Below are 430,423 nucleotides of genomic sequence, written 5' to 3' on the forward strand. Positions count from 1 at the left end.
CACGCCCGACCGCCGGTGCGAAGCTTCGCAGGTGATCAAGTTTCATTTACGCTCGATCAAGAACTCACAGCCGGGCTTCACAAACTCGCACGCGAGAACGGAAGCACCCTGTACATGGTGCTCCTGGCAGCTTACACAGCGTTATTGTCGCGCTTAAGCGGACAGGAAGACATCATCGTCGGGTCACCAATTGCCGGACGTCCTCACAAAGATCTTGAGCCGATACTTGGAATGTTCGTCAACACGCTGGCGCTTCGGGCACGCCCGGAGGGCGGGAAGCCCTTTGCGCAATTTTTGCAGGAAGTGCGTGAGACCGCATTGGAAGCTTACGAACATCAGGATTATCCGTTCGAAGAGCTTGTCGACAAGCTCAGCGTGACAAGGGATATGAGCCGAAATCCAGTGTTTGATGCCATGTTAGTCGTTCAAAATACAGAGCAACAGACTTTGGAGCTGGCTGACATACAACTCCAGCCGGCCGGCGTTTCTCATCATGTTTCTAAGTTTGATATCACATTGCAGGCTTCTGAGGGTGACGAGCAAATTCATTTGCAATTTGAATATTCGACTGCACTTTTTCAAGAAGCAACGATAAAACAATGGACATATCACCTGACAAATTTGCTGAGTCATATTGTCAAAAATCCGAACACACTTCTTAACAATATCGACATTCTGACTCATGAAGAGCGAAACAAACTGCTGAATGAGTTTAACAGCGGGCAAGAAAATGAACATAAAGTGCAAACAATCGATCAGCTGTTTGAAAAACAAGCAACGCTGACTCCGAATGCTCCTGCACTCGTCAGCAAAGAAAACACGCTCACCTATCAGGAACTGGACGAATGGTCCAATGGCATTGCATGGGCCCTGCGAGACCGCGGGGTTAAGCCGGACACACCAGTCGGAATTATGATGCCTCGTTCATTCAGCATGATTGCAGCCATTCTGGGCGTTTGGAAAGCCGGCGGCTGTTATGTCCCGATTGATCCGGAATACCCGGCGGAACGGAAACGCTATATACTCGACGACAGCCGAACCAAACTGCTCATCACTTTACCTGCTGCGGAGCAAGAAGCACTTGAAGATTTTGAAGGTGAGATATTCGCTATAGAGACCGCGGAGACATACGACGGATCACCGCTTCCGCAAGTGTCACGCCCTCAGCATTTGGCTTATATCATTTATACTTCAGGAACGACAGGCCAGCCAAAAGGCGTGATGGTCGAGCATAAAGGAATAGCCAACACCCTGCAGTGGCGGCGAAATGCTTATGCTTTGAATGAGACAGACACAGTCCTTCAGCTCTTTTCTTTTTCGTTTGACGGCTTTTTAACAAGTATGTTCACACCGCTTTTGTCAGGTGCAAAGACAGTGCTGCCTGATGAAAACGAAGCGAAAGATATTTTGTCCATTAAGCATGATCTATCTCATCATCGGATTACACATATGATTATCGTCCCTGTTTTATATCGGGCACTTTTGGACGTCATACAGCCGGAAGATGCGAAGACGCTTAGAGTAGTCACGCTTGCAGGAGAAGCAGCTGACCGGGAATTGATAGACCGCAGCATGGAAATATGCCCGAATACAGAGCTAGCAAATGAATATGGGCCGACAGAAAACAGTGTGGCAACCACAGCCATGAGACATATGGAACGGCAGAAAAACGTATGCATCGGCCGGCCGATCGACAATACTGAAGTGCTGATTTTAAACGGGGATCAGCTTCAGCCAATCGGCGTTGCCGGCGAGCTTTGTATAGCAGGAACAGGGCTTGCGAGAGGGTACGTCAATCTTCCGGAACTGACAGCAAAAACATTCGTTCAGCACCCATTCCAGCCCGAAAAACAGATGTATCGAACAGGTGACGCAGCCAGATGGATGGCAGACGGTACAATCGAATACTTAGGACGAATGGACGATCAAGTCAAAATCAGAGGCCACCGTGTAGAAACGAAAGAAATTGAATCAGTTATCCGCCGTATAAACGGAGTAAAAGAGGCTGTTGTCCTTGCTCGCGAAACAGCGCCTGCTCAAACCGAATTGTGTGCTTACATTGTGGCAGAGCAAGACTTTAATACAGAAATGTTGCGTGCCGAATTAAAAAAACAGCTGCCTTTGTATATGATGCCGGCGTTTATTCAAACGCTGGACTCGCTTCCTTTGTCACCAAATGGCAAGCTGGATCGCCGGGCACTTCCAGAACCGGCATTCAATCAAGTACGTACATTTCATGCACCGAACAGCGAGATGGAACAAAAACTGGCAGATATATGGGGTGAAGTGCTCGGTGCAGAGAAAATCGGAATTGATGATTCGTTCTTTGAGCTCGGAGGAGATTCCATTAAAGCGTTACAGGTGTCAGCACGGCTTCATCGAATCGGGAAACAAATGTCGGTTAAAGATTTATTCAGTCATCCGACAATTAAAGAACTGGCAGCATATATCCGTGATTCCAATACTAGTGCCAGCCAAGCTCCGGTTGAGGGAGAAGTACAGTGGTCACCTGTTCAAAAATGGTTCCTTTCTCAAGATATAAAAGAGAAACACCATTTTAATCAATCTGTTATGCTGCATCGGAGTACCTCCGTTCAAGAAGACGCGCTGCGCAAAACGTTAAAAGCCATCACAATCCACCACGATGCGCTGCGAATGGTGTTCACACAGTCTGAGCAAGGCAAATGGGTTCAATATAATCGGCCGGTCAGTCATTCAGACGACGCGCTGTACAGCCTACAGATCATCAATCTTAAAGGTTCAGAAGTCAATGAATATGAATCTCTGATTAAACATCATGTACGTGACATTCAGCAGAACATAGATTTGGAAAAAGGGCCGCTATTGCAGGCCGGACTTTTCCGTACAGATGATGGAGACTTTTTGTTCCTAACGGCTCATCACTTCATCGTTGACGGCGTCTCATGGCGTGTCCTGCTGGAGGATTTGGCAACCGGATACCGTCAGGCTGTAAACGGAGAAGACATTGATTTGCCGCCTAAAACAAGCTCTTTCAAAGCATATACGGAAAAACTCGCTGACTATGCTGAAAGCCGTCAGCTTATGAAACAGCTCGCATATTGGCGCGAAGCTGAAGAGTATCAAACAGAAGCACTGCCGTTTGATCAAATGAACGCTCAAACTTTAAATGAGAGAAAACGGGATACAGTTTCATTCTCTCTAAATACAAAAGAGACGGATGCGCTTTTAAAAAGCGTCAACAGTATATATAACACAGATACGCAAGATATGCTGCTGGCTTCCGTGATTCTAGCTTTGCGGGATTGGACAAAACAATCCGCCGTCAAATTGTCATTAGAAAGCCACGGACGCGAGGATGTGTTAGACGGCATAGATGTCAGCCGCACGGTTGGATGGTTTACCGCCATTTATCCATTATTCGTCAAACTAGATTCAGACTTGTCCGACAAGGATCAAGAAGAATACTTGGTTCATGTGTTAAAAACAACAAAAGATACACTGAGACGCGTTCCGGACAAAGGATTCGGCTACGGTGTACTCAAATATTTGACCCCGCCTGAGAAAACTGACCTTGATTTCACCGGCACGGCGGACATCAGCTTCAACTATCTGGGTCAATTTGAAAACAGCCGTACAACTGAAGCGCCTGATGAAAACACCTTCTCGTTTTCTCCGCTCGGGACCGGAGAAGATATCAGCACTTCTTGGAACCGTGAGCAAACGCTTGACATCAGTGCGATGGCAGCAGAAGGAAAAATGACAGTCAACATGACGTACGAAACATCCCGTTTCCAGCATAAAACAATCGCACAGCTTTGTGAGAATTGCCATCACTACTTACTGAAGCTGATTGATCACTGTCTGAACAAAACAGAAACAGAAAAAACCATCAGCGATTTTGATGATCATGAACTGACCGAGGACGCGCTCCAAGAAATCGCTGATATGCTCAGTTTTCACTAATGAAACCGTATAGAAAGGTGCAGGCGATATGGTTAAAACCAAAAAAATCAAGAACATTTATCCTCTGAGTCATATGCAGGAGGGAATGCTGTTTCATTCCTTCCTCCATAAAGAGGAGGGAGCTTATGTTGAGCAGTCGCTCTTTACGATAAAAGGAAGCCTTAGCTATGAGATGTTTCAGCGCAGTATTCAAGCCATCATCGACCGCCATGATATTTTCAGAACTGTATTTCTGCCGCACGTCCCCAATCTGTCGGGACCTCGGCAGGTCGTAATGACAGAACGGAAATTCCATTTGCACACTGAGGACATTTCCAGCCTGCAGATGAATGAGCAGAATGATTATATTGAACAGTTTAAAGAGAAAGATAAGAAAAAAGGGTTTGATTTGCAAAAAGACATGCTGATGCGGATTTCTCTGCTCAAAACAGCAGAAAATGAGCATGTCTGTGTCTGGAGCCACCATCACATCTTAATGGACGGCTGGTGTCTCGGAATCATTCTGCAGGAATTTATGCAAATCTATCAATCTATCCATACAGGAAATCACCTTGCTTTGGAGCCTGTTCGCCCCTACAGCACCTATATTTCTTGGCTGACAAAACAAGACAAAGAAACGGCAGCAGACTACTGGCGTGCTTATCTGAAAAACTACAGCACCCCCTCACAGCTGCCTCAAGTGACGGACAGAGAAGCAAAAGAAGGGTATTACCGTGAAGAATTAATTTTCACTCTGAATCAAAAGCTGACGGACAAGCTGAAAGAGACCGCCAAACAAACAGGCGTCACGCTTGCCACCTTTATTCAAACGGTCTGGGGTGTTATGCTCCAGCGCTACAACCGAACGGACGATGTCGTTTTTGGCGCAGTCGTTTCAGGCAGACCATCTGAAATTCCGGGTGTTGAGTCAATGATCGGATTGTTTATCAATACAGTTCCGGTTCGTGTTAAAACAGGCAAAGAAGAAACGTTTGCAGAACTGCTCATCCGCTGTCAACAAGATATGCTGGACGCTGAGCCGTTTACCTGCCATCCTTTATTCGATATTCAGGCAAACACCGCCTTAAAACAGGAACTGATTGACCACATTATTGTCTTTGAAAATTATCCGTTACAGCAAAAAATGGCTGACTCAGCTGATCAGATTGATTCACCTCTGCAAATAGACAATGTAAAAGTGTCTGAACAGTCAGGATACAATTTCAACCTTGTCGTTGCTCCCGGTGATGAACTCGTCATCAAGTTCAGCTATAATGCGCACGTGTATGATGCTGCCTGGATGACCTGTATCCAAAGACAGCTGACACAAGCGTTACAAGCTGCTGCAGATCACCCTGACATTCCCGTTGCAGACTTTTCCTTTCTTGATCCGAAAGAAAAAGAGCAGATTTTAACACAATGTAACGACACTTCGACGGCGTATCCGAAAAACAAATCAGTGATAGATATATTCCGCGAACAGGCAGTAAAAACACCGGATCAAACAGCTCTGGTTTACGGAAATAGGTCCATTTCGTATCGTGAACTCGATCAAAAATCGGATGCACTGGCCAGAACATTGTATGAAAACGGGCTGCGCCGGAACGGAACAGCCGGTATTTTGTCTGGTCATTCTCCTGATTTCATCATTAGTGTACTGGCTGTTTTAAAAGCAGGGGGGACATACCTTCCTCTTGACGCGGAGCTTCCGCCTGAACGGATCAGCTATATGCTCGACGAAACAAAAGCCGCTATGCTGATTGTTCAAAAAGGACTGGAGCCAAACACAGCGTTTGCTGGAACCTTTATTTCTGCAGATGCAGAGGCGATGATTGAAGAACATACGAAACCTTTGGAAGTCGTCACTGGCCCGGATGATCTCGCGTACATCATGTATACTTCCGGTTCGACAGGCCGGCCTAAAGGCGTCATGATTACCAATCGCAATGTCGTGTCCCTTGTTTGCAACAGCAATTACACATCAGCTTCTGTAAATGACCGGTTTATCCTAACAGGGTCCATCAGCTTTGACGCCGTCACCTTTAAAATGTTTGGAGCGCTTTTAAAAGGAGCAACTCTGCATATCATTGATAAATCAACAATGCTGACACCAGATCGTTTTGGCGCGTATTTAATTGAAAACAACATCACTGTGCTGTTTTTGACAACCGCTCTTTTTAATCAGCTGGCACAAGCTCAAGCTGATATGTTTCATAGGCTTCATACGCTATATGTCGGGGGCGAAGCGCTGTCGCCTGAGCTTATAAACGCTGTCAGGCGCGCGTGTCCGAAGCTTTCGCTTTATAATATCTATGGACCGACAGAAAACACGACGTTCTCAACCTTTTTTGAGATTAAAAGAGACTATGCCACTCCTATCCCGATCGGGAAACCGATCAGCAATTGTACCGCTTTCATCTTAGATGCAAAAGGATGTCTCTTGCCAATAGGCGTTCCCGGAGAGCTATGTGTCGGCGGTGACGGAGTGGCAAAAGGCTATTTAAACAGAGATGATGTAACAGCTGCCGTTTTTTCTCCTGATCCTTTCATACCTGGAGAAAGAATATACCGTACCGGTGATTTGGCGCGGTGGCTGCCTGATGGGAACCTAGAATATATCAGCCGGATTGACAGACAGATTAAAATTCGCGGAAAACGGATTGAGCCAGCTGAAATTGAAGCGCGGCTGTTAGAAATCGAAGGGGTCCGTGAAGCGGCAGTTACTTTGCTGGAAACAGATGGAGAGGCGCAGCTATACACGCATTATGTTAGTGATGAAAGCAGAAACGAAAAGGAAATTCGCGCTGCATTGGCACGAGTGCTTCCTGACTACATGATTCCGCAGCGCTGGGTTCGAGTTGACCGTATGCCGCTTACCGGAAACGGAAAAATCAATCGCAGCGCACTCCCTGTTCCAGAAAACGAGTCTGAAAATCGTCAGGACCTCACACCGCCCAGAAACTGGGTCGAACAGGAATTGGCGCAAATTTGGAAAAGCGTACTCGGCGTTAAAACGATCGGAATACATGATGATTTCTTCGGTCTTGGCGGACATTCACTAAAAGCGCTTCAAGTGATACACATGCTTAAACATCATCAGCATATTGATATACCGATTGATGTCTTATTCGAAAATCCGACGATCGCCCAGCTTGCGGAAAAGCTTTATTCTAATCAGCTGTCAGCGGCCGGTGAACAGCATGTGATCCAACTGAACCAGCAAGGCGGAAAAAACCTGTTCTGCTTCCCGCCGATTTCAGGCTTCGGGATTTATTTTAAAGACCTGGCATTGCAGCTGAATCACAAAGCAGCCGTGTATGGCTTTCATTTTATTGAGGAAGACAGCCGCATTGAACAATACGTCAGCCGCATTACCGAAATACAGCCAGAAGGGCCGTACGTTCTATTAGGCTACTCCGCGGGCGGAAACTTGGCTTTTGAGGTCGTACAGGCTATGGAGCAGAAAGGACTAGAAGTCAGTGACTTCATTATCGTAGACGCCTACAAAAAGGATCAGTCTATAACAGCAGATACCGAAAACGACGACTCAGCCGCATACCTGCCAGAAGCAGTCAGAGAAACAGTGATACAGAAAAAAAGGTGCTATCAGGAATATTGGGCTCAGTTAATAAATGAAGGCCGTATCAAGTCAAACATTCATTTCATTGAAGCTGGCATTCAAACCGAAACGAGCGGGGCTATGGTATTACAGAAATGGCAAGACGCCGCTGAGGAAGGCTATGCCGAATACACCGGGTACGGCGCGCACAAAGACATGCTGGAAGGTGAATTTGCTGAAAAGAATGCAAATATTATCCTCGATATTTTAGACAAGATCAATTCAGATCAAAAAGTGCTGCCAAATAAGCATTAAACAAATACTTGCCGGACAGAAGCGTATCTCTGTCCGGTTTTCTTTTTGCAAGAGAGTCGCGCATAAGAATGGATGCAAAAAAGCGGGGAATGATAACATCATCCTTTTTCTTGGAGGCTTGTCATGGAACATCTTTCTTGGCTTACTTTTTTTATGCTGATACTGGCGAGTTACAGGCTGACACACTTAATTGTATTCGACAAAATTACTGAATTCATCCGAAAACCTTTTATGAAAAAGAAAAGAACCGTTGATGCAAACGGGCATGTGAATGAAAAAAACGTGCCGGCCTCAAACTTTGGCTATATGTTAAATTGCTACTGGTGCGCGGGCGTTTGGTGTGCCATCCTGATCGGGCTTGGCTATCTTTTTTTACCTGATATCGCTGTTCCGGTGATTTTCATATTATCGATCGCAGGCGCACAGGCCATTCTTGAATCAGCTGTCGGCGTAGGCGTAAAACTCGTAGACGTGTTAAAAAGTGTCCAAATTCTCATAAATGATAAAAAGCCCTAAAGCAGGGTAAAGAGGCTTCGGGACTTTTTTACGTTCAGCCGGTTATAAATCCGGTTTCTTCAATCCGATTAAGCACCCTTTTACAGCCCGGTAATACCGTAATAACGAATAGTGAAAGCGATGTAATGGGGGAGAAGAAACAGAATGAAGGGTTGTCAAAAGCCGATTGTACGTATTCTTGTCAGCTTGCTCATCGGAACGTTAATCATATCCGTTCCTTATCTGGCCAAAGCACAAACGGACAGGGAACTGAGAGCCGTATGGATTGCATCCGTACTAAACCTTGATTGGCCGTCAAAAAAAGGCTTATCGATTGAAGCGCAAAAACAGGAGTATCTCAGCCTGCTGGATGACGTTCAGTCAATGGGAATGAATGCCGTCATCGTTCAAATTAAGCCGACGGCCGATGCCTTTTATCCGTCCGCTTACGGGCCTTGGTCTGAATATTTGACTGGTGTTCAAGGAAAAGACCCAGGTTATGATCCGCTCGCTTTTATGATTGAAGAAGCCCATAAACGAAATCTTGAATTTCACGCTTGGGTTAATCCTTACCGCATTACGATGAACCATACAGATCTCAATAAATTGTCTGATGATCACCCGGCAAGAAAGCATCCGGACTGGGTCGTGGCTTACGGTAAGCAGCTTTATTATAATCCCGGCATCCCTGAAGCGAGGGATTTTATCATCAAAGGCATTGAAGAAGTCGTAAAGCATTATGACGTTGATGCCGTTCATATGGATGATTATTTTTACCCTTATAAAATAGCCGGACAGGAATTTCCTGATACCGTACAGTATGAACAATACGGGAAAGACACGTTTCCCGATATTGATGACTGGCGAAGAGATAATGTAAACCAGCTTGTCAGCCAAATCAATCAAACAATCAAAGCTGAAAAACCATATGTCAAATTCGGCATCAGTCCATTCGGTGTATGGAGAAACGCAGAAGACGACCCAACCGGATCGAATACCAAAGCAGGTGTCAGAAATTATGACGACCTTTATGCAGATACGAGACACTGGATCCAGCAAGGCGACATCGACTATATTGCCCCGCAAATTTACTGGAGCATCGGCTTCAACGCAGCCGCTTATGACGTGCTGGCTGATTGGTGGAGCAACGAGGTCAAAAACAGACCCGTTCATTTATACATCGGGCAGGCAGCCTATAAAATCAATAACAATTTTGACCCGCCATGGTCCGATCCTGAAGAATACGCCAGACAAATCAACCTCAACCGTCAGCTGGAGCTGGTGAAAGGAAGCATGCATTTCAGCCTCAAAGACCTCAATAAAAATCCGCTCGGCATCAAAGACAGACTCATCACCGACCTGTACAGCGAGCCTGCATTGGTACCCGAAATGCCTTGGCTCGACAGCAAAGCGCCGAAAAAACCGAAACTGACCAAAGTAACCGCAGACGATAACGGAAACCTCCTGCACATACAAGACCACCCATCAAATCGAAAAACAAAGGAAACAGCCTATTATGCGATATACAGGGCTGAAGGAAAACAGGAGCAAACTTTGCTGGCCACAGCAAGAGAAACAAACGACAAGCAAACCTTCCTGGATGACACGGCAGAACCAAATAAAACATATACGTATTATGTCACGTCCGCAGACCGGCTTCATAACGAAAGCAAGGCCTCGAAAAGAAAAATAAATCAATAGCCCGCAGAGACGGCTGTTACTAGCCGTCTTTTTCAACAAATTGCGTTTTTATGAATGAGACAAGAAACGTATTGCCGGTGCTGAATTACCTGTATTGGAAACTGAGCATTTCATATTAAAAAAGATCGAAGAGGAACACTTGCAAAATGTATTTTCAATCTATGAACATGACGAAGTATTTGAAAACTGCGGCATCATTCCTAAACATAACATAAAGACAGTACATAAAATGATTAGCCATTTTGATCGAGATTATCAGAAAAAAGCGGGGGATTTATGAGAAGTATCAAGGGACTACAATGACGTTAAAATCAGTTGCCGAACAAGCAAATGTCACGCAAGGAACCGTTTATTATCATTTTCGCACAAAAGAGAACCTGATGCTGGAGGTGGTTCGTCATGTGTGCGACAGTTCATGGGCAAACGTAAAGAACAATCAGCGTCCGCCAACCGAAAAGCTAAAATCAGCAAAAGCCCGAACGAAGGAAAATGCTTATTATCACCGGTTAATTTTAACGCTGACGTTTTAATTTTCAGACTTCTTTTGTCAGGGAATGATTCCTGAATTCACTTAATAGGATGTTACAAAGATGTGAAGGAGGAAACCAAGTGAATTTTGAGCTGACAAAAGAACAGCAAATGGTTCGTGAAATGGTAAAGGATTTTGCAAAGAGAGAAATTGCTCCTCACGCAGAACATGTAGATCAAACGGGTGAATTCCCGATACAAACGTTTCAAAAAATGGGTGATCTCGGACTGATGGGCATCCCCTTTCCTGAGGAATATGGAGGATCAGGCGGAGATACGATTTCCTATGCCTTAGCTGTTGAAGAAATCGGCAAAGCATGCGGCAGTACAGGATTAAGCTATGCAGCTGCAGTTTCACTCGGTGCAAGCCCTCTATATTACTTCGGGACAGAAGAACAAAAACGGGCGCATTTGATTCCTCTGGCTTCCGGTAAAGCACTCGGATCATTCGGCCTGACAGAACCAAATGCCGGCTCTGATGCAGGAGGCACGCAAACGAAAGCGGTGATAGATGGTGATGAATATGTGATTAACGGCGAAAAATGCTGGATCACAAATGCCAGCTATGCACGTACGGTGATTGTGACGGCAGTGACAGGCAAAAATGAGAGCGGAAATAATATCATCTCCGCATTAATTGTTCCGACAGACACACCCGGCCTTACCATAACGAGCCCGTACGATAAAATGGGCGTGCGCGGATCAAATACAGCGGAAATTTTGCTTGAGGATGTCCGTGTACCCGCAAGTTACCTGCTCGGCGACCCTTCAAAAGGATTTAAACAGTTTCTTCATACCCTGGATGGCGGACGCATTTCTATTGCCGCTCTTGCAGTCGGCATTGCCCAAGCGGCACTTGAAGCCTCCTTAGCCTATGCGAAAGAACGAAAGCAGTTCGGACAGCCGATCTCTTCCTTTCAGGCCATTCAGTTTAAACTTGCCGACATGGCGATGGAAATCGATCTTGCCCGGCAAATGGTATTAAAAGCTGCCTGGCTGAAAGATCATAAGCGCCCGTTTACGAAAGAAGCGGCTTATGCCAAGCTGTTTGCCTCTGAAATGGCAACAAGGGCATGCAACCAAGCGATTCAAATTCACGGCGGTTCCGGCTACATGAGAGAATATGCGGTTGAACGGATGCTGCGGGATGCAAAATTGATGGAAATTGGAGAAGGCACATCAGAAATACAGCGTATCGTGATCGCCAGACAGCTTCTGAAATAAAATGTAAACGCTTTCTGATCTCGTGAAAGGAGGACCGTCACATGTCCGAACTCATCCATTGCACAATCGGCAGGCTGCTGGAACAAACGGCAGCAGCCTATCCTGATCAAGAAGCGGTTGTCTATCCTGACCGGAATCTCCGCTATACGTACGCGCAATTCAACAGGCTGTGCCGCCAAACCGCTAAAGGGCTCATGGGGATGGGAATTAGAAAGGGAGACCACGTGGCCATATGGGCCTCGAATATACCGGAATGGCTTGCTGCTCAATTCGCCACCGCAAAAATCGGGGCTGTGCTCGTTACCGTAAATACAAATTACCAATCCCAAGAGCTTGATTACTTGCTGAGACAATCAGATGCGGATGCACTTATCGTCATGGATTCATATCGCGGCACTTCTTATACAGAGATCCTGAACAGCTTAATTCCCGAGCTGAAGGAAGCAGAGCCCGGGCAGCTGCAATCAGAACGCTATCCGTGTTTAAAAACATTGATTTATATCGGTGAAAAACGTTTACCTGGTATGTATCATTGGGACGATACAGAGATGTTGGCACAAACAGTGTCAGATGCCGAGCTGGAAGCAAGAATGAGCAGCCTTGAAAAAGATGATGTCATTAACATGCAATACACGTCAGGAACGACAGGATTTCCTAAAGGAGTGATGCTGACTCATTTTAATGTCATCAACAACGCCGCAAATATCGCTGAATGTATGAAATTAACCTCATCTGACCGCATGTGCATTCCGGTTCCGTTTTTCCATTGCTTCGGCTGCGTGCTTGGCGTTTTGGCATGTGTGTCCGTCGGAGCAGCCATGGTACCTGTTGTAGAATTTGAACCTGCTACAGTCCTTACAACGGTTGAAAACGAGACATGCACAGCACTGCACGGTGTACCGACGATGTTTATCGCGGAGCTTCATCTTCAAGATTTTGATTCTTATGATCTGTCATCGTTGCGAACAGGCATCATGGCAGGATCATCCTGTCCAAGTGAGGTGATGAAAGCTGTCATTGAAAAAATGGGCATGACAGACATCACAATCGCCTACGGACAAACGGAAGCTTCGCCGGTGATCACACAAACAAGAGCTAATGATTCCTTCCAAAGAAGAGTGGAAACAACCGGCCGAGCCTTGCCTGAGGTCGAAGTAAAAATTGTGGAGCCCGGCACGTTTAATGAGGTTCAAAGAGGCGTACAGGGAGAGCTTTGCACCCGCGGCTATCATGTGATGAAGGGCTATTATAAAGACGAAGAAGCTACGCAAAAGGCAATCAACCCAGAAGGATGGCTCTTTACCGGTGATCTCGCTGTGATGGATGAAGACGGATACTGCCGCGTCAACGGGAGATTAAAAGACATGCTCATCAGAGGCGGTGAAAACGTTTATCCGAGAGAAATAGAAGAATTTTTATACCGCCATCCTAATATTTTAGATGTACAGGTAGTTGGTGTGCCTGACGAAAAATACGGGGAGGAGGCAGCTGCCTGGATTAAGCTGAAAGAGGGAAAAACAGCTTCACCCGAAGAGCTGAAAGCCTATTGCAAAGGGAAAATCGCCCGCCACAAAATTCCGCGGTATTTCATCTTTACAGACGAGTATCCTATGACGGCCTCAGGCAAAATTCAAAAATACAAGCTGCGTGAAAAAACGATTCAGCTGTTTCACTTACCATCAAGTCAATGAGGGGTGATTTCATTTGTTTACAAAAGTGCTGATTGCCAATCGCGGAGAAATCGCAATGAGAATCATACGTACGTGCAGCCGCCTTGGGATCAAAACGGCAGCGGTATATTCTGAAGCAGACAGAGATGCGCTTCATACAAAGGCAGCAACAGAGGCTTATTATATCGGAGAATCGAGAGTCAGTGAGAGCTATTTAAATATTGAGAGAATCATAGAAGCGGCGAAAAAGGCAAATGCCGACGCCATCCATCCGGGATATGGATTATTGTCTGAAAACAGCCGTTTCGCGCAACGCTGCAAAGAAGAAAACATTGTATTTATCGGTCCTTCACCCGCTGTGATTGCCAAAATGGGAAGTAAAATTGAAGCACGAAAGGCGATGGAGGAGGCAGGTGTTCCTGTAGTGCCGGGTGTTTCCGAATCTCTTGGAGATATTCAGGCAGCCTGCCTCGCCGCGAGTGAAATCGGCTACCCCGTTATGCTGAAAGCTTCAGCAGGGGGAGGAGGCATCGGAATGCAGCTCGTTCCAAACGAAGAAGCATTGATAAAGGCGTATGAAGGAAACAAAAAGCGAGCAGCAGATTTTTTCGGAGACGGGTCCATGTATATAGAAAAGGTGATTGAACACGCCCGCCACATCGAAATTCAGATTCTTGCCGATCACCACGGGCATGCAGTGCATCTGTTTGAACGTGATTGTTCTGTCCAGAGGCGCCACCAAAAGGTCATTGAAGAAGCCCCATCTCCATTTGTTGATGATGAGCTGAGAATGAAGATAGGAGAAACGGCAGTGAAAGCAGCCAAAGCGATTGGCTATGCCAATGCGGGAACGATCGAATTTTTAGTCGATGAAAATAAAAACTTTTATTTTCTGGAAATGAATACGAGATTGCAGGTAGAACATCCCGTGACTGAAGAAATTACAGGTTTAGATTTAGTTGAGCAGCAATTAAGGGTTGCGGAGGGACAGACTCTCAGATTCGCTCAGCAGGACATAAAACGAAACGGGCATGCCATAGAGGTCAGAATATATGCGGAAGATCCGAAAACCTTCTATCCGTCACCGGGAACAATCACCGCTTTTTCTCTCCCGGAACAATATGGAGTCCGACACGAATGTGCAGTAACAACAGGGAGCGCAGTTACGCCTTTTTACGATCCGATGATCGCCAAAATGATCGTCAAAGGCCAAAACAGAGAGGAAGCGATTGAGAGGCTAAAGGAGGCGCTCCGTGACTATCGGATAGAAGGGATCAAAACGAATATTCCGCTTCTCTTACAGGCTGCTTCATCAGAAGCATTCAAAAAAGGAGACGTCACAACTGATTTTTTGAAAAACAACTTATAAGGAGGCAGCTGTCATGACGATACACATTCAGATGGCAGGGAACCTGTGGAAGGTGCATGTCAAAGCCGGAGACCACATTGAAAAAGGCCAGGAAGTCGCCATTTTAGAATCAATGAAAATGGAAATCCCGATTGTTGCAGAGAGAAGCGGAACAGTCAAAGAAGTGAAAAAAAAGGAAGGTGATTTCGTGAATGAAGGTGATGTGCTGCTCGAACTGAACGATCCAACTCAATAATCGGGGAGGCTTACCATGTCCTATCCTAAAAAAGTCATGTTAAGAGAAGTCGGCCCGCGGGACGGCTTGCAAAACGAACCGGTGTGGCTTGCAACAGAAGACAAAATCGCTTGGATCAACCAGCTTTCCCAGACAGGACTCCCCTATATCGAAATAACATCCTTCGTTCATCCAAAATGGATTCCCGCGCTTCGAGATGCTCTAGATGTGGCAAAAGGCATCAGCCAGGTAAAAGGCATCACGTACGCAGCACTTGTCCCTAATCAAATGGGACTGGAGAATGCGCTGGAAGGGGGTATTGACGAAGCTTCTGTCTTTATGTCCGCAAGCGAAACACACAACGTAAAAAACATCAACAAATCCACTGCTGACACTCTCCAAGTTCTCAAACAAGTAACAGACGACGCAAAAAAAGCAAATCTTACAGTAAGAGCCTATCTCTCCACAGTTTTCGGCTGTCCGTATGAAAAACATGTACCGATCGAACAAGTGATTCGCCTGGCAGAATCTTTATTTGAATTCGGAATTTCTGAACTATCGCTTGGAGATACGATCGGCGCGGCAAATCCTGTACAGGTTGAAATCGTACTTGAAGCGCTTTTGAAACGATTCCCGGCAAGCCAGCTCGCACTCCACTTTCATGATACAAGGGGAACGGCTCTCGCCAACATTCTCACCGCTCTGCAAATGGGCATCACCACATTTGACGGCTCAACGGGCGGGCTTGGCGGCTGCCCATATGCTCCAGGTTCATCGGGAAATGCTGCGACAGAAGATATCGTGTACATGCTTGATCAAATGGGAATCGAAACAAACGTAAAGCTCGCCAAGTTACTTCCAGCAGCCAAATGGATCGAGGAGAAAATCGGGAAACATCTTCCGAGCCGAAATTTACAGGTGTATAAATCATCTTTATAAAAGAAAGGAAATACCAATGGGAGAATCTATTCTTTTCACTGCAAAAACAGAACACATTGCTGTTATCACCCTTAACAGGCCCCATGCGGCAAATGCCCTTTCGGCAGAAATGCTTAGAGACCTGCAATCCATTCTCCAAGAAATCGAATTCAACACGAAAATCCGCTGCGTCATCCTGACAGGCGCCGGTGAAAAAGCGTTCTGTGCGGGAGCAGACTTGAAAGAAAGAATAAAAATGAAACAAGATCAGGTTCTCAAAAGTGTATCCTTCATTCACAGAACCGCTGCTTTACTCGAAGCCTTGCCGCAGCCGGTGATAGCAGCCATAAACGGAAGTGCTTTAGGAGGCGGGCTTGAATTGGCATTGGCATGCGACATCCGAATAGCAGCCGAGAACGCTACGTTAGGCCTTCCGGAAACGGCTTTAGCTATTATCCCAGGCGCAGGAGGGACACAAAGACTTCCACGTCTGATCGGCAGAGGAAAAGCAAAAGAACTCATTTATACAGGCAGACGCATAACCGCACATGAAGCCAAAGAGATAAACCTTGTAGAGCATGTTACGGCTTCTTGTGAGCTTATGGCGAAAGCAGGGGAACTGGCAGAAGCCATTTCAGCTAACGGACCAATTGCCGTCCGCCAGGCTAAATTCGCGATCAATAAAGGATTGGAAACAAACCTTGCAACGGGATTATCAATTGAACAAAAAGCATATGAACACACGATCCCGACAAAGGACAGGACAGAGGGACTTCAAGCCTTTCAAGAAAAAAGACGTGCCGTATACACGGGAGAATAAAGATCGGAGGGAATACCTTATGGATTATGAAAAAGAACGAACAGAACGGGCGGAAAGGATACAAAAAGGCGGAGCGGAGAAGTATCATCGCAGCAACCAAGAAAAAGGCAAGCTCTTTGTTAGAGAGCGGCTTGCCCTTTTATTTGATGATGACATCGAGCTTGAGGACGCTTTTTTTGCAGAATGTATGTCAGACGGGCTTCCCGCCGACGGAGTCGTAACCGCCATCGGTAAAATCGGCGGCCAAACTGTCTGCGCCATGGCAAATGATTCTACAGTGAAAGCAGGCTCCTGGGGAGCAAAAACAGTTGAAAAAATCATCAGAATACAAGAAACAGCAGAAAAATTAAACTGTCCGCTCATTTATTTAGTCGATTCGGCAGGCGCCAGAATCACCGACCAGATCAATGTATTTCCGGGCAGAAGAGGCGCAGGGAGAATTTTTTACAATCAGGTCAAATTGTCAGGGCGCATTCCCCAAATCTGCCTTCTATTCGGCCCGTCCGCAGCTGGGGGTGCTTATATTCCTGCCTTCTGCGATATTGTCGTCATGGTAGACGGTAACGCGTCCATGTATTTAGGCTCGCCGCGGATGGCGGAAATGGTGATCGGCGAAAAGGTGTCACTTGAAGAGATGGGAGGCGCCCGCATGCATTGTTCAGTTTCTGGCTGCGGAGATATTCTCGCTGAAACTGAACAAGAAGCCATTCACTTGGCACGCTCATATTTATCTTACTTTCCGGCAAATTATAAAGAAAAAGCGCCTGTACAAGAAAAACGGCCGCCAAAGCTCTTTGACATACCGCTTTCTGACGTTATTCCGCAAAACCAAAATGCACCTTTTAATATGTTTGAGCTGATCGATCGTGTAATAGATGAAGGCTCTTTTTTTGAAATCAAAGCTTTATTCGCACCGGAAATCATTACAGGTCTTGCGAGGATTCACGGACAGCCTGTCGGAATTATCGCGAATCAGCCAAAAGTAAAAGGCGGTGTCTTATTCCACGATTCAGCGGACAAAGCCGCTAAATTTATCACATTATGCGACGCCTTTCATATTCCTTTGCTGTTCTTAGCGGACATTCCCGGCTTTATGATCGGCACAAAGGTAGAACAGGCCGGAATTATCCGCCATGGAGCCAAAATGATTTCAGCGATGTCAGAAGCAACCGTCCCCAAGCTTTCTGTAATTGTGAGAAAAGCCTATGGAGCGGGATTATATGCTATGGCCGGACCGGCTTTCGAACCGGATTGCTGCATAGCGCTTCCAACCGCACAAATCGCCGTAATGGGCCCTGAAGCAGCCGTAAACGCTGTCTATGCCAAAAAAATCTCCGAGCTGCCGAAAGAAGAGAAGGCTCAATTTATCAGCAGCAAACGCGAGGAGTACAAAGAGGACATCAATATATACCGCTTGGCTTCAGAGATGATCATTGACGCGGTAATCCCAGCCAATTCATTGCGCGAGGAATTGCACAAACGGCTTATGGCGTACATGACAAAGGAAGTGACATTCACCAATCGAAAACATCCGGTCTATCCAGTTTAAAAGGAAGTACCAGGAGCGTGATAAGCGCTCTTTTTATTGTTTTAGATAATTTTATTATGTAAACTAATCAACTGTGCATAAAACCCTCTGTTTTTTACAATAGTAAATAAAGGCTGCCGCACACCTATAGCGGCAATCTCCAGTATGATAAAAAGGGGCCTTTATTATGTACCATTTATATTCACATAACGACTTGGACGGAGTAGGGTGCGGGATCGTTGCGAAATTGGCTTTCGGGAAAGAAGTTGAGGTCCGTTATAACTCTGTCAACGGCTTAAATGCTCAAGTCCAATACTTCTTAGAAAAAGCAAAAGAGAGCAGCAGACACGATGCCTTATTTATCACGGATCTTGCTGTCAATGAAGAAAATGAAAAGAGGCTGAACGAGTATGTCCATGCGGGCGGAAAAGTGAAACTGATTGACCACCATAAAACAGCCCTTCATTTGAATGAGCATGAGTGGGGATTTGTCCAGGTGGAATACGATGACGGACGTCTTGCATCGGCCACATCTCTTTTATACGACTATCTTGTCCAAAATGATCTGATGAAGCCGACAAACGCCTTAGATCAATTTACAGAGCTCATCCGCCAATACGACACTTGGGAATGGGAGCAGTACGATCAAAAACAGGCAAAGCGGCTCAATGACCTTTTCTTTTTGCTTTCAATCGATGAATTTGAACAAAAAATGATTCAACGGCTTTCTGCCCATGACGAATTCTTCTTTGATGAATTTGAAGTGAAACTGCTTGATTTAGAAGAAGAGAAAATCGAGCGCTACCTTCGCAGGAAAAAAAGAGAAATGGTGCAAACCTTTGTTCACGAACACTGTGTAGGTATCGTTCACGCAGAATCGTACCATTCTGAACTCGGAAACAGACTCGGAAAAGACAATCCGCATCTTGATTACATTGCCATTTTAAGCATGGGATCAAAACGAGCCAGCTTGCGCACCATTCATGATTACATTGATGTTTCAGAAGTAGCAGGCCGGTACGGAGGCGGGGGGCATGCGAAGGCTTCAGGCTGTTCCATAACGGACGAAGTATACGATTTGTTTGTAGCTGAAGCATTCCGAATGGAACCGGTCCGCCCAGATGCATTCCGTAATTTCTATAATCTGAAAGGGTCGGCAAACGGCTCATTATACGAAAATCGCGAACAAATGAGATTCTTCCTGTTTCCTTCGGACAACGCATGGAACATTCAAATTAACGGGGAGACACAGGATGAAACCTTCTCGGCTTTTGAGGAAGCAGAATGGTTTATTAAAAGGAATTACGCGGCATCTCTTGTACGGGATGAAGTGTTTGTCGCATTTTTAGCGGAACATATGAAGCTTTCAAATCATCATCGAAAATAACAAAAAAATATGCATAGGGGAGAGTCCTCCCTATGCATATCCATTAGCTATCGTTTAAAAATGGCTGTGCGTTTTTTTATGACAAAATAAAGTGCAATGACCACTATAGCCAGTATCATAATCGGTGTTGTATAAGTGCCCGCAATGTTCTCAACGTCATCCCACTGGCTTCCGAGCTGAATGCCTAAATAAACAAACAGGATAGACCACGGAATGATAGCAAGTACAGTCAGTACCACAAATTTGAGAAACGGCATTTTGGCAATGCCTGCGGGAATTGATATCGCATGTCTGACAACCGGTATAAAACGTGCCGAGAAGACAACCCCCGTACCGTACTTTTGAAACCAGTTTTCTGACATGTCAATGTGATGCTTTTTAATCAATAAGTACTTCCCGTATTTGTCCAAAAACGGCCTTCCGCCATAGCGTCCGATCCAATAAATAAAGATCTGGGCAATGGTGCCCCCGATAACCCCCGCAATGATGGCGCCGATAAATCCAATCGTGCCTTCCGATACCATATAGCCGCCATAGGCCAATACAATTTCACTCGGTATGATTTCGATCATCAAACCAATTGCAATGCCCGCATATCCCATATTCGTCAGCCAAGTTAAAATTTCGCTTATCAAACTGCTCACATTCTTCACAACCTGTCCTTATCTTTTTCACTATTATATGACTGATTGACGAGCAAGATGGTTACAAATTTTTTTATCGCAGCACTTCTTTTGTTTCCCGTTTGAGCACTTCTTCTAAATAAGCTAAAAGCTGAGATCTCATTTCAGGACGCATTAAGCCGATTTCGGTGCTTGCTTTAAAACAGCCCAATTTATCGCCAATGTCATATCGTTTTCCTTCCAGAAGCCGCGCATGAATAGGCTGGGTACGGCAAACCTCACGAAGTGCATCTGTTAATTGAATCTCATTGCCTGCGCCTCTCCCGATCGACTTCAAAACAGGGAATATAGAAGGATTCAGTACATATCCTCCCATTACTGCAGTTTCGGAAGGAGCTTCTTCCGGAGACGGTTTTTCAACTAAATCGTTCACTTCATACACATGGCCTTGAGAGCCTGATGTCTGAATAATGCCATATTTGCTGACATCCTCAGGGAGAACAGACTGTACGCCGACAACCTCTGTGTCATAATCGGCGTATACATCCATTAATTGCCGAAGAGCCGGCTTTTCAGACACCATAATATCATCGCCTAATAGAACGGCAAAAGACTCATCTCCGATAAAATGCTCCGCACACAGCACCGCATGACCTAAGCCGAGCGGTACTTTCTGGCGGATATAATGAATATTGGCCAAATCGGCAATCTGCTGTATTTCCTTTAGCGTCTCCGTCTTGCCTTTTTACCGCAGATTGAATTCCAATTCCGCCGACCGGTCAAAATGATCTTCAATCGAGCGTTTGTTTCTCCCTGTAATAATCAGTATATCCTCAATTCCTGACTCTACGGCCTCTTCTACAATGTATTAAATTGCTGGTTTGTCGACGATCGGGAGCATTTCTTTCGGCTGCGCCTTTGTCGCCGGCAGAAATCTCGTTCCTAAACCCGCTGCGGGAATGACCGCTTTTCTCACTTTTTTTCTCATTCATCTTCACTCCTGATCCTGTATGTTTTTCAGCGAATCTCCAAATACCCAGATTCGGTTTCCGATAAAATTCATCATCATTCCGCCGATTGTGGCGGCGAGCTTACTCACCAAAAGCGAACAGCCGCCTTTTTGAAACAAATAAAGCAGCAAAAAGGTGATCCCCGACGCGGCAATATTAATCATGAGAAAGCGCACGATCTCTTTTCCGTCAGCCTTACGTTTTACACGAAACGTCCAATTCCGGTTCCACACATAGCTGTTGATGATACCTGCCGAATAGGAGCAGATCTGTGCTAGCAGATAAGGGACATGACAAGCGGTGAGAAGAAAGAAGACACCAAAATCTATCAGCGTATTGCCGACGCCCACGGTGCAAAAACGGCCTAATGTTTTTATTTTTTCTCTCAACATAACGGCACCCAGTTTTGACCTCCCTTCATAAAAAATGCAGATGGCTGTCACATTTGTTGATATGGATTACTTTAGAGGACAGTGTTGAATAAACAATTACTAAAATATGAACAAAACATGAAAAAATAATGAGGCCTTGCAGATTCATTAAGTTAATAGTTTGATCGTGCAGGTTGACATATTTTACGAGGAACACTAATATCCTGCACAAGTGTTGACCTTTAATGAGTTTAGTTAACATTCATTCTCAAGGTTAGAAAGGAGGGGAATATGATGCAGGAAGAAACATATTATAGCGTCAGAATGAGAGCTTTCCAGGACGCCCCCTATGAACAAGGCGGAGAACGGGTCATCACTTACAGCGGTTTACAGGAAGGGGTGAATGGCTTATTACATAAAGGCTTCTCGCACTCGAGAGGGACAGGGACAGCGACAAAGCAAAAGGCATCACAGGTCAGGCCGTAGTTATGGACGGCGGGTATACCGCAATAGTTCTTGTACTCTAAAAAAAACAGCCGCTCTGAACGGCTGTTTTTTTGCGCCTGAAAACCTTTTAAGACTGATTTTCCCACCTTATATATTCAATGAATAAATGTATCCAGTTTCTTTGTAAAACCGAACAATAATTCCTCCGAAAGTATTCTATACACATTTATTATAATCATGCTAGGATGTTAGATAAAGGGATATTTTGTATAATATTGCATCTCTATTCAATGTGATCGGAGGGAACTCTTGAAAAATCCTGCCTTTTTATTTCCTGCCAGAAGCATGCATCGGCAAGCTGTGGTACGTGTCATCAGGATGGCGGAGGAAAAGGGGGGCTAAATATACCTTATTTGAATGTCAGTGCGCTTTTTCACCGTTCGATGATACGATCAGCATCCGATTTATGTGTCCTTCATGACCTGTGTGATCACCCCCCATTTTTAGAAAAAAGGAGGATGTTAAGTCATGAGTAAAAAGTGTAGCGTATGTTTATGGGTTCTTGCTTTATTATTGAGTTGCTTATTTGGGGAGTCTGCATATGCAGCCAGTACTACAATTGCAAAACATGCAGGGAATTCAAACCCCCTTATAGACCATCATTTGGGAGCAGATCCGTTTGCGCTGACCTATAACGGAAGAGTCTACATCTATATGTCAAGTGATGACTATGAATATAATAACAACGGAACGATTAAGGATAACTCATTTGCCAATTTGAATAGAGTATTCGTCATCTCTTCAGCGGATATGGTGAACTGGACAGACCACGGAGCCATTCCGGTAGCAGGTGCCAACGGGGCTAATGGCGGCCGGGGGATTGCGAAATGGGCAGGTGCGTCCTGGGCCCCGTCAGTCGCAGTTAAAAAGATAAATGGTAAGGATAAATTCTTCCTTTATTTCGCAAACAGCGGCGGAGGTATCGGGGTTCTCACCGCAGACAGCCCGATTGGCCCATGGACCGACCCAATCGGAAAAGCGCTCGTAACGCCAAGTACGCCAGGAATGTCCGGTGTTGTATGGCTTTTTGATCCGGCAGTATTTGTAGATGATGACGGCACCGGTTACCTGTATGCCGGGGGAGGCGTTCCTGGCGGTTCAAATCCAACGCAGGGACAATGGGCCAATCCTAAAACAGCAAGAGTCATGAAATTGGGGCCTGATATGACCAGTGTTGTTGGAAGTGCAGCTACAATTGATGCGCCTTTTATGTTTGAAGATTCGGGAATGCATAAGCATAACGGAAAATATTACTATTCCTATTGCATCAATTTCGGGGGCACGCACCCGGCCGATAAACCCCCAGGTGAGATCGGCTATATGACCAGCTCAAGTCCCATGGGTCCCTTTACATATAGAGGGCACTTCCTGAAAAATCCGGGAGCATTTTTCGGAGGTGGCGGAAACAACCACCATGCTGTTTTCAATTTAAAAAATGAGTGGTATGTGGTGTACCATACCCAAACTGTCAGTTCAGCTCTGTTCGGGGCCGGCAAAGGATACCGTTCTCCCCATATTAATAAGCTGGCGCATAATGCAGATGGATCCATTCAAGAGGTTGCAGCAAATTATGCAGGCGTAACACAGCTTTCCAATTTGAATCCATTTAACCGGGTAGAAGCTGAAACGTTTGCCTGGAATGGACGCATTTTGACCGAGAAATCCTCAGCACTCGGCGGGCCGGTAAATAATCAAAATGTAACAAGCATTCATAACGGAGACTGGATTGCTGTAGGAAATGCAGACTTCGGGGCGGGCGGTGCCAGAACGTTTAAAGCAAATGTAGCATCCACTATAGGCGGGAAAATAGAAGTGCGTCTAGACAGTGCAAACGGTAAGCTTGCAGGAACCCTGAATGTACCTTCCACAGGCGGAGCGCAAAACTGGAAAGAAATAGAAACTGCGGTAAGCGGCGCAACCGGTGTACACAAAGTTTTCTTTGTATTTACCGGAACAGGTACAGGAAACTTGTTTAATTTTGATTACTGGCAGTTTACGCAAAGATAGCACCGGCAATGGTCCTGCTTAAGAGTGTAGAAATGGCCAACGCCGGAGCAGCCCCTCCATTATGAATATACCGTTTGGGTGAAAAAATGGTTCGGGTAATTACAACGAGTTTAGCAAGGAAAAGTTTGATATACCTCTTGAAAGCAAAGGGCTTTTCAAAAGATGAGAAAACCTTTTGTTTGCAATATAAAAGGAGACAGATCAGATTGTTTAATACCATAAAAGACAAGGAGAGGAAAAAATGATTTCAAGCGTAAAAAAACCAATTTGTGTATTATTGGTATGTTTCACTATGCTGTCAGTCATGTTAGCCGGGCCAGGTGCTACTGAAGTTTTAGCAGCAAGTGATGTAACAATTAATTTATCTGCAGAAAAACAAGTGATCCGCGGTTTTGGAGGCATGAACCACCCGGCTTGGATTGGAGATTTGACAGCAGCTCAAAGAGAAACCGCTTTTGGCAATGGACAGAATCAGTTAGGTTTTTCAATCTTAAGAATTCATGTGGATGAAAATAGAAATAATTGGTATAGAGAAGTGGAGACTGCAAAGAATGCGATCAAACATGGAGCAATCGTTTTTGCTTCTCCCTGGAATCCTCCAAGCGATATGGTTGAGACCTTCAATCGTAATGGTGACACATCAGCTAAACGGCTAAGATACGATAAGTACGCCGCATACGCGCAGCATCTTAACGATTTTGTTACCTACATGAAGAATAATGGCGTGAATCTTTATGCGATTTCTGTTCAAAACGAGCCTGATTATGCGCACGAATGGACGTGGTGGACTCCGCAAGAAATACTTCGTTTCATGAGAGAAAATGCCGGTTCCATTAATGCACGTGTCATTGCACCAGAATCTTTTCAGTACTTTAAAAATATATCGGACCCCATTTTGAACGATCCACAGGCGCTTAGGAATATGGATATTCTCGGAACTCACCTGTACGGTACTCAGGTCAGTCAGTTTCCTTATCCTCTATTCAAACAAAAAGGAGCAGGGAAAGAGCTATGGATGACGGAAGTATACTATCCAAACAGTGACAACAATTCAGCGGATCGCTGGCCCGAGGCATTAGGCGTTTCAGAGCATATTCACCATTCAATGGTGGAGGGAGATTTTCAATCTTATGTTTGGTGGTACATCCGCAGATCTTACGGTCCTATGAAAGAAGACGGTACGATCAGCAAACGCGGTTACAATATGGCTCATTTCTCGAAGTTTGTGCGTCCCGGCTATGTAAGGGTAGATGCAACGAAAAATCCTAATGCGAACGTTTACGTGTCAGCCTATAAAGGTGACAACAAGGTCGTTATTGTTGCCATTAACAAAAGTAACACAGGGGTCAACCAAAACTTTGTGTTGCAGAATGGATCTGCTTCTCAGGTATCTAGGTGGATAACAAGCGGAAGCAGCAATCTTCAACCTGGAACGAATCTCAATGTAACGGGCAATCATTTTTGGGCCCATCTTCCAGCTCAAAGCGTGACAACATTTGTCGCAAATCGTTAAGGGCACCTCAGGCAAGCGGGCCCGCGGACATGTTTTGCCAAAAATCCATATTGCAAAACCAGGGAAGAGGAAGAAACTAGAGGAAGAAATTATATATTTAATTTGATGGGTTTTTTCGAATTTTTGGTAATACAATTCTGTTTCTGAAAATGACAGAGTTGTATTACCCTTTATTATTTGGGAAAGTAAAAGTGGATCCATTCTGAACGACCGATGCACTATCACTGAGATATTATGAATATTTATAGAAGGGTATTGTAGAACCTTGTCGAAATTTTATAGAAAAATCTTGTTAAAAGAGGTGTACACATGTATTCGCTCATTAACATGAAAAGAAGCAGCAAGTTTGGAAATAATTATTGGGAATTATATAGTCCTTAACTAAAAAGGAATGTTCGCTTGTTCAGTGAACTAGAATACGATTTTTGGGTTCTTGTTGAAACAGACCCTAAAACAGTTTTGAAAAGCGCTTATAGCGCAATGTATGTATTTCACATTCGCCACTTTTATTAATGAAGGGGGAACAAGAAAGTGAAAACTTATGACGCATTTCCAGAACCAATTGGCGGCTATACTGTCGGTCGAACCCAGATGGATGTTGAGTACACGGCATCAGATCACTCAAAAAGAGAACTGACGGCGTTTGTGTATTATCCATCTGACAGCAGCGAAGGGAAGACTACATCAACGTACATGTTTCCTGAAGTCTACGAGATGTTTAATGAGCAGCCACTTGTCACTGCGTATCTTAAAGGGAAGGATGTTTTCTCTATAGATATCAAGACCCAGTGTTACGACGACATTGCTCTCTCCGGGAAGGAAAAGCGCTATCCGGTGTTATTCTATGTTTGCGGCGGTGGCGGTTCTCCAGAATGGGGTACAGTGATCTGTACAGACTTGGCAAGCATGGGATATGTTGTGGTAAGCATCGGCCATCAGAATAGCACAATGTATAAGCGTAAAGATGGGCGCCTGTTTAATGTATCAAAGGATTTTTCGGATGTCATTATGGCGTTTTCTGAAGATACGGAGATGCTGGCGTTGGCTGGTAAGATGGAGATGCGGCCTGACGATGAAACTGCCATTGAGATGTGCCATAACTTGCTTACACTGCCGATACTTGCCAAGTTAACAGAGTATAGTGAATTACAGGCAGAAGATGTAAGGTATGTAGCCGATTATCTTTACAAACTGGACTCTGGAGAGCTGAATTCCATCTTTAAGGGCAGATTGTTGCTTGACATCGGCATGGGCATAGTCGGACATTCTTATGGAGGGCCTACGACGGCGATTGTTTGCCGGGACGACGACCGGTTCGCCTGCGGGATTGGCTTGGATAGCGGTGCGTTCGGCCTTCTCGACAGCGACCTTAAGAAACCCTTTTTGCTACTGTTTTGTGAACCTAACTATAACATGAATGCGATAATTGGCGATAACAATAGCATGGAAACCTATTATTTCTCTGTTGATCGTGTTGCGCATTTAGATTACTGCGACATCGTGTTTACCAGTGTTAATGAGGAACTCAGAGGCGAACGGGATGCTATAGAGATGCGAAATCTTGTTACAGACTATACGAAGAACTTTTTTGATCATTACATACTGCAGAAGGCTGCAAGTGTGGAGAGTCTGGCATACGATGGCGTGGACTTGATCAAGAAGACCAGCAACAAGTGACATAACCGAATTGGGCATTGGAAGCGGCAAAACAATTAAAAAAATCAACTGACGAAATAGATTATTATTACAAGCTCAAGGGTGCAATGATTTGTCAAATTTCATTGCACCTAAACAATTATTGTTTTCGCGAGCTACTTTAAAGTTTTTTTCTTATACAGATAATAATCCTGGCATAAGAGAGGCTGAACAACAATGGTGTGGATTTACGACTTATTTTAGTTAACATAATATATATTCTAGGAAGTAATTAATTTCAAAGAAATTCTGTCTCAATAACAAAGTATACTTAAGTTAGTGAGACAGAATAAGAAAATTACTTGCAGGTTGGCCAATTTCGATTGCTTTTATTTCAAGTGTCAAATGCCTGAGCTTCAGGAAGTCTTATTAAGAAACTTTAAAATGGCGAAGTCAACCCATAATATACGGCTTCCAGCTCTTCCAATGTCATATCACCGTATGCGCATTTGATCACCGAATCAGCAAACTCATCATAATCATAATCGCTGGTAAAGCCTTGCTGCAGAAGTTTTTCGTAGGCTTCAATCTGTTCTTTTTGGTTTTGGATATCTTTTTCCTTTCCTGGATAGTCCGGTCCGTTAACCAAGTCGCTGTTTTGTTTGAACAGCAACATATACTGTTTCAATGTTTCGTCCACAGCTTGTACCTCCTTGTTCTGCCGCTTGTTAGATAATGAAAACGGACACCAATTGTGATGTCCGTCAAAACAGTCACTATTTGGGTTCTGTTCCCCAAATCAGTTTTCCGTTATTATATAATGTGATTTTTTTTGTATCTTTAAACGTATTTGACTGGAAAAAAGAATAATCCCCGGCTTGTGAATAATTGCTCCAGTCCTCATTGTGAAGACGAATTTGAATTTCTCCGGTGCTTGCTCCCGGTGACAGCGTCCCGTTTCTAAACCCAAGTTCCAGATAGGCATCTGCACCTTTTACAGGTTTATGTAATGTCACAAACTTGTGCGTCACATTGCTGCATCCGATCTTCGCGTAATCACAGTCGAAGTTTTGGCCTTTGTTTTTCGTGTTATACCAGTAGCGGACAGTTACATTTTTTAAGTTAACGGTGGTCTTGCTGTTGTTTTTCACATTGATCTGAGGACGGATTTGGTTGCTGTTCACACTTCCATCCCCTGTTCTGTATTGCACAGAGATGCTGTTTTCCTGTGCGGGTTTCTCTTGCTTTGGCGTCTCAGATCTGTCTTCTCTCGAATTTTGGGAGCCGCGGATGTTTTCTCTTACAAATGTCCCTGAAGCGGATAAATCTGATAACGGCCAGCCGCCTGTTTTAGATGCCCCCGGCTTTAAAGCTGAGGATGATTCCTGCTTATCAGAAAGGTTCCAGTTTACCCAGCTGATTTTCTTGCTGTCGAGATAATTCAGCCATTCCCTCGACTGGTCAAGGTATACCCCTCCATTTCCGGAAGCGTCACTCGTCCCCCATTCCGTTACAAAAATCGGAGCTCCTTTGCTGAGCGCATAGTCCGCTTTATCCCTTAAAAACTGGCCGTGTGTACCGGCATAAAAATGAAGCGCGTACATGACGTTTGCATCCTTAAGCTGATCATCCGCAGCATCGTTGACATCCTGGCTCCAAGTGCCTGTTCCGGTAATAATGATGTTATCCGGGTCATTTTTACGGATAACGGAAATCACTTCTTCCGCATACGGTTTGATATCGCGCTTCCAATTTACATCACCGTTCGGTTCATTAGCAATTTCATATATAACGTTTGGTGAGCTTCCGTAAAGGCTTGACATTTCCTTAAAGAATTCTTTTGCCTTCTCTTTATTTTGATTTGGATTGCCATCATTTAAAATATGCCAGTCAATGATGACATATATTCCGAGCTCTTTTGCCGCTTCAACAGCTTCTTTGACTTTATTTTTCACAGACGGATTCTCTATATAACCGCCGTCAGCCGTGTACATTGCCGCCCGGAAGACGGTAATTCCCCAATCGTCTCTTAGCCATTTTAAAGTGTCTTTATTGACATAATCGCCGAACCACTGCAAACCGTGTGAGCTGATCCCCTTCAGCTGCACCGGTTTTCCGTTTTGATTGACTAGCTGAGTACCTTTGATACTAAGCTGCCCATTAAGGGCTACAGGCGTTTTCGCCCCTGCTGCAGAGGCTTCCGGTACTGCGAAACCGCTAATTGTTAATACTGTCATTAATAAACAAGCGATAAAGATAGAGACTGAACGTTTCATATAGCATTCTCTCCTCCTCCAAATAATCATGTAAAATGTCTGCCTATTAGCTGCCGCTCTCCCTCCCTTTCTTTTTTTAAACACGGACTCATTGTAAAAATCTTTCTCATGATTGTCTATCAACCTAATTTCTTGTTTTTAGACGGCAAAAAAGCCTGTCAATTGACTCTTTTTGTGTTGCTTCTTATACAGCTGACACGTGTATATCAGGGGATAAAAGTGCTTGTTCAGGACTTTACACGTTATTTTTTGATGAAATCAAAAGATTCCGCTTTTTTTCGGCAAATAAAAAGCTGCATTCAATGACTTGAATGCAGCCGTATTCTTTATAAATTATGCTTCTTGTTTCTCTTCTTCCCAAGTTTCAGCGTGTTTCAGTCCTGGGATATTTTTCGCTTTAAACACAGGATCAAGTCCTTGTTTGCGCTGTTTCGCGTAATCTTTATAGACTTTGTATGCTACGTTTGACAGCAGTGTGATCACAACTAAGTTAATCAGCGCCATGAGCCCCATAAAGAGATCCGCCATGTCCCAAACAAGTTGAAAGTCTGCCATACATCCGTAAACAACCATAAAAATAACCGCGATACGGTAAATATTCAGCCATAGCTTGCTAGTTTTAATAAATTCAATGTTTGTCTCACCATAATAATAGTTTCCGACAACTGAACTGAATGCAAACAAGAACATTGCGATGGCTATAAAAGTCGGCGTCCAGCTTCCAATATGGTGATTTAATGCAGCCTGTGTTACTTGAATACCGTCACCTTTTGGCGTTACGCTGTAAAGTAATACGATAAACGCAGTAGATGTACAGACAATAAATGTATCGAAAAATACACCCAATGTCTGAATAAGACCCTGTTTTGCCGGGTGCGAAACATGAGCTGTCGCAGCTGCATTCGGCGCGCTTCCCATTCCTGCTTCGTTAGTGAATAGTCCCCGTTTTGCGCCGGTTATAATGATGCCTCCTAAACCGCCGCCGACAATTTGTTCGAAGCCGAAAGCGTTCTTGACAATTGTTGCGATAATTCCTGGGAATGCAGAAATGTTAGTAATCACTACATATAAAGCAATAAGAATATAAATGCCTGCCATTACCGGAACAATTAATTGTGATACCGCCACAATACGTTTTAAACCGCCAAAAATAATAAACGCAGTTAAAACAGCAAGAACGATGGCTACTGCTGTTTTATTCACATGAAAAGCGCCATCTAAGGCACCCGCTATTGTGTTAGTTTGAACAGCGTTAAAGATTAAACCGAACGATACAGTAATTAAAACAGCGAATACAATGCCGAGCCATCTAGCTCCAAGACCCTTTTGGATATAGTAGGCCGGTCCGCCGCGGAAATCCTCCCCGTCTCTCACCTTATAAAGCTGCGCTAACGTACTCTCAACAAAGCTTGAAGCCATCCCTACAGCAGCTACAACCCACATCCAAAATACAGCTCCTGGTCCGCCTGTCGCAATTGCTAAGGCCACACCAGTCAAATTTCCTGTACCAACTCGGGATGCCGCAGAAATAAAGAACGCCTGCATAGATGAAACGCCTTTATTTCCTTCAGGCTTCTCACCTACTATTCTAAACATTTCAATAAAATATCGGAATTGGATAAAACCAAAACGAATTGTAAAAAATAATCCAAGCCCTACTAAAATATAGACTAAATAATCCCAAATAAAGGCACTTGGAATATTAATCATTTTGCTGAAAAAAGACTCCATACTTACCTCCCGTTTTTGCAATTCATGCTGAATTCATTTTTGATGTTAGATTTTTTAACACAACGAGTATTATTATATCACAATATGTCGAATTAGAAAGTTTTTTCGGAAGAATATTATGTTAGTTTGATTTTTTATTTTCTATGAATAAAATCATTAGAAATCAATAAAAAGAGTCTCCCTTTCTATTCATTCTCCGCTTGTTTCTCCCTAACCTTAGGGTGTATATCGTGATAATTTTTGAGCTGCAAACATATCTTTAAAATATGTTTTGAATCACACCCTAGATCGGGTATACATATACTAATAAAAGACATTTCACTTTAAAAAGGAACTGAAACGATATATACTTAACAAAGTGAATTTTATTTTTAAATTTAATAAATCAGGTTTACTTTTAAGATGGTCTGGGGTATCATTATAAAAATATTCAGTAATATCGAAGGGGGGGAGATCATTTGAAAAAAGTAACGATACTTAAAGCGTCCATCTTATTTTTGGCGATTGCCAGTTTTCATTTGTTCTCAATTCCCCACGCCTTTGATATTGGCCATCATTATAAAGCGGTAGCCGACCAGCAGGAAATGCATGAGATGAAAGCTGGCCAAAATGCAGATGATGAAAAGAAATCCATCACCGGAGCTTTTGCGCTGACTGCCTTCTCAATGGCTGTGCTGCTGATGACCGCGGAAAACAAAGATATATGTTACTCCCGGAGACGGCAGCGAAGAAAAAGCTTTATACTGGCCAAATTTTATCAATCGTCTTATTTCGACAAACTTCATGTTCAACATCACCCGAATATATAACGAAAATATGAGGAGGCTGTTAACATGTTGTTTATCTTAAGAATGGTGATTTTAGGCTTGTTCTCTTTCACAGCGCTGAACTTATTTGTATGGCAAGGTATTGAAGTCATTCATGCCGTGACAGACTTATTCACCAGCCATGAAAGCTGATGAAAACAAAATATACCCGCTCACGATATGTGGGCGGGTTTTTTAATGATTATTCAGTTGTAAGACGCCAGACAGCTGTGACCTTGCCTGATTCTTCTTCATCAATAAAGAATGAACCATTGCTGTATCTGTCGTTTGTTCGCAGCTCTTTAGCCTGCAGTTCTTTTCTGTCCCCTTTTTCCGTCTCTGCCATAAACCGCTCATCAAGTCCGCACGCGAACAGCGAAACGACACGATGCGGATTTTTCTTCAGTTCACGTAGCATAACGACTCCCCGTTTTGCACGGGAGGTCTTTTCAAACTCAGAAAGACTCATACGTTTGACCGCTCCCCGCTGTGTAAACAATACGAGAGAATCAGACTCATTCAGAATTTCTCCTGACACAACAAAGTCTCCATCTTTCAAGTTAATTCCTTTAACGCCAGCTGCACGTGCGCCCACAACATTTACTTCATCTTCTCCAAACCATAGGCCATATCCGAGATGTGTCGCCATCAAGATCTGACTGTCACCATTTGTCACATGTACATCAATCAGCTCGTCTTCACCCTTTAGATTTAACGCCACAAGTGCTTTAGAATAACGCTGTGCTTTGTAATGGGTGAGTTCTGTCTTTTTCACCATGCCGTTTTTCGTGAAGAATAAAAGATAAGCAGATGGATCAAACTCTTTTATCGGTATGGCCTTTACAATCGTTTCGTCACGTTCAATCGTGATTATGTTAGAAAAGTGCTGGCCCATGTCCTTCCATCTGATATCAGGCAGCTGGTGAACCGGACAATAGATATAGCTTCCCTTATTCGTGAACAGCAGCAGCACATCTGTCGTATTCATTTCAAACTGGTGCAGCATCCTGTCTGTGTCCTTCATTCCAAAATCCTGTCCGTTTGAAGCGGCAAAGGAACGCTGGCTTGTGCGCTTTAAGTAGCCATCTTTTGTAACGGTCACGTATACATCCTCAGAGGCAACCATGACTTCAAGATTAATTTTGATTTCCTCAATTTTTTCTTCAATGACAGAGCGTCTCGTGTCCGCATATTTCTTTTTCAGCGCTTTTAAGCTGTTTGTAATGACCTTTAACAGCTTTTTATCATTGCTCAAAATCGATTCAAGCTCTTCAATATTTTTGCTGAGCTCTTCAGCCTCTTCCTTGAGCGCTGTGATATCGGTATTTGTTAAACGATATAGCTGCAAGGACACGATAGCTTCAGCCTGAGGCTCAGTGAATTCATATTTCGCCATTAAATTGTTTTTGGCGTCACGTTTATCGCTAGAGGAGCGAATCGTTGCGATGACTTCATCCAAGATCGATAAAGCCTTCATAAGACCTTCTACAATGTGATGTCTGTCTTTTGCTTTTTGAAGCTCGTAAACGGATCGGTTTGTGACAACTTCTTTTTGGTGGCCGATGTATGCATCTAAAATAGCTGGCAGACTCATCAGCATTGGACGGCGGTTGTGGATCGCCACCATATTAAAGTTATACGTAATCTGTAAATCAGTATTTTTATATAAGTAATTCAAAATGCCCTTGGCATCTGCTTCTTTCTTTAGTTCTACGACCACTCTAAGGCCGGTTCGGTCTGTTTCGTCTCGAACCTCGGAGATGCCCTCAACCTTTTTATCAATACGGTACTCGTCCATTTTTTTCACAAGGTTGGCTTTATTGACTTCAAACGGAATTTCTGTAATCACAATTTGCTCACGTCCGCCTCTGATCGTTTCGATCTCAGCTTTTCCGCGGATAATAATTTTCCCTTTTCCGGTTTCGTAGGCTTTTCTAATGCCATCAACGCCCTGGATAATTCCGCCTGTCGGAAAGTCGGGCCCTTTGATCACTTCCATGAGATCGTCTACAGAGCATGACGGCATTTGAATGCGTTTAATAACAGCATCAATGACCTCTCCTAAATGATGAGGCGGTATATCAGTCGCGTATCCTGCAGATATACCGGTAGAACCGTTGACCAGCAAGTTAGGGAACATAGCCGGAAGTACAACAGGCTCCTTGCTTGTATCATCAAAGTTTGGGACAAATTCAACAGTATTTTTGTCAATATCCCGCAGAAGCTCTGATGCAATAGAAGACAACTTCGCTTCTGTGTAACGCATGGCCGCCGGAGGATCTCCATCTATACTTCCGTTATTCCCGTGCATTTCAATTAATACATTCCGCACTTTCCAATCCTGGCTCATCCGCACCATTGCTTCATACACCGAACTGTCACCGTGCGGATGGTAGTTACCGATGACATTACCGACCGTTTTGGCCGCTTTTCTGAAATTTTTATCAAATGTATTTCCGTCCGTATGCATCGCATACAGAATTCTGCGCTGTACGGGCTTTAAACCGTCGCGCGCATCAGGCAGCGCCCTGTCTTGAATAATATATTTACTATAGCGTCCAAAACGGTCGCCGATCACCTCTTCTAATGGTAAATCATGAAATAATTCTGGCTGTGACAATCATTAAACCTCCTCAGCGACCGATAAGTTTTCATTTTCTAAAATATTGCTTTCTTCATCCAAGCCGAAAGCTACGTTTTTCTCAATCCACTTTCTGCGCGGCTCTACTTTATCGCCCATTAATGTTGTCACGCGTCTCTCAACACGTGCCGCGTCGTCAATTTTAACCCTTACAAGCGTACGGGATTCCGGATTCATCGTCGTTTCCCACAGCTGATCTGCGTTCATCTCACCAAGACCCTTGTATCGCTGGATTGTATAGCCCTTGCCGACTTTTTTCAGTACATCATCCATCTCTTCATCAGACCATGCATATTCAATAATTTCTTTTTTCCCGCTGCCTTTGCTGACCTTATATAAAGGAGGCAGTGCAATAAATACCTTTCCATTCTCAATGAGCGGCTTCATATAGCGATAGAAAAAGGTTAAAAGCAGTACTTGAATATGAGCGCCGTCAGTATCGGCATCCGTCATAATGATGATTTTATCGTAGTTAATGTCTTCGACTGAAAAATCAGCCCCGACACCGCCGCCGATGGCATGAATGATCGTATTAATCTCTTCGTTTTTAAAGATATCAGCAAGCTTTGCTTTTTCCGTATTAATGACTTTACCGCGCAATGGCAGAACCGCTTGGAATCTACGGTCTCTTCCCTGCTTTGCTGAACCACCCGCAGAGTCACCCTCAACGAGATACAATTCATTTTTTGCCGGATTTCTCGAACCCGCAGGTGTCAGCTTACCGCTTAATGTCGCTTCTGATTTTTTTCGTTTTTTGCCGCTTCTGGCTTCTTCCCGGGCTTTACGAGCCGCTTCTCGCGCCTGGCTCGCCTTTATTGCTTTTTTCACAAGAAGAGTAGCGGTGTCCCGATTTTCCTCTAAAAAGTAAGCAAGCTGTTCTGATACGATTGTGTCTACAGCAGATCTTGCTTCGCTTGTGCCGAGTTTTCCTTTTGTTTGTCCTTCAAATTGAAGAAGTTCTTCAGGAATACGGACAGAGATTATAGCTGAAAGCCCTTCCCTTATATCTGTGCCTTCAAGGTTTTTATCCTTTTCTTTCAGCAAAGCCACTTTTCTCGCATATTCATTAAAGGCTCTCGTCATCGCTGTCTTTGCACCTGACTCATGAGTTCCGCCGTCTTTTGTTCTGACGTTGTTAACAAACGACAGGATATTTTCTGAATAGCCGTCGTTAAACTGGAACGCAAAATCCACTTCGATGGAATGGTGCTCTCCTTCAAACGAGACCACTTCAGACAGGGCATCCTTTTCCTCATTTAAGTAAGCAACAAACGCTTCTATTCCGTTCTCATAATAAAAGACTTCACGCTGGCCGTTCCGCTCGTCAATCAGTTCAATTTTTAATCCTTTTAATAAAAACGCTGATTCCCGTAAGCGTTCAGAAAGCGTTTCAAAATTATAAGTTGTTGTGCTGAACATTGTCGGATCAGGCTTAAAGTGAGTAAGTGTGCCTGTCTTTTTCGTTTTGCCAATCTTTTCGAGAGATGTGACCGGTTTACCTCCGTTTTCAAAACGCTGCTGATAGACGAAGCCGTCCCGCTCAATCGTAACCGTCAGCCATTCAGATAAAGCATTCACGACAGACGCGCCGACGCCGTGAAGCCCTCCGCTTGTCTTATAACCGCCTTGACCGAATTTTCCGCCTGCGTGAAGCACCGTTAAAATGACCTCAGGGGTTGGTTTGCCGAGTTTATGCATTCCAGTCGGCATGCCGCGGCCTCTATCCTGTACAGAAATACTGTTGTCTTTATGTATTTTAACGATAATGTGATCTCCATGGCCGGCAAGTACCTCATCGACGGAGTTATCTACAATTTCATAAACCAAGTGATGCAAGCCTCTCGCGTCGGTTGAGCCAATATACATACCCGGCCTTTTCCTTACGGCTTCAAGGCCTTCCAGCACCTGTATGGCATCTTCGTTGTAATCAAATTGCTGTTTTCTAGCCAAACGTACAAACCCCTTTCAAAAAACTAACATTCTCTTTTTCATTGTTACTTGTCAATTGTATAAAAGTATTTTTCATAATCCTTGCCCCGGTGCGCTTCTGCCTTGGACTCTTCATTATAACCAATGTAATCCCATTCTCAACATACAGCTAACGAATCATTCCGTAAAACATCCAAAAGTGCTGTTTTTCCGAGATGAGAACGTATGTTTGTTTATTATATATAAAGCAGCGGACCTTCGCAAATCGAACGGCCGGAACCCAGCTTAGCAAGGCATTCAAAAAAAGCTGTTCAAGCTTTATTGTATCTGTTTCACAGTAATTCGCAAACAATATCTTTACATGAAAAAGCAAAAATCCTTGAATTCACAAGGATTTTTGCAGCTCTGCACCTATTTTGTTACAGCGTGTGCCACTTTTATGCACAGATCCATGATGACCGTTCTGCCATCTTCCTTCAGCATCTGATAAGCCTCTTCGTTCACCAGGCCTTGCTGCGCCCAAAATACCGGGGCATCTGTCTCCAGAAACTCTTTAGCGACATCAGGAAGCTGTTCTGAACGTCTGAATACATTTACGATATCAATCGGACCGTCAATTTCTTTTAACGATGATACGGCTTTTACACCAAGCGCTTCTTCGATCGTCGGATTTACTGGTATGATTTCGTATCCCGCATCCTGCATCGCTTTTGATACCATATACGATGTTCTATCGGGACGGTCTGAAAGCCCGACTACCGCTATTCTCTTACTTCCATCAAGAATTTCTTTGATTTCCGCTTTTGAAGGGTTTTGCATGATAGACCACTCCTTTTTGTTTATTCTACACGACCGAAAAGGAAGAAATCAAAATATGATGTATGGCTGATTAGATTTGTAAGCAAACTTTACAAAAAAACTTATCATCAGATCATGACATCTCATGTTAAAATAGAGATTAGGGACATTGAAAAAGGAGAAATGTAGATGTTAATTGCTTTATTGATTATTTTGGCCTACTTGATAGGCAGTATTCCATCTGGCTTAATCGTAGGTAAGCTTGCCAAGGGAATTGATATTCGGGAGCATGGAAGCGGAAACTTAGGCGCTACCAACGCGTTCCGTACACTGGGCGTAAAAGCTGGTTCGGTTGTCATAGCCGGAGATATTTTAAAAGGGACACTGGCAGCTGCATTGCCTTACCTCATGCATGTTGATATTCATCCGCTCCTTGCGGGAGTCATAGCGGTTCTTGGCCATGTGTTTCCTGTGTTCGCCAAATTTAAAGGCGGCAAAGCCGTAGCAACTTCGGGAGGCGTCTTGCTGTTTTATGCACCTCTGTTATTCATTACAATGGTTGCGGTCTTTTTCATCTTTTTATACTTGACTAAATTTGTCTCTCTGTCATCAATGTTAACAGGGATATATACTATCATATATAGTCTCTTTGTACATGATAAGTATTTATTGATTGTCGTCACGCTGCTTACTGTTTTTGTAATATACAGGCACCGGGCGAATATCAAACGAATTATCAATAAAACAGAACCTAAAGTCAAATGGTTATAAATGTTTAAAAAACTTCTATTTTGACACGAGATAGCCTTATACGTTTATAATAGAGAAAATCAAATGATAACAAAGGGAAAAGGGGGTCCTGTTATGAATATGACAGTTAACGAAGACGCGCTGAATTGGTATAAAGAAGAGCTCGATTTACAAAACGGAGACCAAGTTCGATTTTTCGTCCGCTATGGCGGCTGCAGCAACGTTCAAAAAGGCTTTTCTCTCGGAGTGGCGAAAGATGCTCCTCAAGAAGCAGGAGTCACGGCAGAAGTCGGCGGCATCACCTTCTTTATTGAAGAAAGTGATCTTTGGTACTTTGACAACCATGATCTTCTCGTCAGCTATTCAGAGTCTGCTGATGAGCCTGTATTTGAATACCATTAAGAAAAAGAACGCATATTATATGCGTTCTTTTTTATAAATGAAAACGAGTGAGATGGTCGGTCAGATTTTCTTGTTCTAAGATATATTTTTGCGTCTCGCCCAAAAGATCAAAGTGGGGAAATTCGCTTTTTTTATGTATCCATTCTTCCTTCAAACCGTACGCCGCACCCCATTGAACCAGCTTATCAATATCTGCACAGCCTGCTTTTGTCACGGTTTTAGATTCGGGGAAACGGTCATCCAGCCAATAATGTGTTAAAAATGCGATTTCCCCTCTTTTGACTGCCTTCTTCCAGCGGTTAACTTCCTCCCGTTTCACGCCAAATGCCATATGTCATTCACTTCCTATTTTTTGGCCTTTTCATATGCTGCGTGCCAATCGGGGAAAGCCTTACGAAACTGAATCGGTTTAAAACTTTCTTTATCCACACAAATATGAGATGATTTCGCTTGAATAGATAGCTCACCAGCCGGATTATAAATATGGTAGCCATATATGGTTTTAAAGCCGTTGTATTCCTCAATCCATGTGTGCACCACCGCAGTTTCTCCATAGTGGAGGGGTTTTTTGTAGGAAATATTGATATCAACGACTGGAGAAAGCACGCCTTTCTTTTCCATATCACTGTACAAAAAGCCTAGGTCTTTAATGAGTGCCGTCCTTCCGACCTCCATCCAAACAAGATAATTCGCATGATACACGATCCCCATTTGATCTGTTTCGGCGTAACGCACTTCTATTTCTGTTTTTGATACATGCAAGATACTCTGCTCCCTTAATCAGTTTAGCCCCATTTTACCACATCCAAATCAGAAAGAAAAAAACCAGGTTTCCCTGGTTTTTACGAACGGTATCCGTTTTCTCTCGCTTCGGATTCGTCTTGAATTTCATTGCGAAATGCTTCGATGCTCTCTTCCCGTCTTGCGTTTTTTTCTTTGATGCGCTGCTTATCTTCTCCTGAAGCAAACTCCATTGATTCCTTTGCTTCTTCTATATTTTCGATTGTATTTTGGACCATATCCTGCAGTTTCTCTACGTTATCGGAACGGTCGTCAGGATTGGGCTGCTGATATTGATTTTGGTTTTTTGTCATTGGATGGACCTCCTAGAATAAAATCAATCCGGCGCTATTCGCCTTTCGTCTGCATGATAATTGGCTGCTGACCAGAAGTATCGTGCATTTTTTCCCCTTTATTGCGTTTATATTTAACAGGCTTTGTACCCAAGTGGCTTGGAGCATATTGAGGCTGACCGTTTTTCTTGTTGTTTCCCATGTTTATCCCTCCTCAACAAATAGGATTCTCAAAAGGAGGGGCAAACATGAATACAAATTAAAGGTTATTTTTGCTTAAATCGCTGTTCAAGCTTTTCCTCAAGCTGATTTAAATATTCCGTATTCGTCATCAGCTCTTTTTTGTTTTCCATGACGAGCTCATGAAAAGAACGTTTTCTCATCTTCTTCACTCTTCTCACCTCCGCGTATTCTTTTATTTTTTCCAATTCTGAAAATTTGTAAGCATGTTTGCACATAAAAAAACTGAATCTAATGAAGATCCAGTTTTTCTTTCATCTCTTTTTTTGTCATGGTCCCGATATGTATGTCTTGAATCACGCCTTTTTCATCTAAAATATACGTAGTTGGGTATGAAAACACATTATAGTCAGCATTAATTCCTTTTTTATCAATCAAAATGGGGAAGGTTAAATGATACGTATCAGCAAAGGTTTGCACCTGTTTCTCGCTTTTCTCAGCTGAAGTGAAATTAACTGCAATAACCGCTACATCTGAGTGCTCCTTTTGCAGTTCCTCCATCGCCGGCATTTCCTGTCGGCACGGTTTGCACCAAGTTGCCCAGAAGTTAAGCAGAACTTTTTTGCCTTTGACATCTGATAAAGAGGTCCTTTCTCCTGATAGCGTTTTCAGAGTGAAGTCAGGCGCTTGCTGTCCCTCTTCAATGCCTATTTCTTTTTTGCTAAATTGCTGATAGATGTTCCAGCACATGTATCCGGCAAGCCCAATCAACAGGATTCCTGCCACCCATTTTTTCAGCATAAATTCACCCCCGGAGCTATCTTATTTCATAAAAAGAAGAGAAAGCAGGCTGCCTTCTCTTCTTCATACATTATGATTGCTTCATTTTTTCGCGAAGCACCATTTGCAGAATTCCGCCATGGCGGTAATAATCAATTTCAACTTCACTATCGAAGCGCACAAGTGCTTCAAATGTTTTTACACTTCCGTCTTCATCAATTGCTCTTACTGTAACGATATCACGAGGGCGTACGCTTTCATCAACATCCACCTCGATCACTTCTTTACCGCTTAAGCCGAGTGTATCCGCATTTTCACCTTGTTTAAATTGAAGCGGGAGCACACCCATGAATACCAGGTTACTTCTGTGAATTCTTTCAAAGCTCTCAGCAATTACAGTTCTAATGCCGAGCAGGTTTGTTCCTTTTGCAGCCCAGTCACGGGAAGATCCCATACCATAATCTTTGCCCGCTAAGATGGCAAGGCCTGTTTTATCTTCTTTATATTTCATGCAGGCATCATAGATTGATGTCACTTCACCAGTCGGCCAGTACGTTGTAAATCCGCCTTCTGTGCCCGGCGCGATTTGGTTTTTGATGCGGATGTTTGCAAATGTTCCTCTCATCATAACCTCATGGTTTCCGCGGCGTGAACCGTAGGAGTTAAAGTCACGAGGTGACACACCTTTTGCTTGCAAGTATTTTCCGGCAGGTGTATCTTTTCCGATTGCCCCTGCAGGAGAGATATGGTCGGTTGTGACTGAATCGCCGAATTTACCGACAACACGAAGGCCTTTTAAAGGTTCAACCTTGCCTGGTTCAACTGACATTTCTTCGAAGAATGGCGGGTTTTGGATATAAGTTGACTCATTATCCCATTTGTATAGCGCTTCATCTGTTGTCTCAATCTCATTCCAGCGTTTGTTGTCATCGAATACTGTTTCGTACTCCTTGCGGAAGAGCTCCGGTGTAACAGTTTGTTTAACAAGTGAATTAATTTCGTCCATTGACGGCCAAATATCGTTGAAGTACACTTTTTGTCCGTCTTTTCCGACACCGATCGGATCCGTCTTCAGGTTAATGTTCACTGTTCCAGCCAGCGCATAAGCTACTACAAGCGGCGGAGAAGCAAGATAGTTACCTTTCACAAGCGGATGAATACGTCCTTCGAAGTTACGGTTTCCAGAAAGAACAGACGTAATCAACAGGTCATTTTTCGCAACTGCTTCTTCAATTTCCGGTGAAAGCGGACCTGAGTTTCCGATACATGTTGTACATCCGTATCCGACGAGGTTAAAACCAAGCTCTTTCATGTATGGAAGAAGGCCTGAATTAACAAGATATCCTGTAACAACCTTAGAACCCGGTGCAAGTGATGTTTTCACGTAGTTAGGCACTTTGAGTCCTAATTCAACCGCTTTTTTCGCCACAAGGCCGGCGCCGATTAAGACGTATGGGTTAGATGTATTTGTACAGCTTGTAATCGCAGCAATAGCGATTGCACCTGTTTTCATGACTGTTTCTTCGCCGTTAAGCAATTTAAATTTAATTTCTTTGTCTTCCTCTTCGGCGTTTAATCCGAATCCTTGGTTACCCGCAGGGCTGACTAAGTGCTTTTTAAACGTTTCCTGCATAGCAGAAAGCGGAATCAAATCCTGAGGACGTTTTGGACCGGAAAGGTTTGCTTCAATTTTAGACAAATCAATTTCAACGACATCAGTAAATTGCGGGTCTTCTACATCTGGAGTATAGAACAAGCCGTTGCTTCTGCAGTATGCTTCTACTACGTCAATATGTTCAGCATCGCGGCCTGTCAAACGCAGATAATTTAGAGCTTCTTCATCTACAGGGAAGAATCCGCATGTTGCACCGTATTCCGGAGCCATGTTAGCGATTGTCGCACGGTCTGCCAGCGGCAGTTCAGCAACTCCCGGTCCGAAGAACTCAACAAATTTACCGACTACGCCTTTTTCACGCAGTACTTGTGTCACTTTTAACGCCAAGTCAGTGGCTGTTGTTCCATTCGGAAGCTTTCCGACGAGTTTCGCGCCGATTACCTCAGGAACAGGGAAATAAGAAGGCTGCCCAAGCATTCCGGCTTCCGCTTCAATTCCGCCGACACCCCAGCCGAGAACACCGATTCCGTTAATCATTGTTGTATGCGAGTCAGTTCCTACCAGCGTATCAGGATACGTAATCAGTTCTCCGTCTTCTTCGACTGCGTGGACAACACTTGCCAAGAACTCAAGGTTTACCTGGTGAACGATACCTGTTGCTGGCGGTACTGCCTGGTAGTTATTAAACGCTTTCTTTGCCCAGCTTAAAAATTTGTAACGCTCTGCATTTCTTTCGAATTCCAAGTCCATATTAATAGCCAGAGCATCTTCTGTGCCCGCTTTATCAACCTGTACAGAGTGGTCGATGACAAGATCAACAGGAATCTCAGGGTTGATTTTGTCAGGATCTCCGCCGACAGCTGCCATTGCTTTACGTAATGAAGCAAGGTCAACTACTGCCGGTACCCCAGTGAAATCTTGTAAAATAACGCGTGATGGTTTAAACGGAACATCGATTTCCTTTAACTCGGCAGTTCCCCATTTTGCCAAATTTTCCACGTGTTCTTTTTTGATGACGAATCCGTCCACTTGACGCAATACAGATTCTAAAAGAACTTTAATGGAATAAGGAAGCTTCGACACATTTCCGATCCCCAAATCTTCCAATGCTTTCAAAGAGTAGTAATGATAAGTTTTCCCATTTGTAGTAAACGATTTTCTCGCTTGGAAAACGTCTTGTGCTGCAGTTTTTTGCTCGTTTGCCATTCTCCAAAATCCCCCTTCAGATCAGTTCATTCTCAGATGAACATTACATTCCATCACAATTTTCTCACAATTTCATATTAAAACAAAATCATACATAAGTAAATATCAATGTTTTTATTAAATACAATAAGATCGGCTTATCAGGGCAAAAAAGCGGGAAATTTTACTGTCTGCACTCTCTCATATTCCTCATTGAAAGAAGCCATATTATGATTGAGGTGATAATGATGGTCAAACGAAAAGCAAATCACGTAATAAATGGGATGAATGACGCGAAAAGCCAAGGCAAAGGCGCCGGCTATGTAGAAAACGATCAGCTTGTACTGACTGAAGCAGAACGCCAAAATAACAAAAAAAGAAAAACCAATCAATAACGTTGAACTCTTTTAAGGAGGTTCTCATTTTATGACCAATAAAAATACAAGTAAAGATATGCATAAAAACGCTCCTAAAGGACACAATCCGGGTCAGCCGGAACCCCTCAGCGGAAGCAAGAAAGTGAAAAACAGAAATCACACAAGACAAAAGCACAATTCAAGCCATGATATGTAATAAAAGCAGACCTTAGCGTCTGTTTTTTTATGCGTTCACCCATTTCTGACCAACTGCATAAGCTAAAGCAAGGTTGATATATGGAGGAATGCTTCCATGACCCATTCAAAACGAAACGATGCTAATGATTTCGATGGCATGGAGGAATGGCTTCGGCAATTTTTTGAAGATCCGTTCGCCTGGTACGACGAAACATTACCTATTGATCTATATGAAACAAGTCAGCAATATATTATTGAAGCAGATCTGTCGGCTATACAGCCGACACAAATCACAATTACCTTGTCCGGATGTGAGTTCATCCTGACGGTTAAATCCTCAGAACAGACTCTTGAAAAACAAATGATGCTTCCTTTTTATTTGAATGACAAGTCGATTGAGACTGAATGCGAAAATCAAATTCTCACAGTTGCCGTCAATAAAGAGACGAATGATGGCTCTTCTTTTTCTCTTCAATTCCCTCTCAGCTAAAATCAAAAGTCACTTTCATCCCCTATAATGAAAGTGACTTTTTTTCCGTCCATTTATCGTCAAATACCCTCTAGTGACTCTCCCATGGCCAAATAGCAGATTCACTATACAATAGAATATGATCTACCATCTCTTTTGACTAGACGTCTATCATTTTTTTCTATTTTTTTTAAACATTGTTCTTCTATTCTTTCTTCATATACAATATGGTTAGTATAAGGGGGAATGATTGATGCTGGAAGGCTGGTTTTTGTGGTTTATTCTGTTTTGGGTGATCACGATGATTGTCTTGTTATCAATCGGCGGATTTTTTATGTTTCGAAAGTTTTTAAAGCGTTTACCAAAAGAGGACGGCAAATCTGAGCTGGATTGGCAGGATTACTATATTGAAAACAGCAGACATCTATGGAGCAATGAAAACAAACAATTTCTCGATGAATTGGTCACACCTGTTCCGGAGCTGTTCAGAGATATAGCTCGAGCAAAAATTGCCGGAAAAATCGGAGAGCTGGCATTAAAAGAAAACGCAGCAGCGATTGATCAGCGGCTTATTATCAAAGGTTATATCCTGGCTACTCCGAAAAGAGACCATACCTTTTTAAAGAAACATCTAAGAGACAAGAAAATCGATATTGAACCTTATCAGGCCTTTCTTAAATAAAAAACCTTTCCCGCAAGGAGGAAAGGTTTTTTAATTCATTTGAATGTCTGCTGACTGAAGCTCGCTTTGAAGTTTTCGGTATGACAGATACATGGCGATTCTCCACGGCACAATCATACCGAAAGCCAGAATCCAAAACATTCCGCTCAGTGCGCCGTAATCAACCGATGTGCTTAAAATTGATTTCATCACAATTCTGATCACTAAAAGGCCGATTAATATAAAGACAAATGCCTTAGAGCGTTTCATGTAAATTTCATTATTTTTAATTTCAAACTTTGAAGTTTTTATAAGAAAAATAGAGAAAATCACGCCTAAAGTGATCGCTTCTAAAAACTCTTCACCCGTTACCCAAAAAACCGGAAATAAAAACATTAACGCCCCCGTACTCATAAAAATCGGCGGGAGAATGATTTTTTTCGGTGAAACGGGCTTATCGGAAGACTTAATTCTGACCACCATCACAGCTGCAGCCATTAAAACAGCAACAATTGATGAAACTATAATCATCATACTTATCATTCCTTTGTTTTCTCGGAGTGTTGACACTATATACTATACTCCAAAACAATAAAAAAAACCATTTTGAAAAGAAATGACTATCAATTTCCCATAACGCGGTTGACAGCTTCTAATACTTTGGACTCCTCAAACGGTTTGACAATAAAATCTTTGGCCCCAAGTTCAATGGCTTCTGTAACAATTCTTTGCTGGCGCATTGCCGTACACATGATTATCTTTGCTTTAGGGTCAAAGGATATGATCTCACGGAGCGCCTTAATGCCGTTTTTCACCGGCATCGTTATATCCATCGTCACTAAGTCCGGCCGAAGTTTTTTATACAGGTCAGCCGCTTGCTCGCCGTCCGCCGCCTCGCCTGCTATTATGTAATTTGCCTCTTCCAAGATCTCTCTGATTTTTACTCTCATGAACTTGGCGTCGTCTACAACTAAAACTCTTGTCATATTCCCCTCCAAAAATCGAATTCCTCAGGTAATAGTCTTATTGTACCAAAAACAAAAGGATTAGTAGTAGTGCAAAAGTAATTTAACAGTCAGAAACCTGTAAATCCACCAAAAAGATCCGACAGCAAAATAATGATCAAGTTCATCCAGTCAAAAAATAGCAAGACCCCAATAACAATCATAAGTACACCGCCCGCTTTCATGATCAAAAGCTGATTCTTCCTGATCCACTTCAGTTTCGTGATGAAGAACGACAATAATACAAACGGAACGGCAAATCCGAGAACATATAGCATCATATACGGTATCGCTGAGCCAGGATTCGTACCTGCTAATGTGATAACAGCCCCCAAAATGGGACCGGTGCAAGGCGTCCATCCGGCCGCAAAAGCCATACCGATTAAAACGGAACCGAAAAAACCGCCTGGCCTATGCTTAAAATGGACTCTGCGTTCTTTCATGATAACCTCAGGCCGAAACACGCCAAGCGTAATAAAACCAAACAAAATAATAAGCAAAGCGCCAACTTGCCGAATGGCATCATGATAATCCCTAAACAGGGTTCCAATAAAAGATGTTCCATATCCTAAAGCTATAAAAATCACTGAAAACCCCAGCAAAAAAAACAGCGTATGGGCCAAGCTTCTTTTTTGCAGCAATAGTTTCTCTGTTTTCACATCATCCATGCTGACTCCTGTAATATATGACAGGAAAGCCGGATAAAGCGGCAGGCAGCAAGGCGAAATAAATGATAAAAATCCCGCGCCGAATGTCAGAAAATAATTCACATCTCCCATGTCATCATCCCTTCATGATTTGACATTCCTTCAAGTTATGACAAAATCATTTCATTTTTTTAACACTTTCACTCGAAGGATTTCTATTTTCAAAAAAAACTTATATAATTTAATTTGACATTGAGACATTGTACTCCTTCTCATTTGAAAATTAGTATAAATATGGATATAATATAAACATTCACTTTTGAAGATCTAATGTATGAAAGGATACATCCCTGTGATTAGAGAGCATCTATTAAATGAAATTGAAAAAAAAAGAGCAGAGCTGCTGCAAATTGTCATGGCGAACGGAATGACATCTCATATTACGATAGAACTCAGTCAGGAGCTTGACCATCTTCTCATACAATATCAAAAGCAGCGCCTTCGAGCAGTAGCGGGTGATGAATGATTGCAAAATAAAAAACCCTTTATCGGGTTTTTTATTTTATAACCATGTTTCTCTATATCATAATCTTTACGTATTATTTCGTTTGATTATTCATGGCTTTCATCATTTGATTGATTTTCTTTTGAGAAGGTTTCATTCCCATTTGCATCATCATCATGCGTAACATTTGTTCATTAATAGGCGGATTCTTTTTAAGGTAGCTCATCATATATTTACGAGCAATAAAAAACCCGAGTGCAACACCTATGAGCAGTGCAACAACGCCCACTAGGATGCCAACCCATAAAGTCATTTTATTTCCTCCTTCATGTTGTCTAGTTTAAAGTGTACTAAACCAAAAGCTATTATACAACATTTACATCTCTTTTTCTTCGGTTTTAGACAAAATTTCTTTCTTTCACCGGATTTAACCACCCATACCGCTTCGTATTGAAATCCATTGCAAGAAAGCAAGGGCTTACTTTGCGAAGAACTTCAAAAAATATCGTTTCCGCCTCGTAATCTCCGTTAGCAACAATTTCAATCATGTGTTCTTTCATCATAAAAGACGCTTGTCCCTTTGCTTTTGGGAGAGATAATCTATAAATATAATCCAGCTGTGTATAGTTTGTATTGTTCAAATTCATTTTTAACCGCTGATGCATATGTAAAATCGGAATGGGTTTCGTAATATATTGAATTTGTTTCTCTGTCATTTCATACTGCTGCCTCGTCAGGCTTGTCCAATGATAGTCTTGAAACAGATCAAACATAACCGATTCCCGCCCGAAATAGTGATTGGCAAATTCCTCTTTGATCAGGTACGTATAGTAGTGACGTTCCATCTTCTCATCCCCTTTTCCAGCAGCATTTCATTTGCATTCTATTATACAAAAGAAGAGAAGAAAGAATTGTCTATTACTGTTAAACAGCCAATACTATTTTTGTCGGATAAACAAGAAAAAGAGGATGATTTGACTCATCCCCTTTGAAAAACTTATTTATTGATTAATGCTTTGACTCGATCCACAACGTTTGCAACTGAGAAGCCGTATTCATTGATAATGGTTTCGCCAGGAGCGGAGGCGCCGAATTTGTCAATACCGAGCACGTCTCCTTCAAGCCCTGTGTATTTGCCCCAGCCAAATGATGAGCCCATTTCAATCGCAAGACGTTTTCTCACATCTGACGGAAGCACGGAGTTTTTGTATTCATCCGATTGTTTCTCAAAACGATCTACTGAAGGCATGCTGACGACAGAAACATCAATATTTTCTTTTGCCAATTCTGCCTGTGCCTCGATTGCGAGGCCAACCTCTGAGCCCGTAGCGATGAGAAGAGCGTCAGGTGTTTCGTTTTTAGACTTAGAAACAACATATGCACCTTTTTCTACACCAGCCAATGCCTCTTCAGCTGTTTGGTCGATTGTAGGAAGGTTTTGACGTGTCAATACAAGCGCTGTTGGGTGATTTGTGCTCTGCACCGCAAGCTTCCAAGCCGCTGCTGTCTCATTACCGTCTGCAGGGCGGATTAAAGAAAGGTTAGGCATTGCCCGTAATGAAGCAAGCTGCTCAACCGGCTCGTGAGTCGGTCCATCTTCACCGACCGCGATACTGTCGTGAGTAAAGACATATGTCACAGGAAGACCCATTAATGCTGCAAGGCGAATGGCCGGACGCAAGTAATCAGAGAAGACAAAGAATGTTCCGCCGAATACACGAAGTCCGCCGTGAAGCGCCATACCATTTAAGGCTGCACCCATAGCAAATTCGCGAACACCAAACCAGAAATTTTTTCCTGAGTAATCAAGCGCTGTATAATCACCGGAATTTTTAATCGTCGTTTTGTTTGATCCTGCTAAGTCTGCAGAACCGCCGACAAAGAACGGAATTTTATTCGCAAGGCCGTTCAGAACTTCACCTGAAGAGGCACGGGATGCCAGACTGCTTCCTTTTTCATAAACAGGCACCTCTTGATCCCAGTCTTTCGGAAGTTCTCCTTTGATAGCCAGCTCAAGCTGTTCAGCGAGTTCCGGATAAATTTCTTTATATTTAGCGAATTGGTCATTCCATTCCTGTTCCTTTTTCTCGCCGGATTCTTTTACTGTTTTTGCGAAATGCTCATATACTTCTGACGGAACGTAGAAATCTTCTTCATACGTCCATGCATAAGCTTCTTTTGTTAATTTACTTTCTTCTTTGCCAAGCGGAGCACCGTGAACACCGGAAGTGCCGGCACGGTTAGGAGAACCGAAACCGATTGTCGTTTTTACTTCAATCAATGTAGGTTTCTTGTCGTTTTGGCGTGCTTTTTCAATTGCCGCAGATAATTCTTCAATATTGTTTCCATCTTCAACGTAAAGAACTTCCCAATTCATCGCCTCGAAACGCTGTTTCACGTTTTCAGAGAATGAACGATCCAGATCTCCGTCCAAGGAGATGTCATTAGAATCGTATAATACGATCAGACGGCCAAGCTGAAGATGGCCTGCAAGTGAAGCGGCTTCAGAAGAAATACCTTCCATTAAATCGCCGTCACCGCAAATGCTGTATGTATAGTGATCGACTACATTGAATGAATCGCGGTTGTAAGTTTCGGCTAAATGGCGTTCTGCGATAGCCATTCCGACCGCCATTGCGATTCCTTGTCCAAGCGGCCCTGTTGTTGCATCAACACCGGCTGTATGTCCGAATTCCGGATGCCCCGGTGTTTTGCTGCCCCACTGGCGGAATCCCTTAAGATCTTCAATGCTAAGATCATACCCGCTTAAATGAAGCATGCTGTATAAAAGTGCTGATCCGTGTCCCGCAGATAAAACAAAACGGTCGCGGTTAAACCACCCAGGGTTTGCCGGATTTACATTCATAAATTTTGTCCATAGCGTATATGCCATTGGCGCTGCCCCCATAGGCATACCAGGGTGACCAGAGTTTGCTTTTTCAATAGCGTCTATTGATAGTGTGCGAATGGTAGCAACTGATTTCTTTTCAATTGTATCCATAAAAATCCCCTTCCTTATATGTTGTACCCTTTCATCATAAATGTCTGACGACTTTTTCTCAACTGTTTCAGCTTAAATTTGAGAGAAACTTGATGAATTTTGTCGCTTGAAGAAAGCGCTGTTGTTTGTAGTATATACAAAAGAGGAATACGATATTGCCGTATTCCTCTTATATTAGTGAAGTCTGTTATTATTTTTTTCTCTTTTTAACTTTTCAGGTGTTACGTCATTGCCTTCAGGATCAATGATTTTTACACTTTTTAATGTGTTTTTCATAGAAGAACGAAATCCTTTTAGGTACTCTTGACGGAGCTTTTGCTGTTCAGCTTTTTCTTCTTCTGTAATAACGCCAGCTTTAGCTTTTGCGGCAAGTTCATTGATTCTGGCAATTTTTTCGTTTGAAATCATGATAAACTCCTTTATTGCATTTTGTCTATATACTACTAAAACAAGAGGAGTTTTACAACTGATTCACTCGCCTGTCTGCTCATTCTCTATGTATTCCTGAAAACGCCGATGGACTGTCGCCTTTGACACATCATAGCCAAAACCTCTCAACGTAGCCGCGATTTCAGCAAACGTCAGTTTATTCGCTCTCAACCGGACAATCTCCGAGATCGGAACTTCTATTCTTTCTTTTCCGCTGTTTTCATGCTGGTTTTTCAGGTTCTTTTGTGGCTTAAAACCATTTTTCACTGCGCGTTTCATTCCGCGTTTAATTTTTATGTTGTGGATTTTCCGCTGGTATTCCTCCACAATGCTGACGATTTCCAGCACCATAGAGTCAGCCTCTGATAACTCCAGCTCACCTCTGTGAGCGGTCGTATATACTTTCACACCTTCCCTGTAAATACAATGAAGAAGTGCAATTTTCGCGTTTCCCCGGCCGAGTCTTGTTTCATCCTGAACTAAAATCACATCAATATTTGAATTCTTGATATGATCAAGCAAATCAAATACACCATCCCGGTCCATTTCATATCCGCTGGCTTTTTCAGAAATCACTTTGACGACTTCCATGCCGTTCTCGGCAGCAATGGCCGTAAGCTCCTCCTCCTGCCGCTTTAATGAGGTTTCTTGCTGTTCTTTATTTGTGCTTACTCGGGCATAAATGAGTGCTTTCACCTTTCTACCTTTCCTCTCTATTTAACAGTAGCCAGTTCGTATGCAGCCGGGTGTTCCTTTTTTAATGGAATCACCAATTCATCCCCCGGCTGAATCTCAGACGTCTGGAGATTATTTTTTTCAGCTACCCATTCAACAAAATCACTTTTATTTATCTTTTTTGAGTCATCCACCTGATCAGCAAGCGACCAGAGCGTATCCCCAGACTGAACTTTTATTTTAACATATTGATTAAGCTCCTGGTCGCTGCTTGTATATGACAACAGAAGGATAACCACGCTTAGAATCACAGTGAACAGGCCGACAAAAATAATAGATTCTTTATTCATGATAACAACCTCCGACAAGAATGTTTGTTCGCTTTTTATAATTTCAGTATATACGAACAAATGTTTCTGTCAATTGTTTTCTTCGAACCTATGTTTGTACTGTCAGGAAAATCATGCTATAATCTATTTAAAATCGACGTTTAGAGGTGCAAAAAATGACGAAGCTATCAAAAAGGCAACTTGATATCCTCCGTTTTATTAAAGCAGAGGTTAAATCAAAAGGATATCCGCCTTCGGTTAGAGAGATCGGAGAGGCTGTCGGCCTCGCGTCCAGTTCTACTGTCCACGGCCATTTGGCCCGTTTGGAAACAAAAGGGCTGATTAGACGCGATCCGACAAAACCAAGAGCGATAGAAATTCTGGATGAAGAAGTAGAGATTCCAAAAAGCCAAGTCGTTAATGTACCGGTAATCGGAAAAGTAACGGCGGGCTCACCTATTACAGCGGTTGAAAACATTGAAGAATACTTCCCGCTTCCTGACCGTATGGTTCCTCCGGATGAGCATGTGTTTATGCTGGAGATCATGGGTGACAGTATGATTGACGCAGGTATACTTAATAAGGACTATGTTATTGTAAAACAGCAAAACACGGCGAATAACGGTGAAATCGTAGTGGCGATGACAGAAGATGATGAAGCTACGGTAAAACGTTTCTATAAAGAGGATACACACATTCGCTTACAGCCTGAAAATCCAACCATGTCTCCGATCATACTGCAGAATGTCAGCATATTAGGAAAAGTAATTGGTGTGTTCAGAACTGTCCATTAAACTATTGAACTATCAGTTACAAAGAATAAACCCCCTCTTCCTTTGCGGAGTGGGGGTTTTGTTTTTTAAAAAAAGCAGGCTCGCCCTGGCTTAGGTGCGAACCTGAATAGGAGGAAAAAGAACATCATGTTTACACCATAATTATCCATCATTCAATTGTTGAAGTCAAGAAATTTTCTTTCCTTAACGAAACTTTTTTAAAAAAAGTGCTGTTTAAAAAATTAGACGTTCTTTTCTTATAAATGTTTCGATTTTCGGACGTGAAAAGATGAGTTATACTCTCCTCTTTTATATTGAGCGAGGCAAAAAGAAATATACTGAATATTTAGTACATAGTTTATTTAGTTAATTTATTCCGCAAAAAAAGCTCACTTCTTTTCAAAAATGTGAGCATCAATCAAAATTAAAATATTCTACACCATAGCGGCCTTTTACATGAACACTTGCACAGTTTTCTGAATGTTCTTCAGCTAATATTCGATACCGGTGATAAGGTTCAATGGAAACCTTATCGTGAGCGCTAAAGTCAAACCAATTACCGGTGAATTGTTTTGTGCTTAACGTAGTATAATCCCCTGCAAGTCCCATTCGCTGAAGCTTAATGTTAACTGAACAAGTGTTCACTCCTAATATCGTAAATTGGTATCCTAAAAAATAATCCATTGCCGGTACATCACTAATGTTTTCTACATAAAGCGCTTTTGTTCCGTCATTTAGAATAAAGTCGGTTTTATGCTCAAAATGTGAAGTTGCTGCATGAATGGTCCCGGTTCCAAAAACACATAGCAAAACAGCTGTCATGAGCAATATTTTATTTCTCAACTGCAATCCCCCTCCTTTACCATATATTAACCCCAGAAGATAAATATGTATATTCCCTGTTACTCTGTTTCCCGTACTTTTTCAATCGTTAAAATCCATGTGGGTTTTAGCTTGCTTATAATATTGAAGTCTGTCTTGAAGAGTTCCTGTATGGAATTCAAATTTATGGCCGTCAGGATCAGTGAAATAAATTGATTTTCGATCACGTACATCTCGTTCTCTCCCAGACAAAATAGTAACATGAAGGTTTTTTAATTTTGCGGACATTTCTTCAAACTTGCTTTCCTCAATTGTAAAAGCGATATGGGTATAAGAAGCGTTAATATCATTTCTGGGAATGTCACGCTCTTCGTTGAGAGCCAGCCATATGCCGTTTAAATCGAAATATGCAGTGCTCTTTCCTTTAACCAGCAGTTTAGCATCAAAGACATTTTGATAAAACTCGATGGAAGTCAGTAAATCAGAAACAGAAAATAACAAGTGATTGATCCCTTTGATCTCCACTGTGTCTCCTCCTTAGTATTTAAAGATAGATGATTAAAAACCAGTGAATAATTGATTATTTTAACAGAAGCTCATCCCACCCCTTGTGTACGGGCATTGCAGCCAGAAAGTTTCAAACGACCAGCAAAAAATACCAGTGTAAACAAAAGCAATTTGTTCAAAATAAACCATATTACTTCAGAAGGGAATGACCGTTATGAATGGCTACGGCCTTCATGAAACGTTGGAATTGCACGAATTGCTTACGTTTAAGAATCTTTGTTTGACAAAATCTTCAACCATGACGGGACTTGTACAAGATGAAGAATTAAAGAGTATTCTTGAGCAGGATGCTCAAAAAACAAAACAGCAGGTTGCGCGTTTGCAGGAATTGCTGTCAGTGAGAGGTGAACAAGCGTGAATGAGTTCTTTCAAAAATTAGCCGGAATGGGCAGCATGACCGAACAAGTGATCGCAACGGATTTTTTAATATCGGCAAAGACAGGCGTAAGGAATATTGCAGCTGCCATCACAGAATCTTCTTCCCCAGAAGTCAGGGAAACGCTGCAGCAATATTTACATGACGCGATGAATACCCATGAACAAATTTTTCATTATATGGCTGCAAAGGGTTTTTATCATTCTAAAGATTTAACTCAGCAAATAAGTGTCGATCTTGAGGCTGCAGATACCGCTAAAGATTTGCCACAAATATAGGTGATCAAATGAAACATATTATCGCTCTTGCTTCTAAGACAGCTTTAACTCTTGCCCTATTGTATGTGATTTTGGATAGAGTTTACCATGCTTCCTTTTTAAGTGTGCTGTTTATTGCATTTTTCTTAAGCTTTGTAACATACCTTTCCGGTGACATCCTGATCTTGCCGAGAACCAGCAATATGATAGCTTCACTGGCTGACTTCGGACTTTCACTCGTTATTCTTTGGGTCTTTCTTGAAACGCAAACTAGAAACGGTTTCTCACCGTTTGCAGCCGCTCTGATTGCGTCTGTCTGCCTTACTGTTTTTGAATATTTTTTTCACCGGTATTTACTGAAAAATGTGCTGGATGAAACATTCCGAAACGAACTGACTGTCAAAGATAACACCTTGCAATATCAAACTGAGGCATCAGATGAATTGTTTCCTGAAGCCAATGATCAGAAGGACGAAAAATAAGGAGGCGCAAAGCCTCCTTATTTTAATAGCTGTTTTCTATGAAATGGGTCATCACTTCTGTAAAATCATAAAACCTCTCATTTTGAGTCGTGGATCTGCTTTTTAAAGAAAAGATGCCAAACAAAGATTCTCTGAAACCTGTACTCATCTCTAACTGGATGCTCAAACCGGTTTTTGATTTATTCGCTATATTGTTTGGACTTACGCCTGCATGCGGATGATCCGTACCAAGCAATTCAGCCGGAAAACCGGCTTTTTGCAGTTTTGAAACTAATTCTGCCGCTCTTGATCGGTCTGTTCCGCCGATTTGTATCTGTTGGTCCTCTCCTGCATATCCATGCAATGAAATGACATACTCATGACTTGCTACAAGCTTCAGTGCCTGAGGCTCATCAAAATGTGTGCTTGTTATATGCAGTACTGAATTTCCAGACGTCTTCAAACCTTCAAACAAATACATGGAATATTCTTTGCTGAGCTCTCTCGCTAATTCACTTATGCCGCCTTCAATACCTCCTCCGTGAATAGCTAAAACAAGCACAGAGCTGCCGGTTTCTTTTGTGGCAATGTTATAATCTGAAGGATCTTCGTGATTCTTTAGTTCCTCGAAATTCTGATAGATATCCTCTGCATATACAGAAGAAACCGGAACAAACAACAAGAAAATTAACAACAATTTTACATTTTTTAAAGTTGATGGAAAACGTTTGACTATGTTACAATCAACATGCTTCAAGGAATGGAGCAAACGGCGGAGCAGGGATACTTTGGCCGGTTTCATCTACTCCGCCTCAAAACCAAAAACACAGGATGCTGGACTCTTTGAGGCTTTAGCACGAATTATCTCGTCCTCCTTGTTAAATTTTTGTTAAATTCACAATATTATATACCATTAGCCCGGGCGCTGTTCTTCACATTTATGAATTTATACTCCTTAGCAAAAAAGTAAGATCGCACCGGCTTTATTCTCATTCCCCCATTAAATAAAAAAATGCACCCGCCTGCTGGCTTGTGCACCTTTTACTTTCTGTTATTCCTGCGTTTCTTTACTTTATTGAGCTTATTAATGTCTTTTTCAATTTTTCTTATTCTCCGCTTTTGCGGCATGGCTTTTATTTCACTGTAAACAGCAATAAATCCGCTTAAAGTCACTGCTGCAATATAAATGAAACGGTGTTTGATAAAACGGTCAACAAGATCATAGTCACCTGCTTCTTTTTCAAGCCTTTCGATTACATCTTTATCGAATAGCTGATCGACATAAACTTGCTTCATCCCCACTGCAAATCCCGCAGCCAGCCATACAATCAGAAACAAACTGATATAAAACATAAAAACCCTTCCTTCCCCGTCTGTATGAGGTGCAGCATGAAAATGTGCCGAACCGATTGTTTACCGGACGAGAGACTGTCAGATGAACTATTGTCTTTGTTTTATATTATTCATTTGGACGGGCAATATGTAATGTCATAATCTACAGTTAGAAATTGAATCCCAAACAGCCACATTTCGTGAACAGCTGTTAACCTGCTTGCACCCGCCGGAGCCTTTATAAGAAAGGTTTCAGATAATGGAAGCGGGCAGGTCCCGACTTTTGTTCTAAGATAAATCCCTTCATCCCCAGCACCGCTTTTTCTCCGCCTGCTGGTCAAAATCAGGTTCTCTTTGTGATGATAAGGCTTTAAAATGCCTGTCATGTTACTGAAAGGAAGCGGCAGAGAAATATTCATGTACCCTTCCCCTTTTGAGCGATATACAGAATATAGCGCGGTGAAAATGGTTTCGCTTTTTTCATTTGTTCTGATCCAGGCACGTACCTTTTTTCTTCCGTCTTTTTTTGAATGGACACCTTTTATTGTACTGTGCATCCTATACCAGTCAGGATTCGTTGACAGATGTATTTGTCCGGTTCTTTTGCTGATGTATTCATACATTTTCGCAAAGGGCTGAAACCAAGTGCTCCACGTCACTTTTGCTTTTACCTCATAATCTTTCGTCTGTTCATAAAAAGAAACAATCAACGGTGTCAAATGCTCCGGTGAAAAATCGTTTGAACGAAGGCTTCTCATATCATCCACAAGTCCGCTATATTGAATGTTATTTTCAGCGTGAATGTTGTGCAAAAAGTTCTTTCCGATTGTTCTCTTTCCGTATATACGGCTGAAAACCTTGACACTCGCATCCGATAGCTGAGGATTTTCTTTTCTCCATCCTGCAAGAGCCGGCAAAATAACACCGAATGCGTTCACGACACCGTGTATCCAAATCATTTGGCTGATGGTTAGCGTGACTTCTTGCCGGAATACACCGAATGAGTAAATTAAAGAGAAACAGATCGTTATCATTAACACGACAGAAGACAGTCGGATAAGCACTTTTCCTGTCTTACTGCGAAAAGCTGTCTTAAATATTAAGTATGAGTTAAGATAAAGTGCCGCCATATAGATACCAACCGCCAAGATATCAAGTGTTTTTGAGTATGTTATTCCGAGTGCGATGAGGAGCGGCGACAGTAAAATAATCCATGTCACCCAACCGTACATAACCCGTTTTTCTCTATTGACTCTGCCAAGTAAACCATTAAAGATCGGGATTAGAAAAGCAGAATAGTGAAAATGAACAGCTGTGAGCAAAATAATAAGAGGACCGAAGTGCAGGATATGTAAATGCGCAGCATAGGCAAAAAACCAAAATCCCCCTCCTCCTAAATAAAAGAGTCCAAATAAAATAGATGTTTCTTCGATTCTATGTATTTTTGTTTTCAAGAGCCGCAACAAACCATATAAAGCCAACAAAGCAGTGTATATCCACCAGATCAGTGCAAAATACCCCACGTCGGTCACAAGGGCTAACACCGCGAAAACAGCTGCTGCCGGATAGATGTGCATCAATAATTTTTCCGAAAATTGAATAGTCCTGTGAGCTGATTGATGAAAAACAAAAGGAAAAATTCCCGGCACAAAAAAGAGAATGGAAAACAAGACAAGCGCCTCCGCAACTGATATGTCGGGAGCTTCAGATACAAGAAACCAAATGAAACAAAGCGCACTAATGATGCCGTTTCGTTTTAACATACTTCTCCCTCTGTTTCCTGAAACGTCCCTTTATAATAAAAAAGAGTTCCCAGAATTGCATTTTCCACATGAACTTGAATAGTGAAACAGTTGTTGCTTTCATCAAAAGTTTCGCAAACAGTGGAATTACCGCTCAGCCATTTTGGCAAAGGAATTCTTTTTCCGCATATTAATAGCCATTGCTTTCCTGATGTAATGTAGAGAGACCCGTCAGAGAGTGCTTCAAAAGTTAAAACGGACAGCATAATATGAGGTTGGCCGAAAAAATCAAGTATTCGTTTTTCATTTTCGTCGTATACCATAACTGCATCAAAGAAACGCTTTTTATCTTTAAAGACAAAAGTCCGATTCCATTCAATCCCCGTATGTTCCTGCTTCGTAAGACATGTTCTGTTTTTAATTGTAAAAGGGATGTCCTTTCCTCTTTCTGAAAAGAAACATCTAAAAAACACCCCGCACTTCAGCAGCATTCTGACAAAAAAAGAACCTCCGCTTATTTCTGACATCGTTCCTCTTCCGCTGAATGTATGTGACCTGTCTAATTGATAACGTTTCTGCAGCTTGGGATGTAATAGATGATAATTTATAATTGTTTTTTTATACATTGAACTCACCATTTCACTTCTTTCTTTTTCGTTTCGTATGCCGAGCACTTGGAAGCCGGAGACTGATCAAGCCGCTTGCCGCAGTAATCACACTTAACAGTAAAGAATATATTCCAGCATCTAGAAAAGCGAAGACAGCAAAGATACAGGTCTGCACAGCATGAAGTGTCCATTTTCTCTTTAATGGACTCAGCCATAAAATGCCCAATCCTATCTTCGCAGCTCCTGCCATGTTGTTCGTTTCAAGATCTATAAACCCGTGGTAAAACCAAAACAGACTAAAAAACAAGCACGTCAGCATATAGACAAACGCATAACGGATCAATTGTTTCGGATGTTTATTTTGTTCAATCCAAAGTCTCAATGAATCAAAACTCCATGCTGTTGCCCAGCCCAACAGCGGCCGAAATAATAAACGGTCAATCCATCTTCCTAGAAAGCCATATGCCGTTTCATATTGATACTGCGTCATAAATGTAAGCTTCCCGTTATCATGCTGTATGTATTTCCAATACCCGCTGCCTTTTTTAATCAGGGATAACGGATGGTTGGAGGAAAAGGCCAGGGAGGATACTCTTTGAGAGGAATGCAATTTCGTACCCACGGTTTCACCAGCACCTGACACCTTTAATCCAAAGCCAATTCTTGTCTCGTAAAGAAACCTCTGCGCTTCATTTACGCTTCTGTGTAAATATGTAATATCAGAAAACCGCAGATCCCATTCCTTATGTAGCGATGGGTTTTGCGTATATTCCCAAAGCTTGTCTAGGTCAGATGTCATCTCGATTTCGACATAAATCGGCTTCTGTTTCACAACCCCTCCTCCCTTCTTTTTCTAGCAGTTCCTATATTAGCATATTTATAGTATTAAAATATATTAACGTTAAAATTTGAGTTCAAAGCCTTCTACATCATCTGAAACCTCCACAGGAATCCCCATAATGGTTTTAGGTTTGGAAACATAAACAAAACGCATCTCTTCTTTTAACTGCTGAAGTGTGCTTTCATTAACTACAATTTTCGCGGGTTTTCCCGGACTATTATCAATGGCCGCTTTTATTTTACCGAGCACGAAGAACCCTCCTTCTTTACCTTCTCATCACAATATAAAAAGCAGAGTTATCAGCATAATTACATTAACTACAGCCAAAATGCCTGAGACATATGCTATGCTCTTCTTTTTTTCCAGAAAAACAGCACATTGGCCAATAACACAAAACTGATCAGTGCACAAATACCCGAAATGCTAATTGATTAAAAAGAAATCTTTGTTCATAAAAGCCCATTGCAGCTACACAAATCATCAAGAATGAAAAGACCGTGATATATATTTTCCGCTCTCCTGCTGTATTTTCGTTTTTTTGCATGAGACTTCCCCTGCCTTTCACCACTCAATATAACAATAAATGGATAATAAATTCACTTTTAATCGTGAAATTTATAGAATGAAACACTTGCTGACAACAGATTCAGCATAATTCATGCTCACTATGGACATGATTTCGTTAGATGATATAAAATTTGCTTGAAAGTATATATTGGATAAAGAGGAGCAATATATGGATAAATATCAAGAAAAAACATTACCGGACATTACGAAACATGTAACATTAGAGGCGCCTATTCAAAAGGTTTGGGAGACAGTCTCAACTTCAGAAGGCATAGCCAAGTGGTTTATGCCGAATGATTTTCAGCTGAAGGAAGGATATAAATTTCATTTACAATCACCATTTGGACCATCACCTTGCAAAGTTTTGACGGTTCATGCTCCCGGAGAGCTTTCTTTTGAATGGGATACTGATGGATGGATTGTTACATTTCAATTAACAGACGTAGGGAACAAAACAGAATTCACTCTCATCCACAGCGGTTGGAAGAAGCCTGATGAAATGATCGGTAAGGCAAACGAGAAAAGCTCAGTCATTCGGGATAAGATGGATGGCGGCTGGACAGGCATTGTGAATGAACGACTTCGCAAGGCTGTTCAAGAGTAAGGTATTTCATTGCTCATACAGTATAAAAAGAGAGAGCTCCCTCTCTCTTTTATTCATGACATAGTTATATTCACTGAACTGTATCTCCGAATCAATCGTAAAACGTAACTGTTTTTGATTTACCAGAGTAATCAGTAACAAAGAACTCTGCCTTGTTATTGCTTCCATCTACAAATTTCCCGATACTGCTAAAGGTATGACATTCTCCGGGTGAAAAATAATTAGAACCCACATATTCATCAGGGTTGTCACCAGCATCATCCTCATATAGATGCAGCGATACGGAGAAAGGTGTACTTCCTGAAAGACAAACTCTAAAATCACCTCCGCTCGAGTATACCGTCGGACTTGAATAAGTATAAGTGTAAGTCCCAAGCTTATCCCACTCTCCGGCTCCAGCAGTTCCCGCTTTTTCTGCATGTGCAGATAATGGAAAAGCGACAGCGAACATGAAAACAGACAGGCACCCTATTAGCTTATTGCATCTCATAATTAATATCTCCCCCTTATTTTGATCATAGCAACTTACAGTTATATATATATCACCCCCCTTTAAATAAAATTGCAGGTATGTGTATGGCATTGGAAGCCATACGTTTTATCATCAGCATTTTTTCCTGAATAAATCACATCATTCTCCCTTCGCCTGTGTTATACAAAATATTCAAAACAGACGTATTCTCATTTGAACCGCCATCTTTTATAATTTGTTAATAAGGGTTCGTACTTCAAACAAGAGGAGGAGAAGCATCATGGAATTAAGCGTCACAAAAATTTTAGTTATTTTATTTGTAGGTTTTTTAGTGTTTGGTCCTGATAAGCTGCCTGCGCTTGGCCGATCTGCCGGAAAAGCCTTATCAGAATTTAAAAAAGCGACCAGCGGATTGACTCAAGACATAAGAAGTAGTGGTTCAGAAAACAAAGAAGACAAGCAAATGTAAGGTAAAATGATTTGGCCGATGCATATCGGCTTTTTTTATATTGTTGTTTCTGCATGATCCCTCAGTTTTCCTCTGATTTTTCCTCAACTTCTTTTTTTGGACAGCCCTTTTTTACTTTTGCAATTTAAACTGTCCAATCCGCAAACTCTAACTTCCATATAATAAAGCGTATGATCATAAAAGGAGGGGTATTTATGGGTTATTACAAAAAATATAAAGAAGAGTATTATACGGTTAAGAAAACGTATTACAAGAAGTATTACGACTATGACAAAAAACATTATGATCACCATGACAAAAAAGATTACTACTGTGATTATGACAAAAAACATTATGATCACGACAAAAAAGACTATGACTACGTTGTAGAGTATAAAAAGCGTAAGAAACACTGCTAATACTCCATTTAATCTCCTCAATTTTGCTTCCCCGGTCAATGGCCGGGGGTTTTTTTGCAGAAAAAACTATGTAACTTCAATGTCTAAACGAATCATAGGTCTAATTTGTTAAAAAAGGATAAAGCTTTTTTACCTTTGGTGAATGTCTTACAATTATTATTTGCTCCTTAATGCCGATTTTTTAATAAAAATTGAACATTTGGTACATAGTTTAATTAGTTTATTTTTAGATCTATGGTGTCAATATATAAACATAACCCATTCATAAACAAGAGATTTTAACGATTTTGTCGATTTATCTTAATAAAAGAAGTTCCAAAATAAGGTATAATAATTGAAGAAACCACTTTTAAAAGGGGGAATTTTGTTGAAAAAAGTATTAATTGCAGGTGCAGTAGGAACAGCTATTCTTTTCGGAACTATTTCTTCAGGAGTTCCAGGTCTTCCAGGAGCAGACACTCAAGTGGCAAAAGCGGCTTCTCAGCTGCCTAAGGGAATCGGCGGACGCGCCTACCTAAACAGTACAGGCGCTGTATTCACGGCTAAAATTAAGCTTCCCGACACTGTGAACATCCAAGACTCTGTCTCTACCCCTTATATTTATTCAGGCTTTAGCGCAAAAAACGGAACTGAGGCAGATATCGGCCTTCAGTACAGCAAACAATACAACGTCTGGAAACCGCTCATGAAAGTCGGTTCTAAAAATGATGAAACGTATATCGAAGGAAAAGAGAAATTCACTTATAATAAAGGCTTTCGTCCCGGAAGCACAGTGCAAATGACGATCTACAAAAACTTGAACGGGAATACTCGCATGACCCTCTGGGGAACGAACAATGACGGCTATACCGGACGTATTATCATGGAAATTCAAGGAACAAACATCGGCACTCTGTCGAAATGGAAAACGCTTGCCACCGCTGCGGTTTCAGCTGAAAGCCAACGCTCTGCCATTAAAGCAACTTTTGCAACAACTTTTAACAATATCACAATCGACAATAAAGCAGTGACCCCTGTCGTAGATACACAGGATTTTGCAAAAGTCCTCCCTTCTGGAAATAATGTCACGATTTCTGTTAATAAATAAGGAATGCTGTAAAGGGCGCTGGCAATGCCGGCGTCCTTTTTTGTTGTATAACCTGAACACTTTATTTGTCCTCAGAAGCCTGATAAATGTAAATCCATATAAACTCACACTGATTAACTCAATACCACACCCTTTTTGTGTTTAGCTTAAAAGATTTCGAAATTACCAACCCAATATAGATCTGTTCTTGTTATGTATTTCAGATCTTTGCTATTCCGTTCTCTTCAAAAAGCCTGCCTTAATTAATAGCTGTGAACTTTTATTTTTCCACGTCCATCTAAAACCACACTTTAATTCTTTATAATCACTGTTTGCTGCATCACATTCCCCTTTTTGATTTTCATATACCAACCCTGTACAATATTCAAAAAACCAAAAGGATGATGAACATGTGTGGCAGATTCACTTTATTCTCAGAATTTAACGACATCATTGAGCAATTCAACTTAGATCACTTCTTGCCTGAAGACGAATATCACCCCAGCTATAATGTCGCGCCATCACAAAACATCCTTACCATTATTAATGATGGATCAAGCAACCGCCTTGGAAAATTAAGATGGGGTCTCATTCCTCCTTGGGCTAAAGATGAAAAGATCGGTTATAAAATGATCAATGCTCGTGCTGAAACATTGGCCGAGAAACCCAGCTTTCGAAAACCGCTTGTCAGCAAACGCTGCATCATTCCGGCCGACAGTTTTTATGAATGGAAACGCCTTGATCCAAAAACTAAGATTCCTATGAGAATCAAGCTGAAATCATCCAATCTGTTCGCTTTTGCCGGCTTATACGAAAAGTGGAATACGCTTGAAGGTTACCCGCTCTACACTTGCACAATCATTACGACAAAACCTAATGCGCTTATGGAAAATATCCATGATCGAATGCCGGTTATATTGAGTCACGATCATGAAAAAGAATGGCTGAACCCTAAAAATACAGATCCCGATTTTCTCAAAAGCTTGCTTTTGCCATATGATGCTGATGACATGGAAGCATACCAGGTTTCATCATTAGTTAACTCACCTAAAAACAATTCACCTGAGCTTATTGAAGCCCATTAAGTACCCTGCCAGATTGCTTTATATATCACCTTCGCCTAAGCAAAATAAACGAACGTGTACATGATTCAAAAACAACCCCTTATGTGCCATGCGTTATTTTTAAACCATAGTTAGTCAATGATTCAGTCAGCTGTCTAATTTTTAAATTGAATTGATTAAAGATATAGAGCGTTTCTCTGTAATGAGGAATGCTTTTTTCTTGTCCAAAGTGAAAAAGGATAGTTTTAAAACAACAAGAAAATAATCTATTTCAATACTTTTTTATTGTAAAACGATAAATAATATGTTAAATTCAAATCGACAATATTAGGTGAGGTGCTTTTTATGAAACGAGGATCAACACTTTTTTTAAAGATAGCTGTTATTCTTATTGGAATTCCAGTTATTGCTCTGTGCATATTTTTGGTGCCGCAGATAGCGAACTTTGCAGCGGAATTGTATCCAGATATTTCTTATCTGAAATATCTTGTTTATATCGATTTGTATGCAGCGGCGATACCTTTTTATTTCGCTCTGTATCAAGCCTTTACACTTTTAAGCTATATTGACCGGAATAAAGCTTTCTCGGAATTATCAGTAAGAGCTTTAAAGAAAATAAAATACTGTGCAATCACCATCAGTCTTTTACTTGTGGCAGGCATGCCACTCTTCTATCTCATCGCGGAGATGGACGACGCTCCAGGTATTATACTAATCGGATTGGTCCTTATTTTTGCCTCAATGGTTATCGCAGTCTTTGCTGCTGTTCTCCAAAGGCTTTTGCAAGAAGCTATAGATATAAAATCAGAAAATGATTTAACAGTCTGAGGTGAAAACAATGGCAATTATAATCAATATTGATGTGATGCTGGCTAAAAGGAAAATGAGCGTAACGGAACTGTCAGAGAAGGTTGGAATCACGATGGCTAATCTTTCTATATTGAAAAATGGAAAGGCAAAGGCCATTCGATTATCAACTTTAGATGCGATTTGTAAGGCTTTAGAATGTCAACCCGGAGATATTTTGGAATACCGAAGTGATGATGACACCCAGGATTAATAAAGCAGGAATAATCATGAAAGGAAAAGATAGTTGCTCGGCGGTGATTCTATGCACATAACCCTATGTCTATTTAGTACTATACTAAACAGGCCTTCCATTTAATCAAAAAAACCTTTGGAGGCAAAAATTCATGAAAGCATTTAAACAGCTCGTTTGTTTTGGCTGGGAGCAGGCCCTATCATGTCTGTTTCCTGTCGTTATTTTTGCCTCTTTGGCAATTACACAAATCATACCGCTACCCCTTCTGCCACGGTATGACTGGCTGCTCATCATCTGCCTGCTCATGCAATGGTGGATGGTGTATTCAGGGCTTGAAACACGTGATGAACTAAAGGTGATCACAATGTTCCACCTTATTGGACTTGCTCTTGAACTTTTCAAGGTACATATGGGCTCTTGGTCTTATCCGGAGGAGGGGTATTCCAAAATTTTTGGAGTGCCTTTGTATAGCGGCTTCATGTACGCAAGTGTAGCCAGTTATCTTTGCCAGGCATGGAGGAGGCTTAAGGTTGAACTGGTTAAGTGGCCGCCGTTTTGGGCCGTTGTACCTCTCGCCGCTGCGATTTATTTGAATTTTTTCATCCACCATTTTTGGATTGACGTCCGCTTTTGGTTATCTGGACTTGTCTTGATCGTCTTTTGGCAATCATGGGTTACATACGAGGTGAATGGGACTCGTTACCGTATGCCGCTCGCCCTTTCATTTATGCTCATCGGATTCTTTATATGGATAGCCGAAAATATCGCAACGTTTTTTGGGGCTTGGGAATACCCAAACCAAACCGATACATGGAGTCTCGTTCATCTAGGAAAAGTGAGTTCATGGCTCTTGTTAGTGATTGTCAGCTTTCTTATAGTAGCGACGTTAAAACAAGTTAAGGGGAAAAATTCCACCAGGATAGATACTAGTCCATTTTTATATCGTTAAGAATCTTCTTTAATAAAAGTCGAATCCCACATAGTAAGGAATTAGCGTACAACATTCTGAATAAGATAAAGTGGAAAAAGCAACGTTTGAATTGTTGCTTTTTTCTTTATAAATAGCTGCCGGAAAAATAGATGGCTATTTCAGTAAGATTTCGACCAGGAAGTAAAGATTTAATCAAAATCAGCTTTCGTTTAGAGAACTCAGCATTTGGACTTAACCTTATGTCTCTCTAACTCACCCTCCCATAAAAGAAGTCGTCAGGTTGCATAAGGTGAATGAATAGCTTATGATTTATCGCTCGGCATTTATTTCTTTTGGTAGCTGTGATGGCGCTTTTGGAACTTTTCGCAGTTTGATATTGATGACATCAGAGGAATAAAGCGTAACAATCATACTTCCCTCATATCGTTTGGCTCGGATTAGGACCGGTTGGTTATATTGATTATGAAAGCGAAAGTCAGGGCCTCCCCAGCTTACGGTTGCATCGCGTCCGGACGGCACATATGGTACGCTTCTTGTATGAGAATAGCGCTGAACGATTTGCAGCCCTGCACGATCGACAGCATTAAATAATGTTGATGACACCTGACAAATTCCCCCGCCTACACCTTCAGACAACTCACCTTTCACGATAATAGGTGCACGCATGTATCCTTTGTCCTGAGTTCTCATCCCAACAACTTGGTTAAATGAAAACGTCTCATTTGGAAAAACAACATGATTGTCAATTGCTTTTGCAGAAAGAGAAATATTGTGTGAACGGCTTTTATTGCTTGAATTAAAATAAGTTACATACTGGCCTAATTGCTGCGTACTGATGTGAGCAAGCAACTCGCTGTCAACTTTCGGATAAATGTTCAATTCCGGCACTTCTATTTTGGATGGGCCATGACCAAAGAAATAGGCATAAAATTTCTCCTTAAACGCCTGTTGATAAAGTCTGTAACCCATTTTCCCCGGGATGATGATTCCTTGATCGTTAAGCTTGGCGTTTATGGGCTCCCGGTAAATTTGTTGATCAAGCCGTTTGATAAACTTACGGTATTTTTCATGATCAATCATTGGGGTACCGGGAAGAGGCATCGTAAAATCTTCGCGGTGAACAGTAGCAATCGTCCGTCCTTGTTGTGTGATCGCTAAACTGTCAGATGGCTCGCTGGGCTGAGCCAATAATAAAAGGCCAGTGATCCAAATATGTATCATAAGTCGGCATACCTCCCGACAATTAGTATGAACAGGACTTTATCCTTTGATGTATCTCGTCTTATCATATCGTTCTTAAGCGTCTGGTCTTTGTTTGAGCACAACGTGAGCCCTCGCTAATAGAGCTTTGACTTAAGTGAGTAATCAATGTCTACTTCAGCATCCACAACGCCTAGTGTTATGAAATCATGCCTTAACCAATACCAATGTTGTCAAGCAATCGTTGAATTAAATCAGTAAATGAAGTTACAGCCATAGGCAGGCTATTTTTGTTTAGATGTACTATCTGATCCTCGGTCACCGTATCAATCCTCACCTAAGTGAAGAAAATCAAAATTGAACTAATCAGCAAATATGCAAAAAAATGAAAGTACTGTCGACTTCGGCCATCGGTTAGCATCTTCTCGTTAGATCAAGAGTTTGCTGTTGAATGATTTCAGTTAAGGTTGAATAAAATCAGATTGAAAGCATCCAACCATCAATGTTACAGGATTTATTAACGGCTAAATGCGCTTTACACTATTCTATAAGAAGGAAGGAAGCGTCGATGACAAAGCTCTGCCGAGAAGTTTGGATCGAAGTAAATCTTGATGCCATTAAAAAAAATTTGCGAGCAATACGCCATCATATACCAAAAAAGACCAAAATTATGGCTGTCGTAAAAGCGAACGGTTATGGTCATGGGTCTGTAGAAGTGGCGCGCCATGCACTGGAACACGGGGCTAGTGAGCTCGCTGTTGCCAGCGTGGAGGAAGGAATCGTTTTACGAAAAGCGGGAATTACAGCGCCTATCCTTGTGCTTGGTTTTACATCCCTTAGTTGTGTGAAAAAATCAGCAGCTTGGAATATAGAGTTATCAGCATTTCAGGTTGATTGGATTAAAAAAGCTAACGATATATTGGAAAGTGAAGCGAGTACTAACCGATTGGGTATTCATATTAATGTGGATACTGGTATGGGCCGATTAGGTGTACGTACAAAAGAAGAACTTTTAGCAGTAGTGAAGGCATTAACAGCAAGTAAACTCCTAAGATGGGAAGGTATCTTTACACATTTTTCAACAGCCGATGAAGAAGACACCACTCTAACCAGACTGCAGCACGATCAATTTCTCCGTTTTCTCCGTTTTTTAAAAAACCAAGACATTGAGCTGCCCACCGTGCATATGAGCAACACGGCTGCGACTATCGCTTTTCCGGAATTTAGCGCTGATATGATTCGTTTAGGTATAGGCTTATATGGATTATATCCTTCAGCATATATAAAACAACTACATCTCGTTAAGCTTGAACCTGCATTAAGTTTAAAGGCGCGTATCGCTTATGTGAAAACCATGCTGACAGAACCCCGGACCATTAGTTATGGTGCTACATACATCGCAAATCCCGGTGAAGTCATTGCTACACTCCCGATCGGATATGCTGACGGTTATTCTCGCGCGCTTTCCAATCGCGGGTTTGTTCTTCATCGCGGAAAACGAGTGCCGGTGGCGGGAAGAGTGACAATGGATATGATCATGGTTAGTTTAGGAGAGAGTGAAGGCAAACAAGGAGAGGAAGTTGTGATTTACGGTCACCAAAAGGGAGCTGAGATTCCCGTTGATGAAGTTGCTGAAATGCTTAATACGATTAACTATGAAGTGGTGTCTACATTAAGCCGCCGCATCCCCCGTTTTTATATAAGAGATGGCGAGATTTTTAAGATATCAACTCCAGTAATGTACGTGTAGATTTTTTCTTTCATTTTTTTGCAAATGTGAGGTCAATCCCTCTTTTATGCTGATTTAAGATCCTATAATAAGAGGGATTCAGTTTTACACACTTATCCCCCTATCGTCTGCAATTTTAGAAAGAGGATCACAATACCAAATAGGAATTTTAGGTGTTATTTCTCGATTGATTAAGAATAAGCATTATGAATACTTGAGCTACTTAGTTGCTGCCTTTTTCTCGTTTTGCAGAAAAACAGAGTCCCAGATCCAAAAGATTACAGCAAATGATATACTAAATAAGTAAACTTCGTATTCCATTAGAAAGTCTAAGGTGTTCTTTGGATCAGTAATTACAGTGAAGAATAACCATACTAAGAAGGAAAAGAATATGTATATGAGTAAATATTTCGGGTTAAACCTCTTTGGATTGCGATTTACGAAATATTGAACAGGTGCAGCAAAGATTACATAAAAGATAAACAGAATAACACTTATTAAGAAGTATGGAATGTAGCCATCATAATCAATGCCAAAAACATAAACAACAGCAGCTGATAATGCAGACAAGACATGAACAAATATGATCCTTAAAACTTGCATGTTTAAATCCCCTTTCACAATGTAAGCATCACTATGATGATCTCAATTATTGTTAAAATTGACATACCTACTTCCTGAATTAAATCTAGACTAGACTAAAGCTCCGTCACGTCCGAACTTTACAAATAGATTTACTTTGTTTCTTCAAAGTGACAAGAACAATAAACTGAATTGTGATCTCTATCTATAAAGTATGTATCCCGGATGAAGAAATTTGTGTAGCCAGCTGTCTTGAGTATCGCTTTACTCATCATGAGCATATCCATCTGAATATCTTAATCAGTTGGAAAAGCCACATTAGCAGTAAACGCTGCATGTACTTCAAAAGAAAGAATTATCAAATTTAAAGTTTAAGATTTTCATGGCAATCCCTCCGCACTATTCCCTTTGTGCCAAGAGATTTATGTCTCATTAAAACTGCTGTTTTATTCAGATATCAAACATCTTGGGTATCTTTCTTATTCTTAAACCATTGAATAGCATTTCGGCGAGTTATTGCAACAGGTATTAATAGCAGAGTACCGACAATAAGCAACATAAAAAAGATCACAAACAACGCACCTGTTCCCGGAACAATTTCTTCATAGGTAATAAAGCGTTCCTCCCCCTGCAGGACGAAGAACCGAGAATGTTCGAGAAAGGCTAGATGAAAAGCGATTGACGTCCATAAGCTTCCTGTTACAATATGCAGGAGTTGAAGGATGAATCCAAAAGACAACAATAAAACGATGTAATCTAATGTGATAGCAGGTGACTTAATTCCAGCTATATACTGCAAACCACTTACAGCTATTGGTGCAAGCACAAACAGAATCGGCTGCAGGAGCAAGGCCATGAAACAGTTAAATCGCCTGTTTAGAGCATAGTACACCGCCCCACGAAAAGTTAATTCCTCTGGAAAAGCTTCATAATAGAAAGCGATAATCATATTTAAGAGCAATACTGAAACTAAATGGATAGAGAAATGAAATTGTGAAATTTTGACCCAGTCCAATAAATGGGCGATTGTGAATCCAGATCCGGAAAGAATAATGACGTACATTGCACCCATAATGGCTTTCGGAACGGCTTGCCTCCACCCAGACAGTCCGATAGAGCAAAATGGCCTACTAGACGTCCGTTTGAGAAGAAAGTAGAGTAATGGAACAGTAATTAATGTTACTAAGCCTGATTGTATACCTTGCTGTAAGAGTTTAGAAGCTCCTGCTTGGCGGGCTATTGAACCGATTAAAGTAGCAAAAAACAAAGCAAATACGAACGTTCCCCAGCTTAGCAAGATAGTTACCAACCATTTTGGATGATTGTTTTGATTTCCGCTTTTGGTATGATGAAATTGCATATGGATACCCCTTTCACAACATTCATATGAAGCAATATAACCCCTACAGTCACTATACGTTCTATAACTGTTATTGTTTCAAATTCCTGTATATCCCACTTCCCTTCTGATTAAAATTGTTGTTTTATTGAGGTGCCATCACAAAAAAAGCGTCCTAGCTTCAGTTGCCGGTACGCTTACTTTCTTAATATATAAACATATAACGACATTTCAGAGTTATCCGGATTTTCAAACTATATCTTCTGAAATTGCTGACTCTTTCTTAAAATAAGCTTCTAACTGATCAAAAACTAAGAGCTGTGTGTATTCAACAATTTCACTCCACAACCACATATCCATTGTCTGTAAAGTAAATCCATCAGGAAAATTCTTCATTTTCACAATCATTGAACCTCTTGCCGGTTGTTTTATGGAGAATAGCCAGTTCTTCTCCATTAACGAAACGTACAATGGCCTCATCAAATTCAATTGGTTGATTAACGGCATATCCTTCTTTTAAAGCCTAAATAAACAAATAAGGATCATCTTTTTACAGCTCCTAAAGAACATTGGCATATTGTTCATTTTTGTCTCTAAGCAATTCGAAATTAATCAACGATATGTATAAATCTTTATCTGATAAATTTAATTTAATGAAGGTGTCTCTTGTGAGCAAGCGTAGACTACAAAAAATATCGCTATTAAACAAAAAATTGATAACATTCTCATTTTAATACTATTCCAGTAAACTTATAGGGAAAGTTATAGGGAAAGTTATAAAACCTGATGGAGAATACCCTACCTCCAGCAATGCCAAGGCCATTCACCTAGTAGAAAACGACCTTTAACCATTCCTAACGATTTTAATAATCATTCACCATACTTGATCCATATATTGGGATTCCAACTAAAAGGCCGTCGCTTCTTAGTAAACTCACAATAACAACGATTATAAAATTTCTCAAGGAACGATCAGCAGCCCGTTAGCTACCCCTGATTAAAGATAATCTGTTACCACACTGTTACGTTAGAACTTCCACTACTTTGATATCCCTCTGTCGCTAATACTTGGTAAGACCAATTACTACCCAGATTCATCCCATATCTCTTCCATGCGTTAACGTGATTGCTGAAAGTGATTGTAGCGTTGCTTCCAGTTGGTCTCTTCGACTGGCGAACACTCCAGTACTGCGTAAAAGTAGTTTTATCGCCATCAATGGAAGGTGCATCATAACGTGTAGTTGTGTACACGTCATATGTACCCCCATCACTGTAAACCGTACCTTTATACGTTCCAGTAGGTCTATAAGTACCCCATGAATCCACTACATAATATTCTATGAGAGGTGATCGCGTCCAACCATATAAAGTCAAATATGCATTGCCATTCGGCGCCCAAACTCCGGCATTATAGTTTATCGTCCTAAATGGCGAACCTGTAGTCCAACCTTTACCAACAACGAAATTCCCGGTATTAGACCAATTCACACTGTAATTCCCGCCAGACCCATTGACAGCGTTTACTGTTCCGCCCCCATCAGTCCAATTTTGCCAGTAGTCTGTGTTAGCTGCAGAGGCGTTTGCCGAAAACAAGCTAATACTCATCAAAGCTGCCGTTAATCCAACTAAGAAATTCTTTTTAAATTTAAACATATGTTTCCTCCTATAATATTTTTTCTGACTTTGACATGAGGTAGCACTCGTATCTATTTAAAACATCCTTAATTACTACCCCCCAAAGCTTTTGATCGTCCCCTTCAATATAATATCACGAATTCACAAGCAAATATTAAGAATATTTGTAATTTAATTACAAATACCTAAAAAATTATATTATAAGTGGTCTTGTTCCGCCATAGCCTGATCCTTTTTTCGCAGAATCACAATTCTTGTTTCTAAATCTGATGGAGTAATATCTGTAATTAACCTCCATTCGAACCATTTCGTTTAAAGTCTTACGTTTTACGTTCGTTTAATCCCTATTCACCAATCCAATTAGCAAATATCCTTATGTTTATCGCCTTTTTAAACTCTTTTTTAATTTTTACGATAAGCATGTTATTCGTGTACGATATATGACTTGATTGTATTTGTTGACAATTTGACAGAGAAATTTAATGCACTTCTAACTTTTTTAACTGCAATGGGAATTGTGGTTGACCCACAACTCAAGTCATTTCTGACAGTGAACAAGCAATGGATTACGAATCTGCACAATAAACCCCTACGTTCTCTTAATTGAGGAGGGTATTTTTTCGTTTTTAAGATAACATTAATCTTCCTTATTCATTTAAATATGATAAAATATTACATATTTAATATAGGAGGGCTTGTCTTGGAGCAAATGATCTCTTCTTCTAAAGTCGGAGTGAAAATAAATGAGTGGTATAAATACATAAGATTGTTTAGTGTCCCAGATTCGGAAATATTGAAAGCTGAGGTCGAGGAAGAAATAAGGCATATGAAGGAAGACCAAGATTTATTGTTGTACTATTCTCTCATGTGTTTTCGTCACCAATTGATGCTGGATTACCTTGAACCCAAAACAATGAACGAAGAACGCCCTAAAATTTCAGACTTATTAGAAAAGATCGAAAGTAACCAAACTGATTTGAAGGGAATTCTTGAATATTATTTTAACTTTTTCCGGGGTATGTATGAATTTGAACAGTACGAATATCTTAATGCCATAAGCTTCTATAAGCAAGCCGAGAAAAAGCTATCACTTGTCGCAGATGAGATAGAGCGAGCAGAATTCCACTACAAAGTTGCAGAGATTTATTATCATATGAAGCAGACACATATGTCGATGCATCATATTGTTCAAGCAATAGAAAGTTATAAAGCACATGAAACTTATACTGTAAGGGTTATTCAATGTTCGTTTGTTATTGGACTTAACTATTTAGATATGGAATATCCTGAAAAAGCGATTCCTCATTTTAAAGAAGCTCTAGACAAAGCGAGAGAAATCGACATGCCACGTTTAATAGGTTCGTCCCTATATAACCTTGGCTTATGTTCATTTGCTGAGGAAGTTTATGAAAAGGCAGCTGAGTACTTTAAAGAAGGTATACTAGTATACCAAAACAACGGGTACGAGCATTCAAATCGTTTATTAGATATCTTGTTAATGTTATCAAAAACCACATTTAAAATGAGGAATCAATCAGAAGCAATTTCTTGGTGTGCACATGGTCTGTCTTTGTCCAAGAATTTAAATGATGAAATTATGGCTAAAATGTTTGAATTCATTAATGCCTTACATGTTGATGACGACAAAGAAAAATTAAATTCGATTCTAAATTATTTAGAATCGAAATCAATGCTTTCAGACGTGGAGGATTTAGCCTCAGATGCAGCGAAGTATTATAATGAAAAAGAAGACCATAAAGTAGCTAATGTTTTTTATGAGAAAGTGCTTTATGCCCGTAAACAAATTCAGAGAGGGGATTGTCTTTATGAAACTTAAGCATGCATCTGTCTTTATTTTAGCCATTGTTTTAATTGGATTTGTCAGCATTTATTTAACTAACACTCAAAAAGATGTCCATGAAGCACGTAGAGGGCATACAGCAAGTATTGGTTATTTCACTGATGGACATTCATTTGAAGTTGCTAGTAGAGGTCATACTTCTTAAATATGTATCATTCCCCCTTCAAATTTTGAAGGGGTTATTTTTACGATTTATGTCCACCAGTTAGACCTGCTTTCTGAAGCGCAGTTCCTGCAGGTGTATAAGAAACTGCTCTCAGGATCGCTTTCGATTCAAATTTGTTTCTTTCCCATCCATTACAAACCCGAGCTTTCTTCTTTCAAATAGGCTTATTTGCTGATTAGAGTTATCTTCAATATTAGACAGAATAACTGAGATACTTCTTACTTACATGATTCTAGTAAGAAGATTGTTATTATCATTATTTTGACTGATGTTCCCTTTTAAAAGAATCATGTATGATCGATATAGAAAACGCTTTCAAAGAAAGGGGATACCAACATGTCTAATCGTATGAAACGAGTGTTGTTGCTTTTTATCACTGGATTGTTTATGAGTTTGTCTGCAGTCACTTCTACTGCCTCGGCTCAAACCGGCGGATCGTTTTTTGACCCTTTTAACAGCTATAACTCCGGATTATGGCAAAAAGCAAATGGTTATTCGAATGGAAATATGTTCAACTGCACTTGGCGTGCAAATAACGTATCAGTGACGTCATTAGGTGAAATGCGTTTGGCGCTAACAAGTCCATCTTATAACAAGTTTGACTGCGGGGAAAACCGCTCTGTTCAAACATATGGCTATGGACTTTATGAAGTCAGAATGAAACCAGCTAAAAACACAGGGATCGTTTCATCGTTCTTCACCTACACAGGTCCAACGGATGGAACTCCTTGGGATGAGATTGATATCGAATTTTTAGGAAAAGACACAACAAAGGTTCAATTTAACTATTATACAAATGGTGTAGGAAACCATGAGAAGATTGTGGATCTCGGATTTGATGCAGCCAATGCCAATCATACGTATGCGTTCGATTGGCAGCCAAACTCTATTAAATGGTATGTCGATGGGCAATTAAAACATACTGCGACAAGCCAAATTCCGACAACACCAGGAAAGATCATGATGAACTTGTGGAATGGTACGGGTGTAGATGAATGGCTCGGTTCCTACAATGGTGTAACACCGCTATACGCTCATTACGACTGGGTGCGTTATACAAAAAAATAATACCATATGTGATAAGAGCCTGCAGCCTCAATATAGCCAGGCTCTTATGATTGTAATGAGAAAATTGTTGGCGTTCCCTATAGTGAAACTATATGAGTTAGTTTCTTAACTAAATGATAACAAAAAACGATTATATTTTTAGTCACTTTTTGTGATGACTTATGCCCACCAGTAAGCCTAGCTCTGTGAAGCGCAGTTCCTGCAGGTGTATAAGAAACTGCTCTCAGAATCGCTTTCGAGCCATATTTGCTTCTAATCCCATCCATAACGAATCCAAGCTTTCTTCTCTTTTCATTATCCACTTCAAATAAACTCAACTGTTGATTAACTTCATCTTCAATATTTGATAACGTAACCGAGATACTTCTCACTGTCTTACCTGAGTAAAACTTATGAAAGAGCATCAAGCAGCATCTGTAGTCCATCGTGATATTTGTGGGAAGATCAATTGTTTTGGATCGATGAAATTCCCCCCAAGCTCATCCTTACTGTAACCAATCCCCAAGCTTATTGTTCGACCAACTTTGTTATGTGTACGTGCCCTTCTTGCAAATCTCCAAGAGAACAGCTTTAATCTCTTCCCTCTTTGTATACTCCCTCAGAAAAATCTGACTCTTACCAAAACTAATTTGCCTCTGCATCAAAGGAGCACCAATTTCTGATAAATCAATTTCCGTGATCATGGTAGCACAACTTGTTACCCTTTATTCCGAACTTTTTTCAAGCAGCTCTAAGGGAAACTTGGCTAACTGGTCTACAGTCGATATCTCCATTCGGATCAGGTTTCTTTCTATCCTCCCTCCTATCCCCACATTTTAGACAACGAATGAAGCAATTTGTCTCGCTCCTTTATTGATCCAATATCAATAGAAAAAAAGTTCCTTATTCAACATAAATAAGAACAAGAATTCGATGTAAATATTGGTAATGCTATTCCATATCCTTGAATGATCCTTACTTAAAACAATCTACACGTCTCCAAATAAATAAACCTCTAAAAATTAGAAGACATAAAAAATAACAAGAGCTTTAAAACCCTTGTGAAAGCTTGTTTTCATTACACTCTCTATCTTCCTTTTTCATCATTTCTATATGTGTTTACGAATTTTGGTTAAAAAAGAAAAAGGTACCGTTTGGTACCTTTTTTATATTTATTTCTCATTTCTTGTGAATTTTGGCAGTCCGAATATAATTGCTATGATGCCGCAGATCCCGATTAAAACAGGATAGAAAGAGTAATGCAAGATGCTGACAGGTGAAATATTCCCAAATTTCCCGGCCGATAACATCTGCGCGCCATAAGGAATTAAGCCTTGTATCACGCAGGAAAAGATATCTAAGATACTTGCCGACTTTCTATTGTCGATTTTAAATTCATCAGAGATATTTTTGGCTATCGGTCCGGCTGCAATAATAGCAATCGTATTATTGGCAGTAGCTAGGTTAGTAACACTGACCAATCCGGCAATACCGGCTTCAGCACCTTTTTTCGAATGGATTCTTTTGGAAATGAATCCCACCAAAAAGTCAATCCCTCCGTTTTGTTTCATGACGCCGACCATTCCGCCAATTAACATTGAAAGGATGATAAGATCAGACATTCCGGCAATTCCATCCGTAATTGCTTTAAAATAAGACTCAAGCGTCAAGCTGCCGCTTGCAAACCCTATAATTCCTGTTAAGATCAATCCTCCAAAAATGACAGCCACCACATTAAAACCAATTAACGCAAAGACTAACACGGCAACATAAGGAAGTACTTTAAACCAGCTGTAAGATTCAGCTCCGGTATGTCCTACGTGTCCTGTCGGTATAAAAAATAATAAAATGATAGTTATGATAGCAGCAGGCAAAACGATCAAAAAATTCGTTTTAAATTTATCCATCATTTGTGTTTTTTGTGACCGTACTGCCGCGATGGTGGTGTCCGAAATAAAAGAAAGATTATCTCCAAACATAGCTCCGCCGACAACAGCTGCAATAGCGATTGCAGTAGACAAACCAAGTTCTCCGCTCAAACCGGCGCTAATTGGAGCAACTGCGGCAATCGTCCCCATTGATGTTCCCATCGAAACAGAAATAAAACAAGCAATGATAAATAGCCCTGCAGTATAAACTGCTTCGGAATAATGCTCAAAGCAAGGTTGACGGTTGAGTGTACCGCTCCCATCGTCTCAGCTGCAGAAGCAAAAGCACCCGCTAATATAAAAATGATAACCATCATAATAATATCAGGATGTCCCGCCCCGGAAGCAAACCATTCTATTTTCTGATTGAGAGATTGCTTCTGGTTAAATGAAAGCGCGAAAGCTGATGCTATAATTGCCGCAATCAATATCGGCAATTTATAGAAATCTCCAGTCAATACACCAGAGCCGACAAAAAGACCTACAAATAAGACTAGTGGCAATAGCGCCCAAGGATTTCCATTTTGTTTCATCTAAGTAGCCACCTTTAATTTCAGTATCAAAGTCGTTAAACATAGTCTAAACAACATTCCATACTTTAAAAGGCTACAGTAAAAAAGTCAAGCGGAAAAATAGTATAGTAATTATTAAATTAAAAACAGAAAAGAAAGAAGGATTTTTCAAGAAGAGGAAACAACACTTTCATCAACAGATTATTTGGAAAGTTCCATATACAAATACAACTGTTTGATGAGGAGTGTTTGAGGGGGAAGATGGCAACACGCAACGATACTGGCCATAAAAACTGTTTTAGCTATTATCAATAATACTAATATAAAAAGGAAAGGGTTCATACCCTTCCTTTTTATGCACCAACTTAATCTGCGGTCATAGCAATTGTTATTCAAACAAGACATAGCAGCATCAGAGAACATGAGGAGCATATACAAGAAAATAAATTCAATAATTAAAAGGGCGCTATTTTCATATTCAAATTGAGTTCTTGTAAGCACTAATTGCTTCGTTACGTAGTAGCATGTTATCTTTGTTAACCATACCTAAGTTGTAAGCTTTTTTAATAATATCTAATACCTTCAAATCCATTGCAGAAAGACTACCTCCACCATTTAATCTAGATTTCCAATAATCTAAAGACTTATTTATGTCAAGTGAGCTTTTTTTATTCTCGGGTTCAACTACCTCATTTTTCTCAAGTTTTTCACAGAATTCACTAAAACTAATGGATGAAGGAGTTGGATTATTCCCTCCATACCCTTCAGTAGCCAAACTGCAAAATGCTAAGAATTTTGGATCATAAATAAGATCACTTGAGTTTACATTTACCACCGATAACCACAATCCTTTCAGAGCTTTTTATAATCTTAGAGCACCCTTTCCATCTTTACACATGTTAAATATCGACAATTATTCAAATGATTTAATAATTGAATAAAAAAAGAACCTGCATTAAGCATGTTCTCTCCCTAATTTGCAAACTTTTGTTTTATAACCATTATTTTATTTAGATTGAGGATGCTTACTCGGAAAAGCAACAATACTTTAACATTGTGTTTAATTCGTATAAGTCTCCTTATAGCTCCCCGTTTTATTTAAGTATATTTCTTCATAAACTTTAGGGTGAAAAGAGAGAGACTATTCCCCCTAAATTCTATTAACTGGGCTGTTGTTTTAACCATTCTTTTTTTAGCAATGCATATTGAAAAGTGTTTTCATATTTAGGTGTTCCATCCTCGTATTTAGTAAATGAAATAAATTCAAGAAAATAACCTTCTTTACGCATACCTAATCTTTCACATAATTTTTGAGACCTATAGTTATCATCTTCAACATATGCATAAAGCCTTCTTGCTCCTTTTTGCAAAAAGAGATACTTTAAGAAAGCCTTCGCACTTTCACTTGCGTATCCCATCCCTTCGAATTGAGTATTGAAATTCCAACAAATAGAATAGGTATCTGGCTCTTCTTTAAAATAAAATAGTTCTCCTATTATATCATCACTATCTTTTAAGCAGACTGCAATATAAGAGTCATCTTTGCTTCTATTTTGCACTCTTAAGACAGCTTCTTCTAACGTAGAAATTCTGTCATCAAGAAAGCAGTTCACTCTTGGATTAGCCGAATATTCCAACAAGCCTTGAGAATCTGCCTCGCAAAAATTTCTTAAAATTAATCGGTGGGTTTCAATTTTTTGCATTTGTAATCTCCTAATTCAAATTTATCGATAATCTGATCAAGCAAGAAGATGGAATTTTATCACCCTCAAATGCATCAACTATGAAGATTCCCCCAGGTGGAAAATACATGGGTAAATACAATTATAAATACAATTTGAAGGGAGTTTCAGTTGGTGTTGCTACCGCAGCAATCGCCGCAGTCTCAAAAAAGCACCTTACAATGTCATACTAAGTATTGTATCATTTTTAGCAGGTACACAAACAACTGCATATTATACGGTATTCCAGTATCGTTATGCCTTTAAATGTAATGCATAACCTTATGCCAATAGAACAAAATTCTATGAAGACTCGTCAAGAAAGAAAGTCTTAAGAACAGCAGACAGCGCTAAATTCTTTGGAAGCAGACCAATTCCGGCAAGTTGTCGGCCATAAAAACGAGGTGAAAATATGCAACAAGAAAAAACAACAGTTATTAATAGGATAATAAAAAGATATATCCTTTTTTCCTTGTTTTATGTGCTTGCTATTTCGTTTACATGGGGGTACTGGGGAACAAGTTTACTGTGATTCCACTGGCTATTTTCATTGTTGGCTCTTTAATTGGCGAGTTCGTAAGAATAGGGAGGATAAAAAGATAGGAGGTTCCACCTTCTATCTTTTTTGTTAACAGCTACAAACTCTCACTGAATCTTTACTGGAACTAAGAAAGAGTACCCCGCAAAACAGTAATGAAGATATTAGTCAACAAGAAGTAACTAATCTAAGTCTGAAACGAATATGCAACTAGTATTTCGATATTAAGGAGGTGGTTATGTTCTAGATAAAATAAAACCTCATCCGCTAAGAACGAGGCTTCTTCCAATCTATCGCTATATTCTGCTTGCATTTACGACAAGTAACATTGTGTTTTCCGTACATTACAAAATTGTTTTTAAATTCACATCGCGGACACTCTAGACGCTCTCCTCCAAAAAAGGCTCCAAAGATAAGAAAGACGCTGAGTGAACCCAGACCCAATCCCGGCAGGATACCGATTATAGAAATAATTAAGATAATACTTATTAAAAAAAGCACTAAACCAACAGTAAACATAAACAAACGAGGAATCCATCGTTTTGGAGTCATCCGTCTTCGCTCAACCTCTACTCTTACAAAGTCCATTCCCCTTACCTCCGTGACGTGATGGTAAAATTATACTACGGAATTAATTTAAACAGCAATGTGTTTTATGTATTTAAATCGAATATAGAAAGTTTTCTAAATGAGAGATTGGGTCAATCCCCTTCTCTCTTTTTTGTGTTCAAATTTTAATTTATAGGAGAGATGTTTTTTGTCAGCTTATACAAACAATTATATTCCAGTAAACAAATATACTCGCCCTGGTTTAAAGTTAAATGGTGTTAAGAAGTTAGTTGTTCATTACACAGCCAATCCGGGAGCCGGTGCAGATAATCACCGAAGATATTTCAGCAATGCGCAAGTTTATGCATCAGCTCACATTTTCGTAGATAGGACAGAAGCAATTTGTATTATTCCGTTAAATGAAGTAGCTTATCATGCAAATGATATTCAGCAAAGAGATAGTGCCGGAAATCCTTATCGAGGAGTTGCTGCACTGAAACCAAATGCGAACTTCTTATCTATTGGGGTTGAGATGTGCCTTGAGAAAGACGGTTCATTCCATTCAGATACAGTTGAAAGAACTGAGGATGTGTTCGTTGAATTATGTAATAAGTTTGGTTTAGATCCTATTAATGATATTGTTCGTCATTATGACATCACCCATAAGAATTGCCCTGCACCATGGGTATCTAACAGCCAAAAATTTGTAGACTTTAAAAATCGAATAAAGGCAAAAATGTCAGGCAAATCTGTTTCAAAAGCTTCGCCAACTAAACCAACTACATCCTCCCCTTCCTCTTCATCAGCAGCAAGTGGTTCACTAAAATCCAAAGTTGACGGCCTTCGCTTCTATTCAAAACCATCTTGGGAAGATAAAGATGTTGTCGGCACAGTAAATAAAGGTGTTGGATTCCCTACAGTTGTAGAGAAAGTTAAAGTTGGATCTGCGTATCAATACAAAGTTAAGAACTCTAAAGGCGCTACATACTACATCACTGCTTCTGACAAATATGTTGATGTTACAGGATCAGTTAAAACCTCTTCACCTTCCCCTAAAACAACATCAACTTCTTCAAGCTCCTCATCTATTAAATCCGTGGGAAAAATCAAAATTGTCGGTGTATCAAGCGCAGCAATCGTAATGGACAAACCTGATCGAAATAGTTCTAAAAATATTGGCACAGTTAAGCTTGGAAGCACTATTTCAATTTCTGGTTCAGTTAAAGGTAAAAACAATTCAAAAGGTTACTGGGAAGTTATTTATAACGGTAAACGTGGATACATCTCAGGACAATTCGGTTCAAAAATTTAATTATATTCAATAATCTCGGAGGATATTTGTTGATCTAATGTATCAGTGACTATCCTCTTAATTTTAGGAGGTGATGTAATGTCACCTTTCTATATTCATTAAAGGTTGGTGGACAAATGGATAACTTTGAGCAAAGCACCATTTCAAGATTAAGTGCACTAGAAGAAAAAGCAAAACACACTAATAACAAGATTGACTCTCTTGAAGAAAGAACAAATGTTATCGGTCGTATCGCAACACTTGTTGAGCAACAAGTCGAAATTAATAAAGACTCTCAAGCACAATCAAGAGAACAGTTCAGCACTCTAAACGAAATGAGCAACAGTTTAAAAAATCTAAGCAAATCATATGAAAAACTGGACAATCGAGTTGAAATATTGGAACGCTCTGATTCTACTCGTAAAATTGATCCCTCACAATTTACAAAAGACCTTGTATTCAAGGTGCTGCCAAGTGTAATTGCCACAATTATCGGCGCATGGTTACTCATACATTTTGGCCTCAAATAAAATGAACAGGAGACGATTAAATGACTAAAATCAATTGGAAAGTAAGACTAAAAAAGAAAACATTTCTTGTGGCAATTTTCTCTGCCACGCTTTTATTTGTACAGGCAATTGCCTCTGCTTTTGGATACGACTTAACTGTATTTGGTGACGATTTAACAGAGAAATTTAATGCACTTCTAACTTTTTTAACTGCAATGGGTATCATCGTTGATCCAACAACTCAAGGTATTTCTGATAGTGAACAAGCAATGGATTATGATTCACCGAGATAAACCCCTACCCTTCTCTTAATTGAGGAGGGTATTTTTTTCGTTTTTTCAAGTTTCACGCTTATAATCATTTTATTTGTAATTTTCATACAAATCACTTTACATTTCTTTCCTCCAGTGCAACTATATAATAAAAAGGACAGAAAGGGGTTTGAAACTTGAAGACTGAAAAAGCCATTCCCTATGACTTAGTGGCGACAAAAATGAATCATTGGTATGTGGCAATTAAAAAAAATTGGGTCGGTAGAGCTGAGGAAATGCGAAAAGAAGTTATGCAAGAAATAAAGATTATGGAAGAGAATCAAGATGTCTTGCTATACTACTCTCTACTCGAATTTAGACATAAATTAATGTTAGCGTATATGTATCCTAACGCAATAAAAGACATTGAGAAAAATTATGGTGAGTTAAAAGAATATGAAGGTCATGAAAACTTAACAGGAATGCTCGAATATTACTATTATTTTTTCATGGGTATGTTCTATTTTAGACAAAAAGAAATGACGTTCTCTCTTAATCACTATAGACAAGCAGAGAAATATTTGGACTCAATCGATAGCGAAGACATTGAAGTAGAAAAAGCTGAATTTTATTTTAAATTGTCAGAAGTGTATTACCACATGAAACAGACTTATTTTTCAATGAATTATGCCATGAGAGCCTATAATATTTTTAAAAAGCAGCCTGATGTTGATGGAAACTCTACATACGGTGTACAAAAAGTACGTTGTCAATTCGTCATATTTGGCAATTTGCTGGATAGCATGAAGTTTGATGAGGCGTTAAAACGAGCATATAAAGCTTACCAAGAAGCAGAAGAGCTGAATAAAAATGAGAAGAATCGTGGACATTTGATACGTTCAGCACTGTTTAATATTGGATTATGTTATAATCAAATGGAAGAACTTGATAAAGCATTTTTTTACTTTAATAAGTCGCTCCAAATCATTGAACCAGAAAACCATGATTATGCAGCTAAAACATTGTTTGTTATCTCCTTCTTAAAAGGAAGGCAAAACGATACTAAAAATGCTCAAGCGTTTTATGAACAATCAAAGCAAATAGCAGAACAGTATAACAATGAAGTAGTTATTGAAAAGCTGAAAATGGTTAAAGGTCTTTTCTTGGACTCAGATTTAAATTTAGTAAGAGAAGCATTCCAGTTCTTCAGAGAAAGAGGCATGTACCCTGATATGGAAAGCTATGGAGTTGTTGTAGCTGATTTTCTTACAGCAAAAAAAGAAGCTTGGGGTGCAATTGAATTTTATCGTTTGGCAAATGAAGCAAGAAGACAAATTAAAAGGGGAGAAGCAATATGAAAACAAAACTAATTATCTGCGCAGTTCTATTATTCGGTGTTGCCGGAACAGTGGGTGCTTCCTATCTCCAACAACAAAACGATACGTTCAAGGTTGCTGAAAGAGCCGAAACTTAAGTGTAATTGCATGAAGAGTGAGATCAAAAAATTCACTCTTCATGCTCAGTAAAACCGTCTTGTAAGTGTGTTCACTAACTTTGTGTTTTTATAAGAACCTTTTACTTTCCAATAAAATTTAAATTTATATGAACTTTCCCTATGTAATTCAACACTTGATCAGAGGTGATAAGATGTTTACTGTTAACGTTAATAATAAAGTAAAATTAAAGTTGTTAGATTTAGATGATAGAGATACTTTATTTAGATTAGTTGATAATAACAGAAGCTATTTGAAGAAATGGCTACCATGGGTAGATTCTGTTCAAAAGAAAACTGTTTATGATGGCATTATTAGATCTTGGGCAAAGGAATATATTGAGAAAGAAAGTTTGAACTTAGGAATTTTATACAATGAGAAAATTGTTGGGATGATAAGTTTACATGAAATTGATTTTGACAATAGGAAAACAAGTATAGGGTATTGGATAGAAGAACAAAGCCAGGGCAAGGGAATAGTTACCAACTGCCTTGAATTTTTAATTGACTACGCTTTTAGCAAATTAAAATTGAACAGAATAGAAATAAGGTGTAATCCAGAAAACACAAAAAGTATTCAAATACCTATTGCGCTAGGCTTTGTAAAAGAAGGAGTACTTCGGAATTCAGAATATTTAAACGGAAAGTCACAAGATTTAGTTGTATTTAGTATGATAAAAACAACATAAATCAAGCGAGCAAACAGCTCGCTTAGTCATTTTTTTGGAAAAATAGTATTTCTCCAGATAAATAATTTTCATTTTCTTTAAATACTGTTAACGTTTCTGTTAATCTGTTTTTCAAGGCTAGTTTATAATCTTCCCCAATTGGCATATTTTCTTCTCTGCATAATATTTCTTCCCTGTAAAGTATGTGGTCAATAACTTTGTTAATATCTACATCACTATAGTCTTCTGACATTGAAACCTGATTAAATAATTTGAATCCGCATCTTTCATATAATTCTTTGTATTGATTTAAGTCATAATTCAATAGTTCAGATTCAAGTTTTTGAGATGCTCTCTTAATAACATCCTCAGGCGGTTTAATTTTATAATATAAACATGTGTCAATAACCACCCCATTATTGACCAGTACTCTATGCATTTCTTCTAATGCCTTTTGATGCCCGTTCGATAAAAATGCCAATGTACCAGTAGTTATTATATGAGTAAATTCTTTATTTTCAAATGGCATATCCTTAATATCACCACAAATAAAATCCACATTTAGATCCACATAATCACAGATTTTCTTGCTTATTTCAACAAGATCATTTCTGATATCAATCCCTGTCACTTTTGCATCTGTGAGCATTTTCAACAAAAAACTTGAATGTCCAGTATTTGAACCTATATCTAAAATATTTGATTTAGAATTAATGTTTGAATTATCGACTAATTTTTTTATAGTATTCCATCCTCCGGGCGCTACGTTAGGATCACCAATGTACGCTGAGAAAGTTAAATAATCCATAGACAAAACTTCATTAGATGTTCTCCGTGGCATTATTTCATATAATATATTATATAAATAATTAATATCTTCAATTTCAATTGACATATTAACCACTTCCTAAAATGTTGTTTTTATACATCCTTTTAAATAATAATGAGAGCGAGCCTTATAAAGACTCGCCCTTAGAATTAATTCATTACGGGACCATCAAATCCAATTTTAATAGGTTTCTTCTTTTTAATTTTTTTAACTTTCATTAACATTCACCCCCTTTCAAGTTAATTATTTGCAGTTATTTTGTAACAAGTACACTGATTTTTAGCATTTTCAATCTCATGGAAATCAATCTTAAGGCTACGAGTATCGATATTTAAAACTTTATTAATAGTGATAGGTGTTATAGTTAATTGCGCAAGCGCTTTAATTATTTCATGAGCAACAATTGAAGAGACTAAGAAACAAATGGGACCAATTGATGGAGGAGTTATTTTATTATCAAAGTAATTTACTTTTTCTCTAACGTTGTTTGAAATTGAGGAGTCAACTCTTGTGCTAAAGTGCTCATCACAATTTAAGCATAGAGTTTTTCTTGGAATAATCAATGGTCCAACTACGCCGATATCGCCTGAGTAACCAGTAAAGATAACAGGGACATTTTCTGATACACATGCTTCATTAATCCACATAGGCAGTTTACCTACAGGACTGTCAGCAGACACAACAACAAAATCAGAATTATTAATTACTTGTTTTGCTTGCTCTACCGAATGAATTGTTTCGTTTACACATTCAACTTTTACTTCATTATCAATTGATTGGAGTCTTTCCTTTGCGACCTCAACCTTTAATCTACCGATGTCTTTTTCACTATAGAGAGTTTGTCTGTTTAAATTACTTAACTCGACAATATCTCCATCTACACAACGTATATTTTTAATACCCGCTCTAACTAGTAAATCTGCAACTGGAGATCCAATCCCTCCCATTCCGATTAGTGTTACATGAGCTTTCATTAAATTCTTCATTTGTATAAAACTTTGATCATAATCATTATTAAACAATGAAAAATAGCTTTGTTGTCTACTGTATCGTTTTTTTATTTTTTTATGTTGGTAATTTTCTTCCGAAATTTCTTTTTTTCAAGCAAACTATTTTCATATAAGATTTTCGCAACCTCTAGGCAATCCTCTTGATCTATATTATGATCTCGATTCATAAATGCACAAATAATATTAAGCGGTATTGATTTTTTTAAGAAATCAAAAAAGTCTAATATTAAATCTGGATCTCCTTCAATTTCAACTTCCTCACTTCCTCTATTGCAAATACATAAAGAGTTCTCAGTAATTTTAGTTATCATGGTACTCTCTTTAAGAATATATATTTTCTTGTAATCAATTACAGGTTTTTCGCAATTTGTCATATTATTACCACCAAGCACCTTTAGTAACTTTTCTATATATCAAAATACAATAATTTAAAAGTTTCCGATTTTCAAATAGTACCTGATATAACTCAAGCCACTTATCTTTAACCACACCCTTTAATTCTTGTGGTATTTCAAAACTCTCTACTTCTTGTTCTACATATTGTTCAATTGTTGATTCGTCGGCATGTTGTAACTCACCATCATAGAAATATACTTGTTGAAGGTTATCCTGATCTTCAAACGCTTGAATCCAATCTGCTTTGCTGAAGGCCTTCATATTTGTACCTAGGGTACTGTTAACCCTGTTTAAAAGCTCTGGCTGCGGTTTTTCTTTATAATAAAATTCTATTTCAACTATGTATCCCCATGGTCTAACTACTCGAGCATATTCTTTAATTGCTTGTTTAGGATTTTCCATAAAAGCAGTTGATCCTCCACATAAAACTCCATCAAATAAATCATCAGGGAAAACTAAATTCGTAGCATCACCTTGCATAAAAGTCGTGAGTCCTGGGTAGGAGATATCTTTTAACTTTGCATATTCTTTAGCAGTGCTGATCATTTCATGACTAATATCTAAACCAATCACTTTGCTCCCTGTTAAACGAGCCAATTCGTGTGTAACAAAACCAGTATTGCAACCAGCATCTAGAAGGAGTGAACCTGGTTCAAAATTACATTGTTCAACTGCTTTTTTAATAGAAGGAAAGCCGCCTGGTGGAATATTAGGTTGGTTTAAAAATGCTAAAAACTCGACATACGACATTTCATTAATATCATTCACAGTTGGATATGATGATTTTATGATTTCACTTGTTCTACTTCTCAATTAAATCACTCCTAAATTGTATAATTTGTAGTTGATTTTTCGTGGTCATCTAAATTAATTTTCGGAAAGTAAATTAACATAATCAACAAACCTACTGAACATAAAACAAATGAAAGTCCAAACGATGAAACTATACCATACAAATCAGCAATTCTTCCCAGTATTACAATGGATCCGGCATGTATAACACTATCCATTACATTATACAAAGAAAATAATTTTACCTTATTCTCAGTATTCCCAGCATTATTTTGTATAATAGTAACTTGTGCCACTTCTTTTAAATTGGTTGGTACACCAAACAGAAGAAACAGAAGTGCAGCAATAAAAAAGCTAGAATTCAAAATATAGCCTAAAACCACAACTGAATAGAATATAGAAGCTATTAATAAGGAAAAAAGCAACCTTTTTTTCAAGAAGTTATTTAACCTTAATACAACTAATCCGCCAATGATTGATCCGCATAAAAACGTAGCTGTTAAATAACCCCACCAAACCTCATTTCGATGTAAAACATTGATTACATATGCAAGTATGAAAGAGCTTGTCCAAATTCCCCCTCCTAAAAGAAAAAAAACTTCAGAAATAAAAAGCATCTTCAACTTTTTATTTTTCAAAATTAGCTTTAGTATACTTTTTGAATTTTTCTTTTGCTTTGTTTGTTGATAATTGGCAAGGTATAATTTATTTTTATCAAGGGTGCTAAATATTATAATAGAGAGTAATAGAAGAATTATAGATATGATTGTTACGTAGTTATAATTAAGTAGGGAAACTAACATACCACCACTAGACCATGCAATTAGATTGATAAGATTCCTTGTAATAGTTAAAGTACTATTACCTTTAACATTATCATCTTCAACAATCGGGATAATTGAATAATTTAAGGATTGATTGATGCCACTAGTGAATGGAATTAATGTAATTACCAAGAAGTATAAACTTAAGTTATTTATATATAGAACTATAAAAAACATTAAGAGAAGAACTAGCTTTATAATACTGCTTATTAAATATAGTTTTTTTAAATTTGATGTTAAAGACAAAACCCATCCAACAAAAAAGCTGCCTCCACTAAAGGCTATCATTGCAAGTACGACAGGCAAAGAGGCAAGTGTTAACGAATCTGTTAAGAAATAAATATAAGTTGTTGCAACTACTATATACAGAGTATCGGATAAAGTTGAAAAGCTAAAAGATAAAATAAATTTAAGAAAATTATTTTTCATATTTATGTAGAATACCACACCCCCTTTTTCATAATTATAACATTTCTTCTTTCTTTTTCAATACCAATTAATTGATTTTTTAGAATTTTTTATAATATCTAAACTTAATGAGTCTGATATCTCTTTTTTGCTATGAATTGTGCCCTCCTGTTAGCCCAGCTCTGTGAAGTGCTGTCCCTGCAGGTGTATAAGAAACTGCTCTTAGAATCGCTTTCGATCCGTATTTGCTTCTAATTCCATCCATCACAAACCCGAGTCTCCTTCTCTTTTCATTATCTACTTCAAATAAACTTAACTGCTGATTAACATCATCCTCAATATTCGATAACGTAACTGAGATACTTCGCACCGTCTTCCCCGAGTAAAACTTATTAAAGAGCATCAAGCAACATTCATAAATGTCCATCGTGATATTCGTGGGTAGATCAATTGTTTTGGATCGATGAAAACCACCGCCAAGCTCATCTTTACTGTATCCAATTCCTAGGCTGATTGTCCGACCAACTTTGTTGTGTGTACGTGCCCTTCTTGCGACTTCCTCACAAATCTCCAGAAGAACAGCCTTAATTTCTTCTCTCCTTGTGTAATCCCTCAGTAAGATCTGACTCTTACCAAAACTAATCTGACCTTGCATTATCGGTGCACCTATTTCTGATAAATCGATTCCATGTGCATGGTAGTACAACTGGTTTCCCATTATTCCGAACTTCTTTTCAAGCAGCTCTAAAGGAAATTTAGCTAACTGACCTACAGTCGATATTCCCATCCGATTCAGATTTCTTTCCATCCTCCCTCCTATTCCCCACATTTTAGACAACGGGTGAACCTTCCAGAGTTTATTTGGTACATCTTCATATCTCCAACGTGCAATACCACTTTTCGTTTTCTTACTCTCTAGGTCAAGTGCAAGCTTACTGAGCAACATATTATCTCCAATGCCTACTGTGCACATCAAACCAAATTCTCTCCACATGCTGCTTTGGATTGCTTTGGCCATTTCTTCAGGATCTTCTTTTCCTGCATCTAAAAAAGATTCATCAATTGAATACGTATGGACACATTTCTCAGGAACAAATCTGTAAAACAGCTTTGTAATTTCAGTTGAAACTCTGATGAAAAGCTTCATTTGTGGATTTACAATGTGTATCCTTGGATCTTCAGGTATCTCAAAAAGTCTCGATCCTGTTTTGATTCCAAAATCTTTTTTAAGTGCAGGAGATGCAGCTAATACTACACTTCCCTGTCTCTCCGTATTCCCTACAACAGCAAGATAACATGTTAAAGGGTTAAGCCCCATTGTTACAGCCGATACAGAAGCATAAAAGGATTTCATATCGACACAAAGTATATTCTTACGTGGAAATTGTGAGTAATCAATCATTGTATGTAACTCCTATGATGTTATTCATGTTGATATAGACTGTATTGTCGTTCTGGTCTTTAACGTGAAGCTTTTGTTGTTCAAAATTAATGTAATGGACTCTGCCGGTGACATTTTCAACGAATCCATTGTTAAAAAGCTTCAATACCAGCTCTTTATTAAATTCTAGCGCTTCAGAGACGATAATATCCATCTCTTCAATTTGTTGAGCGTCTAAGGACGGCTTTTCAATTTTTGATACATCAAGTAAGTCTTGTTTAAGCTGTGTTAAATGTTCTGGAAGCATCATTGATGTCCATTTGATTGTCCCTCGATCTCTAAGTATATCGACTCACTCCTTTATTGATCTAATATTAACAGAACAAATGTTCTTTATTCAATATAACGAGAACAAAAGTTCGATGTAAATGTTGGTAATAAATAAAACCCCCTTATATAAGGAGGTTAATTAGGAGCAAATCAAGTTCCCATATTACTTAGGGTTTTATTGAAAGAAATGTACGAAAAAATGCTGTCAAAGTTATCGCAACGCTTCGCTTCTACTATTATCCTCTAATCAAAGTTGCAATGGATTTAGTTAGAATTCCAGATATAAAACATACAACTGTCATGATAGACACCCAGATTAAAAAAGTTGGCTCTAATCCTATTTCAATTAGCATAAAAACTAAAGAGAGTACGAATATAATCAAGGTTGTTACCCATACTCTTTTGAAAATAAAGTATCCAATTATCCCTAAGATAAATGATACAGCCGGCAGTACAAGTAGTATTAAAAATGCAGGACCACCCAAATGAGATATCCTCCTAATCTTATTCATTATGCAATAATTCAAAACGTGCAATTTCCCATTCTTTTTTCGCTTTTAATGGTGTTGTGTTAACCTTTTTCCCTGATTTTAAGTCATAGGAGGTTATTTCCCCTAAGATATTTTCTTTTTGCATGTCAAACCCTTTGATAAGGACGTACATGTTACTATCATCAAATTTAATATCATTTAATAACATTTCACTATTGCCTGCATAGTATTTGAAAGATTTTTTCTTATTTAGATTTTCATCAAAAAAGCTAACTTTTCCATTGTATGAGACAGCAACGATCTCATCATTTATTCTCTTTAATTTTGTTGGGATGAATCCATTCTCCATTACAACTTCTTTTTTGGTTTTTAATGTCTCCTTATCAATCAATAGTATTTTTGAAGCTTCTTTTTCATTTACATTATCATTAATAGCTAACATAAATGTTCTTTCATCAAAAGTTTGGAATGCATCTTTATCATCTGTGAAATAAACAGTTTTATTTGGAATGGAGGCCTTCTTTTCCTGCTTGTTCGTTTTTGGATTAATTGAGATGACGGACATATTCTCTTCATCACTCGTAATAGCGTAAATTTTATTATCTAGGACTTGTGCTGAAACAATCTCTCCATCAAGTTTAATTTGGTTTTTCTTTTGTTTGTCATCTTTCCAATAAACCAATTCACCTTGTAATCCTGAGTCAGTGTACCCAACGTTTATATCATGTAACACATAATTCTCTGAAGTGTTAATGAAAAAAGCTCCTTCATCTTCGGTTGCTTTAGATAAGCTTTTATCATTAAATTTCTTAATACGTCCAGTTTTGTTATTGATCATAAAATGGTTATTGCTTCTGTTTGAAGAAAAAAACGTATCATCTTTATTGTATGATGATGTGCTAAGATTAATTCCGTCCTTTATCATGATACTATCCTCTACTGATCCATCATCTTTATATATTGCTAACTCAGAACCTCTGTCTAATGTGTGTGAAAATCCAACAATAAAATCTGCTTTACTTATATTTTTTAATCCAGTTTTATTGTTGTTCCTTTCTGTCTTATTCCCTGTCGGTTGTAAATCACAAGAGCATGTGACTATAAGAATACTCATCAGAATAAAAAGGGCCTTTAGTCTTTTCATTTTTTCCTCCTTATGAAGCAACAAAACAATCGGTTTTAATCCGATTGTTTTGGCTTTTTCTGATTTGTTTAAATCATCATTTTCTGTGGTGGAATATTACCGTAGAAGAAAAGGAATCTACTAAAGAAAAAACTGCGGACAAATCTAAGGTAAAAGACGATAAGGAATTGGTCGATGTTACTTTAGATAGAGCTATTGATGGATACACAATTAAAGTTAACTACAACGGAAATGTAGACTCAGTTCGCTACTTACTAGTTGACACTCCTGAGACTAAAAAGGCAGATTCTTGTGTTCAACCGTATGGGGAAGATGCATCTAAGAGATCCAAGGAATTGGTAACAGTGGTAAGCTACAACTAGAATTTGATAAAGGTGATCGAAGAGATAAATAGAAGACTGTTAGCATATGCTCTCCTGAACTTTATTTTAATTTTTTCTAATTCTGGTGACATAATTATTGCAATTCTCAATAACAGTTGCCATATCACGAGGAAGTATTGACATCAATGTTCCTCTTATACTTTTTTGTTTATTTTCAACTTCTGTTTTAGAATCATTTTTCGATCGCCCATACTCCCCCTATAAACAATAATGTAAGGTTCAGAATCGCTGATTTCATATAGATCGTACCTTTCTTTACCACCCTATTTAGGAGTCGATATAATCCAGTCCAGGGAGGCGTTTGGCAATGTGGACTATATTTATGAATAGTATGCTTATTTTAGCGCGCAAAAATTAAATACAACCACAGTGGAATTCTTGAAGGGAATATAAAAAGACCGCCGTTTGATGGTCCATCATTTCAACAAGGCGATACATCAAATTCTCTCAAATAATTGAAATGCATCTATTAAAACTAAAATTTATAGTACCAAAAAATTGCATTTTCATTTGCTGTTGGAAAGTTTGAATAAAGCATAGTATCGACTGCACCTATTACAAAGTTATTTTTGGCATAAAAATGACAAGCTGAAACATTAATATCTTGTGTTTCAAGCATAAGACCACTAAAGTTATACTCCTTTGCCCACTCAATAGCTTTATTTAATAATGCCGTCCCAACACCATTTTTTCTATAATCTTTTGCAACAGCAATGTCTTCAATTAGTGCATATCCATTCCAATTAGAACGAAGCTTAATCCGACCAACGCAGTTGTTTTCAACGTAATAAAAAAATACAGCTTTCTCCTCTTCTTGAATATAACTGATATCAATTTCATCATCTTCATATTTCTTGAAATAAGGTTCAGAAAATATCTCTTCTGTATATTTCCAAACATTGTTTTTAAATGTTGGGATAATTCTACCTGATACAATGAAACTTTCGTTTGGTTTATTAAAATCCTTCATATTAAATTGAGTCATTTTAATTATCACATCAATCTGCCTCCAATCGAAATTGATTTGTAGTACAACTTGTATTATATCGTTATTTTCACTTCGACTTTTTTCATTTATTCTGCCTCTTTCGCTCAAGAACACCTAGATTCTATTATATGTCATTTATAGGATGAATCAATAACCCCTTGCGAAAACAGTTTTTATAAAAGAAGCCAGAGAGTATGTGAGAGAACTCTCAGACCTATAGTGGCTGATATATCACAGACGAGATCATTATTTGTACTGCATCTTCTGAAAAGCTTTACTTGAAACAGGGATGCATAAGGGAGAAGAAATATTCGTGGAAACAAAAACATAAGAATTTAATTCAGCAGCTCATTAGCAAAAGAATTAACAACATACATGTACTATATAATTTCTTTCAATTAGGCAGAAAGTCCTTAAAAGCGGTTTATTTTACCTGTGATAATTATACCAAACACTTGTTAAAAAGAGCTTGGACATGGAAGGTAAATGGTGGCTTTTTCTTTATGAAAAATATGCATTTTCTCGAGCTTCCCCTTTTCCATTTTTATAATTGATTATTTTTGATATTTTGATATATCACGCAGCCACTAAACAAAAAAAGTGGTGGCGATTTTGGAAATGAAAAGTCCAACAGCGCCACCACGTCCTAAAATTATATAATTTTCATCAAATCAAAAATCTTAATTACATACGGATGCTACTTGCGTAACGTTTTCCACCCTCTTTGGAAGTGTAATACTCTCTAGGGACATTGTGTCTATTGGTAGTATGGTAACTCACAAGAATCTTATTATTAGCTCGGCTAGTAACAATAGCAGTGTGCTCCATCCAACCATCAGAACGAGGAAGACCTATTTTATTCCTAGTATCATAATGATATACATCACCAAGCGCAACATTCGTATAAACGTCTTTTACAGTTTTCATTTTTATGCCGCCAGGTTCTAAAATATAGTTTCTAAAAGAACCTGCATTAATCCATGCATTTGTATAAGGCTTCCACTCTTTGAAATAAGGCATTGAACCCGCTCTTAAAGCCTGAGATACAAAGTTAGTACAGTCTCCATTTTTATAATATTTATAATTTTCATTTGGAGAAAAAGCATATTTGTCAGCGTATTCCATGGCTTTCCAACGATTATATCCTTTTACAGCAGATGCAGAGACTTCCGCCCCGTTGATCTTTTTTTCAGATTTTTGTTGCGTTGACAGTTCCTTATTTTCTTCAACTTCTTGATTGTAATTCTTTAAAAACTCATCCAATTTTATATTTGACGAATCGTCACCTTCATTCTCATAATGAAGCGTAGAAGATTTTTTTGTCTTAGGTGCCACTTTGCTTTCTGATGAAAGACTTTGTTTCTTGGAAACATTATTATTAGAAATCTCTAATTTAATATTGTCTCCTAACCCTGTATCTACTTTTTCTTCACCAAAAACAAAGTTTCTAACAATATAGGCCTCTACAAATGTTTTATTGTTTTCTTCATAAGTAGTGACATCACTAATTTTATATGTAAATTTATGCAGCTTTTGTTTGTCAACTGTGGTGAAAGCATAATACAACAAAATACCTTCATCAGAATCAGTTAATTTTGAAACATCTTTATGAGCAAAAGGCTCACTGTTCTCAAAATCTCTTTTTTGTTGTTCTAACATTGTATTAAGCTCTTTCATACCAATGTCATTTGATACATACGTTCTATCTTTTTCTTCATTTTCAGAAGACGCGGCAAATACATGATTCGACAAAAACAGCAAAGGCAACAGGCAACAAAATAAAGAAGTCAACAGAACTTTTTTCTTAACACCATCCATGTTTTCAGAATATAGGAAACTTTTACATTTACACCAACGGAAATATGGCATAAAATACATGAATAATAAAACGTAAAATCAAATACAAAAAAGGATAGTAGAAAAAAATGAAAAAGGACCAAAATATTGCTATCTATTTTAGCAACAGTATTAATCATATTAATTTTAATGCCTCCCCTTTCACCAGTTTTTTTCAATACTTCTTCAGAAAAAGGAGCCATAAGACATGAAATCTATAAAATGGGATACCCATACCAAAGCTATTTCATAATCCTTCAAAAAAGGGAAAGTGACAAATCATCAGGGAGTCTTTATTCTTTGATGTTATTTAATGCTTGGAAAAGTGAAACTGGTCAAACTCCTTATCTCTGTTATTCAAAGAAAGTAACAGAGGACGAATACAAAGTTGATTGCGGAACAGCACCTTAATTAGTTAAAAGACCCTCTCTATGAGAGGGTCTTTTGCCACTTCAATAATGATTCAAGTTTTGCTTTTTCTTTTATTTTATTGAAAGACACGTTGGAAGGACCGACGAAGAATTAATAGAAAGACTGAGTACTGATCCTAACCCACATATTACAGCTTCATCTACTTTCAAAGACAGGGCTACCGCTGAGAGAATTGCTAATTCAGTTTTAAACGATCCAAAAAATATAAAGAAAATCGAAAATTGGATTGATGATCCTAAAAAACCTAAATTAATGTTAAGATACAAGGGCGATGGAGAAATAATCGGTAGAAGTGTATCAAGAAATTCAGAACTAGTAGAAAACGTTACAAACGCAAAAATTATACTCAAAAAAGATAACAACGGTAACTTTATTCTTACAGGATATCCAACCAAATAGAAAGAGAGGAAGTATCATGGATGAAAGTTATGATTTCTTAGACGAATTAGAAAATTTTTTAGGTGCAACATTTCATCAAGATATCCGATCCCCTGAACACGCATTAGACGAATTTATTGAGGAAATTAGTAAAGAAGGTTTGCTATTTACAGTAAAGTATTGCGAAGAGTTTCTAAATAGCGATCAAACTAAAGAAGAAAAGGAAGACATTATAAAGTGTAATGCAGAAATATATTTCCCGACAATTGGATTACCACCTATTCCTAGCCGTTTCAGAAAGCCCGTACTTTTTTTCTACTTTGAAAATATCTCCGTTATCATACGGTTCCTCGTCTTGAACATCAGCGTCTACGATAATTACCTTCTCACCAATTTTTGCCTTTCTTTTGACCTCTACATATTCGCGCTTGACGCCGCCAAGTGTTTCGTCAGCCAGTACGTGAACATTTTGATTGCTTTTCGTCATTTAAATTTCCCCCTTTTTTTAATTTCCCATTTAAATTTTCACCTTAATTTCCATAGGTTAATTGTAAATACCTTTGTTGCTTACTAAGTTGAATGTCAAATTTATTTTAATTAATGGAGGAGATAGTTATGAATTATTTACTTGATTTATTCTTTAATTGGTTGTTTGAAAAGAGCTTGGATAGTTTTATTGCTGTTGTAATTTTTCTTGCATTTAATCCAAAAAAGAAGTACCCCGATCACTTTCAAGATAAACGGCGTTTCAGGCTATAAAGACGCTATCTGTAATTTACTCGCTACCTGTAAAATCTAAATCTTTTGCGGGTAGCGTACCCTTGAGTTATCTGGTTAAAAACTATCTTTTATTTAGATTTCGTTATTGAACTCCAATCAAACGTTTCGAGAATTTTAAGCAACCTTTCAACTTTTGGCGCTCTCCAAGATGTCATCGCGTACGTATGAGCTTCTGAAGTATAATGATGCTTATTCAATTTGAGTGGCTCTTTGCTTCTGCTTTTGTCAAAAACATTGTATCTGGTTGTATAATGTGAACCTTTCTTTCTGGAATTAGTTCTGCTCCTTCATCAATGTATTTTTGAATCCACTCAATGACATCGTCATAGTCATCCTCAATTTCTTGCAACTCTATAAGGGCTTCCTTAGACAGCTCACTATCATCTTTTATTTCTTCTAGATAATCATCTAAAACATATGATTCTGCAATATATGGCAGGTATACAGAATAGCGTTCTGCGTTTTCCTCCCGAGCTTCAGCCCATTCATAATCACCGACTGTCCAATACCGCGGTGAAGCTTGACAATCGTTGTCTTGTGTTTTCAACTCATTTTGAAGCTCTTTTAAAAACTGAATATCTTGATTCATTCGTTTCCTCCTATCTGTTTAAAATCACGATTTTAACTATTTATGATCCATTATTCACTTCCGAAGCGACTTCCATTTACCTCATAATTAATGTATAAAATGTTAATGGAGTTGATATAATTGAACCCTCGAAAAATTTTATTGAGTTCTGCTTTAACATTTGGCATGCTAATATCCGCTGTTCCTGCCTTGGCAACAAGTTCTTCGTCTGAAGTGGTAGTAAAAAGTGATGAATATGATTATGACACCATATATCAGCTTAGCCCAATACCAAACTTCAAGCCTTCTATTGAATACAACGGATATACTTATACTCTTACAAGATATTATTTCGATTACTCAATTCAGTTTTATATGGCTATTTATACAAAAGTTGTTTAAATTTAAAGGTAGGGGCTTTTTAGCTCCTTTTTTCTTGTTTTAAGAAAGGCATTTCTTTTTATGCTGTCTTCTATGTACAAAATCAAATGCAATATCGACTTTTTCTTGTTTCTGTTCTTTAGCTGCTCGCTGCGTAACAACAATTAGTTGACCATTTTCTTGGCGATCAATACTCTGAACTGAATGTCCTTTAGCAGCGTAATATTCTCCGATAATCTCATCAACGTGGTTTCTAAGAAGATTCCTCTTTATCACTAATATAACCTCCACTTATTTTATTTTTATTCTATATTTTTTATGATTCCATCCTATAATCCATCTCTCCATTTGCCTTCTCATCTATCACGACATTAACCGACACACAATTTCCATATATATGGGAGTAATTTCGCTATTTCCCTATCCATCAAAACCATATAATGTAATTGCAAGAAAAAATTATAAGAATGGGGGATTTACATGAGTTACAAAAAAGCATTAACAGGTATTGCATTATCTGTAGGTTTACTTGTTTCAGCATCTCCAGCATTCGCTGCAAGTACAAGCCCAAGCCCGAGTCAGGGAATAGCTAATGTTGCAAGTGATGATTATAAAGCTCAAGCTATCACTTGGGATTTACCTAGCAGTACAGGTATTTTTGCCAACTCATTTGAAGACGGCGGATATCGCTGGTATTTAAAAGGTATTACGAAAGTTTCAGATGGATATTGGATTGGGCACTATGAAGGTGTACGAATATAAGATCGCAATTGGGGGCTTCTAGCTCCCTTTTTAAATTCAATGTTATTCAAATATGAACTTACGATAGAGTATTATTATTGATTATTTTGTCCAGTCCTCTCTAGATAAAATAATCCTTTTATTGTGATTCTGTGATCTTTATTAGAAATCTCATTCTTTCCTTCTTTGTTCTTGTTGAATAGTAGCTTTCTCTTAAAAAGTCCTGAAACCTGTGAAATGGGATAGGTACTAAACCAAGGTTTCTCACTTGATTACAATAACCCCCATAGTATTCTTGCTCATATCCTCTCTGTTCAGATCTGTAGTTAAAAGGATTCAATGCTTTATTACCTCCCGCTGGGTTATTAAGATGTATAAGATATATCCAATTCAAAGCTATAATCGGGATGAAGCCTCCATAGTTGATGCCCTAAATGAGCTCTTTGGGCATAATTTAAGCAGTCCTTGTGCCACTTTTAGTTCCATCATAAACAGCTACTATTGCTTCACTGTGATCAATCATGTATTCATTTCGTTTTTGCATCTTAGCTGGTGAAAACTCTCCTGGTTCATCTCCACTAACTTTATATTTATCTAATTCTTCAATATTAATAATCTCATCTGCTACATCAAGCATACGTTTATACCACATTTTTTGATCTGCAGACCATACTTTATCTTGTTCTTTGAAAATAATGTTTGGCATAGACTCATCCTTCTTATGTCAATTTTAAAGCTGGATTATAATTAACCCAGCTTAACAGCTTTTTGATTTTAAAAAAGGCTTTTCCAATCATAATCATATTTATCCACGGGCACAAAGTTTCAATAAGGTGATGGGAAAAGCAACGTTCGAATTGTTGCTTTTTTCTTATGATTGACCGCCTTATGTTTTTTTGTGTACGGATTTAAATCACATCTGCTTTCAACACCTTGATAAACTCTTGCGCCGCCGGCGTTATTTCATCAAAAGAATGCGCGATAACGCCAATATCACGGGTGATCCGCGGAAAGATGTCTTTTTTGATCAATTGATGCGGGACAGATGACAGTGTAAAGTTTGAAATAATGCCTATGCCCAAGTTGTTTTTGACCATATTGATCAAGGTTTCGGCATTTTGCACAGTTAAGTTTTCCTTTAATTCAATGTGGTGCCGCTGAAACGTGTTTGACATCGCAATTTCATGACCGCCTTTGCAAAAAATAAGGTCATCTTGATATGTTTTGAGGTCAACATGCTTTTCCTGTTTTAATTCGTCATATTGCGGTGAAATGACAGCCACCATATAGTCTTTGCACAATAGTTGATGGTCAAACGGTTCAAATGGAGATGCTGCGACCCCAATATCAACCGTTCGATCCTCGACCCATCCTTTGATTTGATCAGAGGTCCCTTCGACCAATTCTATGCGGATCAGCGGGTAGTTTGATCTGAATGCCGCAATCGCCTGCGGCATGATATTTGTTGAAACAGCAGGAAATGAACCGATTTTCACCTTCCCGCTTAACAGCTTGTTTTCCCGGTTGGCTACTTGATATATTTTGCTTTCAATCCCCTTCATTTGCCTCGCCAGCAGCAAAATTTCCTTTCCGACATCAGTCAGCATTAAACCATGATGTTTATCTCTGATCAATAATTTCAGCTGCAGCGAGCTTTCCAGATTTTTAATCGCTTTGCTAACCGCTGGCTGAGAGATGAACAATTCTTTTGCCGCTTCGGTAATATTCAATTTCTCCCCGACTTTTACAAATATGTGAAGGTGGTTCATGTTCATAACCATTTGGTTATACCCCCAATAATAAAAATGTATTTCAGTTATATATAAATGTAACATATGATAGAAACCAGCACGAATATATAAACAAGAAAGGCGGCTTTATAATGGTAAAAGTCATGCTGGGAATCATATCTGTCACACTTATTTGGGGCTATACTTGGGTAGCGATGAAAGTTGGAATTCATGACCTCCCCCCGCTTTTGTTTTCGGCTTTGCGCCTGTTCATCGGGGCGGTTCCTTTATTTCTCATTCTCTTCATTCAAAGAAAGAAACTTTCAATAGGAAAAGCACATGTCAAAAGCTATATCATCATGAGCCTGCTAATGGGTCTGGGTTATATGGGGATCTTAACGTATGGAATGCAATTTGTTGATTCAGGAAAAACCTCTGTTTTGGTGTATACGATGCCTATATTTGTTACGGTGATCAGCCATTTTACATTAAACGAAAAAATGAATGTGTATAAAACGATCGGGCTGATAAGCGGCTTCTTCGGACTTTTATTTATATTTGGAAAAGAAATGCTGCATGTCAATCAAAGCGCTTTATTTGGAGAACTATGCGTCCTTGCGGCAGCGCTTAGCTGGGGAATCGCAAATGTGTTTAGCAAGCTTCAATTCAAGCATATCGATATCATTCATATGAATGCCTGGCATCTTCTGATGGGAGCCGTCATGTTATTGGTTTTCTCCTTTATATTGGAACCGGTGCATTCAGCCGAGTGGACATATCAGGCGATATGGTCATTGGTGTTTAATGGTTTGCTTTCCACCGGCTTTACATTTGTCGTATGGTTTTGGGTACTCAATCAAATCGAAGCGTCAAAAGCATCCATGGCACTAATGTTCGTTCCCGTATTGGCTCTATTCTTTGGATGGCTGCAATTGCACGAACAGATCACCATAAACATCATCATCGGCGCACTGCTGATATGCTGCGGCATCTTTATGAATACATTTAAATTTTCACGACAGAAAGTGTGAATGTATATACATTTCTCGGGAGTGGTATTTAGTAATAACAATTTCCAAAGCCTTTAGAGAAAATGAAAGATTTCTATACAGCGTTTTTTATAAAACCGAAAACGACAAATACATCAATCCAAAAAATAATTTGAAACTATTTCATACAGCTTCAATCAGGAACCCGGCTTGAGCAAATGAGACGGTCGGATCTGATGCGGGGAAATTGAAAAAAAGAGCATGTAATTTAATGCTCTTTTTGTTTTAAATTTGTTTAAAATACTTCGTTATCTTGATCCCTTTGCCTCTCCAATAATATATAACGTGTTAAGGTTTAATAAAAACTTCATTAGGAGTGGTTCTTTGCTTAAAGCTTCAAAAATTTTTATTTCATGTGCAGCTTTGATACTATGTGTGTATTCTCTATATAGTCAAAGTGAATTCCTCTTGATTTCTCTCCAAGTATTAGTTGCACTTCTCTTTGTTTTAGTGGGAGTGGAATCACTTTCAAATAAACAAACAAGGTCAGGGTATTTGTTGTTCGGATCAGCGGCCTTTATACTTGTTGTGAACGTTGTAAAATACGTGATTTAAGTTAAACAAAGGAATGTGGAGTCCCAGAACCAATACATTACCGCAGCGACAATGCTCATTATCGATTCTTCGCTTATTGGTTTTCCGACAGTTATTTTTGTATTCTCTTCAGGCAAAATAATCGATTTAATCATCCACTTCAACCCAATCCAAATTTATTTTCACTGTTGTGCCCTCAAATAACTTCTAATCACAAGATTGAATATTATTCGTTAATACACTTGGCCCCAACTGTTGAGTTCTAGAATTAGAAAGACGTACTTGAACTTTAACATTCTTCATTTCGGCTGTAATTAAGTCAAATCTTCCCGCCCAACTAGGGCTCTCTTCCTCAGGAGTAGGATAAAGTTTAAACCGCCAACTAATCTCACCAGGTTTAGTAGCAAATCCTTCGTAACTGTCGTAAGTTCCAAAAGAAGAAGGAGCAGGAAGATGGACAGCAAGAATGCTTATATTGGTTCTGGCAGCACTCGGTGGGTTCAATTGCACCTTATAGATTAATGCTACACCTTTAGCATTTTTAAAATTTTTATCTACCGGTTCCAGTATTACACTGCAAGGCATTGGACTGGCGTTTGTTTGAATGGGATAGGCAACAATAATACTCAATAAGGATAAAACTAAAATAAATCGTTTCATTGAATGTTCCTCACAATTTTTTAGTTAATTTTCCTTATTTCTGGATTGATTATTCAAATGTATTTCACCAATTCCAACTGTACACATCAGGCCAAACTCTCTCCACATGCTACTTTGTATTGCTTTGGCCATTTCTTCAGGATCTTCTTTTCCTGCATCTAAAAAAGATTCATCAATTGAATACGTATGGACACATTTTTCAGGAACAAATCTGTAAAACAGCTTTGTAATCTCAGCCGAAACTCTGATGAAAAGCTTCATTTGTGGATTTACAATGTGTATTCTTGGATCCTCAGATATCTCAAAAAGTCTTGATCCTGTTTTGATTCCAAAATCTTTTTTAAGTGCAGGAGATGCAGCTAACACTACACTTCCCTGTCTCTCCGTATTCCCTACAACAGCAAGATAACAAGTTAAAGGATTAAGCCCCATTGTTACAGCCGATACAGAAGCATAAAAGGATTTCATATCGACACAAAGTATATTCTTACGTGGAAATTGTGAGTAATCAATCATTGTATGTAACTCCTATGATGTTATTCATGTTGATATAAACTGTATTGTCGTTCTGGTCTTTTACGTGAAGCTTTTGTTGTTCAAAATTAATGTAATGGACTCTGCCGGTAACATTTTCAACGAATCCATTGTTAAAGAGTTTGAATTTCAGCTCTTTATTAAATTCAAGTGCTTCAGAGACGAGAAGATCCATCTCTTCAATTTGTTGGTCATCTAAGGATGGTTTTTCAATTTTTGATACATCAATCAAATCTTGTTTAAGTTGTGTTAAATGTTCTGGAAGCATCATTGATGTCCATTTGATTGTCCCTCGATCCCTAAGCATATCGACCCACTCCTTTATTGATCTAATATTAACAGAACAAACGTTCTTTATTCAATGTAAATAAGAACAAAAGTTCGATGTAAATGTTGGTAATAAAATATAAAGGTCAATAATGATATACGTAGTATTAATAAAGGAGAGATTCTTATCGACGAGGGAGAGTGTAATGGTGAATGAAGAAGAGGTTAATTGGATTTTTGATTTTAGTTCCTGTTTTGATTATGTCAGGTATAACTTTAACCGAAGCAAATAAAAAGTCCCCTTTGGAAGTAATTGATAGTATTCGGGATGAATTTGGTTTATTTAGTGTGCAAATTGGTCAAACAGATCCGGCAATTACAATTGGCATGGATCAAACGAAAAGTGAAGCAAAGCTCCGTGAATATTTAGAACATAATCTGTCAAGAGAAGCAAAGGAAAAATATAAGATTTATATATTCAAAAATGATATTGAAAAGTTGGAGAAAGAACATCGAGAGTATCTGAAATCAAATAACTCTAATAAATAAAACGCCCAGCACTTTAAGCTGGGCTCTATCTCAAATTCAAATTGAATTTTTGTAAGCATTAACTGCTTCGTTTCGCAACAGCATATTATCTTTGTTAACCATGCCTAAGTTGTAAGCTTTTTTGATAATATCTAGTACTTGCGAATCCATTGCAGAAAGGCTGCCTCCTGGATTAAATCTTGATTTCCAATAATCTAAAGACTTATTTAGGTCAAGTGATCTTTTTTTGTTCTCGGGTTTAACTACTTCATTTTTCTCAAGTTTCTCACAGAATTCACTAAAGCCAATGGATGAAGGAGTTGGATTATTCCCTCCATACCTTCTGTAGCCAAGCTGCAAAATGTTAAGAATTTCGGATCATAAATAAGATCACTTGAGTTTACATTCATCATCGATAACTACAATCCTTTCAGAGCTTTTTATAATTGTATCACCTTTTCCATTTTTATACATGTTAAACATCGACAATCACCCAAATGATTTGATAAGGTTCTGTAAATTTTAATGTTGATAAATACGCAAAAATAAAAGGAAACCATAGTAAATAGGGTTTCCTTCAATCTTGTTTATGTAACGCACCCGATTGTAGAACAATTAAATAAGACGGCTCCCTAAAGATTCGATTGCCAGCTTTAGTGCAGTTAAGCGACTCTCATTTAATGTTTTTTGAGAACTGCCTTCTTTTGCTTTTGCTATTTGTTTTTCAATAGATGGGATGATATCTTGTAGAACTTCTTTAGAAGTCAATATGACTTCTTGCTCATAGCAAAAATCTTCACCATTCCAAGTACCTTTTAAGCTTTCTAAACCAATTTTTACTGCATTTAGCCTCTTTTTAACAAGAGTTGTGTTCGAACCTTTTTCTGTCATGCTTTTATAAGCATTTGAAAGTTTACTAAAAGTTGACTCCAAGGATTTAATGGACAAACCTTGGATTTCTTGGCTAACATTCTTCATATTCAATCCTCACTTTTCGTTTTTCTTTTAAATGTTGTTGTCAATATAATGTGATTTTTAACGACAAGGGGATTTACGTATAGTATAATATTTCCTGTACATTAAGTTTGCTCACTCAAGGGAGTCTTGCTCATCCCCTAATGAAAGGGGGTGATGCTATGTCAACATTCCAGGCATTAATGCTAATGCTTGCATTCGGGTCGTTTTTAATCGCCCTGTTGACGTATATAAATAAAAAATAGACCTCCCTTGAGCCTAAGAACCTGAAGGGGTAGGTCTACCAAGAAACCACATCGAGCAAGCCCTTTGATGGGCAGCTTTTTGTACAGATCCGGGGTGTTGGTAGCACCCTGGTCTTTTTATTTTATGCATTCCTTATTAAACAATGCATTTTTTTATACGCTAAAACGTATAATCTTTATACTAATTATAACCACTTAAAATGGTATTTACAATACTAATGCGCTCTCTGATTAAAACCATTATTTTATTTGGATTGTGGATGCTTACTTCTACAACATCTCATACAATTGCAATACTTTTGCCTAGAAGAGCGTTTTTAAAAAATAAAGACTAGTTGTCCTTCCCAAAGAGCAACTTTCCAAAATCATTGTCCAAAATCTCAATTTCAACATTGCCAACATTATCATCAGTTTCAATTGGTTCATCAACTAAACTTAGGATAAACTCCTCAAACGAGTTGGCAATCAGGAAAAAGTCTTTCTCAGGATGACTTGATTCATGATCCCAAAACAATATCTTGTCATCATCGATATCCATACATATTTCATTCCCACCTGCCGAGCTTGCAATCGGGATAATATTTCTAGGAAAGCGATCAGAATATGTATCGATCGCTTTCTGAAGACTGTTATGATCGTTCGCTAAACCATAAAAACCCTCTAACAATTGCGTTTCATCGTCCTTATCCATCCAAGGGTCTTTCTCTATAGGTTTATAGCAAACGTCATACTCAATCTCATCTGTTGTTTTTTTACTTTCCAGATAACATCCTCCATATTTCTTCAAAAAGTCCTTATAATCTAAAGGTAATTGATTGCTTATGTTCATTTCAAGCTCTTTGAGTTGTTCATTTGTATTAATACTAGGATCTGTGCCAGCATCAATCGTAAACTCTTTCAACTTTTGTTCGATCTTAGTGAAGCTCATTTTAATACTCCTTCATATGCTATGGAAAAACAAGTTATAGACCTTCTTTTTAGTTTTAATCATCCCAATCCTCATCATCGATCCAGTCGTCTTTCGCTTCTTCAAGTTCTTCTATTAAAAACTCAAGAAATGTACTACCAACTTGTTTACCATATCCCTCTTGGTTGTCCCAAAGAATGACAGGGCATTCACCATTTTTCATCTTGTTAGTGTCAAGACAATAAGAAAATTCATCTACATATTCGATCACTACAAGACCATCGGAAAGGTTATAATATTTTTTATATTCATTAGTCTGTTCTACAACTTCAGCACCGTGAGAGTCATATCCGAGTATCATTGTTCCATATGCTCCCCCTGAACCATACTCAGTTAAAAACCACTTATAGCTGTCTGGAAGGGTTACATTGAGACCCTCTTCTATTTCTCTAATCTGCTCCTCAGTGACTCCTCCCGTGAGAATTGAATTTTCTTTATTTTCATCAAAGAAAGTTTTTATTTTCGAATAATCCATTAAACTTTCACCTCTTATTCTTGGTTCTCAAATTGCTGAGCTCTCCATCTCCAATACCTTCTTCTGAAACTTTTATATTGTTTATCAAGTACTGGATCATTTCTAAAACTCTGTCCATTCCCTTTTAATCCATGCAAAACATCACTGTACTTATTATGCCAGCTTTCAGGTATCTCCAGCATAGTACCAGGCTCTTCTTGAATTAAGTGATGTAAATTTATTTGCGTGCCATCTTTGGCAAATGGCGCATTTCCATTTTTCATTAGCTGAAGATTCGTGAGGCCTTTTCGATTTTTTTGATTGATATCAATATCTTTCATTGTATATACTCTTCGACTTACATCCCTAATTTCACCTTTAGCTTTTACTTTTCCGTCTATTTCGTATGCTTCATATTTTTCTTTATTTAACCAAGGAACATTTATTTTCTCTCCAGTAAATGGCTTTCTGCTCTCGTCTAATTTCTTAGCGTTAGTTAAAAGTTCATTTTTAAGGTTTTGGCTATCAACCACATTGTATGGCACGTCCCCTGCCATCGCAAGATTATATTTAGAGTTATACGGAAGCAAATCTGGAATCTTGACGTCCTTAATTTTCTTCCCTGCTTGACTTGCTTTGTTTATGACCTTCCCCGCTGCATCTGCTTTATTAATCGCTCCTGCACCTTTTGTTCCAAAAACAGCTACAGCCACTGAACCAACAGCATACGTCACCCATCTTGATCTAGAATAGGCATCTCCATTCACCATATCTTTTTGATATGACTCTTCAATTGCAGCAGATATAGCATCATATGTTTTTACTGGATGAAGAACTGCATTGCCCAGCGCTGAGAGTGTTTCTCCTGGATCGGTGATGAAATCCCATATGCCGGTTACAGTGTCTTTTCCTACATCATATAAGCCTACTCCAACACCTTTTACGATATCCCAGGTGATTTCTCCGGCTCCCTCTAGCTGCTTCGCTTGTTCAATTTGCACTGCAAGTTGTACTTGAGCTGGCTCGAGATTCTCGTACCCTACTTTCTTAGCAATCTCTAAATATTCATCAGGATCAGACACACCATCATTAAGTTTCTTTTTCAATTCTTTAATTTCTCGTTCTTTTGCTTCTTCTTTCTTCACGCTTAAGTAAGCTTCAGAATGCTTCTCAATTTTGCCTTTTTTCTTATGTATGTCACTTTCTCTATATGCTTTGGCATTATAGTGAATCGGAGTGGCGTTTTTCCCTTTCCCTGTAGATTCTTGCAGCTTTTTAAAATCTTGCTGAATGAATTGTTCGTTTGGCTCAGTCTCTGCGTACTCTGTTTTTAAATCCTCATCAAGCTTGTTTAGCTTATCGATTGTTTTTTCACGTTTGTCATCTGAAGAAGAAAGTTTGTCTTTGAAGTCTTCTGTTGAGAATATTTCAAGAGGAAGAATATCATTGATGTCGTTTAAAATGTCTTTCATTGCTTTCTTTTGTTCAGACATAATGGATTTTGATTTTGTGTATGCATTTACAAGTTCATGTTCTAGAAAGGATTCTTCTATGTAAGCATCAGACATCTTAGCATTTTCAAGTTTTGCAGAAACGCTGCTTAAGAAAGCAACCTTCATGTCAATTAAATCAATCCATTGGTCTGTTACGCCGACATGATCATGATAAAACGCTTTGATATTGTTAGCGCCCTTGCCGGAAAACTCACTGTCATCTAGGTCAGCTACGTCTTTAAACGCTTTTTTGAGCTTCACCATTTGCGACCTTAGTTCCTTATACTCTTTGGTTCTTTTATCCGCTTCAGAGAGTAGTGAATCAGCTTCAAAAACCTTCATATCATTCTCCTTTCATGCTTACTCCATATAAATTTTACCACAAATCCCCATGTTAGCACCTAACACACAACCAATTAACCTAGGAATTTAGAACTTTAAATGTTTCTTAACTCTCTAAAAATCAATTGTGATTTTTTAGGTCATTTGATATGATCCTGTCTGAAGGTGGGATAATATGTAATTATTTTCAACAATTTAACACTCATTAATTATTCATTTGTAATGTAACGCAGAAAAAGGAGATGATTGTTTATGAAAAAGTTTTTAAAATGCTTTGGATTAACCGCTCTAACTGTTGTTTTACTCCTTTCCGGGCTCTTCACACATGAAAAGAAAGTAGCTGCAAGTGAATCATCTAACAAAACAAGTATCCAAGGAATCGACCTTACACAACGTATTTCTTCAGTTAACGGGAAAAAACAAAAAACTGAAGATTCAAAACAATCTATTTCAGACGCTTCTAATAAGCTAACTCAAATAGCAAAAAAAGAAGGACTTGAAGTTGAAAACTCATACCAAACTTATATTGCATATGGTAAAAAAGATGGCAAAATTTCAACTGGACAAGTCACTTCTGATAGTCAGCGTATAAGAATACAGAAAAGTTCAAAAAGTGTTGTCTACCTAAGCCATACTTTTTTAGGTAGGAAAGTGAACAAAGTTATTCATGGAGTAGAGATTTCAAAAGTCGTTGGGGTTCGCCCTGCTACACTTGAAGTTCAACAAGCGCTATGTAAAAGTGGCTACTATAACAAGCAATTCACGTGTCCACATGTTATTAGAAAAACCTTTGTTGGAGGACAGATTAAGAAAGGGGCAGAAGTACATCAGCTTCTTAACGTTAACTATACTTCTTTTTGGAAATATTCAGGTAGCGCCATTGCAACATGGGCAGGAAAACCTCCTACACTTCGAACTCTAACATGGACTGAAGGTTTGTACTTAACCAATAAAAAAGGTACTTTCTTTCCTGTTTATACAGATAAACAATCAGGCTTAGACTTGCTTGCACCTGCGAACGTGTACTTTAAGAAAGTTAAGAAAAAAGTTGACTGGGGAAATAAAGAAAGAAAAGCATATCGAGCATGGTATGAGAAAAAGTACGGGAAAAAAACTTGGTCAAAGTTTGAAATACACCATCAATTGCCTAGAGAATATGGTGGCGGAAACTCAACTAGCAACTTAGTTCCTTTAGATAGCGCCTTTCATAGAAGTGAAGTTAATCCTTGGTGGAGAGCGTATTAATATAAAAGAGACTCCTAATCATAGGGAGTCTCTTCTAAATCCATATTTTCATAATACAGCTTAACATCTTTGTTTATTTCCCAGTATTTAAATCCATTAGAGCTTACCAACCGGTCTAACCAAATTTCAAAATTTGGAGCAACCTCAATAGCTTCATCGAAATGATCAATCGCATCCAAATAAAACATAAAGTCAAGACCCTTTTCATACCGTTTAGTATCAATTACATAACGGCCATCAAAATGATACCCAATTAAAAAACAATTTTCAGGAAGATCTTCTGTTTCATTGTATTCCAAAACATCTTCAATGCTAAGTATTTCAACCCCATCAAAAAACTTCATTCCATTATGTAGAGCTAGGAATTCTTCATAATCCTTGGGTAGTCTTACATTGAAATGTGATTTTAATTTTCTAATTTCTTCTTCTGTTGCGGGTTCATTAAATTCAAATGCAGCATCTTCTAATACGAAGCCACCTGGTTGAATCATTGGAAAAGTGCCGTACTTAGAAATAGCTTCTTTAATACCTGCAAGTGTGAAATTAATAAGTTTGCCTTCTTCCATATCCTATCCCCCTAACAAAGATTATCTAAATTTTACCATGTCGTGCAGACACATGGGAAGCCTTACTATAGGAAACCAACGAGATATTAGGAAACAATTTTACTCATAATTGAAGCAGCATTAGTAGTGAACAAAATATAAGTATTATTTGCTGTTCTAATCACTACCCTATCCGTAGAGCCATAAGGAAACCCTATCCTTACTGCACTTTTCTCCTCTCCCCCATAATTAGGATCAAGATACACATTGTTGATTTCTTTGATCGGAATTTCAACTTTGGAAAGTTGCCAATTAATAATTAAGTTTTCATTTGATTTTTCAACTTTAATCCCTAGCATAAACACATTCCCCTTTTGACTTGAATTCAGTTAAATTTTAACATGATCTGATCAATCTTAGACTGAAATAAAAACATGTTAAGGAAAAATCAAATTCACAATAATTGGATACAGGATTATAATTATTGATGATCTACCGATATAGATAGAGAACAAACATTGTAAAAGGGGAAATGAAATTGAAGAAAGTATTAATAGGCTTTACTGTCTTCACTTTAAGCTTATCATTGGCAGCCTGTGGCTCAAATGATGCTGAAAAAAGCAGTATAGAATCTAAAGAAACACAACAAGTCTCTAAGGATGCTGAACAAAAGGAAGCTACTAAAGAAAAAACAGCTGACAAATCCGATTCCAAAGACAAAAAGAAATTAGTGGATGTTACATTAGATAGAGCTGTTGATGGAGATACGATTAAGGTTAAATACAAAGGGAACGTTGATACAGTTCGTTACTTACTCGTAGACACTCCTGAGTCTAAAAAGCCAGACTCTTGTGTTTAGCCATATGGCGAGGATGCATCTAAACGAAACAAAGAATTGGTTAGCGACGGCAAACTGCAAATGGAATTTGATAAAGGTGACCACCGAGATAAATATGGAAGATTGTTAGCTTACGTTTATGTCGATGGCAAATCTGTTCAAGGAACACTGTTAAAAGAAGGATTAGCCAGAGTAGCATATGTATATGAACCAAACACGAAATACATAGACCAATTCAGGAAAGATGAGCAAGAGGCAAAGTCAGAGAAACTTTCAATCTGGAGCAAGAATGGTTTTGTGACTGACCGAGGATTTAATGGCTGTGTGAAAGAGAAAAACACTGCAGTTAAAAAAGCAACAACATCTAAACCGGCAACTAAACAGCCTACTACTTCAAAGGCATCAAGTGAAACTTCGACTACAACTGAAAACGAAGCATCTTCAGCGTCAACTGGAGAAACAGAAACGTTTAAAAATTGTACAGAGTTAAGAAAGAAATTTCCGAATGGAGTTCCTAGTTCCCACCCTGCATACCAATCTAAAATGGACAGGGATCATGACAACTATGCTTGTGAACGTTAATTGAAAGCCCTTTGTGGCTTTCTTTTTTATTTCTAGGATTTGTTAATCATTGAGTAAAAATATTAGAACCTCTTCAATTTCTTTTTCTAAGTCATTATTATTTAAATCAAATAATGTTCCACAACCGCTTCCTATAAAGCCACCGTAGTAATACCACAAATCCATGGTGATGCAGTCTAGATCTTCATCATAGGCTTTTGCAGGTTGATAAAAATTAATTGTTATTTGTGAACGGTATTCTTTTTCCAAGCATCTCTCAGCCGTTAAATCATTTATTACATCTCCATCTATGTCTCTACAAACTTTGATGCTAAGATTTGGTTTACCCTGAGCTTTAAAAACATCTATATACTTATTTTGCAGCTTTTCGGATACTACTTCCCCCAGGCCCTCCAGCTCAAATATCATTTGTTTAAATTCTAGATTTATATCCTTTTCCGTAATCTGTAAATAACCTTCATCGAGTGAACTTTGATTTTTCTGTTTCTTAAGTAACTGTCTTAAAACTTTCCACACAGTGTTGTCCTCCTTTGGCTCATGTTTCGCATCTCCTGCTGTTAGAACACAAGTTTCCCACAATAATAAAAATGGCTGCTGTTTACCTTCCTTTTTTATTGCGGAAGTATGAACGGCAGCCTTATTGATTTAGAATACCCAAAAAATAATCACAAGCCAGGAGATAATCAAAGTTAAAATGAACCATTTTTCCTGCAAAGAAATTAAAGCGTAGCAAATATAAGAGATAGTTAACATCACAATAGAAGTGATCTTAACATACCATCCAATAGATTCATTGGAGAATGCATAAACAAATAAAGAGATAAGAACAAGAACCATAAATATGTTCCCTACAGTCTTTAATATACTCTTTTTGTCATCAAAGTTCATAATTTCAACCTCCAAAATATGTATATTATACAGCATCCAGATAGTCATAAGCATTAAAAACTTGAAAGGATGATTGTTAGTGAAAAAAACAGTTCTAACTACCCTATCTCTCGGACTCCTATTCTCAACAGTGGCTCCACTAACTAGCCATGCAGAATCCATCTCAGAACCTACACCAAGTTATATCACTCAGGTTAATTCAACACCACTTCAAGAATTAGTTAAAACATCATCAGTTCCAGTCATCCAAGAGAATGAAGAAATTTCAATTCAAGCTGTACCACCATCAACAAAATGGAAGGTTGTAGATCATTTTAGAGGGAACTCTAAGAACATAGACCTGCAGCTGAATTAGGAGCAAGAATTGCTGCAGGATTACCTGGTCTTAAATACTCCTGGGCTGGTATATTCGCTCAAGCTGTGTTTGGAACATTTTATCACAAAAAACCAACTCGTTATTACTCAACAACCCAATACTTAGCCTACGACAAAAAGTATAGATACACAATCGTTGATATGTACGTCTACAAAGACAGTAAATATAGCAAACAAATAGGTTATGATTATAAAGTTTTCAGAACTCCTAGATAATGTGTTAGATATAAAGCCCTTTTAAAGGGCTTTTTAGCTTTTTTAAACAAAAGGCCAGAGAGTATGTGAGGGAACTCTCTGGCCTATAGTGGCTGATATACCAACTATGATACATATACAGGATACTTTAAATTTAGGATGTATTCAAGCAGCTTTTAGGTTTAAATAAAATGGGAATTTTATTTAGAGTAAAGAGGAGAAATTCACTTCAATATATGCTAGAGACTTACTTATCTGAATTTTTTGATTGTCCCTCAAAAAACTAAGTGCTAAAATGGGATATGTTACAAACGAAAGGTGGAATAATATGGCTAGTTTCAGAAAAAGAGGAACTACATGGCAATACAGAATAAAACATAAAGACCCTTTAACTCAAGAGCCAATCGAAGTCTCCAAAAGTGGATTTAAAACAAAAAAAGAGGCACAGATAGCTGCAAGACAAGAAGAGCAAAGATTGATAGGTGATTTAGAAATTAACGGAGGAGAAACCCTTTTAAAGCATTATCTTAAAGATTGGCTCGCTCAATACAAACAAGGTAATGTTAGGAAAAACACTTACATTCTTCATGAACGAAATGTTAATACAAAAATTCTCCCCTATTTTAAGGAGATTAAACTAAAAGATATTAAACCCTTACGTTATCAAAAATTTATTAATTATTTAGCAGACCAGGGATACAGCAAAAGAACAATTGAAATCATTCACGGGACAATGTTCAACGCTTTAGCTACGGCAGTAAAGCCTCTTAAAAAAATTGAAGAAAACCCATGTGAAGGGGTAACAATTCCAAGGGCTAAATCTAAGAAAAAAGAAAAGTTAGAATACATTAAGTCAGATGATATTTCCCTCTTCCTTAAATTTGCAAGACAAGATAATTATTTGTACTATATCTTCTTTAAAACTTTACTTGAAACAGGAATGCGTAAGGGAGAAGCAGCTGCTTTACAAAGAAAGGATATTGATCTAAAAAATAACTTCATCAACATTAACAAATCATTAGACTTTCAAGTTAAAGAGGGAGAAGAAATATTTGGAGAAACAAAAACATATGAATCCGAAAGAAGAATTAAAATTAGCAATTCATTAGCAAAAGAGTTAACAACACACATGAACTATTTAAATGATAATAGAATAGTTTTTAATGAGATTTACGAACATGAATTAGATCTTGTTTTTTGTAGACAGGATGGAAAACCTTTACCAAAGTCTACCCTCTTCAATGCACTCAATCGCATTCTGAAGAAAGCTGGATTAGAAAAAATGCCAATTCATGGTTTAAGACATACTCATGCTGTCCTTCTTCTAGAATCAGGTGCAAGTATGAAGTTTGTTCAAGAAAGACTCGGACATAAAAATATAACCATCACATCGGACGTATACTCTCATATATCTGAGAAGCTTGAAAATACATCAGTGGATGGTTATGAAGAATACATGAATTCACTTTTGTCCTAAATTTTTTTAATTTTTTTGGTGGTCAAAAAGTGGTCAAACTAGTTGTTTCTAGTTATCCCACTTGACTTGACCACCTAGTTATTAATCTAAAACCCTATCAAATCAAGGTTTATCAGATTAATACTGAGACATATACTGTTCGCGCTCCCAAGGATGTACTTGCGTGCGGAACATATCCCACTCGATTTCTTTTGCTTCGATGAAGTGCTCGAATAGGTGCTCGCCTAGAGCTTTGACCATCACTTCGTTTGATTTGAATTCGTCTAATGCTTCAGCAAGTGTTGCAGGAAGGTCGACGATTCCGTTTTCCATGCGCTCTTCTTTGCTCATCACGTAGATGTTGCGGTCGATTGGAGCTGGCGCTTCTAGTTTGTTTTTGATTCCGTCTAAACCTGCAGCAAGCAAGACGCTAAGTGCTAGATACGGATTCGCAGCCGGATCTACGCTGCGTACTTCAACACGTGTGCTGATACCGCGGGAAGCCGGGATACGGATAAGCGGGCTTCTGTTTTGCGCGCTCCATGCAACGTAGCAAGGTGCTTCATAGCCAGGAACCAGACGTTTGTAAGAGTTCACTGTCGGGTTTGTTACTGCTGTAAAGCTTGTTGCATGCTTCACGATACCTGCAATGAAGTGTTTCGCTGTTTCACTTAACTGAAGATCTGCGTTTGCATCATAGAATGAGTTAACGCCATCTTTGAAGAGTGATAGATTGCAGTGCATACCTGAACCGTTCACACCGAACAACGGTTTTGGCATAAATGTCGCATGCAGACCGTGTTTGCGGGCAATTGTTTTAACAACTAGTTTAAACGTTTGGATGTCGTCACAAGAACGGACTGCACCAGCATATTTAAAGTCGATTTCGTGCTGGCCAGGCGCTACTTCGTGGTGAGATGCTTCGATTTCAAAGCCCATCTCTTCAAGCTCAAGAACGATATCGCGGCGGCAGTTTTCTCCCAAGTCAGTTGGCGCTAAGTCGAAATATCCGCCTTTGTCGTTTAATTCAAGCGTCGGTTCGCCTTTTTCGTCTAATTTGAATAAGAAGAATTCAGGCTCAGGTCCTAGATTGAAATCACTGAAGCCCAGGTCTTCCATTTCTTTCAGAATCCGTTTTAAGTTGTTTCGCGGGTCACCTTCGAAAGGTGTGCCATCCGGATTGTAAATATCACAGATGAAACGTGCTACTTTACCTTTTTCAGCTGTCCATGGGAAGATAACAAATGTATTTAGATCAGGATACAGGTACATATCTGATTCTTCGATGCGAACGAAACCTTCAATAGAAGATCCGTCAAACATGACCTTATTATCAAGTGCTTTTGGAAGCTGGCTTACAGGAATCTCAACGTTCTTGATTGTTCCAAGAATGTCGGTAAATTGCAGGCGGATGTACTTGACGTTTTCCTCATTTACTAATTTTACGATATCTTCTCTTGTATACTTTGCCATTTCGTAAAACTCCTCCTCTAAAAGGTAAATGTATATAGCAAAACAGTTGCTAACGGATTAATGAAAGAAGCGGGACATGTCGCCTTGACGGAATGTATTTCCTCTTTGAAAACGGCCGGCTTGCATAAGCTCGTTTTTCAGGAGCTGTCTCAGTTCGTCATCAGACAGATCATGTTTCATTGGTTTCTTCGTCTTCTCATTTTGTTTCTGTTCCGGCTCAGCCGAAGCTTTCGCCAGAATTTGTTTAATTCCTGCCATGTTTACACCTTGTTCAATCAGGTGTTTAATTTCTAACAGTTTATCTACATCGTGAAATGAGAATAATCGTCTATTTCCTTCGCTTCTAGCTGGAAATATCAGTCCATTTTCCTCATAATACCGAATTTGTCTTGCTGATAATTCGGTCAATTGCATGACAATTCCTATTGGAAATAAAGGCATTGAGCGGCGAATGTTATCACTCATCTCAATTTCCTCCTTTTCTTAACTTAGTTTCATTATAGGTGATGTTATATTTTGTGTCAATAACATGTAAGGATTCTTAACATGAAATTCAGTGAAAATTTTAAACTATTCAAATTAATTTCTTATCCATTAAAGAATCCACTGCACTGCATATGGCATTTTTCACATGCGCATAGGTTAATCCTCCCTGGACATACGCTACATATGGCGGGCGGATAGGGCCATCAGCTGATAATTCAATGCTTGCTCCTTGTATAAATGTGCCCGCTGCCATAATCACATCATCTTCGTATCCCGGCATGTAGGCTGGATAAGGCGTCACGTGGGCATTGATCGGCGATGCATATTGAATGGCCTGGCAAAAGGCAATCATCTTTTCTCTGTCGGAAAACTCAACGGATTGTATCAAATCTGTTCTTTTCGCATCCCATTTCGGGTTTGAAGTGAAGCCCAGTTTTTCAAGGAATCTCGCTGTAAACACCGCTCCCTTTAAGCTTTGTGACACAACGTGAGGCGCCAAAAAGAAGCCTTGATACATTTCCTGGAGCGAGTAAAGAGACGCTCCGGCTTCCCGGCCGATGCCCGGTGAAGTCATTCGGTATGAACAAGCCTCGATCCATTCAGATTTTCCAACGAGGTACCCGCCTGTTTTGGCAAGACCGCCTCCCGGATTTTTAATAAGAGATCCCGCCATGAGATCGGCGCCTACATGGCAAGGTTCCAGCTCTTCTACAAATTCTCCGTAACAGTTGTCCACAAATACGATAAGATTTTCATTGATTTCTTTTACAAAGCGGATCATTTCTTTGATTTCACTAATTAAGAAAGAAGGACGATTGGCATATCCTTTTGAGCGCTGAATGCCGATCACCTTTGTCTTCGGATTGATAGCTGCAGCGACAGCATCGTAATCTATTTTTCCGTCTTCAGTCAGTTCAACCGCATTGTAGCCGATTTGAAAATCCTTTAGCGATCCAGAATTTTCTCCGCCTCTGACGCCGACAATTTCTTCTAACGTATCATACGGCTTGCCTGTGATATAAAGCAGCTCGTCCCCCGGTCTGAGGACACCGAATAAAGCAATGGAAATCGCATGTGTGCCTGATATAATTTGAGGCCTGACAAGCCCGGCTTCGCCCCCAAACACATCTGCATAAATGCTTTCAAGTGTATCTCTTCCGATGTCATCATAGCCGTATCCTGTAGACGGCGTAAAATGAGTGTCGCTCACCTTGTGTTTTCTATAGCTTTGAAGCACTCTCCATTCATTGCGTTCACTGATTTCTTCTATTTGTTTATGAACGCCGGCAATTTCCGTTTCCACTTCCATTGCTGTTTTTTTTAATAAATCTCCGTGTGTTAAAGTTTCGAACATGTCCTTGTATTCCCTTCTTACATATACTTCTTCAATTCACCGATGATACTTTGCTCTTCTTGTACATATCCTGATATGTCGTACTGTTCGTTTTCTTCATTAAAATGAAAACGGTCAACCATCGTTTCGGATTTGATTCTCGAGAGAAGCTTGCCCTCACTTGCCGGTACCTGCGCTTCAAAAGGCGTTAACAGTTTTTGGCGCAAATAACGCTGGATGGCTTCCTTAAACTTTTCAGTATCCTCCTCAAATCTTGCACTGACCATGATATGATTCTTTCCAACGGACGGGATAAAGTCAGGCAGCTTTTGATCGCGTTTGTTATAAGCCGTCAGCACCGGGATATCATCTACTTCAAGCTCTTCCAGCAAGCGAAGCACCGTTTTTTCGTGCCCTGTGTACTCCTCATTTGAGGAATCAATCAGATGCAGAATCACATCCGCTTCTTTTACTTCTTCAAGCGTTGAGCGGAATGCAGCGATCAGTGTCGTCGGAAGATCTTGAATAAATCCGACCGTATCTGACAGGAGCACGCTGTAGCCGCTTGGCAGCACCATTTTTCTGGTCATAGGGTCCAGCGTGGCAAACAGAAGGTCTTCTTCATAGCTGTCAGCGCTTGTCAGGCGGTTAAACCACGTTGATTTCCCCGCGTTCGTATACCCGACAAGAGCGATTTGCAGCACACCGTTTTTCTTTCTTCTTTCACGGTAGCGGCTTCTATGGCGAATGACAGCGGACAACTGCGTGTTAATTTCATGAATGCGATTTCTAATATGGCGGCGATCGGTCTCCAGTTTTGTTTCCCCCGGTCCTCTCGCGCCGATCCCTCCGCCTTGCCGGGAAAGGTTGATCCCCTGTCCAGTCAGACGCGGGAGAGCATACTGGAGCTGAGCCAGCTCGATTTGAAGCTTTCCTTCTCTTGTTCTTGCTCTTTTCGCAAAAATATCTAATATCAATTGCGTGCGGTCGATGATTTTTACTTCAATCGCAGTTGCCAAGGACTTTAGCTGGCTTGGTGACAGTTCATCATTAAAAATAAGAAGATCGACTTCAAGCTCTTCAACGAGCGTCTTCAGCTCTTCAACCTTCCCTTTTCCTATATATGTAGCTGCGTCAGACCGGTTTCGTTTTTGCGTGACGCTGGTCAATACCGTTCCATCTGCTGTTTTTGTCAGTGATGCAAGCTCTTCCATGGAATTTTCAAAATGCTCATCTGTGATATGCGGCAGCTGACATCCGACTAAAATGGCCTTTTCCTGTCTTGTTTCTTGTTCTTTCAAATGGATGTTCCTTTCTATTGCATATTGGGCAGTAGTATTATCATACCAAACCCTGCATGTGTATACCACAAATCGATTGCTGTGAAAACAAGAAATACATTAGAAAAAAAGACCTCTCACAGGAAGAGGTCTATATCGAGCCAGCGGTATCTTCTTTAATTGAAAGATCTTGGCTTTTAATGGTCATCAAATCGCTTTTTAAGTATTGGTCGCCCATTAGAAGTCTCATGGCTTGCGCTCTGATCGATTTTTCTATGACATTTCTGACAAAACGGCCATTGCTGAATTTAATGGGACTTGTTGTGCTTTTGACTGTCATTAAGTAATCCTTTAATTTCCATTCAGCTTCCTGACTGAGCTGGTATTCCCGCTCTGCGATCATCCGTTTCGCAATTTCCATAAGCTGATTGACGGAATAATCCGGGAAATCGATGGAGATGGGAAATCTGGATTGGAGACCGGGATTCAATGATAAAAAATGCTCCATTTCCCGTGAATATCCGGCAAGAATTAAAATGAATTCATGCTGTTTGTCTTCCATATGCTTGACAAGCGTGTCGATCGCTTCTTTCCCGAAGTCCTTTTCGCCGCCCCTTGCAAGGGAATAGGCTTCGTCTATAAACAAAATGCCGCCTAATGACTTTTTGATTAAATCCCTCGTCTTTTGGGCGGTGTGGCCAATGTATTCCCCGACCAAGTCAGCACGTTCCGCTTCGATCAGGTGGCCTTTTGACAGTACGTTCATTTCAAAGAACAGCCGGCCGATAAGCCGTGCAACTGTCGTTTTCCCAGTTCCCGGATTCCCTTTAAACATCATATGCAGCGCTTGCTTTCCCACCTTCAAGCCCTGTTCCGCACGTTTTTGATTGACAAAAATCCAAGCGTATATTTCCTTAATGTTTCGTTTCATTTCCTCCATTCCAACCAGTGTGTTCATCTCTTTTTCTATTTCCTTCAAAATGCCGTGCTTAGCTTCGTTTTTTTGCAAAGCCGCTTGATATTCCGCCTCTGCCTCAGCGTTTGTCAGCACCTGCTTTTGTCCGTTAAGAATAATGTTGATCTGTCCGTTGTTTTTATAAGTCACAGCGCGCTCCAACATTTTCACCTCTCAGTTCTCTCTATATGATATTCAAGCGTATGCCTTATGTGACAAACGCCTATCATGTGTCGAAACAAATGCTTTTTTTCGGGAACAATGGGGAATCCTGCGCTTTCCCGAGAAATACTTTATTTCTTATTGTATTCACGAACACAGGGTGGACAAACCAAGAGATTTTATTTTCAGCAAATTTGTTAGAACAATTAGCTATGAAAGTGATATTTCTTCGATGTATAAACCTCAGTTAGGATATTTTCAATGCGCAGATATGCTTGTAATGAGCTGAGGAATTTATGAATTATCAGATATACTTCCCTTTCACTTCAGTAGGTTGACATGAAAGTAAACCCCAGTCTGCATGAACGGCGTCTACTTCAACAGCTAAGCTTCTCTTACTGTTCGTCAATTGTGACAGCTTTTCTTTTGGTCCGTCGAATGATTTCTCCCTCCTCAATCAGGATGATCCGTTTACATAAACGTTCAACGTCATCAATTTGATGGGAGGTGAGAAGAATCGTCGTTTTATGCTCAGTATTTACATGATGAAGAAATTGCTGTATTCTTCTTTTCGCAACGATATCTAAACCGATTGTCGGATCATCGAGAAAGAGGATTTTTTGGGTGATGTATAAAAACCAGCAACTTTTTGGAAGAAATCCGGGTAAAACATCCGGGAAATCAACTTTCCTGAGAGACTAAGCCTAGGATGATGTCAAATCCCCATACTTCTTCAAATACAAATGCCAATAATCCGATGAAGAACTGGAGAGCAAAATAATGGCACCGAGGAAAAGAGTGAGTATAAACGTTAACCCATGCAACCAAGAGTGAGTGATATTAATAGGAAACAAAAAGAATGTCTGAACGTTATTTCCATTGAGTACGTTCTGACTGACCTCCCAAACCACAGTCCGTAAAAAGACCGAAGCAGCATGGAGACCGTTGAGTGTGTCGGCATCATTTTCCCCTCCGCTTTCTGCTAAATTCGATTGAATAACCACCTTTTTTAAACCGATTAGAAGACAAACTTTTAGCAACCTTCCTGTCGCTTCCTGTTGAATTGTGCGCTTTCCCGAGAAATAATTTTTCGGTAACAGGGGTTATTTCCTCATTTTTCTGCCGGATGATAATCGTACAAGCAGAAGCCGTCTTTTTTCATATCCTGTAATGAGGTGATGGAGAATGGTTAAAATTTTTATTGATCCAGGTCATGGCGGGTCCGATCCAGGCGCAACAGGCAATGGTCTCCAAGAAAAAACGTTAACCTTGCAAATCGCTTTAGCTTTACGCACTATATTGACGAATGAGTATGAGGGTGTTACTGTGCTGCTGAGCCGGACAAGCGACCAATATGTCAGCTTAAGCGACCGGACAAATGCTGCAAATAACTGGGGAGCCGATTTCTTTTTATCCATTCACATTAATTCCGGGGGCGGAACAGGTTTCGAAAGCTACATTTATCCGGGAGTCGGAGCACCGACAACGACTTACCAATCGGAGATTCACTCTGAAGTCATACAAGCTGTCGACTTTTCCGATCGCGGTAAAAAAACAGCAAACTTCCACGTATTAAGGGAATCCTCAATGCCTGCCCTGCTTACGGAAAACGGTTTTATTGATACGGTTACAGATGCGAACAAGCTTAAGACGAGCAGTTTTATTCAAAGCTTGGCAAGAGGACATGCAAACGGGTTAGAGCAATCCTTCAGCCTTCAGAAAACATCCGACTCAGGGGTATATAAGGTTCAAATCGGGGCTTTTAAGGTTAAAGCAAATGCGGACAATCTTGCAAGCAGCGCAGAGTCTAAGGGCTTTGACGCCATTGTGCTCTTAAAGGACGGATTATATAAGGTTCAGATCGGCGCTTTTTCTTCCAAAGATAATGCCGATGCCCTTGCTGCCAGAGCTGAGAATGCCGGCTTTGACGCTATGGTCTTCCTAGAATCTTAATACTGCTGCGGACGAGCATGCCTGATAAAAAAACCCGGTTCCTCTTCATGAGAAACCGGGTTTTTTTATTCAAGAATGTCAACCACGAATTGCGACCATGTTTCCAGACGGTTATAAATGTCTGTTTGTTTTAGTTCAGAAATTTTCATCCATTTACCCGCAATTTGCTCTTTCTCTTTGACTTCCACATGTGAGCCTGGCTTTAATTGAAGCGCAGATAGAATACCGATATGCACTTTGCCGACACTGTTGTCATCATCATTTATCAAACCTAATGTGACAATGGCCTGCTTATCCTCTTCTTCGATTTGCAGTTCTTCATCAAGCTCCCGGTCTGTGTTCAGCTTTAAGACCTCGGCAAAGGAAGCGGCTCCTTCAATATGATTCATATGGCCGCCGAAGCCAAGAGAAAGCTTATTGTGAAGACGTGATTCTCCGCCGCCAGCCAGCCGCTCATAAAGGAAAACTTCATCCTCGCGTTTAATGACGACATAAGGAATCGGCTGCTTATAATGAGGATCTTCTTCTGCGTCTCCCCTTCTCATTTCAGAATAGGTCGCCTCAATTTGAGCCATAATTTCTGCTACTCGGGCATCTTCACTGTTTACGCCTTGAAAAGTCAATTTTTCTTTTTTAAATACTTCATCGCGCGGAGCGACCAAAATGATTTCGTCCATTTTTCCCATGATTACTGCATTCCTCCTATTTCCACCTTCAAGCCGAAAAGAGCAGATATTATATCTGCTCTTTTTCATCATCAAAGAAAAAGTCATCGTCTTTAATCGGCTCAACGGTCGCTTTTTTGTACCCGTTCCCCTTCATGGAGAAGAAGTCATGTGATTTTGTCTTTGTATTTAATCCGTTTAAAACGATCGGATTAATGTCTTCCTCTTCAAAGTACGGATCAAATCCAAGGTTCATCAGCGCTTTATTCGCATTATAGCGGATGAACTTCTTGACATCGTGCGAGAGTCCGACTTGATCGTATAAGTCCTCGGTATACTCAAGCTCATTCTCATAAAGCTCATTCAAAAGGTCAATGGCAAATTCGCGAAGCTCTGCTTTTGTCTCTTCTGTCTGCTTATTGTAGATTTCTTGAGCGAGAAGTCCGACATAAACACCGTGAATCGCTTCATCACGAAGGATCAGGTTGATAATTTCACCGCTTTGCATCAGTTTTCCTTGTCCGTAGAAATATAACGGATAATAGAAACCGCTATAGAATAGGAAGCTTTCTAAATACACAGATGCAACCATTGCTTTGAACAGTGAAATCTCGTCATCTTTTTTAATCGCTTTGTAGAGTCCGACGATGATTTGCGCTTTTTTCTGCAAAAATTTGTTTTGTTTGACCCATTCGAATACTTCATTAATCGTTTCAGTCGGTGCCAGTGTCATGAAAATATTAGAGTACGATTTTGCGTGAACGGCGTTCTCCATCATCGCCATAAAATTCAGCACGGCTTTCCGCTGGTGGCCGTCTACGTGCTCAGCCACGATCGGCATTCCTGTATTCCCCTGCTCTGTATCAAGAAGAGTCAATCCGGCCAGTACCTTCATATACGTGTCTTGCTCGTTTTTCCCGAGGTACTTCCAAGTGAGGAGATCGCCGTTTAAAGCAATCTCTTCCGGAAGCCAGAACTGTTTCACATTTTGGTTATAGAACATTTGGGTAAAGTCGTCTTCATGCTTTGACCAGTTTGCTGCGTCATAAATTTTCGTCACTATAAACTCTCCTTTAATCAAACAACACAAGAAAGGCAGCTGTCTTGCCCAGTATCTTTCGTTCTTGCATAGTAAATGGTTTTAATTCCTCTGTGATGTGCATACAAATCAATCCGGTTTAAATCACGAGTCGTCATTGTATCTTTTAGGAACAATGTAAAGCTGATTCCCTGATCAACGTGCTGCTGGATTGTCGCGATCATATCTACGACTTTGAACATATCCATATCATAGGCTTCTTTGTAGAAGAACCAGTTATTAGATGCAAGCCCAGGCATTGGGTAGTACGTTTTTGAGTTGCCGTATGTTCTTTCTTCAATCCGTTCCATAATCGGCATGACAGATGCCGTGCTTGACTGAACGTATGAAATCGAGCCTGTCGGCGCAATGCATAATCTGTAGCTGTGATACATGCCGTGTTCAGCCACAAATGCTTTTAATTGTTTCCAGTCCTCTGTCGTCGGGATATGCATACCTTCAAACAGATTTGCGATTTTTTCGTATTTCGGCGAGAAATCAGTTGAAACGTATTTATCGAAGTATTCACCAGTTGCATAGGTTGATCCTTCATATTGATCAAACGTCTCGCCCTTCTCTTTTGCGATCTCTGCAGAACGCTGGATAGAGTAGAAGTTCACCATCATAAAGAATGTGTTCGCAAAGTCGCGCGCTTCTGGACTTTCATACGCGATGCCGTTTTGCGCAAGGTATCCGTGAAGGTTCATAGCGCCGAGACCGATTGATTTCATCGCTTTGTTTGCCCGTCTTACAGCAGGTGCATTACGGATATCAGTCGTTTCAGATACGTGAGTTAAGGAATCAGTCGCAAGCTTAACAGTCTTTTCAATCGATTTGTGCTCCATCACGTTGAGAATGTTAAGCGATCCCAGGTTGCAGGAAATATCCAAACCGATTTCATCTTCTACATCGTAGTCAGTGTAAGAAGAAACCTGAGATGCCTGCAGCACTTCAGAGCAAAGATTAGAAAATTTCACCTTTGAAATATGGTTATTCGCATGTACTTTGTTGACATTATCCTGGAACATGATGTATGGATAGCCTGATTCAGAACGAAGCACCGCCAGTTTTTCGAGCAATTTCCGCGGGTTGATTTTCTCTTTTTTCACCCTAGGGTTGTCGACAAACTTATCGTACATTTCATTCATGTCCATTTCGTCCATGTGCTGTCCGTACTCTTTATAGATGGTATGCGGATAGAATACATAAGCCGCTTTGTCCTCACGCGCAAGCTCAACGAACTTGTCCGGAATGACTACACCGATAGAAAGTGTTTTGACGCGCACATCCTCGTCGGCAGAAATCTTTTTCGTATCGAGAAAATCATTGATATCGCGGTGGAAAATGTTTAAATACGCCGCACCAGATCCTTGTCTTTGTCCCATTTGGTCAGCATAACGGAACGCGTTATCAAGAAGCTTCATGACGCCTACAACACCTTTTGTGGCATTTTCAACATCTTTGATGGCTTCACCTTTCGCGCGAAGCTTGGACAGGTTAAGAGAAACCCCGCCGCCCAGTTTAGAAAGCTGCATGGAGATATCGATCGCTCTTGAAATATCATTTAATGAATCATTGACTTCGAGCAAGAAGCAGCTCACCAGTTCTCCGCGGCGTTTTCTGCCAGCGTTCAAGAATGTCGGTGTGCTCGGCTGATATTCCTGATTGATCATCAGGTTGACATATTCTTTTGCTTTCTCAGTGTCGCCGTTTGCGAAGAACAGCGCAACAATTGAGATCCGGTCCTCATAACGCTCGAGGATTTTTTTCTTGTCATTCGTTTTCAAAGCATAGTCATTATAGAATTTAAATGCACTCATGAAGGAAGGAAAACGAAACTTCTTAGCGTAAGCTGTCTTAAACACTTCTTTAATGTCTTCAAAAGAATAAAGGCTTAAAAATTCTTCTTCATAGTATTGATTTTCAATCAAATAATCCAGCTTCTCTTTTAAATCGTGAAAGAATACTGTGTTTTGATTGATATAATCTACAAAATAGCTATGTACAGCCTCTTTATCCTTATCAAACTGGAATTTTCCATCTTTTTGGATCATGATTTCGTTATTTAACTGGATCCATTTTGGCACTTGATTTTGTGACAACTCTTTCTACCTCCTGAGTAAACAATTCAACGTCTTTAGATGTGCCGCTGAGTTCAAATTTGTGCAAAATCGGCACCTGATATTGTCTTGAAATGGTATCGGCGCTTTTCGCAAAGTTATCGCCCCATACTTTATTGCCGCTCGCAGCGACCCCTAATAAGAGATGGGCGTATTTTTCGAGAAATGATTGTGTTGATGCCGGTACCTGGCCGAAGTTTGTCGTGTAGGTGACCAAAACAAACGGAGTGTCCAGGTTTTCAATTTCGTCCACCTTGCGTATTTGCTGAAAGTCTATTTTATTCACAAAGCGCTGAACATTCCCTGTTTTTGAATCAAATATGATTTGTACCACGTTTTATCACGACCTATCAAAAAATATGAATCTCTCAACCACTAACACTATATATAGTATACTACCCTCTGGTAAAAACACAATATATAGATTCGTTTTAATAAAAAATTCATATTTTCTCTCTGGCACCCTCATCAGGGCCCAAAAAAGAGAGCAGAACGAGAATCATCTCTCATCCTACTCGAAGTGTCGTTTTTAAGCCGATGTATATCATAACATGAAAAAAAACTGCTTAGTAGTCTAGATTTTTTTTTCTTATACTGTCACAGCATTTTTCGCTTTCGACTGTTTCTTCTATTTCTGCATCAGCGCCGATTTCTTCTAAAACTGCCTTCAACGCGCTTATAATTGAGGCTTCTCTGATTAATTCTTTTCCATTAACAATAATACTCGTTCCATATTCATAGCAGGAATCGTCTTCACAGATTTCTTCCCAGTGATTGACAATAATCTTATGCTTCATCATTTCACCCTCTGTATGTTCTGTGTCAGTATTCAGTTTAGCGATCTGCGTCTGCTTTGTAAAATTCCATGCTTGTGAATTTTATTCAAGCTCATCAGACGGAAACGCTTTTTTAAGCTTTACCTTGTTATCAGCCTCATTATACTCATAAATTTCTATATTGCCGTCATTTACGATTCCAAAATGATTATTTTCGAGCGGAAATGAACTTGGCTGGGGCGTTTCATAAGAATCTCCGCTATCTGTTTCAATCACTGTTTCATCTCTCCCGCACGCACCAAACAATAAGAACACAGCAATCCAGACAAGTGCAATTCTGATTCGTCTCAACTCCGCTTCAGATTCAGAAAACATTCGTTCACTCCTCTCACGTTCAAATTTTTTACATTATATACACTTTCCCCCTTCTTATGTTCTCATTATAAAAAAGACCACGCAAGATAAAAAACAAGAGAGGCTGCTGTGTTAGCCTTTTAGCCCCTCCCTTTCTTGCTTCTGTACATAAATGGATACTGAACCTCCGTTTACATGAAACTCTCCCCATCCATCAGAATGAATTGTAACAGGATCGGAGCGGTTCCCAGTAATGTCATACCATGCCTCGCCGGCATTTTGCTTTCCGACGTACATCCTCTTTGACCCGCCAGGACCGTCTGTGATTAATGCAGCCAATCCTGATTGGGCGGCCGATTGATCACCTTCCCTCGTCCAGCCAATCACATCCTCATGGTCAAAATAATCATGCTGGGTCCCGTATGCATAATGTTTACGCGCTTTTAAAATGGGTTCTATTTTATTTTTGAGCGACGGAATTTCCCTTGACGATGAACCCTTTGTTCCATACATATCTCCATAGAAAACCTGCGGGTAACCAGCCTCTCTTGTTAAAATGAAGGCATAAGCGAGGGGCTTAAACCATGTTTGTACAGTCGACTCCAATGATTGCCCCGGCTGTGTATCATGATTTTCCACAAATGTTACCGCTTGCATCGGATGCTTCGATACGACAGTGCCATCCAGCAAATGTCTCATATCATAGCCGCCCCCCTGTGAGGATGCAGCCTGCAAATGATAGTGAAGCGGGACATCAAAAACAGATTGCTTAAAATCAGTTTTATTCAAATAGTTTTCGAGCTCGTTCAGGTTATTTTGCCAATACTCTGCAACTGTAAACATTTCCTTTCCTGTTGATTGTCTGACTGCCTTTACCCAATCACTCAGAAAAGAAAATTTAATATGTTTAACAGCGTCGAGCCGAAAACCGTCGAGTTGAAGCTCGTTTGCATACCAGGTACCCCATCTTTTCGTTTCTGCGACAACATCCGGATGATCATAGTCAACGTCTGCATACATCAAATAATCGTAGTTGCCGTTTTCCCTTGATACTTCCCAATCCCATGCCTTTCCATCCCCTCGAAACTTATAGATGCGGTTCAGCTTTCGGGATTCGTCCCAATCCGCTCCGTCGAAATGGTACCAATGCCACTTAAAATCGCTGTACGTGCTTCCGCGGCCCGGGTAATGAAAGCCTGTCCATGCTTTTATTTGATACTCTCCTGATGTTTCCTGATTTCTATCGTTTGGATTCACTTCGACCGCGGTTACATCTTCCGTTGCATCCGCGCCTGCCTTATGATTCAAAACAACATCACCGTATACTTGAATGTTTTGCGAATGCAGGGAGCTGATCGCTGACTGAAGCTCCGGTTTTGTGCCGTATTTTGTGCGCATCGTCCCTTTTTGCTGAAATTCTCCTAAATCGTACAAATCATATGGGCCATATCCATTGTCAGATTGACTCGTTCCTTTGTATGCAGGCGGAATCCATACAGCAGTGATTCCAATTTCAGATAAATGCCCCGCATCTTCTTGCAAGCGTTTCCAATGTTGTCCGTCATTAGGCAGGTACCATTCAAAGTACTGCATCAGCGTGCCATTTACGCTTGCAGCCCAAGTTTTAGATACCGGCAGCGTGACAAACAGCAATGTTAAGAAAAACACCAGACCGCATGATATGGCACGTTTTCGTTTGTGAATCATTCTCCTCTCCCCTTTCCAGCATGATCACAAATCATTGTACAACAATAGGGGTTTTACACAAATAACCAATTTCCTATATTTTTTGTAATCTCTATAGGAATTTCTGCGACACAAAAAACCTCGGACTGAAAGCCCGAGGTTCTTCTATTTCGTTTTATCTTTATGGTCTATTCTAATTCAAGCTGGACGTTTTTTTGCGGTGCAAAAGTCGAGATCGCATGTTTATATATAAGCTGCTGCTTACCTTCCGATTCTAGCAATACGGTAAAGTTATCAAAGCCTTTCACCTGGCCGCGCAATTGAAAGCCGTTCAGTAAAAAAACAGTGACATACGTATTTTCTTTGCGGATTTGATTCAAAAACTGATCCTGAATATTAATCGGTTTCATGTTTCGTCCTCCTTGATTCTCTATATCATACAGTTTCGATTAAAGTTGCAGTTTTCCTGCTATATATGTGAAAATTTCCTTTTTTTTCAGCTCCATATCAACAGGCGGGGTCATATCGAACCAGTCAACCGGCATTTTGTTGCGAAACCACGTCAGCTGGCGTTTCGCATACCGTCTGGAGTTTTGTTTTAATTGCTCGACAGCCTCAGAAAGTGTCACAAATCCGTCAAAATATGCGTACAGCTCCTTGTAGCCGATCGCCTGTATCGATTGACAGTCTCTCAATTTTCGGTCGTAGAGCTGTTTCACTTCCGGAAGAAGTCCGGCTTCCATCATCAGATCGACTCGCTGATTAATCCTGTCGTAAAGCGTGTCTCTGTCCATTGTAAGCCCGATTAATACAGCATTGTACAGCAGCTCCCGCTTTTGCTCTTTTAAATGCTGGGACATCGTTTTACCAGATGTATGTAAAATCTCCAGCGCGCGAATCACTCTTCTTGTATTATTCGGATGAATCGCTTTTGCTGCTTCCGGATCAGCCACAGCCAGCTTAGCATGAAGGAATTCAGCCCCCTCCTGCGACGCAGCCTTCTGCATTTCTTCCCGAAACGCCGGATCGTTCGCCTCTTCCGTAAAGGTATAATCGTAAAGGACGGATTGAATGTAAAGCCCCGTACCGCCTACAATCATCGGAAGCTTTCCTTTTTTTGCGATCTCGCTGATTTTATTTCTGACCAAGCCTTGATAATCCGCGGTGGAAAAAGAATCTGCCGGGTCTAGAATGTCAATCAGATGATGCGGCACACCTTCTGTCTCCTGTTCAGAGATTTTAGCTGTCCCGATGTCCATTCCTTTATAAACCTGCATGGAATCTCCGCTTATAATTTCCGCGTTCAAAGCCTTAGCAAGCTGAATGCTTAAATTGGTTTTCCCCACTGCCGTTGGTCCGACTAATATGACAACGGGCTGTTTGTTATTTTTCACTATGTATCACTCTCTTTTACAAATCTCCCCCCATTATAGCACTCATCATATATAACCACCTATCCATTTTGCCCTTTTTTTGCAGCAGTAAACATTTCTTCTACCAGCCAAGAGGCTCATTTCCGACAATTTCCCGTGTCTTGCCTTTCAAATGATGGCGATGCGTTTTTCTGCTGTTATTTCGGGGATCGTACACTACGCCTCCGTAACGGATCTGAATCGGCTCGTTATAAGCGAGATAAGTGTTTTCTTCAATTTTGTGATAATGTGTGCCGTCAGCCCTGGGAATGGCAGGGCCCGAGATCCCGTAATAGCGGTGGAAATGACCATTTTCAAACGAAGTAATCCCAGTGAAGTAGTGTGTATGGCGATCCGTATTCGTTCCGTTTGCCGGCTGAGTAAAACCTTCAATGATATGATAATGCCCCTGTTCACTGGTTGTTTTAGCACGATAAGCATGTACGTGAGGCGGCGCCATGGCCCAGTCAGACTGATACAGGCCCAATCAATTCACTCTCCTTCTTTTTCAGCTGAACGCCCAATCAAATTTGGGTAGGCTGAATACACTGCATCATCTACACTTTATTATTGGAGGAAAGAAAAAATGAACGAAGCGGAATATTTCATTGACGAAAATGATGCAAGAATCTTTGGCAGACCAGGGTTCGGCTACGGGTTTGGACGGCCAGGTTTTGGATTTGGAAGACCTGGGTTTGGCTATGGCTTTGGACGGCCGTTTGGATTTTACGGAGGACCTTTTTTTGGCGGGCTGGTAGGCGGACTTGTAGGAAGTGCTTTATTTAACCCTTATTTTTATGGCGGATATCCTTATCCCCCGTACCCATATTACTACTAAACCCGGCAGACCCCTTATAAAAGGGGTCTTTTTTATCCCCCGAATCTGAGTTGAAATGAATCTCTTGACTCATACATAGGTTTGCACTAATATTTTTCTAGCTGATGATCTTTTCATTACCTAACATTTATCATATTTTGAGTGAGGAGGATTACGATGATGATCGGTTACTTATTCCTCACAATTGCCATATGCTCAGAATCAATCGGAGCGGCCATGCTGAAAGTGTCTGACGGCTTCAAAAAGTGGAAGCCGAGTGCATTGGTCGTGATTGGTTATTCCCTTGCCTTTTATATGCTGTCGCTTACCTTAAACCGCATCCCTCTAAGCCTTTCATATGCGACATGGAGCGGCGTGGGTACGGTGCTGACGGCCGTTATCGGTGCGAAATTTTTCAAGGAAAAACTGAATGTAAAAGGACTTATTGGGATTGCTCTATTAATTTCAGGTGTTGTGCTGCTTAATTGGCAGTAAGGGAGTGTTGTATATGAGAGGATTTCTTTATTTGGCTCTTGCCATATTATCTGAGGTATTTGGGAGCACAATGCTCAAACTCTCCGAAGGCTTTACGCAATTCTGGCCTATTATCGGAGTGGCTGCCGGATTTCTGTCCGCCTTCACGTTTTTAAGCTTTTCTTTAAGAACCATAGACTTATCAAGCGCTTACGCCACTTGGTCCGGTATCGGGACGGCGCTTACAGCTGTAGTCGGTTTTTTGCTTTTTGGCGAAACCATCAGCTTGAAGGGTATATTTGGGCTGACACTCGTTATTGCAGGCGTTGTGCTGTTAAATCAGTCAAAAGCCCCTAATAAAGAAAAAAAGCAGACGGCCTGTCAGTGACCGTCTGCTTTTTTATGATTGCTCCGATATTTTTACAGAAGCTTCCAGCTGCAGTTCGACGTTTCCTTGAATGGCTCGTGAGATCATGCAGGAAGACTCCGCTTTTTCACAAAGCTTGTGGGCTAACGCAACGTCTTCTTCTGAGGCATCGTGTCTGAGGACTACTGCGGGGCGGTGAATGATTTTTTTGTATGTAAAGATCCCTCTTGTCACATCGACTATGCCTTCTGATTCCATCTGCAGATCTTCTTTTTCCAGTCCGCTTCTTTCCATCATAGCAGCAAGCGTAATAATATAACAGGTTGCCGCTGCCCCGAGAAGCATTTCATCCGGGTTGGTCCCCTCCCCCGGTCCGTCCATTTCTTTAGGAATAGAAATAGACGTGATGAGATTCCCGCTTTCGATTGTGCCGACATCATTGCGTTTTCCCGGCCAATTCGCTTTTAAATAAAAATGATGATCTGCCATTTGATTGCCTCCTTCAATGGATTCCATTTCAGTCTACTGATCTTCCTTGATTTTGTCCTCTGATTTGCTTATTAGGAATATTCTTTTTCAAGTACATGTTTTATCGCCCGGACATAAGAGTAGAATTCACTGGTTTTCGTGTATTTCCTATCTTTATAGTAAAAATCATCAAAAAAGGCTTCTCTCTGTTCACGGCTGATTTCCAGCTGGATACTCAGCCCGGTTTCCCCCTGGTTATTAATGTTATCTGCACTTAATCCTGCAAGGCCGCTTTGAGAGGACGCTAATTCAGCGGAAAACCCTCTTTTTTCAAGAGCTCTGACAATCATTTTCGCCCGCTTACGGTCTGTTCCTCCGACAAGTGTATTTTTCTTTTCTCCTTTATATCCGTGAAAAGCGACAACGTACTGGTGCTCCTTGATCTTCTCTTCAGCCAATGGCTCATCAAAGTTGGTGCTTGTAATGTGCAGCGTTTGATTACCATGTGACTTTAAGCCCTCAAACAGGTAAGTCGAGTAGTCATCGTTGAAATAACGCACAAGCTCACTTACTCCGCCTTCAATTCTTCCGCCGTGCGGAGACATGATTAAAACTTTGCTCCCTTTTTTCTCTTGATAAGAAATATCATAATCAGCAGGGTCCTCATTCTCTGCCAGACTGCTGAAATTTGAATATGTATCCGGCTGGTTGGATGGTTCAGGTTCTAATGAGTAATGAACATATCTTATGAATAAGACTATGGCTAAGACTAATATGACATTTAGTAAAAATCTTCTCATGTTAAACTCCTTTCACAAGAATGGCAAGGTTCATTATATGAGGTATAGTCAATAGGTTTTATCTTACCATTGTATACACCATATCATCAGTGAAAAAGTTCCCGGTTTCAAAAAATCAATTGAATGTCACATTTATCAGCGGTTATATTCAAATATCAGTGAAAAAAGATTGAGAGGAAAAACGAAAAAGGTAGGAATAACCTCACTTGGTAATTAAATGTATAGAGGAATAAGGAAGGTTTTACTAAAAACCAGGCTGTCCGGGATGCTGAAGCGGACGGCCTGTTATAGTCCTGCGAACCGGGGTTCTTGCTTCCTTGTTCGCACAAAGTCACAGGAGAGGATAGAGTCTAATAAAAACGTTCTGATCTGATGGTTCGTAAAACAAAAAGCTTTAATTTGTGTTTTGCTTTTCTGCCTGACGATAATCGTTCTTTTTGTTATGGTGCCGTCTTTCTTCATATATATAATGCTGATTGGTATCTGATCTTCCAAAGACCGGCGTAAGAAGATATTCATACGATTATCGCTCCTCCTGTTTGATATATATAAATGATAATACGAACAAACGTTCTTTTTCAATACCCAATGATTAACAGTACACATGATTCTTTCGTATCAGATTCAAAAGATTCATAAAAACAAACTCTTGTCCGCCTCCTCTAAAGGACAAACAAACTTACCAAACATATGATCCACTCATAGAGTATACAGAGAACTTCATAATAGGAGGAAAATCTATGTTTGGCTACTCTATGGTACAAATGGTGAGAGCAAACGCTCATAAGCTTGATTGGCCATTGCGTGAAAGCGTCTTGCAGCTCTACAAGCCCTTCAAGTGGACTCCTTGCTTTTTACATCAGTTTTTTGAAACAAAATTAAAAAACAGAAAAAAAATGTCGGTCATCATTGAATTCGAGGAAGGCTGCCATGAGGCCGGCTTTCAAATGGCGGGACGGGTTTTACAAAAAGAAAAACGCAGCAAGCTAAAAAACCGTTTTAACAAAATCAATTGCTGCAGCGCAGAGGTTACCCCTTCAGCATTGCATTCTCTTCTTTCTGAATGCAGCGATATTCGCAAAGTGTATTTAAACCGCGAAGTCAAAGCGCTTCTTGACACAGCAGCCGAAGCAAGCCATGCAAAGGAAGTCGTCAGAAGCGGGCAAACCTTAACCGGTAAAGGCGTTACAGTCGCAGTAGTCGATACAGGAATCTACCCGCACCCTGACTTAGAGGGAAGAATTATTGGATTTGCCGATATGGTAAACCAAAAAACAGAGCCGTATGATGATAATGGACATGGCACACACTGCGCAGGTGATGTCGCAAGCAGCGGCGCGTCGTCTTCCGGCCGTTACCGCGGCCCTGCACCGGAAGCCAATTTAATCGGAGTAAAAGTGCTGAACAAACAAGGTTCAGGCACGTTAGCGGACATTATTGAAGGCGTCGAATGGTGTATTCAATATAATGAGGACAATCCGGATGAACCAATTGATATTATCAGCATGTCCCTTGGCGGCGATGCGCTGCGTTATGACAATGAACTGGAAGATCCATTAGTCAAAGCAGTTGAAGAAGCTTGGAACGCCGGGATTGTCGTCTGTGTTGCTGCCGGAAATTCAGGCCCTGATCCGCAGACAATTTCAAGCCCTGGTGTAAGCGAAAAAGTCATTACTGTCGGCGCGTTTGACGATAACAATACAGTAAGCAGCGAAGATGATACAGTTGCTTCTTTCTCAAGCCGCGGACCGACTGTATACGGGAAAGAAAAGCCCGATATTTTAGCACCGGGCGTAAACATCATTTCCCTTCGCTCACCGAATTCATATATCGATAAGCTGCAAAAATCAAGCCGTGTAGGGTCTCATTATTTTACAATGTCGGGGACATCAATGGCAACGCCGATCTGTGCGGGAATCGCCGCCTTAATACTCCAGCAAAATCCAGATCTTACGCCGGACGAAGTGAAAGAGCTGCTTAAAAATGGGGCTGATAAATGGACAGGCGAAGACCCGAATATTTACGGTGCCGGAGCAATCAATGCTGAGAAAGCTATTCCTGGTGAATAAGATTTCATGATCTTCGTGAACACTGCTGGTTCGTTAAAGGGTCAGCAGTGTTTTTTAGCATACATAAGCCGGTATATCCCAGCAGAGTGTAAAACATAAAACAATTGGGAATAGTTACAGTATAGATCAAAAGGAGGAATGACTGATGGCACTCAACAACACTGAGCTTTCTGAATGGTTGAGAGAGCGGATCGGCCAGACGCTTGATATTAGAAAAGGCGAACTGACCAATAACCAAGACGAGATTTCAGATTTGGATCAGATTGTTCTTCACCTTCAAAAAGTGGGCATACGCAGCGCAAACCACCCTGACGACTACGTTGCAAATGACGAACTCGTCCTGGAAGGCGAAGGAACAACCTTTACTGAAGCTGGAGACGTACCGCTTCCGCAGAACGCTTATGAAATTCCTTTATTAGGGGATATTCACATTCACCAAGAAAATGGCGGATTGAAGGTACTGACAGATCGTGCGGTATATACTATTGATGTACAAAACAAATGAAGAAACTTTCACCTGGTCGAAAGAATACAGCGCCTTTGAAATTGCCCCAAAGGCGCTTTTTTGCATGGAATCATTTCCTTACCCGCAAGCCGATATTTTCGTCCCAAAACTATTGAACGGCACCTAAAATAGATATATAGTTTTAGACATAACAGGTTGTCGTTTCCAATGGGATTCTGTTATACAGATTGCGCAAAGCTTTCTTTTACATCTGGTCTAAACTGAATAAATGCATCTGTCTTAATCTATTAGGCGAGGAGAATGGAAAATGGAAAATTTGATGTTTCATCCGCATGCTAAAGAGTTTCATGAAAACCCCTTTTCAGTTTTAGGCCGTTTTAGAGAACACGCACCCATTCATCGATTCGAATTACACCGTTTTGGAAGTACATATCCGGCGTGGTTAATCACCCGTTACGATGATTGCATGGCATTTCTTAAAGACAACCGAATTACAAGAGACGTTAAAAATGTAATGAGCAAAGAACAAATTGAAATGCTCAATGTCAGTGAAGACGTTGATTTCGTATCAGATCATATGCTGGCAAAAGACACACCTGACCATACTCGTTTAAGGTCACTGGTTCACCAAGCATTTACCCCCCGCGCCATTGAAAATCTACGCATCAGCATCGAACAAATTACTGAACGATTGTTAGATGAAATGGAAAAAGAGAATGAAACAGACTTTATGGCATCCTTTGCCTCTCCGTTACCGTTTATCGTGATTTCTGAAATGATGGGCATACCGAAAGAGGATCGGGCACAGTTTCAAATATGGACCAATGCCATGGTTGATACTTCAGAGGCCAACCGAGAACTGACCAATCAGGCTCTTCGGGAGTTTAAAGACTATGTTGGCAAGTTAATTCATGAAAGAAGAATACAGCCAAAAGACGATTTGATCAGTAAACTTGTGCATGCTGAAGAAGACGGCCAAACGTTAAGTGAAAAAGAACTTTACTCTATGCTGTTCCTTTTGGTGGTAGCAGGACTTGAAACGACGGTTAACTTAATCGGATCTGGCACCCTTGCATTGCTTCAGCACAAGGAAGAATTAGAGAAACTGAAACTGCATCCTGAAATGATAGATACAGCCGTTGAAGAATTGCTGCGCTACACCTCCCCTGTCGTTATGATGGCAAATCGGTGGGCCATTGAAGACTTCTCCTACCAAGGCCATTCTATCAAAAAGGGAGACATGATTTTTATAGGAATCGGTTCTGCCAATCGAGATCCTGAACGATTTGAAAATCCAGAAACATTCGATATAACCAGAACACCTAATCGGCATATCTCTTTCGGCTTTGGGATACACTTCTGTTTAGGAGCGCCGCTGGCAAGATTGGAAGGGCAAATTGCGTTTAACGCACTGCTGAAACGATTTCCGCAAATTGAACTTACGGTAACGCCAGAAGAGTTGAAATGGAGAAAAAATGCTTTTTTAAGAGGATTAGAAAGTCTTCCAGTCTCACTTGCAAGGAAAGATTCACTTTCACACCTCAGCTGATTTCTTCCAGCAGATAAAAATCCCCCTTTTAAAGGGGGATTTTAAATTTCCTCAGCGCTTTACCAATTCATCAGCGTTTTCTTCGCTGGCTTCATGTTTTTTGCGAAAAGCCTTAAGGAAATTCGCGTTTACTACGCCTCTGTTTGAGTATAGTTTTTCACAAAACTCCAGCATGGCGCTGGACGCTTTAGATTCTGTTAACATCATCATGTGATTGCTGGAATCGACATCCACCAGATGGAATTGAGGGATTTGCCGCTCCCATTCCTCCCAGTAGGCAGTATCATCCAACGGTATTTTTTCATTTGAAATGGCAAAGTAAATGTCCAAGTCTCCAAGGAATGACCTGCTTTTATTGCGGAAATAATAACATTTTACCGCTTCAGGATCCACAAGCGGCTGCACAGTGTACGCCTCAAATTCATAAGCATGCTGAGTTTTGACCATTTGGTTAAGCTGAGTCCGTATTCTCTTCTCTGGTTTGTTTAATCCCCGCTTTCTTGCTAAACCAATCAGTTCAGTTAAAAATTCCTCTTCCTCTCTGTCAACATCTACCTCTTCACGGCTGATGAGAACGTCTGTAAGCTTTTCCGGCTGAACAATAGATGCCAGCATCGTATTTATCGTTTGAAGCATTGACGTTTTTACAGAAGGCTCATTTTGTTCACGTCCAGGACTGTAAGGGGAATCAATCATGACCATGCTTTTTACAGCAAGCCCCTGCCTTTGCAGCTGGCGTGTTACTTCATATGCGAGCAGTCCGCCTAAGGAATATCCGCCTACATCATAAGGGCCTTCCGGCTGTACGGCTCGCATAATGTCTATATAATAGGAAGCCATTTGTTCAATTCCGTGTAAAGGAGCATGATTTGTCATAAAGCCCCTGGCTTGAATGCCGTAAAAAGGACGCTGGCTTTTCTTCGCAAATGGCGTATAGATTTCTACACCGCCTACTCCTCCATGAAACCAAAATACAGGGCGCCCCCGCTTGCCATCATTTAACGGTATCAATTCCGGAAATGACCGGCTGACAGTCTGGACTGACTGGTCTTGTACTGTGTTTTCCCGTTTCGTTGCTATCAAGTCCACCATATTCTGCACGGTTTGACACGTTTGCAGCTCTGCCAGGCTGATTGACAGGCCAGCTTCTGCTTGCAATTGCTGCAATAACTGTATACAAACGATAGAATCAAACCCGTAATCTTGTAATGCCTTTTGAGGATTTAATTCTTCAGGCGTCATGCCCAACACATCAGATATCATTTGAATATCGTTTCTTTTGTGAAGGGGAATCTCAGCATTTGAAAAAGCAGGTGCTATTTCTGGTGACAGAAAGCCATTCCAGCAATTTCTTTTTTCAAACGGATAGGCGGGCAATGATATTCTCCGCGCACCTTTTCCTCGATGAAGCTGCTCCCATGGAATTTGCACTCCTTTTGCCCAGCAAAACGCGATCTTTTCAAGATGGTTTTCAGACAATAGTGTCTGCATCACGATATCGCCCAATGTTCCCTCAAGCAAGGCGCCGATATCTGACAAGCCTTCTTCTGAATTTCCGATAAAGCAAGGTACAGTGCTTTTCGGCTTTTCGGCTTTTTCCGCAGCTGTTAAGTACTCTTCCAATCCGAGTACGAGTTCATCCTTACTGCGGATGATCAAGGCCATCCGGTCACTCATCTCTTCTCGTCCGACTTGAAGTGTGTAAGCGTAATTTTGTAAAGACAGTTCTTTTTGCTGTTTTACATAGTCAAGCATCTGTTGAACAACGGCTCTTAGTCTGTCTTGGTTTTTTGCAGAAAGCACCACAATGTGCGGCTCATCTGTATGTTCAATTGCTGGTTCTGTATGAGAAGGAACATATTCTTCTAAGATGATGTGCGCGTTTATTCCTCCAAAACCATAGCTATTAATGCTTGCTCTGCGTGGTATCGTTCTGCCTGCATCATCCTGTATTTCTTCCCACTGCTGGTTTCTGTCAATCATCCGGAAACGCGTTTCCTTTATTGACACCTGATCATTCAATGAATCAAAACCGGGAATACCAGGTATTGTTTTATGCTGCATCGCCATGCTGACTTTCATAAGAGCAGCCATGCCTGAGACCAGTTCTCCATGCCCGATGCTCGGCTTTAAGCTGCTGATGTAACATGGCATTTCTCCTTGCAATTGGGGTGAATGCTCCGATTCGAGCTGTCTGTATCCCGATTTCAACGCTTCCACTTCTATAACGTCAGCCACTGGCGAGGCGATCCCGTGCGCTTCTATATAAGTCACCGTTTTCGGATCAACTTGCGACCCTTGATAAGCCTTCTTCATCGCATCCTTCATTCCGATCGGATTAGGCGCGTGCAGTGACATTCCCCTGCCGCCATGCGATACACCTGTCCCTTTAATGACAGAATAAATATGATCAGAGTCTTCAATGGCTTTTTGTAAAGGTTTAATGATGAGAACCCCTGCACCTTCACTTCGAACAAATCCATTCGCCTCTGCTTGAAAGGACTTGGCTTTTCCTTCCGCACTCAAATATCCCATTGAATCAAAGCCGATAAAGCCCTTTGGTGAGAGCAGAAGGTTCACAGCGCCAACAATGGCTTGCTCACATTCGCCGTTTCGAATGGATTGAATCGCTCTGTGCAAAGCGACAAGAGCTGAGGAACAGGCAGCCTCATAATATTCACTTGGCCCTTTTACATTCAGTGCATAGGAAATACGGTTTGGCATTAAGGAAGGAATCACAGCCGCATCGGTATTGCCGGCTGCGACAAAAACTCCTGTCGGGCAGCTGGATAAGGCTTGGCCTGTTATACCGGCGTCTTCCATCGCCTTCCACGCATGTGTCAAAAGCAGAAACTCCTGGGGATCCATTGTCGCTGCTTCTTTCGGTGAAATGCCGAAAAACAGCGGGTCAAACTCACCTATGCCTTCTATAAACCCGCCCCATTGAAGGCTTGACTGCTTCCCATCAGTATTTTCGGTATATTTTCGCCAATCCCAGCGTTCTTCCGGCACTTCAGAAATACAATTCCTCCCATGAACCAGGTTATCCCAAAATTCCGTTACATTGTTTGCTTTTGGAAACTGCCCTGACATGCCGATAATGGCTATACCGTCTGCCGTATATTCTTTTGTTTCATCCGTCTTTCTTTCATAGGTTTGCATTTGCATTATTTTATTTTCTTTTATATTCGGGGATTTCTGCTGTTGCTTGACCCCTCCAAACAATTGAACAAAGGATTTTTCATGTTTCTCGGCAAAAAAGTCGGCCAGTTCTTGAAGAGTCGGATATTCAAAAAACAATGTAGGATTTAGCTCAATCTTTGTCGCTGATTCCAGCTCTCTTGTCAACGCAATCAATTGGGAAGAATCGATCCCCAAATCCATGATATGAACTTTTGCAAGAGACAGTTTTGATGGATTGGCCGCCTTATCAGCCAGTTTATCTGTGATATAGCTTCGAATACGGTCTCTTATATCGTGTATTTGAACTTCCTGATTTTCCTCTTTGCTTCCTCGATCTGTTAAGCGGAATTGCTTTAAAGAGTAACCTGAATAGCGCATCACCGTTTCTGACGCTTCATTCATCACATCTATGTCAAACAGCAGCATTTCACCGGTATTCTTAACCAAAGTAATCAAAAGCCAGCAATCTTCTCTTATTTTATTTTTTGTGAATTGAATATCGTTGATTCCAAATGGCAAGAAATGCCCCTCTATGTCTAATTGTTCTGTGAAACTGAGAATTGCCAGGTAAGCACTGTTTGTAATCAATGGGCTGACAGTGTAATGATGCGCATTTGCCATGCCGTTTTGAGACAAACGCACTTTTGCAAGGATTGAATTATTGCCTCTGTACAGATGAGTGATGGTTTTATATAAGTCTCCCCACTCAGCGCCGCCGTCGATGGTTTGATACATTTGGTCAATATGATCCAGCTCTGTTAACGAACGTTTTACGCTTTCGATGTTTACTTTTTTTGTTTCAAAATGATCTTTTTGGCATTGCCCGATTGCGGCAGGCTTCCAAGTTTCAGATGCCCGCTCACGATACATGATTTGCAAATCGATTGCATGATCTTTCTGAAGAGGATCAGCTTTCACTTCAATTGTTTGCCCTTGGTTTATGACAACAGGGTTTAGATAACTTAATTTACTGATACGGCCGCTGATTTCCTCAGGAAACATTTCAAAAAATGCGTCAATCGCAAGACTTGCATAGGTTGCACCGACGAGCACCCGTTCTTTGTTGAACACATGGCCTTGAACGTAAGGCTCATCGTATACGAATGAATCTTGTATCAGCGGATGATTAACCGTTTGCTCATCATGCCTTTTCCCTTCTTCATGAGGCAGGGCACCGAATTGAAAGACTGTTTGATGGTCAAATGCATAGTGAGGCAGATTGATCCAGCCAGTTTCATTCCCTTGATGTATATGGTCAAAATAAATCGAAGCCCCCGCAGCCCATTGCTGTGCGGTTAAGCTTGTTTCTTCATGGGCTGACCCTGCATTTGTAGAAATCGCATCTGATTGTAAATCAAAGGATGTATAGATACCATCTTGGAGTGAGCTTTCTTTTGTTTTTTGGAAAATCTTTAGTTTTTCAATCAATTCCTGCGTCGACGATACCGAAAATGCAGCCCGATGTTCTAAGTCATGGTTGATCCTGTGCAGTGAGCGTACAACTGCTCCAATAGAAGAAGATGGTTTTTTTTCTAAAAACACTCGCAGTTTTTCAAGATAGCTGAGCAGGCTCCATTTCGTTTTCGCAGAAAAAACGGCCAGATATTCCTGCTGGTGAGGCACTGGATGTTGCTGCTCAGTTACAGCGCCGATAAATTCTTCTATAATGAGATTCGCATAGGCCCCTCCCGCTCCGAAAGAATTAATCATGCTTCTTCTGGGCAGATGCTTTCCTGTATCGGGATCTTTTAACCGCTGCCACGGCTCCGTTCGTTTTTGCAGATAAAATGCTGTGTTTTCCAGGTTAATATTTGGATTGACAGGGGCGGCATTAATCGTCGGCACAAGCGTCCCATTTTTCATCTGCAACAGAACTTTCGTGAGCTGAGAAATGCCGGAAGCCGCCTCCAAATGTCCAAGATTCGATTTTACAGAGCCTATCGCACAAAACTGTTTCTTATTTGTATACTGTTGAAATGCATTAGATAGTGCGATTACTTCAATCGGGTCACCTAACGCTGAACCATTTGCCGCAGATTCTATATAGCCGATTGTTTCCGGATCAATGCCGGATTGCTGAATGGACTTGGAGATTAATGCAGCTTGCTGCTTCGGATCTGGCGCTGTATACATCTGCCTTCCTCCGCTATGATTGGCAAAGCTGCTTTTGATGACGGCATAAATATGGTCGTGATCTTCTATCGCTTTAGAGAGCGGTTTTAGCAGGACGGCTCCGACGCCTTCACCCGGAATAAGCCCGCTTCCTGTGCCAAAGCTCTTGCTTTGATTTCCGTTCCCTAAAAGATTTGCGCGCTCCAGCGCATCATATTTAGAGAGATCCAATGTTAAATTGACACCGCCGGCTATTGCCATCGAACAGTTTTTCAGTTTCAAACTCTCACATGCAAGATGGATTGCGTTTAATGAACTGGAGCATGCGGAGCTGACAGCCAGACTTGGTCCTGTCAGGTTAAAAAAATGAGAAACGCGATTTGCAATATGCCAGTCTCCGCCATTAGAGCTCAGCACCGCTTGTTCTAATGAAGGGATATTCCAAAAATACTGATTATACATGTTTCCAACAAAGACACCTACTCCCGTTCCGTTGTCCTGCAGTTCATTTAATCGGATTTGAGAATAGCCGCCGTCCTCAAATGTTTCCCAGACGGTTTCTAAAAATAAACGAAGTTCCGGCGTCATTTCCATTACTTGATTCTGATCCGCTTCAAAAAGATGATGATCAAACGCATGTACGTCTTTTAAAAATCCGCCGTAGCGCTTCTTATCTGACGATTGTAATGATTCTTTCGACAAAGTGTTTACTAAAGATGTCCGCCATCTTGATTGCGGAGCCTCTGTAATACAATTATCCCCAGCTATTAAATGCTCCCAGAGCTCTTCTACGTTTTCAGACATCGGATAACGTCCGCTTATGCCGATAATTGCAATATCTTCTGTGCCGTAATGATTTGGTGTGGTTCTATGAGAAGGGAGTGCCTTTACGTTTTTCGCTGTTTCGGTTTCTGATTTTGGATTCGCCTTTGCTTGCTGAGTTTTAATTAGCTGCTGGTCTCCGCTAAAACGGCGCGTTTGATATGTAAACGGCTGTTCAGATTTTACTGGCTTCGCTTGAATAGAAGTTTCTTTATTTGCGGGCTGTGATTTTTCTTTCAGCAGTGATGTCCGCAGCTTCTCTTCATGCTCCTTTATCAGAAAATCGACGAGTTCTTTCGTATTGCTGTGTTCAAATAAAATTGTTTTCGGAAGCTCACCCGTCAGTTTTTCTAACTCACGAATAAAATTCACCTGCAAAATAGAATCGATTCCATACTTCTCAAACGTTGTTTCTGCATGTATACGCTCCGGTGATAGTTTTATTGATTTTGCTAACGTATGTTTCACAAATTGTGTCGTTTGTTCAAGAAGATTATCCTCATCACTATCCTTCGTTTGAGAATGATGTTCACCTAGATGGTAATCTATAATTTCTTCTGCTGGTTTTTCTGTTCGCGTTTTTTGACGGACGATTCCGTCACTTTCCGCTGCAATGATCTGCTGGCCGAGCTGATGTGATTGTTCAGCCATAAAGGAAACATAACGAAAGCCCTCACTCTCAAGCACCATTTTCCAAGAGTCTGGATATAAACCGGGGCAGCCCGGGATACGCAGATCAGGATCTTCATACAGCCACCAGCCCTCTAATAAGCCAAAGGTCAGGTGTGAATACACATTATGGTCATTAATCTCATTCAGAAGGAGCAGGCCGTTTTTCTTCAAAACCGCTTTGGCATTTCTCAATGTCTGCCGGATATTTTTCGTCGCATGAAGCACATTTGCAGCGACAACCACATCATATCCGCCCGCTTCTATATGTTGTTCAGCCGCCGGCTCTTCCACATTAAATACCTTATACGTCAAATAAGGGTTGTCCGGACCGTACATTTTTTCCGCATGCAGTAAAAACGCTTTGGAGAGATCTGTATAGCAATATTCTTTTATATGCGACTGATAGGCTTTCATTTTTTGAAAAACCGCAGCGCTTGTGCCGCCTGTTCCTGCTCCGATTTCTAGTATACGAATCCTTGCTTCAGGCTCTTGCTTTAGACGCTCCTGCATAAAGGCAGCCAAGGTGTCTGCCAGCACATCGTTAAAATAGTCTGCGACTTGATTGTTTTTATAGATTCCTTCCACTAATTCCATAGATGAGTTCGGAAAAAGGATATCGGTGGCAGATGCCTTGCCGGTCAGAATATCCGGCAAGGCTTTAAGTGCAGTCTCTACTAACACCACCATGGCTTTCATGTTACTGTCTTGAAGCAAGTCTGCTTTTTTTTCATCCCATTCGTTCCACAATTCATTTATGTCCTCTGTTGAGCGGGTTACGGCGTATCCATTTGCCATTTGTTGAAGAAAACCATGCCGCTCCAAAATCGCTAGGCTCTCCTCAAACCATCTGCCATAGAAATTCTGCAGCATCGGCTGGGGCTTATTTTCCTTGAAAAATCCTATGGACTGCAATTGTGCTAACAGCATCTTACAGAGAATGTCTTCTGTGTTTCGCATTGGCGCTTCCCCTCCTATAACAGTTGTTGTATCGTTGTGCTGTCTCCCGGGTGATAGCTTCGCAGTTTCTCAATGGCGGAGCTGTGAGTTTCCGGATACACCTCAATTGTTTCGTCATTCTGTCCTGAGTCATTGCCCGTTTCGCAGTCTGCCATCTTCATCATCACAAGCTGTTTCAGCGGCCCCCCGAGCAGCAGTTCCAACGCTTCCATCGCTTCAGGGGCTTCAATGGAGCCTATGCCCGCCTGCGCCATTCTTCGCTGATAATCAGGTGAGGAAACAACACCAATGCTGCCCCAATAACTCCAATTGATCACAGCTACTGTACAAGGCCATACTTGTGAAAGCCGATGAGCAAAAGCATCCTTAAAGCTGCAGCCGGCAGCATAATTGCTCTGTCCTGAAGCTCTTGCAAATGATTGTACGGAAGAGAAAAACAAAGCAAAGTCCAACGGCTCTTTCTGGAAAACTTGAGCCATTTGCACACTTACATCCACTTTTGCAGAAAGAACATTTCTGAAACGTTCCTCGTCCATATTCATCAGGCTTTGGTCTTGCAAAACAATGGCAGAATGAATGATTCCGTTGATTTCCTGATGTATTTGTTTGATGGCTGCATAAGCGCGTTCCAAGTCCTCTCGGTTTGCGGCATCAGCTTCGATATAAAACGGAGCCGGCCCTAAACGCGCAAGTCTGTCCAGCTTGCTTTGAATGGATGCATCTTTTGTTCTTCTGCCAATCCAAACGACATGCGCTTGGTATGTTCGAATCACATATTCGCTCCAAGCTTCTCCAATTCCGCCCGCACCGCCTATGACCACATAAACGCCTCCGTGTTTATACTTGGTGTGCACAGGCTGATTGCTGTGTACAGGGATCAGACGCTGTTTGTGCCAGGTTTTGTTCCGACACGCCCAAGTATTTCCCTCTTGGTCGAATGGCAAGGAAAAGATTTCGGCCACCGGCCAATCCTCATTTCGATCTACATCGATCAGTTTTGTCTGCCAATTTGTATATTCTTTTGCCATCGAGCCGATCAGACCGTGAAGACCGGCATCAATTGGATTGACAATGTCATGGTGATCAACACATTGCGTATTCGCTGTCACGACCGTCCAGCTTATCGTCTTCTCTCCATAGCCTAAAGAAAGCATCGCCTTAATGAGCCTGAACTGTTGAATAACGCTTTGGTTTTGGGCTTCAATCATGTCATCACCGATTTCGCACTCCGAGACATGGGAAGGAGAAATCCACACAATATGGTCAAATGCCCCTAATGCATCAAGCTGGTTTGCCAACTGATGAATCGAATCATCCGGCTTGATGTGCAGCTCTTTGGCAAGCGGGAACTGTCTTTGTACAGCGTTTCTGCTGTTTTCATCCCCACCTAGAATGACAACACGCTCATCAGCAGACGAAATGATCCTGCTATTCTCCGTTTGCACTTGATCCCATACCGGCGCCATTAGAAGCGCTCCATTCAGAGACGCCTTGCTGTCAGAGCGTTTTATTTTTTCCGGGCGTTGTATGTCTTCTTCTATCACTCTTGAGGAGATGCCCTTGATTCTTACACATACCTGGCCTTGTTCATCACATAGATCAATATCCAGCCGTTGTATTCTGTCCTCGTTTGGACGCGAGGTGACAGAGACCCACATGTTTTCTGTACATGGGCTATATACTTCAAGCTCCTGCAGTGCAAAAGGCAATGAAAGCTGTTCATCTCCGGAATTCAGCTTTAACCCGATCGACGCCTGCAAAGCAGAATCCGTCATACTCGGATGAAGTACAAATTCGTTCAGCGTTTGAGATACTCCAGACGGCAACGAAAGCTCTGCCAACGCTTGGTTGCGGCCAATGTAAAGCTGCTGTATTCCTTGAAAACCAAGCCCGTATTCTATGCCGATCGCTTTAAATAACTCATAACACTGTTCATTTGACAGTGTGTTTTGACTGCATTGTGATTGCAGCGCGCTGATATTATGAGAAGGAATGTTTCCTGCTTCTCTTATCTCAACACTGCCCTGACTGTGTACCTTTCGTGCGCCCTCACCGTCTTCTGTAAAGATTTCAAAAGCAATTTCAGCATCGTGCTGAGGTTCAAGACTGATATGCACTTGGACAGGCTGACCGTCCGCCACAATCGGCTGCACCCAAACAACATTTTTTATATGAATGACAGATTGATGATCTTTGAGCCCTCGCACTGCCTGCGAAATGGCTGCATGCACCATCTCAAGATAAGCGACCCCCGGCATGACCGGTTTTCCCTTCACCTTGTGATCGTTGAAAAAGAACTCAGCGCCTGTAAAGATTGAGCTGAAACGCTGCTCTGTCAAATCAGAAGTGTTGGTTTGTACTAATGGGTGCAAAACTGCTGTATCGACAGTTTTTGTCGGTGCCTTTTGTGTGATTGCCTCCTCTTTCATATCCGTTATCCAGTAGCGCTCTTTTGCAAATGGATAGGTCGGCAAGCTGATACGGTTAGGCAGTTTGCCGCTATACAGTTTGTTCCAATCTATTTTTAATCCTGCTACCCATAATTCAACCAGTTTTGTATAAACTCCGGGTTCCCAGTCATTTTCGAGTGTTTTCTGAATGTCTTCGTCTGACCTGAGTGTCTGTAATATCCCTTTATTCGCCCTGCCTCTATACATGTTCGTCGCATTGGTTTGTCCTTCTATAAAGAGGTACAGTTTCTCCAGCAAATCTTGAACCGAGACAGCGATAATCCCTAATCTCTCCTCCATTGCATCGCGCCCCTCTTGAAGTGTATAGGCAATATCAGCGAGATCACGATCGGAGATTGAATGTTTGCTGATAAAATCCGCCAATTGCTGTGCTTGGTCCTTCAGGCGATCTTCTTCCTTTGCCGACAAGACAAAGATGCCCGGGTTCTGTGATGTCACTGCTGGCGCTTGTTCAGATGGAGCAGTTTCTTTTGGAATATATTCCTCAATGACCACATGGGCATTGACACCGCCTATGCCAAATGAACTGACTCCGGCTCGGCGAGGCAGCTCCCGTCCGTTTTCATCCCGCATCGATTTCCATTCTCTGGATTCCTGCACGATATAAAATGGGCTGTCTTCCAATCTGATATACGGATTGATCGTCTCACTGTGCAGACTTTTTACCAGCGTTTTGTGTTTTAGCTGCAACAGGATTTTGATGACACCGGCTACACCGGCTGCGAGCGATAAATGGCCGATGTTTGTCTTCGCTGAACCCAGTCCGCAATGGCTGGCATGAACAGAAGGATCTCCCGTTTTCTCGTACAGTTCTTTAAATGCAGCCTTCAGCCCGTTAATTTCTACCGGATCGCCAAGTTCCGTTCCGGTTCCATGCGCTTCAATATACGTCACAGTTCTCGGATCGATTCCAGCCTTCATATAAGCGGTTTTTACGACTTCTGCCTGAGCCTTCGGATTAGGAGTCGTCAGAGAATTCGCGCGGCCTCCGTGATTTACCGCACTTCCTTTGATCACACCGTAAATATGATCGCCGTCGCGTTCCGCCGCCTTTAGTTTTTTCAGGAAGAGGATGCCTGCACCTTCACTGACCGCAAATCCATCGGCTTTATCAGAGAACGTTTTGCATTTTCCTTCTTTGCTCAGAGCCCCTGCTTTATCGTAGGCAATGTGGCCTTGCGGTGTTACAACCGTGTTGACGCCTCCCGCGATCGCCATTTCACAGTTTCCAGCTTCAATTGCACAAACTGCATGATGAATGGCGACCAGTGAGCTTGAACATGCCGTGTCAATCGGTTCGCTCGGTCCATGAATGTTCAGAAAATAACTGACTCTATTCGGTCCGGCAGAAGGACTCATATTAGCAGCTGCTGAGCCTTCGATATCTACATTTGAGAGAAGAGAGCTGTATCCCGTGTTTCCAGTACCGATGAATAAGCCCGTTTTGGTTCCTGATAGGCTTTGGGCTGAATGTCCCGCTTCTTCTATCGCTTTCCAAGCATAGGTCATTAATAGACGCTGCTGAGGCTCCATCTGCTCAGCCTCCAGCGGAGAAATGCCGAAGAACAACGGATCAAAGTCGGCTACTCCATCAATAAAACCGCCCCATTTGACGTTCGTTTTATTTGCTTCTTTTAGCGGGTCTCCGTAGTACTCACGCCAATCCCAGCGGTCTTTTGGAACCTCTGTTATGCAATCTGTGCCTTCTTTCAAATTCATCCAGTACTCCTCAACATCCTTTGCTTTTGGGAAGACTCCGCTCATCCCTACAATGGCAATAGGTTCGGGCTCAGGCGCATGCTCGGCTGCCTTCTTCACTGGCAGCTCCTTTGGTTTGCCAAAACGGTTTTCGGTTGAAAACCTGATGTCTTTCATGGCTTTTTCCGCAGGCTGTACAGGCAGATCCTCCTTGACAGGTACTGCAAATTGCGCCGAGAATGTATCTTGATATTCTGCTGATAAATACGCGGCAAAGGCAGAAACAGTTGCATGCTCAAAGAAAATTGTAGGGGTCAGATCCAGCTTGTATTGTTCATTCAATATATTAGCGAATTCAGTTAAAGTGATTGAATCAAATCCATATTGATTGAACTCCATATCCGGATCAATCTCTTTAGTTTTGATTTTGAGCAATTGAGAGATTGCTTGCTTTAAAATGTCTTGTATTTGGTCCAATAAGCTGTCTTGATCCATTCTTGCTATCTGGGTCACCGGTTCTTGCGCTGGTTTATTCGGAACATCTTCAGAAGGCGGCTTTTGAGACAGCTTTTCTCTCATCATGTCTTTGATACCTTCCATGACAATGACGTTATCTTTATCAAAAGCCAATCCTTTATAAAGTGCCTGAATGCCGGTTTCGGTTCGCATAGCCGTAACGCCCGTATTTTTCATTGTCATTTTTTCAGTTTCTTTATTTACACGCATGCCGCCCTCTTTCCACAGCGGCCAATTGATCGACAATGTTTGGCCGTGTCTGTACATGGCGGTCACAAGCGCATTACGATAAGCAGCATAGCTGTCCATAAATGCATTAGCCATTGCATAATCCGCCTGTCCCGCGCTGCCGGTGATACTAGATATGGAAGAGAAAAGGATAAAGAAATCTAACGCGAGATGCTCGGTTGCCTCATCCACATTTACGAGCCCTTTTACCTTAGGAGCGAGGACCTGCTTAAGTTCTTCATTTGTTTTATTCATGAGATAGTTGTCTTTAAGCAGTCCAGCACTGTGAATCACGCCATGCAAGTCGCCATAATCAGCTGTGATCCTTGTGATTAACTCGGACGCAGCCTCCGTTTGAGTCACATCAACCCGTCTGTACTCTGTACGAGCACCTAAACGCTGCAGTTCGCTAAGCTGTAATTGCTGATCAGCGCTAAGCGCGGACCTGCCTGTAAGAATCAAAACAGGCTGTTTGACTTGGCTTGCAATTTCTTTCGCAAAAATAAATCCAAGTCCTCCTGCGCCGCCTGTGATGAGGTACACACCCTTATCCCTCCACGGCAATCTGATTTCACGGTCAGGCGTATGAATTTCATTTAATTCATTGATGTACCGTTTGCCTTTTTCATATTTAATGCGCTGATCTCCTGCGTTTCTTTTATTCTCTTGGACTATCTCTGCGATCCTATTCATAGTTTCGTTTGTATCGATTTCAATCGTCTGGCCGATCAGCTTTGTATTCTCCAGCCCGGCCGTTTTAAGGAGCGCCGAAAGTCCTGAGAAAGAGTAATGCTTTCTTTGCGCTGAGGTAAGCATTTGGATCAGAACATGGCCTTGCGGCTTGCTTTTGAGGATACTCTGTATCGTCTCAAGCGCTTGTTCGGCATAATCTTGGAATCGCTCTGCCAGACCCTCCCGATAAGACTCTAATACTATACATTCCGCTCCTTTGAGCTTTGATTCAATACTGTCTTTTGAGAGTCCGTTCATTTCACAAAGCATGATAATATGCCGTTCATATTCTGGTTCCAGACCGTCTTTGTCGATCTCCTTAGACATCCATTTTTCCTCAAACATCAAAGTTTCCATTGTTTGGTCAGACTCTGCTGATCTAGGGTCGCTTTCTGCCGCTCTGAATGACAAACCTTTTAACCGTACGCAAACATTGCCGTTCTCATCTAAGATATCGATATCCCGTTTTTGTACCTTATCAGTCGCTTTGCTGCCTTCACTGAATCTGGCGTATACCCACATGTTCGAGGAGCATGTCCCGAAGACTTCAAGCTCTTGAACCGCAAAAGGCAGCGTCAGCCGGTTATCTCCTGCGCCTGTCAAAATGCTGGATGCCTGTAAAGCGGAGTCCATCAGACCCGGATGCATGCTGAATTGGCCAATTGTATCTAAGACAGAAGGATGCAATGACAATCTTGCCAATACAAAATGTTCAGCTGTATAAATCTTTTCTACACCGCGATAAGCTGGACCGTAGTCAAAACCAATCATTTTATAGGTGTCGTATACTTCGTTTACGGAGAAATGAGTTTGCTGACACTTCTTGCGCAGGGATGCTAAATCAATGACCGGCGTATCCGCAGCAGGATGTAATTCAGCCCCGCCTTGACTGTATACTATTGGTTTGTCACCGGCTATTTCCGGGTTGCCGTAGATTTCATACGTAATGTCACCATGCTCCTCCGGAAAAAGCCTGATGTGTACTTGCACCGGCTGCTCCCCGACTACAATCGGCCGCACCCACACTGTGTTTTTGAGCGTAATGCGATACTGACCGTTTTGTACCTCGGCAGCCTGCTCAATGGCAGCCCGCGCCATTTCAAGATGGGCCACTCCCGGCAAGATCCGTTGGCCTTTGACAACATGATCTGCAAGGAAAAACTCTTCTCCCGTATAGATTGAGCTAAACCGCTGTTCCGAGAGATTCGAAGTGTTTTGATGCATTAATGGATGTAACACAGATGCGCTGATGTGAGATGCTTTTTTGTCGGCTTCAAGGCTTCCCCTATTTGCGACATAATCAGAAATCCAGTAACGGTCTTTCGCAAACGGATATGTCGGCAAGCTAATGCGATGCGGCTCATTCTCGCCATACAGCTTCGCCCAGTCCACATCAAGCCCTTTCACCCATAATTCCAGCAATTTTGCATACTTTCCGCGCTCCATCCATTTTTCAACCGCTTCTTGAATTTCTTCATCTTCCGTCAGCATTTGCAGCGTTCCTTTATCAATCCGCCCTCTATATACATCCTCCACATTATTTTTGCCGGCTGCATAGTCTTTTAGCTTGTCTTGCAAATCCTCAATTGACCCGGAAATGATCCCCAGCCGTTCTTCCATCGCGTCTCGCCCGGCTTGCAGCGTATAAGCAATATTTGCGAGATCTTCGTCTTTGTAAATATGCTGGTCTAACGCTTCAGCCAGCTGCTGTGCGTATTCTTTCAGTCTTGCTTCATTTTTAGCTGATAGGACGAAAATACCTGGATGTTCAGAAGTGATCGACGGTATGTTGCCAGCGTCCGCCTTCGGAATATATTCCTCGATGAGCACGTGGGCATTTACCCCGCCGATACCAAATGAACTGACGCCTGCACGGCGAGGCAGCTTCTGCCCCTGCGCATTCTGTAGCGCTTTCCATTCTTCTGTTTCCCGAACGATATAAAATGGGCTGTTTTCAAGCTGAATATACGGATTGACAGTCTCGCAATGGAGACTTTTCACTAAGGTTTTGTGTTTAAGCTGCATTAAAATTTTAATAATTCCTGCTGCACCGGCTGCAAGCGATAAATGACCGATGTTTGTCTTCGCTGAACCAAGGCCGCAATAATGATTAGCAGAAGTGTCTCCTTCTTTTACACCCAGCCCTTTAAAAGCCGCTTTCAATCCGTTAATTTCAACCGGATCTCCAAGCTCCGTACCTGTTCCGTGCGCCTCAATGTACGTCACCGTTTTGGGATCGATTCCCGCCTTTTGGAATGCCTTTTGAATGACTTCCGCCTGGGCCTTCGGATTAGGCGTCGTTAAAGACGCCGCACGCCCCCCGTGGTTCACTGCGCTTCCTTTTATCACCCCATAAATATGGTCTCCCGCTTCCTCGGCCGCTTTTAACTTCTTCAGAAACAGTATGCCGGCTCCTTCCCCATGAGCAAAACCATCAGCTCGATTTGAGAACGTCTTGCATTTGCCTTCTTTGCTCAGGGCACCCGCTTTATCAAAGCTAATATACACCTCAGGCAGAATAATCGTATTAACGCCGCCGGCTAATGCCATGTCACAAGTGCCTTCCTCGATTGAGGAAATGGCGTGATGGATCGCTACCAATGAACTGGAGCACGCCGTATCAATAGGTTCACTCGGCCCATGCAGATTAAGGAAATAACTGACACGATTCGGACCGACTGACGGGCTCGTGTTAGCTGCCGCTGACCCTTCTATTGCCGAGTTCGCTTTAGATAAAAGAGAACTGTATCCTGTATTTCCCGTTCCGATGAATACGCCTGTTTTTGTGCCTGACAGACTTTTTGCCGAATACCCTGCATCTTCAATCGCTTTCCATGCATAAGTCAATAATAAGCGTTGCTGTGGCTCCATTTGTTCAGCTTCACGCGGGGAAATGCCAAAGAATAATGGGTCGAATTCCGCAATGCCGTCAATAAAACCTCCCCATCTTACATTCGTTTTATTGGCTTCCTTCGCAGGGTCCCCTTCATATTCGCGCCAATCCCAGCGGTCTTTCGGAATTTCCGTCATGCAGTCCTTGCCTTCTTTTAAGTTCTTCCAGTAGGCATCCACATCTTTTGCCATAGGAAAAATGCCGCTTATTCCGACGATTGCGATTGGCTCGGGACCGGATTCACTCTGTATGGTTCCCGGCAGCATAACCGGCTGCTTTCGGCGTCTTTTTGAGGTGACATGTATGGTTTTATCCTGTTCAAATGCAGGCTGAGCCTGAACCTTTGACCTGGTCCGTACAGCAAATGTTTTCGCAAATACCGCTTGATATTCTTCTGACAAATGCTTGCCGAACTCATGGATCGTCGGATGGTCAAAAAAGACGGTTGGCGTCAGCGCCAGTTTATATGCCCGATTGATATGGTTGGTGAATTCAGTCATAGAAATGGAGTCAAACCCATACACCGTCATTTCGGCATGGTCATCAATCGTTTCAAATGGAACCTTTAATAGCTTGGCGACCTCCCGCTTTAACATCGCCTTTACTTTATCCAGCAAACTCCCTGTGTCAATGCTCTTTGCCGGTTCAGTCATGCTTTCTGTTTCCCTCTTTTCAATAGGTGCTGAGGCTGTTTTTGACAGCATGTTTTGTTTTATCTTCTGAACGTTGCCTTCCATCACCATGACCTGGCTTGCCTCACTATTGAACGCTTGATAAAAAGCCTGTATGCCTTGTTTTGCTTCCAGAGGAACAATTCCGGCCAGCTGCACAAGTCTTTTCTCCGTTTCACGATCGACCTTCATGCCGCCCTCTTTCCATAATGGCCAGTTTACAGAAAGCGTTTTGCCATGCCGCTGACCGTGTTCGGCTAGCGTACTGCGGTATCCGGCATACATATCCATAAATACATTGGCTGCCGCATAGTCAGCCTGACCAAGGCTGCCTAAACTTCCCGAAAGAGATGAAAAGAGAATGAAAACATCCAATGCAAAATCTTTGCTGGCTTCATCCAGGTGAACGAGTCCTTTTACTTTAGGCGCCAGCACATCATGCAAATCTTCTGCTGATTTCTTGGCCAAATAGCTATCTTTAATAATTCCCGCGCTATGAAGAATGCCATCAAGACGGCCATGTTCTTTCTGGATATTGTTCATTAACTGGTACACTGCGATTTTATCGGCAACATCCATTTGCTGATAGGTGATCTCGGCCCCTATGGCGCGAAGCTCTTCAATCTTCCCTCTTTTATTATCATTCAGAGGTGAACGGCCCGTCAGAACGACTGTCGCATTTTTCGTTTGTTCAGCAATTTCTTTTGCGAACATAAGGCCTAAGCCACCGGCACCGCCTGTGATGAGATAAACGCCGCCGTCTTTCCACGGCATGCTGATGTTACGGCTTGCCGCTTTCATTTCACTCCAATCTGCAATAAATCGTGTACCGTTTTGATATCTGATATGGGTGCCGCTGCTTATTTGATTTTCTTTCAGTTTGCGGGCGATACTTTCCCCGCTTTCTTCACTGCTGATTTCAATCATTTGTCCGGTCAGCTTAACCGTTTCTAACTCGGCCGTTTTCAGCAGCCCTGTCAATCCAGAAAACAATTGCTGCTCGCCTTCTGCGGAGGTCACGATCTGAATCAGAATATCTCCTTTCGGTTTCTCGCGAATCAGCGCTTGCACTTTTCTAAACACCTGTTCCGTATACGAATGAAAACGCCCATCCACTGAAGCAGGCCTTGCTTCCAGGATGAAGACATGGACATGCTCCATTTCTGCTTCGATCTTTTTTCTCATGTCCTGATCACATTCACAGAGGAACACGAGATGCTCTGCATATTCTTTATCCGCTTTTCCGCCAGCCTTTTGTTCTTTCCAAACGGGCTGAAGCAATAAGGTTTCTGAATGTGATGATTCTGTTTGTATGTCAGCCTCCATCACTCTCGTCGAAAACCCCTTCATCCGTATACAAACGCTGCCATGCTCATCGCATAGGTCAATATCAACTTTCTGTATCAGATCGCCCGGTTTATTTTTTGAATTAAACTGAACATAAACCCACATATCAGAAACGCATTCATGAAAGACTTCAAGCTCCTCTAAAGCAAATGGCAGTGCAGCTTTAAAGTCTTCACTGTCAGAAAGCTCCGCCCTGGTGACGTTTTGCAAATATTCAGCCGCCTGTAACGCCCCATCCAATAAACTTGGATGAAGAGCATAATCGGCTGCTGTATGAGAGACAGATCCCGGCAGCGATAATTTGGCAAGCAGCTGGCCGTCTCCTTTATAAACGGTCTCCACACTCTTGTATCCTGGACCGTAATCGGCTCCGATCATGCCTTCATAAAATAAGGAGGTGTCCATCAAGCCTTGATTACATTGATTCTTTATCGCCTCTAGATCCAATACCTCCGCATGCTTTGGCTGAAATAATTCCGCTATGCCCTGGTTATATACAATTGGGTCTGCGTCAGCGGATTCCGGTTCACCATACATCCGATAAAGAATATCTCCGCCGTCTTCATCATAGACCCCGATGTTTACTGTAACCGGCTCATCTCCCGCTACAACCGGACGCATCCAAACCACATGTTTCAGGCGGATTCCGGATTCCTCATCATCTAAACCGCCAATTCCTTGTTCTATAGCGGCTCTTGCCATTTCAAGCGTGACAGCTGCCGGCAAAATCGCCATCCCTTTAATGATATGCTCAGCAATAAAATACTCCTGTCCTGTGAAGCTGGAGCTGAACCGCTGCTCCGATAAAACAGATGTATTCTGGTGCACCAAAGGATGCAAGCGTGATGGTACGGCTGTTTTACGATTGCCCGTGCTGATGTCAGGCCAATACCGTTCTTCAGCAAAAGGATATGTCGGCAGACTCATGCGGCGCGGCTTCGTATTCGGGTAAAGATGGCGCCATTCAACCTGAAAACCTTTGGCCCACACTTCGGCAAGCTTTTTCAGTTTGCCTTTGGACATCCATGATGCAACCAGTTCTTCCGTTTCCTCATCTCCAAGCAAGAGATCAGCGGATTTCACTCGCGTTTTTTCTCCTTGAATACAGCCTTCTGTCAACGGTTGTCCATTCACAAAACGCTCCAGCTGCAGCTTCCATTCTTCCAAATCGCTCGCCATAAAAATAACTCTTGTGTCCATCGCCTCCCTGCCGATCTGGAAGGTGTATGCTAAATCCCTTAAAGAGTGTTGTGTCAGATCATTTTGACTGACAAATGTCAGCAGTTCCTTTACATATGCTTGCAGCCGCTCCCTGTTCTTTGCCGATACCGGAATGAGGTACGGAGGATTTCCTTCGTTATCCGCTCTTGTATCTTGGGCATTTTCATATTGTTCGAATATGGCATGAGCGTTCGTTCCGCCAAGCCCAAACGAGCTCAGAGCTGCCCGATGTACACCTTGATTTTTCTGTAATAATTTTCGTTCGCGGACAACATAAAATGGAGAGCTGTCAAAGTGAATATTAGGATTCGGCTCCTGGCAGTTGATAGTTGGCGCAAGTTCGTTATGAGATAAGCTCATGGCAACCTTAATGCAGCCGGCTAACCCTGCGGCAGTATCCAAATGTCCGATATTGGTTTTCACCGAACCGATGCCGCAAAATTGTATTTTGTCCGTGTATTGCTTGTACACTTTGTTTAAGGCAGAAATTTCAATAGGGTCGCCTAATTTAGTCCCTGTACCGTGTGCTTCAATGTAGCTGATCGTTTCAGGATGGATATCGGTTTCGTCCAATACGCTCTGTATGACCTCTGTTTGGCCTTTTACGCTAGGAGCATAAAAGCCGGCCTTATCAGCTCCGTCATTATTGATTCCTATTCCGCGCATGATGGCGTAAATATGGTCTCCGTCTCTTACCGCATCCACAGCTTTTTTCAATAGGACGACAGCTACACCTTCTCCTCCAGCCATTCCGTCAGCTGCGGCGTCAAATGCCTTAACATGCCCGTCACTTGAAAAATTCAATCCGTTTTGATGCACATAGCCTATTCCTGACTGCGCGTGCAAGGTTGCGCCTCCAACAAGCGCGTATTCAGATTCACCAGCTGTTAGGCTTTTGTACGCTTGATACAAACCTACTAGTGAAGAAGAACAATTGGAATGAACAAAGTAGCTTGGCCCCTTTAATCCGAGCTTGTGCGAGATCATCGTCGGGATCGTTCCGCTTTGGGCTAATACCCATGAGACATAGCCATCCGGAGATTCATGTCCTTCTGTTCTCTCCTTCGGCAATAACGTTCTGTAGGAATTGTTGCTTGCAGACATATACACACTTGTTTCCGGAATCTCTTTTGCCACATAGCCCGCATCCTCAATTGCTTTCCATGAATGCAGCAATAAGAGACGGAGCTGAGGGTCCATAAACTCAGCATCTTTAGGAGAGATCTGAAAGAAACCTGGGTCAAACAAATCTTTTCCCTCAATTACAGATTGCACAGGAACGTAATCAGGATGTTGAATTAATTCTTCAGGCACTCCATTTTCTCGCAGTTCTTCTTTTGAAAAAAATTGAATACTTTCCTTGCCTTCTTTGATTTGATTCCAGAACTCATGATGATTTTTCGCCCCCGGAAACTGGCAGGAGATTCCCACAATGGCAATACTGTCTTCAAAATACGGCGGCAGCGCTTGCTGTTCCGTTTGTTTCACCCTCTTCACATTCTGCTTGCTTTCATTTTGAGGAATGGCCGCCGTATCTGTGTTTTTCATTTCAATAATGTATTGGCTGATGGCCCTGATATTGGCGTACTCGAACAGCTCCGTTACACTGAATTCACAGTCAAATTCTTTTTGGATTCGTTCCGCCACGGCCACGGCAAGAAGTGAATCGCCTCCCACATCGAAAAATCCGTCCTCTGGCCCAAAACCGCTGACTTTCAGCATATCCTCCCAAATGAGCTGCACTTTGCCTTCTACCTCTGATAACTGTAAGTGTTGTGTTTTTCTATTATTTAAAATGACCTTCCGATGTTCCAATTCCTTGCGGTTCACTTTCCCGCTTGGTGTTAACGGCATCTCATCCAGGCGGATAAAGTGCGCAGGTATCATATATTCCGGCAGGCTGGATTTCAGGCAGCGTCGCAAATCGTTTGGATCGATAGGCTGATGTCCATTTTGCTCCGTATAATATGCAGCCAGCTTTTTATGTCCTTCCAGCTGCTTGACCACTACTGCCTGATCTAAAATGCCCGGATATTCACTCAGTTTCGTTTCTATTGCACCTAATTCAATTCGGAAACCTCGGATTTTAACCTGGCTGTCAATGCGGCCTAAATATTCAATATTCCCGTCAGGCAGCCATCTTGCTGAATCACCGGATTTATAAAGCTTGGTCCCAGATTCAAACGGATTGTTAATAAATGTTTCCGCTGTCAGGCCGGGCTGGTTATAATAGCCCCTTGCCAATCCGTCGCCTGCGATACAAAGCTCACCAGGTTTTCCGATCGGAACAGGCTTCAGATGCTGGTCCACGATATAAATCTTCGTATTGGATACAGGCTTGCCGATTGGCGTATGATGACTGGCGATATCTCCTGTTCCGCATCCGAAATAAGTCGCGTAAATGGAGGCTTCTGTTGGTCCGTAAATATTTTCAACACGGCAGTTTTTAAAGATCGAAACTGCCTTTTTCACCAATTCCTTAGGAAAGGCTTCTCCTGCAACCATCATGTATTTGATTGGTCCTTCTTCAGTAAATTTCCTGTTGTCTTTCGCCGTTTCTAAAAATACATGCAGCATGGCAGGAACAAAATTAACATGGGTCACTTGATATTTTTCAATCACATCCATGCACAGCTGCGGTGATTTCTCTTCATCCGGCGGAAGAATAATGAGGCGGCCATTTCCGATAAACCAGCCGAATAATTCCGATATGGATACGTCGAAAACATAGTTCGTCTTTAATAAATAAGCATCCTCAGCAGTGACAGGATACTGGGATTCAAGAAAATTCAGCGTATTCATAATGCTCTGATGCTCTACCATGACTCCTTTAGGCTGTCCGGTACTGCCCGAGGTGTAAATGATATAAGCGAGATGATGGGGTTTGACTTCTCGTTTCAATCCACTTTTTTGTTGAGCTGTGTCCGTTTGACTGCAAGCCAAATCGATATTGATGACTTTTACATGGTCATCAGTTAATTTGTTTACTTTGTCATGAGCTTTAGATTGTGTAAGGACAATGGACGCTTCACTGTCTTTGAGCATGTACGCTAATCGTTCTTGAGGGAAGTTCGGATCTAGAGGCACATACGCTCCGCCGGCTTTCAGAATCCCTAAAATTCCGATCAGCATATCAAACGAACGCTCTGCACAAATCCCTACCGGGCGTTCCGGTCCAGCCCCCTGTGCTTGAAGATAAATGGCCAGCGATGTGCTTTTTTGATCTAATTCCTTATATGTAAGAGTCTCCTCTTCGAATACGACCGCTATCGCATCGGGGGTTTTTTTCGCTTTTTCCTCAAAAATTTCATGTATGCACTTGTCTTTGGAGTCATTTGTCTTTGTCGCATTCCATTGCTCGAACAAGCTGATTTGTTCTTGATCTAACTGTAAAGAGTATGTTTCAAGTGATAAAGACGGATCGAGAATGATGTGTTCAGTGAGTTTGATGTAGTTCTCCATCATTCTTTCAATGGTAGATAATTCATATATATCAGGGTTATACAGAAGATGAAGCACTGTTTCGTTTTCTTGTTCATACACTTCCAGTGCCAGCTCGAATTCCCCTTCTTGCCGAATGTCTTCGATATATTTGATGCCAAGAGCTTGATATGGTTCCAGCATTTTTTGTAAGCCTGCTGTCTGAAAGAAATTCTGGTAGAGAAAGGCTGTTTGAAAAATCGGAGAATCCGCTGCTGAGCGGTCTACATTCAGTTCTCTTACCAGTGCCGGAAATGGGTATGCCGCATGGTCAAGTCCGTCTGCCACTGTCAGCTGCAGGTCTCGAAGGAACTCTTGAAATGTTTGGGTTCCTATCTCTTTACTCCGAACAGCCATCATATTAATAAAGTACCCGATGATCGATTCAAAACCGTCTTCAGGCCGCCCCATTGTCGGGACTCCCACAATGATGTCCTTTTGTTTTGTATAGTGATGCAGCAGCACTTTATAAATAGAAAGGTACACAACTGATTCGTTCACATAATGAGAACGTGCTAACGACTTTATTTGCTTGCTCAGGTTATGAGGGAGCAAGCTTTTGTAAGCTTGCCCCTTATATTTTTGTGCTGAAGGACGGGGACGGTCGGCCGGCAGCTCAAGAATAGGCAGCGTTCCGGACAGCTGCTCTTTCCAATAAGCGAGATGCTCAGCCCCTTCTCTAGCGCCCAGCATACGGTTTTCCCAGTCAACAAAGTCAGGATAATCGGCCGGTAAAGTCTGCAGCATCAACTCTTCGCCTTGCAGCAATTGTTGATACGCCTCTAAAAGCGTCGATATAAATGTCAGCATTGACACACCGTCAAATATAATATGATGAACCGTGATAAGCACAATGCATGCCTCGTTTGACTGATGAAACAGATATGTGCGCATTAACGGACCAGTTTCCAAATGAAAAGGTTCTTTAGCTTTTTCTTTTAGGTAGGGCAATACCTCAGCTGAATGCATAGCTGAGATATTCGCTTCCTCAAAATGAAGAGCCTGCGACGGCTGAACCGTTTGAAATGGAATGCCATTTTCCTCTTGAATCACACTCGTTAAAACAGGATATTGTTTCTGTACAAACAGAAGGGCTTGCTTGAACGTCTCGACATGTAATTTTTTGCTGACGTGAAAGCATAAAGGTATATTATATGCACCCATATCAGGAGACATTTTTTGAAGCATCCATAACCCTTTTTGACCTTCTGAAAGCGGGCTATTCAACTGACGCTTCATGCTTTGAAGATGTTCTTCTACCTCAGTAATCGTTAATTCTCCTGATCTGTAGGCATCGAGAATTTCTTTATGGTTCATACGATTAACTCCCTTCTATGATGTTTTGCACACTCTTAAAATCCAAATTCCCTTGCGCCACCTCTTGCATCAAACCGATGATTTGCTCGTCACTGTACAGGCTGTTGGTTTGATTTTGCGGCAGAGCCTCCGCGCTTCGGTTTTTTCCTTCAGCTTTTAAGGCCACATAAGCAGAAAGCGCTTGGATTGTCTGGAATTCAAGAAGCTCCCGGCCGGTCAGCTTGATCTGAATGGTCTTTTCTAAATGACGCATCAGCTTTCGGCCAAGAATTGAATCCATCCCGTATTCTTGAACGTTTCTTTTGAAACTGATTTGATGCCGTGACAGGCTCAGCTCTCGTTCCAGAAATTGTACGATGATGTCTTGAATGTGTTTCTCTTCATTGGACTCGTCAGTCTCACTTTGGGCGACTTGTGACGATGGCCTAATATTCTTATCTGATGAGATCCAATAGCGTTCCTTTGCAAATGGATAGCCAGGTAACGGAACGATACGGACATTATTGTCTTCATGGAGCAGTTCCCAAGAAATATGATTACCTTTCGTCCACCAATCTGCTATCTTTTTAAAATCTTTTTCTATGACGACCGTTTTCAGAGATGTCTCATCTCGTTCTTCTGAAATGTCTTCCGCATTCCCTGTATAAAAGGATGTAAATTGGCCGAATGATTCACCATTCTTCACTGCTTCTGCAAATTCCTTCAATTTTCGCACCAGTTGTTCCTGATTATTCACTACGATCGCCAGTCTTGCTTCCATTGCTTTTCTTCCAACCTGGAGTGTATACGCAACATCAGGTAATGAAAGGCTGTCATTATGCTCTGCATACTCAAGCATTTGCAGAACAGCATCGTGAAGCCGATCCTCATTTTGAGCAGAAAGCACGATAACTTGCGGACATTCGGTTGGCTCTTGATGCGCGGATGCCTGCTCATCCGGAATGTATTCTTCAATTACTGCATGCGCATTCGTACCGCTGATGCCCGTTGTGCTGATTGTCCCCATCCTCGGATTATGATTTTTTCTGATCCATGGCTGGTTCTCTTTGTGAAGCACAAAAGGGCTTTCTGCAAACTGAATATAGGGGTTGCTCGATTCACATTCATGGGTAGCCGGAATGGTTTGATTTTTCATAGCCATCAGCATACTGATCAAAGCAACCACACCGGAAGCTGCAAATGTGTGTCCGATTAATGATTTAATCGAGCCGATGGTGCAGAATTGCTTCTGTTTCGTATATTTGCTGAACGCATCCGTCAATGCCTGTACTTCAAGCGGATCTCCCAGATTTGATCCAGTGCTGTGCGCCATCACATATTGAATATCCAGCGGATTGATCTGATATTTTTCATAAATGCTTTCTATTAATTCCGCCTGACTAAAAGGATTGGGAGCTGTCATTCCATTGGTTTTGCCGTCATAATTCACGCCGCTTGCTTTTATACATCCATAAATGTGATCTTGATCTTCAATTGCCTTTGATAATGGTTTCAGCAGAACAGCTGCTACCGCTTCACCAGGCACAAGCCCATTGGCATCCTGGTCAAACACTTTGCATTGTCCATCTGGAGAAAGCATTTCCGCCTTTGTCAGCGCCTCATAAGACATTTGAGAAATATTCAGACTGACGCCGCCGGCTAAAGCCATTTCACAGTCTCCCTGACGCAAGGCTGCGCAAGCCTGATGAATGGCTACAAGTCCTGAGGAACATGCTGCCGTCAACGCCATATTAGGTCCTTTTAAATCTAATGCATATGCAATTCGCGCAGCCAATGTGGCGTTTTGAGTGCCGGTAATGTAATCCGTCTCACCGGTTAAGTGGGCATATTCTCCTTCTTCCACACCCACATAAACGCCGCAGGACTTTCCTTTAATCCGGTTTCCCATATATCCTGCGTCCTCAAATGTATGCCATGCTTCTTCAAGAAACAATCGCTGGCGCGGGTCCATACTTTCAGCTTCTTTAGGCGATATGTGGAAAAACAGCGGATCAAATCGGTCTATGTCTTTCAAAAATGCGCCCCATCTCGGCACTTCTGCTTTCTCTGGATGTCCTTTGACTTCACGCCAGTCCCAGCGGTCTTTGGGAATTTCTGAAATGCATTTTTTTCCGTTTTTCAGATTGTCCCACAATTCATGAACCGAATCAGCTTGAGGAAACCTGCCGCTCATTCCGATAATGGCGATAGGCTCTGTGTAAAGCTGCCGGCCGCTTCTATGGCTGTTTTGTGTTTCGAGTGCTGCAGAAACCGGCACTTCAGCTTCTGCCTGATTCTGAGTATCAGATGCATCATCACGGTAAAATTCTTCGATCAGGCCTTTATGATCCGTTAAAAAGAAGCGGATCAATTCTTTTAAAGTTGAATAGCCAAAAAATAAAGCAGGCGTTATCTCGACTTTGTAATAGTCAGTTAACACGTTCGAGAATTTAGCCAAGTAGATGGAATCAAATCCAAAGTCGGCCCAGTTCTTATTCAAGTCTAGCTTGTCTTTTGAGATCTTAAGCAAGGTGTGAATATGCGTTTTCAAGTCCATTTCCATACGTTTTTCAACGCTTAGGTTCTTCATCCCGCCCGATGTTTCTTGTGCAGGCGGGGCTATCATGTCCGGTTCTGGAACGGCACGTTCAGTCATTCCTAAAAAGCGGCGGACCCGGCTTGGCTGACCGGCTATGATAAGCTGCTGCGCATCCTGCTGAGACAAAATATGTTCAAACATACGTATGCCTTCTTCCGCTTCTAAGAAGCGCTGACCGCTTGACTTCAAGTACATCTCGGTAGTTTCGGCATTCCCGATTGACATCCCGCCGTCCTTCCAAACAGGCCAGTTGATAACAAACGTATTGCCGCGATGAAGCTCGTTTCTGTAATGTGCATAAGCCATTTGGAACCGATTCCCTACCGCATAATCACAAAAACCAAAGTCTCCTAAAATAGCAGAAGACGAAGAGAAGTAACAGATAAAATCCAGGGTTTCTTTTTTAAACCACTCGTCAAGCGCGATCGTTCCATTGATTTTCGGTTCAATAATGCGCGTGAAGCTATCCATCTCTTTTTCAAAAATAGAGGACCCGCTTTCGATACCGGCGGCATGAATGACACCATTGATGGTGCCGTACCGGTCTTTTCCGCGTTTCACGCAGTCTCCCATTGCGATCGGATCACACACATCCGCCTCTGCATACATGGCTTCGCCGCCTAACTCCCTCAATGCTTTTAGCTGCTTTTGTTTTTCTTTGTTGATAGGCGTTCGTCCTGTCAGAATGATGTTCGCGGCATAGTTTTTAGCCAAATGCTTGGCGAATAAATAACCGAGCCCTCCTAACCCGCCTGTAATCAGGTAAGTTCCCCCGGACTTCAATTTGCTGTTGCCTGGCTGTAACGTTGTCTGTTCAATCTGACATACATAACGTTTCTCATTCTGATACAAGACGGTTTGTTCGGTTGAAGCCTGTAATTCCGTCCAGATCTTACTTGTCCAATCATCCATTGATTCTTTTGGAATTTGATCAGCATCCTGAAAGATTCCTGTCACTTTCGTATTCGGAAGGACTAGCCCGAGTGAACGTTCAAATCCTATCCATGATTCCAGATAACTTCGGTCAAGACCATTTTCAAAACATCCAGCCAATAACACACGGGCAGGTTGAATCTTCGCGGCCGCCATAGCTTGCAATAAATAGACTGCACAGGAATAATCTTGACTACAGCTTGAATCCTCCGTCGCCCATAAATAGAGGATTGCATCCGGTTCTCCATGTTCTTCCTGAATCCTACGGAAGGCTTTCTCAAAAGTGCCGGGATCCTTCCGTACAATTTGATAAGAGTATTGAGACTGTTTGCCGTACGTTGCGCCTTGAGAAACAAATATGACCTGGGTCTCTGGATCAAAGCTTTTCACAGCTGAAGCAAATGCTTGTTGCTTGTCGCTGTCAGTCAGAAAACAGACGAGAGTTGTGAAGCTTTTCGATGTGAGAGACACCTGCTGTTCTTTCCATACTTCTTTAAAGGTCATCACCTCGAAGTCTTCTTGCTCTTGGTGTTCTATATTGTTTTCAAAGGACGTTGTTCTCTTTTCAACACCTGATGCCCAGTAATGTTCCTTCGCAAATGGATATGTCGGCAGGCTGATTCGGATCGGCTTATGAGCTCCGTACAGCTTTGTCCAGTCAAAAGACAAGCCCTTCACCCAAAGATCCAGTAATTTCGTAAATTTCCCTTTGCTCATCCAGGCGTCTATCATCTTCTCCGTATCTTCATCAGCTGATAAGAGCGCTAATGCTTGTTTATTATCGTCAATACGATCCAGATACAGATCCTCTGCTTTCATTTCTATAAAATCTAGCAGCTTGCTCTCTAGATCTTCTATTGATTCGGCAATAAAGCCAAGCCTTTCCTCCATTGCTTCACGGCCTGTTTGCAGCGTAAAGGCAATCCGGACCAGATCTGATTCACTGTACCTTTTTTCGCGAACGGCAGTGAGCAGCTGCTCCGCTCTTTCTTGAAGCCGTTCACTGTTTTTCGCTGACAGCACGATCAGAGCAGGAGGATGTTGGGGTGTTTGCGCCCCGGTTTTCGGAATATATTCTTCTAAGATCAGATGGGCATTTGACCCTCCGGCGCCAAAACTGCTTAATCCGGCGCGTCTTGGCACTTCCCGACCGTCAATGATCGGCCGCTTCCATTCACCAAGCTTTTGCTGAACGATAAACGGAGTTTGACTGAATTCAATATTTGGATTCAAACGCTCAGCATGCAATGATGGTGCGATTTGACCGTATCTAAACTGAAACAGTATTTTTGTCAAACCAGCGATGCCGGCTGCACTTTCACAATGACCAATATTGGATTTGCTGGAGCCGATCGCGCAGAACTGTCTTTCTTGTGTATCTTCCTCAAACGCTTTTGTTAATCCAGCAATCTCAATCGGATCTCCTAATGCAGTGCCTGTTCCGTGTGCCTCCAGATAACTGATCGTTCTGGCTGGGATATTTGCATGCTGAATGGCTTCTTTAATCAGCTTGGCTTGGGCATTCGGATTTGGAACCGTATATCCGTTGGTTTTGCCTCCGCTGTTAATGGAGCTGGCCTTTATCACCCCATATATATGGTCACCGTCTTCTATTGCTTTTTGCAAAGGCTTTAAAATGACGGCACCCACTCCTTCTCCGTCAACAAACCCATCTGCGTCATCACCGAATGATTTACATTTGTCAGTTTCAGAGAGCATGTTCATGACAGATAAGTTCTGATAGTGAACAGGGTCGACAACTAAATTGACGCCGCCGGCAATGGCGCACTCACTTGATCCGCTGTAAATGCTTTCTAACGCCAAATGGATCGCTGTCAGAGAAGACGAACATGCTGTGTCAACAGCAAGGCTCGGGCCTTGGAAATTCAGCAAATAGGATACCCTGTTGGCAATGGACCAATAGCCGTAGCCAGTAGGATAATTTTTGTTCATTACTCCGGCAAAGACGCCGACTTTTCTGCTTGAGCAGAGCGAGTCTGGTGTGTATCCCGCATCTTCAATACTCGCATAGGCGGTTTGCAGGAATAATCGCTCCTGAGGATCCATTCTTTCTGCTTCTAGCGGAGAAATTTGAAAGAATAAAGGATCAAAAGTATCCATACCTTTGATAAATCCGCCCCATTTTGTATAAATCGAGCCTTCTTTTCCTTTTTCTTTATCGTAATATGCTTTCCAATCCCAGCGGCCTTCCGGGATTTCCTCTATACAATTTCTTCCTTCTTTTAGATTGTTCCAAAATTCTTCTGCTGTCTCCGCCTGAGGATAACGCCCGGATATGCCGATAATGGCAATATCACGGCTGACCGATGCTTGTGCCAGTGATGGTGCTTCTTTCTCGCGGCTGCGGCCAAGCTTACGATAGCGCCGGGTTGTGTCAGGCGCCTGCCCAGCCTCCTGTGAAGATTTGTTATTGATTGCTACCGGCTTGTCATTTTGCACTTGACGGTCAAGGCCTGTCAGTCTCAAAAGTGCTGCTTTTTTCGTTTTGATTAAGTGTTCCACTAACGCGTCTATTGTCTGATACTCAAAAAATAAAGTGCTGCTCACATGGTCCAGTTCCTTACGTAATGTATTCGTGAGCTGAACAACGACAATAGAATCGATGCCGTACTTTTCAAGCTGTTCAGATGAATCAATTTTACTTGCAGGTATTTTCAATGTTTGTCCGATTAGTTTTTTCATATACTCGGTGCTTTTTTCTATCAAGACAGCATCATTTGATGGTCCGCCTATCTCTGAAGCTACGTTTTGGACAGATGCCGGCTCCTTCCTCACTGGAGAAAAATCCTTTTCTGCAGGAGGCGCCATTTCCATAGCCATACGGCGTACCACTCCGTTGCTTGAGGCTGCGATGATCTGGTGACTGAGGTCATGTGCTGCTTCTGCCGGGAAGAACACGGATTCAAAGCCTTCGCTTTCTAAGGCCTCTTTCCATTTGTTTGGATATAGACCAGGACAGCCGGGAATTCGCAGCGCAGGATCTTCATACAGCCACCAGCCTTCCAACAGTCCGAAGGTGATGTGTGGAAACAAGCTGTTTCCCGCCATTTCATTTAGTAACAGCAATCCGTTGTGCTTCATCACAGCTTTTGCATGCCGCAGCGTTTGGCGAATATTTTTTGTCGCGTGAAGAACATTAGCGGCAATTACAACGTCATAGCCGCCTGCCTCGATTTCCTGCTGATCGATTGGTTTTTCTACGTCAAATAGCTGATATGTCAGGTAAGGATTTTCCGCCCCATACTCTTTTTCTGCATGCAGCAAAAACGCCTTTGAAAGATCTGTATAACAATATTCTCCTATATGATTTTGATAGGTTTTCAGTTTTTGAAAGATTCCGGCACTCGTGCCGCCAGTACCTGCGCCTATCTCCATAATGCGAATGGAGGTTTTAGGGTCCTGTTTCAGCCGTTCATCTACGTAAGCTGTTAACGTATCAGCGAGCACTGTATTGAAGTAGTCTGCAACTTGGTTATGCTTGTAAATACCTTCCACCAATTCCATTGACGAATGAGGGAACATGATATCTGTCGCAGGCACCTTCCCTGTCAGGATATCCGGTAATGCTTTCAGCATGGCCTCAGCTAATACAACCATCGCTTTTGTGTTGCTGTCTTGGAGCCATTCTGCTTTTTTTGCATCCCATTCATTCCAAAGCATGTCTATATCCGCTGCCTTGTCCTTCCTCACCAAAGAATCTCCATCTTTTTTAAGGTAGTCTTGCTGCAGAAGGAATTCGCTGCTTTGCCGGAGCCACTTTTCATAAAACTCACGAGTATTGTTGTTTCCTTGAAGACGTTCAACCGATAATGTATGACCATCAAACAGCCCGGCCGTCTGCAGCTGCGCTAACAGAAGTCTGTAAAGGAGAGCGTCCAGCTCCTCATGTGTTACTCTTTTTATTTTCCGTGTTTCCGGCAGGCGTCTCTTCAGGCTTTCGGCGTCTATCGAAGGCTGCTGCGGGTAAAGGGTGATGAATTCCTTCTGATTCACGCCTTCGACTGCAACAGGTTTAGTCGTATGAATGAAAGCCGTTTGGCTGACAGGCCCTGAAAGCAGGGCTTCTAACGCTTCCATCCCTTCCTCAGGTTCAATTAAGCCTAAGCCAATTTGATTCATGAGCTGCACATAATTTTCATCTTCGGCCGCTTCACTGTTCCCCCAATATCCCCAATTCATGACGTTAACGGGACAACTCCAGCTTTGGGACAGCCGGTAAGCAAATGCATCTGCGAATGCACAGCCTGAGGCATAATGGCTTTGCTTCACATTTTTGATATGGGACACAAGCGAAGAGAAAAATAGAACAAAATCCAAATCCTCCTGCTGAAATACTTGGGCCATATGAACACTTACATCCACCTTTGCCGCCAATCCAGCTCTGAATTCTTCGAGCGTCATATTTTCCAGGCTTTGTTCAAATAAAACCATTGCAGAATGAACGATCCCATGAATATGAGGATGGCGTTTTTTCACTTGTTCATAAGCCTGCTGCAATGAATGCATATCCGCAGCATCGGCTGCAATATAGTAAGGCGCAGGTCCAAGTGCCGAGAGACGGTTTAATTTTGCCTGGATGGCATCATTGATTTGACTGCGTCCAATCCAAACGATCTGTGCCTGATAGCGGCGGATCATATACTCACTCCACGCCTCTCCGATGTACCCAGCTCCTCCAATAACCACATACACTCCGCCGGTTCGATATAACGTATCATTTGACGGGGATTGCTGATAGGGAATCAATTGCTGCTGATGCCATTGGTGATTCCGATAGGCCCACGCGTGCCCAAGACGGTCTGCAGGGAGTGTAAACATCTGTTTGATCGGCCAAGTGCAGCCTTCTTCAAGGTCAATCAGCCGGATATTCCAATGCGGATATTCCTTAGCCATTGTGCCAATGAGTCCATGAATGCTAGCATGAGCAGGATTGACAGCTTCATGCTGAGTAATCGGCTGCGCTTGGACGGTGATAATTGACCATTCCAGCTTTTCCCCGCCATAGCCTAATTGAAGAAGTGCTTTCACAAGCTTAAATACGTGAAGAACGTTTTCTTCCTGTTCTTCAATAAACATTTGCTCTGAGTGTAGCGGAGCAATCCACAGTACATGGTCAATGCTGCCGCACGCTTGCAGCTTGTTCACTATCATTTCCATGTGATCTGCCGGCTGGATATCCAAAACCACAGCCTGAGGATAGTATTGTTTCATTAACTTCTGTTCGTGCTCAGTACCCCCTAATAAAACGGCTTGTCCGCCGACAGCCGAGACACCGTTCTCCGCATTTGGAGACACTGGTTCCCAGACAGGAACCATCATCGTATGTCCTATCGATGAAGCCCCCGCTGCTATTGCTTCCGGAGATTGAGGTTCTCCTTCAAGCGCTCTAATGGAAGCCCCCTTCATTTGCACACAGACATTCCCGTCTTCATCGCATAGTTCAATATCATACTTTCTGATTTTGTTCTCTGCCTTACTGTCTGAACTGAATCTAATATAAGACCACATTTCAGAAGGGCAAGGGGCAAGAATGTTAAGTTCCTGCATTGCAAACGGCAGAGACAGCTTATGGACTTGAGCATCCGTATTGACTGAGCTAACGATAAAACCAATCGATGCATGGAAAGCGGCATCCATCAAACTCGGATGGAGCATGAATTGCTTCTTACCGTCTTCCAAAAAAGCGGGCAAGGAGATTTTTGCAAGCAATTGTTCGTGTCCGATAAGCACTTTTTTAATCCCTTGATAGCCCTCTCCATAGTCAAGCCCTATCTTCCGAAACGCCGCATAGCATTGCTCTGACGTCACTGTATCCAGACTGCATTCCGCCTGCAGCGCTTTAATATCTAAAACAGGAATGTCCGGTTCAGCCCCTAGGATTGCAGTCCCTTGGCTGTGTATCATCTGGTTTTCATCTTTGCTGTAAATCTCATAGCTGATCTCTCCGCTATCCTCAGGATAAAGGCCAATATGTATCTCTTTTGGTTCACTTTCAATCGCGATAGGACGAATCCAGACGATGTCTCTGAGCGACACAATTCTTTGTCCATCTTCCAGATCACCCGCTGCTTTTTCCGCTGCTTCCCTTGCCATTTCTAAATAGGCAACACCCGGCAGGATTTTCTGTCCCTGCACAACATGATCTGATAGAAAAAATTCCTTGCCTGTGAAGCTAGAGCTAAAGCGCTGCTCAGAAAAGTCTGACGTATTCCTATGCAGCAGCGGATGTAATGCAGAATTCGTTGTTCTGCCGCTGATTTTCGTCTCAGGTGCCGGTATCCAGTAGCGTTCTTTTGCAAACGGGTAGGTTGGAACACTTATTTTAAGCGGCTTGCGAGCGCCGTAGAGTTCATCCCAGTTGACCTGTTTTCCTTGAACCCATGATTCCGCGATGTTCTTCAAATCTCCCGCTTTTGCCCCGGTAAACCCTTGGCCCTCTTTGGCCTGTCCGGTCCAGCAGCGATCGGCTTGTTCACCTTTTACAAATGCTTGAAGTTGATGAATTAGATCCTTTATGTCTTTTACGATGAAGGCTGCCCGCTCCTCCATTTCCACCCGTCCTGCCTGCAGTGTATAAGCAAGCTCAAAAAGATTAATGTCCTCGTGAAGAAACTCAATGAGTTTGCCGGCGTATGCTTGCAGCCTGTCTATATTTCTCGCCGACAAGGGGATAATTGCCTCTTCATATTTCACAGAAACAGAGGCTGAGTCGTTCTCTGCCGGGATGTATTCTTCCAAAATGATATGCGCATTGGACCCTGACGCTCCAAACGAACTTACACCGGCACGGCGGGGATACTTAATCTCCATTCCGTTTTCTGTCAATGCCGGTTGCTCCCATTTCTTTGCTTCGCGCTGAACAAAAAACGGTGATTGATCCAGCTCCAAATAAGGATTCAGCTCTTCTGAGTGTAGGGATGGGACCAGCGTTTTATAATACAGCTGCAGAACGGTCTTCGTTAACCCGCTGATGCCGGCTGCAGATTCAGCATGGCCAATATTTGATTTCACAGAACCGATCGAACAAAATTGCTGATCCTGCGTATTTCGGCTGAAAGCCTTCACCAATCCTTGAATTTCAATTGGGTCTCCTAATGAGGTGCCGGTGCCATGCGCTTCCACATAGCCGACCGTACGCGGATCGATTCCTGTTTTTTCTAAGCAGGTTTCTATAACATCGGCTTGCGCTATAGGGCTCGGAACCGTAATACCGCTGACTTTGCCTACATGATTAATGGCACTTCCTTTGATGACGGCATAGATCCGGTCACCATCCTGTTCAGCTTTTTGCAGAGGCTTTAATAATACCGTTCCAACCCCTTCTCCAGAAACGTATCCGTCACCGCCTTCGCCGAATGTATGACAATAGCCGTCGCTCGAGTGCATCCCCACACTGCCATAGCTGATATATTTAGCCGGATGCAGAGATAAGTTGACACCCCCTGCTATCGCAGCCTCACATTCCCCATTCCGGATGCTTTCTATCGCCAAGTGAATGGCAGTCAAAGAGGATGAGCAGACCGTGTCCACTGCCATGCTTGGCCCATGGAAATTACAGTAGTAAGACACTCTATTGGCGATTTGCGCATAGTTCAGTGACAAAGGAAAGGGATTTTGTTCGGATAAAGCTTCAGCACCTATAAGGGAATAGTCCTTATGCATGACACCGGCAAAGACGCCGACATGCCGTCTTTTATTGGCGCCTCGCTGTGCAGCAATTGTCTCAGGCGTATAACCTGCATCTTCAATGGCTTCCCAGCATGTCTCTAAAAACAAGCGTTCTTGAGGATCCATGGTTTCTGCTTCTCTGGGAGAAATTCTGAAGAATTGCGGATCAAAGCAATCGGCATCCTCAATGAACCCGCCCCATTTTGAAAAGGGCTTTCCAGAAGGTGTTGTCAGTTCATCGAATTCCTTCCATTCCCACCGTGATTTCGGAATTTCACTGATGCAGTCTGTTCCAGCCTTAAGATTTTCCCAAAATTCTTGTATGTTTTTCGCCTTAGGATAACGGCCTGCCATCCCAATGATCGCAATGTCCTCCGCTTTTTTTGGCGGGGAAGAAGGAGCATCTAAAGACTCCGGCAGTGATGCAGGAGGCTGGCGGACAGCATCGTCCGCCTCTCCAAACAAATAGTTTTCAGCCAAATGCGCTGATAATTCTGCAATCGTTGTATATTCAAACAGCAAAGTGGGAGAGAGATCTTCTCCAACATGAGATCCTATCGCCTGAACAATTTCAAGCAAGGATGGCGAATCTAACCCAAGCTCATAGTACCCGGCGTGAATATCCATTTGTTCTGCCGGTTTTTCAAGCTGTTCAGCCAGCAACTGACGCAGTAACCTTTCAAACGCATTGTATTTCCGGCCAGCGTCATGAGAGACAGAAGTTTCTTTTACCACTCTCTCTTCCTGGAGCTGATCGATTTCTTTTTCAGGCTGAAAGGCCTTCGCATCCCGGACAGACTTGCTTGCGAAGTTTTTAAGTTCGGCTATTTTTTGTCCAGAAGAATTAAAATATTCAATGGTCATATAAGTAAGCTCGTTTTTCTGGCGCACGGAGGAAGCCTGAATGCGCGCCGCACATTCTTTTTGTAATGGCTCCGAAGCTGTAAAGGATTCGAAAAACAAAGGCAGATACACAGTCTGTTCGTTTTTATTTACACTTGAGAGCAAGCCGCTTGACCCTAAACCGCTGCCGTCGATGAGCGTCGGATGAAACATAAAAGCCTCAGAATGAAGCAATGCTTCTTGTCCGACAGATACATCAATCAAAGCGGCCTCTTTTGTTTCATATACCTGTCCTTCTGCTTTCATCATGCCTGTATGCACTAATTCTTGACGGCGGCATTGATCATAAATGTCGTCCAAATTCAGAATTCGGCCGGCCGCTTTTTTCCATTGATGAAGGTCGATCTTTTCCGTGAAAGCAGCTGGTGCTTTATGATGCATCTCGGCCGAAGCATATCGTCTATGACCTGATAACGACTCTCCATGCTGTTTTTGCCCTTCAATTAAGATGGACCATGTCCCTTTTTTGCTTTCAGACACTTGGATTGTCAGGGCAATGTCATACGATGCTTCCGCGATCAAAGGATAAAAAATGGTCAGATTTTTCAGTTCTAGCTCTTGATAAGCGTAACCATGTTCTTGGAATACTTGATAAATCAGATCTATATAAGCAAGGCCGGGTAATAACGCTTGTCCATATACCTTGTGATTGCACATGATAGGATTATTCAATGAGATGCGCAGTTGTTCAGTTATCATGTTCCCACTCCTCTCTTATTTGAAAGTTTTCCAAAACATTTCTTTAGGAGCACCCTTGTCTGAAAACCCTTGACCCCGCTCAGTTTGAGCTGATAGGGCTCGATTCTCTGTTAAAACGGGCCGCCGATGCAGTGCCGGCAGCGGCAAAGGCTTTCTTCTGATCGGCCGATCAGCCGAGTCATCCCAAGCTTCTATAATCAAGTGGGCATTCGTTCCTCCATCAGCAAAACAATTGATTGCTGCAGCCGGCGTTTTCTCTTTCCACTCGGCTTGTGTTTTACAAAAATACAAATCCGTTTCCTCAATATTAAAATGCGTCATTTTCTCATCACCTGACAGGAACGGAACCAATTGTCTATGTTTCAGCATCAAAGCGACCTTAATCAGGCTTGCTATCCCTTCTGCGCATAAAGGGTGGCCGATGTTAGGCTTAACCGACCCCAATCCTAATGGAGCATTGCAGCGAGAGCGGTAAATCGCTTGAATCGCCTTAAGCTCAAGCAAGTCTGTCACAATTGAACCAGATCCATTTGCTTCGAGATAACTGATTTCTTCAGGCTTTTTGCCGCTTTTCTCAAGCGCCGACAGCATCACGTCCTTTTGCGCCTCAAGATTCGGTGCGGACGGACCTGCGGTTCTTCCGTCATTGTTTACAGCTGCGGCTTTAATGACAGCATAAATGGAATCTCCGTCTTCAAGTGCTTGGCTGACCGTTTTGACTAAAACCATTCCCACGCCTTCTCCTAAAACGACGCCTTCTGCTCGCTTGTCAAATACATGGAAAGACGGCTTGTCACTTAAAAGTCCGCGCTCCTGAAACATTCGATGTGCATCTGTATCGAGCAAACTGACACCGCCGACAACCGCTGCCTCGATATCTCCGTTTCGTAAAGCCTGAATGGCCATATTCATGCCGACCAATGCAGAGGAACAAGCTGTATCCAGAACAATACTCGGTCCTCGCAAATCAAAAAATTGTGAAATATTAGCGGCTAAATAGTTTTGTCCTCCAGCCACAATCGGATTTCTCGCTTTTGAAAGACTGGATTGATCAGGCTTGTGCTGACTGCGACCTCCTATATAGACACCAGCCCGCCTGCCTTTCATTTCCTTTTCGGTGTACCCGGCGTGATACATCAGCTTCAGACTTTCTTCCAATACTGCCAAAGCCTGCGGGTCCATTGCTCTGACATCATCATCGGACATCAGGAAGAAATCAGGATCAAATCGGTTCAGGTCCTCGATTACCCCGGCATAATACGAGCTTGAATTGCCAAAGCGTTCATGCGGCACAGGTTTGATCTCTGATCGACCGTCACGTATTAAATCCCAGTATGCCTCCAGCGTTTCCGCTCCGGGAAATCGGCATGTCAGGCCAACGATCGCGATGTCTTCTGCATGAACTGCCGGTTTTATATCGCTTGCCTTTTGCATTTGCTGTTTCGCCGCGGAAGCCTGATCGGGCGGCAATGATGCCGCATCAGGCGCATGTTCTTTTGAGTCAGCTGAATGTACAGCATCTGATAAGGCAGATTTATATTCAGATATCAGCCACTTTGCAAAAGATTCTATTGTGGGGTATTCAAATAAAATAGATGGATCGATATCTCCTTTTAACTTTTGATTAATCTGCTGTAATAGCTGAGCCAAAATAATCGAATCTACTCCGTATTCTTGAAAAGGCTCATCAGTTTCAAGGTCTTCGGCGCCTATCTTCAGCTCGTCAGAAAAAATAGTCACAAGCCATTCTACTGTTCCATGGAACAAGCTTTGAGCGCTGTCTGATTTTCTTGTCTCAGCACGTTGGAAAGCCTTATCCGTCAGTGAGTGCTGCATGAGCTTACCCGGCTGCCATACATCTGTATGGTGAATCGCGGGCAGGACAACAGCTTGCTGTTTTTCAGAAAGAATCTGATCCAGAAGCTGCAATCCCTCCTCGTTATTCAAGCCTAACAGTCCGGTCTGTTCTAAAGCTTTGCTTCGAACCTCGCCTAAGCCGGTCTCCTTCCAATTTGGCCACTGAATGCTGACGATCGGATATTTATCTTTATGTGATTCTGCAAAATAATCCATAAATGCATTCGCCATTGCATAATCAGCTTGTCCGGCCGCAAGCACAGGGACGGTCGCTGATACAGATGAAAATAAAACAAAGAATTGCAGCGGCTCATCTTTGAGCAGGTCAAATAAGGTTTGAAGCCCTCCGACTTTCGGCTCCAGCACGGCTTGAATTTCTTCTGCTGATTTTCTTATAAATGCCGGATTATGTTTATTCACAGCCCCGGCACAATGAATCACTCCGCCAATCGCTCCCATCGTTTGCTGAATCGTCTCGATGCTTTGTTTGACAGCAAGCGGATCGGATAGCTGAAGAGACTGTACTTGTACTTGAGCGCCCATTTCTTCCAACTCTTGGATGTCTTTCAATTTCTGAGCAAGCGGCGTGTTTTTCGCTTTAAGAAACTCCCACTGTTCACGCGGGGGCATGACTTCACGGCCGGTGAGAACCAATCGTTTCACCCCGTATGTTTGCACAAAATGACGCGCACACACCATTCCAAGCCCTCTTGTCCCCCCTGTAATCAGCAGCACCTGGTCTGACGGAAACGATAATTCTTTTTGATTAACAGCATCTGCTGTTCGCTCGTCCAAATATGCGCGATAACGCCGTCCGTCTCGATAACAGACTTCGGTGTCTGTACTGTCAGCATAAAATTCATCTGCAATCTGTCTGGCCAGCTCCTTTTCGGCTGTTACATGGTCTGTGTCCATATGTCTTGATGTAAGGTGACTGTATTCACTTTGGAGCATTCGGTATAGACCAGCCCGGGATGCACCGGACAGATTAACATCTTTATTTTCAAAAGACTCGAGCCCCTTCGTCACACACAAGACAGTCAATTCTTGCTTGTGTTTACGGCCAAGCTCAATCAGTTTTTGCAGCCAACTGATCCAGTTTATCGATTGCTCATGGCTCATTCCGCATCCGATCAAATCCACTGCTCCGCCGACATTTTCCCAGTCGGCGTCTGACAGATGCTCAAGCTCTTGTATGTCAATGATGCGATAGCTCGAGAAATACAGGGAAAGCTCTTCAGCCAATGACCTTGTTTCTGCGTTTGCCAATATGGCAACCGTTTGGCTCATACGTTCTGCTGATGTAATCGGGCAATCCTGCCACTGTTTTTGTAACAAGCTCTGTTTCGTAGGCCGTACAGCAGATGGCAATGCCGAACGGCTGTCTTTTTCTGCAGCATCTTCAATTGGGAGCCAATAGTATTCTTCTGCAAACGGATAAGCAGGCAGACTGATTCGGCGAGGCACGTGATCGCCATAAAGCTTGTTCCAGTTTATTCGCAATCCTTTTACCCATAATTCTGCTAGCTTCTCCAGCCTTTTTTTCTCAATCCACGTTTCCAGCAGGATTTTGGCGTCATTATCTGTTTCAAACACTTTCATTTCACTTTTCTTCGTTTTGACATGCGCGTCATAGATTTCCGTATTCGGAATATCTGCAATATAGTCTTCTAACGTTTTGATAAGCATTTCTCTCGAATCAGCCAAAAATGCCATTCGGTAGTCCATTGGTTCCCGGCCAGTCTGAAGGGTATATGCCATATCATCCAGATTGATATCTTTATTAGAATCTGCGAAGTCTCTCATCAATTGGGCATAAGCCTTCAATTGCTGCCTCTTTTTCGCTGAGAGCACAAATAGCTTTGAATGATGGCGATCTGGCAATGGATCATTGTTTCTATCAGACTGATATTCTTCAATCACGAGGTGGGCGTTCGTTCCGCTATATCCAAAAGAACTCACACAGGCCCGCCGCGGTTTTCTATCACCCGTTTCCCAATGCTTAAGCTCAGTGTTTACATACAAAGGCGATTCTTCAAATTGAAAATGCTCATTAGGTTCAGAGAAGTTCAGTGTAGGCACCAGCGTTTTATGTTTCATGCACATCAGCACTTTTTGAACACCGGCAACACCCGCTGCCGCTGATGTATGGCCAATGTTGCTTTTCACAGAACCGATCGCACAAAATTGCTTTTTGTCTGTTTTCTCTTTAAAGACGGTGGACAGCGCCTCTAATTCTATTGGATCTCCTTGTTTTGTTCCGGTGCCGTGCATTTCAACATAGCTAATGCTTTCAGGATGTATGCCATATGTCTCATATATATCCCGTTCCAGATCCATTTGGCTTTTCACGCTCGGTGCCGTAATTCCGTTTGTTTTCCCGTCCTGATTAATGCCCGAACCGATAATAACACCATAGATGTGATCACGATCCGCTTCTGCATCTTTCAGCCGTTTCAAAACGAGCGCTCCTGCCCCTTCTCCGGGAACAAAACCATTTGCGCCATTATCAAATGCTTTGCATTGTCCATCAGGAGACAGCATGCCGGCTTCACACATACTGATGTAAGATTCCGGTGTCAGGTATAAAGTGACTCCTCCCACCAGCGCCATATCAATTTCTTTGTTTACTAATGCTTGACGCGCTAAATGTGTACCGACTAGTGAGGATGAGCATGCCGTATCGATCGGAATCGCCGGCCCTTTTAAATTGAGATAATACGGAATACGCGCTGCCGCTATCGCAAAGCTGTTTCCGGTGGCGCTTGCTCTTGCCTGATTCCGATTCAGCATCACTCCGTATTCATTGCTCATAATGCCAAGATAAACACCGCACTTTTTATTGCTTAACGTTTGCGCATTATATCCGGCATCCTCGAATGCTTTATAGCCTTCCTGCAAAAAGATTCGATGCTGCGGGTCTATCAGTTCAGCTTCTGACGGCGGAATATTAAAAAACAGCGGATCAAAATGTTCAATATCATCCAGCATCCCCAGTGATTTGCAGTAGACTTTCCCCTTTTGATTCAGTGCCGGGTCATAGTATTTGTCTACATCCCACCGTGATTTCGGAATGTCACGAATCGCATTTCTTGCATTGACCAGATGATCCCAATATTCTCTTACATCCTTGGCACCGGGGTATCTGCCTGCCATCCCGACTATGGCTATCGCATCGTCTCGGTAACCTTGATGAGATCGGTCTGGTTTCTGTTCAGGCGCTTTCATCGCTGGCAGCCGAACGGGCTGAATCGAACGCTCCGCGGGTTTCGCTTTAGCTTTAGCTGTTGCTTCAGGCTGTTTATTCTCTTGGAAAAGCTCATCCGCTCTTTCTTTACTTCTATTACTATGATTGACAAGCTCGGCTTTTAACATATTTGCAAACTGACGAATTGTTGGATAATCATAAACTTTGGTAACTGAAAATGATGTGCCATATTGCTTATTGATTGCTTTTATCCATTCTAGTCCTGTAATGGAGTCCATTCCGATATCGATAAAGGTGTCATCAATATCGACCTCTTGGGAATCCATGCATAACACTTCAGCAATGCTTTCCTTTAATTCATCATTCAGTGTTTCAATTGTTCCAGCATATTGACTGGAAGCAGAAATTTCCGCAGCTGCATATTGAATGTCTTCAACTGGTTTCTGCTGCTCCGGCTCATGATGGCCTAAAGGCGGCAACGAAATATTATCCGGTTTAGATAAGATGGATTCCCGTTGTATCGGTGTATACGTCTCCTCTGATTTTTGCGGATGGTTTTCTGCATTTTCTCCATCAGCTTGTGTGCTTAATTCATCTTTTAAGAAAGCGGCAAAATCACGGATTGTCGGATAATCATAAACCTTGGTCACAAGAAGCGATGTACCAAATTTCTTATTGATTGATTTTATCCATTCAAGACCGGTAATGGAGTCCATGCCGATATCAATAAATGCCTCGTCCGGGTCGATTTCAATTTGATCCATATATAACACGTCTGCTAAGCTTGCCGTCAGTTCATCACATAAGACTTCAGCAGTTATGGTTTGCTGCTTTCTAACCGGCTGCAGCGGAACAGATGTACTTTGCTGTGTTTCCTGACTGCTTGCCATCAAAGGCTGCAACGAAATATTGGCAGGCTTACCGCTGACTTTTTCCGGAATAAATGGATCTTGGATGACTGGCTGTGATGTAACAGCCGGCTTCACTGGTCTTTTTTCAACTGTCTTCACCACAGTTTCTTCTATCCAATAACGGTCTCTTGCAAAAGGATAGGCAGGCAAGCTGATACGGCGCGGCTTACCATTTTGATAAAGCATGTTCCAATCGATATTTAACCCTTTGACCCAGAGGTCTAAAAACTTTGCAAATTTTCCTTTGCGAACCCATGCTTCAATTGTCTTCGCCATATCTTCATCAGCCGCAAAAACTGCCATGGTTTCTTTATTTCGCTTCACTTGTCCCCGATATAAGTGTTCAATGTGTTCTTTTCCAGAGATAAAATCATTCAGTTTTTCTTTAAGCTCCTGCATATTTTCAGCCACAAACGCCAAACGCTCATTCATTGCTTCCCGTCCGACCTGAAGCGTATATGCGATACGAGGCAGATCGGCTTCAGAATAACGCCCCTCACGGAGAACATCCAGCAATCGTTCCGCCCGTTTTTGAAGTCTCTCTTCATTTTTTGCTGAGAGCACAATAACAGCCGCCTGTCCCGCTGAAGAATGCTCTGGCTCAGATTTGGAAGCATATTCTTCTATTAGAATATGGGCGTTACCCCCTCCGGCGCCAAATGATGAGAGGCCTGCGACTCGCGGATATTCAATTTCTTTTCCATTTACTTCAATGATCGGCTTCTTCCATTCTTCAAGCTCTTGCTGGACTTTGAATGGAGAATTAAAGAAGTCAATATTCGGATTCAGCACTTTTGAATGAAGGGAAGGCGCCAGCTGTCTGTATTTCATTTGAAGCAATACCTTTGTTAATCCCGCAATGCCCGCTGCACTCTCACAGTGCCCGATATTTGATTTGGCTGAGCCTATGGCACAAAATTGTTTGTCTTTCGTATGTTCTGAGAACACTTTAGCCAGCCCTGTTATTTCAATAGGATCTCCGAGTGAAGTGCCTGTGCCATGCGCTTCGATATAACTGATAGCCCGCGGGTCAATTTGCGCCTCTGTAACCGCCTTTTTAATGACATCTGCCTGGGCTTTCGGGTTAGGAACTGAGTATCCGTTTGTTTTTCCCCCGTGGTTAATGGCTGTGCCCTTAATGACTCCATAAATGTGATCGCCATCTTCAATCGCTTTGGACAATGGCTTAAGGAGTACAGCTCCAACGCCTTCTCCCGGCACATAGCCGTCTCCTCCCTGTCCAAAGCTTTCACACCTGCCTTTACTTGACATAAATTTGTTCTGTCCAAGCATCAAATATTTATTGGGGTGGATTGAAACATTGACTCCCCCTGCGAAAGCTGCCTCACATTCACCGCGCTGCAAGCTTTGGCAAGCCAAATGTATAGCGGTCAATGAAGAAGAACACATCGTATCCAGAGCCATACTCGGTCCATGGAAATCGAAATAATAGGATACCCGGTTTGCTACAGAGGATGGATTCCCCGGTAAAGCCAGAGACCGGCCCCGCGCTTGTTCTTGCGCTCCGTACAGCTGATATTCTTCGTACATGACACCGACGTAAACGCCTACGTCTCCGCCAAGTTCAGCATCCTGTTTACGGCCGAGGTGCTCTCTTGTATATCCGGCATCCTCCATCGTTTCGTAAACACATTGCAAAAATAAACGCTCCTGCGGATCCATTAATTTCGCTTCACGAGGAGAGATATGGAAAAATTGCGGATCAAACTTATCTACATCCTTAATAAAGCCTCCCCACTTGCTGTACGTTTTTCCTGGTTTGTCCTTATCTTTATCGTAATAGAGACTGTGGTCCCAGCGGTCTTCAGGAATCTCGGTAATACAGTCGTGGCCGTCCCTCAAGTTTTTCCACAGTTCATGGATGTTGTCTGCTTGCGGATAGCGTCCGGAGATTCCGATAATCGCAATCTCTTCCGTTTCTTTTTCAGCAGACTGCTTTTGCACATTTCTTTGCTTGGGGACGAATCCGGACTTTCTGCGGCGAACCGGACTTTCTTTTTTCTCTTCGGTCTCAGAATCTGTCTTTCTATTTTCTTCTATTGAAGAAGATGTTTCTGATTCAATCCCCAAGATGTGTAACAGCTTTTCTCTATGTGATTCAGTAAAATACTGTGATAATGACCGAATATTGAGGTATTCAAAGAACAAGGTTTTAGACAATGAACCGAATACTTTTTCTAATTGTCCGGTAACATGCATGATCATAATTGAATCGATTCCGTAATCCTCCATTGGAGCTTCGGCGTCAATCTGGCTGACAGGCAGCTTTGTAACTGAGGAAAGCACACTCTTGAAATAATCCTCTGCTTTTTCTCTCAGCATCTCTTCATCGGCTCCCATCACGGAACTCGCATTTTCAGTATGCTGAATTTCACTTTTGTATTTTCCATTTGGAGATTGCCCATTTCCTGTTTGATCCAAAAATGAATGGATTTTGCTCACAACGCCTGCAGCCACCATCAGCTGCGATTTTCCTGAGGTCCATCCATGGTATAATGCCTGAATTCCGTCATCTGCTTCCATGGCGACCATACCTGTATCTCTCGTCAGCATCCTTTCGGTTTCAGCATCAACATGCATGCCTCCGTCTTTCCACAGCGGCCAGCTCATGGAAAGGGTTTTCCCGTAGCGCTTGTGCTGTGCTGCTTGGACATTCCGGTACTCGCTGAATGTATTCATAAAAGCATTTGCCATTGCGTAATCTGCCTGTCCTGCACTTCCCACTGTCCCGGCATTTGAAGAAAAAAGGATAAAAAAGTCGAGCGGGATATCTTTCGTTGCTTCGTCAAGATGAATCAGGCCGGTGACCTTTGGAGCGAGCACATCTTGAATCTCATCTTTCTTTTTTCTAATAATGAAATTATCTTTTATAATGCCAGCGCTATGAATGATGCCATTTAAGCCGCCATAGTCCTCTTGAATCTCTTTCGTTAAAGCCATAACAGCTTCTTTTTCAGTCATATCTGTTTGTCTATAAACAACACGCGCGCCCATTTTCTGTAACTTCTGAAGCTCTGACTGCTTTCTTTCATTGACAGGAGACCTGCCTGTGAGAATCATGACAGCCTCACGCGTTTTGTTTGCAATTTCATTTGCAAATAGGAAACCAAGCCCCCCTGCACCGCCTGTAATCAGATAAACCCCTTTATCCTTCCATGGCATGTCGGTGCCCGGTTGATCAGCTGCTGTCTCTTTCCATTTGCTTACATACCGTTTTCCTTGCCAATATCGGATATGGTTATCATGAGGATATTGCCTGCATTCTGCTAATGTTTCGGCCAGATCGCTTGCAGATATCCCTGAATCAAATTCAATCAGCTGGCCATTGAATGCTGGGTTTTCCAGCTGGGCCGTTTTGAGAAGTCCCGCTAAGCCGTTTAGCAGCTGCGGTTCGTCCAATGCAGGAACAGCGACTTGAACGAGCACATTCCCGCCAGGTTTTGAGTTTAGCAGCTGTTGAATGTCTTCGAATAACTGTAAAGCATACGCTTTAAACCGTTCATGAACTGCCTGCCCGCTTATTTCTAATACCGTACAGTCAAACTTGTTCCGGATTCTTTCGATTTGCCTTTCTGCCATATCACAAACAATAACTTTATGCCTCTGATATTCTATTAACTCATTTTTCTCTGAAACAGTTGCTTCTTCCCATATATGCTCGAATAAAAGTGTGCCAGTTGCTAAATCTGTCTCGTTTTCTAGAGTTCTGGCAGAATAGCCTTTCATTCGCACGCATACCTGGCCCACTTCATTACACAAATCGATGTCAAGCTTCTGAATACGATCCGCGGCGGTACTGTCCTTGCTGTATTTCACGCGGGCCCACATCGAAGTCTCACAATCTTTGAAAATTTGGATATCCTGCAATGCGAAAGGCAGCATTGCTTGGCTTTCTGTCAAACTGGCATCCTCTGTTCCAAGCCTCAGACCGATAGAAGCTTGAAATGCCGCATCTATCATGCTCGGATGCAAAACATAATGATCTTGGGTATGTGAAACGACAGACGGCATCGTCAATTTAGCTAGAGCTTCGTTTGCCCCGACATATATAGTATCAATCGCTCTGTGGCCGTCACCGTACTCAATTCCCATTTCCGCATAAGCGTCATAGCATACACCAGGCGGCAGAATGCGTCTACTGCAGCTTGCTTTCACCTTTTCAATATTCAGTTTAGGAGCTTCTTCAGTCTGGCAAAGCACAACGCTTCCTTGGCCGTATATCACCGGTTCCTCCCCCGCGCTGTCACTCTCCCTGCAGATTTCGAACAAAATATCACCATTGTCTTCCGGATAAAGGTGAACGTATATGACTGATTGCAGATCTGTGACAGCAACAGGGCGAATCCAAACGATATCCTGAAGACGAATATCTGCATGCATCTGGTTCGTAGCCGCCTTTTCTGCAGCTGCCCGAACCATTTCTAACAAGGCTGCACCGGGTAAAATGTGCTGACCTTTAATGACATGATCCTTTAAGAAAAATTCACGCCCTGTGAACTCTGAACGAAAACGCACGCCCGACATGTCAGACACATTTTCGTGCAGGAGAGGATGAATGGCATGGCCTAGGGTCAAATTCTGTTTTGGCAAGTCAATCTCTGTCTCTTTCTCCGGTACCCAATACCGCACTTTTGCGAAAGGGTATGTCGGCAAGCTGATCCGCTTAGGTTTGTTTCCCCCGTATAAGAGCTTCCAATCAACCGCAGATCCGCCGGCCCATTTTTCAGCGATCAGGTTTAGATTTTCTTGTTCCAGCCATTTATGTACTGTTTCTCCGGAAAGTGATATATCACCGGTTTCTTTTGTCATTCGGCCCTTCCAGCAATGCTCAATGGTTTCCTGTCCTTTTAGATATGCTTCTAATTGACCTCTCAATTCTTGAATCCCGCCTGCTAAAAAAGCAACCCGCTCTTCCATCGGTTCACGGCCAATCTGCAATGTATAAGCTACATCTCTGATTTCAATACCCTCATGAAGAAAATCGAGAAGACGTTCCGCATACACATGAAGACGTTCTTGATTCCGGGCAGAAAGCGGAATAATCACCGGTGTGGTGTCAGGTACAGACACGGTCTGCTCCGCTGCTTCAGGAATGTATTCTTCTAAAATCATATGGGCATTAGACCCCGTTGCACCGAACGAACTGATGCTTGCCCGGCGCGGATAGATGATTCCCTCACCATTCTCATTGATAACAGGCTGCTTCCAAGTTTCGGTTTTATGCTGCACATAAAATGGCGACTTTTCAAAGTCTACGTACGGGTTCAGCTCTTCTGAATGCAAAGAAGGCACGAGGGTTTGATGGTGAAGCTGAAGGGCGACTTTGCTTAAACCGCTGATACCTGCGGCGGATTCCGCATGCCCGATATTTGACTTGACAGAACCGATTGAACAGAACTGACGATCCTCTGTATATTGGCGGAACGCTTTTACCAGACCCTGTAATTCGATCGGATCTCCTAAAGATGTACCGGTTCCGTGCGCTTCCACATAACTGACAGTCCGCGGGTCAATCCCTGTTTTCTCCAAGCATGTCTCAATCAGATCAGCTTGTGAAACAGGACTTGGCACAGAAATCCCGCTTACAGTTCCTACATGGTTGACTGCACTTCCTTTAATTACTGCATAAATACGATCTCCATCTTTCTCGGCCTGACGTAAAGGCTTTAATAAGACCGCACCAATTCCTTCTGCCGGCACATAGCCGTCCCCATCCTTGCCAAACGTGCGGCAGTGCCCGTCAGTGGAAAACATATCCCAAACACCGTACGTCATATACTTATTCGGGTGCAGAGAAAGGTTAACACCGCCGGCTAATGCTACCTCGCACTCTCCGTGACGAAGGCTTTCCAACGCCAGATGTACGGCAGTTAAAGATGAGGAACATACCGTATCAACCGCCATACTCGGACCGTGGAAATTGCAAAAATAGGACACTCTGTTGGCAATTTGCGCATAGTTGAGAGAGAGAGGGAACACATTTTCCTTCGATGCTGCTTCAGCACCGACTAATGTATAATCCTTGTGCATGACGCCGGCAAAAACGCCTACATGCTGTCTTTTGTTCCGTCCTCTAGGTGTGGCCAACGTCTTCGGCGTGTAGCCAGCATCCTCAATCGTTTCCCAGCATGTTTCTAAAAACAGCCGCTCCTGAGGATCCATTGTCTCCGCTTCTCTCGGCGTAATTCTGAAAAATTGGGGATCAAAGCAATCAGGATCATCAATAAATCCGCCCCACTTAGAAATGCTTTTTCCTGAAGGGGAGGTGATTCCTTCAAAGCGCCTCCAATCCCAGCGCGACTCGGGAATCTCACTAATGCAATCCATTCCCTCTTTCAGATTGTTCCAAAAGTCATGAATATTGTTTGCCTTCGGGTACCGGCCCGCCATGCCGATAATCGCAATGTCTCCTTCTGCTGCCTTCAGAGATGCAGTTCGGGCAGAATCCTCATGTATACGTCTCTTCCGGCTTTCAGCAGTACCGCGATCAATTGTGCGAATAGCGGCACGCTTTCGTTCGTTTTGATCAATAGAATGAGAGGAGGTAAAATGCTCACCGTACTCCTGGGCAAGAAACGCTGACAGCTCCGCAATCGTGGTATGCTCAAACAGGAGAGTCGGTGAAAGGCTCTCACCAATTTTGTCACTGATGGTTTCTACCACTTCAAGCAAACCGGATGAATTCAGTCCCATTTGATAATAGCCAACCTGCTTTTCAATCTGTTCAACCGCCTTATTGATTTTGTCTGCGATTAATTGGCTGACGAATTGTTCAGCTGCCTCGTATGTCCCCGTACTCTCGGCTGACGATGACACCTCTTTGATTCCTTCTGCAGCCTGTGAAAGTTCGGCTGTATCTTTACTCGCCTCCTGGCTTTGAGGCAAATCCTTGCGGCCTCCATGAATAAGCTCTGCTTCACGCACTAATTTACTTGTGAAGTTTTTCAGTTCAGCTACCTTTTCTCCCGAAGCATTAAAAAATTCAAGCGTTACATAAATGAGCTCTTTTTCCTGACGGACAGATGAACGCTTAATTCTTGTCATGCAATGCGTCTGCAAAAGGGCTGAAGCAGAAAAAGATTCATAGAACAGAGGCAAAAACAGCCTCTGTTCCCCTTTAAGCAAAGATGTAAGCAAATTGTTGGCTCCCACTCCGCTCCCATCGATGAGAGCCGGATGAAACATAAAGCCTTCTGCATGAAGCATAGCTTCGGAGCCAAGAGAAAGATCAAGGAGCACACCGTCTTCCTCTTCATAAATATGTCCATTCGCTTTCATATATCCGCTATGCACAAGTTCCTGGCGTCTGCACTGTTCATACACATCATCGAGCTGTACAATCGTGTCCGGAATTGCTTTGAGGTGATTGACCTCCAGTGTTTCTTCAAACACTGCCGGCACGTCGGTGTGCATATCAGCCTTCATAAAGAGCTTTTCATCTGACGCTTCTTTATCACGGCGTTTTTCGAAGCCTTTAACTGATATTTGCCAATGCCCTTCATTTTTCTCCGTGCAATCGATATTGAGCATAATTACCGAATCCTGTCTAGCAGTCAACGGCTGGTAAATGGATAAGTTCCGCAGTTGAAGCTCTGAGAAGGAATAGCCGTGTTCTCTGAATATCTGGTAAATCATATCAATATAAGCCAAACCCGGAAGAACATGTTGTCCGTAAACCACATGGTGATAAATAAACGGATTTTTTAACGATAGAGTGAGTTGCTTCGTTATATTTTTCACGTTAGACCTCCACTTCATAAGAATCCCATATGTTTGCTGTGTCCATTTTTAAGGTCTCCTCTTCCGGCTTTGACGCGCCAGCCGAAAACACCCGTTTCTTTAATTCAGGAGGCGATATTGGACTACGCTTAATCACACGTTTTTTATCTTCATCCCACGCCTCTAAAATGACATGGGCGTTTGTCCCCCCATCGGCAAAGCAGTTAATGGCCGCAGCAGGCAGCGGTTCTGTCCATTTTTCCAGCGATCGGCTGAACGTGAGATTCGCTTTCTGCTTATCGAAATGTGACATCTCTTTATCACCTGATAAAAATGGAACAACACTGCGCTCTTTCATCATCAGAACAACCTTGATAAAACTTGCGATTCCTTCAGCACAAAGCGGATGTCCGATATTCGGCTTGATTGATCCGAGCGAAAGGGGATTTGCGTTCCCTGAACGGTACACGGATTGAATCGCTTTAAGCTCAAGCAGATCGGTTACCATTGAACCTGATCCGTTTGCTTCAAGATAGCTGATGTCCTCTGGCTGTTTTCCGCTTTTGGCAAGCGCAGCCTTCATGACTTCCTTTTGCGCTTCCAAATTAGGTGTTGCAGGCCCTGCGGTTCTTCCGTCATTATTGACCGAGGCCGCTTTGACCACAGCATAAATGGTATCTCCGTCTTGTATGGCCTGTTTTACCGTTTTTAACAGAACCATTCCGACACCCTCACCTAAAACAACGCCATCAGCACGCTCATCAAACACATGGAAGGATGAACGCTTACTTAAAATGCCGCGCTGCTCAAACAGCCGGTGAGAGGCGTCTGAACCAAGCAAGCTGACACCGCCCACTACAGCAGCTTTCATATCCCCGCTGTGTAAGGCCTGAATAGCCATGTTCATGCCGACTAAAGCTGATGAACATGCTGTATCTAACACAACACTCGGGCCGCGGACATCAAAAAATTGTGAAATATTTGCCGCTACATAATTCTGGCCGACTGTCACGATAGGATTCTTCGTATGAAGAAGACTCTCTTCATCAGGCTTGTGCTGGCTTCTGCCTCCAAGATAGACACCGATAGATTCACCCTTTATTTCATCTGGTGTATATCCGGCGTGATACCAAAGTTTCAAACACTCTTCCAATACCAATAACGCTTGCGGGTCCATCGCCTTTACATCCTCTTCATGGAGCAGGAAGAAATCATGATCGAAATGGCTGATGTGATCAATGACTCCGGCATAATACGGTGACTGATAACCCCAGCGCTCTGCCGGAACCGGTCCGATTGACGAGCGTCCCTCAGATAATAACGACCAATATGCTTCCAGTGTATCCGCCCCCGGAAAGCGGCAAGATAATCCGACAACGGCGATATCCTCTGGATGAGAACTCGGTGACGAGGACACCGGCACCTGTCTTCGGCTGACAGAAGCAGGATCCTCCGCAGGGTGAGGTGTGACTGTCTCAGTTCTATTTGCCGAAGATGCTTCCGCATTTTCCCCTATCTTGTCTCCAAACAGAGCAGTCAAGGATTCGGCATAAGATCCTACAAGCCAATCAGCAAAGCGCTGAATTGTTGGATATTCATAAAGAATAGATGGATCGAGCGCTGTGTCTAACTTTCGATTAATACGCTGGAGCAGCTGTGCCAAGATAATAGAATCTACACCATAATCCTGAAATAAATCATCAATTTTCAGGTGTTCGCGTTCGATTCTCAGCTCTTCAGAAAACAAAGCAACAAGCCATGTCCGCGTTTCATCTAAAAGCAGCTCATGTTTAGCCGGCTCTGCGGTTTTCCCGATTTTTTCAGATTGTGATACAAGCAAAGCTTCTTCTTTCAATCCAGATTCTTGCCGGATCCGCCGCTCCATCAGCCGGTCTGGCTTCCAATTTTCCTGATTCGTTATAGCAGGGAGGACAACCGGCTGCAAGGTCCCAGATAAGATTTGATCCAGAAAACGCAAGCCCTCTGAATTCGTAATGCTCAGCAAGCCGCTTTCTCGATATGCTTGATTTGTCACTTCCCCCATACCGGTTTCTTTCCAATTCGGCCACTGAATGCTGAAGATTGGCGCATTTTCCTTATGTGCTTCTGCAAAATAATCCATATAGCTGTTAGCCATGGCATAATCAGCTTGTCCAGCCGAAAGTGCCGGAATAATGGCCGAAACAGAAGAAAATAATACAAAAAACTGTAGTGGCTCATGACTTACATAGCGATAAAGGGTTGTAAGCCCAGACACCTTCGGCTCCAGTACCTGCCGCATATCATCAGCTGTTTTGCGGATAAACGCCAAGGTATCCATGTCCGTTATTCCTGCACAATGAATGACTCCGCCAATTGGCCCCATTGTTTGATTGATTTCATGTAAGGCTTGCTGTACTTGTGTCTCATCAGACAAAGAGAGTGACAGCATTTGAACTTGTATGCCTTGTGCCTCCAGCTCCCGTACCGCTTGAATTTTCTGCGCCGCAGAGGTATTTAATGTCTCAGCATGAGCCCATTCTTCTCGCGGAGGAAGCTGCTCACGTCCTGTCAAAACCAGCTTTTTCACTCCATAGTGTTCCGCAAAATGCCGGGCGCTTAATAGTCCGATTCCTCTTGTCCCGCCTGTAATGAGAAGCACATGTTCTTCCGGGAAGGTCTGTCGATCTTCGACTCCTCTCCAGGTTACCGGATGCGCTTTTAAGTAAGCCTGGTACCGCAAGCCCTCTCTGTAGCAAACCTCCGTCTCCTCAGTATCGGAATAAAACTCCTCAGCGATCTGCTTCGCGAGAATATGAGGATGAACAGAGTCTTCCGCATCCATATGCCTTGATCTCAAATGGCTGTATTCGCTTTGAAGCATACGATACAAGCCAGCACGGGAGGCTCCTGTCATCTGCACGGAAGGGTTTTGGAATGATTCCAGCCCTTTCGTCACACAAAGCAGCATGATTCCCTCTTTATGCCCGTCTTCAACCAGCCTTTGAATCCAGCTAATCCAATGTAGCTGTTCTTCCTCGTGTCCGCCGCAACCGATTAAATCCACAAGGCCGTCAAACTGTTTCCAATCATTACTTAACTGTTCATTGTCAATCCGGCTCACATTTAATATGAGATGTTTCGGGAAATGCTTTGATACTTCAGCTGCCAAGTCTGCCGTCTCTTCATTGCTGAGAATCGCAACAGCCCTTGTCCCCGGCGTTTTTGTGGCAATCGGACTTGCGCTCCATTGTTTTGTCAAAACACATGAGGTCCGCTTTTCACTATGATCAACGAACTCTATGTTGTCCGGTTCTGAAAGACTTTTCTCTGCCGGAAGCCAATAGTAATCCTTCGCAAACGGATATGAAGGAAGGCTCATTAGACGCGGTTTGGCCGCCCCGCCATACAGTTTAGCCCAATTGACCGCGACACCTTTGACCCATAAATCCGCAAGCTTGGCGTATTTCCTTTTTCTGATCCAAGCCTCAATAGCCATTGCCAAGTCCTCATCAGCAGAAAAAATGGCCAACGCTTCTTTGTTTCGATTCGCCTGTCCGCGGAAGAGCCCTTCAGTCCCTTCCTCGCTGTCAACATACGCTTGCAGTTTTTCTTCAAGCTCCTGCATTGTGCCCGCAATACAAGCCATGCGTTCATCCATTTCTTCCCGCCCGACTTGAAGCGTGTAGGCGATACGGTGCAGATCTTGATCTGTATACTTTTTGTCACGAATGGCACCCAGCAATTGTGCAGCCCGATCCATTAGCCTTTGTTTATTTTTAGCCGACAGCACAATAATGTTCGGATGTTCAGTAAGCGCATGTCGGGAACCTGCTTTTGGAATGTATTCTTCAATCACAATATGGGCGTTTACTCCGCCAATCCCAAAAGAACTTATTCCTGCCCGGCGCGGGATTTCGTTTCCGTTCCGGTCTTTGACAGCCTTCCATTCCTCTTTTTCTTGAACAATGTAAAATGGACTGTCAGTAAGCTGCAGGTAAGGATTGAGCGTATCGCAATGCAGGCTTTTGGCCAAGGTTTTATGCTTCATCTGCAGCAGTACCTTAATCAGGCCAGAAATACCCGCTGCCAGCTCCAAATGACCGATATTGCTTTTAACTGAGCCGATCCCGCATCGATGATCCGGAACTTCCGGCTGTGTGTGCTCATCCCTATTAGACAGTTCTTTAAACGCGGCTTTCAGCCCGTTTATTTCTATCGGATCTCCCAATTCAGTCCCCGTTCCGTGCGCTTCGATATATGTGACTGTACTTGGATCTATGCCTGCCCGGCGATATGCACGCACCAGCAAATCAGCTTGCGCTTTCGGATTAGGAGATGTCAGAGTATTGGCTCTTCCTCCGTGATTTTCTGCCGTACCCCGAATGACGCCGTAAATATGATTCCCATCGCGCTCAGCATCTGTCAGTTTTTTCAGCATGACCATTCCGACACCTTCTCCTCTGACATAACCATTCGCATCAGCAGAGAATGTTTTACATCTACCGTCTTTGCTCAGCATGCCAGCTTTGCTGTAGCTAATGTGCGCCTCCTCGGTTAATATCGTGTTCACGCCTCCTGCGATTGCCATCTCACAGTCGCCGCTTTGCATAGCAGTCACAGCACGGTGAATCGCAACAAGCGAGCTTGAACAAGCCGTTTCTACCGGTTCACTTGGACCATGGGTATTTAAGAAATAACTCATTCTATTCGGACCTACCGAAGGAATCATATGGCCTGTTGCGGCATGTCCTTCAATCGGGAGATTTTCTTTAGTAAATAAATCTTTATATCCTGTATTTCCTGTGCCGATAAAGATGCCTGTCCCTGTACCTGAAAGGCTCTGCGGCGAGCATCCAGCATCTTCTATCACCTTCCATGCATATTCCATTAACAGCCTCTGTTGAGGATCTACATAATGGGCTTCACGGGGTGATATCCCAAAAAACAACGGATCAAATTCTGCTACACCATCAATAAATCCGCCCCATTTGATGTCAGTCTTATTGGCTTCTGAGTCAGGATTTCCAAAATGCTCCCGCCAATCCCAACGGTCTTTCGGGACTTCCGTGATACTGTCTTTGCCTTCCTCAAGATTTCTCCAGAATTCATCTATGTCATTGGCTCCAGGGAATCGGCCGCTGATGCCGACAATGGCGATCGGCTCATAATCGGCAGTCTGATTTGTGTTTCTTTCCTCTTTTGGCATAACAGTCTGTTTAAAGCGCTGTTTTCTCCTCTTTGTCATGCTTGGAGCCGCAGGAGCTGTTTCTTCATCTTTTTCAGGAACCGATGATATTACGTTCTCCTCAGCAAAAGCCTCCTTGTATTCATCTATCAGATAGTCAGCCAAACTTTGAATCCTTCCATATTCAAAGAAAATGGTCGGCGTCAATTCCAATTGATATGCTTCGTTAATCTGATTCGTAAATACAGTGAATGAAACTGAATCAAAGCCATACTCACTCAGCTCTGTATTGATATCGATATCTTCAACGTTCACTTTTAAAATGACGCTGACCATGTGACTCAATGAAGCTTGCAGGCTGTCTGCAGCAGATAAAGAGTTGGATGGTTCATCAGTCCCGCTGACGGCTACATCTTGAGGCAGCCATTCATCCTGATACTCAGACATTACATATTCAGCCAGGCTTCGTATACTTCCATATTCGAAGAAAATGGTCGGCGCTAACTCCAATTGGTACACTTCATTAATCCGGTTTGTAAATACAGTAAACGTAACCGAATCGAATCCGTACTCGCTGAGTTCTGTATTGATATCAATATCTTCAGTGTTAACTTTTAAAATCTCTCCGACCATCTGGATGAAAGACTGTTCCAATTTACGGGTTTGGGTGTTATGTTTATCTGCGCTTTTATGATCCGTCCGTTTGATTTTAGACCCGGAAGAGAGCAATTTTTGCTTCATTTTCGCAAGCTGACCTTCCATCACGAATACTTGCGGCTTTTCTGAAGCGATTCCTTGATAAAGGGCTTTAATGCCGTGATCACTTTGCATCGGGACCATTCCTGCGTTTTTCAACATACTCTTTTCAATTTCAGCATCAACTTGCATACCGCCCTCTTTCCATAACGGCCAGTTGAAGGAAATGGTTGTGCCGTTCCGCTTCTTAGACACGGCAAGCGCGTTTCTGTACACGGCAAATGCATCCATAAATGTATTGGCTGCTGCATAGTCTGCTTGTCCAGTGTTTCCTAAACATCCGGACACAGAAGAAAACAAGATGAAAAAGTCCAACTGCCAATCTTTGCTGCATTCATCTAGATAAAACAAACCGTTCACTTTTGGCTGTAACACTTCTTGAAACTCTTTATTTGTTTTGTGCACAATGAAGTGATCTTTTATGATGCCTGCACCGTGAAGAATTCCATTGAGATGGCCGTACGTCTCTTTGATTTCATCCATGAGCCGTGAGACCGCCTTTTGATCTCCAACATCAGCCTGTTTATAGATAACCTCTGCACCCAACTTTCGGAGAGCCTCAAGCTCCTGCTCCTTATGCTCACTTAAGACTGAGCGTCCCGTAAGAATGATGGCCGGATGAACGGCTCGATTGGCAATTTCTTTTGCAAACAAAAGGCCTAAGCTCCCCGCTCCACCTGTGATAAGGTAAACGCCATTATCCTTCCATGGCATATGAAGCTCAGCAGCTGCCGGACGCGCTATTTCACTCCAGCCTTTGACAAAGCGGTCACCAGCTTCATATTTGATCTGTTTGTCATCAGGCCTCTGACTGTCGTCTATCAGCTTTTGATGAAGGCCAATGATCTCTTCCGGATTCTCGACCTCAATGACCTGAGCTGTAAGTTTGCTGTATTCCAATTCTGCTGTTTTGAGTAATCCGGACATTCCCGCAAACAATTGCTTCTCGCCTTTCCCCGGCACAATCACTTGAATGATCAGATTAGCTTTAGAGCGAATCTTCTTTTGTATGAGTTCAAAAACCTGCTGTGTATAGCTTTGAAAACGTTCAGCGATATTCCCCTCAGTTTCATTCAGAGTAATGACATGCACATTCTGCATGCGGGATGCAATGCCGTCGCTGACCTTTCGTTCGGTTTCACAGAAGACAACGAGATGCTCTCCGTAAGATGTCACCTCTTTAGCGATCACCTCATCCTGCTTATTCCAAATCGGCTCGAGCATTAACCGCTCATGTGTAACTGCAGGTTTTGGCGAATGAACTTCTCCTTCCAACACTCTTGTTGAAAATCCCTTCATCCTTACGCATACGTCCCCAGTCTCGTCAAACAAATCGATATCCGCTTTCTGCACCATATCTCCGCCGTGATCACCGTCACTTAACCGGGCATATGCCCACATCGCAGACGTACATCCTTTGATCACTTCAAGTTCTTCAAGCGCAAACGGCAAAATCAATTTTTGCTCAGTAAATTCCTGCATGATACAGATTGTGGCAGCCTGAACAGCGGAGTCCATCATACTTGGATGCAGCACAAAACGTTCCTGTGTGTCAGAAACAGATGCTGGCAGCTGCAATCGTGCCAAAACCTCTCTGTTTCCGATATTCACTTTCTGAATTCCTTGGAATGCCGGACCATGAAACATTCCCCTGCTTCTGCCTTCCTCGTAAAATTGGTGAGGCGAAAGCTCCTTCCGGCTGCAGCGGCGCTGTAATTCACCAAGATCCCAAGCCGGCTTTTCTGCTGCAGTTATCAGTTCCGCACTGCCTTGACTGTGTATGGCTGAGCCTGACCCTTCTCCGGTACTGTAAATGTCATATGTGATTTTCCCATCCTCTTCTGGAAAGAGACTGATATGCACATGAACCGGCTGACTCTCGACCACTACAGGCTGAACCCAAACGGCGTGATTTAATTTGATTCTGACATCCTGTTCGTTTATGCTGCCTGTAGCCTTGTTTACAGCCATTTGCGCCATTTCAAGGTAGGCAACCCCAGGGAGCACCGGCTTCCCTCTCACCACATGATCTGTCAGAAAGAATTCCTCACCTGTAAAAACTGAACTGAATCTCTGCTCAGAAAAGTCTGACGTATTTTGATGAAGCAGCGGATGCAATGCACTGACGCCTGTCTGTTTAGCGGACATTCTTCCCGAAAGCTTGTGATCATCCTGTGATGCCCAGTATCGTTCCTTTGCAAAAGGATATGTCGGCAAACTCATTCTGTTTGGACGCACATCTTTGTAAAGCTGCAGCCAATCAATATGCGCTCCTTTACTCCATATCTCCGCCAGCTTGTTCACTTTTCCTTTTTCGATCCACTTCCCAATCAGTTCCGCGCTGTCTTCATCCTCTGTCAGCCATGAAACATCCTTGGCTTGCTGCTTCTCTCCTTGATAACAGCCTTCTATTGGTGAATTTCCATTGATAAAATCAGCCAGCCTTTGTTTTAACTCATCCACATGATCAGCGATAAAGGCAACCCGATATTCCATTGCTTCTCGCCCGACCTGAAGGGTATAAGCAAAATCAGCCAGACGGCCGCTTTCAAGCCCTCTTCTTTCCAAATGAACCAAAATGCCATGTACATACTCATGCAGCCGCTCTTTATTTTTTGCCGATATCGGAATGATGCAGGCCCCTGTTTGTTTCTGATCAGCAGAAACTGTTTTGTATTGCTCGAAAATCGCATGAGTGTTTGTCCCGCCAAGCCCGAACGAACTAAGTGCAGCCCTGTGCGTTTTTATTTCATTACTCAATGCTTTCTTTTGATCGACGACGTAAAAAGGAGAATTAGCTAAGTCTGTATTTGGATTCGGATCCTTATAATTGATGCTAGGAGCAAGCTCATTATGGTAAAGGCTCATCACAACCTTAATGCAGCCTGCCAGCCCGGCGGCCGTATCAGCGTGTCCTATATTGGATTTGACCGATCCGATTCCGCAAAATTGTTTTTTATTTGTATACTGCCTGTAAACTGCCGTCAACGCTGACAGCTCGATTGGATCTCCAAGCTTCGTACCTGTACCGTGCGCTTCCACATAGCTGATGGATTCAGGCTGAATATTCGTTTGATTCATGACCTTTTGAATCACGTCCGCCTGTCCTTTTACACTTGGAGCATAAAAGCCGACTTTGTCAGCTCCATCGTTATTTATACCTATGCCTCTTAACAACGCATAGATGTGGTCGCCGTCTTTTACGGCATCCGCCGCTTTTTTGAGCAATACAACGGCAACGCCCTCACCGCCAATCATTCCGTCGGCAGAGGCATCAAATGCCTTAATATGCCCATCACTTGAAAAATTCAAACCTGACTGATGTACGTATCCGATATTTGACTCGGTGTGCAATGTCGCTCCGCCGACCAAAGCATAATTAGATTCACCAGACATCAGGTTTTGATAGGCAGAATGCAATCCGATTAAAGAAGAAGAACAATTGGCATGAACGAAATAGCTAGGCCCTTTCAATCCGAGCTTATGAGAAATCATCGTCGGAATGGTTCCGCTCTGTGCAAGCACCCACGATACATAACCGTCCGGCGTTTCAAGGCTCTCCGTTGTTTCTTTTGGCAAGAGCGCGCGATATGAATTATTGCTTGCTGACATATAAACACTCGTTTCCGGAATCTGTTTGGACACGTAACCGGCATCTTCTATCGCTTTCCAGGAGTGAGTCATGAGCATCCGCAGCTGCGGATCCATAAATTCAGCATCTTTAGGTGATATTTGAAAGAAGCTTGGGTCAAACTCGTCCTTCCCTTCAATCGAGGATTTAGCCGGGACATACCGTGAGCTCTCAGTCAGTTCCTCTGAAACACCAAAACTCCGAAGCTCTTCTGTACTGAAAAATTTAATACTTTCCTTGCCGTCTCTAAGGTTCTCCCAAAACTCAGCATGGTTTTTCGCACCTGGAAATTCACACGATATCCCAATAATCGCTACACTGTCCTCATAATAATCCGGAAAATCACCAGTAACATTTTGCATGTGAATAGGCTTATCTGACTTTTCCGCTGATGCTAAAGTCAAAGAGAAACCAGTATCCGCCATTTGCTGTTCAGTGATATATTTACTGATGCCTTTGATCGTTGAGTATTCAAACAAGTCTGTGACAGTAAACTCACAGGATAGTTCATGCTTGATGCGTTCGGCAGCCGTAACAGCGAGAAGCGAATCGCCTCCCACATCGAAAAATCCGTCTTCCTGCTCAATGTCATAAACGTTCAGTACATCTTGCCAAATAGATAAAATAGTTTCCTGTATTTTCATAGAAGCAATATTCCCTTGCCTTGGCTGCTTCGCTGTCACTTTTTGTTTCTTCAGAGTATTTCTGTCTATCTTGCCGTTCGGTGTTAACGGCATATGGTCAAGCTGGGTAAAATAAGAAGGCACCATATAGGCTGGTAAACTGTTTTTTAAATAATTCCGCAGCTCCCTTGATGATAGAGATAAATTTGCATCTTTCCCTGTATAATAGGCAGCGAGCTTCTCGTCTCCATCCTGTTCAGCTGCCAGAATGACGCTTTCCTGAATAGCCGGATGTTCATTAAGCCGGCTTTCAATATCGCCAAGCTCAATGCGGAATCCGCGTATTTTCACCTGGTTGTCGATGCGGCCGATATATTCAATCCTGCCTCCCGGAAGCCAGCGTGCCTTGTCACCTGTTCTATAAAGCTTTGACCCAGGCTCAAAAGGGCTGTCTATAAATCTTTCATCCGTCAATTCACCCTGTTTGTAATAGCCCTTTGCCACTCCGTCCCCCGCAATGCAAAGCTCTCCCGGGACACCAGCCGGGACAGGCGTAAGCTGCGAATTGGTAATATAAATCCGTGTATTTGCGATAGGCCGGCCTATCGTGATGTGAGAGCTTTCTTCATTCACACGCTGGACCGCAGACCAGACTGTTGTTTCCGTAGGTCCGAACATATTCCAGGCTTCGCTGTCCGTATTGAGAAAATGCCGCTTTAGTTTTTCAGGTAAGGCTTCGCCTCCGCATAGAATCTTGACTCCCTCTTCATTTTTCCAGCCTGAATAAAAGAGCATTTTCCATGTCGCAGGAGTTGCTTGCATGATTGTCGGTCTCAAATCTTGTATGTCGCGCTTCAGTTTTTCAACGTCTTTTGTATGTTCAGTTTGGCAAATATGGCACTGCGCCCCCTTTATCAAAGGCAGATATAGCTCTAAAGCAGCTATATCAAAACAGTAGGTTGTCACAGCAAGCAGGCTATCCGCTGATGAAAGACCGGGCGTCTCACCCATAGAAACGAGAAAGTTTGTCAACGCTTTATGCGGAATCATGACACCTTTGGGCTTCCCTGTGCTGCCGGACGTATAAATGACATAAGCCAAGTTTTCCGGCTTGACGGTGCGCGAAAGAACACGTCGATCAAAAGCGGCTTGAGTGACATCATCCCAGTCCTGATCTAACAAAACTGTCTGAACCCCATTCCAGCTTAAAGTATTGGCCAATTCGGAAGTAGTCAGTGTAATGGAGACTTCACTGTCCTTCAGCATGTATTCCAATCGCTCAGCCGGATAAGACGGGTCTAACGGCACATATGCTCCTCCTGCCTTGAGAATCGCCAATAAACCCACAATCATTTCCAGCGATCGATCCACATAGATACCTGCCAAGCGATCCGGCCCCGCTCCATGCGCCTGCAAATATATGGCCAGCTGTGTGCTTTTTTCATCAAGCTCCCGATACGTCAATGTTTCACCTTTATAGCTGACAGCCGCCCGATTAGGCGTCTTTTTCGCCTGCTGCTCAAATAACTCATGAAAACACGCATGTGGATAATTCTTGTCAGTAGCGTTCCACGTTCTGAGAATCATTTGTTCCTCTTCGTCAGTTAATAAGGAATACTCTTTTAAAGTCTGAGAAGGACTCCCAACAGCCTGTTCTGTTAAATAAACAAAGTGATCGAACATAGCGGAAATAGTAACGGTATCAAACAGCCCAGTATTGTATTTGATGTTCAGCTCCATTTTTTCTTCTTCTTCCCATAGCTCAAACACCAATTCGTATTCACCCTCTTGATGAATACTCTCAACGAAATCAACAGAAAAGGAATCCTTAAATTTACTCAACAGACTTTGATAACTTCCAGTTTGAAGAAAATTCTGATAGAAAAAAGCTGTCTGAAAAACAGGTGAACCTGCTTGCTGGCGAGAAATATTCAAATCCCGCACCATTTTTGGAAAAGGATAAGCCGCATGATCCAGTCCATCGAGGATTGTGAATTGCAATCTCGAAACGAACTCAGAAAAAGTTTCTGCCGCTTTCAGTTCACCCCGGATAGGCAGCATATTGAGAAAATGCCCAATAGAGGAATCAAATCGCTCTTCAGGTCTCACCATCGCAGGCATGCCGACGATCAGTTCTTTCTGATCGCAATAACGGCCTAACAGCATCATATAGCAGCTCAGCAATACCGTTGAAACATTTGTAGAATGCTCTTTGGCAAACGATCTGACACGCTTCATTAAACTGCTGGGCAGCCGCCGAGCGTATGTGTCTTCCTTAAACTCTGAAACGGACGTACTGGTGCTTACAGCCGGCAGCTGAAGATTCGGCAATGTGCCCGATAGCTGTTTCCGCCAGTACGAACGATGTTTCTCGCCGTCTTCACCGGCAAGCATGTTCTGTTCCCAAGCGGCAAAATCGTGATAAACGGCCGGTGAAACAGACTCTTTCGGCTCCTGTCCTTCTAATAGAAGCTTATAGCTGTCAAAAAGGCTGCGAATAAACGTCAGGGAAGAAATCCCGTCAAAAATAATATGGTGAATAACCACAAGCATAAAGTGCTCTTCTTCTGATCTGGAAAAAACACGGACGCGCATTAACGGGCTGTTTTCCTTTACATACGGTGCTTTTACTTGTTTTCTAAGATAAGCAGTTGTGTCAGACTCTTTCATATCCGAAATGTCTTCTGTTTTGATATCAAGAGACAGCGCCGGCTCATTTTTGAGGCAAGGCACTCCGTCTTGTTCTTGAATCACATGCTTTAATATCGGATGCTGTTTCAGCACATAGTGAAAAGCTTGCTTTAAGGTTTCAAGGTGAAGCGCTGACGTAAATCGAAAACAGAGAGGTACGTGATAAGCGCTATTTTCAGGTGACATTTTTTGCAAAGTCCACAAACCTTTTTGAACTTCAGAAAGAGGTTGAAAGGCTGCTTGCTTTTTTTCCGCCTCTTCTGATTGGGGTGCGTCAATGCTATCTTTGTCACCAGACAGGCTGCTCCGCAAATCTTCTTTTTCAGACAGATAGTTTGCCAGTGATTCGATTGCAGGATACTTATATAACTCTCTGGCTGTAAGTCTGATGCGGTATTTTTTCTCGACCGCCCGAATAAGCTTCATCATCTTAATAGAGTCAATACCAAGGCTTTGGATATTGGTGTTGGACTCAATCCAATTGCGGGAAACATGAAGCTCATCAGTAAAACAACTGAGCAGATATTCCTGTATATCTTCTCTTATTCTTTTGGCATCATCTGCTTCTTGTGTCTCTCCCTCACCGTTTATACGGTTCGGTTTGTGAAGCAAGTGGTCGAACTCCCCATTTTCAAATGCCGTTTTCAGCTGTGTGCGCTGAATCTTTCCTATAGCTGTTTTCGGAATCTCTTCTTTATGCACCGGAAGCAAAAATTCGGGAGTCACACCGATTGTCTGCGTGACATGGTACTGTATGTTTCTAAGAAGCTGAACGATTTCATCATCATTCATCTGGGTGGAAGTAACAAAGAAGATAGCCAGCTGATCCGTTGTATTGTTATTCACACGGACAGCACAAGCGGCAGTATAAGAAGTTTCGATTTCCGCTAATTCTTCAACCGCGGATTCAATCGCATGGCTGTAGTAATTGACACCATTAATAATAATCGCATCTTTCGTACGGCCCGTAATGGTTAGACGCCCATTGCGCAAAAAACCGAGATCGCCAGTTTCAAACCAGCCATCCTCCGTAAACACACTCTCATTCAAATCCGGGCGCCGATAATATCCGCTGGTAACAGAGAGGCCAGAGACTTGAAAACGGCCGATCTCGCCTTCCTCAACCAATTCATTATGGTCATCCACAATCCTCATGGAGAATCCAGGAATCGGGGAGCCTATTTCCACAAAACCATCATCATCGCTTGTTGCGGCACGGGTAAACTCACGAGAGAAAATCACGCCGGATGAAGTTTCAGACATGCCCCATGCAGGGCGAATCGCGTCACCAGGCAATCCGTGAGGTTCTAAAAGCTCTAGCATTCTGCGCCCGACTTTAGCGACCATCGCTTCACCGCCATTGAGCATATAGCGCATGGATGACAGGTCCCAGTTTCGATTTTTCATTTCATCAGAAAAATCAGTGACAAGTCCGAAAGCAAAATTCGGCGCCCACGTAACAGAAGCACGGTAATGATCAATCCAATCAAGCCATTTTAGAGGTTCCATCAAAATCGTTTCACTTGCGACGTTGATTTCTTGGCAGCCAAGATAGACATCCCGCAAATGAAGCATCCCAATGCCTCCGACATGATCAAACGGCATCCAGTTAAACGTGATATCCTCTCTTGTAAAACCTTGCATTTGAATAATGCCTTTCACCATGCTTAAAATATTTTTGTGATTGAGCATGACTGCTTTGGGAGTGCCCGTACTCCCTGAAGTCAGCAGCAGAAGCGCCAAATCTTCAGGATGAGCTTGATGCCAGTCGGTTTCCATCTCATCACGGTAAAGATCCTCGACAGCAAAGGCGCGAAAACCTTCAAGTTCTTGCTCTTTTGCCCAATCAATCATTTCCTGAAGCAATTCCCGACTCGTAACCACCGGCGGCCTGTCAAGAAGTGTCCATGCGTCTTTCAGCTTTTGAGTCCCGCTGTTCGACTCTGTGTACGCCGGGGCAACAGCTAAAGGCGCCGGAACAATTCCAGTTGAAACACAGCCCCAGAAAGCAGGGATAAATTGTGAATTGTCACCAAGCTGCAAGATCACATTGTCCTTTGCTCTCAGGCCAGATTGACGGAGCCCCTTCACAATACGCAGCGCATCCTTCCATAAACGGCCGTAAGATTGATGAATCTCAGTTCCATCCGGCTGCAGATAAATGATCCCCTTTGTTTCTCCAAGCTCCACTGCAGTTTTGTATAAAACCTCGGGTATTGTAGCCGGTTGATCTTCGGATATATGTAATGGCTCCCCATAACTGACAGAGGGATTAGCTAATCCGCGGGTATTCACATCATTTCTCATAGAGCTGCCTCCATTTCACCTGCACATTTTTATGTATCACACGACGATCGTTTCTAATTCAATTAATTCCCATATAAACCTGTGATTCTCGTTTTGACTTCGTCTTGATGAAATGTTTTCTCATGCATAACGAGCTCCTGTTCTATCACGCTGGGAAGCTGCTCGCGAAGCGGCGCAACCAAGTGGTCTTTTAGTGTAATTAAGGAGTTTCTCGGTTTTTCCGCCAGCTCACGCGCCAGCTCCACAGCATACTCCAAAACTTCAGATCGAGGGAGGACTTTAAAGGGTATTCCTCTTTTTTCGAGATCGGCTCCCCGGTAATTGCCTGCATTCATTAATAACTCCTGCGCCAAGCTGAACCCGAGTTTTTGGGGAACGATAAAAGTAGCTCCCATACCTGGTGTAAACCCGTATTTCATAAAATTAGTGGTATACACACTCTCCCTGCTCAGAATAACAAAATCAGCAAAGAGCCCCATGACAAAGCCGCCCCCAATTCCGTGACCCTGCATGGCAGCAATGACGGGAATTCTGCAATCAAGTGCCAGAGAATAGAGATTGTCATCAGTAAACTTGGTGATTCCTTGCTGGATTCTCAGCAAACCTTCTTGTGTTCCGCCTGAAGCAAAATAATTGTCGTATCCCGTTAAAATCACTGCTTTATAGTTTTGTTGATTGCGAATGAATTCGAACGCTTGAATTAATCCGTCTGTGAGTTCTTGCGAAAACGCGTTTTTATGAACACGGTCATGCATCTTGACCTGAATAATAGCGGGCTCGATTTCAAAAAGCTCTACAACAGAATGCGTCATGATGTCCTCCTAACGGTTTCTGATTGTATGTATTTCACACAGTTTACGGGCTCTTCTCCCAAGGGAACTGCCCCGTTTCAACGTACCTTATGATTCCCATTTGATTTTGAGGGTCGGAAAACATGTCTTGATTTTCAGTTAAAGCCATGGATTTCGTACGGCGCGGGCGGTCATCCAATGAATTGATAAACTGTTTATACCGCGCAATTGCCTTTTTATTTAACCGCCGTAAGCGCAATAAATGCTTTCTCAGCAGGACCTCGCTTTGAGCGTCATAGGCATCTACCAAGCCCCATTCCATGGCTTCCTGAACAAAAATCGGTTTTGTCATTAATGTCATATAATGCGCTTTTTGATAGCCGATCCTGCGAATCAGAAATGGCAGCACACAAGCTGGATAAAGACCAAATAATAACTCGGACAGACTGAATGATGCAGTTTGATCCGCAATGACAATATCACTGGCAGCCACAAATCCAAGACCTCCGGCATTTACTTTTCCCCGCACATGTGAAATGGTGACAAAAGGACCAGTCTGCAATTTCAGCCACAAATCATAGAGAGGTTCTTGAGAACTCGCTTGTTTTCTGCCGCTTTTCATCTCCTGATATATTTCTTGAAAATCCGCTCCGAAACAAAATACCTCCGGGAGCCCCTCTAAAACAATGACCGTAACGGAAGCTGTCTCACATTGATTCATCACTTGTAAACATTCATCGATTAATTGGTCATTGATCGTATTATTAGCGTCAGGACGATGAAAGGTTAGATAGCAAATTGACTCTTGAAACCGGACCTTAATCGTTTGGTATGTCACGACATCCACCTGTACTTGCGATGAAACTCAGAAATTTCTTCTAAAAACAGCCTCGGCTTTTCTTGATGAAACTGCAATACCCCCGGAATCATCTCAAGATCCAGCTTGACATTACGAGTTCCGAACCGGACCATCCCGCTTCCCTTGAACAGCGTTTCATACTCATCCATTGAAAGATGATATCGATTGTCCAAGTGCTTCTCGATTTCAAATAAACGCTGGCGTTTTTGGCCTTGAGGCGTTGCTATTCCGCTGTAAAATTCAGAACAGCAGCCTGAACCATAGGAGAAACAGCCGATTCGTTTAGGCGAGTCAAGCTGCGCTTTGTCAATAGTGCTAGCCAACGCCAGAAGCAATGCGGCTCCCATAATGTTTCCGACCCTTTGGCAGTAGAGCAATCCAGGCTGTACCCGTTTCAAAAAATCAGTTTCTATCTCGGCCGTTTTCGCCTTTGCCATCTTACGCATCATCGTCCGGTGCGCCCCTTTCACCATCCCGCCAAAAGGCGTATGGTAGGCTAGATATTGAAACGTATCTTGATAATGAGCCCCGGGTACACGTTTTTGATATTCCAAGAACGTTTGTTCACAGCAATCCAAATATGACATTAAAGACAGGTCAGCATCTCCCGCCTCACTGTCGGGAATGGGACGGCACGTATCCATCACTTCGTAGCCGTAATAGCCGTTTGCCCCGGGATCAACTTGAAACACCTCGGGATTTTCGCCTATCAAAACAGCCACTGCTCCCGCTCCGGCACTCGGTTCGGCATAGGACCAATCCTCACTTAAAGCGTCTCCGCCTTCAGCGATTAAAAAACGGGAAATATCACTGGCGATGACCAGTGCTTTGGCACCCGGAGACGTCTGGGATAATATAAAATTCACTGCCATTTGAAATCCGGCAGTTCCTGAATAACAGGCTTGTTTTATTTCGAACAAACGGCAGTTGCGATTGAGCCCTAAATATTCATGGATATAGGTGCTTAATGATTTTCCAAAATCGATCCCAGATTCGGAACAGGTGATCAGCAATTCAATCCTGTCCTTCTCTGCGTCACTTAGTGAATCAATAATCGGTTTAGCCGCATTCACTCCAAAGGTCACAGGATCTTCGTAAGGCAGTGCTACCGCTTTTTCCTTCATTAATAAATTTTCAAATCTAGCAGTATCTAAATGTCTGTACTTGGCTAATTGCATGACATCAAGGTATGCCGTTCCGCCAAAGACATTCATCGCTTCTATTCCAGCAGAAACCATTTATGATTCGCCTCCGCATTTTTCAATGTTTTGTATACAAACAGCGGTATTCATTCCGCCAAAACCCATGCTTAAACTCAACGCGTTTTTTATGTCGTGTGAAATTGATTGATCCGTCACCCAATGCAAGGAAGGATCAATTGGATCATGTAAATTCCGGCTCGGATGCAGGCGTGATTCTTTCATTTGAAGCAGTACAGAAATAATCTCAACAATGCCTGCTGCACTGAGCCCATGCCCGGTTATTGATTTTGTTGCATTTATATAAGCATGAGAAAGACCGCAAGCATGCAGCGCCTTCAATTCAATTTCATCTCCAATGAAAGAACCCGTGCCATGAGGGTTTATGTAATCAATTTCTTCAGGTGTGAGACCGGCTCGCTCCAATGCCTTTTGTATGACATAGATCTCCCCTTCTAAAGAAGGATCAGGATTGCGGTTCCCATCTACTTTGATTGACCATCCTGACAATGCAGCATAGGGTTTTACGCCCCGGCGGACAGCCGTATCTTTTCGTTCTATCACCAATGCGCCGCAGCATTCTCCATAAATAAATCCATCTCTGTTCTGGTCAAAGGGACGGCACGCTTTTTCCGGCTCATCAGCATATTTATCCGTTCCCATAGCGCCTAAAGCCCTAAGCGCCTCACATTCCATATAGGAAATATCCATTAACGCCCCCAGTGCGATGCAAATATCTACCTCTCCTGACAGGACTTGCTGAATTGCTTGAATCACCGCTAACTGGCCGCTTGCGGAAGCACCTCCCGCCGTATAAGCTAAACCGGTGATTCCAAACTGTTCTGTACAAAGACCGCAAAGATCGCTATCCATAAAAGACAGTGCATATGCTGGCGACATGAAACCAGAGCGGTCCCTATAATTCTCATAATGCTGGAGGGTCTCTCTTTGCTGAAAGTTCGATCCTCCTGCTACCAGCCCGATACGTGCGGAACCAGCATCGTCTAACTTCGCCTCCTCCCAGGCTTCTGAGAGAGTAACCAAAGCAGCCCGGCTGGAAAATGACGCTTTTCTTAGCAGTTTCTTAGAAAGACGGTCCGGATAAGATAACGAAGGAATTTCAGCCCCAATAAACCGGCTGTCTTTTTGTCTGCCAGGGCGCTGCATCACTTCAAAGGCATGCCTCCCAGACAATAACGAAGAAACAAAAGCCTCTTTCCCTTGGCCGATCGCTGCCGTTACTCCGACACCGGTCACCAGAATCTCAGGCGGATTGTACTTTGTCATAAAGCACCTCAGCTAATTCGCCGATGTTGTTCACACCAGACAGCTCGACACGAGGGATTTTTAATGATAAATCCTCAAGCACCATGGTTATAATTTCAGCCCTGTCTACAGAATCAGCCCCTAAATCAGCTAATCGATCTTCAGGCTCAAAACGATGTCCGTCCAATTCCGGAAGAACCTCACAAATATTAGTAATCAATACTTCGAAGACTTTCTGTTTATTCATAACGTTTGTCTCTCCTTAAAATGAAATGTTAAACATGCAGGCTCGGCCCATTTTTTCGCAATATTCAATCTTTTATTATTGTACAATAGACTTTAAAGCGCCTTTTGAGAAAATAATGCAATTCTGTCGTTAAGTAACTTTGCGGTTTCTCTCATTAATATTTTCCCGATGTCATCCACATGACGGTTCCGCCAGCTCTCTAATTCCGAGCCTTTGACCCATTGATTAAAAGCCCCTAACGCAGGGCCGCAGTGAACTTGATAATCGACTTTAGACTCTTCGCTTCCGCTGATCGCCAATTGCGAGCTGTACCTAAAGTACCATCTGAAAATCAATGCCATCTTATGTTTCGGATTCCGTTCAGCCTTCTCAATCTCTGCCGATGGATAGTGTAATTTAATATCTTCATATATTTTTTCGATACTGCGTTTAAAATATTTCTCCTCAAGCTGAGTTAAGGTCTTTTGATCGATCTCACTCAATGATCCAAATCGCTGGTAAAGTTCATGCAGCTTGCTGGCTCGCGCCGGAAAAAACACACCTTTTTTCAGCACTTGCACTTTGCTGCCCGATTCGAACATATCACCCGCTGGCGCATACGCCGTATCTTGAACATTCATTTGCTGCAATAAATCTTTCACTCTGTCACTTGTGGCCGCTTCAACCGTACACTGATTGATTGAGCCGGTTAAGATAAAATCAGCACCGAGCATAAAGGCAGCCATCGCCGCCTCAGGAGTTCCTATCCCGCCTGCCGCACCGACGCGTATTTTTTTGTTATATCGATACTTTTTCATCATTTCGTCTCTTAATAATGTCATCGCCGGCATCAAGCTGTATGCGACACCGCCGTCCGTATGACCGCCTGAGTCTGCTTCCACACAAATATCCTCTGCCACAGGGATCTCCCGCAATAACTCAGCTTCACTAGTTGTGATTTTGTTTTCTCTTAAAAGCTTCTCTACCATATTCTCCGGCGCAGGACTCATAAAGGATTCGGCAACCTCCGGCCTTGAGATTTTCGCTATCATTCGATTTAAACATATCACTTCACCGTTTGGACGCCGTTTCAATCCTTTGGCGCGATATCTTACTAAAGCAGGAGTGACACTTAAAAATGCGGAGGCTTCCAAATGTTTCACATTATGTTTCAATAAAAGATCAATCATTTTTTCTTCTGATTCAATATGCTTCATATTGTGCACCAGGTTAATGCCATAGGCTTGTCCCTGCCCCAATTCGCCTTGAATAGACAGAATCGCATCCTCAACGTCATTCAGATCCAAACCGCCCGTGCCAAAGAACCCCATCATCCCCGCTTTTGACATCTTTACAACCATTTCTTTCGAAGCAATACCGCGGTACATTCCTCCTGCAAGATAAGCATATGTAAGTTGATAGTCTTTTTTAAACTCGGCACTTCCTAATGAATGAGCTGTAATCTCAGCAGAAATTCGAGCTGAATGGGCGTCAGTTTCTGCTTGTTCATTTTGCTGGCCGGGAAAGACATTTTTCTCTGTTGAATCAGCATGATGTGTTAACGGCTCCGCTTCATTTTTTATGCGGGTAATTAAGCCGGTTAACACCTTTCCAGGACCGACTTCTTCAAACTCCATTGCTCCTCTTCCCATAAGAAAACGAATGCTGTCTGTCCATCTAACCGTGCTGTTCATTTGTTGAGACAGGGTCTCTTTCAGCCTTTCCTGTTGATAAGGCTCTGCATATACATTCGAGATAACCGGAAAAGACAAAGGCGCAAAATGGAATGTTTCTATAAATTGCTTAAATTCTTGTTTTGCTTCATCCATATACCTGGAATGAAAAGCTCCGCTTACGTTTAACGGGTGGAACAGCTTTACATCCTGGATGGTTTCAAAAACAGCTCCCGCTTTTTCAATATCTTTTTTTTGCCCGGAAATCACAATTTGCCGAGGTGTATTCTCATTTGCCACATCAATCGTATGTAAATGATGTTCTTCTAATACGGCTGCAACTTGTTCCTTATCTAAACCGATCACCGCAGCCATACCGCCTCCAGTAACCCGTCCCATCAGCTCGCCTCTTTTTTTCACCAGCTTTAAGCCTGTCCCAAAGTCAAATGCGCCTGCTGCAAACAGCGCGTTGTATTCTCCTAAGCTATGCCCCGCCGCAAAATCAGGTTTTTCGCCGATCTCCTCCTGCTTTTTCAAATAACTGAGTGCATTGACCACGTATAAAGCAGGCTGAGTATATTGAGTATGATTGACATCGAAATAGCCTTTTTCAGTACAGAGTTTTTTGATTGAATATCCAAGTATTTGATCTGCTTGGTCCGTCAAATGCTGATATTGCTCAAAAAGTCCTTGTCCCATTCCTTTTTGCTGGGAGCCTTGTCCTGGAAAAACATATGTAATCATCTTGTTTACTTCCTTTCTAGTTTCTGTAAACGCTCAACCATCTCCAGATTTTTCAGCTCCTGATGAAATGGTGTGATGATTGAATAACAGCGATTCGCTGAATCTCCCGAGATTAATTGTTTAACAAACGCAGCTAAGGTTCCTGAAGGCCCCAAATCAATGAAATGGCACGTATGCTGACTTTCCAAAAATTGAATAGCTTCTCGAAATCTCATTGGTCTTCTTACAGTATCCCAAAAGAAATCGTTATGAATCTCGCGAATGCTCCTTCCCGTTAAACAGGATACCAACGGGATTGAAGGGTGTTTAAAAGATTTTGATCTTAAAAATTCTTTATATACATCTTCTGCAGGATCAATAAGGGAAGAATGAAATCCGTAGGATACAGGCAGCGGCTGGCAGAGAATCCCGTTCTCTCTCAGGACATCAGTGATCTGCTGTATGTTTTCACTTTCTCCCGAAATGACAAAGTGCGAATCATAATGAATGGAGGTTAATTCACTATTTTCAAATAGCTGCGGATGATCAAGTAATAGTTGCGGTTTGTCGAGTATAGCCAGCATTTTTCCTTTATCGCAGTATTTTTCGATGACGGTAGCCTGTTCAAGTATGCATTCCAGTATCTCTTTTGCGTCTAAAACACCGGAAGCAGCAGCTGACGCGAATTCTCCCAGACTTGCCCCCAGCACGTAATCAGGCTGGATTCCCTTTTCTGCGAAAACCCGATATAAAGAATACTCAACCATAAAAATAGCGGGGTGCGTATAAAGGACACGGTCAAACGGATCCGATACACGCTTAGCGGGATGATACATTTCATTGACTATAGATATGCCGATTCGCCGAGAGACAATGGCATCCATTTCAAGCATACATTGGCGAAAAACGGTGTTTCCGCTGAATAATTCTTTTCCCATATGATAGTACTGAGAGCCTTGTCCGGAAAACATAAAAACGAGTGGTTCATTCATTTTTATAACCTTCTTTTTTATGTATTTAAAGGTGAGTTACGAAAATATGATGGTGCTGGCTGGCTGTGAGAAAAGCCTCGTTTTATGGTTTATAACATGAATGGAAAAATGCTTTGGTTTTGTTGTTCTGGATGTGGAAGCTCGTTAATGAAGTGATCTTGGAAGTATCTGAATTTGATGTGAATCATTTTGGCATCGCCAAAAACATCGACTCTATTATGACTTAGATGTTTTTGAAATAAAGGGCGGTTCTCTTGAAAGGAGAGCGATGGTTTATCGTAATATAAAAACTGACTGCGGTAGTGCAAATGTCCGCTAGAGAGCGAACTTTTTTTATGAGCCTCTTTATGTAACAGTATATAAATTCTTTCAGTTTTAACAGTGTCTATCGAATCATGCATCACGTATACTTTTGACCCGAATTTGAGGCCTTTTGGTATAGAAATCGGTTTAGCGTGTCATAGGTTCCGTATCTGTTTCAATGCGGCGGATCAATCCTGTTAACACATTTCCCGGTCCTATTTCCTCAAACTCCATTTGACCTTTTTCCATTAAAAAGCGTATACTTTCAGTCCATTTTACCGAATGGGTGATTTGATCCGCCAGTGTCGGCTTAATTACTTCAGAAGAGTACGGTCTGGCATATACATTAGAAATAACCGGAATAGATAAAGGAGCAAAATGAAAAGTGTCAAGAAATTGTTCAAACTCCTGCTTTGCATGATTCATGTATCTGGAATGAAACGCACCGCTGACGTTTAAGGGGAGAAACATCGTAACGTCTGTCTTGGCTTCAAAGATGGGTGCGGCTTTGTCAATATCTTCTTTTTGACCTGAAATCACAATTTGATAAGGAGCATTTACATTCGCAATGTCAATCGCATGTAAATGATGATCTATCAAAACCTCTGAAACCTGTTCTTCATTTAGTCCCATAACGGCCGCCATACCGCCGTTGCTTACCATGCTCATAAGCTCGCCTCTTTTTCTGACAAGCTTTAACCCCGTCTCAAAATCAAAGGCTTCAGCCGCAAATAGCGCATTGTATTCTCCAAGGCTGTGCCCGGCAACAAAATCGGGTTTTATGTCTGTTTCCTGTATTTTTTTCAGGTAGCTTAATGCGTTCACTACATATAAGGCCGGCTGAGTAAATTGCGTTTTGTTTAAGTTTGAATAAGGATTTTCTATGCATAGGCGTTTGATAGAATACCCTAAGATCTCATCTGCTTGTGCCGTCAGTTCTTTAAACTCATCAAATAACTCACTGCCCATTCCCTGTTTCTGTGAACCCTGTCCCGGAAAAACATATGTGATCATTCTATTAAAGCCACCCTTCCCCGCATATATAATTACCTGCTGACTTACGTTATAGAAAATATAAGTATTGCCCCGGATAAATAGTAGCATGTTCATGTTGATGGTAACCTCTGTAAATATTATCCGTCAAGTTAATTTTTCCTACACTTTCCATCGTTTTTTCTCTGCATTTTTCCATAAAGGTATAAAGAATCAGGACATGCTGTAAAACATAAGAAAATAGACCTGCATATCATTTGTGCCAAAAGATGATGATACATAAGCTTCATTTCATTACTTAATAAAATCAACCCGTGCTTTGTCATCATTTTTCAAAAGGCAAATCTTTCGGATGCAGAAAGAAAATAGTCTAATAGAATGATTTCGGAAAAACTTATTTAAAATCAAAAATACCTCTTTGGTTTTTTCTATTGCGGAATTTCACAAAGTATTCTCTTTTATCAATCTGAAAATAAATATTATGTTTTAAAAGCTCACCTATTGTTTGCCCTGGTGTTTGACCAAATGAATGCCCCGGATAAACCCGCACTTCTGGGGAAACGATGGATTTTATCCTCTGAACACTGTCGAACATATCATCTGCGGAACTGCCATGATCTTCACATATCCCGCATCCTTCCGTAAAAATCGTATCTCCTGTGAATATACTTTCTGAAAACAAATAACACATCCCGCCGGCTGTATGCCCAGGTGTAAGCAGACATTGCGCTTTCGTCATTCCTATGCTGATGGTTTCAAGGTCTTGAAGAGCAATTAAGTTTTTGCATCTGAATTGGTAAAAGTCGATTTCTGTTTTCGACATATACACTTGAGGATGAAATAATGCCGTGAGCGGCTCAACAAGATTTACATGATCATAATGAGAGTGCGTTAAAAGAATTGCTGATAAATCAACCTCCAGTTCAGAAAGTTTATTAGTTAGTTTACTCAATTCCCATGATGGATCAACAACTATCGCAGATCGGCTTACAATATCTTCAATGATGTAACAATAGTTAGTCCACCCTTGATGAAATGTTTTGATCGTATGTACCGCATAAGTAACCATTTTCACCATTCCTATCAATATGAAGTTCTTTCATTCTCTCTTCCATTCCCACTTTACCAAACGGTATGCGGCTTTTCCATTCTTCAATTCATTCTTGCAGTTACGGCTTGATTCACATAAAAAAAGTTATTCTTTTTGGAGACTTGTCCATTAAGAATAACTTTTTGCAGTGACCTATTCACTCTTGGGCTGATTCATCAACGCATATAGATTGTAAATGCTGCATAATAACACGTTTGATCCGTTCTTTATTCACACGGCGAGGGTCAAACATCGCATGTAAAGCCAAGCCATCAATTAAGGCGTACAGCCTCTCTTCTTCTATTTCTTTATCAGCATGTTTTTGCAATAAATGAAGCTGGTCCAAGTAGTCGATCAGATTTCGAATTGCTTTGTAAATCTCATCATGTCCCGCATCAAACATATTGTCTTTATGTCTCGCATAAACAGTAAAAGCAAACCATACCTCCATCTCTCTAATCGTTTCAGCATTTGTCGGGACAATTTCAAGCAGTATGTGTAACACTTTTTCTTTAGGCGGCAAATCAAGGGCAGCAATTTTATTAATGCGGGCTGTCACCTTTTCTTTCACAAGTTTCATTGCAAAAACAAGCAATTCATCCTGAGTTGAAAAATAATGGCGAAGCGCACCTAACGACAGTCCTGCTTCTTTGGCAATGTTTCTGACTGAGGCCCCCTCCATCCCTCGTTCTAAAATCACCCGCCATGTCGCTTCTGCAATGTGTTTTCTTCTTTTTTCATGGTCAATTTGTTTTGGCATATCTTTATTTTACCAAGAAAAAAATCAGAGAGCAATTTCTATAATACAGTTGTTTTATAAAAACGCAGATGATAAAATCATATTAAATAATACAACTGTATTAGAAAGAGGGGAACAGATTGAACAGTGTCGCTTGGATGATTGTCTTCTGCGAAATAGGATTTTGGGTTGTAATAGTGTTAGGCCTTGTCGTACGCTATCTATTTAAACAAGATAAATTAGGGCTGTTTCTTTTTGCCTTAACCCCTGTCATTGACCTGATTTTGTTAATAATGACGTCTGCGGACTTATACCGCGGAGCCGTTGCGACTACTGCACACGCGATTGCTGCAGTGTACATCGGCGTATCGATTGCTTTCGGCAAGCAAATGATCCAATGGGCGGATGAAAAATTCCGTTATTATGTAACAAAGCAAGGCTCAAAACCGCTTGTGCGCTATGGAATGGATCATGCGAAACATTATGCGAAAAGCTTGATCAGACATGTGCTCGCTTATCTTATTGGTGCCGGGCTGCTGGCCGGGATGATTTATTTTATTAATGATGCTGCCCGTACCGAAGCGCTGAGCAGTGTTTTAAAGCTATGGACAGTCATTCTGGGCATTGATTGCCTGATCACCGCCAGTTATTTTATCTGGCCGAAAAAAGCGAAAGCTTCAAAAAATCTCAGAAGTTAAAATTAGTCTCGCTAAAAAATCCTTTTTCAATAGAAAAAGGATTTTTTCACTTTTGTAAATATATGTTACACTTTATGCAAGTCATCTAGATAAGGAGCTTATATGAAATAAGCCTCTGCTTTCTCAGTATACCTGTCGGATTTTCGCTTTTTTCATTAGGCACTTGCCTAGGAAACATATCCTGTTTTTATTATTATTTTAGTATATTCGGGATGAGTTCTGCTGTATTGTGAATCACTAACATGTAAGGAGTGTAATACGTGAGCCAGAAAGAACACGACACGCCATTTAAAGACTTAAAACCAAGCTCAAAAATAATAGTGATTGTATCCATTGCCCTCCTTATCACAATTGCAGCTGCTGTGATCTTCGGCGGTTATTTCTTCGGCATGAAAGGGCTATTTGCCATCCTCGGCATCACATACGATTCCAATCAAACCTTATTGTTTTTTATATTGGGATGCTTTGCTGCCGGACTGGTTATAGACCCTCTAACAAAAGTCGTTTCTTTGATAATGATCCATTCACTTTCTATCAGAAAAACAGCACTTTTCACATTTGTTTTTTATTTCATCGCTAATTTCATAACAATTTGTTTAGTAGATTACTTTATGGATTCTATTTATATCCCGGACGCATTACTCTTTGTCATATCAGCATTTATGGCGTTCATTGAACTAGCATTTGATGATCAGCCTAAAACATAAAAAGATAAAAAACCGCTTGTGATTGATTCAAGCGGTTTTATGCTTTAATGACATTTTCGTCGCCTCACTTTCCTATAAGTCAACGAGAAAGTGTAAAACAGTTAGAGGAATGAAACCTGGAATGCAAAACAAAAATCAAAATATGTCTAAAAACTTGTTATGGTTTCGTTTCTTCTTGTTGCTGTGTCTAGTGTGCATCACAGCCTCGGCTACGGGTGAGGCAGGATCGGGCAACCAGAGGCGGTTCAAGGCTTAAGGGCATAGCCCTCACTCTTTGTCCTTTCATTCGCGAGTGAAGATACATATGAAATCTTTTTAATGAATTGTTTAGTACTCTTTACTTCTCCTTCGAATATTTTGTATCCTATTCATAATCTCTCCTTTGCCAATATAAAAAGACGCCCAATCGGATGTCTTACTCTCTTTCTACTAGAACGCCTGTAATCACCGGTGTCTCTTCACCTTCTTGCATAGGGCCGTAAGCTGAAAGCTTATCACCCTTAGTTAATGTTAAGTAACTCATGTTCATCACTTGATACACTTTTCACCATCTTCTCCCTGAGAAATTATAAACGAATCCAAAGCACCACCTTCATCCGTTACATTCTCGACTGTGCCAGTTATCTTCACAACTTTATCAACTGGTGGATCGTTTACATTTAATCCTTCATATGACGCTTGAGTAGCAATTTCCTTTACTGTTTCGTTAACTTCTGCCTGTGCTGTGTCTGTAGACTCGTCTTCTTGAGTAACACCAGCATCAACTATAGACAACCCATCTGTGTTTGATTCCTTGTTTATTTCATTCTGTTTCGCAGTGTCAATTTTTTTCGTTTCATTGCTGGTTGAACAGCCAGCAAGCAGTCCAATAGATATCAAAGTAATTATTATTTATGTATTTCATGTAACTCCCTCCATTATGAGAAGAGTATACCTTACATGATTGTTTCAAACTACTTTTTAATAGACAAAAGTTAATCCCTCCCCCATACATTCCTTTCCTCTGTTCACATGTGCACCTGCATCGCGCAACTACCCAAATAAAAAAGCACCCCGAGGGATGCTTTTTTATTTTCTTTTCACATCAAATTGCGTGACAAGTCGCATATTAACATTTGCTATACGCTTACCATCTTCAAACTCATACCAATGTTCACATTCTTGCAATTCTTTTATAAGTGCTTTCTCAGATTCTGCAATTACTTTAGCTGTTCTTAAATTTTCATTATCAAACCAAAAAACAACTTCAAATTTCATAAACTTTCACCTCTTGATTTATTATCAGACAAGAGGACTAGAAATGAAACAGTTCGCAAAATTTGTCGAACGATTCCCTTTTAATCACATATTTATTCTTTCTAAACTGCCACCGTACCGCCAATTGTCTATCGTAAGATTTACCGGAAGCAGTTTACAGAGAATATAAAAATCGCCTTAACGAATATAAAAAAGAATTTAAGATAATAATTTTATCTGAGCGTAACACCTTCAACACTTTATTTGCGCTTAGTTAAAGCCTTGCGTTAGACGCATTCAATCTTTAATTAATATACGCAAGGCTTTACACATCAATACCATTCATTACATACTTTATTTTTTTCCTTTATTTTTTCTTTTTTTACTATCAAATAAACCAAATGCAACTGCCAACGCAATAATCATTGCAGCATACCAAGGCCAATCCATCATATCACCACTTTCATAAAAGTAATCTGCCAAATAAGGCTAATCAAATACGGCACTAATATTGATACGTTCTTAATGAGTTGTTGGTTTCATTAAATAATATTCCCTCTAAACTGCCACCGCGCTCAAGTCGTAAACCGCCAATAGTTCTCCTCGAGATTTACCGGAAGCAGTTTACAGAGAATATAAAAAGACATCCCATCTATCAGGAACGTCAACAACCTTCTATTTTTTATCTCTGGTAAATTGTTATTTATTAAGTCATTTAAAACAAACCCTTGAAAACTTCTTAAATTCTTTGTGTAATATTTAAAACTAAATATGAACACAACGGATCTAATTATTTGAACAATATAACAGAGCTTCGAAGTGAAGCCAGACATGAAAGCCATATTTAATATAACCAGGTAACATTGTAACAGCACTAGAAATGAATTGTGATATTAACATTGTTCCAAGTCCATGAACAGTTGATAATAAATATCTGTATCGATCAGTGATATAGACCCTCGCCTCATCGTTTACCTTCAATAGCTGTTTATGCCAAGTGTATTCCAAATGGAAGTAATCAGTTGATTTTATTGATAACTAAATTGTGGTCTTGTATAAAAAGATTTAATACTATCCAAAAAAGAAACATCCATCCAGGAATACCCCATCTAATAAGATATTTTGTTTCGAAACTCATTCAATCGCCCCCACCTTATTATCGGTGAAAGGAATGGACAAAGGAACATTTTGCAGGATTTGTCGAATTATTTACGAAGCTTACTTTCCTTAATCACGAAATTACATTCACAATTGAAAATTTAGTACATAGTTTTTTAGTAACAAGATTAAAAGAAGCGACCCACTTATTAGCAGTGCCGCTCCTCAATTTATTACCTATTACCATAATACATGGCTGTAAACAAAATGGTGTGCCGTTATCATGCCATGTTTCTGCGAAAATTATTTAACTGTCATTCCTCTACAGAAACACCGCCTATTCAGAATGAATCTTAATACATGCCCTTTTGTTCTAAACGTGAAGCTGTTGCACCTCTGCTCATAATATTCACCACCTGATATGTAGTTTAAAACACATCAAACCATGCCTTTTTGTTCTTTCTTTGATCCAGAACCTCTACTCATCCTGTTCACCTCCTTTAATAAATATCTGGTTCATCAAAATAATGAAAATCATCTTCTATTTGTGTATGTGATCCTGATCTATTTTCACACTTACAAAATTTATTCTCGCTGCTCACAAAACATACCTCCATCTTCCATTTTATACTAATCATATCAGCTTCATTTCTCACAATCACGCATTAATTAACACTAACTTTTATATATATCCACATTATCCACGAATTACCCATATGTTTTATACTGTGCAACTCGTCGAACTCCACCAACTCCTTGTCCTCTCTGTTTTTAACCAATATCCCTAAAATGAATTACACACCTGTTATTTTTGAGGAATTGACGAAAAATGCAAAGAAAAAGGCCCATCCTTGTTGTTTTGGATGAGCCGGGTTATATTTTGAATTTCTTCATAGCGTTGTTCATGGCGTCTTGATTGATTCCAATATACCGCAGGGTTGTCCGTTGATCCGAGTGATTAAATATCTCCTGCAGCATGGCAACGTCCTTCGTTTGTTTGTAAAAGTGATAGCCAAATATTTTCCTCAATGTATGAGTGCCGATGTCATCTAAACCAACATACTCAGCAGCCGCCCTGAGAATCTTGTATGCCATCGACCGGGATATTGGCTTGTTAATCCCTTCACGGCTTTTAAAGAGAAATTCATGATCCTCTTTCCCTTCGACATAGGCCCTAAATTCTCTTTGAAGAGCTGGCGTCATATCAATTCTCTTTTTCTTTTTCGTTTTCTTCTCTATGAGATTGAAGTATGGCCGTTTCGCGTCTCTCACTCTCAGCTGCAGAATATCTGATATGCGGAGCACTGAATTGATACCGGTCACGAATAGCATGTAATTCCTCATGTTTTGCTCTTTTAAAAACCTCTTGATGTAAAAGATGCATTCCGGATCACGTATAGGCTGAACAAAATTCATTAAGAAGCTGCCCCTTTCTTGTAGACTTCTTCTCTTAGAGCAAACGCCAGCCTATAGAGAGCTTTTGCCTTTACACGATAATAGCTGCGCTGGCTCATTCCCATTTCTGCATATACCTCATAATCATACATTTCTTCCGGCTTCATATAGAGCATAACGATGATCTGCCGTTCTCTTTGAGAAAGCCGGTTAACAGCCCTTTGAATCCTTTTTAAGAATTTATCACGCTGAATCTCCCAATCAAGACGCTTTAATGCTGCATCTTCCGTTGAGGAATGAAACTCATTCGTGATACTTGGTGGAACAATGCTGTAAGTAGGTGTAACCTTTGGCAAAAAATCATCTGGCACCTGTAAGAGATATAACCGGTATTGATCAAGCAGCTTCTCTGCTTTTAATTTAGTCGCTTCTTCGTCAATCTGAGGAATGTTTAATGTTAATTGATTCATAGTTTTACCTCCCGTTTATTTGCGTCTTAAAGCCCCGCCTTTGCCTCTTTTCAATGTTTGCCTATCTTGCACCCATCATTTGCCGCCAAAACCGTTCAGAACGCTCCTGTGCGTTTTTATTGGGCTTTTTCTTCCTCTTCTTCATGCCATCCCTCCGTTCAAATAAAAAACGGACACCAAACAAACAGCTTTAATGCTGTAAGTTCAGTGTCCGCAGGCTTTCCGTCTTGGACTTATTTAATTTTAATTACGTTTATATTCATACTTCTATTTTATCTATTATTCTAATAATTTTTATCCGCGAATTTAGAAATTAATTCTGTAAATTTATAAAACTGTTCATTTTGTGATACATAACGGTCAAAGAGATTAAATTTATTGAACATAGCCTTTCTTAAACCGGTACTAAGTTCAAGCTGAATACTCTTACCAGTTCTATTTCTATTTGCGATATTTTCCGGGTCAGTTCCTGCAGGTCGGCTGTCTTCCGCCAATAACTACGCAGAAAATCCGGCTTGGTTAAGTACATCCGTTAATTTCTGCGCTCTTACTCGATCAGTGCCGCCAACTTTAACATGCTAGACTGTTTACGATGTAAACACTTTTCTACAAAAATATGCCTACACCAGAAGAGGTGTGGGCATATTTTTGTATTTAATAAGTTGAAATTGTTCCAGATCCTTCAAAATACCAATATGAACCTGATTGTTTTTTCATGACTATATAATAATTTCCTGCTGGTATATCTACTAAATCCTCATCAAAATAGGTGGTTTCACCATCTGCAACATCTATTGTAAAACTGTCGATCACTGGGTCAGTGCCCAATACATCTTTTTTAATCTCAACTAATACTGTCGTTTTGTCTTCCGATTCATATCCAGTAGCATAAATTTCTCCTGAAACATTCAAGGTTCCTGCACAAAGGGCTCTGGTTATTCCCGTGAGTTTAGTGAAAAATTCAAAGTCAAAATCGTAAGAGTCATAACACGAAGCAGCCGGGGTTACAGAATTCGCAGTCGGTTTTTCAGAGTTCAATGATGATGCATTCGCCGTTGCAAACGGACTGATCGCCAAGCAAATAAGTACGCTAAACAAAGTAAGAATCTTTTTCACCATTTTATTCCCCCCATATTGTTGTTTCGCACAATAAAAATATTAACATATTAGTAAATTAATGTAAATTATATTTTTGGGCTTTATTTTATTTTCTACTAGATTATTTGTTTTCTATTCTCGATTACAAATATATAATTGATAATGAATACGATCTTATTCGTACAAAATCACCAAAAGTACGACTTTATTCGCACAACCAAAAAGTGGGATGGCGCTAGAGCCACAAGGGATATTACTTGAAGTATTCCGGCAAGATTTTCAGCTTATGAACTTGCCTGTAATCCATCACACAAATTCCTCCTCAACGCCCAAGCTGCAGCCGCATTTCGGGCAGCTGGCATCTGGGCGGATTTATATATTTAAACTAAGTTCACAAATTACTAACAAAAATTCCCTTGGATATTTTTTTATTTCATGTAATAATACAGTTGTACTAAAAACAAAAGGAGTGTTTAAAATGAAATTGAAAAAAGTTTTAACTGGTTCTGCATTGTCCCTTGCTTTACTCGTTTCCGCTGCTCCTGCCTTTGCTGCAAGCCCTACTAATACTCATTCTGAAGAAAGTACAACAAAGGAAGTATCTGCATTAGGAACCCTAGTTGTTCGTGGATTACCTTCTGATCCAGAGCCAGGTCCAACAATCACTATAAACGGAACAACATATTATTTAGACAATGTTACTTTTTATCCTGATGGATCTTATACCGCCTACTATTCAAGTTAACTATGAGGAGGCTATGAGCCTCCTCTTCCCCTAGCCTAGTTACTCCCAATCACTCCCGGTAGAACGGCAATCGTAAGGAATAAAACCACTGCAATCACCCCAATCAGCCAGCCATTTGTCTTGTCTCTTTTTGCAATAATTGCGTCCTTACCAACCATTTTCAGATCGTCAGCCTGAGCAACGATCATAGGCACTTCCTCGACATTAACCTTTAAGTGTTCGGCCGCCTCGTAAATGGTCATCGCTTCGTCCTTCGTAGCTTTGACTGCCCGCTGAAGCTCTACTTGTAAAGGAATCATTCAGCAGCACCATCCTTTTTCCAGTCAGCAATGATCTTTTTAGACTCCTCAGATATTGAATACAGAACAGTATTTGTACAAAACGTTCTTTTGTTTCAAAGAAAGCACGGTCAAATCCAAATTGTGAGAAATGAACCGGTATGTCCTGACCCTCAGAATGCTTACCGATTTTAAAGGCCTCTTCTTTTGTATAAAGCCCCGCACGCTGTAGAATCGCTGTATATCCGCTACTGTTGATTCCCCAAAACAAATGAACACTGCCGCCGAAAGTCATATCTCTATGTCTAGTGGTTAAAATCAGATACTCTTTCATTTCGCATTTCTCGTGAGCTTGCTTTAATTCTCCTTTTAGCCGCTGAATCTCTTCCTGAGCCTGCCGGAATTGATGGACCATTATTTCCTGCTGGCGCTTGTTTTCCTCGATGATTGCCTGCTGCTTTTTCATGAAGCCGATCATAATTTCTTTGACATATCTCTTTTCGATGATGTAGCAAGGCCCTGCGTTTATATCACATGGCTGCAGCTCCTCCTCAGAAGCTAATTGCCACAATGACAAGTCACTTATAATTTCCTGCAATTTATCCATGTCCGTTCCTCCCATATTGCAGAGGACCGGCCCCTCTGCGTCACATTTTATATCCGATCTCAAAATCAATTCTGGAAAGATTGCCTTTTGACGTTTGCACGAAGGTTTTCCAGTGCTCTGGCATTTCCGTTAACTTGAATGATTTATTGTTTCCGTCAATCACAATGACGTAATTTTTGTCATTTTCAATTTGATTAAGTACCTGTTCCAGATTTTCTATATGTTTTGGACAGTTCACTATAAACGCCCCCGTATGGTATAATAAAAGTGTTGAGTTTCTATTTTCCATACGGGTGACGTCTAATGACTGTCATCACATCCAATCGTTCATCGGGAAAACTTGCAGCTTTGTCTGTGGTTCTTCTGTTGAAATGATTGGATGTTTTTTTATATACTCCAAACGCTCCTCTTTCGTCATAATCCATGTAATGACTTCCCTATGCTGACGTAAGTTTTTATTTTCTACAGTCAAGATGACTTCAAATGTTTAAATTCATATTACTGAAAAAACACAATAAAAATAGCATTGAGTGATTCCGAAGAATATCTCAATGCTTGAAATGCATGGGAAAAATATGGAAAAGGGTGTATTCCCCTTCACCAAACCCTGCTACATCACGCGTTTGAACATCTTTTCCATCTCATATGTCGAGTGGTGAATGATGATCGGACGGCCGTGCGGGCATGTAAATGGGTCTGATGTGCTCCGGAGATCGTCCAGGAGCGCTTTGATCTCATCGTTTCTGAGGTGGCGGTTTGCTTTGATTGAACCTTTGCAGCTCATCATAATCGCCGCTTCCTCGCGCAGTTTTTTGATATCAATGTTTTTCGAATCGAGCACCTGCTGAATGATTTCTTCTATCAGCTCGGCTTCTTCTCCTTTTGGAAACCAAGCCGGGTGGCAGCGAACGATGTAACTGTTCGAGCCGAAAGACTCTAAAAAGACACCTACGCTTTCGAGCTCTTGTAGATGCTGTTCGATAATGAGTGCCTCGTTCGTGGAATAATGGAACGTCAGCGGCACAATCATGTCCTGCACCTCAGGCTCAACCTCCCCAACCTTTTCACGAAAATATTCGTATTTAATACGCTCTTGGGCGGCATGCTGGTCGATAATATATAAGCCGTTTTCGTTTTGCGCCAATATATAGGTCCCATGCATCTGGCCGATCGGGTACATGATCGGCACACGTTCAGATGATGGCTGCTGAAGTTCCTGAGCGGGCTCCTGTTCGAATGCTTCAGGCAATTCCTCTGAAACAGCAGGCTCTGCAATATCTTGTTTTGTTTCAGCCACAGAATGAGTTTCAAGCTGCTCTGAAGGCAATTCGTCTTCTATCTCAACTGGTTCTTTGACAACTGAACTGAGCTTCATTGGTGAATACGAAGGCATAGGCGCTTTTTCCGGCACTTTTCTTTCAGCAGGTTTTTCATCAAAGGTCATGAACTGCTGCTCATTTTTGATCACAGGTGCTGACTTTTTCGGAAGCTGTGCGCTCGGTATCAGCTGCTGCTGTTTAAATACATCTTTTATGCCGTCACGAATTAAGTCGTGCAGCTCTGTTTCCTTGCTGAGCCGTACCTCAAGCTTCGAAGGGTGCACGTTGACATCGACTAAAATCGGGTCCATGGTGATTTCTATAAATGTGATCGGATGGCGTCCGATTGGCAAAAGTGTGTGATATCCTTCGTGCACCGCCTTGACGAGCGGGAAATTTTTAATATAACGGCCATTGATGACAGACGACATGTAATTTCTCGATGCCCGTGTAATCTCTGGCAGAGCGATATATCCCTTCACTTCAAAATCCAGTGAGCTGACATGAAGCGGCAGCATTTTTTTAGCGACAGCCGTACCGTAAATCGCGGCAAGGACATGGCGCACATCTCCATTTCCATTCGTTTGGAGAAGATTTTTTCCATGATGGCGAAGGCGGATCGATACCTCCGGATGTGCCAGCGCAATCCGGTTGACCACATCCGTAATATTCCCAAGCTCTGTATGAACGGTTTTCATATATTTCAAGCGGGCCGGTGTATTAAAAAACAGATTGGAAACGACAATTTCGGTTCCCTTCCTGCTTGAGGAACGCGATTCAGAAATGATGTTTCCGCCTTGAAGCATGAGCTTCGTTCCCGCTCCTTCTCCCGTGCTTGTCGTAATCTCCAGATGGGAGACAGACGCAATACTCGGCAGTGCCTCTCCCCTAAAGCCAAGTGTTCTCACTCTGAATAAATCATTCTCATCTTTTATTTTACTTGTTGCGTGGCGGCGGAAGGCACGCTTGCAATCTTCATTTTCCATTCCTTCTCCATTATCCAGAACACGAATGGATGCAAGACCCGCTTCCTCAATGTCGATTTCAATGACTGTGCTGTCAGCGTCGATGGCATTTTCCACCAATTCCTTCACGACTGAGGCGGGCCGTTCCACAACCTCGCCCGCCGCAATTTTATTTGAAAGTTCATCTGACAGCTGGATGACTTTTGCCACATTCATCACCCCGTTTTAATGTAATTTCTTTTGCAGCTTGTACATTTCATTCATCGCTTCCAGCGGTGTCATATCAAGTATATTCAGAGATTTAAAGATATCAAGTACTTGCTTTTCTTTTTTAGAAAGCTTTGGTGATGCAGCCGGTTTATCCGATTCGTCAAAGAAGGACAGCTGTGCCGGCTCTTCTTTTACCTCAGGTTTCTGCACTGGCACTTCCGGTTTGTTCCCTGAATGCTCAAGTTCTTTTAGAATGTCTTGAGCACGCGAAATCAGATCTTCCGGCAACTCAGCCAGCTGGGCGACATGGATACCGTAGCTTTTGTCAGCTGCCCCTTCTTTAATTTGATGAAGAAAGACAACCGTTCCATTATATTCCTCAGCACGAACATGGACATTTTTCAGCTGCGGAAGCTTTTCTTCAAGAACCGTCAGCTCATGATAGTGCGTACTAAACAGCGTCTTGGCGCCAATATGGTCATGAACATATTCAATAATCGCTTGCGCAAGGGCCATGCCGTCATATGTGGACGTTCCCCGCCCGATTTCATCAAACAAAATGAGGCTGTTTTTGGTTGCATTTACAATCGCATTTTTGGCTTCAAGCATTTCCACCATAAATGTACTTTGTCCAGAGATCAAATCATCCGCCGCGCCGATTCGGGTGAAAATTTGATCGAAAATCGGAAGCATAGCTTTTTTCGCGGGCACAAAGCAGCCAATTTGCGCCATAATGGAGATGAGCGCGATTTGTCTCATGTATGTGCTTTTCCCCGACATGTTCGGACCGGTAATGAGCAGCATCTGTCTGTTATCGCCCATCACACAGTTGTTAGGCACGTATTCCTGGCTGTCCATTACTTTTTCAACAACCGGGTGTCTGCCCTCTATGACCTCAACTTCATCTTTAGAAAACTCAGGTTTCGTGTAATGACGATTTTCACTGATTGTCGCAAAGCATTGCAGCGCATCGAGCTCACTCATCTGTTTGGCGAGCTGCTGCAAACGCGGAATATACAATTTCACTTTCTCACGCAGCTCGGTGAACAGCTCGTATTCCAGCTCGCAGATGTTATTTTCCGCTTCCAAAATGAGCGCTTCTTTTTCTTTTAATTCAGGTGTAATGTAGCGTTCTGCATTTGTTAGCGTCTGTTTCCGCTCATAGCGCCCTTCTTCAAGAAGGTGCAAATTCGCCTTTGTCACTTCAATATAATAGCCAAATACTTTATTGAAGCCGACTTTTAATGACCGAATGCCTGTATATTCACGTTCCTGCTGTTCAAGGCGGGCAATCCAGTCTTTCCCGTTTCTGCTAGCATCGCGGTATTCATCGAGTTTTTGATTGTACCCGTCTTTGATCAGGTTCCCTTCTTTTACTGATATCGGAGGGTTTTCGTACAGGGCTCCTTCCAGTAATTCTAGAACATCACCGCACGGGTTAATCCGCTCCGCACGTTCCTTCGCTTTCTTATGAGCCAGTGAAGCAACAAGCTGTTTAATGCCGGGCACTTGCTTTAATGATTCTTTCAGCTGAATGAGATCCCGTGCATTGACATTTCCGAATGCGACACGGCCTGCGAGGCGTTCTAAATCATAGACTTCCTTTAAACGCTCACGCAGATCTTCCCGTTCAAAGAAATGGGACATTAATGTTTCCACCATTTCTTGACGCTCTTCAATTTGATTCACTCTGATAAGCGGACGGTCAATCCACTGTTTCAGCAGCCGCCCTCCCATCGCAGTTTTTGTTTCATCAAGCAGCCATAACAGGGAGCCTTTTTTATTTTTTGAACGGATCGTTTCAGTCAGCTCTAAATTCCGCTTCGAGTATAAGTCGATTTTCATGGCTTCTTCAAGCTCATACACTTGTACAGGCTGAAGATGATCTAAGCTCCGTTTCTGAGTCCTTTTCAGATACGTATATAAACGGAGAAAAGTTTTCGTTACGTCCGGATTCTGCAAATGCTCAATAATCTGAACGTGCTCATCCGTTTCCCCATCTTCAATCGAAATGGTAGCGCCGCACCGCTCCTTCAGCTGAGCAACCGTCTTTTCATCAAGGCTTTCCGCTACGACAATTTCCCGCGCGCCGACTGAATAAATTTCTGATATGACGTCTTCCAGCCGTTCAATTAAAACAGCCAAATTTTCACCCGTTGTTAAATCGGACAGTGCCAGCCCGTATCCGTTTGAGCAGGCCGAAACTGATGCAATAAAGTTGTTTTCTGATTCATGGATGCCTTTTCCGTCCATTACAGTTCCAGGGGTAATCAGCTGAACGACTTCACGTTTGACGACGCCCTTTGCAGCCTTTGGATCCTCCGTTTGTTCGCATATGGCCACCTTGTATCCTTTTTTAATAAGCTGCTCGATATAAGCCGAAGCAGAATGATACGGAACACCGCACATCGGTATTTTTTCAGCGGCGCCTCCGTCTCTGCTTGTTAACGTAATTTCCAGCTCTTGTGACGCTTTTTTAGCGTCCTCAAAAAACATTTCGTAAAAATCACCGAGACGAAAAAATAAAAAGGCATCCTGATGCTCTGCCTTTATTTTTAAATATTGCTGTATCATAGGCGTATAAGTAGCCATTGTTTAATCCCTCACTATGTATCAACGTTTCTATTTGCCAGCCTTCATTATAACATAAACAGAAAGTGTTAAAAGAATGATATGTCTATATAAAAAAGAGACTTGGGGTACCGACTCCCCTAGTCTCTTTTTTATTCTTCAGGATCTCCAACTAAAAATTCAGGATTGATGTCCTCCAGCTCTTCATCAAGTTCGTCTTCCCAATCCTCTTCGTCATCCTCTTCCCAATCAGAATTCACTTCTACAACAACCTTTGTTTCCCCTACCACTTCCGCCAAAAATTCCCTCTCCGCTTGCACAACAATTTTATTGCCATTTGGAGATATGGTGACTTCAAGGCAGTTTGGCTGCTGCAGCACTTTTGCAATCACTTCATGCTCATCGTCTAAGTAATTGTTATCTCTGTATCTGAGTTTAATCACATCGACGTACTTCACTCGTTCTGTGACAACCTCTGTTTTTGTATTGTCTGCGTAAGAGTACCATACGTTTATATCATAATACCCTTCAATTTCTACGGTTTTTCCGATTTTTTCTGCGTCATACTTGTGATTGATAATCCAACCGCCCAAAATGCTGCTCGGTTTTTTCTCAGGGGAGATGGTATTGGTGCACTGTGTAAATTTTCTGCCTTTCGCTACTACCGCCTTCGTGATAATTTCCCTGTATTCAGACATTCCGGCATGCCTCCTTGTTCTTCTTCGTGTTATCTTATGCTGGGCATTTGTCTAGTGTGCATTTTTATAAATAAAATATAAAAATACAAAGTTTCTGTTCCATTGTATGCAGGGGTGCCTAGAAACTTTACTCATAAGTGCGATAAAGTTTATTTGGCTAAAGGCGGCCAAACATATTGAATATTTAGTACATAGTTCATTTAGTTCTGTTGATAGTTTAACATAAAAAAACACGGGCCTGAAAAGGCACCGCGTTTAAAGAGAACAGCTGTTATTTGAATGTTTCATCTTCGAACCGGTTTCTCCTTTTAGAAGGTCGCCTCCGGTTGATGTAATGATTTCATTTGTGACCTGGTTGGAAATGGTGGTCGCCACGAGCTGCAGAAGGTCATTCACCTCAACCTGAGAATCTCTGAATTCCTGGATGACAGGAATGTCTTCAAGCTCCTCTTGCAGCGCATCAATTTTTTCTTCTACTTGTTTGAGCGCTTCGAGTTTTTGGTAATGCTTCAGATTAACAGCTTGTTTTTGCAGGGCTTTAATCTGATTAATGATTACAGACACTTTTGCGTTCTCATTAATTTGCGCTTCAGCCCGTTTGAAAAAATCAACCTCTTCTGTTTCAGAGATCATTTTTGCAAGGTTTCGTGCTTGCTGCACAATGTCTTTTTTAGAGTAGAGCGTCATCTTATTTCACCTCGATTGCTTCTCCTGCCATTTCTCCGTCAAGCGACCACGTTTTCGCTTGCTGGATTTTCACGCGAACGATTTTGCCGATCGCTTCCTTTGGTCCTTTGAAATTCACAAGCTTGCTTTTTTCAGTGTAGCCGGCAAGAACCTCAGGGTTGTTTTTGCTTTCGCCCTCAACTAATACTTCGACAACCTTGCCTTCATATTCCTTCATTTTTTTCGCAGAAATTTCATTAACCAATGCGTTCAGACGCTGCAGGCGTTCTTTTTTCACTCTCATCGGAACGTTATCTTTCATTTTTGCTGCAGGTGTGCCTTCACGCGGAGAGTAAATGAACGTATAGGCGCTGTCAAACTCCACTTCACGGTATAATGACAGCGTTTCTTCAAACTGTTCGTCCGTTTCGTTAGGGAAGCCGACGATAATGTCAGTTGTTAAAGAAGCGTTTGGCATAGCCGCTTTGATTTTTCTGACGAGCTCCATGTAACGCTCTCTGTCATATTTGCGTGCCATCAGTTTCAAGACCTCTGAGCTTCCTGATTGGACCGGCAGATGAATATGATCGAGCAGATTGCCGCCTTTTGCAAGCACTTCAATGAGGTGATCATCAAAGTCACGCGGATGACTCGTTGTGAAACGGATTCTCGGGATATCGATTTTGCGCAGCTCATCCATCAAATCACCAAGGCCGTAGTTCATATCTTCAAAGTCTTTTCCGTACGCGTTTACGTTTTGGCCTAAAAGTGTAATTTCCTTATAGCCTTCGCTTGCAAGTCTTCTTACTTCCTGAATGATCTCTTCCGGACGGCGGCTTCTTTCTTTTCCGCGTGTATACGGGACGATGCAATACGTACAGAACTTGTCACAGCCGTACATGATGTTGACCCAACCCTTAATTTTTCCGTTGCGGACTTTCGGAAGGTTTTCAATGACATCGCCTTCCTTGGACCAAACTTCTATGACCATTTCTTTTGAAAGGTATGCTTCAGACAAAAGCTCCGGCAGACGATGGATATTATGCGTACCGAAAATCATATCGACAAACGGATGTTTTTTCAAAATCCTGTTAACGACTGATTCCTCTTGTGACATACAGCCGCAAACGCCTAAGATAAGATCCGGGTTATTTTTTTTGAGTGCTTTTAAGTGTCCAAGCTCACCGAATACCTTGTTTTCCGCATTTTCACGGATCGCACATGTATTTAACAGAATGACATTGGCATCGTCAACAGAGTTTGTCGCTTCATAGCCAAGAGCCATAAAGATCCCTGCCATTACTTCTGTATCATGTTCGTTCATTTGGCAGCCGTACGTCCGGATATAGAATTTTCTTCCTTCACCCATGCCTTTGAATTCTTCAGAAATTTTAAAGTCATTATGATAAGTAACGGCTTCTTTGCCGCGTTTTTTCGCATCTTTTAAAGAAGGCGGAATGTAGACAGCTTCAAAGTACTTGCTGTAATCCTTCTCGGATTTTTTGTCCGATGGATTAACTTGTCCGCTCTCTAATTTTTGCTTTTCATTCATATGATATTTCTCCTTTCAAACCAAACTTCCACCCTCCAGTATAAAGGTTATTGAAGCTCTGCACAACTGGCAACCTATCATTGTACACTCATTGAGAATAATAATCAATAAGGAATGAAAGGGAGAAGAGTGTTCCCTTCTCCTTACAATAGCTGAAGCTCCTTTGCTGTCTTTTCAATGGCATCAAGCGCCTGATCCAGTTCTTCTTTGGTGTGCTCAGCTGTAATAATTGTGCGTATTCTGGCTTTTCCTTTTGCAACAGTCGGGAAAACGATGCTTTGGGCAAAAACACCTTGTGACAGAAGCTGATCAGAAAATTGCTTCGCTGCCCCCTCATCACCTATTAAAATAGGCAAAATCGGCGTCTCGCTCTGTGTGAGAGTAAAACCCATTTGGACAAGCATTGATTTAAAATAATGTGTATTCTCCCACAGACGCTCCATATGCTCCGGCTCTTCCAGCAAGACATCAATTGCTTCCATACAAGCTGCAGTTACAGCCGGAGGATGTGACGTGCTAAATAAAAATGGACGGCCTTTATGACGCAAATAGTCGATTAACACCTTTGAACCGGCAGCGTATCCCCCTAAAACTCCGATTGCCTTGCTTAACGTTCCGACTTGAATATGAACCCTTCCGTCAAGACCGAAATGATTTACCGTCCCTCTGCCGTCTTCGCCAAGCACTCCGGATGCGTGGGCGTCATCAACCATCACAAAAGCGTCATATTTCTCAGCGAGCTCCACAATGTCAGGCAGAGGAGCAATATTTCCATCCATTGAAAATACGCCGTCAGTGACAATCAAGCGCATGCGGTAATTCATTGATTTTCTCAGCACCTTCTCTAAATCACTCATATCTACATGCTGATAAACCTTTTTATCCGCCTTAGTCAATCTGATTCCATCAATGATAGAGGCATGGTTCAATTCATCAGAAATGACAATATCGTCTTTTGAAAGAATGCTGGAAAGTACACCTTGGTTTGTTGTAAAGCCTGATTGGAAGACTAGTGCCGCCTCTGTTTTTTTAAAGGCTGCCAGTTTTTTCTCCAATTCTTGGTGCATTGTAAACGTTCCGGCGATTGTCCGGACTGAACCGGTTCCGGCTCCAAATTGCTGAGCAGCTTCCTGTGCAGCTTTGATGAGTCTTGGATGTGAAGTAAATCCGAGGTAATTATTAGAAGAAAGCTGAATAACTTTTTTATGATTCACTGTAACAGAAGGGCCCTGCATTGATTCTACCTGTTTAACGTCTTGCCATGTGTGGTTTTCTTTCATTCTTTCAAGCTCTGCTTTTAGGAACTCAAATTCTTTTGTCATGTTGATCCCCCTTTTATGGAATTAAAATAACCTTTCCGCACTGTCCGCTTCTCATCAGTTCAAACCCTTTCTCAAACTCTTCTAATGGAAACTGATGGGTAACAATAGGTGAAAGATCCAGTGTGTTTGTTCTAAGCAATTGTGAAACCTGCCGCCATGTCGTAAACATCTTTCTCCCTGTGATCCCTTGGATGGTAAGGCCTTTAAACACGACTTTATTCGTCAAGTCGATGGTAACCGGATGTTCCGGCAGGCTGAGAATATGAAATCTCCCGCCATTTGCAGCCATTGCTAGGCCTTGCGCGATAGCTGAAGGGTGACCCGACATCTCACAAACGAGATCAGCTCCTTCCCCGCCCGTTAAAGCGCTTACAATTTTGAGCGGATCTTCTTTTTCGACGGAGACCGTGCTTGTGGCTCCCATTTGTTTGGCGAGAGCTAATCTGTACTCATTTTTGTCAATGGCGACCACCTGCGCTGCACCTGCTGCTTTTGCGACCGCTACCGCCATAAGTCCGATCGGCCCGCATCCGATAATAGCAGTCGTTCCTCCGGCGTTCTGACTCTCAAGAACTGTATGAACGGCATTTCCTAAAGGCTCTTGAATGGAAGCAATCGCCGGGTCCATATCCGCGGGATTCTTCCAAACGTTTTCGGCCGGCACTTTGACATACTCCGCAAAACAGCCTGCCGTGTCCACTCCGATAATGGCCGTATTTTTACATACATGAGGCTTTCCTGTTAAACAAGGGACGCATGTGCCGCATACAATGTGTGTTTCCGCAGAAACATACTCCCCAATTTTTACACTGCTGACATTCTCGCCTACAGCCTCAACAATACCACTGAACTCATGGCCGAAGACACAAGGAGTTTTTATTCTCTGCCGTGCCCATTGGTCCCAATTGTAAATATGCACATCCGTGCCGCAAATGGAAGCTGCCTTAACTTTTATAAGAACTTCATGCTTATCGATTTCAGGAATGGGAACTTCAGCCAGCACAGCGCCGAAAGCACCGTGTTTTTTCATTACAGCTTTCATCTTTCCACTCTGCATGTACAATCCTCCTTTAAAAGTCTTGTTATAACCGGATTGTACCATGATCTGGAATCATCGTAAACAGCTGTGTCCTCCTAGAAAAGACAAAAGTATCCGTCTTGAAAAATGGGCTAAATTTTTTTATAAAAAGCCAGAATCGTTTTTACACATGACATATGGTTCATTTATATTATAAAAATACTATTGAGAGAAAATATCACAATAAATGAAAAACAACCTGCTTGCATATGCAAACAGGTTGTGAATACTTTAATTTTCTTAGCGAGGCTCCACGATTAATTTAATCGCTGTTCTTTCTTCACCATCGATCTGAATATCAGTAAAAGCCGGAATACAAATCAAATCAACCCCGCTTGGCGCCACAAATCCTCTGGCGATTGCCACAGCTTTTACAGCTTGGTTCAAAGCACCCGCTCCAATTGCTTGAATCTCGGCGGCTCCGCGCTCTCTTAACACACCTGCAAGCGCACCTGCCACTGAATTTGGACTCGATTTTGCTGAAACTTTTAAGATTTCCATTTCTGCTCCCCCTTAGTTTTACAATGGATAAGTGAGTGTTCATTAGAACAATCATTATTAGATGTTGCTATCCAAAAAGCCATCCCCACAATGCTTTTCAAAAATAGCGGGCTACCTTCCATTTTTACTATATTCACTAAGGAGTTGCTATATTCCTGCTTTTCTTTTTAATATTTTTATAAAATAACCATGTGATCAATTATTCAAAGAACATGTGATCATCATTGATTAAAATACGTTCGATTTTAACGGCTTTTTTCGTTTGATCGTCTATATCGATGACGACTCCGCTCAGGGTTGTTTTTCCTTCAGCGACAGTAAAGCGCACAGGAAGGTTTGTTTTGAAACGTTTGATAATCGTTTCTCTGTCCATCCCCAGTATACCGTCATATGGGCCGGTCATTCCTACATCAGTAATATATGCCGTGCCCTTCGGCAAAATGCGGTTATCCGCTGTTTGCACGTGAGTGTGAGTTCCTACTACAGCAGATGCCCGTCCATCCGTGTACCAGCCGAGTGCAAGCTTTTCACTTGTCGCTTCCGCATGGAAGTCGATAAAAATGTACGGTGTTCTTTTAGCAGCTTCGGCAATTAATTCATCCGCTTTTAAAAACGGATCATCGAGCGGCGGTAAAAACGTACGGCCTTGTAAGTTGATAACAGCTAGTTCTTTACCGTTTGCTTTCACATATGTGATCCCTTTTCCCGGTGTTCCTTCCGGAAAGTTTGCGGGACGGACTAAGTTCGGGACATCGTCGATAAAATCAAAAATTTCCTTTTTGTCCCATGTATGGTTTCCCATCGTGATCGCATCTGCGCCAGACTGTATTAAACTGTGATAGATTTTTTCTGTTAAGCCTTTTCCATGTGCGGCATTTTCGCCATTTATAATGGTAAAATGCGGCTTGTATTTTGTTTTCAGCTTTGGCACATACTCTTTTACCATGTCGCGGCCCGGTGACCCGACAACATCTCCGATAAATAAAATTCTCATTTTGTAAATCCTTTCTATTCCTCAGCCGTCAAAAAAATAAAGTGATGCTTAGCGCATCACTTTATTTTGCATACTCTACGGCTCGAGTTTCTCTAATGACTGTCACTTTAATATGACCTGGATAATCGAGCTCGTCCTCAATTCGTTTTCGGATATCTCGCGCCAGGCGATGAGCTTCAAGATCATTTATTGAATCCGGCTTCACCATAATACGCACTTCACGTCCAGCCTGAATCGCAAATGATTTTTCAACACCTTCGTAGGACTCAGAAATTTCTTCGAGCTTTTCAAGTCTTCGAATGTAGTTCTCGAGCGTCTCACTTCTTGCGCCAGGTCTTGCAGCGGAAAGCGCATCTGCTGCAGCTACCAGCACAGCGATAATGGAAGTCGGCTCTTCGTCCCCATGGTGTGATGCAATACTGTTAATTACGACTGGGTGCTCTTTATATTTAGTCGCAAGCTCGACTCCGATTTCAACGTGGCTTCCTTCTACTTCATGGTCAATCGCTTTTCCGATGTCATGAAGTAGTCCCGCCCGTTTAGCAAGCTTTGCATCTTCTCCAAGCTCCGATGCCATCAGCCCAGCCAAGAATGCGACTTCCATGGAATGCTTAAGCACATTTTGACCGTAGCTTGTACGGAACTTTAAGCGGCCGAGAATCTTGATCAGATCTGGGTGGAGACCGTGAACGCCAACCTCAAATGTCGTTTGCTCACCCATCTCACGAATGTAGTCATCGACCTCGCGGCGAGATTTTTCAACCATTTCTTCAATCCGTGCCGGATGAATACGGCCATCCTGAACGAGTTTATCAAGAGCAATCCTTGCTGTCTCACGTCTGATCGGATCAAATCCGGACAGAATGACAGCTTCAGGGGTATCATCGATAATCAGGTCAATACCTGTCAGCGTTTCAAGCGTACGAATGTTACGCCCTTCCCGGCCGATGATACGTCCTTTCATCTCATCATTTGGAAGATTGACAACTGATACCGTTGTTTCGGCAACGTGATCCGCTGCGCAGCGCTGTAAGGCGAGTGAAAGAATGTTTTTCGCTTTTTTATCCGCCTCTTCTTTCGCACGGTTCTCAGTTTCTTTTGTCATGATGGCGATGTCATGTGAAAGCTCGTTTTCAACCCGGTCAAGAATGATTTGTTTCGCTTCGTCACGAGTCAGACTCGAAATTCGTTCCAACTCCGACTGCTGCATACGAATCATCTCATCCACTTTGCTTTCCATCTCTTCAATATGTTGTTGTCGTTCATTCAGAGAATGATCTTTCTTCTCCAACATCGCTTCCCGTTTATCAATTCCCTCATGTTTGCGATCAAGGTTTTCCTCCTTTTGGAGTAAACGGTTTTCTTGTTTTTGAAGCTCATTTCGTCTTTCACGAACTTCTTGTTCAGCATCTATTCGAAGTTTGTGGATTTCATCCTTTGCTTCAAGCAGAGCTTCTTTTTTCAGTGCTTCAGCATCACGCTTTGCATCTTCAAGAATTTGCTCGGCTGCACCGCGTGCGCCTGCAATTTTCGCTTCGGCAATGGTTTTACGAACATAGTAGCCAACAACTAAACCGAGTAGAATCAGCAAAATGGAGATGAGAACCATCATAATTGGGGTCATACTTTCACCTCCTCTTGCTATGAACTTGGTTGTTGCTCAAAATAAGTGTCGGCATGTACATTGTCTAGTTTTCTCAACATACAGAACCTTCACAGGGAATGAAAGTTTCATCGCCCTTGTCAAGTTTAAATGGTTTAACAATCATGTTAAAAAAACAAATGTTACAACTTCATTGTAATTGTGTCGGAAATACTTGTCAAGCTTGCCAGCTTAACGTTTGCCGAGCCGCCCCTATTTATCGTGCCGAACGTGAATCCGCCAATCTTTTGAAAAAACAGATCGTAAATTACTCCTGATTTAGAAGCTGGTATATTTTATTGTTCACTTGTCCAAGTTTAGCGTTATTTTGAATGTTTGACAACAAAACAACAACGGTTTGTCCGGATTTGCTGAAGCTGTTCAATACGTTGAAGCCCGGCATGACTCCGTGGTTTGAATAGCTTCCGGGAGCAACATAAAATCCCATCCCGTATGTGGAACTGCTCCCTGGCGTGAACATTTTTTCATAGCTTTCTTGCGAATAGAGCTTGCCGTCTATCAGTGCTTTGTCAAATTTGTACATATCGGCAGCACTCATATATATATCGCCTGCTCCATAAAGCTGAGATAAATCAGGCATATACGGTGTGACGGCCCTGCTGCCTTTCAGCTTGTAGCCGACAGCTGGATAAGGCTGCTTATCGTATGTCTTGTAAAAACCCGAATGCGTCATCCCTGCAGGCTTAAAGATATGATTGGTTATGTATTGTTCATAAGACTCACCGCTCACTTCAGCAACAATATAAGCGAGAACTGTATAGTTAGAATCCTGATAGTCCCATATTCCAGGCTGGCGTTTGATTCCTTGCTGCTCTATGTCTTTTATTAAGTCATCCGGAGTGATCTCGCCATTCCCTTCAACATGTCCGTTTATCCCCGATGTATGAGTAAGCAGATTCTTTAATGTAATATTCTTTCCGTTGGGAAAATGGGATAAATACGTGCTGACCGGATCACTTGTCTGGAGCTTTCCCTTTTCCTCAAGCTGCAAAATAGCGGTTGCTATCAGCGCTTTTTGTGACGATCCGACATAAAAGGATGTCGCAGGATTGTTTTTTATATGATGCTCGCGGTCCGCGTAACCAAAACCTTTATTGATTACGACTTCTCCATTTCTGACGATCATGGCTGTCCCGCTGAAGCCGATCTCTTTTAAATAACTGCTGATTTTTTGATTGCGGTCCACTGCTTTTATTTGTTCCTCTGTTTTTTTGGCTTTGTTTTTCTTCTGATCAGCTTGCTTCTGACCGGTATCAGAAACCGCCGCAGCTTCTTGAGATGGTTCGGCTTCTTCATCCTCTCGATGAATGGCATTCCAAATCGTGAAACAAATGATTGCGGCCAACATACCAAACAAAAGTTTACCTCTTTTATTTAGTTTTCTCCGTCTGCGCGTCGCAGTTCTTCTGCGAGTGGGGCTTGTCATTCATTTTATCCTCCCAATCTAATTTCAAATACACACGTTTTGTTAGACGTATGAAGTACTATAAAAGTTGTCAAAAAAACCAATTTATTTATCTTTATTTTGCAGAAAATATAAAAGAAAAAAAGGCAGAGTTTTCACTCTGCCTTTTTTATCATTTCAAATTCATTTTATTTTTATTCTTCAAATTCAAGTTCTTCCTGTGTCTCTTCCGCCTGTTGCTGTACTACTCCGTTATTATCTAAGCCGTAATGTTCACGAATTTGCTCCTGAATCATCAGCATGATATCTTTATTTTCTTTTAAGAATTGTTTGGCATTTTCACGGCCTTGGCCAAGACGCTCTTCTTCATAAGAGTACCATGAACCGCTTTTTTGCACGATATCAAGTTCAGTTCCGAGATCAATGATTTCGCCTTCTTTTGAGATACCTTCTCCATACATAATATCAACCTCAGCTGTACGGAACGGAGGAGCCACCTTGTTTTTCACGACTTTAATTCTCGTTTTATTCCCCATAACGTCGTTGCCTTGTTTCAGCTGTTCAGCACGGCGTACTTCAAGACGAACGGAAGAGTAGAATTTCAGCGCACGACCGCCGGGAGTCGTTTCCGGGTTTCCGAACATAACGCCGACTTTTTCACGAATTTGGTTAATGAAAATCGCAATTGTTTTCGATTTGTTGATAGCCCCTGAAAGCTTACGAAGCGCTTGAGACATTAAACGTGCCTGCAAACCGACATGTGAATCTCCCATGTCGCCTTCAATTTCTGCTTTCGGAACGAGCGCCGCTACAGAGTCGACAACAACGATGTCAACTGCACCGCTTCGAACCAACGCTTCTGCAATTTCAAGCGCCTGCTCGCCTGTGTCAGGCTGAGACAGTAAAAGCTCTTCGATATTGACACCGAGTTTTTGTGCGTATACCGGGTCTAGCGCGTGCTCCGCATCGATAAACGCAGCTTGTCCTCCCTGCTGCTGAACCTCAGCAATTGCATGAAGCGCCACAGTTGTTTTACCTGAGCTTTCAGGACCGTATACTTCAATAATCCGTCCGCGGGGATACCCGCCTATTCCCAATGCCGTATCAAGAGCGAGGGAGCCGCTTGGAACAGTAGAAATTCTTGTATCTGTCTTTTCTCCCAGTTTCATAATGGAACCTTTGCCGAACTGCTTTTCTATTTGTTTAAGAGCCATATCTAAGGCTGCCTGACGATCACTCATTCTATTTTTTCCTCCTTTATGTTACCACTACATATACTATACCCTGTTTGAAGGGATTTGCCAAGAAAAAAGCGAACGCATATTCGGATTTTTTCTTGGCCTGATTTCTACCAAAATATCATAATGAGTCAGAGAAATCATGTTTTTTGAGGAGGATAGTGTGCTGAAAACATTATTTTTGCTCTAACAGTTTTAAAATTAAATGGCAGCCATATTTAGCAGCACGTTTTCTGATTCCTGTTCTGGAGCCTGCAAAGTGAAACTCGTGAACCTCTTCTTTTCCGTTTGCAAAAATACCGATAAACACATGTCCAGGTGCATGGCCTTCTTGAGTATCAGGGCCGGCAACACCGGTAAAGCTAATGCCAATATCGCTTCCAGTGAGCTGCTGAACACCCTTTGCAAGCTCAGATGCGCATTCCTCGCTGACTGCGCCGAAACGGTCCAATGTTTCCTTTTTGACGCCGAGGACATTTTGCTTCACTTCGTTTGAATAGCAAACAACGCCGCCGGAAAACAATGCTGAAGCGCCGCTTAGGTCTGTCAGCCATTCGGAAAACAGCCCGCCGGTAAAGCTTTCTGCGGCAGAAAGCGTGATGCCTTTTTCCTTGCATGCTTTAGATAGCTCTTTCACAAGCGATGTATCGTCGTAGCCATAGAAAAATTCACCGACACATTCTAAAATAACGGCTTCTGTTTCTTTTAACAAACGCTCTGTTTCTTTTTCATCGGCATGTTTTGCTGTCAGGCGAAGCGTCACCTCTCCGTCCGCTGCCAACGGAGCGATCGTCGGGTTCGTCTGTGCATCAATGATATCTTCTAAATCAGCTTCAAGCTGAGATTCGCCGATACCGAAAAAGCGAAGAACAGTTGATACAATTTTTTCATTGGAGCCCATCTTTTTAAGAAGAAGCGGTTTTGCCTCATTTTCAAACATCGGACGCAATTCGCTTGGCGGCCCGGGAAGAAGCATATAAAAGCGCGAATCATGCTCTGTAAGCATTCCCGGCGCCATTCCAAAGTGATTCGCCAGTACGTCAGATCCTTCGATGACAAGCGCCTGTTTTCGGTTATTAGGTGACATCGTGCGTTTTGTTCGTTTGAAATAATCCTCAATGGATTGAAACGCCTCATCATTTAAAACGAGCGGACGTCCCAGCACATTTGCTATTGTTTCTTTTGTTAAATCATCTTTTGTCGGTCCGAGCCCTCCTGAAAAAATAATAAAATCAGAGCGCTCTTCAGCAATGCGGATGACCTGCTTCAGCCGCTCCGGATTATCACCGACTGCTGTATGGTAAAATACGTTTACTCCGATTTCTGCCAGCTGTTTGCTGATAAATTGAGCATTTGTATTAGCAATCTGACCGAGTAAGAGCTCTGAACCGACTGCAATAATCTCTGCTTTTTTTGGAAATTCCATCATGTATGTCCTTCTTTCTTAGTTAGATGTTTTTAGCGCTTCCCAGTTTTTAGCGAAATAGTCCCAACCTGATACAACGGTAAAGAATACGGCTACCCATAACGCCAGGTCAGCGAACGGAAATGACACAAGCTCAAATGGAAGATTGTGAAGAAGCAATGCAGATACTGCAATGATTTGTGCCCAGGTTTTAATTTTACCAAGCATATTCGCAGCTACTACTTCTCCCGTTCCGGCTAATACAAGCCTTAAACCTGTTACGGCAAACTCCCGGCTGATAATCACAATGACCATCCAAGCTGGAGCAAGATCAAATTGAACAAGGATAATTAACGCTGCTGATACGAGAAGTTTGTCCGCAAGCGGATCGAGAAATTTCCCAAAGTTTGTAACAAGGTTCAGTTTGCGGGCATAATAACCATCTATCCAATCTGTCGTCGATGCAATAATAAACAAGATAGCGCCCGCCAAGTGTGTGACCGGAATGGATTCGTCTCCAAATTCGAGCCTGCCCCAGTCAAACGGCGCCAGCATGATAATCATGAAGATTGGGATTAATGCAATTCTTGCTAGTGTGATTTTATTCGGTAAGTTAAACATAAAGCCCCTCCAGTTTCATACTCGGACGTGAAGAAAAGTCATCTGGTGATTAAGATGACTTTTCTTCCTTTTTATTTACAATCTTTATTGTTTGTGCCATCACTTCTTTAGGATCAAGTTTATATGAAAGAACCTCACCGTTGATTTTTATTTTCAGGTTAGGTGCATATCCTGTGCGGATTTCAACTTGTTTCTGATCAGTTATGTCTTTTTTATACGTTTCGTCTTTTTTCAGTGTACCCTCTTTAAGAGAGCTGCTGTTTTCATCGCGCACTCGAATCCAAGAGTTGTCTGAAGCCTTCAGCTCAAGCACGATTTTATCAGCGCCGGACACTTCATAAGTTGTTACAGATCCTTCAGTGCCAGTTGCTTTCACCTCTAAATTGTCACTGTCTTCTTTTTTATCTTCTTTGTCTTTCGTTTCTTTTTTCGTGTCTGTCTCTTTTTCAGAGCTGTTGGTTTGATTCTCTTTCAGCGTTGAATCTTTAGGGATCTCATACTTGCTTTCACTTTTCGCGATTGATTTTTCTGATGCCGCATTGCTATTATCATCGTTTTTATGATTCGCAAACTGAATTATAGCGTAAACAATGGCGATCACGACAATCACGCCGAGAATCACAAGTATTGTAGGCAGCAATTCCAGCGCCTTAGAAGCAGGCTTCGGCATTTCCTTCTGGAGATTCATGCCGGAGATTTTTTCAGACACATCGTCATGATACGTATTCGGGATATCTTTTTTATGCTCCTCAAACAATTGGTCAGCATCAAGCCCGACGGCTTCCGCATATTGCTTGATGAAAGCCCGGACATAAAACTTACCCGGAATAATGTCATAATTTCCTTCCTCCAAGGCGGTTAAATACCTTTTTTGAATCTTAGTTGCCGCTTGGAGATCATCCAATGACATTGCTTTTTCCTCTCTGGCTTCTTTCAGCCGGATTCCTAGTTCAGTCACAACAAACACCTTCCAATTTTAAAAATCAAAGCTTGAAAACCCGGATTGATCAAACATTTGGGGTTCTTCAGCATGTTCATATGTAATAACCTCATCAGGATCATTTCTCAGTTCAATAATATAATCAAAGTCATCTAGTGTATACTCTGTATTTTGAACGAATATGTCCGGATGCTCCACCACTTTTGTAGCAGGCAGCCTCATGATTTCCCTCACCAGCTGCAGATGGCGTTCTGATCCTCTTCTTGTCGATACAATACCGTCAATGATAAAGACATTTTCAGTGCTGTATTCATCGGCAATCAGCTGGCTTCTGATTGTCTGTTTCAGCAAGGTAGATGACACAAACAGCCACCTTTTGCTGGCGCATACGCTGGAAGCTACGATTGACTCCGTTTTCCCGACGCGCGGCATTCCCCGGATCCCGATTAATTTATGGCCTTCTTTTTTGAACAGTTCGGCCATAAAATCGACTAATAAGCCCAGCTCGTCCCGTTCAAAGCGGAATGTTTTCTTATCATCGGCATCCCTCTGGATGTACCGGCCGTGACGCACGGCGAGGCGGTCGCGAAGCCTTGGTTCTCTCAGCTTCGTTACTTTAATTGTTTCCATCGTTTTTAAGATTGATTCTAATCGTTTAATTTGATCTATATGGCGGCACCTGAGCAGCATTCCCCTTCTGGAAAGATCGACGCCGTTTATCGTTACGATGTTAATAGAAAGCATCCCGAGAAGAGATGAAATATCCCCGAGCAGTCCGGGGCGGTTCACTTGAATTTCATATTCAAAATACCATTCGAGCTTTGCCAAATGATATACCCCCTTCATTGTGGCAAAATTTTACCTTCCTTTATCATAAAGCATTTTTCTCTAATTAGAAAGAAGAATGTTGCTGTGATGGGGAAAACATAAAAAAGAGAGGAAGAATCTCCTCTCTTCTTAATGAGTGCTGTTATTTTCAACAAGCTTAACCATCATATTGGCAATGGCGTGCTGTTCTTCTTTAGATGCTACGCTCCAAAGATCTGCCAGCACTTTTTCCTGCTCGTTCTTAGAATCCACTTCATTAGCCAGGTAACCGCCGATTTCTGTAGCAAGGTCAGTGATGGTGTCCTGACTCATGCCTTTTTCTTGCGCATAGTTTAAACGATCACCAAGGAAATTCTTCCAGTTATCCCAGTTTTCTAATACTGACATGTGAGTTTCCTCCATTTCATGTGAAGTTACAAAATTATTTTGTCCTTCTTAAAAGAAACTATACACATTTTATTTTGCTTCAGCAGTGCCAGCCGCCGTTAACTGACAGAATCTGTCCAGTAATATAGGAAGCTTTTTCAGACAGGAGAAATGCTGCCGCCTCGGCAACTTCTTTCGGCTGTGCAAGCCTGCCGATCGGGATTTCATCAGCGATCTCTTCTAATTCATCCGGATTGAATTGATTCATCATGCTTGTATCTACAGCACCCGGCGCTACTGCGTTGACCCTGATACCGCTTGGGGCCAGCTCCTTAGCCAGTCCTTTTACAAACGAGTGCTGCGCTCCCTTTGCCATGCTGTACAGCACCTCACACGATGCGCCAGTCTCTCCCCAAATAGAGCTGACTGCCACGATCGCTCCCGATTTGTTACGGATCATGCCTGGAAGAAGGTTTCTCGTCAGCATGTAAGGACTTGCCACATGCAGCTGAACCATTTCCTGTACCGTAGCATTATCTACATCAGTAATCAGTCCAAAATGGCTTCTGCCGCTGTTTAAAACGATCGCATCAACCGGCTGAACAATTGATTTTGTTAGTTCATCAGCGCCAGTGGGAGTGGAGAGATCTCCTTGCAAAATATCAGCATATATGCCAAATGACCGTTTCAGTTTTTCAGCAAGCTCTGCAGCCGCGCTTTCATTCTGATTGTAGTGCAAAAGCAGATCATACCCCTCTGCTGCAAGCGATTCACTTATGCTTTTGCCGATACCGCCGCTCGCCCCGGTGACTAATGCTGTTTTTTTCATCCTCTTTCCTTCTTTCCGCAGAAAAACACCCCTCACTTGGAGGGATGCATGTTAAGATTTAGGAACCACTTTGCAGACAGTCAGTCTGTCCTCAGCAATTTCCTCTTGTATGATTTGCTGCACATCCTCAAGGGTGATCTGCTCGAGAACAGTTACGATATCAAACAGGCTCATCTCCAAAAATGCATAGCGAGTGAATTGGTTAGCGATGTATTCAGGTGAGTTTAATGCCTTTAAAAATGACCCGATTTTTTTCTTTCTGGCAAGTTCAATCTTCTCAGCGGTGATGATTTCACCGGCACGAAGCAGCTTGCCTGAAATGTCTTCAGCCAATTTATCCGGTTCAGGCGTGTCTCCGCCAATGGCCGCAAAACCGAACCCATATTCAGCCGTAAAATCAAAGCTGAACGTTTCATCTATATACCCTTTTTCATAAAGGGACTCATATTGGGCAGAGCTTTTGCCGAACAAAGATTCAAGCAATAGGTTCATTGTAAGTTCATGCTTGAGCAGCTCTTTCCCTAATTTATACGGATGCTTTGATTTCAGTCCGACGAGACATTTCGGTCCCTGAACATTCATTTTAATTTCTTTTTCTTTCCGGAAAACAGCTTCTTGCTCTTTTACTTCTTCCCGTTTAATTTCCGGCTGATCTGTATACGGTTTTCTTTCCTGATTTTCTCTTACCTGAGAAATGATCGCTTCAGGATCAACAGGGCCGACTATAAAGAGAAGCATGTTGCTTGGATGATAAAACGTCTCATAGCATTCGTAAAGAAGGTCCTTTGTGATATGAGATATACTTTCTACCGTCCCGGCTATGTCTATTTTGACAGGATGATCTTTGTACATGTTTTCAATCACCCCGAAGTAAAGCCTCCAGTCAGGGTTATCATCATACATGTTAATTTCCTGGCCGATAATCCCTTTTTCCTTTTCCACCGTCTTTTCTGTAAAATAAGGGTCCTGCACAAAATCAATCAGTGTCTCCAAATTCCGTTCCACATTTGACGTGCTTGAGAAAAGATATGCCGTTCTTGTAAATGACGTGAACGCATTGGCAGAGGCGCCCTGTTTACTGAAATCTTGAAAAACATCTCCATCAGCTTTTTCAAACAACTTATGTTCAAGAAAATGGGCAATCCCGTCCGGAACTTGAACCATCTCGTCTCTCCCAAGAGGGACAAACTGATTATCTATAGACCCGTACTTTGTTGTGAATACCGCATACGTCTTGTTGAAGCCTTTTTTCGGCAAAACGTATACGTCCAGGCCGTTTGACATTTTTTCATGATACAGCGTCTCCTGAAGCTGTTCAAATTCGATTGGTTTTATCAAGATGCACCCTCCGTCCCTTTTAAGAAATAAGTCGTATCAAGCTGAATCTTTTCGCCGACTTTAATGATATCCTCTTTTGTCACCCGCTCAATATTGGCAAGGAAATCTTCGATCGGAATATCGACTTGGGCAGCGGCCTGCTGATATAGAAATTCAGATAAACCGTACGCAGTATCAATTGTTTCCAGCACCTGATTCCGAATCATGGCTTTCGTCTGTGAGATGTCTTGCTCACTGAACTCCCCGTTTTTCATAGCCTGAAATTGCTCGGCAATAATAGAGACGGCTTGTTTGTAGTTTTTCACTTCAATTCCTGACATCACCATTAATAAACCTTTAAAGCTATCGATACGCGAGGCTGCGTAATAAGCGAGACTGGCTTTTTCCCGAACATTAATGAAAAGCTTGGAATGAGAAAAGCCGCCGAACATTCCGTTAAAAACTTGTAAAGCTGAATAATCCTGATCTGTAAAGGTAATATTGGTCCGATAGCCAATATTCAGCTTGCCTTGTTTGACGTCTTCTTCATCAATGACTTCTTTGGGTTCAGGTTGTTCAGCATGATTGTTCACAAATTCTTCCAGGGTGCGTTCCTCTGTTTGAAAATATTGTTCAATAGCAGCTTGCACTTGTTTCCTGTCAACATCGCCGACGACATATAAATCAAGCTGGTCTTTTTGGATCGCGTGTCGGTATGTTTCATATAATTGATCGGCCGTAATGGCATCAACATCGTCGATCTCACCATTGACGTGCAGCGAGTAAGGCTCGTTTTTACACATTTCCTGTATAAGCCTTAGATTAGAGTAACGCATTTTATCATCATAAACTGCTTGAATTCTTTGCTTCAGCGTTCGTTTTTCTTGATCCACATATTGCGATTGAAAAACGCCTGCTTCCAAAGCAGGTGAAAAGACGATTTCTGCGAGAAGCTGCAGCCCTTTTTCAAGGAGCGGCGTCTGATCTTTTAAATATTTTTCATTCGGAATTTCAAGTCTGAATGTAATTACATGCTGTTCACCTTTTTTCGAGAGATCAGCCGAAACAGACGTGCCGTACAGTTCATCCAGATAAGAACGCAATTCTGCAGTTTTCGGACGGCTTTCTGTTCCTCGAAGCAGCACATGCGGGAACAGCGCTCTTTTCGTAACTTGCTCCTTTGTTAAGGGCGCCAGCATTTTAAAGATAAGCGAGACGGTTTTAAATTTTTCTGTTTCTACAATATGTGCGGTTAAACCGCCGTGCTTTGTTTTGACTTCATTGACATATGACATGTGAAACCTCCTTCGTTCATTTCTTATTAGTATGTATTATGACCAAATTTCAGCATTCGCAGAAACACTCTTTCATGTAATTATAGCAACTGTAGGATTTATAAGGAAACAATAACCTCTTACGTATTAATTGTTCGTCCGCTATTGGAAATAAAAAAGAGCTTCCTGCTTGATGCCTCTTAATCACAAGTTTTCTGCCGAGATTCGCTATTTTTCTCAGCAAAAAAAAGACGGTGTGTCAAACCGTCCCTAAGTTTTTTTCTTCTTCACTTTTTTTAGCATCTACATTAAAGAGCACCAGAAATAAGGAAATAATCCCGCAAAACGCGGAAAGAATGAAGATAAGCCAGCTTGCATTAGACATCAATGCCGCAAACACAGGCGGCCCGAGAGCTACTCCAATAAAGCGCATACTATTATAAAATGAGGAAATAGTTCCGCATTCCTCACTCTCAATCCCTTCTGTTATCAGCGCATCTAAAGCAGGAAGCGCCATTCCGATTCCAATTCCCCCAAAACTCAAAAAGATAAATAAAAAATAAAAACTGTGGTTCCACCACAAGCCGATAAAAGACAGGCTTAACATAATCATCCCTGTAACGACGCAAAATTTCATTCTTGCCTTATCTTTGCCGATCTTTTTACCCGCTATAAAAGAACTGCTGGACAGGAATAAAAGAGGTATCGCCAGCAGCCCGCCTTTGGCCACTCCGTCAATTGTATATTTATTCTCTAGCGTATCTGATAAGTAAAATAATACGCCAAATAATAAAAACATAATGACGCATCCAATAATAAAAACTGTGTAGAGCCAGCGTCCATCCTGTTTAAAGATTTTCCGCACATTCTTGAGGAACTCTGAAATTGTAGGTGCATCCTCATCTTCTTCAGGCTTCTCGACCAGAAACAATACGAGCAAAAAGCTGATCAAACAGAAAAACGGAATAAACCAAAACGGGACGAACCAGTACCAGGAGGCAAGTAAGGCGCCCAGAATGGGACTCAGCACTTTTCCCGAGGTGTTAGCGGTCTCAATATCGCCAAGACCGGCACTGACCTTTTCATCATCCCCCTTAAACAGATCGCCGATAAACGGCATGACGATGGGAGCTGCACCCGCTGATCCGATGCCTTGAAGAACCCGTCCGGCCAAGATCATAGCGTAAGGATTGTCTATATATGTCGAAGCAAAAGCAGCCACAGCTCCCCCTATTCCCGCAATAATAAGGCATGGGAGCAGCACTTTTTTTCTGCCAAATCTATCCGACAGGTACCCCGCGATCGGAATGCAAATGATCGCTACCACCGAATATACAGTGATAATTAATGACACTTGAAATGAACTGACCGACAGCTTTTTCTCCATCATCGGAAGCACGGGAATCAGCATGGAGTTCCCTAATGTCATAACAAGCGGTACGGAAGCCAGAGCAATAATATTTTTCATTCCTATTTTTTCTTTCAACATTTTCACCCATTCACTTTGTCATCCTTTATATCTTGCGTTAACCGCAGTAAAAGTATGTACAAAGAAACATAAACCAGGCAAATAAAAAAACAGACACATCACAGGCGTCTGTTTTAGAAACGTTTACGCAAAACATGGAATCTGAATTTGTCGGCTCTGAAATAATTTAATGAATAAAGCACCGGTTTATCATGCTGATCGTAATGCGTTTGTTTTAACAGCAAAAGAGCTGTTTCCGGATCGCATTCCAGCACTGGAGAAATCGTATCATGATAGCCGATCGGCTCAATATCAGTTACGGCGTAGCTGATCACAGAGCCTGAATTTTTCTCAAGCAGGTCAAACATAGACTCTTGCTGGTGAGAAAAAGAATCCGGCAATATATCCATCGGAATTTTGTCAATACAATACACAATCGGCTGTCCGTTTGCCGTTCTGACACGTTCAAGATAAAAAACTTCCTGGCCTGATGTCAAATGAAATCTCTTGATATCATCATCAGATGGCATAAGCACTTGAGATGAAAGAAAAATCGTTCCTGGAATCATATTAGCCTGTTCAATCATCTTGGTTACACTGTTCAGCTGTTCAATGCCCGAAAGAAATAACGGCTTAGAATGGACAAAAGTTCCTACACCATGCCTTCTGATAATCACATGCTCTTCTTCCAATATCCGCAGTGCTTCACGCAAAGTCGCCCGGCTGACACCAAGCTTTTTGGAAAGCTCAAATTCAGAAGGGAGCTTTTCTTTCTCAGTGTAGATTCCATTTTTAATATCCTCTTTTATTCGTTCAATCACTTTTAAATACAAGTGCCGATTATCAGCTTTTGTAGACATGTTTCCCCTCCGTAAACCACTTTCGATAAAAATTATTGAACAATTGGGACAACTATATCATGTTTTGTCGAAAAAATAAATAAAAAGGTGTACAGTTTACATAATGTTATTATTGTTACTGAACTCCCTTCATTTAAGAAGAGAGCTCATCATGTTTTTCTTTTGATATTAAGACTTCCCTTGGTTTGCTGCCTTCATACGGGCCAACTACGCCGCGTTCTTCCATTGCATCAATCAGGCGTGCCGCTCTCGTATACCCGATTCTGAACCTTCTTTGCAGCATCGATACGGATGCAGTCTGCATGCCGACGATTAATTCGACGGCTTCATCATAAAGGTCATCGGTAACCTCAGTATGGGTTTCCGTTATTTCTTCAGGAATCATTTCTTCCTGATATTGAGCTTTTTGCTGCGTAATGACATGATCCACGACCTGCTCCACTTCTTCGTCTGACAAAAATGCTCCTTGTACACGGACAGGTTTATTAGCCCCGACAGGTAAAAACAGCATATCTCCTCGGCCTAAAAGCTTCTCAGCGCCCCCCATATCCAGAATGGTCCTTGAGTCCGTCTGTGAAGAGACACTGAATGCGATTCGTGACGGAATATTTGCCTTGATGACCCCTGTAATAACGTCAACTGACGGACGCTGTGTGGCAATAATAAGATGGATGCCGGCAGCCCGTGCCATTTGGGACAATCTCGTAATCGAGTCTTCTACATCAGATGAAGCTACCATCATGAGATCAGCTAGCTCGTCCACAATGACCACGATATACGGAAGCTCTGGCTGTTTTGCCTCTCCCTCATTATTGGATCGTTTTATATAATCATTGTACCCTTCAATATTTCTTGTTCCTGTATGAGAAAACAATTCGTACCGACGTTCCATTTCATTGACAACCTTTTTCAAAGCTTGTGATGCTTTTTTCGGATCAGTTACCACCGGAGCAAGCAAATGCGGAATCCCATTGTACACATTCAGTTCAACCATTTTTGGGTCAATCATCATCATTTTCACTTCATGCGGTTTAGCGCGCATCAGAATACTTGTAATAATGCCGTTGACACAGACACTTTTTCCGCTCCCGGTCGCGCCTGCGACAAGCAAATGAGGCATTTTGTTTAATTCAGCAAGCACAGCTTCACCCGAAATATTACGGCCAAGTCCGATTAACAGTTTTGCATCAGGTCTGTCATTAAGTTTTGACTCAAGCACTTCCTTCAGCGATACCATAGCCACTTCCGCGTTTGGCACTTCTATGCCGATGGCAGATTTACCTGGAATAGGCGCCTCAATCCTGATGTCTTTTGCAGCTAACGCCAGCGCTAAATCGTCACTTAGGTTGACTATCTTGCTTACCTTCACTCCGACATCCGGATACACTTCATATTTCGTGACAGCCGGCCCAAGATGAACCTGTGTCACTTTCGCCTTTACGCCGAAGCTTTGGAACGTGCGTTCAAGCTTTCTGGCATTTTCATAAATATTTTTTTTATCAGCCTGCTGGCCGGTATGCTTCGGATCAGCTAATAAATCTAATGACGGCATCTGATAATCTTTATTTTCAAGTTCTGTAAAAGTCATTGGCGGAGCAGCAGCCGTTTCATTATGGTCAGCCTCGGACTGATTTTCCTGAAGCGGTTCTGTCGCCGGCTCAATTCGTTTTACCGCAGCTGCCGGAGGCTCTTCCGTTTCATTCCGGTCTGAAAAGCTTGAGATAATCGGCTCTGAATGAATGAGAGGCGATACCATTTCCTGCTCCTCTTCTTCAGCAGCGGGCTCTGGCTCCATTTGCTGTTTTTTGCGCGCCGGCTTTTGTTTTTTACTGGTATTGGCTTTCGCTTTTTTCGATGATTTCATATTTGTTTTGACTGATTTCATATCATCAATAAAAGCAAACCATTGTTCTTTGATGAAACGGCCGATCGGGCTCATCCACTTTTTCAGCGTTTCTTGAAGAGAACGCCCCGTGACCAGAATCATTCCGATCAAAATCATTACAATCGCCATAATTTGAGAACCAGTTGATGCAAACAAAAAGTGTGAAGCCGCAAACAGAAGCGCCCCTATCATTCCCCCGCCTAAATCAGGTGAAGCAGAGCTCCCATTCATGTCCATTAAAAATAATTCCCATGTATTGCGGATCACGCTGGCAGACTCAATAGATCCTCTGTTCGTCAAATTTTTAAACAGCTGCACATGAGAAAGCAGCAATATGCTTGCAATGATGCAGTACAGCCCCGCCTTTCGTCTCGTTAAAAGACTCGGCGTTTTTTTCTTCCAAAATAGTGAAACCCCTAAAACGAATAAGCCTAACAAGCATAAAATAAACCACTCACCAGCGAAAAAACGGAACAAGTAGATAAAGGTTTGTCCCACTACACCAAGCTGTAAAATGGCGATAATTGAGATAGCAATGCACAGCAATCCGTTTAATTCAAATTTTATGTTGAGCTGTTTTGCCTGTTTTTTTCTCGATTTTCTTTTTTTCTTTGCCACACTCATCACCTTACTGCGTTAAAAAATGTAAGTTCATACATAATGAAGAAAGCAGCCGTTTACTGGCTGCGTTTTTCTGTAGGATTCCCCTATTATAGCATATTTTGCCCTTAAAAAAGGGCCGGAATCTTATACGTTTAATTTTAGCTTTTGTCCCGGAGAAATATCCGGATGCAGAAAGTGCATAGGATTAGTACTCATGACTTGAATAACCTCTGCTTCATTGCCTTTCATCTCGACAAGAAGCGGAACACCTCTATACTCAATTTGCTCATGTGCACTTGGCTGTTGGTTCTGTTCCGCGAAAACAATTTCCTGCGGCATCGTGGTATACAAAATCATTGAATCATCCGTCCTTCTTCTTCTCTCGCTTCCTCGATCAGCTCATTTAATTTATGAATCGCTTGTCCGACTCCGCCGACGTGATCAATCAGTCCATACTCGACGGCATCCTTGCCGACGACATTTGTTCCAATATCGCGTGTTAAGTTTCCTTTTGAAAACATCAGCTCTTTAAACTTATCTTCATCTACATTTGAATGGCTTGTTACAAATTTAACGACTCTTTCTTGCATCTTATCCAAGTACTCAAAGGTTTGAGGCACGCCGATCACCAGTCCCGTCAGACGAACGGGATGAATCGTCATGGTAGCTGTTTCAGCGATATAGCTGTAATCACAAGATACCGCAATTGGTACACCGATGGAATGTCCTCCGCCAAGTACGATGGAGACGGTTGGTTTTGACAAAGATGCGAGCATTTCAGCAATTGCAAGACCCGCTTCCACATCTCCGCCGACTGTATTTAATATAATAAGTAAACCTTCAATTTTTGGATTCTGCTCAATGGCAACGATTTGCGGGATTACATGTTCATATTTTGTTGTTTTGTTTTGCGGAGGCAGCTGAACATGGCCTTCTATTTGTCCGATAATGGTCAGACAATGGATATTTGTATCTTGCGGCAGCTGCGGAAGTGTCGTTTCCCCTAGCTGCTGTATTTTATTCATAATGCTGTCTTTCGCATCATTTTTTTCGGGACGTTCTTCTTCTGTATTTTCCATACGATGATCCATTTCGCTTTCACCCTTTCCGAGTTTCTCTTTGTATTATGAACAAAGATCTTCAATTCAATCCCGGCTTAACAGGCAAAAAAATAAAGACCGGAACAGGTCCGGTCTTACGTTTACATTAGACTTCCATAATAATTGGGATGATCATCGGTTTACGTTTTGTTTTTTCATATAGGAATTGGTTCAAAGCATCTCGCATTGCCTGCTTAAGTGTTGACCATTCAACGTTTGATGTTTCAGTTGCTTCTGTCACGATAGAACGTACAAGCTCAGTAGCCTGTACGATAAGGCCTTCAGACTCTCTTACATAAACAAAACCGCGTGTGATAATCTCAGGACCTGATACAAGATGTTTCTTTTGTTTATCAAGTGTAATGACAACAATCAGTATGCCGTCTTGTGAAAGTAAGCGGCGGTCTCTCAGCACAATATTTCCGATGTCGCCTACACCTAAACCGTCGATTAAAATATTGCCGTATGGCACTTTATCACCGATCTTTACGTTTTGGCCGCGGAACTCGACAACGTCTCCTTTTTCAATTAAGAAGATATCACTGCGCTTCATGCCGATTTCTTCAGCGATTTTCGAATGAGCCTTTTGCATTCTGTATTCGCCGTTTACAGGAATTAAATATTTTGGTTTAAGCAGATTGATCATCAGCTTTAACTCTTCCTGTGAGCCATGTCCAGATACATGCACACGCTTTTGAGCAAAAATGACTTGCGCGCCGGCTCTGGCAAGCAAATCAACTGTTTTAGAATAAATGAGTTCCTGCCCAGGGATCGGAGTGGATGCAATGACAACTGTATCCCCTTCTTCGATATTCAGCTGCTTGTGAGCTTTGTTTGCCATTCTTGTCAGAGCTGCCAACGGTTCACCATGGCTGCCGGCAGTTACAATCGCTACTTCGCGCTTCGGATATTTTTTGACATCCTGAATTGAAATAAACAGTTCATCATCTGCTTCAATATATCCAAGCTTTCTTGCAAGCTGAAGGATCGATTGAAGGTTTTTTCCGGCAATGGCAATCTTTCTGCCATTTTGAGCCGCTGCATGAATGACTTGCTGAATCCGGTTAATATTGGATGCGAAAACGGCAATGATTACCCGGTTCTCTGAATTGTACAGTGCGTCCGAAATCTCTCCGCTGACAGCAGCCTCCGAAGGGGTGTAACCCGGACGTTCTGCATTAGCACTGTCAGAAAGCAGAGCAAGTACGCCGCTGTTGCCGATTTTGGCAATCTCGCCAATGTCGCACGATTGATTAAGTGCGGGTGTTTGGTCAAATTTGAAGTCTCCCGTGCATACAATAGATCCAAGTGATGTTTTTAAACTGACGCCTACTGAATCAGGGATACTGTGGATCGTATTAAAGAACGATACCTTTGTTGATTCAAATGTAATGACAGATTTTGAGTGAATTTCTCTTAAATCAGCTTTTCGGTTATGTCCGTATTGTTTTAATTTTTCTCTTAATAGTGCAAGCGTTAGCTTTGTTCCGTATACAGGAACAGAAAGCTTGTTTAATAAGTAAAAAACGCCGCCGATATTCTCATCATGCCCATGTGTTAAAAAGATAGCCTTAACGCGGTCAGATCGTTCAATCAAATATGATATGTCAGGAATCACCACATCAATACCGAGCATTTCGTTTTCTGGATGCATAAGGCCGGCATCAACGACAAATATGTCTGAATCAATTTCGATGACATAAAGGTTCTTCCCAATTTCTCCGACACCGCCAAGGGCGATAATTCTAACGTTTTCTGTATTTTTCTTTTTCAAAATCTATATCCTCCTAGTCTCATACCCGTCCATCATCACTTGTTCCTATTATAACTGAAAGTAAATTTAGAAAACAAGATAAAGCAGAAGGTTTAGGGAAAACCAATATGTATAAGAAACGGTCAAACTCAGGTGGAATGAGAATGACCGCGTTTGTTTCACTGTATGAAATTTTTCTTACAGTTCGCTGATCGCGCTGCTTAAGCTCAGACGTTCATCTTCGTTTAATGGGATGAGAGGAAGACGCACTGAACCGACATCAAGGCCTTTCAGCTGAAGAGCTGTTTTCACAGGAGCCGGGTTAGGCGCTTTAAACAGTTCCTTCATAATCGGCAGCAATTTCTGGTGAATCAGTGCCGCGTTAGCTGTTTGCCCATTTGTATAATTTTTGATCATTTGCTGCATATCAGAGCCTACTATATGGCTTGCGACTGAAACGACACCTCTTCCTCCTACTGACAGAACAGGAAGCGTCAAGGCGTCATCCCCAGAATAAACGGAGAAATCTTCAGGCGTTTCCGCAACAATTTTTGTAATCGCTTCGAGATCTCCGCTCGCTTCTTTGATCGCAACAACATTCGGAATATCTGCCGCCAACCGGATTGTCGTCTCAGGAGCAAGAGAAGCAACGGTGCGGCCCGGCACATTGTACAGCATAACCGGAAGAGATGTTTCAGAAGCAACAGCTTTAAAATGCTGATACATTCCTTCTTGTGAAGGTTTATTATAATACGGCGTAACAAGCATCACCGCATCTACGCCTGCTTCCTCAGCTTTTTTGGTCAGCTTAATGGAATCTTTCGTATTGTTGCTGCCAGTACCCGCAATGACAGGCACCCGGCCGTTCACTTCTTTGACCGTATATTCAAATAGCGCTATTTTTTCTTCTGTTGAAAGGGTTGGTGATTCTCCTGTTGTTCCCGCTACTACTAAAGAATCTGTTCCGTTTTTCAACAAGTAATCAATCAGTGTAGACAATTTTTGAAAGTCTACATTCCCTTTATTGTCAAAAGGTGTAATCATAGCTGTAGACACATTTCCGAAATTCATTTTTTTCACCTCATCATGATTCAATCACATTTACTTAGAAAGTTCAAACACTTCATGCAAAGCGTTTACAGCAGGAACCATGTCCTCTTCATGGACAAGCACCCAGATGGTCGTGTGGCTGTCCGCCGACTGCAGAATAGGAATCTCTTTCTCTGATAGAGCTGTCACAATTTTAGACGTTACACCCGGGACGCCCATGATACCGGCACCGACCGCCGAAACTTTTGCACAGTTTTTCGTCACCATCGGGTCATAACCCATATCCATTAAGATGCGCTGAGCTGTTTCCGTCTTGTTCCCAGCCACCGTATAAACGATTTCACTAGGTGTAATGTTAAAGAAATCAACGCTGATTCCTGCACTCGCCATCGCTTTAAAAACTTCAGTCTGAACGTTATACTGACCGATTTTTGAAGGCACTTTGAACTGTGTGACATCTTTGACATGGGCAATTCCGGTAATCAGCCGTTCAAAAACATCACTGCCGACATTGGAAGAATGATGTGATGTCACCAATGTGCCTTTATCTTTGGAATATGTTGAGCGGACGCGAATCGGAACCTTAGCCTGCATCGCAATCTCCACAGCTCGCGGATGAATCACTTTCGCTCCCTGGTACGCGAGGTTGCAGATTTCTGTATATGTTACCACAGGAAGCGGTTTCGCGTTTTCCACTACTCTCGGATCAGCAGTCATCACACCTTCAACATCTGTGAAAATATCGATGTATTCAGCGTCAATTGCCGCCCCAAGTGCAGCTGCAGACGTATCGCTGCCCCCTCTTCCGATCGTTGTTGTATCGCCCTTTTCAGTAGCGCCTTGGAATCCTGCGACGACTACTGCGTCATGATTCGCAAGCACACTGAATAAACGCTCCGGTTTCATTTCAAGGATTTTCGCATTTGTATGCTGATCATTCGTTAAGAACCCAGCCTGAGCCCCTGTCAGCGCAGATGCTTTTACACCGTTATCCAGCAGCATGCTCGTAAAGACGACAGAAGAAATCGTCTCTCCGCATGATAAAAGCAGATCCTGCTCTCTCGGGGAAATCGCAGACTGATCGCCGTAAAGCAGTCCCAACAGAGAGTCTGTTGCGTACGGATCACCCTTCCGGCCCATCGCGGAAACGACAACGACAACCTTATATCCTTCACTGATTGCTTCTTTAATGTGCTCTAAAGCCAGTTTACGGCCTTTGTCATCTTTTACAGATGTCCCGCCAAACTTCTGAACAATTATCTTCACTGTTTTCACTCCAAATTATTCGGACGTAACAGAAGAGAGCAGGCTATTTGCGCCTTACTCTCTTCTATTCGTCTTTGGGAAATTCTTTCTTTTATACGAGGTTTAGTTTTTTCAGGCTTTCTGCAATTTGAACAGAGTTCCATGCCGCGCCTTTTAATAGGTTATCAGAAACTACCCATAAATGAAAACCGTTTGCTCTGTCCAAGTCTTTGCGAATACGGCCTACAAACACATCGTTTTTGCCGACTGCATCGGCAGGCATCGGATAAAGCTGCTGGCTCGGGTCGTCCTGAAGTGTAATGCCAGGAGCTTCTTTTAATAGATTTTTAATATCTTCCACAGTAGCGTCATCTCGGTCTACCTCGATGTAAACGGACTCTGAATGGCCGGTTTCAATCGGAAGTCTCACACATGTAGCCGCTACTTGAAGCTCAGGCATGTGCATGATTTTTTTTGTTTCATTTATCATTTTCATTTCCTCAAACGTATAGCCGTTATCTTGGAATTTATCAATTTGCGGAATCGCATTGAAAGCGATTTGATAGTGTTTTTTATCCCCTTTTACAGGCATAATCTCTGGTTTGATTTCTTCGTTGTTCAAAATCGCCTCTGTTTGGCTGTACAGCTCTTTTACAGCTTCATTTCCCGCTCCTGATACCGCTTGGTAAGTTGATACGATAACTTTGTTTAAGCCGTAAGCTTTGCGGATCGGTTCCAGCGCAGCCACCATTTGAATTGTAGAGCAGTTAGGGTTGGCAATAATGCCGTTGTGTTCGTGCAAGTCTGCCTCGTTAACTTCAGGCACAACAAGCGGTGTATTTTCGTCCATACGGAACGCACTTGTATTATCTATAACAATAGCGCCGCGTTTTACAGCTTCGGGTGCCAATGCCTGTGATACGCTTCCGCCGGCGCTGAACAAAGCAATATTTACCCCTTCAAAGCTTTCAGGAGAAGCTTCCTGTACAGTCAGCTCTTGGCCTTTAAATGTGACTTGGGTACCCGCAGAGCGTTTTGAAGATAGCAATGTAAGTGTGTCCATTTCAAAATTTCTGTCTTCAAGTGTTTTAAGCATTTGTTGTCCTACAGCTCCTGTCGCTCCGACAACAGCTACGTGTAAACCTCTTCCCATCTGTAAAACTCCTTCCGCCAATCAGCTTCATTGAATTGATTTGACTATAATTTTACGTTTTATTTTACCATAGAATATGCGGGTGATGACCGAATTTTTTTGTTTGGGAAAGATTTTCTGTATATTTAGTCATTTCCCTGATAATTATCAACGAGAATTGGTTGAAGCTGCTGATGAATCAGCGCCTTTTCAACGGTTTGAGGAAGCAGATCCATTTTGGCAACCATTGAATTCGGTTTTTTGAAGGGATCGTCTTGCCCAAATGGAATAAAGAAGATATTTTTGGTAGACATGAGCCTCATTAGGTTTGTGCCGTTTAAACCGAGAGCGTCATTTGTTGATATACCGAGAACGACCGGCCGATTGTTTCTGATTGTTGCTTTTGCAGCCATCAGTACAGGGCTGTCTGTCATGGCGTTGGCGAGCTTGCTCATCGAATTTCCGGTTAAAGGCGCAATTACCATGCAGTCCAGCGGAAGCTTTGGCCCGAGGGGTTCAGCCTTTACAATTGAATCAATTGCCTCATATCCGGTAAGGTCTTCAATCTTTTTAACCCATTCCGCTCCTTCTCCAAAGCGTGTATCAGTCGATTTTACAGTAAATGTGACAACCGGCCGGACTTCCGCTCCTTCATTGACTAGCGTCTCAATTTGCGGAAACACCGCTTCATATGTGCAATGCGAGCCGGTCAGTCCAAATCCGATTCTTTTCCCTTTTAATGACGACATTCTTATTTCCCCTCCTCAGCATGTAGTTCAGCCAAAAGCTTGCTCAAGACATTGGCGAGGATCTGCCCTGCTGTTTTAGGAGCGACAATCCCCGGCAAACCAGGGGCAAGGAGTGCCTTAATCCCTTGTTTTTCAGCATATTTAAAATCGGTTCCGCCGGGTCGTGAAGCCAGATCCAATATTAAGGTTTTCGGTGTCATGCGAGAAAGCACAGTTTGATTCAAAATCATGCTCGGTATGGTATTAATACAAATATCTATATCTTTGACATGCTCTTTGAGTTCATCAGTGTGAAACGGGACGAGCCCCATTTCGGTGATGCGTGCCAGATGCGCTGAACTTCTTGCCCCGACCTTTACATTCGCCCCAAGCGCGGCAAATGTACGGGCGATCGTCATTCCAGTGCGTCCCAGCCCGAGAACCGCCACCTGAGATCCGTGTATCGTATAATCTGTGTGCTGAATGGCCAGCATGATGGTTCCTTCTACTGTCGGAATAGAATTGTATATCGCAATGTCATCCCGCTCAAACAGCTTAACAAGTTTTCTGTTTGCTTGAGCTGCAATGTTTTCTAAATAGGCGTTAGAAATCCCTGAGAAAATGACACAGTGTGCAGGCGTTTGGTCAAGGTGCTCCTGTTTTAAAACAACTTCTTCATTTGAAAATACGGTTGATACGACACCTTCTCCTGTTGTCGCAGACACAGGAAGAATGATACTGTCTATTTGCTGATAAGGAATTTCATCAATGTTGCATTTTACAGCTCCGGTAAAACCGTGATCCAATTGGTCAAAACCGACGAGATAGATGTCAGTCTGCTGTTCAGTGAGCTTTCTAATAATTTCGAGCTGTCTTGCGTCACCGCCGATAACTGCAATTTTCAATCCGGTTAACATGTTAAACGTTCACCTTCTTTGTATATACTGGATCCCTAGCTGTTAAGCTCCCCTTCATCTTATGATCAAAAGGAAATAGCGGTGAATTAAAACATACGCTTTTTTCACACAAAAAAACATCGGCTGACTCAGCCGATGTTTGGATGTTCTCATGAAAGCCCATAACCTGCAGAGTTGGGCCTTTTCTATAGTTACTCTTGGTGAGGAGAAATTTCCTCAGGGACATCTAAAATGATCATATCTGATCCGATCTTTTGAATATGATTCCAGGGGACACGAATGTCTTGACCGTGTTTTCTCAAACCAAACCATTTGACTGTCGGAATGAGGAGCGCTGTGATCTGTCCATCCTGTTCATTGATTTCTAAATCGGTCTGACCCAGTACTCCCAGCCGTTCAGCTCTTTTGATGTCGACAATTTCCTTCCCGGATAATTCACTGAGCCGCATCTCTGTCACCCCCTTGTACTATGTATGATCAAAAGGATAAAAAAATGCCTGCTCCGTTTCAGGGCAGGCATTTCAGATTTATGACGGCATATTGCCGGAAGGGCTGATAAGAGCCAGAGAATAGTCATTCGTAAACATTTGTCTGGCAAGACCGTTGACACGTTCTAAGTTTACAGCGTTTAATTCATTAATAATTTCGTCTAATGTTTTGTGTTTTCCGAGCAGCAGTTCATTTTTACCGTTTCGGCTCATTTTGCTGTTCGTGCTTTCTAAGCTCAGCATCAAGCTTCCCTTCATTTGCTCCTTACTGTTTTCCAGCTCTTTCGGCGTTATGCCGTCGCGCTTTAATGTTGCAAGGGTTTCTTGAATGGTTTCTGACAGCTGCTGAAGCTGATTTGCACCTGTTCCGCCATAAATGGTGAGCATGCCGCTGTCCTCATATGAGCTGTGATAGCTGTAAACAGAATAAGCGAGCCCTTTATCTTCACGAACATCTTGGAACAGACGGCTGCTCATGCTGCCTCCGAGCACATTATTAAGGACGATCAAATCATAAATTTTTTCATGACCGACTTCCAGCCCTTTAAATCCCAGACATAAATGGGCTTGTTCTGTTTCTTTTTTTCTTGTGAGTTTTTCTGTATGGAATCCGGGCTTCTGTAGACCTGTCGCTTTGCCTTTTGCCTCATATGATCCGAACCATTTTTCTACATCTTTTATAAAGCTTTCTGAAATATTACCCGCTACAGAAATAACGACACGGTCCGGCGTATAATAATCATGCATGTACTGTCTGAGAGAGTCGCCGTTAAAGGAATCAAGCGTTTCTTCTGTGCCTAGAATCGGATAGCCTAAAGAATGATTCCCGTACGTGGCTTTGCTCAGTAAATCATGAACAATATCATCGGGCGCGTCTTCATACATTTTTATTTCTTCGTAAACTACATTTTTTTCTTTTTTCAGCTCGTTTTCATCAAAAGTTGAATGAAAGAACATATCTGCTAATACGTCAAGTGCGTAATTCGCATGCTCATCAAGCACCTTTGCATAATAGCAGGTATATTCCTTTGAGGTAAACGCATTGACCTGACCGCCAATACGATCAAAAGATTCTGCTATCTCACGTGCAGATCTTGTGCTCGTCCCTTTGAAGAACATATGCTCCAAAAAGTGGGAAATCCCATTTATCTCCGGCGTTTCGTGCCGCGAGCCTGTACCAATCCAAACGCCGATCGCGACAGAACGGACTGTCGGGTTATTTTCAAGCACAACTCTTACACCATTTTGACACGTATATCGTTTAATCAAATTTGTTCCTCCTATTCAAAGACTAGCTGCCTGCCCTGTTACTTCAACAGTCTTGTTTCATCCATTAGTTCAGTGACTGTTCCAAGCGCATATCCTTTATCTTTTATCTTTGTAATCAGCGCTTCAAGACTTTCCGCCGTGGGATCGGTCGGATGCATTAAAATCATGGCACCATTATGTATCTTGCTTAACACCCGGGTTTGAAGTGCAGACGGAGCCGGTTTTTGCCAGTCGATTGTATCAACCGTCCACATCACCGTTCCCATATGTTTCTCAGCTGCAATGTCAACAACCGCTTTCCTGAAACTCCCGCTTGGCGGAGCGAACCATTTCGGCTTGACGCCGAGCGTTTTTTCTATTTGCTCATTGGTCTTGTCGAGCTGTTCGGAAATTCTTCCTGTAGTCAGTTTGCTCATATCCGGATGATTGTATGAATGATTTCCGATTTCATGTCCTTTTTCCGCAATCTTTTTAGCCAGCTGTTCATTGTTTTTCACCCAATTGCCTTCCAGAAAAAACGTAGCCTTCACGTTATGCTTTTGAAGGACAGGGAGCATTCTTTCCAAATATTCGTTTCCCCATGCCACATTAATTAAAAAAGCCACCATCGGTTTTTCCGGATTCCCTTTGTAAATAGGCTCTGGCTGAAGAGACTCAAGATGAACGCTTGGTTTTGCTTGACTGTACACTAAATCGTTTTCTCGAAACTCACCGTGCTTTTTCATTTTTTTATATGATTTTTCAATATTGACCTTTAAACCATTGTAACCGGGAATGCTTTTCCACACCTTGTCTATTCTTGCATTCTGAGGCTTTACTTCATAATCTGGCGCCTTTTGAAGCAATTCTTCATATAGCGGGTCTTTGGACGCCGAGACGGTCACCGTATCTTGTTTCATTGCCCCTATATAATCAAGTGTGTGCGGATTTTTCATCATCTCGAAAGAAACAAAAAAAAGAAATAGAAAAACGGCAAACGGTACAAATTTTTTGTACATGTTCTGTCCCCCCTCACCTCACATTATGAAGGAGAAGGACAAGGTAGAACCCGCTTGCTTTTTAAAGCGTCAAAATAAAGAAGCCGGGTCTCCCAGGCTCCTTTTATGTTTTCATTTAAGATTTTTGTTCTTCTTTTTCTTTCTCTTCACGGAGCACAGCTTTACGAGACAAGTTGACCCGTCCTTGCTTATCGATTTCAGTAACCTTCACAAGAATCTCGTCTCCGATTTTGACAACATCTTCAACTTTTCCTACGCGCTCAAGCGCAAGCTCTGAAATGTGTACCAAACCGTCTTTTCCGCTGAAAATTTCAACGAAAGCGCCGAACTTTTCAATTCGTTTCACTTTACCTAAGTAAAGCTGGCCGACTTCAACCTCTCTGACGAGGTCTTCGATGATTTTCTTCGCTTTTTGGTTGCTGCTTTCAACTGTCGACGAAATAAAGATTGTGCCATCCTGCTCGATATCAATTTTAACACCGGTCTCTTCGATGATTTTATTGATTTGTTTTCCGCTAGGTCCGATGACATCGCGGATTTTATCAGGATTAATAGCCATTGTTAAAATCTTAGGCGCATATTGAGAAAGCTCTTTTCTTGATTCGCTTAATGTAGCAAGCATACTGTTGAGGATTTCCATTCTTCCTTTTTTCGCCTGCTGAAGCGCTTCTTCAAGAATCTCTCTGGAAAGGCCTTCAATTTTAATGTCCATTTGCAGCGCCGTTACGCCCTTTGCAGTTCCGGCAACTTTAAAGTCCATGTCTCCAAGCGCGTCTTCCATGCCTTGAATATCAGTCAGAACAGTATAATGTTCGCCTGATTTGACAAGTCCCATTGCAATACCTGCGACTGGTGCTTTAATCGGTACACCGGCATCCATCATCGCAAGTGTGCTTGCACAAATACTTGCCTGAGAAGTGGAACCGTTTGATTCAAGCACTTCAGATACAAGACGGACAGTATAAGGGAAGTCTTTTTCAGATGGAATAACAGGCTCAAGCGCACGCTCACCAAGAGCTCCATGTCCGATTTCACGGCGTCCCGGTCCGCGCATCGGTCCAGTTTCCCCGACGCTGAATTGCGGGAAGTTGTAATGATGCATAAACCGTTTCGATTCTTCGACACCTAAACCATCAAGGATTTGCACATCTCCGAGAGCACCTAACGTACAAACGCTGAGAGCCTGGGTCTGTCCTCTTGTGAACAATCCGGAACCGTGTGTTCTCGGCAAGAGGCCAACCTCAGAAGAAAGCGGGCGGATTTGATCGACTCCGCGGCCGTCAGGTCTTACTTTCTCTTCAGTAATCAGGCGGCGCACTTCATTTTTGACAAGCTTGGACAAAATCTGTTTGACTTGTTTGATTGTTTCCTCGTCATGCTCATCATCCTCGAATTTTGCCACAACTGTGTTTTTTACTTCATTAATGGCATCTTCGCGGGCATGCTTTTCATGAACCTGGATTGCTTTCAGCAGATCTCGCTCTGCTAAAGCCTTTACTTTTTCACTCAGCTCTTCATCAATTTCATAAAGCTTAATTTCTGATTTTTCTTTGCCGACAGCTGCGACAATTTCTTCTTGGAATGCAATCAGGCGTTTAATCTCATCATGGCCGAACATAATCGCTTCTAGCATCGTTTCCTCAGGAACTTCGTCTGCTCCTGCTTCCACCATGTTAATTGCATCTTTAGTTCCGGCAACGACAAGATTGATATCACTTTTCTCAAGCTGATCAACCGTCGGGTTAATAACAAATTGATTATCAATGCGTCCGACAGTTACCCCTGCAATCGGTCCTTCAAACGGGATGTCTGATACAGAAAGTGCAAGCGATGAACCGAACATAGCAGCCATTTCTGAAGAGCAGTCTTGATCAACACTCATGACGATGCTGATGACTTGAACTTCATTACGGAATCCATCGGCGAACAAAGGCCGGATCGGACGGTCGATTAAACGGCTCGCCAAAACAGCTTTTTCACTTGGACGTCCTTCTCTTTTAATAAACCCGCCAGGTATTTTACCTACCGCATACAATCTTTCCTCGTAGTTTACAGTAAGCGGGAAGAAATCAAGCGGTTTCGGTTCTTTTGAAGCGGTTGCTGTACTGAGTACTGCTGTATCGCCGTAGCGAACCATAACAGCACCATTTGCCTGTTTGGCAAGCTGGCCGGTTTCAACAGTAAGCGTTCTTCCGGCCCAATCTATGGTAAAGACATGTTTTTCTTGTCCCATACGATTACGAACTCCTCTCTTCGTTGTGTGAAATAATCAATTACTCCTATTATGAACGAAATGGATTGAACATATCAATGTCAAAGTAGTATGTAAAAGGATTTCAATGATTGATTATAAAAATTTTTCGCTTTTATACGATAAAAAAGCGGGAATCCTCCCGCTTTTTACGATTATCGACGTAAGCCTAGTTTGTTAATTAACTCACGGTAACGAGTTACGTCTTTATTACGCAGATACGTAAGAAGATTACGACGCTTACCTACCATTTTAAGAAGACCGCGACGTGAATGGTGGTCTTTCTTGTGAGTACGTAAATGCTCGTTCAAGTTGTTAATTGAATCAGTTAGGATAGCGATCTGAACTTCTGGAGATCCAGTATCAGATTCGTGTGTTTTAAACTCGCTGATGAGTTGGTTTTTACGCTCTTGAGTAATTGCCATCCTGTTTCACCTCCAAATAATATTTAGCCCCAGTTACCTAGCAACCGTCGGTGACTTCGGATTGCCAAGCAAAGGTTTTAAGACTACGAAAACTATCATACTAAAAATCGAGCCTATATGCAAATATTTTAGAATAAAATTTGTGTGCGCTGCATGTTATTTCCGCAAATTGCTGAAATAACGGATCGCTTGCTGCTTATCTTTCTCAATTTGCTCTGTTAATTCTTGAATGCCGTTGAACTTGCGCTCGCTCCGAATTCGTTTATACCATTCAATTTTTATAGCGGCTCCGTATACTTCTTGATCAAAATCAAATAAATTGACCTCAATTGAAGGCTGTTCCGGTCGTTTTTCATAAAACGTCGGCTTATAGCCGATATTGCAAACGCCGTTGTAAATCTCGCCGTTTATTTCCGCCTTGACGGCATATACACCGGTCGGCGGGACAATATAGCTGTTATTCAAGCCGATATTGGCCGTCGGAAACCCGATTGTCCGCCCTCTTTTATCTCCGTGAATGACAATTCCTTTAATAAAGTAGGGCTGTCCAAGCAAGACATTGGCCAGTTCAACGTCTCCGTTTTGAAGTGCAGTCCGAATATAGCTGGAGCTGATTTTTTTATCCTGCTCCGTCAATTTTTCCACCATTGTGCAATCAGCTTTTCCATCTAAATCAACCGGCATCGTTTCCATTGTTCCTTTGCCGTATTTTCCGTACGTAAAATCAAAGCCTGCCACTGCATGCTGTACATTAAGGCCTAAAATATACTGATCAACAAACTGCTTAGGAGTCAGAGAAGCAAACACTTCATTGAATTTAACGACATACAGTATCTCCGTGCCTAATTGTTCAATTTGGCTGATTTTATCTTCAAGAGGGGTAATCAGATCCTTTGGTTCCTGATCCCTGCCCAGCACATGAGAGGGATGGGGGTGAAAGGTCATCACGGCTAATGTCAGATTTCTTTCTTCAGCTATCTGTTTGGCTGTGCCGATTACCTTTTGATGCCCTAGATGAACGCCGTCAAAATAACCTAACGCCATCACAGATTCTGGCTGCTCCTCTTTTATTAAATGATGCGGATGTGTAATATGTATCGTCTTCACAGAACGGTCACCTTTTTTCTATTGTTCGCTTTTTTGCATCAATACTTTTGCCGGCTTTAACAGCCCGTGTTTTGTAGGATGGGGGAAATAAATCGCCAGACAGCTTCCGGATTCCGTATAGACTGCGATACGGTCGTCGCTTGTCAGATCCGTGAATTGTTCAGGTGTTTCAAGCAAAGCCCCATTTTCTACTTTCTTAGCTAATGTATCACTTATGATCCATTTCGGCAAATGATTGAGCGTACGTTCAATAGAGACTGTATGCTCTGTTATAGTTCCGGATTCGGCTTGAGCTTCCAGCTCTTCGAACGTAAAGCATTCATCAAGGGAAAAGTCACCGGACGCCGTACGGATCAAATGAGACATATGAGCCGGATATCCGAGCTTTTCACCAATCATAACCGCCAATGTCCGCACATAGGTTCCTTTTGAACATGTTACTGTAAACCGGAAACTCGCTGTCTCTCCATTATGTTTAACCCCTGTAGTGAGCACAATATCTTCAATGGTAATAAGACGTTTTGGCCGTTCTACTTCAAGTCCCGCTCTTGCATATTCATATAATTTTTTGCCGTTTACCTTTACTGCGGAATACATCGGGGGAATCTGTTCTTGTTGTCCCTTTAAACTGTTTAAAACCTTTTCTACTTCTGCTTCATCAACAGCTTGATCTACTGGCTTTGTTTCAACAGTTTCTCCGGTTTGATCCTCTGTCGTCGTTGAAACACCAAGCGTAATTTCTGCATCATATGTTTTAGACTTCTCAGTTAAATATTCGACAATTTTTGTAGCCCGGCCCACACAAATCGGAAGCACACCTGATACCTCAGGATCAAGCGTTCCCGTATGTCCGACTTTTTTTGTTTTAAGCAGCTTCCGGATCTTCATGACACAATCATGCGATGTCATGCCGACCGGTTTATGTAAAAGGAGAACTCCGTTAACCATATGCCTTTCACTCCTTCTGTTGTGAGGATTTTCTTCAAAACGCAGAAAAGAGGACAGACGACGAACGCCTATCCTCTTCATTTGTTATTCAGACGGGTTCTCTGAATTCAATTGGTGAATCAATGTTTCGATTCGATTTCCGTAATCAATTGATTCATCGAACTCAAATTCAATTTCAGGCGTTTTACGAAGTCTGATGCGGCTGCCGATTTCAGAGCGAATAAACCCTTTCGCCTTAGCAAGCCCTTTCAGTGCTTCCTCCCGTTTTTTCTCGTCTCCGAGAACGGAAATATACACCTTTGCAATTTGTAAATCACCTGATACACGTACATCCGTTACTGTCAGAAAACCAATTCTCGGATCCTTCAGCTTTCGGCTGATAATATCACCGAGTTCTTTTTTCATTTGCTCGCCGACACGGTTTGCTCTCATACTCAATTCAATCACCTCTAAGTTAAAACCACTCTGTTCTAGTGATCGTCCGTTCAATTTCAGGAAAAGAGTCGATAAACGCAAGAACACGCTGCAACTCTTTTTCTGTCTGAACGCGAGAGGAAGAAACAGCGGCAATTCCAAAGCTGGTTCTTTGCCATGTGTCCTGATAGCCAATCTCCGAAATCGAAACATTGAACTTATTTTGAACCCTGGTTAAGATCCGCTTCAGAACGGCGCGCTTTTCTTTTAACGATCCTGCATCATAAATGATGCATTCACATTCCGCAAATCCGATCACGTTCTTTCAATTTCTTGCATGACATACGCTTCAAGGATGTCACCTTCACGAATGTCATTGTATTTCTTAATCGTTATACCACATTCGTAGCCTTGTGAAACTTCTTTCACATCGTCTTTAAAGCGTTTCAGAACGTCCACTTCACCTTCGAAGATTACGACGCCGTCACGAATTAAACGGAGGCCGCTGTCGCGCGTAATCGTTCCTTCAGTAACATATCCTCCGGCAATCGTACCGATTTTAGATACTTTAAATGTTTGGCGCACTTCTACTTGACCAATTACTTTTTCTTCATATTCAGGATCAAGCATACCTTTCATAGCTGCTTCAATCTCGTCGATTACTTTGTAAATAATACGGTGAAGACGAATATCTACGTTTTCAGCTTCAGCCGTACTCTTAGCATTACCGTCCGGTCTCACATTAAACCCGATAACAATTGCATTGGAAGCAGATGCTAAAATAATGTCAGATTCTGTGATTGCACCAACGCCTGTGTGGATGATTTTCACTTTAACGCCTTCAACTTCAATTTTTTGAAGTGCGGCTGTTAAAGCTTCGGCAGATCCTTGAACGTCAGCTTTTACGATGAGGTTGATGTCTTTTACATCACCTTGTTTAATTTGCTCGAATAAGTCGTCAAGACTCAGCTTTGCTTTATCGCTGCGCTGCTCTTCAAGCTGTTTGGAAGCACGGGCTTCTCCAACAGAACGAGCTGTTTTTTCATCTTTAAAGACAAGGAATTGATCTCCCGCTTGAGGCACGTCATTTAGACCGGTAATTTCAACCGGAGTAGACGGTCCCGCTGTTTTCACACGGCGACCAATGTCATTGACCATTGCACGGACACGGCCAAATGTATTGCCGACTACAATCGGATCACCGACATGCAGTGTTCCAGTCTGTACGAGCAATGTCGCAACTGACCCTCTGCCTTTATCAAGTTCCGCTTCAATAACAGTTCCTTTTGCCTGGCGGTTCGGGTTCGCTTTCAGTTCCTCTACCTCACTGACAAGCAAGATCATTTCAACGAGTTCATCAATGCCTTTTCCAGTTAAAGCGGAAAGCGGAACAAAAATCGTTTCTCCGCCCCAAGCTTCAGGCACAAGTCCGTATTCTGTCAGTTCTTGCATCACACGGTCAGGGTTTGCAGCTTCTTTATCAACTTTATTCACAGCAACGATGATCGGTACTTCTGCCGCTTTCGCGTGGTTGATCGCCTCTACTGTTTGCGGCATTACACCGTCATCCGCAGCTACAACCAGGATCGTAATATCGGTTACTTCCGCACCGCGTGCACGCATTGTTGTAAATGCGGCGTGACCCGGGGTATCCAAGAAAGTGATTTTCTTGCCGTTTTCTTCGATTTGGTAGGCTCCGATATGCTGAGTGATTCCGCCAGCTTCTCCTTCAACAACCTTTGTTTTACGGATGCTGTCAAGAAGCGTTGTTTTCCCATGGTCAACGTGACCCATGATTGTAACGACAGGAGGACGAATTTCAAGATCCTCTTCTTTGTCAGGCTCTTCGTATTTCTCTAATTCAGTTTCTTCAAGGACAATAACTTCTTCAGTTTCAACACCGTATTCTGATGCAATCAGTTCGATTGTGTCTTTATCGAGCTCTTGGTTAATGGTTGCCATAACACCAAGAAGCATCAGTTTTTTGATGAGTTCAGAAGGCTCTTTGCCAAGCTCTTCGGCCAGTGCGCCGACTGTTAAAGTGCCTGAGAACGTAATTTTTTCAGGAAGCTCTTTTTTCGGCTTCACAGGCTTTTGCTGATGTTGGTTTCTGTTGTTGTTATTGTTGCGTTTATTTTTTTTGTTGTTGTTATTCTTCTTGTTTTTGTTAAATTGATTATTCTGCACGTCATTCTTCTTTCCGTCTCGAATTTTATTTGGTTGATTTCCAGCAGACTGCTGATTTACCCCTTGCGGCTGTTTGTTTTTGTTCGTTTCCGCAGGCTTTTGAGATTTAACGGCTGCGCCGCCTTTTTTAAATTTGGCATCAAGCTGTTTAATGGCCTTTTCTTCAAGCATGGCCATATGATTATTCACTTCTAAATCCATGTTCTTCAGTGCGGTCAAAATTTCCTTACTTGAAACATTTAACGCTTTTGCATATTCGTATACTCTCATTTTAGCCATTCGTTCACCCCCAAAAATATTAATCGAGCAAGCTGATCAGCTTATTCGCAAAACCTTGGTCAGTGACGGCGACAACGACACGGGATTCTTTACCGATAGAGTGTCCAAGAATCGCGCGATCCGCGACTTTTTTATAAGGAACTTTATAATAATTGCACTTGTCGGTTACTTTCTTTGCTGTGTTAGATGATGCATCCTCTGTAAGCAGGACAAGCTTCGCACGCGCATTCCTGATTTCTTTAATAACCAAGTCCTCGCCTGACACGACCTTACGAGCTCGATTGGCCAGACCCAGCAAGGGAAACCATTCCATTCCAGACATTTTATTTTTTCACCTTTTCCGCCAGTTCCAGCAATTCTTCGAAAATCTGGTCATCGATTTGTGATTGAAATTGATTTTGCAAAGTGTTTTTCTTTTTTGCTGCTAAGATGCACTCTTTATCCAGCGTTAAATAAGCACCCCGCCCGTTCTTTTTCCCGGTCGGATCTACTGAGATTTCGCCTTCTTTTGAACGTACAACTCGGATTAGTTCCTTTTTAGGCTTCATTTCTCCAGTCACTACACACTTGCGTAACGGGATCTTTTTGTGTTTATTCACCTAAGGTCACCTCTTATTCATCCGATTCAGCAATTTCAGGCTCCGTAAAGAGCGGCTCTTCGTCGTCTTCTTCAAGTTCTCTCGGATAGATTCCAAGCTCTCTTGCGTCTGTTTCGCTCTTAATATCAATCTTCCAGCCTGTCAATTTAGCAGCTAAGCGTGCGTTTTGCCCTCTTTTGCCAATCGCCAGAGACAGCTGGTAATCAGGAACAATAACAGTTGTCGCTTTTTCTTCTTCATTCACGATGACATCCAGCACTTTCGAAGGGCTGAGCGCATTCGCGACAAATTCTACAGGATCATTCGACCAGTTGACAATGTCAATTTTTTCACCTTTTAATTCATTGACAATCGCCTGTACACGCTGGCCTTTAGGACCGACGCAAGAGCCCACCGGATCCACATCAGGATCATCAGTGCGAACAGAAATTTTCGAACGGTCGCCTGCTTCTCTGGCAACAGATTTCAGCTCTACAGTTCCATCATAAATTTCCGGCACTTCGATTTCAAATAAACGCTTCAAGAGGCCTGGGTGTGTTCTTGACACATAAATCTGCGGGCCTTTCGTCGTTTTTTCTACTTTTGTGATATACACCTTAATGCGGTCATGAGGCTTATAGCTTTCATTCGGCATTTGTTCATTAACCGGCAGCAAGGCTTCAATTTTGCCCAAAGACACATAGATAAATTTATTGTCCAGGCGCTGGACGATACCAGTCATGATGTCTTCTTCACGGTCAATAAACTCAGAATAGATCACACCGCGTTCAGCTTCGCGCACACGCTGTGTCACGACCTGCTTCGCTGTTTGGGCCGCAATGCGTCCGAAATCCTTAGGCGTTACTTCAATCTCTACAACATCGCCTACCATATATTCCGGGTGGATGCTTTGCGCCTCTTCGATTGAGATCTCCAGTCTTTGATCGTATACCTCATCAACGACATCTTTTCTTGCGAATACACGGATTGTACCTGTTTCACGGTTCAAATCCACCCGTACATTCTGCGCCTGATTAAAATTTCGCTTATAAGCAGAAATTAAAGCAGCTTCGATTGCTTCAATGATAATTTCTTTGCTGATGCCTTTTTCTTTTTCAAGAATGGTGAGAGCATCTAATAATTCACTGCTCATGTTAACGGTCTCCCCCCTTAAAACTTGTATTCATTAGAATGTTACAGCTAATCTTGCGTTAGCTATTTTTTCATACGGAATATCGATCCGTTTCTTTCTTGTTTTGATTGTCATCTCAACTGTCACTGTTTGTCCATCGAATTCAGCCAGCTGTCCTTCAAACACTTTTACGCCGTCAATCGGCTCATAGGTCTTAATGTATACATTTTTCCCAAGTGATTTTTCGAAATCGGCTTTTTTCTTTAATGGACGCTCAGCTCCCGGGGATGAAACCTCAAGAAAGTAATTTTGGCTGATTGGGTCTGCCTCATCAAGCTTCTCGCTTAGAGCTTCGCTTACTTTGGCACATTCCTCAATATCCACACCGTCATCGGAATCAATAAACACGCGAAGGAACCAGCTTTGACCCTCTTTGACAAATTCAATGTCAACGAGTTCGAGCTGAAGGCTGTCTACGATTGGCTGAGCCATTTCTTGAACGGTGTCAGTCACTTTTTTGCTCATGTTCTTCCTCCTTGTGCTGTCGATATCATATTCGTCTCGTCACTCTGCATAAAAACCCTGCTTCAAAAGAGCAGGGGCTTTAAAGTAAACGATGAACATGTCGAGACAAAATTGTCTTGTTCAATACAAAAGAGCGGGTTTCCCCACTCTTTGCCTCGGTAATCGTTAGCATTTCCAATAAAACTATACCATAACCATATTTTTATTGCAAATGGATATACGTTACCTTTACGCTGTTAAGCTGATCACAGGGGCTCTACTCATACGATTGCACTTTTGCCGCTCATGTATGCATAAAAGCCGAATTTCTTAAGAAATTCGGCTTTTATATGCTAAAACAGCGATAATTGGTTTTGATCCGGCAATGACTCCAAACAGCCGTGACGATCTAAATACTCTAAAATCGTTTTTGATACTTTCCCTCTCTTTTGCAAATCTTCTTTTGAGAGAAATTCTCCTTCTTCACGGGCCTTTACAATATTTAGAGCGGCGTTCGTACCTAATCCAGGAATAGAATTAAACGGCGGGATCAGGCTGTTGCCGTCAATAATAAATTCCGTTGCGCTGGAGCGGTATAAATCGACTTTTTGGAATGAATAGCCTCTTTCACACATTTCCAGCGCTAATTCTAATACTGTGAGAAGGTTTTTTTCCTTCGGCGACGCATCAAGCCCTTTGGAGTTGATATCCTCCATTACGGCTTTGATTGCTGTGGAGCCTTTGATCATTGTATCAATATCAAAGTCGTCTGCACGAACCGTAAAATAAGCCGCATAATACAGAAGCGCGTGATGCACTTTAAAGTAAGCTATACGGACCGCCATTAATACATAAGCCGCGGCGTGGGCTTTCGGGAACATGTATTTAATCTTTTTGCAGGAATCGATATACCAGTCTGGGACATTGTTATTTTTCATTTCTTCTTCCCATTCAGGCGTTAAACCTTTTCCTTTACGGACAAATTCCATAATTTTAAACGCCAGTGACGGCTCGAGCCCTTGATAGATTAAATAAACCATAATGTCATCACGGCAGCCGATCACCTCACTCAGCTCACAAATATTATTGTGAATGAGCTCTTGCGCATTGCCGAGCCATACATCTGTTCCGTGAGACAGCCCTGAAATCTGAACGAGCTCAGAAAACGTTGTCGGCTTTGTGTCTTCAAGCATTTGCCGGACAAAGCGGGTTCCGAATTCAGGAATTCCCAGAGTGCCCGTTTTACATCCAATCTGTTCCTGTGTGACACCGAGTGATTCGGTTCCTTGGAAGATTTTCATTACTTCAGGGTCATCTGTCGGAATCGTTTTCGGATCAATTCCGCTTAAATCTTGAAGCATACGGATTACCGTCGGGTCATCGTGCCCCAGAATATCAAGCTTCAGCAGGTTGTCATGAATGGAATGGAAGTCAAAATGAGTCGTTTTCCATTCAGAACCTGTCGCATCTGCCGGAAACTGAATCGGAGAGAAATCATAAATATCCATATAATCCGGAACTACGATAATACCGCCAGGGTGCTGTCCGGTCGTCCGTTTTACACCTGTACAGCCTTGCACAAGCCGGTCGATTTCGGCGCCGCGCATATGGAGATTATTGTCGCCGGCATAGCCTTTTACGTAACCGTAGGCTGTTTTTTCTGCAACCGTGCCGATCGTTCCCGCACGATATACGTTGTCTTCTCCGAACAATACTTTTGTATAATTGTGGGCCTGCGGCTGATATTCCCCTGAGAAGTTCAAATCGATATCAGGTACTTTATCCCCTTTAAATCCCAAGAACGTTTCAAACGGAATATCGTGCCCGTCTTTTTTCAAAGGCGTTCCGCAATGAGGACACATTTTGTCAGGCAGGTCAAAACCTGAACCGACAGATCCGTCATTAAAGAACTCAGAATGCTGGCATTCAGCACATATATAGTGCGGTGGCAGCGGGTTCACCTCTGTGATCTCAGTAAGTGTCGCAACTAATGAAGAACCTACCGATCCCCGTGACCCTACCAGATACCCGTCATCGAGAGATCTCTTTACGAGTTTATGAGAGATCAAATAAATAACAGCAAAGCCGTGGCCGATGATACTTTTCAGTTCTTTTTCAATACGCGCTTCAACGATTTCAGGGAGCTGCTCTCCGTAAATGCTTCGTGCACGCTGATAGCTCATTTCCCTGATCTCTTCATCAGCGCCTTCGATTTTCGGCGTATATAAATCATCTTTAATCGGCTTGATGTCTTCAATTAAAGACGCAACCTTTTGTGTGTTGGTGACAACGATTTCCTTCGCTTTTTCTTCTCCTAAGAAGGAAAAGGCTTCAAGCATTTCATCTGTCGTTCTGAAATGCACTTTCGGGAGTTCGTGTCTGTTCAGCGGATTCGCGCCGCCCTGAGAGGATACTAAAATCTTTCTGTAAATTTTGTCCTCATCATTCAAATAATGAACATTTCCTGTTGCGACAACAGGTTTATTAAGCTTTTCACCGAGTTTGGTGATATTCGTAATGATTTCTTTCAGCGATTTTTCATCGCGAACCAGTTCTAGCTCAAGCAAGTGGCGGTACACCTCAGGCGGTTGAACCTCGAGATAATCGTAGAATGACGCAACATCCTCCACCTCTTCCGGCGACTTTTGCATCATGCCTTCAAAAACCTCTCCTCTGTCGCAAGCTGAACCGATCAGAAGGCCTTCCCTGTATTTCTCAAGCTGAGACCTTGGAATACGCGGCACTCTGTAAAAATAATGAATATGGGAAAGTGAAACGAGCTTAAATAAGTTTTTCAAGCCTGTGCTGTTCACCGCCAGCACTGTTGCATGATACGGTCTTGACCTTTGATAAGCGTTGGACTGACCCATATTTTCATTCAGCTGGTCATGATACTGAATGCCCTTTTCAGCAGCATCCTCCAGCATTTTCAAAAGCAAATAAGCGGTTGCCTCGGTATCGTAGATCGCGCGGTGGTGCTGTGTAAGTTCAATGTTAAACTTTTTACACAGCGTGTTCAGACGGTGATTCTTAAATTCCGGATAAAGAAAACGGCCGAGCTCCAGTGTATCAATGACAGGATTTTTTGCTTTTTCAACTTGGAGAAGCTTTTTGAAAGCAACGTTTAAAAATCCCATATCGAAGCTTGCATTATGGGCGACGAGAATATCATCGCCAATCCATTCTCTGAAATCTCTTATCACGTCTATTACATCCGGCGCGTCGACCAGCATATCATCAGTGATGCCTGTCAGTTCAATGATTGTCGCCGAAAGCGGACGATGCGGGTTGGCAAATGACTCAAACTTATCAATGATCTCCCCGCCTTTCACTTTTACAGCCGCCAGTTCAATAATCGTATCATACACAGCGGAAAGTCCGGTTGTTTCGACGTCAAAAACGACATATGTTTCTTCATCAAGCAAACGGTGTGCGGGATTATAAGCAATCGGCACCCCGTCATCCACGATATTTGCTTCCATTCCGTAAATCATTTTAATTCCATGTTTTTGGGCAGCAGAATACGCATCTGGGAAGGATTGAACGACAGCATGGTCAGTCAAAGCGATCGCCTCATGCCCCCATTTTTTCGCCTGTTCAACAAGCTTTCCGATGCCTGTTACAGCATCCATTTGGCTCATTGGGGAATGCAGATGCAATTCTACCCTTTTTTCTCCTTCAGGCGCCGTGTCTTCACGGTTTTTTGCTTTTATCTCATTTACATCGTTTGCAATCATGACCAGATCTCGGACAAAGGTGTCGTTTTGAATGCTTCCGCGCGCTTTTACCCACATGCCTTTTTTCAGAGACTTCATCAGGGCCGCATCTTCTTTTTCTCTTGCAAACATTTTAATTAAGATACTATTTGTGTAGTCAGTAATTTTGAAGATGCACAGCGTGCGCCCGCTTTTCAGTTCTCTGGTTTCCACATCAAACACATAACCCTGAACCGTAATTCTCCGTTCCTCGTCCATTATGCTGTCAAGTGTTCTGATTTCCTCGTTATCTTTAATTTGATAGCCGATAACAAGAGGCCCTGAAGGAGCTTGATCTTCATCACTTTCTTTATCTTTCTTCTCCATTTCAATTAAAGCCTGCATCGCCCGCTCTTGGTCTTCAGCTAGCTTTTGTTCCCGAAACTTTTGCACTTCTTGATCAGATACAAATATTTCAGCATCAAGCTGAAAATCCGGAAACCCAAATTGACGGTATCCCGCTTGAATCATCGCACTGTATTTGTTCTTAAGAGCAGATGCTTCTGTATCCGTTTTTGTTTTGACAATCAGTTTGTTGCCCTTCAGCTTTGGTTTTTGCTGGCTTAAGAGACTGATAATCGGCGGTGAAATGCCTTGCAGCTCTTCAATGCAGCGTGTCCAGTAATCCTGCACGAGGCCTTCATCAACCTCGGCATCATGCACTTCGATTGAAGACGTCACTTTTGCAATATGGGCAAACGATTGCGTCAGCCTCATGGTTAACATGTCATATATTTGATAAGGCAGCAAAGATTTAAATTTAAAATGAAAATGCCAAGATTTAGAAGCTTTGTGTATCGTCAGCTTTTTAATCTCGCCATCTTCAAAGTATGTCATGAAGGTATCATCTGTCATATTAATCTGCTGCAGAAGAATTTGAAACTGCCTTCTGTTTACTGATAACTGTTCCATTAAGACAGTATCCCCCCTAGAAACATCATAAGTGAAGGTACCTCAGGCAATGAGGTACCTTCTATTATTTCTATTTTAACATGTTTTTTGATAAATCGTTATGGTGTTTACTGCTTGCTGATAAAAGCAGATAACTCATCAACAGAAACTTCTGTTGACTCACCTGTTTTGCGGATTTTCACTTCCACAATTCCTTCATCAGCCCGTTTGCCGACAGTAATACGGATTGGAAGACCGATTAGATCCGAGTCAGCAAATTTTACGCCGGCGCGTTCCGCACGATCGTCATACAGCACTTCATAGCCTTTCGCCTTTAAATCAGCGTACAGCTTTTCAGCCAATTCTTTTTGCGCATCGTTTTTGATATTCAGTGCAAGAATATGAAGATCATACGGCGCGACGCTTTTTGGCCATATTAAGCCTTTTTCGTCGTGATGCTGTTCAGCAATAGCAGAAAGGGTTCTGGAAACACCGATTCCGTAACAGCCCATCAGCATTGGCTGTGCTCGTCCGTTTTCATCTAAATATGTCGCATTCATCGCTTCAGAATAACGAGTTCCAAGCTTAAAGACTTGTCCGACTTCGATTCCTTCTGCAAAACGGATCGTGCCTTTGCCGTCTGGTGACGGGTCGCCTTCCTTAATAAAGCGAAGATCGGCAAATTCTTTAATTTGCGCATCGCGGGTTACGTTGACATTTTTATAATGATAATCTCCTTCATTCGCACCGGCAACAGCATTAACCATTGCTTTAACAGCGAAATCTGCATAGACGTCAATCTCTTGATTCACACCGATAGGTCCGACAAAACCAGGCTCTGTTCCAAGCTGCTGAACGACCTCTTCATGAGAAGCAAGTTCCATAACCTCTGCATGCAGGAGATTCTTCACTTTAATATCATTCACTTCGTGATCCCCTCTTACAAGCACCAGAACAAAACGGTCATCCGCTTTAAACAATACCGATTTAATGCAGGCTTCAGCTGAAACCTGTAAATATGCAGTCAGCTCATCGATCGTTTTCACATTAGGAGTGTGCACTTTTTCTAAAGCGATAGGCTCTTCATTTGAAGTGACTTCCTGATAAAGAACCTCAGCCATTTCGATATTGGCTGCATATTGTGATTCATCAGAGTACGCAATGGTATCCTCTCCGATTTCAGAAAGTGCCATAAACTCATGTGTATCTTTTCCACCCATGGCACCTGAGTCAGCGATAACAGGTCTTACATTAATGCCGCAGCGGGCGAAAACATTAGAATACGCATTGTACATTTTTTGATATGTTTCATCCAAGCTCTCTTCAGAAGCATGGAAAGAATAAGCATCCTTCATAATGAATTCGCGGCCTCTTAACAAACCGAAGCGCGGGCGTTTTTCATCCCTGAATTTAGACTGGATTTGGTACAGAGTCAGAGGGAGACGCTTATAGGATTTAACCTCATCGCGAACGAGTGAAGTGATCACTTCTTCATGCGTTGCCCCTAAAGCAAATTCACGGCCGTGACGGTCTTGAAGTCTCATCAGTTCAGGACCGTACGTATACCATCTGCCTGATTCCTGCCATGTCTCAGCCTGCTGCAGCGCGGGCATAAGCATTTCTACAGCGTCGATTTTTTCCATTTCCTCACGGACGATCTGCTGAATGTTTTGAATAACCTTATACGCAAGAGGCATATAGCTGTATACCCCGCTCGTATTCTGTCTGATAAATCCTGCTCTTAGAAGAAGCTGATGACTTTTCGCTTCGGCATCAGCTGGAACTTCACGGAGCGTAGGAATAAGCGTCAAGCTTTGTCTCATTTCTTCGCACCTCTGATTGATTTACTTTTCATTTACAAAAACAGCCGCTGGATATCGTTCCATGTAACGACCAGCATAAGAAGCATTAGGAAAGCGACTCCGATAAACACCACAAAGGCTTCTTTTTCTCTGTTGATCGGTTTGCCCCGAATGGCTTCTATAAATAGAAACAACAGTCTTCCGCCGTCAAGAGCCGGAATCGGAAGCAGGTTGACGATACCAAGGTTAATACTTAAAAATGCAGCAAACTGGAATAAATTAATGATTCCCGTTTTTGCCACTTGGTCTGTCATATCGTATATGCCGACAGGACCTGAAAGCATATCAATTTTAAATTGTCCTGTCACTAATTTACTGAGATTTGTTAATATCGCTTTTGTAACATCAACAGTTGATGTTGCACCATAAGCAACTGCTGAGAGAACGCCTTTCTCAGTAGGCGCGTAAGAACCAAAGCGGCCGATTGTTTTTTTGTTCTCATCTTTAACGGCTTCCGGAGTAACTGAAATGTGGAGCGTTTTGTTATCTCTTTTTACCTCAACGTCAATTTCTTTTTCCGGGTTTTCTTTTACCGCAGAGACAATGTCGGTCCAGGACCTCATCTTCTCTCCGTTAATGCTTTGAATGTAATCTCCTTCTTTTAGCCCTGCTTCGGCTGCCCGTCCGTTGTCTGTCAGTTGTCCAAGCATAGGCTCATTTGACGGAACACCCTGAATCAGCCCAAGCATCACTAAAATGACATAAGCCAATATGAAATTCATAATCGGACCTGCGGCAATCGCCTTAATTCGCTGCCACACAGGTTTGGAACCAAACTGGCGGTTATACGGCGCGATCTGAACTTCTTCTCCGTCTACAATGAAAAAGGAGGTTTCACTCACACTAAAGCTGGAAAGCTCATCCTCTTTCCCCTGTTCATAGCCGGTGATCTTCATGTCATGCTCTAGGTCCGCCGTTTCCACCTCGATAATTAAAGCATCCGGGTATTTTTCCTTTTGATTGATGATGACTTTTTCAACCTGATCCTCTTTGTTAAAAAGAAGCCCGATCGTGTAGCCAGGTTTCACCTCAATCATTTCCGGATCTTCGCCGGCCATGCGGACAAATCCGCCGACCGGGAGAAGTCTGATCGTATACACCGTTTCATTTTTTTTGAATGAAAAGATTTTTGGACCAAAACCGATCGCAAATTCACGGCACAGAATTCCCGCTCTTTGGGCTAACAACAAATGGCCCAGTTCATGGAAGAAAACGAGCGTTCCGAAAATAATGATAAACGCTATAACTGTATTCACGAACATACCACCTTATGTGAGTATTGAATTGACGTATCCCCGGGTATCTTTGTCCACTTCCTGAATGTCTGCCAAGCTAGGCTTTTGAATAAGCTGATGGCGGTTTAATGCCTTTTCGATACAGTCTTCAATCGCTAAAAACGATATCTTGCCCGCTAAAAAGGCGGCGACAGCCACTTCATTTGCCGCGTTTAGCACAGTCGGCATTGTTCCCCCTATTTTACCTGATTCAAAGGCAAATTGTAAGCAGCGGAACCTGTCAAAGTCAGCTTTCTCAAAATGAAGACTGCCGATTTCCCACAGCTCGAGCCTTTTGGCGTCTGGCAATGGCAATCGGTCGGGATAGGTGAGCGCATATTGAATCGGAACCCTCATATCAGGAGTGCCGAGCTGTGCAATCACACTTTTGTCATGAAACTCTACCATGGAATGGATGATGCTCTCCTTATGTAAGACCACATCGATTTGTTCATATGGAATATCGAAAAGCCAATGCGCCTCAATCACCTCTAATCCCTTATTCATCATTGTAGCCGAATCAATTGTAATTTTTGCACCCATTGACCAATTCGGGTGCTGTAATGCATCTTCAATTGTAACTGATTCGAGCTGCTCCCGCGTCTTGTCCCGAAAACTTCCGCCGGACGCCGTAATGATAAGGCGATCAATGTTTTTAGCCTGTTCGCCTTGTAGGGCTTGAAAAATGGCTGAATGCTCACTGTCAACGGGCAGCAGCGGAACATTGTATTTCTTAGCATGTTCTTTAACTATATGCCCGGCAGTGACAAGAGTTTCCTTATTTGCAAGCGCAATTGTTTTTTTCTGTTCGATCGCCTTTAACGTAGGGATGAGACCGACACTTCCAAGCAAGGCATTGACAACAATATCGACTTCCTCCATAACTGCCGCTTCAATCAGGCCTTCTTCTCCAAGCCCGATCTGGCAATCAAATGAAAAAGAAACTTGTTTTAATTTGTGATATGTATCCAGATCACCGACAGATACAAACTTCGGCTGAAAGGCCTCTATCATCGGCACGGCCTTATCAATATTTTTGCCGAACGACATAGATACCAGCTGAAATTGGTCTTGGTGCGTACGCAATACGTCAAGAGTCTGTTCGCCGATTGATCCTGTTGCTCCTAAAAGACAAATATTTTTCAAAGTGCCACTACTCCTATTCTTTTTGCTGCATATTCAGTCTCATATTCATATTAGACTTTTTTATGAAAAAAGGGCAAGCAGAAAGTACAAGAAAGGCATGACAAACAAAAAACTGTCAAAACGGTCTAGGACACCGCCATGCCCGGGAAGGATCTTCCCAGAATCCTTTACATCGTAATGTCTTTTCAGAGCGGATTCTACTAAATCCCCAATCTGTCCGAAAACAGACAAAAACAGTGTGATCAAAAGCAGATAGAAGTATGGGATCGGCAGGTTTGCGACAAGCTGAAAAATCGTCGAAAGTACAAGTGCAATGACGATTCCGCCTACAAATCCCTCAACTGTTTTATTAGGGCTGATTTCAGGCCACAATTTTCGTTTCCCAAGCGATTTCCCGACAAAATATGCACCGGAATCAGTCGACCAAATCACGACACAGGCATAAAAAATGTATGTCAGCCCGTGCTGATCAAGGTTTCTGATTTCAATAAAATAATGAAAACACATTCCGATGTAAATCGTTGCAAGGGTAATAAAGCCGACTTCATCAAAGGTAAAAGTGTTCTTCACCAATACTGTGTACGTCAGTAAAATCAGTACTGCGAACAAAGCCGTTTCAATTTTCGAGATACCATTCGCTTCAAAAAAAGAATACTGGCTTGGCATTAAGAACATCCATAACAATAAAAGACTGATCAATCCAGGCAGTGAAACAAGCTTAAGTTTTTTCATCCGCAAAAGCTCAAAAAGTGCTACACTGCCCATTGCATAAACTAATATGGTGAACGGCAAATTCCCGACAATAACTAAAAATAAAAATACAATTGCTGCCAGAACACCTGTCAAAATTCTTTGTTTCATGTCCACCATCCTCTAAATTCCGCCAAACCTCCGGCCCCGTTGCTGATATTCTCCTAACGCCTGCAAGAAATGATTTTCTTTAAAGTCAGGCCACAGAACGTCAGTAAAGACAAATTCACTGTAGGCAACCTGCCAAAGCATAAAGTTGCTTAGTCTAATCTCGCCGCTCGTTCGAATTAAAAGTTCAGGATCCTGCAAAGATTCAGTCATTAAATGATTAGAAAAAAGCGATTCATCAATGTCTTCTATTTTCAAAGAACCATCCTTCACTTTTTCCGCGAGTGTTTTTGCAGCAGTGACAATTTCAGTACGCCCTCCATAGTTGAGAGCAAAATTAAGGATCAGCCCGTCATTTTGCGCCGTATCCTTTACAGCCTTTTCAATCGCACGCATTGTGTGCGGCGGCAAGGCTGATTCATCTCCTATAATCCGGACCTGCACATTCTCCTCAACAAGTTCCGGTAGATACGTATTTAAAAACTCTTCAGGAAGCTTCATCAAAAAATCAACTTCCATTTTTGGCCGCTTCCAGTTTTCTGTTGAAAATGCGTACAGGGTCAGTACTTTGACACCCAATTCGTTAGCAAGCTTAGTTGTCCTTTTAACCACCTTCATTCCTTCGTGGTGGCCTGCAATTCGGGGGAGAGAGCGTTTTTTAGCCCAACGGCCATTTCCATCCATTATAATGGCGATGTGTTCGGGGATTTCTCCCTTAAGTATGTCTTCTTTTGTATAGCGTTCTAAGTTGGAAGCCGCAGTTTGCTGGTTCTTCCAATTTTTGAGTATGTTGAGCATGAGATTCCTCCGTCACCCAAAAAGGTTGCATTCCCTGCTGATAACTAATGTAATCAACAGTATTAACAAAAAAACCCCCTGTAAACATGAGAGGGTCTTTTCACTATTATCTATTGTACATAGTTTTTCATTAAACTTCCATGATTTCTTTTTCTTTGTCTTTTGTGACACTGTCAATTTTCGACACATATTCATCTGTCAGTTTTTGAACATCTTCATTGGAAGCACGCAGCTCATCTTCAGTGATGTCTCCGTTTTTCTCAAGTTTTTTGAGATCATCGTTCGCATCACGGCGTACATTTCGTACAGCTACTTTTGCGTCTTCAGCATATTTTTTTACAACTTTGACTAATTCTTTACGTCTTTCTTCTGTTAGCGCAGGAATCGCAATGCGAATCATATTGCCGTCGCTCGTTGGCGTTAAGCCTAAATCCGCTTTTAAAATTGCTTTTTCGATATCACCGATTGCTGACTTGTCGTATGGTGTTATGACCAGCATACGAGCTTCAGGCACGTTAATAGAAGACAGCTGATTTAAAGGTGTCTGCGCTCCGTAATATTCAACTGTTACTTTATCTAATAAAGATGGGTTCGCACGGCCTGCGCGTACAGTAGCCAATTCACGCTGATAAGCAGCAATTGCTTTTTCCATTTTTTCTTTCGTTTGTGTTAATACTTCTTTTGACACGTTATTTCCCCCTCACGATCGTTCCGATTGATTCGCCTGTCACGGCGCGTTTAATATTTCCTTCTTCCATAATAGAAAAGACGATTAGCGGAATGTCATTATCCATGCATAAAGATGATGCTGTTGAATCCATCACTTCCAAGCCGTCTTTTAAAACGTCAAGGTAAGAAAGCGATTCATATTTTACAGCTGATTCATCTTTTCTAGGATCAGCATTATACACACCGTCAACATTGTTTTTAGCCATTAAAATAACGTCTGCTTCAATTTCAGCAGCGCGCAGTGCAGCTGTCGTATCAGTTGAGAAATATGGGTTTCCTGTACCCGCAGCAAAAATAACGACACGTTTTTTCTCTAAGTGGCGTATCGCTTTTCTTCTGATATACGGTTCAGCAACTTGTCTCATTTCAATGGATGTTTGCACTCTGGACTGGATTCCGAGTGTTTCCAAGCTGTCTTGAAGAGCAAGCGAGTTCATCACTGTCGCCAGCATCCCCATATAGTCTGCAGTTGCGCGGTCCATGCCCAGGTCACTTCCTGTTTTTCCGCGCCATAAGTTGCCGCCGCCTACTACAACAGCCACTTCGACTTCAAGCTCAGCGATTTCTTTCACTTGCTTTGCAATGGATTGAATGACAGTAGGGTTAATTCCGTTACCCTGTTCCCCTGCCAATGCTTCCCCGCTAAGCTTTAATACGATACGTTTGTATTTTGGTTTTTCCATAATAACCTCCAAGTGTAAACATTGCCGTTTTCTATTATGCAAGAGAAAAAAAGGTTTGTAAATATAGTTTTAAAAATAGGGAACACAAAGTGTGTCCCCTATACTGCCTGAAAAGACGCGACTTGATCGCGACATCTTTTCACCATTATTTTTTCACTTGGTTCATTACTTCTTCAGCAAAGTTTTCTTGACGTTTTTCGATACCTTCGCCAACTTCATAGCGAACGAAAGTTTCAACAGTTGCGTTTTTCGCTGCAACAACTTGTTTCACTTTTTCATCTGGGTTTTTAACGAATGCTTGGTCTAAAAGACAAATTTCTTCGAAGAATTTGTTCAGACGGCCTTCAACCATTTTCGCTACGATGTTTTCAGGTTTTCCTTCTTGAAGAGCTTGCTGAGTTAAGATTTGACGCTCATGGTCTGTTTCTTCTTCTGATACTTGGTCACGAGAAATGTAACGAGGGTTAACCGCAGCAACATGCATTGCGATATCTTTCGCAGTTTCTTCGTCAGTTGTACCGTTAAGAACAGTTAATACGCCGATGCGTCCGCCCATGTGAAGGTAAGCACCGAATGCAGAGCTGTCATCTTTTGTAAGAACAGCAAAGCGGCGAAGCGTGATTTTCTCACCGATTTTAGCAACTGCACTTGTAATGTACTCTTCTACAGTAGAGCCGTTGTCCATTTTTTGGCCCATTGCTTCTTCAACATCTGCAGGAGTGTTTGCAAGAAGGTGGTCAGCCAATGTGTTAAGAAGCTCTACGAAGCCTTCGTTTTTCGCAACGAAATCAGTTTCAGAGTTTACTTCTAAAATAACACCTTTGTTGCCGTCAGTTTTAATAAGAGTTGAACCTTCTGCTGCGATACGGTCAGCTTTTTTCGCTGCTTTTGCAATTCCTTTTTCTCTAAGAAGGTCAATTGCTTTGTCCATATCTCCATCAGTTTCAGTTAAAGCTTTCTTACAATCCATCATACCCGCGCCAGTTTTTTGACGCAGTTCTTTTACTTGCTGTGCAGTAATAGCCATTTGTATTCCTCCTTATATGTTTAAACAAGATATGTATCATGACATTTTTCTTGAAAAAAGGTGATAAAAGGCAGTCCCTCTTATCACCTTTTGAATAGGTTACGCAGTTGTTGTTTCAGTTTCTGGTGCAGTTTCTTCAGCAACTTCCGCTTCTTCTTCGCCTTGCTTCGCTTCTAAGATTGCATCTGCCATTTTAGAAGTTAGAAGTTTAACAGCGCGGATAGCGTCATCGTTCGCAGGAATAACAACATCGATTTCATCAGGGTCACAGTTAGTATCTACAATTCCGATGATAGGGATGTTTAATTTGCGAGCTTCCGCAACAGCGATGCGCTCTTTGCGAGGATCGATGATGAACAATGCATCAGGAAGATCCTTCATTTCTTTAATTCCGCCTAGGAATTTTTCAAGACGCTCTAATTCTTTTTTCAATTGAACGACTTCTTTTTTAGGAAGTACTTCAAACGTACCGTTTTCTTGCATTTTTTCAATGTCTTTAAGACGTTTAATACGTTTTTGGATTGTTTCAAAGTTTGTTAATGTACCGCCCAACCAGCGTTGGTTGACATAGTACATGCCAGAGCGTTGAGCTTCTTCTTTAACAGAATCTTGAGCTTGTTTTTTTGTGCCGACGAAAAGGATTCTTCCGCCTTCAGCAGCAAGATTTTTAGTGAAGTTGTAAGCTTCCTCTACTTTTTTGACTGTTTTTTGAAGGTCAATGATGTAGATTCCGTTACGCTCCGTGAAAATGTAACGCTTCATTTTTGGGTTCCAACGGCGTGTTTGGTGACCGAAGTGAACACCAGCTTCAAGCAATTGCTTCATAGAAATGACTGACATGTTATTTCCTCCTAATATAATGGTTTTTTTCCTCCGCTTAGGTCATTTTTGTGCAGAACTGCCGCCTGCAGCACCCTCTGCATAAATCGTTAAGCGTGTGTATTTAACACCAAGAAATAATATAACACAGCTTTATGCGACAATCAAGAATGCTTTACAGCTTTGGAGCGAAATTTTAGAAATAGCTCGATTTCTGTCTTTCCGCTCTTCAATTTCTGAGCAATTTCACCAGCTGAATATCCCTGTTCATATAATGCCATAACTTCATCTTCAAATGAACGGGCATCGCTGTTTACGTTCTCTTCCGCCCTCTCAACCTCGTTGATCAGACCTTCGATATGCTCGGGAAGAGCGTTGTTTTCTTCCTGAACAGCACCTCGCTCTGAATGTTGTTCAGCCTGCTGATGCTCTTCCTTCTGTTTTTCTTCAGTTTGAACAGAAGGTACATCCAAGTTGTCTATCAACTTCTCATTTTCTTCTTTTAGTTCAAGAAGAAATGCCGCAAGTGTGTTCTCCGTCTCTTCCAGCAGCTTCTTTTGCTGTTTTTCTGTTTCTTTCACAGCTGCGAGCCTCATATACAGGATAATGACAGCGTACAGAAGAACGCCGTGAAGCGTGAAGCTTAAAAGCCATAATAGTGTTGACATGTTTTTCACTCGCTAATCATGAGAATTCTTTATTGAATTACTTTTTCAAGCAGATTCTTTAATTTAAATAGTGCCTTTGAATGTATTTGTGATATACGGGACGTAGAAAGATTCAATACCTGTCCGATTTCTGTCAATGTCAATTCCTCTTTATAGAACAAACTGACCACAAGCTGTTCTTTTTCAGAGAGTTCGTGAATTTTGTCCGCAAGCTGCGCAATCAGCTCATCTTTCATGATCTTTTCTTCCGGCGGGACATTTTTGTCATCTCTGATCATGACCTGGATGTTTTCCCCGTCATCCTGATCATGAAGCTTTTCGTCAATTGACAGCAGATTTGCAAAAAAACCTTCATTCATTGTTGACACTACATCCTGTTCCGTCATTCCGAGTTCCTCTGCAATTTCTGCGGGCGATACATTCCGAAGATAGCGCTGTTCAAGCTTTTCAATCGCCGCTTCAACCTTCTTTGTTTTTTCACGCGAGGTTCTGGGCAGCCAATCCTCTTTACGAAGCCCGTCAATAATTGCACCGCGAATTCTAAACGAGGCGTAGGTATCAAATTTTAAGTCCCGGCTGGGGTCAAATTTTTCAAGGGCATCGTATAAACCAAGCATACCAAGGCTCATAAGATCGTCTTTATGCACTGATTTTGGCAGTCCGACAGAAATTCTGCCTACATGATATGTGACAAGCGGCATGTAACGGCGCATTAAATCATCACCGGCCTTAGGATCTTTCCACTCTTTCCAGCGCGACCAAAGCACCTGATCTTCATAATTCAAGGATTGCATTGTTATCCCCCTAATACCTTAATTAAATCGTTTTTTCACCTTGTTTAACAGTTCGAATATGCAGCATACAGGACTTCGGTTCAAATTCTATCGTACGGCCGCTTGAGCCTCCCGTATCTTCACTGATAATCGGAATATTATATAATGACAGCTGTTCCTTTATCGCTAAGACATTTCTCGGTCCGATCTTCATCAAATCATTCGTCATTTTAAATTTAAACATCTCTGATCCGCCGGCAAGCTTTGCTTTTAACGCAAACTTTCGGCAGCCCGCTTCTACCAGCATATCAATCGTAGCTTTTACAGCGGTATCGGCATATTTTGCCCGATTGAGTTCAGCTGTTTTTGATAACGTCGAATCCGGCAGCATGACATGGACAAGCCCCGCCGTTTGCTTTTCTTTATCGTAAAGCACCAGCCCTACACACGACCCTAAACCAGACGTCCGGATTGAATCCGGGAAGCGGGCGATCTTCACGTCCGCAATCCCAACCTTTACAACAGCAGCCTCAGTTGTATTCATAATGAAGCACCCAAGGCGACAAAGAGCTTTTCAAATGAATCATAGTCCGGCAGCATAAACATATGCGCTTTTAGCTCCTGCTGATGGCTTTGGTCAAAAATTGACGTATCAACAACAATTGCATGTTCCCCAACCTGACTGAGCTCCATCAGACCTTCACTGATGACAGCACCGAACATGTCCAGTGAAACTTCTGGAACACTCGGGTAAAGCTGGAGTTTCGTCAAATCAGCCAATGCCGTTAAATATGATCCTGCTAAAATATTGCCCAGTTCATGCAAAGCGGAAGAACTCATATGATCTTCACCCAGGTTTTCTATATCAAAATCCGGGTTGCCGATCAGCTCTCTGATAAACTGCTCCGCCTGATAAAAAGGCATTATAAAGAACATTGAGCCCGTCAAATCGCCTTCCATTCTTAAAAAGATGCTGGCGACCGGCATTTCTGCTCCGCCGAAAAAGTCTACAAGTTCATCAAACGATAGTAACTTTGCAAACGGGACTTCCATATCAATCTTTCTATTTAACAGCTGGGCCATTGCAGAAGCAGAGTGGCCGGCTCCGATATTGCCGACTTCCCGCAAAATGTCCATCTGCTCTTCTTTGATTCCATTAAAAATACTCATGTCATAACCCCTTTAAGATTAAGCTTGATCGGGCACAGCGGACTGAGATGATTCTTTATCCAAAACCGCATTTGCATCAATAATATTTAAGAGCCTGTTCTCTTGTTTTACAATCTGTTTAATCGACACATACGTGTCTTTTTGAGCACTTTCCGGAGCGGATTCTATTTCACTTTCATGTACTGTTATGACATCATTTGCTTCATCCACAATCCAGCCGACTTCAATATCACGATAAGCAATAATGATAATTCGTGTTTCATCGGTAATTTCATACTCAGGCAAGCTGAGACGCTTTCTTAAATCAATAACCGGAGTCACCACGCCGCGCAAATTGATCACTCCGCAAATATAAGGTTCAACGCCTGGCACTCTCGTTGGCTTTTGCCATTTCTCAATTGATTTCACCTGAGTGACAGAAATGGCATATTCTTTGCCATTTACCATAAAGACAATCATTTTTTCGCCTGTTTTAATTTCTGCAGTCATGTGAGACACCTCCTCGTATGGTTAAATAATCAGTGCATTACAATCGATAATGAGCGCTACTTCTCCGTCTCCTAAAATAGTAGCTCCGGAAATTGCAAAGACGTTTGTTAAATAATCTCCGAGTGATTTCAGCACAACTTCCTGCTGGCCAATAAAGGAGTCCACCACAAATGCAGTAGGTTTGTCGCCTTTTTTCACGACAATGATATGGAGCTGTTCCGCATCTTGTCTTGTATCTTCTATTTTAAACTCTTCTTTTAAATAAACGACAGGGACAATATGCCCTCTAAAATCGATTACTTCACGGTCATGCGTTTGCAGAATATCTTTTCTGTCTATAACTGCCGTTTCAATTATAGAAGAAATCGGAATCGCAAATGTCTCTTCTTCCAATTTGATCAGCAGAACTGAAATAATGGACAGTGTAAGCGGAAGCTGAATGCTGAATAGTGATCCTTGCCCTTCTGCAGATTTCACACTGACTGAACCGCCGAGTGACTCGAGTTTATTTTTCACAACATCAAGCCCGACACCCCGCCCGGAAATATCCGAAATTTGATCAGCAGTAGAGAACCCCGGAGCAAATATCAATTCATAAATTTCATTGTCTTCTAAGGTTTCAGCTTCTCTTTCTGTAATGACACCGCGCTCAAGCGCTTTTTCAAGGATTTTTTTGCGATTAAGGCCTGCCCCGTCATCCTCTACTTCAATAAAGACGTGATTTCCGCTGTGATAAGCTTTCAGCACAACTTTTCCAGACTCAGGTTTTCCTTTTTGCAAACGTGTTTCCGGAGACTCAATTCCATGGTCAATACTGTTTCTGATTAAGTGAACGAGCGGATCTCCAATTTCATCAATTACTGTTCGATCGAGTTCTGTTTCCGCACCGATGATGGAGAGTTCGATTTTTTTATTCAGCTCTTTTTGAAGCTGGCGAATCATTCTTGGGAAACGGTTAAAAACAGTTTCAACCGGAACCATTCTCATATTGAGAATAATAGACTGCAAATCGCCGGAAATTCTCGTCATTCGCTCGACTGTTTCAGTCAATTCATTGTGCTCAAGCTCTTTTGCAATCTGCTCAAGACGCCCGCGGTCAATGACAAGCTCTTCAAATAAGTTCATTAAAGAATCAAGCCTGTCGATATTGACACGAATTGTTTTAGACCCGCCTGATGTATGCTTCGACTGTTCATCGTTTTTAGCAGGCTGCTTTGGTTTGTCCTGCCTAACAGGTGCAGCAGCTGGTGTATCCGCCTGAGGCTCCTCCGGTTTTTCAGCTGGTTGTAAAGGCGAGCCCCGAATAATTTCAACATGCTCGACCTCTGAAACTCCGTTGATGATCTGTTCAACGTCTTCAGCCGTTTGATTCGTTAAGAAGCAAACCTGGAAGTCAGTGCCGAAATCTTCCGTCTCAAGCACTTCCGCACTCGGTATTGTTTTGGCTACTTCTCCGATCTCATTGAGCTTCTCAAAAACCATATATACACGAACCGCTTTTAACATACAGTCTTCTTTCAGAGAAATTGTGATTTCATACCGTTTGAAACCTTGCTCCTCCGCTTCTTCTATCACTGTTCGTTCAAACTCATCATATCCCCAATCAGATACTGAACCCTTCGCTTCAGCAGGTTCCGCTGAAGCAGCAGTCTCAGCATGCGCACCGTTCACGTCAAGCTTTGCGCTCACTTCAGAGATATCTCTTTTACCATCCCCGCCGTCAATAATAGACTGAACCATTGCTTCCAGATGATCCAGCGCTTCAAACAAGATATCCATCCAGTCTGATGTAACTGCCATATCTCCGTTTCGAAAAGCATCCAATACGTTTTCAAGCAGATGGGTTAAATGGGCTAAATCCGTATACCCCATCGTTGCGCTCATACCTTTTAGTGTATGAGCAGCCCTGAATATATCGTGGACGAGCTGAAGATCTGTCGGGTCTTTCTCTAAAAGGAGAAGCTTTTCATTACATGTTTGTAAATGTTCTTTACTTTCATCAATAAAGACATCTAAATATTGATTCATATCCATTTGAATCACACCCTCTCTTTTTTCACACAGCTTGTGATGGATGCTGCGATATCTTCCACATGTTTAATTTCATGAATAAGGCCCGCCTTAACGGCTGCTTTCGGCATCCCAAATACAACACAAGATTCTTCAGACTCTGCAATGGTTTTCACATTGCCGGACGCAAGCATGTCCTTAAGACCGGCAGTACCGTCACTGCCCATTCCGGTCATAATGACCGCTACTTTTTCATAGTCTGCAAGTTTGCCGACAGAACGGAACAAGTAGTCTGCTGATGGTTTATGACGGCTTGGCGTATCGTGATTATCAAGAACGATTTTAAGGCCGCCGCTGTTTTTGATAACGGATATGTTTTTTCCCCCCGGAGCTATGTACACACAGCCGTTAAGAGCTGCTTCGCCATCTTTTGCTTCCTTTACACGAATGTCAGACAGATGGTTCAGCCGATCAGCCAGAGAAGCAGTAAAGCCTTCAGGCATGTGCTGTACAACGAGTACAGGCGCGTTTAAATCCTTAGGAAGCTTTGGTATCACCTTTTGAAGCGCTCTTGGTCCGCCCGTTGACGTGCCGATACAAACAATATGTCTGCCTGGGCCAGATTTTGACTGACTCAATACAGGCTTAGCGATACGTTTAGGCTCAGGCCGAATGACCGCCGGAGCCGCAGCTTTTTGCTGGCCGGAAAGTCCGGCTGCGATGACCCGCTCAACTAATTGTTCTTTAATTTTGTATAAATCTAAAGATATAGAACCAGATGGCTTTGTGATAAAATCAAAGGCGCCTATCTCTAAACAGTTAATCGTACACTCTTTTCCTTGCTGGGTCTGGCTTGAAACCATAATGACCGGCAGCTGATAAAGCTCAATAATTTTCCGCAGTGTGTCTGTTCCATTCATCACCGGCATTTCGATATCAAGTGTGATAACATCCGGTTTCAGCAATTCTATCTTTTTAAGTGCCTCTTCTCCGTTTCTCGCAGTTCCGATTACTTCTATCTGCTTTTCCTCGGTTAGAAAATCACTTATCATTTTTCTCATAAAAGCCGAATCATCAACTACAAGCACACGAATCAAATTAAGCCCTCCTCATTAAAAAAGAAGATAATTTCTCAATAAATGTCTGTTTTTCTTCTTTGTGTCTAGTTTCTTCTCTTTCAAACAAGGCGTCCGCTAGGAGACGGACTGACCGGCTGGCTTTTGCCTGAGGACTTTTTAATAAAAAAGGAACCTGTTCGACAACTGCTTTGCTCACGATCCCGTCGTCAGGGACTGAACCGGCAAACTGAACCGCTTCGCCTAAAAACATGTGAAAGGTCCGGGAAAGGCGGATAAAAGCGTCAAGCCCTTCCTTTTGATCACGGCACCGATTGACAGCTACTTTCATTGAAAGCTGATTTCCTGTCAAAGCTAAATGTTTGACAGCGCTGTATGCATCCATAATGGCTGTAGGCTCCGGGGTTGTTATGATCAAAATGTCTTCTGCTGATAAAATAAAAGGCAGCTGGTCTTTTGATAGGCCCGCCCCCATGTCAAACAGTACATAATCGAACTGACTTAACGCATGAGAAAGCTCATTAGCAAAAAAGGTCCATTTTTTCTGGTCCAGCTGAAACATCACATCCAGCCCAGTTCCGCCAGATATATACCGAAGGCCCTTTGGCCCAGTAGATATGGATTGCATAAAAGGCTTGCGCTCAGTTAGAACGTCAATAATAGTCGCGGAAGACGAGTTTCCCATTAATATATCAATGTTCCCCATTCCGATATCAAGATCAATAAGCAGTACCTTCTTGCCTTTATCCTGCAGCGCAAGAGCCATATTTAAAGTGATGTTGGATTTTCCGACACCGCCCTTGCCGCTGATGACTGCAAGTGTTTTAGCTTTCTGTGCAAAAACAATCGGCAGATCGCGCTCACGCTTCTTCATTTTCGCCCGTAAAGTTGCTGCTTGGTCAAATCTGTTCATCTGCACAGCATCCCTACAAACTCCCGCGGCGAGACTGTCTGTATATCCTCCGGCACATTCTGGCCGTTTGTGATAAATCCGGCGCCTATCTTTGATTCTGCCAGTATACTGAATACAGATCCTAAGGAAGCAGTCTCATCTATTTTCGTAAAAATAAACTGATTGACAGGAACAGATGAAAAACGTCTGACAATTTGTTTCATATCTTCATATTTTGCAGTCGCTGACAAAACGAGAAATGACTGAATGCTGCTTTCAAAAGGAATCGTCTCTTTCAGTTCATCGATATATTGCTGTTCTCTGAAGTTTCTTCCTGCTGTATCGATAAATACATGATCATATTCAGCAAATAATTCTTTCGCCCGCTGAAATTCCTCTTTGGTATAACAGACTTCCAGAGGAGCCTGCAGCAGCTCGGCATATGTTTTCAACTGTTCAACTGCTGCAATCCGATAAGTATCTGTTGTAATAAAAGCAATTTTTTTCTGTTTTTCAAGCAGAGAAGACGCTGCTAGTTTTGCAAGCGTTGTTGTTTTACCCGCGCCCGTCGAACCAAACAGCACGATATACTTCGAACGAATGGGCTCCTGCCACTTGTCTGCTGGAGGTAGTGCCCCGCACAGTATATCCTGAAGTTTACCGGCCACGTTTTCTTCTGTCAGTCCGCCCGATTCAACAGAGAATCGCAGTATTTTTTTCATAGTACTGGTCTTAATTGATTCATTAACGCCGGTTTCTCCCAAAAGCTGTTCGGCTTTTCTGAGCGGTTCAGGAAGTACGGATTGATATGCTGAAAAATCACCTGGCTCAGATTGAGCCGGAATTTGAGGGATTATCCTCTCCTCTATTTTCGGACTGCTGACAGGAGGTTTTGACGTTTGTTTCGGCTCTGCTGCCTTTTCAGCTGTTTTTTTCTCAAGAAAATCTTGATCCAATACGGCAATCACTTCAACAGCCGGTTTTTTTAAAAGCCCGAACCATTTACGCTTATTGATTTTTTTGGAATTTAGTATAACCGCTTCATTGCCTAGTTCTTTTCTGATAAGCTGTGCCGCTTCTTGCATTGAAGCAGCAGTAAATTTTTTGATTTTCATTAAATATCCACCACTCCAATGCTTTGAACTTCGACATTAGCCTCAAGCTCGTTATAAGAAAGAACAGGAAGATCCGGAAAATATCGTTCCAGAAGCTGTTTCACATACATCCTTACAGGAGGCGAGCAAAGAAGAATCGCAGTCTCTTGCCGTATTGAGAGCTGTTCGGCTTCTTTTGCAACAGAGCGCACAATGCTTTCCGACACATCTGGTTCAAGCGACAAATAGTTCCCATGTTCTGTTTGCTGTACACCGTCAGCAATTGCCTTTTCTACACGGCCGGAACAAGTGATCACTTTTAACACTTCATTTTCTTTGGCAAACTGGGCAGTAATTTGCTTAGCAAGTGCCTGTCTTGTGTACTCTGTCAAAAGATCAGAGTCCGTTGTCAGTTTTCCATAATCGGCAAGCGTTTCAAAAATGGTTACCAAATTGCGGATTGAAACTTTTTCTTTTAACAGTTTAGCCAGCACTTTCTGAATATCTCCGACAGATAATGGATTTGGCGTAACCTCTTCCACCAGGACCGGATACGTTTCTTTCAAATGATCAATAAGCTGTTTCGTCTCCTGTCTGCCGATTAATTCATGAGCATGCTGCTTAATTTTCTCTGTAATATGTGTTGAGACAACTGAAGCCGGATCTACAACTGTATAGCCCAGCATGTCAGCTTCATCCTTCACCGATTCGCCAATCCATTTGGCTGGAAGTCCAAACGACGGTTCTACTGTTTCGATCCCTTCAATCAGGTCGTCTTCAGGCGTAGGCGACATTGCTAGATAATGATCTAGTAATAGCTCGCCTTTTGCTACTTCATTTCCTTTAATTTTCAATCGGTATTCATTAGGCTGCAAAGCGATATTGTCTCTGATACGCACGACAGGAATGACAAGCCCAAGTTCAAGCGCCAGCTGACGGCGAATCATCACAATTCGGTCTAATAAATCCCCGCCCTGATTAGCATCCGCCAGCGGAATCAGACCATAGCCAAACTCGAATTCTATCGGATCTATATGCAGAAGCTGCACAACACTTTCGGGGCTTTTGAGCTCGTCAACTTCAGCCTCTTCCTCAAGAATCTCTTCCACTTCTTCTTTTTCCTTACCTGTTTTAGATAGCGTATAACCGCCAAAAGCAAGCAGCCCTGCAAGCGGCCCTGTTAGGAGAATACCAATTGGAGTAAACAAGCCAAGAAGCAGAATAGTTGCTGCTGTAACATATAAGAGCTTTGGATAAGCGAACAGCTGGCCTGTGATGTCATGACCTAAGTTTCCTTCGGAGGCTGCTCTTGTCACGACAATACCTGTAGCTGTAGAAATTAACAGCGCCGGAATTTGCGATACAATTCCATCTCCTACAGTCAGCATCGTAAAATGAGAGGCTGCCTCTTGTATCGCCATGCCTTGCTGCAGCATACCGATAATGATTCCGAAAATGATATTGATCATCACAATAATAATTCCGGCAATTGCATCACCTTTCACAAATTTGCTGGCACCGTCCATCGCACCGTAAAAGTCTGCTTCTCGAGCTACTTTTTCACGGCGGTGTTTCGCTTCCTGTTCGTTAATCATGCCTGCGTTTAAATCAGCATCAATACTCATCTGCTTCCCTGGCATTGCATCAAGCGTAAATCTTGCCGCAACCTCGGAAACACGTTCCGCGCCCTTTGTGATGACGATAAACTGAATAATAATTAAGATAATAAATACAACAAGTCCGACTAAAACATTTCCGCCGACAACGAAGTTACCGAAGGTCTCAACAACCTTCCCTCCTTCGCCGTGCGAAAGGATCGAACGCGTCGTTGACACATTCAAGCCCAGACGAAATAAGGTCAAAAGCAGCAGCAGTGACGGAAAAATCGAAAACTGCAGCGGTTCTTGCATATTCATTGTGGTGAGAAGCACGATCAACGCAAGAGAAATATTAATAATGATCAAAATACTTAACAGCCATGGAGGAAATGGTATCACCAGCATTGCCACAATGAGGACAACACTTATTAAAACGGATAAATCTCTTGTTGACATGCTGTTTTTTCTCTCCTTTTGAATCGTAAAATTCAATTTACTTTTTGTTTCGTTTTAAATACGTAAGCCAAGATTTCTGCCAAGACTTTAAAAAACTCTTCCGGTACTGCCTGGTCAATTTCAACCTGATCATATAACGCACGGGCAAGCGGCCTGTTTTCTACCATCATGACATCATGCTCTTTAGCTATCTTCCTTATTTTTAATGCAAGGTGGTCAACACCTTTTGCAACAATGTATGGCGCGTCCATTTTTTCTTCGTCATATTTAAGTGCGATCGCATAGTGAGTCGGGTTTGTGATGATGACATCAGCTTTCGGCACTTCCTGCATCATCCGCCTCATCGCCATTTCCCGCTGTCGTTGCTTAATTTTAGACTTAATAATCGGATCTCCCTCAGATTTTTTGTACTCATCTTTTATATCCTGCTTTGACATTTTGATATTTTTCTCATAGTCAAATCTCTGATACAAATAATCGAGTCCGGCAAGAATCAACAAAGCCCCTGCTCCGCTCAGCCCCATCCACAGGGTGAGTTTTGAAACAAAGGAAAGTGCTTCTTCAGGTGTCAGAAGCGGAAGGCGGAGAATTTCTCCATAGTGCATCCAAAGCACAACAAACGCCGCAAACCCTACAACAGCAATTTTCAGTATCGATTTAAGCAGCTCTACAATCGCCCTCATGCTGTATATCCGTTTAAAGCCTTTTATCGGGTCCAATTTTTCAAGCTTAGGCTGGATCACTTCCGTAGAAAATAAAAATCCCACCTGCATATAGTTGCTTACAACTCCTGCAACAAGGGCAACAAGCAGAATCGGAGCAAGTACAATGCCAGTATCCTTTAATAAGCTGATAAACAGGATATGCACATTTGATTCTGAGAGCTTCATTGTGAGTGACTCCGTGTAAAATGTCTCTATAAATGACAGCAGCCTGTCTCTCATATACGGGCCGATCGCAATAAACGAAAGGAAGATGACTAATAATGAAACGGCGGTATTCACATCAGAGCTTTTTGCAACCTGCCCTTTTTTTCTAGTATCCTTCCGTTTTTTCGGAGTGGCTTTCTCTGTTTTTTCTCCCGCAAAAAATTGGAGGTCAATTCTTAGCTTCATTAAGAAACACCGACCAATGCTAAAAGATTCCGCATCGTTTCAATCGTTAAGCCGAAAACATTCCGAACAACGACGAAGATAACGGACATACATACGATGAGCATGATAAAACTGACGGCAATCTTTAAAGGCAGACCGACGACAAATACATTTAATTGCGGAACTGTCCGGGCCACGATGCCTAATGCAAGATCCACAAGAAACAAACTGGCCACAACCGGCGCCGACATTTGAAATGCGATAATAAACATTGCATTAAAGCTTTTGGCGATAAGATAAGCAAACTTTTCATCGCCAAAATTCGGAAATGCCTGATCAACCGAAATATACTGAAAGCTGTAGTAAATACCGTCCAGCAGCAAATGATGCGCATTGACACTCAGCATAAACAAAAGAGCCATCGTATAGATAAACTGGCCGATCAATGGACTCTGTGCGCCCGTTTGCGGATCGATAACGTTCGCAATTGAAAAACCCATCTGAAAATCAATAAATGAACCGGCTATCTGAACGGCAGCAATCATCATATAAGCAATCAAACCAAGACACAGACCCACCAAAGCTTCTTTAAACGCCAGCAGCATATATTGCTCGTCAACCTCCAAAGACGGAGGTTTATCAATCGTGCTGAAGCAAATGACTGCAAGAAAAAAAGCAAATCCGATACGATGAACAGCCGGAACGTTTCTGTGGCCGTATAGCGGAACCGTTACAAAAAAAGCAGAGATTCTAATAAAAACCAATAAAAAAGCAGGAAATAAATCAATAATCGAATTCATCACTGTATTACCCTGCAAAACGATTTAAATTAGAAAACAGCTCTGTTGTGAACGAAAGGATGGTCGACAGCATCCATGGCCCGAAAAAAATCAGTGCCAAGAGGACTGCCACGATTTTGGGAATAAACGCCAAAGTCTGTTCCTGGATTTGAGTTGTCGCCTGAAAGATGCTGACGATTAATCCGACCAATAAAGCGATCGCAAGCAGAGGCGCGCTGATCATCAGCGTTACATATACGGCTTTTTCCGCCATAGAAATTACAAATTCTGAATTCACGTTTAGCACCTACCCTAAAAGCTCTGAAGCAAAGATTTCACAATTAAATACCAGCCGTCTACTAAAACAAAAAGTAAAATTTTAAAGGGCAGAGAAATCATAACTGGAGGGAGCATCATCATCCCCATTGACATCAGAACGCTCGCCACTACCATATCAATAATTAAAAAGGGGATAAAAATCATAAAGCCTATTTGAAACGCTGTTTTGAGCTCCGAAATGGCAAAAGCGGGAACCATCGTTGTAAGAGGAATATCTTTTAATGATTCGGGTTTATCCATTTTCGCGTAATTCATAAACAGTGCCAAATCCTTCTGCCTTGTGTGCTTACTCATAAATTCTTTAATCGGTTCCTCAGCTTTTGTATACGCTTCGTCCAAACTGATTTTATTGTCCATCAATGGTGTCAGCGCTTCTTTATTAATCTCTGAAAAAGTAGGAGCCATAATAAAAAATGTTAAAAATAGCGCAAGGCCGATAAGGACCTGGTTGGGCGGCATTGATTGCGTCGCCAGTGAAGTTCTGACAAACGACAGAACGATGACGATGCGGGTAAAACAAGTCATAAGAATCAATATTCCAGGCGCCACTGAAAATACAGTTAACAATAATAGTAATTTAACAGTTGAACTGACGTTACCCGGATCGCTAGAACTGAAAATATTTATAAACTCATTCATGATGACGTGGGCCTTTCTTTTTTCCTTCTGAACGGTTTTGTTTTAGCTCTTCAAGCTGCTCTTTTAATGCTTTTGAAAATGAAGGCAGCTTTTGCTGCGGCTGATTCTCAGAACCCTTTAGGGGTTTGACAAGCTTTTGCCACTCTATTTTGCTTGACATCGCCTCTTCATGCTGGCTGAGTATGACTTCGATTTCCTTTTCATCCTCAATTTCTTTAAGGAGCTGGATCGTCTCTCCTACCCCAACGACGAGAACACTGTTGCCGACTTTAATCAATTGGATAGATCGGTTTTGGCCAACCGATGTTCCGCCGATATTTTCAACATATTGAAAAGGCTTTAGCAGCCGGTTTCTTTTGTTCATAAGCTTAACAAGCCCGTAAATCAGCGCGATGACAAACAATAAAGCGAAAATCATTTTCACAAAATCAAAAGCTGAAACAGAAGGAGCAGCAGCTCCCTCCGTCTCATCAGCAGTTTGTGTCGTTTTTTCTTTCTTTTGCTCTGGCTTATCTGCGGTCTTTTCCTCTTTCTTTTGAAACCATTCGTTTACAGTTGAATCATCAGATGCCGCCGCATCAGCAGCAAGCGGATGCACACTGAATAAAATGAAAAAACATATAAAAGCAATGAAACATTGACTCTTTTTCAACAGTCGTACACCCTTTAGCTTAATGTTTTGTTGATTGCTTCAAGTACACGGTCCGCCTGGAAAGGTTTCACGATAAAATCCTTAGCACCGGCTTGAATAGCATCGATAACCATTGATTGCTGTCCCATGGCAGAACACATAATGATTTTAGCTTGAGCATCAATTTGTTTAATTTCTTTTAGTGCAGTAATACCGTCCATTTCTGGCATTGTGATATCCATTGTAACTAAGTCAGGAGAATGCTCTTTAAATTTTTCTACAGCCTGAGCGCCATTTTCGGCTTCTGCCACTACGTCAAAACCGTTTTTTACCAAAATATCTTTGATCATCATTCTCATAAATGCTGCGTCATCTACAATTAAAATTCTATGTGCCATAATTTTTTTCTCTCTCCTCGTGTTTCTTTATTTTAAATTATTAATGCGTTCTGCCTGGCTTAATATGTCAGTGACCCTTACTCCGAAGTTTTCCTCAATGACCACGACTTCGCCTTTGGCGACGATACGCTGATTCACTAAAATATCTACCGGCTCACCGGCTAATTTATCAAGCTCAATAATACTTCCGGCTGAAAGTTCTAAAATTTCTTTTACGCTTCTTTTCGTTCTGCCGAGTTCAACAGTGATCGAAAGCGGGATATCCAAAAGCATATCCAGATTGTTTATAGGAGCTTGTGAGCTCTCATTTGGATCAAATGATGAAAATTCCACTGGTGAAACTTGAACAGGCGCGGCTTTCTTCGGTTTCCCCTGCCTTTTAGCCGGCGCTTGCTGCTGCGGTTCGTTCCGCGGCTCGGGCATCACAGGCTCTTTCGGCTGTTCATATGTAACCTCAGGCTCCGGCGTTGTTTCTTCAGCTGGACTTTCCTCCGTGTTCATAAGGCTCGAGATCAAATCTTTAGCAAATGTCAGCGGATATAGCTGCATGATGTTAGAGTCTATTAACTCGCCCACCTTCAAGCGGAAAGAAACTTTAACCAGCATTTCATCAGCAGGAATACGGTCTGTTCCTTTTTCTTCATTTACATCAAGCAGTTCTACACGCGGGGGTGAAATATCAATTTTTTTACTGAATACAGTAGACATTGACGTTGCTGCCGACCCCATCATTTGGTTCATCGCTTCTTGAACCGCGCTCAAATGGATCTCTCCAAGTGAAGGATCTGCACCTTTCCCGTCTCCCCCGATCATTAGGTCCGCAATAATCGCCGCGTCACTTTGTTCGACGACTAGCAGGTTGCTGCCGCTGAAACCTTCCGTATAATTCACTTCAATTGCAACATACGGTTCAGGAAACGCATCACTGATTTTGCTTCTTGGGATGACAGTTACGTTTGGAGTCGTAATATCAACTTTTTGATTTAAAAGCGTGGATAAAGCTGTCGCTGAACTGCCGAATGAAATATTTCCGATTTCACCGATCGCATCACGCTCCATGTCCGATAAGTCATGCACTTCCGTAGCCTCAGGCTCGTCAGGTGTGCTGCTCGTGCCGTTAAGAAGCGCGTCAATCTCATCTTGAGATAATCTGTTATTCTCCATCTTGTTCACCTCTTATGTCGTGGTCTAAAATTTGCACTGCCTGTTTTCGATTCACCCGGCCGGCTTGTCCTAAAAATTTCGGCTTATCTCCGACCAATACAGTAAGAGGATCTGTTACTGATTTGTCCAAAGTTATGCAGTCTCCGACTTCTAAACTTAAAAACTCTTCTATTGTCAGTTCAGATGTGCCGAGTTCGGCCACGACAGGTATTTGTGCTGTCATGATACGTTTTTCAAGCGACTTTGTTTCCTCAGGTTTCGGTTCATTTCTTTCTGATTGCATCCAATAATGGACCGAAAGCTTTGGTATGAGCGGCTCGAGGACGATATGCGGGATACAAAGATTAATGACACCGCTGATTTCGCCGATTTGGGTGTTGAGTGAAATAACAACAACCGTTTCATTAGGAGATACCATCTGAACAAATTGCGGATTCACTTCAAACTCAGTCATTTCGGGTTCAATATCAGCAATGGACTGCCAAGCTTCTTTATAATTTCCCAGTGCATTTTCAAATAAATTAGAAATAATTCTTGTTTCAATTTCTGTTAAACTATCAACCTTATTATGACTGATCCCGATGCCCCCCATCACACGATCCATCATCGTATAGGCAATTGTCGGGTTAACCTCCATCATAATTCTGCCTTCCATCGGATGGACATCGAATAAATTCAGGATCGTCATATTCGGTATGGATCGGATAAATTCCTCGTATGGAACCTGATCAACAGAGCTGACCGATATATGGATATATGTTCTGAGCTGAGCAGAAAAGTGAGTTGTAAGAAGTCTTGCAAAATTGTCATGAATTCTTGTTAAACTGCGGATTTGGTCTTTAGAAAACCGCAGCGCGCGTTTGAAATCATAAACCTTTACTTTTTTCTCTTTTTCTTCTTTTTTCAGCTCTTCAGCATCCATTTCACCCGTTGATATTGCAGAAAGCAGTGCATCTATTTCATTTTGGGAGAGAACTTCTCCTGACATTTTCCTCACCTCCGTATTCTGTCAAATTATGCTTTATTGCAGATTAAAAGAGGTAATATACACTTTTTCTACTTTTCCTTCTTGGAGGTAGCTATTTACTTTATCTTTTAGTTCCTTCTTAAAGGTTTCTTTTCCCTTGTCTCCCTCAATCTCATCAGCATTCGTATCAGCCAGCAGTGATATAACAGCATCTTTCACTTGAAAATCACGTTTTTCAAGCTCTTCTTTTGATTTATCAGAGTCAGTTTCAAGTTTAATCGCTAAGCGAATAATGTTATCGGACTTTAAATTCGTTGTGATTTCTGCTACATCAACAGAAGATGCAACGATTTCATCAATACTTCGTTTTGCCTCACTTTTTTCGGACTTTCCGCCTAAAACAAAATAAGCCGCCGCCCCGAGAGCACCAATTACGATAAGAATAATTAGTAAAATGATCAATAATTTTTTCTTCATTCCGGTTCCTCTATTCCATGGTCCATTGAAAATATTTGTATTTTTTGATAGAAAGACACAATCTTCTCCAGAACAGCTTCTTCATCTTCTTTTACTACAAACTTCTTACCGTTCGACAGTGTGATTGTAGTATCCGGAAAGCATTCAATCTGTTCAATAAATAACGCATTCAGCGTAAAGGGCTGCCCATTTAAACGGGTTACTTTAATCATAAAACAGCGGAGAAGCGATTACTCGCCTCCCCTCCCTCCTTAACGTTTAAGGTTAACCAGCTCTTGAAGGATTTCATCCGATGTTGTAATAATCTTGGAGTTTGATTGGAACCCGCGCTGAGCAACAATCATTTCAGTAAACTCGTCTGTTAAATCAACGTTAGACATTTCTATAAATCCTGACTTCAAGGCACCTGTACCGCCATCACCAGGCTGATTAGCTGCACTAGCAGTTCCAGAGTTCAAAGATTCACGATACAAGTTGCTTCCGATTTTATCTAAACCGTCACTGTTTGCAAAAGTAACAATCCCGATCTGACCGCCATCTTGTGGTTTACCGCCAGCATCAACAATTGACACTTTTCCATCAGATCCGATACTAAAGCTTTGAGCATCTAGAGGAATTTTTATTGTTCCTCCCGTCATATTTAACACATGGTAGCCGTCACCAGTCACCAATGTTCCAGTATTATCTAAATAGAAGTTTCCGGCTCTTGTGTAAGCCGTTCCATCACCTGTATCGATTTGAAAATAACCGTCTCCGTCAATCGCTAAATCAAGCGTTCTTCCTGTGCTTTGTGTCGCGCTTGTTGAATGGATGGTATCAATTGTGCCAGATGATGAACCTAAACCGATCTGCTTAGAGTTTGTTCCGCCGATTGTTGCACCAGCAGCAGAACCGCCGGCAATCGTTTGACTCACCATATCTTTAAAGGTAACCCGGCTCTTTTTGAATCCCACTGTATTTACGTTGGCAATATTATTGCCGATAACATCAAGTTTTGTTTGAAAGTTTTTCATACCGCTGATTCCAGAATAAAGTGAACGTAACATAATATATTCCCCCAGATGTTTTTATTTAGAAGATTGTCCCACAGACATGACATTCGCCGGACTGATCTCAGTCCCATCATCAAGAACAAGATAATAATTTCCTTTAGAATGTTTAACAGAGCTTACTGTGCCTGTTTTATCTGTTGCACTTTTACCATCAGTCCAAGATACTTCTTTTCCCATCCAATCAACATACGTTGTAAACGGATCTTGGTTTTCAACGAATTTAGTCATCGTCGTATTCAGATTCATCATCTGTTCCAGGCTTGAAAAAGTCGCCATCTGGCTGATAAATTCTTTGTCATCAACCGGATTAAGCGGATCTTGGTTTTGGACTTGAGTCATTAATATTTTTAAAAACTCGTCTTTTCCCAGGCTGCTGTTGCTTGCAGCGGCAGTGCTGCTTGTTTTTTCAGGCAATTTATATTCTGAGCTTATTGATGTCATTCTTCTTCCTCCAATTCAACCATTGACACTTCATCAAGCAAGTCGCCAAACTCGTTTGATTGCTTTTTCTGTCTTTGCTGCTTCTGTCCCTCTTGCTGCTGTTTCTGTTCATCAGCAAGCTGGCCATATATCGGCTGGTCTCCGCTTTGAATCGGCAATGTAAAACGGTCTACTTGGACAGCCATATTCGGCAGTGATTGCTTCAGCTGAGGCAAATGTTGTTCGAGCAGCTCTTTTGCAGATTGGCTGGATGCAATGATTTTACTCTGGAACATTCCATTTTCATTTGTCAGCTTAATTGTGACAAATCCTAAATGTTCAGGGTTCAGCCGAATTGTAAAACTGCCGGTTGACCTCCCAAAGGGTGTATATTTCATCTGCTTCCATGCACTGATCACTTGATCAGCAACCGTTTTCGTTTCGGCTGCATGCAAATCAGATGAGAGCTGCAAATCAAGTGTCTGAACTCCTCCGGTGCTCCGGTAGCCTGAAAACATCATTTGAATTCCTGACTTACTATCTATAGGCTGAATACTTACAGAGGAATCTGCCGCACTTTTATTACCTGACGTCAGAGTGTCCGGCGAAAGGGCACGTTTTCCGACCTCTAGTGACGATTCGGATGATTTCGATAACAAGAAAGCTTTCAGCTGACTTTCAGCTATATTCCATTCCTTCGTCCCTTTTTGAGGAAGCACTGACATCTGTTCCATTAAGCTTTGAAAACTTTTCAGCTCTGACTTTGACATCGTATAAAGCTTTGAACTTGACTCGTCTTTTGTAAATATCTGCTGTTTAAGATCCTGAATAAGCTGTTCCGATATGCCCTTTTTATCTAATGCCGAAAGAAATTCATCTCCATTTTTGTAGACAGTATGGGCTTGATGATCACGGTCAGTCATTTTATTTCCTTCTAAAAGCTGACTGATAAGCATTTGGATATGAATAAGCGTTTTATCATCTTCTGCTGATGCCTCATTTTCCTGAACTTCTTGCTCTCTGTCAGACTTGAGTTCATCAGTAGCGGCATCACCAGCTGAATTCTTTGCAGTCAGAGCAGTTTTCTCTTCAGAAATGGTTTTGTCTGCAAGTATTTGCCCCATGTACAGTTGATCAGTTACGTCAGCCAATTTTAATTCAACTGCTTGCAGCAGATTCTGTAACATTTGCTGAGCGGATTCATCCAGCTGCTTTCCTGTTAGTTTACTTAACGTTTGCAGAAGATCGGCTTTTTCCTTGTCTTGATTTTCAGGAGTTGCATTTAGCCAATCACTGATCTTTTTACATGCATCTTTTAAAAGCTGATCGTCAGTCAGAGTCCCATTTCCTTGTGATGAAGGTTCTTTCGAGCCGGCTTCAGACATAAGCCAATTTTGAAAAACTCCCTGGCTATTTTTGATTGTTTTAGCAGCTGTCCCTGCTGTAGTTTGCAGCCGAGGTCCGGCTAATTCAAGCAGCTTCACCTTTATTCCCCCTATTCTTGGCTGGCAGCAATTTTTTCTGTATATGTTGCCGCTTGCTCAGGAGTCATTTTTGCCAAAATTTCAGCAAGCTGCTTTTTGCTCAGTCCATTCAATATTTTCAGCGCTTCTTTCTCCTTTAATTGGGCAATGATTTTGGCAGCCTTTCCGCTGTCCATGCTTTTATAAACACTGATGACTTTATCATCAGAAGCTTTATCAGAACTTGATGAATCTTCTGTGTTATCCTTCGGTGTCTTTTTTTGGTCTTCCGCTGTTTTTTCAAGAGAACGAATCTTTTGATTCAGCCTGTCTATTTCAGATTTGCTTGTATCCAAATCCTTATTCAATATACTGATCTCACTTTTTTGATCCTTAATGGTTTTTTCCAGAGCCGCCGTATTACTGTTATTCTTAGCTGTTGATGATGTATCTTTTTTATCTTCGGTCTCAGGAACCAATTCTTTAAGAACTGGCGTTTTGGCTGCAGCTTCCTGTATCGGCTTTAAGACATTGACACCAGCCGCCCAGAGAACAATCCCCCCTGCTATAAGCAGAAATATCAGCGGAAGGATAATGATCAGCAAAACCGATCGGAACTTACCTGATTCTTTCTTTTTGCCGGACATTACATTCGCTCCTAATGGCCTTGAATCATAAACTGCTTGATCGAAATATCGTCCATTTCTTTCATCTCTGCAGCTTTGTCTTCAAGAGCAAACATTTTAAACTGTTTTTCACGCATCTTTTCAAACTTCTTCACTTCAATATTTTTTTCTGTTAACACTTCTTGCTTTTGGTTCATTTGATTCCTTTTCATAATGACGAGCTTTTGGTAGTGATAAATGGTGTTTTCAAGATTTGAGACAAATTGCTGATAATGCCTCATCTCTTGAACGCTCATCCCGCTTTTCAGTTTGTTTTCTTTATTTTGCTCAAGCAATTCCTTTTTGCTCATATTCTCATATAGTTTCTCCGCTACAGTTTCAAATTCAGAAACTGATTGCTGATACTCAGACAAAGACTGGTCTTTTTCGTTCTCTTTTAGTTCCAGCAGCTTTTGGAATCTAAATTGATAGGCCACGTTCTATTCCTCATTTCCTGTCAAACTAGTTAATGCAGCAATGCTTTCTTCCAATGATGCTGATTCTTCTGTTCCCTGCTTCAGAAATTGAATAAGCTGCGGATAAAATTGTATCGCCTCATCAATTTCTCTTGAGGACCCTCTTTTGTAAGCTCCAATATTAATGAGATCTTCAGAATTTTGATACGTTGATAAAAGTTCACGGAATTTATTCGCTGCGTCTAAGTGCTGTTTTGTCGAGATGTTTGACATCACCCTGCTGATGCTTTTTAACACATTGACGGCAGGAAACTGGCCTTTATTAGCAAGAGCCCTGTCTAACACAATGTGTCCGTCTAAGATTCCGCGAACAGTATCAGCAATAGGCTCATTCATGTCATCCCCGTCGACTAACACTGTATAAAACGCTGTGATTGTTCCATGTTCATTTGCACCTGTTCTCTCTAGTAAACGAGGTAAAATAGCGAACACAGAGGGTGTATATCCTTTTGTCGTCGGGGGCTCTCCAGCGGCAAGTCCGATCTCCCTCTGAGCCATCGCCACCCTTGTGACAGAATCCATCATAAACATGACATTTTGCCCTTTATCACGAAAGTACTCAGCAATGGCTGTCGCCGTATAAGCGGCTTTCAACCTCGTTAATGCAGGCTGGTCTGAGGTAGCAACAACTACAATTGACCGCTTCAGACCCTCTGCTCCCAAGTCTTTTTCAATAAACTCCCGAACCTCTCGACCGCGTTCTCCGACGAGTGCAATTACGTTCAAATCAGCTTCGGTCTGTTTAGCGATCATTCCCATTAATGTGCTTTTCCCGACGCCGCTTCCTGCGAAAATACCAATCCGCTGGCCTTTTCCGACAGTCAGCAGACTGTCAATAGACCTGACTCCAACACCCATTTTTTCCCGGATAGGCGGGCGTTTCATCGGGTTAGGAGGTGATTGCTCCGTCGATACAGGCGAAAGTCCTTTCGGCAAAAGTTTTCCGTCGAGCGGTTCGCCAAACGCATCAATGACTTGTCCGATCAGACCGGCTCCTACCTTTACACGAAGAGATTCACCGGTGGCTTCAACAATGCTCCCGGGGGCAATGCTAGCGGCCTCTAAATAGGGCATTAACAAAATATTTTCTTCCTGAAATCCAACAACTTCAGCTTTGATGACTTTTCCTGATTGACCTTTTGCATAAATCAGGCACAGGTCGCCTATTGAGCTTGCCGGCCCCTTTGATTCGATCATCAGGCCGATCACCCGTTTCACTTTTCCATAACGCTTATACGAGTCTGTCATTTCTATGCAATCTATCAGACTCTGTGTCTTCATTGATCCGCACCTGCTTCCAGTGCTGTAAGGAGCTTATGCTTCAGTTGCACCAGCTGGGTATCAATGCTTGCATCCACTCTTCCAAAAGGAGTTTCTATATAGCATGATCCTTTTTCAGCTTTTTCATCGGCGTATAAACCCAGCCGGCATTCTTTGTAAAGAAGCTGCTGGATTTCGTCTTTATGCTGAAAAACTGTTTCATAGTAATAAGGGTCCACATATATTGATATATCGTCATATTCCTTTACTTCGTTTACCACCTGTTTCACAAGCAGGATAAAGGCCTCTTTATCATCAGATTTTTGCTGCCATACTTTTTTAGCTAACGCAACGGCAAGCTCAACGATTTCTCCGGAGGCATCTTCAAGCTTATCCTCTACAGCTTTTCTGGACATCTCTGTTATGCTGTTTGCCTGATCGATCAGCTCAGCATACTGTTGCAAGGCTTCAGCTCTCCCTAATGCCACACCTTGTTCGAAACCATCTGTTTTCGCTTCTTCAATAAGCTGCTGTTTTTCAGCCGCCCAATCATTTTTTTCCTTTTCAATTTGACGGCGGATGTCTTCCATCTGGCTGTTCGCTCGCTCGGAAATCCGATCAGCTTCTTCTTTGATCCGGGCCATTAACGCTTCCGGATTTTCTTCAGTCTGTAAAAGATGTGAATGATCGATCCGAACCTCTTGTAAAGAAAGCTTTCTTCTTTCCTGCTGTGGGGAAAAAGATGATTCTTGTTTAATGATATTAGACAATAATATCGTCTCCTCCGCCTCTTGCTATAACAATTTCACCGGCTTCTTCAAGCTTTCTGACGATGCTTACAATTCTTGATTGAGCCTCTTCTACATCCTTCAAACGTACAGGGCCCATAAATTCCATTTCTTCTTTGAATGTTTCAACCATACGCTGTGACATATTGTTGAATACAATTTCTTTGACTTCCTCGCTTGCCACCTTTAATGAAAGGAGCAGATCGTCGTTTTCAACATCGCGTATAACCCGCTGAATTGCTCGGTTATCAAGGGTAACAATATCCTCAAAGACAAACATCCGCTTCTTGATTTCTTCAGCAAGATCAGGATCCTGAATTTCTAAGGAATCCAATATCGTCTTTTCTGTTCCTCTGTCTACACCGTTTAACACTTCAACAACAGCTTCGATTCCGCCGGTTTGTGTATAATCCTGAGTAAATGCGGAGGATAATTTCTGTTCCAGAATCCGTTCTACTTCATTAATAATTTCAGGTGACGTTCTGTCCATTACCGCAATCCTTCTTGCGACTTCTGCCTGTACCTCAGGATTCAGCTCGGATAAAATTTGTCCGGCCTGCACAGGGTCAAGGTAAGACAAGATTAAAGCCATCGTTTGCGGATGCTCTTGTTGGATAAAATTTAAAATTTGTTCAGGCTCTGCTTTTCTGGCAAAGTCAAATGGTTTAACTTGCAGAGAAGAAGTCAGCCTGTTTAGTATGTTTTCAGCCTTATCTTCTCCCAGCGCCTTCTCAAGAACTTGTCTGGCATAGCTTAATCCGCCCTGAGAAATATAATCCTGGGCAATCGCTATATTATGAAATTCCTCTATAATTTCATCCTTTTTTTGATGATCGACACTTCTAACTCCTGATATTTCAAGGGTAAGCCTTTCAATTTCTTCATCGGTTAAATGCTTATATACAGAAGCTGACACATCTAAACCTAAGGAAATCATGAGAATGGCTGCTTTTTGTTTTCCTGTAAGCTTGTCTTGATCACGTCTCGCCATTTCTAATCCCTCCTAATCCTCGGCCAGCCAGCTTCTCAGCAGTTTTGCAAAGTCTTCAGGCTTATCTTTCGCCATCTTTTCAAGCTGTTTTCGTCTGACTGTTTCCTCTGTTTCATTTTCCTCTTCATTAATATCAGGCAAATTGATAGGCTCCTGAGGCACTTCGTACGTGTATTCCTCAAATTCATCCTCTTGAACGCGTTTCTTTCTGATAAACATAATGATCAGAATGATGATAACTGCGATCAATACGCCCCCTACGATATATACCCACATTGGGATACCGGAGGATTTTTCTGTATCAGTATCCAGACTTACTTTTCCGTCAAAAGGCTGAACGGAGACAACAATTTTATTATTGATATCTTCATCAGAAAGGTTCTGGTTCTGTGTTTCATCCTTATCCAATGATGTTCTGACAACAGTTGAAAGGATTTTTTGTATATCATCCTGTCTTTCAGTTGATAGCGACGCTGTGTTTTTGGCATCAGGCGGCTCTACCATTACTTGAATCCCTAAATCCCTTACCTTATAAGGGCTTTCAGCTATTTCTTTATGGATTCGATTAACCTCGTAATTGATTTTATTACTGCTTTTTTCGTAGTTCCCACTTTCGGTATTTTCACCGTCAGCTTGATAGTTTGTTACATCTTCATCACCGGTTCCGGCAGTTCCGCCATTAGCTGCGCCGTCTCCCTGATATGTTTCCGATACTTTTTCAGCACTGACCGCGATGCCTTCCATGTTTTCTTTGTCAACAGGCTCGACGATGTCTTCTGTGCGATTTTCTTTTGTAAAGTCAATATCAGCCGTGACAGAAACAACAACTTTGTCCTGCCCCATCATCGTTCCAAGCAATGACTGAACATGTTTTTGAATGTCTTTTTCAACTTGGGATTTAACTCCCTGCTGCGAAGAATAACTATCAGCGTAGGACCCTGAACCGCTGTCTGTTTTGTCATAGTATGTAGAGTTCTGGTCCATGATGACGATGTTATCTTCTTTTAAGTTCGGCACACTTTTTGATACCAGATGATATAATCCGTTGATCTGGCTTTGGTCCAGAGTGTAGCCAGGCTGAGTCTGCAGGACGATTGAAGCAGATGCTGCTGATTGCTCTTCACCGACAAAGACAGCGTCTTTCGGAAGGTTAATCATTACTTTTGAATTTTTGATACCGTCCATTTCATTAATCAGATTGGATAGTTCCGTTTGTGTGGCTTTGACTTTCACCATATCAAATTCATTATCTGTTAAACCAAAGCCGGCGTTCTGTCCAAAAAATGAGTAATCAATTGATCCGGTTTTAGGAAGCCCTTCTGCCGCCAGCTGAACTTTCAGTGAATCAACCTGATCTTCCGGAACCTTAATGACCGTACCGCCATTTGAAAGTTCGCTAGGCACTTTTTTCGCATCCAATTCCTCTTTGATCTGTCCGGCTTCTTCAGCTGACAAATCTTTGTACAGCGGCGCCATTTTCTGATTAGAAGAAAAAATACTGATAATAATGGCAAGAATGATAATTGCCGCTAAAGCACTAATCATTAAAACCTTTTGTAATTTAGATCTATTTTTCCAAAACTCACTCGTTTTGTTTTTCATTTGCATTAGAGTACGATTCATGTTAACCCCCGGTCATTCCACTCTTTCTCTTTCTCGTCAGACCCCCTACATTTGCATTCTCATAATCTCCTGATATGCTTCCACAGCTTTGTTGCGGAACTCAGTTGCAGCAGTCAGAGAGATGCTTGCTTTTTGAGCGGCGATCATGACCTCATCAAGATTCACATCTTTTCCTGCAGCCAAGGCATTAGTCATATTGTCAGAAGCTACTTGGGACTCATTTAACGAACTTATAGAGTTTTTTAAAAGCTCCGAAAAGCTTGTTTGATTTGAAGAGTCTGTTTTTTGGCTATTGTTTAATTGATTTGTTGCATTTTGAGTGTTTTGAGTATTTTGAACCTGAAAAGGAGAAATTGCATTGATCACATTCATCACCTTACTTTCCGATTTCTAGAGCCTTCATCAGCATTCCCTTTGAGGCATTCATCGCTGTGACATTGGCCTCATATGATCTCGTACTGCTGACAAGGTCTACCATTTCTTTTAATGGATCAACATTCGGCTTTTGCACATATCCTTCAGCGTTTGCATCAGGGTCAGTCGGATCATAGACCAGATTAAAATCAGAGTTATCTTCAGTGATTTTTGTAACCTTTACCCCATTTCCGACATTGCCGCTTCCGCTCATTTTAGAATTCAAAATCGACGAGAACGATTCACCTTTTGACTGAAGCGAAACCATTTTCCTTCTGTAAGGCACCCACTCACCGTTTACCTGCTTGGCTCTTGTCGTATCCATATTCGCCAAGTTAGACGATACAACATCCATTCTGAGGCGCTGAGCTGTTAAAGCTGATGCTGAAACATTTAAGCTTTGAAAAGCTGTCATTATTTTCCTCCTGTTAGCACGGTCTTCAGAGAATTGAATTTGCCGTTCATTCTTTCAACTAAAGCTTGATAGTTAATCTGATTTTCAGCTAGTTCTGTCATCTCTTTGTCAACGTCAACGTTATTTCCGTTTTGCTGATAAGATGTATCTCCGCTCGTTACAATTGAATAATTTGAATCAGCATCAGAAAAATCAACATGCCGATAGTCCGTTTTTATAGATTCGAGACGAGAGGATTCTTGATCTAATAAATTTTGGAAAGAGACTTTTTTTGCCTTATAGTTCGGTGTATCTATATTAGCAATATTATTAGTTATGACTTTTTGCTTAATATTCGCTCTGCCCAAGGCATTTTCAAGATTTTGTATCGTTCCAGAAAATAAGCTCAAATCCACTTACCTCCATTTCAGTTTTTTTCACCCTCAATATCCTTGTCGAGATTTGTAAAACCATATGCTTATTGTAAGAAATAACAGGCATAAAGTCTATGAAGTTCGTGTAAAAAAATGTCCTCATATATATCTATTTTACAACTAGGTACATAGTCCTAGATTATTTGAACTACGTTTTTTACATTGATATAAGGCTGAAAATAGCTGAATTTCTGTATTTTCCCCATTTATTTCGTCATTTTTCTGTTTTTATGAAGAAAATAATAAACTTTATTAAAATTATTACAAAGAAAGACTTTTCGCCCAGGAAATAAAGCTTATTGATTTCCTTTATTTGAATAAAAAAAGAACCCCTTTTAAGAGGTTCTTCTATTCATTAATGGGATTTCAGATTTTCTAATTCAATCAGGAATTTGTTGTTGAGCACTTTAATATAAGTACCCTTCATTCCTAATGATCTTGACTCAATTACACCGGCGCTTTCAAGCTTTCTGAGTGCGTTAACAATAACTGAGCGGGTAATGCCGACACGGTCTGCAATCTTACTTGCAACAAGGAGACCTTCGTTTCCGTCAAGCTCTTCAAAGATGTGTTCAATTGCTTCAAGCTCACTATAAGAAAGAGAGCTGATTGCCATTTGTACTACTGCTTTGCTTCTTGCTTCTTCTTCAATTTCTTCTGCTTTTTCTCTCAGAATTTCCATTCCGACAACTGTAGCGCCGTATTCAGCAAGTATTAAATCATCATCATTAAATTGATCCTGTAAACGTGAAAGAATGAGTGTACCTAATCTTTCTCCGCCTCCGATGATCGGCACAATTGTTGTTAAACCAGCTTGGAACAAGTCTCTGTTTTCAACAGGGAAAGCAGTATACTCACTGTTGATATCCAGGTTAGAAGATGTTTCAGGGACGTTGAACAGATTCTTCGTATATTCCTCTGGGAATTGGCGATCTTCAAGCATTTTTTTCATACGGTCATTTTCAATTTGCTGGTTGATAGAGTAGCCGAGCAGTTTTCCTCTGCGGCTCACAACGAAAATATTGGAATCAATTACATCCCGAAGCGTTTCCGCCATTTCTTTAAAGTTAACCGGTTTCCCTGCCGCAGCTTGCAGCATGGAGTTAATAATTCTTGTTTTTTGTAATAAAGCCATGATAAATGATCCTCCTAAACATTCCTCTTATTAAATTTTCACAATATAAATTGACTTAAATCTTTGTTTTTAGCTATCGTTCCGAGCTTTTCTTCCACATACTGCGGTGTAATCGTTATGTTCTCCATTGTTACATCCGGAGCTTCAAAAGAGAGATCTTCTAACAGACGTTCGAGTATTGTATGAAGGCGTCTCGCACCGATATTATCTGTTTCCTGGTTCACATGATAGGCGACTTCAGCAATCTTATGAATAGCTTCGTCAGAAAATTCAAGAGATATACCCTCTGTCTGCAATAATGCCTGATATTGTTTCAAGAGCGCGTTATCGGGTTCAACTAAAATTCTCACGAAATCGTCAACCGTCAGTTTGCTCAGTTCTACACGAATTGGAAAACGCCCTTGCAGTTCAGGAATCAGATCAGACGGTTTGGCCATATGAAATGCTCCCGCTGCAATAAACAATACATGGTCTGTTTTAACAGAACCGTATTTAGTGACAACGGTAGAACCCTCAACGATTGGGAGAATATCACGCTGAACACCTTCTCTTGATACATCAGCTGAAGATGACGCGCCACCGTTTTTTGCAATCTTATCAATCTCGTCGATAAAGATAATTCCGCTCTCTTCTGCCCGATGGACAGCTTCCTGGCTGACTTCATCCATATCGATGAGTTTGCTTGCCTCTTCATTCGTCAGGACTTTTCTGGCTTCTCTGACTGTCATTTTACGGCGTTTCTTTTTCTTGGGCATCAATCCGCTCAGTGCATCCTGCATATTCATGCCCATCTGCTCCATACCCGAGCCCTGCAGCATGTCAAACATAGAAGGCTGCTGCTCTTCAACTTCTACAGTAACATAGTGGTCTTCAAGCTCTCCTAATGCCAGCTGATGAGCCATGCGTTTTCTTTTTTCTTCAATGTTTGCTTCTTCCTGGCTTTCCGTTTCGTCCTCGCCGTTTGGCTGGCTGCCGCCGAAAAACATTTCAAACGGGTTTTTAACGCCTGATTGTTTTTTCTTCCCTGGGACTAGCAGGCGAACAATGCGTTTGTTAGCATTTTCTTCTGCCTGCTCCTTCACTTCGTTGATTTTTTCTTCCTTTATAAGACGAACAGAAGTTTCCACAAGGTCTCTGACCATTGATTCAACGTCTCTGCCTACATAGCCGACTTCTGTAAATTTTGTTGCTTCAATTTTGATAAATGGCGCACCAGAAAGCTTAGCGATTCGTCTGGCAATTTCAGTTTTCCCTACCCCGGTAGGCCCCATCATTAAAATGTTTTTCGGAACGACCTCGTCTTTCAGCTTTTCATCCAGGAGACTTCTTCTATAGCGGTTTCTTAATGCCACGGCGACAGCTTTTTTCGCGTTTTGCTGACCGACGATGTATTGGTCTAACCGATCTACAATCTGTCTTGGTGTTAACGGTTTTTTTTCCATGCGCCTCAAGTCCTTTCTATTCAAGCTCTTCCAGTATGATTTGATCGTTCGTGTATACACAAATTTCGCCTGCTGTTTCCAGCGCAGCTCTAGCAATCTCACTTGCAGTCATGCTCTCCCCGGCATGCTTTTTCAGCGCTCTTCCGGCTGCCAAAGCGTAATTGCCGCCTGATCCAATTGCCAGAATGCCGTCATCCGGCTCGATAACCTCACCAGTTCCCGATACGAGAAGCAAGGTATCTTGATTCATAACGATCAGCATGGCTTCAAGCTTTCTAAGCACTTTGTCGCTTCGCCATTCCTTTGCAAGCTCAACAGCAGCCCGTTTTAAGTTGCCATTATATTCTTCAAGTTTCGCTTCGAACTTTTCGAATAGAGTGAAAGCGTCTGCAACAGATCCCGCAAATCCTGCGAGAACCTTGCCGTTAAACAGTTTTCTTACTTTTCTCGCAGTATGTTTCATTACAACAGCCTGACCAAATGTAACTTGACCGTCTCCGGACATTGCGCTTCGTCCCTTATGCTGTACTGCAAAGATTGTGGTCGCATGAAAAGATGACATAAAGGGCCTCCTTTAATTTTTCTTAAAAGCTCTTGGATGGTGAGACATATATGTGTTTCTCAACATTTCCTTCGAAACGTGCGTGTATATCTGTGTCGAAGACAGATTGGAATGCCCGAGCAGTTCTTGAACGCTCCTCAAATCTGCTCCTTCGTTTAATAGATGAGTGGCGAACGTATGTCGAAGCATATGCGGATGGATATGTAAAGTGCCGGACGCTTTTTTGACAAGCCCGCTTAAAATGTGCCTAATGCCTCGGGCTGTAAGCGGTCCGCCTCTTTGATTCACGAATAATTGATCATGAGGTTCTTTTGCTTTTTTCAGCAAGCACTGTCTTCCGCTATTCATATATAACTCCAACGCTTCGCGGGCGTAAGACCCAAAAGGGATATAACGCTGCTTCTTGCCTTTCCCGTGAACAAGCACTGTATCCATAAATAAATCAAGATCGTGAACACTTATGGAAGAGCATTCACTGACCCTCATTCCGGTGGCATAGAGAAGCTCTAATAGCGCTTGATCCCTCATGCCGGTCGGCTGGCTTATATCTGAAACTTCAAACAGTTCCTCAAGCTCTTTTTGATATAGAAACTTCGGTATCCGTTTCTCTTGTTTCGGCAGATGAACAAGCTGGAACGGGTTATCATCAACAAGCTTTTCTCGCATCAGAAATTTGTAAAAGCTTCTCAATGCAGAAATTTTTTTGCTGATTGTTCTTCTCGATAAACCTTTTTCATAGGCTTCGGTCAAAAAAATTCTAGTATCTTGATATGCAACTTCTTCAAATCCATTTATACCTTGAACGCGCAGGAAAGTCTCGAATTCTTCAATTGAATCCACATAATTCACAATAGTATATTGTGAATAATTTTTTTCAATTTGTAAATATTCAACGAATAACTTTACGAAATTCTTAACATTCTCCATGCCAAATACCTCCCCAGGAAGGGCTTTTAAATGGTATCACAAATCGCGATCAAGTTGCAATCAATACCTATATTGTTTTCGAAATTGTTTGAATTGTCTCGATCGCCCGATTTGCGTACTGTTCATTACGCTCTTTTTTATTTTTAATTTTAACAGGCAAATCTTTCAAAAGCCCAAAGTTTGCATTCATCGGCTGGAAGTTCTTCTGGTTTGTTGTTGTAATATAGTGAGCCATACTGCCTATTGCTGTTTCCTGAGGAAAAGTGACAAGCTCTTCTCCTAAAACAAGTTTAGCCGCATTAATACCTGCTACAAGCCCAGAAGCAGCCGATTCCACATATCCTTCTACTCCCGTCATTTGTCCTGCGAAGAACAAATCGTTCCGTTTTTTAAATTGGTAAGTCGGCTTTAACAAGCTTGGAGAATTAATGAATGTATTTCTGTGCATAACACCGTATCTGACGATTTCCACATTTTCAAGTCCGGGAATCAATTTGAGGACTTCCTTTTGGTCTCCCCATTTTAAATGAGTTTGGAATCCTACAATATTATAGAGAGTTCCCGCCGCATCATCCTGTCTGAGCTGAACGACTGCATATGGACGTTTTCCGGTAACAGGATGCTCTAATCCCACTGGCTTCATCGGTCCGAAAAGCATTGTTTTCTTTCCTCGTTTTGCCATTACTTCAATCGGCATGCAGCCCTCAAAGAAAATCTCTTTTTCAAACTCTTTTAACGGCACAGTTTCCGCTGATGTCAAAGCTTCATGAAAACGGTCAAACTCTTCTTCTGTCATCGGACAGTTTAGATAAGCCGCTTCTCCTTTGTCATAACGGGATTTCAAATACACTTTATCCATATCAAGGCTTTCTTTCTCTACGATAGGCGCAGCTGCATCATAGAAGTATAAATAGTCCTCTCCAGTAAGCTCTTTTAACTGTGCAGACAATGATTCTGAAGTTAACGGACCAGTTGCGATAATCGTTGGTCCTTCAGGTATTTCTGTTACTTCTTCATTAACGACGGTAACATTGGGATGGTTTTTCACCCGGTTTGTCACACTTGCCGCAAATTCATGCCGGTCTACCGCGAGTGCGCCGCCGGCAGGCACTGAGCATTCGTCAGCCGCAGCAATAATTGCTGAATCAAGCGCACGCATTTCTTCTTTTAGTACACCTACAGCGTTAGCAAGTGTATTGGAGCGTAAAGAGTTGCTGCATACCAGTTCTGCAAATTTATCAGTATGATGGGCAGGCGTCTGTTTGACTGGGCGCATTTCATATAATCTGACTTGAATCCCCCGTTTGGCAAGCTGCCACGCCGCTTCACTGCCTGCGAGTCCGGCTCCGATTACATTCACTGTTTGTTGGTTCATCTTTCACATCTCCTAGTTTATTATTCATTGCTTTCTTTTAACACACAAAGAAGGTGAGCAAGACCCTGCTCACCGCTACTTCTGTGGTTCTTCCTTATAATCGCATTCCACGCATTGGACTTGTATGCCTTTTTTGAGCTTTTTCTCAACAAGCATTTTTCCGCATTTCGGACATTTTCGTTCAATTGGTTTGTCCCAGGAAACGAATTCACAGTCCGGATAACGGTCACAGCCGTAAAAAATCCGTTTCTTTTTCGATTTTCGTTCAACAATATTTCCTTCTCCGCAGCTCGGACACTTCACACCGATTTGTTTGACAATCGGCTTTGTATTCCGGCAATCGGGGAAATTGGAGCAAGCTAAGAATTTACCGTATCGGCCCATTTTATACACCATAGGAGAACTGCACAATTCACAATCTTCTCCGGCATATTCTGGTTCAATTTCTACTTCCTTCATTTCTGATTCGGCTTTTTTCACACGCTTTTCAAAATCGGTATAGAAGTTATCAATAATCTGTACCCATTCTATATTGCCTTCCTCAACATTATCAAGGTCTTTTTCCATTTTTGCCGTAAACTCAACGTTAATGATTTCAGGGAAAAATTCCATGATCAGCTCAAGCACGATCTGCCCTAATTCTGTGGGAACAAATCGTTTATTATCCAAACCAACGTACCCGCGCCGCTGAATCGTATCAAGCGTCGGAGCATAAGTGGAAGGACGGCCGATCCCGAGTTCTTCAAGCGTTTTAACCAAACGGGCCTCAGTATAGCGCGGAGGCGGCTGGGTAAAATGCTGTTCCGGTTCTATGTCCTTAGATAAAACAGTGTCTCCCTCTTGCAAGTCAGGCAGCATCCGGTCTTTTTCTTCCAATTGATCGTCTTTGCCTTCAACATACACTTTCATAAAGCCGGAAAACTTGACTTTACTTCCGTTTGCACGAAAAGTCAAACCGTTGTTTGTCAAATCAACACTCATTGTATCTAAGACAGCAGATGCCATTTGGCTGGCAACAAAACGTTCCCAAATTAATTTATACAGTCTCAGCTGATCTCTGCCAAGGACTGCTTTTAATTCGCTTGGTTTTCTGAGAACCGACGTCGGGCGGATCGCTTCGTGGGCATCCTGAGCATTTTCATTCTTTTTAGCGGGCTTTCTTTTGCCGCCTAAGTACTCTTTTCCGTACGTTTGATCAATAAACGCTGCCGCTTCATCAACTGCTGTATTGGAAATGCGGGTTGAATCCGTTCTCATATATGTGATCAGACCGACAGTTCCTTCTTTTCCAAGATCAATTCCTTCATATAATTGCTGCGCAATCATCATCGTTTTCTTCGCTCTGAAATTGAGCTTACGCGCTGCTTCCTGCTGAAGGGTGGAAGTTGTAAATGGCAAGGCCGGATTACGTTTACGTTCCTTTTTAGTTACTTTTTCAACTGTATACTTATTGCCTTTGAGCTGAGAAAGTATGTCCTTTACATCCGCTTCACTCTTTAAAGGGAGTTTTTTGCCGTTTTTACCGAAAAAGCCCGCTTCAAACGTCTCCTGTCCTTTTAAGAACGTGCCGTCTATTGTCCAATATTCCTCTGGCTTAAAGTCGTTAATTTCCTTTTCACGATCAATAATTAAACGGAGGGCAACAGATTGAACACGGCCAGCGCTGAGTCCCTTTTTGACTTTTTTCCAAAGGATTGGGCTGATTTTATATCCGACGAGCCTGTCTAATATACGTCTCGCCTGCTGTGCATCCACCAAATCCATATTGATCATGCGGGGATGCTTAAATGATTCTTTAATTGCATCTTTCGTAATTTCGTTAAACACAACACGGCAGTCTGAATGAAGATCTAAATCAAGGCTGTGGGCCAAGTGCCATGCAATCGCTTCCCCTTCTCTGTCGGGGTCGGCTGCGAGATAAACTTTTTTAGCTTTTTTGGCAGCCGTTTTCAGCTCTTTTAGTACCGGACCTTTACCTCGAATGGTTATATATTTCGGTTCGAAATTTTGTTCTATGTCAACTCCCATTTGACTTTTTGGAAGATCCCGGACATGTCCCATTGATGCTTTCACTTTATATTTTTTACCTAAGTAACGTTCAATCGTTTTCGCCTTAGCGGGCGATTCCACGATGACTAGATAATCAGACATTTTCATCCCCCTCAAGAGGTGTTCTCTCTCTTCAAGTATTTCAAATTTTATTTTATATTTGCAGCTGTCTTTATTTGGCTTTCAACATTTCATTCTTTATGATGAACGTCATTATTTAAATAGAAAACAATATGCAACTTTAAATCCTCACTATTATTAAATATTACAATGCTGTTTGTCAAACGATAATTCAAAAGGGTTCCGTATATTGAACGTTTTTCTCAGGAAGCTCTGCATAAATATCCTCTGCTGACCATATGGCTTTAGCCCCCTCTTGAATCAATTTTATAGGACCTCCGGCGTAAGGATCAAATACAGAACCGGGTACGGCAAATACTTCTCTCCCTTGTTCCAGCGCTTGGTATGCGGTAATCAAAGAACCGCTTTTTTCTTTGCCCTGCACAACAATAATGCCCTCACTTAACCCGCTGATGATACGGTTTCTCATAGGGAAATGCCATTTTTGGGGTTTGGTTTCAGGTGGATGCTCTGACAGAACAAGATGGTGTTTAGCCATGTGTTCTGCTAATTGAAGATTTTCTCGAGGATAAATGTTCTGAAATCCGCCTGCGATGACTCCGATTGTCCGCCCCTTCGCCTTAATACTTGCAGCATGGGACAATCCGTCAATCCCAGACGCCAGCCCGCTGACAATCACCCACTTTTTATGGCAAAGCTCTATTGTAAGATGATTGACAACCCGGATTCCATAGGCTGTCGGATGTCTCGTACCTACAATTCCTATTTTTCTCCCTTGAGAAAGAAGGGATATATCACCTTTTGCAAACAGCACGGGAGGCGGATCATAAATGGTTTTCAGCCAGAATGGATATTGATCTGAGGATATTGGGATGACTTTAATGCCTTGCTGTTGATATACAGAGAGTAAATGCTGAAGTTTTGGATACTGTTCTTCTATTTTATTTTTTAGTGCCGCAGCCTTTACTTTGCCGCGCGAAGCTGTTTCTAATGCACATGAAGGATTTGACAGTGACAATGACGGATCAGCTTTCCACCATTTTAATAGAAGAGACGGGGATAGTAATTGGTTGATTCTGCAAGTGATTAAACAGGCAGCGGCCTGATCCAATATGAGAACCTCCTTTTAACAGCAAAAGCAGGAACAGCCAAGATGGCTGTCCCTTCTCTATTAATGAGTTTTGCACGTTTCAAATAAATTCTTTTCTTTCAACACTTTAATTAATGTTTCTCCCATGACAGAAGGTGTCTCTGCAACTTCGATTCCGCATTCATTAAGTGTTTTGATTTTTTCATCAGCCGTGCCTTTTCCGCCGGAAATGATGGCGCCTGCATGCCCCATGCGCTTCCCTGGAGGTGCTGTTTTACCGCCAATGAATCCGACTACCGGTTTTGTCATGTTGGCTTTTACCCACTCAGCAGCTTCCTCTTCAGCTGTGCCGCCGATTTCGCCGATCATGATGACAGCGTGTGTTTCAGGATCTTCGTTAAACGCTTTTAAAACGTCAATGAAGTTGGTTCCATTTACAGGATCGCCGCCGATCCCAACGGCTGTAGACTGTCCTACACCCGCTTCTGACAGCTGATGTACTGCTTCGTATGTTAATGTTCCTGAACGCGAAACAACGCCTACATGACCCTTTTTATGGATATATCCGGGCATAATGCCGATTTTACATTCATCAGGCGTGATGACGCCAGGACAGTTCGGTCCTATTAATCTCGTTTTCTTGCCTTCCATGAAGCGTTTCACTTTTACCATATCTAAAACCGGGATATGCTCTGTGATGCAAATGACCAGATCAAGCTCCGCATCTACCGCTTCCATAATTGCATCAGCTGCAAACGGTGCCGGAACATAGATAACAGACGCATTTGCGCCAGTCGTATGAACTGCATCAGCCACTGTATTAAATACAGGTACCCCTTCCACTTCAGTTCCGCCTTTTCCAGGTGTCACACCGCCCACGATATTTGTGCCGTATTCAAGCATCTGCTTCGTATGGAATAAAGCGGTAGAACCTGTAATCCCTTGTACAATAACTCTTGTATCTTTATTGATAAAAACACTCATTATTTGGTCCCCTGCCTTTCATTCTTTCCTATACTAAAGATACGATTTTCTGCGCGCCGTCAGCCATGGATTCCGCAGATGTAATATTTAATCCTGATTCACTAAGGATTTTCTTCCCTAGATCCACGTTTGTTCCTTCAAGACGGACGACAAGCGGCAATGTTAAACCGACTTGTCTTGTCGCTTCAACAACCCCTTCTGCGATGACATCACATTTCATAATGCCTCCGAAAATGTTGACGAAAATCCCTTTAACATTTTGATCAGAAAGAATGATTTTAAATGCTTCCGTGACTTTTTCTGCGGTTGCGCCGCCCCCGACATCAAGGAAGTTGGCCGGTTCTCCTCCATAATGTTTAATGATATCCATCGTGGACATTGCTAGTCCAGCGCCGTTTACCATGCATCCGATATTTCCATCAAGGGAAATGTAGCTCAGATCGTATTTAGACGCTTCAATTTCTTTTGGATCTTCTTCGTCCAAATCTCTGTATTCCATAATATCTTTTTGTCTGTATAATGCGTTGCTGTCAAAATTTAATTTCGCATCAAGCGCCATCACATTCCCGTCTCCAGTTACAACGAGAGGATTGATTTCGGCGATTGAGCAGTCTTTCTCAACAAACGCTTTGTATAGTCCAAGCATAAATTTAGCAGCTTTCCCCACAAGCTCTTTTGGAATATTGATAGCGAATGCAATTTCTCTAGCTTGATAGCCTTGGAGGCCAACAGCCGGATCAATGACAGCCTTTTTGATTTTTTCCGGTGTTTTCTCTGCTACTTCTTCAATTTCTGTTCCGCCTTCTTCAGAGGCCATCAGAACAATTCTTGAAGTGGCACGGTCAAGCACTAATCCCACATAGTATTCCTTTTTAATATCGCAGCCTTCTTCAATAAGTAAGCGTTTTATTACTTGCCCGTCCGGACCTGTCTGATGCGTAACGAGGGTCTTACCTAAAAGTTCTTCGGCATACGCTTTTACTTCGTCTAATGATTTTGCTATTTTTACCCCACCAGCTTTGCCTCGACCGCCAGCATGAATTTGAGCCTTTACGACATAAACTGAGCTGGATAAGCTCTTTGCTTTTTCAACTGCTTCTTCTGCTGTAAAAGCCACTTTACCTTCAGGAACAGATACCCCATATTTTCTGAGGACTTCTTTTCCCTGGTACTCATGGATATTCATTTCCCATCCTCCTAACTTATGTAACAAAACTAAAAATAGACTGCGCTTTCATTCTATATAATACTGGAAGAATTGTCTAGAGTTCGATGCAAAATCTTAAAATCCTTCTAAACATTCAAACTTTTATTTTATTAAAAACATAAATTTCAAGCGGAGAATGGGGAATATTTTAGCTATTTTTTATTTTTTACACTTTCGTCCAATCTGTAAATGAAAGAAAAAATCTCGGCTACTGTTTCATAAAGTGCTTCCGGGATCTGGTCATCTACAGTCAAATGGCGCATTAATTCGACAAGGGTCCGATCTTCTTGGATCGGGACCCCCGCCTTTTTAGCTTCTTTGATAATGTTGTCAGCAACATGGCCCTTCCCGGTTGCAATTACTCTTGGCGCCTTGTCTATTTTTTCGTCATAATGGAGAGCTATGGCTTTTCTTAAAGGCGTTTGCTCGTTCATATTTTCACATCCACTCCCTGATCACTGATGCTTGTTATGTATTGATCAATTGTAGCCTTTTCATCAGATTGAAGGCGTTTTTTAGCGTTAACTCCTGAAAGACTGTAGCCCATTTCTTTGAGCGATTGCTTGAGGGCGGGCACCATCGGATCGATTGCCGGCTGAAGTTCAAAGTCCGTCTCAATTGTAATCGTCATGACTTGCTGCTGTATCAGGCAGTCAACAACTGTTTCTTTTAACGTATCTAATTGCAGTAAAAACAAGAGCCGGCAATGGGAAGGATCGAGCTTTCCATCCGCTTCTTTTTGTCCTTTAAACAGAACAGTCATGTCCTGAACCCCCGATTTTGAAAACATCGGAAATGACATCACAATTTGGCTGTAGGAAGGATGATCCTGCTGCATGAGAAGCTGACCGTTTAATTTATGGAAGAGCTGATCCGCTTCCTGTTTGACAGGTTCCGCTAACTCATGTGACGCTCTGGCAGCATGAAGAGCCATCTTAACTGATTGAATATCATCGGGCAGCACTGCGGCACCTTGTTCAAACGCTTTAATAAAAGCAAGCTCATCTCGAGCGCCTATTGCCATTTTCACTTTGGATAAGAAGGAAAGAACATCTGCCTTATCCGCCAAATTAGGAGCTGTCTGCTGAACAGCCTTTAAAAACACTTCTGCTTCTTGATCCGTGACTTGCGCGGTCTGCAAAGCAGATGCTGCTGACTCAGGCTTATTTTGACTAGAGGAAACAACAGCCTTTATCCAATTCGCTGCTTCTTTTACGATTGGATTGCCGTTTTTATCCGCAGCTTCCGTCAGTGTGGCCAGCAGCCTTCCTGCCTCTTTCATTGGAATGTCTGAGACAGTTTTAGCGGCACCGTCTCGTGTGTTTCGCTGCTGCTCCTGCGGGTTTGCAGGCGCCCAGTCTGCCTTTCCTGCGGAGCCGTCTGCTGCGCTAAGCTCCCGGCTTCCAGCTGTACTGACTGAAGAGGCAGATCTGTTATGATCCGTTAACAAGATAAGCTTCTCGATAAGACGTTCTGCATGGACATCTGTTTCGCTATTAAAAAGTGCCGTAACGGCTTCTTTTAGCTTTGTCAGCGCCTGGCTCGTCTGAGGATTTTGATGAATAGCCTGAATCAGCTGAGATAAGTGCTGATGGAGCGGTACAGGCGATTTGACAGCATGAACTCCGCTCAAAACATCGGGGTGAACGGGAAGATCCCGCTTTAAGGCAAATAAAACTGTTTCGATGGCTTTTTTTGTGTCTGTCGCAGGCAGCGTGTCCATCCAGCGGACGGCTGTTTTGATATCATTTTCTGTGATGGGTGTTTTGCTTTTCAGCATTGCGCCTGCCAGCATAAGGGATGCGTTTGACGGCTTCACTGAAATAGCGTTCAGAAGCTTGCCCGCAGCATCCTGAATGGTTTTGGGATTTTGGTCAAAGCTTTGAACAACCTGGAGACGGCCTGTCTGTTCCGCTGTTTTTTTTTCGTAGGAAAACCAGTAATACGCCTGAGGACGAAGCTGGGTTTCAAGTTTGCCTTGAATCGTTTGATTCCCTACTTGGATCAGTGCATGCTGGTCCCCTAATAAACGAAGCACTTTTCCTAAAAGGAGACGCTTTACGGTATTTGATTCGTCGGGTGTATTTGATGTTTCCTGCGGAGCTGCAGTGTTTCCAAAAAGGTTTTTGAGCGCCTGCTGTACATCATTTCGTATGTTCATTTCAAAAGGTGCCTCCTTGTCCATTAGATTATCTGTAAGATTGAACAGGAGCGAAAGTTTTCCGGTGCAAGTCGGTCGGTCCATAAGCTGCGAGCGCTTCAAGATGCTCTTTTGTCCCATAGCCTTTATTTTTTTCAAAGCCGTACTGCGGATACTTTTCGGCATATGCGCTCATCATCCGGTCTCTCGTTACTTTCGCAATACACGCACCTGCTGCGATAGACACGCTTTTGGCATCACCTTTTATAATTGAAGACTGAGACGTATCGAGCGGCAGTGTCATCGCGTCAACGAGCAAATAATCGGGTGTATCGGACAAATCGCGGATTGCTTCGACCATTGCCAATTTTGAGGCTTCATAAATATTGATCTCATCAATAACAGCTGCTTCTACAATTCCTATACCGACTGCCACAGCTTCTTTCATAATGAGATCGTAATATTCCTCACGCTTTTTTTCTGTAAGCTTTTTTGAGTCTGTGAGCCCAAGTATTTCGCATTTCTCAGGAAGGATGACTGCGCTGGCGACAACCGGCCCTGCCAATGGGCCCCGGCCTACTTCGTCTACTCCTGCAATAAAACGAAACCCCTTGTTTCTCGCAAGCCTTTCATAGGAGGTCATATTCACCCACTGTTCTTTTAGCGCTTTTTCCTTTGCGTTCTTTTTCAGCCATTGCTCTACAAGCGCTTGTACGCTTTTTCTCGGATCATTTTCACACTGGGCAAGAAATGGGTCCTGGTCATCTCTTACCTCTTGCAGACGGTCTCTAATGTCTTTTACGGTTAATGTATTCACTTTCTCTTCTCCCTTACTGTATGTATCGGTCCTGTCAGGAAAAAATAAAGACCCGCATTTCTGCGCGTCTTTACATCGTCGGCTGTTCGAATGACAGCCTCCCGAACTTTTCTGTGCGGATATCACGAATGATCACTTCAGTCGTTTTATCGTAGTTAATAAGCCCACCGCTCATGAGGCAGCCGCGTTTTTCACCTATTGCATCAAACAGCTCCGCGATGTCTTCGGGTATCTCATCGAGCCCGTAGCGTTCTTTAAGCCGTTCAGGATAATGTTCTTCGAGAAAACGGAGGCCAAACACGGCAACATCCTGAAGATTGATAATCGAGTCTTTAATAGCCCCTGTGACTGCCAGCCTCAATCCGACAAGCTCGTCCTCAAATTTAGGCCATAAAATCCCCGGAGTGTCTAAAAGCTCTAATTCTTTTCCGACTTTGACCCATTGCTGAGATGTTGTGATACCCGGTCTGTCTCCGGTTTTCGCAATGTTTTTCTTTGCCAGCCGGTTGATAAGCGTTGATTTTCCGACGTTCGGAATGCCGATGATCAGCGCCCGGATCGCTCTTGGCTTTACACCTTTTGCTCTCATCCGGTCAAATTTCTCCTGCAGGATATCTTTTGAAGCCGGAACGATTTGATTTAATCCTTGGCCATTTACAGAATTAATAGACAGAGAGCGGATTCCTTGGTTCTCAAAGTGCTCTTTCCACTGCTGTGTGACTGCCGCATCTGCTTTGTCAGCTTTATTTAACAGCATAATTCTCGGCTTATTTTTCAAGATGTCTTCAATCATTGGGTTTCTTGATGACATCGGGATTCTGGCATCTACCAGTTCATATACAATATCGATTAATTTTAATTTTTCGGTTACTTCCCGTCTTGCCTTTGCCATATGGCCAGGGAACCATTGGATTGTCATGTGACACGAACACCGCCTTTATCTTCTAAGTGTGCAAGATTCTTAGTTGTTCTTTATGTATTTTACGATGCCTGACCGGCATTTTCAAATTCTGTATAAAAAAAGAGCTTGTTACTGGTAACAAGCTCTTTTCGTTCGTTATCATTATCGTCTGATTTCTTTAATACGAGCCGCTTTTCCGCGAAGTTCACGCAGGTAGTAAAGCTTAGCACGGCGTACTTTACCGTAACGTACAACTTCGATTTTCGCGATTTTTGGTGTGTGTACAGGGAAAGTACGTTCAACGCCAACACCGTAAGAAATCTTACGAACTGTGAACGTTTCGCTGATTCCACCACCACGACGCTTAATCACAACACCTTCAAAGATCTGGATACGCTCACGGTTACCCTCAACAACTTTTACGTGTACACGTAAAGTGTCACCAGGACGGAACGTAGGAAGATCAGTACGAAGCTGTTCTTTTGTGATATCTTCAATTAGTTTTTGCATCGTTTTCAACTCCTTCCAACAGATGCTCTTGGCCTCAAAACCCGGCACAGCGGAACATCGTTTTCAAGCTTTCAACGGATAAGCCCGTTCAAGCCACAAGTAGTATCTTATCACAATTTCATAGCCTATGCAATAAAATCTATTCTTTTTCCCATTCAGAAATCCATTTTCTTTCTTGCTCTGTAAGCGGATAGTCTTTCAGAAGATCCGGGCGTCTTAAATAGGTTCTTCTGATCGATTCTTTATTCCGCCATTCTTTGATTTTAGCATGGTTTCCTGATAGAAGTGTTTCAGGCACTTTTAAACCTTTATAATCTGCCGGTCTTGTATAATGCGGATGCTCCAAGAGCCCCGTACTGAACGAATCCTCTATGTGGGAAGCCTCTTTGCCAAGCACACCCGGAAGCAGCCTGACGACACTGTCAGCAATCATCATCGCAGGCAGCTCACCGCCTGTCAGAACGAAGTCGCCAATTGATATTTCATCTGTCACCAAATGCTCGCGGATTCGCTCATCATAGCCTTCATAATGACCGCAGATAAACAGCAAATGCTCTTCCTTTGCCAATTCCTCGGCTTTTTTTTGAGTGAAACGCTCACCTTGCGGGCAGACGAGGATAACGCGCGGCGGACTGTCGGCTTTTGAGGCCAGATCCTCAACCGCGTCAAAAACAGGCTGAGGCTTCAGAACCATACCTGCTCCGCCACCGTAAGGATAATCATCCACTGTATTATGCTTGTTATCAGAATACTCCCGGAAATTGACGATCTGGAACTGCACTTCTTCTTTTTCTTGGGCTTTTTGAAGAATGGATGAACCGAGCACCCCTTCAAACATTTCAGGAAACAGCGTCAAAAAATCGATTTTCATTCGTCTATTAATCCTTCCATGAGTTGAATCTCAATTTTCTTTTCGCTGACATCAATCTGTTTAACGACTGATTCAATGTAAGGGATCAGCGCGTCTTTTTTACCTTTACGCCCGATTACCCATACATCATTGGCTCCCGGTGTTAAAATTTCTTTCACCTTTCCGATCAGTTCGCCTTCTTCGGTAAAAACTTCACAGCCGATAATTTCGTGGAAATAAAATTCTCCTTCATTCAGCTCACCCAAATCCTCTTCAGGAACTTTGATGATGGCGTTTTTCAGTTCCTCTACTTCATTCAGGCTTTGTCTTTCTTTAAACTGCAGCAGATGAAATTGCTTATGCAGCCTGTACGTGTTTACCGTTACTTCTATCGGTTCTTGGCGTCCGTCCATAAACAAATACAGCGTGTTGCCCGGCTTGTACCGTTCTTCGGCAAAATCCGTTTTTGAAATGACCCGCACCTCGCCTTTAATTCCGTGGGTATTTACAATTTTACCGACATTAAACCATCGCTTTGTCATATGATCACCTCTGGCGAATTTCAATTACTGTTCCGTCTTTTATGACGATGGTGTTTGCTGCTGTTTTCTCATGCCAGTCATCTCCGACTTCAATGGTCAGCAGCGCATCGATTTCCTTTTCTTTCATTTCACTGCCAAGCGGTAATGTATGTACTTGGGTAATTTGAAAATCGATCATTTTCATATTATCTTTTCGTTTTTCTATTGCCTTTTTAAATTGTTCAATTACATCTGGGTTCTGCTGTTCTTTTTCATGTTTTCTAAGCTGAAAATAGAGCTGGCTGCATTCTCGTTCAAGCATTTGCTTCTTTTCTGTGAAAGTAGATAAAAGCTTTTCTTTGCTGCGCTCGGTTAAGACTTGCATAACGGCTACACGGTGAATAATCTGCATCGCACCAAGCTCCCTGCTTTTAAAACTTTTTCAAGACCAGACTTTTCTATCTTGTCTTATCTTCTATCAGTTTACCCGTTTTTTGCGTGTAAAAAAAGGGGAGGTGCCGGCCCTCTCCCTTTTAGTCAAATATTTCAAATTGAACTTTCTTAGAAGACTGTGCGCCAGCTGCAAATACAGCTGTTCGAATCGCTTTTGCAGTCCGGCCTTGCTTCCCGATAACTTTACCGGTATCTGACTTATGAACAGATAAGCGCAGCGCAATCTTTTGATCGGTTTCTTCTCTTATGACCCGAATGTCATCTGGATGATCAACAAGCGGCGTCACAATCGTGACAATCAAATCTTCCAAGTGTTGATCAGTCATTACTTGCCTTGTTTAGCGTTGTGGAATTTTTCCATGATTCCTTGGCTAGAGAACAAGTTGCGAACTGTATCAGATGGTTTCGCTCCAGTTTGAAGCCATTTAAGAGCAAGCTCTTCATCGATTTTTACTTCCGCTGGTTTTGCAACCGGGTTGTAAGTGCCGACTGTTTCGATGAAACGGCCGTCACGCGGTGAACGAGAATCTGCTACAACAATACGATAGAAAGGAGATTTTTTTGCTCCCATACGTTTTAAACGAATTTTTACTGCCATTTTACTAGCACCTCCGAAAATATTTCAACAAGATAGTATATTAACAATGATAAAAGTGTTTGTAAAGTGTTTTTTCTTAACAACGGTTTTATCATGTATAACCGATTACATAAAAGGTAACTTAAATCCTTTTTTCTTTCCTTTTGACATGTTTGTCATCTGCTTCATCATTTTTTTCATTTCGTCAAACTGCTTAAGCAGACGGTTGACTTCCTGTACGGACGTCCCGCTTCCTTTCGCAATCCGCTTGCGCCGGCTGGCATTAATGATATCCGGCTGTTCTTTTTCAAGAACAGTCATCGATTTAATGATCGCTTCCACATGATTCAGCTGCTTTTCATCAACTTGAATATTTTTCAAGCCTTTCATCTTACCTGCACCCGGCATCATTTGCAGAAGCTCATCCAGAGGCCCCATGTTTCTGACCTGTCCGAGCTGCTCCAGAAAATCATCCAATGTGAAGCTCATTGTTCTCATTTTTTGTTCCAGCTCTTTGGCCTTGTCTTCATCGACGGTTGCCTGAGCTTTTTCAATCAATGTTAACACGTCACCCATGCCGAGAATCCTTGATGCCATGCGTTCAGGATGGAATGCTTCTAATGCATCAAGTTTTTCGCCTAAACCGGCGAATTTAATCGGCGTGTTTGTCACCGCACGAATGGAAAGTGCAGCACCCCCGCGCGTGTCTCCATCAAGCTTCGTTAACACAACACCGGTTAAACCGAGCTGTTCGTTAAAGCTTTTGGCTACATTCACGGCATCCTGCCCGGTCATTGAATCGACAACCAGAAAAATTTCTTCCGGATTCGCGATTTCTTTCACTTGGGTCAGTTCATCCATAAGCTCATGGTCGATATGCAAACGGCCTGCTGTATCCAAAATGACATAATCATAGTGTTCTTCCTTGGCTTTTTCGATAGCCTGCTTGGCTATTTCTACAGGGCTGACCTGATCGCCAAGGGAAAAAACAGGCATGTCGAGCTGCTTGCCTAGCGTTTCCAGCTGCTTGATTGCAGCAGGACGGTAAATATCGGCAGCAACCAGCATCGGTTTGCGATTATGCTTTTTGCGCAGCAGATTTGCAAGCTTACCGCTCGTTGTCGTTTTACCGGCACCCTGGAGACCAACCATCATAATAACAGTCGGCGGCCGCTTCGCGACGGCAATTTTGCTTTCTTCGCCGCCCATCAGCTCTGTCAGTTCCTCTTTAACGACTTTAATGACCTGCTGGCCGGGCGTCAGGCTTTTCATGACGTCTTGGCCTACAGCCCGTTCACTTACTTTTTTCACAAAATCCTTTACTACTTTAAAGTTAACGTCAGCCTCAAGCAGCGCAAGACGAACTTCACGCATCATTTCTTTTACATCTTGTTCGCTGACTTTCCCTTTTCCGCGGATTTTAGAAATCGTCTGCTGCAGTCGGTCGGCTAATCCTTCAAATGCCATAGTTTGCCGCCTCCTAATCTAATTTCTCAAGCGCTTCAATCAGAGCTGTAATTTCTTCCTCTTCTTTAGTACCGGAAGCAAGCTCCTTCAGCTTATTAAACATCTCTTTACGCTCCTGAAACTTTTTCAAAAGGAGCAGCTTTTCTTCATATTGTTCAAGCATCGCTTCTGTTCGTTTGATGTTATCATAAACAGCTTGTCTTGAAACCTCATACTCTTCGGCTATTTCGCCAAGGGAGAAATCGTCCAAATAATAAAGCGACATATAGCTCTTCTGTTTAGACGTCAACAACGACTGATAAAAATCAAACAGATAATTCATTCTCGTTGTCTTTTCGAGCGACATATGAGCTCTCCCCTTTGTTAAGTCAAATCCCTTTACGATAACTTAGTTTACATGGTTTTAATGTGAGTGTCAAGTTTTTATCTTGTCAAAGCAATGATCACTTTTTCCAATATTAACTAAAAATCTTCTAATTTATTCCGATATTGTATATGAACCCCACTTTAAAGGAGGATTCTCATGAAAAAAATCTGTTTGTTGGTTATGTTATGCTTGGCTGCCGTGTTACCATTTATTTTTCCAGCCCAGCAAGCAGCTGCAGCCGGAGCCCCTTATAGGGCCTCCATCTCAAATATTAGCACGGACGGAGGCGTGTACGGCAAAATCAATTACGGACAGGGCCAATTTTGGCGAGTCAAGTACAATATTACGATAAGCGGTACATTGCTCGACGAAAATGGAGCGCCAGTGCCAAACACACCAGTCAGCTTCGAAGCAGATACAAAAGTCGGGAATACAACACAGACAGCTGCGGGAACAACTGATGAAAACGGAAAGTTTAACGTTCCAATGTATTTAGGACCTGCTGCTGGATACTACACGTATTACACATCTGTTTCCGTTCATTACTATGACATTATTCCATTCAGGGTTTATTCAGGTGATGCGAGATTGCTATCCACTGATAACAGCCTTTATCATTTCGCCTATCAAGTGAGACGATAACAAAACAGCCCCCAATGCTTTTGGGGGCTGTCTGTCTTTTTAATCCTCCGCTTTTTCCACTAAATCTGAAAAGAGCCCGTATACGTAAGATTCAGCGTCAAACTCCTGAAGATCATCAACTTTTTCTCCTAAGCCGACTAATTTAACCGGAATATGAAGCTCGTTGCGAATCGCAAGGACAATGCCGCCTTTTGCAGTGCCGTCAAGTTTTGTTAAAGCAATCCCTGTAACGTTTGTTGCTTTCGAGAACTCCTTCGCCTGTGCCATTGCGTTTTGTCCAGTCGTGGCATCAAGGGCGAGCAGCACCTCATGAGGCGCTTCGGGCACTTCTCTTTCGATAACGCGCTTCACCTTTTCGAGCTCCTTCATCAGGTTTACCTTATTTTGAAGACGCCCTGCCGTATCACAAATCAATATATCGGCTTCTCTCGCTTTGGCAGCGTGAACAGCATCATAGATGACAGCCGCAGGATCGCTGCCGGCCGCCTGCTTAATGACAGGCACACCCGTACGTTCTCCCCATACTTCAAGCTGTTCAATCGCTCCTGCTCTGAAAGTGTCTCCGGCAGCGAGTACAACAGATTTCCCTTCTTGCTTTAGTTTATGAGCAAGCTTTCCGATCGTTGTCGTTTTGCCGACTCCATTTACGCCGACCAGGAGAATGACATTTAAACGCCCTTCCTGAATGTTCAGCTCAGAAATTTGTTCGTCTCCGCTGTTATAAATCTCCACCAGCTTTTCAGAAATAACAGACTGCACTTCCTGCGGATCTTGAATATTTCTGCGCTTCACTTCTTTCTTGAGCTCGTCTATCAGCTCCATAACCGTTGTAAAACCGACATCAGCACTGATCAGAACCTCTTCAAGCTCTTCGAAGAAGTCCTCATCAATTTTACGGTAACGGGACACGAGATCATTCACTTTATTTTGAAAGGAGTTTCTCGTCTTTTCAAGGCCGTCCTTAAACTTTTCAGATACGGAATCTGTCTGCTTTGTGATTTTCTCTTTTAATTTTTTAAAAAAACTCATCTTATAACCTCTTTCCTCGTTACTGAACGAATTCTTTTGTCTCTTCCAGCTTCACTGAGATGACCTTAGAAACACCTGATTCCGGCATTGTCACGCCGTAAAGCACATCAGCTTCCTCCATAGTGCCTTTTCTGTGGGTAATCACAATAAACTGGGTATCGGCGCTGTATTTTTTCAAATACTGCGCAAACCGGAACACATTTGCTTCGTCAAGCGCTGCTTCTACCTCGTCAAGAACACAAAACGGCACAGGGCGCACCTTTAAAATTGAGAATAAAAGCGCAATAGCAGTAAGCGCACGCTCTCCGCCAGACAAAAGGTTTAAGTTTTGCAGTTTTTTTCCCGGCGGCTGCGCGATAATTTCTACCCCGGAATGCAGCAGATCATTCGGATCGGTAAGCCTTAATTCCGCTCGTCCTCCTCCGAATAAGGAGCGGAAGACTTGATCAAAGTGTGAGCGGATTTGGACGAATGTGTCGTTAAAGCGTTTCGTCATCTCTTCGTCCATTTCCTCAATCACTTGGAACAGGGTATTTTTTGCTTCTGTTAAATCTTCTTTTTGCTCTGACAAGAATTGATAGCGTTCGTTAACCCTCTCAAACTCATCTATGCTTCCGAGGTTTACCGTTCCAAGCTCTTCTATTGCGAGTTTAATCAGCTTCACGCGCTTTCGTGCTTCCTCGGGATCTGTTTCAAGCTGGTATTTCTCTTTAGCTCCCTCAAAGGACAAGCTGTATTCTTCCCGCAAGTATTGCAGCAAATTATCAAGCTCGACTTCCATTCGGCCTAGTTTTACTTCTTCGTCTTTTAAGAGCGTTGTTTTTTGTTTATACAGGCGCTTCATTTCTTTCAGCTCGCGCTCATACGTATCAAGCCCCTGCTGAAGTTTGATCCTCTGGTCACGCCTTAACGCAATCAATTCAATTGTTTTTGTTTTGTCATTCAATTTATGTTTCGCGGCCTCTTCCAGTTTTTCTTCGCCGCTTGTGCTTGATGACATTTCTGACGTTAAGAAGCTTAGGTCCTCTTTCGTCTCTTTTAAAGCAAGCTCTGTTTCTTGGAGCTCTTTCTTTAATCTAGCGAGGTTGTCCTCTTCGCTCTTACATGCTTGCTCTTTTTTCGCTGCTGCGATCTTCAGCTCAGTCAGCTCATTGGAGAGAGACTCTTTTGTAGAGGACTGTGTCTGTTTTTGTTTTGTCAGTCTATCAATATTCTCTTCAAGCTGTTTCATCTTTTCGGATACGGAAGAAAGCTTTTCTTCCAGCTCGCGTTTGCGCGCTTTCTTCTCTTGATCGCTTTCTGACAGAGCTGATTTTTCCTGATCATAGAGCTCTAAGTGAGTATTGATATTCTTCTCAGCGACTTGAAGCTCATACAGCTGGCCTTTCACATCCTGCTGCTTTACTCTTAAGCCTTCCCCGGCCTCTCTTAATTCAGCCAGTTTTTTCTCCATCTCCTGAATGGATTGCTTAAGGGTTTTGACCTCTTGTTCAAGCTGCGCTGTTTTTTCTTCCATCTCAGCGAGCCGCTGGGTGACATCCTCTAGTTCCCGGCTTCTTCCTAGCAGGGAGTTGTTTTTCTTTTTAACGGCGCCCCCCGTCATTGAACCTCCAGGATTCACGACATCGCCCTCGAGAGTAACAATACGGTAACGGTGTCCAAGCAGCTTCGCAAGCTCATTTGCGCCTTTTAAATGCTCTGTAATCAGAACGGTGCCAAGCAGGTTTTGAATGATACGGCGATACGCCGGATCAAATGTGACAAGATCACTGGCAACCCCGAGAAATGACGGGTGCTGCTCCGCAGTTGCCGCGTCTCTGCTTTGAAGCTGACGGTCTTTGATGACAGAAAGCGGCAGAAATGTCGCCCGGCCGAACGAATTTTGTTTCAAATATTGAATCGCTTTACGTGCGGACTGTTCATCATCGGTCACGACATGCTGTGCTGAAGCTCCGAGTGCGATTTCAATGGCCGTTTCATACATTTGTTCTGTTGAAATCAGCTCAAGGACTGCCCCGCGAATACCGCCAAGCCGCTCTTTCGCTTTCAGCACCTCTTTAACACCTTGATAAAAGCCGGAGAAATCTCCCTGCATCGTCTCAAGCATGTCTTTTTTCGATCTCGCCTGCTGGACGTATTGGTATGCTTGGTAAAGAGCAGATTCATTTTTCTCAAATTGACGCTTTTTCTGCTCGTATTTGACCTGCATTTCACGATACGCGCCGACTTGGCTGTGAATCTCCTGCTCTATGCGCGCAAACTCGGTTTCACACGCAGCTTTTTGGGCGGAAATATCGCGCCGTTCCTGCAGATGCTTTTCATTATTATCAGCTAGCCTCTGCTGGGTAACGGCTGATTGGGACATCTGGTCATCAAGCAGCTGGAGCTCATTGCGAATCGACGCCTGGCTGTTTAACAGCTCAAAGTAATCGCTTTTCAGCTGTTCAATTTTCTCTTCGACATTTTCATTATGAAGACTGAGAGCCTGCTGCTTTTCCTTCACCTGTGCTTTTAAATCTTTCACTTCTGTCTGAAGCGTTTCGAAAACAGCTTCCTGCTTCGCAAGATCTTCTTTCAGCACAGCTTCTTTTTGCTGAAACTGTACGATGGCTTCTTCAAGCTGCTCTCGGTTTTGCACAGCGTTTTTTTTGCGTTCTTTCAGTACTTCTTTGCGCCCTTCCAGCTTTTCAAGCTCCTCACTTGTCACAAGTAAGACTTGCTGGAGCTCGTCCACTGATTCATCGAGGGCTTGAATTTTGTCTCGAGCATCTTCAATTTTCGCTTCTTTTGCTGAAATAGCAGACGATTCAGCAAGCTCTTCTTCCTTAGCGGCTTGCACTTTCTCCTGAAGGCTTGACCATTTGGCGTGCAGCTCTTCAATATCGTAAGCGGTCAGCGCAATTTCAACGTGCTCAAGCTCTTTCTTTTTCTCCAGGTAGTCTTTCGCGATTGAGGCCTGTATTTTAAGAGGTTCAACCTGGCCTTCCAGCTCATGTAATATATCTTCTACCCGGTTTAAATTATCCTGGGTTTCAAACAGCTTGTTTTCTGCTTTTTTCTTTCTCGTTTTGTATTTGAGCACCCCTGCTGCTTCTTCAAAGATACTGCGGCGATCCTCCGCTTTGCTGCTCAGGATTTCTTCCACTTTCCCTTGGCTGATAATCGAAAATGCTTCTTTTCCAAGTCCTGAGTCCATAAATAAATCAATAATATCTTTTAAGCGGCACGGCTGATTGTTAATTAAAAATTCACTCTCGCCAGATCTGTACACACGTCTTGTGACACTGACCTCATGGAAGTCAATCGGCAAAAAATGATCGTCATTATCAAGCGTAAGTGTAACTTCGGCAAGATTTAACCGTTTTCTCGAATCACTGCCGGCAAAAATAATATCTTCCATTTTCCCGCCGCGAAGGGAACGTGCAGATTGTTCTCCAAGAACCCAGCGAATAGCGTCTGTGATATTGCTTTTTCCGCTTCCGTTCGGGCCGACAACCGCAGTGACGCCTTTTACAAAATCAACGGAAATCCGTTCTGCAAATGATTTAAATCCTATAACGTCTAAACGTTTGAGGAACATAGCGATCCTCCTTATGTAATAAGTATTTCAATTTTATCATAAACATGGATGAAATAAGACGGCAAACATACTGAAATCCCCCTTATAACTTAGGGGGATTTTATTGTTTCGTATGGTGTTTTTGCAATTTAGCTAGAGCTTCCTGAGCAGCGTGCTGTTCGGCTTCTTTCTTTGAACGGCCGTTTCCGACTCCGAGTGGTTCACCTTTTAGAGATACGATGGCTTCGAATTCACGGTTATGGGCAGGTCCTTTTTCGTTGGATATTTTATACTCCAGCGAGCCCTTGCCGTCCCGCTGCACGTATTCCTGCAGCTGGCTTTTAAAATCCATCACATGAGAAAAAGCACCATCGTTTATTTTAGGGAACACATAGACTTTTAAGAAACTTTCGACCGGCTCTAATCCCTGGTCAAGATACAAGGCTCCGATAAATGCTTCGAAGACATCCGCCAAAAGTGCAGGGCGTTTTCTGCCGCCCGTCATTTCCTCGCCTTTCCCTAATAGGACAAGATCGCCGAATGACAGTTCGTGAGCCAATGAAACGAGAGACGGTTCGCATACAATCGCGGCTCTCAATTTCGTCAAATCTCCTTCACTCATAGCCGGATACTTGGCAAATAAGAATCTGGAGATCGTCAGTTCCAAAACAGCGTCACCTAAAAATTCAAGCCTTTCATTATCTTCATACGGCTTTTTCCGATGCTCATTCACATAAGATGAATGTGTAAATGCTTGATACAAAAGCTTTTCATTTTGAAAGTGAACCGAGATCCGTTCTTGAAACTCTTTAAATTGTTCTATTTTTTTATAGAACTTTTTCTTATCTTTATAATGTGAGTGTTTTGACATAGTAACCTCCATAGGCACATCAGGTTCACCGCGCTTCTCTGACTAAACCGGATACAGCGCGCGTAAAAGCGGCATGCTGTAATAACTGCACGAATAAAGGGCTAAAGCCCCGCGTTTCGGCGGGACTTTTAGCATCAGCTTATTGCTGGTTTTGTATGTAGTTCACAGCGTCGCCGACTGTTGCAATCTTTTCAGCATCTTCGTCAGAAATTTCCATATCAAACTCGTCTTCAAGTTCCATAACAAGCTCAACTACATCCAGGGAATCAGCACCTAAGTCTTCCTTGAAAGAAGCTTCAAGTTTGACGTCTGCTTCATCAACGCCAAGGCGATCTACGATGATTTTCGTTACACGCTCTAATGTATCTGCCATAGCAATTCACCTCCCCTCAAGTATTATAGTGGATTCGTTTTTAAAAAACTAGAGTAACTATGATGAAATTTTCGAGAAAAAACTTACATTACCATTCCGCCGTCAATATGAAGCGTCTGGCCTGTCATGTAACGCGCTCCCTCTGAAGCAAGAAACGTGACGACGCTGCTGACATCGCCGGGATCGCCAAAGCGAGCGAGCGGAATTTGTTTCAGCATTTCATCTTGAACGTCTTTAGCAAGTTTATCTGTCATATCAGTTGAGATAAATCCAGGCGCAATCGCATTAACTGTGATGTTGCGGCTTGCGAGCTCTTTAGCTGAAGATTTTGTTAAGCCGATCACACCTGCTTTTGCAGCCACGTAGTTGGCTTGTCCAGGATTTCCGCTGACGCCGACGATAGACGATACGTTAATAATCCGGCCTGAACGCTGCTTCATCATTTGTCTTGTGACAGCTTTCGTGCAGTTGAAAACACCCTTCAGGTTAATGTTAATGACATCATCCCACTCATCTTCTTTCATCCTCATGATGAGATTGTCTTTTGTAATTCCGGCGTTGTTCACTAGAATGTCAATCGTAGAGAAAACAGAAATCGCTTCTTTTATCATGTTTTGTACATCTTCAAGATTTGATACATCGGCTTTGACAGCAATCGCTTTTCTGCCCATTGATTTGATTTCATCTACGACTTCATTTGCTTTCGCTTCGCTGCCTGAGTAGTTAACGACAACGTTTGCACCGTTTTTGGCCAAGTCAAGGGCGATTGAACGGCCGATTCCGCGGGATGCGCCAGTGACAACAGCTGTTTTTTCATTAAGCATTCTCATTCTCCTCCTTAAGCGTTTGAATTGCCAGTTCAATCGTTTCCGGGTCTGATACGGCAATGGTTTTTAAGCGTCTGTTTACTTTTTTCACAAGGCCTGAAAGCACTTTGCCGGGACCGATTTCAATAAACGTCGTAACACCCTCTGCGATCAGCTTGTTAACAGTTTCCTCAAAACGAACCGGGGAGTACAGCTGCTCAATGAGTTTCTCTTTAATGTCTGCCTTATCTGTCATCACATCTGCAGAAACATTTGAGATCACCGGCACGTCTGCGTCTTTCAGTTCACAGGAGTCCAAGACTTCCTTCAGCTTATCAGCAGCAGGCTTCATCAGTTCAGAATGGAACGGACCGCTTACGTCAAGCGGAATCGCACGTTTAGCACCGTTCTCTTTTGCCTGTTCAGATGCAAGCTCTACTCCTTTTGCCGTTCCGGAAATAACGATTTGTCCGGGACAGTTGAGGTTGGCAAGCTGCACAAGGTGGCCATCCTCAGTGACTTTATCGGTTACTTGTTTCAATGCGTCGGCATCCATGCCGAGAATGGCAGCCATCGCTCCTTCTCCGGCCGGCACCGCTTCGTTCATGAACTCACCGCGTTTTCTGACAGTATAAACAGCGTCTTTAAAGCTCATTGCGCCAGCCGCCACCAGTGCAGAATATTCTCCAAGGCTGTGTCCGGCTGTGAAATCAGGTGTAATGCCTGATTCTTTAAATTTTTCAAGCACAGCCATGCTAGTCGTCAGCAAAGCAGGCTGCGCATTGTATGTAAGGGTTAATTCTTTGGCATCACCTTCAAAAATCAGTGAGCTGAGCTTTGTTTCCAATGTTTCGTCCGCTTCATCGAACAGACGTTTTGCAGCTGGAACCTGATCATAAAGCTCTTTCCCCATGCCGATAAATTGAGATCCCTGACCAGGGAATAAAAATGCAATCTTACTCATGATGTAAAAACCTCCAGACTATTCATCTGTTTTTTCTTCTTTTACTTCTTCCTGAATGAGCGCAGCCATGTTTTGGCTGACCATCTCTCTGGCTTGGCGGATCGCATGGTAAACCGCACGGGCATCAGAAGAGCCGTGTGCCTTGATTACCGGCGCTTTCAAACCGAAAAGACTTGCTCCGCCGTATTCGGAATAATCCATTTTCATTTTCATTTCCTTCATCTTCGGCTTCAGCACAGCGGCCGCAAGCTTAGATGTAAAGTTTGACGTGAGCGCTTCTTTCATCATTTTAAAAATGGACATCGCAGAGCCTTCAAGCGTTTTGAGTGTAACATTCCCGGTAAATCCGTCCGTTACTACGACATCTGCTACATCGTCTAAAAGGTCCCGTGCTTCCACGTTTCCGATAAAGTTGATGTTTGCCTCTTTTAATAATTGGAACGTCTGCTTCGTCAATTCGTTTCCTTTTTTATCTTCTGTTCCGACATTCAAAAGTCCGACTCTCGGTGAAGTCACGCCTCGGACTTGCTGGGAATAAACAGAACCCATAATGGCGTATTGAACGAGATGCTCAGGCTTGGCATCTACATTGGCGCCGACATCAAGGAGCAGAAATCCGCCGCCTGATACAGTCGGCAGTGTCGGTGCAAGCGCAGGGCGGTCAATTCCTTTAATTCTTCCCACAATAAACAGGCCGGCTGTCATTAGCGCGCCGGTATTTCCTGCTGAAATGCAGGCGTCAGCTCTGCCTTCTGCAACTTCCTGCGCCATCAGGACCATAGAGGAGTTCTTTTTTCTCCGCACGGCGCGGACCGGTTCGTCCGTAGGCTCAATCACTTCATCTGCGTGCAGCACCGTGATGCGGTCTGATGATGTTGTTAAATACGATTCTATTGTTGTCTTGTCACCGACAAGTGTAATATGAAGATCATCAAATGACTCTATACCCTTCATAACTCCGTCAATAACAGCTTTGGGAGCGTGGTCTCCTCCCATTGCATCTACAGCTATTCTCATGCATGCTCCACCTTTATGAATGTTTTGAACGGTACATGTCAAAGCGTCCAGAAAAAACAATTTCCTCTGCAACATAGCTGTTTACTTCGACAACCGTTCTTCCTTTTTCTTTCTCAACCGCCGTCACTTTCGCTTTCGCAACGACGCGCTCACCCTGCTTTACCTGCCTGGTAAAGCGGATATCTGCACTTGCAGTCAGCGCCAGTTCGTCATCTATAATTGCAACGGCCAAAGAATTCGCCTGAGCAAATAAATGATGTCCTCTTGCAATCTGATTCCGGCTGAATACATGCTCCTGTTTTATTTCTAAAATAGAAATCGCCTGATCATCCAGCTCAAGGTCAATAATTTCTCCGATGACTTCGTCTAGTGACAGGGACTTCACTTCATCTTCAAGCGTTTTCTCTGCCACGTTCTTAATTCTTTCTCTCAGCTCCGGTATGGAAAGCTCCAAGCGGTCCAAACGAATCGTCTGAATGCTTACTCCGAATTTTCCCGCTAATTCTTCATCTGTAATAAATGGGGTTGCTTTGATCGTCTGCTGAAGTAATTCCTGGCGTTCTTTCTTATTTCTTCTCATATCTAAACACCATCCGGCAAATTAAGACTAGGTACTAATAGTAGTATATAATTTCATAGATTGGAATGCAATGATTGTTTCTGGCTGAACACCAAAAACTTCTTACCTCAGCTCAATTTTTCCCCGTCCATGACTCCGCTTTTCAGCAAATGCTCTCTTAGCGCCCCATATTCAGGGTCGTTCCAGAACGCTTCCGAAGCCACCAGATTTGCAGCGTCCTGCCTTGCCGTTTCAAGCGCTCTGTAATCATGAACCATGTCCGCCACCTTAAAATCAGGCATTCCGCTTTGTTTTTTTCCAAAGAAATCTCCCGGGCCTCTCAGTTCCAAATCCTTTTCAGACAGTTCAAAGCCGTTATTGGTTTCCGACATGATTCTCATCCGTTCTTTTCCTGTTTCTGATTTCGGATCAGCCATAAGAATGCAGTAGGACTGGTGCTCGCCGCGGCCTACACGGCCGCGCAGCTGGTGAAGCTGGGACAAACCAAAGCGATCGGCGTCGTAAATGACCATAATCGTTGCATTCGGGACATTCACTCCGACTTCAACAACAGTGGTTGATACGAGAATTTGACACGTATTCGCGCTGAATTCCCTCATCACCTGATCTTTTTCATCGGAATGCAGTTTTCCGTGCATAAGACCGACGTTCCATTTTCCACGGAAAACCTCAGAAAGCATATTGTATACATCTATAGCGTTTTGCACATCAAGCTTGTCTGATTCTTCGATCAGCGGACAGATAATATACGCCTGTCTGCCCTGCTTTAATTCTTTTTCGACGAATGCCAGAATGCGGTCCAGCATGTCATGTTTCACCCAATAAGTCTCGATTTGTTTTCGCCCCGCCGGCATCTCATCAATGACGGAGACATCCATTTCACCGAAAACAGTAATCGCCAGGGTTCTCGGAATCGGAGTGGCTGTCATAAAGAGAACATCGGGATCCTGCCCTTTGTTCCGAAGCTTCTTCCGCTGTTCAACTCCAAATCGGTGCTGCTCATCCGTGATGACAAGACTTAGCGCTTTAAACTCGACCTCATCCTGGATTAAAGCATGGGTTCCTACAAGAATATCAATCTCTCCCGCAGCAAGCCGCTCAAGCAATTCCCTTCGGCGCTTCCCTTTTACAGAGCTTGTCAGAAGGGCAACATTGACATCCCACTTTTCAAACAGTGAAACAAGGGAATCAGCATGCTGTTCAGCAAGAATTTCTGTCGGAACCATAAGCGCTCCCTGATATCCGGATAAAATGGCCGCATAAAGCGCGATGGCAGCGACTGCCGTTTTTCCTGATCCGACGTCTCCTTGAAGAAGACGGTTCATTCTGTATGGGGAGGACATGTCTGCTGTTATTTCGCGGAGCACGCGGGACTGGGCGTTGGTGAGAGGAAATGGGAGGCTTTTGACAAATGTCATGAGTTCTTCGTTTGAAAAACGCTGCCGTATCCCTTGTGACTGCTCTCTTTCCGCCTTTCGGAACGCCTGCATTTTCAACTGAAATAATAAAAATTCTTCGTAAACGAATCGGCGTCTGGCCAGCTTTAATGCTTCTCTTGTTTCTGGCTGGTGCATCGCTTTTAACGCTTGATGATAGTCCGGCAGCTTATAGCGAACTTTAAGATTTTCCGGGAGAGGATCAGGTATTGAGTCCGCATATTGGGTCAGCCCGTGCTGAATAAAACGTCTCATCATTTTGACGGTGACATTTTCTTTCACGGAATAAACTGGTTCAATGCTTTTATCCTCTTGATGCGGCCCATTTTTTAATTCCTGAACGGAAATGGTCTGACGGTGCTTGTCCCATTTACCGGAAATCGTCACAACAGAGCCCAGCGAAAGCTTTTTCTTTAAATAAGGACGGTTAAAACAAATGGCAGTGATTAAATAATGGCCGACAAGAAGGCGAAATGTCAGCCTGTTTCGTTTTTTTCCGTAATAGGTAAGAGAAGGCTCTGAATGAACCTTCCCTTCAACTGTGACTCTTTCATCATGCTGCACTTCTTCTAAATCCCTCAGCTCGTAGTCATCATAGCGATATGGGAAATAATTCAGAAGATCAGAAATGTCATAAATACCGAGTTCATTTAATGTTTTTTCTGTTTCCGGCCCAATGCCCTTAATGTAGGCTATACTAGTTTGCTGATGTTGTTTCACTTGAACCCAGCGCTCCTCCGAATATTTTTTTCTCTAATTCTCTTCCCGTCGGTGTGGCCGCTAAACCGCCCTGGCCTGTTTCTCTAAGGGCAGTGGGCATCGTTTGGCCGATTTTATACATCGCATCGATGACCTCGTCACATGGAATCCGGCTTGTAATGCCTGCTAATGCCATATCAGCAGCAATCATCGCGTTTGATGCGCCCATTGCATTCCGCTTCACACAAGGCACTTCAACAAGGCCCGCAACAGGATCACACACAAGGCCGAGCATATTTTTTAATGTAATGGCCATGGCCTCCGCACTTTGCTCAGGTGTTCCGCCTGCCATTTCAACAATTGCCGCAGCTGCCATGCCCGAGGCAGATCCTACCTCTGCCTGACACCCGCCGGCAGCACCGGAAATACTTGCATTATTTGCTACGACAAATCCGAAAGCTCCGGCCGTAAATAAAAAGCGGATCATTTGTTCTCTTGTCGGGTTCAGTTTTTCTTTCACGGCAAATAACGTACCCGGCACTACACCTGCAGATCCGGCTGTCGGTGTCGCACAGATTGTTCCCATGGCGGCATTCACTTCATTTGTTGCCACAGCTTTCGATACCGCGTCTAAAATCAGCGCTCCCGACAGGCTTTTTCCAGATCGAATGTAGGCCTGTAATTTAACGGCATCCCCGCCTGTTAAGCCCGTTTGACTCGTAACCCCTTCAAGCCCTTTCTGAACCGCCGCTTCCATAACAGTCAGATTGTGATCCATCTGCTGAAAAATTTCTTCTTTTGTTTTTTCTGTTACTTCCATCTCTTGAGCGATCATGATGTCAGAGATGGACATTTGCTTTTCTTTCGTTATCTCAATTAATTCTTTTACATTACGAAACATAACTGGCTCCTCCTGACCCTTCGCTAGTCAGCAATCTTTGTCACTTGAATAATGTTCGGCAGCTTCGACAGCTCATCGAGAACATCATCGTCAATATTTTGATCCACTTCTATTGTCATCAGCGCAAGCTGACCAATATCCTTGCGGGCGACTTCCATATGGCCGACGTTGATTGAGAATTTCGCAAGGACATTGGCAACTCCTGCAATAGTGCCAAACTTGTCATTATGGACAACTAGAATGGCAGGGTGGTTTCCAGACAGACGGAGCTCAAAGCCGTTTAATTCTGTGATTTCAATTTTTCCTCCGCCTATCGAAATTCCCGTCAGTTCAAGTTCTCCCTTTTCATCAGAAATGCTGATTCGAGCTGTGTTCGGGTGAACCGGAACAGCGTCTTCGACTCGAAACTCTATATCAATTCCTTTATCTTCTGCAATTTGTATAGCGGTTTTAATCCGTTCGTCAAATGTATCAAAATCGAGCAGACCGCCGATGATTGCCACATCTGTGCCGTGACCCTTATATGTTTCAGCAAAAGAGCCGTAAAAGGACACAACGATGCGCTCAGGCTCTCTGCCAAATAAACTTCTGGCCACTCTCCCAATTCTCGCCGCTCCTGCTGTATGCGAACTGGACGGACCGATCATAACCGGGCCGATAATATCAAAAACGCTTCTGTATTTCATGCTATTCCTCCTTATGAATCAGAGCTTATAAGCGGCTTTGCTTCTAGACTAATTGATCGGATATAAAATGGCAAGCGGGCGCGTTACAGCGCTGCCGCACTTAAAAGCAGACATAAGAATAGAAGGGCGAATCGCCCTTCTATTCTGCAGAAACTATATACGAATACAGCGGCTGTTTTCCGTTGTGGATTTCAACCTCAATCTCTTCGTACTTGTCGTTGAGAAACGCTTCAAGCTCTTCAGCTTCTTCTTGAGACGCATCCTCTCCATAAAGAATGGTGACAATTTCGTCCTCTTCTCCGATCATCTCTGACAAGAGCATTTTTGCAGCACCCAGCTGATCTTCAGCACTGCCGATAATCGTTCCATTCAGAATTCCCATAAAGTCGCCTTTTTTTATGTCTTGTCCGTCAATATGAGTATCCCTGACTGAGTATGTCACCTGTCCGCTTTTTACTTGCTGAATGGCACTTAGCATATTGGCTTCATTTGCTTCAGGCTCTTGATCCGGATTAAATGCCAGCAGCGCTGACATCCCTTGCGGAACCGTTTTGGCAGGAATGACAAAAACTTTATCGCCTATCACACTTGCGGCTTGATTGGCAGCCATGATAATGTTGGAGTTATTCGGTAAGATAAACACAGTGTCTGCATTTACAGATCTTACAGCATCGACAATATCCTCAGTGCTTGGATTCATCGTCTGGCCGCCTTCAATCACAACGGAAGCGCCAATGCTTTTGAATAAATCAGAAATGCCTTCTCCCATCGCAACAGTCACAATGCCGTACGGCTGCTTTGCCGTTTTCTCGCTGTGAGCAGGCTCGCTGTCCTGGCTGATGATGGAAGTGTGCTGCTCTCTCATGTTTTCAATTTTGATTTTTATTAATTCACCGTAATTTTGAGCGTAGTTTAACACGTTTCCCGGCTCTTCAGCATGAATATGAACCTTCGCCAGAGACTCGTCTGCAATAACCAAAAGAGAATCACCAAATTGGCTGAGGTCATTTCTGAATGTGCCTTCATCAAATTCTCTTTTATTCTGATCGAGCCTTACCATCACTTCTGTACAGAAACCGAATTCAATATCATCTGTATTCATCATGCTCTGCGCGCTCTTATGATGCTCTGCGCTGACCATGTCATCAAGTGACGGAAGAACGGTTTTCTCAGGAACGGTCTCTCCTTTTAATGAAGCGAGGAAACCTTCATACACACAAAGCAGGCCTTTGCCTCCGCTGTCAACGACTCCTACTTCCTTCAGGACAGGCAGCAATTCCGGTGTCCGGTTTAAGGATGCCTCAGCTTCATTTGTCACCGATGTCATCAGCGCAATGATATCGGTTTCTTTTTCCGCCAGGGCCACCGCTTGTTTCGCAGCATCTTTTGCAACTGTTAAGATGGTGCCCTCCACAGGCTTCATGACTGCTTTGTAAGCCATATCGACACCCGCTTGCAGCGCGGCGGCAAACTCTTTTGCATTAATTTCTTTTTTTGTTTCAATGCTTTTACTGAATCCTCGGAACAATTGGGACAGGATGACTCCAGAATTCCCTCTTGCCCCCATGAGCAATCCTTTAGATAACGCGGAGCCCACTTTACCGATATCAGTTGTCTCCAAATGCTCCACTTCTCTTGCCCCGGAAGTCATTGACAGGTTCATGTTTGTTCCCGTATCACCGTCCGGCACCGGAAACACGTTGAGCGCGTCAACCGCACTCGCGTTTTGCGACAGATTCTGTGCACCTGCAAGAATCATCTCGGCAAAGGTTCTGCCGTCTAATGTTCTGATAGACAATCCTACTCCTCCTAACTACGGGTTCGTCACTCGTACGCCTTGGACATAAATATTGACAGAGTCCACTGCAAGTCCGACTGTTTGATTTACTGTGTACTTTACTTTTGTTTGGACGTTATGTGCCACTTCAGAAATTTTTGTGCCGTAGCTGACAATGATATACATGTCAATATGTATCTGTTCTGCTTCTTGGCGAACTTGAACACCTCTGCTGAAATTCTCTTTCCGAAGGATTTCAGTCAGTCCGTCTTTAATTTGGTTTTTAGAGGCCATTCCAACGATGCCGTAACAGTCAATCGCAGCGCCGCCGGCAACCATTGCAATGACTTCATTCGATATATCAATCTGCCCGTATTTCGTTCTTAATTCAATGGACACACTAGTTCCTCCTTCGAATGCATAGAGTTACAGCTATTCTACTATATGAATTCCATTATGAAAAGAAAAGACGCGACAAACGCTGCACGTCTCTTTACATATACTATAGCGCCGCTGTTTGCGCAAGATGTCAAGTGAATTTTCTTGAAAGATGATGAAACAATAGTTGCAAACGTTTTTTAGCTGTGGTAAATTATTTAAAGTATCCATATCGAAAGCATCTAAGAACATATGAAAGTGAAAAAGTAGATGTTTTGTGCAAGTGAGGAGGGAAACAAATGGCACGTAAATGCGTTATCACAGGTAAAAAAACAACAGCTGGGAATAACCGTTCTCACGCAATGAACGCTTCTAAGCGCACTTGGGGCGCGAATCTTCAAAAGGTTCGTATCCTTGTGAACGGAAAACCTAAAAAAGTATATGTATCTGCTCGAGCTTTGAAATCCGGTAAAGTTGAGCGTGTATAACAAAATGAACGCCTGCCCTGATATGTGGCAGGCGTTTTTATGTGGTGAAAGGGGGCTTGAACCCCTGGGCTTTAATCTTTTCTAAATGAGCCCAGCATCGCCCGGACAATTCCTCCTAAAAACTTCGGCAATTTAATGGTGTAAAATTTCATTTTTGTCCCCTCCTATAAGTCCCGTAACCGCCTGTTCATCGCTTTAAGGTTCATTAATTTCAACAAATGAGTGAAAGCAGAAGCTAATCCGTGCTTCTTATCATTATTAATATGCCTTTCGCAAACGAAAAAGTACCTCGTGAATGAATGAGTTCGTTACTAATACATAGTGTTGAACCAAGCGTAATATGACACTTATTTAGCGGATATTTAAAACCGATGAGAGTCAGCTCATCCACTTCTTCTGTAAATGGGATGAAGGAGATATACCGTTTGTTTTGATCGATAAGAAGAGAATATTCGCCTGGAGAGAACATCTGAATATCATTCTGTTTGTCTATAAGCTTCATTTTCGAATTTGTTTTTACTCCCCTGTACAGCAGCTGAATATTTCCTAAAAAGTGATCTGCTCTGCCTCCCGTAATACCGAAGATCTGAATGACATCCGGCTGCTTTTCCAGGGCCCAATCAAGAGCGAGGTCTAAATCAGTTTGATCTTTTTCTGCCTGGTACACATGGAGAGCGGGCGCGGCTTTTTCGATTTGCCGGCGTTCCTGCTCCGTAATGCTGTCAAAATCTCCGAAAGCTTCATCAGGAATGATGCCGGCATCTAAAAGCGTGACTGTGCCCTTGTCAACCCCGACCCAGATCGTGTGATCAGCCGTATAACCAGTCAGGTCAGGGATCAAATCTTTTGGGCCTCCCGCAACGATATTGATTTTTCTCATCTCTTTTTCCTTTCTGCTTCTGGGTACAGGAAAAAGAGCTCGGGCTAAATACGCCCGGCTCTTTCTCCTGCTGCTTATTTGCTTCCTCTTATCTCAGAAATAGCTTTTTCGCGGTCAGTTTGGCCATAAACAGCAGAACCGGCAACAAGTAAATTTGCGCCCGCTTCGATGACTAGCGGGGCTGTTTCTTTGTTGACGCCGCCGTCTACTTCAATTAGCAGATCATGTTTCCCTTTTTCCTCTGCCATTCGTTTCACTTCTTTTATTTTCGGAAGAACAGAATGAATAAATTTCTGTCCGCCAAATCCAGGGTTCACCGTCATTAAGAGAACGAGATCAAGTTCTTCAAAAATATGCTCAATTACTTGAACAGGTGTATGCGGATTCAGGACAACGCCAGCTTTTACACCCTGCTCTTTCATAAGCTGGATTGTCCGGTGAAGGTGCGGACAGGCTTCGGCATGTACAGACAGGATATCTGCTCCAGCTTTTGCGAAAGCCGGGATATAACGATCCGGCTCTTCAATCATTAAATGTACATCCAGGGGCAGTTTCGTCACCGGACGAATGGCTTCTACAATCAGCGGCCCAATCGTAATATTCGGGACAAAATGGCCGTCCATGACATCAACATGAATGTAATCGGCTCCGCCTTTTTCTACATCTTGAATCTCTTTGCCTAAAGCGGCAAAATCAGCTGAAAGAATAGAAGGTGCAATCTTTACCATGATCTAATACCTCGGCTTTCTGTCTTTGATCTCTGTAATAAATTCAACATAATGGTCGTAGCGGTACTGCTTTAATTCCCCTTCTTCAACAGCTTGTTTGACTGCACATTTCGGCTCTTTCAAATGCAAACACCCTCTGAATTTGCATGATGCGCTTTTTTCTCTGATGTCAGGGAAGGTGTAGCCCAGCTCTCCTTCTTCTATGTCTGTAAACTCAAGAGAGCTGAAACCCGGCGTATCCGCAACCAGACCTCCGGACGTGTGAATGAGCTCCACATGGCGGGTTGTGTGCTTCCCGCGGCCTAAATGCTCGGAAATCTCGTTTGTTCTCAAACCCAGCTCGGGACTGATCGCGTTGAGAAGCGAGGATTTGCCAACCCCAGACTGACCGGCAAAGACCGTTGTTTTGCCGCGGAAATGCGGGATGATCTCCGTTAAACTGTCTTGGTCCTTTGAAGAGGTAAGATACACGTCATAGCCAATATTCCGGTAGTCTTCAGCATACGCTTGAATGAGCTTTTGTGTATGTTGATCTTCAATTAAATCCATTTTTGTAATACAAATAATCGGCTGGATGTCATTCGCTTCTACGAGAACCAAGAAACGGTCGAGCAATGCTGTGCTGAAAGATGGCTGCATCGCCGAGAAAACAAGCACCGCTTGATCAACGTTGCAGATCGGCGGCCTGATAAGTTCATTGGTTCTTTCTTTAATCTCCAGAAGATATCCTTCTTTATTATTTTCAGCTTGATAAACAACATAATCACCGACCAAAGGGGTGATTTTATTTTTTCTGAAAATGCCTCTTCCTCTGCATTGTATAACTTTTCCGTTATTTGAATCCTCTGATTCATCCAGTACGTAATAAAAGCCGCTAAGCGCTTTAATAATTTTGCCCTCAGGCATATTTTCCCTCCTTGTTATTCATCTTTCGGATACTCAATTGTTTTGTAGCTGACGACTTTATTATTTACCATCACTTGATAGTACCCTTTTTGGCCAGGTTCAATCTTCAGTTCGATCGTCCGTTCTACGGGCTCTTTAATCTTAAAATGTTCGTAAGTGTCAGAAATGCTGTGGTCCGCGTCGTCAATCGCGATTTGCACCTCCAGCTCGTCCCCTTCGTTTTCAGGCTCATATGGAATCTTGACTTTTTCTTTCACTGTTTTCGCCGGTTTTTTCTCAGGTCCGAGAGAAAATGTCACTTCGACCTCATTTCCCGGCTTTAGCGCCGTTCCCGCTGCCGGTTTTTGTTTGACAACCTGTCCTTCCGGAACGTCATCTGAGTACGCTTCTTTTTCCACCAGCTTGAGCCCGTTATCTTCCAGATATCCTGAGGCTGCTTCTTTACTGTATGTTTTTAAATCTCTGAGCGTAATATCTTCCGGCCCGATGCTGACTGTGAGCTTAACTTGATCTTCGTCCGGCACAAGTTCGGTCCCTGCTGACGGATTCTGGTCTATGACAGTGCCGGCGTCTTTCTCATCATTATTTACTTCATCCACCGTTACATTTTTAAAGCCCTGTTCCTTTAACACTTTTTTTGCCTTGTCGACTGATTGGTCCGTCACATCACCGATCTGCTTTTTTGCTTTACCTGTACTCTTATAAAGCGTAACCGTTGCTCCTTCTTTAACAGTGGACTCGGCTTTAGGATCGGTTTTGACCATCAGGCCTTCTTCGATCTTCTCATCTGAGATTTCCAAAACGTCTGAATCTACCTGCAAGCCTTCTTTTTCTAGAAGATCTGCCGCTTTCTCATATTCCATCCCTGCTACATCGGGTATTTTGACATCCTTAGGCATAAAAAGAGAAGGAAAAACAGTGACGGCGAGAACTCCTGCCGTGATAAAAATCAGGCATATGGTGAGCAAAATCCACGGCCATTTTTTTCTCTTAGCTTTTTTCTTCGTTTGGTTTTCTTGAGGAAATGTCATGTCAGCTTCGGTTTCATTAGAAGCTTTCGCAAGCTCTGCATCCTTAATAATCGGAATCGCTTTCGTCATTTCTTCATCATCTTGAATCGTAAATTTCTTTTCGTTGAGCCTGTCCGCGTCAAAAGCTGTTCGAATATCTTCTTCCATATCTTCAGCAGTTTCATAGCGATGAAAAGGATCTTTGGCGGTTGCCTTTAATATGATGTTTTCAACGCTTTGGGGTACTGAGGGATTCCACCTTTTCGCTGAAGGGGTTTCAGCCTGAAGATGCTTTAAGGCGATGCTGACAGCCGATTCTCCATCAAACGGGATTCGGCCGGTTAACAGCTCAAATAAGACAATCCCAAGTGCATAAATATCTGATTTTTTTGTGGCCAGACCGCCCCGCGCCTGTTCGGGGGATAAATAATGGACTGAGCCCAGCACAGAATTGGTGTGGGTGATTGTTGTCGAAGTCAGTGCAGTCGCAATTCCAAAATCCGTTACTTTGATATTGCCCATATGGTCGATCAAAATGTTATGCGGTTTAATATCCCTGTGGACAATATGATTTTGGTGGGCATGGGCAATGGCTGAGACAATTTGCTCCATGATGCTGAGCGCTTCTTTGGGGTGAAGCGGCCCATTTGCTGTTATGTATTCTTTTAGCGTCATGCCCTCTACGTATTCCATGACAATATAGTAGATATCATCTTCCTCGCCCAAATCATAAATGCTGACAATATTCGGGTGATCAAGGCTTGATGCCGATTGGGCTTCTCTTCGGAAACGCCTGATAAACTCATTGTCATTCACATAGTCAAACCGCAGGATTTTGATTGCGACTTCACGATCAAGAATAATGTCCTCAGCTAAATAAACGTTGGCCATTCCCCCGCCGCCTATGGCACGGAGAATCTGGTAACGCCCGCTGATTCGCTTGCCGATTAGCACTGATCTTCACCCTCTTCAACATGTAAAGCAAGCTCAAGCAAAACTGCTGTAATATTGTCTTCCCCGCCATTCTCATTGGCTTTGTCCACAAGCAGGTTTACTTTTTCCTGAGGAGCTGAATCGCTTTGCAGGATGTCTTTTAATTCAGTGACTTCCACTTTATTCGTCAGTCCATCAGAACATAAAAGGAGTTTGTCTCCGGGTTCAATTTCGAAAGAACGTGCGTCAATACTGACAGATTGATCTGTTCCGAGCGCCTTCGTCAGCACATTTTTGCGCGGATGATGCTCAGCATCTTCTCTGGAGATTTCACCGGTGCGAACCAGTTCATTCACAAGAGAATGATCCTCTGTCACCTGAACGAAAAGATCGTCCTGAAGCAAATAGCATCTGCTGTCGCCTATATGAGCAACGGAAACCGTTTTGCCTGTAAAAAGAGCGCATACAATGGTTGTTCCCATGCCTTGGCATTCTTCGTGCGCTTGGGCATGATCGTAAATCTTACTGTTTACCGCGAGAATCTGTTCAATGAGCCACTCTTCACACTCTGACGGCGCCGCAGGAACCGTATCTGCCTCATTCCATTTCTCTCCCATGGCTTTCACAGCCATCTTGCTTGCAACATCTCCAGCAAGATGGCCGCCCATGCCATCAGCGACAACCGCTAATACAAAATCGTCTTTCCCCTTAAAAATACCCGCATCATCTTCATTATGCTGGCGGATTTTCCCTGTATCTGTTTTTAAGGCTGTTAACAACCCTCATCACCTCGTCTCGTCTTGACGCTCCTTCGCGCGAAGCTGACCGCAGGCTGCGTCAATGTCATGGCCTTGCTCTCTTCGGATCGTGACATTTACTCCGCGGGATTTCAGCGTTTTCTCAAAAGCAAAAATCTGCTCGCGCGGTGTGCGGACGTAATCCCGTTCAGGCACATAGTTTACCGGAATCAAGTTCACGTGGCATTTTACGCCTTCCAGCAAGTCTGCAAGCTCTTCAGCGTGCTCGACCTGATCATTTACGCCGCCGAACAGACCGTATTCAAAGCTGATCCGGCGTCCTGTTTTATTAATGTAATATTTAACGGCTTCCATTAAATCAGGCAGCTTGTACGCTCTGTTAATCGGCATCAAACGGCTTCTGATTTCTGTATTTGGCGCGTGCAGAGAAATCGCAAAGTTAATCTGCATTTGCTGATCAGCGAATTCGTAAATTTTCGGGATGATTCCGCTTGTAGAAACAGTAATATGGCGGGCTCCTATATTCAGTCCCTTATCATGGTTAATGATTTTTAAGAAGGCAAGCATTTCGTTAAAGTTATCAAATGGTTCGCCAATTCCCATGATGACGACAGAGCTGACGCGTTCATCCGTTTCATCCAGCGCTTTTTGAACTTTCACCACTTGAGCGACAATTTCGCCCGCTTCAAGATTTCGTTTTAAGCCGCCGAGCGTTGATGCGCAGAATGTGCAGCCAATGCGGCAGCCGACTTGTGTCGTTACACATACAGAATTACCATACTCGTGTCTCATTAAAACGGTTTCGATTGTATAACCGTCGTGAAGCTCGAATAAAAACTTCATCGTACCATCTTGAGAAGTTTGTTTAACTGCTGTTTTCAGCGTCGTTAATACGAAATGAGTGTTTAATTTCTCACGCAGATCCTTTGACAGGTTTGTCATTTCGTCAAAAGAAGATACTCGTTTTTCGTAAAGCCATTCAAAAATCTGTGCCGCGCGGAACGGTTTCTCTCCGTTGTCTGTCAGCCATTGTTTGATTTCGTCTAATTCAAAAGAATAAATTGAAGGACGCTCTGTCCGCAATTCTTTTCTGATCTTTGTTTTTTTAAGTTCTGTCATTGCTTATCCCTTCTTTCTCATGCTGCAAATAAAGAAACCATCTGTTCCGAAATAATGCGGAAGGATTTGAAGCCTCCCATCCCGAACAAAGGGTCTCGCCTTTTCGGGCAGCCGCTTTTCAAGAGACAAATCGGGTTCAAAATCAGGATGTTCTTGTATAAAAGCATGGATAACTTCTTCATTTTCTGTCCGATCCATTGTACACGTACTGTAGACAAGAGTGCCACCTTTTTTTACTAATGGCGCAATTTCCCTTAAGATAGACAGCTGGATTTCAGCAAGCCGGGAGCTGTCATTCGGGGTTTTGGTGTACTTCATATCCGGCTTTCTTCTGATCACGCCAAAGCCTGAGCATGGAGCGTCAACCAAAATACGGTCAAACTGTTCACTTTTAAACGTTTCTCCCGCTTTTCTCGCGTCCATTGTTTTCGCATCAATAATGGAAAGGCCAAGCCGTTCTGACGCTTCTTTGATCAGCTTCACTTTATGTTTGTGAAGGTCAAGCGATGTCACACTTCCCTTGTTCTCCATTAATTCAGCGATATGGGCTGACTTTCCGCCCGGCGCTGCGCACGCATCAAGCACCGTTTCACCTGGCTTAGGGTCAAGGGCCCGGGCAACCAGCATGGAGCTTTCATCCTGGATGGACACTTCACCGGTCTGGAAGAAGTGAGTTCCGGCGATTGTTCCCTTTACAAGCTTCACAGCATCCTCGGCGAGATCGCCTTTTTCTGCTTCGATTCCTTCAGCTGCCATTTGATCAAGTATCTCCGCTCTGTCTGTTTTCATTTGATTGACACGCAGCGTTTGCTTAGGCGGAATGAGATGAATGCGGCAAATCTTTTCAGCCGCATCAAATCCGTATGCGTCTGCCCACTCTTTCACGAGCCATTCGGGATGGCTTGTTTCTGTCGCAAGCCGGAGAACAGGATCTTCGATGGCGTCAAAGGAAGGGACTCCTTCGCGCTGAATAGAGCGAAGCACGCCGTTGACAAATGAGGCAATGCCTTTATGCCCGCGGTTTTTAGCAATCTCTACCGCTTCATGGATGACTGCCCGGTCCGGGATTTTTTCTAAATATTCCATTTGATATAGGGACAGGCGGAGAAGCTGGATAACCCACGGCTTCACCTTTTGCGGCTTGTTGATAAACGGCTTGAGCATATAATCCAGCGCGATTTTGTTTTGCAATGTACCGTACACTAGTTCAGTCAAAAGCCCCCGGTCCTGATCGCTCAGTTTATTGGATTTAATAACCGATTTCAGGAGCAGGTTACTGTATGACTGATTTTGTTCTAATTTGACCAGCGCCTCCAGCGCAATATCACGAACGCTATTTGTTTTCATTGTGCACTCCTAACATATCACCTGTCTCAACATGAGCGCCACGGACGAAGTCTTCGCCTCGCATGCGTTTTTTGCCGGCAGGCTGCAGCTCTGTTAATAACAGTGCCGTATCGTTTCCTGTGGCCACGATAATTCCTTCTTTTTCAATAGCAATGACTGTGCCGGGCTCGGCTTTTGCCGGCGCCGCTGTTTTCTTGGCCGCCCACACTTTCAGGTTTTGTCCATTTAAAGTCGTATAGGCAACAGGCCATGGGTTTAAACCTCGAACTTGATTATAAAGCTCTTCTCCTGCTCTGGACCAGTCAATCAGCTCTTGTTCTCTTTTAATGTTTGGCGCATACGTCGCTTTCTCGTCATCCTGCTTTTCAGGTGATATGTCGCCGGCTATAACTTGAGGAACTGTTTCAGACAGAAGCTTCGCGCCAGCAACGCTTAATTTATCGTGCAGGGTTCCGACATTGTCGGTTTCTTCAATGTCTACTTCCACTTTAGAAATCATATCGCCTGCATCTAATTTTTCCACCATGTACATAATGGTAACTCCGGTTTTTTTCTTTCCTTGGAGAATGGAATAATGGATAGGAGCCCCGCCTCTCAGTTCAGGCAAAAGAGACGCATGGACATTAATGCATCCGTACTTAGGGCTGTCGAGAAGCTCTTTAGGCAGAATTTGCCCAAACGCTGCCGTCACAATGAGATCCGGTTTTAATGCCAGCACCTTTTCAATTTCTTCTTTCAGTCTGACTTTTTCAGGCTGAAGAACCGGGATACCGTGACGCAAAGCTTCTTCCTTCACAGGCGGAGGCGTGAGCACTTTTTTTCTGCCCTTCGGACGGTCCGGCTGAGTGACGACCCCCACTACTTCATATCCGTCATCTATCAGGGTTTTTAACACAGGAACTGAAAAATCGGGTGTTCCCATAAACACGATTCTCGTCATCAAATCATCCTTCCATATCCGCTAGTTCATCTTCTGTATAATATTTGCTTATTTTTGATGTAAACAGCACGCCGTCCAAGTGGTCCATTTCATGCTGCACGGCTCTCGCGAAAAAGCCCCTTGCTTCAAGAATAAACGGTTTTCCCTGACGGTTATACGCCCGCACTTTCACATAATCGGCACGCGTGACATCTCCGTAGACGCCGGGAAAACTCAAGCATCCTTCAACTCCGGTTTGCTCGCCGCTTTGTTCAAGAATTTCCGGATTCACAAGGTCAATTCTGCCGCTTTCTTCTCCGATATCAACAACAGCCGCTCTTTTTAAAATACCGATCTGCGGCGCTGCCAGTCCGACTCCATCCATTTCGAGCATGGTATCGTACATATCATCAAGCAGTTTTTTTAGCTTTTTATCAAAAACAGTCACGGTTTCCGCGGGCGTTTCCAAAACCTCCGCGGGATGTGTGACGACCTTTTTTACTGCCAATTCATTACCCTCCAAGACGTGAGATCTTACATCATCATATAAGGATTCATATCAATTGAAATCATTACATGTTTTTGTTCAATTTCGCGTTTATAATGTTCCAGTATCTTCTTCAATAAAGCTGATATCTGGGTTTCCTGTTTGTATTTTATCACGCATTGATAACGATATCTATCTTTGATCCTGGCGATCGGCGATGCGCTTGGACCAAGTATTTTCGTATCTGCCCCGCAGTTTGCTTTCAGAAAGTGTGCGATTTTCTCAGCGGTTACAGCCGCTTTTGCCACTTCCTCGTGAGAAACCGTCACAAGAGCCAAATAGTAATACGGCGGGTAGGATTGCTCCCTCCTGTGCGCCATTTCATGCTGATAAAACGTTTCATAATCATGCGTTTTCGTCAGCTGGATGCTGTAATGGGACGGTGTGTACGTTTGAATGATGACATTGCCGGGTTTTTCATGTCTTCCCGCGCGGCCGCTGACTTGTGTTAGCAGCTGAAACGTTTTTTCGGCAGATCTGAAATCAGGAATGTGCAGTGTTGTGTCAGCGCTTAAGACTCCGACAAGTGTCACATTCGGAAAATCAAGCCCTTTCGCAATCATTTGCGTTCCAAGAAGAATATCTGCTTTGCCTTCTCCGAAAGCAGACAATAATTTTTCATGGGCACCTTTCCGAGAGGTCGTATCAACATCCATCCGTATGACTCTTGCATGTGGCAGCACCTTTGTTAATTCTTCTTCCACTCTTTGTGTTCCCGTTCCGAAAAAACGGATATGATCGCTCCCGCATTCAGGACAAGTATGCGGAACAGGCTCTTCATGTCCGCAATAATGGCATTTCATCCTCTGGCCGGAACGGTGATACGTCATGGAAATGTCGCAGTGAGGGCATTGCGGGACATATCCGCAGTCCCTGCACATCACAAAGGAGGAATAGCCCCTTTTATTTAAAAACAGCACAGCCTGTTCACCCTTGGCAATGGTTTCTTCAAGCTTTTCCATCAATTCTATTGAAAACATAGAGCGATTGCCGTTTCTGAGCTCCTCTCTCATATCCACAAGCGAAACCTCAGGCATCACTTGGTGATTGACGCGGTGTTTCAGCGAAAGCAGCTCGTACACTCCTTTTTGCGCCCGTGCATATGACTCTAACGTCGGTGTAGCACTACCTAACACAACCGGACAGCGGTGGTGCTCCGCTCTCTTGATCGCTACTTCTTTCGCATGGTAGCGCGGCATTTCCTCTTGTTTATAGGACGATTCATGCTCCTCATCGATAATAATCATCCCGAGATTTTCAAACGGAGCAAAAATAGCGGACCTCGCGCCAACGACAAGCCGTACTTCCTTGCGGTGGATTTTGCGCCACTCGTCATACTTTTCACCAGTGGATAACCCGCTGTGCATCACGGCTACCTGAGAGCCGAAGCGCCCTTTAAAGCGATGAACCATTTGCGGCGTTAACGATATTTCCGGTACAAGTACGATGGCTTCTTTTCCTTTCGCAAGCACTTTTTCAATCGACTGGAGATAAATTTCCGTTTTGCCGCTTCCTGTCACCCCGTGCAGGAGAAACACTTGATGTTCATTGTTATCTAACGTCCGGCGTATCGGCTGAAAGGCCGCGCTCTGCTCGTCTGTCAGCGGCAGCGGTTCTGTTTTTTTGAACATTTTGTCCTGATAGGGATCTCTGTAAACCTCTTCATAGGTTTCTTTCAGAAGCCCCTTTTGGATCAGGGTCTTGATGGTGGCTGAGCTTGCGTCTGTTTTTTTGCACAGGTCCGCAGCAGGTATTTTCGTGCCTTCCGGTTCCGTCATGAAAAAGTGCAGGATCGCCTGCTGTTTGGCCGCTTGTCGGGATAAACCCTCAACCTGCTTGGAGAGCTCTTCTTTACCGGCATTGGCCTGAATATACCTGACCATTTTTTTGTTCGCTTTTTGCGCCACTTTATAAGTTACATCGATATGGCCTTTTTGAACCTGCTTCTGGATGATTTTCAGCGTATCGTGATCAGGTATATCGGTATACAGCAAGCTCTTTGTTTCAGAAAACAGCCGTTCTACCTGCGGCGGGATGTCCGCACCTTCCGCAATCTTCAGCTCTTTTTCATATTTTGCCTTTAATGCGGCAGGCAGCATCGCTTGAAGCGCCGTAATCTTAAAAGACAGCGTTTTGTCTGACAGCCATGAAGACAAATTCATCAGCTCTTCTGTCAAAACAGGCGTAAGATCTAATAAATCCTCCACTTCTTTGACAGATTTACCTGAGAGATCAGACGTATCTTTGACAGCTGTCACAAACCCTTGAATTTTACGGGGGCCAAACGGAACAATGACCCTCATTCCCGTTTTGATCATACCTTTAAGATGGTCTGGGATTTTGTAATCAAACGGCCTGTCTATATTTTTGGTGCTGACATCAACGATGACTTCGGCAAAATTCATGAGTGCTCTCCGGTTTGTTTTAAGAGGGCTGCGACTTCTCCAAGAATGTCAAACGAAACATCGAGCTTAGACATCTTCGGCAGCTCGCGTTTGCGCCCGTCTTTGAAAAAGAGCGTCACAATATTCGTATCAGCACCAAAACCGGCCCCTGCCGCTTTCACGTCATTCGCCACAATCATGTCAAGATTTTTGGCAGAAAGCTTTTTGCGGGCGTAATGTTCCACATCTTGTGTCTCAGCAGCAAAACCGACTAACAGCTGATGCTGTTTTTTCTCGCCCAGTTCTTTTAAGATGTCGACTGTTCTTTTTAATTCAAGGGTCATTCCGCCGTCTTGTTTTTTCATTTTTTGGTCAAATACTGTTTTTGGCGTAAAATCGGCAACAGCAGCTGTTTTTATGACGACGTCGCTTCTCTCATACACAGAGAGCACCGCATCGCGCATGTCCGCAGCCGATTGGACAGGGATAAACTGAGAAAGCCCTTTAGGGACATCAAGAGAAACCGGCCCTGAGATCAAGGTCACGTTTGCACCAAGCCGCACCGCAGCCTCAGCTAATGCGTATCCCATTTTACCCGTCGATTTATTCGTGAAAAAACGCACAGGATCAACTGCCTCCCGTGTCGGGCCTGCTGTGATCACCACTTGTTTGCCTTCTAAAGGCGCGTCTTTTTCTTCTGCAAAATGCTTTGCCGCAAGCTTCACGATGTTTTCGGGTTCTTCCAATCTTCCTTTTCCAACGTAACCGCATGCTAAATAGCCCTCGCTCGGTTCAATAAAACGAAAACCATCCTGATAAAGGACAGAAATATTGCGTTTGACTGCCGGATGGTCATACATATGCACATTCATGGCGGGCGCAATCCATACCGGCGCTGTTGCCGCTAATAAGGTTGTTGTCAGCATATCATCAGCAATGCCGTTGGCCAGTTTTCCAATCACATTGGCCGTAGCCGGCGCAACAATAATCAGGTCGGCCCAGTCAGCTGCGTCTATATGAGAGATGACGTTTGGATTTTGTTCTTTAAATGTATCTGTATATACTTCATGGCGGCTCAATGCCTGAAATGTCAGCGGTGAAACGAACTGGCACGCAGATTCAGTCATAATGACTTTAACATTTGCCCCTGCCTGCACCAGCTTGCTTGTCAGCGCACAGGCTTTATAAACAGCGATGCCTCCGCTCACGCAAAGTAACACATTTCGATTGTTCAGCAATGACTTCTCCCCCTCTGCAATTTAAAACAGCACGGAAAAAAATAACAACCTACATGATATAGGTTGCTACTTGTGCTACTATTCGCGGTCTTCCTTTTCAAACGAAAGCAGGCCTGCATCAATTTCTTCTAAAGCTTTGCCTACATATTTGTGTGAAATCGTATGTTCAATCATCTGGTCTTTTTTGATTTGCATTTCACGCGCGCGTCTAGCAGAAACGGTTACGAGCGTGTATTTCGAATCCAATTTATTCATTAATGAGTCAATTGACGGATCTAACATCAGTTATTCAACCTCCAGCATTTTCTTATATCTTGGTGCAACGCGCTCACGCTTCAAATGTTCAGCGAGAACGATTGCTTTGATTTTGTCGCAAGCCGTTTCGACATTATCATTTTCTACGACGTAATCATATGCGTCCATCATTTCGATCTCAGCTTTTGCGGCTTTCATGCGATTTTCAATCAGAGCATCTGTTTCCGTTCCTCTTGTCACAATTCTGTTCTTCAGTTCAGAAAGACTCGGAGGCGCAAGGAAAATAAACAGACCTTCCGGGAAAGCATTTCTCACTTGAAGAGCGCCTTGAACTTCGATTTCTAAAAAGACGTCTTTTCCTTCTTGGAGCGTCTGTTCAACATAATCGACAGGAGTGCCGTAATAATTGCCGACATATTCTGCCCATTCAAGCAGCTTATTGTTTGCAATCATTTGTTCAAATTCTTCTCTCGTTTTGAAAAAATAATCGACTCCGTTCACTTCGCCCTCTCGCGGGTTTCTCGTTGTTACTGAAATCGAATACTCGAATTTTGTATCTTCTTGCGAAAAAATCGCTTGCCGAACCGTTCCTTTACCAACTCCTGAGGGACCTGAGAGAACGATTAATAACCCTCTTTCTTTCATGCGGCAATTATCCCTGCCCTTCATCCATAATTTCTTCTTTAACAGAAAGTCTGTGTGCAACTGTCTCAGGCTGGACGGCAGATAAGATAATGTGATCACTATCCATGACGACAACTGCACGGGTTCTTCGTCCGTATGTAGCGTCAATTAGCATTCCGCGGTCTCTTGCATCCTGGATCATCCGTTTGATTGGCGCAGACTCCGGGCTGACAATCGAAATCATCCGATTGGCGGAGATAATATTGCCAAATCCGATATTAATCAGTTTAATCGTCATCTTCTACGTTCCCCCTGTAAAATAGACGTCTCTAGTTTAGCCTAGCAAGTCCGTCTGTAAACAATACGCACAGTCACTATTCTATATTTTGCACTTGTTCTTTTATTTTTTCAATAGAACTTTTCATTTCGACGACAAGCTTTGTGATCTGGTGATCATTTGCTTTTGAGCCGATTGTATTTGCTTCCCGATTCAGCTCCTGGACAAGAAAGTCGAGTTTGCGCCCGACAGCTCCGCCTTCAGCTAATATATCACGAAACTGAGCGAAGTGGCTCTTCAATCTTGTAATCTCTTCTGTAATATCAGAACGATCTGCAAAAATAGCGCATTCTGTAACAAGCCGGCTCTCATCCAACACGTCTTCGGTCCATTCCTTTATTCTGGCGTACAGCCGTTCCCTGTAACGAGATACCGCATCGGCTGCCAAAGATTCGGTCTTTTCGGTCAGCTCTTCAAGCTGATCAATATGCATCAGACAGTCTTTGGCTAAAAGCAGCCCCTCTTTTTCGCGCATCTCACAGAGTCCTTTTACGGCTTCCTCTGCAGCAGCTGTTATTAACTCCTCAAGCTTTTCATTTTGAGTCTGTTCCTCATGAATCTGGACGACATGATCAAGCTTGAAGAAGTCCATGACATCAGGCTCTGCGGACAATTGATAACGCTTTTTCATATCCTCTGCAGCTGCGACAAACTCATCGAGCAGCGGCCAATCAATGTCAAGCCTTCTCTCTACAAGCATATCACTGTCAACGGAGACGAAAAGCTCAATTCTTCCGCGCTGTATGTACTGCAGAATCGTCTGTTTCAGCTTATCTTCTAAATATAGCAAAGGCCTTGGCAAACGAGCGTTCACTTCTTTAAACCTGTAATTCACAGATTTAAGTTCAACGCTTACAGAGAGATCATCTTGTGTTTTGCTTGCACTGCCGAAGCCTGTCATACTTCGTATCATAAATAAAACACCCAATTTCTTCCCTGTTCTCAAAATAAAAGGGCAATAGACATGCTATTACCCCTAAGATTATATCATATGAATTTATTTTTTTCTTGTCAAAAGTGACCCCGCCAGCAAAAAAGTAGGGATGGCCGACATGCCGATGACCAGCATCCAGTCTCCCGGCGTGATGGAAACCGTATGGAAAATCGGCTGAAGCGGCGGATAGTAAATGACCACCAGCATCAGTAAAATCGATGACAATACAGCGCCGATCAGATACAAGTTTTCAAACGGATTTCTGGAAAAAACGGACGTTTCGCTCCGGCAGTCAAATACGTGAATGAGCTGAGCCAGCACCAACGTCGCAAACGCAATTGTCTGCGCATAAGACAAATTCTCAGGATTGCGGTGATACACGATGATAAAAGCCAAAATCGTGGCAGCACCGATTAAAAATCCTCTGGAGACCACCTTCCATCCAAGCTTGCGGGCAAACACCCCTTCTTTCGGGTGACGCGGCTTCCGCTTCATAACGTCTCCTTCCGGCTGATCCATGCCGAGCGCCATCGCCGGCAATCCATCTGTCACCAAGTTGACCCACAAAATCTGAATCGGCACGAGCGGCAAAGGAAGGGCAAGCAGCATGGCGAAAAGCATGACCAGAATTTCTCCTACGTTAGAAGCCAGCAGGTATCGGATAAATTTTCTAATATTTTCATAGATGTTTCTGCCTTCTTTTATCGCTGATTTAATGGTTGCAAAATTATCATCTACGAGAATGAGGGATGATGCTTCCTTCGCCACATCCGTTCCTGTAATACCCATGGCAACGCCGATGTCAGCCTGTTTGATCGCGGGCGCGTCATTGACGCCGTCTCCTGTCATTGCAACGATATGTCCGTTTTCCTGATACGCTTTGACAATTTTCAATTTATGCTCAGGAGAAACGCGGGCAAACACATACACATCCTCCACTACGTCAGAAAGCTCTTCTTGCGAAAGCTCATTCAGCATCTGGCCGTCCATGATTTTTCCGCTTTTCGGGAGGAGGCGCAAATCTTTCGCTATAGCTTTTGCTGTCTCAACATGATCCCCTGTAATCATGACAGTCTTAATTCCCGCTTCACGGCATTCTTTAATCGCCTGTCTGACTTCAGGGCGCGGCGGATCTATGATGCCTGAAAGGCCAAGCATTGTCAGATCTTTTTCCGCCTGCTCCATTGACGGTGTTTCCCCTGCTTTTACCGGTCTATAGGCAACCGCAATCGTTCGGAGCGCCTGGGAAGCCAATTGCCGTAATACTGCCTCTGTTTCTGCTTTTCTCTCATTTGAGAAAGGAGCGGCAGAGCCGTCATAATAAATACGGGAGGACCGCTGCATCAGTACATCCGGCGCGCCTTTCGTAATGATATAGCGCTTTCTGTCCTGATCCTCTACAATGACAGTCATCATTTTTCGTGCTGAATCAAACGGAAACTCCTCAATCACCCGGTAATGGGATTCCACAAACTCCTTTGAAAAGCCGCCTTTTCTTGCCGCAGTGAGCAGCGCTCCCTCTGTCGGATCTCCGTCAAGCACATAGTCACCGTTTCTATTCTCAATATTCGAGTTGTTACAAAGCGCTCCGAATAACAGCATTTGCTCCAGCGGCTTATGCTCATTCACACTGACCTCTTTATCGTTCAGTGTGAAGCCTCCTTTCGGATCGTAGCCCGTGCCCGACACTCTCCACGTTTTCCCTCCGGACCATACATGTGTGACCGTCATTTTGTTTTGCGTCATTGTTCCTGTTTTGTCTGAACAAATAATAGAGGCACACCCAAGCGTCTCAACCGCGGGAAGCTTTCTCACGATTGATTTTTGCTTGATCATACGCTGTACACCCAATGACAGCGCTACTGTCACAATGGCTGGCAGCCCTTCTGGAATGGCGGCTACCGCTAGCGAAACACCGGCTAAAAACATACTGTACAGATCGTGTCCTTGGATCACGCCGACAGCGACAACAAGTACAGTGAGCAGCAAAGCGACAACAATTAAAATTTTCCCGAGCTGCTCGAGCCTTCTTTGCAGCGGGGTTGACATAGTTCCCGCCGATTCAAGCATGTCAGCGATTTTCCCCATAGCCGTGTTCATTCCTGTACCGACGACAACACCGACACCGCTGCCGCGGGTGACGATGGTTCCCATAAAGGCCATATTCGTAATATCCCCCAGCGACACATCGGGTTTTTTCAATTTATCCGCATGTTTCACAACCGGGATTGACTCTCCGGTTAACGCTGATTCTTCAATTTCCAGGCTTTTCGCTTCGACAATCCGGACATCTGCTCCAATCCGGTCGCCGCTTGTAAACTTCACAATGTCGCCCGGCACCAGTTCTTTAGAAGGGATCTTTGTCCAGCTTCCTTCCCTGAGCGCCATCACATGAGGAGTTGACAGCTCTTTTAATGCCTGAAGAGATTGCTCTGCACGCCGTTCTTGAAAGAACCCAAGTATGCCATTCACAAACACAATCGCAATAATCGCAACCGCGTCCACATATTCACCAAGAAACCCTGAAATTAATGTTGCCGCAAGCAGCACAAGCACCATGAAATCTTTAAACTGCGCCAAAAACAAGATAAGCGCTGATGTTTTTTTCCCTTCTTGAAGCTCGTTTGGCCCATGCTTGTCGAGGCGTTTTTTCACCTCTTTTTCAGTTAATCCTTGTTTCATGGACGTATTTGTTGCCTCTAATAAATCTGTTTGTCCCATTTCATGAAACTTCATTCCGCTCGTCCACTCCCCTGCTCTCTTATAGAGATATCACTCTATAAGCATGCTTATTCTGACTCGTCCCATTTCATGCTATAATTATCGAATGCAGGAAGAATGAGAGGGTGTATTATATATGTCGTTTGATGGCATGTTTACATACGGAATGACACACGAACTGAACGAGCGAATAATGGGCGGACGGATCACGAAAGTCCATCAGCCTTATAAGCACGATGTGATTTTTCACATCCGCGCCAATGGAAAAAACCAAAAGCTTTTATTATCGGCACACCCAAGCTATTCACGGGTGCATATCACGGCACAAACGTATGAAAACCCGAGTGAACCGCCGATGTTTTGCATGCTGCTAAGAAAGCATATTGAAGGCGGATTTATTGAAAAAATTGAACAGGCGGGCCTTGACCGCATTATGATTTTTCATATTAAAAGCCGTAATGAAATCGGCGATGAAACGCATCGAAAGCTTTATGTCGAAATTATGGGCCGCCACAGCAATATCATTCTGACGGACGGAGAGGAAAATGCGATCATCGACGGGCTGAAACATCTATCACCGTCAATGAACAGCTATCGCACCGTACTGCCGGGCTACGATTATAAGCTTCCGCCGGCCCAGGACAAGATCTCACCGCTAGAAGCGACTGAAGATGACATGTTGCGTCATCTCAGTTTTCAAGAAGGACGGCTAGATAAACAAATTGTTGACCATTTTTCCGGTGTTTCTCCGCTCTTCGCAAAAGAAGCTGTCCACAGAGCGGGCCTTGCCAACAAAGTGACACTGCCAAAAGCGTTGCTGGAGCTCTTTGCAGAGGTAAGGGAGCACCGTTTCAACCCTAACATTACGACTGTTAACGGGAAGGAATATTTTTATCTACTGGAGCTAACTCACCTTAAAGGAGAAGCACGCCGATTCGATTCATTAAGTGAGCTGCTGGACCGTTTTTATTTCGGAAAAGCTGAGCGGGACCGGGTTAAACAGCAGGCTCAGGATCTTGAGCGGTTCGTTGTGAATGAACGGAAAAAGAACGCCAACAAAATCAAAAAACTAGAAAAAACACTGGAGTATTCGGAAAACGCTAAGGAATTTCAGCTTTACGGGGAGCTGCTGACTGCGAATTTATATATGATGAAAAAAGGCGACAAGCAGGCTGAAGTCATCAACTACTATGATGAGGAAAATCCGACAATCGCTATCCCGCTGAATCCGAACAAGACGCCTTCAGAGAATGCACAGGCCTATTTCACTAAGTATCAGAAGGCGAAAAACTCAGTTGCCGTTGTCGAAGAACAAATCAGGCTGGCTAAGCAAGAAATTGAATACTTCGACCAGCTGATTCAGCAGCTGTCGTCCGCTTCTCCGCGTGATATCAGTGAAATCAGAGAAGAGCTTGTGGAGGGGAAATATTTACGTCCTAAGCAGCAAAAAGGGCAGAAAAAACAAAAACAGAACAACCCTGTTTTAGAAACATACGAATCCTCTTCCGGTCACACTATTTTAGTCGGCAAAAACAACCGTCAAAACGAGTATTTAACGACCAAAGCAGCTGCCAGAGACGACATATGGCTTCACACGAAGGATATCCCGGGCTCCCATGTTGTCATCAGAAGCAGCGAGCCGGATGAACAAACAATTATTGAAGCCGCCACAATTGCAGCTTATTTTTCAAAAGCAAAAGATTCAAGTTCTGTGCCTGTTGATTATACAAAAATCAGGCACGTCAAAAAGCCGAACGGCGCAAAGCCCGGATTCGTGACTTATGACAGCCAGCATACCGTCTTTGTCACGCCTGATGCGGATACTGTCATAAGGCTGAAAAAAAGCTGATTCATATAAAGAAAAGCCAGAGCAGCAACTGCTCTGGCTTATTTATTTCTTCTGATCTGATAAAGCCTGTCTACTTCGCTGACAAAGTGGCCGTCAATGAGCACGTCCACTTTTTCAGCAAGTTCCTTCGTATGCTTTGGACTGGCTCCGTTTGTCGAAACAGAAACCGTAACATGCCCTCTTTTTACGATTTTCGGCATGTACACATTGCCCAGCTCAGCGTCACTGGCACAGTTGACAAGCTGGGAAGGCGATGCATTTTGCGCAATTTCTTTATTCACAGCGGCGTCATCCGTCGCGGCAATAATCAAAAAAGCATCGAGATAATCCTCTTTCTCAATCTTCCGGCTCAGCCACTTGATTTGGCGATTGTCTGCCATCTGCCTGATTTCCGGTTCCGCAACCGGACTGACAAGCGTAATATCCGCTCCCTCAGAAAGCACCGTTTTTAACCTTCTGAGCGCAATACTGCCGCCTCCTGCGATCACAACCTTTTTCTTCTGCAAACTAATGTGAAGCGGGAGCATATGAGCCTCCGTCAAAATTAAATTGCCCCTCATGGTTGTCAGCAGTTTCTTTCACACGATGTAAAAATGCCTTTTTCACATGCGGGTGGAAACCGATATAGGAAGAGAGGTAGACATTTGAATTTTCGGCCTTCAATTTCTGGACCTCACGTTCAATCTCATTCATCAGCATCCCGGTAAACAGCAAATACGGAACAATAAAGGTCGTCACGCCGTCATCTTTTTTCAGCTCAGAAAAAACCTCTTTGTAATTGGGACCGCATGCTGTCATAAAACATGGAATCACTTCCTTGACGGGCATGATGTTTTGGAGCAATCCGGCAATGCCGGTTACGTCTCTTTTTACATCTGGGTCTGAGCTTCCCCTGCCGATGAGCACAACCTTGGCGTTTTCGTACGGAACGCCTATGTCTTTAACACGATGATAGACAGCTTTGACAACTTCTTCGTCAATCCCAATCGGACTTCCGTATGAGATATGGACGGAAGGATACCGGGATGCGGCACGGGCAATTTCTTCCGGAATATCATGTTTTGCATGAGCAGCCGTTAAAAGAAGCAGAGGCACCACTGCGATATGAGTGGCGCCTTGCTTCACACATGCTTCAAACCCTGTCTCAATTGCCGGCTCCTGCAACTCTAAAAAACTGATTTCCTGAACAGGGGCAGAGATGTGCGCTTTGCATCCTTCCAAAAATGCAGCGGCCTCTTGCTGAGCCTTTTTTACCCGGCTGCCGTGGCCGACATATAAAATCGCTTGTTTCATTTACAACGCCTCGCTTAAATCTTGTTTTTTCAGCTCAGATTCAAACCATTCCAGCTTATAGTGATAATTTACAACATTTCCAACAACAATTAAACTCGGATTTTTAATGTCTTCTTTTTTCACCGTTTCTGAAAGGGTGTCAACTGTACAAAAAACAGATTTTTGCTTGTCCGTTGTTCCCCAATGAATAAACGCTGCCGGAGTAGAACCGTCCCGGCCGTTTTCCAGGAGTTTTTTTTCGATCTGCTGCACATTTTTAATGCCCATATAGATGACAAGTGTATCAATCCCTGTGGCCAGCGCTTTCCACTTTTCCTCAAAATCCTCTTCTTTTTTATAATGCCCCGTTACAAAAGCCACGTTAGAGCCCGCGTCCCGATGAGTGACAGGAATCCCGGCATAAGCAGCCGCCGCGATTCCCGATGTGATACCGGGGACAATTTCAAACGGAATGCTATTTTCAGAAAGGCATTCCGCTTCTTCCCCTCCTCTGCCGAACACAAATGGGTCTCCGCCTTTCAATCTGACAACGGTTTTCCCTTTTTGCGCATACTTCACAAGAAACCGATTGATGGTTTCCTGCTTCATTGTATGAAAATCTGGAAGCTTCCCGCAGTAGATCAGGTCCGCCTGCTCCTTGGCATAATGCAAAATCTCTTTATTTACTAATCTGTCATATAGGATTACATCAGCTTTTTCAATGGCTTTCAGCGCTTTAATTGTCAGCAGATCAGGATCTCCGGGACCCGCTCCTACAATATATACTTTCCCCATCGTCTTTCCCCCGATCTATTCGAGTTCTTCCAGAACGTTCGCTGTGATGTTGTTCTTGTTTGCATTTTCGGCATCTGAGAAGAACACAGCTGAGCGGCGTTTAGCTCAGTTGCTGCTTTACAAACTCGATCAGCTGATTTTTGCACTCTTCACGATCATATTGTCCTGAGTCAAGGACGAGCTCAGGAGCTTCCGGTTCTTCATATGGAGAATCAATGCCTGTGAAGAACGGAATTTCTCCGTTTCTTGCTTTTTTGTAGAGCCCTTTTGGATCTCTTTGTTCACAAATATCGAGGTCGCATTTAATATAAACTTCGTTAAATTCGCCTGCTTCCACAAGCTGGCGAACCTGGTCTCTGTCCTCACGGAAAGGAGAGATAAAAGCAGTAATGACAATGGTGCCCTGCTGCACAAAAAGTTTCGCTACCTCTCCGATTCGGCGGATGTTTTCTTTTCGGTCTTCATCAGAAAAACCGAGATCTTTATTTAAACCGTGGCGAATGTTGTCACCATCCAGCACAATAACTTGGTAGCCTTGCACAAAAAGTTCTCTCGCAGCAGCATTGGCAATGGTTGATTTGCCTGATCCGCTTAAGCCCGTCAGCCAGAGAATGGAGCTTTTATGCTTGTTTTTTTTCTGATACTCTTCTTTTGTAATAGAGGCTTCATGCCATACGATATCGCGATTTGTCACTGCCAGTCCCCCTTAAGAAACGCCTGCTTCTTCTTTTTTCTTCATGCCTTTGATTAACACCTCTACAACTTCTGCGCGGCTGAATTCTGCAGGCGGCAGTACACCGTCTCTCAGCATCCCTCTTACCTTGGTGCCTGATAAAATCACGTGGTGCTCTCTGCCATGCGGACACGTTTTCGCTGTTCCCATATTTCCGCATTTTTCGCAGAAGAAGCTGTGCTCGAATTTCAGCGGTGTAATGCCGAGTTCTTCAGGTTTAAATGTGTCAAACAGCTCCTGGGCTTCGTACGTGCCGTAATAGTCACCGACACCGGCGTGATCGCGGCCGACAATGAAATGCGTGCAGCCGTAGTTTTTTCTGACAAGCGCATGGAAAATCGCTTCTCTCGGACCGGCATAACGCATTGCAGCCAAGAAAACGCCAAGGAAGACACGGTCTTTCGGGTAATAGTTGTCAAGAAGCACTTGATAGCTTTCCATCCGGACATCAGCGGGGATGTCATCAGATTTTGTTTCGCCGACAAGCGGGTTTAAAAACAAACCGTCCACTGTCTCAAGAGCCGTTTTTTGAATATATTCATGCGCTCTGTGAACAGGATTTCTCGTTTGGAAACCGACAATTGTTTCCCAGCCTTTTTCTGCAAACTGGCGTCTTGTTTCCGTCGGTTCAAATGTAAACTCAGGGAATTGTTTGGAAGCTTTTTTAATCAGTGTGATCGGACCGCCGACATATGTATCACCACGGCTGAACAGCTTTTTTACCCCCGGATGAGCCTGATCATCCGTTTTATACACGTTAACAGCTTCTTTTTGCTTGTCAGGCACGTATAAGTCTTCGATTTGGATAACGCCGTATGTTTCTCCGTCATACGTTAATTTTACTGTTTCGCCGACTGACAGTTCGGCTGCTTTTTGTGCATCTACCGGCAGCGTGATCGGAATAGACCATACAACACCAGAAGCAAGACGCATGTTTTCAACAACAGATACGTAATCTTTCTCATTAAAGAAGCCTTCGATCGGGCTGTATCCTCCGATTCCGATCAATTCCAGGTCGGCAAAAGAAATCAAATCAAGTTCAATTTCTTTCTGAATGCCGCTTACCTCATATGACTCATTTACTCGGTTTACCAGTTTTCCTCCATGTGGTGCTAAGCTCATAATATTCATTTCCTCCTAGTTAACAGATAAAATAACTCAGATTAATAGTTAGATTCCCCCGCCTTGATCGTGGACAGAGCGTCTCTCTTTACGAATGGCTTTTGTCAGGCTGACGGCACCGCCTGCCGCTAAAAGCACACTTACCATGATAAAGATTGAATAATAATCCGCCTTTAAAAACATAGATACAAGCAGATAGGAGATGGATAAAGATAAAAACGGCGACACGATCCATACTTTCAGCATCGTTTGAACGACCTGTTTATGAAATACGTTTGGTCCGTTTTTCGCCATGCCTATTCCGATAATAGACGATGACGTTACTTGCGCCAAGGGCACCGGCATTCCAAATATAGAACTGATGATCACCAGCCCTGCTCCTGTTCCGGATAGGAGAATGCCTTCCCCTTTTGAAAACCGCGTGATTTTCTTCCCGTTTGTTTCTAACACCCTGCGGCCTAATATCAGTGCGCCCAGGGCTACAAAAACTCCCCCATACAGGGTTCCTTTCGCTACATCCAGTACGCCGGCAGCCACTAACGGTCCAACAGCATTCGCTACATTGTTCATGCCCGCAGAAAATGCTTCAAAAAAACCAGCGCATAGCAAAAGGATGCCAAGGATGTTTTGTTTACGGGAAGACGTAATTTCGATTTTAAAATAACGAAACAGCTTTGCTACAAAAAATGTAAAACCAAAAGCGAACAGCGGAACGAAAATCCAAAATGAAACAATAATCAGAAGATTGTTTACAAACAATACTTTGTACGCAACGCCCACACCGACAACCGCCCCGACCGTGACTTCACTTGTCGATAAAGGAATGCCGAGCAGATTAGCTGTAAAAAGCGACAGTGCAGCAGCCCCGATAATGATGCAAACAATCGTCAGCGTGATCGTCTGTTCCGGGATAATCCCAGAGCTGATGGTTTTCACAACTTCGCCCCCGCCAATGACAGCCCCGGCCAGAACACCAACGGCACATATGATCAAAGCGTAGGTTTTCTTTTTGACGGCCCCAGAGCCGTAAGCAACTCCCATTGAAGCTGCAGCGCCGCTTGCGCCAATATTCACTGCGAAAAACAAGCTAAATAAAATAGCGGCTAATTCCATTTTGCAGCTCCTTATTCATGCAGTCCGCATTCTGTTTTCGCCATACCGTTCCATCTGCCTGAGCGCAGGTCCTCTGCGGTAAATGCAGGTGACGTACAAGGCGCGCAGCCGATACTTGGATACCCTTGATCGTGGAGCGGATTGTAGTCCAGCTCATTCCGAGAGGTGTATCTCCAAATGTCTTTCCAAGTCCAATGGATAAGCGGGCAAACTTTTACTGATTTGAATTTCTCATCTTTGTTTAAGAAATTCGTATTGGCACGGCTTGGCCCTTGGTCGCGGCGCAGGCCGGAAAGCCATGCCGGGTGGCCGGAAAGCGCCTCTCTTAAAGGAACGATCTTTCTGAGATAGCAGCATTGGTTCGGCTCTCTTTCCCACAGTTTATCACCATGTTCTTCCGCCTGTTCCTCAAGAGTAAGGTTCGGTTTCTTCAGGATGATATTGAGGCCGGGATAGCGCTCTTTCACGCGTTCTATCGTTTCATAGGTTTCTTTAAAATGAAGCCCTGTATCGAGAAATACAATCTCTGCGTCTTTTTTCACTTTATAGATTAAGTCAATCAGAACGATTCCTTCAATTCCGAAACTGCAGGCATAAACAAGCTGATTGCCGTAATGGCCGTAAGCCCATTTTAAAACTGACAGCGCCCCTTTATAAGGATCGTCCTCCGGAAATGTAATCGTTGGTTCTTCCCAATTATCGTACGTTAACATTTCTTCTTTCCTCCTTTCGGAGACAAACAAACAGTAGCTTTCTGCCGGTTGTCTTTCCCAATTGTAATGTGATGCGGCTGCTGTTATCTCCGTAAACAGCCCCTCTTAAAATAAAAAACTTTCAATCCGGCGGAAAGAAAGACAGGAACTGCATGTAGCCCTTATCTTTCAAAATGGAATACATTTTGCTGGAAGTAGCACCTTACACATTGTGCAGGTTGCCGGGCTTCATAGGACCAGTCCCTCAGCCGCTCTTGATAAGTTTTTCAGATTTGTAGTAAATTTTAGCACAATTCTAACATAAGTCAACCCGAGTTTTTTTATAGGATTAATAAAAAAACAGACCCAAGGGCCTGTTTTCAATCGTGGCAAGGCATTAAAGCCCTTCACAATACTGAAATTTATTTTTTAATTTTTAAACCAATCTTTTGACTCGGGATTAGTTTTCCATATTTGCAGCTTCTTCAGGTCATCTGAATGAATATTTCCATTCTCAAGTGCAACCTCTGTCAGTGTGTCATAATCAGTTAACGAGTAGTATGGAAGATCAGCCTCAGCAAACGCTTCCTGCGCTTTAGGAAGTCCATACGTAAAGATTGATACCACACCAAGCACTTCACAGCCAGCGGTTTTCAGAGCTGCTGCAGCTTCGAGTACGCTGCCCCCTGTGGAAATTAAATCTTCTATGACAACTGTTTTTTGGCCTTTTTGAACTGCACCTTCAATTTGATTGCCTTTTCCATGTGCTTTCGGTTTGCTTCTCACATAACACATCGGCAGGTTCAAACGGTCAGCCGCCAATGCCGCATGAGGGATACCTGCTGTCGCTGTTCCTGCGATCATTTCAGCTTTCGGGAAATGCTCTTGGATAAGCTTGCTGATGCCTGCAGCAACATCATTTCTTACCTCTGGGAAAGAAAGGGTAAGGCGATTGTCACAGTAAATTGGGGATAATATGCCGCTCGCCCATGTAAACGGCTCATTCGGGCGTAAAAATACAGCTTGAATGTCTAATAGATGTTTTGCGATGATTTGTTTCATTGTTTGATTCCCTCCCATTCGAGTTTGACAGCTTCATAGGCTTTTAGCGGATTTGCAGCTTTTGTAATAGAGCGTCCCACAACAATTGCTGATGACCCTTTTTCTCTTGCTATAGAAGGCGTTGCAACGCGGACTTGATCATTCGCAGTGTCTGCTGACATACGGATACCCGGGGTCACCGTCAAAAACGACGGCGACACTGCTTCGTAAATGGCTTTCGCTTCATGAACAGAGCACACCACTCCATCAAGTCCGCTATTCTCCGCCAGTTTGCTGTAGTGTACAACCGTGTCGATGAGAGGCTTTCTGATCAGCAGCTCATCCTTCACCATTTGTTCAGATGTGCTTGTCAGCTGGGTTACCGCAATAAGTGACGGACGTTGTTTTCCTGCCGGCGTGCCTTCCTCTAAGCCTTCCAAGGCTGCTTCCATCATTTTTTTGCCTCCGGCTGCGTGAACATTGACGAGATCGACTCCAAGGCAGGCAAGCCGCTTCATTGCTTTATTCACCGTGGTCGGAATGTCATGTAGCTTTAAATCTAAAAAGATCTCACAGTTTCTTTCTTTTAATTGTGCAATGATAGCCGGGCCTTCTTGATAAAAAAGCTCCATTCCAACCTTCACAAATAACGGTTCCTTGTGAAAAGGCGCTAAAAACGACAGTGTTTCTTCAGCTGATGCAAAATCAAGCGCGATGATGGGCAGGTTGTTTTTCATGATTCCAGCTCCTTCCGATGCATTCTTCAACAGATTCATAGCCGTATTGGCGTAAAACAGCTGGGAGCTGCTCAATGATGTCAGGGCATGCGAAAGGATTCACGAAGTTTGCTGTTCCGACAGCAACCGCACTTGCTCCAGCCAGAAGAAATTCCAATGCGTCTTCGGCCGTCTGAACGCCTCCCATCCCGATAATCGGAATGCTGACAGCCTGGCTGACCTCATACACCATGCGGATGGCAACAGGCTTTACAGCAGGACCCGAAAGCCCTCCAGTTTTATTGGCTAATATTGGCTTTCCTGATTTTAAATCGAGCCTCATGCCGATTAATGTGTTGATCATCGTTAGACCATCCGCACCCGCTTCTTCGATCGCTACCGCAATTTCTGTGATGTTTGCCACATTCGGAGAAAGCTTCACATATACAGGCACATCTGACACTTTTTTAACAGCCTTCGTCAAATCAGCAGCCATGGCAGGATTTGTGCCAAAAGCAATTCCGCCTGTTTTGACGTTCGGACAGGAAATGTTCAATTCAAGCGCATGGACATTAGGCGCTTTGCTGATAAGTTCTGCTACTTCAACATAATCCTCGACCTGTGAACCGGCGACATTGGCAATAATAGGCGTATCAAATTGCTCAAGCCATGGCAGCTCATTTTCTAAGACGCTTTCCAGCCCTGGATTTTGCAGACCGATCGCATTGAGCATACCAGCGCCAGTCTCAGCTACCCTAGGCGTCGGATTCCCGAAGCGGGGCTCCTTTGTCGTAGCTTTGATCATGATTGCTCCGAGACAAGACAAATCATAAAAACGCGCAAACTCTTTTCCAAAACCGAAGCAGCCTGATGCGGGAATGATCGGATTTTTCAAATCCAGACCCGGCAATTTCACCTCTAGCATTACAGCGCCACCTCCTGAGCTTTAAATACAGGTCCGTCAAGACATACCTTTACATAGGATGTCTCACTTTCGTTTGTATGGCACACACAGGCGAAGCATGCACCAATACCGCAGCCCATTCGTTCTTCCATGGAAATGTAAACCTCTTTGTGGGCGTATTCTTGTTTGAGCGCCTTTAGCATCGGTGTCGGCCCGCAGCTGAGGAGAATGTCAAATTCAAGATTTTTTTGTTTGATGACATCTGTGACAAACCCGGTTTCCCCGTAGCTTCCGTCAGCTGTTGCTACATATGTGTCGCCGTACTGTCGGCATTCTTTTTCGTAAAAAACATCCTTTGCCGATTGGAATCCTAAAACGTGTATGACCTTTACGCCTTTTTCCTTTAAACGTTTCGACAGTTCTTGGAGAGGCGGGACTCCTACACCGCCTCCTACCAGCAAAGCCGTCTTTCCGGGTTGGACTTCATCTACTGGAAAGCCATTGCCCAAAGGCCCGAGGACATCTACGAGATCTCCCTTCTGCTTCAGCGACAAGAGTCTTGTTCCTTCCCCATCTACTCGATAAATCATGGTGACTTCATTTTTTTCAAAGTTAACATCAGCAATGCTGATTGGTCTTCGCAAAAGAGGCGTAACCGCTTCGCTCACTTTCAGGTGAAGGAACTGTCCCGGGACAGTAAACCCTTGGACAAGCTCCCCTTTTAGAACCATTTGATACACCCGGTCTGCAATTTGCTGGTTAGCACACACCGTCAAATTCGCTTTTTTCATATAGTGATTGCCGCCTCCTGATTTGTGTTGATTGCCGGCATTTGATCGGCACGGAACGTCATGCTTTCCAGCACCCGCAAAATGGCTTCTGCCGTATCTAAAGATGTTAAGCAGGCAACACCGTTTTCTACTGATTCACGTCTGATTCTAAATCCGTCTCTTGCCGGCTGCTTTCCTTTTGTCAGCGTATTGATGACAAACTGGGCTTCTCCGTTTCTGATCACATCAAGCAAGTTCGGGCCGTCCTGGCCGATTTTTCCGACGACCTTCGCTGGAATTGACGCCTCCTTGAGATACCCCGCCGTTCCTTCGGTCGCTAAAATGTTATACCCGATTGCATGGAATCGTTTAGCGATGGCAAGCCCTTCTTCTTTGTCCTTATCAGCCACTGTTAAAAGCACGGAACCGTAGTTAGGAATTTGAATTCCTGAAGCTATCAGCGCTTTATAGAGGGCCTTTTCAAGGGTTGAATCTTTGCCCATGACCTCACCAGTTGATTTCATTTCAGGCCCTAACGTAATGTCCACTCTTCTCAGCTTCGCGAAGGAGAAGACCGGTGCTTTTACAAATACGCCCTGCTGTTCAGGCTGCAGACCTTCATTGTAGCCAAACTCAGCCAGCTTTTGCCCGAGAATGACTTTTGTCGCGAGGTTCGCCATCGGGATGCCCGTGATCTTGCTTAAGAACGGCACCGTTCTGCTTGATCTCGGATTGACTTCAAGCACGTATACCTCACCTTGTGACAGGACGAATTGAATGTTGAGCAAGCCGACAATGTTCAGCCCTTTCGCAAGTGCGATCGTATATTGTTCAATTTTTTTCTTAATGTCTTCCGTCAGAGACTGCGGCGGATAGACCGCGATGGAGTCTCCGGAGTGCACGCCCGCACGCTCAATGTGCTCCATGATTCCCGGAATGACAACGGTTTGGCCGTCAGACACCGCATCCACTTCGATTTCTTTCCCAGTCAGATATCTGTCAATTAAGACTGGATGCTGCGGATTGATTTTGACTGCGTTTTTCATATAATGGAGCAGCTCTTCCTCATGATAGACAATTTCCATGGCCCGTCCGCCAAGCACATATGAAGGGCGCACCAGTACCGGATAGCCGATGTTGCTTGCGATGTTTACCGCCTGATCAACCGATGTCGCAGTTTTGCCAAGCGGCTGCGGCACTTGAAGTTCTTCCAGCGCCTGTTCAAACTTATCCCGGTCTTCCGCACGGTCTAAATCTTCTAATGACGTTCCAAGGATTTTGACTCCGCGTGCAGAAAGTTCGTCAGCAAGGTTGATTGCAGTTTGTCCGCCAAATTGCACGACAACGCCCATCGGCTGTTCGAGGTCAATGATATGCATGACATCTTCGATCGTAAGCGGTTCAAAGTACAGCTTGTCTGAGATACTGAAATCGGTCGACACGGTTTCCGGGTTATTATTGACGATAATTGCCTCATAGCCTGCTTGTTTAATTGCCCATACGGAGTGAACTGTAGCGTAGTCAAATTCAACCCCCTGTCCGATTCGAATCGGACCGGAGCCAAGTACGATCACGCTTTTCTTATCTGTAACAACAGATTCATTTTCTTCTTCATATGTGCTGTAGAAGTATGGCGTTTCTGATTCGAATTCCGCCGCGCACGTATCCACCATTTTAAATACCGGTGCGATTCCCGCTTGTTTTCTCATGCTGTAAAGCTCAGATTCTTTCATTTTCCACTCGCGGCTGATGTACTTATCAGAAAATCCGAGTTCTTTTGCCCGTCTCAGCACATCTGTATCACCCGCATTTGCTTTCAGCTCTTTTTCAAACTGAACGATTCCGAACAGCTTATGCAGGAAAAAGAGGTCGATGGCAGAGAATTCATGAAGCTGCTCAACTGTGTAGCCCCTTCTGTACGCTTCAGCCAGGTAGAATAAACGCTCGTCTCCGGCTTTTTTAATCCGCTTCTCGAGAAGCTCATCTGAAATATCAGCGGCATCTTTTAATTCAAGATGATACACATCAGCTTCCAGTGAACGCACAGCTTTCAGCAGCGATTCTTCAAGCGTGCGGCCAATCGCCATTACCTCTCCCGTCGCTTTCATCTGAGTGCCGAGCCTTCTGTTTGCTGATTCAAACTTATCAAATGGCCAGCGCGGTATTTTAGATACGACATAGTCCAGCGCTGGTTCAAACGCTGCGTATGTCTTACCTGTCACCGGATTCATCATCTCGTCTAATGAAAGGCCGACGGCGATTTTAGCTGCGAGCTTTGCGATCGGATAGCCTGTCGCTTTTGATGCAAGGGCAGATGAACGACTGACACGCGGGTTCACTTCAATGATGTAGTATTGGAAGCTGTCTGGATCTAAAGCGAGCTGTACGTTACATCCGCCTTCAATTCCAAGCGCACGGATCAGTTTTAAAGATACATTCCGCAGGAGCTGATATTCCCGGTCGCTGAGCGTTTGGCTCGGTGCGACGACAATACTGTCTCCTGTATGGATTCCGACCGGATCAATGTTCTCCATATTACAAACGACAATCGCATGATCTTGGCTGTCTCTCATGACTTCGTATTCGATTTCTTTGTAGCCGGCAATGCTTTTTTCAAGCAAACATTGGTGAACCGGGCTTAATTTTAAGCCGTTTTCAACAATTTCTTTCAGCTCGGCTTCAGTGGAGCAAATCCCTCCGCCTGTGCCGCCTAATGTATATGCAGGGCGGACAATGACAGGAAATCCGATTTGGCTGACGAAATTCTCGGCTTCTTCAAGCGAGTGAATGATCTCACTTTCAGGGACGGGTTCATTCAGCTCATTCATTAATGTTCTGAACAAGTCACGGTCCTCAGCTTGCTGGATTGCAGACAGCTTTGTGCCGAGCACCTCAACGCCGCACTCCTCCAGCACACCTTGCTCAGAAAGCTCAACCGCAAGATTCAAGCCTGTTTGCCCGCCGAGTGTAGGAAGAATGGCGTCAGGACGCTCTTTTCTGATGATCCGTGTCAGAAATTCAGATGTCAGCGGTTCGATGTATACCCGGTCAGCCATTTCTGTATCGGTCATGATCGTCGCCGGGTTTGAGTTGACAAGAATAACCTCATAGCCTTCTTCTTTTAATGCAAGGCAGGCTTGAGTTCCCGCATAATCAAATTCAGCTGCCTGACCGATGATAATTGGTCCTGACCCAATTACTAAAATTTTGTTAATGTCTACGCGTTTTGGCATACCGCTTCCCCTTCTTTCTCTGTTGTTTCGATCATTTCGATAAATCTGTCAAATAGATGATTAGCGTCCTCAGGACCGGGTGATGCTTCCGGATGATATTGAACCGTAAATGCCGGCAGTGTTTTGTGTTTCAGCCCTTCAATCGTATCGTCGTTTATCGCGATGTGTGTGACTTCAAGCTCTGTTTCATTGATAGATGAAACTGTATATCCATGGTTTTGGGATGTTAAGGCAACTTTTCCGGTTGCAAGCTCTTTTACCGGATGGTTAGAGCCCCTGTGACCGAATTTCATTTTTTCAGTATCGGCTCCGCACGCCAGCGCAAATAACTGGTGGCCGAGACAAATTCCGAATAATGGCACTTTTCCAAGAACACCTTTTATCATTTCAATTGCTTCAGGCACATCTTTCGGGTCGCCAGGACCGTTAGAAAGCATGATGCCGTCTGGCTTCAGCTGAAGGACTTCTTCTGCTGTTACATTGTAAGGCACAACAATGACGTCACATTTCCGTTTGTTCAGCTCTCTTAAAATGCCGTGCTTCATGCCAAAGTCCACCAAGACAATGCGTTTGCCTCTTCCCGGACTTGGGTATGCTGTTTTGGCTGACACTTGGGATACTTGATTTCTCGGCAGTTCAGTTTCGTTCAGTCTTTTCAGTACTGCTTCGATATCTTCATCAGGTGAGGCAAACGTTCCTTTTAGCGCGCCGGCCGTGCGGATCATTCTCGTCAGCTTTCTCGTATCAATTCCTTGCAGTCCCGGAATGTTTTTCATTTTTAAATACTCATCCAATGTGTAAGCTGAACGCCAGTTGGAAGGCAGTTCACATAATTCTTTTACAATCAATCCTTTAACAAAAGGCGTAATGGATTCAAAGTCATCACGGTTAATCCCGTAATTTCCGATAAGCGGATATGTTAACGTAACGATCTGCCCGCAATAAGAAGGGTCTGACAAAATTTCCTGATAACCAGTCATACCGGTATTGAAAACGACTTCTCCCATGCTGTGCTCCAAGCTCCCGAAGGCTTTTCCCTCAAATACCGCTCCGTTTTCCAGTACTAATCGTCTTTTCATTTCACAAGTCTCCCTTCTTCATAAGCAAGCGTTCCTGCTGCAATTGTAGCGACTGGCCAGCCGCTGCAGTTAAGGCCGTTAAATGGTGTGTTTTTACCTTTAGATAAGAATGTTTCTTTGTCTATAACTGCTTCTCTTTCCAGGTCGATTAACGTGATGTCAGCTGCTTGTCCCGTTTTCAGTGTTCCATATGGGAGACCAAACGCTTCGCAAGGCTTGATTGTCATATAATCAATCAGCTGTTTCAGCGTCCAGCTGCCGTTTTTAACAAAATGTGTGTAAAGAAGCGGGAACGCTGTTTCCAAACCGACAATTCCGAACGGCGCCAGCTTCATTTCTGTGTTTTTCTCTTCTTCTGTATGCGGCGCATGGTCGGTTGCTATAAAGTCGATCGTTCCGTCTAAAAGTCCTTCAATCAGTGCTTCTCTATCTTCCGCACCGCGCAGCGGCGGGTTCATTTTATAGTTTGTATCCAGCCCGGGAATGTCTTCATCACAAAGCAGTAAATGGTGAGGTGAAACTTCTGCTGTGACCCGAATTCCCGCTTTTTTCGCATCACGCACGACTCTCACAGATTCTTTCGTGCTGATATGGCATACATGGTAATGGCAGTTTGCCGCCTCAGCCAGTAACACGTCACGGGCAATATGAACCGATTCACACACAGAAGGAATGCCGTTAAGCCCGTTCGCTTTTGAAAACGTCCCCTCATGGACGCTGCCTCCGTAAATTAAGGAGTTATCCTCGCAATGTGCGACAATCGCTTTGTCAATCGCGGCTGCGCGTTTCATTGCTTCATACATCATTCCTGCTGTCTGTATACCGACACCGTCATCTGTAAATGCAAATGCCCCAGCTTCTTTTAATGCTTCAAAGTTTGTCATCTCATCGCCAATTTGTCTGATCGTAATAGATGCATAAGGAAGGACTCTGACGCATGATGTTTCTTTAATGCGGCTTTGCACCCATTCCATCTGCTCCTTCGTATCAGGAACCGGCCGTGTATTCGGCATGGCTGCTACTGTTGTATAACCGCCGCGCGCCGCCGCTTTTGCGCCGGTTTCAATGGTTTCTTTTTTCTCTCCGCCAGGCTCTCTAAAGTGTACATGGAGGTCAACAAAGCCCGGTGAAACGAGCAATCCTTTCGCGTCAATAACCGTTTCTCCATCTGCTGCATCAAGCTTGCCGATTTCTGAGATGACCTCTCCTGTCACTCGAATATCCTGTTCTGTTTTTTCACCATTTTCGTTAAGTATCCAGCCGTTTTTAATGAGATATGACATACGCTGCTTCTCCTCTTTTCGCATTGGTTTGTAAGGCTCGCTGTAACACTGCCATTCTGATAAATACGCCATTTTGCATTTGTTTGAAGATTCTTGATTTTCCACTTTCTACTAAGCTGTGATCAATCTCCACTCCTCTGTTCACAGGCGCCGGGTGCATAATAATCGCATGCTGCTTCATACGTTGAGCCCGTTCTACAGTCAAGCCGAATTCATTTAAATAGCCTTCATGGCTGACAGCTGACTGATGTCTTTCATTTTGAATACGCAGCAGCATGACAACATCCGAAGTCTCTACTGCTTTATCCATTGAGACATACGCGCCAAACGTATTTTCTTCATCCTGCCATTCCGGCGGACCGGAAAACAGAACGCGGGCACCGAGTCTTGTCAACACTTCAGCATTAGACCTCGCGACTCTGCTGTGCTTAATGTCGCCGTGAATGGAGACGGTAAGGCCTTTGAACGTATTGAATTCTTCATTGATTGTCATTAAATCAAGCAATGATTGTGTGGGATGCTGGCCGCACCCGTCTCCCGCATTCAGAATCGGGATATTTACATGTCCGACAAGCTCTTTGTAGTACTCATCCTCACTGTTTCTGATGACACACACGTCAACACCGATTGATTCGAGCGTTCGAATTGTGTCATATAAGGTTTCGCCTTTTTGTACGCTGGTGCTTGTTCCGTCGAGATTCAGGACATTCATGCCCAGTTTCTTTTCAGCTACCTCAAAGCTGAATCGTGTTCTGGTGCTTGGTTCAAAAAACAGATTCGCTGCAAATTTACCTGTCAGCTGATGGTCTGTTTTTCCGTTTTTGAGGTCTTGCGCAGTTTGAAGCAAATCTTTGATTTCCCCAGTGCTGAGTTCACTCATCGTCGTTAAATGCTTCATTTTCTTTCTCCTCTCATTTCAACTTGTTTAAGGCTGAAAAAACCCCGGTCTTGGATAGACTCGGGGTACGGTTAAATAGAGGAGCAGCGTGAAGCTTTCTTCTCTTTATAACCCTTCCAAGCCTCTCTGGACTTTCATTAAAAGGTTTAAATATGATGTTGTTCGGATGTGTCTGCCTGCTCTTCCTTCGCTTGTGGAAGAATCAGGTTTAAGATGACACCTACAATTGCCGCAAGCGCCATGCCTGACACTTGGAATCCTCCTTCAGACACCTGAATAAAAGCGCCGCCTACGCCGATTACAAGGATGACTGATGTGATGATGAGGTTTCTGTTATTTTCATAATCAATTTTGTTGTCAATCAGCATTCTCAAGCCGCTTGAAGCGATGATGCCGAACAGCAGGAAGGAAACGCCTCCCATAACCGCTGACGGGACTGAACTGATAAGCGCAGATATTTTGCCGATGAAGCCGAAGCAAAGGGCAATCACTGCCGCGCCTCCGATAACAAAGACGCTGAACACTCTCGTAATGGCCAGTACGCCAATGTTTTCTCCATAAGTTGTTGTAGGCGGGCCGCCAATCAAGGAAGCAAGGATTGTGGCCGCGCTGTCGCCCATTATCGAGCGATGGAGACCCGGTTTTTTAATGAAGTCTTGTCCTACAACTTTGCTCAGCACCATCTGGTGGCCGATATGCTCTGACATGGTAACAAATGCGACAGGGACCATTGCTGCGGCGATGCCAAGTGTCACTGACGGCGTATAATCTTTAAACGGGATGATAAATTCAGGGACTGCAAACCATTTCGCGTCAAGCACCGGCTGGAAGTTGACAATTCCTTGAGTCAAGGCAAACAAGTATCCGCCGATGATTCCGATCAAGACCGGGATTAAGCTTAAGAAGCCCCGCAAGAAAATCGCGCAAATGATCGTGATCGCTAAAGTGACACCTGCAACACTGAAATGTTTTAAGCTGTAAACCAGCTCACTGGCATTCGGATCAGCATACATGGCCATATTTACCGCTGTGCCGGCCAGACCCAGTCCAATGACGATAATAACCGGACCTACGACGACAGGCGGGAGAAGCTTCATCAGCCAGCCTGTTCCGAGCTGTCTGATCAGCAAGGCAATCAGCCCGTACACAAGCCCTGCCAGAAACGCACCAACCATTGCCGCTCCGGGTCCGCCGGTCGCTTTTACCAAGATGATCGGAGAAATAAAGGCAAAGGATGAACCGAGATACGCTGGTATTTGTCCTTTCGTGATCAGAAGGTAAGCAAGTGTTCCGATACCGCTCGTCACCAATGCAACAGCAGGACTCATTCCGACCAGCTTCGGAACCAAAATCGTTGAGCCAAACATCGCAAATAAATGCTGCAGGCTGAACGAAACCCAAGAGAAAGGTTTCGGGATTTCCCTGACTCCTAAATTAACTTTTTTCTTACTCATGATGATTTTCCCCCTGATTGATGACTTTTCATATTAGGATGACTTAATAACTGTATAAAAAAACCTCTTTGCTGTTTTTACGCAAAGAGGCATACAAAGACCGGCCGCATACTTTCGGGGCTTCGCTGTGCACCTCTTTGCAACCTCTCTGGATTACTTTAAAAAGGTGATACATTATTCATTTTCATAAATGGCGACGAGATCGTTTTTGTCAACCTCATCAAGCTGAACCATAACCTTTTCAGCTTTTGAAGTCGGGATGTTTTTCCCGATGTAATCTGCTCGGATCGGCAGTTCTCTGTGTCCTCTGTCAACAAGCACAGCCAGTTGAATTGAGGAAGGTCTGCCTACATCGACAAGGGCGTCCATTGCGGCTCTGACCGTTCTTCCTGTGTAAAGAACATCATCTACGACAATTACTTTTTGATCTGTGATGTCTACCGGTATATCTGCACCTTTCACGAGCGGTTCTTCATTGCTCGTTTTTTTGGATAGATCGTCTCTGTAAAGGGTGATATCAATTTCTCCAACCGTTACAGGATTCCCTTCAATCTGTTCTATCCGTTCGGCGAGGCGTTTTGCCAAGTAAATACCTCTTGTCTTGATACCGACAAGGATGCAGTTGTTCATCCCTTTATTGCGTTCAATCATTTCGTGAGCAATTCTGGTCAGCGCACGTCTGATTGCCTGTTCGTCGAGAATGACAGCTTTTTGATTCATTATGTGACACCTCACAGTTCATTTAGAAGAAAAAACCCCTCTTGCCATTGGCAGAGAGGGGTTTTAGGACAAGATGCGTGCATATACACGTATCCCGTCAATCCGTTATCCTTCTCAGCCTCTCTGGACTGTTTTAAAGAATCTATTCAGCTTCGTTTATTATTTCAGAAAAGAGATGCCCTGTCAACGGGTTTTTCTCAGATTTTCGATTAAAGCAGACATATCATCAGGAAGCGGTGCCTCAAATTCGATATATTCGTCAGTGCGCGGATGCTGAAAACCTAAAATTCCGGCATGAAGCGCCTGTCCGTTAAAATCGATCGTTTTTCTCGGCCCGTATTTCGGATCTCCTGCTAACGGGAATCCGATATACTTCATATGCACACGGATTTGGTGCGTTCTTCCTGTTTCAAGCTGGCATTCCACAAGCGTAAATTCCTGGAAGCGGTCAAGAACATGAAAATGAGTGACGGCGTTTTTTCCATCACGTGTTACAGTCATGCTTTGCCGATCTTTCTTATCCCGCCCGATCGGCGCATCAATTGTACCATCATCGTGAGAAATAAGCCCATGGACAACTGCCGTATATTTCCGCGTAACCGTTTTGTTGACCAATTGGTTTACAAGTGACTCGTGCGCCATATCATTCTTCGCCACCATTAATAAGCCAGACGTGTCCTTATCGATTCTGTGGACGATCCCCGGACGCATCACGCCATTTATTCCGGATAGGTCCGTACAATGAGCCATAAGGCCGTTTACAAGTGTACCCGTAAGATGCCCGGGAGCTGGGTGCACAACCATTCCGCGAGGTTTATTGACGACCAGCACATCCTGATCTTCATAGTAAATATCCAGATCCATAGGTTCTGCCAGCACGTCGAGCGCTTCAGGCTCAGGCACAGTGACAGTCACCTGATCCCCCGGCTGAATTTTATAATTCGATTTTACAGGGCTTCCGTTCACGACAACTTGTCCGTCCTTCACCCATAGCTGCACCTGGGTTCTCGACCAACCATTTTCAGTCGATGCCAGAAATTTATCAATCCGCTCACTTTTTTGTTCTTCTGAAGCGGTTATGTCAAATTGATTCATGCTATTGCTCCTTCTTCTTTTTCCCGCTGTCCAACAGCATTTGTATAAATAAAAGCATTACGCCGACACATAATGAAGAGTCCGCGATATTAAAAATCGGGTAATTGTAATTGACGATAATGACATGGATAAAATCCACCACTTCCTGTCTGACAGCCCGATCGATAAAATTGCCGATGGCGCCGCCAAGCATGAGTCCAAGGGAAACACCAAGAAGCTTTTGCCCTTTCGTATAACGCTGTATGTAATAAACAATACCAATAATGACTGCAGTTGTGATGAGGTAGAAAAACCACATCTGACCGGCTAATATCCCCCACGCCGCACCCGTATTGCGATGGGAGGTGATATAGAATACCTGATCAATGATCGGTATGCTTTGTCCAAGTTCCATGTTCTTGACGACAAGCCATTTTGTCAGTTGATCAGCTGCGATAATAAGTAGTGCGATAACGTAATACAGCACAAACGTTCCTCCATTATACGGTTACTTTAGTCCATTATGCATTTTATCAATAAAAAGCACTGGAGTAAAGAAATATCAGCCTCTATACAGACTTAATCGGAGAGGCGCTGTTATTCATACAGCGCCTGATCATATTCAATATCAGTTGATTTCCACAGAGGAAGTGTTTTTTTTTCAAATTGGACTGAATACAGAAAATCATTTGCTGTTCGCGCTGTCGGCAGCACAGCCAGCTTTGAAAGAGGAATGGGAGCTCCAGTTTCTTCACAGTATCCGAATGTGCCGTCCTCAATTTTCGACAATGCGAGAAGAACGTCTTGAAGCTCTTCTTTAATATGATAGATCAGAGTTGCTTTTTGTTTATGATTGATTGCTGCTTGCGGGCTTGTTGAAACCTGAAAGCAAGAATACTCAAATAATCTCGACTGTAATTCTTCTTTCATCAGAAGAAGTTCCGTATAAATTGCGGTCAGTTGATCATTCATTCATCACAACTCCTGCTCTTAACGTAATACCTATATTGTTACCTGTGAATGATGATCTAAAGCCCATAAGATTTTTCCTGCCATTCTAAACGATGTCACTCTTGGCACAAAAAAAGGCCCGGCTTTTGCGCCGGGCTCTTTTCATTAGTTCTGATAATACTTTTCAACGATTTCAGCGTTGCGCAGTGACAATGTAGGATATTTCGGGTTCGCACCTACATCTTTAGAAATCACACGGGATCTCTCACACATTTCACCTTCAGCTTTCTCGACAGCGATTTTCCCCGTCTCAAAGCTTTGCGCATCGTTTGGCGCTTCATTTTCTTCGCTGATGGTTAATTCAGAAACAATAAACAGCTGAGAAAGATTTTCTTTAATAGAAGCTAATAGCTCTTTGTTTTCTTTATTCGGATACAATTTCAGGCTTGCTTCCAATGATTTACCAATGATTTTTTCATTTCGCGCTGTTTCTAACGCTTTTAGCACATCATCACGAAGAGACATAAAACGGTCAAACTTATCTTCTGTCGCTTCGCTGTTTGGAACCGCAATCGTTTCCGGCATGTCTGTCAGCTGAACGCTCTGCTCGTCAACGAATGTTAAGTGAGACCATAATTCGTCAGCGGTATGAGGCAGAATCGGTGCTGTAAGCTTCACTAACGCAAGCAGCGTTTCGTAGAATACAGTCTGCATGCTGCGTCTATCCGGATGATCCGCATGCTCAATGTATACAATATCCTTAGCGAAATCCAGATAGAATGAGCTTAATTCAATTGTACAGAAATTATGGATGCTGTGATACACAACCGCAAATTCGTACTCGTCATACGCTTTTTTCACTTTATCAATCAGTTTGTTTAGCTTAATCAGCATGTACTGATCGACTTCACGAAGATCTTCAACAGCCACCGCATTTGTTTTTGGATCAAAATCGAACAGGTTGCCGTGAAGGAAACGGAACGTGTTGCGGATTTTACGGTATACTTCAGCAACCTGCTTCAGAATCGCATCAGACACGCGAACATCCGCCTGGTAGTCAACAGAAGACACCCATAATCTCAAAATGTCGGCGCCAAGCTGTTTCATGACTTTTGCTGGAACGACGACGTTACCGATGGATTTACTCATTTTGCGTCCTTCTCCATCCAGTGCAAACCCATGGCTGAGCACACCTTTATATGGCGCTTTTCCTGTTACGGCTACTGCTGTTGATAGAGATGAGTTAAACCAGCCCCGGTATTGGTCAGAGCCTTCAAGGTATAAATCAGCCGGCCGAACGAGATCCTCGCGTTCTTCAAGCACCGCTTGGTGGGAAGAACCAGAATCAAACCAAACATCCATGATGTCCTGTTCTTTTGTAAAAGTGCCGTTCGGGCTTCCAGGATGCGTAAAGCCTTCCGGAAGAAGATCCTTCGCTTCTTTTTCAAACCAAATGTTTGAGCCATGTTGTCTAAACAATTCTGAAACGTGCTCAATCGTTTCATCTGTGATGATTGGCTCGCCGTTTTCAGCATAAAATACCGGAATCGGCACACCCCATGCACGCTGTCTGGAAATACACCAGTCTCCGCGGTCACGAACCATGTTGTGCAAACGCTGCTCGCCCCATTCAGGAACCCATTTGGTTTCTTTAATGGCATCCAGCAGGTCTGATCTGAAATCTTTAATAGACGCAAACCATTGCGCAGTTGCTCTGAAAATGGTTGGTTTCTTTGTTCTCCAATCGTGCGGATAGGAGTGTGTAATGAATTCAAGCTTCACGAGTGCGCCTTTTTCTTCGAGCTGCTGTGTGATCACTTTGTTTGCATCATCATAGAACATACCTTCAAAGCCAGGAGCTTCGCTTGTCATCACACCTTTTTCATCAACCGGACAAAGGACGTCTAAGCCGTATTTTTGGCCAATGATAAAGTCATCTTCCCCATGTCCCGGTGCTGTATGAACACAGCCTGTTCCGGCGTCAGTTGTCACGTGATCGCCAAGCATAACGAGTGAATCTCTGCCGTATAGCGGATGTTCAGCGATAATATTTTCGAGATCTTTCCCTTTGATCGTTCTTGTCACTTCATACTGCTCAAAGCCGCATGCAGAAGCTACAGCTTCAACCAGTGCACTTGCTACAACAAAGCGATCATCACCGACTGCAATCACGCTGTATTCCAGATCAGGATGAACTGAAATGCCGAGGTTTGCAGGAATCGTCCAAGGCGTTGTTGTCCAAATGATGATGCGCTCGCCATTTTCAAGCACGCCTTTTCCGTCTTTTACGCCAAAAGCAACGTAAATAGATGCTGAGCGTTTGTCTTGATATTCGATTTCCGCTTCAGCTAAAGCAGACTCACTTGAAGGTGACCAGTTAACCGGTTTAAGGCCTTTATAAATATAGCCTCGTTTTGCCATTTCACCGAAAACGCGGATTTGCTGCGCTTCATATTCCGGTTTCAGTGTCACATATGGATTTTCCCAGTCGCCGCGGACTCCAAGACGCTTGAATTGCTCACGCTGACCCTCAATTTGCTTCCATGCATATTCTTCGCATAGCTTGCGGAATTCAGCTACTGACATTTCTTTGCGGTTCACTTTTTTGTTTTTTGTAAGAGCTGTTTCAATCGGCAACCCGTGTGTATCCCAGCCCGGTACATACGGTGCGTTGTACCCGCTCATTGATTTGTAGCGGACGATGAAGTCCTTTAAAATTTTGTTAAGCGCGTGGCCCATGTGGATATCGCCGTTTGCGTACGGAGGTCCGTCATGTAAAACAAATTTAGGGCGGTCTTTCGTCCGTTCCTGTACTAGACTGTAGATATCCTGCTCCTCCCATTTCTTTTGCATGTCAGGCTCACGGTTTGGCAAGTTGCCTCGCATCGGAAAATCTGTTTTCGGCATTAAGAGCGTGTCTTTGTAATCCATTTTCATTCCTCCACCAATTTTTTCAGAAAATAAAAAAAGCCCTCTCATCCCATAAGGGACGAGAAAGCTTATCTCGCGGTACCACCCTTTTAGAAAAAGCCAGGCTTACGCTTTTTCCTCTCGAGCATCGTAACGTGATGAACGTCCTAACCTACTGTGAGTTCAGAAAGGAAACTTAAGGGCTGATCTACATGATTCCGGCCATCCCGGACTTTCACCATCTCCGGGTCGCTATGAAGGCATGATGGAAACATGACTGTCCCTTTCAACCGTCTTTTCATCTGAATTTATGAACGTATTATATTCGACAAGCTAAGAAAATGTCAAGGTAATCAGAGAATTTATTCCTTTTCCTCAAACACAGCGTCGACTTCATACTCAAGCAAATGATCCCAATCATCATTTTTCAGAAGATCAAGCTGCGCTTCAATCAGCATTTGGAAACGTGTTCTGAACACTTTAGACTGTTTTTTCAGCTCTTCGATTTCCATTGCGATTTTTCTTGATTTCGATAAAGATTCGTTGATGATGCGATCAGCGTTTTTCTCCGCTTCCCGAACAATCAGCTTTGCTTCCTTTTGAGAATTGCGCTTTACGTCCTCAGCTGCTTCTTGGGCAACCAGAATGGATTTATTCAGCGTTTCTTCAATGTTGGCAAAGTGTCCGATTCTTTCATCGAGCTCATTGACTTTCGCTTCAAGCTCTGTTTTTTTACGGAGAACAATTTCGTAATCTTTTCTGACTTGACTCAGAAATTCATTTACCTCGTCTTCATCATATCCGCGAAAACTTTTTGTAAACGTCTTGTTGTGAATATCATTCGGCGTTAATGGCATGATGCCACCTCCATTTTTTACATTTCAGTACGGTTATCTAGTTCACATTATAAAACAAATTTCGCACAGATGGAGAAAAAAACTGAAAAACCGACTATTTTTGTCGTTCAAACGTGACTCTCCACTTGTCTTTTTTGGTTTTCCCTTCGATTTTTGTCAGGCTGCAGCGGCCAAAGCCCCTGATAGAGAGCATATCCCCTTCAGCAACCTGGTAAGAAGGGTCTTCAACAACCTTCCAGTTCACTTTTACGAGACCGTTTTTCACCAGCGTTTGTGATTTCTGGCGTGATTGCCTGCTCATAGAGGCGCAGACCGCGTCAAGCCTTAAAGAAGAAACGGTGTCATCTCTTATTTCGACATCTCGTGCAGGAATTTCAAGGTCTGACAAGTCAATTTTCTCAAGCTTGACTGCAGCTTTTCCGGCTTGGGTAAGCTGAGCCGCAACAAAATCGGCTGTATCAGCTGAGACAATGATTTGCACCGCCGTCTCTGAAAACACTAAATCGCCAAACTTTTGCCGCTTCAGACCGATTCCCATTAACGAACCAAGGAGAGACCGGTGATCAACCGTCACAAATTTTTCAGCATAGCGAACGTCAAACGCCTGAAGCTCAAAATCCGATTCTTCCGGCGTAATGTACTCAGGATATAAAATGGCCCGTTTTCGCTCCGCTCTGTCATAGCCGCCGGAAAAAGCCAGTCCTACATCTGCCTGTCCCGTGACCGCAGCGAGAATGACCTGCTCCCGGGGATCTAAAAAGTCGGTCAGCTTCATCCGGTACTGTTCCTGGACAATTCTTTTCCATTCGAGCGCCTGATCGATAAAGGCACGCTCTTCTTTTCTGAAGTGCTGATAAATATCGCTCATCGTCTTTCCCTTCTATGTAAAGAGGCTTGGCTGCTGCCAAGCCCCCTATCAAACTGTCACCTTAAAACGCAATCATGCGATAAAGCCCCCACAAGCCGGTTGTTGCAAACCGCAGCACAAGAATGGCTACGATTGGCGAGATATCCAGCATTGCAATTGGAGGGATGATTTTTCTGAATGGCTCGAGATATGGTTCACAGATCGACGCTAAAAACCGTCCGACTGCTGTTTCCCTCGTACTCGGCACCCATGACATAAAAATATATATGATCAGGGCAAATGAGTATATTGTAATTAATAAGCTTAAAACCGAAAAAACTTGATAAAGGATCATCTCGCTTTACCACCTCTGATCGTCTTCAGATATGAGCTCAGAAATTGTGCCTGAAACATCTACGTTGTCAGGCGTGCATAGGAAAATATCTGAACCGATTCTTTGGATATCGCCGCCAATGGCATAAACGGTGCCGCTTAAAAAGTCAACAATCCGTTTCGCCTGGTCATGCTGTATCCGCTGAAGATTGACGACAACTGCCCGCCTGTTCTTCAGATGGTCGGCTATTTCCTGCGCCTCCGCATAAACGCGCGGCTCACTCAACACCACTTTAGAGGATTTCTGAACACTTTGCAAGCTTACTACATTCTGTTTGGCTGCTGGTTTACCGGCATTATAAGCAGGTTTTTCTTTTTGTTCCTGTTCTTCATGAGAATCCCGCTCAGTTTCAATATATTCGTATTCGTATTCTTCTTCATCCATTGAGAAAAAGTTTTTCAGTTTATTTTTCATACTCATTGCTGTACACCCCCTGTTTCATTTCCGACTAACGATGAGCCGATTCTAATATAAGTAGCCCCTTCTTCAATCGCGATTTCAAAATCATTTGACATGCCCATCGACAGTTCTGTACATGGAGCGTTCGGCTGTTTCAGCTCTTGAACCTGATCACGAAGTTCTCTAAGCGTTCGGAAACAGCTTCTAATCTCATCTTGGTCATCAGTCAGTGGAGCCATTGTCATCAGTCCGGCCACAACAATGTTGTCAAAGCCGGAAAGCTCCTGTATGAATGGTATCACTTCTTCTTTATTCATGCCGTGTTTAGAGGGCTCAAGCGAGGTATTGACCTGCACAAAGCATTGGACAGCACCTTCAGCCCGTTTTTCAATTTCTTTCGCTAATGAAAGCCGGTCCAGGGAATGAATATAGGAAACTGAATTGACGACAGCTTTTACTTTTCTTGATTGAAGGCTGCCGATAAAATGCCATTCCGGATTTCCTTTAATGATTTCCTGTTTGCGAAGCAGTTCGGCGTCCCGGTTCTCTCCGAGGCACGTGATGCCCGCATCGACCGCCTCCTGTGCTCTTTCAGGCGACACATATTTTGTGACTGCAATAACCGTAACTTCATCGGATCTGCGGCCCGATCTGTTACATGCTTCGTTTATTCGTTCGTTTATATGTCGTAAATGATCAACAACACGCAAGATCTTTTATGCCTCCTTCATTCCGATAAAGGACATCATCCGTCCTGTTTTCCCCTGATCTCGCCGATGGGAAAAGAAAAGTGACGGCTCACTTTCCGTACATAAACCGCTGACAGAAATCTGCTCATTTGCCAAACCGCTGTCAATCAGTATGAGTCGGTTCAGCTCTTTCAGGTCAAGCTGATACTGCCCCTGCCCCGTCTGATTCACGGCGCGATCTGCTGAAAACGGCAATGCGCGGACAGCATTCATCACACGGTCATCTACCGTATAGCACGCACCGCAGATAGACGGTCCGACAACAGCGTATATATCAGAAAGCTTCGAGCCCTCCTGTTCGGTCCATTGCTTCACCATTTCTCTGCCAATCTGTTTGACCGTGCCTTTCCATCCGGCATGAGCGATCCCGACAAGCGATTTCACCGGATCGAAAAAGAATAGGGGCACACAATCAGCAAAGCATAATGCCAAAAATACATTTTTATCATTTGTATAGAGCCCGTCTGTTGCTTTAAAAGCTGAGTGATACTCACGGGCGCCTTTTCCCCTATCCCTCTGCGTCACTTTTTGGACGCGATTGTCGTGTGTCTGGTCAGCAAATACCCAAGACTGCAAATCAATATTAAACATATCGGCTATATATTCACGATTTTTAACCACATCTGCATCTTTGTCATGAACGTGCAATCCTGTATTTAACGACTCAAAAGGTTTTTGACTGACACCGCCGTTTTTCGTAGTAAATCCGGCAATGACTTCTGCATCGTTTTGATTCGTTTGTTTCCAGTCTTGTATCATGAGTGTCGAGGGGGTGGTGAGACTGAATGGGTGATATGTATTCATGATGATCCAACCTTTCGACAAACATTTATAAGGCGTAATTTCCCACTTATTTTACCACATCTTTCTGCATTCGTTTAGCGCCGATTTACATATTTCATAAATGAAATGTGCCGGAAGAGTTCAGACTTCCGGCATTTGACAATCAGCAGCAAAAAAGCAGGTTAAGCGTGGGATTCACTTAATCGGACTAAAATGACATCTTCTCCGATTTTAACTATATTTCGCCAAGGAATGACCATTTCCTCTTCCTTTCCAAAAAAACCGAGAACTTTTCCATTTCCCCCTAGTATAATCGCCTGAATTTTTCCTGTAGTGACATTGATATCAATATCGCCGATGCTCCCCAATTTTTTTCCGTTAGAGACATTGACGACATCTTTCACCTGAAATTCTGAAATGCTGATCATTCCCATCACGTCCTTTTTCGGTCCTTTTTTCTAGTATATGAACGGGCGGGCTGAACCTTGTCAGCAAGGAGAAATTTTCATGATCATTGTTCTTTTTTACGGCTGCACCATCTAAGGATGAATGTGAGCATGATTTTCGTATAATCTACGAGCTGCTCAATCGATACCTCCTCATTAACGGAATGAGCATTATATAAATTGCCAGGTCCGTAGATCACGCTTGGGATACCGGCATTATAAAGCCATCCGCCATCGGTTACGGTCTGAGAGACGTCAACGACCGGGCGTTCGCGTTTGATTTCCTCGTGTGACGCTGTAAGGGCTAAAACGCCAGGATGAGCCGGATCAATTTCCAAGGCCGGAAAAATTTCTCCTCTTTCCTCAATCATTGAAGAGCCTCCCCATTTAAAGACAGGACGGTTTTCCCTCAGCCAAATATCACTGTCACTCAGCCGGTTGATGTAATCTTCTATTTCCGCTGCCACTTGTTCATGCGTTTCATTCGGGTAAAAATGGACTGTGATCCACAGCCGGCACTCATCCGCTATAAAGGCCGCATGTCTGCCTCCTTCTATAACAGCGGGATTAATTGTGTTTGTACCGGGTGCAAAGCCGGGATAACGTTTCATAATGGCCCAATGGCGCTCAAGCTCACCGAGTCCAGAAATGATTTTTGCCATTTTTTCGATCGCGCTCGCCCCGAATGTTCCTCCGCCAGCGTGGATCATATTGCGTCTTGTTCCATCGTGAAACGTTTGACTGCTTTTGATTTCGATCCAGCCTGTAATCACTCCGCCTTGACCTTGAATATGCATATTGCTCGTATCCGCCACAACTGCAAAGTCTGCGTGATAGCCCTTTTTGCAGCATTCAAGCGTGCCGGCCTCTCCGACCTCCTCCCCGATGACCGATTGCAGAATCAAATCGCCCGGGAGCTCAACGCCCGCTTCACGAATCAGCTTTAAAGCAAACAGCACACAGGCCATTCCGCCTTTCATATCTGAAGCGCCCCGGCCGATTAAGAAACCGTTTTTCTCACTGGGACAAAATGGGTCATGCACCCAGTCCTCGCCCTCTTTTACCTCTGCCACATCGACATGCCCATTGATGATTAAACTTTGATAGGCTGCTGAATTTGTTCCCTTTAAAACACCCACAACATTGGGATCTCCTGGATAAACGTCCCATTTGTCGATGGAAAACCCCCGTTCAAGCAAAAACTGTGCAATCCATGTTTGGATGCTGTCTGTATTTCTCGCAGGCGGCGCCGGTGTTTTAAAAGAAATCAGCGTTTTCGCAAGCTCAATGAGCTCGTCTTTTTGTTCTTCCGCTTTTTTCAGTAAAGATTCTACTTGATCAATCATGTTATCCGCTCCTATTTTTAATAGAAAAAAGCCGTTTCATATTCATGAAACGGCTTAATAAAGAAAGCAGAGTGCAAGCTGCTGCATTCTCCGCTTTTTTCACCGCTTCCCTCCGCTGGTATGATCCAGATCAGGTCAATAAGGGTTGAGACAAGCGTCTCTCTCAGCTTCGAAAGCACCCCCAGGATGAATCGTATGTTGTTATGCATTTGTCACCGGCTCAGCTCTTGTTAAAAACGGACGATCCTGATTCCATAATACACGGATCGGCGTATCAAAAAAAGAAGAAAATGATTCGTCTGTCAGCATGTCTTTCATTTGTCCTGACCTAAAGACTTCTCCCTTTTTTAACAAGAGGGCTTTATCAAAAATCGGCAAAATTTCTTCCGCATGATGCGTAACATAAAGAATAGACGGCGCATTTTCCCTGCTTGCAATGTGCGTAATCGTATCTAACAGTTTTTCCCGGGCAATAAAATCAAGTCCTGTAACTGGTTCGTCCAGTATAAGCAGCTCCGGATCAGCCATTAGCGCTCTTGCGATTAAAGCTCTTTGTTTCTCTCCTTGAGAAAGAGTTTCGTAGCGGCGGTCGGCATAATCAATGGCTCCTAAGTCCTCGAGCAGGGCAATCGCTTTTTCTCTGATTTCCGCACTTGGTGTTTCATACAAGCCAATCGAAGCATATGCCCCGCTCAGAGCAATTTCAAAAGCTGAATCTGCCGGATACAATTTTTGCTGAAGACCCGCTGAGACAAGGCCGATTTTTCGTCTGAGTTTATCTCCCAGCTCCGTTTTTCCGAATACATGACCAAGCACCTGCATCTCGCCTGCTGTCGGAAAATAGTAAGAGCATAACATATTTAACAGCGCGGTCTTCCCAGCTCCGTTTAATCCGTAAAGCACCCAATTCTCCTTTTCTTCTACTTTCCAATGAATATTCTTTAGTATCCATTTTCCATTCCGTTTTAGTGAGACATTGTCAAGCTGCAAAATCATTGTGGTCCTCCTCTTTCCAAGCCGAATAATTATTTTAATTTTCACAAAACTGTGTACGGACTAGGATACCTTACTTTTTCGAAAACGTAAACCGCTCGTTTCCAAATAGAAAAGCCTTTAAAACAGAAATTGTTTTAAAGGCTTTCGGCGTGCATGCTATTGATGAATATTCTTATTCATTTGTTTGATTGCTGCCTTTTCCAGTCTGGACACCTGTGCCTGGGAAATGCCGATTTCTTCAGCTACTTCCATTTGCGTTTTTCCTTGGAAGAACCGTTTTCTTAAAATCATTTTTTCCCTCTCGTTCAGTCTTCTCATGCCCTCTTTCAAAGCCAGCTCTTCAATCCATTGTGTATCTTTGTTGCGTTCATCACTGATTTGATCCATGACATAAATCGGATCTCCGCCGTCATTGTAGATCGGTTCAAAAAGAGATACCGGATCTTGAATGGCGTCGAGTGCGAACACGATTTCTTCGTGCGGTACTTCAAGAACTTTGGCGATATCCTCTGCCGTCGGCTCCTTGCTTGTCTCACTGATTAACCGCTCTCTTACCTGAAGTGCCTTATATGCGATATCCCTGAGTGATCTCGAGACACGTATCGGGTTATTATCGCGCAAATACCTGCGGATTTCTCCGATAATCATAGGTACAGCGTATGTTGAAAACTTAACATTGTGGCTTAGATCAAAATTATCAATGGATTTCATTAGTCCGATACAGCCGACTTGAAATAAGTCATCAACATACTCCCCTCTGTTATTAAATCTTTGAATGACACTTAAGACAAGACGCAAGTTCCCGTTTACAAGCTTTTCTCTGGCTGAATCATCACCTTCGTCCTGCAATTGCCTAAACAGCTTTCTCATTTCTTCATTCTTGAGTACGGGTAATTTGGAGGTATCCACCCCGCAGATTTCGACTTTATTTCTCGACACTTTTTTCCCTCCCTACAGGAGCTGCTGTACAACGTTAAGTATCTCCTCGGGTGGGAAAAATATGCACTGCACTCAAACCGAAAAATAGTCATAATTGGGAAATCCTTGTAGAATCAAGGGATTAACCCGCAAAAATTTTTTACACCATTTTGTTGAATTCTTTTCGCAATCTTTTAATGATTCTTTTTTCCAGACGGGAAATATAGGATTGGGAAATCCCCATCATATCCGCAACATCCTTTTGGGTCTTTTCCTCTTCGCCGACGAGCCCAAAACGCAGTTCCATGATTTGTTTCTCCCTCTCATTTAACTGTTCGAGCGCTTTTTTTAGAAGCTTTTTATCTACATTTGCTTCAATGTCCTTTGTGATGATGTCGTCATCCGTGCCCAGCACATCAGAAAGCAGAAGCTCATTGCCGTCCCAATCAATATTAAGCGGTTCATCAAAAGAAACTTCTGAACGGATTTTGTTGTTTCTCCTTAAATACATCAGGATTTCATTCTCGATACAGCGAGAGGCATATGTAGCCAGCTTGATTTTCTTTTCCGGATTGAAGGTATTCACAGCTTTGATTAATCCAATGGTGCCGATGCTGATTAAATCTTCAATATTAATTCCCGTGTTTTCAAATTTCCGTGCGATATAGACGACAAGCCGCAGGTTGCGTTCGATCAAAATAGCGCGGGCCGCCTGGTCGCCGCTTGGGAGCTTCATTAATAGAACCTGCTCCTCGTCTTTTGATAATGGCGGCGGCAAAGCTTCACTCCCTCCTATGTAATACACTTCATCGCTTTTTAAGCCCAGTTTCATCAGCAGCTTATACCAGAGGTGCGTCAACCGCAATTTAAGTTTTTTCATCTTCCTCTCCCTTCTAAATGTCACGTCTTATGAGTATGATAAGTAACGGACATTTGCGAACATTAGGATACGTGCTTAATGGCCTTTCCGGACAGCATTTTCGGATGAATAATCGCGTCAAAATCTCCATCTGCCGACAGCTTTGACGTGCTGATGCCGATTAAGCATTTATCCGCGGAAATCATTTCATCTTTTGTCATAATCGTTACATGATCCGGTTTGATACATAATAAAAATTGATGCTGCTGGCCTACTCCCCGATATGGGATCAGCCTCATTTTATCTAAAAAACGAAACGAATCATCAAGCTGTTCAATCGCTTCCATCGGGTCTGCATTTCGGATAATCACCGTTTCAGCCTCTCCGAAAATTGGTTCAAGCTTATCAATGTGAAGAATCATGACCGGCGTTTTTGTGAGCGGATCATACAGCTGGTTGCCGGAATCCACCAGGCCTCTTGCGTGCAGTGTTTGGCCGCCCAGGTCCGCCTGTACCCTGACTCGTTCCTCATATTGAATGTTTTTTGTTTCAATATCTTCGATTCTTCCTTTGGAAAAAAACCATAATGCGGGAAAGCCAGCCACGATAAACATCCAGCTGATCGGGTCGCCAAATCCGGTTTGATTGGTGATCATGACACCGTTTCTGACAATAGAGTTTGACTGCAGCAATGAATGTGCTCCGATGATTCCCCCTCCCATTAGAAAAGTAGCAAAATAAAAGGAAAACAAATTTTGAAAGAAATAGCGAAACCGCTTAAAACCGAATGTCACGAGCACAATGACAACCGAAAAAGCGAGCTTTCCGGCCGGGTTCTCAACGATCGGCGAGAAAGGAGTAAACATCAAAAGGACAATACTTGACCCGATAAACGCGCCGCCTATCAATCTTCTTTTTTTCACATGGCGTTTCAAAATAAAAGCCGTCAGTAAAAGCAACAGTGCGTCAAAACAAAAGTTTAACAGCCAAATGACATCTAAATAGATTTTCACACCTGACCCCTTTCTTTCTTGCATCACGCTGTTCCCCTTCTTGTTTCATAAGTATAAAGCAAGCTCTGTGGGAAAGTCTGTCAATTAATGTTGAGAGGCCCATACAATTTTTCAGGGATAACTGCTTAATTTGTCGAGGGAATAAATGAGAGTATATAGAAAAAAAGCTGCCAAGAGCGGCAGCTTTCTTACACTTACTTTTCAGTATTGATATAAAGTTTTCCATTCGCTGTTTTTCTGGTTTCATTGCCGTAACCGTCTCGAACGATAACCTCTACTTTAGCTCCGTTTGCTTTAATAGAAGAAGTTGCTGTCCAGTAGCCTTCATATCGTCCCGGAGAAATTTCTCTTAACGGCAGCTCGGTAGCGTTTTGTACATTCGCTCTTGCATTTGTGAGCGGCAGGCGAATGACAAACGTTGCATCTGCACCTTTCGCGCTTGAAAAAGCGATTTTGACCGATTCACCGGCTTTTAAGGTTTTGTCCTCACCAGGAATCAGTCCGGTAATGACTGGCTGGTCAAAATTCACATCGACGACAGCTTTTTTCGTCGTTTTGTTGCCTGCTAAGTCAGTGGCTGTCACCTTTACTTCGTTGCTTCCGTTTTCCAAAAGGATACGGGCAGAGTAGGAACCGTCTGTGACCGTTGCTTTTTTGCCATTAACCTTTACTTCTTTCAAGTTGTCATCTGAAACAGTGCCTTTAACAGTCAGCGCTTCTTTATTGATTTTCTCGCCATCCTTTGGATTGTCGAGCGTCAGTTCAGGCTTGTCTTGATCAAGTGTGACCGTGACAGGACTTGAAGCATCTGTCGTTCCGGAGTCTGTTGATGCAGCCGCTGTCAGCTTGTTTTCCCCTTTGCTGAGTGAAACTCCTGCCTCGAACGTGCCATCTTCGGCAGTTTTCGTTTCCCCTGCTTCTTTATCACCATTATAAAGGGTTACAGTCGTCCCCGGAGATGCCTTTCCTTTTACCGTGACGTTCTCCTTATTGGTGTATGCTTTATCTTCAGGAGAAGTAATGACAGGTACGGCAGCTTCATAATCGACTAACGCGCGAATCATATAGTTGCCGTCTTCTTTATCTCCTTTTTGCCATGTTCCGTTAACATACTGCCAGTTGCGATCTGAGTACTGCCCGGTTTCATCCATTGCCAAGCCTGGTGAATATGGATCGGGTTTTGACTGGATATATACAAGATAAAAGTCTTTATCAACCATAATCCCCTTCGAGCTGAGATCGACTTTCGTCCATTCGCCATTACGAAGAGCTTCCGCGTTATATGGTCCCGCAATTTTTTTGCCGGGTGCTCCATCTTTCCCTGTAGCATCGTAAACCTCGACCTTAAACTCTGTGCCGCCAGGATCAGGGAACTCCGTATCCCAGAATCTGAATAGCCCTCCTGTCAGCATGCCTTTTTCCTTGCCGTCAGCAAGTGACATTTTAACCGCCCATCCGTTTCCGGCCGCGAAATAGGAATTTGCATTCTCCGCTGTTCCGTCATCGTATCCGATCTCGCCTGGATAACCGACGAAAGGCTTCAGCACAGTTTCTTTCGTGATATCACCTTTTAAATCAACGGAAAATTCATCACTGTAATAGCCCGGTGCAGCCACTTTAATGGTGTAAGAGCCCTCGTAGGCCTCAAGTGTATATTCTCCTTTGTCGTTTGTAGTTGCCGGTTCAACAGCGGCATCCTCGATAACATAGACGGAAGCGCCTTTTACCGGCTCTCCTGTTGTTTTATTGATGACAGTGCCTTTTAATGTGCCTTTCTTTATTTCTTCTAACGTAAAATTAGCTTGGGTTGTCTGATCTGCCTGCAAAGACACTTTTTGCGTTTTTGATTGATAGCCGTAAGCTTCTGCCATAAGCGTGTAGTCTCCTGCTTTATGCGTCAGCTTGTACTGTCCGGTTGATTGGTCTGAATAGGTTGATTTTCCTGTTTCAACCACACTGACCTGTGCTCTGAGCGGCAATGCTTGCGGCTGCATATCAGCACTATGTTTTGTTTTGGCAGCTGTATTTGTTGATGGCTTAGCCTTTTTTGGATTAACCGCTTTTTTCTTTTGCTTTTCTGCCGGTTTTTGTACGCCCAGCTTATTCTTTTTGGCTGTTTTCCCGGAAGATTTGTCTGAAAGCTGAACATCATCAACGTACCAGCCCTCTTTTGCAATGCTTTCATCAGACTGAAGGTTAAACATCACTCGAATGTTTTGGCCTCTGTATGCGGATAAATTAATTTCTTCGCTGGTCCAGTTTGAAGTCTTTCCGTTATAGACCCCTGCCTGCTCCCAATTCGTTTCGCCTTCCGGTAAAACAAAAACGTAGCCATAATCAAAATCATTTTCCAGGTTGTGCCAGCTTTTAAATTGAAGAAACAGGCCGCCTGAATCAGGCACGTCAATTGGAGGCATAGTGAGATTCATATTCGCTCCATTGGCATAATTTCCAGTCAGGTTTGTCCCATATACTTTTTCTCCTGATGCAGCTGCATTAGGGCCTGATTCCGGAACTCCCCACTCCCAGTTATTATTTGTTCCGCTCGTAAGCCAGCCGCCTAGTTCTGTTTCAAAATCCTGTTTGTATCCAACAGTGATGCTAGGTTTCACGGTTACATCATATATGTCAGACTCTACAACATGGCCGCCAAAATCCTGAATGATCCACTTATAGCTTAATGCGGTCCCCTTTATACTTGGGATTTCCGCCTGGTACGTTCCTTTCAGATGATCTCCGCTGATTCGTTTAGCTTTGACCTCGTTCCATTCGCCATGATCCAGCTTATAGGACAATTTCACGGATGTCACACTCACATTGTCTTCAGCTGTCAAGGTAAGCGGAAGGCTGGCACCTTCATAAGCTTCATGTACTTTCTCATGCTGATAGCCAGGCAGCTCCTCATCTTCCCCATCGACAGAAACTTGCCCTTCTGCTTTTCCTAAACCGTCTGTAACCGCTGATACGGCATCAAAAGCATTCACCAAACCATGACCGTATCCGTTATTCGGAGAGTCAGGGAATGTAGAATCCGTTAATGGCTCAGCCGTGCTTGTCAATATATCCTCCATCTCATCGACAGAAAGTGAGGCGTCTGCCTGCTTCAATAGCGCAGCAACAGCAGAAACATGCGGTCCTGCCATCGACGTGCCATCCCATCCGTCTTCATATGTCTGGCCGGGAACTGAAGACCGGATGTTTACGCCTGGAGCAGAAATTTCCGGCTTTGTTTCATCGTAAGGCGACGGTCCCTGAAGTGAAAAATCGCCAAGCTTTTTGTTAATATCAGTCGCTCCGGTCGCAAACGCTTCCGGATAATTGGCAGGATTCGCAATAGAACCAGGTCCTCCCGGGTTAAAGAGATCAGCATTTCCCGCAGAGAATTCCGGGAAAATGTCGGCCGCCCGCCAGGCATTGACCATATCTCTGTACCATTCATCAAGGCCGGAGCCCCCGCCCCAAGAATTATTGACGACATCCGGAGCCATTTCCGGATGAGGGTTGCCCTCTGCGTCCTTTGGAGCTAAAATCCATTCACCAGCCTCCAAAATGTCAGCGTCTGTCCCGCCATCTTCAGAAAACGCCTTAACAGCAATCCATTTTGCGCCAGGTGCGACACCAATTTGATTCGTGCCATCAGGCTCAGAGCCAACCATTGTACCTGTTACATGAGTGCCGTGATCAAGATCATCGTATGGACTTGACTCGTTCGCTACAGCATCAAACCAGTTCATGTCATGATCAGGCTCATTGGGGCTTTCCGGATGAAACCCGCGATATTTTTCTTTTAATGCAGGGTGTTCCCATTCAACCCCGGTATCAATGGAGGCGACAACCGTACCCGTTCCGTCATAGCCAAGCTCCCAAGCCTTCGGTGCGTCTATTTGGTCTACATTCCATTCTACACCGTCAGTTGCTTTTATCGCTTTTTGTGCTTTTTTCATATTGAATGGGGAAGCGGATGACTTAAAAAGCTGCCGTTTTTCATTCGGAAGCACCTTTTCTACTTCAGGGAACTGCGCCACTTTCTCCATGACTTCTTTTGAAGCATGTACAGCAATTCCATTTACCACATAATAGGAGTGAATATCATCGGCGTTCCCTTTATTTTTCTGGCTGTTTAAATATTTCAAGACGTCTTTCTGAGCTTCATCAGCTGTCACTTTTAACGAAGACACGACGGCCGAACGCTTTTGATATTCCGTTTTAGCAGCGGTCAGCTTTTTAGATTTCGCTTTTTTGACAGCTGATTTTGCTGCTTTTTGGGTATCAGCTTGATCTTTAAATTTGATCAGAAAGGTAGTTTTTTCTTCTTTTTTAAAGCTTTTCTTTAATGAGCTGGAAATCTTGTTTTGAATCGATTCAGAAGATTGAAGCTCCTGTTTTACAGAAGAAGCAGCGCCTTTGCTGCTTGCCCCGGCTGCACCCGGAAACAGCAGTGAACTGACGACAACTGTACTCAAAACAGAACTGATCAGTCTGTTTTTCGTTTGTTTCCTCATTTTTTATCCCCCTTTTTTAAACCACTTTGTAAAAAAATGTCGTCCCTCCTTTAACATTCAATTTGTTTGTCAAAGCTTCGTTGTACGTTAACTGTAGACAATCTCAATTACAGATATTGTCGTTTTCTGTCATCTTATTTCCATATAAATAAAAATGATGATATGGTCATGAAATATCAGTAGGTATAATAGGTTGATTTGTTGTTATGTGTAGGAAGACATAGTGCAAAAGACATAATATATGAATGGAAATGGTTGAGGAAAAAATAAAAAAAGGACAAAATCGAAAACGATTTTGTCCTTTCAATTAGCCGCGTTTATTGCGGTTTCTTAAGAATGTCGGAATATCTAGCGTATCGTCAGCCGGCTGTGAGGTTTGACGGCTGACTGTGTTTTGATGCTGCGGTTCCTCTCGTTTCGGCTCACGTTTTGGAGCACTCTGATTATGTGATTTGATGTTCTGGTTTAATGATGGACGCTGGGGTTTCGTAACATCTTTCTCCTGTTCGATAAAACCAGTGGCAATTACCGTAACCACAATCTCGTCTTTAAGATTTTCGTTAATAACAGAACCGAAAATCATGTTTACATCCTGATCAGATGCAGAAGCGACAATGTCTGCTGCTTCCTGAACTTCATAAAGGCTCAGATTTGTTCCGCCAGTAATGTTCATTAAGACGCCTTGCGCGCCATCAATTGCTGCTTCAAGAAGCGGACTGGAAATGGCTTTTTTCGCAGCTTCTGCAGCACGGTTTTCTCCAGTCGCAATACCAATACCCATTAAAGCAGATCCTTTGTTTGACATGATCGTTTTCACATCAGCAAAGTCTAGGTTAATGAGACCAGGAGTAGCGATCAGGTCAGAAATACCTTGAACCCCCTGACGGAGTACGTTATCAGCTTCACGGAATGCTTCAAGCATCGGCGTGTTTTTATCAACAATTTCAAGAATACGGTCGTTCGGGATCACAATCAGCGTGTCCACCGCTTCTTTCATTGCAGAAATTCCGCCCGCCGCCTGCAGCTGTCTTTTGCGACCTTCGAACGTAAACGGTCTTGTAACGACTCCGACTGTTAATGCTCCTAAATCTTTTGCGATTTGCGCAATAACCGGTGCGGCACCTGTTCCTGTTCCGCCTCCCATACCAGCTGTTACGAATACCATGTCAGCGCCTTTTAGCGCTTCTTCAATCTGCTCCTTGCTTTCCTCTGCGGCTTTTTTCCCGACTTCCGGATTCGCACCTGCTCCCAATCCTCTAGTCAGCTTTGCGCCGATTTGCATTTTCACTTCCGCTTTTGACAGGTTAAGAGCTTGAGCGTCCGTATTTACCGCGATGTACTCTACTCCTTGCACTTCATTCTCAATCATTCGGTTGACCGCGTTGTTACCGCCGCCTCCTACTCCGATTACTTTAATTGATGCTAAGCCGTCTATGTTTGTTTCGAACTCCAACATGCTAAATCCTCCTAATCTGCCGAATGACTATCTATCTATTCCCAAAACATGCTTAATAGTTTTTTCATTTTGCTCTGTTTGTTATGTTCGGCTTGTGTTTTTTGTTTTCCTTTTGGCCGTTGCTGCATCTCATTTTGGTGATGATGCTGCTCTTGTTCCTCTGCTGATGAGACGGCGATTTCCTGTATCGCTTCTTCAGGCATCTTGAAGCCAATTTTTCTGCCTTGAATTCTTGCATTCCGGCAGGCGAATTGAATCATGCCAACTGCCGTCATATACTGAGGATCTCTTACACCGATATAATTCGGGCTCGCCACTCTGACATTGTTTTGCAGCACATCCTGCGCTAGTGACATGATACCAGGCATTGCTGCTTGCCCCCCTGTCAGCACGAAGCCTCCCGGCAGATCGCTAATTCCCATATTGCGAAGTTCGTCTGAAGCAATCTCAAGAATTTCTTCGACTCTTGCTTCAATGATATTCGCTGCTTCCTGCTGTGTAAATGTTTGTTTTTGATTGGTGCCTATAACGGTTACCTCAAATACTTCATCTTCTGAAGCCTCGTTATAGTAGGCATGTCCAAATTGTTTTTTCACACGTTCCGCTTCTTCTGTGGACGTTCTCAATCCGATGGAGATATCTTTGGTGATATTTTCGCCTCCGAGAGGAATGACACGGGTAGAAGTCAGGTGTCCGTTCTGGAACACGGCAATGGTGGTTGACCCTCCGCCTATATCAATGAGAGCCACACCGAGATTTTTCTCATCCTTTGACAAAGCAGCAGAACCGGCTGCCAGCGGCTGTAGACAAATATCAGTTATTTCAACACCGGCTCTTTCAACGCAGCGAAGCAAGTTATGTAATATTGTTTTTGAACCGGTGATCAGTGTGCCCTCTACTTCTAAACGCACACCTAGCATTTTTTTCGGGTCGGTAATTTCATCTCTTCCATCTACGATAAATTGTTTAGGAATGACGTCGACTATCAGCTGTTCATGCGGTATTGAAACAACCTGAGCCGCTTCCATGACGCGGCGGACATCTTCTACTTGAATTTCTTTATTTTCACTGGAAACTGCTACAACACCGTTTGTATCTTGAATATTGATATAATTTCCATTAACGCCGACAATAGCTTTTCTAAGCGGAAAACCTACCATTCTTTCAGCTTGGTCAAACGCTTTTCTTATAGAATGAACGGTCTCATCTATATCAACGATTGAGCCTTTTTTCAACCCTTCAGACGGTACATTTCCCACACCGATAATATTTAGGGAATCATCTGTCATTTCTCCGACGATCACTTTTGTATTGGACGTACCGATGTCAAGACTGACGTAAAGTTCATTGTTGTTCATTCTATGGCACCTCCTCACATTTCGATCATTTCTATTCTATTATTTGCGGAACAACAATACAATGAATGTGGCTTTACAAGTGTGTAACAAAAAATAACAACGGAATATTCCTTATGTGCTTTTCACATTTTATGTTTATTGAAAATATTCGTTATATCCTATGTATATCCTCTTTTATATCACATTTTTTTTATTTTTTTTAGAAAGAGTCCACTTTGTTAGTAGATTTCTTCTTATAACGGCTATATTCTGAAATAACCTGACTCCAAATGCGAATATACCTGCTAAATACAAGTCTACACCAAGATGGACTCCCAGAAAAGCTAAACTTATTGCCAATATAATATTAAAAAAGAAACCGGAAACAAATACCATTTCATCATATGTACCTTGTAAATGCGCCCTGATTCCGCCGATTAGAGTATCAAGTGCAGCAAGCACCGCAAGTGATAAATAATTTGAGTATTCACTCGGTATCGTTAAGTTTGTCATCAATCCGATCGTTATTCCGAGCACGAGTCCAAGCACGGGCAGCCACATGACAATTCTCCTCCCTTTTAGTCTTTCAGCGGTTTTAGCTGTTGTACGTCCACTGCTCTGTCATAAGCTTTTAAAGTCAGGCTGCTGTCAGATTTACCTGCTTTTAACGCTACATTTTCAGAAGCAAAGATATCCTCTAAATCGGACCCCTTTACCCTGCTGTACAGCTTGTCCGGATCTTCAGCAAGCACTTTTACTGTTAAAGGATAATCATCAAGGCTGTATCCGTCTATTTTTGTTGTGCCGTTTATGTCCCGTATCACTGAAGAATTCACAACTCTTCGCTCATTTATTGAGATATGCTCAGCACCATAGGAGTTGAGTTCATTGATCAGCTTCTTTAGTAAATCCGGCGGTGGATTTTTGATCGCCTCTCCAGTTACGCTTTCAGAAAAAAGCGGAGAAAGGGTGATGACAATTCCGCTACCTGTTATATCGGTCATGCCGGCTGTTTTTTTTAAGGTTTGTAACGTATTATTGAGCGCTGTTTCTTTTGTCAATTCTTTGTTTTGCGTATAGGTATTCAGCAATTTATCATATTTTTTAATTTCAGCCAGCAGCTCTTCCTGCTTCTTCTGCTCTGATGTAAGCTCTTCTCTTATATCCCACATATCTCTTGTATCTCGGACTTGTGGATGCTTTAAAGAATTAAATTGAACAGATATCATAAGGCCGAATATAACCATAAGCACGCTGATGCTAATGAAGGAACGCTTTATTTTCAATCACTTCACCCGCTTTTCCAGTCATTCCTTCGTTTTCAGAATGGGTTCCATTTGTACATTTTTCTTTTTTTCTGCGGTAACAGAAATATGATCCATAGAAAGCTGATCGATCAGGCCTCCTGCTATATTTAACGAAGGAAGCAGGACATCAGGATCTCCGATGGCAGAAACGACAAACGGGGCGGGGTGCTGCACCCCGTCTACCGTTACGACCGGCCCGTTGCACTTGATGTAGGAATCATGGGTCAGCCGCTGGCCGTTGACGGAGACGGCTGCCGCACCAGATATATACAGTTCATTTATGACTTGAAAGAGATGACTTTCGTGAACGATGTAGCTGTTCACGTTCTCTCCTTCCGGTATGTAAGAAGCATCTTCCAAAGTCACTTGAACGCCCTCTCCTTGTACACCGACTTCCCCAATATACATTCTGTACTTTTCTACATCTTCCAGGACGTTATAGTATTCGGTTTTTTCGTTCTTCAGCTTATTTTCAGTCTGACGGACTTTGTTCTGCTTTTGATACAGTTCTTTTTCAAGGTCCTTGTTTTCTTTCTCTTGTTTCAGCAGTTCATCCCGCAGGGCATATTCTTTTTTCCATTCTTCCGTCTCTGTCATGCTTTTGTGGTTTTCTCTTGTCGTCTGAAAAGAAAAAGAAATTAAAAAGCCGGCGATAAGCATAATCAAAGAAAGAAGGACGGCTGATTTGCCTCTCAATTTTCATCTTCCTTTTTGGCAGACGAATCGCTTTTTCCAAACTCCTCAAAATAGGTTGCAACTTCTAAATGAATAATCCCTTTTTTACTGCCGCTGAGCTGTGAAATAATAGAAGGATACGTTTTCATTCGGTCTGCAAAGGTTTTGATGGATGCAGTGACGACATACCCGTCGTTCATATATAATTTAATCCGGTTTTGATCCATTTTGACAGGAGTATAATACACTTCTGAAATCGATTGTTTTATAGAATTTGACAAAGCATCGAGCTGCTTGGCCATCTGAACACGTTTTTTAGCGTCTGTCCAATTCACCAAAATCGGTCCCGCATCATCCGGCGTTACTTCGTCTGGCAAAACTGAACCGTTTTCAAGGACTTCATAATACACATTGTCTTTTTCTAAATAAGCAATCGCTTTATATTCTTCGATCGCAATGTTGATTTTATTAGGAAGGGATTTGCTGATTTCTGCTTTTTTTACTAATTTATTTTGCTGAATCTTTTTTGCTGTTTTTTTCTTATCCAGACTCCAAAATTCAGTATCTCCGCTTTTTATATCGGAAAGATCAATAATTTCCTTTTTGGAAACATTCTCATTGCCGGTAACAGAGATTGATGAAATTTTACTGATCGGTGTCTGCAGATACACGATGATCAGCACCATCATAAAAAAGAGCATAATAAATGAAATAAGCCGGCGGTTTGCCTTCTGTTTTCTCTGCTCTTTAATTTTAGGGATCCGCTCTTCAATATTTACGATTTTTTCTCGGTCATGCCCCGGATTCATTGCCTGTTCACCTCATTCAAATGAAACAGCCTTAAAAGTCTGCCTATTCCAAAACAAACGGCATACTATGATGCCGTTTGTCGTTTGCTTACAGTATATCATATGAACAGCTTCAGTTCAGAACTTGAATCAGCGATTTTCACCGATGATTTCAACCTCTGTGTGCATCTCAATCTCATATTTTTCACGGATCGTCTTTTTCACATGGTCGATCAGATCAAGCACATCTTTTGCTGATGCTCCGCCTGCATTGACGATAAAGTTCCCGTGCATTTCCGATATTTTCGCACCGCCGATTTGATATCCTTTTAAGCCTGCTTTTTCCACTAAATTGCCGGCATGGTTCGGAAGCGGGTTTCTGAATATGCTTCCTGCACAAGGGCTTGAATACGGCTGTGTATTCTTTCTGTAGTCTTTATTGCTTTGCATTTGCTGAACGATTGATTCTTTATCCTTTTGTTCAAGCTGCAGAACGGCTTCAAGACAAACACCAGGGCGTTTCTTTTGCAATACGGACGTTCTGTAGGTGAATTCCATCTCCTCATTTGTCAGCCACTCGATCGTGCCGTCTTCAAATAAAATATGCGCTTTGACAAGGATCTTACTCATATCAGACCCGTGAGCGCCTGCATTCATATAAACAGCGCCTCCGACGGATCCCGGAATTCCGGCAGCGAATTCTAATCCCGACAAGCCTTTTTTGCTCAACGATGTAGCAAGACGCACGACTGAATAACCGCCACCGACAGTGACTTGTTCCCCGTCAAGCTCCAAGTGGTCAAGACCCGCACCCAGCTTGATGACCACGCCTCTGATTCCTTCATCTAATACAAGAAGGTTTGACCCGCGGCCGATGACTGTCCACTTTACTTCATATTTTGTCACAACATCCATGATGTCCTTGACAGCATCTACACTGCTTGGAATGACCAATACATCCGCAGGACCGCCGATTTTCATTGTTGTATGATTTGCGAGCGGTTCATTTGCAAGCACCTTGCCGACTTCGCGTTCTTTTAATTCTTGTATCACTTTCTCCATCGTAAACCTCCGCATTCCATTTGCTTTTCTATTATTTTTTCAAATCTTCGAGTACGCTGTATAAACGGGCAGCCGCATCAGGAACACCGAGTGACTTTGTCCGTTCGCTCATATCCTTTAATGTTTGTTCATCGAGCACAACCCGGTCAAGCGCTTCAATCAGCTTTTCCCCGCTGAGTTCTGTTTCTTTCAACACAATCGCAGCATCATGCTGACCGAGAGATCGCGCATTGACCTCCTGGTGATTCGCCGTTACGTACGGACTTGGAATCAGCACACTTGGGATTCCTAGTGCCGTAATTTCCGCAATGGTCGTCGCACCCGCTCTTGCTACAATCACATCAATTGCCTTTAAATATTCTGGCATCTGATGGAGAAACGGTTTTGTGACCATATTGTCAGCTGCACCCTTGTTTTTCAGCTCAGTCATTACTTTCTCATAGTGAACCTCGCCCGTAATATACAGTACTTGATACGCTCTTGATTTCAGCGCATCCTGCATATCAATGACCGCTTGGTTAATCGGTGCGGCGCCTCTGCTTCCGCCGAAGATTAATACGGTTTTTTTCTCTTCAGAGAGTCCGAATTCAGCCATTGAGCGGCCCGTCTTTATTGAGACGACCTCAGAGGCTCTCGGGTTTCCCGTAAATACAACTTTCTCACTTGGAAAATGTGATTTTGCTTCCTCAAAACATATTGCTACTTTATTAACATATTTTGAAAGAAACTTATTGGTGATGCCCGGCAGGCTGTTTTGTTCATGAACGATACTCGGAATCCCCATTTTTGCAGCAGCGTATACAACCGGCCCGCACACATAACCGCCCGTTCCAATCACGGCATCCGGCTTAAATTCCGCTAAATACGATTTGCTTTTTTTAACGCCCTTTAGAAAACGCATCACCGTTTTTACGTTTTCAAATGAAAGCTTTCTTTTAAAACCTGTAATTTCAATCGAACGAAACGGTATATTTTCCCGTTCTACAATTTTTTTCTCTAATCCGTTTTCTGTTCCGATATATAAAAATTCCGTATCAGGATGGCGGCGCTGCACCTCTTTGATAAAGGCAAGCGCAGGATAAATGTGTCCCCCTGTGCCGCCTCCGCTTATTGCAATTCGCATAACTCTTCCCCCAGTCTCAGTTTCTCTATAACATAACGATAACCCTGTTTTTATGGACAGGGTTATCGCATCAATTGTTTCCCAGCTTCCTGTTTCATAGGATCGCTTCACTAATAACATTCATTAATACCTCGAGTACCGGCTCACGTTCAGCAGCACACCCACAGCCATCAGCATCAGAGTCAATGATGAACCTCCGTAGCTCAGAAACGGCAGCGTGATGCCAGTTACCGGAATAAGGCCCGTCACAACGCCGATATTGATCATAACTTGGATCGCGATCATTGAAATAATCCCCACAGCCACAAAGCTGCCATATAGATCTGGTGCACCGAGCGCGATCCTGATTCCTCTCCACAGCAACACGCTGAACAGAAGCAAAATAAGCGATCCGCCGATAAATCCAAGCTCCTCTGACAAGATGGCGAAAATAAAGTCCGTTTGCGGCTCAGGCAGATAAAAGAATTTCTGTCTGCTTTGGCCAAGCCCCATTCCGAACAATCCCCCAGGCCCTACCGCATATAGCGATTGAATGATTTGAAAGCCGCTGCCGAGCGGATCTTCCCATGGATTTAAGTAAGAGGTAATCCGTTTAATCCGGTATGGAGCCGACAGTACGAGCCCGACAAATCCGCTCAGGCCGATCAGCCCGAGAAAGACGAAATGGGCGATTCGCGCACCGGCTACAAAAATCATGACAATACAAGTACCGACCATTACCGTTCCTGTTCCGAGATCAGGCTGGCACATAATAATCAAAAATGCGGAAAACACGATGCCGAGCGCCGGGACAAATCCACGTCTGAATGATGTAATGTTTTTTTGCTTTTCAGAGAGAAATTTAGCAAGGAATGCTATCATCGCAAGCTTCATAAACTCTGAAGGCTGTATGCTGAATGCGCCGACTCCGATCCAGCTTCTTGAGCCGTTCCGCACCATGCCTACGCCTGGTATTAAAACAAGCACCAGCAAGAAAAAACAGATAACCATCAGCAATTTAGACCATGTCCGCCATGTCCAATAATCAACATTCATAATAAAGAACATGGCAATAACTCCGATGCCCGCAAACAGCAGCTGCCGTTTCGCGAAAAAGAATGAGTCGTCAAATTTATAATCCGCCCATACCGCACTCGCACTGTACACCATAATTAATCCAATTGTTAATAATAATAACGTAATGATGACCAATAACAAATCAGGCGATGTTTTTTTAGTAGTCAAATCAATCGACACCCCAAGCTTAAAGTCATTAGGGCTGCCGATTTCTCCAAGACAAGCCCTTACTTAAGCATATGCACGGCGTCTATAAACATGTCACCGCGTTCTTCAAATGTTTTGAATTGATCCCAGCTCGCACACGCAGGTGAGAGCAGAATGACATCTCCTTCATTTGAGAGCGCAAACGCCGCAGATACTGCTTGTTCAACATTATCGACACGTTTGACATGTTGTATTCCCAGCTCATTTCCGAGCTGTTCGAGTTTCGGTGCTGTCTGTCCGAATGTAAGCACCGCTTTGACATGCTTCATGTAAGGCTTTAAGTCGTCAAAGCCGTTTCCGCGATCCAGTCCGCCTGCAAGCAGGATGACAGGTTTTTCAAAAGCCGAAAGCGCCTTGCTTGTCGCCAAAACGTTTGTTGCTTTGCTGTCATTATAAAACTTACGGTTCTTCACCGTTGTGACATACTGGAGACGGTGCTTGACGCCGGTAAAGCTTGTCAGCACTTTTTTGATGGCCTCGTTGGACGCTCCAGCCGTTTTCACTGCCGCAATCGCGGCTAAAATGTTCTCCAGATTATGCGCACCTGGCAGCACAACCTCTTCCAGAGGAAGAATAGCTTCGCCGCTGTACATAATCATGCCGTCTTTTACATAAGCGCCGTGTTCAAGCTGTTTGCGTACTGAAAAAGGAACAATTCCGGCTTCTCCGGCTTCAGCCAGGCGGACGACTGTTTCATCATCCTGATTGACAATTGCTTTATCTGAAGCTTTCTGATGCAGATACACTTTCTGTTTGGCTTTTTCATAGTTTTCTCTCGTATGATGATAATCCAGGTGGGCATCAAACACGTTTAAAATCAGGCTGATTTCAGGCCTGAAGTCGTGCGTTCCCATCAGCTGAAATGACGAAAGTTCCGTTACGATCCATTCATCTCCATCAGCGTGATAGGCAACCTCACTTGCGACTGTACCGATGTTTCCGGCGATCAGCGCCTTTTGAGAGTCTGCCTTCAGCATTTCATAAATCAGCGTTGTCGTTGTCGTTTTTCCATTCGATCCGGTAATCCCGATAAATTTGGCATTAGTCAGATGGTAGGCAAGCTCAATTTCTGTCCAAATCGGGATGCCTCTTTTTTCTGCTTCCTGAACCATAATATTTTCATATGGAATTCCCGGGTTTTTGATCAGTACAGTAATCTGATGCTGATCGAACAGAGAAACAGGGTGCTCTCCGCAGACAACTTCGACCCCTTTTTCAGAAAGTTTCTGGGCTGGTTCGTTCTCATCAAAAGGCTTTTGGTCGTTGACTGTAACATAAACACCTTTTTCATGAAGAATAGACGCCGCCGCAAACCCGCTTTTCGCGAGCCCAAGGACTAAAAAATGCTGATTTTGCAAAAATAGATCGTTTTCCACTTATAACCACACCTCGATGTAAATTCCTAATACGGCAAGCAAAAGTCCCGCAGCCCAAAATGTTACAACAACTCTCCATTCAGACCACCCGACAAGCTCATAATGGTGGTGAAGCGGACTCATTTTAAAGATTCGTTTACCTGTCGTTTTAAAGCTGATGACCTGCAGAATAACGGATAATGTCTCAATGACGAATACACCGCCGATAATGACCAGCAGGATTTCTAATTTCGTTAAAATGGCAATGGTGACGATTGCTCCTCCCAATGCAAGTGATCCTGTATCTCCCATAAACACTTTGGCTGGATGCGCATTGAATACCAGGAAGCCCAGCACCGCTCCGACAACCGCGACTGAGAAAATAGCAACATCATATTGGGATTGATTCCAAGCCAGGATGGCAAAGGCGCCAAAAGCAATAGCTGCCGTCCCTGATAATAAACCGTCAAGACCGTCAGTCAGGTTGACGGCGTTTGATCCACCGACAAGCATAAATAGCACAAGGATAAAGTAAGCCCATCCAAGATCAAATGACAGATCAGTCCCAGGAATGCGGATATCCGTCGCAAAATTGTAGTAATGATACACCGCATAAAACACAATTGCGATGATAATTTGTCCGATCAGTTTTTGCTTTGACGTCAGACCAAGATTTCGTTTCATTACGACTTTGATGTAATCATCCAAAAAGCCGAGTAAACCGTAACCGATCGTGACAAACAGCAGCAGGAACATTTCCGGACTTATTTCTGAAAACTTCTGTGTCATCACAATAGTTGTCACAATGATAGACAGTATGATCATGACTCCGCCCATTGTCGGTGTCCCTGATTTTTTCTGGTGTGATTTCGGTCCTTCTTCTCTAATACTCTGGCCGAATTTTAATCTTCTTAAAAACGGAATAAGAATCGGAGAGAGCAGAACACTGATTAAAAAACCCATTAAAATTGTAAACAGAATGACTTGCTCAAGCATTGTCCTTTTCTCCTCCTGTTTCTTTCAAACGACATACGTAGTTATCATATTCATGATTTTTTTCCATATGAAAAATCTTTTCAAGCTCCATCATTCAATAACATCTCTTTCCTATGAATTCGTCTTATTTTTATTCAGTTCGACAATCGCTCTTGCTGCCACTTCAGCATCGTCAAAGTCAAAGGTTTCGTTCCCAATCTGCTGATAGGTTTCATGGCCTTTCCCGGCAATGAGGACAACGTCGCCTTTTTTGGCGTTGGCAATGGCAAAGAAGATCGCCTGCTCGCGATTTGCAATGCTGTGGTAGTATTCGTTCTCTACCCCTGCTTCCATATCTCTTAAAATGGCACGCGGATCTTCGCTTCTTGGATTATCTGACGTGAAAATCGGTTCGTCAGCCAGCTCAACAGCGATTTTCGCCATTTTCGGGCGTTTCGTCTTATCTCTGTCTCCGCCGCAGCCGACAACAACAAAAAGCTTTCCTTCCGCCATGTCTCTGCATGTCTTCAGCACGTTTTCAAGGCTGTCCGGCGTATGCGCGTAATCAACAATAACCGGAAATTCCTGCTGCTGATTAACCAGTTCAAAACGGCCTCTTACGCCATGCAATTCTTCCACGGCTTCTGTGATGGTTTCAAACGGAATGCCTGCCGCAATACATGTCGTAACAGCCGCGAGCACGTTATACACGTTAAACTGTCCAACGAGCGACATCGTGATGTGCTTAGTGCCTTTGTTCGTCACCAGTTCAAAACTTGTGCCCTGTGCAGTAGTTTTGATATCTTTCGCCATTACATCAGCATTGTTTTTAATTCCATATGTAGAAATATGTGCCGCAGTCACCTTTTCAAAATAAGCGCTTGCCTCATCATCCGCGTTTAAAACAGCCCGTTTTGGATTTTCATGGTTGAATGCCCCGCCAAGCTGAGAAAACAGCAGGCTTTTTGCCTGTCGGTACTCATCCATCGTTTTGTGATAGTCAAGGTGATCCTGTGTTAAGTTCGTAAACACGGCAATGTCATAATCACAGCCGTGAACCCGTCCCAGTGACAAAGCGTGAGAAGAAACCTCCATGATGGCCGTGTCGACATGCTTGTCATTCATTTTTTTAAATGTTTGCTGCAACGTGACGCTTTCCGGTGTCGTGTTTTTAACAGGAAGTGTTTCGTCATCGATTTTAATGTACATCGTGCCGATTAAGCCTGTTCGTTTCCCCGCTTTTTTGAGAATCTCATCAACCATATGGGTCGTTGATGTTTTTCCGTTTGTGCCCGTTATTCCGATCAGCTGCAGTTTCTTTGTCGGCTGTCCGTAAAACGCATCAGACAAAACGCTGAGCGCCCGCAGTGACTGCCGGACAATGATGACAGGCACATCCACATCGAGCTCCTTTTCAGCCACAATAGCCGCTGCGCCGTTTTCAACTGCTTTTTGCGCAAAATCATGGCCATCTACCGTATACCCTTTTACACATACAAAAAGACTCCCTTTCTTTACTTCCCTGGAGTCCATCTCAATTGAAGTTATTTCAGGGTCTTGTGAGTCATTTACAGAAGGTTCGGTTGTTAAGTATGTAAGCAGCTTTGTAAGTTTCATCGTATCAAACCTCTCAACATTCTATTCGTTCTTTTTATCATTGAAGTCACATCAAATGATGTGATAATGACTTTTAAGCATACAGTTCATATTTTAGCGTAAAAAAAAGGATACATCCAGCTAATCTTGAAAGATATCAGCATTTTTCTGCAATAAAATAATAGGCAGCCCGAATCAATCGGCTGCCTCCTTTTCATCTTCTTCAGTCAAATAAACACGTATCTTAGAGCCCTCTTTTACTTTTGTTCCTGCAGCTGGTGATTGTTTGACGATTTTGCTTCCTTTTCCGGAAGCATCTATATTCAGATTCACCAAGAGTGACTCAAGATCTGAGACAGACATCCCTACAACATTCGGAACTTCTATTGTTTTTGTGTCGTTCCATTGGTATTTTTTTTCGATTTGATTTTTCCTAGGCTTAACACCAAGCTCCGGCAGGCTGTCTCTCATAATACTTCCCACAATAGGCGCTGCAACGGTTCCGCCAAACTGAATCGTGCCTTTCGGGTTATCCACCGCGACATAGACGACAAGACTCGGGTCGTCAGCCGGAGCGAAACCGATAAATGATACAATGTGGTTGTTTTCGAGGTATTTTCCATCTTTAACCTTTTGTGCTGTTCCTGTTTTTCCGCCGACACGATAGCCTTCGACAAACGCATTGCGTCCGGTGCCTTCTGCAACGACGCTTTCTAAAGCATAGCGGATTTGTTTTGATGTTTCCTTAGAAATGACTTGTTTCTTGGCGATTGGCGATTGTTTTTTGACAGTTTTTTTGGTGACCGGATCAAGCCACTCTTTTGCTATATAAGGTGTGTAGAGCGTGCCGCCGTTAACAGCGGCAGAAACGGCTGCAACCTGCTGAATCGGCGTGACGGATACCCCCTGTCCGAAGGCGGTTGTCGCTTGCTCAACCGGGCCTACTCTGTCAAGCGGAAATAAAATCCCTGTTCCTTCCCCCTGCAGGTCAATCCCGGTTTTTTGGCCAAATCCAAAGCCTTTTATATATTTGAATAGCTTTTCTTTGCCCAATCTCTCGCCCAATTCAACGAAGCCGGGGTTACAGGAGTTTTGCACAACTTCAAGGTACGTTTGCAGCCCGTGGCCGCCCCTTTTCCAACAGCGCAGTCTTGCTCCGTCTACTTCTGCATGCCCTTTATCATAAAATTGGTCACGTTTCAGGTTGACTTTCTGCTCCTCCAGAGCCGCCGCAAGTGTAATAATCTTAAAGGTAGAACCCGGCTCGTATGTGCTCCATACAGGGAGATTCCGATTGTAAACGGACGGGTCAACAGATTGGTAATCAGCCGGATCAAAGTCAGGTCTGCTTGCCATTCCAAGTATTTCTCCGTTTTTCGGATTCATTGCGACTGCAATCATACCGTCTGGATGATATTTAGCTTCAGCATTATCAAGCTCTCGTTCCATTATGGTTTGCACCTTCGAATCCACAGTCAGCTTCATATCGAGTCCATCCTTAGGAGGCGTGTAGTCATCCGCTTCATCGGGCATTTTCTTCCCTTTGGCATCTGTATAAAACTTAACAGAGCCTTTTTCTCCTTTTAAATCATCATCATAATAGGCTTCAAGCCCAAGAAGTCCTTGGTTATCAATACCGGCAAACCCAAGCACATGAGATAAAAAGCTGCCGAACGGATAATGGCGGATACTATCCTCCGCTACATACACCCCTTTTAAATCGAGCGCTTTGATTTCTTTTGCCTTCTCATTTGAAATTTTTCTCCCTTCTGGCGTAATCTTTTCTATCGATGCTTTTTTCGTAACGTGCTTATATACTTTTTCTTCAGACATATTTAATACCGCAGCCAGCTGTTTGCTCGTTTTCAGCGGATTCTGGACTTGGCGCGGCACGACAAATACGGTCGGTGCACTTTTATTTGTGGCAAGCTTAACGCCGTTCCGATCAAGGATCTCTCCCCGTTCCGGCTCAAACGGCAGGTTCCGGCTCCAAGAATCCTTCGCCAGAGAAGTCAGTTTCTCTCCCATGACAAACTGAACATACCCCAGCCTTGTATCAATGATCAGAAATACGATCACTCCAAAAAGCAAAACAAATAATAAACGTTTTCTAACCGTTACATTCGAGACGCGCAAGGCACCGTTCACTCCTTATTTAGGCTTGTTTCATTTTATGCCTGCGTATGGACAGGTAGAACGGTGCTCCTCTTTGGAGATATAAAAAAAGAAAGCTCACCCGACGGGGTAAGCTTTCTTTCTATTTAATCAGGATTCTTAAACTTCACCTTAATCACAGTTCCGTCTTTTATTTCTTTGTCCTTCTTAACGCTTTGGCTCACAGCGTAACCTTGTCCGCTCACTTCAATATGAATTCCTGCCAAATCGCCGTATTGAAGAACCTCTCTTCTCGACCAGCCTGTCATATCAGGCATTTTAATTTTGCCCCCCGTTTTCAGGAAAACCTTCTGATTGGTCAAAACTTCCTCACCCGCTTTTGGATATTGCTCTTTTACTGCAATATCACTTCCGATCACAATCGGTGTGAGGTTTTCGTCTTTCGCTTTCTTTTGAGCACCTGTTACAGTTTGATCTGTTAAGTCAGGCATCGCCTGCGCTTTCGTTTCTTCCTTATTTGAATCAGACGTTTCAGTCGGTTCAATGTTCAGATAATGCAAACTGTTTTTCATTGTCGGATTGAAAATTTCAGATACTGGATTAGAACCTGTTTCATCATTTTCTAATTGCGGCTGCTGCACTGCAACATAGATCAGCAGCTCAGGATCATCTTTAGGCGCCATTCCCATGACAGAAAATACGTAATTATCGCGTCCAGATAGATAACCGTTTTGTCCGGCAATTTGCGCTGTTCCGGTTTTAACAGCCACATCAAAACCTTCAATTTTATATGGCTGTCCAGTACCAATATCAGAGGTAACGACATCACCTAAAATATTACGAACCTTTTTAGCGGTATCCGCAGAAATTGGGGTACCGGCGGACTGAGGTTTATTTTGATAAATGTTTTTTTTCTTGTCAGGGTCAACAATATGGTCTATGACATAGGGTTTCATCATTTTACCGTCATTTGCTATCGCAGTTGCAGCCTGCAGCTGTTGAATTGGTGTAACAGCAGAGGCTTGGCCATATGCAGTCGATGCTTTGTCAAATTCATATTTAAAATTGATTTTACTTGATGCTTCACCCGGCAAGTCAATGCCTGTTTTTTGATAGAAATTGAACTTATGAAGATACTCATTAAACCGGGAATAGCCCAATTTTTCATTAGCCAGTTTGGCAAAAGCAACATTTGAAGACCTTACAACACCGTCATGATATGTTGTTGGCCCCCAGCCTACACCATCATTATGGTCTTTTACAGGTTCTCCGCCAACTTTATATGTTCCGGACTTGTACTTTTCATTGCCGTTATACACATTCTCCTGTATGGCAGCAGCAAGTGTAAAAATTTTCATCGTTGATCCAGGCTCATACGCATATGAAATTAAATCATTATAGTAGTTCGTCACATCGCGCATATTCGGGTCAAAGCTTGGACGCTGACCCATTGCTAACACTTTGCCCGTTTTCGGATCAACAACTGCGGCCATGACTTTTTTCGGTTTATACTTTTCCACCACTTTTGTCATACTGTCTTCTAAAAAGGTTTGAATTTTCTGATCAATGGTTAAATATACATTGTCACCATTTTTTGGCGCTGTAATTTTATTTTTGCTGTTCGGGAGCTCCCAGCCGGATTTGTCACTTTCATATGTTACGTATCCATCCCGCTCCTTCAAATACTGATCCAGCACTTTTTCTAAGCCCATCGCGCCCGTAATTTCATTTGTTTTTTGGTCAACCTCGGCATAGCCGATTAAGTTGGACGCAAATATGCCGTTCGGATAGTACCGCTTTGTATCACGCAAAAATGAAATTCCCGGAAGTTTCAGCTTTTCGATTTTCTGTTTTTGGGAATAGGTAATATCCCGGCCTGCTGATCCGAACTCAACTTGTTTTGCACCCTTCTTATTTAAGATATCAAGGATTTCAGCCTTGTCCAAATCTATCACTTTAGACAGTTCTTCCGCTGTTTTTTCCTTGTTCTGGACATGCTGCGGATGCTTTTTGTCAGTTGTCATTTTTTCATCAAGAACAGCGATCAGCTTATACGTAGCTGTATCCTCAGCAATCACTTTTCCATTTCTGTCTAAAATGGAGCCCCGGCTCGCTTCGATTGTCCGTTTCTTTTCATGCTGCTCTGTCGCTTTTGTCGCAAGCACTTCACCGTCGGCTTTTCCGGTTATTTGAATATATGCCATTCTCCCAAGGATGACAAAGAAAAAGAGAGCGAAACAAATACTTAGAATCGCCGCTCCTCTGTTCATAAATTTATTCTTTTTTGGCATTTGAATCATTCCTGTATGTTTTTCACTTTTTTATCTTTTAAATTCAAGCCGTTCTTTTTCGCAATATCCATAATGCGCTGCGGCTTGCTTAAATCAGCAACGCTTTTTTCGAGGTCACCAATCTGCTTGTTTTCGGAAGAAATTTGCTCCTCAAGCTTTTGCACCTCTATATTTGTTTGGTAAGCCGCATATGCCTTCGATACGATCAAAAGCGATACGCTCAGCACTGCCGCAGCGAAGAGGACGAGAAGCACCTTTTCTCCGAGTGTAATGGAAGCCCTTTTCTTGACAATCACTTTTTTCTCAGGACTGATCGCATGCCGTTGCTGTTTCTCTGGTTGATAAGCTAAATTGCTCATAGGCTGATGACCTCCTTTTAAGTTTGCGTTCGCGTATTGTTATTTTCTTTTTTCAGCAATTCGAAGCTTCGCAGAACGAGCACGATTGTTTTCTGCCAACTCTTCTTCAGATGCCGTGATCGGTTTTCTTGTGATAAGCTTGAGCTCCGGTTCAAACTCTTCCGGTATAACAGGAAGACCCGGAGGAAGTTCCGGAAGTGACGACTTCTCTTTAAACGTAGATTTACAAATTCTGTCCTCAAGTGAGTGGAAGGTAATCACTGATACCCTGCCCCCCGGCTTTAACACGTCAATTGCTTGCTCCAAAGCCTCTTCAAAAACCTTCAGTTCATCGTTCACAGCAATTCTGATTGCCTGAAACACGCGTTTTGCGGGATGTCCTCCGCTCCTTCTGGCCGGAGCGGGAATCGCGTCTTTTATTAGATCGACCAGTTGGCCCGTAGTTTGAATAGGAGATTTGCTTCTTGCCTCCTCAATTTTTCTGGCGATCTGTTTGCTGAACTTCTCTTCACCGTATTTAAAGAAAATACGGACAAGATCCTCATAGCGCCACTCATTTACGACCTCTTTCGCCGTAAGCGTGGCCGACTGGTCCATCCTCATGTCCAAAGGTGCGTCATGATGGTAACTGAATCCTCTTTCCGGTGTATCCAGCTGCGGGGAAGACACCCCTAAATCAAATAAAATACCGTCTACTTCAGTAATGCCGTGTTCATGTAAACATTCTTTTAAATACCTAAAGTTGCTTTTAATCAGAATAAGCTGTCCTTGATAATCGGACAACGCTTCTTCTGCATGCTGTAATGCCGTGTCATCTTGGTCAAAAGCGATTAAACGCCCTTTCTCTGATAACTGCTGTAATAAATATGTACTGTGCCCAGCTCCGCCGAGTGTGCAGTCTACATATGTACCGTCCGGTTTAATATTTAGGCCGTCAACGGTTTCACGAAGAAGTACTGTCTTGTGTTGAAACATTTGTGTTGGTCCCACCTTTTATCAGGATGAATTGAAATTGTTTTTAGAGTGTTATACACGAAGATTCATTATATATCAAACCCAATCATGTTTTCAGCAATTTCAGCGAATGAATCTTCTTGCTCTTCTGTGTATTGTTCCCAAATTACTTTACTCCACAATTCAATTCGATTCGAAACCCCGATAACAACACATTCTTTTTCCAGTTTTGCGTAATTCAATAGAGATGATGCGATATTCACCCTGCCCTGTTTGTCCAGTTCGCATTCTGTCGCACCTGAAAAGAAAAAACGGGTAAATGCGCGGGCATCTTTTTTTGTGAGAGGAAGAGCTTTTAGTTTTTCTTCAATCTGTTTCCACTCGTGCATAGGGTAGCCGAAGAGACATTGATCAAGTCCTCTTGTCAGCACAAACTGCTCACCGAGGCCTTCTCTGAATTTAGCGGGTACGATCATGCGGCCTTTCGCATCGATTGTATGCTGGTATTCACCCATAAACATGATCTTTTGCCCCACTTTCTCTCCTTAACTCACCACTATCCACCACTTCTCTCCACAACTTCATTTTACACTGTTTATACATAAAAAAAAACCCTGAACTATTCAGGGTTCTTTAAAACTTTATTTTAAAGTTTGACAACTTGATGTTGATTTTGAAAAGAAAATGGCAGATTCTTGAATGATGTGAAGAATTTTGGACCGTACCTGTTTAAATAATACATGATATTCCAAATTCGCTCTTGCGGTGCGAGCAGCGGTTTAATGCTATTTTGGATTCTCTCATAATCCCTTAAGACATAGCCTTCTTTTTCTTCAATTCGTTTTGTCACTGTACGCTCTAAAAACTGAAGCTGGTCCTGAATAAACGCCGCGTTCTTCAGGAGCAAAGGCTCCATGCTCTGATCAACCTTAAGCGCCTCCTGCCGGACGGTTTTATGAATTGCTTCAATCTGGTTTTTTGCTTGCTCAATCACCGCGGTAAACTCTTCTGGAATCTGGTGTTCAAAGTATTTTTCTTTTTGGTTTTCCGTCCCGCCTTCTATCGCCTCTTGTAATGATATCTTTCGTTCAACCAGTTTTTTCTCAATATGGCGCTCGACTATCGTGATGTTCAGCCTCGGCATAACAGGAGGCATTTTAAAGCCCATCGCTGCAAAAGCCTGTTTGAGCTCACCCCAATAGTTGATTTCACCGGGGCCCGCGATAAATGCCAAGGTAGGAATCAAAAATTCCTGCATTAACGGTCTCGTTACAACATTATTGCTGAAGCGTTCAGGATGTTCTTCTATATGCGTATAAAGTTCATCCATCGACCATGCCAGATCAAGCTCCTTAATCACAAAGCGGCCGTTGTCCTTCTCAATTAAAAAGCGTTCCTCTTCATATTCATAAAACAGATTTGCCTGCTCTTTTCCAGACTCGATAATCGGCTTGTAGCCCGCTCCGCGCATGAAGTCCTGCTGTTTAGAAACAGCGTGTGCAAGTTCATCATTGTCACGGAGGATCTTTTGGAACATGGCGGTTTCCAGCTTTTTAATTCCCGGGTCTCCTGAATTTAACAATACTAAGCCTTCCTCTTGAAACAGATCCGCAATCAGCTGTTCAAAGAAATCAGTAAACGTAACAGATTCCCTTAAACATCGTTTCACATGTTCTAGAAGTGTGTTCGTATGGTCTGTTTCTTCAAAAGCCGCAAACACATCGTCTATCCATGCGGCGCATTTGTCTTGGTCAAGCGGTGTGTTGGCGGCAGATGACTTTTTCCAGTAAGACTGCGGTAGCTTTTTTTTCACCGGACCGCTTTCTTCTGACGTGTGGACAAAATTAATTTCATCCAAATCATGGTCTTCTCCGGCAACCCAAAAGATCGGTACAACAGGCACTTGCAGCTGTTCTTCCTTTTCCTTTGCTAAAACAATAATTGAGATGATTTTATGTATGGTGTAAAGCGGTCCTGTTAAAAGCCCTGCCTGCTGTCCGCCGACAACAGCAACACTTGACGGATCCTTCAGCTTCTCAATAGAATGCTGCATGGCACTTGAGCCGAATTTGTTGTGATAAGAGGATAAATAGGCTGTCAATTCCTCTCTTGCGAAAACCCGCGAGGATAAATCTTTCAGTCTTTCTTGCCACATATCCTTATGATGAATGCTGTAATCAAAAAAAGAAGACATTTCTTCTTTACCATCTATATAGTGCTGTACAAACACATTCTGATTTTTGATGGAAAGTTCAGTTAGCTGCATCTTCTAGAACTTCCTTTCTCCAATAAATAGTTAGTTATCCGAAACGAGTATAGCATGTTACCAGAAAAGCTCAAAAGACTTTGTTTGGGTTTCGCTCCAAAGCTTTGATGCTGCCATGTAAAAACGCAAGGTGAACAGCGTCGCGGCCTTGAAGCTGTGCTTCTTTCAGCAAATATCCGAGGATGGCGTCAGCCTCCGTCTGCCGTCCGGCGGCCACATCGACCAGCATGGAAGAGCGATTGTCTTTCGTTTGCTCACAAACTGCACGTACACGCTCCCAGGCCGCCTCTTCATCTTCCAGCCGCAAAATGCTGCACGCCTCTTGAAAAACGAGCTTCATATAAGAAAAATAAGCAGGCACAGTCAACAGCTCTCCATTTTTCACACGCAGAAGCGCAGTTAACGGATTGATGCAGGCGTTTACGATCAGCTTGCCCGTCAGCAGGCGATACCAATCCATCTCATAGCGAATTGGGAATTCGGAATGGTTATGCTGAAGCACCGCGTTCAGGAGATCTGGTTCAGCTTGCTTGAACGCGCTCCATTTTATCGCACCAATGCCTGTATGTTCAACGGCTGTATCCGATTTCCTTACAGCACCGTGCTCAACAACCCCAACATAAACGGAATGGTCAGCACCCCAGTCTTTAAGGCCGTGTATATGGCCCATACCGTTTTGCAAAAATAAAATATTTGTTTTTTTGATTCGTTCAAGCATCGGGAAAACAGTCTGAAGCTGATGCTGTTTCACTGTCACGACAAGAAGGTCAAAACATGAATCAATAGCTGTGCCCGCGCTGCAATGAGCATTGAACGCTTTTCCGGCTTTATAAAGCTGAATCCCTTCCGATTGAATCGCTGCAGCCTGTTCATCCCGCCTTGTCAAAACAGTCACCTCATGATCCAAAGATAAATAATAGGCACATAAAAGACCGACGGAGCCCCCGCCGATAATTCCAATTTTCATGATGTCACACCCAATTTAACATTTACGTATTATCATAGCAGAAGTATGAAAAAAATACTTCACAGAGATTTCAAAACACTTAAATTAAAGTTTAAATATTTGGATTTTTTAAATAAAGCGTTTACAATATATGTAGAGAACAACAAAGGGGGAGATTGGTTTGATTAAAGTAGAACGTCTGCTCGTCAACTATAAAACGCTTGATGAATTCAAGAAATTCAAAGAATACGGTATACAAGAGCTCTCAATGCTTGAAGATCTTCAAGATAATATCATTGAAAATGACAGCACTTCGCCTTTTTATGGGATTTATTTCGGGGATAAACTGGTAGCGCGAATGAGTCTGTATCAAGTCAATGGCAAATCAAATCCTTACTTCGACCAACATCAGGATTACTTAGAGCTTTGGAAGCTTGAGGTCCTTCCAGGTTATCAAAACAGGGGCTACGGTACAGCATTGGTTGAATTCGCCAAATCATTCAGAATGCCGATTCGAACAAATTCTCGGATTAAATCAGCAGAGTTTTTTAGTAAAATGAACTTTGAACCAGTCAAATATGACATGGCGCGGGACAAAGGGGAAAACCCGCTCATCTGGCATCCGGATATGGATGGCGAAATGACACCGGGTGAATCAGCATAGAAATGAAACAACCGGCCTTTGATGATCCTAGGGCCGGTTCATTTGATGGTTCATTACGTTTCTTGAGCTGTTTTTTTCAGTCTCCCGTCTTCTTTCGAAACAACCATTTTTCTGGCTCGATCCATTATATCGATCAGTGCCTTGTAGTCCTCTTCTGTCATCTCCAGCTGGTTTCTCAATGTTTGGTTTTCACTCCGTAAATCCTCAAGTTCTTTTTGCAGCGACTGAATTTGCTCCTTCATTTTTTCCTTTTCAAAGTGGAATTCTTGCGCGGACGGCGCTTCTTTAAACTGTTCGAGAAACTCAATCACATCCTGAATGGACAAATCTCTTTTCCCCTCTGAAGCAGCCGGGGCAGCCTGCTTGACGGAATTCGGCATATTGACGGAATGAACCCCGATTTGTTTCCTTAGTTCTTTCCGCTGTTTTTTTGCCAGTTCTATGCCTGATTGGTATTGCTTTCTCACATAAGAGTTCCACCTGAATCCGCAGGCAGCGGCTGTTCTGGTCAGTGCCCTTCCGACCTCCTCAAAGGCAGAAAGCTGTGTTCCGCCCTCGCGAATATGACGAAGCACTACTTCTGCCAGCAGCAAATCCTCATCCTGTGTCCAAGCATCTTGTCTTGTAATGGTCAAATCAATCTCCCTCCATGTCAGCTTATTTATCTCATACATATGCCGGTAATAGATTAGATAGACTATTTGCACTCACAAATTTTCTCAAGCTGACAGGAAGAAAAAAAGAAAAAGCGCAGGGTTTTCACCCTGCGCTTTTCTTATTAGTTACTTTTTACATTTATGTCTTTGCCGTTGTATGATCCGCATGCTTTGCATACACGGTGAGACAATTTCATCTCTCCGCATGACGGACATTCTGTCATACCAGGTACATTAAGTTTGAAATGTGTACGGCGCAATCTTTTTTTCATTTTAGAAGTTCTTCTAAAAGGTACAGCCATTATTCCCACCTCCTTAAAGAGTTAAGATTCATCATCTTGTTTTAAGAGCTTTTCAAGGGCTGCAAGTCTCGGATCGACTTTGTTCTTCTTGTCTTCCTCTGAAATGACTTGCCAGTCCTTTCCTTCTTGAGGAGCAGCTCCTTTTTCTTGTTCAGATTCACAAAAGATTTGCATAGGGATTTCTAAAAGAATTTCTTCTTTCACGATCGGAGTTAAGTCGATAGTATCGTCCTCAACAGTGTGAACGTCATCATCTTCTATATCATCCGTCTGATGAAATATAAACAGTTCTTTTGTCGAAATTGTAAATGGATACGGAACATCAACGAGTGTTCTTGAGCATGGCAAAATCATTTCGCCTGAGATCGTAAAATCAAACGAAACCTGCTTAGATTTGATATCCGCTCTGCCTTTCACCCTTACAGGAGAAATGCGGCGAATGTCAGAATTCAGCTTTGTCAGCTCATGTAACTCAACTGTCTCATCAAACTCAAAACTCGGTTTTTTCATTTGATGCAACTGATAAATCGTCCATTTCATTTGTATCACCTCAGGAAAGCAACAAACATGATTATAGCTTTTAAGAATGTTTTTGTCAATATTTTTTCTTTACAGCATAATGCTGCCAGCCAAGCATCGTTGACAGCTGAATATACTATGCATACACTTAAATCAAAAAAGACGTAAGAGTTTTCAATTGCAAATGTACCATACGTTTTTAAACATAGCAAGAAAGGCGGAAAAAATATGAAAGCTGTCGGATTGGTGGTTGAGTATAATCCCTTTCATAACGGCCATCTTTATCATGCCCAAACAGCCAAGCGGCAAACCGGATGTGACACGGCTGTTGCGGTGATGAGCGGACATTTTCTGCAGCGCGGGGAGCCTGCGGTTGTATCCAAATGGGCCCGCACAAAAATGGCGCTTCAAAGCGGAGTCGACCTCGTAATCGAACTGCCTTATCTTTACGCGGTGCAAAAAGCGGAGATTTTTGCACACGGCAGCGTCTCCACTTTGAACAAACTGGGATGCGAGGCACTGTTTTTCGGGAGTGAGAACGGACAGATTGAGCCGTTTTTAGAAACCGCAAAGGTAATGGATGAGCATAAAGATTCGTTTGATCAATGTATCAAAGAAGAGCTTAAAAAGGGTGCCAGTTATCCATCAGCTGCTGCTATCGCCTTCAAATCGATTTTACATACAGAAAACGGACTTGATATGTCGAAGCCGAACAATATTTTGGGGTACAATTATGTGAAATCGATTCTTTCCGGCGGATATGAAATGAAACCCTATACGACATCGAGAATCTCCTCGGATTATCATGATGCCGACCTTCCTGATGAAGACAGCCATATCGCCAGCGCAACCAGCATCAGAAAAGCCCTGATTGAAAAGCCTTTTGAAGACTGCGTTACGTTTCTTCCCGCAGCAGCTGCACGGGAATTAGCGAATTACCGCAAGTCTTTCGGGCTGTGGCATACACCAGAAAGCTATTTTTCTTACTTGAAATATAGTCTTTCGACTCTCACAGCCTTAGAATTACAGCAAATATACGAGGTTGAGGAAGGGCTGGAGAACAGAATCCTCCGTTCAATCAGAAAAGCCAGCTCCTATCAGGAATTTATGGAGTTTCTGAAAACAAAGCGATATACGTGGACGAGGCTTCAGCGGATGAGTACACACATTTTAACGAGAACGAAAAAACAGGAGATTCACCGTCTGCTCAATGTCGAGGAGGTGCCTTATATCAGACTACTTGGGATGACGAAAAAAGGACAGGCCTTTTTATCAGAAAAGAAAAAGGAGCTGTCCGTTCCGCTTGTCAGCAAGCTGGCCTCCTTTTCCCACCCTGCTCTCGATCTGGATATTAAAGCAAGCAGAATCTACAGCCTTGCGATAGAAGAACCCCTTAGAACCGAGTTTGATTTACAAGAATACGGACATGCCCCAATACGATATGACGAGGATGAACACCGTTTTTTGAGCATATAAAAAAGCACCTGGATAGGGGGACTGACCCCCGTTTTTGAGACAGGGATCAAAACACCTTTTATACAGCCAATTGCCGATAGCTTATCGGTGATTGGCTGTTTAGTTTCGTTTGAATACGAATGTTGTTATAATAATAAATGTATTCTTTGACAGTGCGTTCTACGATGGCGGTCGTGGTTCGATTAATGCTGTTAAG

At 42.6% G+C, this 430,423-nt stretch carries 375 protein-coding genes, 21 pseudogenes, 2 riboswitches and 1 other annotated feature; of the genes and pseudogenes, 81 read left to right on the top strand and 315 right to left on the bottom strand.

All coding sequences use genetic code 11. From position 1 onward, the window contains the following. The 13 genes and pseudogenes from fenA to KXD37_RS09985 all read left to right on the top strand — a co-directional run. Window positions 1-3,945 (top strand): annotated as a pseudogene (gene fenA / locus KXD37_RS09920) (fengycin non-ribosomal peptide synthetase FenA); the annotation flags it as partial. A 28-nt stretch (window positions 3,946-3,973) separates the two neighbouring features. Next, window positions 3,974-7,798 (top strand): fengycin non-ribosomal peptide synthetase FenB, encoded by a 3,825-nt coding sequence (fenB, locus tag KXD37_RS09925; protein WP_263463509.1) that lies wholly within the window; start codon window positions 3,974-3,976, stop codon window positions 7,796-7,798. Window positions 7,799-7,921: 123 nt separating this feature from the next. Further along, the gene (locus tag KXD37_RS09930) at window positions 7,922-8,314 is read left to right on the top strand and encodes a DUF1360 domain-containing protein (protein ID WP_188323781.1); all 393 of its coding nucleotides are present in this window, start codon (window positions 7,922-7,924) and stop codon (window positions 8,312-8,314) included. A gap of 144 nt (window positions 8,315-8,458) precedes the next feature. Next, window positions 8,459-9,994 (top strand): glycoside hydrolase family 10 protein, encoded by a 1,536-nt coding sequence (locus KXD37_RS09935; protein WP_254518263.1) that lies wholly within the window; start codon window positions 8,459-8,461, stop codon window positions 9,992-9,994. 299 nt (window positions 9,995-10,293) lie between these two features. Beyond that, window positions 10,294-10,524, top strand: coding sequence for a TetR/AcrR family transcriptional regulator (locus tag KXD37_RS09945; protein WP_049809933.1), 231 nt, complete (start codon window positions 10,294-10,296; stop codon window positions 10,522-10,524). A gap of 79 nt (window positions 10,525-10,603) precedes the next feature. Then, window positions 10,604-11,746, top strand: a complete 1,143-nt coding sequence (locus KXD37_RS09950; RefSeq protein ID WP_188323780.1) for an acyl-CoA dehydrogenase family protein — start codon at window positions 10,604-10,606, stop codon at window positions 11,744-11,746. A 41-nt stretch (window positions 11,747-11,787) separates the two neighbouring features. After that, complete coding sequence (locus KXD37_RS09955) at window positions 11,788-13,437, top strand: AMP-binding protein (RefSeq protein ID WP_188323779.1); 1,650 nt, start codon at window positions 11,788-11,790, stop codon at window positions 13,435-13,437. Between the two features lie 13 nt (window positions 13,438-13,450). After that, a complete protein-coding gene (locus tag KXD37_RS09960) occupies window positions 13,451-14,785 on the top strand; it encodes an acetyl-CoA carboxylase biotin carboxylase subunit (RefSeq protein ID WP_106022100.1) in 1,335 nt (444 codons plus the stop codon). Window positions 14,786-14,798: 13 nt separating this feature from the next. Beyond that, the gene (locus KXD37_RS09965; RefSeq protein ID WP_069486614.1) at window positions 14,799-15,020 is read left to right on the top strand and encodes an acetyl-CoA carboxylase biotin carboxyl carrier protein subunit; all 222 of its coding nucleotides are present in this window, start codon (window positions 14,799-14,801) and stop codon (window positions 15,018-15,020) included. 15 nt (window positions 15,021-15,035) lie between these two features. After that, entirely contained in the window at window positions 15,036-15,938 is a 903-nt protein-coding gene (gene ldeG, locus KXD37_RS09970) for a hydroxymethylglutaryl-CoA lyase (RefSeq protein WP_106022099.1), read from the top strand. Between the two features lie 16 nt (window positions 15,939-15,954). Beyond that, window positions 15,955-16,737, top strand: coding sequence for an enoyl-CoA hydratase (locus KXD37_RS09975; RefSeq protein WP_103671513.1), 783 nt, complete (start codon window positions 15,955-15,957; stop codon window positions 16,735-16,737). 19 nt (window positions 16,738-16,756) lie between these two features. Continuing rightward, complete coding sequence (locus KXD37_RS09980; protein ID WP_127695102.1) at window positions 16,757-18,286, top strand: acyl-CoA carboxylase subunit beta; 1,530 nt, start codon at window positions 16,757-16,759, stop codon at window positions 18,284-18,286. Window positions 18,287-18,452: 166 nt separating this feature from the next. Continuing rightward, window positions 18,453-19,652 carry a DHH family phosphoesterase gene (locus tag KXD37_RS09985; protein ID WP_106021635.1) on the top strand — a complete coding sequence of 400 codons (1,200 nt, stop codon included), beginning with the start codon at window positions 18,453-18,455 and terminating at the stop codon, window positions 19,650-19,652. Window positions 19,653-19,699: 47 nt separating this feature from the next. Here the strand turns inward: KXD37_RS09985 and KXD37_RS09990 are convergent, their stop codons facing one another. The 3 genes and pseudogenes from KXD37_RS09990 to KXD37_RS10000 form a co-directional block, all read right to left on the bottom strand. Next, the gene (locus KXD37_RS09990) at window positions 19,700-20,296 is read right to left on the bottom strand and encodes a DedA family protein (RefSeq protein ID WP_106021636.1); all 597 of its coding nucleotides are present in this window, start codon (window positions 20,294-20,296) and stop codon (window positions 19,700-19,702) included. Window positions 20,297-20,369: 73 nt separating this feature from the next. Beyond that, window positions 20,370-21,263: pseudogene (gene galU, locus KXD37_RS09995) on the bottom strand (UTP--glucose-1-phosphate uridylyltransferase GalU). A 6-nt stretch (window positions 21,264-21,269) separates the two neighbouring features. Further along, window positions 21,270-21,728 carry a GtrA family protein gene (locus tag KXD37_RS10000; protein ID WP_127695106.1) on the bottom strand — a complete coding sequence of 153 codons (459 nt, stop codon included), beginning with the start codon at window positions 21,726-21,728 and terminating at the stop codon, window positions 21,270-21,272. Window positions 21,729-21,950: 222 nt separating this feature from the next. On the opposite strand from KXD37_RS10000, the pseudogene KXD37_RS10005 reads away from it, so the two are divergent. The 5 genes and pseudogenes from KXD37_RS10005 to KXD37_RS10020 form a co-directional block, all read left to right on the top strand. Then, window positions 21,951-22,100, top strand: a pseudogene (locus tag KXD37_RS10005) (6-carboxyhexanoate--CoA ligase); the annotation flags it as partial. Continuing rightward, window positions 22,076-22,183: pseudogene (locus KXD37_RS24100) on the top strand (hypothetical protein); the annotation flags it as partial. The pseudogenes KXD37_RS10005 and KXD37_RS24100, both read left to right, overlap by 25 nt. 448 nt (window positions 22,184-22,631) lie before the next feature. Continuing rightward, a complete protein-coding gene (locus KXD37_RS10010) occupies window positions 22,632-24,170 on the top strand; it encodes a glycoside hydrolase family 43 protein (protein WP_127695108.1) in 1,539 nt (512 codons plus the stop codon). A gap of 241 nt (window positions 24,171-24,411) precedes the next feature. Next, a complete protein-coding gene (locus tag KXD37_RS10015; protein WP_106021639.1) occupies window positions 24,412-25,683 on the top strand; it encodes a glycoside hydrolase family 30 beta sandwich domain-containing protein in 1,272 nt (423 codons plus the stop codon). Window positions 25,684-26,214: 531 nt separating this feature from the next. Then, the gene (locus KXD37_RS10020) at window positions 26,215-27,360 is read left to right on the top strand and encodes a choline esterase (RefSeq protein ID WP_106021640.1); all 1,146 of its coding nucleotides are present in this window, start codon (window positions 26,215-26,217) and stop codon (window positions 27,358-27,360) included. Window positions 27,361-27,757: 397 nt separating this feature from the next. On the opposite strand, the gene KXD37_RS10025 is transcribed toward KXD37_RS10020, so the two are convergent. From KXD37_RS10025 to KXD37_RS10035, 3 genes are all read right to left on the bottom strand, one after another. After that, window positions 27,758-28,018 (bottom strand): YnfE family protein, encoded by a 261-nt coding sequence (locus tag KXD37_RS10025; protein ID WP_059291729.1) that lies wholly within the window; start codon window positions 28,016-28,018, stop codon window positions 27,758-27,760. 76 nt (window positions 28,019-28,094) lie between these two features. After that, on the bottom strand, window positions 28,095-29,594 hold the full coding sequence (locus tag KXD37_RS10030; RefSeq protein ID WP_255004724.1) for a cellulase family glycosylhydrolase: 1,500 nt from the start codon (window positions 29,592-29,594) through the stop codon (window positions 28,095-28,097). Window positions 29,595-29,927: 333 nt separating this feature from the next. Further along, window positions 29,928-31,325: an alanine/glycine:cation symporter family protein gene (locus KXD37_RS10035; protein ID WP_106021643.1), complete on the bottom strand. Its 1,398-nt coding sequence runs from the start codon at window positions 31,323-31,325 to the stop codon at window positions 29,928-29,930. A 458-nt stretch (window positions 31,326-31,783) separates the two neighbouring features. On the opposite strand from KXD37_RS10035, the gene KXD37_RS10040 reads away from it, so the two are divergent. Beyond that, on the top strand, window positions 31,784-32,134 hold the full coding sequence (locus KXD37_RS10040; RefSeq protein WP_044155717.1) for a hypothetical protein: 351 nt from the start codon (window positions 31,784-31,786) through the stop codon (window positions 32,132-32,134). Between the two features lie 24 nt (window positions 32,135-32,158). After that, complete coding sequence (locus KXD37_RS10045) at window positions 32,159-32,284, top strand: hypothetical protein (RefSeq protein ID WP_010334426.1); 126 nt, start codon at window positions 32,159-32,161, stop codon at window positions 32,282-32,284. A gap of 49 nt (window positions 32,285-32,333) precedes the next feature. Here KXD37_RS10045 and parC read toward each other — a convergent pair whose 3' ends face one another. The 3 genes from parC to KXD37_RS10060 all read right to left on the bottom strand — a co-directional run bounded on the left by parC (window position 32,334) and on the right by KXD37_RS10060 (window position 37,520). After that, complete coding sequence (gene parC, locus KXD37_RS10050; RefSeq protein WP_216394443.1) at window positions 32,334-34,751, bottom strand: DNA topoisomerase IV subunit A; 2,418 nt, start codon at window positions 34,749-34,751, stop codon at window positions 32,334-32,336. 3 nt (window positions 34,752-34,754) lie between these two features. Next, on the bottom strand, window positions 34,755-36,722 hold the full coding sequence (gene parE, locus KXD37_RS10055) for a DNA topoisomerase IV subunit B (protein WP_263463510.1): 1,968 nt from the start codon (window positions 36,720-36,722) through the stop codon (window positions 34,755-34,757). A 390-nt stretch (window positions 36,723-37,112) separates the two neighbouring features. Beyond that, a complete protein-coding gene (locus KXD37_RS10060) occupies window positions 37,113-37,520 on the bottom strand; it encodes a CoA-binding protein (protein ID WP_059335687.1) in 408 nt (135 codons plus the stop codon). 168 nt (window positions 37,521-37,688) lie between these two features. On the opposite strand from KXD37_RS10060, the gene plsY reads away from it, so the two are divergent. After that, window positions 37,689-38,270: a glycerol-3-phosphate 1-O-acyltransferase PlsY gene (gene plsY / locus KXD37_RS10065; protein WP_127695116.1), complete on the top strand. Its 582-nt coding sequence runs from the start codon at window positions 37,689-37,691 to the stop codon at window positions 38,268-38,270. A 93-nt stretch (window positions 38,271-38,363) separates the two neighbouring features. Further along, window positions 38,364-38,651 carry a HesB/YadR/YfhF family protein gene (locus tag KXD37_RS10070; RefSeq protein WP_024121590.1) on the top strand — a complete coding sequence of 96 codons (288 nt, stop codon included), beginning with the start codon at window positions 38,364-38,366 and terminating at the stop codon, window positions 38,649-38,651. Between the two features lie 31 nt (window positions 38,652-38,682). Here KXD37_RS10070 and KXD37_RS10075 read toward each other — a convergent pair whose 3' ends face one another. The 7 genes from KXD37_RS10075 to acnA all read right to left on the bottom strand — a co-directional run bounded on the left by KXD37_RS10075 (window position 38,683) and on the right by acnA (window position 43,505). Further along, window positions 38,683-38,982, bottom strand: a complete 300-nt coding sequence (locus tag KXD37_RS10075) for a hypothetical protein (RefSeq protein ID WP_010334420.1) — start codon at window positions 38,980-38,982, stop codon at window positions 38,683-38,685. Window positions 38,983-38,996: 14 nt separating this feature from the next. Next, window positions 38,997-39,413, bottom strand: a complete 417-nt coding sequence (locus KXD37_RS10080) for a YbgC/FadM family acyl-CoA thioesterase (RefSeq protein WP_024121588.1) — start codon at window positions 39,411-39,413, stop codon at window positions 38,997-38,999. Between the two features lie 80 nt (window positions 39,414-39,493). After that, window positions 39,494-39,745, bottom strand: a complete 252-nt coding sequence (gene tlp / locus KXD37_RS10085) for a small acid-soluble spore protein Tlp (protein ID WP_105991921.1) — start codon at window positions 39,743-39,745, stop codon at window positions 39,494-39,496. A gap of 34 nt (window positions 39,746-39,779) precedes the next feature. Continuing rightward, entirely contained in the window at window positions 39,780-39,926 is a 147-nt protein-coding gene (sspN, locus tag KXD37_RS10090; RefSeq protein ID WP_024121586.1) for an acid-soluble spore protein SspN, read from the bottom strand. A 64-nt stretch (window positions 39,927-39,990) separates the two neighbouring features. Beyond that, window positions 39,991-40,116: an FbpB family small basic protein gene (locus KXD37_RS10095; RefSeq protein ID WP_003244964.1), complete on the bottom strand. Its 126-nt coding sequence runs from the start codon at window positions 40,114-40,116 to the stop codon at window positions 39,991-39,993. A gap of 79 nt (window positions 40,117-40,195) precedes the next feature. Continuing rightward, window positions 40,196-40,705 (bottom strand): redoxin domain-containing protein, encoded by a 510-nt coding sequence (locus KXD37_RS10100; RefSeq protein WP_024121585.1) that lies wholly within the window; start codon window positions 40,703-40,705, stop codon window positions 40,196-40,198. Window positions 40,706-40,775: 70 nt separating this feature from the next. After that, on the bottom strand, window positions 40,776-43,505 hold the full coding sequence (gene acnA, locus KXD37_RS10105) for an aconitate hydratase AcnA (RefSeq protein ID WP_103671503.1): 2,730 nt from the start codon (window positions 43,503-43,505) through the stop codon (window positions 40,776-40,778). Window positions 43,506-43,732: 227 nt separating this feature from the next. Here acnA and sspO point away from each other — a divergent pair, with 227 nt between their 5' ends. The 4 genes from sspO to KXD37_RS10125 all read left to right on the top strand — a co-directional run bounded on the left by sspO (window position 43,733) and on the right by KXD37_RS10125 (window position 45,189). Beyond that, window positions 43,733-43,879: an acid-soluble spore protein SspO gene (gene sspO, locus KXD37_RS10110; protein WP_003221239.1), complete on the top strand. Its 147-nt coding sequence runs from the start codon at window positions 43,733-43,735 to the stop codon at window positions 43,877-43,879. Window positions 43,880-43,910: 31 nt separating this feature from the next. Beyond that, window positions 43,911-44,057 (top strand): small acid-soluble spore protein P, encoded by a 147-nt coding sequence (locus tag KXD37_RS10115; RefSeq protein ID WP_003221237.1) that lies wholly within the window; start codon window positions 43,911-43,913, stop codon window positions 44,055-44,057. A 78-nt stretch (window positions 44,058-44,135) separates the two neighbouring features. Continuing rightward, window positions 44,136-44,528: an outer spore coat protein CotM gene (cotM, locus tag KXD37_RS10120; RefSeq protein ID WP_081638313.1), complete on the top strand. Its 393-nt coding sequence runs from the start codon at window positions 44,136-44,138 to the stop codon at window positions 44,526-44,528. A gap of 232 nt (window positions 44,529-44,760) precedes the next feature. Beyond that, a complete protein-coding gene (locus KXD37_RS10125) occupies window positions 44,761-45,189 on the top strand; it encodes a DUF2621 domain-containing protein (RefSeq protein ID WP_127695120.1) in 429 nt (142 codons plus the stop codon). A 30-nt stretch (window positions 45,190-45,219) separates the two neighbouring features. Here KXD37_RS10125 and KXD37_RS10130 read toward each other — a convergent pair whose 3' ends face one another. The 3 genes from KXD37_RS10130 to KXD37_RS10140 all read right to left on the bottom strand — a co-directional run bounded on the left by KXD37_RS10130 (window position 45,220) and on the right by KXD37_RS10140 (window position 46,951). Then, complete coding sequence (locus tag KXD37_RS10130) at window positions 45,220-45,711, bottom strand: CcdC family protein (RefSeq protein ID WP_081638316.1); 492 nt, start codon at window positions 45,709-45,711, stop codon at window positions 45,220-45,222. An 80-nt stretch (window positions 45,712-45,791) separates the two neighbouring features. After that, window positions 45,792-46,154 (bottom strand): response regulator, encoded by a 363-nt coding sequence (locus KXD37_RS10135; protein ID WP_010334411.1) that lies wholly within the window; start codon window positions 46,152-46,154, stop codon window positions 45,792-45,794. Window positions 46,155-46,243: 89 nt separating this feature from the next. Then, window positions 46,244-46,951 carry a cytochrome c biogenesis protein CcdA gene (locus tag KXD37_RS10140; protein WP_095713924.1) on the bottom strand — a complete coding sequence of 236 codons (708 nt, stop codon included), beginning with the start codon at window positions 46,949-46,951 and terminating at the stop codon, window positions 46,244-46,246. A gap of 220 nt (window positions 46,952-47,171) precedes the next feature. On the opposite strand from KXD37_RS10140, the gene ynzD reads away from it, so the two are divergent. After that, a complete protein-coding gene (gene ynzD, locus KXD37_RS10145) occupies window positions 47,172-47,345 on the top strand; it encodes an aspartyl-phosphate phosphatase YnzD (RefSeq protein WP_024121579.1) in 174 nt (57 codons plus the stop codon). 73 nt (window positions 47,346-47,418) lie between these two features. Here the strand turns inward: ynzD and KXD37_RS10150 are convergent, their stop codons facing one another. The 6 genes from KXD37_RS10150 to yneA form a co-directional block, all read right to left on the bottom strand. Next, on the bottom strand, window positions 47,419-47,637 hold the full coding sequence (locus tag KXD37_RS10150) for a YneF family protein (protein ID WP_003221221.1): 219 nt from the start codon (window positions 47,635-47,637) through the stop codon (window positions 47,419-47,421). Between the two features lie 85 nt (window positions 47,638-47,722). Continuing rightward, window positions 47,723-48,169 carry a sporulation inhibitor of replication protein SirA gene (sirA, locus tag KXD37_RS10155; protein ID WP_095713923.1) on the bottom strand — a complete coding sequence of 149 codons (447 nt, stop codon included), beginning with the start codon at window positions 48,167-48,169 and terminating at the stop codon, window positions 47,723-47,725. A 152-nt stretch (window positions 48,170-48,321) separates the two neighbouring features. After that, window positions 48,322-50,325, bottom strand: a complete 2,004-nt coding sequence (tkt, locus tag KXD37_RS10160; RefSeq protein ID WP_105954358.1) for a transketolase — start codon at window positions 50,323-50,325, stop codon at window positions 48,322-48,324. Window positions 50,326-50,499: 174 nt separating this feature from the next. Next, window positions 50,500-50,733 (bottom strand): DUF896 domain-containing protein, encoded by a 234-nt coding sequence (locus KXD37_RS10165; RefSeq protein ID WP_024121576.1) that lies wholly within the window; start codon window positions 50,731-50,733, stop codon window positions 50,500-50,502. A 63-nt stretch (window positions 50,734-50,796) separates the two neighbouring features. Next, window positions 50,797-51,450: a recombinase family protein gene (locus KXD37_RS10170; protein WP_263463511.1), complete on the bottom strand. Its 654-nt coding sequence runs from the start codon at window positions 51,448-51,450 to the stop codon at window positions 50,797-50,799. Between the two features lie 17 nt (window positions 51,451-51,467). Then, the gene (gene yneA / locus KXD37_RS10175; protein ID WP_059291742.1) at window positions 51,468-51,779 is read right to left on the bottom strand and encodes a cell division suppressor protein YneA; all 312 of its coding nucleotides are present in this window, start codon (window positions 51,777-51,779) and stop codon (window positions 51,468-51,470) included. Between the two features lie 155 nt (window positions 51,780-51,934). Here yneA and lexA point away from each other — a divergent pair, with 155 nt between their 5' ends. After that, complete coding sequence (lexA, locus tag KXD37_RS10180; RefSeq protein ID WP_263463512.1) at window positions 51,935-52,552, top strand: transcriptional repressor LexA; 618 nt, start codon at window positions 51,935-51,937, stop codon at window positions 52,550-52,552. A gap of 393 nt (window positions 52,553-52,945) precedes the next feature. Here the strand turns inward: lexA and KXD37_RS10185 are convergent, their stop codons facing one another. After that, on the bottom strand, window positions 52,946-53,374 hold the full coding sequence (locus KXD37_RS10185) for a hypothetical protein (RefSeq protein ID WP_024121573.1): 429 nt from the start codon (window positions 53,372-53,374) through the stop codon (window positions 52,946-52,948). Between the two features lie 81 nt (window positions 53,375-53,455). After that, complete coding sequence (gene fosM / locus KXD37_RS10190) at window positions 53,456-53,878, bottom strand: FosM family fosfomycin resistance protein (protein ID WP_106021651.1); 423 nt, start codon at window positions 53,876-53,878, stop codon at window positions 53,456-53,458. Between the two features lie 196 nt (window positions 53,879-54,074). Between fosM and KXD37_RS10195 the strand changes: the two genes are divergently transcribed. The 3 genes from KXD37_RS10195 to KXD37_RS10205 are packed head-to-tail and all read left to right on the top strand — an operon-like array spanning window position 54,075 to window position 55,035. Then, window positions 54,075-54,278 (top strand): DUF892 family protein, encoded by a 204-nt coding sequence (locus KXD37_RS10195; RefSeq protein WP_024121571.1) that lies wholly within the window; start codon window positions 54,075-54,077, stop codon window positions 54,276-54,278. After that, window positions 54,275-54,574, top strand: coding sequence for a spore coat protein (locus KXD37_RS10200; protein ID WP_059335692.1), 300 nt, complete (start codon window positions 54,275-54,277; stop codon window positions 54,572-54,574). The genes KXD37_RS10195 and KXD37_RS10200 overlap by 4 nt, the downstream gene beginning before the upstream one ends. Before the next feature lie 8 nt (window positions 54,575-54,582). Beyond that, a complete protein-coding gene (locus KXD37_RS10205) occupies window positions 54,583-55,035 on the top strand; it encodes a YndM family protein (RefSeq protein ID WP_095713920.1) in 453 nt (150 codons plus the stop codon). 22 nt (window positions 55,036-55,057) lie between these two features. On the opposite strand, the gene KXD37_RS10210 is transcribed toward KXD37_RS10205, so the two are convergent. From KXD37_RS10210 to KXD37_RS10235, 6 genes are all read right to left on the bottom strand, one after another. Continuing rightward, window positions 55,058-55,816 (bottom strand): poly-gamma-glutamate hydrolase family protein, encoded by a 759-nt coding sequence (locus KXD37_RS10210; RefSeq protein ID WP_106021652.1) that lies wholly within the window; start codon window positions 55,814-55,816, stop codon window positions 55,058-55,060. A 239-nt stretch (window positions 55,817-56,055) separates the two neighbouring features. Continuing rightward, window positions 56,056-56,367: a hypothetical protein gene (locus KXD37_RS10215; protein ID WP_024121567.1), complete on the bottom strand. Its 312-nt coding sequence runs from the start codon at window positions 56,365-56,367 to the stop codon at window positions 56,056-56,058. 110 nt (window positions 56,368-56,477) lie between these two features. Next, window positions 56,478-58,109 carry a YndJ family protein gene (locus tag KXD37_RS10220; RefSeq protein ID WP_106021653.1) on the bottom strand — a complete coding sequence of 544 codons (1,632 nt, stop codon included), beginning with the start codon at window positions 58,107-58,109 and terminating at the stop codon, window positions 56,478-56,480. Next, window positions 58,103-58,723 (bottom strand): DUF4166 domain-containing protein, encoded by a 621-nt coding sequence (locus KXD37_RS10225; RefSeq protein WP_127695128.1) that lies wholly within the window; start codon window positions 58,721-58,723, stop codon window positions 58,103-58,105. Before KXD37_RS10225 ends, KXD37_RS10220 begins: the two co-directional genes overlap by 7 nt. A 4-nt stretch (window positions 58,724-58,727) precedes the next feature. Beyond that, a complete protein-coding gene (locus KXD37_RS10230) occupies window positions 58,728-59,528 on the bottom strand; it encodes a hypothetical protein (protein ID WP_106021654.1) in 801 nt (266 codons plus the stop codon). A 69-nt stretch (window positions 59,529-59,597) separates the two neighbouring features. Beyond that, window positions 59,598-59,786 (bottom strand): hypothetical protein, encoded by a 189-nt coding sequence (locus KXD37_RS10235; protein WP_059335696.1) that lies wholly within the window; start codon window positions 59,784-59,786, stop codon window positions 59,598-59,600. 487 nt (window positions 59,787-60,273) lie between these two features. On the opposite strand from KXD37_RS10235, the gene KXD37_RS10240 reads away from it, so the two are divergent. Further along, complete coding sequence (locus KXD37_RS10240) at window positions 60,274-60,708, top strand: SRPBCC family protein (RefSeq protein WP_059335697.1); 435 nt, start codon at window positions 60,274-60,276, stop codon at window positions 60,706-60,708. Between the two features lie 91 nt (window positions 60,709-60,799). Here KXD37_RS10240 and KXD37_RS10245 read toward each other — a convergent pair whose 3' ends face one another. Continuing rightward, window positions 60,800-61,198, bottom strand: a complete 399-nt coding sequence (locus tag KXD37_RS10245; RefSeq protein ID WP_059291751.1) for a hypothetical protein — start codon at window positions 61,196-61,198, stop codon at window positions 60,800-60,802. Window positions 61,199-61,460: 262 nt separating this feature from the next. Between KXD37_RS10245 and KXD37_RS10250 the strand changes: the two genes are divergently transcribed. The 7 genes from KXD37_RS10250 (at window position 61,461) to KXD37_RS10280 (ending at window position 66,168) form a co-directional block, all read left to right on the top strand. Further along, window positions 61,461-61,649: a twin-arginine translocase TatA/TatE family subunit gene (locus KXD37_RS10250; protein WP_024121563.1), complete on the top strand. Its 189-nt coding sequence runs from the start codon at window positions 61,461-61,463 to the stop codon at window positions 61,647-61,649. A gap of 194 nt (window positions 61,650-61,843) precedes the next feature. Next, a complete protein-coding gene (locus tag KXD37_RS10255) occupies window positions 61,844-62,047 on the top strand; it encodes a spore coat protein CotC (RefSeq protein ID WP_024121562.1) in 204 nt (67 codons plus the stop codon). 364 nt (window positions 62,048-62,411) lie between these two features. Beyond that, window positions 62,412-63,134 (top strand): YrpD family protein, encoded by a 723-nt coding sequence (locus KXD37_RS10260; RefSeq protein ID WP_188323773.1) that lies wholly within the window; start codon window positions 62,412-62,414, stop codon window positions 63,132-63,134. A 389-nt stretch (window positions 63,135-63,523) separates the two neighbouring features. After that, entirely contained in the window at window positions 63,524-64,198 is a 675-nt protein-coding gene (locus tag KXD37_RS10265) for an SOS response-associated peptidase (protein WP_188323772.1), read from the top strand. A gap of 324 nt (window positions 64,199-64,522) precedes the next feature. Beyond that, a complete protein-coding gene (locus tag KXD37_RS10270; RefSeq protein WP_024121557.1) occupies window positions 64,523-65,005 on the top strand; it encodes a DUF2975 domain-containing protein in 483 nt (160 codons plus the stop codon). 10 nt (window positions 65,006-65,015) lie between these two features. Beyond that, the gene (locus tag KXD37_RS10275; protein ID WP_024121556.1) at window positions 65,016-65,237 is read left to right on the top strand and encodes a helix-turn-helix domain-containing protein; all 222 of its coding nucleotides are present in this window, start codon (window positions 65,016-65,018) and stop codon (window positions 65,235-65,237) included. A gap of 133 nt (window positions 65,238-65,370) precedes the next feature. Next, entirely contained in the window at window positions 65,371-66,168 is a 798-nt protein-coding gene (locus KXD37_RS10280; protein ID WP_101861277.1) for a DUF817 domain-containing protein, read from the top strand. Window positions 66,169-66,459: 291 nt separating this feature from the next. On the opposite strand, the gene KXD37_RS10285 is transcribed toward KXD37_RS10280, so the two are convergent. After that, window positions 66,460-67,371: a VanW family protein gene (locus KXD37_RS10285; protein ID WP_024121554.1), complete on the bottom strand. Its 912-nt coding sequence runs from the start codon at window positions 67,369-67,371 to the stop codon at window positions 66,460-66,462. A 258-nt stretch (window positions 67,372-67,629) separates the two neighbouring features. Between KXD37_RS10285 and KXD37_RS24105 the strand changes: the two are divergent. After that, window positions 67,630-67,727, top strand: a pseudogene (locus tag KXD37_RS24105) (site-specific integrase); the annotation flags it as partial. 191 nt (window positions 67,728-67,918) lie between these two features. After that, window positions 67,919-69,100 carry an alanine racemase gene (gene alr, locus KXD37_RS10290; protein WP_101863409.1) on the top strand — a complete coding sequence of 394 codons (1,182 nt, stop codon included), beginning with the start codon at window positions 67,919-67,921 and terminating at the stop codon, window positions 69,098-69,100. Between the two features lie 198 nt (window positions 69,101-69,298). Here alr and KXD37_RS10295 read toward each other — a convergent pair whose 3' ends face one another. The 5 genes and pseudogenes from KXD37_RS10295 to KXD37_RS10315 form a co-directional block, all read right to left on the bottom strand. After that, window positions 69,299-69,682: a UPF0715 family protein gene (locus KXD37_RS10295; RefSeq protein ID WP_095713907.1), complete on the bottom strand. Its 384-nt coding sequence runs from the start codon at window positions 69,680-69,682 to the stop codon at window positions 69,299-69,301. Between the two features lie 436 nt (window positions 69,683-70,118). Then, window positions 70,119-71,021: a CPBP family intramembrane glutamic endopeptidase gene (locus KXD37_RS10300; RefSeq protein ID WP_263463513.1), complete on the bottom strand. Its 903-nt coding sequence runs from the start codon at window positions 71,019-71,021 to the stop codon at window positions 70,119-70,121. A gap of 309 nt (window positions 71,022-71,330) precedes the next feature. Then, window positions 71,331-71,694: pseudogene (locus tag KXD37_RS10305) on the bottom strand (hypothetical protein); the annotation flags it as partial. A gap of 317 nt (window positions 71,695-72,011) precedes the next feature. Continuing rightward, window positions 72,012-72,653 (bottom strand): glycoside hydrolase family 11 protein, encoded by a 642-nt coding sequence (locus KXD37_RS10310; protein ID WP_150223390.1) that lies wholly within the window; start codon window positions 72,651-72,653, stop codon window positions 72,012-72,014. A 204-nt stretch (window positions 72,654-72,857) separates the two neighbouring features. Next, a pseudogene (locus KXD37_RS10315) lies at window positions 72,858-72,938 on the bottom strand (hypothetical protein); the annotation flags it as partial. Between the two features lie 397 nt (window positions 72,939-73,335). Here KXD37_RS10315 and KXD37_RS10320 point away from each other — a divergent pair. Both KXD37_RS10320 and KXD37_RS10325 read left to right on the top strand, forming a co-directional pair. Then, window positions 73,336-74,472, top strand: a complete 1,137-nt coding sequence (locus KXD37_RS10320; protein WP_095713902.1) for a RapH N-terminal domain-containing protein — start codon at window positions 73,336-73,338, stop codon at window positions 74,470-74,472. Next, window positions 74,462-74,641 (top strand): aspartate phosphatase, encoded by a 180-nt coding sequence (locus KXD37_RS10325; RefSeq protein ID WP_263463514.1) that lies wholly within the window; start codon window positions 74,462-74,464, stop codon window positions 74,639-74,641. Before KXD37_RS10320 ends, KXD37_RS10325 begins: the two co-directional genes overlap by 11 nt. A gap of 40 nt (window positions 74,642-74,681) precedes the next feature. Here the strand turns inward: KXD37_RS10325 and KXD37_RS10330 are convergent. After that, window positions 74,682-74,884, bottom strand: a pseudogene (locus KXD37_RS10330) (UV damage repair protein UvrX); the annotation flags it as partial. A 114-nt stretch (window positions 74,885-74,998) separates the two neighbouring features. On the opposite strand from KXD37_RS10330, the gene bglS reads away from it, so the two are divergent. Beyond that, on the top strand, window positions 74,999-75,730 hold the full coding sequence (gene bglS, locus KXD37_RS10335) for a beta-glucanase (RefSeq protein WP_024121540.1): 732 nt from the start codon (window positions 74,999-75,001) through the stop codon (window positions 75,728-75,730). A gap of 155 nt (window positions 75,731-75,885) precedes the next feature. Here bglS and KXD37_RS10340 read toward each other — a convergent pair. The 5 genes and pseudogenes from KXD37_RS10340 to KXD37_RS10360 form a co-directional block, all read right to left on the bottom strand. Beyond that, window positions 75,886-76,553: pseudogene (locus KXD37_RS10340) on the bottom strand (UV damage repair protein UvrX); the annotation flags it as partial. Between the two features lie 328 nt (window positions 76,554-76,881). Continuing rightward, window positions 76,882-78,170, bottom strand: a pseudogene (locus KXD37_RS10345) (Na+/H+ antiporter NhaC family protein). A 457-nt stretch (window positions 78,171-78,627) separates the two neighbouring features. Continuing rightward, window positions 78,628-78,984 carry a hypothetical protein gene (locus KXD37_RS10350; RefSeq protein WP_024121536.1) on the bottom strand — a complete coding sequence of 119 codons (357 nt, stop codon included), beginning with the start codon at window positions 78,982-78,984 and terminating at the stop codon, window positions 78,628-78,630. A gap of 325 nt (window positions 78,985-79,309) precedes the next feature. Next, entirely contained in the window at window positions 79,310-79,852 is a 543-nt protein-coding gene (locus tag KXD37_RS10355; RefSeq protein ID WP_263463515.1) for a GNAT family N-acetyltransferase, read from the bottom strand. An 823-nt stretch (window positions 79,853-80,675) separates the two neighbouring features. After that, on the bottom strand, window positions 80,676-80,996 hold the full coding sequence (locus tag KXD37_RS10360; protein ID WP_024121532.1) for a hypothetical protein: 321 nt from the start codon (window positions 80,994-80,996) through the stop codon (window positions 80,676-80,678). Window positions 80,997-81,165: 169 nt separating this feature from the next. Between KXD37_RS10360 and blyA the strand changes: the two genes are divergently transcribed. The 5 genes from blyA to KXD37_RS10385 all read left to right on the top strand — a co-directional run bounded on the left by blyA (window position 81,166) and on the right by KXD37_RS10385 (window position 85,189). Further along, entirely contained in the window at window positions 81,166-82,269 is a 1,104-nt protein-coding gene (gene blyA, locus KXD37_RS10365; RefSeq protein WP_254518255.1) for an N-acetylmuramoyl-L-alanine amidase BlyA, read from the top strand. A gap of 116 nt (window positions 82,270-82,385) precedes the next feature. Then, a complete protein-coding gene (locus KXD37_RS10370; RefSeq protein WP_017696898.1) occupies window positions 82,386-82,778 on the top strand; it encodes a hypothetical protein in 393 nt (130 codons plus the stop codon). 20 nt (window positions 82,779-82,798) lie between these two features. Next, window positions 82,799-83,050, top strand: a complete 252-nt coding sequence (locus KXD37_RS10375; protein WP_017696899.1) for a phage holin — start codon at window positions 82,799-82,801, stop codon at window positions 83,048-83,050. Between the two features lie 155 nt (window positions 83,051-83,205). Then, a complete protein-coding gene (locus KXD37_RS10380) occupies window positions 83,206-84,366 on the top strand; it encodes a Rap family tetratricopeptide repeat protein (RefSeq protein ID WP_254518254.1) in 1,161 nt (386 codons plus the stop codon). 289 nt (window positions 84,367-84,655) lie between these two features. Continuing rightward, complete coding sequence (locus KXD37_RS10385; RefSeq protein WP_254518253.1) at window positions 84,656-85,189, top strand: GNAT family N-acetyltransferase; 534 nt, start codon at window positions 84,656-84,658, stop codon at window positions 85,187-85,189. Between the two features lie 22 nt (window positions 85,190-85,211). Here the strand turns inward: KXD37_RS10385 and KXD37_RS10390 are convergent, their stop codons facing one another. The 9 genes from KXD37_RS10390 to KXD37_RS10430 form a co-directional block, all read right to left on the bottom strand. Next, complete coding sequence (locus KXD37_RS10390; protein WP_254518252.1) at window positions 85,212-86,063, bottom strand: class I SAM-dependent methyltransferase; 852 nt, start codon at window positions 86,061-86,063, stop codon at window positions 85,212-85,214. Window positions 86,064-86,236: 173 nt separating this feature from the next. Next, window positions 86,237-87,019: a HesA/MoeB/ThiF family protein gene (locus tag KXD37_RS10395; RefSeq protein WP_411910718.1), complete on the bottom strand. Its 783-nt coding sequence runs from the start codon at window positions 87,017-87,019 to the stop codon at window positions 86,237-86,239. A 35-nt stretch (window positions 87,020-87,054) separates the two neighbouring features. Further along, window positions 87,055-87,381 carry a hypothetical protein gene (locus tag KXD37_RS10400; protein WP_263463516.1) on the bottom strand — a complete coding sequence of 109 codons (327 nt, stop codon included), beginning with the start codon at window positions 87,379-87,381 and terminating at the stop codon, window positions 87,055-87,057. Between the two features lie 4 nt (window positions 87,382-87,385). Next, entirely contained in the window at window positions 87,386-88,216 is an 831-nt protein-coding gene (locus tag KXD37_RS10405; RefSeq protein ID WP_254518250.1) for a class I SAM-dependent methyltransferase, read from the bottom strand. An 11-nt stretch (window positions 88,217-88,227) separates the two neighbouring features. Further along, window positions 88,228-89,466: an MFS transporter gene (locus KXD37_RS10410; protein WP_254518249.1), complete on the bottom strand. Its 1,239-nt coding sequence runs from the start codon at window positions 89,464-89,466 to the stop codon at window positions 88,228-88,230. A 112-nt stretch (window positions 89,467-89,578) separates the two neighbouring features. After that, the gene (locus KXD37_RS10415; protein ID WP_254518248.1) at window positions 89,579-90,829 is read right to left on the bottom strand and encodes a DNA polymerase thumb domain-containing protein; all 1,251 of its coding nucleotides are present in this window, start codon (window positions 90,827-90,829) and stop codon (window positions 89,579-89,581) included. Then, the gene (locus KXD37_RS10420) at window positions 90,822-91,115 is read right to left on the bottom strand and encodes a YolD-like family protein (protein WP_081720806.1); all 294 of its coding nucleotides are present in this window, start codon (window positions 91,113-91,115) and stop codon (window positions 90,822-90,824) included. The genes KXD37_RS10415 and KXD37_RS10420 overlap by 8 nt, the downstream gene beginning before the upstream one ends. A 259-nt stretch (window positions 91,116-91,374) precedes the next feature. Continuing rightward, complete coding sequence (locus KXD37_RS10425; protein WP_024121527.1) at window positions 91,375-91,623, bottom strand: DUF2651 family protein; 249 nt, start codon at window positions 91,621-91,623, stop codon at window positions 91,375-91,377. A 19-nt stretch (window positions 91,624-91,642) separates the two neighbouring features. Further along, window positions 91,643-92,773, bottom strand: coding sequence for a hypothetical protein (locus tag KXD37_RS10430; RefSeq protein WP_024121526.1), 1,131 nt, complete (start codon window positions 92,771-92,773; stop codon window positions 91,643-91,645). A gap of 104 nt (window positions 92,774-92,877) precedes the next feature. Here KXD37_RS10430 and KXD37_RS10435 point away from each other — a divergent pair. After that, window positions 92,878-93,164 (top strand): annotated as a pseudogene (locus KXD37_RS10435) (thermonuclease family protein); the annotation flags it as partial. Window positions 93,165-93,631: 467 nt separating this feature from the next. Here the strand turns inward: KXD37_RS10435 and satA are convergent. Then, a complete protein-coding gene (satA, locus tag KXD37_RS10440) occupies window positions 93,632-94,153 on the bottom strand; it encodes a streptothricin N-acetyltransferase SatA (RefSeq protein ID WP_024121525.1) in 522 nt (173 codons plus the stop codon). Between the two features lie 559 nt (window positions 94,154-94,712). Here satA and KXD37_RS24110 point away from each other — a divergent pair. Next, window positions 94,713-94,766, top strand: a complete 54-nt coding sequence (locus KXD37_RS24110; protein WP_373690333.1) for a hypothetical protein — start codon at window positions 94,713-94,715, stop codon at window positions 94,764-94,766. Between the two features lie 62 nt (window positions 94,767-94,828). On the opposite strand, the gene KXD37_RS10445 is transcribed toward KXD37_RS24110, so the two are convergent. Next, window positions 94,829-95,803: an amidase domain-containing protein gene (locus KXD37_RS10445; protein WP_254518246.1), complete on the bottom strand. Its 975-nt coding sequence runs from the start codon at window positions 95,801-95,803 to the stop codon at window positions 94,829-94,831. A gap of 327 nt (window positions 95,804-96,130) precedes the next feature. On the opposite strand from KXD37_RS10445, the gene KXD37_RS10450 reads away from it, so the two are divergent. From KXD37_RS10450 to KXD37_RS10460, 3 genes and pseudogenes are all read left to right on the top strand, one after another. Further along, entirely contained in the window at window positions 96,131-96,391 is a 261-nt protein-coding gene (locus KXD37_RS10450; RefSeq protein WP_254518299.1) for a hypothetical protein, read from the top strand. 78 nt (window positions 96,392-96,469) lie between these two features. After that, complete coding sequence (locus tag KXD37_RS10455) at window positions 96,470-96,811, top strand: RNase A-like domain-containing protein (RefSeq protein WP_263463539.1); 342 nt, start codon at window positions 96,470-96,472, stop codon at window positions 96,809-96,811. A 16-nt stretch (window positions 96,812-96,827) separates the two neighbouring features. Further along, window positions 96,828-97,073 (top strand): annotated as a pseudogene (locus KXD37_RS10460) (contact-dependent growth inhibition system immunity protein); the annotation flags it as partial. On the opposite strand, the gene KXD37_RS10465 reads toward KXD37_RS10460, so the two are convergent. Beyond that, a complete protein-coding gene (locus KXD37_RS10465) occupies window positions 97,062-97,277 on the bottom strand; it encodes a hypothetical protein (protein ID WP_263463543.1) in 216 nt (71 codons plus the stop codon). The pseudogene KXD37_RS10460 and the gene KXD37_RS10465 sit on opposite strands and share 12 nt — an antisense overlap. 128 nt (window positions 97,278-97,405) lie before the next feature. Here KXD37_RS10465 and KXD37_RS10470 point away from each other — a divergent pair, with 128 nt between their 5' ends. Next, window positions 97,406-97,549 (top strand): hypothetical protein, encoded by a 144-nt coding sequence (locus KXD37_RS10470; RefSeq protein ID WP_180948931.1) that lies wholly within the window; start codon window positions 97,406-97,408, stop codon window positions 97,547-97,549. Between the two features lie 89 nt (window positions 97,550-97,638). Here the strand turns inward: KXD37_RS10470 and KXD37_RS10475 are convergent. Then, window positions 97,639-98,159: pseudogene (locus KXD37_RS10475) on the bottom strand (hypothetical protein). A gap of 120 nt (window positions 98,160-98,279) precedes the next feature. On the opposite strand from KXD37_RS10475, the gene KXD37_RS10480 reads away from it, so the two are divergent. Continuing rightward, the gene (locus tag KXD37_RS10480) at window positions 98,280-98,540 is read left to right on the top strand and encodes a hypothetical protein (RefSeq protein ID WP_254518245.1); all 261 of its coding nucleotides are present in this window, start codon (window positions 98,280-98,282) and stop codon (window positions 98,538-98,540) included. A gap of 39 nt (window positions 98,541-98,579) precedes the next feature. Here the strand turns inward: KXD37_RS10480 and KXD37_RS10485 are convergent, their stop codons facing one another. Further along, on the bottom strand, window positions 98,580-98,801 hold the full coding sequence (locus KXD37_RS10485; RefSeq protein WP_081638308.1) for a hypothetical protein: 222 nt from the start codon (window positions 98,799-98,801) through the stop codon (window positions 98,580-98,582). A gap of 198 nt (window positions 98,802-98,999) precedes the next feature. Between KXD37_RS10485 and KXD37_RS10490 the strand changes: the two genes are divergently transcribed. Then, window positions 99,000-99,281, top strand: a complete 282-nt coding sequence (locus tag KXD37_RS10490) for an LCI fold-containing protein (protein WP_101861264.1) — start codon at window positions 99,000-99,002, stop codon at window positions 99,279-99,281. A gap of 344 nt (window positions 99,282-99,625) precedes the next feature. Here KXD37_RS10490 and KXD37_RS10495 read toward each other — a convergent pair. Both KXD37_RS10495 and KXD37_RS10500 read right to left on the bottom strand, forming a co-directional pair. Beyond that, window positions 99,626-99,963, bottom strand: a pseudogene (locus tag KXD37_RS10495) (SLOG family protein); the annotation flags it as partial. A gap of 205 nt (window positions 99,964-100,168) precedes the next feature. Beyond that, window positions 100,169-101,041, bottom strand: a complete 873-nt coding sequence (locus tag KXD37_RS10500; protein WP_188323766.1) for a LysR family transcriptional regulator — start codon at window positions 101,039-101,041, stop codon at window positions 100,169-100,171. A 101-nt stretch (window positions 101,042-101,142) separates the two neighbouring features. On the opposite strand from KXD37_RS10500, the gene KXD37_RS10505 reads away from it, so the two are divergent. Beyond that, entirely contained in the window at window positions 101,143-102,021 is an 879-nt protein-coding gene (locus tag KXD37_RS10505; RefSeq protein WP_024121515.1) for a DMT family transporter, read from the top strand. 342 nt (window positions 102,022-102,363) lie between these two features. After that, on the top strand, window positions 102,364-102,594 hold the full coding sequence (locus KXD37_RS10510) for a membrane protein (protein ID WP_024121514.1): 231 nt from the start codon (window positions 102,364-102,366) through the stop codon (window positions 102,592-102,594). Between the two features lie 32 nt (window positions 102,595-102,626). Here KXD37_RS10510 and KXD37_RS24115 read toward each other — a convergent pair. The 4 genes and pseudogenes from KXD37_RS24115 to KXD37_RS10525 form a co-directional block, all read right to left on the bottom strand. Then, window positions 102,627-102,728, bottom strand: a pseudogene (locus KXD37_RS24115) (hypothetical protein); the annotation flags it as partial. 52 nt (window positions 102,729-102,780) lie between these two features. Continuing rightward, entirely contained in the window at window positions 102,781-103,233 is a 453-nt protein-coding gene (locus tag KXD37_RS10515; RefSeq protein ID WP_024121513.1) for a hypothetical protein, read from the bottom strand. Window positions 103,234-103,296: 63 nt separating this feature from the next. Continuing rightward, window positions 103,297-103,749: pseudogene (locus KXD37_RS10520) on the bottom strand (UV damage repair protein UvrX); the annotation flags it as partial. After that, complete coding sequence (locus KXD37_RS10525; protein WP_060398795.1) at window positions 103,742-104,074, bottom strand: YolD-like family protein; 333 nt, start codon at window positions 104,072-104,074, stop codon at window positions 103,742-103,744. The gene KXD37_RS10525 and the pseudogene KXD37_RS10520, both read right to left, overlap by 8 nt. A gap of 173 nt (window positions 104,075-104,247) precedes the next feature. Between KXD37_RS10525 and KXD37_RS10530 the strand changes: the two genes are divergently transcribed. Further along, a complete protein-coding gene (locus tag KXD37_RS10530) occupies window positions 104,248-104,583 on the top strand; it encodes a hypothetical protein (protein ID WP_188323764.1) in 336 nt (111 codons plus the stop codon). 36 nt (window positions 104,584-104,619) lie between these two features. On the opposite strand, the pseudogene KXD37_RS10535 reads toward KXD37_RS10530, so the two are convergent. Then, window positions 104,620-104,975: pseudogene (locus KXD37_RS10535) on the bottom strand (hypothetical protein). Between the two features lie 202 nt (window positions 104,976-105,177). Then, on the bottom strand, window positions 105,178-105,540 hold the full coding sequence (locus tag KXD37_RS10540; RefSeq protein ID WP_213418658.1) for a hypothetical protein: 363 nt from the start codon (window positions 105,538-105,540) through the stop codon (window positions 105,178-105,180). A gap of 158 nt (window positions 105,541-105,698) precedes the next feature. Here KXD37_RS10540 and KXD37_RS10545 point away from each other — a divergent pair, with 158 nt between their 5' ends. Beyond that, on the top strand, window positions 105,699-105,782 hold the full coding sequence (locus KXD37_RS10545) for a putative holin-like toxin (protein ID WP_106033591.1): 84 nt from the start codon (window positions 105,699-105,701) through the stop codon (window positions 105,780-105,782). A 331-nt stretch (window positions 105,783-106,113) separates the two neighbouring features. On the opposite strand, the gene KXD37_RS10550 is transcribed toward KXD37_RS10545, so the two are convergent. The 3 genes from KXD37_RS10550 to KXD37_RS10560 are packed head-to-tail and all read right to left on the bottom strand — an operon-like array spanning window position 106,114 to window position 109,038. Beyond that, window positions 106,114-106,710 carry an SMI1/KNR4 family protein gene (locus KXD37_RS10550; RefSeq protein WP_188323762.1) on the bottom strand — a complete coding sequence of 199 codons (597 nt, stop codon included), beginning with the start codon at window positions 106,708-106,710 and terminating at the stop codon, window positions 106,114-106,116. Between the two features lie 55 nt (window positions 106,711-106,765). After that, the gene (locus KXD37_RS10555) at window positions 106,766-107,224 is read right to left on the bottom strand and encodes an SMI1/KNR4 family protein (RefSeq protein WP_188323761.1); all 459 of its coding nucleotides are present in this window, start codon (window positions 107,222-107,224) and stop codon (window positions 106,766-106,768) included. Between the two features lie 14 nt (window positions 107,225-107,238). Further along, a complete protein-coding gene (locus tag KXD37_RS10560) occupies window positions 107,239-109,038 on the bottom strand; it encodes a ribonuclease YeeF family protein (RefSeq protein ID WP_188323760.1) in 1,800 nt (599 codons plus the stop codon). Between the two features lie 252 nt (window positions 109,039-109,290). Here KXD37_RS10560 and KXD37_RS10565 point away from each other — a divergent pair, with 252 nt between their 5' ends. Next, entirely contained in the window at window positions 109,291-110,283 is a 993-nt protein-coding gene (locus tag KXD37_RS10565; protein ID WP_223203916.1) for a hypothetical protein, read from the top strand. A 14-nt stretch (window positions 110,284-110,297) separates the two neighbouring features. Here KXD37_RS10565 and KXD37_RS10570 read toward each other — a convergent pair whose 3' ends face one another. Further along, on the bottom strand, window positions 110,298-110,849 hold the full coding sequence (locus KXD37_RS10570) for an SMI1/KNR4 family protein (protein WP_188323759.1): 552 nt from the start codon (window positions 110,847-110,849) through the stop codon (window positions 110,298-110,300). A gap of 86 nt (window positions 110,850-110,935) precedes the next feature. Continuing rightward, window positions 110,936-111,187 carry a hypothetical protein gene (locus KXD37_RS10575; RefSeq protein WP_188323758.1) on the bottom strand — a complete coding sequence of 84 codons (252 nt, stop codon included), beginning with the start codon at window positions 111,185-111,187 and terminating at the stop codon, window positions 110,936-110,938. 179 nt (window positions 111,188-111,366) lie between these two features. Here KXD37_RS10575 and KXD37_RS10580 point away from each other — a divergent pair. Further along, window positions 111,367-112,248 (top strand): annotated as a pseudogene (locus KXD37_RS10580) (thermonuclease family protein). Between the two features lie 42 nt (window positions 112,249-112,290). Here KXD37_RS10580 and KXD37_RS10585 read toward each other — a convergent pair. Both KXD37_RS10585 and KXD37_RS10590 read right to left on the bottom strand, forming a co-directional pair. Then, window positions 112,291-112,764: a hypothetical protein gene (locus tag KXD37_RS10585; RefSeq protein WP_188323757.1), complete on the bottom strand. Its 474-nt coding sequence runs from the start codon at window positions 112,762-112,764 to the stop codon at window positions 112,291-112,293. 129 nt (window positions 112,765-112,893) lie between these two features. Continuing rightward, complete coding sequence (locus KXD37_RS10590; RefSeq protein ID WP_071579420.1) at window positions 112,894-113,136, bottom strand: hypothetical protein; 243 nt, start codon at window positions 113,134-113,136, stop codon at window positions 112,894-112,896. Window positions 113,137-113,215: 79 nt separating this feature from the next. Between KXD37_RS10590 and KXD37_RS10595 the strand changes: the two genes are divergently transcribed. Next, the gene (locus tag KXD37_RS10595; RefSeq protein WP_188323756.1) at window positions 113,216-113,491 is read left to right on the top strand and encodes a hypothetical protein; all 276 of its coding nucleotides are present in this window, start codon (window positions 113,216-113,218) and stop codon (window positions 113,489-113,491) included. Between the two features lie 543 nt (window positions 113,492-114,034). Continuing rightward, window positions 114,035-115,183: a tyrosine-type recombinase/integrase gene (locus tag KXD37_RS10600; protein WP_188323755.1), complete on the top strand. Its 1,149-nt coding sequence runs from the start codon at window positions 114,035-114,037 to the stop codon at window positions 115,181-115,183. A gap of 117 nt (window positions 115,184-115,300) precedes the next feature. On the opposite strand, the gene glnA is transcribed toward KXD37_RS10600, so the two are convergent. From glnA to spoVK, 5 genes are all read right to left on the bottom strand, one after another. Next, window positions 115,301-116,635, bottom strand: coding sequence for a type I glutamate--ammonia ligase (gene glnA, locus KXD37_RS10605; protein WP_024121509.1), 1,335 nt, complete (start codon window positions 116,633-116,635; stop codon window positions 115,301-115,303). Between the two features lie 57 nt (window positions 116,636-116,692). Then, complete coding sequence (gene glnR, locus KXD37_RS10610) at window positions 116,693-117,100, bottom strand: transcriptional repressor GlnR (protein ID WP_010334345.1); 408 nt, start codon at window positions 117,098-117,100, stop codon at window positions 116,693-116,695. Window positions 117,101-117,209: 109 nt separating this feature from the next. Further along, window positions 117,210-118,475: an aminotransferase class I/II-fold pyridoxal phosphate-dependent enzyme gene (locus KXD37_RS10615; protein ID WP_024121508.1), complete on the bottom strand. Its 1,266-nt coding sequence runs from the start codon at window positions 118,473-118,475 to the stop codon at window positions 117,210-117,212. Between the two features lie 17 nt (window positions 118,476-118,492). Beyond that, window positions 118,493-119,755, bottom strand: coding sequence for a GTPase HflX (gene hflX / locus KXD37_RS10620; RefSeq protein WP_263463518.1), 1,263 nt, complete (start codon window positions 119,753-119,755; stop codon window positions 118,493-118,495). Window positions 119,756-119,885: 130 nt separating this feature from the next. Beyond that, window positions 119,886-120,854 carry a stage V sporulation protein K gene (gene spoVK / locus KXD37_RS10625; RefSeq protein WP_049809927.1) on the bottom strand — a complete coding sequence of 323 codons (969 nt, stop codon included), beginning with the start codon at window positions 120,852-120,854 and terminating at the stop codon, window positions 119,886-119,888. Between the two features lie 1,182 nt (window positions 120,855-122,036). Here spoVK and KXD37_RS10630 point away from each other — a divergent pair. Further along, window positions 122,037-122,804 (top strand): N-acetylmuramoyl-L-alanine amidase, encoded by a 768-nt coding sequence (locus KXD37_RS10630; RefSeq protein ID WP_263463519.1) that lies wholly within the window; start codon window positions 122,037-122,039, stop codon window positions 122,802-122,804. Between the two features lie 65 nt (window positions 122,805-122,869). On the opposite strand, the gene KXD37_RS10635 is transcribed toward KXD37_RS10630, so the two are convergent. From KXD37_RS10635 to KXD37_RS10680, 10 genes are all read right to left on the bottom strand, one after another. Then, window positions 122,870-123,490 carry a hypothetical protein gene (locus tag KXD37_RS10635; RefSeq protein WP_044155790.1) on the bottom strand — a complete coding sequence of 207 codons (621 nt, stop codon included), beginning with the start codon at window positions 123,488-123,490 and terminating at the stop codon, window positions 122,870-122,872. Window positions 123,491-123,539: 49 nt separating this feature from the next. Beyond that, window positions 123,540-124,529, bottom strand: coding sequence for a class 1b ribonucleoside-diphosphate reductase subunit beta (nrdF, locus tag KXD37_RS10640; protein ID WP_044155791.1), 990 nt, complete (start codon window positions 124,527-124,529; stop codon window positions 123,540-123,542). Between the two features lie 17 nt (window positions 124,530-124,546). Further along, a complete protein-coding gene (nrdE, locus tag KXD37_RS10645; RefSeq protein WP_106020805.1) occupies window positions 124,547-126,649 on the bottom strand; it encodes a class 1b ribonucleoside-diphosphate reductase subunit alpha in 2,103 nt (700 codons plus the stop codon). Beyond that, window positions 126,609-127,001, bottom strand: coding sequence for a class Ib ribonucleoside-diphosphate reductase assembly flavoprotein NrdI (gene nrdI, locus KXD37_RS10650; RefSeq protein WP_188323753.1), 393 nt, complete (start codon window positions 126,999-127,001; stop codon window positions 126,609-126,611). Before nrdI ends, nrdE begins: the two co-directional genes overlap by 41 nt. Before the next feature lie 232 nt (window positions 127,002-127,233). Beyond that, window positions 127,234-127,464: a hypothetical protein gene (locus KXD37_RS10655; RefSeq protein WP_024121497.1), complete on the bottom strand. Its 231-nt coding sequence runs from the start codon at window positions 127,462-127,464 to the stop codon at window positions 127,234-127,236. Between the two features lie 81 nt (window positions 127,465-127,545). Then, window positions 127,546-127,818: a YmzC family protein gene (locus tag KXD37_RS10660; RefSeq protein WP_024121496.1), complete on the bottom strand. Its 273-nt coding sequence runs from the start codon at window positions 127,816-127,818 to the stop codon at window positions 127,546-127,548. Window positions 127,819-127,929: 111 nt separating this feature from the next. After that, window positions 127,930-129,504 carry an alpha-amylase gene (gene amyS, locus KXD37_RS10665; protein ID WP_127695160.1) on the bottom strand — a complete coding sequence of 525 codons (1,575 nt, stop codon included), beginning with the start codon at window positions 129,502-129,504 and terminating at the stop codon, window positions 127,930-127,932. A 167-nt stretch (window positions 129,505-129,671) separates the two neighbouring features. Continuing rightward, complete coding sequence (hfq, locus tag KXD37_RS10670) at window positions 129,672-129,893, bottom strand: RNA chaperone Hfq (protein ID WP_003221097.1); 222 nt, start codon at window positions 129,891-129,893, stop codon at window positions 129,672-129,674. A gap of 39 nt (window positions 129,894-129,932) precedes the next feature. Then, entirely contained in the window at window positions 129,933-130,877 is a 945-nt protein-coding gene (gene miaA, locus KXD37_RS10675) for a tRNA (adenosine(37)-N6)-dimethylallyltransferase MiaA (RefSeq protein ID WP_254518243.1), read from the bottom strand. 100 nt (window positions 130,878-130,977) lie between these two features. Further along, entirely contained in the window at window positions 130,978-131,355 is a 378-nt protein-coding gene (locus tag KXD37_RS10680; protein WP_240671154.1) for a YmaF family protein, read from the bottom strand. Between the two features lie 126 nt (window positions 131,356-131,481). Here KXD37_RS10680 and KXD37_RS10685 point away from each other — a divergent pair, with 126 nt between their 5' ends. The 3 genes from KXD37_RS10685 (at window position 131,482) to KXD37_RS10695 (ending at window position 132,574) form a co-directional block, all read left to right on the top strand. After that, complete coding sequence (locus tag KXD37_RS10685) at window positions 131,482-131,733, top strand: hypothetical protein (RefSeq protein ID WP_263463520.1); 252 nt, start codon at window positions 131,482-131,484, stop codon at window positions 131,731-131,733. A 156-nt stretch (window positions 131,734-131,889) separates the two neighbouring features. After that, the gene (ebrA, locus tag KXD37_RS10690) at window positions 131,890-132,207 is read left to right on the top strand and encodes a multidrug efflux SMR transporter subunit EbrA (RefSeq protein ID WP_024121491.1); all 318 of its coding nucleotides are present in this window, start codon (window positions 131,890-131,892) and stop codon (window positions 132,205-132,207) included. 13 nt (window positions 132,208-132,220) lie between these two features. Continuing rightward, window positions 132,221-132,574: a DMT family transporter gene (locus KXD37_RS10695; protein WP_024121490.1), complete on the top strand. Its 354-nt coding sequence runs from the start codon at window positions 132,221-132,223 to the stop codon at window positions 132,572-132,574. Between the two features lie 12 nt (window positions 132,575-132,586). On the opposite strand, the gene KXD37_RS10700 is transcribed toward KXD37_RS10695, so the two are convergent. From KXD37_RS10700 to KXD37_RS10710, 3 genes are all read right to left on the bottom strand, one after another. Further along, entirely contained in the window at window positions 132,587-133,042 is a 456-nt protein-coding gene (locus KXD37_RS10700) for an OsmC family protein (protein WP_101863296.1), read from the bottom strand. Window positions 133,043-133,113: 71 nt separating this feature from the next. Beyond that, window positions 133,114-133,821, bottom strand: coding sequence for a poly-gamma-glutamate hydrolase family protein (locus KXD37_RS10705; protein WP_106020797.1), 708 nt, complete (start codon window positions 133,819-133,821; stop codon window positions 133,114-133,116). Window positions 133,822-134,106: 285 nt separating this feature from the next. Beyond that, complete coding sequence (locus KXD37_RS10710) at window positions 134,107-134,340, bottom strand: hypothetical protein (protein ID WP_024121487.1); 234 nt, start codon at window positions 134,338-134,340, stop codon at window positions 134,107-134,109. Between the two features lie 221 nt (window positions 134,341-134,561). On the opposite strand from KXD37_RS10710, the gene KXD37_RS10715 reads away from it, so the two are divergent. The 3 genes from KXD37_RS10715 to KXD37_RS10725 all read left to right on the top strand — a co-directional run bounded on the left by KXD37_RS10715 (window position 134,562) and on the right by KXD37_RS10725 (window position 137,905). Continuing rightward, on the top strand, window positions 134,562-135,890 hold the full coding sequence (locus tag KXD37_RS10715) for a S8 family peptidase (protein ID WP_106020794.1): 1,329 nt from the start codon (window positions 134,562-134,564) through the stop codon (window positions 135,888-135,890). 145 nt (window positions 135,891-136,035) lie between these two features. Continuing rightward, entirely contained in the window at window positions 136,036-136,395 is a 360-nt protein-coding gene (locus tag KXD37_RS10720) for a hypothetical protein (RefSeq protein ID WP_024121485.1), read from the top strand. A 268-nt stretch (window positions 136,396-136,663) separates the two neighbouring features. Next, complete coding sequence (locus KXD37_RS10725; protein ID WP_024121483.1) at window positions 136,664-137,905, top strand: cytochrome P450 family protein; 1,242 nt, start codon at window positions 136,664-136,666, stop codon at window positions 137,903-137,905. A 51-nt stretch (window positions 137,906-137,956) separates the two neighbouring features. On the opposite strand, the gene KXD37_RS10730 is transcribed toward KXD37_RS10725, so the two are convergent. The 16 genes and pseudogenes from KXD37_RS10730 to KXD37_RS10805 form a co-directional block, all read right to left on the bottom strand. After that, the gene (locus KXD37_RS10730; RefSeq protein ID WP_263463521.1) at window positions 137,957-145,651 is read right to left on the bottom strand and encodes a beta-ketoacyl synthase N-terminal-like domain-containing protein; all 7,695 of its coding nucleotides are present in this window, start codon (window positions 145,649-145,651) and stop codon (window positions 137,957-137,959) included. A 14-nt stretch (window positions 145,652-145,665) separates the two neighbouring features. Continuing rightward, window positions 145,666-162,147, bottom strand: a complete 16,482-nt coding sequence (locus KXD37_RS10735; RefSeq protein WP_263463540.1) for a non-ribosomal peptide synthetase — start codon at window positions 162,145-162,147, stop codon at window positions 145,666-145,668. 82 nt (window positions 162,148-162,229) lie between these two features. Beyond that, a complete protein-coding gene (locus KXD37_RS10740; protein WP_263463522.1) occupies window positions 162,230-175,027 on the bottom strand; it encodes an SDR family NAD(P)-dependent oxidoreductase in 12,798 nt (4,265 codons plus the stop codon). Between the two features lie 15 nt (window positions 175,028-175,042). Then, entirely contained in the window at window positions 175,043-188,782 is a 13,740-nt protein-coding gene (locus KXD37_RS10745) for a type I polyketide synthase (protein WP_263463523.1), read from the bottom strand. Then, window positions 188,766-203,918, bottom strand: a complete 15,153-nt coding sequence (locus KXD37_RS10750) for a non-ribosomal peptide synthetase (RefSeq protein ID WP_263463524.1) — start codon at window positions 203,916-203,918, stop codon at window positions 188,766-188,768. Before KXD37_RS10750 ends, KXD37_RS10745 begins: the two co-directional genes overlap by 17 nt. A gap of 62 nt (window positions 203,919-203,980) precedes the next feature. After that, a complete protein-coding gene (locus tag KXD37_RS10755) occupies window positions 203,981-204,730 on the bottom strand; it encodes a polyketide synthase (protein ID WP_103671436.1) in 750 nt (249 codons plus the stop codon). Between the two features lie 43 nt (window positions 204,731-204,773). Next, window positions 204,774-205,556 carry an enoyl-CoA hydratase/isomerase gene (locus KXD37_RS10760; protein ID WP_106020780.1) on the bottom strand — a complete coding sequence of 261 codons (783 nt, stop codon included), beginning with the start codon at window positions 205,554-205,556 and terminating at the stop codon, window positions 204,774-204,776. Next, the gene (locus KXD37_RS10765; protein WP_106020778.1) at window positions 205,544-206,806 is read right to left on the bottom strand and encodes a hydroxymethylglutaryl-CoA synthase family protein; all 1,263 of its coding nucleotides are present in this window, start codon (window positions 206,804-206,806) and stop codon (window positions 205,544-205,546) included. The genes KXD37_RS10760 and KXD37_RS10765 overlap by 13 nt, the downstream gene beginning before the upstream one ends. Then, the gene (locus KXD37_RS10770) at window positions 206,807-208,054 is read right to left on the bottom strand and encodes a beta-ketoacyl synthase N-terminal-like domain-containing protein (protein WP_151175040.1); all 1,248 of its coding nucleotides are present in this window, start codon (window positions 208,052-208,054) and stop codon (window positions 206,807-206,809) included. Further along, window positions 208,032-208,280 (bottom strand): acyl carrier protein, encoded by a 249-nt coding sequence (locus KXD37_RS10775; RefSeq protein WP_024121473.1) that lies wholly within the window; start codon window positions 208,278-208,280, stop codon window positions 208,032-208,034. The genes KXD37_RS10770 and KXD37_RS10775 overlap by 23 nt, the downstream gene beginning before the upstream one ends. 92 nt (window positions 208,281-208,372) lie before the next feature. Next, window positions 208,373-210,676 (bottom strand): ACP S-malonyltransferase, encoded by a 2,304-nt coding sequence (fabD, locus tag KXD37_RS10780; protein ID WP_106020774.1) that lies wholly within the window; start codon window positions 210,674-210,676, stop codon window positions 208,373-208,375. A 5-nt stretch (window positions 210,677-210,681) separates the two neighbouring features. Further along, window positions 210,682-211,647: an acyltransferase domain-containing protein gene (locus KXD37_RS10785; RefSeq protein ID WP_254518238.1), complete on the bottom strand. Its 966-nt coding sequence runs from the start codon at window positions 211,645-211,647 to the stop codon at window positions 210,682-210,684. Window positions 211,648-212,097: 450 nt separating this feature from the next. Continuing rightward, the gene (gene fabD / locus KXD37_RS10790) at window positions 212,098-212,964 is read right to left on the bottom strand and encodes an ACP S-malonyltransferase (protein WP_263463525.1); all 867 of its coding nucleotides are present in this window, start codon (window positions 212,962-212,964) and stop codon (window positions 212,098-212,100) included. Window positions 212,965-213,037: 73 nt separating this feature from the next. Further along, window positions 213,038-213,160 (bottom strand): annotated as a pseudogene (locus KXD37_RS10795) (hypothetical protein); the annotation flags it as partial. Window positions 213,161-213,337: 177 nt separating this feature from the next. Then, a complete protein-coding gene (locus KXD37_RS10800; protein ID WP_106020768.1) occupies window positions 213,338-214,012 on the bottom strand; it encodes an MBL fold metallo-hydrolase in 675 nt (224 codons plus the stop codon). A 178-nt stretch (window positions 214,013-214,190) separates the two neighbouring features. Beyond that, window positions 214,191-214,793 carry a TetR/AcrR family transcriptional regulator gene (locus tag KXD37_RS10805; RefSeq protein WP_106020766.1) on the bottom strand — a complete coding sequence of 201 codons (603 nt, stop codon included), beginning with the start codon at window positions 214,791-214,793 and terminating at the stop codon, window positions 214,191-214,193. A gap of 119 nt (window positions 214,794-214,912) precedes the next feature. Here KXD37_RS10805 and KXD37_RS10810 point away from each other — a divergent pair, with 119 nt between their 5' ends. Further along, window positions 214,913-215,470 (top strand): hypothetical protein, encoded by a 558-nt coding sequence (locus tag KXD37_RS10810; protein ID WP_095713862.1) that lies wholly within the window; start codon window positions 214,913-214,915, stop codon window positions 215,468-215,470. Between the two features lie 260 nt (window positions 215,471-215,730). Further along, entirely contained in the window at window positions 215,731-216,177 is a 447-nt protein-coding gene (locus KXD37_RS10815; RefSeq protein WP_106020764.1) for a YrvL family regulatory protein, read from the top strand. Between the two features lie 528 nt (window positions 216,178-216,705). On the opposite strand, the gene KXD37_RS10820 is transcribed toward KXD37_RS10815, so the two are convergent. The 7 genes and pseudogenes from KXD37_RS10820 to KXD37_RS10840 all read right to left on the bottom strand — a co-directional run bounded on the left by KXD37_RS10820 (window position 216,706) and on the right by KXD37_RS10840 (window position 221,495). After that, on the bottom strand, window positions 216,706-217,056 hold the full coding sequence (locus tag KXD37_RS10820; protein ID WP_263463526.1) for a hypothetical protein: 351 nt from the start codon (window positions 217,054-217,056) through the stop codon (window positions 216,706-216,708). Window positions 217,057-217,245: 189 nt separating this feature from the next. Then, window positions 217,246-217,434: a hypothetical protein gene (locus KXD37_RS10825; RefSeq protein WP_024121464.1), complete on the bottom strand. Its 189-nt coding sequence runs from the start codon at window positions 217,432-217,434 to the stop codon at window positions 217,246-217,248. Between the two features lie 1,950 nt (window positions 217,435-219,384). Next, entirely contained in the window at window positions 219,385-219,927 is a 543-nt protein-coding gene (locus tag KXD37_RS10830) for a tyrosine-type recombinase/integrase (protein WP_106020759.1), read from the bottom strand. Then, window positions 219,927-220,376, bottom strand: coding sequence for an ArpU family phage packaging/lysis transcriptional regulator (locus KXD37_RS10835; RefSeq protein WP_106020757.1), 450 nt, complete (start codon window positions 220,374-220,376; stop codon window positions 219,927-219,929). The genes KXD37_RS10830 and KXD37_RS10835 overlap by 1 nt, the downstream gene beginning before the upstream one ends. 15 nt (window positions 220,377-220,391) lie before the next feature. Then, window positions 220,392-220,521, bottom strand: a pseudogene (locus tag KXD37_RS24120) (hypothetical protein). Between the two features lie 139 nt (window positions 220,522-220,660). Further along, entirely contained in the window at window positions 220,661-220,870 is a 210-nt protein-coding gene (locus tag KXD37_RS24125) for a poly-gamma-glutamate hydrolase family protein (protein WP_106020755.1), read from the bottom strand. A 160-nt stretch (window positions 220,871-221,030) separates the two neighbouring features. Continuing rightward, the gene (locus KXD37_RS10840; RefSeq protein ID WP_106020753.1) at window positions 221,031-221,495 is read right to left on the bottom strand and encodes a hypothetical protein; all 465 of its coding nucleotides are present in this window, start codon (window positions 221,493-221,495) and stop codon (window positions 221,031-221,033) included. A gap of 457 nt (window positions 221,496-221,952) precedes the next feature. On the opposite strand from KXD37_RS10840, the gene KXD37_RS10845 reads away from it, so the two are divergent. Continuing rightward, window positions 221,953-222,219, top strand: coding sequence for a hypothetical protein (locus KXD37_RS10845; RefSeq protein ID WP_059292755.1), 267 nt, complete (start codon window positions 221,953-221,955; stop codon window positions 222,217-222,219). Window positions 222,220-222,254: 35 nt separating this feature from the next. Here the strand turns inward: KXD37_RS10845 and KXD37_RS10850 are convergent, their stop codons facing one another. The 112 genes from KXD37_RS10850 to KXD37_RS11405 all read right to left on the bottom strand — a co-directional run bounded on the left by KXD37_RS10850 (window position 222,255) and on the right by KXD37_RS11405 (window position 332,157). Next, a complete protein-coding gene (locus KXD37_RS10850) occupies window positions 222,255-222,518 on the bottom strand; it encodes a hypothetical protein (protein WP_106020751.1) in 264 nt (87 codons plus the stop codon). Then, the gene (locus KXD37_RS10855; RefSeq protein WP_223203915.1) at window positions 222,424-223,104 is read right to left on the bottom strand and encodes a hypothetical protein; all 681 of its coding nucleotides are present in this window, start codon (window positions 223,102-223,104) and stop codon (window positions 222,424-222,426) included. The genes KXD37_RS10850 and KXD37_RS10855 overlap by 95 nt, the downstream gene beginning before the upstream one ends. Before the next feature lie 40 nt (window positions 223,105-223,144). Continuing rightward, window positions 223,145-223,342: an XtrA/YqaO family protein gene (locus tag KXD37_RS10860; protein WP_106020749.1), complete on the bottom strand. Its 198-nt coding sequence runs from the start codon at window positions 223,340-223,342 to the stop codon at window positions 223,145-223,147. A 40-nt stretch (window positions 223,343-223,382) separates the two neighbouring features. Beyond that, window positions 223,383-223,529 (bottom strand): hypothetical protein, encoded by a 147-nt coding sequence (locus KXD37_RS10865; RefSeq protein ID WP_164848132.1) that lies wholly within the window; start codon window positions 223,527-223,529, stop codon window positions 223,383-223,385. Window positions 223,530-223,714: 185 nt separating this feature from the next. Beyond that, complete coding sequence (mutL, locus tag KXD37_RS10870) at window positions 223,715-225,598, bottom strand: DNA mismatch repair endonuclease MutL (protein WP_127695198.1); 1,884 nt, start codon at window positions 225,596-225,598, stop codon at window positions 223,715-223,717. A gap of 15 nt (window positions 225,599-225,613) precedes the next feature. After that, window positions 225,614-228,190, bottom strand: a complete 2,577-nt coding sequence (gene mutS / locus KXD37_RS10875) for a DNA mismatch repair protein MutS (protein WP_263463527.1) — start codon at window positions 228,188-228,190, stop codon at window positions 225,614-225,616. A 131-nt stretch (window positions 228,191-228,321) separates the two neighbouring features. Further along, window positions 228,322-228,867, bottom strand: coding sequence for an outer spore coat protein CotE (gene cotE / locus KXD37_RS10880; RefSeq protein WP_024121461.1), 546 nt, complete (start codon window positions 228,865-228,867; stop codon window positions 228,322-228,324). A 255-nt stretch (window positions 228,868-229,122) separates the two neighbouring features. Then, entirely contained in the window at window positions 229,123-229,554 is a 432-nt protein-coding gene (locus KXD37_RS10885) for a RicAFT regulatory complex protein RicA family protein (RefSeq protein ID WP_024121460.1), read from the bottom strand. Window position 229,555: 1 nt separating this feature from the next. After that, window positions 229,556-231,085: a tRNA (N6-isopentenyl adenosine(37)-C2)-methylthiotransferase MiaB gene (gene miaB, locus KXD37_RS10890; protein ID WP_024121459.1), complete on the bottom strand. Its 1,530-nt coding sequence runs from the start codon at window positions 231,083-231,085 to the stop codon at window positions 229,556-229,558. A 143-nt stretch (window positions 231,086-231,228) separates the two neighbouring features. Beyond that, window positions 231,229-232,407, bottom strand: a complete 1,179-nt coding sequence (locus KXD37_RS10895; RefSeq protein ID WP_024121458.1) for a glycine C-acetyltransferase — start codon at window positions 232,405-232,407, stop codon at window positions 231,229-231,231. Between the two features lie 13 nt (window positions 232,408-232,420). After that, window positions 232,421-233,464 (bottom strand): L-threonine 3-dehydrogenase, encoded by a 1,044-nt coding sequence (gene tdh / locus KXD37_RS10900; protein WP_103671424.1) that lies wholly within the window; start codon window positions 233,462-233,464, stop codon window positions 232,421-232,423. 261 nt (window positions 233,465-233,725) lie between these two features. Next, the gene (gene spoVS / locus KXD37_RS10905; RefSeq protein WP_003154135.1) at window positions 233,726-233,986 is read right to left on the bottom strand and encodes a stage V sporulation protein SpoVS; all 261 of its coding nucleotides are present in this window, start codon (window positions 233,984-233,986) and stop codon (window positions 233,726-233,728) included. A gap of 199 nt (window positions 233,987-234,185) precedes the next feature. Next, window positions 234,186-234,980, bottom strand: a complete 795-nt coding sequence (gene ymdB / locus KXD37_RS10910; RefSeq protein WP_003245138.1) for a 2',3'-cyclic-nucleotide 2'-phosphodiesterase — start codon at window positions 234,978-234,980, stop codon at window positions 234,186-234,188. A gap of 61 nt (window positions 234,981-235,041) precedes the next feature. Further along, on the bottom strand, window positions 235,042-236,604 hold the full coding sequence (rny, locus tag KXD37_RS10915) for a ribonuclease Y (protein ID WP_010334309.1): 1,563 nt from the start codon (window positions 236,602-236,604) through the stop codon (window positions 235,042-235,044). Between the two features lie 286 nt (window positions 236,605-236,890). After that, entirely contained in the window at window positions 236,891-238,069 is a 1,179-nt protein-coding gene (locus tag KXD37_RS10920) for a serine hydrolase domain-containing protein (protein WP_127695202.1), read from the bottom strand. A 173-nt stretch (window positions 238,070-238,242) separates the two neighbouring features. Then, window positions 238,243-239,289 (bottom strand): recombinase RecA, encoded by a 1,047-nt coding sequence (gene recA, locus KXD37_RS10925; protein ID WP_010334307.1) that lies wholly within the window; start codon window positions 239,287-239,289, stop codon window positions 238,243-238,245. 172 nt (window positions 239,290-239,461) lie between these two features. Then, the gene (locus tag KXD37_RS10930; RefSeq protein WP_263463528.1) at window positions 239,462-240,712 is read right to left on the bottom strand and encodes a competence/damage-inducible protein A; all 1,251 of its coding nucleotides are present in this window, start codon (window positions 240,710-240,712) and stop codon (window positions 239,462-239,464) included. Window positions 240,713-240,730: 18 nt separating this feature from the next. Further along, window positions 240,731-241,312, bottom strand: coding sequence for a CDP-diacylglycerol--glycerol-3-phosphate 3-phosphatidyltransferase (pgsA, locus tag KXD37_RS10935; RefSeq protein WP_010334305.1), 582 nt, complete (start codon window positions 241,310-241,312; stop codon window positions 240,731-240,733). Window positions 241,313-241,361: 49 nt separating this feature from the next. Then, the gene (gene rodZ / locus KXD37_RS10940; protein ID WP_411910719.1) at window positions 241,362-242,270 is read right to left on the bottom strand and encodes a cell shape determination protein RodZ; all 909 of its coding nucleotides are present in this window, start codon (window positions 242,268-242,270) and stop codon (window positions 241,362-241,364) included. Window positions 242,271-242,288: 18 nt separating this feature from the next. Further along, complete coding sequence (locus KXD37_RS10945; RefSeq protein ID WP_024121452.1) at window positions 242,289-243,080, bottom strand: DUF3388 domain-containing protein; 792 nt, start codon at window positions 243,078-243,080, stop codon at window positions 242,289-242,291. A 129-nt stretch (window positions 243,081-243,209) separates the two neighbouring features. Continuing rightward, a complete protein-coding gene (locus KXD37_RS10950; protein WP_024121451.1) occupies window positions 243,210-243,467 on the bottom strand; it encodes a DUF3243 domain-containing protein in 258 nt (85 codons plus the stop codon). A gap of 79 nt (window positions 243,468-243,546) precedes the next feature. Next, on the bottom strand, window positions 243,547-244,275 hold the full coding sequence (gene ymfI / locus KXD37_RS10955; RefSeq protein WP_188323742.1) for an elongation factor P 5-aminopentanone reductase: 729 nt from the start codon (window positions 244,273-244,275) through the stop codon (window positions 243,547-243,549). Between the two features lie 51 nt (window positions 244,276-244,326). Continuing rightward, window positions 244,327-245,613 (bottom strand): EF-P 5-aminopentanol modification-associated protein YfmH, encoded by a 1,287-nt coding sequence (yfmH, locus tag KXD37_RS10960; RefSeq protein ID WP_188323741.1) that lies wholly within the window; start codon window positions 245,611-245,613, stop codon window positions 244,327-244,329. Continuing rightward, window positions 245,610-246,887: an EF-P 5-aminopentanol modification-associated protein YfmF gene (gene yfmF, locus KXD37_RS10965; RefSeq protein WP_106020737.1), complete on the bottom strand. Its 1,278-nt coding sequence runs from the start codon at window positions 246,885-246,887 to the stop codon at window positions 245,610-245,612. The genes yfmH and yfmF overlap by 4 nt, the downstream gene beginning before the upstream one ends. A 238-nt stretch (window positions 246,888-247,125) precedes the next feature. Further along, window positions 247,126-248,334: an MFS transporter gene (locus tag KXD37_RS10970; RefSeq protein WP_240312855.1), complete on the bottom strand. Its 1,209-nt coding sequence runs from the start codon at window positions 248,332-248,334 to the stop codon at window positions 247,126-247,128. 134 nt (window positions 248,335-248,468) lie between these two features. Next, window positions 248,469-249,194 carry a GntR family transcriptional regulator gene (locus KXD37_RS10975; RefSeq protein WP_059292764.1) on the bottom strand — a complete coding sequence of 242 codons (726 nt, stop codon included), beginning with the start codon at window positions 249,192-249,194 and terminating at the stop codon, window positions 248,469-248,471. A 133-nt stretch (window positions 249,195-249,327) separates the two neighbouring features. Beyond that, entirely contained in the window at window positions 249,328-251,697 is a 2,370-nt protein-coding gene (locus KXD37_RS10980; RefSeq protein WP_188323740.1) for an FtsK/SpoIIIE family DNA translocase, read from the bottom strand. Between the two features lie 129 nt (window positions 251,698-251,826). Further along, window positions 251,827-252,039, bottom strand: a complete 213-nt coding sequence (locus KXD37_RS10985) for a YlzJ-like family protein (RefSeq protein WP_024121444.1) — start codon at window positions 252,037-252,039, stop codon at window positions 251,827-251,829. Beyond that, the gene (tepA, locus tag KXD37_RS10990) at window positions 252,036-252,773 is read right to left on the bottom strand and encodes a translocation-enhancing protein TepA (RefSeq protein ID WP_024121443.1); all 738 of its coding nucleotides are present in this window, start codon (window positions 252,771-252,773) and stop codon (window positions 252,036-252,038) included. Before tepA ends, KXD37_RS10985 begins: the two co-directional genes overlap by 4 nt. Before the next feature lie 115 nt (window positions 252,774-252,888). Beyond that, window positions 252,889-254,556 carry a ribonuclease J2 gene (rnjB, locus tag KXD37_RS10995; protein WP_044155851.1) on the bottom strand — a complete coding sequence of 556 codons (1,668 nt, stop codon included), beginning with the start codon at window positions 254,554-254,556 and terminating at the stop codon, window positions 252,889-252,891. Between the two features lie 177 nt (window positions 254,557-254,733). After that, window positions 254,734-255,606 carry a 4-hydroxy-tetrahydrodipicolinate synthase gene (gene dapA, locus KXD37_RS11000; protein ID WP_024121442.1) on the bottom strand — a complete coding sequence of 291 codons (873 nt, stop codon included), beginning with the start codon at window positions 255,604-255,606 and terminating at the stop codon, window positions 254,734-254,736. 30 nt (window positions 255,607-255,636) lie between these two features. Continuing rightward, window positions 255,637-256,851: an aspartate kinase gene (gene dapG, locus KXD37_RS11005; protein WP_024121441.1), complete on the bottom strand. Its 1,215-nt coding sequence runs from the start codon at window positions 256,849-256,851 to the stop codon at window positions 255,637-255,639. 91 nt (window positions 256,852-256,942) lie between these two features. Continuing rightward, on the bottom strand, window positions 256,943-257,983 hold the full coding sequence (gene asd, locus KXD37_RS11010; RefSeq protein WP_024121440.1) for an aspartate-semialdehyde dehydrogenase: 1,041 nt from the start codon (window positions 257,981-257,983) through the stop codon (window positions 256,943-256,945). A 125-nt stretch (window positions 257,984-258,108) separates the two neighbouring features. Then, entirely contained in the window at window positions 258,109-258,711 is a 603-nt protein-coding gene (gene dpaB / locus KXD37_RS11015) for a dipicolinate synthase subunit B (protein WP_188323739.1), read from the bottom strand. A gap of 2 nt (window positions 258,712-258,713) precedes the next feature. Then, window positions 258,714-259,607: a dipicolinic acid synthetase subunit A gene (gene dpaA, locus KXD37_RS11020; protein WP_024121438.1), complete on the bottom strand. Its 894-nt coding sequence runs from the start codon at window positions 259,605-259,607 to the stop codon at window positions 258,714-258,716. Window positions 259,608-259,798: 191 nt separating this feature from the next. Next, window positions 259,799-260,056 carry a YlmC/YmxH family sporulation protein gene (locus tag KXD37_RS11025; protein WP_010334291.1) on the bottom strand — a complete coding sequence of 86 codons (258 nt, stop codon included), beginning with the start codon at window positions 260,054-260,056 and terminating at the stop codon, window positions 259,799-259,801. A 78-nt stretch (window positions 260,057-260,134) separates the two neighbouring features. Further along, a complete protein-coding gene (locus KXD37_RS11030) occupies window positions 260,135-261,364 on the bottom strand; it encodes a M16 family metallopeptidase (RefSeq protein ID WP_024121436.1) in 1,230 nt (409 codons plus the stop codon). Window positions 261,365-261,402: 38 nt separating this feature from the next. After that, a complete protein-coding gene (locus KXD37_RS11035) occupies window positions 261,403-262,362 on the bottom strand; it encodes a polysaccharide deacetylase family protein (RefSeq protein ID WP_188323738.1) in 960 nt (319 codons plus the stop codon). Between the two features lie 115 nt (window positions 262,363-262,477). Beyond that, complete coding sequence (gene pnp / locus KXD37_RS11040; protein WP_188323737.1) at window positions 262,478-264,595, bottom strand: polyribonucleotide nucleotidyltransferase; 2,118 nt, start codon at window positions 264,593-264,595, stop codon at window positions 262,478-262,480. A gap of 173 nt (window positions 264,596-264,768) precedes the next feature. Beyond that, window positions 264,769-265,038: a 30S ribosomal protein S15 gene (rpsO, locus tag KXD37_RS11045; protein ID WP_003154182.1), complete on the bottom strand. Its 270-nt coding sequence runs from the start codon at window positions 265,036-265,038 to the stop codon at window positions 264,769-264,771. Window positions 265,039-265,194: 156 nt separating this feature from the next. Then, a complete protein-coding gene (gene ribF / locus KXD37_RS11050; protein ID WP_263463529.1) occupies window positions 265,195-266,145 on the bottom strand; it encodes a bifunctional riboflavin kinase/FAD synthetase in 951 nt (316 codons plus the stop codon). Window positions 266,146-266,163: 18 nt separating this feature from the next. Continuing rightward, on the bottom strand, window positions 266,164-267,093 hold the full coding sequence (gene truB, locus KXD37_RS11055; RefSeq protein WP_263463530.1) for a tRNA pseudouridine(55) synthase TruB: 930 nt from the start codon (window positions 267,091-267,093) through the stop codon (window positions 266,164-266,166). Between the two features lie 84 nt (window positions 267,094-267,177). Continuing rightward, window positions 267,178-267,531, bottom strand: coding sequence for a 30S ribosome-binding factor RbfA (gene rbfA / locus KXD37_RS11060; RefSeq protein WP_010334286.1), 354 nt, complete (start codon window positions 267,529-267,531; stop codon window positions 267,178-267,180). Window positions 267,532-267,547: 16 nt separating this feature from the next. After that, window positions 267,548-267,826, bottom strand: coding sequence for a DUF503 domain-containing protein (locus KXD37_RS11065; RefSeq protein WP_003220950.1), 279 nt, complete (start codon window positions 267,824-267,826; stop codon window positions 267,548-267,550). Continuing rightward, window positions 267,823-269,973: a translation initiation factor IF-2 gene (gene infB, locus KXD37_RS11070; RefSeq protein ID WP_024121430.1), complete on the bottom strand. Its 2,151-nt coding sequence runs from the start codon at window positions 269,971-269,973 to the stop codon at window positions 267,823-267,825. Before infB ends, KXD37_RS11065 begins: the two co-directional genes overlap by 4 nt. 19 nt (window positions 269,974-269,992) lie before the next feature. Beyond that, window positions 269,993-270,295, bottom strand: coding sequence for a YlxQ family RNA-binding protein (locus tag KXD37_RS11075; protein ID WP_101863326.1), 303 nt, complete (start codon window positions 270,293-270,295; stop codon window positions 269,993-269,995). A 1-nt stretch (window position 270,296) separates the two neighbouring features. Then, window positions 270,297-270,572, bottom strand: coding sequence for a glucose-induced regulator RulR (gene rulR, locus KXD37_RS11080; RefSeq protein ID WP_010334283.1), 276 nt, complete (start codon window positions 270,570-270,572; stop codon window positions 270,297-270,299). Window positions 270,573-270,585: 13 nt separating this feature from the next. Continuing rightward, on the bottom strand, window positions 270,586-271,704 hold the full coding sequence (nusA, locus tag KXD37_RS11085; protein WP_095713844.1) for a transcription termination factor NusA: 1,119 nt from the start codon (window positions 271,702-271,704) through the stop codon (window positions 270,586-270,588). Between the two features lie 33 nt (window positions 271,705-271,737). Further along, window positions 271,738-272,208, bottom strand: a complete 471-nt coding sequence (gene rimP / locus KXD37_RS11090; RefSeq protein WP_024121427.1) for a ribosome maturation factor RimP — start codon at window positions 272,206-272,208, stop codon at window positions 271,738-271,740. 332 nt (window positions 272,209-272,540) lie between these two features. After that, window positions 272,541-276,854: a PolC-type DNA polymerase III gene (locus KXD37_RS11095; protein WP_024121426.1), complete on the bottom strand. Its 4,314-nt coding sequence runs from the start codon at window positions 276,852-276,854 to the stop codon at window positions 272,541-272,543. 107 nt (window positions 276,855-276,961) lie between these two features. Continuing rightward, entirely contained in the window at window positions 276,962-278,656 is a 1,695-nt protein-coding gene (proS, locus tag KXD37_RS11100) for a proline--tRNA ligase (protein WP_263463531.1), read from the bottom strand. Between the two features lie 32 nt (window positions 278,657-278,688). Further along, complete coding sequence (gene rseP / locus KXD37_RS11105; RefSeq protein ID WP_081638303.1) at window positions 278,689-279,957, bottom strand: RIP metalloprotease RseP; 1,269 nt, start codon at window positions 279,955-279,957, stop codon at window positions 278,689-278,691. A 6-nt stretch (window positions 279,958-279,963) separates the two neighbouring features. Then, a complete protein-coding gene (gene dxr / locus KXD37_RS11110) occupies window positions 279,964-281,115 on the bottom strand; it encodes a 1-deoxy-D-xylulose-5-phosphate reductoisomerase (RefSeq protein WP_024121423.1) in 1,152 nt (383 codons plus the stop codon). Window positions 281,116-281,175: 60 nt separating this feature from the next. Beyond that, window positions 281,176-281,985 (bottom strand): phosphatidate cytidylyltransferase, encoded by an 810-nt coding sequence (gene cdsA / locus KXD37_RS11115; RefSeq protein WP_081638302.1) that lies wholly within the window; start codon window positions 281,983-281,985, stop codon window positions 281,176-281,178. A 3-nt stretch (window positions 281,986-281,988) separates the two neighbouring features. Further along, window positions 281,989-282,771, bottom strand: a complete 783-nt coding sequence (locus KXD37_RS11120; protein WP_024121421.1) for an isoprenyl transferase — start codon at window positions 282,769-282,771, stop codon at window positions 281,989-281,991. A gap of 130 nt (window positions 282,772-282,901) precedes the next feature. Then, window positions 282,902-283,459, bottom strand: coding sequence for a ribosome recycling factor (frr, locus tag KXD37_RS11125; RefSeq protein WP_024121420.1), 558 nt, complete (start codon window positions 283,457-283,459; stop codon window positions 282,902-282,904). Window position 283,460: 1 nt separating this feature from the next. After that, the gene (pyrH, locus tag KXD37_RS11130; RefSeq protein WP_010334275.1) at window positions 283,461-284,183 is read right to left on the bottom strand and encodes a UMP kinase; all 723 of its coding nucleotides are present in this window, start codon (window positions 284,181-284,183) and stop codon (window positions 283,461-283,463) included. 145 nt (window positions 284,184-284,328) lie between these two features. Then, entirely contained in the window at window positions 284,329-285,210 is an 882-nt protein-coding gene (tsf, locus tag KXD37_RS11135; protein ID WP_024121419.1) for a translation elongation factor Ts, read from the bottom strand. A gap of 99 nt (window positions 285,211-285,309) precedes the next feature. Beyond that, window positions 285,310-286,050, bottom strand: a complete 741-nt coding sequence (gene rpsB, locus KXD37_RS11140) for a 30S ribosomal protein S2 (RefSeq protein WP_024121418.1) — start codon at window positions 286,048-286,050, stop codon at window positions 285,310-285,312. A 143-nt stretch (window positions 286,051-286,193) separates the two neighbouring features. Continuing rightward, complete coding sequence (locus KXD37_RS11145) at window positions 286,194-286,697, bottom strand: hypothetical protein (RefSeq protein ID WP_024121417.1); 504 nt, start codon at window positions 286,695-286,697, stop codon at window positions 286,194-286,196. A gap of 29 nt (window positions 286,698-286,726) precedes the next feature. Further along, complete coding sequence (gene sigD, locus KXD37_RS11150) at window positions 286,727-287,491, bottom strand: RNA polymerase sigma-28 factor SigD (protein ID WP_010334270.1); 765 nt, start codon at window positions 287,489-287,491, stop codon at window positions 286,727-286,729. Window positions 287,492-287,513: 22 nt separating this feature from the next. Beyond that, window positions 287,514-288,014, bottom strand: a complete 501-nt coding sequence (gene cheD / locus KXD37_RS11155) for a chemoreceptor glutamine deamidase CheD (RefSeq protein ID WP_106020715.1) — start codon at window positions 288,012-288,014, stop codon at window positions 287,514-287,516. After that, on the bottom strand, window positions 288,011-288,640 hold the full coding sequence (cheC, locus tag KXD37_RS11160; RefSeq protein WP_024121415.1) for a CheY-P phosphatase CheC: 630 nt from the start codon (window positions 288,638-288,640) through the stop codon (window positions 288,011-288,013). The genes cheD and cheC overlap by 4 nt, the downstream gene beginning before the upstream one ends. A gap of 18 nt (window positions 288,641-288,658) precedes the next feature. Beyond that, window positions 288,659-289,129, bottom strand: coding sequence for a chemotaxis protein CheW (gene cheW, locus KXD37_RS11165; RefSeq protein ID WP_188323734.1), 471 nt, complete (start codon window positions 289,127-289,129; stop codon window positions 288,659-288,661). Window positions 289,130-289,150: 21 nt separating this feature from the next. After that, window positions 289,151-291,163, bottom strand: coding sequence for a chemotaxis protein CheA (cheA, locus tag KXD37_RS11170; RefSeq protein WP_188323733.1), 2,013 nt, complete (start codon window positions 291,161-291,163; stop codon window positions 289,151-289,153). A 5-nt stretch (window positions 291,164-291,168) separates the two neighbouring features. After that, on the bottom strand, window positions 291,169-292,236 hold the full coding sequence (gene cheB, locus KXD37_RS11175) for a protein-glutamate O-methylesterase CheB (protein ID WP_188323732.1): 1,068 nt from the start codon (window positions 292,234-292,236) through the stop codon (window positions 291,169-291,171). Between the two features lies 1 nt (window position 292,237). After that, window positions 292,238-293,134, bottom strand: coding sequence for a MinD/ParA family protein (locus tag KXD37_RS11180; RefSeq protein WP_188323731.1), 897 nt, complete (start codon window positions 293,132-293,134; stop codon window positions 292,238-292,240). After that, window positions 293,125-294,222: a flagellar biosynthesis protein FlhF gene (locus KXD37_RS11185; RefSeq protein ID WP_101863335.1), complete on the bottom strand. Its 1,098-nt coding sequence runs from the start codon at window positions 294,220-294,222 to the stop codon at window positions 293,125-293,127. Before KXD37_RS11185 ends, KXD37_RS11180 begins: the two co-directional genes overlap by 10 nt. After that, window positions 294,222-296,255, bottom strand: a complete 2,034-nt coding sequence (gene flhA / locus KXD37_RS11190) for a flagellar biosynthesis protein FlhA (RefSeq protein WP_024121409.1) — start codon at window positions 296,253-296,255, stop codon at window positions 294,222-294,224. The genes KXD37_RS11185 and flhA overlap by 1 nt, the downstream gene beginning before the upstream one ends. Before the next feature lie 32 nt (window positions 296,256-296,287). Beyond that, window positions 296,288-297,370, bottom strand: coding sequence for a flagellar biosynthesis protein FlhB (gene flhB / locus KXD37_RS11195; protein WP_024121408.1), 1,083 nt, complete (start codon window positions 297,368-297,370; stop codon window positions 296,288-296,290). Next, window positions 297,370-298,149, bottom strand: coding sequence for a flagellar biosynthetic protein FliR (fliR, locus tag KXD37_RS11200; RefSeq protein WP_024121407.1), 780 nt, complete (start codon window positions 298,147-298,149; stop codon window positions 297,370-297,372). The genes flhB and fliR overlap by 1 nt, the downstream gene beginning before the upstream one ends. Before the next feature lie 7 nt (window positions 298,150-298,156). After that, window positions 298,157-298,426: a flagellar biosynthesis protein FliQ gene (fliQ, locus tag KXD37_RS11205; protein WP_010334259.1), complete on the bottom strand. Its 270-nt coding sequence runs from the start codon at window positions 298,424-298,426 to the stop codon at window positions 298,157-298,159. Between the two features lie 14 nt (window positions 298,427-298,440). Further along, window positions 298,441-299,106 (bottom strand): flagellar type III secretion system pore protein FliP, encoded by a 666-nt coding sequence (fliP, locus tag KXD37_RS11210; protein WP_024121406.1) that lies wholly within the window; start codon window positions 299,104-299,106, stop codon window positions 298,441-298,443. After that, complete coding sequence (fliZ, locus tag KXD37_RS11215; protein ID WP_044155883.1) at window positions 299,099-299,758, bottom strand: flagella biosynthesis regulatory protein FliZ; 660 nt, start codon at window positions 299,756-299,758, stop codon at window positions 299,099-299,101. Before fliZ ends, fliP begins: the two co-directional genes overlap by 8 nt. Before the next feature lie 14 nt (window positions 299,759-299,772). Beyond that, on the bottom strand, window positions 299,773-300,135 hold the full coding sequence (gene cheY / locus KXD37_RS11220; RefSeq protein ID WP_010334256.1) for a chemotaxis protein CheY: 363 nt from the start codon (window positions 300,133-300,135) through the stop codon (window positions 299,773-299,775). A gap of 27 nt (window positions 300,136-300,162) precedes the next feature. Next, entirely contained in the window at window positions 300,163-301,299 is a 1,137-nt protein-coding gene (fliY, locus tag KXD37_RS11225) for a flagellar motor switch phosphatase FliY (protein WP_106020705.1), read from the bottom strand. Then, a complete protein-coding gene (gene fliM / locus KXD37_RS11230) occupies window positions 301,289-302,287 on the bottom strand; it encodes a flagellar motor switch protein FliM (protein ID WP_106020703.1) in 999 nt (332 codons plus the stop codon). The genes fliY and fliM overlap by 11 nt, the downstream gene beginning before the upstream one ends. A gap of 33 nt (window positions 302,288-302,320) precedes the next feature. Then, complete coding sequence (gene fliL / locus KXD37_RS11235) at window positions 302,321-302,743, bottom strand: flagellar basal body-associated protein FliL (RefSeq protein ID WP_024121403.1); 423 nt, start codon at window positions 302,741-302,743, stop codon at window positions 302,321-302,323. Beyond that, window positions 302,740-302,955, bottom strand: coding sequence for a flagellar FlbD family protein (locus KXD37_RS11240; protein WP_010334253.1), 216 nt, complete (start codon window positions 302,953-302,955; stop codon window positions 302,740-302,742). The genes fliL and KXD37_RS11240 overlap by 4 nt, the downstream gene beginning before the upstream one ends. Before the next feature lie 39 nt (window positions 302,956-302,994). Continuing rightward, window positions 302,995-303,789 carry a flagellar basal body rod protein FlgG gene (flgG, locus tag KXD37_RS11245; RefSeq protein ID WP_024121402.1) on the bottom strand — a complete coding sequence of 265 codons (795 nt, stop codon included), beginning with the start codon at window positions 303,787-303,789 and terminating at the stop codon, window positions 302,995-302,997. 21 nt (window positions 303,790-303,810) lie between these two features. Then, window positions 303,811-304,236 carry a flagellar hook assembly protein FlgD gene (gene flgD / locus KXD37_RS11250; RefSeq protein ID WP_024121401.1) on the bottom strand — a complete coding sequence of 142 codons (426 nt, stop codon included), beginning with the start codon at window positions 304,234-304,236 and terminating at the stop codon, window positions 303,811-303,813. Further along, window positions 304,233-305,699: a flagellar hook-length control protein FliK gene (locus tag KXD37_RS11255; RefSeq protein WP_106020701.1), complete on the bottom strand. Its 1,467-nt coding sequence runs from the start codon at window positions 305,697-305,699 to the stop codon at window positions 304,233-304,235. The genes flgD and KXD37_RS11255 overlap by 4 nt, the downstream gene beginning before the upstream one ends. Before the next feature lie 11 nt (window positions 305,700-305,710). Continuing rightward, window positions 305,711-306,325, bottom strand: a complete 615-nt coding sequence (locus KXD37_RS11260) for a MotE family protein (RefSeq protein ID WP_024121399.1) — start codon at window positions 306,323-306,325, stop codon at window positions 305,711-305,713. An 11-nt stretch (window positions 306,326-306,336) separates the two neighbouring features. Continuing rightward, window positions 306,337-306,780: a flagellar export protein FliJ gene (gene fliJ, locus KXD37_RS11265; protein WP_010334249.1), complete on the bottom strand. Its 444-nt coding sequence runs from the start codon at window positions 306,778-306,780 to the stop codon at window positions 306,337-306,339. 3 nt (window positions 306,781-306,783) lie between these two features. Continuing rightward, window positions 306,784-308,100 (bottom strand): flagellar protein export ATPase FliI, encoded by a 1,317-nt coding sequence (gene fliI, locus KXD37_RS11270; protein ID WP_095713837.1) that lies wholly within the window; start codon window positions 308,098-308,100, stop codon window positions 306,784-306,786. Beyond that, a complete protein-coding gene (gene fliH, locus KXD37_RS11275) occupies window positions 308,097-308,849 on the bottom strand; it encodes a flagellar assembly protein FliH (protein ID WP_106020699.1) in 753 nt (250 codons plus the stop codon). Before fliH ends, fliI begins: the two co-directional genes overlap by 4 nt. Continuing rightward, the gene (gene fliG / locus KXD37_RS11280; RefSeq protein WP_003231981.1) at window positions 308,842-309,858 is read right to left on the bottom strand and encodes a flagellar motor switch protein FliG; all 1,017 of its coding nucleotides are present in this window, start codon (window positions 309,856-309,858) and stop codon (window positions 308,842-308,844) included. Before fliG ends, fliH begins: the two co-directional genes overlap by 8 nt. A gap of 12 nt (window positions 309,859-309,870) precedes the next feature. After that, on the bottom strand, window positions 309,871-311,481 hold the full coding sequence (gene fliF, locus KXD37_RS11285) for a flagellar basal-body MS-ring/collar protein FliF (protein ID WP_024121396.1): 1,611 nt from the start codon (window positions 311,479-311,481) through the stop codon (window positions 309,871-309,873). 45 nt (window positions 311,482-311,526) lie between these two features. Then, complete coding sequence (gene fliE, locus KXD37_RS11290; RefSeq protein WP_024121395.1) at window positions 311,527-311,847, bottom strand: flagellar hook-basal body complex protein FliE; 321 nt, start codon at window positions 311,845-311,847, stop codon at window positions 311,527-311,529. 10 nt (window positions 311,848-311,857) lie between these two features. Next, window positions 311,858-312,310, bottom strand: a complete 453-nt coding sequence (flgC, locus tag KXD37_RS11295) for a flagellar basal body rod protein FlgC (RefSeq protein WP_044155899.1) — start codon at window positions 312,308-312,310, stop codon at window positions 311,858-311,860. After that, window positions 312,310-312,699 (bottom strand): flagellar basal body rod protein FlgB, encoded by a 390-nt coding sequence (gene flgB / locus KXD37_RS11300; RefSeq protein ID WP_010334244.1) that lies wholly within the window; start codon window positions 312,697-312,699, stop codon window positions 312,310-312,312. The genes flgC and flgB overlap by 1 nt, the downstream gene beginning before the upstream one ends. 379 nt (window positions 312,700-313,078) lie before the next feature. Next, window positions 313,079-313,858, bottom strand: a complete 780-nt coding sequence (gene codY / locus KXD37_RS11305) for a GTP-sensing pleiotropic transcriptional regulator CodY (protein ID WP_003220850.1) — start codon at window positions 313,856-313,858, stop codon at window positions 313,079-313,081. A gap of 38 nt (window positions 313,859-313,896) precedes the next feature. Continuing rightward, window positions 313,897-315,300, bottom strand: coding sequence for an HslU--HslV peptidase ATPase subunit (gene hslU / locus KXD37_RS11310; protein ID WP_024121393.1), 1,404 nt, complete (start codon window positions 315,298-315,300; stop codon window positions 313,897-313,899). Window positions 315,301-315,316: 16 nt separating this feature from the next. After that, window positions 315,317-315,862 carry an ATP-dependent protease subunit ClpQ gene (clpQ, locus tag KXD37_RS11315; protein WP_014663962.1) on the bottom strand — a complete coding sequence of 182 codons (546 nt, stop codon included), beginning with the start codon at window positions 315,860-315,862 and terminating at the stop codon, window positions 315,317-315,319. Between the two features lie 12 nt (window positions 315,863-315,874). Beyond that, window positions 315,875-316,789: a tyrosine recombinase XerC gene (xerC, locus tag KXD37_RS11320; protein ID WP_106020696.1), complete on the bottom strand. Its 915-nt coding sequence runs from the start codon at window positions 316,787-316,789 to the stop codon at window positions 315,875-315,877. A gap of 67 nt (window positions 316,790-316,856) precedes the next feature. Further along, a complete protein-coding gene (gene trmFO / locus KXD37_RS11325) occupies window positions 316,857-318,164 on the bottom strand; it encodes an FADH(2)-oxidizing methylenetetrahydrofolate--tRNA-(uracil(54)-C(5))-methyltransferase TrmFO (protein ID WP_151175024.1) in 1,308 nt (435 codons plus the stop codon). A 75-nt stretch (window positions 318,165-318,239) separates the two neighbouring features. Continuing rightward, the gene (gene topA / locus KXD37_RS11330) at window positions 318,240-320,315 is read right to left on the bottom strand and encodes a type I DNA topoisomerase (protein ID WP_188323729.1); all 2,076 of its coding nucleotides are present in this window, start codon (window positions 320,313-320,315) and stop codon (window positions 318,240-318,242) included. A gap of 190 nt (window positions 320,316-320,505) precedes the next feature. Next, window positions 320,506-321,405 (bottom strand): DNA-processing protein DprA, encoded by a 900-nt coding sequence (gene dprA / locus KXD37_RS11335; protein WP_188323728.1) that lies wholly within the window; start codon window positions 321,403-321,405, stop codon window positions 320,506-320,508. A gap of 60 nt (window positions 321,406-321,465) precedes the next feature. Continuing rightward, window positions 321,466-322,368 (bottom strand): succinate--CoA ligase subunit alpha, encoded by a 903-nt coding sequence (gene sucD / locus KXD37_RS11340; protein WP_024121388.1) that lies wholly within the window; start codon window positions 322,366-322,368, stop codon window positions 321,466-321,468. A 28-nt stretch (window positions 322,369-322,396) separates the two neighbouring features. Next, window positions 322,397-323,554: an ADP-forming succinate--CoA ligase subunit beta gene (sucC, locus tag KXD37_RS11345; RefSeq protein WP_003238568.1), complete on the bottom strand. Its 1,158-nt coding sequence runs from the start codon at window positions 323,552-323,554 to the stop codon at window positions 322,397-322,399. Window positions 323,555-323,727: 173 nt separating this feature from the next. Then, window positions 323,728-324,009, bottom strand: coding sequence for a FlhB-like flagellar biosynthesis protein (locus tag KXD37_RS11350; protein WP_095713833.1), 282 nt, complete (start codon window positions 324,007-324,009; stop codon window positions 323,728-323,730). Further along, the gene (locus tag KXD37_RS11355; RefSeq protein WP_188323727.1) at window positions 324,006-325,736 is read right to left on the bottom strand and encodes a hypothetical protein; all 1,731 of its coding nucleotides are present in this window, start codon (window positions 325,734-325,736) and stop codon (window positions 324,006-324,008) included. Before KXD37_RS11355 ends, KXD37_RS11350 begins: the two co-directional genes overlap by 4 nt. Before the next feature lie 28 nt (window positions 325,737-325,764). After that, window positions 325,765-326,532 carry a ribonuclease HII gene (locus tag KXD37_RS11360; RefSeq protein ID WP_106022039.1) on the bottom strand — a complete coding sequence of 256 codons (768 nt, stop codon included), beginning with the start codon at window positions 326,530-326,532 and terminating at the stop codon, window positions 325,765-325,767. Between the two features lie 70 nt (window positions 326,533-326,602). Next, window positions 326,603-327,451, bottom strand: a complete 849-nt coding sequence (gene ylqF, locus KXD37_RS11365; protein ID WP_010334231.1) for a ribosome biogenesis GTPase YlqF — start codon at window positions 327,449-327,451, stop codon at window positions 326,603-326,605. Window positions 327,452-327,595: 144 nt separating this feature from the next. Then, window positions 327,596-327,943, bottom strand: a complete 348-nt coding sequence (rplS, locus tag KXD37_RS11370) for a 50S ribosomal protein L19 (protein WP_010334229.1) — start codon at window positions 327,941-327,943, stop codon at window positions 327,596-327,598. Window positions 327,944-328,082: 139 nt separating this feature from the next. Beyond that, the gene (trmD, locus tag KXD37_RS11375; protein ID WP_263463532.1) at window positions 328,083-328,814 is read right to left on the bottom strand and encodes a tRNA (guanosine(37)-N1)-methyltransferase TrmD; all 732 of its coding nucleotides are present in this window, start codon (window positions 328,812-328,814) and stop codon (window positions 328,083-328,085) included. Further along, window positions 328,811-329,335, bottom strand: coding sequence for a ribosome maturation factor RimM (rimM, locus tag KXD37_RS11380; protein ID WP_044155911.1), 525 nt, complete (start codon window positions 329,333-329,335; stop codon window positions 328,811-328,813). The genes trmD and rimM overlap by 4 nt, the downstream gene beginning before the upstream one ends. Window positions 329,336-329,339: 4 nt before the next feature. After that, a complete protein-coding gene (locus tag KXD37_RS11385) occupies window positions 329,340-329,726 on the bottom strand; it encodes a YlqD family protein (RefSeq protein WP_024121382.1) in 387 nt (128 codons plus the stop codon). A 121-nt stretch (window positions 329,727-329,847) separates the two neighbouring features. Further along, window positions 329,848-330,093: a KH domain-containing protein gene (locus tag KXD37_RS11390; protein WP_024121381.1), complete on the bottom strand. Its 246-nt coding sequence runs from the start codon at window positions 330,091-330,093 to the stop codon at window positions 329,848-329,850. After that, window positions 330,093-330,365: a 30S ribosomal protein S16 gene (gene rpsP, locus KXD37_RS11395; protein ID WP_003220815.1), complete on the bottom strand. Its 273-nt coding sequence runs from the start codon at window positions 330,363-330,365 to the stop codon at window positions 330,093-330,095. The genes KXD37_RS11390 and rpsP overlap by 1 nt, the downstream gene beginning before the upstream one ends. 105 nt (window positions 330,366-330,470) lie before the next feature. Next, window positions 330,471-331,811 carry a signal recognition particle protein gene (gene ffh / locus KXD37_RS11400; protein ID WP_024121380.1) on the bottom strand — a complete coding sequence of 447 codons (1,341 nt, stop codon included), beginning with the start codon at window positions 331,809-331,811 and terminating at the stop codon, window positions 330,471-330,473. Between the two features lie 13 nt (window positions 331,812-331,824). Then, entirely contained in the window at window positions 331,825-332,157 is a 333-nt protein-coding gene (locus KXD37_RS11405; RefSeq protein WP_024121379.1) for a putative DNA-binding protein, read from the bottom strand. Between the two features lie 177 nt (window positions 332,158-332,334). On the opposite strand from KXD37_RS11405, the gene KXD37_RS11410 reads away from it, so the two are divergent. Next, complete coding sequence (locus KXD37_RS11410) at window positions 332,335-332,820, top strand: Ig-like domain-containing protein (RefSeq protein WP_106020686.1); 486 nt, start codon at window positions 332,335-332,337, stop codon at window positions 332,818-332,820. 39 nt (window positions 332,821-332,859) lie between these two features. On the opposite strand, the gene ftsY is transcribed toward KXD37_RS11410, so the two are convergent. From ftsY to KXD37_RS11475, 13 genes are all read right to left on the bottom strand, one after another. After that, the gene (gene ftsY, locus KXD37_RS11415; protein ID WP_101863346.1) at window positions 332,860-333,849 is read right to left on the bottom strand and encodes a signal recognition particle-docking protein FtsY; all 990 of its coding nucleotides are present in this window, start codon (window positions 333,847-333,849) and stop codon (window positions 332,860-332,862) included. Between the two features lie 19 nt (window positions 333,850-333,868). After that, window positions 333,869-337,429, bottom strand: coding sequence for a chromosome segregation protein SMC (gene smc, locus KXD37_RS11420; protein WP_188323726.1), 3,561 nt, complete (start codon window positions 337,427-337,429; stop codon window positions 333,869-333,871). A gap of 100 nt (window positions 337,430-337,529) precedes the next feature. Continuing rightward, a complete protein-coding gene (rncS, locus tag KXD37_RS11425) occupies window positions 337,530-338,279 on the bottom strand; it encodes a ribonuclease III (protein ID WP_010334220.1) in 750 nt (249 codons plus the stop codon). A 139-nt stretch (window positions 338,280-338,418) separates the two neighbouring features. Beyond that, a complete protein-coding gene (gene acpP / locus KXD37_RS11430) occupies window positions 338,419-338,652 on the bottom strand; it encodes an acyl carrier protein (RefSeq protein ID WP_003154310.1) in 234 nt (77 codons plus the stop codon). 83 nt (window positions 338,653-338,735) lie between these two features. Next, on the bottom strand, window positions 338,736-339,476 hold the full coding sequence (gene fabG / locus KXD37_RS11435; RefSeq protein WP_101863348.1) for a 3-oxoacyl-[acyl-carrier-protein] reductase: 741 nt from the start codon (window positions 339,474-339,476) through the stop codon (window positions 338,736-338,738). Then, on the bottom strand, window positions 339,469-340,422 hold the full coding sequence (gene fabD, locus KXD37_RS11440) for an ACP S-malonyltransferase (protein WP_095713824.1): 954 nt from the start codon (window positions 340,420-340,422) through the stop codon (window positions 339,469-339,471). Before fabD (KXD37_RS11440) ends, fabG begins: the two co-directional genes overlap by 8 nt. A gap of 18 nt (window positions 340,423-340,440) precedes the next feature. Next, complete coding sequence (gene plsX / locus KXD37_RS11445; protein ID WP_024121373.1) at window positions 340,441-341,439, bottom strand: phosphate acyltransferase PlsX; 999 nt, start codon at window positions 341,437-341,439, stop codon at window positions 340,441-340,443. Window positions 341,440-341,452: 13 nt separating this feature from the next. Then, entirely contained in the window at window positions 341,453-342,019 is a 567-nt protein-coding gene (gene fapR / locus KXD37_RS11450; protein ID WP_106020684.1) for a transcription factor FapR, read from the bottom strand. 107 nt (window positions 342,020-342,126) lie between these two features. Then, window positions 342,127-344,175, bottom strand: a complete 2,049-nt coding sequence (recG, locus tag KXD37_RS11455; RefSeq protein WP_263463533.1) for an ATP-dependent DNA helicase RecG — start codon at window positions 344,173-344,175, stop codon at window positions 342,127-342,129. Next, window positions 344,153-345,055 carry an L-serine ammonia-lyase, iron-sulfur-dependent, subunit alpha gene (gene sdaAA, locus KXD37_RS11460; protein WP_024121370.1) on the bottom strand — a complete coding sequence of 301 codons (903 nt, stop codon included), beginning with the start codon at window positions 345,053-345,055 and terminating at the stop codon, window positions 344,153-344,155. Before sdaAA ends, recG begins: the two co-directional genes overlap by 23 nt. A 23-nt stretch (window positions 345,056-345,078) precedes the next feature. Continuing rightward, the gene (gene sdaAB / locus KXD37_RS11465) at window positions 345,079-345,741 is read right to left on the bottom strand and encodes an L-serine ammonia-lyase, iron-sulfur-dependent subunit beta (RefSeq protein WP_024121369.1); all 663 of its coding nucleotides are present in this window, start codon (window positions 345,739-345,741) and stop codon (window positions 345,079-345,081) included. 139 nt (window positions 345,742-345,880) lie between these two features. After that, window positions 345,881-347,539, bottom strand: a complete 1,659-nt coding sequence (locus KXD37_RS11470; protein WP_254518227.1) for a DAK2 domain-containing protein — start codon at window positions 347,537-347,539, stop codon at window positions 345,881-345,883. 15 nt (window positions 347,540-347,554) lie between these two features. Further along, window positions 347,555-347,917, bottom strand: coding sequence for an Asp23/Gls24 family envelope stress response protein (locus KXD37_RS11475; protein ID WP_024121367.1), 363 nt, complete (start codon window positions 347,915-347,917; stop codon window positions 347,555-347,557). Between the two features lie 278 nt (window positions 347,918-348,195). On the opposite strand from KXD37_RS11475, the gene rpmB reads away from it, so the two are divergent. Continuing rightward, complete coding sequence (gene rpmB, locus KXD37_RS11480) at window positions 348,196-348,384, top strand: 50S ribosomal protein L28 (RefSeq protein ID WP_003221548.1); 189 nt, start codon at window positions 348,196-348,198, stop codon at window positions 348,382-348,384. Between the two features lie 71 nt (window positions 348,385-348,455). Here the strand turns inward: rpmB and spoVM are convergent, their stop codons facing one another. The 17 genes from spoVM to KXD37_RS11565 all read right to left on the bottom strand — a co-directional run bounded on the left by spoVM (window position 348,456) and on the right by KXD37_RS11565 (window position 366,039). Continuing rightward, window positions 348,456-348,536 (bottom strand): stage V sporulation protein SpoVM, encoded by an 81-nt coding sequence (spoVM, locus tag KXD37_RS11485; RefSeq protein WP_003221545.1) that lies wholly within the window; start codon window positions 348,534-348,536, stop codon window positions 348,456-348,458. Window positions 348,537-348,619: 83 nt separating this feature from the next. Further along, on the bottom strand, window positions 348,620-349,264 hold the full coding sequence (locus KXD37_RS11490; RefSeq protein ID WP_101861203.1) for a thiamine diphosphokinase: 645 nt from the start codon (window positions 349,262-349,264) through the stop codon (window positions 348,620-348,622). Between the two features lie 74 nt (window positions 349,265-349,338). Continuing rightward, window positions 349,339-349,992: a ribulose-phosphate 3-epimerase gene (gene rpe, locus KXD37_RS11495; RefSeq protein ID WP_101861202.1), complete on the bottom strand. Its 654-nt coding sequence runs from the start codon at window positions 349,990-349,992 to the stop codon at window positions 349,339-349,341. Window positions 349,993-349,995: 3 nt separating this feature from the next. Continuing rightward, a complete protein-coding gene (gene rsgA, locus KXD37_RS11500; RefSeq protein WP_024121364.1) occupies window positions 349,996-350,898 on the bottom strand; it encodes a ribosome small subunit-dependent GTPase A in 903 nt (300 codons plus the stop codon). A 14-nt stretch (window positions 350,899-350,912) separates the two neighbouring features. Continuing rightward, window positions 350,913-352,862, bottom strand: a complete 1,950-nt coding sequence (gene pknB / locus KXD37_RS11505) for a Stk1 family PASTA domain-containing Ser/Thr kinase (protein ID WP_095713818.1) — start codon at window positions 352,860-352,862, stop codon at window positions 350,913-350,915. Further along, on the bottom strand, window positions 352,856-353,620 hold the full coding sequence (gene prpC, locus KXD37_RS11510) for a protein-serine/threonine phosphatase PrpC (RefSeq protein ID WP_024121362.1): 765 nt from the start codon (window positions 353,618-353,620) through the stop codon (window positions 352,856-352,858). Before prpC ends, pknB begins: the two co-directional genes overlap by 7 nt. A gap of 6 nt (window positions 353,621-353,626) precedes the next feature. Further along, the gene (rlmN, locus tag KXD37_RS11515) at window positions 353,627-354,718 is read right to left on the bottom strand and encodes a 23S rRNA (adenine(2503)-C(2))-methyltransferase RlmN (protein ID WP_024121361.1); all 1,092 of its coding nucleotides are present in this window, start codon (window positions 354,716-354,718) and stop codon (window positions 353,627-353,629) included. A gap of 3 nt (window positions 354,719-354,721) precedes the next feature. Next, window positions 354,722-356,065, bottom strand: a complete 1,344-nt coding sequence (gene rsmB, locus KXD37_RS11520) for a 16S rRNA (cytosine(967)-C(5))-methyltransferase RsmB (protein WP_101861201.1) — start codon at window positions 356,063-356,065, stop codon at window positions 354,722-354,724. Beyond that, window positions 356,052-357,005: a methionyl-tRNA formyltransferase gene (gene fmt, locus KXD37_RS11525; RefSeq protein WP_059292801.1), complete on the bottom strand. Its 954-nt coding sequence runs from the start codon at window positions 357,003-357,005 to the stop codon at window positions 356,052-356,054. Before fmt ends, rsmB begins: the two co-directional genes overlap by 14 nt. 4 nt (window positions 357,006-357,009) lie before the next feature. Beyond that, on the bottom strand, window positions 357,010-357,492 hold the full coding sequence (gene def / locus KXD37_RS11530; RefSeq protein WP_024121358.1) for a peptide deformylase: 483 nt from the start codon (window positions 357,490-357,492) through the stop codon (window positions 357,010-357,012). A 26-nt stretch (window positions 357,493-357,518) separates the two neighbouring features. After that, on the bottom strand, window positions 357,519-359,936 hold the full coding sequence (priA, locus tag KXD37_RS11535; RefSeq protein ID WP_263463535.1) for a primosomal protein N': 2,418 nt from the start codon (window positions 359,934-359,936) through the stop codon (window positions 357,519-357,521). Continuing rightward, window positions 359,933-361,153 carry a bifunctional phosphopantothenoylcysteine decarboxylase/phosphopantothenate--cysteine ligase CoaBC gene (coaBC, locus tag KXD37_RS11540; protein ID WP_188323722.1) on the bottom strand — a complete coding sequence of 407 codons (1,221 nt, stop codon included), beginning with the start codon at window positions 361,151-361,153 and terminating at the stop codon, window positions 359,933-359,935. Before coaBC ends, priA begins: the two co-directional genes overlap by 4 nt. 78 nt (window positions 361,154-361,231) lie before the next feature. After that, window positions 361,232-361,435, bottom strand: a complete 204-nt coding sequence (gene rpoZ / locus KXD37_RS11545) for a DNA-directed RNA polymerase subunit omega (RefSeq protein WP_003221520.1) — start codon at window positions 361,433-361,435, stop codon at window positions 361,232-361,234. 3 nt (window positions 361,436-361,438) lie between these two features. Next, complete coding sequence (gene gmk / locus KXD37_RS11550) at window positions 361,439-362,053, bottom strand: guanylate kinase (protein WP_024121355.1); 615 nt, start codon at window positions 362,051-362,053, stop codon at window positions 361,439-361,441. A gap of 7 nt (window positions 362,054-362,060) precedes the next feature. Then, complete coding sequence (gene remA, locus KXD37_RS11555) at window positions 362,061-362,330, bottom strand: extracellular matrix/biofilm regulator RemA (protein ID WP_003154355.1); 270 nt, start codon at window positions 362,328-362,330, stop codon at window positions 362,061-362,063. 76 nt (window positions 362,331-362,406) lie between these two features. Beyond that, complete coding sequence (locus KXD37_RS11560) at window positions 362,407-363,282, bottom strand: YicC/YloC family endoribonuclease (protein ID WP_095713814.1); 876 nt, start codon at window positions 363,280-363,282, stop codon at window positions 362,407-362,409. Between the two features lie 84 nt (window positions 363,283-363,366). Continuing rightward, complete coding sequence (locus tag KXD37_RS11565) at window positions 363,367-366,039, bottom strand: calcium-translocating P-type ATPase, SERCA-type (protein ID WP_188323721.1); 2,673 nt, start codon at window positions 366,037-366,039, stop codon at window positions 363,367-363,369. Between the two features lie 121 nt (window positions 366,040-366,160). On the opposite strand from KXD37_RS11565, the gene rqcH reads away from it, so the two are divergent. Beyond that, the gene (gene rqcH / locus KXD37_RS11570) at window positions 366,161-367,873 is read left to right on the top strand and encodes a tRNA modification protein RqcH (protein ID WP_106020672.1); all 1,713 of its coding nucleotides are present in this window, start codon (window positions 366,161-366,163) and stop codon (window positions 367,871-367,873) included. A gap of 38 nt (window positions 367,874-367,911) precedes the next feature. Here the strand turns inward: rqcH and sirC are convergent, their stop codons facing one another. The 53 genes from sirC to KXD37_RS11835 form a co-directional block, all read right to left on the bottom strand. After that, entirely contained in the window at window positions 367,912-368,400 is a 489-nt protein-coding gene (gene sirC / locus KXD37_RS11575) for a precorrin-2 dehydrogenase (RefSeq protein WP_188323804.1), read from the bottom strand. Continuing rightward, the gene (sirB, locus tag KXD37_RS11580) at window positions 368,381-369,166 is read right to left on the bottom strand and encodes a sirohydrochlorin chelatase (protein WP_101863357.1); all 786 of its coding nucleotides are present in this window, start codon (window positions 369,164-369,166) and stop codon (window positions 368,381-368,383) included. Before sirB ends, sirC begins: the two co-directional genes overlap by 20 nt. Further along, complete coding sequence (cobA, locus tag KXD37_RS11585; protein ID WP_103671396.1) at window positions 369,167-369,940, bottom strand: uroporphyrinogen-III C-methyltransferase; 774 nt, start codon at window positions 369,938-369,940, stop codon at window positions 369,167-369,169. A 100-nt stretch (window positions 369,941-370,040) separates the two neighbouring features. Further along, window positions 370,041-370,634 (bottom strand): adenylyl-sulfate kinase, encoded by a 594-nt coding sequence (gene cysC / locus KXD37_RS11590; protein ID WP_103671395.1) that lies wholly within the window; start codon window positions 370,632-370,634, stop codon window positions 370,041-370,043. A gap of 12 nt (window positions 370,635-370,646) precedes the next feature. Further along, window positions 370,647-371,795: a sulfate adenylyltransferase gene (sat, locus tag KXD37_RS11595; protein WP_106020670.1), complete on the bottom strand. Its 1,149-nt coding sequence runs from the start codon at window positions 371,793-371,795 to the stop codon at window positions 370,647-370,649. Window positions 371,796-371,843: 48 nt separating this feature from the next. Further along, the gene (gene cysP, locus KXD37_RS11600) at window positions 371,844-372,908 is read right to left on the bottom strand and encodes a sulfate permease (RefSeq protein ID WP_024121348.1); all 1,065 of its coding nucleotides are present in this window, start codon (window positions 372,906-372,908) and stop codon (window positions 371,844-371,846) included. An 11-nt stretch (window positions 372,909-372,919) separates the two neighbouring features. Continuing rightward, window positions 372,920-373,621: a phosphoadenylyl-sulfate reductase gene (locus KXD37_RS11605; RefSeq protein WP_024121347.1), complete on the bottom strand. Its 702-nt coding sequence runs from the start codon at window positions 373,619-373,621 to the stop codon at window positions 372,920-372,922. A 158-nt stretch (window positions 373,622-373,779) separates the two neighbouring features. After that, a riboswitch (SAM riboswitch) is annotated at window positions 373,780-373,885 on the bottom strand. 144 nt (window positions 373,886-374,029) lie between these two features. Then, on the bottom strand, window positions 374,030-374,662 hold the full coding sequence (pyrE, locus tag KXD37_RS11610; RefSeq protein WP_286109222.1) for an orotate phosphoribosyltransferase: 633 nt from the start codon (window positions 374,660-374,662) through the stop codon (window positions 374,030-374,032). After that, on the bottom strand, window positions 374,659-375,378 hold the full coding sequence (gene pyrF / locus KXD37_RS11615) for an orotidine-5'-phosphate decarboxylase (protein ID WP_103671392.1): 720 nt from the start codon (window positions 375,376-375,378) through the stop codon (window positions 374,659-374,661). Before pyrF ends, pyrE begins: the two co-directional genes overlap by 4 nt. Beyond that, entirely contained in the window at window positions 375,347-376,282 is a 936-nt protein-coding gene (locus tag KXD37_RS11620) for a dihydroorotate dehydrogenase (protein ID WP_151175012.1), read from the bottom strand. The genes pyrF and KXD37_RS11620 overlap by 32 nt, the downstream gene beginning before the upstream one ends. Beyond that, a complete protein-coding gene (gene pyrK / locus KXD37_RS11625; RefSeq protein ID WP_106020667.1) occupies window positions 376,282-377,052 on the bottom strand; it encodes a dihydroorotate oxidase B electron transfer subunit in 771 nt (256 codons plus the stop codon). Before pyrK ends, KXD37_RS11620 begins: the two co-directional genes overlap by 1 nt. After that, entirely contained in the window at window positions 377,049-380,264 is a 3,216-nt protein-coding gene (gene carB / locus KXD37_RS11630; protein WP_151175010.1) for a carbamoyl-phosphate synthase (glutamine-hydrolyzing) large subunit, read from the bottom strand. Before carB ends, pyrK begins: the two co-directional genes overlap by 4 nt. Then, window positions 380,249-381,343 (bottom strand): carbamoyl phosphate synthase small subunit, encoded by a 1,095-nt coding sequence (locus KXD37_RS11635; RefSeq protein WP_059352883.1) that lies wholly within the window; start codon window positions 381,341-381,343, stop codon window positions 380,249-380,251. Before KXD37_RS11635 ends, carB begins: the two co-directional genes overlap by 16 nt. Then, the gene (locus KXD37_RS11640) at window positions 381,340-382,626 is read right to left on the bottom strand and encodes a dihydroorotase (RefSeq protein ID WP_106020666.1); all 1,287 of its coding nucleotides are present in this window, start codon (window positions 382,624-382,626) and stop codon (window positions 381,340-381,342) included. Before KXD37_RS11640 ends, KXD37_RS11635 begins: the two co-directional genes overlap by 4 nt. Continuing rightward, the gene (locus KXD37_RS11645) at window positions 382,610-383,524 is read right to left on the bottom strand and encodes an aspartate carbamoyltransferase catalytic subunit (protein WP_254518225.1); all 915 of its coding nucleotides are present in this window, start codon (window positions 383,522-383,524) and stop codon (window positions 382,610-382,612) included. The genes KXD37_RS11640 and KXD37_RS11645 overlap by 17 nt, the downstream gene beginning before the upstream one ends. Before the next feature lie 146 nt (window positions 383,525-383,670). Continuing rightward, window positions 383,671-384,978, bottom strand: a complete 1,308-nt coding sequence (gene pyrP / locus KXD37_RS11650; RefSeq protein WP_024121339.1) for a uracil permease PyrP — start codon at window positions 384,976-384,978, stop codon at window positions 383,671-383,673. A 174-nt stretch (window positions 384,979-385,152) separates the two neighbouring features. After that, the gene (gene pyrR, locus KXD37_RS11655; protein WP_024121338.1) at window positions 385,153-385,698 is read right to left on the bottom strand and encodes a bifunctional pyrimidine operon transcriptional regulator/uracil phosphoribosyltransferase; all 546 of its coding nucleotides are present in this window, start codon (window positions 385,696-385,698) and stop codon (window positions 385,153-385,155) included. 183 nt (window positions 385,699-385,881) lie between these two features. After that, window positions 385,882-386,793 (bottom strand): RluA family pseudouridine synthase, encoded by a 912-nt coding sequence (locus KXD37_RS11660; protein ID WP_024121337.1) that lies wholly within the window; start codon window positions 386,791-386,793, stop codon window positions 385,882-385,884. A 1-nt stretch (window position 386,794) separates the two neighbouring features. After that, entirely contained in the window at window positions 386,795-387,259 is a 465-nt protein-coding gene (gene lspA, locus KXD37_RS11665) for a signal peptidase II (RefSeq protein ID WP_010334181.1), read from the bottom strand. A gap of 110 nt (window positions 387,260-387,369) precedes the next feature. After that, complete coding sequence (gene ylyA, locus KXD37_RS11670; protein WP_024121336.1) at window positions 387,370-387,744, bottom strand: sporulation-related RNA polymerase-binding protein YlyA; 375 nt, start codon at window positions 387,742-387,744, stop codon at window positions 387,370-387,372. Window positions 387,745-387,888: 144 nt separating this feature from the next. Then, a complete protein-coding gene (ileS, locus tag KXD37_RS11675) occupies window positions 387,889-390,654 on the bottom strand; it encodes an isoleucine--tRNA ligase (protein ID WP_188323719.1) in 2,766 nt (921 codons plus the stop codon). Window positions 390,655-390,705: 51 nt separating this feature from the next. Then, window positions 390,706-390,933 (bottom strand) — a binding site (T-box leader). Between the two features lie 62 nt (window positions 390,934-390,995). Then, entirely contained in the window at window positions 390,996-391,490 is a 495-nt protein-coding gene (gene divIVA, locus KXD37_RS11680; RefSeq protein ID WP_010334179.1) for a septum site-determining protein DivIVA, read from the bottom strand. A gap of 94 nt (window positions 391,491-391,584) precedes the next feature. Continuing rightward, window positions 391,585-392,358, bottom strand: a complete 774-nt coding sequence (locus KXD37_RS11685; RefSeq protein ID WP_095713801.1) for an RNA-binding protein — start codon at window positions 392,356-392,358, stop codon at window positions 391,585-391,587. Window positions 392,359-392,419: 61 nt separating this feature from the next. After that, a complete protein-coding gene (locus tag KXD37_RS11690) occupies window positions 392,420-392,692 on the bottom strand; it encodes a YggT family protein (RefSeq protein WP_003221463.1) in 273 nt (90 codons plus the stop codon). Between the two features lie 6 nt (window positions 392,693-392,698). Continuing rightward, window positions 392,699-393,151 (bottom strand): cell division protein SepF, encoded by a 453-nt coding sequence (sepF, locus tag KXD37_RS11695; RefSeq protein WP_024121333.1) that lies wholly within the window; start codon window positions 393,149-393,151, stop codon window positions 392,699-392,701. Continuing rightward, window positions 393,148-393,840 (bottom strand): YggS family pyridoxal phosphate-dependent enzyme, encoded by a 693-nt coding sequence (locus KXD37_RS11700; RefSeq protein WP_024121332.1) that lies wholly within the window; start codon window positions 393,838-393,840, stop codon window positions 393,148-393,150. The genes sepF and KXD37_RS11700 overlap by 4 nt, the downstream gene beginning before the upstream one ends. A gap of 6 nt (window positions 393,841-393,846) precedes the next feature. Then, window positions 393,847-394,683 carry a peptidoglycan editing factor PgeF gene (pgeF, locus tag KXD37_RS11705; RefSeq protein WP_095713799.1) on the bottom strand — a complete coding sequence of 279 codons (837 nt, stop codon included), beginning with the start codon at window positions 394,681-394,683 and terminating at the stop codon, window positions 393,847-393,849. 161 nt (window positions 394,684-394,844) lie between these two features. Continuing rightward, window positions 394,845-395,090, bottom strand: coding sequence for a YlmC/YmxH family sporulation protein (locus KXD37_RS11710; protein ID WP_010334173.1), 246 nt, complete (start codon window positions 395,088-395,090; stop codon window positions 394,845-394,847). 83 nt (window positions 395,091-395,173) lie between these two features. Then, window positions 395,174-396,454: an acetylornithine deacetylase gene (locus KXD37_RS11715; protein ID WP_263463536.1), complete on the bottom strand. Its 1,281-nt coding sequence runs from the start codon at window positions 396,452-396,454 to the stop codon at window positions 395,174-395,176. A gap of 90 nt (window positions 396,455-396,544) precedes the next feature. Next, a riboswitch (TPP riboswitch) is annotated at window positions 396,545-396,647 on the bottom strand. 8 nt (window positions 396,648-396,655) lie between these two features. Continuing rightward, window positions 396,656-397,450, bottom strand: a complete 795-nt coding sequence (locus KXD37_RS11720) for an ABC transporter ATP-binding protein (RefSeq protein ID WP_106020661.1) — start codon at window positions 397,448-397,450, stop codon at window positions 396,656-396,658. Window positions 397,451-397,606: 156 nt separating this feature from the next. Further along, a complete protein-coding gene (gene sigG / locus KXD37_RS11725; protein ID WP_010334169.1) occupies window positions 397,607-398,389 on the bottom strand; it encodes an RNA polymerase sporulation sigma factor SigG in 783 nt (260 codons plus the stop codon). Window positions 398,390-398,528: 139 nt separating this feature from the next. Further along, window positions 398,529-399,248 (bottom strand): RNA polymerase sporulation sigma factor SigE, encoded by a 720-nt coding sequence (sigE, locus tag KXD37_RS11730; protein WP_024121327.1) that lies wholly within the window; start codon window positions 399,246-399,248, stop codon window positions 398,529-398,531. A 62-nt stretch (window positions 399,249-399,310) separates the two neighbouring features. Next, on the bottom strand, window positions 399,311-400,240 hold the full coding sequence (gene spoIIGA / locus KXD37_RS11735) for a sigma-E processing peptidase SpoIIGA (protein WP_263463542.1): 930 nt from the start codon (window positions 400,238-400,240) through the stop codon (window positions 399,311-399,313). A gap of 194 nt (window positions 400,241-400,434) precedes the next feature. Beyond that, a complete protein-coding gene (locus KXD37_RS11740; protein ID WP_263463537.1) occupies window positions 400,435-404,742 on the bottom strand; it encodes a S8 family peptidase in 4,308 nt (1,435 codons plus the stop codon). 307 nt (window positions 404,743-405,049) lie between these two features. Continuing rightward, on the bottom strand, window positions 405,050-406,198 hold the full coding sequence (gene ftsZ / locus KXD37_RS11745; RefSeq protein WP_024121324.1) for a cell division protein FtsZ: 1,149 nt from the start codon (window positions 406,196-406,198) through the stop codon (window positions 405,050-405,052). Between the two features lie 35 nt (window positions 406,199-406,233). Next, the gene (ftsA, locus tag KXD37_RS11750; protein ID WP_103671379.1) at window positions 406,234-407,556 is read right to left on the bottom strand and encodes a cell division protein FtsA; all 1,323 of its coding nucleotides are present in this window, start codon (window positions 407,554-407,556) and stop codon (window positions 406,234-406,236) included. Between the two features lie 174 nt (window positions 407,557-407,730). Then, window positions 407,731-408,096: a small basic family protein gene (locus KXD37_RS11755; RefSeq protein ID WP_010334164.1), complete on the bottom strand. Its 366-nt coding sequence runs from the start codon at window positions 408,094-408,096 to the stop codon at window positions 407,731-407,733. Between the two features lie 17 nt (window positions 408,097-408,113). Further along, window positions 408,114-408,821 (bottom strand): DUF881 domain-containing protein, encoded by a 708-nt coding sequence (locus KXD37_RS11760; protein ID WP_095713794.1) that lies wholly within the window; start codon window positions 408,819-408,821, stop codon window positions 408,114-408,116. Window positions 408,822-408,842: 21 nt separating this feature from the next. Next, a complete protein-coding gene (locus tag KXD37_RS11765) occupies window positions 408,843-409,538 on the bottom strand; it encodes a DUF881 domain-containing protein (RefSeq protein WP_059292825.1) in 696 nt (231 codons plus the stop codon). After that, entirely contained in the window at window positions 409,535-410,326 is a 792-nt protein-coding gene (locus KXD37_RS11770; RefSeq protein WP_024121318.1) for a cell division protein FtsQ/DivIB, read from the bottom strand. The genes KXD37_RS11765 and KXD37_RS11770 overlap by 4 nt, the downstream gene beginning before the upstream one ends. 129 nt (window positions 410,327-410,455) lie before the next feature. Continuing rightward, complete coding sequence (gene murB, locus KXD37_RS11775; protein WP_106020659.1) at window positions 410,456-411,367, bottom strand: UDP-N-acetylmuramate dehydrogenase; 912 nt, start codon at window positions 411,365-411,367, stop codon at window positions 410,456-410,458. 31 nt (window positions 411,368-411,398) lie between these two features. Beyond that, window positions 411,399-412,490 (bottom strand): undecaprenyldiphospho-muramoylpentapeptide beta-N-acetylglucosaminyltransferase, encoded by a 1,092-nt coding sequence (gene murG / locus KXD37_RS11780; RefSeq protein WP_254518223.1) that lies wholly within the window; start codon window positions 412,488-412,490, stop codon window positions 411,399-411,401. Between the two features lie 123 nt (window positions 412,491-412,613). After that, the gene (gene spoVE / locus KXD37_RS11785; protein WP_003221421.1) at window positions 412,614-413,714 is read right to left on the bottom strand and encodes a stage V sporulation protein E; all 1,101 of its coding nucleotides are present in this window, start codon (window positions 413,712-413,714) and stop codon (window positions 412,614-412,616) included. 59 nt (window positions 413,715-413,773) lie between these two features. Next, window positions 413,774-415,129: a UDP-N-acetylmuramoyl-L-alanine--D-glutamate ligase gene (gene murD, locus KXD37_RS11790; protein WP_059292826.1), complete on the bottom strand. Its 1,356-nt coding sequence runs from the start codon at window positions 415,127-415,129 to the stop codon at window positions 413,774-413,776. Then, window positions 415,130-416,104 carry a phospho-N-acetylmuramoyl-pentapeptide-transferase gene (gene mraY / locus KXD37_RS11795; RefSeq protein WP_024121314.1) on the bottom strand — a complete coding sequence of 325 codons (975 nt, stop codon included), beginning with the start codon at window positions 416,102-416,104 and terminating at the stop codon, window positions 415,130-415,132. It abuts the gene before it with no gap. Window positions 416,105-416,215: 111 nt separating this feature from the next. Beyond that, entirely contained in the window at window positions 416,216-417,700 is a 1,485-nt protein-coding gene (locus tag KXD37_RS11800) for a UDP-N-acetylmuramoyl-L-alanyl-D-glutamate--2,6-diaminopimelate ligase (RefSeq protein ID WP_024121312.1), read from the bottom strand. Between the two features lie 174 nt (window positions 417,701-417,874). Further along, window positions 417,875-419,815 (bottom strand): stage V sporulation protein D, encoded by a 1,941-nt coding sequence (locus KXD37_RS11805; protein ID WP_024121311.1) that lies wholly within the window; start codon window positions 419,813-419,815, stop codon window positions 417,875-417,877. A 125-nt stretch (window positions 419,816-419,940) separates the two neighbouring features. Next, on the bottom strand, window positions 419,941-422,094 hold the full coding sequence (gene pbpB, locus KXD37_RS11810) for a penicillin-binding protein 2B (RefSeq protein WP_188323715.1): 2,154 nt from the start codon (window positions 422,092-422,094) through the stop codon (window positions 419,941-419,943). Beyond that, complete coding sequence (gene ftsL / locus KXD37_RS11815) at window positions 422,091-422,444, bottom strand: cell division protein FtsL (protein ID WP_003232200.1); 354 nt, start codon at window positions 422,442-422,444, stop codon at window positions 422,091-422,093. The genes pbpB and ftsL overlap by 4 nt, the downstream gene beginning before the upstream one ends. Window positions 422,445-422,483: 39 nt before the next feature. Beyond that, window positions 422,484-423,419 carry a 16S rRNA (cytosine(1402)-N(4))-methyltransferase RsmH gene (gene rsmH, locus KXD37_RS11820; protein ID WP_044155985.1) on the bottom strand — a complete coding sequence of 312 codons (936 nt, stop codon included), beginning with the start codon at window positions 423,417-423,419 and terminating at the stop codon, window positions 422,484-422,486. Window positions 423,420-423,487: 68 nt separating this feature from the next. Further along, complete coding sequence (gene mraZ, locus KXD37_RS11825) at window positions 423,488-423,919, bottom strand: division/cell wall cluster transcriptional repressor MraZ (RefSeq protein ID WP_003221402.1); 432 nt, start codon at window positions 423,917-423,919, stop codon at window positions 423,488-423,490. 125 nt (window positions 423,920-424,044) lie between these two features. Then, window positions 424,045-425,664, bottom strand: a complete 1,620-nt coding sequence (gene bshC / locus KXD37_RS11830; protein ID WP_188323714.1) for a bacillithiol biosynthesis cysteine-adding enzyme BshC — start codon at window positions 425,662-425,664, stop codon at window positions 424,045-424,047. A 70-nt stretch (window positions 425,665-425,734) separates the two neighbouring features. Next, entirely contained in the window at window positions 425,735-426,631 is an 897-nt protein-coding gene (locus KXD37_RS11835) for a 2-dehydropantoate 2-reductase (RefSeq protein WP_103671376.1), read from the bottom strand. A gap of 160 nt (window positions 426,632-426,791) precedes the next feature. Between KXD37_RS11835 and KXD37_RS11840 the strand changes: the two genes are divergently transcribed. Then, window positions 426,792-427,274 (top strand): N-acetyltransferase, encoded by a 483-nt coding sequence (locus KXD37_RS11840; RefSeq protein ID WP_127695293.1) that lies wholly within the window; start codon window positions 426,792-426,794, stop codon window positions 427,272-427,274. 53 nt (window positions 427,275-427,327) lie between these two features. Here KXD37_RS11840 and gerR read toward each other — a convergent pair whose 3' ends face one another. The 3 genes from gerR to KXD37_RS11855 all read right to left on the bottom strand — a co-directional run bounded on the left by gerR (window position 427,328) and on the right by KXD37_RS11855 (window position 428,772). Next, window positions 427,328-427,909 (bottom strand): sporulation-specific transcriptional regulator GerR, encoded by a 582-nt coding sequence (gerR, locus tag KXD37_RS11845; RefSeq protein WP_106020655.1) that lies wholly within the window; start codon window positions 427,907-427,909, stop codon window positions 427,328-427,330. 143 nt (window positions 427,910-428,052) lie between these two features. Then, window positions 428,053-428,232 (bottom strand): 50S ribosomal protein L32, encoded by a 180-nt coding sequence (gene rpmF / locus KXD37_RS11850; RefSeq protein WP_003154457.1) that lies wholly within the window; start codon window positions 428,230-428,232, stop codon window positions 428,053-428,055. Window positions 428,233-428,253: 21 nt separating this feature from the next. Beyond that, complete coding sequence (locus KXD37_RS11855; RefSeq protein WP_024121301.1) at window positions 428,254-428,772, bottom strand: YceD family protein; 519 nt, start codon at window positions 428,770-428,772, stop codon at window positions 428,254-428,256. A gap of 27 nt (window positions 428,773-428,799) precedes the next feature. Between KXD37_RS11855 and KXD37_RS11860 the strand changes: the two are divergent. Both KXD37_RS11860 and KXD37_RS11865 read left to right on the top strand, forming a co-directional pair. Next, window positions 428,800-428,983 (top strand): annotated as a pseudogene (locus KXD37_RS11860) (hypothetical protein). Then, on the top strand, window positions 428,980-430,227 hold the full coding sequence (locus KXD37_RS11865) for a nucleotidyltransferase (protein WP_188323713.1): 1,248 nt from the start codon (window positions 428,980-428,982) through the stop codon (window positions 430,225-430,227). The pseudogene KXD37_RS11860 and the gene KXD37_RS11865 overlap by 4 nt, the downstream one beginning before the upstream one ends. A gap of 58 nt (window positions 430,228-430,285) precedes the next feature. Here the strand turns inward: KXD37_RS11865 and KXD37_RS11870 are convergent. Then, on the bottom strand, window positions 430,286-430,423 hold a 138-nt coding region (locus tag KXD37_RS11870; protein ID WP_263463508.1), incomplete at its 5' end, for an IS3 family transposase.

The organism is Bacillus sp. XT-2 (assembly GCF_025696525.1).
Classification (GTDB): Bacteria; Bacillota; Bacilli; order Bacillales; family Bacillaceae; genus Bacillus; species Bacillus halotolerans.

What these genes read in the sequence shown, in the direction of transcription:
- KXD37_RS10720 (WP_024121485.1), top strand. Translation starts at nt 136,036, where the DNA reads ATGGCACTCAACAACACTGAGCTTTCTGAATGGTTGAGAGAGCGGATC.
- KXD37_RS11865 (WP_188323713.1), top strand. Translation starts at nt 428,980, where the DNA reads ATGAAAGCTGTCGGATTGGTGGTTGAGTATAATCCCTTTCATAACGGC.
- KXD37_RS10130 (WP_081638316.1), bottom strand. Translation starts at nt 45,711, where the DNA reads ATGATAAGTATGATGATTATAGTTTCATCAATTGTTGCTGTTTTAATG.
- bglS (WP_024121540.1), top strand. Translation starts at nt 74,999, where the DNA reads ATGTCTAATCGTATGAAACGAGTGTTGTTGCTTTTTATCACTGGATTG.
- sdaAB (WP_024121369.1), bottom strand. Translation starts at nt 345,741, where the DNA reads ATGAAATACAGAAGCGTTTTTGATATTATCGGCCCGGTTATGATCGGT.
- KXD37_RS11490 (WP_101861203.1), bottom strand. Translation starts at nt 349,264, where the DNA reads ATGAGAAAAATCAATATCGTTGCGGGAGGCCCAAAAGATTTGATCCCT.
- KXD37_RS10570 (WP_188323759.1), bottom strand. Translation starts at nt 110,849, where the DNA reads ATGGAAGAAGGCAAACTTATTAATTTCACACTTGCAGGTATTAAAGAA.
- KXD37_RS09980 (WP_127695102.1), top strand. Translation starts at nt 16,757, where the DNA reads ATGGATTATGAAAAAGAACGAACAGAACGGGCGGAAAGGATACAAAAA.
- pyrP (WP_024121339.1), bottom strand. Translation starts at nt 384,978, where the DNA reads ATGAGTAAGAAAAAAGTTAATTTAGGAGTCAGGGAAATCCCGAAACCT.
- KXD37_RS10220 (WP_106021653.1), bottom strand. Translation starts at nt 58,109, where the DNA reads ATGTTAAAACGAAACGGCATCATTAGTGCGCTTTGTTTCATTTGGTTT.
- KXD37_RS10355 (WP_263463515.1), bottom strand. Translation starts at nt 79,852, where the DNA reads ATGCAAAAAATTGAAACCCACCGATTAATTTTAAGAAATTTTTGCGAG.
- KXD37_RS10785 (WP_254518238.1), bottom strand. Translation starts at nt 211,647, where the DNA reads ATGAATGAACCACTCGTTTTTATGTTTTCCGGACAAGGCTCTCAGTAC.
- sucC (WP_003238568.1), bottom strand. Translation starts at nt 323,554, where the DNA reads ATGAATATCCATGAGTACCAGGGAAAAGAAGTCCTCAGAAAATATGGG.
- flgC (WP_044155899.1), bottom strand. Translation starts at nt 312,310, where the DNA reads ATGACAGCTTTTCAAAGCTTAAATGTTTCAGCATCAGCTTTAACAGCT.
- sirB (WP_101863357.1), bottom strand. Translation starts at nt 369,166, where the DNA reads ATGAAACAAGCGATTTTATATGTCGGCCACGGCAGCCGGGTAAAAAAG.
- KXD37_RS10755 (WP_103671436.1), bottom strand. Translation starts at nt 204,730, where the DNA reads ATGACGCATTCTGTTGTAGAGCTTTTTGAAATCGAGCCCGCTATTATT.
- spoVM (WP_003221545.1), bottom strand. Translation starts at nt 348,536, where the DNA reads ATGAAATTTTACACCATTAAATTGCCGAAGTTTTTAGGAGGAATTGTC.
- KXD37_RS10635 (WP_044155790.1), bottom strand. Translation starts at nt 123,490, where the DNA reads ATGGGAAAAATGGACGAAATCATTTTGGTCGCTCCGCGCGATGAAGTA.
- KXD37_RS10060 (WP_059335687.1), bottom strand. Translation starts at nt 37,520, where the DNA reads ATGCAAAACCCTTCAAAAGCGGAAATCAAAGAAATTCTTGATGGAAGT.
- pgsA (WP_010334305.1), bottom strand. Translation starts at nt 241,312, where the DNA reads ATGTTTAACTTACCGAATAAAATCACACTAGCAAGAATTGCATTAATC.
- carB (WP_151175010.1), bottom strand. Translation starts at nt 380,264, where the DNA reads ATGCCAAAACGCGTAGACATTAACAAAATTTTAGTAATTGGGTCAGGA.
- KXD37_RS10830 (WP_106020759.1), bottom strand. Translation starts at nt 219,927, where the DNA reads ATGAATTTTGTTCAGCCTATACGTGATCCGGAATGCATCTTTTACATC.
- KXD37_RS10030 (WP_255004724.1), bottom strand. Translation starts at nt 29,594, where the DNA reads ATGAAACGTTCAGTCTCTATCTTTATCGCTTGTTTATTAATGACAGTA.
- KXD37_RS10325 (WP_263463514.1), top strand. Translation starts at nt 74,462, where the DNA reads ATGAAACTTAAGCATGCATCTGTCTTTATTTTAGCCATTGTTTTAATT.
- KXD37_RS09985 (WP_106021635.1), top strand. Translation starts at nt 18,453, where the DNA reads ATGTACCATTTATATTCACATAACGACTTGGACGGAGTAGGGTGCGGG.
- KXD37_RS10165 (WP_024121576.1), bottom strand. Translation starts at nt 50,733, where the DNA reads ATGATTTCAAACGAAAAAATTGCCAGAATCAATGAACTTGCCGCAAAA.
- alr (WP_101863409.1), top strand. Translation starts at nt 67,919, where the DNA reads ATGACAAAGCTCTGCCGAGAAGTTTGGATCGAAGTAAATCTTGATGCC.
- hslU (WP_024121393.1), bottom strand. Translation starts at nt 315,300, where the DNA reads ATGGAAAAAAAACCGTTAACACCAAGACAGATTGTAGATCGGTTAGAC.
- KXD37_RS10430 (WP_024121526.1), bottom strand. Translation starts at nt 92,773, where the DNA reads ATGAAAAGACTAAAGGCCCTTTTTATTCTGATGAGTATTCTTATAGTC.
- KXD37_RS10865 (WP_164848132.1), bottom strand. Translation starts at nt 223,529, where the DNA reads ATGGATTATGACGAAAGAGGAGCGTTTGGAGTATATAAAAAAACATCC.
- KXD37_RS10010 (WP_127695108.1), top strand. Translation starts at nt 22,632, where the DNA reads ATGAGTAAAAAGTGTAGCGTATGTTTATGGGTTCTTGCTTTATTATTG.
- KXD37_RS11645 (WP_254518225.1), bottom strand. Translation starts at nt 383,524, where the DNA reads ATGAAGCATTTAACGACGATGAGTGAACTCAGCACTGGGGAAATCAAA.
- KXD37_RS10885 (WP_024121460.1), bottom strand. Translation starts at nt 229,554, where the DNA reads ATGACGCTCTACTCTAAAAAAGACATTGTGCAGCAAGCACGAAACCTT.
- KXD37_RS10045 (WP_010334426.1), top strand. Translation starts at nt 32,159, where the DNA reads ATGTTGTTTATCTTAAGAATGGTGATTTTAGGCTTGTTCTCTTTCACA.
- murB (WP_106020659.1), bottom strand. Translation starts at nt 411,367, where the DNA reads ATGGAGAAAGTGATACAAGAATTAAAAGAACGCGAAGTCGGCAAGGTG.
- miaB (WP_024121459.1), bottom strand. Translation starts at nt 231,085, where the DNA reads ATGAATGAAAAGCAAAAATTAGAGAGCGGACAAGTTAATCCATCGGAC.
- rseP (WP_081638303.1), bottom strand. Translation starts at nt 279,957, where the DNA reads ATGTTCGTGAATACAGTTATAGCGTTTATCATTATTTTCGGAACGCTC.
- KXD37_RS11720 (WP_106020661.1), bottom strand. Translation starts at nt 397,450, where the DNA reads ATGATTTTGCAGCTTGACAATGTCTCACTAAAACGGAATGGAAAATGG.
- hfq (WP_003221097.1), bottom strand. Translation starts at nt 129,893, where the DNA reads ATGAAACCGATTAATATTCAGGATCAGTTTTTGAATCAAATCCGCAAA.
- KXD37_RS10615 (WP_024121508.1), bottom strand. Translation starts at nt 118,475, where the DNA reads ATGTTCGAAACTTTAACACACGGAGATTTATTAAAAAAAACAGCAATG.
- trmD (WP_263463532.1), bottom strand. Translation starts at nt 328,814, where the DNA reads ATGAAAATCGATTTTTTGACGCTGTTTCCTGAAATGTTTGAAGGGGTG.
- KXD37_RS11660 (WP_024121337.1), bottom strand. Translation starts at nt 386,793, where the DNA reads ATGAATCAATTTGACATAACCGCTTCAGAAGAACAAAAAAGTGAGCGG.
- cheD (WP_106020715.1), bottom strand. Translation starts at nt 288,014, where the DNA reads ATGAATACAACTGAGGCTGCTGTTGTAAAGGTTGGGATTGCGGACGTG.
- cheA (WP_188323733.1), bottom strand. Translation starts at nt 291,163, where the DNA reads ATGGATATGAATCAATATTTAGATGTCTTTATTGATGAAAGTAAAGAA.
- KXD37_RS10740 (WP_263463522.1), bottom strand. Translation starts at nt 175,027, where the DNA reads ATGATAACTGAACAACTGCGCATCTCATTGAATAATCCTATCATGTGC.
- smc (WP_188323726.1), bottom strand. Translation starts at nt 337,429, where the DNA reads ATGTTCCTCAAACGTTTAGACGTTATAGGATTTAAATCATTTGCAGAA.
- KXD37_RS10975 (WP_059292764.1), bottom strand. Translation starts at nt 249,194, where the DNA reads ATGTCTACAAAAGCTGATAATCGGCACTTGTATTTAAAAGTGATTGAA.
- bshC (WP_188323714.1), bottom strand. Translation starts at nt 425,664, where the DNA reads ATGCAGCTAACTGAACTTTCCATCAAAAATCAGAATGTGTTTGTACAG.
- sucD (WP_024121388.1), bottom strand. Translation starts at nt 322,368, where the DNA reads ATGAGTGTTTTTATCAATAAAGATACAAGAGTTATTGTACAAGGGATT.
- KXD37_RS10310 (WP_150223390.1), bottom strand. Translation starts at nt 72,653, where the DNA reads ATGTTTAAATTTAAAAAGAATTTCTTAGTTGGATTAACGGCAGCTTTG.
- KXD37_RS10855 (WP_223203915.1), bottom strand. Translation starts at nt 223,104, where the DNA reads ATGGATAAATTGCAGGAAATTATAAGTGACTTGTCATTGTGGCAATTA.
- cobA (WP_103671396.1), bottom strand. Translation starts at nt 369,940, where the DNA reads ATGGGGAAAGTATATATTGTAGGAGCGGGTCCCGGAGATCCTGATCTG.
- rimP (WP_024121427.1), bottom strand. Translation starts at nt 272,208, where the DNA reads ATGAGCAAAAAAGTGACTGACACCGTTCAAGAAATGGCTCAGCCAATC.
- KXD37_RS10070 (WP_024121590.1), top strand. Translation starts at nt 38,364, where the DNA reads ATGAATATGACAGTTAACGAAGACGCGCTGAATTGGTATAAAGAAGAG.
- KXD37_RS10970 (WP_240312855.1), bottom strand. Translation starts at nt 248,334, where the DNA reads ATGAAAAATATTATTGCTCTGGCTTCCGTACCGCTTGTTATGACATTA.
- rpsO (WP_003154182.1), bottom strand. Translation starts at nt 265,038, where the DNA reads ATGGCAATTACTCAAGAGCGTAAAAACCAACTCATCAGCGAGTTTAAA.
- mraZ (WP_003221402.1), bottom strand. Translation starts at nt 423,919, where the DNA reads ATGTTTATGGGTGAATACCAGCATACAATCGATGCGAAAGGCCGCATG.
- KXD37_RS09965 (WP_069486614.1), top strand. Translation starts at nt 14,799, where the DNA reads ATGACGATACACATTCAGATGGCAGGGAACCTGTGGAAGGTGCATGTC.
- KXD37_RS10450 (WP_254518299.1), top strand. Translation starts at nt 96,131, where the DNA reads ATGCCTCCCCTTTCACCAGTTTTTTTCAATACTTCTTCAGAAAAAGGA.
- KXD37_RS10985 (WP_024121444.1), bottom strand. Translation starts at nt 252,039, where the DNA reads ATGATTTTGTATACCACGATGCCGCAGGAAATTGTTTTCGCGGAACAG.
- rpmF (WP_003154457.1), bottom strand. Translation starts at nt 428,232, where the DNA reads ATGGCTGTACCTTTTAGAAGAACTTCTAAAATGAAAAAAAGATTGCGC.
- KXD37_RS10660 (WP_024121496.1), bottom strand. Translation starts at nt 127,818, where the DNA reads ATGTTTTCTGAATCTGAAGCGGAGTTGAGACGAATCAGAATTGCACTT.
- KXD37_RS10470 (WP_180948931.1), top strand. Translation starts at nt 97,406, where the DNA reads ATGAATTATTTACTTGATTTATTCTTTAATTGGTTGTTTGAAAAGAGC.
- KXD37_RS10805 (WP_106020766.1), bottom strand. Translation starts at nt 214,793, where the DNA reads ATGCCAAAACAAATTGACCATGAAAAAAGAAGAAAACACATTGCAGAA.
- nusA (WP_095713844.1), bottom strand. Translation starts at nt 271,704, where the DNA reads ATGAGCAGTGAATTATTAGATGCTCTCACCATTCTTGAAAAAGAAAAA.
- KXD37_RS10685 (WP_263463520.1), top strand. Translation starts at nt 131,482, where the DNA reads ATGAACGAAGCGGAATATTTCATTGACGAAAATGATGCAAGAATCTTT.
- KXD37_RS10540 (WP_213418658.1), bottom strand. Translation starts at nt 105,540, where the DNA reads ATGAAGAATGTTAGCCAAGAAATCCAAGGTTTGTCCATTAAATCCTTG.
- KXD37_RS10630 (WP_263463519.1), top strand. Translation starts at nt 122,037, where the DNA reads ATGGTTAAAATTTTTATTGATCCAGGTCATGGCGGGTCCGATCCAGGC.
- lexA (WP_263463512.1), top strand. Translation starts at nt 51,935, where the DNA reads ATGACGAAGCTATCAAAAAGGCAACTTGATATCCTCCGTTTTATTAAA.
- sspN (WP_024121586.1), bottom strand. Translation starts at nt 39,926, where the DNA reads ATGGGAAACAACAAGAAAAACGGTCAGCCTCAATATGCTCCAAGCCAC.
- KXD37_RS10725 (WP_024121483.1), top strand. Translation starts at nt 136,664, where the DNA reads ATGGAAAATTTGATGTTTCATCCGCATGCTAAAGAGTTTCATGAAAAC.
- amyS (WP_127695160.1), bottom strand. Translation starts at nt 129,504, where the DNA reads ATGATTCACAAACGAAAACGTGCCATATCATGCGGTCTGGTGTTTTTC.
- KXD37_RS10250 (WP_024121563.1), top strand. Translation starts at nt 61,461, where the DNA reads ATGGAATTAAGCGTCACAAAAATTTTAGTTATTTTATTTGTAGGTTTT.
- ymdB (WP_003245138.1), bottom strand. Translation starts at nt 234,980, where the DNA reads ATGAGAATTTTATTTATCGGAGATGTTGTCGGGTCACCGGGCCGCGAC.
- KXD37_RS10265 (WP_188323772.1), top strand. Translation starts at nt 63,524, where the DNA reads ATGTGTGGCAGATTCACTTTATTCTCAGAATTTAACGACATCATTGAG.
- KXD37_RS10135 (WP_010334411.1), bottom strand. Translation starts at nt 46,154, where the DNA reads ATGACAAGAGTTTTAGTTGTAGACGACGCCAAGTTCATGAGAGTAAAA.
- flgG (WP_024121402.1), bottom strand. Translation starts at nt 303,789, where the DNA reads ATGTTACGTTCACTTTATTCTGGAATCAGCGGTATGAAAAACTTTCAA.
- KXD37_RS09975 (WP_103671513.1), top strand. Translation starts at nt 15,955, where the DNA reads ATGGGAGAATCTATTCTTTTCACTGCAAAAACAGAACACATTGCTGTT.
- fliR (WP_024121407.1), bottom strand. Translation starts at nt 298,149, where the DNA reads ATGAATTCGATTATTGATTTATTTCCTGCTTTTTTATTGGTTTTTATT.
- ftsY (WP_101863346.1), bottom strand. Translation starts at nt 333,849, where the DNA reads ATGAGTTTTTTTAAAAAATTAAAAGAGAAAATCACAAAGCAGACAGAT.
- rqcH (WP_106020672.1), top strand. Translation starts at nt 366,161, where the DNA reads ATGTCGTTTGATGGCATGTTTACATACGGAATGACACACGAACTGAAC.
- ldeG (WP_106022099.1), top strand. Translation starts at nt 15,036, where the DNA reads ATGTCCTATCCTAAAAAAGTCATGTTAAGAGAAGTCGGCCCGCGGGAC.
- rlmN (WP_024121361.1), bottom strand. Translation starts at nt 354,718, where the DNA reads ATGACAGAACTTAAAAAAACAAAGATCAGAAAAGAATTGCGGACAGAG.
- cotE (WP_024121461.1), bottom strand. Translation starts at nt 228,867, where the DNA reads ATGTCTGAATACAGGGAAATTATCACGAAGGCGGTAGTAGCGAAAGGC.
- pyrR (WP_024121338.1), bottom strand. Translation starts at nt 385,698, where the DNA reads ATGAATCAAAAAGCTGTCATTCTCGACGAACAGGCAATCAGACGTGCG.
- priA (WP_263463535.1), bottom strand. Translation starts at nt 359,936, where the DNA reads ATGAATTTTGCCGAAGTCATCGTTGATGTCAGCACCAAAAATATAGAC.
- KXD37_RS10680 (WP_240671154.1), bottom strand. Translation starts at nt 131,355, where the DNA reads ATGGCGCCGCCTCACGTACATGCTTATCGTGCTAAAACAACCAGTGAA.
- KXD37_RS10210 (WP_106021652.1), bottom strand. Translation starts at nt 55,816, where the DNA reads ATGAAACCGGCCAAAGTATCCCTGCTCCGCCGTTTGCTCCATTCCTTG.
- KXD37_RS10125 (WP_127695120.1), top strand. Translation starts at nt 44,761, where the DNA reads ATGCTGGAAGGCTGGTTTTTGTGGTTTATTCTGTTTTGGGTGATCACG.
- KXD37_RS11025 (WP_010334291.1), bottom strand. Translation starts at nt 260,056, where the DNA reads ATGCGGCTCAGTGAATTATCCGGGAAGGAAATTGTCGACATCAAAAGA.
- KXD37_RS10545 (WP_106033591.1), top strand. Translation starts at nt 105,699, where the DNA reads ATGTCAACATTCCAGGCATTAATGCTAATGCTTGCATTCGGGTCGTTT.
- KXD37_RS11855 (WP_024121301.1), bottom strand. Translation starts at nt 428,772, where the DNA reads ATGAAATGGACGATTTATCAGTTGCATCAAATGAAAAAACCGAGTTTT.
- KXD37_RS10270 (WP_024121557.1), top strand. Translation starts at nt 64,523, where the DNA reads ATGAAACGAGGATCAACACTTTTTTTAAAGATAGCTGTTATTCTTATT.
- KXD37_RS11145 (WP_024121417.1), bottom strand. Translation starts at nt 286,697, where the DNA reads ATGTCAACACTATTATGGCTTTTAAGCTTCACGCTTCACGGCGTTCTT.
- KXD37_RS11755 (WP_010334164.1), bottom strand. Translation starts at nt 408,096, where the DNA reads ATGTGGCTGCCCGTGCTTGGACTCGTGCTCGGAATAACGATCGGATTG.
- rplS (WP_010334229.1), bottom strand. Translation starts at nt 327,943, where the DNA reads ATGCAAAAACTAATTGAAGATATCACAAAAGAACAGCTTCGTACTGAT.
- cysP (WP_024121348.1), bottom strand. Translation starts at nt 372,908, where the DNA reads ATGGAATTAGCCGCTATTTTATTTAGCTTGTTTTTCGCAGTGAATATT.
- fliL (WP_024121403.1), bottom strand. Translation starts at nt 302,743, where the DNA reads ATGAAGAAAAAATTATTGATCATTTTACTAATTATTCTTATCGTAATT.
- KXD37_RS09935 (WP_254518263.1), top strand. Translation starts at nt 8,459, where the DNA reads ATGAAGGGTTGTCAAAAGCCGATTGTACGTATTCTTGTCAGCTTGCTC.
- KXD37_RS10100 (WP_024121585.1), bottom strand. Translation starts at nt 40,705, where the DNA reads ATGCTGAAAAAATGGGTGGCAGGAATCCTGTTGATTGGGCTTGCCGGA.
- rncS (WP_010334220.1), bottom strand. Translation starts at nt 338,279, where the DNA reads ATGTCAAAACACTCACATTATAAAGATAAGAAAAAGTTCTATAAAAAA.
- xerC (WP_106020696.1), bottom strand. Translation starts at nt 316,789, where the DNA reads ATGGAGAATGTTAAGAATTTCGTAAAGTTATTCGTTGAATATTTACAA.
- KXD37_RS10750 (WP_263463524.1), bottom strand. Translation starts at nt 203,918, where the DNA reads ATGAGAAATGATGTGAATACCCGCGGATTAGCTAATCCCTCTGTCAGT.
- KXD37_RS10400 (WP_263463516.1), bottom strand. Translation starts at nt 87,381, where the DNA reads ATGACAAATTGCGAAAAACCTGTAATTGATTACAAGAAAATATATATT.
- cheY (WP_010334256.1), bottom strand. Translation starts at nt 300,135, where the DNA reads ATGGCACATAGAATTTTAATTGTAGATGACGCAGCATTTATGAGAATG.
- KXD37_RS11260 (WP_024121399.1), bottom strand. Translation starts at nt 306,325, where the DNA reads ATGTCCGGCAAAAAGAAAGAATCAGGTAAGTTCCGATCGGTTTTGCTG.
- KXD37_RS11740 (WP_263463537.1), bottom strand. Translation starts at nt 404,742, where the DNA reads ATGAGGAAACAAACGAAAAACAGACTGATCAGTTCTGTTTTGAGTACA.
- topA (WP_188323729.1), bottom strand. Translation starts at nt 320,315, where the DNA reads ATGTCTGATTATCTAGTCATCGTGGAATCGCCCGCTAAGGCGAAAACG.
- tsf (WP_024121419.1), bottom strand. Translation starts at nt 285,210, where the DNA reads ATGGCTATTACTGCACAGCAAGTAAAAGAACTGCGTCAAAAAACTGGC.
- fliP (WP_024121406.1), bottom strand. Translation starts at nt 299,106, where the DNA reads ATGAATGAGTTTATAAATATTTTCAGTTCTAGCGATCCGGGTAACGTC.
- glnR (WP_010334345.1), bottom strand. Translation starts at nt 117,100, where the DNA reads ATGAGTGATAACATTCGCCGCTCAATGCCTTTATTTCCAATAGGAATT.
- pbpB (WP_188323715.1), bottom strand. Translation starts at nt 422,094, where the DNA reads ATGATTCAAATGCCAAAAAAGAATAAATTTATGAACAGAGGAGCGGCG.
- KXD37_RS11565 (WP_188323721.1), bottom strand. Translation starts at nt 366,039, where the DNA reads ATGAAGTTTCATGAAATGGGACAAACAGATTTATTAGAGGCAACAAAT.
- sspO (WP_003221239.1), top strand. Translation starts at nt 43,733, where the DNA reads ATGGTCAAACGAAAAGCAAATCACGTAATAAATGGGATGAATGACGCG.
- KXD37_RS10895 (WP_024121458.1), bottom strand. Translation starts at nt 232,407, where the DNA reads ATGACAAAAGAATTTGAGTTCCTAAAAGCAGAGCTTGAAAGAATGAAA.
- rsmH (WP_044155985.1), bottom strand. Translation starts at nt 423,419, where the DNA reads ATGTTTCAACACAAGACAGTACTTCTTCGTGAAACCGTTGACGGCCTA.
- KXD37_RS11605 (WP_024121347.1), bottom strand. Translation starts at nt 373,621, where the DNA reads ATGTTAACGTACGATAATTGGGAAGAACCAACGATTACATTTCCGGAG.
- cheW (WP_188323734.1), bottom strand. Translation starts at nt 289,129, where the DNA reads ATGACTGCAGAAATTAAAACAGGCGAAAAAATGATTGTCTTTATGGTA.
- acnA (WP_103671503.1), bottom strand. Translation starts at nt 43,505, where the DNA reads ATGGCAAACGAGCAAAAAACTGCAGCACAAGACGTTTTCCAAGCGAGA.
- KXD37_RS10445 (WP_254518246.1), bottom strand. Translation starts at nt 95,803, where the DNA reads ATGTTAGAACAACAAAAAAGAGATTTTGAGAACAGTGAGCCTTTTGCT.
- rpe (WP_101861202.1), bottom strand. Translation starts at nt 349,992, where the DNA reads ATGGTAAAGATTGCACCTTCTATTCTTTCAGCTGATTTTGCCGCTTTA.
- pyrK (WP_106020667.1), bottom strand. Translation starts at nt 377,052, where the DNA reads ATGAAAAAAGCGAATTTGACGGTGTGTGCTAACCAGCAAATTGCAGAC.
- KXD37_RS10255 (WP_024121562.1), top strand. Translation starts at nt 61,844, where the DNA reads ATGGGTTATTACAAAAAATATAAAGAAGAGTATTATACGGTTAAGAAA.
- KXD37_RS10525 (WP_060398795.1), bottom strand. Translation starts at nt 104,074, where the DNA reads ATGCTTAGGGATCGAGGGACAATCAAATGGACATCAATGATGCTTCCA.
- KXD37_RS10730 (WP_263463521.1), bottom strand. Translation starts at nt 145,651, where the DNA reads ATGCGAAACACAGAAGACATTCTCTGTAAGATGCTGTTAGCACAATTG.
- pyrH (WP_010334275.1), bottom strand. Translation starts at nt 284,183, where the DNA reads ATGGAAAAACCAAAATACAAACGTATCGTATTAAAGCTTAGCGGGGAA.
- KXD37_RS10075 (WP_010334420.1), bottom strand. Translation starts at nt 38,982, where the DNA reads ATGGCATTTGGCGTGAAACGGGAGGAAGTTAACCGCTGGAAGAAGGCA.
- KXD37_RS11635 (WP_059352883.1), bottom strand. Translation starts at nt 381,343, where the DNA reads ATGAAAAGACGATTAGTACTGGAAAACGGAGCGGTATTTGAGGGAAAA.
- tdh (WP_103671424.1), bottom strand. Translation starts at nt 233,464, where the DNA reads ATGCAGAGTGGAAAGATGAAAGCTGTAATGAAAAAACACGGTGCTTTC.
- KXD37_RS10205 (WP_095713920.1), top strand. Translation starts at nt 54,583, where the DNA reads ATGAAACATATTATCGCTCTTGCTTCTAAGACAGCTTTAACTCTTGCC.
- proS (WP_263463531.1), bottom strand. Translation starts at nt 278,656, where the DNA reads ATGAGACAAAGCTTGACGCTTATTCCTACGCTCCGTGAAGTTCCAGCT.
- ymfI (WP_188323742.1), bottom strand. Translation starts at nt 244,275, where the DNA reads ATGAAAAAAACAGCATTAGTCACCGGGGCGAGCGGCGGTATCGGCAAA.
- sepF (WP_024121333.1), bottom strand. Translation starts at nt 393,151, where the DNA reads ATGAGTATGAAAAATAAACTGAAAAACTTTTTCTCAATGGATGAAGAA.
- cdsA (WP_081638302.1), bottom strand. Translation starts at nt 281,985, where the DNA reads ATGGTGGACATGAAACAAAGAATTTTGACAGGTGTTCTGGCAGCAATT.
- dpaB (WP_188323739.1), bottom strand. Translation starts at nt 258,711, where the DNA reads ATGTCGTCATTAAAAGGGAAAAGAATCGGATTTGGACTGACCGGCTCG.
- KXD37_RS11640 (WP_106020666.1), bottom strand. Translation starts at nt 382,626, where the DNA reads ATGTCATATCTCATTAAAAACGGCTGGATACTTAACGAAAATGGTGAA.
- ffh (WP_024121380.1), bottom strand. Translation starts at nt 331,811, where the DNA reads ATGGCATTTGAAGGATTAGCCGACCGACTGCAGCAGACGATTTCTAAA.
- KXD37_RS11770 (WP_024121318.1), bottom strand. Translation starts at nt 410,326, where the DNA reads ATGAATCCGGGGCATGACCGAGAAAAAATCGTAAATATTGAAGAGCGG.
- sirC (WP_188323804.1), bottom strand. Translation starts at nt 368,400, where the DNA reads ATGCTCCCGCTTCACATTAGTTTGCAGAAGAAAAAGGTTGTGATCGCA.
- KXD37_RS11410 (WP_106020686.1), top strand. Translation starts at nt 332,335, where the DNA reads ATGAAAAAAATCTGTTTGTTGGTTATGTTATGCTTGGCTGCCGTGTTA.
- sat (WP_106020670.1), bottom strand. Translation starts at nt 371,795, where the DNA reads ATGAGCTTAGCACCACATGGAGGAAAACTGGTAAACCGAGTAAATGAG.
- KXD37_RS11035 (WP_188323738.1), bottom strand. Translation starts at nt 262,362, where the DNA reads ATGTACAAAAAATTTGTACCGTTTGCCGTTTTTCTATTTCTTTTTTTT.
- KXD37_RS11835 (WP_103671376.1), bottom strand. Translation starts at nt 426,631, where the DNA reads ATGAAAATTGGAATTATCGGCGGGGGCTCCGTCGGTCTTTTATGTGCC.
- KXD37_RS10240 (WP_059335697.1), top strand. Translation starts at nt 60,274, where the DNA reads ATGGATAAATATCAAGAAAAAACATTACCGGACATTACGAAACATGTA.
- tkt (WP_105954358.1), bottom strand. Translation starts at nt 50,325, where the DNA reads ATGGATACAATTGAAAAGAAATCAGTTGCTACCATTCGCACACTATCA.
- KXD37_RS10600 (WP_188323755.1), top strand. Translation starts at nt 114,035, where the DNA reads ATGGCTAGTTTCAGAAAAAGAGGAACTACATGGCAATACAGAATAAAA.
- glnA (WP_024121509.1), bottom strand. Translation starts at nt 116,635, where the DNA reads ATGGCAAAGTATACAAGAGAAGATATCGTAAAATTAGTAAATGAGGAA.
- KXD37_RS10360 (WP_024121532.1), bottom strand. Translation starts at nt 80,996, where the DNA reads ATGGACTTTGTAAGAGTAGAGGTTGAGCGAAGACGGATGACTCCAAAA.
- KXD37_RS10770 (WP_151175040.1), bottom strand. Translation starts at nt 208,054, where the DNA reads ATGACAAAGTACAATCCGCCTGAGATTCTGGTGACCGGTGTCGGAGTA.
- KXD37_RS10920 (WP_127695202.1), bottom strand. Translation starts at nt 238,069, where the DNA reads ATGACAAGCCCCACTCGCAGAAGAACTGCGACGCGCAGACGGAGAAAA.
- KXD37_RS10015 (WP_106021639.1), top strand. Translation starts at nt 24,412, where the DNA reads ATGATTTCAAGCGTAAAAAAACCAATTTGTGTATTATTGGTATGTTTC.
- plsY (WP_127695116.1), top strand. Translation starts at nt 37,689, where the DNA reads ATGTTAATTGCTTTATTGATTATTTTGGCCTACTTGATAGGCAGTATT.
- KXD37_RS10825 (WP_024121464.1), bottom strand. Translation starts at nt 217,434, where the DNA reads ATGAAATTTGAAGTTGTTTTTTGGTTTGATAATGAAAATTTAAGAACA.
- fliF (WP_024121396.1), bottom strand. Translation starts at nt 311,481, where the DNA reads ATGAATCGTACTCTAATGCAAATGAAAAACAAAACGAGTGAGTTTTGG.
- spoVK (WP_049809927.1), bottom strand. Translation starts at nt 120,854, where the DNA reads ATGTTGGAGCGCGCTGTGACTTATAAAAACAACGGACAGATCAACATT.
- KXD37_RS11405 (WP_024121379.1), bottom strand. Translation starts at nt 332,157, where the DNA reads ATGTCGCTCGAAAAGACAACGAGAATGAATTATCTGTTTGATTTTTAT.
- KXD37_RS10835 (WP_106020757.1), bottom strand. Translation starts at nt 220,376, where the DNA reads ATGAATCAATTAACATTAAACATTCCTCAGATTGACGAAGAAGCGACT.
- fabD (WP_106020774.1), bottom strand. Translation starts at nt 210,676, where the DNA reads ATGATTACATATGTTTTTCCAGGACAAGGCTCCCAGCAAAAAGGAATG.
- mutS (WP_263463527.1), bottom strand. Translation starts at nt 228,190, where the DNA reads ATGGCTACTTATACGCCTATGATACAGCAATATTTAAAAATAAAGGCA.
- yfmF (WP_106020737.1), bottom strand. Translation starts at nt 246,887, where the DNA reads ATGTCATATGTCAATGAAGTCAAAACAAAGCACGGCGGTTTAACCGCA.
- KXD37_RS10415 (WP_254518248.1), bottom strand. Translation starts at nt 90,829, where the DNA reads ATGATTGATTACTCACAATTTCCACGTAAGAATATACTTTGTGTCGAT.
- tepA (WP_024121443.1), bottom strand. Translation starts at nt 252,773, where the DNA reads ATGGATCATCGTATGGAAAATACAGAAGAAGAACGTCCCGAAAAAAAT.
- KXD37_RS11800 (WP_024121312.1), bottom strand. Translation starts at nt 417,700, where the DNA reads ATGAAACTTACAAAGCTGCTTACATACTTAACAACCGAACCTTCTGTA.
- recA (WP_010334307.1), bottom strand. Translation starts at nt 239,289, where the DNA reads ATGAGTGATCGTCAGGCAGCCTTAGATATGGCTCTTAAACAAATAGAA.
- flgD (WP_024121401.1), bottom strand. Translation starts at nt 304,236, where the DNA reads ATGACATCAATAAGCTCAGAATATAAATTGCCTGAAAAAACAAGCAGC.
- KXD37_RS10950 (WP_024121451.1), bottom strand. Translation starts at nt 243,467, where the DNA reads ATGTCAGTATTAGAAAACTGGGATAACTGGAAGAATTTCCTTGGTGAT.
- KXD37_RS11710 (WP_010334173.1), bottom strand. Translation starts at nt 395,090, where the DNA reads ATGATCAGCATTTCAGAATTTCAGGTGAAAGATGTCGTCAATGTCTCT.
- truB (WP_263463530.1), bottom strand. Translation starts at nt 267,093, where the DNA reads ATGGTTAACGGAGTTCTCCTTTTACATAAACCGGTCGGCATGACATCG.
- KXD37_RS10275 (WP_024121556.1), top strand. Translation starts at nt 65,016, where the DNA reads ATGGCAATTATAATCAATATTGATGTGATGCTGGCTAAAAGGAAAATG.
- KXD37_RS11715 (WP_263463536.1), bottom strand. Translation starts at nt 396,454, where the DNA reads ATGATTGATCAAGTAGAATCTTTACTGAAAAAAGCGGAAGAACAAAAA.
- ftsA (WP_103671379.1), bottom strand. Translation starts at nt 407,556, where the DNA reads ATGAACAACAATGAACTTTACGTCAGTCTTGACATCGGTACGTCCAAT.
- sirA (WP_095713923.1), bottom strand. Translation starts at nt 48,169, where the DNA reads ATGGAACGTCACTACTATACGTACCTGATCAAAGAGGAATTTGCCAAT.
- KXD37_RS10695 (WP_024121490.1), top strand. Translation starts at nt 132,221, where the DNA reads ATGAGAGGATTTCTTTATTTGGCTCTTGCCATATTATCTGAGGTATTT.
- sdaAA (WP_024121370.1), bottom strand. Translation starts at nt 345,055, where the DNA reads ATGTTTCGTAATGTAAAAGAATTAATTGAGATAACGAAAGAAAAGCAA.
- ylqF (WP_010334231.1), bottom strand. Translation starts at nt 327,451, where the DNA reads ATGACAATCCAATGGTTCCCTGGCCATATGGCAAAGGCAAGACGGGAA.
- flhA (WP_024121409.1), bottom strand. Translation starts at nt 296,255, where the DNA reads ATGTCAACAAGAGATTTATCCGTTTTAATAAGTGTTGTCCTCATTGTG.
- pyrE (WP_286109222.1), bottom strand. Translation starts at nt 374,662, where the DNA reads ATGAAACAAATCATCGCAAAACATCTATTAGACATTCAAGCTGTATTT.
- KXD37_RS10775 (WP_024121473.1), bottom strand. Translation starts at nt 208,280, where the DNA reads ATGAATAAACAGAAAGTCTTCGAAGTATTGATTACTAATATTTGTGAG.
- rsmB (WP_101861201.1), bottom strand. Translation starts at nt 356,065, where the DNA reads ATGAAAACAAATAGCGTTCGTGATATTGCGCTGGAGGCGCTGGTCAAA.
- KXD37_RS09945 (WP_049809933.1), top strand. Translation starts at nt 10,294, where the DNA reads ATGACGTTAAAATCAGTTGCCGAACAAGCAAATGTCACGCAAGGAACC.
- pgeF (WP_095713799.1), bottom strand. Translation starts at nt 394,683, where the DNA reads ATGAATACATATCACCCATTCAGTCTCACCACCCCCTCGACACTCATG.
- dpaA (WP_024121438.1), bottom strand. Translation starts at nt 259,607, where the DNA reads ATGTTAACCGGATTGAAAATTGCAGTTATCGGCGGTGACGCAAGACAG.
- KXD37_RS09955 (WP_188323779.1), top strand. Translation starts at nt 11,788, where the DNA reads ATGTCCGAACTCATCCATTGCACAATCGGCAGGCTGCTGGAACAAACG.
- KXD37_RS11240 (WP_010334253.1), bottom strand. Translation starts at nt 302,955, where the DNA reads ATGATTAAAGTAACCCGTTTAAATGGGCAGCCCTTTACGCTGAATGCG.
- KXD37_RS10850 (WP_106020751.1), bottom strand. Translation starts at nt 222,518, where the DNA reads ATGATTCCTTTACAAGTAGAGCTTCAGCGGGCAGTCAAAGCTACGAAG.
- fabD (WP_095713824.1), bottom strand. Translation starts at nt 340,422, where the DNA reads ATGAGTAAGATTGCATTTTTATTCCCTGGTCAGGGATCTCAATTTATC.
- KXD37_RS10035 (WP_106021643.1), bottom strand. Translation starts at nt 31,325, where the DNA reads ATGGAGTCTTTTTTCAGCAAAATGATTAATATTCCAAGTGCCTTTATT.
- KXD37_RS11390 (WP_024121381.1), bottom strand. Translation starts at nt 330,093, where the DNA reads ATGACTGATCAACACTTGGAAGATTTGATTGTCACGATTGTGACGCCG.
- KXD37_RS10710 (WP_024121487.1), bottom strand. Translation starts at nt 134,340, where the DNA reads ATGAATATCTTCTTACGCCGGTCTTTGGAAGATCAGATACCAATCAGC.
- sigD (WP_010334270.1), bottom strand. Translation starts at nt 287,491, where the DNA reads ATGCAATCCTTGAATTATGAAGATCAGGTGCTTTGGTCGCGCTGGAAA.
- clpQ (WP_014663962.1), bottom strand. Translation starts at nt 315,862, where the DNA reads ATGTCATCTTTTCATGCGACCACAATCTTTGCAGTACAGCATAAGGGA.
- KXD37_RS10505 (WP_024121515.1), top strand. Translation starts at nt 101,143, where the DNA reads ATGGTAAAAGTCATGCTGGGAATCATATCTGTCACACTTATTTGGGGC.
- KXD37_RS10295 (WP_095713907.1), bottom strand. Translation starts at nt 69,682, where the DNA reads ATGCAAGTTTTAAGGATCATATTTGTTCATGTCTTGTCTGCATTATCA.
- KXD37_RS10370 (WP_017696898.1), top strand. Translation starts at nt 82,386, where the DNA reads ATGGATAACTTTGAGCAAAGCACCATTTCAAGATTAAGTGCACTAGAA.
- KXD37_RS10420 (WP_081720806.1), bottom strand. Translation starts at nt 91,115, where the DNA reads ATGCTTCCAGAACATTTAACACAGCTTAAACAAGACTTACTTGATGTA.
- ileS (WP_188323719.1), bottom strand. Translation starts at nt 390,654, where the DNA reads ATGGATTACAAAGACACGCTCTTAATGCCGAAAACAGATTTTCCGATG.
- KXD37_RS10555 (WP_188323761.1), bottom strand. Translation starts at nt 107,224, where the DNA reads ATGGATTATTCGAAAATAAAAACTTTCTTTGATGAAAATAAAGAAAAT.
- KXD37_RS10800 (WP_106020768.1), bottom strand. Translation starts at nt 214,012, where the DNA reads ATGGTTACTTATGCGGTACATACGATCAAAACATTTCATCAAGGGTGG.
- KXD37_RS11560 (WP_095713814.1), bottom strand. Translation starts at nt 363,282, where the DNA reads ATGATACGAAGTATGACAGGCTTCGGCAGTGCAAGCAAAACACAAGAT.
- KXD37_RS10715 (WP_106020794.1), top strand. Translation starts at nt 134,562, where the DNA reads ATGTTTGGCTACTCTATGGTACAAATGGTGAGAGCAAACGCTCATAAG.
- KXD37_RS10765 (WP_106020778.1), bottom strand. Translation starts at nt 206,806, where the DNA reads ATGGTTTCTGCTGGAATAGAAGCGATGAATGTCTTTGGCGGAACGGCA.
- KXD37_RS09930 (WP_188323781.1), top strand. Translation starts at nt 7,922, where the DNA reads ATGGAACATCTTTCTTGGCTTACTTTTTTTATGCTGATACTGGCGAGT.
- KXD37_RS10840 (WP_106020753.1), bottom strand. Translation starts at nt 221,495, where the DNA reads ATGGTGAAAAAGATTCTTACTTTGTTTAGCGTACTTATTTGCTTGGCG.
- KXD37_RS10140 (WP_095713924.1), bottom strand. Translation starts at nt 46,951, where the DNA reads ATGGGAGATGTGAATTATTTTCTGACATTCGGCGCGGGATTTTTATCA.
- KXD37_RS11075 (WP_101863326.1), bottom strand. Translation starts at nt 270,295, where the DNA reads ATGTCTGGAATGGAATGGTTTCCCTTGCTGGGTCTGGCCAATCGAGCT.
- fapR (WP_106020684.1), bottom strand. Translation starts at nt 342,019, where the DNA reads ATGAGAAGAAATAAGAAAGAACGCCAGGAATTACTTCAGCAGACGATC.
- KXD37_RS11350 (WP_095713833.1), bottom strand. Translation starts at nt 324,009, where the DNA reads ATGAACGAGCAAACGCCTTTAAGAAAAGCCATAGCTCTCCATTATGAC.
- cheC (WP_024121415.1), bottom strand. Translation starts at nt 288,640, where the DNA reads ATGAGTATTTTTAATGGAATCAAAGAAGAGCAGATGGACATTTTGCGG.
- yneA (WP_059291742.1), bottom strand. Translation starts at nt 51,779, where the DNA reads ATGAATAAAGAATCTATTATTTTTGTCGGCCTGTTCACTGTGATTCTA.
- KXD37_RS10530 (WP_188323764.1), top strand. Translation starts at nt 104,248, where the DNA reads ATGAAGAAGAGGTTAATTGGATTTTTGATTTTAGTTCCTGTTTTGATT.
- fliM (WP_106020703.1), bottom strand. Translation starts at nt 302,287, where the DNA reads ATGTCAGGAGAAGTTCTCTCCCAAAATGAAATAGATGCACTGCTTTCT.
- codY (WP_003220850.1), bottom strand. Translation starts at nt 313,858, where the DNA reads ATGGCTTTATTACAAAAAACAAGAATTATTAACTCCATGCTGCAAGCT.
- tlp (WP_105991921.1), bottom strand. Translation starts at nt 39,745, where the DNA reads ATGACAAAAAACCAAAATCAATATCAGCAGCCCAATCCTGACGACCGT.
- rpmB (WP_003221548.1), top strand. Translation starts at nt 348,196, where the DNA reads ATGGCACGTAAATGCGTTATCACAGGTAAAAAAACAACAGCTGGGAAT.
- fabG (WP_101863348.1), bottom strand. Translation starts at nt 339,476, where the DNA reads ATGCTTAATGAAAAAACAGCTGTTGTCACTGGCGCATCCCGCGGAATC.
- infB (WP_024121430.1), bottom strand. Translation starts at nt 269,973, where the DNA reads ATGGCTAAAATGAGAGTATACGAATATGCAAAAGCGTTAAATGTTTCA.
- KXD37_RS10590 (WP_071579420.1), bottom strand. Translation starts at nt 113,136, where the DNA reads ATGAACTTTGATGACAAAAAGAGTATATTAAAGACTGTAGGGAACATA.
- KXD37_RS10375 (WP_017696899.1), top strand. Translation starts at nt 82,799, where the DNA reads ATGACTAAAATCAATTGGAAAGTAAGACTAAAAAAGAAAACATTTCTT.
- rpsP (WP_003220815.1), bottom strand. Translation starts at nt 330,365, where the DNA reads ATGGCAGTAAAAATTCGTTTAAAACGTATGGGAGCAAAAAAATCTCCT.
- gmk (WP_024121355.1), bottom strand. Translation starts at nt 362,053, where the DNA reads ATGAAAGAAAGAGGGTTATTAATCGTTCTCTCAGGTCCCTCAGGAGTT.
- rny (WP_010334309.1), bottom strand. Translation starts at nt 236,604, where the DNA reads ATGACCCCAATTATGATGGTTCTCATCTCCATTTTGCTGATTCTACTC.
- KXD37_RS10515 (WP_024121513.1), bottom strand. Translation starts at nt 103,233, where the DNA reads ATGAAACGATTTATTTTAGTTTTATCCTTATTGAGTATTATTGTTGCC.
- KXD37_RS11690 (WP_003221463.1), bottom strand. Translation starts at nt 392,692, where the DNA reads ATGATCCTTTATCAAGTTTTTTCGGTTTTAAGCTTATTAATTACAATA.
- fliI (WP_095713837.1), bottom strand. Translation starts at nt 308,100, where the DNA reads ATGAAGACACAGAGTCTGATAGATTGCATAGAAATGACAGACTCGTAT.
- fmt (WP_059292801.1), bottom strand. Translation starts at nt 357,005, where the DNA reads ATGACGAGAATCGTGTTTATGGGAACACCCGATTTTTCAGTTCCTGTG.
- KXD37_RS11685 (WP_095713801.1), bottom strand. Translation starts at nt 392,358, where the DNA reads ATGAGCGATATTTATCAGCACTTCAGAAAAGAAGAGCGTGCCTTTATC.
- KXD37_RS10300 (WP_263463513.1), bottom strand. Translation starts at nt 71,021, where the DNA reads ATGCAATTTCATCATACCAAAAGCGGAAATCAAAACAATCATCCAAAA.
- divIVA (WP_010334179.1), bottom strand. Translation starts at nt 391,490, where the DNA reads ATGCCATTAACGCCGAATGATATTCACAACAAGACGTTTACAAAAAGT.
- rimM (WP_044155911.1), bottom strand. Translation starts at nt 329,335, where the DNA reads ATGACAAAGCGATGGTTTAATGTCGGTAAAATTGTAAATACCCACGGA.
- KXD37_RS10705 (WP_106020797.1), bottom strand. Translation starts at nt 133,821, where the DNA reads ATGAGAAGATTTTTACTAAATGTCATATTAGTCTTAGCCATAGTCTTA.
- KXD37_RS10245 (WP_059291751.1), bottom strand. Translation starts at nt 61,198, where the DNA reads ATGAGATGCAATAAGCTAATAGGGTGCCTGTCTGTTTTCATGTTCGCT.
- ftsL (WP_003232200.1), bottom strand. Translation starts at nt 422,444, where the DNA reads ATGAGCAATTTAGCTTATCAACCAGAGAAACAGCAACGGCATGCGATC.
- KXD37_RS10565 (WP_223203916.1), top strand. Translation starts at nt 109,291, where the DNA reads ATGAAAAAGTTTTTAAAATGCTTTGGATTAACCGCTCTAACTGTTGTT.
- rsgA (WP_024121364.1), bottom strand. Translation starts at nt 350,898, where the DNA reads ATGCCTGAGGGCAAAATTATTAAAGCGCTTAGCGGCTTTTATTACGTA.
- KXD37_RS10150 (WP_003221221.1), bottom strand. Translation starts at nt 47,637, where the DNA reads ATGACTTTATGGGTTGGCATCCTAGTGGGCGTTGTTGCACTGCTCATA.
- KXD37_RS10560 (WP_188323760.1), bottom strand. Translation starts at nt 109,038, where the DNA reads ATGAAGGTTTTTGAAGCTGATTCACTACTCTCTGAAGCGGATAAAAGA.
- KXD37_RS10655 (WP_024121497.1), bottom strand. Translation starts at nt 127,464, where the DNA reads ATGAAGCATAAGATTATTGTCAATCACTGGGAAGAAATCTGTGAAGAC.
- fliY (WP_106020705.1), bottom strand. Translation starts at nt 301,299, where the DNA reads ATGGAGAATAACAGATTATCTCAAGATGAGATTGACGCGCTTCTTAAC.
- KXD37_RS10500 (WP_188323766.1), bottom strand. Translation starts at nt 101,041, where the DNA reads ATGGTTATGAACATGAACCACCTTCACATATTTGTAAAAGTCGGGGAG.
- KXD37_RS11355 (WP_188323727.1), bottom strand. Translation starts at nt 325,736, where the DNA reads ATGAACATACGAAATGATGTACAGCAGGCGCTCAAAAACCTTTTTGGA.
- murG (WP_254518223.1), bottom strand. Translation starts at nt 412,490, where the DNA reads ATGCGAATTGCAATAAGCGGAGGCGGCACAGGGGGACACATTTATCCT.
- KXD37_RS10745 (WP_263463523.1), bottom strand. Translation starts at nt 188,782, where the DNA reads ATGAAGTGGAGGTCTAACGTGAAAAATATAACGAAGCAACTCACTCTA.
- pnp (WP_188323737.1), bottom strand. Translation starts at nt 264,595, where the DNA reads ATGGGACAAGAAAAACATGTCTTTACCATAGATTGGGCCGGAAGAACG.
- asd (WP_024121440.1), bottom strand. Translation starts at nt 257,983, where the DNA reads ATGGGAAGAGGTTTACACGTAGCTGTTGTCGGAGCGACAGGAGCTGTA.
- KXD37_RS10465 (WP_263463543.1), bottom strand. Translation starts at nt 97,277, where the DNA reads ATGACGAAAAGCAATCAAAATGTTCACGTACTGGCTGACGAAACACTT.
- KXD37_RS10930 (WP_263463528.1), bottom strand. Translation starts at nt 240,712, where the DNA reads ATGGAATTTCCAAAAAAAGCAGAGATTATTGCAGTCGGTTCAGAGCTC.
- spoVS (WP_003154135.1), bottom strand. Translation starts at nt 233,986, where the DNA reads ATGGAAATCTTAAAAGTTTCAGCAAAATCGAGTCCAAATTCAGTGGCA.
- KXD37_RS10490 (WP_101861264.1), top strand. Translation starts at nt 99,000, where the DNA reads ATGAGTTACAAAAAAGCATTAACAGGTATTGCATTATCTGTAGGTTTA.
- plsX (WP_024121373.1), bottom strand. Translation starts at nt 341,439, where the DNA reads ATGAGAATAGCTGTAGATGCAATGGGAGGAGACCACGCTCCCAAAGCT.
- ylyA (WP_024121336.1), bottom strand. Translation starts at nt 387,744, where the DNA reads ATGAATGATCAACTGACCGCAATTTATACGGAACTTCTTCTGATGAAA.
- KXD37_RS10575 (WP_188323758.1), bottom strand. Translation starts at nt 111,187, where the DNA reads ATGCTAGGGATTAAAGTTGAAAAATCAAATGAAAACTTAATTATTAAT.
- KXD37_RS10385 (WP_254518253.1), top strand. Translation starts at nt 84,656, where the DNA reads ATGTTTACTGTTAACGTTAATAATAAAGTAAAATTAAAGTTGTTAGAT.
- KXD37_RS10700 (WP_101863296.1), bottom strand. Translation starts at nt 133,042, where the DNA reads ATGGCAGATCATCATTTTTATTTAAAAGCGAATTGGCCGGGAAAACGC.
- pyrF (WP_103671392.1), bottom strand. Translation starts at nt 375,378, where the DNA reads ATGAAAAACAACCTGCCCATCATCGCGCTTGATTTTGCATCAGCTGAA.
- trmFO (WP_151175024.1), bottom strand. Translation starts at nt 318,164, where the DNA reads ATGAACCAACAAACAGTGAATGTAATCGGAGCCGGACTCGCAGGCAGT.
- KXD37_RS10215 (WP_024121567.1), bottom strand. Translation starts at nt 56,367, where the DNA reads ATGTTTTATATCAGTTTGTTTCTGATTGTATGGCTGGCTGCGGGATTT.
- KXD37_RS11095 (WP_024121426.1), bottom strand. Translation starts at nt 276,854, where the DNA reads ATGGAACAGTTATCAGTAAACAGAAGGCAGTTTCAAATTCTTCTGCAG.
- KXD37_RS11185 (WP_101863335.1), bottom strand. Translation starts at nt 294,222, where the DNA reads ATGAAAATCAAAAAATTTACTGCTGCTTCAATGCAAGAAGCGGCACAG.
- ftsZ (WP_024121324.1), bottom strand. Translation starts at nt 406,198, where the DNA reads ATGTTGGAGTTCGAAACAAACATAGACGGCTTAGCATCAATTAAAGTA.
- KXD37_RS10845 (WP_059292755.1), top strand. Translation starts at nt 221,953, where the DNA reads ATGAAATTGAAAAAAGTTTTAACTGGTTCTGCATTGTCCCTTGCTTTA.
- remA (WP_003154355.1), bottom strand. Translation starts at nt 362,330, where the DNA reads ATGACGATTAAACTGATTAATATCGGATTTGGCAATATTATCTCCGCC.
- sigE (WP_024121327.1), bottom strand. Translation starts at nt 399,248, where the DNA reads ATGAAAAAACTTAAATTGCGGTTGACGCACCTCTGGTATAAGCTGCTG.
- mraY (WP_024121314.1), bottom strand. Translation starts at nt 416,104, where the DNA reads ATGCTTGAGCAAGTCATTCTGTTTACAATTTTAATGGGTTTTTTAATC.
- KXD37_RS10285 (WP_024121554.1), bottom strand. Translation starts at nt 67,371, where the DNA reads ATGATACATATTTGGATCACTGGCCTTTTATTATTGGCTCAGCCCAGC.
- rpoZ (WP_003221520.1), bottom strand. Translation starts at nt 361,435, where the DNA reads ATGTTAGATCCGTCAATTGACTCATTAATGAATAAATTGGATTCGAAA.
- KXD37_RS11120 (WP_024121421.1), bottom strand. Translation starts at nt 282,771, where the DNA reads ATGCTCAACATACTCAAAAATTGGAAGAACCAGCAAACTGCGGCTTCC.
- KXD37_RS10735 (WP_263463540.1), bottom strand. Translation starts at nt 162,147, where the DNA reads ATGAAGCGTCAGTTGAATAGCCCGCTTTCAGAAGGTCAAAAAGGGTTA.
- KXD37_RS11620 (WP_151175012.1), bottom strand. Translation starts at nt 376,282, where the DNA reads ATGCTAGAGGTGAAATTGCCGGGTCTGGATTTGAAAAATCCGATCATT.
- KXD37_RS10280 (WP_101861277.1), top strand. Translation starts at nt 65,371, where the DNA reads ATGAAAGCATTTAAACAGCTCGTTTGTTTTGGCTGGGAGCAGGCCCTA.
- dapA (WP_024121442.1), bottom strand. Translation starts at nt 255,606, where the DNA reads ATGAATTTCGGAAATGTGTCTACAGCTATGATTACACCTTTTGACAAT.
- acpP (WP_003154310.1), bottom strand. Translation starts at nt 338,652, where the DNA reads ATGGCAGATACATTAGAGCGTGTAACGAAAATCATCGTAGATCGCCTT.
- KXD37_RS10390 (WP_254518252.1), bottom strand. Translation starts at nt 86,063, where the DNA reads ATGTCAATTGAAATTGAAGATATTAATTATTTATATAATATATTATAT.
- fabD (WP_263463525.1), bottom strand. Translation starts at nt 212,964, where the DNA reads ATGATCACATATGTTTTTCCGGGACAGGGTTCACAGAAACAGGGAATG.
- KXD37_RS11385 (WP_024121382.1), bottom strand. Translation starts at nt 329,726, where the DNA reads ATGCAGATTATTCACCGTGTAGCCGTTATGCAAGTCTTAACCGAGCGC.
- ebrA (WP_024121491.1), top strand. Translation starts at nt 131,890, where the DNA reads ATGATGATCGGTTACTTATTCCTCACAATTGCCATATGCTCAGAATCA.
- rpsB (WP_024121418.1), bottom strand. Translation starts at nt 286,050, where the DNA reads ATGTCAGTCATTTCTATGAAGCAATTGCTTGAAGCTGGTGTTCACTTC.
- fliG (WP_003231981.1), bottom strand. Translation starts at nt 309,858, where the DNA reads ATGGCGAGACGTGATCAAGACAAGCTTACAGGAAAACAAAAAGCAGCC.
- fenB (WP_263463509.1), top strand. Translation starts at nt 3,974, where the DNA reads ATGGTTAAAACCAAAAAAATCAAGAACATTTATCCTCTGAGTCATATG.
- KXD37_RS10195 (WP_024121571.1), top strand. Translation starts at nt 54,075, where the DNA reads ATGAATGGCTACGGCCTTCATGAAACGTTGGAATTGCACGAATTGCTT.
- flhB (WP_024121408.1), bottom strand. Translation starts at nt 297,370, where the DNA reads ATGAAGCTAAGAATTGACCTCCAATTTTTTGCGGGAGAAAAAACAGAG.
- KXD37_RS10115 (WP_003221237.1), top strand. Translation starts at nt 43,911, where the DNA reads ATGACCAATAAAAATACAAGTAAAGATATGCATAAAAACGCTCCTAAA.
- KXD37_RS10550 (WP_188323762.1), bottom strand. Translation starts at nt 106,710, where the DNA reads ATGAGCTTCACTAAGATCGAACAAAAGTTGAAAGAGTTTACGATTGAT.